At 43.3% G+C, this 461,373-nt stretch carries 390 protein-coding genes, 12 tRNA genes, 3 rRNA genes, 2 other RNA genes and 4 pseudogenes (2 of these 411 cut by a window edge); 195 read left to right on the forward strand and 216 right to left on the reverse strand.

Annotated features, from left to right (window positions below; genetic code table 11):
- The 3 genes in view from HRI96_RS05155 to HRI96_RS05165 are tightly spaced (at most 20 nt apart) and all read left to right on the forward strand, a layout consistent with a single transcriptional unit that may run on beyond the window.
- Positions 1 to 1,189, forward strand: partial view of a hypothetical protein gene (locus HRI96_RS05155; protein ID WP_210118442.1) — the 3' portion only. It extends 65 nt beyond the left edge of the window; the window shows 1,189 of its 1,254 coding nt (coding positions 66-1,254); its start codon lies beyond the left edge, outside the window; the stop codon is at positions 1,187 to 1,189.
- A gap of 20 nt (positions 1,190 to 1,209) precedes the next feature.
- Positions 1,210 to 1,971, forward strand: a complete 762-nt coding sequence (locus tag HRI96_RS05160; RefSeq protein ID WP_210118443.1) for a sugar isomerase domain-containing protein — start codon at positions 1,210 to 1,212, stop codon at positions 1,969 to 1,971.
- Positions 1,972 to 1,983: 12 nt separating this feature from the next.
- Complete coding sequence (locus tag HRI96_RS05165; protein WP_210118444.1) at positions 1,984 to 3,135, forward strand: N-acetylglucosamine-6-phosphate deacetylase; 1,152 nt, start codon at positions 1,984 to 1,986, stop codon at positions 3,133 to 3,135.
- A 52-nt stretch (positions 3,136 to 3,187) separates the two neighbouring features.
- Here HRI96_RS05165 and HRI96_RS05170 read toward each other — a convergent pair whose 3' ends face one another.
- The 11 genes from HRI96_RS05170 to HRI96_RS05215 all read right to left on the reverse strand — a co-directional run bounded on the left by HRI96_RS05170 (position 3,188) and on the right by HRI96_RS05215 (position 12,557).
- Positions 3,188 to 4,174, reverse strand: a complete 987-nt coding sequence (locus HRI96_RS05170) for a DHH family phosphoesterase (protein WP_210118445.1) — start codon at positions 4,172 to 4,174, stop codon at positions 3,188 to 3,190.
- Positions 4,175 to 4,335: 161 nt separating this feature from the next.
- Positions 4,336 to 4,740, reverse strand: a complete 405-nt coding sequence (locus HRI96_RS05175) for a hypothetical protein (RefSeq protein WP_210118446.1) — start codon at positions 4,738 to 4,740, stop codon at positions 4,336 to 4,338.
- A gap of 103 nt (positions 4,741 to 4,843) precedes the next feature.
- Positions 4,844 to 5,788: an ornithine carbamoyltransferase gene (gene argF, locus HRI96_RS05180; RefSeq protein ID WP_210118447.1), complete on the reverse strand. Its 945-nt coding sequence runs from the start codon at positions 5,786 to 5,788 to the stop codon at positions 4,844 to 4,846.
- A 55-nt stretch (positions 5,789 to 5,843) separates the two neighbouring features.
- A tRNA-Met gene (locus HRI96_RS05185) sits at positions 5,844 to 5,916 on the reverse strand.
- Between the two features lie 643 nt (positions 5,917 to 6,559).
- Entirely contained in the window at positions 6,560 to 7,306 is a 747-nt protein-coding gene (locus HRI96_RS05190; RefSeq protein WP_210118448.1) for an anaerobic ribonucleoside-triphosphate reductase activating protein, read from the reverse strand.
- A gap of 87 nt (positions 7,307 to 7,393) precedes the next feature.
- Positions 7,394 to 7,918: an anaerobic ribonucleoside-triphosphate reductase gene (gene nrdD, locus HRI96_RS05195; RefSeq protein ID WP_210118449.1), complete on the reverse strand. Its 525-nt coding sequence runs from the start codon at positions 7,916 to 7,918 to the stop codon at positions 7,394 to 7,396.
- Between the two features lie 116 nt (positions 7,919 to 8,034).
- A complete protein-coding gene (locus HRI96_RS05200; RefSeq protein WP_210118450.1) occupies positions 8,035 to 10,176 on the reverse strand; it encodes a ribonucleoside triphosphate reductase in 2,142 nt (713 codons plus the stop codon).
- Positions 10,173 to 10,637 carry a transcriptional regulator NrdR gene (gene nrdR / locus HRI96_RS05205; RefSeq protein ID WP_210118451.1) on the reverse strand — a complete coding sequence of 155 codons (465 nt, stop codon included), beginning with the start codon at positions 10,635 to 10,637 and terminating at the stop codon, positions 10,173 to 10,175. Before nrdR ends, HRI96_RS05200 begins: the two co-directional genes overlap by 4 nt.
- A gap of 346 nt (positions 10,638 to 10,983) precedes the next feature.
- The gene (locus tag HRI96_RS05210) at positions 10,984 to 11,460 is read right to left on the reverse strand and encodes a PmeII family type II restriction endonuclease (RefSeq protein WP_256729304.1); all 477 of its coding nucleotides are present in this window, start codon (positions 11,458 to 11,460) and stop codon (positions 10,984 to 10,986) included.
- A 1-nt stretch (position 11,461) separates the two neighbouring features.
- The gene (locus HRI96_RS11725; RefSeq protein WP_256729305.1) at positions 11,462 to 11,722 is read right to left on the reverse strand and encodes a PmeII family type II restriction endonuclease; all 261 of its coding nucleotides are present in this window, start codon (positions 11,720 to 11,722) and stop codon (positions 11,462 to 11,464) included.
- A complete protein-coding gene (locus tag HRI96_RS05215) occupies positions 11,715 to 12,557 on the reverse strand; it encodes a DNA-methyltransferase (RefSeq protein WP_210118452.1) in 843 nt (280 codons plus the stop codon). The genes HRI96_RS11725 and HRI96_RS05215 overlap by 8 nt, the downstream gene beginning before the upstream one ends.
- A 324-nt stretch (positions 12,558 to 12,881) precedes the next feature.
- Here HRI96_RS05215 and HRI96_RS05220 point away from each other — a divergent pair, with 324 nt between their 5' ends.
- From HRI96_RS05220 to HRI96_RS05245, 6 genes are all read left to right on the forward strand, one after another.
- Positions 12,882 to 13,871 (forward strand): Gfo/Idh/MocA family protein, encoded by a 990-nt coding sequence (locus HRI96_RS05220; protein ID WP_256729306.1) that lies wholly within the window; start codon positions 12,882 to 12,884, stop codon positions 13,869 to 13,871.
- 384 nt (positions 13,872 to 14,255) lie between these two features.
- Positions 14,256 to 14,537, forward strand: coding sequence for a type II toxin-antitoxin system RelE/ParE family toxin (locus HRI96_RS05225; protein WP_210118453.1), 282 nt, complete (start codon positions 14,256 to 14,258; stop codon positions 14,535 to 14,537).
- Positions 14,512 to 14,829, forward strand: a complete 318-nt coding sequence (locus HRI96_RS05230) for a HigA family addiction module antitoxin (RefSeq protein ID WP_210118454.1) — start codon at positions 14,512 to 14,514, stop codon at positions 14,827 to 14,829. Before HRI96_RS05225 ends, HRI96_RS05230 begins: the two co-directional genes overlap by 26 nt.
- A gap of 105 nt (positions 14,830 to 14,934) precedes the next feature.
- Positions 14,935 to 15,918 carry an SH3 domain-containing protein gene (locus HRI96_RS05235; protein WP_210118455.1) on the forward strand — a complete coding sequence of 328 codons (984 nt, stop codon included), beginning with the start codon at positions 14,935 to 14,937 and terminating at the stop codon, positions 15,916 to 15,918.
- A gap of 11 nt (positions 15,919 to 15,929) precedes the next feature.
- On the forward strand, positions 15,930 to 16,688 hold the full coding sequence (locus HRI96_RS05240) for a hypothetical protein (RefSeq protein WP_210118456.1): 759 nt from the start codon (positions 15,930 to 15,932) through the stop codon (positions 16,686 to 16,688).
- A gap of 218 nt (positions 16,689 to 16,906) precedes the next feature.
- Positions 16,907 to 16,980, forward strand: a tRNA-Val gene (locus tag HRI96_RS05245).
- Between the two features lie 4 nt (positions 16,981 to 16,984).
- Here HRI96_RS05245 and HRI96_RS05250 read toward each other — a convergent pair.
- The 4 genes from HRI96_RS05250 to lnt form a co-directional block, all read right to left on the reverse strand.
- On the reverse strand, positions 16,985 to 17,635 hold the full coding sequence (locus HRI96_RS05250; RefSeq protein WP_210118457.1) for an energy-coupling factor transporter transmembrane component T family protein: 651 nt from the start codon (positions 17,633 to 17,635) through the stop codon (positions 16,985 to 16,987).
- A complete protein-coding gene (locus HRI96_RS05255; protein ID WP_210118458.1) occupies positions 17,626 to 18,426 on the reverse strand; it encodes an energy-coupling factor ABC transporter ATP-binding protein in 801 nt (266 codons plus the stop codon). Before HRI96_RS05255 ends, HRI96_RS05250 begins: the two co-directional genes overlap by 10 nt.
- A gap of 5 nt (positions 18,427 to 18,431) precedes the next feature.
- Complete coding sequence (locus tag HRI96_RS05260) at positions 18,432 to 19,010, reverse strand: biotin transporter BioY (protein WP_210118459.1); 579 nt, start codon at positions 19,008 to 19,010, stop codon at positions 18,432 to 18,434.
- Between the two features lie 242 nt (positions 19,011 to 19,252).
- Entirely contained in the window at positions 19,253 to 21,040 is a 1,788-nt protein-coding gene (gene lnt, locus HRI96_RS05265) for an apolipoprotein N-acyltransferase (RefSeq protein WP_210118460.1), read from the reverse strand.
- 65 nt (positions 21,041 to 21,105) lie between these two features.
- Between lnt and HRI96_RS05270 the strand changes: the two genes are divergently transcribed.
- Genes HRI96_RS05270 through HRI96_RS05285 form a run of 4 tightly spaced genes read left to right on the forward strand, consistent with a single transcriptional unit; the run spans position 21,106 to position 25,879 of the window.
- Positions 21,106 to 22,287, forward strand: a complete 1,182-nt coding sequence (locus tag HRI96_RS05270; protein ID WP_210118461.1) for a galactokinase — start codon at positions 21,106 to 21,108, stop codon at positions 22,285 to 22,287.
- Between the two features lie 19 nt (positions 22,288 to 22,306).
- Positions 22,307 to 23,080 (forward strand): 5'/3'-nucleotidase SurE, encoded by a 774-nt coding sequence (surE, locus tag HRI96_RS05275; RefSeq protein WP_210118462.1) that lies wholly within the window; start codon positions 22,307 to 22,309, stop codon positions 23,078 to 23,080.
- 20 nt (positions 23,081 to 23,100) lie between these two features.
- Positions 23,101 to 23,784: a tetratricopeptide repeat protein gene (locus HRI96_RS05280; protein ID WP_210118463.1), complete on the forward strand. Its 684-nt coding sequence runs from the start codon at positions 23,101 to 23,103 to the stop codon at positions 23,782 to 23,784.
- Positions 23,785 to 23,794: 10 nt separating this feature from the next.
- Entirely contained in the window at positions 23,795 to 25,879 is a 2,085-nt protein-coding gene (locus tag HRI96_RS05285) for an NHL repeat-containing protein (RefSeq protein WP_256729307.1), read from the forward strand.
- Between the two features lie 152 nt (positions 25,880 to 26,031).
- On the opposite strand, the gene dinB is transcribed toward HRI96_RS05285, so the two are convergent.
- Complete coding sequence (gene dinB, locus HRI96_RS05290) at positions 26,032 to 32,184, reverse strand: DNA polymerase IV (protein WP_210118464.1); 6,153 nt, start codon at positions 32,182 to 32,184, stop codon at positions 26,032 to 26,034.
- Complete coding sequence (locus HRI96_RS05295; protein ID WP_210118465.1) at positions 32,181 to 34,460, reverse strand: hypothetical protein; 2,280 nt, start codon at positions 34,458 to 34,460, stop codon at positions 32,181 to 32,183. Before HRI96_RS05295 ends, dinB begins: the two co-directional genes overlap by 4 nt.
- 84 nt (positions 34,461 to 34,544) lie before the next feature.
- On the opposite strand from HRI96_RS05295, the gene HRI96_RS05300 reads away from it, so the two are divergent.
- The 4 genes from HRI96_RS05300 to HRI96_RS05315 all read left to right on the forward strand — a co-directional run bounded on the left by HRI96_RS05300 (position 34,545) and on the right by HRI96_RS05315 (position 38,715).
- A complete protein-coding gene (locus HRI96_RS05300; RefSeq protein WP_210118466.1) occupies positions 34,545 to 35,324 on the forward strand; it encodes a hypothetical protein in 780 nt (259 codons plus the stop codon).
- Positions 35,325 to 35,402: 78 nt separating this feature from the next.
- Entirely contained in the window at positions 35,403 to 36,107 is a 705-nt protein-coding gene (gene trmB / locus HRI96_RS05305; RefSeq protein WP_210118467.1) for a tRNA (guanosine(46)-N7)-methyltransferase TrmB, read from the forward strand.
- A gap of 18 nt (positions 36,108 to 36,125) precedes the next feature.
- Positions 36,126 to 38,081 carry an NAD-dependent DNA ligase LigA gene (ligA, locus tag HRI96_RS05310; protein WP_210118468.1) on the forward strand — a complete coding sequence of 652 codons (1,956 nt, stop codon included), beginning with the start codon at positions 36,126 to 36,128 and terminating at the stop codon, positions 38,079 to 38,081.
- 1 nt (position 38,082) lies between these two features.
- On the forward strand, positions 38,083 to 38,715 hold the full coding sequence (locus tag HRI96_RS05315; RefSeq protein ID WP_210118469.1) for a hypothetical protein: 633 nt from the start codon (positions 38,083 to 38,085) through the stop codon (positions 38,713 to 38,715).
- Between the two features lie 28 nt (positions 38,716 to 38,743).
- On the opposite strand, the gene HRI96_RS05320 is transcribed toward HRI96_RS05315, so the two are convergent.
- From HRI96_RS05320 to recO, 4 genes are all read right to left on the reverse strand, one after another.
- The gene (locus tag HRI96_RS05320; RefSeq protein ID WP_210118470.1) at positions 38,744 to 39,757 is read right to left on the reverse strand and encodes a M23 family metallopeptidase; all 1,014 of its coding nucleotides are present in this window, start codon (positions 39,755 to 39,757) and stop codon (positions 38,744 to 38,746) included.
- Between the two features lie 65 nt (positions 39,758 to 39,822).
- Complete coding sequence (recJ, locus tag HRI96_RS05325; protein WP_210118471.1) at positions 39,823 to 41,967, reverse strand: single-stranded-DNA-specific exonuclease RecJ; 2,145 nt, start codon at positions 41,965 to 41,967, stop codon at positions 39,823 to 39,825.
- Positions 41,967 to 43,325 carry a thymidine phosphorylase gene (locus HRI96_RS05330; RefSeq protein ID WP_210118472.1) on the reverse strand — a complete coding sequence of 453 codons (1,359 nt, stop codon included), beginning with the start codon at positions 43,323 to 43,325 and terminating at the stop codon, positions 41,967 to 41,969. The genes recJ and HRI96_RS05330 overlap by 1 nt, the downstream gene beginning before the upstream one ends.
- Positions 43,322 to 44,176 carry a DNA repair protein RecO gene (recO, locus tag HRI96_RS05335; protein ID WP_210118473.1) on the reverse strand — a complete coding sequence of 285 codons (855 nt, stop codon included), beginning with the start codon at positions 44,174 to 44,176 and terminating at the stop codon, positions 43,322 to 43,324. Before recO ends, HRI96_RS05330 begins: the two co-directional genes overlap by 4 nt.
- Positions 44,177 to 44,316: 140 nt before the next feature.
- Here recO and HRI96_RS05340 point away from each other — a divergent pair, with 140 nt between their 5' ends.
- Both HRI96_RS05340 and HRI96_RS05345 read left to right on the forward strand, forming a co-directional pair.
- Complete coding sequence (locus HRI96_RS05340; protein ID WP_210118474.1) at positions 44,317 to 44,625, forward strand: type II toxin-antitoxin system RelB/DinJ family antitoxin; 309 nt, start codon at positions 44,317 to 44,319, stop codon at positions 44,623 to 44,625.
- Positions 44,594 to 45,034, forward strand: a complete 441-nt coding sequence (locus HRI96_RS05345) for a putative toxin-antitoxin system toxin component, PIN family (protein ID WP_256729308.1) — start codon at positions 44,594 to 44,596, stop codon at positions 45,032 to 45,034. The genes HRI96_RS05340 and HRI96_RS05345 overlap by 32 nt, the downstream gene beginning before the upstream one ends.
- A gap of 16 nt (positions 45,035 to 45,050) precedes the next feature.
- Here the strand turns inward: HRI96_RS05345 and HRI96_RS05350 are convergent, their stop codons facing one another.
- On the reverse strand, positions 45,051 to 45,374 hold the full coding sequence (locus tag HRI96_RS05350) for a helix-turn-helix domain-containing protein (protein WP_210118475.1): 324 nt from the start codon (positions 45,372 to 45,374) through the stop codon (positions 45,051 to 45,053).
- Positions 45,375 to 45,526: 152 nt separating this feature from the next.
- Here HRI96_RS05350 and HRI96_RS11730 point away from each other — a divergent pair, with 152 nt between their 5' ends.
- The 4 genes from HRI96_RS11730 (at position 45,527) to HRI96_RS11735 (ending at position 50,777) form a co-directional block, all read left to right on the forward strand.
- On the forward strand, positions 45,527 to 46,054 hold the full coding sequence (locus HRI96_RS11730) for a site-specific DNA-methyltransferase (RefSeq protein WP_256729309.1): 528 nt from the start codon (positions 45,527 to 45,529) through the stop codon (positions 46,052 to 46,054).
- A complete protein-coding gene (locus HRI96_RS05355) occupies positions 45,949 to 47,568 on the forward strand; it encodes a site-specific DNA-methyltransferase (RefSeq protein WP_256729310.1) in 1,620 nt (539 codons plus the stop codon). Before HRI96_RS11730 ends, HRI96_RS05355 begins: the two co-directional genes overlap by 106 nt.
- A 14-nt stretch (positions 47,569 to 47,582) precedes the next feature.
- Complete coding sequence (locus HRI96_RS05360; protein WP_256729311.1) at positions 47,583 to 50,393, forward strand: DEAD/DEAH box helicase family protein; 2,811 nt, start codon at positions 47,583 to 47,585, stop codon at positions 50,391 to 50,393.
- Between the two features lie 231 nt (positions 50,394 to 50,624).
- Entirely contained in the window at positions 50,625 to 50,777 is a 153-nt protein-coding gene (locus tag HRI96_RS11735) for a hypothetical protein (RefSeq protein ID WP_256729312.1), read from the forward strand.
- Between the two features lie 24 nt (positions 50,778 to 50,801).
- Here the strand turns inward: HRI96_RS11735 and HRI96_RS05370 are convergent, their stop codons facing one another.
- Complete coding sequence (locus tag HRI96_RS05370) at positions 50,802 to 53,057, reverse strand: FAD-dependent oxidoreductase (protein WP_210118476.1); 2,256 nt, start codon at positions 53,055 to 53,057, stop codon at positions 50,802 to 50,804.
- 168 nt (positions 53,058 to 53,225) lie between these two features.
- Between HRI96_RS05370 and HRI96_RS05375 the strand changes: the two genes are divergently transcribed.
- The 9 genes from HRI96_RS05375 to truA all read left to right on the forward strand — a co-directional run bounded on the left by HRI96_RS05375 (position 53,226) and on the right by truA (position 61,444).
- On the forward strand, positions 53,226 to 53,423 hold the full coding sequence (locus tag HRI96_RS05375) for a DNA-directed RNA polymerase subunit omega (RefSeq protein ID WP_210118477.1): 198 nt from the start codon (positions 53,226 to 53,228) through the stop codon (positions 53,421 to 53,423).
- Complete coding sequence (miaA, locus tag HRI96_RS05380) at positions 53,407 to 54,414, forward strand: tRNA (adenosine(37)-N6)-dimethylallyltransferase MiaA (protein WP_210118478.1); 1,008 nt, start codon at positions 53,407 to 53,409, stop codon at positions 54,412 to 54,414. The genes HRI96_RS05375 and miaA overlap by 17 nt, the downstream gene beginning before the upstream one ends.
- 293 nt (positions 54,415 to 54,707) lie before the next feature.
- Positions 54,708 to 56,642 (forward strand): 1-deoxy-D-xylulose-5-phosphate synthase, encoded by a 1,935-nt coding sequence (gene dxs / locus HRI96_RS05385; RefSeq protein ID WP_256729313.1) that lies wholly within the window; start codon positions 54,708 to 54,710, stop codon positions 56,640 to 56,642.
- Positions 56,639 to 57,469, forward strand: coding sequence for a dihydropteroate synthase (gene folP / locus HRI96_RS05390; RefSeq protein WP_210118479.1), 831 nt, complete (start codon positions 56,639 to 56,641; stop codon positions 57,467 to 57,469). Before dxs ends, folP begins: the two co-directional genes overlap by 4 nt.
- Before the next feature lie 10 nt (positions 57,470 to 57,479).
- A complete protein-coding gene (gene cdaA / locus HRI96_RS05395) occupies positions 57,480 to 58,298 on the forward strand; it encodes a diadenylate cyclase CdaA (RefSeq protein WP_210118480.1) in 819 nt (272 codons plus the stop codon).
- Positions 58,273 to 59,238 carry a CdaR family protein gene (locus tag HRI96_RS05400; protein WP_210118481.1) on the forward strand — a complete coding sequence of 322 codons (966 nt, stop codon included), beginning with the start codon at positions 58,273 to 58,275 and terminating at the stop codon, positions 59,236 to 59,238. Before cdaA ends, HRI96_RS05400 begins: the two co-directional genes overlap by 26 nt.
- 21 nt (positions 59,239 to 59,259) lie before the next feature.
- On the forward strand, positions 59,260 to 59,772 hold the full coding sequence (gene acpS / locus HRI96_RS05405; protein ID WP_210118482.1) for a holo-ACP synthase: 513 nt from the start codon (positions 59,260 to 59,262) through the stop codon (positions 59,770 to 59,772).
- Complete coding sequence (locus HRI96_RS05410) at positions 59,744 to 60,646, forward strand: DUF2225 domain-containing protein (RefSeq protein WP_338064297.1); 903 nt, start codon at positions 59,744 to 59,746, stop codon at positions 60,644 to 60,646. The genes acpS and HRI96_RS05410 overlap by 29 nt, the downstream gene beginning before the upstream one ends.
- Before the next feature lie 3 nt (positions 60,647 to 60,649).
- Positions 60,650 to 61,444, forward strand: coding sequence for a tRNA pseudouridine(38-40) synthase TruA (gene truA / locus HRI96_RS05415; protein ID WP_210118483.1), 795 nt, complete (start codon positions 60,650 to 60,652; stop codon positions 61,442 to 61,444).
- Between the two features lie 62 nt (positions 61,445 to 61,506).
- Here the strand turns inward: truA and priA are convergent, their stop codons facing one another.
- Together priA and HRI96_RS05425 are read right to left on the reverse strand one after the other, a co-directional pair.
- The gene (gene priA / locus HRI96_RS05420; protein ID WP_210118484.1) at positions 61,507 to 63,642 is read right to left on the reverse strand and encodes a replication restart helicase PriA; all 2,136 of its coding nucleotides are present in this window, start codon (positions 63,640 to 63,642) and stop codon (positions 61,507 to 61,509) included.
- A 13-nt stretch (positions 63,643 to 63,655) separates the two neighbouring features.
- Entirely contained in the window at positions 63,656 to 64,543 is an 888-nt protein-coding gene (locus HRI96_RS05425) for a uracil-DNA glycosylase (protein WP_210118485.1), read from the reverse strand.
- Positions 64,544 to 64,607: 64 nt separating this feature from the next.
- Between HRI96_RS05425 and HRI96_RS05430 the strand changes: the two genes are divergently transcribed.
- Genes HRI96_RS05430 through HRI96_RS05445 form a run of 4 tightly spaced genes read left to right on the forward strand, consistent with a single transcriptional unit; the run spans position 64,608 to position 70,784 of the window.
- On the forward strand, positions 64,608 to 65,828 hold the full coding sequence (locus tag HRI96_RS05430; protein WP_210118486.1) for a glycosyltransferase: 1,221 nt from the start codon (positions 64,608 to 64,610) through the stop codon (positions 65,826 to 65,828).
- Positions 65,829 to 65,832: 4 nt separating this feature from the next.
- Positions 65,833 to 67,743 carry a hypothetical protein gene (locus HRI96_RS05435; RefSeq protein WP_210118487.1) on the forward strand — a complete coding sequence of 637 codons (1,911 nt, stop codon included), beginning with the start codon at positions 65,833 to 65,835 and terminating at the stop codon, positions 67,741 to 67,743.
- A gap of 19 nt (positions 67,744 to 67,762) precedes the next feature.
- Complete coding sequence (locus HRI96_RS05440; protein WP_210118488.1) at positions 67,763 to 69,616, forward strand: hypothetical protein; 1,854 nt, start codon at positions 67,763 to 67,765, stop codon at positions 69,614 to 69,616.
- A 10-nt stretch (positions 69,617 to 69,626) separates the two neighbouring features.
- A complete protein-coding gene (locus HRI96_RS05445) occupies positions 69,627 to 70,784 on the forward strand; it encodes an MGDG synthase family glycosyltransferase (RefSeq protein ID WP_210118489.1) in 1,158 nt (385 codons plus the stop codon).
- On the opposite strand, the gene thiI is transcribed toward HRI96_RS05445, so the two are convergent.
- On the reverse strand, positions 70,781 to 71,965 hold the full coding sequence (gene thiI, locus HRI96_RS05450) for a tRNA uracil 4-sulfurtransferase ThiI (protein WP_210118630.1): 1,185 nt from the start codon (positions 71,963 to 71,965) through the stop codon (positions 70,781 to 70,783). The genes HRI96_RS05445 and thiI overlap by 4 nt on opposite strands.
- A gap of 292 nt (positions 71,966 to 72,257) precedes the next feature.
- Here thiI and HRI96_RS05455 point away from each other — a divergent pair, with 292 nt between their 5' ends.
- From HRI96_RS05455 to HRI96_RS11920, 23 genes and pseudogenes are all read left to right on the forward strand, one after another.
- Positions 72,258 to 74,249: an AMP-dependent synthetase/ligase gene (locus HRI96_RS05455; RefSeq protein WP_210118490.1), complete on the forward strand. Its 1,992-nt coding sequence runs from the start codon at positions 72,258 to 72,260 to the stop codon at positions 74,247 to 74,249.
- 16 nt (positions 74,250 to 74,265) lie between these two features.
- Positions 74,266 to 76,227, forward strand: coding sequence for an AMP-dependent synthetase/ligase (locus tag HRI96_RS05460; RefSeq protein ID WP_210118491.1), 1,962 nt, complete (start codon positions 74,266 to 74,268; stop codon positions 76,225 to 76,227).
- A gap of 127 nt (positions 76,228 to 76,354) precedes the next feature.
- Positions 76,355 to 77,524: an RHS repeat-associated core domain-containing protein gene (locus tag HRI96_RS11870; RefSeq protein WP_346267170.1), complete on the forward strand. Its 1,170-nt coding sequence runs from the start codon at positions 76,355 to 76,357 to the stop codon at positions 77,522 to 77,524.
- 4 nt (positions 77,525 to 77,528) lie between these two features.
- Positions 77,529 to 77,804 carry a hypothetical protein gene (locus HRI96_RS05470; RefSeq protein ID WP_210118493.1) on the forward strand — a complete coding sequence of 92 codons (276 nt, stop codon included), beginning with the start codon at positions 77,529 to 77,531 and terminating at the stop codon, positions 77,802 to 77,804.
- 97 nt (positions 77,805 to 77,901) lie between these two features.
- Positions 77,902 to 78,117: pseudogene (locus tag HRI96_RS11915) on the forward strand (RHS repeat domain-containing protein); the annotation flags it as partial.
- 670 nt (positions 78,118 to 78,787) lie between these two features.
- The gene (locus tag HRI96_RS05480) at positions 78,788 to 79,165 is read left to right on the forward strand and encodes a hypothetical protein (RefSeq protein WP_210118494.1); all 378 of its coding nucleotides are present in this window, start codon (positions 78,788 to 78,790) and stop codon (positions 79,163 to 79,165) included.
- A gap of 95 nt (positions 79,166 to 79,260) precedes the next feature.
- A pseudogene (locus HRI96_RS05485) lies at positions 79,261 to 79,614 on the forward strand (DUF4474 domain-containing protein); the annotation flags it as partial.
- A gap of 159 nt (positions 79,615 to 79,773) precedes the next feature.
- Positions 79,774 to 80,523, forward strand: a complete 750-nt coding sequence (locus HRI96_RS05490; protein WP_210118496.1) for a hypothetical protein — start codon at positions 79,774 to 79,776, stop codon at positions 80,521 to 80,523.
- 300 nt (positions 80,524 to 80,823) lie between these two features.
- Positions 80,824 to 81,846, forward strand: a complete 1,023-nt coding sequence (locus tag HRI96_RS05495) for an RHS repeat-associated core domain-containing protein (RefSeq protein WP_256729316.1) — start codon at positions 80,824 to 80,826, stop codon at positions 81,844 to 81,846.
- Positions 81,847 to 81,908: 62 nt separating this feature from the next.
- Positions 81,909 to 82,217, forward strand: coding sequence for a hypothetical protein (locus HRI96_RS05500; protein WP_210118498.1), 309 nt, complete (start codon positions 81,909 to 81,911; stop codon positions 82,215 to 82,217).
- Positions 82,218 to 82,387: 170 nt separating this feature from the next.
- Positions 82,388 to 82,921, forward strand: coding sequence for a hypothetical protein (locus HRI96_RS05505; protein ID WP_210118499.1), 534 nt, complete (start codon positions 82,388 to 82,390; stop codon positions 82,919 to 82,921).
- Positions 82,922 to 82,934: 13 nt separating this feature from the next.
- A complete protein-coding gene (locus HRI96_RS05510; protein ID WP_210118500.1) occupies positions 82,935 to 83,615 on the forward strand; it encodes a hypothetical protein in 681 nt (226 codons plus the stop codon).
- Between the two features lie 368 nt (positions 83,616 to 83,983).
- Positions 83,984 to 84,637: a hypothetical protein gene (locus tag HRI96_RS05515; RefSeq protein WP_210118501.1), complete on the forward strand. Its 654-nt coding sequence runs from the start codon at positions 83,984 to 83,986 to the stop codon at positions 84,635 to 84,637.
- A 3-nt stretch (positions 84,638 to 84,640) separates the two neighbouring features.
- Positions 84,641 to 85,798 carry an NADase-type glycan-binding domain-containing protein gene (locus HRI96_RS05520; protein WP_210118502.1) on the forward strand — a complete coding sequence of 386 codons (1,158 nt, stop codon included), beginning with the start codon at positions 84,641 to 84,643 and terminating at the stop codon, positions 85,796 to 85,798.
- Between the two features lie 97 nt (positions 85,799 to 85,895).
- A complete protein-coding gene (locus HRI96_RS05525) occupies positions 85,896 to 86,363 on the forward strand; it encodes an Imm26 family immunity protein (protein ID WP_210118503.1) in 468 nt (155 codons plus the stop codon).
- A gap of 339 nt (positions 86,364 to 86,702) precedes the next feature.
- Positions 86,703 to 87,296 carry a hypothetical protein gene (locus HRI96_RS05530; RefSeq protein WP_210118504.1) on the forward strand — a complete coding sequence of 198 codons (594 nt, stop codon included), beginning with the start codon at positions 86,703 to 86,705 and terminating at the stop codon, positions 87,294 to 87,296.
- Positions 87,269 to 87,733 (forward strand): hypothetical protein, encoded by a 465-nt coding sequence (locus tag HRI96_RS05535; protein WP_210118505.1) that lies wholly within the window; start codon positions 87,269 to 87,271, stop codon positions 87,731 to 87,733. Before HRI96_RS05530 ends, HRI96_RS05535 begins: the two co-directional genes overlap by 28 nt.
- Before the next feature lie 857 nt (positions 87,734 to 88,590).
- Complete coding sequence (locus HRI96_RS05540; protein ID WP_210118506.1) at positions 88,591 to 89,466, forward strand: formylglycine-generating enzyme family protein; 876 nt, start codon at positions 88,591 to 88,593, stop codon at positions 89,464 to 89,466.
- Positions 89,456 to 89,740: a hypothetical protein gene (locus HRI96_RS05545; RefSeq protein WP_210118507.1), complete on the forward strand. Its 285-nt coding sequence runs from the start codon at positions 89,456 to 89,458 to the stop codon at positions 89,738 to 89,740. Before HRI96_RS05540 ends, HRI96_RS05545 begins: the two co-directional genes overlap by 11 nt.
- Positions 89,715 to 90,191, forward strand: a complete 477-nt coding sequence (locus HRI96_RS05550) for a hypothetical protein (protein WP_210118508.1) — start codon at positions 89,715 to 89,717, stop codon at positions 90,189 to 90,191. The genes HRI96_RS05545 and HRI96_RS05550 overlap by 26 nt, the downstream gene beginning before the upstream one ends.
- Before the next feature lie 301 nt (positions 90,192 to 90,492).
- Positions 90,493 to 90,705, forward strand: a complete 213-nt coding sequence (locus HRI96_RS05555) for a DUF2281 domain-containing protein (RefSeq protein ID WP_210118509.1) — start codon at positions 90,493 to 90,495, stop codon at positions 90,703 to 90,705.
- Positions 90,705 to 91,220: a type II toxin-antitoxin system VapC family toxin gene (locus tag HRI96_RS05560; protein WP_210118510.1), complete on the forward strand. Its 516-nt coding sequence runs from the start codon at positions 90,705 to 90,707 to the stop codon at positions 91,218 to 91,220. Before HRI96_RS05555 ends, HRI96_RS05560 begins: the two co-directional genes overlap by 1 nt.
- A pseudogene (locus HRI96_RS11920) lies at positions 91,138 to 91,325 on the forward strand (RHS repeat domain-containing protein); the annotation flags it as partial. The gene HRI96_RS05560 and the pseudogene HRI96_RS11920, both read left to right, overlap by 83 nt.
- A 32-nt stretch (positions 91,326 to 91,357) precedes the next feature.
- On the opposite strand, the gene HRI96_RS05565 reads toward HRI96_RS11920, so the two are convergent.
- Entirely contained in the window at positions 91,358 to 91,657 is a 300-nt protein-coding gene (locus HRI96_RS05565) for a HigA family addiction module antitoxin (protein ID WP_210118511.1), read from the reverse strand.
- Between the two features lie 12 nt (positions 91,658 to 91,669).
- Complete coding sequence (locus HRI96_RS05570) at positions 91,670 to 91,951, reverse strand: type II toxin-antitoxin system RelE/ParE family toxin (protein WP_210118512.1); 282 nt, start codon at positions 91,949 to 91,951, stop codon at positions 91,670 to 91,672.
- A 214-nt stretch (positions 91,952 to 92,165) separates the two neighbouring features.
- Here HRI96_RS05570 and HRI96_RS05575 point away from each other — a divergent pair, with 214 nt between their 5' ends.
- The 5 genes from HRI96_RS05575 to HRI96_RS05595 all read left to right on the forward strand — a co-directional run bounded on the left by HRI96_RS05575 (position 92,166) and on the right by HRI96_RS05595 (position 99,398).
- Positions 92,166 to 93,389, forward strand: coding sequence for a hypothetical protein (locus HRI96_RS05575; RefSeq protein WP_210118513.1), 1,224 nt, complete (start codon positions 92,166 to 92,168; stop codon positions 93,387 to 93,389).
- A 99-nt stretch (positions 93,390 to 93,488) separates the two neighbouring features.
- Positions 93,489 to 96,665, forward strand: a complete 3,177-nt coding sequence (gene ileS, locus HRI96_RS05580) for an isoleucine--tRNA ligase (protein ID WP_210118514.1) — start codon at positions 93,489 to 93,491, stop codon at positions 96,663 to 96,665.
- Positions 96,652 to 97,602: a hypothetical protein gene (locus HRI96_RS05585; RefSeq protein WP_210118515.1), complete on the forward strand. Its 951-nt coding sequence runs from the start codon at positions 96,652 to 96,654 to the stop codon at positions 97,600 to 97,602. Before ileS ends, HRI96_RS05585 begins: the two co-directional genes overlap by 14 nt.
- 12 nt (positions 97,603 to 97,614) lie before the next feature.
- Positions 97,615 to 98,652, forward strand: coding sequence for a uracil phosphoribosyltransferase (locus HRI96_RS05590; RefSeq protein ID WP_210118516.1), 1,038 nt, complete (start codon positions 97,615 to 97,617; stop codon positions 98,650 to 98,652).
- Between the two features lie 116 nt (positions 98,653 to 98,768).
- A complete protein-coding gene (locus HRI96_RS05595) occupies positions 98,769 to 99,398 on the forward strand; it encodes a tetratricopeptide repeat protein (RefSeq protein WP_210118517.1) in 630 nt (209 codons plus the stop codon).
- Between the two features lie 105 nt (positions 99,399 to 99,503).
- On the opposite strand, the gene HRI96_RS05600 is transcribed toward HRI96_RS05595, so the two are convergent.
- Genes HRI96_RS05600 through HRI96_RS05620 form a run of 5 tightly spaced genes read right to left on the reverse strand, consistent with a single transcriptional unit; the run spans position 99,504 to position 106,778 of the window.
- The gene (locus tag HRI96_RS05600; RefSeq protein WP_210118518.1) at positions 99,504 to 100,904 is read right to left on the reverse strand and encodes a nucleotidyl cyclase domain-containing protein; all 1,401 of its coding nucleotides are present in this window, start codon (positions 100,902 to 100,904) and stop codon (positions 99,504 to 99,506) included.
- Positions 100,901 to 102,358, reverse strand: a complete 1,458-nt coding sequence (locus HRI96_RS05605; RefSeq protein WP_210118519.1) for a 6-hydroxymethylpterin diphosphokinase MptE-like protein — start codon at positions 102,356 to 102,358, stop codon at positions 100,901 to 100,903. The genes HRI96_RS05600 and HRI96_RS05605 overlap by 4 nt, the downstream gene beginning before the upstream one ends.
- The gene (locus HRI96_RS05610; RefSeq protein ID WP_210118520.1) at positions 102,342 to 103,862 is read right to left on the reverse strand and encodes a 6-hydroxymethylpterin diphosphokinase MptE-like protein; all 1,521 of its coding nucleotides are present in this window, start codon (positions 103,860 to 103,862) and stop codon (positions 102,342 to 102,344) included. The genes HRI96_RS05605 and HRI96_RS05610 overlap by 17 nt, the downstream gene beginning before the upstream one ends.
- A gap of 15 nt (positions 103,863 to 103,877) precedes the next feature.
- Positions 103,878 to 104,741, reverse strand: coding sequence for a hypothetical protein (locus HRI96_RS05615; protein WP_210118521.1), 864 nt, complete (start codon positions 104,739 to 104,741; stop codon positions 103,878 to 103,880).
- The gene (locus HRI96_RS05620; protein ID WP_210118522.1) at positions 104,742 to 106,778 is read right to left on the reverse strand and encodes a midas domain-containing protein; all 2,037 of its coding nucleotides are present in this window, start codon (positions 106,776 to 106,778) and stop codon (positions 104,742 to 104,744) included.
- A gap of 236 nt (positions 106,779 to 107,014) precedes the next feature.
- Between HRI96_RS05620 and HRI96_RS05625 the strand changes: the two genes are divergently transcribed.
- The gene (locus HRI96_RS05625; RefSeq protein WP_210118523.1) at positions 107,015 to 107,512 is read left to right on the forward strand and encodes an FtsB family cell division protein; all 498 of its coding nucleotides are present in this window, start codon (positions 107,015 to 107,017) and stop codon (positions 107,510 to 107,512) included.
- Positions 107,493 to 108,074 (forward strand): L-threonylcarbamoyladenylate synthase, encoded by a 582-nt coding sequence (locus HRI96_RS05630; protein WP_210118524.1) that lies wholly within the window; start codon positions 107,493 to 107,495, stop codon positions 108,072 to 108,074. Before HRI96_RS05625 ends, HRI96_RS05630 begins: the two co-directional genes overlap by 20 nt.
- Before the next feature lie 135 nt (positions 108,075 to 108,209).
- Here HRI96_RS05630 and HRI96_RS05635 read toward each other — a convergent pair whose 3' ends face one another.
- Both HRI96_RS05635 and smpB read right to left on the reverse strand, forming a co-directional pair.
- Entirely contained in the window at positions 108,210 to 109,130 is a 921-nt protein-coding gene (locus HRI96_RS05635) for a TP0183 family DNA metabolism protein (protein WP_210118525.1), read from the reverse strand.
- Complete coding sequence (gene smpB / locus HRI96_RS05640; protein ID WP_210118526.1) at positions 109,127 to 109,588, reverse strand: SsrA-binding protein SmpB; 462 nt, start codon at positions 109,586 to 109,588, stop codon at positions 109,127 to 109,129. The genes HRI96_RS05635 and smpB overlap by 4 nt, the downstream gene beginning before the upstream one ends.
- 78 nt (positions 109,589 to 109,666) lie before the next feature.
- On the opposite strand from smpB, the gene lepB reads away from it, so the two are divergent.
- Positions 109,667 to 110,365, forward strand: a complete 699-nt coding sequence (gene lepB, locus HRI96_RS05645) for a signal peptidase I (RefSeq protein WP_210118527.1) — start codon at positions 109,667 to 109,669, stop codon at positions 110,363 to 110,365.
- A gap of 9 nt (positions 110,366 to 110,374) precedes the next feature.
- Complete coding sequence (gene hemW / locus HRI96_RS05650) at positions 110,375 to 111,601, forward strand: radical SAM family heme chaperone HemW (RefSeq protein ID WP_210118528.1); 1,227 nt, start codon at positions 110,375 to 110,377, stop codon at positions 111,599 to 111,601.
- Here the strand turns inward: hemW and HRI96_RS05655 are convergent.
- Together HRI96_RS05655 and HRI96_RS05660 are read right to left on the reverse strand one after the other, a co-directional pair.
- On the reverse strand, positions 111,555 to 112,937 hold the full coding sequence (locus HRI96_RS05655) for a HAMP domain-containing sensor histidine kinase (protein ID WP_210118529.1): 1,383 nt from the start codon (positions 112,935 to 112,937) through the stop codon (positions 111,555 to 111,557). The genes hemW and HRI96_RS05655 overlap by 47 nt on opposite strands.
- The gene (locus tag HRI96_RS05660) at positions 112,934 to 113,629 is read right to left on the reverse strand and encodes a response regulator transcription factor (RefSeq protein ID WP_210118530.1); all 696 of its coding nucleotides are present in this window, start codon (positions 113,627 to 113,629) and stop codon (positions 112,934 to 112,936) included. Before HRI96_RS05660 ends, HRI96_RS05655 begins: the two co-directional genes overlap by 4 nt.
- A 347-nt stretch (positions 113,630 to 113,976) precedes the next feature.
- Here HRI96_RS05660 and HRI96_RS05665 point away from each other — a divergent pair, with 347 nt between their 5' ends.
- From HRI96_RS05665 to HRI96_RS05805, 29 genes are all read left to right on the forward strand, one after another.
- Positions 113,977 to 114,174, forward strand: a complete 198-nt coding sequence (locus HRI96_RS05665) for a flagellar FlbD family protein (RefSeq protein ID WP_210118531.1) — start codon at positions 113,977 to 113,979, stop codon at positions 114,172 to 114,174.
- Between the two features lies 1 nt (position 114,175).
- On the forward strand, positions 114,176 to 114,958 hold the full coding sequence (locus HRI96_RS05670; RefSeq protein ID WP_210118532.1) for a motility protein A: 783 nt from the start codon (positions 114,176 to 114,178) through the stop codon (positions 114,956 to 114,958).
- A gap of 4 nt (positions 114,959 to 114,962) precedes the next feature.
- Positions 114,963 to 115,685, forward strand: coding sequence for a flagellar motor protein MotB (gene motB / locus HRI96_RS05675; RefSeq protein ID WP_210118533.1), 723 nt, complete (start codon positions 114,963 to 114,965; stop codon positions 115,683 to 115,685).
- A 45-nt stretch (positions 115,686 to 115,730) separates the two neighbouring features.
- Complete coding sequence (locus tag HRI96_RS05680) at positions 115,731 to 116,285, forward strand: flagellar basal body-associated FliL family protein (RefSeq protein ID WP_346267171.1); 555 nt, start codon at positions 115,731 to 115,733, stop codon at positions 116,283 to 116,285.
- Between the two features lie 33 nt (positions 116,286 to 116,318).
- Positions 116,319 to 117,353: a flagellar motor switch protein FliM gene (gene fliM / locus HRI96_RS05685; RefSeq protein WP_210118534.1), complete on the forward strand. Its 1,035-nt coding sequence runs from the start codon at positions 116,319 to 116,321 to the stop codon at positions 117,351 to 117,353.
- Complete coding sequence (gene fliN, locus HRI96_RS05690) at positions 117,350 to 118,423, forward strand: flagellar motor switch protein FliN (RefSeq protein WP_210118535.1); 1,074 nt, start codon at positions 117,350 to 117,352, stop codon at positions 118,421 to 118,423. Before fliM ends, fliN begins: the two co-directional genes overlap by 4 nt.
- A 64-nt stretch (positions 118,424 to 118,487) precedes the next feature.
- Positions 118,488 to 119,153: a FliO/MopB family protein gene (locus tag HRI96_RS05695; protein ID WP_210118536.1), complete on the forward strand. Its 666-nt coding sequence runs from the start codon at positions 118,488 to 118,490 to the stop codon at positions 119,151 to 119,153.
- On the forward strand, positions 119,150 to 120,100 hold the full coding sequence (fliP, locus tag HRI96_RS05700) for a flagellar type III secretion system pore protein FliP (protein ID WP_256729317.1): 951 nt from the start codon (positions 119,150 to 119,152) through the stop codon (positions 120,098 to 120,100). Before HRI96_RS05695 ends, fliP begins: the two co-directional genes overlap by 4 nt.
- 45 nt (positions 120,101 to 120,145) lie before the next feature.
- Positions 120,146 to 120,415 (forward strand): flagellar biosynthesis protein FliQ, encoded by a 270-nt coding sequence (gene fliQ, locus HRI96_RS05705; RefSeq protein ID WP_210118537.1) that lies wholly within the window; start codon positions 120,146 to 120,148, stop codon positions 120,413 to 120,415.
- 19 nt (positions 120,416 to 120,434) lie between these two features.
- Positions 120,435 to 121,259 carry a flagellar biosynthetic protein FliR gene (fliR, locus tag HRI96_RS05710; protein WP_256729318.1) on the forward strand — a complete coding sequence of 275 codons (825 nt, stop codon included), beginning with the start codon at positions 120,435 to 120,437 and terminating at the stop codon, positions 121,257 to 121,259.
- On the forward strand, positions 121,256 to 122,437 hold the full coding sequence (locus HRI96_RS05715; protein WP_256729319.1) for an EscU/YscU/HrcU family type III secretion system export apparatus switch protein: 1,182 nt from the start codon (positions 121,256 to 121,258) through the stop codon (positions 122,435 to 122,437). The genes fliR and HRI96_RS05715 overlap by 4 nt, the downstream gene beginning before the upstream one ends.
- 20 nt (positions 122,438 to 122,457) lie before the next feature.
- Positions 122,458 to 124,599: a flagellar biosynthesis protein FlhA gene (locus HRI96_RS05720; RefSeq protein WP_210118538.1), complete on the forward strand. Its 2,142-nt coding sequence runs from the start codon at positions 122,458 to 122,460 to the stop codon at positions 124,597 to 124,599.
- A complete protein-coding gene (locus tag HRI96_RS05725) occupies positions 124,589 to 125,905 on the forward strand; it encodes a flagellar biosynthesis protein FlhF (protein ID WP_210118539.1) in 1,317 nt (438 codons plus the stop codon). The genes HRI96_RS05720 and HRI96_RS05725 overlap by 11 nt, the downstream gene beginning before the upstream one ends.
- A 3-nt stretch (positions 125,906 to 125,908) precedes the next feature.
- Entirely contained in the window at positions 125,909 to 126,793 is an 885-nt protein-coding gene (locus tag HRI96_RS05730; protein WP_210118540.1) for a MinD/ParA family protein, read from the forward strand.
- A 139-nt stretch (positions 126,794 to 126,932) separates the two neighbouring features.
- A complete protein-coding gene (locus HRI96_RS05735) occupies positions 126,933 to 127,889 on the forward strand; it encodes a hypothetical protein (protein WP_210118541.1) in 957 nt (318 codons plus the stop codon).
- 13 nt (positions 127,890 to 127,902) lie between these two features.
- Positions 127,903 to 128,691 carry an RNA polymerase sigma factor WhiG gene (gene whiG / locus HRI96_RS05740; protein WP_210118542.1) on the forward strand — a complete coding sequence of 263 codons (789 nt, stop codon included), beginning with the start codon at positions 127,903 to 127,905 and terminating at the stop codon, positions 128,689 to 128,691.
- Entirely contained in the window at positions 128,691 to 130,658 is a 1,968-nt protein-coding gene (locus HRI96_RS05745; RefSeq protein ID WP_210118543.1) for a FapA family protein, read from the forward strand. Before whiG ends, HRI96_RS05745 begins: the two co-directional genes overlap by 1 nt.
- Positions 130,639 to 130,968: a hypothetical protein gene (locus HRI96_RS05750; RefSeq protein WP_210118544.1), complete on the forward strand. Its 330-nt coding sequence runs from the start codon at positions 130,639 to 130,641 to the stop codon at positions 130,966 to 130,968. The genes HRI96_RS05745 and HRI96_RS05750 overlap by 20 nt, the downstream gene beginning before the upstream one ends.
- A gap of 3 nt (positions 130,969 to 130,971) precedes the next feature.
- Positions 130,972 to 131,772: a hypothetical protein gene (locus HRI96_RS05755; protein WP_210118545.1), complete on the forward strand. Its 801-nt coding sequence runs from the start codon at positions 130,972 to 130,974 to the stop codon at positions 131,770 to 131,772.
- A gap of 23 nt (positions 131,773 to 131,795) precedes the next feature.
- The gene (locus HRI96_RS05760; RefSeq protein WP_210118546.1) at positions 131,796 to 132,848 is read left to right on the forward strand and encodes an aldose epimerase family protein; all 1,053 of its coding nucleotides are present in this window, start codon (positions 131,796 to 131,798) and stop codon (positions 132,846 to 132,848) included.
- Between the two features lie 136 nt (positions 132,849 to 132,984).
- A complete protein-coding gene (locus HRI96_RS05765) occupies positions 132,985 to 133,605 on the forward strand; it encodes a V-type ATP synthase subunit E (protein WP_210118547.1) in 621 nt (206 codons plus the stop codon).
- Positions 133,606 to 133,622: 17 nt separating this feature from the next.
- The gene (locus tag HRI96_RS05770; protein WP_210118548.1) at positions 133,623 to 134,168 is read left to right on the forward strand and encodes a DUF2764 family protein; all 546 of its coding nucleotides are present in this window, start codon (positions 133,623 to 133,625) and stop codon (positions 134,166 to 134,168) included.
- Positions 134,165 to 135,937, forward strand: a complete 1,773-nt coding sequence (locus tag HRI96_RS05775; protein ID WP_210118549.1) for a V-type ATP synthase subunit A — start codon at positions 134,165 to 134,167, stop codon at positions 135,935 to 135,937. Before HRI96_RS05770 ends, HRI96_RS05775 begins: the two co-directional genes overlap by 4 nt.
- Positions 135,934 to 137,229 (forward strand): V-type ATP synthase subunit B, encoded by a 1,296-nt coding sequence (locus tag HRI96_RS05780; RefSeq protein ID WP_210118550.1) that lies wholly within the window; start codon positions 135,934 to 135,936, stop codon positions 137,227 to 137,229. The genes HRI96_RS05775 and HRI96_RS05780 overlap by 4 nt, the downstream gene beginning before the upstream one ends.
- Before the next feature lie 11 nt (positions 137,230 to 137,240).
- Positions 137,241 to 137,852 (forward strand): V-type ATP synthase subunit D, encoded by a 612-nt coding sequence (locus HRI96_RS05785; RefSeq protein WP_210118551.1) that lies wholly within the window; start codon positions 137,241 to 137,243, stop codon positions 137,850 to 137,852.
- Positions 137,849 to 139,765, forward strand: a complete 1,917-nt coding sequence (locus HRI96_RS05790; RefSeq protein WP_210118552.1) for a V-type ATP synthase subunit I — start codon at positions 137,849 to 137,851, stop codon at positions 139,763 to 139,765. Before HRI96_RS05785 ends, HRI96_RS05790 begins: the two co-directional genes overlap by 4 nt.
- Before the next feature lie 26 nt (positions 139,766 to 139,791).
- Positions 139,792 to 140,214, forward strand: coding sequence for a V-type ATP synthase subunit K (locus HRI96_RS05795; protein ID WP_210118553.1), 423 nt, complete (start codon positions 139,792 to 139,794; stop codon positions 140,212 to 140,214).
- Positions 140,215 to 140,221: 7 nt separating this feature from the next.
- Positions 140,222 to 141,316, forward strand: a complete 1,095-nt coding sequence (gene ispG, locus HRI96_RS05800; protein WP_210118554.1) for a (E)-4-hydroxy-3-methylbut-2-enyl-diphosphate synthase — start codon at positions 140,222 to 140,224, stop codon at positions 141,314 to 141,316.
- On the forward strand, positions 141,313 to 142,413 hold the full coding sequence (locus HRI96_RS05805; protein WP_210118555.1) for a tetratricopeptide repeat protein: 1,101 nt from the start codon (positions 141,313 to 141,315) through the stop codon (positions 142,411 to 142,413). Before ispG ends, HRI96_RS05805 begins: the two co-directional genes overlap by 4 nt.
- Positions 142,414 to 142,506: 93 nt before the next feature.
- On the opposite strand, the gene HRI96_RS05810 is transcribed toward HRI96_RS05805, so the two are convergent.
- Both HRI96_RS05810 and wbaP read right to left on the reverse strand, forming a co-directional pair.
- Positions 142,507 to 144,087 carry a hypothetical protein gene (locus HRI96_RS05810; protein WP_210118556.1) on the reverse strand — a complete coding sequence of 527 codons (1,581 nt, stop codon included), beginning with the start codon at positions 144,085 to 144,087 and terminating at the stop codon, positions 142,507 to 142,509.
- A complete protein-coding gene (gene wbaP, locus HRI96_RS05815; RefSeq protein ID WP_210118557.1) occupies positions 144,087 to 145,505 on the reverse strand; it encodes an undecaprenyl-phosphate galactose phosphotransferase WbaP in 1,419 nt (472 codons plus the stop codon). Before wbaP ends, HRI96_RS05810 begins: the two co-directional genes overlap by 1 nt.
- 368 nt (positions 145,506 to 145,873) lie before the next feature.
- Between wbaP and HRI96_RS05820 the strand changes: the two genes are divergently transcribed.
- On the forward strand, positions 145,874 to 146,752 hold the full coding sequence (locus HRI96_RS05820; protein WP_210118558.1) for an Rpn family recombination-promoting nuclease/putative transposase: 879 nt from the start codon (positions 145,874 to 145,876) through the stop codon (positions 146,750 to 146,752).
- A 90-nt stretch (positions 146,753 to 146,842) separates the two neighbouring features.
- On the opposite strand, the gene HRI96_RS05825 is transcribed toward HRI96_RS05820, so the two are convergent.
- The 16 genes from HRI96_RS05825 to HRI96_RS05900 form a co-directional block, all read right to left on the reverse strand.
- The gene (locus HRI96_RS05825; protein ID WP_210118559.1) at positions 146,843 to 147,952 is read right to left on the reverse strand and encodes a glycosyltransferase family 4 protein; all 1,110 of its coding nucleotides are present in this window, start codon (positions 147,950 to 147,952) and stop codon (positions 146,843 to 146,845) included.
- Positions 147,949 to 149,085, reverse strand: a complete 1,137-nt coding sequence (locus HRI96_RS05830; RefSeq protein WP_210118560.1) for a glycosyltransferase — start codon at positions 149,083 to 149,085, stop codon at positions 147,949 to 147,951. The genes HRI96_RS05825 and HRI96_RS05830 overlap by 4 nt, the downstream gene beginning before the upstream one ends.
- A 176-nt stretch (positions 149,086 to 149,261) precedes the next feature.
- Positions 149,262 to 150,494 (reverse strand): CDP-glycerol glycerophosphotransferase family protein, encoded by a 1,233-nt coding sequence (locus HRI96_RS05835; protein ID WP_430741167.1) that lies wholly within the window; start codon positions 150,492 to 150,494, stop codon positions 149,262 to 149,264.
- Entirely contained in the window at positions 150,491 to 152,473 is a 1,983-nt protein-coding gene (locus tag HRI96_RS05840) for an aminotransferase class I/II-fold pyridoxal phosphate-dependent enzyme (RefSeq protein WP_210118561.1), read from the reverse strand. The genes HRI96_RS05835 and HRI96_RS05840 overlap by 4 nt, the downstream gene beginning before the upstream one ends.
- A 20-nt stretch (positions 152,474 to 152,493) precedes the next feature.
- On the reverse strand, positions 152,494 to 155,202 hold the full coding sequence (yidC, locus tag HRI96_RS05845) for a membrane protein insertase YidC (protein WP_210118562.1): 2,709 nt from the start codon (positions 155,200 to 155,202) through the stop codon (positions 152,494 to 152,496).
- An 83-nt stretch (positions 155,203 to 155,285) separates the two neighbouring features.
- Positions 155,286 to 156,344, reverse strand: coding sequence for a glycosyltransferase family 4 protein (locus HRI96_RS05850; RefSeq protein WP_210118563.1), 1,059 nt, complete (start codon positions 156,342 to 156,344; stop codon positions 155,286 to 155,288).
- Positions 156,345 to 156,382: 38 nt separating this feature from the next.
- Positions 156,383 to 158,131 carry a glucosyltransferase domain-containing protein gene (locus tag HRI96_RS05855; RefSeq protein WP_210118564.1) on the reverse strand — a complete coding sequence of 583 codons (1,749 nt, stop codon included), beginning with the start codon at positions 158,129 to 158,131 and terminating at the stop codon, positions 156,383 to 156,385.
- An 82-nt stretch (positions 158,132 to 158,213) separates the two neighbouring features.
- On the reverse strand, positions 158,214 to 159,836 hold the full coding sequence (locus HRI96_RS05860) for a glucosyltransferase domain-containing protein (RefSeq protein ID WP_210118565.1): 1,623 nt from the start codon (positions 159,834 to 159,836) through the stop codon (positions 158,214 to 158,216).
- 126 nt (positions 159,837 to 159,962) lie between these two features.
- The gene (locus HRI96_RS05865) at positions 159,963 to 160,850 is read right to left on the reverse strand and encodes a ChbG/HpnK family deacetylase (protein WP_210116481.1); all 888 of its coding nucleotides are present in this window, start codon (positions 160,848 to 160,850) and stop codon (positions 159,963 to 159,965) included.
- Complete coding sequence (locus tag HRI96_RS05870) at positions 160,843 to 161,760, reverse strand: glycosyltransferase family 2 protein (protein WP_210116482.1); 918 nt, start codon at positions 161,758 to 161,760, stop codon at positions 160,843 to 160,845. The genes HRI96_RS05865 and HRI96_RS05870 overlap by 8 nt, the downstream gene beginning before the upstream one ends.
- Before the next feature lie 33 nt (positions 161,761 to 161,793).
- Complete coding sequence (locus HRI96_RS05875; RefSeq protein ID WP_210116483.1) at positions 161,794 to 162,207, reverse strand: GtrA family protein; 414 nt, start codon at positions 162,205 to 162,207, stop codon at positions 161,794 to 161,796.
- Entirely contained in the window at positions 162,197 to 163,453 is a 1,257-nt protein-coding gene (locus HRI96_RS05880) for a GumK N-terminal domain-containing glycosyltransferase (protein ID WP_210116484.1), read from the reverse strand. Before HRI96_RS05880 ends, HRI96_RS05875 begins: the two co-directional genes overlap by 11 nt.
- 22 nt (positions 163,454 to 163,475) lie before the next feature.
- Positions 163,476 to 164,660 (reverse strand): nucleotide sugar dehydrogenase, encoded by a 1,185-nt coding sequence (locus tag HRI96_RS05885; protein ID WP_210116485.1) that lies wholly within the window; start codon positions 164,658 to 164,660, stop codon positions 163,476 to 163,478.
- Between the two features lie 261 nt (positions 164,661 to 164,921).
- On the reverse strand, positions 164,922 to 165,716 hold the full coding sequence (locus HRI96_RS05890; RefSeq protein WP_210116486.1) for a glycosyltransferase: 795 nt from the start codon (positions 165,714 to 165,716) through the stop codon (positions 164,922 to 164,924).
- A gap of 148 nt (positions 165,717 to 165,864) precedes the next feature.
- The gene (locus HRI96_RS05895; protein ID WP_256729162.1) at positions 165,865 to 167,319 is read right to left on the reverse strand and encodes a flippase; all 1,455 of its coding nucleotides are present in this window, start codon (positions 167,317 to 167,319) and stop codon (positions 165,865 to 165,867) included.
- Between the two features lie 9 nt (positions 167,320 to 167,328).
- Entirely contained in the window at positions 167,329 to 168,987 is a 1,659-nt protein-coding gene (locus HRI96_RS05900; RefSeq protein ID WP_256729163.1) for a capsule assembly Wzi family protein, read from the reverse strand.
- A gap of 328 nt (positions 168,988 to 169,315) precedes the next feature.
- Between HRI96_RS05900 and HRI96_RS05905 the strand changes: the two genes are divergently transcribed.
- Entirely contained in the window at positions 169,316 to 170,479 is a 1,164-nt protein-coding gene (locus tag HRI96_RS05905; protein WP_210116488.1) for a hypothetical protein, read from the forward strand.
- A gap of 83 nt (positions 170,480 to 170,562) precedes the next feature.
- Here the strand turns inward: HRI96_RS05905 and HRI96_RS05910 are convergent, their stop codons facing one another.
- Complete coding sequence (locus tag HRI96_RS05910) at positions 170,563 to 171,801, reverse strand: FprA family A-type flavoprotein (protein ID WP_210116489.1); 1,239 nt, start codon at positions 171,799 to 171,801, stop codon at positions 170,563 to 170,565.
- Between the two features lie 374 nt (positions 171,802 to 172,175).
- Between HRI96_RS05910 and cmk the strand changes: the two genes are divergently transcribed.
- Positions 172,176 to 172,742 (forward strand): (d)CMP kinase, encoded by a 567-nt coding sequence (cmk, locus tag HRI96_RS05915; protein ID WP_210116490.1) that lies wholly within the window; start codon positions 172,176 to 172,178, stop codon positions 172,740 to 172,742.
- A gap of 30 nt (positions 172,743 to 172,772) precedes the next feature.
- Here the strand turns inward: cmk and HRI96_RS05920 are convergent, their stop codons facing one another.
- From HRI96_RS05920 to HRI96_RS05950, 7 genes are all read right to left on the reverse strand, one after another.
- On the reverse strand, positions 172,773 to 173,306 hold the full coding sequence (locus HRI96_RS05920; RefSeq protein WP_210116491.1) for a 3-isopropylmalate dehydratase small subunit: 534 nt from the start codon (positions 173,304 to 173,306) through the stop codon (positions 172,773 to 172,775).
- A gap of 22 nt (positions 173,307 to 173,328) precedes the next feature.
- The gene (locus tag HRI96_RS05925) at positions 173,329 to 174,612 is read right to left on the reverse strand and encodes a 3-isopropylmalate dehydratase large subunit (protein WP_210116492.1); all 1,284 of its coding nucleotides are present in this window, start codon (positions 174,610 to 174,612) and stop codon (positions 173,329 to 173,331) included.
- A gap of 294 nt (positions 174,613 to 174,906) precedes the next feature.
- On the reverse strand, positions 174,907 to 175,941 hold the full coding sequence (gene rlmN / locus HRI96_RS05930; protein WP_210116493.1) for a dual-specificity RNA methyltransferase RlmN: 1,035 nt from the start codon (positions 175,939 to 175,941) through the stop codon (positions 174,907 to 174,909).
- 15 nt (positions 175,942 to 175,956) lie between these two features.
- Entirely contained in the window at positions 175,957 to 177,108 is a 1,152-nt protein-coding gene (locus HRI96_RS05935; RefSeq protein WP_210116494.1) for a tetratricopeptide repeat protein, read from the reverse strand.
- 132 nt (positions 177,109 to 177,240) lie between these two features.
- Complete coding sequence (locus HRI96_RS05940; RefSeq protein WP_210116495.1) at positions 177,241 to 177,579, reverse strand: hypothetical protein; 339 nt, start codon at positions 177,577 to 177,579, stop codon at positions 177,241 to 177,243.
- A gap of 151 nt (positions 177,580 to 177,730) precedes the next feature.
- Entirely contained in the window at positions 177,731 to 178,312 is a 582-nt protein-coding gene (gene rsmD, locus HRI96_RS05945; RefSeq protein WP_210116496.1) for a 16S rRNA (guanine(966)-N(2))-methyltransferase RsmD, read from the reverse strand.
- A complete protein-coding gene (locus tag HRI96_RS05950) occupies positions 178,312 to 179,913 on the reverse strand; it encodes an ankyrin repeat domain-containing protein (RefSeq protein ID WP_210116497.1) in 1,602 nt (533 codons plus the stop codon). Before HRI96_RS05950 ends, rsmD begins: the two co-directional genes overlap by 1 nt.
- 247 nt (positions 179,914 to 180,160) lie before the next feature.
- Between HRI96_RS05950 and rpsF the strand changes: the two genes are divergently transcribed.
- The 5 genes from rpsF to dnaB all read left to right on the forward strand — a co-directional run bounded on the left by rpsF (position 180,161) and on the right by dnaB (position 183,700).
- A complete protein-coding gene (gene rpsF, locus HRI96_RS05955) occupies positions 180,161 to 180,454 on the forward strand; it encodes a 30S ribosomal protein S6 (protein WP_210116498.1) in 294 nt (97 codons plus the stop codon).
- A 50-nt stretch (positions 180,455 to 180,504) separates the two neighbouring features.
- Positions 180,505 to 180,972 carry a single-stranded DNA-binding protein gene (locus HRI96_RS05960; protein ID WP_210116499.1) on the forward strand — a complete coding sequence of 156 codons (468 nt, stop codon included), beginning with the start codon at positions 180,505 to 180,507 and terminating at the stop codon, positions 180,970 to 180,972.
- Positions 180,973 to 181,014: 42 nt separating this feature from the next.
- Complete coding sequence (gene rpsR / locus HRI96_RS05965; protein ID WP_210116500.1) at positions 181,015 to 181,344, forward strand: 30S ribosomal protein S18; 330 nt, start codon at positions 181,015 to 181,017, stop codon at positions 181,342 to 181,344.
- A 67-nt stretch (positions 181,345 to 181,411) separates the two neighbouring features.
- Entirely contained in the window at positions 181,412 to 182,038 is a 627-nt protein-coding gene (gene rplI / locus HRI96_RS05970) for a 50S ribosomal protein L9 (RefSeq protein WP_210116501.1), read from the forward strand.
- Positions 182,039 to 182,374: 336 nt separating this feature from the next.
- Positions 182,375 to 183,700 carry a replicative DNA helicase gene (dnaB, locus tag HRI96_RS05975; RefSeq protein ID WP_210116502.1) on the forward strand — a complete coding sequence of 442 codons (1,326 nt, stop codon included), beginning with the start codon at positions 182,375 to 182,377 and terminating at the stop codon, positions 183,698 to 183,700.
- Between the two features lie 12 nt (positions 183,701 to 183,712).
- Here the strand turns inward: dnaB and HRI96_RS05980 are convergent, their stop codons facing one another.
- The 5 genes from HRI96_RS05980 to HRI96_RS06000 form a co-directional block, all read right to left on the reverse strand.
- The gene (locus HRI96_RS05980; RefSeq protein WP_210116503.1) at positions 183,713 to 185,272 is read right to left on the reverse strand and encodes a P83/100 family protein; all 1,560 of its coding nucleotides are present in this window, start codon (positions 185,270 to 185,272) and stop codon (positions 183,713 to 183,715) included.
- A 137-nt stretch (positions 185,273 to 185,409) separates the two neighbouring features.
- Positions 185,410 to 185,868 (reverse strand): flavodoxin domain-containing protein, encoded by a 459-nt coding sequence (locus tag HRI96_RS05985; RefSeq protein ID WP_210116504.1) that lies wholly within the window; start codon positions 185,866 to 185,868, stop codon positions 185,410 to 185,412.
- A gap of 81 nt (positions 185,869 to 185,949) precedes the next feature.
- Positions 185,950 to 186,813, reverse strand: a complete 864-nt coding sequence (locus tag HRI96_RS05990) for an SMP-30/gluconolactonase/LRE family protein (RefSeq protein WP_210116505.1) — start codon at positions 186,811 to 186,813, stop codon at positions 185,950 to 185,952.
- A 243-nt stretch (positions 186,814 to 187,056) separates the two neighbouring features.
- Positions 187,057 to 188,700, reverse strand: a complete 1,644-nt coding sequence (locus HRI96_RS05995; protein ID WP_210116506.1) for a hypothetical protein — start codon at positions 188,698 to 188,700, stop codon at positions 187,057 to 187,059.
- 6 nt (positions 188,701 to 188,706) lie between these two features.
- Positions 188,707 to 190,068 carry a class I SAM-dependent RNA methyltransferase gene (locus HRI96_RS06000; protein WP_256729166.1) on the reverse strand — a complete coding sequence of 454 codons (1,362 nt, stop codon included), beginning with the start codon at positions 190,066 to 190,068 and terminating at the stop codon, positions 188,707 to 188,709.
- Between the two features lie 37 nt (positions 190,069 to 190,105).
- On the opposite strand from HRI96_RS06000, the gene HRI96_RS06005 reads away from it, so the two are divergent.
- Both HRI96_RS06005 and pcnB read left to right on the forward strand, forming a co-directional pair.
- Positions 190,106 to 191,059, forward strand: coding sequence for an alpha/beta fold hydrolase (locus HRI96_RS06005; RefSeq protein WP_210116507.1), 954 nt, complete (start codon positions 190,106 to 190,108; stop codon positions 191,057 to 191,059).
- Between the two features lie 42 nt (positions 191,060 to 191,101).
- Positions 191,102 to 192,259: a polynucleotide adenylyltransferase PcnB gene (gene pcnB, locus HRI96_RS06010; protein ID WP_210116508.1), complete on the forward strand. Its 1,158-nt coding sequence runs from the start codon at positions 191,102 to 191,104 to the stop codon at positions 192,257 to 192,259.
- 26 nt (positions 192,260 to 192,285) lie between these two features.
- On the opposite strand, the gene HRI96_RS06015 is transcribed toward pcnB, so the two are convergent.
- Both HRI96_RS06015 and HRI96_RS06020 read right to left on the reverse strand, forming a co-directional pair.
- The gene (locus tag HRI96_RS06015) at positions 192,286 to 193,167 is read right to left on the reverse strand and encodes a hypothetical protein (protein ID WP_210116509.1); all 882 of its coding nucleotides are present in this window, start codon (positions 193,165 to 193,167) and stop codon (positions 192,286 to 192,288) included.
- 6 nt (positions 193,168 to 193,173) lie between these two features.
- Complete coding sequence (locus tag HRI96_RS06020; RefSeq protein WP_210116510.1) at positions 193,174 to 194,169, reverse strand: RluA family pseudouridine synthase; 996 nt, start codon at positions 194,167 to 194,169, stop codon at positions 193,174 to 193,176.
- 75 nt (positions 194,170 to 194,244) lie between these two features.
- Between HRI96_RS06020 and HRI96_RS06025 the strand changes: the two genes are divergently transcribed.
- The 9 genes from HRI96_RS06025 to HRI96_RS06065 all read left to right on the forward strand — a co-directional run bounded on the left by HRI96_RS06025 (position 194,245) and on the right by HRI96_RS06065 (position 203,821).
- Positions 194,245 to 194,718 (forward strand): divergent PAP2 family protein, encoded by a 474-nt coding sequence (locus HRI96_RS06025; protein WP_210116511.1) that lies wholly within the window; start codon positions 194,245 to 194,247, stop codon positions 194,716 to 194,718.
- A 9-nt stretch (positions 194,719 to 194,727) separates the two neighbouring features.
- Entirely contained in the window at positions 194,728 to 196,110 is a 1,383-nt protein-coding gene (locus HRI96_RS06030) for a hypothetical protein (protein ID WP_210116512.1), read from the forward strand.
- A 46-nt stretch (positions 196,111 to 196,156) separates the two neighbouring features.
- On the forward strand, positions 196,157 to 197,473 hold the full coding sequence (locus HRI96_RS06035; protein ID WP_210116513.1) for a 4Fe-4S dicluster domain-containing protein: 1,317 nt from the start codon (positions 196,157 to 196,159) through the stop codon (positions 197,471 to 197,473).
- Positions 197,470 to 198,618, forward strand: a complete 1,149-nt coding sequence (locus HRI96_RS06040) for an RnfABCDGE type electron transport complex subunit D (protein WP_210116514.1) — start codon at positions 197,470 to 197,472, stop codon at positions 198,616 to 198,618. Before HRI96_RS06035 ends, HRI96_RS06040 begins: the two co-directional genes overlap by 4 nt.
- Complete coding sequence (locus tag HRI96_RS06045; RefSeq protein ID WP_210116515.1) at positions 198,596 to 199,060, forward strand: hypothetical protein; 465 nt, start codon at positions 198,596 to 198,598, stop codon at positions 199,058 to 199,060. Before HRI96_RS06040 ends, HRI96_RS06045 begins: the two co-directional genes overlap by 23 nt.
- A gap of 2 nt (positions 199,061 to 199,062) precedes the next feature.
- Positions 199,063 to 199,692 carry a hypothetical protein gene (locus HRI96_RS06050; protein ID WP_210116516.1) on the forward strand — a complete coding sequence of 210 codons (630 nt, stop codon included), beginning with the start codon at positions 199,063 to 199,065 and terminating at the stop codon, positions 199,690 to 199,692.
- Positions 199,689 to 200,243, forward strand: coding sequence for a hypothetical protein (locus HRI96_RS06055; protein ID WP_210116517.1), 555 nt, complete (start codon positions 199,689 to 199,691; stop codon positions 200,241 to 200,243). The genes HRI96_RS06050 and HRI96_RS06055 overlap by 4 nt, the downstream gene beginning before the upstream one ends.
- A 163-nt stretch (positions 200,244 to 200,406) precedes the next feature.
- A complete protein-coding gene (locus tag HRI96_RS06060; protein ID WP_210116518.1) occupies positions 200,407 to 202,389 on the forward strand; it encodes an alpha-amylase/4-alpha-glucanotransferase domain-containing protein in 1,983 nt (660 codons plus the stop codon).
- Positions 202,390 to 202,606: 217 nt separating this feature from the next.
- Positions 202,607 to 203,821, forward strand: a complete 1,215-nt coding sequence (locus HRI96_RS06065; protein WP_210116519.1) for an iron-containing alcohol dehydrogenase — start codon at positions 202,607 to 202,609, stop codon at positions 203,819 to 203,821.
- A 76-nt stretch (positions 203,822 to 203,897) separates the two neighbouring features.
- On the opposite strand, the gene HRI96_RS06070 is transcribed toward HRI96_RS06065, so the two are convergent.
- Together HRI96_RS06070 and HRI96_RS06075 are read right to left on the reverse strand one after the other, a co-directional pair.
- Entirely contained in the window at positions 203,898 to 205,139 is a 1,242-nt protein-coding gene (locus HRI96_RS06070) for an MFS transporter (protein ID WP_256729324.1), read from the reverse strand.
- Between the two features lie 68 nt (positions 205,140 to 205,207).
- Positions 205,208 to 205,289: transfer RNA gene (locus tag HRI96_RS06075), tRNA-Leu, on the reverse strand.
- Between the two features lie 127 nt (positions 205,290 to 205,416).
- On the opposite strand from HRI96_RS06075, the gene HRI96_RS06080 reads away from it, so the two are divergent.
- Positions 205,417 to 206,067, forward strand: a complete 651-nt coding sequence (locus HRI96_RS06080) for an HAD family hydrolase (protein ID WP_210116521.1) — start codon at positions 205,417 to 205,419, stop codon at positions 206,065 to 206,067.
- 152 nt (positions 206,068 to 206,219) lie between these two features.
- On the opposite strand, the gene HRI96_RS06085 is transcribed toward HRI96_RS06080, so the two are convergent.
- The 4 genes from HRI96_RS06085 to HRI96_RS06100 all read right to left on the reverse strand — a co-directional run bounded on the left by HRI96_RS06085 (position 206,220) and on the right by HRI96_RS06100 (position 210,891).
- Positions 206,220 to 207,614, reverse strand: coding sequence for a family 4 glycosyl hydrolase (locus tag HRI96_RS06085; RefSeq protein ID WP_210116522.1), 1,395 nt, complete (start codon positions 207,612 to 207,614; stop codon positions 206,220 to 206,222).
- Between the two features lie 54 nt (positions 207,615 to 207,668).
- Positions 207,669 to 208,517 carry a carbohydrate ABC transporter permease gene (locus HRI96_RS06090; protein ID WP_210116523.1) on the reverse strand — a complete coding sequence of 283 codons (849 nt, stop codon included), beginning with the start codon at positions 208,515 to 208,517 and terminating at the stop codon, positions 207,669 to 207,671.
- Complete coding sequence (locus HRI96_RS06095; protein ID WP_256729167.1) at positions 208,514 to 209,428, reverse strand: carbohydrate ABC transporter permease; 915 nt, start codon at positions 209,426 to 209,428, stop codon at positions 208,514 to 208,516. Before HRI96_RS06095 ends, HRI96_RS06090 begins: the two co-directional genes overlap by 4 nt.
- 161 nt (positions 209,429 to 209,589) lie before the next feature.
- Complete coding sequence (locus HRI96_RS06100; RefSeq protein WP_210116524.1) at positions 209,590 to 210,891, reverse strand: ABC transporter substrate-binding protein; 1,302 nt, start codon at positions 210,889 to 210,891, stop codon at positions 209,590 to 209,592.
- A 334-nt stretch (positions 210,892 to 211,225) separates the two neighbouring features.
- On the opposite strand from HRI96_RS06100, the gene HRI96_RS06105 reads away from it, so the two are divergent.
- From HRI96_RS06105 to HRI96_RS06125, 5 genes are all read left to right on the forward strand, one after another.
- Positions 211,226 to 213,013, forward strand: a complete 1,788-nt coding sequence (locus HRI96_RS06105; RefSeq protein WP_210116525.1) for a sensor histidine kinase — start codon at positions 211,226 to 211,228, stop codon at positions 213,011 to 213,013.
- The gene (locus HRI96_RS06110; RefSeq protein ID WP_210116526.1) at positions 213,010 to 214,113 is read left to right on the forward strand and encodes a response regulator transcription factor; all 1,104 of its coding nucleotides are present in this window, start codon (positions 213,010 to 213,012) and stop codon (positions 214,111 to 214,113) included. Before HRI96_RS06105 ends, HRI96_RS06110 begins: the two co-directional genes overlap by 4 nt.
- Before the next feature lie 268 nt (positions 214,114 to 214,381).
- Positions 214,382 to 216,265, forward strand: a complete 1,884-nt coding sequence (locus HRI96_RS06115; protein ID WP_210116527.1) for an ADP-ribosylglycohydrolase family protein — start codon at positions 214,382 to 214,384, stop codon at positions 216,263 to 216,265.
- Positions 216,266 to 216,348: 83 nt separating this feature from the next.
- A complete protein-coding gene (fusA, locus tag HRI96_RS06120; protein WP_210116528.1) occupies positions 216,349 to 218,400 on the forward strand; it encodes an elongation factor G in 2,052 nt (683 codons plus the stop codon).
- 116 nt (positions 218,401 to 218,516) lie between these two features.
- Positions 218,517 to 219,641, forward strand: coding sequence for an ABC transporter ATP-binding protein (locus tag HRI96_RS06125; protein ID WP_210116529.1), 1,125 nt, complete (start codon positions 218,517 to 218,519; stop codon positions 219,639 to 219,641).
- A gap of 74 nt (positions 219,642 to 219,715) precedes the next feature.
- On the opposite strand, the gene dapB is transcribed toward HRI96_RS06125, so the two are convergent.
- On the reverse strand, positions 219,716 to 220,495 hold the full coding sequence (gene dapB / locus HRI96_RS06130) for a 4-hydroxy-tetrahydrodipicolinate reductase (protein ID WP_210116530.1): 780 nt from the start codon (positions 220,493 to 220,495) through the stop codon (positions 219,716 to 219,718).
- On the reverse strand, positions 220,492 to 221,826 hold the full coding sequence (locus HRI96_RS06135; RefSeq protein WP_210116531.1) for an aspartate kinase: 1,335 nt from the start codon (positions 221,824 to 221,826) through the stop codon (positions 220,492 to 220,494). The genes dapB and HRI96_RS06135 overlap by 4 nt, the downstream gene beginning before the upstream one ends.
- A 130-nt stretch (positions 221,827 to 221,956) precedes the next feature.
- Here HRI96_RS06135 and HRI96_RS06140 point away from each other — a divergent pair, with 130 nt between their 5' ends.
- From HRI96_RS06140 to HRI96_RS06160, 5 genes are all read left to right on the forward strand, one after another.
- Positions 221,957 to 222,667 (forward strand): queuosine precursor transporter, encoded by a 711-nt coding sequence (locus tag HRI96_RS06140; protein WP_256729168.1) that lies wholly within the window; start codon positions 221,957 to 221,959, stop codon positions 222,665 to 222,667.
- Between the two features lie 125 nt (positions 222,668 to 222,792).
- Positions 222,793 to 223,935, forward strand: coding sequence for an enolase C-terminal domain-like protein (locus HRI96_RS06145; protein WP_210116532.1), 1,143 nt, complete (start codon positions 222,793 to 222,795; stop codon positions 223,933 to 223,935).
- 13 nt (positions 223,936 to 223,948) lie between these two features.
- The gene (locus HRI96_RS06150) at positions 223,949 to 225,214 is read left to right on the forward strand and encodes an ABC transporter substrate-binding protein (protein WP_210116533.1); all 1,266 of its coding nucleotides are present in this window, start codon (positions 223,949 to 223,951) and stop codon (positions 225,212 to 225,214) included.
- 54 nt (positions 225,215 to 225,268) lie between these two features.
- Positions 225,269 to 226,168, forward strand: coding sequence for a carbohydrate ABC transporter permease (locus HRI96_RS06155; RefSeq protein WP_210116534.1), 900 nt, complete (start codon positions 225,269 to 225,271; stop codon positions 226,166 to 226,168).
- Positions 226,169 to 227,002, forward strand: coding sequence for a carbohydrate ABC transporter permease (locus HRI96_RS06160; RefSeq protein ID WP_210116535.1), 834 nt, complete (start codon positions 226,169 to 226,171; stop codon positions 227,000 to 227,002).
- 539 nt (positions 227,003 to 227,541) lie between these two features.
- Here HRI96_RS06160 and hcp read toward each other — a convergent pair.
- From hcp to mfd, 6 genes are all read right to left on the reverse strand, one after another.
- Positions 227,542 to 229,182: a hydroxylamine reductase gene (gene hcp, locus HRI96_RS06165; RefSeq protein WP_210116536.1), complete on the reverse strand. Its 1,641-nt coding sequence runs from the start codon at positions 229,180 to 229,182 to the stop codon at positions 227,542 to 227,544.
- A gap of 126 nt (positions 229,183 to 229,308) precedes the next feature.
- Positions 229,309 to 229,989: a Crp/Fnr family transcriptional regulator gene (locus HRI96_RS06170; protein ID WP_210116537.1), complete on the reverse strand. Its 681-nt coding sequence runs from the start codon at positions 229,987 to 229,989 to the stop codon at positions 229,309 to 229,311.
- Between the two features lie 14 nt (positions 229,990 to 230,003).
- A complete protein-coding gene (locus HRI96_RS06175) occupies positions 230,004 to 231,080 on the reverse strand; it encodes an ATP-binding cassette domain-containing protein (RefSeq protein ID WP_256729169.1) in 1,077 nt (358 codons plus the stop codon).
- On the reverse strand, positions 231,077 to 231,778 hold the full coding sequence (locus HRI96_RS06180) for a GTP-binding protein (RefSeq protein ID WP_210116538.1): 702 nt from the start codon (positions 231,776 to 231,778) through the stop codon (positions 231,077 to 231,079). The genes HRI96_RS06175 and HRI96_RS06180 overlap by 4 nt, the downstream gene beginning before the upstream one ends.
- Entirely contained in the window at positions 231,775 to 233,013 is a 1,239-nt protein-coding gene (locus HRI96_RS06185) for an ABC transporter substrate-binding protein (protein WP_210116539.1), read from the reverse strand. Before HRI96_RS06185 ends, HRI96_RS06180 begins: the two co-directional genes overlap by 4 nt.
- Before the next feature lie 294 nt (positions 233,014 to 233,307).
- On the reverse strand, positions 233,308 to 236,997 hold the full coding sequence (gene mfd, locus HRI96_RS06190; RefSeq protein ID WP_210116540.1) for a transcription-repair coupling factor: 3,690 nt from the start codon (positions 236,995 to 236,997) through the stop codon (positions 233,308 to 233,310).
- 47 nt (positions 236,998 to 237,044) lie between these two features.
- Here mfd and HRI96_RS06195 point away from each other — a divergent pair, with 47 nt between their 5' ends.
- Genes HRI96_RS06195 through HRI96_RS06205 form a run of 3 tightly spaced genes read left to right on the forward strand, consistent with a single transcriptional unit; the run spans position 237,045 to position 238,863 of the window.
- Positions 237,045 to 237,809 (forward strand): hypothetical protein, encoded by a 765-nt coding sequence (locus tag HRI96_RS06195; RefSeq protein ID WP_210116541.1) that lies wholly within the window; start codon positions 237,045 to 237,047, stop codon positions 237,807 to 237,809.
- On the forward strand, positions 237,806 to 238,543 hold the full coding sequence (locus HRI96_RS06200) for a hypothetical protein (RefSeq protein ID WP_210116542.1): 738 nt from the start codon (positions 237,806 to 237,808) through the stop codon (positions 238,541 to 238,543). The genes HRI96_RS06195 and HRI96_RS06200 overlap by 4 nt, the downstream gene beginning before the upstream one ends.
- Positions 238,543 to 238,863, forward strand: a complete 321-nt coding sequence (locus tag HRI96_RS06205) for a zinc ribbon domain-containing protein (RefSeq protein ID WP_210116543.1) — start codon at positions 238,543 to 238,545, stop codon at positions 238,861 to 238,863. Before HRI96_RS06200 ends, HRI96_RS06205 begins: the two co-directional genes overlap by 1 nt.
- Before the next feature lie 8 nt (positions 238,864 to 238,871).
- Here HRI96_RS06205 and HRI96_RS06210 read toward each other — a convergent pair.
- From HRI96_RS06210 to HRI96_RS06250, 9 genes are all read right to left on the reverse strand, one after another.
- Positions 238,872 to 238,955 (reverse strand) — tRNA-Leu (locus HRI96_RS06210).
- A gap of 112 nt (positions 238,956 to 239,067) precedes the next feature.
- Positions 239,068 to 239,931 carry a pseudouridine synthase gene (locus HRI96_RS06215; RefSeq protein ID WP_210116544.1) on the reverse strand — a complete coding sequence of 288 codons (864 nt, stop codon included), beginning with the start codon at positions 239,929 to 239,931 and terminating at the stop codon, positions 239,068 to 239,070.
- Entirely contained in the window at positions 239,928 to 240,878 is a 951-nt protein-coding gene (locus HRI96_RS06220; RefSeq protein ID WP_210116545.1) for an RluA family pseudouridine synthase, read from the reverse strand. Before HRI96_RS06220 ends, HRI96_RS06215 begins: the two co-directional genes overlap by 4 nt.
- The gene (locus HRI96_RS06225) at positions 240,865 to 241,368 is read right to left on the reverse strand and encodes a hypothetical protein (protein WP_210116546.1); all 504 of its coding nucleotides are present in this window, start codon (positions 241,366 to 241,368) and stop codon (positions 240,865 to 240,867) included. Before HRI96_RS06225 ends, HRI96_RS06220 begins: the two co-directional genes overlap by 14 nt.
- Entirely contained in the window at positions 241,365 to 242,114 is a 750-nt protein-coding gene (locus tag HRI96_RS06230; protein ID WP_256729170.1) for a YggS family pyridoxal phosphate-dependent enzyme, read from the reverse strand. Before HRI96_RS06230 ends, HRI96_RS06225 begins: the two co-directional genes overlap by 4 nt.
- 87 nt (positions 242,115 to 242,201) lie before the next feature.
- Positions 242,202 to 243,083 (reverse strand): 16S rRNA (adenine(1518)-N(6)/adenine(1519)-N(6))-dimethyltransferase RsmA, encoded by an 882-nt coding sequence (gene rsmA / locus HRI96_RS06235; RefSeq protein WP_210116547.1) that lies wholly within the window; start codon positions 243,081 to 243,083, stop codon positions 242,202 to 242,204.
- Between the two features lie 6 nt (positions 243,084 to 243,089).
- Positions 243,090 to 244,373, reverse strand: coding sequence for a ComEC/Rec2 family competence protein (locus HRI96_RS06240; protein ID WP_210116548.1), 1,284 nt, complete (start codon positions 244,371 to 244,373; stop codon positions 243,090 to 243,092).
- Positions 244,367 to 245,575 carry a hypothetical protein gene (locus HRI96_RS06245; protein ID WP_210116549.1) on the reverse strand — a complete coding sequence of 403 codons (1,209 nt, stop codon included), beginning with the start codon at positions 245,573 to 245,575 and terminating at the stop codon, positions 244,367 to 244,369. The genes HRI96_RS06240 and HRI96_RS06245 overlap by 7 nt, the downstream gene beginning before the upstream one ends.
- 39 nt (positions 245,576 to 245,614) lie before the next feature.
- Positions 245,615 to 246,586, reverse strand: a complete 972-nt coding sequence (locus HRI96_RS06250; RefSeq protein WP_210116550.1) for a PilZ domain-containing protein — start codon at positions 246,584 to 246,586, stop codon at positions 245,615 to 245,617.
- Positions 246,587 to 246,692: 106 nt separating this feature from the next.
- On the opposite strand from HRI96_RS06250, the gene HRI96_RS06255 reads away from it, so the two are divergent.
- Positions 246,693 to 247,433 (forward strand): CPBP family intramembrane glutamic endopeptidase, encoded by a 741-nt coding sequence (locus tag HRI96_RS06255; protein WP_210116551.1) that lies wholly within the window; start codon positions 246,693 to 246,695, stop codon positions 247,431 to 247,433.
- A gap of 147 nt (positions 247,434 to 247,580) precedes the next feature.
- Here the strand turns inward: HRI96_RS06255 and HRI96_RS06260 are convergent, their stop codons facing one another.
- Positions 247,581 to 249,422 carry an alpha/beta hydrolase gene (locus HRI96_RS06260; RefSeq protein ID WP_210116552.1) on the reverse strand — a complete coding sequence of 614 codons (1,842 nt, stop codon included), beginning with the start codon at positions 249,420 to 249,422 and terminating at the stop codon, positions 247,581 to 247,583.
- Positions 249,423 to 249,793: 371 nt separating this feature from the next.
- A complete protein-coding gene (locus HRI96_RS06265; protein WP_210116553.1) occupies positions 249,794 to 250,720 on the reverse strand; it encodes a ribonuclease Z in 927 nt (308 codons plus the stop codon).
- Positions 250,721 to 250,902: 182 nt separating this feature from the next.
- On the opposite strand from HRI96_RS06265, the gene HRI96_RS06270 reads away from it, so the two are divergent.
- Positions 250,903 to 251,898 carry a hypothetical protein gene (locus HRI96_RS06270; RefSeq protein WP_210116554.1) on the forward strand — a complete coding sequence of 332 codons (996 nt, stop codon included), beginning with the start codon at positions 250,903 to 250,905 and terminating at the stop codon, positions 251,896 to 251,898.
- A gap of 150 nt (positions 251,899 to 252,048) precedes the next feature.
- On the opposite strand, the gene HRI96_RS06275 is transcribed toward HRI96_RS06270, so the two are convergent.
- The 6 genes from HRI96_RS06275 to coaD form a co-directional block, all read right to left on the reverse strand.
- Complete coding sequence (locus HRI96_RS06275; RefSeq protein WP_210116555.1) at positions 252,049 to 252,531, reverse strand: YkgJ family cysteine cluster protein; 483 nt, start codon at positions 252,529 to 252,531, stop codon at positions 252,049 to 252,051.
- 95 nt (positions 252,532 to 252,626) lie between these two features.
- A tRNA-Gly gene (locus tag HRI96_RS06280) sits at positions 252,627 to 252,699 on the reverse strand.
- A gap of 53 nt (positions 252,700 to 252,752) precedes the next feature.
- The gene (rnc, locus tag HRI96_RS06285) at positions 252,753 to 253,514 is read right to left on the reverse strand and encodes a ribonuclease III (protein WP_210116556.1); all 762 of its coding nucleotides are present in this window, start codon (positions 253,512 to 253,514) and stop codon (positions 252,753 to 252,755) included.
- Between the two features lie 76 nt (positions 253,515 to 253,590).
- Entirely contained in the window at positions 253,591 to 253,839 is a 249-nt protein-coding gene (gene acpP, locus HRI96_RS06290) for an acyl carrier protein (RefSeq protein WP_210116557.1), read from the reverse strand.
- Between the two features lie 19 nt (positions 253,840 to 253,858).
- Positions 253,859 to 254,047, reverse strand: a complete 189-nt coding sequence (gene rpmF / locus HRI96_RS06295; RefSeq protein ID WP_210116558.1) for a 50S ribosomal protein L32 — start codon at positions 254,045 to 254,047, stop codon at positions 253,859 to 253,861.
- Between the two features lie 261 nt (positions 254,048 to 254,308).
- Complete coding sequence (gene coaD, locus HRI96_RS06300; protein ID WP_210116559.1) at positions 254,309 to 254,788, reverse strand: pantetheine-phosphate adenylyltransferase; 480 nt, start codon at positions 254,786 to 254,788, stop codon at positions 254,309 to 254,311.
- A gap of 54 nt (positions 254,789 to 254,842) precedes the next feature.
- Here coaD and HRI96_RS06305 point away from each other — a divergent pair, with 54 nt between their 5' ends.
- Together HRI96_RS06305 and HRI96_RS06310 are read left to right on the forward strand one after the other, a co-directional pair.
- The gene (locus HRI96_RS06305) at positions 254,843 to 255,427 is read left to right on the forward strand and encodes a hypothetical protein (protein ID WP_210116560.1); all 585 of its coding nucleotides are present in this window, start codon (positions 254,843 to 254,845) and stop codon (positions 255,425 to 255,427) included.
- A gap of 160 nt (positions 255,428 to 255,587) precedes the next feature.
- Positions 255,588 to 256,289, forward strand: a complete 702-nt coding sequence (locus HRI96_RS06310; RefSeq protein WP_210116561.1) for a HEAT repeat domain-containing protein — start codon at positions 255,588 to 255,590, stop codon at positions 256,287 to 256,289.
- Between the two features lie 135 nt (positions 256,290 to 256,424).
- Here HRI96_RS06310 and HRI96_RS06315 read toward each other — a convergent pair.
- Positions 256,425 to 256,498, reverse strand: a tRNA-Arg gene (locus HRI96_RS06315).
- Positions 256,499 to 256,550: 52 nt separating this feature from the next.
- Between HRI96_RS06315 and HRI96_RS06320 the strand changes: the two genes are divergently transcribed.
- The 9 genes from HRI96_RS06320 to HRI96_RS06360 all read left to right on the forward strand — a co-directional run bounded on the left by HRI96_RS06320 (position 256,551) and on the right by HRI96_RS06360 (position 265,328).
- A complete protein-coding gene (locus HRI96_RS06320; protein WP_210116562.1) occupies positions 256,551 to 257,141 on the forward strand; it encodes a Maf family protein in 591 nt (196 codons plus the stop codon).
- Between the two features lie 126 nt (positions 257,142 to 257,267).
- Positions 257,268 to 258,140, forward strand: a complete 873-nt coding sequence (gene rpsB, locus HRI96_RS06325; RefSeq protein WP_210116563.1) for a 30S ribosomal protein S2 — start codon at positions 257,268 to 257,270, stop codon at positions 258,138 to 258,140.
- An 18-nt stretch (positions 258,141 to 258,158) separates the two neighbouring features.
- A complete protein-coding gene (gene tsf, locus HRI96_RS06330) occupies positions 258,159 to 258,992 on the forward strand; it encodes a translation elongation factor Ts (RefSeq protein WP_210116564.1) in 834 nt (277 codons plus the stop codon).
- 56 nt (positions 258,993 to 259,048) lie between these two features.
- Complete coding sequence (gene frr, locus HRI96_RS06335) at positions 259,049 to 259,597, forward strand: ribosome recycling factor (RefSeq protein WP_210116565.1); 549 nt, start codon at positions 259,049 to 259,051, stop codon at positions 259,595 to 259,597.
- Complete coding sequence (gene uppS, locus HRI96_RS06340; RefSeq protein WP_210116566.1) at positions 259,597 to 260,316, forward strand: polyprenyl diphosphate synthase; 720 nt, start codon at positions 259,597 to 259,599, stop codon at positions 260,314 to 260,316. Before frr ends, uppS begins: the two co-directional genes overlap by 1 nt.
- Before the next feature lie 8 nt (positions 260,317 to 260,324).
- A complete protein-coding gene (locus HRI96_RS06345) occupies positions 260,325 to 261,179 on the forward strand; it encodes a phosphatidate cytidylyltransferase (protein WP_210116567.1) in 855 nt (284 codons plus the stop codon).
- An 11-nt stretch (positions 261,180 to 261,190) separates the two neighbouring features.
- Positions 261,191 to 262,276 carry a 1-deoxy-D-xylulose-5-phosphate reductoisomerase gene (gene dxr, locus HRI96_RS06350; protein WP_210116568.1) on the forward strand — a complete coding sequence of 362 codons (1,086 nt, stop codon included), beginning with the start codon at positions 261,191 to 261,193 and terminating at the stop codon, positions 262,274 to 262,276.
- The gene (locus tag HRI96_RS06355) at positions 262,273 to 263,394 is read left to right on the forward strand and encodes a M50 family metallopeptidase (protein WP_210116569.1); all 1,122 of its coding nucleotides are present in this window, start codon (positions 262,273 to 262,275) and stop codon (positions 263,392 to 263,394) included. The genes dxr and HRI96_RS06355 overlap by 4 nt, the downstream gene beginning before the upstream one ends.
- On the forward strand, positions 263,391 to 265,328 hold the full coding sequence (locus HRI96_RS06360; protein ID WP_210116570.1) for a WD40 repeat domain-containing protein: 1,938 nt from the start codon (positions 263,391 to 263,393) through the stop codon (positions 265,326 to 265,328). The genes HRI96_RS06355 and HRI96_RS06360 overlap by 4 nt, the downstream gene beginning before the upstream one ends.
- Before the next feature lie 172 nt (positions 265,329 to 265,500).
- Here HRI96_RS06360 and glgA read toward each other — a convergent pair whose 3' ends face one another.
- Entirely contained in the window at positions 265,501 to 266,979 is a 1,479-nt protein-coding gene (glgA, locus tag HRI96_RS06365) for a glycogen synthase GlgA (RefSeq protein ID WP_210116571.1), read from the reverse strand.
- Positions 266,980 to 267,291: 312 nt separating this feature from the next.
- Between glgA and HRI96_RS06370 the strand changes: the two genes are divergently transcribed.
- The 3 genes from HRI96_RS06370 to HRI96_RS06380 all read left to right on the forward strand — a co-directional run bounded on the left by HRI96_RS06370 (position 267,292) and on the right by HRI96_RS06380 (position 269,567).
- Positions 267,292 to 267,549: a SemiSWEET family transporter gene (locus HRI96_RS06370; protein ID WP_210116572.1), complete on the forward strand. Its 258-nt coding sequence runs from the start codon at positions 267,292 to 267,294 to the stop codon at positions 267,547 to 267,549.
- A gap of 156 nt (positions 267,550 to 267,705) precedes the next feature.
- Positions 267,706 to 268,434 (forward strand): DUF6675 family protein, encoded by a 729-nt coding sequence (locus HRI96_RS06375; protein WP_210116573.1) that lies wholly within the window; start codon positions 267,706 to 267,708, stop codon positions 268,432 to 268,434.
- Between the two features lie 20 nt (positions 268,435 to 268,454).
- A complete protein-coding gene (locus HRI96_RS06380; protein WP_210116574.1) occupies positions 268,455 to 269,567 on the forward strand; it encodes a mannose-1-phosphate guanylyltransferase in 1,113 nt (370 codons plus the stop codon).
- On the opposite strand, the gene ruvC is transcribed toward HRI96_RS06380, so the two are convergent.
- Positions 269,527 to 270,042: a crossover junction endodeoxyribonuclease RuvC gene (ruvC, locus tag HRI96_RS06385; RefSeq protein WP_210116575.1), complete on the reverse strand. Its 516-nt coding sequence runs from the start codon at positions 270,040 to 270,042 to the stop codon at positions 269,527 to 269,529. The genes HRI96_RS06380 and ruvC overlap by 41 nt on opposite strands.
- A gap of 47 nt (positions 270,043 to 270,089) precedes the next feature.
- Positions 270,090 to 270,833 carry a YebC/PmpR family DNA-binding transcriptional regulator gene (locus HRI96_RS06390; RefSeq protein ID WP_210116576.1) on the reverse strand — a complete coding sequence of 248 codons (744 nt, stop codon included), beginning with the start codon at positions 270,831 to 270,833 and terminating at the stop codon, positions 270,090 to 270,092.
- Between the two features lie 386 nt (positions 270,834 to 271,219).
- Here HRI96_RS06390 and HRI96_RS06395 point away from each other — a divergent pair, with 386 nt between their 5' ends.
- Positions 271,220 to 273,313 (forward strand): elongation factor G, encoded by a 2,094-nt coding sequence (locus HRI96_RS06395; protein WP_210116577.1) that lies wholly within the window; start codon positions 271,220 to 271,222, stop codon positions 273,311 to 273,313.
- A gap of 81 nt (positions 273,314 to 273,394) precedes the next feature.
- Here the strand turns inward: HRI96_RS06395 and HRI96_RS06400 are convergent, their stop codons facing one another.
- From HRI96_RS06400 to HRI96_RS06440, 9 genes are all read right to left on the reverse strand, one after another.
- Positions 273,395 to 274,252 (reverse strand): type I phosphomannose isomerase catalytic subunit, encoded by an 858-nt coding sequence (locus HRI96_RS06400; RefSeq protein ID WP_256729171.1) that lies wholly within the window; start codon positions 274,250 to 274,252, stop codon positions 273,395 to 273,397.
- Positions 274,237 to 275,148: a nucleotidyltransferase family protein gene (locus tag HRI96_RS06405; protein ID WP_210116578.1), complete on the reverse strand. Its 912-nt coding sequence runs from the start codon at positions 275,146 to 275,148 to the stop codon at positions 274,237 to 274,239. The genes HRI96_RS06400 and HRI96_RS06405 overlap by 16 nt, the downstream gene beginning before the upstream one ends.
- Positions 275,149 to 275,264: 116 nt before the next feature.
- Complete coding sequence (gene deoD, locus HRI96_RS06410; protein WP_210116579.1) at positions 275,265 to 275,966, reverse strand: purine-nucleoside phosphorylase; 702 nt, start codon at positions 275,964 to 275,966, stop codon at positions 275,265 to 275,267.
- Between the two features lie 18 nt (positions 275,967 to 275,984).
- The gene (locus HRI96_RS06415; protein WP_210116580.1) at positions 275,985 to 276,566 is read right to left on the reverse strand and encodes a chromate transporter; all 582 of its coding nucleotides are present in this window, start codon (positions 276,564 to 276,566) and stop codon (positions 275,985 to 275,987) included.
- 13 nt (positions 276,567 to 276,579) lie between these two features.
- Positions 276,580 to 277,152 carry a chromate transporter gene (locus HRI96_RS06420; RefSeq protein WP_210116581.1) on the reverse strand — a complete coding sequence of 191 codons (573 nt, stop codon included), beginning with the start codon at positions 277,150 to 277,152 and terminating at the stop codon, positions 276,580 to 276,582.
- 86 nt (positions 277,153 to 277,238) lie between these two features.
- A complete protein-coding gene (locus tag HRI96_RS06425) occupies positions 277,239 to 278,312 on the reverse strand; it encodes a YkvI family membrane protein (RefSeq protein WP_210116582.1) in 1,074 nt (357 codons plus the stop codon).
- A 96-nt stretch (positions 278,313 to 278,408) separates the two neighbouring features.
- Positions 278,409 to 279,404 carry an ornithine cyclodeaminase family protein gene (locus HRI96_RS06430; RefSeq protein WP_210116583.1) on the reverse strand — a complete coding sequence of 332 codons (996 nt, stop codon included), beginning with the start codon at positions 279,402 to 279,404 and terminating at the stop codon, positions 278,409 to 278,411.
- 6 nt (positions 279,405 to 279,410) lie between these two features.
- Positions 279,411 to 280,280 carry a hypothetical protein gene (locus tag HRI96_RS06435; protein ID WP_210116584.1) on the reverse strand — a complete coding sequence of 290 codons (870 nt, stop codon included), beginning with the start codon at positions 280,278 to 280,280 and terminating at the stop codon, positions 279,411 to 279,413.
- A gap of 57 nt (positions 280,281 to 280,337) precedes the next feature.
- On the reverse strand, positions 280,338 to 281,153 hold the full coding sequence (locus tag HRI96_RS06440; RefSeq protein ID WP_210116585.1) for a TrmB family transcriptional regulator: 816 nt from the start codon (positions 281,151 to 281,153) through the stop codon (positions 280,338 to 280,340).
- 374 nt (positions 281,154 to 281,527) lie between these two features.
- On the opposite strand from HRI96_RS06440, the gene HRI96_RS06445 reads away from it, so the two are divergent.
- Both HRI96_RS06445 and sufU read left to right on the forward strand, forming a co-directional pair.
- Positions 281,528 to 282,754: an aminotransferase class V-fold PLP-dependent enzyme gene (locus tag HRI96_RS06445; RefSeq protein ID WP_210116586.1), complete on the forward strand. Its 1,227-nt coding sequence runs from the start codon at positions 281,528 to 281,530 to the stop codon at positions 282,752 to 282,754.
- Positions 282,744 to 283,214: a Fe-S cluster assembly sulfur transfer protein SufU gene (gene sufU, locus HRI96_RS06450; protein WP_210116587.1), complete on the forward strand. Its 471-nt coding sequence runs from the start codon at positions 282,744 to 282,746 to the stop codon at positions 283,212 to 283,214. Before HRI96_RS06445 ends, sufU begins: the two co-directional genes overlap by 11 nt.
- Before the next feature lies 1 nt (position 283,215).
- On the opposite strand, the gene rodA is transcribed toward sufU, so the two are convergent.
- From rodA to HRI96_RS06530, 16 genes are all read right to left on the reverse strand, one after another.
- Positions 283,216 to 284,535, reverse strand: coding sequence for a rod shape-determining protein RodA (gene rodA, locus HRI96_RS06455; RefSeq protein WP_210116588.1), 1,320 nt, complete (start codon positions 284,533 to 284,535; stop codon positions 283,216 to 283,218).
- A 17-nt stretch (positions 284,536 to 284,552) separates the two neighbouring features.
- On the reverse strand, positions 284,553 to 286,412 hold the full coding sequence (gene mrdA / locus HRI96_RS06460; protein ID WP_210116589.1) for a penicillin-binding protein 2: 1,860 nt from the start codon (positions 286,410 to 286,412) through the stop codon (positions 284,553 to 284,555).
- On the reverse strand, positions 286,409 to 286,915 hold the full coding sequence (mreD, locus tag HRI96_RS06465; RefSeq protein ID WP_210116590.1) for a rod shape-determining protein MreD: 507 nt from the start codon (positions 286,913 to 286,915) through the stop codon (positions 286,409 to 286,411). Before mreD ends, mrdA begins: the two co-directional genes overlap by 4 nt.
- A 2-nt stretch (positions 286,916 to 286,917) precedes the next feature.
- Entirely contained in the window at positions 286,918 to 287,784 is an 867-nt protein-coding gene (gene mreC / locus HRI96_RS06470; protein ID WP_210116591.1) for a rod shape-determining protein MreC, read from the reverse strand.
- An 11-nt stretch (positions 287,785 to 287,795) separates the two neighbouring features.
- Positions 287,796 to 288,830, reverse strand: coding sequence for a rod shape-determining protein (locus tag HRI96_RS06475; RefSeq protein WP_210116592.1), 1,035 nt, complete (start codon positions 288,828 to 288,830; stop codon positions 287,796 to 287,798).
- 12 nt (positions 288,831 to 288,842) lie between these two features.
- Positions 288,843 to 289,802 carry a tetratricopeptide repeat protein gene (locus HRI96_RS06480; protein ID WP_210116593.1) on the reverse strand — a complete coding sequence of 320 codons (960 nt, stop codon included), beginning with the start codon at positions 289,800 to 289,802 and terminating at the stop codon, positions 288,843 to 288,845.
- 24 nt (positions 289,803 to 289,826) lie between these two features.
- Positions 289,827 to 290,212, reverse strand: an RNA gene (gene rnpB, locus HRI96_RS06485) — RNase P RNA component class A.
- 48 nt (positions 290,213 to 290,260) lie between these two features.
- Positions 290,261 to 291,190, reverse strand: coding sequence for a zinc ribbon domain-containing protein (locus HRI96_RS06490; RefSeq protein ID WP_210116594.1), 930 nt, complete (start codon positions 291,188 to 291,190; stop codon positions 290,261 to 290,263).
- 122 nt (positions 291,191 to 291,312) lie between these two features.
- Positions 291,313 to 293,085, reverse strand: a complete 1,773-nt coding sequence (gene rpoD, locus HRI96_RS06495; RefSeq protein ID WP_210116595.1) for an RNA polymerase sigma factor RpoD — start codon at positions 293,083 to 293,085, stop codon at positions 291,313 to 291,315.
- A 13-nt stretch (positions 293,086 to 293,098) separates the two neighbouring features.
- Positions 293,099 to 294,874 carry a DNA primase gene (gene dnaG / locus HRI96_RS06500; RefSeq protein WP_210116596.1) on the reverse strand — a complete coding sequence of 592 codons (1,776 nt, stop codon included), beginning with the start codon at positions 294,872 to 294,874 and terminating at the stop codon, positions 293,099 to 293,101.
- Entirely contained in the window at positions 294,874 to 295,947 is a 1,074-nt protein-coding gene (mltG, locus tag HRI96_RS06505; RefSeq protein ID WP_210116597.1) for an endolytic transglycosylase MltG, read from the reverse strand. The genes dnaG and mltG overlap by 1 nt, the downstream gene beginning before the upstream one ends.
- A 12-nt stretch (positions 295,948 to 295,959) precedes the next feature.
- Entirely contained in the window at positions 295,960 to 296,898 is a 939-nt protein-coding gene (locus HRI96_RS06510; protein WP_210116598.1) for an MBL fold metallo-hydrolase, read from the reverse strand.
- A gap of 280 nt (positions 296,899 to 297,178) precedes the next feature.
- A tRNA-Tyr gene (locus tag HRI96_RS06515) sits at positions 297,179 to 297,260 on the reverse strand.
- Between the two features lie 11 nt (positions 297,261 to 297,271).
- Positions 297,272 to 297,346 (reverse strand) — tRNA-Thr (locus HRI96_RS06520).
- 171 nt (positions 297,347 to 297,517) lie between these two features.
- Positions 297,518 to 297,901 (reverse strand): chorismate mutase, encoded by a 384-nt coding sequence (gene aroH / locus HRI96_RS06525; RefSeq protein ID WP_210116599.1) that lies wholly within the window; start codon positions 297,899 to 297,901, stop codon positions 297,518 to 297,520.
- A 21-nt stretch (positions 297,902 to 297,922) separates the two neighbouring features.
- Positions 297,923 to 298,744 carry a hypothetical protein gene (locus HRI96_RS06530; RefSeq protein ID WP_210116600.1) on the reverse strand — a complete coding sequence of 274 codons (822 nt, stop codon included), beginning with the start codon at positions 298,742 to 298,744 and terminating at the stop codon, positions 297,923 to 297,925.
- Positions 298,745 to 298,880: 136 nt separating this feature from the next.
- Between HRI96_RS06530 and HRI96_RS06535 the strand changes: the two genes are divergently transcribed.
- Positions 298,881 to 299,243, forward strand: a complete 363-nt coding sequence (locus HRI96_RS06535) for a hypothetical protein (RefSeq protein ID WP_210116601.1) — start codon at positions 298,881 to 298,883, stop codon at positions 299,241 to 299,243.
- An 83-nt stretch (positions 299,244 to 299,326) separates the two neighbouring features.
- Here the strand turns inward: HRI96_RS06535 and HRI96_RS06540 are convergent, their stop codons facing one another.
- A complete protein-coding gene (locus HRI96_RS06540) occupies positions 299,327 to 300,082 on the reverse strand; it encodes a thiamine diphosphokinase (protein WP_210116602.1) in 756 nt (251 codons plus the stop codon).
- A gap of 38 nt (positions 300,083 to 300,120) precedes the next feature.
- Between HRI96_RS06540 and HRI96_RS06545 the strand changes: the two genes are divergently transcribed.
- Positions 300,121 to 301,536, forward strand: coding sequence for a CCA tRNA nucleotidyltransferase (locus tag HRI96_RS06545; protein ID WP_210116603.1), 1,416 nt, complete (start codon positions 300,121 to 300,123; stop codon positions 301,534 to 301,536).
- 6 nt (positions 301,537 to 301,542) lie between these two features.
- Here HRI96_RS06545 and trpS read toward each other — a convergent pair whose 3' ends face one another.
- Entirely contained in the window at positions 301,543 to 302,628 is a 1,086-nt protein-coding gene (gene trpS, locus HRI96_RS06550; protein ID WP_210116604.1) for a tryptophan--tRNA ligase, read from the reverse strand.
- Between the two features lie 160 nt (positions 302,629 to 302,788).
- Here trpS and HRI96_RS06555 point away from each other — a divergent pair, with 160 nt between their 5' ends.
- The gene (locus tag HRI96_RS06555) at positions 302,789 to 304,357 is read left to right on the forward strand and encodes a bifunctional folylpolyglutamate synthase/dihydrofolate synthase (RefSeq protein ID WP_256729172.1); all 1,569 of its coding nucleotides are present in this window, start codon (positions 302,789 to 302,791) and stop codon (positions 304,355 to 304,357) included.
- Between the two features lie 38 nt (positions 304,358 to 304,395).
- Here HRI96_RS06555 and alr read toward each other — a convergent pair whose 3' ends face one another.
- Positions 304,396 to 305,544: an alanine racemase gene (gene alr / locus HRI96_RS06560; protein WP_210116606.1), complete on the reverse strand. Its 1,149-nt coding sequence runs from the start codon at positions 305,542 to 305,544 to the stop codon at positions 304,396 to 304,398.
- Between the two features lie 122 nt (positions 305,545 to 305,666).
- Between alr and HRI96_RS06565 the strand changes: the two genes are divergently transcribed.
- Positions 305,667 to 306,635, forward strand: a complete 969-nt coding sequence (locus HRI96_RS06565) for a hypothetical protein (protein ID WP_210116607.1) — start codon at positions 305,667 to 305,669, stop codon at positions 306,633 to 306,635.
- Between the two features lie 10 nt (positions 306,636 to 306,645).
- Complete coding sequence (gene thrC / locus HRI96_RS06570) at positions 306,646 to 308,058, forward strand: threonine synthase (protein ID WP_210116608.1); 1,413 nt, start codon at positions 306,646 to 306,648, stop codon at positions 308,056 to 308,058.
- A gap of 8 nt (positions 308,059 to 308,066) precedes the next feature.
- Here thrC and HRI96_RS06575 read toward each other — a convergent pair whose 3' ends face one another.
- The 6 genes from HRI96_RS06575 to HRI96_RS06600 form a co-directional block, all read right to left on the reverse strand.
- On the reverse strand, positions 308,067 to 308,567 hold the full coding sequence (locus tag HRI96_RS06575) for a deoxycytidylate deaminase (RefSeq protein WP_210116609.1): 501 nt from the start codon (positions 308,565 to 308,567) through the stop codon (positions 308,067 to 308,069).
- Positions 308,568 to 308,636: 69 nt separating this feature from the next.
- The gene (locus HRI96_RS06580; RefSeq protein WP_210116610.1) at positions 308,637 to 309,416 is read right to left on the reverse strand and encodes an ABC transporter ATP-binding protein; all 780 of its coding nucleotides are present in this window, start codon (positions 309,414 to 309,416) and stop codon (positions 308,637 to 308,639) included.
- Positions 309,413 to 310,396: an ABC transporter ATP-binding protein gene (locus HRI96_RS06585; RefSeq protein WP_210116611.1), complete on the reverse strand. Its 984-nt coding sequence runs from the start codon at positions 310,394 to 310,396 to the stop codon at positions 309,413 to 309,415. The genes HRI96_RS06580 and HRI96_RS06585 overlap by 4 nt, the downstream gene beginning before the upstream one ends.
- Positions 310,393 to 311,205 (reverse strand): ABC transporter permease, encoded by an 813-nt coding sequence (locus HRI96_RS06590; protein ID WP_210116612.1) that lies wholly within the window; start codon positions 311,203 to 311,205, stop codon positions 310,393 to 310,395. The genes HRI96_RS06585 and HRI96_RS06590 overlap by 4 nt, the downstream gene beginning before the upstream one ends.
- Positions 311,202 to 312,155 carry an ABC transporter permease gene (locus HRI96_RS06595; protein ID WP_210116613.1) on the reverse strand — a complete coding sequence of 318 codons (954 nt, stop codon included), beginning with the start codon at positions 312,153 to 312,155 and terminating at the stop codon, positions 311,202 to 311,204. The genes HRI96_RS06590 and HRI96_RS06595 overlap by 4 nt, the downstream gene beginning before the upstream one ends.
- Before the next feature lie 13 nt (positions 312,156 to 312,168).
- The gene (locus tag HRI96_RS06600; RefSeq protein WP_210116614.1) at positions 312,169 to 313,686 is read right to left on the reverse strand and encodes an ABC transporter substrate-binding protein; all 1,518 of its coding nucleotides are present in this window, start codon (positions 313,684 to 313,686) and stop codon (positions 312,169 to 312,171) included.
- Positions 313,687 to 313,996: 310 nt separating this feature from the next.
- On the opposite strand from HRI96_RS06600, the gene HRI96_RS06605 reads away from it, so the two are divergent.
- Positions 313,997 to 315,589 (forward strand): hypothetical protein, encoded by a 1,593-nt coding sequence (locus HRI96_RS06605; protein WP_210116615.1) that lies wholly within the window; start codon positions 313,997 to 313,999, stop codon positions 315,587 to 315,589.
- Between the two features lie 189 nt (positions 315,590 to 315,778).
- Here HRI96_RS06605 and HRI96_RS06610 read toward each other — a convergent pair whose 3' ends face one another.
- From HRI96_RS06610 to HRI96_RS06620, 3 genes and pseudogenes are all read right to left on the reverse strand, one after another.
- The gene (locus tag HRI96_RS06610) at positions 315,779 to 316,039 is read right to left on the reverse strand and encodes a BrnA antitoxin family protein (protein ID WP_246473291.1); all 261 of its coding nucleotides are present in this window, start codon (positions 316,037 to 316,039) and stop codon (positions 315,779 to 315,781) included.
- A pseudogene (locus tag HRI96_RS11925) lies at positions 316,011 to 316,214 on the reverse strand (BrnT family toxin); the annotation flags it as partial. The gene HRI96_RS06610 and the pseudogene HRI96_RS11925, both read right to left, overlap by 29 nt.
- A 345-nt stretch (positions 316,215 to 316,559) precedes the next feature.
- Positions 316,560 to 317,243 carry a hypothetical protein gene (locus HRI96_RS06620; RefSeq protein WP_210116616.1) on the reverse strand — a complete coding sequence of 228 codons (684 nt, stop codon included), beginning with the start codon at positions 317,241 to 317,243 and terminating at the stop codon, positions 316,560 to 316,562.
- 211 nt (positions 317,244 to 317,454) lie between these two features.
- Here HRI96_RS06620 and HRI96_RS06625 point away from each other — a divergent pair, with 211 nt between their 5' ends.
- Complete coding sequence (locus HRI96_RS06625; RefSeq protein WP_210116617.1) at positions 317,455 to 318,240, forward strand: cysteine hydrolase family protein; 786 nt, start codon at positions 317,455 to 317,457, stop codon at positions 318,238 to 318,240.
- Between the two features lie 47 nt (positions 318,241 to 318,287).
- Here the strand turns inward: HRI96_RS06625 and HRI96_RS11755 are convergent, their stop codons facing one another.
- Positions 318,288 to 319,616, reverse strand: a complete 1,329-nt coding sequence (locus tag HRI96_RS11755; RefSeq protein ID WP_256729173.1) for a lipid II:glycine glycyltransferase FemX — start codon at positions 319,614 to 319,616, stop codon at positions 318,288 to 318,290.
- 2 nt (positions 319,617 to 319,618) lie between these two features.
- Positions 319,619 to 322,072, reverse strand: coding sequence for a methionine--tRNA ligase (metG, locus tag HRI96_RS06635; protein WP_256729174.1), 2,454 nt, complete (start codon positions 322,070 to 322,072; stop codon positions 319,619 to 319,621).
- Positions 322,073 to 322,347: 275 nt separating this feature from the next.
- Between metG and HRI96_RS06640 the strand changes: the two genes are divergently transcribed.
- Positions 322,348 to 323,436, forward strand: coding sequence for a GGDEF domain-containing protein (locus HRI96_RS06640; protein WP_210116618.1), 1,089 nt, complete (start codon positions 322,348 to 322,350; stop codon positions 323,434 to 323,436).
- A gap of 102 nt (positions 323,437 to 323,538) precedes the next feature.
- On the opposite strand, the gene HRI96_RS06645 is transcribed toward HRI96_RS06640, so the two are convergent.
- Positions 323,539 to 324,453 carry a YicC family protein gene (locus HRI96_RS06645; RefSeq protein WP_210116619.1) on the reverse strand — a complete coding sequence of 305 codons (915 nt, stop codon included), beginning with the start codon at positions 324,451 to 324,453 and terminating at the stop codon, positions 323,539 to 323,541.
- 61 nt (positions 324,454 to 324,514) lie between these two features.
- Complete coding sequence (locus tag HRI96_RS06650) at positions 324,515 to 326,137, reverse strand: UDP-N-acetylmuramate--L-alanine ligase (protein ID WP_210116620.1); 1,623 nt, start codon at positions 326,135 to 326,137, stop codon at positions 324,515 to 324,517.
- Between the two features lie 48 nt (positions 326,138 to 326,185).
- Between HRI96_RS06650 and HRI96_RS06655 the strand changes: the two genes are divergently transcribed.
- Genes HRI96_RS06655 through HRI96_RS06665 form a run of 3 tightly spaced genes read left to right on the forward strand, consistent with a single transcriptional unit; the run spans position 326,186 to position 333,353 of the window.
- Positions 326,186 to 329,185 carry a PD-(D/E)XK nuclease family protein gene (locus HRI96_RS06655; protein WP_210116621.1) on the forward strand — a complete coding sequence of 1,000 codons (3,000 nt, stop codon included), beginning with the start codon at positions 326,186 to 326,188 and terminating at the stop codon, positions 329,183 to 329,185.
- A complete protein-coding gene (locus HRI96_RS06660) occupies positions 329,185 to 332,895 on the forward strand; it encodes a UvrD-helicase domain-containing protein (RefSeq protein ID WP_210116622.1) in 3,711 nt (1,236 codons plus the stop codon). Before HRI96_RS06655 ends, HRI96_RS06660 begins: the two co-directional genes overlap by 1 nt.
- A gap of 56 nt (positions 332,896 to 332,951) precedes the next feature.
- Positions 332,952 to 333,353, forward strand: a complete 402-nt coding sequence (locus HRI96_RS06665) for a hypothetical protein (RefSeq protein WP_210116623.1) — start codon at positions 332,952 to 332,954, stop codon at positions 333,351 to 333,353.
- Positions 333,354 to 333,438: 85 nt separating this feature from the next.
- Here the strand turns inward: HRI96_RS06665 and HRI96_RS06670 are convergent, their stop codons facing one another.
- Genes HRI96_RS06670 through flgF form a run of 3 tightly spaced genes read right to left on the reverse strand, consistent with a single transcriptional unit; the run spans position 333,439 to position 335,680 of the window.
- Positions 333,439 to 334,029 (reverse strand): rod-binding protein, encoded by a 591-nt coding sequence (locus HRI96_RS06670; RefSeq protein WP_210116624.1) that lies wholly within the window; start codon positions 334,027 to 334,029, stop codon positions 333,439 to 333,441.
- Positions 334,030 to 334,054: 25 nt separating this feature from the next.
- A complete protein-coding gene (gene flgG, locus HRI96_RS06675; protein WP_210116625.1) occupies positions 334,055 to 334,849 on the reverse strand; it encodes a flagellar basal-body rod protein FlgG in 795 nt (264 codons plus the stop codon).
- Between the two features lie 33 nt (positions 334,850 to 334,882).
- Entirely contained in the window at positions 334,883 to 335,680 is a 798-nt protein-coding gene (gene flgF / locus HRI96_RS06680; RefSeq protein ID WP_210116626.1) for a flagellar basal-body rod protein FlgF, read from the reverse strand.
- Between the two features lie 398 nt (positions 335,681 to 336,078).
- Between flgF and HRI96_RS06685 the strand changes: the two genes are divergently transcribed.
- Positions 336,079 to 337,368, forward strand: coding sequence for a glucose-1-phosphate adenylyltransferase (locus tag HRI96_RS06685; RefSeq protein WP_210116627.1), 1,290 nt, complete (start codon positions 336,079 to 336,081; stop codon positions 337,366 to 337,368).
- On the opposite strand, the gene HRI96_RS06690 is transcribed toward HRI96_RS06685, so the two are convergent.
- From HRI96_RS06690 to HRI96_RS06715, 6 genes are read right to left on the reverse strand one after another with little or no spacing between them, the layout of a single operon-like run.
- The gene (locus HRI96_RS06690; RefSeq protein WP_210116628.1) at positions 337,358 to 338,824 is read right to left on the reverse strand and encodes a sigma-54-dependent transcriptional regulator; all 1,467 of its coding nucleotides are present in this window, start codon (positions 338,822 to 338,824) and stop codon (positions 337,358 to 337,360) included. The genes HRI96_RS06685 and HRI96_RS06690 overlap by 11 nt on opposite strands.
- Entirely contained in the window at positions 338,821 to 340,077 is a 1,257-nt protein-coding gene (locus HRI96_RS06695) for a two-component system sensor histidine kinase NtrB (protein WP_210116629.1), read from the reverse strand. The genes HRI96_RS06690 and HRI96_RS06695 overlap by 4 nt, the downstream gene beginning before the upstream one ends.
- Positions 340,062 to 341,471: a DNA polymerase III gene (locus tag HRI96_RS06700; RefSeq protein WP_210116630.1), complete on the reverse strand. Its 1,410-nt coding sequence runs from the start codon at positions 341,469 to 341,471 to the stop codon at positions 340,062 to 340,064. Before HRI96_RS06700 ends, HRI96_RS06695 begins: the two co-directional genes overlap by 16 nt.
- Positions 341,471 to 341,950 (reverse strand): CvpA family protein, encoded by a 480-nt coding sequence (locus HRI96_RS06705; RefSeq protein WP_210116631.1) that lies wholly within the window; start codon positions 341,948 to 341,950, stop codon positions 341,471 to 341,473. The genes HRI96_RS06700 and HRI96_RS06705 overlap by 1 nt, the downstream gene beginning before the upstream one ends.
- The gene (locus HRI96_RS06710; RefSeq protein ID WP_210116632.1) at positions 341,943 to 343,169 is read right to left on the reverse strand and encodes a UDP-N-acetylglucosamine--N-acetylmuramyl-(pentapeptide) pyrophosphoryl-undecaprenol N-acetylglucosamine transferase; all 1,227 of its coding nucleotides are present in this window, start codon (positions 343,167 to 343,169) and stop codon (positions 341,943 to 341,945) included. Before HRI96_RS06710 ends, HRI96_RS06705 begins: the two co-directional genes overlap by 8 nt.
- Positions 343,170 to 343,173: 4 nt before the next feature.
- Positions 343,174 to 344,097 carry an ankyrin repeat domain-containing protein gene (locus HRI96_RS06715; RefSeq protein WP_210116633.1) on the reverse strand — a complete coding sequence of 308 codons (924 nt, stop codon included), beginning with the start codon at positions 344,095 to 344,097 and terminating at the stop codon, positions 343,174 to 343,176.
- 297 nt (positions 344,098 to 344,394) lie between these two features.
- Between HRI96_RS06715 and HRI96_RS06720 the strand changes: the two genes are divergently transcribed.
- Positions 344,395 to 344,580: a type II toxin-antitoxin system HicA family toxin gene (locus HRI96_RS06720; RefSeq protein WP_210116634.1), complete on the forward strand. Its 186-nt coding sequence runs from the start codon at positions 344,395 to 344,397 to the stop codon at positions 344,578 to 344,580.
- Positions 344,577 to 344,954 (forward strand): type II toxin-antitoxin system HicB family antitoxin, encoded by a 378-nt coding sequence (locus HRI96_RS06725; protein WP_210116635.1) that lies wholly within the window; start codon positions 344,577 to 344,579, stop codon positions 344,952 to 344,954. Before HRI96_RS06720 ends, HRI96_RS06725 begins: the two co-directional genes overlap by 4 nt.
- Before the next feature lie 167 nt (positions 344,955 to 345,121).
- Here HRI96_RS06725 and HRI96_RS06730 read toward each other — a convergent pair whose 3' ends face one another.
- The 5 genes from HRI96_RS06730 to HRI96_RS06750 all read right to left on the reverse strand — a co-directional run bounded on the left by HRI96_RS06730 (position 345,122) and on the right by HRI96_RS06750 (position 355,599).
- Positions 345,122 to 347,047, reverse strand: a complete 1,926-nt coding sequence (locus HRI96_RS06730) for an FAD-dependent oxidoreductase (RefSeq protein WP_210116636.1) — start codon at positions 347,045 to 347,047, stop codon at positions 345,122 to 345,124.
- Between the two features lie 149 nt (positions 347,048 to 347,196).
- Positions 347,197 to 348,984 (reverse strand): flavocytochrome c, encoded by a 1,788-nt coding sequence (locus tag HRI96_RS06735; protein WP_210116637.1) that lies wholly within the window; start codon positions 348,982 to 348,984, stop codon positions 347,197 to 347,199.
- Between the two features lie 176 nt (positions 348,985 to 349,160).
- Positions 349,161 to 349,943: a sulfite exporter TauE/SafE family protein gene (locus HRI96_RS06740; protein WP_210116638.1), complete on the reverse strand. Its 783-nt coding sequence runs from the start codon at positions 349,941 to 349,943 to the stop codon at positions 349,161 to 349,163.
- A 46-nt stretch (positions 349,944 to 349,989) separates the two neighbouring features.
- Positions 349,990 to 350,062 (reverse strand) — tRNA-Phe (locus tag HRI96_RS06745).
- Positions 350,063 to 350,418: 356 nt separating this feature from the next.
- Entirely contained in the window at positions 350,419 to 355,599 is a 5,181-nt protein-coding gene (locus HRI96_RS06750; RefSeq protein ID WP_210116639.1) for a FlgD immunoglobulin-like domain containing protein, read from the reverse strand.
- Between the two features lie 197 nt (positions 355,600 to 355,796).
- On the opposite strand from HRI96_RS06750, the gene HRI96_RS06755 reads away from it, so the two are divergent.
- From HRI96_RS06755 to HRI96_RS06775, 5 genes are all read left to right on the forward strand, one after another.
- Positions 355,797 to 356,072, forward strand: a complete 276-nt coding sequence (locus HRI96_RS06755; protein ID WP_210116640.1) for an HU family DNA-binding protein — start codon at positions 355,797 to 355,799, stop codon at positions 356,070 to 356,072.
- Complete coding sequence (locus HRI96_RS06760) at positions 356,065 to 357,153, forward strand: HU family DNA-binding protein (protein WP_210116641.1); 1,089 nt, start codon at positions 356,065 to 356,067, stop codon at positions 357,151 to 357,153. The genes HRI96_RS06755 and HRI96_RS06760 overlap by 8 nt, the downstream gene beginning before the upstream one ends.
- Positions 357,154 to 357,331: 178 nt before the next feature.
- A complete protein-coding gene (locus tag HRI96_RS06765; protein WP_210116642.1) occupies positions 357,332 to 358,006 on the forward strand; it encodes a helix-turn-helix domain-containing protein in 675 nt (224 codons plus the stop codon).
- A gap of 341 nt (positions 358,007 to 358,347) precedes the next feature.
- The gene (locus tag HRI96_RS06770) at positions 358,348 to 359,799 is read left to right on the forward strand and encodes an alpha/beta hydrolase domain-containing protein (protein WP_210116643.1); all 1,452 of its coding nucleotides are present in this window, start codon (positions 358,348 to 358,350) and stop codon (positions 359,797 to 359,799) included.
- 92 nt (positions 359,800 to 359,891) lie between these two features.
- The gene (locus HRI96_RS06775) at positions 359,892 to 361,265 is read left to right on the forward strand and encodes an MFS transporter (protein ID WP_210116644.1); all 1,374 of its coding nucleotides are present in this window, start codon (positions 359,892 to 359,894) and stop codon (positions 361,263 to 361,265) included.
- Between the two features lie 304 nt (positions 361,266 to 361,569).
- Here the strand turns inward: HRI96_RS06775 and rrf are convergent.
- From rrf to HRI96_RS06810, 7 genes are all read right to left on the reverse strand, one after another.
- Positions 361,570 to 361,680: ribosomal RNA gene (gene rrf, locus HRI96_RS06780) — 5S ribosomal RNA — on the reverse strand.
- 96 nt (positions 361,681 to 361,776) lie between these two features.
- Positions 361,777 to 364,724: ribosomal RNA gene (locus HRI96_RS06785) — 23S ribosomal RNA — on the reverse strand.
- A gap of 217 nt (positions 364,725 to 364,941) precedes the next feature.
- Positions 364,942 to 365,015, reverse strand: a tRNA-Ala gene (locus HRI96_RS06790).
- Positions 365,016 to 365,140: 125 nt separating this feature from the next.
- Positions 365,141 to 366,685: ribosomal RNA gene (locus HRI96_RS06795) — 16S ribosomal RNA — on the reverse strand.
- Together the 16S, 23S and 5S rRNA genes with 1 tRNA gene alongside form the textbook arrangement of a ribosomal RNA operon.
- A gap of 439 nt (positions 366,686 to 367,124) precedes the next feature.
- Complete coding sequence (locus HRI96_RS06800) at positions 367,125 to 367,457, reverse strand: hypothetical protein (protein WP_210116645.1); 333 nt, start codon at positions 367,455 to 367,457, stop codon at positions 367,125 to 367,127.
- Between the two features lie 57 nt (positions 367,458 to 367,514).
- The gene (locus HRI96_RS06805; RefSeq protein ID WP_210116646.1) at positions 367,515 to 372,167 is read right to left on the reverse strand and encodes a PP2C family serine/threonine-protein phosphatase; all 4,653 of its coding nucleotides are present in this window, start codon (positions 372,165 to 372,167) and stop codon (positions 367,515 to 367,517) included.
- Positions 372,164 to 375,241, reverse strand: a complete 3,078-nt coding sequence (locus HRI96_RS06810; protein WP_210116647.1) for a hypothetical protein — start codon at positions 375,239 to 375,241, stop codon at positions 372,164 to 372,166. Before HRI96_RS06810 ends, HRI96_RS06805 begins: the two co-directional genes overlap by 4 nt.
- 95 nt (positions 375,242 to 375,336) lie before the next feature.
- On the opposite strand from HRI96_RS06810, the gene HRI96_RS06815 reads away from it, so the two are divergent.
- The gene (locus tag HRI96_RS06815; RefSeq protein ID WP_210116648.1) at positions 375,337 to 376,638 is read left to right on the forward strand and encodes a UPF0164 family protein; all 1,302 of its coding nucleotides are present in this window, start codon (positions 375,337 to 375,339) and stop codon (positions 376,636 to 376,638) included.
- Positions 376,639 to 376,783: 145 nt separating this feature from the next.
- On the opposite strand, the gene HRI96_RS06820 is transcribed toward HRI96_RS06815, so the two are convergent.
- From HRI96_RS06820 to HRI96_RS06850, 7 genes are all read right to left on the reverse strand, one after another.
- Positions 376,784 to 378,391: a 1,4-alpha-glucan branching protein domain-containing protein gene (locus HRI96_RS06820; protein ID WP_210116649.1), complete on the reverse strand. Its 1,608-nt coding sequence runs from the start codon at positions 378,389 to 378,391 to the stop codon at positions 376,784 to 376,786.
- Positions 378,392 to 378,406: 15 nt separating this feature from the next.
- The gene (locus HRI96_RS06825; RefSeq protein ID WP_210116650.1) at positions 378,407 to 379,105 is read right to left on the reverse strand and encodes a DUF4912 domain-containing protein; all 699 of its coding nucleotides are present in this window, start codon (positions 379,103 to 379,105) and stop codon (positions 378,407 to 378,409) included.
- A 163-nt stretch (positions 379,106 to 379,268) separates the two neighbouring features.
- Entirely contained in the window at positions 379,269 to 380,729 is a 1,461-nt protein-coding gene (locus tag HRI96_RS06830; RefSeq protein WP_210116651.1) for a M81 family metallopeptidase, read from the reverse strand.
- A gap of 21 nt (positions 380,730 to 380,750) precedes the next feature.
- Positions 380,751 to 381,899, reverse strand: a complete 1,149-nt coding sequence (locus tag HRI96_RS06835) for a sugar ABC transporter permease (protein ID WP_210116652.1) — start codon at positions 381,897 to 381,899, stop codon at positions 380,751 to 380,753.
- A gap of 1 nt (position 381,900) precedes the next feature.
- Positions 381,901 to 383,373: a sugar ABC transporter ATP-binding protein gene (locus HRI96_RS06840; RefSeq protein WP_210116653.1), complete on the reverse strand. Its 1,473-nt coding sequence runs from the start codon at positions 383,371 to 383,373 to the stop codon at positions 381,901 to 381,903.
- Positions 383,374 to 383,598: 225 nt separating this feature from the next.
- Positions 383,599 to 384,618: a sugar ABC transporter substrate-binding protein gene (locus HRI96_RS06845; protein ID WP_210116654.1), complete on the reverse strand. Its 1,020-nt coding sequence runs from the start codon at positions 384,616 to 384,618 to the stop codon at positions 383,599 to 383,601.
- A gap of 29 nt (positions 384,619 to 384,647) precedes the next feature.
- Positions 384,648 to 386,036, reverse strand: a complete 1,389-nt coding sequence (locus HRI96_RS06850; protein WP_210116655.1) for an aminopeptidase P family N-terminal domain-containing protein — start codon at positions 386,034 to 386,036, stop codon at positions 384,648 to 384,650.
- A 201-nt stretch (positions 386,037 to 386,237) separates the two neighbouring features.
- Here HRI96_RS06850 and HRI96_RS06855 point away from each other — a divergent pair, with 201 nt between their 5' ends.
- Positions 386,238 to 387,470 (forward strand): ROK family protein, encoded by a 1,233-nt coding sequence (locus HRI96_RS06855; RefSeq protein WP_210116656.1) that lies wholly within the window; start codon positions 386,238 to 386,240, stop codon positions 387,468 to 387,470.
- A gap of 99 nt (positions 387,471 to 387,569) precedes the next feature.
- On the opposite strand, the gene HRI96_RS06860 is transcribed toward HRI96_RS06855, so the two are convergent.
- Entirely contained in the window at positions 387,570 to 388,421 is an 852-nt protein-coding gene (locus HRI96_RS06860; RefSeq protein ID WP_210116657.1) for a helix-turn-helix domain-containing protein, read from the reverse strand.
- Between the two features lie 85 nt (positions 388,422 to 388,506).
- Here HRI96_RS06860 and HRI96_RS06865 point away from each other — a divergent pair, with 85 nt between their 5' ends.
- From HRI96_RS06865 to uxaC, 7 genes are all read left to right on the forward strand, one after another.
- Complete coding sequence (locus HRI96_RS06865) at positions 388,507 to 389,577, forward strand: mannonate dehydratase (protein WP_210116658.1); 1,071 nt, start codon at positions 388,507 to 388,509, stop codon at positions 389,575 to 389,577.
- Positions 389,578 to 389,589: 12 nt separating this feature from the next.
- Complete coding sequence (locus HRI96_RS06870; protein ID WP_210116659.1) at positions 389,590 to 390,252, forward strand: RraA family protein; 663 nt, start codon at positions 389,590 to 389,592, stop codon at positions 390,250 to 390,252.
- 11 nt (positions 390,253 to 390,263) lie between these two features.
- Positions 390,264 to 391,037, forward strand: a complete 774-nt coding sequence (locus HRI96_RS06875; protein WP_210116660.1) for an SDR family NAD(P)-dependent oxidoreductase — start codon at positions 390,264 to 390,266, stop codon at positions 391,035 to 391,037.
- Between the two features lie 22 nt (positions 391,038 to 391,059).
- Positions 391,060 to 392,046, forward strand: a complete 987-nt coding sequence (locus HRI96_RS06880) for a C4-dicarboxylate TRAP transporter substrate-binding protein (RefSeq protein ID WP_210116661.1) — start codon at positions 391,060 to 391,062, stop codon at positions 392,044 to 392,046.
- 226 nt (positions 392,047 to 392,272) lie between these two features.
- A complete protein-coding gene (locus tag HRI96_RS06885) occupies positions 392,273 to 392,791 on the forward strand; it encodes a TRAP transporter small permease (RefSeq protein WP_210116662.1) in 519 nt (172 codons plus the stop codon).
- Entirely contained in the window at positions 392,776 to 394,062 is a 1,287-nt protein-coding gene (locus tag HRI96_RS06890; protein WP_210116663.1) for a TRAP transporter large permease, read from the forward strand. Before HRI96_RS06885 ends, HRI96_RS06890 begins: the two co-directional genes overlap by 16 nt.
- A gap of 145 nt (positions 394,063 to 394,207) precedes the next feature.
- A complete protein-coding gene (uxaC, locus tag HRI96_RS06895) occupies positions 394,208 to 395,599 on the forward strand; it encodes a glucuronate isomerase (protein WP_210116664.1) in 1,392 nt (463 codons plus the stop codon).
- A gap of 145 nt (positions 395,600 to 395,744) precedes the next feature.
- Here uxaC and HRI96_RS06900 read toward each other — a convergent pair.
- From HRI96_RS06900 to HRI96_RS06945, 10 genes are all read right to left on the reverse strand, one after another.
- Positions 395,745 to 395,816: transfer RNA gene (locus HRI96_RS06900), tRNA-Glu, on the reverse strand.
- A 38-nt stretch (positions 395,817 to 395,854) separates the two neighbouring features.
- A tRNA-Lys gene (locus HRI96_RS06905) sits at positions 395,855 to 395,927 on the reverse strand.
- A gap of 184 nt (positions 395,928 to 396,111) precedes the next feature.
- On the reverse strand, positions 396,112 to 397,485 hold the full coding sequence (locus tag HRI96_RS06910; RefSeq protein ID WP_256729175.1) for a tetratricopeptide repeat protein: 1,374 nt from the start codon (positions 397,483 to 397,485) through the stop codon (positions 396,112 to 396,114).
- A 376-nt stretch (positions 397,486 to 397,861) separates the two neighbouring features.
- Positions 397,862 to 398,986: a flagellar filament outer layer protein FlaA gene (locus tag HRI96_RS06915; RefSeq protein WP_210116665.1), complete on the reverse strand. Its 1,125-nt coding sequence runs from the start codon at positions 398,984 to 398,986 to the stop codon at positions 397,862 to 397,864.
- Positions 398,987 to 399,097: 111 nt separating this feature from the next.
- A complete protein-coding gene (locus HRI96_RS06920) occupies positions 399,098 to 399,538 on the reverse strand; it encodes a GerMN domain-containing protein (RefSeq protein ID WP_210116666.1) in 441 nt (146 codons plus the stop codon).
- Positions 399,531 to 400,589, reverse strand: coding sequence for an N-acetylmuramoyl-L-alanine amidase (locus HRI96_RS06925; protein ID WP_256729176.1), 1,059 nt, complete (start codon positions 400,587 to 400,589; stop codon positions 399,531 to 399,533). Before HRI96_RS06925 ends, HRI96_RS06920 begins: the two co-directional genes overlap by 8 nt.
- Entirely contained in the window at positions 400,570 to 402,186 is a 1,617-nt protein-coding gene (locus HRI96_RS06930; protein WP_210116667.1) for an ATP-grasp domain-containing protein, read from the reverse strand. The genes HRI96_RS06925 and HRI96_RS06930 overlap by 20 nt, the downstream gene beginning before the upstream one ends.
- A 13-nt stretch (positions 402,187 to 402,199) precedes the next feature.
- Entirely contained in the window at positions 402,200 to 404,890 is a 2,691-nt protein-coding gene (locus HRI96_RS06935; protein ID WP_256729177.1) for a cytidylyltransferase domain-containing protein, read from the reverse strand.
- Complete coding sequence (locus tag HRI96_RS06940) at positions 404,872 to 405,837, reverse strand: hypothetical protein (protein WP_256729178.1); 966 nt, start codon at positions 405,835 to 405,837, stop codon at positions 404,872 to 404,874. Before HRI96_RS06940 ends, HRI96_RS06935 begins: the two co-directional genes overlap by 19 nt.
- Positions 405,809 to 407,512, reverse strand: coding sequence for a spiro-SPASM protein (locus tag HRI96_RS06945; protein WP_210116668.1), 1,704 nt, complete (start codon positions 407,510 to 407,512; stop codon positions 405,809 to 405,811). The genes HRI96_RS06940 and HRI96_RS06945 overlap by 29 nt, the downstream gene beginning before the upstream one ends.
- 60 nt (positions 407,513 to 407,572) lie before the next feature.
- On the opposite strand from HRI96_RS06945, the gene xseA reads away from it, so the two are divergent.
- Genes xseA through mutL form a run of 3 tightly spaced genes read left to right on the forward strand, consistent with a single transcriptional unit; the run spans position 407,573 to position 411,150 of the window.
- Positions 407,573 to 408,796 (forward strand): exodeoxyribonuclease VII large subunit, encoded by a 1,224-nt coding sequence (xseA, locus tag HRI96_RS06950; protein WP_210116669.1) that lies wholly within the window; start codon positions 407,573 to 407,575, stop codon positions 408,794 to 408,796.
- A 24-nt stretch (positions 408,797 to 408,820) separates the two neighbouring features.
- Positions 408,821 to 409,093: an exodeoxyribonuclease VII small subunit gene (xseB, locus tag HRI96_RS06955; protein ID WP_210116670.1), complete on the forward strand. Its 273-nt coding sequence runs from the start codon at positions 408,821 to 408,823 to the stop codon at positions 409,091 to 409,093.
- On the forward strand, positions 409,090 to 411,150 hold the full coding sequence (mutL, locus tag HRI96_RS06960; protein WP_210116671.1) for a DNA mismatch repair endonuclease MutL: 2,061 nt from the start codon (positions 409,090 to 409,092) through the stop codon (positions 411,148 to 411,150). Before xseB ends, mutL begins: the two co-directional genes overlap by 4 nt.
- A 113-nt stretch (positions 411,151 to 411,263) precedes the next feature.
- Here mutL and HRI96_RS06965 read toward each other — a convergent pair whose 3' ends face one another.
- The 8 genes from HRI96_RS06965 to HRI96_RS07000 form a co-directional block, all read right to left on the reverse strand.
- Positions 411,264 to 412,283 (reverse strand): glycoside hydrolase family 130 protein, encoded by a 1,020-nt coding sequence (locus HRI96_RS06965; RefSeq protein ID WP_210116672.1) that lies wholly within the window; start codon positions 412,281 to 412,283, stop codon positions 411,264 to 411,266.
- Positions 412,284 to 412,335: 52 nt separating this feature from the next.
- Positions 412,336 to 413,946 carry a glycoside hydrolase family 3 protein gene (locus tag HRI96_RS06970; RefSeq protein ID WP_210116673.1) on the reverse strand — a complete coding sequence of 537 codons (1,611 nt, stop codon included), beginning with the start codon at positions 413,944 to 413,946 and terminating at the stop codon, positions 412,336 to 412,338.
- A 4-nt stretch (positions 413,947 to 413,950) separates the two neighbouring features.
- Positions 413,951 to 414,802 (reverse strand): carbohydrate ABC transporter permease, encoded by an 852-nt coding sequence (locus HRI96_RS06975; RefSeq protein WP_210116674.1) that lies wholly within the window; start codon positions 414,800 to 414,802, stop codon positions 413,951 to 413,953.
- 9 nt (positions 414,803 to 414,811) lie between these two features.
- Complete coding sequence (locus HRI96_RS06980; protein ID WP_210116675.1) at positions 414,812 to 415,738, reverse strand: carbohydrate ABC transporter permease; 927 nt, start codon at positions 415,736 to 415,738, stop codon at positions 414,812 to 414,814.
- A gap of 83 nt (positions 415,739 to 415,821) precedes the next feature.
- Entirely contained in the window at positions 415,822 to 417,183 is a 1,362-nt protein-coding gene (locus tag HRI96_RS06985; protein ID WP_210116676.1) for an ABC transporter substrate-binding protein, read from the reverse strand.
- Between the two features lie 82 nt (positions 417,184 to 417,265).
- On the reverse strand, positions 417,266 to 418,453 hold the full coding sequence (locus HRI96_RS06990; RefSeq protein WP_210116677.1) for a response regulator transcription factor: 1,188 nt from the start codon (positions 418,451 to 418,453) through the stop codon (positions 417,266 to 417,268).
- 5 nt (positions 418,454 to 418,458) lie between these two features.
- Positions 418,459 to 420,225: a sensor histidine kinase gene (locus HRI96_RS06995; protein ID WP_210116678.1), complete on the reverse strand. Its 1,767-nt coding sequence runs from the start codon at positions 420,223 to 420,225 to the stop codon at positions 418,459 to 418,461.
- Positions 420,226 to 420,263: 38 nt separating this feature from the next.
- On the reverse strand, positions 420,264 to 421,781 hold the full coding sequence (locus HRI96_RS07000; protein ID WP_210116679.1) for a tetratricopeptide repeat protein: 1,518 nt from the start codon (positions 421,779 to 421,781) through the stop codon (positions 420,264 to 420,266).
- A gap of 129 nt (positions 421,782 to 421,910) precedes the next feature.
- On the opposite strand from HRI96_RS07000, the gene HRI96_RS07005 reads away from it, so the two are divergent.
- From HRI96_RS07005 to HRI96_RS07025, 5 genes are read left to right on the forward strand one after another with little or no spacing between them, the layout of a single operon-like run.
- Positions 421,911 to 423,278 (forward strand): tetratricopeptide repeat protein, encoded by a 1,368-nt coding sequence (locus HRI96_RS07005; RefSeq protein ID WP_210116680.1) that lies wholly within the window; start codon positions 421,911 to 421,913, stop codon positions 423,276 to 423,278.
- Positions 423,279 to 423,296: 18 nt separating this feature from the next.
- Complete coding sequence (locus tag HRI96_RS07010) at positions 423,297 to 424,028, forward strand: metallophosphoesterase (protein WP_210116681.1); 732 nt, start codon at positions 423,297 to 423,299, stop codon at positions 424,026 to 424,028.
- Between the two features lie 13 nt (positions 424,029 to 424,041).
- Positions 424,042 to 424,941: a transcriptional regulator gene (locus HRI96_RS07015; protein ID WP_210116682.1), complete on the forward strand. Its 900-nt coding sequence runs from the start codon at positions 424,042 to 424,044 to the stop codon at positions 424,939 to 424,941.
- A gap of 23 nt (positions 424,942 to 424,964) precedes the next feature.
- Entirely contained in the window at positions 424,965 to 425,321 is a 357-nt protein-coding gene (locus HRI96_RS07020) for an STAS domain-containing protein (RefSeq protein ID WP_210116683.1), read from the forward strand.
- A complete protein-coding gene (locus HRI96_RS07025) occupies positions 425,305 to 425,829 on the forward strand; it encodes an ATP-binding protein (RefSeq protein WP_210118650.1) in 525 nt (174 codons plus the stop codon). The genes HRI96_RS07020 and HRI96_RS07025 overlap by 17 nt, the downstream gene beginning before the upstream one ends.
- A gap of 19 nt (positions 425,830 to 425,848) precedes the next feature.
- On the opposite strand, the gene HRI96_RS07030 is transcribed toward HRI96_RS07025, so the two are convergent.
- From HRI96_RS07030 to ssrA, 6 genes are all read right to left on the reverse strand, one after another.
- A complete protein-coding gene (locus HRI96_RS07030; protein ID WP_210116684.1) occupies positions 425,849 to 426,472 on the reverse strand; it encodes a GntR family transcriptional regulator in 624 nt (207 codons plus the stop codon).
- Between the two features lie 349 nt (positions 426,473 to 426,821).
- Positions 426,822 to 427,898: an MBL fold metallo-hydrolase gene (locus HRI96_RS07035; protein ID WP_210116685.1), complete on the reverse strand. Its 1,077-nt coding sequence runs from the start codon at positions 427,896 to 427,898 to the stop codon at positions 426,822 to 426,824.
- 1 nt (position 427,899) lies between these two features.
- A complete protein-coding gene (locus HRI96_RS07040; RefSeq protein WP_210116686.1) occupies positions 427,900 to 428,925 on the reverse strand; it encodes an ABC transporter substrate-binding protein in 1,026 nt (341 codons plus the stop codon).
- 32 nt (positions 428,926 to 428,957) lie between these two features.
- Complete coding sequence (locus HRI96_RS07045; protein ID WP_210116687.1) at positions 428,958 to 429,935, reverse strand: ABC transporter permease; 978 nt, start codon at positions 429,933 to 429,935, stop codon at positions 428,958 to 428,960.
- On the reverse strand, positions 429,932 to 431,470 hold the full coding sequence (locus tag HRI96_RS07050) for a sugar ABC transporter ATP-binding protein (protein WP_210116688.1): 1,539 nt from the start codon (positions 431,468 to 431,470) through the stop codon (positions 429,932 to 429,934). The genes HRI96_RS07045 and HRI96_RS07050 overlap by 4 nt, the downstream gene beginning before the upstream one ends.
- 548 nt (positions 431,471 to 432,018) lie before the next feature.
- Positions 432,019 to 432,374, reverse strand: a transfer-messenger RNA (tmRNA) gene (ssrA, locus tag HRI96_RS07055).
- A gap of 74 nt (positions 432,375 to 432,448) precedes the next feature.
- On the opposite strand from ssrA, the gene HRI96_RS07060 reads away from it, so the two are divergent.
- Positions 432,449 to 432,622: a hypothetical protein gene (locus HRI96_RS07060; RefSeq protein ID WP_210116689.1), complete on the forward strand. Its 174-nt coding sequence runs from the start codon at positions 432,449 to 432,451 to the stop codon at positions 432,620 to 432,622.
- Positions 432,623 to 432,636: 14 nt separating this feature from the next.
- On the opposite strand, the gene HRI96_RS07065 is transcribed toward HRI96_RS07060, so the two are convergent.
- Positions 432,637 to 433,968, reverse strand: coding sequence for an SPOR domain-containing protein (locus HRI96_RS07065; protein ID WP_210116690.1), 1,332 nt, complete (start codon positions 433,966 to 433,968; stop codon positions 432,637 to 432,639).
- An 8-nt stretch (positions 433,969 to 433,976) separates the two neighbouring features.
- Complete coding sequence (locus tag HRI96_RS07070; RefSeq protein WP_210116691.1) at positions 433,977 to 434,495, reverse strand: hypothetical protein; 519 nt, start codon at positions 434,493 to 434,495, stop codon at positions 433,977 to 433,979.
- A gap of 166 nt (positions 434,496 to 434,661) precedes the next feature.
- Between HRI96_RS07070 and HRI96_RS07075 the strand changes: the two genes are divergently transcribed.
- The 5 genes from HRI96_RS07075 to HRI96_RS07095 are packed head-to-tail and all read left to right on the forward strand — an operon-like array spanning position 434,662 to position 440,754.
- The gene (locus HRI96_RS07075) at positions 434,662 to 436,140 is read left to right on the forward strand and encodes a polysaccharide biosynthesis protein (protein ID WP_210116692.1); all 1,479 of its coding nucleotides are present in this window, start codon (positions 434,662 to 434,664) and stop codon (positions 436,138 to 436,140) included.
- Entirely contained in the window at positions 436,140 to 437,339 is a 1,200-nt protein-coding gene (locus HRI96_RS07080; RefSeq protein WP_210118651.1) for a DegT/DnrJ/EryC1/StrS family aminotransferase, read from the forward strand. Before HRI96_RS07075 ends, HRI96_RS07080 begins: the two co-directional genes overlap by 1 nt.
- A complete protein-coding gene (locus tag HRI96_RS07085; RefSeq protein WP_210116693.1) occupies positions 437,332 to 439,473 on the forward strand; it encodes a molybdopterin cofactor-binding domain-containing protein in 2,142 nt (713 codons plus the stop codon). Before HRI96_RS07080 ends, HRI96_RS07085 begins: the two co-directional genes overlap by 8 nt.
- On the forward strand, positions 439,470 to 439,961 hold the full coding sequence (locus HRI96_RS07090; protein ID WP_210116694.1) for a (2Fe-2S)-binding protein: 492 nt from the start codon (positions 439,470 to 439,472) through the stop codon (positions 439,959 to 439,961). The genes HRI96_RS07085 and HRI96_RS07090 overlap by 4 nt, the downstream gene beginning before the upstream one ends.
- Positions 439,948 to 440,754 carry an FAD binding domain-containing protein gene (locus HRI96_RS07095; protein ID WP_210116695.1) on the forward strand — a complete coding sequence of 269 codons (807 nt, stop codon included), beginning with the start codon at positions 439,948 to 439,950 and terminating at the stop codon, positions 440,752 to 440,754. Before HRI96_RS07090 ends, HRI96_RS07095 begins: the two co-directional genes overlap by 14 nt.
- Before the next feature lie 41 nt (positions 440,755 to 440,795).
- Here HRI96_RS07095 and queA read toward each other — a convergent pair whose 3' ends face one another.
- From queA to HRI96_RS07115, 4 genes are read right to left on the reverse strand one after another with little or no spacing between them, the layout of a single operon-like run.
- Complete coding sequence (queA, locus tag HRI96_RS07100) at positions 440,796 to 441,836, reverse strand: tRNA preQ1(34) S-adenosylmethionine ribosyltransferase-isomerase QueA (protein WP_210116696.1); 1,041 nt, start codon at positions 441,834 to 441,836, stop codon at positions 440,796 to 440,798.
- 1 nt (position 441,837) lies between these two features.
- A complete protein-coding gene (gene ruvB / locus HRI96_RS07105) occupies positions 441,838 to 442,884 on the reverse strand; it encodes a Holliday junction branch migration DNA helicase RuvB (RefSeq protein WP_210116697.1) in 1,047 nt (348 codons plus the stop codon).
- Positions 442,885 to 442,905: 21 nt separating this feature from the next.
- Positions 442,906 to 443,520: a Holliday junction branch migration protein RuvA gene (gene ruvA, locus HRI96_RS07110; protein ID WP_210116698.1), complete on the reverse strand. Its 615-nt coding sequence runs from the start codon at positions 443,518 to 443,520 to the stop codon at positions 442,906 to 442,908.
- Positions 443,521 to 443,551: 31 nt separating this feature from the next.
- Positions 443,552 to 444,550: a phosphodiester glycosidase family protein gene (locus tag HRI96_RS07115; protein WP_210116699.1), complete on the reverse strand. Its 999-nt coding sequence runs from the start codon at positions 444,548 to 444,550 to the stop codon at positions 443,552 to 443,554.
- A gap of 43 nt (positions 444,551 to 444,593) precedes the next feature.
- Here HRI96_RS07115 and HRI96_RS07120 point away from each other — a divergent pair, with 43 nt between their 5' ends.
- Positions 444,594 to 445,316 carry an ABC transporter ATP-binding protein gene (locus HRI96_RS07120; RefSeq protein WP_210116700.1) on the forward strand — a complete coding sequence of 241 codons (723 nt, stop codon included), beginning with the start codon at positions 444,594 to 444,596 and terminating at the stop codon, positions 445,314 to 445,316.
- Between the two features lie 7 nt (positions 445,317 to 445,323).
- On the opposite strand, the gene HRI96_RS07125 is transcribed toward HRI96_RS07120, so the two are convergent.
- From HRI96_RS07125 to HRI96_RS07145, 5 genes are all read right to left on the reverse strand, one after another.
- Positions 445,324 to 446,661 (reverse strand): hypothetical protein, encoded by a 1,338-nt coding sequence (locus tag HRI96_RS07125; RefSeq protein ID WP_210116701.1) that lies wholly within the window; start codon positions 446,659 to 446,661, stop codon positions 445,324 to 445,326.
- 81 nt (positions 446,662 to 446,742) lie between these two features.
- Complete coding sequence (locus tag HRI96_RS07130; protein WP_210116702.1) at positions 446,743 to 447,555, reverse strand: outer membrane lipoprotein-sorting protein; 813 nt, start codon at positions 447,553 to 447,555, stop codon at positions 446,743 to 446,745.
- A 31-nt stretch (positions 447,556 to 447,586) separates the two neighbouring features.
- On the reverse strand, positions 447,587 to 448,873 hold the full coding sequence (locus tag HRI96_RS07135) for an FtsX-like permease family protein (RefSeq protein WP_210116703.1): 1,287 nt from the start codon (positions 448,871 to 448,873) through the stop codon (positions 447,587 to 447,589).
- Positions 448,873 to 450,351, reverse strand: coding sequence for an ABC transporter permease (locus tag HRI96_RS07140; protein ID WP_256729179.1), 1,479 nt, complete (start codon positions 450,349 to 450,351; stop codon positions 448,873 to 448,875). Before HRI96_RS07140 ends, HRI96_RS07135 begins: the two co-directional genes overlap by 1 nt.
- Positions 450,352 to 450,363: 12 nt before the next feature.
- Complete coding sequence (locus tag HRI96_RS07145; protein ID WP_210116705.1) at positions 450,364 to 451,434, reverse strand: MraY family glycosyltransferase; 1,071 nt, start codon at positions 451,432 to 451,434, stop codon at positions 450,364 to 450,366.
- Positions 451,435 to 451,631: 197 nt separating this feature from the next.
- Here HRI96_RS07145 and HRI96_RS07150 point away from each other — a divergent pair, with 197 nt between their 5' ends.
- On the forward strand, positions 451,632 to 452,801 hold the full coding sequence (locus HRI96_RS07150) for an ATP-binding protein (protein ID WP_210116706.1): 1,170 nt from the start codon (positions 451,632 to 451,634) through the stop codon (positions 452,799 to 452,801).
- Between the two features lie 235 nt (positions 452,802 to 453,036).
- Here HRI96_RS07150 and HRI96_RS07155 read toward each other — a convergent pair whose 3' ends face one another.
- Genes HRI96_RS07155 through HRI96_RS07175 form a run of 5 tightly spaced genes read right to left on the reverse strand, consistent with a single transcriptional unit; the run spans position 453,037 to position 457,886 of the window.
- Positions 453,037 to 453,795, reverse strand: a complete 759-nt coding sequence (locus HRI96_RS07155; protein WP_210116707.1) for an MBL fold metallo-hydrolase — start codon at positions 453,793 to 453,795, stop codon at positions 453,037 to 453,039.
- The gene (locus HRI96_RS07160) at positions 453,792 to 455,309 is read right to left on the reverse strand and encodes a tripartite tricarboxylate transporter permease (protein WP_210116708.1); all 1,518 of its coding nucleotides are present in this window, start codon (positions 455,307 to 455,309) and stop codon (positions 453,792 to 453,794) included. The genes HRI96_RS07155 and HRI96_RS07160 overlap by 4 nt, the downstream gene beginning before the upstream one ends.
- Positions 455,310 to 455,325: 16 nt before the next feature.
- On the reverse strand, positions 455,326 to 456,048 hold the full coding sequence (locus HRI96_RS07165) for a tripartite tricarboxylate transporter TctB family protein (RefSeq protein WP_210116709.1): 723 nt from the start codon (positions 456,046 to 456,048) through the stop codon (positions 455,326 to 455,328).
- A gap of 19 nt (positions 456,049 to 456,067) precedes the next feature.
- A complete protein-coding gene (locus HRI96_RS07170) occupies positions 456,068 to 457,045 on the reverse strand; it encodes a Bug family tripartite tricarboxylate transporter substrate binding protein (RefSeq protein ID WP_210116710.1) in 978 nt (325 codons plus the stop codon).
- A 37-nt stretch (positions 457,046 to 457,082) separates the two neighbouring features.
- Complete coding sequence (locus tag HRI96_RS07175; protein WP_210116711.1) at positions 457,083 to 457,886, reverse strand: hypothetical protein; 804 nt, start codon at positions 457,884 to 457,886, stop codon at positions 457,083 to 457,085.
- Between the two features lie 133 nt (positions 457,887 to 458,019).
- Here HRI96_RS07175 and HRI96_RS07180 point away from each other — a divergent pair, with 133 nt between their 5' ends.
- A complete protein-coding gene (locus tag HRI96_RS07180) occupies positions 458,020 to 458,895 on the forward strand; it encodes a helix-turn-helix domain-containing protein (RefSeq protein ID WP_210116712.1) in 876 nt (291 codons plus the stop codon).
- 367 nt (positions 458,896 to 459,262) lie between these two features.
- On the opposite strand, the gene HRI96_RS07185 is transcribed toward HRI96_RS07180, so the two are convergent.
- Complete coding sequence (locus tag HRI96_RS07185; protein WP_210116713.1) at positions 459,263 to 460,465, reverse strand: integrase catalytic domain-containing protein; 1,203 nt, start codon at positions 460,463 to 460,465, stop codon at positions 459,263 to 459,265.
- Between the two features lie 291 nt (positions 460,466 to 460,756).
- Here HRI96_RS07185 and HRI96_RS07190 point away from each other — a divergent pair, with 291 nt between their 5' ends.
- On the forward strand, positions 460,757 to 461,373 hold the 5' portion of the coding sequence (locus HRI96_RS07190) for an outer membrane lipoprotein-sorting protein (protein ID WP_210116714.1). 166 nt of this gene lie beyond the right edge of the window; the window shows 617 of its 783 coding nt (coding positions 1-617); the start codon lies at positions 460,757 to 460,759; the stop codon falls past the right edge of the window.

Below are 461,373 nucleotides of genomic sequence, written 5' to 3' on the forward strand. Positions count from 1 at the left end.
TGCGAGCAGAACGGAGAATTTCACCTGTGTCACGGAAGATATTTTTTTACGCGTTCACTATTGGCGGACGGACACCTGCCGCGTCGTCATCGTATATGCGGATCTGTTGTGGTGGAATCCCGATTTTATCGACGTCGCGCGGCCTATGCTCGAGCGAAAGCTCGGCATAACCGAAGACGAAGTGCTGTTTACGGCGTCACACAATCACTCAGGGCCCGGAACGGGATGCGCGTTCACTCCGCTGCTTGAAACAGCGTCCGAAAGCTATGTAGAGTTTTTATTGCAAAAAGTGCTGGACGGAATCGCCGAAGCGGAGCGTGATTTGGAAGAAGTTTCGATACGGCGGTTTAACGGCGAATGCGCTATGAACGTGTACCGCAGAAAAAAAACAGAAGAGGGCATTCAGATGCTTCCCAACTACGAAGTGCCGTCCGACACGAACTTGACGATTTTTGAATTTGCAAAAAAAAGCAGCGGTAAGCCTAAAGGTTTTGCCGTTCACTACGCGTGTCACAATAATCTTTCCGCCGGGAACAGCGTGCATCCCGATTACGCGGGAGTCGTTTTGCGGCGTTTCGACGAGGCGTATCCTAAAAGCGTTTCGATTTTTTTGCAGGGCTGTACAGCCGACTTGCGCCCGAACAGCGTGCTTGGGAACCGCTTTACTTCCATAGATTTTGAAAAAGTTATGGTCTTTGCGGATGATTTTTTTAAGGTGTGTAAAGATATTTTGAAAAAGCAAAGCTCTCCGGTTAAAGAATATCTTAAGCTGCGTAAAACGCGCATCAAACTTCCGCTTGTGCAGGATTTTTCAAAAGACGAAGTCGCATCCCTTGCGCTTAAGGCGGAGGACGAATCTGGACGCGAATGGGCGAAAAAAGCTATAGAAAAAAACTTCCGCGATTATGAAACGCTTGAAATAACGCGCGTCGACTTCGGTTCCTCACCTGTGTATTTTTTTAACGCCGAAATGTCGCAGCAGTATGCATCGGCCGTACGGCAAAGAGATAAAAACGGTTTATGCGTCTGTTATACGAACGGAATGATCGGTTATCTGTGTACCGAAAAACAGATTGCCGAAGGAGGTTACGAGCCGCAGGGGTCGGCTCTTTATTTTGCGTTGTGCGGAACGTACAGCCTTAAAACGGAGAATCTTATAAACAAAGCATTGGACAATTTTAATAATTAATATTTTTTGGAGGTAAAAAAATGATGGAAGGTGATGTTTTAAAACTGTATCGTAAAGAAGTGTTCGATATTATCGATGAAATATACGGTACTGAAGAAAAAAATATTCTAAAAGCGGCGCGGATGGTAGCCGATCACGTAAAAAAAGATAAAATCGTGTATGTGTTCGGCCCCGGCGGACACTCGAACCTTGCCGCCATGGAAGTGTTTTTCCGCGCGGGCGGTTTAATGCACGTAAGCGCCATTTTAAATCAGGAGACGATGCTTTCTAACGGCGCTTTAAAATCCATGGCTGCGGAGCGGCTTCCCGGTTACGGTAAAATCGTAATTGAAGATTACGGGATCGGAGAAGGCGATCTTCTGATAATCGTCAATGCGTACGGAATCAATTCGGCGACGATCGATGCGTGCTTAACCGCACAATCTCACGGCGCAAAAGTTATCGGCGTCAGCTCTCATGCCCATGCAAACGCCTGCCCTAAAGACCATCCCGCGCGTCATCCGTCGAAGAAAAATTTGCATGAAATCGCCGACTGCTCGGTAGACTGCAAAATCAAACTCGGAGATGCTACAATCGAGATTCCCGGATTTGAGCAAAAGATCGGAGCTCTCAGCACTTATGCGAACGCATTTGTGATGAACGGCATTATGATCGAAGCGATCAATATGCTCGTAAACGAGGGAATCAATCCTCCCGTTTGGCGCAGCGGCAACTGCCCCGGAGGCGATGAGTGGAACAATCGTTTTATCGATAAATTCAGAAAATCCATACGCAGTTTGTAAGGAGATTTTTTTATGATTTTTACCGGATGGATGTACGGAACCGACACGCTTGTGAAGCTTGAAGTTGAAAACGGCGTTTTTATTTCGGTGGAAAAAACGGCGCCGGAGAATTCCGTAAAGTATCCTAATATTGCGCCCATATTGTTCGATACGCAAATTAACGGTTTCAGCGGCGTCGATTTTAATATGACCGGCGAACTGTCGGAAGAAGCGTACCGAAAAGCGATGTACGCCTTGCTGAAAGAAGGGTGCGGACTTTTTTGCCCGACCGTCATCACCGCTAGCCCTGAACAGATTTTAAAACGCTGCAAAGAAATCGCTTCTTTTTTGCAGCGCGATCCGTTGTCAAAAAAAATGACGCACGGCATTCACATCGAAGGGCCTTTTATCTCTCCCAAAGACGGAGCCTGCGGCGCGCACGACAAACGTTATATCCGTGCGCCGGATTTTGACATGTTTAAGAGTTGGTATGATGCCGCAGAAGGAAAAATATCGGCCGTCACCGTTTCGCCGGAGTGGGGCAAGGATGCGTATTCTTTTATTTCAAAAGTCAGCGCGCTCGGCGTCGTCGTGTCCGTCGGACACACGATGGCAAGCGAAGAACAGGTGTCCGAAGCAGTCTCGAGCGGAGCGAGTCTTGTAACCCATTTCGGAAACGGAGTTCCCGTTACGGTGCCCCGCCATCCGAATTTTTTGTGGGAGGAATTAAGCAACGACTGTTTGACGCTTTCCTGCATAGCCGACGGCTTTCACCTTCCCGAATCGGTGCTGAAGACGGCCTTTGCAATAAAGGGACGCAGTTCTTTTATCATAAGCGACAGCACTCAGTTCGGCGGACTGCCGCCCGGAACATACGAAACGCCGATCGGCGGTAATGTTTTGCTGGAGCCTAACGGACGGCTTTGCATGACGAGCGACACACGCCTTCTTGCCGGTTCTGCGCAGAGCATTCTGCACGGTGTGGAACATCTTTTTAAAAGCGGAATTTGTTCCTTAAAGGACGCGTGGATGAAAGGATCGGAAATTCCTGCGGCGTTTTACCGCTGCGAGCGGAAAGTCAAAATAGCGCGCGGATGTAGGGCAAATTTCGTATGCTTTGAAAAAGAAGAAAATAAAGGCTTGACGGTTTCCTGCGTTTATCTTGACGGTGAAAAAGTTCTGTAGGAACTGCCGCAAAAGCCGGTTACTTTTTCGGCAGCGGTTATGCTGCACGGAACTAAAGTATCCGTGCGAATTTTTTGCAAATTTCAGGGATGAGCGTGTTGAGTTTGCCTTCCACGCTCATGCCGGAAGCGTTTTTGTGGCCGCCGCCTCCAAAAGATGCGGCAACCGCGCTTACGTCAACCCTGTCTTTAGAGCGGAAACCTGCCGTACAGGTATTATCCGTCTCTTGTCTTACGAAGACTACCGCTTCTACGCCTTCCGTGGACAAGAGCAGCTGATAAAGCATGTCCGAGTCGCGGCCTTCCGCTCCGTATTTTCTTGTGTCTTCCATAGTCTCGTAGGTTACTATCAGCTTGCCGCCGCAAAAGACTTCCGCCTGTTCCAAGAGTTTCCCTAGGAGCTTTCTTGTAAGATAAGGTTTACCGCCTGTGATTTCGTCGTAGGTGGCGCGGGGATTTGCGCCTGCTTCAACTAACCGCGCCGACGCACGGAAGACTTCCGCCGAATCCTCAGTCAAAAACCTGAAAAAGCCCGTATCAGTTGACATTCCGAAAAATAATTCCTTTGCGACGGCCTTATCAAGCCTGCCTATGATGCCTTCATAGAGCATCTGTATTATGCATGACGTAGCGGGAGCGCTCGGGTCGATTATGGATTTACAGCCGTCCGGTTGACCGGCCGTTTTATGATGGTCAAGTATGAATGTGTCCAGTCCTTTAAAGTCGCCTTCGATCTCGCCTAATCTTGAAAATTCGGAACAGTCGGCGATGATGAGGCCCGTCCTATTCCTTTCGTCCTGAGATAAAAAACGCATGGTTTGAGAAAAGAGAGGTTCCTTGCTGCGGATCTCCTGACGTTTAAACGGCCCTGCGGAAAGTAATTGATACGGCTTTCCCGATTTTTCCATAATAGCCGCGATGCCAAGGCAGCTTGAGATCACATCTCCGTCGGGATCCTTGTGTCCGGTTATTAAAAAAAAATCGTGCTCTTGAATAAAAGTTTTAAATAAAAGGATCTGTTCTTCCGTGAGTATCTTCATGTTTGCCCTGATATGAGTAAATATAGGACAGGTCTTAAAGTCTTATGCTTTTTAACCTGCCTCTGTCCGTCAAATTGTGCGAGAATTCAACAGCCGCCAAAATTGATATTTTGGTCAGCTTTTGAATTTATGCGAAAGATCGTAGTGTTTTTAAAGCGCGTTTACATTTCCAGCGTATCTTTACCGTCGTCCGGAAATTTAGTGCTGTCGGTTACTTGCCCCCAAGGCAATTGTCTGTGATCCGTAGGAACTGTAAGCATAACTTTGTAGAACGCCTTATCTTTTGTAATTACTGTCATGTATGATTTCATTCCTGTAGGAAGGCTTCTGAACGATAATTTTGCAGGATTTTTTCCGTCGCGTTTTATCCAGCGTTTAGGAATCGTAACCGTACCGACGCTCAAGCCGTCCTTAGCATACGAAACTACATAGACGTCGCTTGCGTCCAGTATGCGGTAAACGGGAGTGTTAATATATGAAAGCGACGATTCCTGCCATTCTACGGCGGAAGCGTAAAACGCCGCAAAAAGCAATACGAAAAATGCGAAGATAATATTTTTTTTCATCCAGAGCCTCCTAAGCAAACCGTTTTAATTCAGCCCGAAAACGGGCATTGTATTTATATCTATCAAGTATACATTATATCTATATTTGAAGAAAATACAAATTCTACATGATCGAAAGCATTATCGCCTTTATGGTGTGTTTTCGATTTTCAGCTTCGTCCCAAACCTTGCTCGCAGAGCCTTCAAAAACTTCTTCGGTAACTTCCTGTCCCTTTACCGCCGGAAGACAATGCATAAATATGGCGTTTTTATTTTCCGTTGCGGCCATGAGCTTTGCGTTTACTTGGAACGGCTGCAAAAGTTTTGTCCGCCGGTCTTTTAGCGCTTCTTCGCCCATAGAAACCCATACGTCGGTGTAAACGCAATCCGCACCTTTTAAAATCGAGATTTCGTCGCTTACGGAAATTTCCGCTCCGGAAGAAACTGCAAACGGCTCTGAAATTTTTAAAATCTCTTTGTCCGGAAACAATTCTTTAGGGCTGAAAACCGCAAAATTTATGCCGAGTTTTGCGCATATCAGCATGAGGCTCCTTGCAACGTTGCCTCGCCCGTCGCCGCAGAAGGCCAGATTAAGTCCTTTTACGGTTTTAAAATTTTCTTTTAGAGTCAACACGTCCGCCAACGCCTGTGTAGGATGAAAACTATCCGTGAGCCCGTTTATCACCGGAATTCCGGAATACTTTGCAAGCTGTTCCGCAAACTCCTGTTTAAAGCCTCTGAATTCGATCGCGCTGAACATCCTTCCGAGCACGCGGGCAGTGTCCTCTATGCTTTCTTTGCCGCCTAGCTGTATGTCCTGCATAGATAAGAATACCGGATGCCCGCCTTCTTCTCCGAACGCGGTTTCAAAAGAACATCTGGTGCGCGTTGAGCGCTTTTCAAAAATAAGGGCTAGGGTTTTGCCTAAAAAGCGTTGATGAATTTCGCCCCTGTGCGCTTCCGCCTTGACCTGAGCGGATAAATCAAGAAGCGTGTTGATTTCCGCCGGAGTCCAATCCGCCCAATTCAGCAGCGACCGTCCTTTAAATGGCGCTTTAAAGACTTCCATTTTTGCTCCCGTTCCATATGCAAATAAAAAAACCTGCGGTATTCCGCAGGCATTTTAGCGACAATAGGGATTGAACCTATGACACTACGGATATGAGCCGTATGCTCTACCAACTGAGCTATGTCGCCGTGTTATTCTGGAATATATCAAACAAAACCGATTTGTGTCAAGAGCTCGAAAATCCGACCAGGATTTTCGAGCGTCTCATATAAAAGAAAAACGCCTCAGTGTTTTTCGCCTTCAGACTTAAAAAAGAAAATCCGAGCAGTGACCGTTCGCTCTACATCCGTGTATCGCTCACTACCGTATTTTTGCATAGCAAAAATACGCGACCAAATTCCGACACGGCATCCGTGCCGTGCAGCGGGCGGAGGATTTTCGAGCGCATCACATAAAAGAAAAACGCGTCAAGCGTTTTTCGCCTTCAGGCTTAAAGAGAAAATCCGAGCAGTGACCGTTCGCTCTACATCCGTGTATCGCTCACTACCGTATTTTTGCATAGCAAAAATACGCGACCAAATTCCGACACGGCATCCGTGCCGTGCAGCGGACGGAGGATTTTCGAGCGTGTCCTATAAAAGAAAAACGCGTCCGGCGTTTTTCGCCTTCAGACTTAAAAGAGAAAATCCGAGCAGTGACCGTTCGCTCTACATCCGTGTATCGCTCACTACCGTATTTTTGCATAGCAAAAATACGCGACCAAATTCCGACACGGCATCCGTGCCGAGCAGTGTCACTGGGGGCAGCTGTGACCGAAGCCTGTTCGGGCACTCAGCGCAGGGCCGCGCCTGCGATAAGCTCTTTTGCCCGCCCCACAAGGTCTTCGATTTCCTTGTCGGAATACGGCGTAAGTTCATTGTACGAAGGATCGATGCAATTTTCGTTTCTGAATTGGGCAAATTGCCATGAAGCGTCTTCGGGAAGCAACTCGCCCATGTTTTTTATGTCTTCAGCTGAAACCAGGGGCGGAACCAGTACCGTTCTGAATTCCCTAAGATCCGTAGGGTAGGCCGCTATTATATCTATGCTTCGTTTCAGCCGATCTTCCATCGTCTCTGCGAGCGCTTGGCTGCACGGAGACAAGAGTTCGGCGTATTTATTCGGAGAGGTCTTTATATCCATGGCGATAAAATCCGGTTTGAGAGCCGGATCCGAAACCAGGCTTTCCAACAGATCGGGAAGAGTTCCGTTCGTGTCAAGTTTTATCTTGTAGCCTTTTTTTCTTGCTTCACCGATCAAAAAAGGCGTAAGCGGATTTAAAAGCGGCTCTCCTCCGCTTAAAACAAAGCCTGTTAAAACGTTTTTTCTTTTTTCAAGATGTGCTACAACCGTCTTTGCGGAAACAAGAGAACCGTCCGTCTCATCTTCCAAAACCAAGGCTCTGTTATAGCAATACGGACAGCGGATATTGCAGCCTTTAAGAAAAAAAGAACACGCCACACGCCCGGGATAATCAACCAGCGTAGTTTTTATGAGAGCTCCTGCGGGAATATTAAGCTGTTTTTCGGAAATCCGCATTGTCTGATCGATAGGTCGAGCGGCCGCCCTGCCGAGCAGTGAGCCATGCAGGGCTATCGGCTCGGTCCGCCAACTACTATCAAAAAATCAGACGGCGAGGGCTACCGGTTCGAAGATGGCGGAAAGTTCTTGAACATTGTGTGCCCGCGCAACTTCTTTGCCATTTTCGTTATAGACTATGACTGTGGGAGCGGCAAAAACGCCCTTAGCCGCAGCCTGCGCCAAACCTTCTTTCGTGTCGACATTTATGCTTTTGCCGGAAACGCTGAGGTCTGCCATATAGGCTTTAACCGGCGGGCAATTAGGACATGTCTGGCGGAAAAAGAAGTCGTAATGCAAATCACCCGCGGCCGTCTTAACCGGCGCAGAAACCTTTTCTTTTTCTGCTGCGTCCTGAGGCATAGCTTCCGGCACATTGTCTACCGAAAACATCTTGCGGTGTTTGAATTCTTCGGCCTTTCCCTTATTCCAGTTGCGTACAGCCCTGTAATAACCTACTATTCTTGCGTAAACTTCCGTTTCTTTGCCGTGAACATTTTCAAGAGCTTCTTTTGCAGCCTTTATTTCTGCGTCCACTTCAGCTAAATCGCGTGTTTTCACTGTTTTCTCCATATTTCCCTCCCATAGAAAATAATGTTTTTTTTAGCTACCGCTAAATATAGTGTTATCTTTTGGTTTAGTCAAGCAGATAACACTATATTTATGGTCGGCAGAATGCGCGCATTTCTTTAATCGTTTTCGGCTTTTTTTGCATTTCCGCCTGAAACGATCATCCTGCGTTCTTCCTCAAGCTGTGCAATCTTAAGTTTGAGCGCTTTTTCGGCTTCTGCCTTGCACTTCGGGCATTCAAACTGTTCTCCCGGCAAATAGCCGTGTATTGAACAGACCGAATACGTCGGTGATATTGTAACATAGGGCAGGCGGTAATTGGTCATGATTGTGCGGACAAAGTCCCGGCAGCTTTTCCAATCTTTAACCTGTTCCCCCATGAATGTGTGGAATACCGTCCCCCCGGTATACCGCGTCTGTAAGGATTCCTGATGGTCAAGGGCTTCAAACACATCCGTTGTATAATCAACCTGTAATTGCGTGGAATTTGTATAGTACGGATCCGTTTCTCCGCTTGTTATTATGTCCGGAAATTGTTTTTTGTCGTGCCTTGCCAGGCGGTAAGAAGTGCTTTCGGCTGGAGTCGCTTCGAGGTTGAACAGTTCTCCCGTCTGCTCCTGATACTGCTGCAGTCTTTCTCTCATGTGATCCAGAACCTTTTCGGCAAACGCCTTGCCTTTAGGATCCACTATAGTGCAGTTTAAAAAATTCCTGCAGCACTCGTTCATTCCGCACAAACCTATCGTGTTAAAGTGATTGTCTAAGGTTTTAAGATAGCGGCGCGTATACGGAAAAAGCCCTCCGTCCAGCAGCTTTTGTATGACTTTGCGTTTTATGCAAAGGCTTTCTTTTGCAAGATCCATAAGATAGTCCAAACGGGCGAAAAACTGTTCTTCGTTTTTTGCCAGGTAGCCTATTTGCGGAAGGTTGATCGTAACTACGCCCAAAGAGCCTGTAAATTCGTCGGACCCGAACAATCCGCCGCCGCGCTTACGCAATTCCCTTTTGTCCAGTCTGAGACGGCAGCACATGGAACGCACGTCGCTCGGGTCCAGATCGGAATTGACAAAGTTCTGGAAATACGGAGTTCCGTATTGCGCCGTCATTTCAAACAGAAGTTTAGTATTTTCACTGTCCCAGTTGAAATTTTTGGTGATATTATACGTGGGAATAGGATAGCCGAATCCCCGCCCTGCGGCGTCGCCTTCAAGCATGAGAAGGATAAACTGTTTGTTTATGACGTCCATCTCTTTTTGACAGTCGCCGTAAGTGAAGTCCATCTCTTTGCCGCCGACTATTGCCTTTTGATCTTTTAAATCGTCGGGACAAACCCAGTCAAGCGTGATGTTCGTAAAAGGCGCCTGCGAGCCCCAGCGTCCCGGAGTGTTTACTCCGTAAATATAGCTCTGTATGCACTGCCGCACTTCTTTTTCCGAAAGGTTGTCCGCTTTAACGAACGGCGCAAGATATGTATCGAACGAACTGAAAGCCTGCGCTCCCGCCCATTCGTTTTGCAGGATTCCCAAAAAATTTACGATCTGGTTTACAAGCGTTGAAAGGTGAGAAGCCGGTGTGGAAGTTATCTTATCGGGAACGCCGCCGAGCCCTTCTTTTATGAGCTGTCTGAGCGACCATCCTGCGCAATAGCCTGAAAACATCGAGAGATCGTGTATGTGGAACGCAGCCGTTTTGTGGGCTTCCGCTATCTCTTTGGAATATATGTTTTTAAGCCAGTAATTGGCGGTGATGGTTCCCGAATTGTGAAGGATGAGGCCGCCCAATGAAAAGTTTACGTTTGCATTTTCATTTACCCGCCAATCGGATTGGGAAAGATAGCCGTCCATTGTGCCGTTTATGTCGAGCATCAGTTTTTTAGAGTCTCGGAAGGCTTCGTGCCGCGAACGGTACAGAATGTATGCTTTTGCAATTTCGACTTCCTTGTTTTCTATCAGGACGGTTTCAACAATGTCTTGAATTTCTTCGATCGCCGGAATCGAATGGGCGCGACGGCCGGCCATGAGCAGGCGAAGATGCTCTTCTACGGAATCCGTTAGAGCTTGAGCCCTTTCAGGATCGGGATGTTTTTCAACGGCTTCTATAGCCTTGCCGATCGCTTTTTCTATCTTGGATCTGTCATACGCGGCTATTTCACCGGAGCGCTTTACGACTGATTTTATAAAACCGGCGGTTTCCTTATCGTCGCCGTTTCCTAAAAAATTTCTCCACTCCGGAAAAACCGACTGTTTTGCAGCTTCGCTCATTCCTTTCCCCCCCCGAGCTTATTTACTTCCGTTATAAATTCATTTAAATCTTCAAAATGCTTATATACGGATGCAAAGCGTATATAAGCTACCTTGTCGAATTTGTGCAATTTATTGAGCACAAGTTCTCCAAGATCAGCAGTGCTGATTTCGCGCGTAGTTTTTCCGCGCATGATCGCTTCATCTTCAATCTCGTTTACAAGGTTTTCGATACTCGGCGCCGAAACGGGCCTTTTTTCAAGAGCCCTTTCGATACCCTTTGAAAGTTTCGAAAGATCGAAAGGCTGCCTTCGGCCGTCCCTCTTTACTACCATAAACGGTTTTTCTTCAATGCGCTCATAGCTTGTAAAGCGGTAACTGCACGACAAACATTCTCTTCTGCGCCGGATAGTTCCTCCGTTTGCCATTGTTCGAGACTCGATTACTTTGTCGTCCAGACTTCCGCAATAAGGGCAGCGCACTTTTATTCACCTTGAACTGACGTATCTTTATAATAAATATGGAGTTAAATTTATATGCAAATTTAACCCCGTATATAGCGTTCTTTTTTGTGTTCTCTGCATTATACACCGCTATATATGATATTACAAGTAGGAGAAGGAAATTTATTGCCGAATTTTTACCGAACGGGCAAAAGTGCGGCGGGAAGACGGCGAAAGAGCGGCTAGGCAGTGAATGCTCAACGGGGAAAAGCGAAACTGCTGCGAAACGGCGGCTCCTGCGGCGCAGTGCGCGCCTAGCATTCGCTTACCTACATTGCCGTAAAGACAATGTCAAGTTGAAGCGGGTGTTAGTTGCTCCTTCTGTTTACGTTTCTTTTGCAGAATTAAATTTTACTATTTTGTTCCAATCAATTTCACCAGAAGATAAACAATAGTTTTGAATAAATTCTCCAGTGAATTTATTTATCATCTGCGTATATGACTGCATAAATTCATCACTCTTTTCTTTTGCTTTGAATCCTAACGGTTCAATGATATCAATATATAAATTTTCATCTCCTGAAATAAACTCCCAAAACTGTTGACCGCAGTACTTAAAATAATCACCTTTATCATAATTCTTTTCTTTACCGTAACAGCAACCATTCACTGCTACAATATGTAGTTGAGAATTACTTGTTCGTAATGTCTTTTTAGCCGTTTTAAAGTCAGCAATCATTTTCTTAATTTGAGAACTGTTACCCCAATTTGGCCCTGATTTTATGCTGACAATATAGCGTGTATTGTTATCATCAAATTCAAGATCAATACCTTGTATGCCGGATTTATAACCACCGTACACTTTAGAAGTTAATAAAGAGTGCAAGACCTTCAAGCCAATCACCGAATATTGTTTCCTCGTTTGATGAAATATGAGCATTTAAAAATCCTGATACGATCTGTTCAGCGGTTAAAATATTTTTTGCTTTAAAAAGATATGGATTTTTTCTTTTTAAGATTTTCGATAATTTTAGATTATCCAAACTGCTGATTCTCTTTTTATGAAAATTACCAATATGCTTTTCAACATACATTTTTACATCATCTATGTTCAAATTACCCATAGTTAACCTCATTTTCAAACAATATCATTTTTTGTTCATTAATTTTCTTTTGTACCTCCTTACAATATTCATCTACAATATCAATTCCTATCGCATGACGGTTCATACGGTTTGCAACAAAGACCGTCGTACCCGATCCCATAAAAGGATCTAAAACAGTGTCATACTCTTGAGTAAATAATTTTATAAACCATTCAGGTAGACTTTCAGGAAATGCTGCACTATGATTTTTGTTACTGCATTCAGTGGCTAAATGAAGAACATTGGTCGGATATGCCATATCTCTTTCAAGCCAATTTGAAATATTTTTTCCAAAACCACTGCCGACTTTTGAATTGTCCCGTATTTTATCGACTTCCGATAAATTTTTAAGTCTGTTTTTTGCCCAGTCCCCCATAGGAATCATTACTGCTTCTTGATACATATTAAATTTTTTTGCTTTATTAAATTGTAATAAACGTTCCCATGCATCTCTAAACCTATTCGGCCATTTTCCGGGATAACAGTTTTTTTTATGCCAAATAAATTCTTCTGTCCATAGCCAACCTTGCCTTTTCATTTTCATGATTAATTCAAGAACATACGTACTGCGTTCCCCGTTCTGTACCTTTTCTTTTATATTGAGAATGAAAGTACCGTCATTTTTCAAAACTCTAAACAGCTCCGCAGTAATCGGAAGAAACCAGGATACATATTTCTCCGGTTTTATACCGCCATACGTATTTTTCCTCTGATCGGCATAAGGGGGCGATGTAATAATAAGATCTACGGAAGAGTCGGGGAATTCTTTTAGTTTTTCCAGACAATCTCCTGATAATATGTTTGTTGTGATCATAGTATCTTATGAATAAATCCTTTTTTTATGTTACACAAAAAATAGTAATTAGTACAGTAATTTCAAAAATGCATTGCGTAAGCAGTTCCCGCCTAACATAACTTTATACGGCTTCGTTGCATCACGCCAAAAACTTTAGACGGCAAAAGTACGGCTAGACAGTGAATGCTTAACGGGGAAAAGCGAAACTGCTGCGAAAAGGCGGCTCTTGCGGCGCAGTGCGCGCCTAGCATAATTTTATATGGCTTAACCGCATCAAAAACTTTAGATGGCGGGAAAAATCTTTATGTGCTAAGCTTACCTTAATACGATCGGAGGATTTTTATGATATCTATGGGAATTATAGGCGCCGGGAGAATAGCTGAAACTATGGCGGCAACCGTACGAAAGATGAATGAAACGGGGGACGAAAGCGTTCGGCTGTACGGCATTGCTTCCAGAGATTTTAATAAAGCAAAGGAATTTGCAGAGCGGCACGGCGTAGAAAAAGCCTTCGGCTCGTACGAACAGATGCTCCGCGATCCGAAACCGGATTTGATTTATATTGCGACGCCGCATTCTCATCATTTCGAACATGCGGCGCTGTGTCTTGAAAACGACAAGCATGTGCTTTGCGAAAAAGCCTTTACAGCCAATGCGGATCAGGCGAAAAATCTTATCAATCTTGCGGAAAAGAAGGGACTTCTCATTACGGAAGCGATTTGGACACGATATGAGCCGAGCCGCAAGATCATTGACGATGTGATTGCTTCGAATATCGTGGGGGAAGCGCGGATGCTCACCGCTAATCTCGGGTATCCTATAATGCATAAGGAAAGAATCACAAAACCTGAGCTTGCAGGCGGCGCTCTTTTGGACGTCGGCGTGTATGCGCTGAATTTCGCCGTGATGGCGTTCGGTCACCCCGATGAAATTCATGCCGTCTGTCAAAAAAGCGATACGGGCGTAGACGTAAACGACAGTTATACTCTGGTTTACAAGGAAAAGGGACGTATGGCGGTTCTTTGCGCCGGAGCGTCCGCCGTTTCGGACAGGTACGGAATGATACATTGTACGGAAGGTTTTATTCAGGTTGAAAATATAAATAATCCGCAAAAAGTTTTCGTATTCGATAAAAAATATGGATTGATAAAGGAAATTAAGGTTCCGCCCCAGCTTACAGGATTTGAATACGAAGTGGCGGAAACTGTAAGGGCGATAGAAAGCGGGAAGACCGAGTGTCCTTCCATGCCGCATAAAGAAACTGTCTACATGATGGAACTGATGGACGGCATAAGAAAAAAATTCGGAATCGTCTATCCGTTTGAAAATTGATTTTGCAAGTTTTTTTACGGCGGCGCAGCGCCTTGCGATGAACGCAATGTGCAAAGTTTTCAGCGCGAGCGGCTGGGGCAGAAATCGTCGGGGCGCAAAGTTTTCCGCGCGACCGGCGGGACGGCGAGAAAGTCTTGTAGATATTTGCAAAAGGTGCAATAGAAGCCGGCCATTCAGTCGAAATAGAATATCTTTTTACAAAGCAGAATATGCACGGCTGTATTGATTGCCGGACTTGCAAGAAAAATGACGGTGTATGCGTTTGAAAAGATAATATGCCTGTGTTTTATTATAATATTTACTTGAAAAATCAAACTTTAATTTTTTATTTTAACATTGTTTGCTTCTTGACAGCTACTTCTGTTTAGCGTTAGCATAGAAAGTATGATAAGAAGTTTTGATGATGTAGAAACAGAATCAATCTGCAAAGGTAATAAAAGTAAAAAATTACCGTTAACGATTCAGAATGTTGCCAGAAGAAAACTTCGAATGATTGAAGCTGCAAAAGTTGTAGAAGATTTAAGAATCCCTCCCGGTAATCGTTTAGAAAGACTTGCCGGGAATTTAGACGGATTTTATTCGATTAGAATAAATGATCAATGGAGGATTGTATTTAAGTTTGAAAATGGAGATGCGGAAAATGTTAGAATCACAGATTATCACTGATAAAAAATTGCCAAATATTCATCCCGGAGAAATTCTTAAAAAAGATTTTTTAGACGCGATGAATATCTCTGCATATCGTCTGGCAAAAGAAATCAATGTTCCTGAAACAAGAATCTCAGAAGTAATTCACGGAAAGCGTTCAATTACTGCAGATACGGCAATCAGATTTTCAAAATTCTTCGGGACTACGGCAGAATTCTGGCTCAATCTTCAGAACCTTTATGATTTGGAAGAAGAAAACAATAAGCATTCTCTGGAATTTGAAACAATAAAAATGTATGTATATGCATAAATCATATAACGCGGTTTTCAGCGCCGACAAATCGGTTAAGCCTGTTTACGGTTTAAAATTGTGTTAGGTTGACAGACCTGCACTGGGGCGCACCAAGAGGAGAAAATGAAACGATTTTTTTCAATATGTTTATTGGTGTTTTTTGCTTTTCTGTTTTATGCCGATGATTTTCAATTAGAATTGGATAACAGACAATATTTCGGAACAGTTGCCAAAACAACAATTAATGATGACAATTTAAACATAAGATTAAAACCTTCTACATCATCATTAAAAATTGGAAAGTTAAAAAAAGGTGATGTGGTTACAATAAAAGGCTATTCAGATAAAAAAGAAAGAATCGATAATTTCAATGGATATTGGTTAAAAATCCAGATTGAAAAAAATGATATTGTAAAAGATTACGCTTCTGATAATTTTGGCTGGTATGGATGGGTTTTTTCAAAATATGTTGATATCGATCCAAAAATCGATGTAAGTACCTTTAGTGTTCTCAAAGTAAATCCGGCAACTAGATCAACAATTTTATCACTGGATTTAGAAATCGATAGAAACGGTCAAAAAGCAATAGTACAAGTATATCCAAGTAAATTTTCAAAGCAAGAATCATACTATTTCGTTTGGTCTGATGATATTGAAGATTTCCAATATTCGGATCCTGTCGGAACTTTTAAATGGAATCCCCAAACAAATGAAATTACGCATATTACCGATATGGGATATGATTGTGAATCGGCATGGTGTATTATTTCCGATGATGAAAAATATTTGTTCCAAGATTATGGCACAAGTCCGGGGGTTAGAGCTTTTTCCATTTATGATATAAAAATAAATAAGAGGTTGTACAGCGGCTCATATTTGAGAGATTTAGAATACGATGGAAGGACTATTATCATCGTTGAAAAATGTGATTGGTGGAATATTAGCAAAAACAGAGTAACAGATGAATCCTTAAAAAGAAGTGAAGAATATAAAAAAACTTTACAACCAAAAGATTTAGAATCTAAAAGTATTGTCGTACGATATAAATTAAACTTAGATAATTTTAAAAGAGAATATTTAGATTGTACAACAGTATATGAACAATAATTTTATATAACATGAACTTTGTAGCCGACACACGGTCAAGTCGCGTGCGGTACAATCAATTGTTAGGCGGACACGCCACTGACGTACTTGGGGAAAAATTGAGAAAAAAGTTTATAAAAATATTAAGTTTAGCACTTATGTCTATAACGGGATTTTTATCCTATTATGCAGAGGTCTTAATACATGGTTGGGAAGGGCTAAAATGGACAGGGAATTTTTATTGGACTTTATTATTCATTCCAATTATTTTTACTCTGTGGCTAAAATTTATAGCAGTAAAAGAACTTTCTATAAAACAGATAATTAAATTTTTACTATCATATTTTTTAACTTATATTGGAATTTTTATATTGGTAAATCTTATTTACAATTTAAGACTTACGGCATTTTTACTCTATGCACCTTTTCTGCCTTTTGAAGCATTACTACATCCGGCTTTTTTGGATGGGTTAATTCGTTCTTCCGTTTTTATAAATATTATATTGATTTTTTTAATACTTTTTATTGAAAATATAAAAGTACAAAAAATATTAAATTTTGAATTAAAAAAATATGAAAAAATAATACTATTATTTCAGCCGATATATATTTTTGTTACAGCAAAGATATCAATGGTTTTATTATATCATTTCAAAGTATTTCCCCTTATGAATAAATTTAACCTGTTTGATTCTATATTTATCTTTAAGACAGGAACGATTATATTCAGTTCCGTTTTATTTGAAGGGCTGTTTATTTTGTATAAAACATCATACAATAACGCTTCGTAGTCGATATGCACCTGCTTCATCCTGACAAACGGGACAAGCCCGTTTGCAGGTTAAGCGGATGTTATATGGACCGCTCTGTCAGCAGTTGTTAAATGTAAAAGTTTATAACTTTCTATCTCGATTAAAGATAAAATTTATTGAATTTTTTTAGTTTTTCTTGATTTAGTTTCTCTTGATTGACTAAAATCTTATTTTTTTATAAGCTATCGTATCGGTAAGCGCGATTAGCTCAGTTGGTTAGAGTACAAGCATGACACGCTTGGGGTCACTAGTTCGATTCTAGTATCGCGCAATTTTTACCGGCTTCTTGCCTCTGCCGCAAGGGCCGTGTTCCATGCCTTATGAATGCTTAGCGAGATGAGAATAGGGAACAAAACAAAGATTTTTTTGATGTCGTTTTTTCCTCCGCGGGCTTTGTAAGCGCGGCTTATATCGTTCCATATAGTAAATATCCGCGGCAAAAAAAGCAAAAAATACGAAAACATGACGGAGATTTCCGCTTTCGGTTTAAGACGAAGCTTTTTTCTTACGAAAATTTCAATTTCTTCCAGCGCGGACTTTAATTCCAGCGGAGTCGTGGTTCTGAATAAAATCGACGACATCATAAGCATTGTCAAAAGTCTAAAACAAAATATCACATCGCTCAGGGAAGGCATAAAGTTTTTTTTAGATAAGGCTGAAGTTACGTACAGCAAAATTCCGTAATAAAATATTGGGGTAAGATCGGCCGTTAAGAGGCTGAAAGGAATTTCGGCTTTTAGAGCGAACAATATTAATATTAAAAAAAATGCGGCGCATGCGGCGGCAGGAGCATATAAAATGCATACGCTCCAAACGAGTATTGCAAGGAGCTTTATTCCGGCAGGAATTTTGTGCAGAAAACTGTTTCCGATCCGGTAACCGTAAAGGATGAAGTCTGTCGTCGCTCTTTGCCTTTTTATTTCCATATGAGATCCTCGACCCTTGTGCCGGGCGTCGGCGGTTTTATGCCCCACGCTGCAAGGTCTTTTTGAATGCCTTCTTTAGGCGAGCCGTCAAAAACTTTTTTTCCTTTGAATAGGATCATAAAACGGTCGGCGAGGGCGAGGCATTTTTCAATTTCATGCATTAAAATTATGAGAGTTTTGCCTTGTCCTTTAAGAAATTCTATAAGAGAATTTACCTGCTTTACGCCGTCATAGTCTAAATTTGCATAGGGTTCGTCAAAAATTATGAGAGGGCGGTTCATCACAAGAATACCGGCGACCGCTAGGCGTCGTTTTTCCCCGCCTGATAAAAATCTGGCAGGATGTTCGGCTTTGTCTCTAAGTCCTACTTTTTCCAACGCTTCCAACGCGGCCTTTTTTGCTTCCGGCTTGGAAAGACCGCAGTTTACGGCTCCGTACATGACGTCTTCCAAGGGGGTTTCGCCCAAAATTTGCGAATCCGCATCCTGAAAGACGATCCCTGCGAATTTTTTTTTACTGTCGCTTTTTTTGCCGTCGGAAAATGAAATTGATATTTCGCCCGAACTTTGTTTTAAAAGGCCAGCGATGATCGACATAAGGACTGTCTTTCCGGAACCGTTTGCGCCCCCTATTACCGTGCAGCTGCCCTGTTCGAGCGTAAACGAAATATTGTCAAGAACGGTCTTTACATCGTTACCTTCCGACGATATGTAAAAATATTTGCTCAGCTTGCAGACTTCAAGCTTGGCGCCGGACGGCTTGGGTGCAGACGAAGCGTTAGAAAATTGCATACTTTTTAAGGACGTTCATCCGAGTTTAAGTATCGGGCGATTACCGGACGGAATTTTAAAGAAAGCAAGACGGTTAGTATGCACTTTATTACGTCTCCTAAAATGAACGGAAGCACGCAGGCGGCCATAGTGGAAGCGAAGCTTGCGTTTCGGGTGTGCATAAACCATAGGACGCCGGGTACGTAAAGCACGACAAAGCCAGATACGGCTGCGGCGGCCATGCGTAAAACGTATTTGACCTTGGAGGTCTTTTGCAGGACTTTAGGTTTTCCCGCTATCAGGCCCGATACTGCGGCTGCCAAAATATAGCCTATAAGAAAACCTCCCGTAGGGCCTAGTATGTGGGCGACGCCTCCTCGCCCTCCTGAAAACACAGGAAGTCCCATAGTTCCCGCAAGTACAAAGAGCAGTGCGGCCGCTCCGCCGTTAAGCCCTCCGAGCAGACAGCCTGAAAGAACGGCGAACATGTTTTGCATTACGATAGGAACTACCGTAGCCCCGGCAGGAATTGCTATAAAAGCGCCTGCGCCGATAAGAGCGGCAAATGCCGCAATAAAAACAGGAATTACAAAATTCTTTTTCATATGTGATGGTAGTTTACAATTGGCATTAAAAAAGTGAAATAGGTTGACAATCTACAACACTGATCCGCAGTGCATGTTAATCTGCAGCGTTGAAATGGTATGCCGTGTCAATTCGCGGCGCTGATCCGCAGCTTATGCCAAAATTCAGCGTCATGCGCAGCGCCGACATACAGTGCTAAAATGAGGCGGCAAGCCAGCTCTGTTCCAGTGTTCGCGCGGGCGGCCGTCGAAAATCGGCCGAGTCAATGCGCAGTTCCGTTGTTTTCCGTTCCGTCTTTTGCGGCAAAACAAAGGCTTAAAAATACGAATATCATGCAGCAATATGCGAGCCAGTTGCCGAATCGTTCGTATATTGTCGTTTCTTTTTCATATACGGGTACGGCGCAGGAAGCGGCCGTATGAGTAAAAAGCGGTAAGTCTTGAAGCACTCTACCGGCAGGGTCTATGACGGTTGAATAGCCGGAATTCGTAGATCGCACCATCGGAGTGCGGAATTCTACGGAACGCAGGGCTGCGATGACAAAGTGCTGATATTCGGCGGAAGCGGTGCGCGACCATGAATCGTCGGTAAGGTTTACGAAAAGCTCGCATCCGGCTTTGGAAAAATTCCCGCATATTTTAGGAAATGCGTCTTCAAAGCATATAGGAGTTCCGATTTTAACGGAGGGGGCTTTTAATTCCTCCGTAAGAGAGACGACCGCCACAGGAGCTTCGTATTCAGGATTTACATGCGCCGGAATGTCGAAAAGCACGTATTGATTTCCCGCTTTCCAGCTGCTTGAAAAACCTACCAAACTGTCCATCAAAAAAGCCATCCATTTAAATTCGATCCACGGAATTATTTCCGCAAATGGAACTAGGTGAATTTTGCTGTATGCACCGCGAAAAATTCCGTCGGCGTCTATGAGAACCGCCGCGTTACCGTATGAATTTGTTTTTTTGTCCAACAGATAGGGCGCGCCAACTAAAAACGGTACGTTCATGCGGTCGATAAAATTTATCAAAGGTTCGCCGGCGGGAGCCTTTTTGTAATAATTTTGTCCTTGCGGAAAGGGGCGCCTAAGCACAGCTTCGCTCCATACGACAAGATCGGGCGAAATTCTGTTTTCACGCATCTGTTCTATGTATTGTTCCGAAAGATTTTTTGACATCATTACGGATAAAGAATCGTCCGTATCGCCCCAAGGATCTATGTTTTGCTGAACGATCACCGTGTTCAAAAATTTTACAGGGATGCGTTTTTTCGAATACTGAAAAACCCCGTAGGCGAAGCTAAGCACAAAAAAAGAAACGCACAGAGCGGCGGTCATTTTATAATCCGAGAGAATTTCTTTAGGATTTTGGAAATTCTTTATTGAACCGATGAGATTAAGGCCTTCTGCGCATACCGAAGAAAAGAGAAGTGCAAGAAAAGTTATCCCGTACGCGCCTGAAATATCTGCAATCTGTATAAAGCATTTGGCATTATAAAAACACATCGAAAGAGTGCCCCACGGATAGCCTAAAAAGCCGTTCGATTTTACCCATTCCCACGTCACCCAGACCGCAGAAAAATAAAGAACTCTAAAAGACGGGTAAGAAATTTTTTTTATACCGCGTCTTGATAAAACGTTTTCCGCCGCGCACGTTTTTACATATGGCCGGCGCATTTTTGCGAAAATGCCCCACTTTTTTGCGCAAGGGGCACACTTTTCCGCTGTGCGCGGTTTTGCGTACGGAAAAAATAAAATCCAACCGAAAAATGCTCCTATACAGGCCGTCCCCGCCGCCGAAGCGCCCAAAGTGAATATCGCAAAATCCCTAAAATTTGCAAGCCAAAAACTTGAAATCAAGTGTACAGCCATAACCTGCAAGGCATTTAAAAATACGGCGTTTTTGAACGAAGCGCTTTTTGAAACGGCAAGATAATGCGGAATGAGAGCGATAAGACCTAAAAAAGGCGAGCCGAAAGTTAAAAACTCGTTTGGAATGGCAAGAGCGCACAGCAGGGCGGAAAAAAGCGAGCAAAAAACTTGTAAAAAAAGATTCATTACGGTATATTCTATCCTATAACGTTGTAAAAACGCAATAATGATATTATAGTGGAAAATTTATTATGGAGTTTGTAAACGGCGCACACAAAACCGAATACGGGGTCTTGCCCGATATAACGGTTTGTGCTCCCGGACGTTTTCATCTTATAGGCGAACATTCTTGGTTTTTTAGAGATAAAACTCTTTCGATGGCCGTAAATCTGCCCGTCTATGTAGCCGTTTCACGCCGGGAAGACTCATCGCTTCATTTTTATTTTCCGCAGCTCAACGAACGAAAAAAAACAAGCCTTACATCGCTGAAATTCAAAAAAGAAGACCGCTGGGCCAACGCTGTAAAAGCTATGCTGTACGGGTTCGTTTCCGGGGGCGCAAGCCTTCAAGGCCTCAATTTTACGATATACAGCGATATTCTTCCTTCCGCAGGATTCGGCATCACCACTGCGATAAAAATCGGAACGGCGCTGGCGGTAAATGCGGTTCTTTCGCTTAGTTTTTCCGAACCGCAGCTTCTTCAGGTTATCGAAAGAGGCAATAAGTTATTCCTTAACACGGGAAATTTTCTTGCGGACAATTTTTCAGCCCTGTATTCGAAAAAAGGAACGCTTCTTTTGACAGATCATTCAAAGGGACGCTGCGAGAATATTCCCGTCGATTTTAACGAGCATGTCGTGATGCTCACGGACGCAAGGGTTCCGCGAATTTCCACTTGGGATAAAGACGTGATGATCGAAGCCGGAAACGCTTTGATTTTAGGGGAACTTAAAGAAAAAAAAATCAACGCACACGGCGGCTGGTCTTACAGCGCGGACACTACGGAAATAAACGAAACTCTTTCAGTGGTGTCCGAAGATATGAGACGCAGGCTTTTGTGCATCATGTATGAACATAATAACGTTCTACTTGCGCTTGACGGAATTGCCAAAAAGAATTTCGGAATGTTTGCCCGCGCCGTAAACCGCAGCCATGAAAGCATGAGAGATCTTTATGAGATTTCATGCCCTGAAATAGATTGGATATTAAAGCGCGTAGGGGAACTTGAGCCTAATCTTGAAGACGTAAGAAATCCCGTCACCTGCGGACGCATAACGGGAAAGGGGTTCGGACGCTGTCTTTACACTATAATCCGCAAAGACGATGTAGAGACTTTTAAAAAGTATTTGAAAGACTACGAAAGGATATTCGGGTTTCATCCGCTCACATATCCGGTACTTCCGGCGGACGGAGCTCATATTATAAAAAATTAAAGGATAAAAGATTTAAAATATGCTGCTTCTTTTGACTAATGACGACGGTATATCGGGCGACGGCCTCAGCGTCCTGGCAAAGAGATTGTCTTTTGAACATGAGGTTTGGGTAGTCGCTCCCGACAGAAACCGTTCGGGAGTTTCTCAGTGCGTATCCATGGATCGTTCTTTAAAGCTTACAAAGATAAAAGACCGCGTGTACTGCTATGAGGGAACTCCTGCCGACTGCGTGATACTTTCGGCAGGATCGGGAGGAAGGCTTCTTTCGCGTGTGCCCGACGCCGTAATTTCGGGAATAAATCAAGGCGCGAACATAGGAACCGACATAGTTTATTCGGGAACAGCCGCCGCAGCCAGGCAGGCTGCGCTCGCAGGAATTCCCGGCATAGCGCTCAGTTTGGAAACTCATGACGAAAATTACTACTATGAAGGCCTTGCGGATTTTGCCGCGAAAAATCTCGAACTTCTTATTTCTCTTTGCCGTCCGGTTTCATATGCGGAAGAACACGACGGGAACAGCGTCTTTGTAAACGTAAACGCCTTAAGCTCGTCCGCAGCGTATCTAGGAGTCAAGATGACGGATATTTCTTTCAGACGGTATAACGACAGCATAAAGATTGACGAGATTGACGATGAAACGAAGATTTGTTCTGCTCAGGGAGGCAAAATACATACGAGCGGAAGAACATATCACGATTATGAAGCCGTTGAAAAAGGATTTATTTCCGTAACTCGCGTTTATGCCGAACCTAAAAGCGCAGGAATAGTGGACGATATTTCATTTTCACTGTAGAATAAATACGGTGGGTTGTAATGTCTGATGATAAAATTCTATCCGAAGGAATAAGTCTATACAACAGAAATTCCTTTAAAGAAGCGCTTGCTTTTTTTCTTTCACTCCCTGACGATTCCGGCGCCGACAGCATGGAGCTTATGTATTACATAGGTCTGTGCTATGCCAAGGTAGGCCGTTATGACGACGCTCTTTTGTATTTGGAGCAGGTGGTTACGGCAGGAAAAAACAACAACCGCATACTTCAATGCCGCTACATCCTTGCGGTGATATACGCTCTTTCGGGTCGCAAGCGGCTTGCGCAATTTGAATTGAACAAATTGCTCGAACTCGGCTACCGCCCGGCTTCAGTCTACGCTTCATTGGCCTATATCTCATGGCAGCAGGATGAAATCGATGATTGTATAGACTATTATCGAAAAGCTCTTGCCGAAGATTCCAAAAATCTTACGGCGCTAAACGGTTTGGGTTACGTGCTCGCGTGCGAAAATCGGGATCTTACGGAAGCTCTCGCTTTCTGTAAAAAGGCCGTAGACGGCGAGCCCAATTCGGCTGCCTGTCTTGATTCTTTGGGCTGGGTATATTTTAAGCTCGGTCTTATGAAAGAAGCCGATAAATATGTGCGGCAGGCTTCGCTCCTTAACAAGGGGAACCATGAAATTGCCGAGCATCTCAGGATCATAACGGAAACCCGTTATGCGTAATTGGTACTTTATGAAAAAAAAATTTGACGGCCTCGGTTTTTGTAGAGATTCTTTAATTATAAAAATAACTTTTTTTACGGCTTTGCTGTTTTTTGCGGGAAGTAAAGGCGTTTTTTCACAGACCGATTTCGGCAGAAATTCGAGCGCAAACACTTACGCTGAAACGGAATTCAGGCGGGGCGTACAGGCTTATTATCGCAACGCATTCAACGACGCCATTTTGCAGTTTGAAAAGGCTCTGTTCTATTTGCCTGAAGAAAACCTTATTTTGGACTGGCTGGGAAAAGCCTACTATCGTTCAGGCATTGAAGGAGCCGCATTGCAGCAGTGGCAGTTTGCAGCAGAGGCGGGTTACGGCGGTCTTCTTTTGCAAAACCGTATAGAAATTGTCCGCGAGCGCCGCATAACAGGGGCCAATCAGGAATCCTCGCTGAAGTATACGGAGGCGGGCGGCTTTCCCGGCGTAAACGGAAAAGAAACCGTTTTCAGCCAGCCGGTTTCGGTTTTGCCTAATCCCGACGGTTCAATCTGGGTTTTGTCATACGGTTCGAACGATCTTTTACGCATAGATGTGAACGGAAACGTGATAAACCGCGTGACCGGGCCCATAAACGGCTTCGACCGTCCTACGGATATTATAAGGCTTTCGGACGAAAAACTTTTGATAAGCGAAAGCGCGGGCGGCAGGCTCAGCCTTTTTACCGCCAACGGCCGATTTGAAAAATATATAGGTTCCAAAGGGCGCTCTTTGGGTCAGATGGTAGGGCCGCAGTATCTGGCGCAGGACGGATACGGCAATATCTACGTTACGGATTTCGGAAACTGCCGAGTAAATGTTTTCGACCGTGACGGCGAACCCTTGTTTTTTTTCGGCTCTAGGACAACTTCGTTTCCGGGTTTTTCAGGGCCTACGGGAATCGCCGTAGACGACGGCAGGGTATTTGTTGCCGACTGTGTCAGCGGGGCGATTTACGAGTTTGACCGTTTCGGAAACTATGTTGATCTTTTAGTTGAAGAAAAGACGTTTTCTAAGCCCGAATCGATGAAAAAATGGGGCAGTTATCTGGTTGTCTGCGACAAGAACCGTATTATTTCCGTAGATACGAGGAACGGTTCCGTGTTTGAAAACGCAAATACCGGCAACGCGCCCTCGCGCATTACTAGCGCAGTTCCCGACGTAAACGGCAACATTCTTGTTACGGACATTACCGCCAACGAAGTTTACCTTATGTCCAAAATGACGGAAGTCTTGGGCGGGCTTTTCGTGCAGATCGAACACGTGAACGCGGAAGAATTTCCGAAAGTTACGATGGATGTGCGTGTGGAGAACCGCCGCCGCCAGAGCGTAGTCGGCCTTAGAGACGTGAATTTTTACGTGAGCGAAAACAAAAGACCTGTAACCGATCTGCGGCTGGAAGGCGCCGTGTCTGCAAATACCGTCGCAGATATAACATTTGTGATTGACAGGGACCCCGCCATGGCAGCAAACAGCGGCGAGCTTCAGGCAGCTGTCAGAGAGATAGCCGCTTCTATGGAAGGGAAGGGAACCGTACGGGTTGTTTCGGCAGGAAAAATTCCCGTACTTGAATACAGGGGGAATACGCGGGGACTGCTTAATTTTTCGCCTGCGGCGTTAAAAACCCCATTGCAAAACGAAGGCAGGCTTGATTTGGCTTTGCGGCTTGCCGCGAACGATCTTATGTCCGGCGAAAAAAAGCGTGCGATAATTTATATAACCTGCGGAAACGTATCTTCGTCCGCGTTCGGCAATTACGGACTTTCGAATTTGACGGCCTATCTCAATAATAATTCCATAGCGTTTTCCGTAATAAATTTGAAAGAGGGTTCTCTTGACGGCGAAATACAGTACCTTTGCGATAATACGGCCGGGGAATCGTATTATGTTTACCGACCTGAAGGTCTTTCGCCAGTCGTAACCGACATAATAAATCTTCCGTCCGGGCTATATCAGCTCTCTTTCAGATCTTCCTTGCCTACGAATTTCGGCCGGGCGTTTCTTCCCGTAGAAGCTGAAATTTATCTTATGAACCGCAGCGGCCGCGACGAAAGCGGCTATTTCGCTCCGCTGCAGTAACAGCCCGAAAATACTGAGCCGTCGCACGCTGACATACTTGTGCCGACGAGCTGAGCCGTCGCGACGATGCGCCAAACTCCGGCGCACTTACACCTGCGCCCTTGAAACGGCGTATCACGGCGCGGTTCGCCGTTTGCATGCCGCGCTTCGCCTTAAAATTCCACCCTCATTCCCAATCCCGCTTTTATTGTTAGCAGAATGATTTTGTCCCACGTGCAGTTATACGTTTCCGACAAAAAAGAAAATATGGTGAGATTCCCGTTTAATTTCATATCCGCCGAATGATTCAGTTCGAACGACTGCCTTTTTATCACCTTGGAATTTGTAGTGGAATATGTTTCGTTTTCTGAAAAAGAGATATTTATGCTGTCCGAACGCGTTAAAACTACGCCCGACATGTCGTAATCGGGTTTAAAAAGCGTTACCGCCGCCATCAAGGGGCTTCTTTTACCGCCCCGCTTCCATATTACGGTAGCTCTGGTCGCCCATATGTCGGACGTTTCAAAACTTATTTCACCGCCCAGCCGGACGGTATCCGTATCGTTGTAGTAAAAATTGGCTTGAACGTAACCGTCGTAGACATATCGCCTTTCGCCGCTGTCGCGCGGAATTTTTGCCGCCGCCGATAACGAAGCCGTATATTCGTCCTGCTTAAATAAGGATGTTCGCATCAGCGTTCCGTTTTGCCCGAATATGTTGAACGCTGTATAATTCAGCGCAGCCTTGTATTGATAAATGTCGCTCACTCTTGCGGACGTTCTTATATCGCGCGAGGCCGAAAGCGAAACGGAAGAGGGCAGCAATAGGTCGCGGATGCTTCCCCATACGGGACGCCGCCACGACAGGTCGTATACCGTACTGTAATATAACGACCCTTCGCCGTCTGAAGAGTCGGAAAGGGCTGACGTGTTTTTTAACACGTCTTTAGGAAGCGACGCGTTTACCATGTCATGAAAAGGCAGCGCCTTAAAAAAATATTCGCGCCTGCCGAGGGAGTCTGAAATTTCTTTTACGTCTTCGCCGTAGTTTCCTCCCGCCGCTACGTTCTTCGTTCCGCCGGCTTCCCTTGTCCATTGAAAGACGAGATTGTTCGAACCTATCGAAAACGGAAATTTGAGTTGTATCTTGGATGAATCGGTAAAAAGAGTGGACACCGATGAAGAATATCTGCCTTCGCACGAAAGATCCGCCTGCGGTGAAAATCCCATGGAAGGGAATTTTAGGACGTTTGAAATACCCGCCGCAACATTTCGCCCGGAAGCGTTTTCTTTTCCTGTTGAAAAGGCGAGGGCAGAACTGTCCTTCCAGCCTTGAAGATAGGAATTTGAGTCTATCCTCTTTACGCCGCAATGCGACGGCAAAAGCCTTTGATCCGCGCTGAATTTTGCGGTTAAAAAATATGAAAGATTTTGAGAAGCTAAAGACAGATCCGATTGTACGGAACTTTTTTGCGTCGAATGCCACGCGTTTGAAACGGCTTCCGTGTTTACGTAAACATCGAGAGGAACGCCGACAGTTTTAAGATCCGCTCCCGCTCCGTTTTGTTTATGAAGACTTTTTTCGACAGGATCGTATCTATACTCTTCTGCGGCCGAAAAAATACCGAATAGCGGATCTGTGGTTTCAATTTTATGCCCCGCGTTTGAGAGTTTCGTATCGTCTGATGTGGAACCGCTGATTTCGCCTGAAAAAGCTATTGTCGCAAGGGTTACGCCTGCAGAGGCGCTGCCCGCAAGAGAAGAATCCGCCTTGTTCGATTCTTCCTGACGTATGCTTGCCGCAGAATTTGTCCGGGCTTTAAATGAAAAATTTTCAAGCAAAGGAAATTTTCCCGCCGCCAATATGACGCCGTCTTTTTTATAAGAAGTTTTTACATTGTCTTCGAGAATGTAATATTCTTTTGTGTCGGAAAGATAAAGCTCGTCAAAACTGAAACGGCCGGATTTAAAAAGTTTACCGTCCATCGCCGTTGCAATCGTCATCTTGAGCCGCGACGGAACCGTTTCAGTATCTATGAAAAGACTGTTTACCGCGACGGTCTTGCCGTCGATCGCCGCTTTTTTTTCGCTTCTATCGACGGTGAGTTTATGCCACAAGGAATCGGCGTAGTTTTTAAATTCCGAGCGTGGAATTTCCAAGCGCAGGGCGGTCTTACCGTAGGAACTGATCCCTCTTGCATCGCGGTCGAGCGTTAATGTGAAGGCCGCGGCCGAGTCGTCTGTTGCCAGCAGCGTTTCTCTCTCCGGATCAAAGCGAAAATAAAGATTTATTTTTTTATAAGGGGATATGTCAACCTCGCTGAAGTACCGCGTTATTGTTATGTCAGTGTCGGTGACGGTAGTATTATCCGAGTTTTTCCAGTCGACGTTTTGCACATAGTTTGCGGACGAGTTAAAATCTCCGGAGCCTGAAAAATCGGATTTTGTTTGGGAGTTTGTGACCTTTAATTTGTCCGCTTGTGAAGTAAAGACTCCCTGCGTTTGAATTTCATAAGGGCCTACCCATATAGTTCCTTCTTTGTTTGAATTTGCGTCAGAAATTGAATTGCCGTTTCCGCTTCCCGTCAAAGTTGCGTTTACAACTATTATTATTCTGGCGCCGCGGTTGGAAGAAAGGCGGCTTACGTCTTCTTGGGTAAGGCGTATCTTCACTATGTTTTGTGAAAACGTTCCGTTGGCCGGATTGAAGGGATTTCTCACATCGGGAGCCGAGACGTCGGAAATTTTCCACGTAGGAACGGAAGCGGAATCTTCTATTGTAAAGTCGTCGTCGGCGGAAACGCCCAGCTGCAAGTATACGTCGTATTTTGCCGAATGCGAAGGGTTTTGCGGTTTTAGGGCGATGGAAAATTCCGTGCCTGCAGCAAGCAGTGAAGCGCTCGAACCCAAGTCTATCGTCACAGCCGCCCACGCGCATACGAGTTGTCCTTCCCATGATGAAAAATCCCATGAAACGGGAATTTTATAGCCTGAAATTTCAGGATCCGTGGAACCGCTTTCAGCCTTTAGAGAGCCGTTGTACCGGTATGACAGTGAGGGCGGCTCGCCGCCCGCCGCGGTTCCCTTCCGCGCATTTAAAGACGGGGTAAAACCTTCCGGAAGATCCCTGCCGGAATTTTCCGAAAGATTTACAGTGTCGGGGGATCTGTCGTCCATCGCCAGTACGCGGTATTTGCCGCTTACGTTGGGGGATTCAAGCGTGGCGGCGGCCGTATTTGAAAAAGTAAAATCTTTTGTAGCGTACTCAAGCCCCGCGGCGACCGTCGCAAAACCCGGCTGAGAATTGGATGCGTCGGCATAGTTTATTTTTGGGTTATACGGCCACCTTGTCGAAAAAGACAGGTCGCCGCTCCATTCGCTTGTAAACCGCCTGGAATATCCGGCCGCCGCAGCGACGGCTCCGCTGCCGTCTGCCGCGCTTTGCTCATACCAAGTGATGTAGATCCTGTCGCTCCCCGATATGCTTGAAGAGGGCATTATTATTCCTGATTCCGCATCATATTTTGCCGCTCCGTCTATCACGCCGTTTTTATAAAGTCTGACGGTTCCGGGGACGGCGTCCGTTCCAATATCGAATCTGGAAACCGCCGAATATGAGCGAAGCCGCAGATAAAGGTCAGATGAGGTCTCATAGCCTAAATAGCAGCCGGGCGCAATGTCCGCAAGAGGGTATCTCACTTGGGGCTTTACGAGAGAATCGGCGCTTGCGGAAACGTCGGATCTGAAAACGTCTACGTAGTTATGTTTCTGCGAAGTGTAGTCTTGCGACGTAAACGTAAGGTCGTCGGCTGCCGCAGCTAAAAAAAGTTCGGATTCCGTCTGTGTGGAAGACGACGCGACGACCGCGCTGTCTACGGGGTTTACTCCGCCGTCGTAGCGGAAGGCGGCGGTGAAAGGCGAAAATCCTGCCGGATGCTGAATAAATAAAACTTCTATGCCCGAAGTTCCGCCTATTTTTGAAAAAAAACCGTCCGTTTCAAGCCCCGTATGATCGGGAACAGGGTAACTTCCCTGCTGCAGTGGACCGTGTGCGGAAACTCCCCCGTATGAAAACGATGCTACGTTGGGACGTGATGAACCGTCTGAGACTGCGGCGCTCCCGAAAAATTTTTGTATTTCGCCTAAAAAGCCGCTTGTTCCGCTTAAAGTGCCGTCGCTTTGGACGCTGCCGAAGGCGCCGAGGGCGCTGCGTAAGGCAGTGTATGTCGAGCCGTTAAAAAAAGAAACCGCGACGGCGGGAACCATGCCGTTTTTTATTGTCGCCCCGGCGCTTTGCGACAAAATTATCTGCCTTCTTACCGGCAAAAGAATGTATTCGGATTCGGAAAGTTTTTTGTATTTTCTTCCTTGAAGATCGGTATACGTTCCGTTGGAATTTTCCACATAAACGTCTCTGATGTCCGAAATAAAAGCCGGAGAGTCAGGGAGTACGTATATCCGTCCTGAGAGCCATTTCGACAAGGGGATTGAACTGTCGTTAACGCTGTTTTTTCCGTAATATGTCTTGCTCCGCGACTCAAGCATATCGTAGCGAAAAGCGAAGTCTCCCTTCCATTTGTTTTGCTCGTCGTCTTCAAAGTGAAGAGAAACGCCCGGTGCCTCGTTGTTGCCTCCTCCTATTCCCCTGTTCACATTGTCTATGGAATATTTTTTGGGAAATGTAATTCCTCTGTTTGCGACGCGTACTTCTTTTAGCGCGCCGTCGCCGTAATATCCTGCGGCGACGGTGTTTTTGTCGAAACCGTCCGCAAAGGCGGCTTCAAAATACCATTTTTTGTCGAGCATAAACCACAGAGTCAAATCCACTTTTTGAGTAAAAACGGGAGGAGCCGTCGAAATCACGAACGGATTTCCGAAACCGAAATTTGCCTGAGCCGTGCCGGCTACGGCGGATTCCCAATAGCCGTCCGCTAAAAATTCTATCTGCCGGTCGTTTACGGAATAATTGAATATTGACGAGGTACCGTCGGAAACTGCTTTTACGCCGCTGTGAGGAGGCAGCGCCGATTCGTCAAAGACTATCGCTCCCGCACCCGCGGCGTCTGTTTTGTTCATCGTTTCAGCAAATAGCGGCCGCCCGAAAAACATTGCCGACAAGAGCAAAGGGAACGCTATCAATGGGATTTTTTTGTTTTTATTTAAAAGTCTTGCCTTTTTTATTTTTATTTCGGGTTTTTTATTCTGCAATTCAAGTATGCTTTTTTCTACCGCACGTTTTTTTTCACCTTTTTCTTCAAACATTTCCTGCTGTAGAGAGGATTTTCCTATGTTTTGTACGGCAAGACCCAAAAGCCTTACTCCGCCTAGGTTTTTATCATATTTTTTATCGAACAGGGCTTCGGCGCGTTCAAAAAGTTCTTCCGCCGAAAAGATTTCACTGTCCAAGGTTTCCTGTATCGAAACCGTCGTAAAATCTCCGTAGCGGATCTTTACGGACACGGTCTTACTGCTTTTGTTTTCTTTTATTAGGCGGAACATCACCGTATACGAGAGTTCCATAAGCGCCGTCCCTATCGCATAACGATCGGTAAGGTCAAACGAAAAGGTGGTTTCCGCGCTTAAAGAATGCGATTTTGATTCGCTGAAAGTTTCCACTTCTTTCCCGCGCACCGCATTATATAAGAAGGATCCGGCGGCCTCCCCGAAAATGCTTTGGAGAAGCGGAAGGGATTTTGAGTGAATGTCTTTTGTCGTTTTAAATCCCGAATCGTATAAACGCTTTTGCGTCTTCGATCCTATTCCCCATACTTTTTCAATGGGAAGGCTCAGCATAAAGCCTTCTTCCGTTCCCGGCGGCACTTCGTAAAATCCGTCGGGTTTTGAAAGCCCGGATGCGATCTTTGCTATGTATCGGTTTTGGGCAAGGCCTACGGAAACGGTAAGACCCGTTTTTTCTTTTACTATAGCCTTTATTTTCCGCGCCGTATCCGAAGGATTCCCGAACAATCTTTGCGTTCCTGAAAGATTTATAAATGCTTCGTCCACCGAAATCTGGCGGATTTCGGGCGAAAAATCGGAAAAGATTTCCATAACTTCTTGGGATTTTTCATGATAGCGTTCCATGCGCGGGCTTATGTATACGCCTTGAGGGCAAAGGGCGTAGGCCTTGGTTATCGGCATGGCCGAATGCACTCCGAACTTGCGGGCTTCGTACGAGGCCGTACAGACTACCGCCCTGCGGTCGGACGGCTTACCGCCGACTATGACGGGTTTCCCTTCCAGATCGGGATTATCGATCTTTTCTACGGAAGCGAAAAATGCATCCAGATCAATGTGGAGGATACAGATATCGTTCCATTCGATCATGTCCTGTTACCTGGGCCTGTTTTTTTTCCGTATCGATTCTCGGACAAATCCTCCGCGGGTGATTTACTGTCCGCCTTGGAAATTACCGCCGTGCAAGTCTCGCATTCAAACGTTCCCGCTCTGTCGGTTGCATAATAAGAAGTGACGCTTACGGCGGTTTCTTCGATGGCAGCCGCCGTATAAGTTATCCTGCACAGTTCGGGCGGAAAATCCGGAAGATGAAAAGCCGCGCTAAGATCCTTTGTGTTTTCCGTATAAGGAACGGTAGCTTCGTATACGGGCTGCACGGTTTTTCCTAAAATTCTTATTTCGTAACGTTCGGCAGGCTTTGACGATCTTATTTCCACATTGCAGACGGAATTTCCGAATTCAAACGAATCGAAGGCCGTTACTTGAAGACGGTTGTTTTTCGACCGTATCAGCGTTACTCCGTCCGTTATGTCTACGACAGACGGAATGTGTCTGTATTTTTCCAGAATGTGCGATATTCCGTAAAAGCACAGAAAAATAATAAAACTTGCCGCTGCCGCCGTAAAAACAATGCGCCGGTTTTGAAAGGTCTTTTTATTTTTCAGGTTTCGTTTTAGAAACTGTGACAGTATAAGAAGCCATACAAGGCTGAACGGCTGAACGGCAAAGGCTAAAAGTATGTTTTGCAAAATATTGCCCGAAATTAGGTTTGAAATTTTTTGTATTTCTATGTATTGCCATAGAATAATTCCATAGGGAATAAAAGGAATAAAAAGCAGCAGCCCGATTATCGAAAACGGGATCGCCCTTTTTGAAAGACGCAGCAGTAAGGACAATATGTACTCGAATACGAACAAGAAAAAAAGCGATAGATCCGCTGCGCTGAAAACGAATATGTTTACGATAGTTGACAGCGTTATATAAAATTTATACGTGTATCCGGAGCAGCGGTTTTTCAAAATGATTACAAATACCGCTGAAAGCGCTAAAAACAAAAGCTGTACGCGGATATAAAGCTGCATTACCGGCGATAAATGCAGCTTTGACGCTGCAAGTTTTGTCAACGGCAGTCCGAATACCAAGACCGCTATGGAAATAATAACCGTAAGAGGAAGCAGATACCACAATTTTCTTATTTCGCTCCTATGGATCAATGATTTTTTTCCTGCAAAAAATGAAAGAGCGCATAGAAAAAAAAGCGTTACAAAGGCCGCCGCAAGGTAGCACCTCACCAAAAACGCTTCGTTTAAAACGAAATTTTGTCCGTTGAATGTAAAAAAAAGATAATGCCTGTCCCATTCAGCGGTTTTTTCAGGCTTGAAGTCGTCAAGAAATGACAGGAGCACGGGACAGAGCTTTAAGTCGTCCGCAAATGTTACCGAAACGGAAGGAATCTCCTCTCTGAAAAACGAATCGGAAATTGGGTCCCCTTTTAGAAATCCGAATCTGAACACTGTAAGAAAGGTTCCCGCCGGAACGGTGTATTCGGCCTTGTTTTTCAAAAAAGAATTCGAGAGAGCTTTCACAAGCCACAGAGGGCTTACTTCATTTTTGCTTCCGGGCATTATGACGGAAACTTCGTCGCCGTAAGTTTCAGCGGTTTTATTTGAAGGCGAAAAATTTTTCCGTTTACCGTCTTTGAATGCGTCGGTCTCATATTCATCTTTTGAAAATTTTACTGAAACGGCGAATGTGTTGTCGGGAAGGTCAATCGAATCTACAAAAATATCCGTGCCTGTAATTAAATTTCCTTTTCCCAGAAAATCGCTTGAATTCGGAGGGAACAAGATCGAAACTTCGAAAGGGTATTTTTTTTCGGAAATACTTTTTAAAAGTGCGATTATTTGTTCTTGATTTGCTAAAAAATCGCTTTGTTCAAAGACAAATATCACATTTGTTTTAAAATCTTTGGAATCTGAAGAAGTTTCGGATGAGGCGGGAGTGCCGATGGAATATGCGGAGTCTTCTTGTCCTTCGGGTGTATTAAAGCCGCCCTCATTTGTTTTTTTTTCGAAAGTGAGTAAGATATTATAAGAAAAATCTCCTACACCGGGAGATATGAGGTTGATTGTTTTAGGGTTAAATCCTTCGAGCTTCAGTTTTTTTTGTATTTCGGCGCTGACGCTCGCGCCTGTTCTGCCGTATCCGCCGGTTTGACTTGTTTTTGAGCCGGTTCCGTCGGCACTCACATTAAATGTATCTGCGGCGGCAAAAATCGGCGCTGCAAAATTCCGGCTTATGCACGCTGAAACAAAAAAAAAGAGTCGCACAAAAAAGAGCAGGGCAGGCCGCAGATTTTTTTTCATATGTAAAGAATATACTATTGTATGTTTACAATGCAATAGATATATTTATATAATATAGTTATATTTAGCGGATGTAAAAGGTCTGTGTTCAAATCGGAAAAAAACATTCTTTTTTTTATTGTCTCGCTGATCCTTGCAGGATGTTCGAACGAAAGTTTGCAGATTGACACTGTCGACACTGTCATAGTATTCGACTATGAAACTGAAAATTCAAAGCCGCTTATGAGACTTTCGCTGTGTGCGAATATGGGGTCGGATATTCGCCGTGTGGATCGCCTGAAGCTTGTTCATAAAGAAACGTCGTACCAATGGTTAATATTTACGCCGGATGCGTATGAAAATTCAAATTTGCGGACGGTAGGATACTCGTGGATTTCACCTGAAAACGGTATGCCTCTGCCGAAGGGAGAATATGTGCTGACCGTATACGATCCTGCCGGCAACGGAAAAGATATTTCGTTTAATATTTCGTACGATGATTTGATATATGAAAAGCGCCCCGGAGATTTTCCTGACGCTTTGGGGCCGGGAGCAAAAAAATATAACGCCTTATATGATAAAAACGGCTCTTTATTGTATTATGAGACTGACAAGACCGACGCGCACTCTGCCGCAGCGGAAATTCCGCCTTCGCACTCTGCCGCGCAGATTTCAGCCGGGCGGACCGCCTCAGAACTTGACGCGCAAATTGCGCCTTCGCAGACCGCGCTTGCGGATATTGCCATGCAAGCCGCGTCTTCGGACGACGAGGGGAACGATCGGTACGGCCTTTGGAATGCGGCGGACGGAGCCGTTATTATGAGAACTTGTTGGGCGACGGCGGACGAGAGCGTTTTGTGTGTTATGCCGTCTGTTTATAATTAATCGTGCGCAAAGAGCGCACTAATTGCCCAGCTCCTAAATCTGAAGATTTACTCGCTGTGCAATTTTAAGGGAACTGATATGGATAATGCGGGATCTGAAATTCCTTGTGAAACGCCTTTTCATAGAGCGATCCGTACCTATGTGCTGCGTAAAGGGCGGATGACCTCTGCGCAGCACCGCGACTACAAGGAACTTTCCGGGGTATGGTGTATCCCCTTTGACAATAAAAAACTTAATTTTGTTGAAATTTTCGGGAATATGAACCCTGTCGTAGTTGAAATAGGATTCGGCATGGGAATTGCAACGGCTGAAATAGCCCAGGCGAACCCTGAAATAAATTACATAGGAATAGAAGTACATACTCCGGGCGTAGGCAGCCTTCTGGGCGAGATAAGGCGAAGAGATCTTCATAACCTTTATATAATTCAATATGACGCGCTTGATGTCGTTGAAAACATGATAACCGACGCAAGCGTCGCGGCTTTTCACATTTTTTTTCCCGATCCGTGGCCTAAAAAAAAGCATCATAAACGTCGTCTTGTAAAACGACCGTATACGGAACTTTTTGCGAAAAAGCTTATCGAAGGAGGCTATGTGTACATGGTTACCGACTGGCTTGAATACGCGGAATTTGCTTTAAAGGAACTCAACGAGACGCCTCTTTTAAAAAATAAGTATGACGGCTTTGCCGAAATGCAGACATGGAGGCCTAAAACCAAGTTTGAAAACAAGGGAATAAAAGCCGAGCGAATTATATCCGAATTGTATTTCGTAAAACGCTAAAAAGACGGAGCAATACAGATGGCCGATTTGTTTGATATTGAAGATGCCCAAAATGCAAGCAAAAAATTTATGCGTATAAAGGAACTTTCCTCACTAATAAAAAAATACCAAAGATCATATTACAACGGCGAAGGAGAAATTTCAGACGCCGAATTTGACCGTCTATGGGACGAACTTAAGATTTTAGATCCTCAAAACCCGATCCTCGCTAAGGTAGGACAGGATTCCGGTAATTTTGCTAAAGCGCGTCACATAATGCCTATGGGGAGCCAGGAAAAAGCTGCGGATCCTGAACAGTTTCTTCTATGGGCCGAAAAGCATGTCTATCCTGAGTACCTTGTGGAATATAAGCTTGACGGAGCTTCTCTTGAGCTCCAATATGAAAACGGCGTTTTGATCCGTGCGGTTACGCGGGGAGACGGCGTCGTAGGAGACGACATAAGCGCGAACGCCCGTAAGATGCAGGGGGTAAAGGCCCTGCTTCGGGATAAGGATGAGAATCCGATTCCTTTTACCGGAGGAGTCCGGGGAGAAGTCATAATGACTCATGAGATTCATAAAACGTTTTTCTCCGATAAGGCAAACTGCCGCAATGCGGCAAACGGACTCATGCGGCGAAAAGACGGCGCCGGAAGCGAAAACCTTAAACTCATAACCTACGATGTGTTTGCAACGGGAACTTACGAGCCGTTTTTCGATGAAAAAGGAAAAATCGCATGGCTTACCCTGTGCGGATTTAACGTAGTTCCTCTTAAAATATGCCGCAGCCCTGAAGAAGTTATAGCCTACCGTTCGCAGGTTATGGAAATGCGGAAAAACTTGGAATACGATATAGACGGTCTTGTAATAAAGGATAATGTTATAAATCTTGAGGATGCCGGCCGCGCCCGTCCAGACAGACAGGTCGCTTTTAAATTCAGCCTTGAAGAAGCCGTGAGCGTCCTCCGTGCCGTCGAATGGAGCGAATCCGGCGCGACATATACGCCTGTAGCTGTTTTTGATCCTGTGGAAATCGCAGGAACCACCGTGCAAAGGGCGAGCCTTTCAAACCCTGATACGATTCGCGCTCTGAATATTTTTATAGGAAGCCACGTTACCGTAGTCAAGCGGGGCGAAATAATTCCTAAAATAGAAACCGCTTTTTCAGGCAAAGATCCGCTTTTCCCGATCGAATATCCTAAAACGTGCTCTTCATGCAAAACCTCTCTGGTAGATGAAGGAAGCCGGCTTTACTGTCCGAACAAGGATTGCCCCAAGCGTGTATTGCATCGTCTTATGAAATGGATAAGCGTAGCGGACATTCGGGACTTGGGTGAAACTCTTATCTCCGCCTTGTTCGATAAAAGAATCGTAGGTTCCATAAGCGACATATATAAACTTACGCCTGAAATTCTTACGCCGTTTTTTCTCAACGAAGAGAGTATAGCTTCAAATAAAACGTCGCTCGGCGCGCAAAAGGTTTGGCGGTCGATAAATTCGCATAAAACGCTTACGCTGCCTCAGTTTATAGCGGGCTTCGACATAGAAGGAATAGGCGAGGCGAACGCCGAAAAACTTGTTTCGGCGGGCATAAACACTCTTGAAAAAATGCTTGACGCTACGCAGGAGCAGATGGCGGAAGTCTACGGATTTGCGGATATTATGGCGCGTACGGCCGAAAAAGGACTTGCGGAAAATAAAGAAGAAATGCTTTTTTTGATAAATTCAAAAACGGTCGAAATTGTTCCGCCTTCGGGCGGAAAACTTGCCGGAAAATCTTTTTGTTTTACCGGAGAGCTTGTCACTATAAAAAGAGCCGACGCGCAAAACCTTGTAAAACAGGCGGGCGGTTCAATAAAATCGTCGGTTACAAAAGACTTATCGTATTTGGTCACAAACGATACGTCAAGCGGTTCTTCCAAAAATATAAAAGCCGCTTCTTTGGGAATCCCCGTGATTTCTGAAAAAGAGTTCCTTGACATCGTAAGAAGCTAGAATGAAAACCGGTAAAAAAATCCGTGCCGAAAAATTGATCGGCGGTCTTGCCGCTTCTCTTATAGCGGTTTTCGCTCTCGCCGCCTTATTCTTTTTTATTCAATTTATGCTTTGCTTTGCTTCGGCAAGGAATATCCCCGGGATCAACAATTACCCTTTGGTACGCGTAATGGTATACGGTTCGAGCTACGAACAGGACAGGTATACCGTGAGCGCTCGCATAAGTTTGCTTGATTCGGACAGCACGGAATTTGCGGTGATAGAGCGTTCGTGGAAAGGAACTTCGCTTTCGATACTGTTTTTGGGAGCTTCTTTTAGCGAAAAGACCGTTTGGTTTCCGTTTTGCGTTTCAGGTCATAATCCTTCCGAAGGCGTTTTTAACATAGGCCGAAAAGGAACAAAACTTTCTCCGTATTACAACGACAACGGACTTTGTCTTTTATTCGGCAGCCGGAATCCTGAAAAACTCCAAAAAAGTTTGATGCATCTTTTTGCGTACGCGGCGATAAGCCGTTTTCGTCCGTCTTCAAAACATTCCGCTCAAAAGGAAATAAACCTCGCCGAATGTGAAAACGGCGCAAGCTACACGATTTACACTGATTTTACCGGAGCGCTTTTTATTTCAAAAGATTAAAAAGGTCTCATGCCGTCCGGTTGACCTTTTAATTTTTTCCTTCTAAAGAAAAATTTTGCAAAAAAATATCGGGATTAACCGCTATGGAATTCAGCCTTACTTCCCAGTGCAAATGAGGTCCCGTGACCATTCCCGTAGCCCCCGAAAGGCCGATCCTTTCGCCTTTTTTTACTATTTGATTTTCTTTTACGTTTAGAGCGCTCAAGTGATAGTATACGCTGTAAAGACCTGGAAGATGCTCTATTACTACGCTGAATCCTGTGGTTATCCTGTTCTCCGCAAGGACTATTTTCCCTTCCGCACAGGCCAGAACTTCCGTCCCCTCGCGCACGCCGAAGTCTATCCCGTTATGAAGCGTTTCGGACGTTTTACCGGTAGAATACTCATAAATGCGCCTGTCGGCGAAGCCTGCCGTCCTTCGCTCGGAACTTACAGGCAAAATAAATTTTTCAAGGGAGTATACGGAATTTTCGTCAATAGTGTCGAAGATCTTATTGAGTTTTGCTATCTGTTCCATTCTTTCAGGCGAAGTGTCCTGCCTAAGCTGTGTGTTTTTTCCCGACAGAGGAATCACTTCTTCCGTAAATTTTTTTGCTTCCACCGTTACGGGCAGGGTAAATTCCTGTATTTCCATGCCGAACGGAGAATAAGTTACGGTAAGTGTGTATTCTCCCGCTTCCGCCTTTGATGAAAGCGGAAGTCCTACGAAAAATTCCGCACTGGCGGCGCTTTTTTTGGAGGGCGATATATTGAAGAAATCCGCCTGTACGGATCTTTTTTTGCCGTATAAAAGGGCCTTTGCCTTAGATCTTCCGTCCTTCGATTTTTTAATTCCTTTTGAGGCCGTAAATTTCATGCGGATAAAAACCGCGTCTCCCGGTTTTACCTTATCCGTGTACGACAGGTTTATGCCGTAGTTTTCTCCTTCATATATCGCCTTGCGCGCCACGTCGTTGCTAGTCGTAATACCTTCGGCCGCCGCGTTTTTCAGCGAAAATACAAGGATCAGCAAAAATGTAAATAAAATCTTAGTAGTTTTCATATTTTCCTCTGCTTTTTGCAAAAGCGCACTCGCGTACGCACACAGTGCGGCGCTTGTGCACGGGCTTATGGTTTTGGAACCGAATTTTTTAAATCTTCCAAAATGAGCTGCGGGGTTTCCATCCCGTTAAATAAATTCCTTGTGATATGAAAAAGCACGTCGAGCCGGTCTTCTTTTTCAAAATCTCTGTGGTACCTTTGCGCTCCCCCCCAAAACATTGCCGGCCACTTGTTTTTTCCGCAGTCGAAAGTGATTTTTAAGTGCTGCCTTTCGGTCTTTCCCATGATCTGAACGTCGGCTATTTTGAGGTCCTTGGACATAAACAAAAGCGGTTCGTTTTCCATTCCGAACGGTTCAAAGCTGTCTACGATATTCATTACGTCCGCCGTCATGTACTGAGCCGGAAGTTCCGCATCCACTTCAAAAATCTTTGCGTTTTCTTTTTCAAGCTCTATCGTCTGCGACAGTTTTTCAAGTTTTTGTAAAAACTCTTCAAGTTTGGATCGCTCAAAGTTAAATCCCGCTGAAGCGTCGTGCCCGCCGTAGTCAATGAAAAAATCGTCGAATTGGCTTAAAAACACAGGAGCGTTAAATCCCCGCGCGCTCCGCACGGAACCTACGCAGGTGCCGGTTTCCAAAAAAGCAACCGTAAAAGCCGGAACGTCCAATTCCTTTGCCAGACGCTGCGCCACAAGGCCGGTAACTCCTCTGGGAATCCTCTCGTCGATAACTATACAGAGTTTATTGTCGTATTTTGCAAGGCTGTCCCGCGCCGCTTTTTCCGCAAACAGCATGACTTCCGCCATAATCCGCTTTCGCTCGCTGTTTAAAGCTATTATTTTTTCCGCGATTACGGACCTTTCGTTTACCGTTTCGGCCAAAAAAAGTTTTATGGCTAAAGCGGGCTGACCGAGCCTTCCCGCCGCGTTGAGAACGGGCGTCACATTCCAAGAAATATCCGTCGCCGTGAGCTTTTTACCAGACAGATTTAAAAGAGCAAGCAGTTCGTTTAATCCTGGGCGGGTTTGCCCCGCGTTTATGGCGGAAAGGCCTTTTTTTATGAAGATTCTGTTTTCGTTTTTAAGAGGCATGATATCTGCGAGCGCCGCAAGCATAACCAATTGAAGATCTTTTTGTTCGGCTTTGACGTCTTCCGGAAAAATTTTTGCATTTTTTTTCTGGACAAAGCTCACGAACAGGTTGTAAAATCCTTCGATCTCCGTCGAAGGCTGTTCCGAATAGAATGCTATTTTTGACAGATCCTTCAGCGCCAGAAGGCTTTTTCCCGACACAAACGGGATGAGATTGGAAATTTCTTGCTGAAGATCCATAAGGTTGAATTCTATTCCGTTCCCGAAAATCCGTGAAAGCTGTTTTTTTACGACTCTTTCATCCCAGACAAAGATCTGCTGACCGTTTAAAAAAGGAAGCAATTTCGTGCGTGAAATATCTACGGTTCCGGGAATGATAGTTTCAAACAATCTGTCTTTTACGGCCAGATTTCTAAGTTTTATACACTCTATCGTGTATGCTTCGTTTACCGGCAGCACGTTCATCAAACATATGTCTTCTTTATACAGTTCGCTTTTCGTAAAGCGCAGCGCTTGCGTCAGCTTGTAAGCCACTGCCGCGCCTGAAATGTCGCGGAACGGATAACCCGAGTCTTTTATTTTAGGGTCAAGAATTATAGCTTCAGGCAGATTTTCTCCGGGATTATGATGATCGGTTACGATCACGTCGATGCATTTTTCAGCTGCGTACTCTACTTCTTCCCCCGATGTGATTCCGCAGTCGACGGTTATGATCAATGTTCCGTTTTTAGCTGCAAAAGCGTCGATCACTTGCTTGCTCAGGCTGTATGCTTGGTCGCCTGTTGGAATGCTCCATTGAACGTCCATTCCCATCTCTTTAAGGCATTCGTACAGAATAGTGGTGCTTGAAATTCCGTCTACGTCTCTGTCTCCGAAGATCAGAACTTTTTCGCCTTCTTCTTTTGCGGCGAGGATTCTGTCCACGGCGTCTTCCATGTCTTTAAACATGAACGGGCTGTGCTGAAAGCGCAGATCGTTTTCAAGGAAATACATTATGTCTTTTCCTTCCGTAATACCGCGCCGTACAAATATCGAAGCGCTCACCGGATCTATTCTAAATCGGGAACATAGGTCTTTTATAACTTCTTTTGAAACGGGTTTTTTATTCCAGAGTGCCACTAGCGAATTTCCTTGTATATCAGTTTTGCTTTTTCAACTTTTTTTTCGGAATAAGAAACGGATTTTTCGATAAGTTCCATAGCGGGAGAAAGGCATTGCTCGTCTTTGCCGTAAACGCTCATAATTGTTTCGCCTTTTTTTACATGATCGCATTCGCGTTTGTGAAGAATGATTCCCGCTTCGGCACATACCTTATCTGTGGTTTTATTTCGTCCCACGCCGAGATACACGCCTGCGAGTCCCGTCATATATGCGTCGATTTTCAAATAGCCGTCTTTTTGCGCCTTTAATTCCGAGCTGTGAACGGAACGCCGCTTACCGTTATCCTCAAGCAGGCGGGAAACGTCTCCGCCCTGGTCTTCTACGTTTTCAAGGAATTTTTTAAACGCCTTGCCGGAAGCTACCGCGTCTTTACACATTTCAAGAGCTTCTTTTTTAGTTTTCGCCTTTCCGGCGAACAACACCATTTCAGAAGCGAACGCGTATGTAAGCTCCATTACGTCTTCAGGGCCGAAGCCTTTAAGGCAGTCAAGCGTTTCTTCTATTTCAAGAAAATTGCCGATCTTGTTTCCGAGCGGAGTATTCATGTTTGTCATAAAAGCCGCAGCCTTTTTACCCATCGCCTGCGCCGTTTTTACCAGGTACGAGGCAAGGAGTTCCGCGTCGGCGACGGACTTCATAAACGCTCCCGAGCCGTATTTTACGTCGAAGACAAGCGCGTCGGAACCTTCCGCAACTTTTTTTGACAGAATGCTGGACGTGATAAGGGGAACGGATTCTACCGTTGCAGTTACGTCGCGGAGCGCATATAAGAGCTTATCGGCCGGAACGATTCGTTCGTTTTGCCCTGTCATGGCGAAACCCGTTTTAACGATCAGCTCTTTGAATTTTTTAGGCGAAAGGGAAGTCGTATAGCCGGTGACGGATTCGAGCTTATCAAGAGTACCTCCCGTGTGCCCTAAAGCCCTGCCGCTCATCATAGGAATTTGAACGCCGCAGCAGGCCGCGATCGGAGCAAGCGGAAGTGAAATTTTATCTCCTACGCCGCCGGTAGAGTGCTTGTCGACAAAGGGACCCGTAAGCCCCTTAACTTCCCGGTCGTGTAAATCTATTACTTCTCCGGAATGGAGCATACATTCGGTCAACGCTCCGGTCTCTTCGAACGTCATTCCGTTAAAATAGACCGCCATAAGCCATGAAGCGATCTGATATTCGGGAATTTTGGAGCTTACGTAGCCGTCGATAAGAAATTTTATTTCTTCCTTTGTAAGTTGAGTATTTCCCGCAGTTTTTTGTGTTCCGTCGGAACCCCGCACAAAGGTTCCGCGTTTTTTCATGATAATGTCCGTAACTCTCATAGTATCCCCAATCCCGATTCTATGGACTTAAGTCTTTGACCGGCCGCCGCTTCTATCATATAAAAGGTAAGATCGCGCATTTCATTCGCGGCCTTCGCCGTGCATTGCAGTGATCGTACTTCCTTTGGTTCAAGTTCCGACACCGCCGTAAGATAATGCAGCGCCTGTTTGCAAAGACGAAAGCCTCTTTTGTCGGGTGCGGAACATGACACGCATAAAAAGCCGTTTTCCGAAGGCATGTATATCGCTGCGGTCTGTGTGAGTTCCGCTATTTCCATCCGGCTGTATTCCGTCCTGCCGCTGCTGCCGTGTTCCGCCGGATTGCTTTTACCGTGTTCTGAGCCAGAATCGGCGGTATGCGAAAAAAAAGCCTTACCGCATGAGGCGCAAAAAGAAGTGTCCGGCCTTATCCCTAAAAGTTCAAGGTATCTCCACAAAAATCTTACGAGCCCCAGCCTTCCGCTGTCTTCATCGGATAATTCTATTCCGTCCAAAAAACCGTTGAATATTTTCCAGCACTCGCCGGCTGAGCCGCCGCATTTTGTCTTTATGACTATTTCAGACGCGAGAGACGCCGCCCATGATTTAAATAGACTTTCTCTGAACGTCTGATGAAAGTTTGTCACGTCGAAATCGGTGATTTTTACCGAATTTTTTACCGTGTCGCGGTACAAGTACATTTTTCCCCTGTTAAACGGGGAAACAAGCCCTCTAAGCTTGCTTTTAGGACCTCCGTACAGTATCGCATATACTATGCCGAGTTCCCTGGAAAATACACAGACGCTTCTGTTGTTCTCTCCCGAAGGCGATACAAAAAGTACAACCGCATCTGTGATCAAATTCCGGAGCATATTTTATTATATAATAAATATTGTCTTATGCAAAGGAGGGATAGAGGGGCGGCATAGTGCTAAATTTTATACATATTGTCATTGCGTTATACTTGCAAAAATACTGCACTGTATTATAATACTGTAATGTGAGGTTTGATATGGCGAGTACTTTAGTTCAAATTCGCGTTGATGAAAAACTGAAAGATGATGCGGCCGCCGTTTATGAGGGGCTCGGTTTGGATTTATCGACCGCTGTGCGTATTTTTTTTAAGCGCAGTGTTGCCGAAAACGGTATTCCGTTCAGTATGAAGTTGGGGAACGCCGACAGAGACGCAGTAAAAGCGCAGATTCCGCAAGGCATATTGTCTGCAATCCAGGAAATGACGCAAAACGCAGCGTTAAACGGCATTTCCGATATGAGCCTTAAAGAGATTAATGACGAAATCGATGCCGTTCGCAAAGGATAAGGCGCCCTTACACGCCGTTATCGATACAAATGTTCTTGTTTCCGCATTTTTAAAAGAAAATTCCGTTCCCCGCTATGTGATAGATTATATGTACGCGGAAAGGATCGTTCCGATTTATAATGCGCAAATTATTGCTGAATATTTTGCCGTACTGCATCGTCCGAAATTTTGCTTTCCGCCGGAAGCTGTCGATATCGCCGTGAATGCGATACAAAAAATTGGGTTAAAAGTCGACGGTGCAAGTGTAAAAGAACCTCTTCCCGATCCGAAAGATATTGTTTTTTATGCGGTTGCATTGAATGCTCGAAGACTGTTTGAAACGTATCTGGTTACGGGCAATATAAGGCATTTCCCGATACACCCGTTTGTGGTAACGCCGCGCCAATTTTTGGATATACTTGCTCAATAAATGCCTAATAAGGCTGCTATTCCGTTAAAAATTCTTCTAACGTATTTACAATTTCGCTGAAATTATTACGAAGGCGGTTCATCAATACTCTTGTGCGCTTACCGTCGTAGGGCAGCATGGCGCCTGTCGGCAAAAACAACTCATATGGTTCGACTTCAAGCGCGGAGGCAATAGAAGCAATTGTTTCAAATTTACCGACTTTCTTTTGATTTTCAATTTCGCTTATATATGCGCTTGTAATACCGGCTCGTTCAGCCAATCGTTCTTGCGTCATTTTTTTAGATAACCTTAATCGCTTTATATTTTCCGAATACAATTTTATTAATTCAATCTCATTCATGCTGTTATTATAAAATTACGATTTGTAGGAAAGAATATTCAAATCGTTATAATTTCACACCGATACGCCGATAATTATAGCTAATAGCTATTTTATGGGTGAAATTATTGTCTTTTAGCTAAGATTTATTACAAATAGTAAATGGGGCCGTTATGCCGGATACCGAAACACCTGAAACAAATGCGCTTAAGCAGCGTATTGAAACCATACTTGCAAAAGAGCCGGATTTTGTAGAATCGGCTGCCGATGAAAAACAGAAGCCGAGATTAAAAATTAATGTGATAAAGGATTATGCAGAACGCGGTGATATAAAACTGCTCGCACCCTTGCTCAAGAATACTTCAGTAAAAAAAGCCTTTTTTACCCCTATTCTGGACAGTTTTGTTTTTAATACGGTGAGGTTTAAAGAATTTTTAGAATATTCTTCCGCCTGTAATTCATATTCAAAATACCTCGGACAAAAAATCGGCTTGTATATGGGAGACATTCCATTGATCGACCGGAGCGAAGTTGTTTTGAATTTCCCGTTCAAAGATTGCGTACTGGAAGGGGCGGTCAGCGTAAAGAAGACGGTTTGGATACATATTTTGAATACGATGACAAAGAACATGGATATACGGAAAAAAAGAGCAAACGTCGAGAGGTGTTTTACAATGAGGTACTCGCCCGCGATGAAATAGACAGTTTGTTTTCCCCGAAGGCATTTTGCAACGCAAAGCGTTATGAATCGGGAAAATCTTCTCTTTGTAAAAAATTAAACCGCGATGCGGAACTGAATAAAAAACGAGGGCTTCCGGAAGATACCATCACCGATAATTTGATTATCAAAGGAAATAATTTACTTGCGCTTCATTCGCTTAAAGAAGAATTTGCAGGCAAGGTAAAGCTCATTTACATAGACCCGCCATACAATACAGGAAACGACAGTTTTGCATACAACGATAATTTTAATCATTCCAGTTGGCTCACCTTTATGAAAAACCGGCTTGAAATTGCACGGGAGTTACTGAAAGAGGACGGGGCAATTTTTGTACAATGCGATGACAACGAACAAGCTTATTTAAAATTGTTGATGGATGATGTATTCGGAAGAGAAAATTTTGTAGTGGATTTAATTTGGCGAAAAAAAACAGGAGGCGGACAAGATACGGCTTTTTTTGCAATTGAGCATGAGAATATATTAGTTTTTAAGAAAAAAGAATGGAAAATTTTCGAAGAAACAAAAGAAGTAAATGAAACAGATTTTATAAAAACAATAAATGGAAAATCTGCGAATCTGATAAAACTTGAAAAATGGGGAACGGCGCCATATAAAGAAGACCGTCCATCCCTATATTATGCTATCAAAGATCCCGATAACAATGATTTTTTTCCTACTGCGCCTGATGGACGAGATGGGCGATGGCGAAAAAAGCCCGAATCTCTCGATAAGAACCATATCTATTGGGATAAACGAAACGGCAAGTGGAAACCGTATGAAGTTTTTTATTTTGAAGAAGCAAAAGATAAAATTCAAAAAGAACGCAGTATTTGGTTGGAATATGGAAATACCACAGAAGCTGCGAATGAAATAAAACAACTATTTGATATAAAAGTTTTCCAAACTCCAAAGCCGGAAAAGTTATTAGAAAAAATATTGGCAATCTCAACTTCCGAATCCGATATCGTTCTCGACTACCATCTCGGTTCCGGTACGACTGCTGCCGTTGCGCATAAAATGAATCGACAATATATCGGCGTAGAGCAAATGGATTATATCGATACGGTTACGGTAGAACGGCTTAAAAAAGTCATTGAGGGTGAACAGGGCGGAATCTCTAAACTCGAGAACTGGCTCGGCGGCGGCTCTTTTGTTTACATGGAACTTGCCGAAAAAAATGAACAGGCGGTGCGGCTTATTTCCGCTTGTAAAAATCTTGAAGAGCTTATTTCCATATTCGACAAACTATGCAGAAAATATTTTTTACACTACAACGTCCGTATAAAGGAATTCCGCGAAGAAGTCAAAACCGATCGTTTTCAATCGCTCACATTGAAAGAACAAAAAGAGATGTTTTGCCGTATGTTCGATTTAAATCAGCTCTACATTAATGCGGATGACCGGCACGACGATAACTCTGGACTCAGCATGAACGACGTTGCAATTACGGAAGATTTTTACCGGCTATTCGGCAATAAGAATAGCTGCAACTAATACCGGATAATGGAATGGAAATGATGCTCTGCAATAAAATTCAAATGCAAAAAGAAATTCTTGATGAAAGCGATTATGCAATTCCTTTATATATTACGGATAACTTAAAATATCCGCTATATGACTGGCAGCGCACAGCTTTGGAAAATTTTCTCGTCAATGAGAAATTTCGTTCAAAACTTATTAAAAAAGATGAAATACTTTCACCGAATCATCTTATGTTTAATATGGCTACGGGGAGCGGTAAAACACTCGTTATGGCTGCATTGATTTTATATTATTACAAGCAAGGGTATCGAAATTTTATCTTTTTTGTTAATCAAAATGCCATTCTCGGAAAGACACAGGCAAACTTTATTGACACAAAGCATACTAAATATCTATTTAAAGAAAATGTCGTCATTGAAGGCAGACGAGTTGTATTTCGAGAAGTCGATATGTTTTCGGATTTCTGCGATGATATACAGATAAAATTTACGACGATTCAAAAACTGCATAATGATATTTATAAAGAAAGTGAAAACTCTGTATTGCTTTCGGACTTGCAAAAACGTGATATTATTCTGTTCGGGGATGAAGCGCATCACTTAAATGCAAGTACGGCAAAGAAAAAACAAACGACTCTTTCAGATGATATTTCTTTTATCGGAGAATTAAAAGATTCTGCAAAAGAAGACGATATAGAACGTTCGTGGGAACATACGGTGTGTCATTGTATTTTAAACAAAGACGGCAAAAACCAAAGCAAAAATAATAACGCGCTGTTGGAATTTACCGCAACGATTCCGAACGCACCTGAAATTTTGCAGAAGTATGAAGATAAAATAATTATCAAATTTGAATTGAAAGACTTCGTAGAAGCCGGTTGTACAAAACATATCCGCCTTGTTCGATCCAATCTTACATTAAAAGAAAGAATTTTACAGGCATTGCTGTTACATTGGTACCGTTATCGCATTGCGCTAAAAGCGGGAATTCCGAATTTTAAACCGGTTATTCTTTTTAGAAGCAAAACAATTGAAGATTCAAAAGCAGATTGCGGAAAGTTTATTGAATTATGCAAATCAGTAACAGCTTCCGACTTTAATTTTATTCATAATCTTTCAAAAATAACTATACCGGCAGAGGATTCAATTCCGTCATTATATACCGTTGACGGCAATATCTTTGAGCGGATTTTGGTATATCTAAAAGAAAATAAATGTTCTTTTGAAAATATTGTTGATTATATCCGTGAAAATTTTCAAGAGCGTACTATCATCATTACAAACAGTAAGACAAATAAAACCAAAAAAGAAAAAACCGATTCCGAAATTGACCGGCTTTTAAACAGTCTTGAAGATTATGATAATCATATTAGAGCAATTTTTACTGTACAACGCCTTACCGAAGGATGGGATGTACTGAACCTATACGACATTGTTCGATTGTATACGGGACGCGATACGGATACCAAAACACACAAGGCCGGCACAAGCACGACGAGCGAAGTTCAACTTATAGGGCGAGGAGTGCGCTATTATCCGTTTGTACATAAAGATATGCCAGTTAACCGCCGTAAGTTCGATGATGATATCCGAAATGAGCTGCGTATTTTGGAAGAATTCTATTTTCATTCCGATGAAGATCACCGCTATATCAATGAGTTATCGAATGAGCTTAAAAATAAAGGATTGATGACGGAAAAACGGACACAAAAGAAATTTTCTGTAAAACAGGAACAACAAAAAATTCTGCGCGGAATGTATTTATTTGTAAATGACAGGATTGAAAACCCTGCACGTAGACTAAAAAAACTCCCGGATGATTTTCAAAATCTTCCGCCGTTTGAGTATAGAATCATTATAAGTGCATATTCTGAAATACGGACAGTTGATTTTCAAAAAGAAGATATATATATTGCGGCTGAAAGCGGTCAATTAAAAACAGAAATCCTAAAATTTTCCGATATTCCGATTCATATAAAATATAAAGCGGTTCATCGCCTTAATGCAAATGCCGCTTCCTACTATAACTTTGAAAATATACTCCGACGATTTAATGTTCAGAGTATGGAAGAGTTTTTTGATTTTATAAAAGATGTAAAAATTATGATTACACACGATGCCGACGAATATGCAAATATCCCGAATAAAAAAATGCTGGAAATGTGTGAAAAATTTTTTACTTATCTGCAAAGTGAATTGGAAAAATTTGATAATCCGTATAAAGGAACTGATTTCCGGTTAGTAAAATTTTCGGATATGTTTTCGTTCGAGCCGGAAAAAGGGAAGGTATATTTTACTAAAGAAAAACTCATTTCCATCGATGAACAGGCACCGGAAACACAGGAAAACAAGAAATTGGAAAAAGATTTACAAGCCGCAGATTGGTATGCGCTTGATGCGTTTTGGGGTACAAGCGAAGAACGTAACTTAATTCAATTTATAAAAGACAGAGAATCAAATTTACTTGCGAATTATGATTCTTTTCAGTTACTCCGAAATGAAGAAGTATATAAGATTTTTGACTTTGATACCGGACGCGGATTTCAACCGGATTTTTTATTATTTCTGCACGGTAGGAAAGGAAATCCCAATGCCTATTATCAAGTCTTTATAGAACCGAAAGGCAGTCATCTTGCAGGAGACGACAACGACGGTTGGAAGCAGGATTTTCTGGAAGAAATAGGTAAGCGCTATGGGAAAGAACATGTCATTATGGAACGAAACAGTTCTTATTTGTTAATTGGTTTACCGTTTTTTAACACCGAAGACATAGAAATGGAACGGAGATTTAATGAGTCCTTTGATCAATTGGTGTTGAGTTACGGAAATCAGGTATAAATGGTTTTCTAGCGAGCTGCAATTGCCTATACAGCATTATAGTTATAATAACACGTGTTTTTTCACAAGGTCAGCTACAGAATTGACCAGTAGTACTGATAACCTGCGTATTCCTGTTCTTGTGGTCTTCGGTCCTACGGGGGCCGGAAAGACTGCCTTGCTGCGTTCATTGTTCGCCGCAGGCAGTCCTTATTTTTTTAAGGAAGATGCGAAGTCGTAAGCGCCGATTCCATGCAAGTTTATAAAGGAATGGACATAGGCACTGCAAAACCCGACAAGGCTCTGCAAAAAGAACTTTTACCTCCCTTGATCGATATATGCTCGCCTTCAAAACAATTTTCCGCTTTCGAATTCGTAAAGGCTGCAGGAAATCGAAGGTTTTAATAACGTTTCCTACAGCCCGTTTCCTTATTTTGCTAAACCGGCTTTTTTCATAGCCGTTGCGAGCGCTTCTTTGAACGCCGTAGACGTCATGGTCGCACCTGAAACCGTGTCGAGCTCTGCACTCTGTTTTTTAAGTGCCTGATCGGTCAGTTTCGCGATCGCTTCGGGGCCGATGCCGGGGGTTTCGGAGTGTTTGATCACTTTGATGTCCGTCATCTTGCCGCCTTTAACGGTAATCTGTACGCGAACCGTTCCGCCCATACCCTTGTCGGATGCGCCCATAAAGGTGTTGTTCGCGGCTCCCGACATACTCGTATAGTTGAAGATGGAACCGGATGCTGCAGTCGTTTTTTGACCGGCTGCAATCGCCTTTAATTCGGCTTCTTTTTCGGAATGCGTTTTCGTTGCGCGCGTAGAACCGCGAAGCGAAAAGTACGAAGCTTTGTCGGTCTTCGTCTTGTAGTTCGTTTCGGGACCGGCGAATGTGGGATCGAGAGCCGTGCTCGCCGTCGCAAATCCGTCTTTATCTACGGACGCGGCCGAACGTCCTGCGATATAACCTGCCGTGATGACGCGGCCAAGTCCGTGCACTCTCATACCGCCGGCGGATTCGCCCGCACAGAAGAGGTTCGGAATGAGTTTTCCGTGCAAGTCGACAACCTGCATTTTGTCGTCGACGCGCAAACCGGCGAGCGTATCGTGAATGTTCGACACCGCCCACAGCGCGTAGAACGGACCTGTTTTGATTTGGTTTTGAAGCGTGGTTTTTCCCCAATCGCTGTCTTTGCCCGCCGCGACAAACGAATTGTAGCGGCTGACCGTGTCGGCGAGGATTTTGGGATCCATCTTGATGTTTTCGTAGTATTTGTTGACGACTTTTTGTGCGAGTTCTTCAATCGTGTCCGCTTTGAACGCATAGCCGCCTTCAAAATCGAGAACGCCCTGTTCCATAACCCAGTCGTTGCGTTTTGCAGCTGCGTCGTCGACGATCGCCCATACCGGGCCGCCGTAGCATTCGGCGTTTCCGTCACCGTCCGCGTCGATAAACACGCTCGTTGCGGCGCTGTTCAAAAAGCGCTGATATTCGGGACCGGGGAATACGCCGCGGTAATCGTCTTCGTTGGCAAAGCGCTGACCGAGCATGTTGACCACAATCATGCTGTTGAGATCCATTTCAATGCCGGTTGCTCTCGAGAGTTTCCAGAGTTTGCTGTCTTTCATAAAGCCGCGGCCGTAGCCGTACTGACAGCCGATGCGGTTCGGCGCTTTCATCTGCGCACCGCCTTCGGACATTTGGTAGGACGACAGCGACATGAGCGCCGCGCCGATTTCCATTGCGGCGATTTCACCCGATGCATCCTGATCGGAGAATGGCATACCGCCCAAGCCATCGTATTCGGGGCCGAGGCGCGGATCGAACATCGTGCGGAACTGCACGTTGCCGGTCGAACCGCCGGTCGCGATGATAACGGCTTTGTTCGCTTTGATGTTCAGCGTTTCTTTGGTGCTGTCGATATTGCCGTCGGACATAAGACTCTTAAGCGGTGTGTTTTCGCCCGGAAGGACGTGGGGCGTATAGTGCGCCTGCACGCCGAGCACTTTTCCCGACTGACCGTTTTCACGGTAGATTTTGTCCATGTGATAGTTCAAAAGGAATTTTGCGCCCTTTTCGCGGACGGATTTTTCAAGCGGGCGGGTAACCGCAACGCCTGCGGCCGTCGTGCCTGTGTATTCGTTTTTCCATTCGCCGCTGTCGGAGTACGTCATGCGTCCGACGCTGTCCGGATCCGATCCGCCGTCGCGGTAGTAGTTGCGAACCATCGGTTCGATTTCCAAAATTTTAACGCCGTTCTTTAAGATAAAGTCGTAAGCTTTTGCCATGCTGTTCGCGACGGAGCGTACTTGAGACGTTTCGTTATAGCGCGAATCTACCGCTTGGCCTCTGGTATGATCGTAGTAATACAGGTCGGCCGAATCTTCGATACCCCATTCCTTTTGCGAAACCGTGCTGGCGCCGGAGTGAAGCTGACCTTCGCTGACCGCCGCGTGCCCGCCGACATCCCAGTTTGTTTCTACAAACAAAACCGATGCGCCGTCTTCGATAGCTTTGAGACCGGCGGGCAAACCCGCGCCGCCGGCACCGACGATGACGACGTCTGCCTGATAATCCCATTTAACTTTCGAGCCGCTGCTGCAGCCCACAGCCAATGAGAGCATCATGGCTGTGCACACAGATAAAACCGCAATTTTCGACAAAACGCGATTGTCCGATAATTTCATATATGCCTCCTAATAATACCTCTGCCAAAATCATGCGTCGAAGCGCATTTCCATGCACAAATATTGTATGTCTTTCGAATATTTTTGTCCAGAATATTTTCGCCACTCGTTTGACATGTTCTTTTCGATTTTGTATATTTATACTAGTATACAGGCCGGAGGTGCTTTATGCTTTTCCCTTTAAAAGAACTTGTAAAATTCAGCGGGAATATATATGAAATGACGGTTGCTACAAACCGCCGTGCGTATCAGATGCTTCGCATAAAAGATCCCGTAATAGAAGAAAATGAAGGTAAGGTTGTTTCTTTAGCGGCTCAACAACTGTTTTCAAAGAAGGTCAGCTACAGAATTGATCAGCAGTACTGATAATCGTATTCCCGTTCTTGTAATATTCGGTCCTACGGGGGCCGGAAAGACTGCCTTGTTGCGTTCATTGTTCGCCGCAGGCAGTCCTTATTTTTTTAAAGGAAGATGCGAAGTCGTAAGCGCCGATTCCATGCAAGTTTATAAGGGAATGGACATAGGCACTGCAAAACCCGACAAGGCTTTGCAAAAAGAACTTCTGCATCACTTGATAGATATTTGTCCGCCTTCGGAGCAATTTTCCGCTTCCGAATTCGTAAAAGCCGCCGATCTTTGCTGCCGAGATATTTATAGACGATCGAAAATTCCCGTTGTCGCAGGAGGAAGCGGCTTTTATATAAAAAGTTTTTTATTCGGGATTCCTGCAACCCCCAAAGGAAACCCCTGTGTCAAAAAAATGCTCCGTGAAAGAGCGCTAAAAGAAGGTCTTGCCTCTCTTTATAGGGAACTTGAAACCTGCGATCCTATTACGGCCGCAAAGATACATAAAAATGACGCTTACCGCATCGAAAGAGCTCTGGAGGTTTTTTTGTGTACGGGGAAACCTCTTTCATCCTTTGCCGTGTCCGACGAATTGAGAGCCGGCTTTGACTTTTGTATCATAATACTCGGACGTAGCCGGCGCGAATTATATGAGCGGATCGACAAACGCGTTGATGAAATGTTTGAACAGGGGCTCGTCCGTGAATTTAACGCTCTTGTAGACAAAGGCTATACTGAAGACGATCCTGGAATGGCGGCGATAGGCTACAGGGAACTCATCCGCGAATTTCCCGACGGCGTACCAAGTTTATCTCTGCTTTCGGATGAAACGCTTAAAAAATTGGAAAGTGTCAAAAAATTGATAAAACTGAACAGCCGCCATTATGCAAAAAAACAGTATACCATGATGAAAAATATTCCCGGAGCCGTATTTTGTCCTCTTTCCGAAGGGTCTGAAATTTCTTATTCCGTTTTGCAAAAAATAAAAGATTTTATGAAAACTCATACTTGACGTAAGAACATAAAACTTGCATAATAAATAAAGTTTATAAAAGAACGAAGGAGTTCCATTGTGCCCTGTGGGAAGAAGAGGAAGCGCCAAAAGATGGCGACGCATAAGCGAAAGAAGATGCTTAGAAAAAATCGGCATAAGAACAAGTAGTGTAAGCTGCCGTTTTACGAAAGACCGCGAAGTTGAAAAACTAACGCGGTCTTTTTTTTAAAAGCCGGAAACTTCAACGCAAAGTTCTTCGCGACGAGGTTCCCGAACTGAAACAGGAAACAGGCTGAAGTTTTGACAGCCCGTTGTTTTATAGGAGTTGCAGTACGATACTTTCGAGTATACATTCACCGGACGACGTTAAGCGTCTTTCTAAAAAAGAACTTCCGATTTTAGCTTCCGAAATACGCAAAGAGATCATTGAAGTTGTTGGCAAAAACGGAGGCCATCTTGCAAGCAATCTAGGCGTTGTTGAGCTGACGATAGCCCTTCATCGTTCTTTTAAAAGTCCGTCCGACGCCATCGTATGGGATGTAAGCCATCAGTGTTATGCGCACAAATTACTCACCGGCCGCTATGCGCAGTTTCATACGCTGCGCCGTCATGGAGGTCTTTCGGGTTTTACAAAGAAAAAAGAAAGTCCGCATGATTTTTTTGATAGCGGTCACGCTTCCACGTCCATCTCATGCGCGCTCGGACTTCTTACGGCATGGCAGCATGAAGGGCGCGACGGAAAGGCCGTTGCCGTCATAGGCGACGGGGCTTTGACGGGCGGCATGGCGTTTGAAGCGCTTTCTCACGCCGGACTCATATCAAAGAATCTTATCGTCATCCTTAATGACAACCAGATGTCTATAAACCCGAACACGGGTTCCCTGTCGCGCTATCTCAGCCGTCTTACAGTAACTTCGTCTTATCAAAATTTCAGGCATACGGTCGATCACATTGTAGATAAAATTCCTTATTTTAACAAATACTTGAGCAGAATGATCTTTCGCCTTAAACGCGGAATAAAAGGTATGTTTTTAATGAACAACCTTTTTGTAGACCTAGGTTTTGAATACGTCGGCCCTTTAAACGGGCATGACATAAACGAACTTGAAAAAGTTTTCGACCATGTTAAAAAACTTCCGCGTCCGGTCGTAATTCACGTAGTGACAAAAAAGGGTAAGGGCTTCAGTCCCGCAGAAAACGATCCTGCGCGTTTTCATGGGATAGGTCCGTTGTGCCTTGACGAGGGAAAAGTTGAAAAAATCGACACTACAAGTTTTACCGAAGCTTTCGGCACCGCGATAGTAAACCTTGCCGAAACGCATCCGAATATCGCCGCCGTTACCGCGGCTATGACAAAAGGAACAGGGCTTGAAACCTTTGCGCGCAATTTTAAAAACCGGTTTTTTGATGTGGGAATTGCCGAACAGCATGCGGTTACGTTCGGCGCGGGGCTTGCAGCGGGCGGAATGATACCCGTCATATGCATTTACTCTACATTCATACAGCGTTCCATCGATCAGATCATTCATGACGCGGCATTGCAAAAACTGCATATGATATTTGTGTTTGACAGGGCGGGCGTCGTTCCGGACGACGGTGAAACGCATCAGGGGCTTTTTGATTTGGCCTTGTTACGCCCGATCCCGAATATTTCGATTATGACGCCCGCCGGAGCTTTCGACCTTGAACTGTGCCTTACATGGGCCGTCGACAAGGCTAAAACTCCTGTAGTCATCCGTTACCCTAAACTTTCTTGTCCGTCCGACACGGATGAATTTTCCAACCCGATAGAAGAAGGCAAGGGAATTTTTATTCCGTGCACAAGTTTCGCTCCGACTCTTGCGCCGGCTGAAAACGCGAAGGTTGAAAAAAAAGTCCTTTTAATATGTACCGGAGGATTTTATTCCGAAACTCTTTCGGCCGCCCGTTTGCTTTTGATGAAAGACGTCGTAACTGACATATATGTGCTTCGCTTTATAAAGCCGATCGACACCTACGACATTTGGAGAGTTTGTAAAAATTATGAAGCCGCGGTTATTGCGGAAGACGGGGTAAAAACAGGCGGCGTCGGCGAATACGTTGAAAATTTCCTTTTAAAACAGGGAATGAAAACGGTCAAGGTAAAGGCCTTTCCTGATTGCTTTTTGTCGCAGGGAACGCGTTCTGAAATTTGCAGCGATTCTGGTATGTCGGCCGAAGATATAGCGGCGGCGGCACTTGACTGTCTTTTGGAAGGTAAAAAATGACGGATGATGTAAAAAAACTTTGTCTCTCGGACCGCAGCGTAAGTACCGAAAACGCCGCGTTTGTAATGGGAATTGTAAACGCTACGAGCGATTCTTTTTGGGAAGGAAGCCGCGGAGGAATAGACAGGGCTCTTAGCTTGATTGACGAGGGCGCGGACATACTTGACATAGGCGGAGAATCGACGCGGCCGGGATCGGAATATGTTGACGCGGATGAAGAGATAAAACGCATAGTCCCTCTGATCGAACACATAAGGCGCTTTTCCGATATTCCGATTTCTGTGGATACGAGAAAGTCCGAAGTGATGAAGGCGGCGTTTTCCGCCGGAGCGGATATGTTGAACGACGTTTCCGCATTGGAAGACGATGAAGAACTGGCGGGTTTTGTCGCTTCCGTTAAAATTCCTTTGATACTGATGCACAAAAAAGGCGATCCTGCTATAATGCAAAAAGGGTCGATACACTATGACGACGTTACCGCCGAAGTTAGCGCATACTTGACTTCGCGCGCCGAATATGCGATACAGGCGGGAATATCTTCAAAAAAAATCATAATAGATCCCGGCATAGGTTTCGGAAAGGATCTTGAAGCTAACATTGCGCTCATAAAAAATTGCGGAAAACTTTGTGACGGCAGATACCCTGTCCTTATGGCGCTTTCGCGAAAGAGCTGTATAGGGCAAATTACGGGAAGATCCGTAGAAGATCGCCTTTTCGGAACGATTGCCGCCGACGTTATCGCCGTGCTTGCAGGCGCTTTTATGATCCGTGTACACGACGTCGCCGCTGCGGTCGACTCAATGAAAATACTGAAAACTCTTGAATAGGGAAAAAAAAGTGAATATATTTGACGATCTTTCCAAGTTGTATGATTTTATTCGCCCGTTTTTTGATATAGGGATTATCGCTTTCCTTTTGTATAAGGCTTATGCCGTTATGCGTAAGACTAACAGCGTTCAGATTATCCGTTCCGCCGTTATTATTGCTTTCGCTTATGCGGCGGCCTTGCTTTTTAAGCTCTCCACGCTGCAATGGATTTTAAATATACTTGCTCAAGGAATTCTGATCTGTTTTGCCATTGTCTTTCAGCCCGAACTTCGTAAAATCTTTCTTAAAATAGGGCAGGTAAACTGGTTTGCATTCCGTAACCGCACAAAACATTCGTATGTGGATGCCGTTCTCATAGCCGCCGATCAGCTTTCAAAACTGAAGCGCGGTATGCTCGTCGTGTTTACCAGGCGCACAAAACTTGACGATATCATTGAAACCGGAACAAAGCTTAACGCCGACCTTTCGTCGAGTCTGCTTCTTACGATTTTTGCGTTCAACACCACAATGCACGACGGAGCGTGTGTGATTCAGGGAGGCAAGGTTATAGCCGCAGGATGTTTTTTGCCTTTGAGCGAACAATATGACATTAAAAAAACGTTCGGAACGCGGCACCGCGCGGCGTTAGGCATTTCAGAGGCCACGGACGCCGTAGTCCTGGTTGTTTCAGAAGAATCCGGCGCGATAAGTTTGGCGTATGAATCCCGTCTTCATTACGATCTTAATTCGGACGAACTTATGCAGAGACTTGAGACGCTTCTCGAACTTAAAACCGAAGATTATACGATAGAGGATACGATAGATGAAAATACAACCGATAATCGATAAGCTCTTTGAAAACTGGCCTGTAAAAGTTTTTTGTGTTGTGATCGCCCTGCTGCTGTATTTCTTTTTTAATGTTTCACGCCTGGACAGCAAAGCATTTCCAATAGAACTTGACGTGGTTTCCGACGGGCAAATGATGCCCGTAAGCTCGTATCAAAAACATGTACGCGTAGTCGTTCGTGCGAATGCCGAAGATATTGCCTCCGTTACCGCTAAAGATATTTCAGCCGTCGTAAATCTGGAACAATATACCAAATCCGGCGATTACGATATTCCCGTAGTTCTTAATCTTTCAAAGGAAATTCTTTTGATCGATCCGCTTGAAGTCCGCGTTATACCGGACGTAATACACATGCGCATTGAAGATAAGATACTGGAATATAAGGATGTTCAAATTTCCTTTGCCGAAGAAATTCCTCACGGTTATGAGATAGTTTCATATTCTGTAAATCCGAGTTCGCTGCGCGTTACCGGTTCCCGTTCCGCCGTAGAGCAGACGACAAAACTTTTTACGGATAAAATTCCTTTGGCCGACCGCACGGAAAGTTTTTCTTCACAAGTTTCTATAGCGACAGTTAATTCTCTTATTTCCGTTGAAAATAACGCAAAGGTTGTCGTGTCAGTTACGATACAGCCTATAATGACGACGGCCGAATACAAGGATAAAGCCGTCTCTTTTGTGTATTTGAATCCGGATTTAAAAATCGCTTCCGGAGGCGATCCTGTTTCTTTTAGCGTGTCGGGAGATCTTTTGCATGTGGAAAAGCTTACGGAAAATTCGTTCGTAGTTCAAGCCGATTGCAGCAGCATAAAATCTCCTGGAGAATATGAAATCAGTCTGAATTATATTCTTCCTGAAAACGTTACGCTTTTGCAAAATTCCGCCGAGAGCGTTAAGATAACGGTGGTAAATGCTTCATCGCATGCCGATTCAGAAAATTAACAAAAATTTGAAAATTGTGTTATGATTTACGGGATAGGCGTTGACATAGTTAAAATCGACCGCATGAAAAACTGGCTCAAAGATCCTCACTTGATTTCAAGGTTTTTTTGCGATGAAGAAATGCATAGCGGGGATAAAGAATTTCACGGTGTAAAAAATTTTTCTTCAGACGGGAATTCTTCCGGCGGTGAAAAATCACATAGAAGCGGGGAGGGCTGCGCGAGTAAAGATGGCGATCTGCGCAGTGAAAATTATTTATGCCGGTATTATGCGGTGCGCTTTGCGGCAAAGGAAGCTTTTTCAAAGGCTTTGGGAACAGGTATAACGGGGTTCGCTCTCAAAGACGTATTTATTAAAAAAAATGAAGAAGGCAAACCTTTTCTTTGTGTGCGGGGCAAGGCCTTGGATTTGTTAAAAAAAAGATGCAAAAACGCCGAGATTTTTGTAACGCTGAGTCACGAAGCGGATTATGCCGTCGCATTTGTTGTGATTGAAAAACGGAGGAATGATGATTCGGTCCAAAAGCAAGCCTAAGGTTCAAAAAAAAGCCGTCATATCTTATTGGACAAAACAAAAATGCCTGTGTCCCGTCTGTACTAGAGAATTTGCTCATGAAGAAATGTTTACCGGCAACGGCAGAATGATCGCAGGAGCACTTACCGATGAGCTGCACCGTATTTTTGAACCGTCCGCTCGATTTGGCAAAGTGTATCCGCTTATTTATGCCGTGGGTGCGTGCCCGCACTGCCATACTGCGATGTTTTGGGACGATTTTACAAAGCTCACTGACAAAGAGACTATAAACCGCATTTACGACGACGAAGAAACACGCGTGGAACAGGTAAATAAGGTGTTCCCGTATTTTAATTTGGAACACGAGCGCAGTTTGTACGACGGCGCCGCCATGTATTATCTTGCTCTTCTAACTTATGAAAAGATGAATGTGGCCTATGTTCCTACGATAAAACAGGCGATAATTTCTCTTAGGCTTTCGTGGCTTTGCAGGGATCTCGAGCTTGCCGTTCCGGGGCATAATTTTGAAGTTATGGCTGAAGTGTTCGTGAGAAAGGCGGTCTTCTTTTACCAGCAGGCCGTTATAAACGAGTCTGCGCGGGTTGAACAGAGTTCTTCGATTTCGAATTTCGGTCCGGACATAGACAAAAATTACGGCTGGGACGGCGTTATTTATCTGTGCGGCCAGCTTGAATACAAATACGGTCAAAAAGAAGATCACGAATTACGCTTAAAAAAACTCAACGAATACAAGATTGCCATAGCGAGAATTTTCGGACTGGGAAAATCGTCAAAAAACAAACCCGGGCCGCTGCTTGAAAATTCGCGTACGCTTTACGACAATATGACAAAGGAACTTGAAGACAGTACGAATATTTCGGTCGGAGATTTATAAGATTTGAGAAACATCCTTCTTACGATCTCTTACGACGGGACGAACTTTTGCGGATGGCAGCGGCAGGATCACTCGGCAAATCTGAAGCCCGTCCGCACCGTTCAATCTGAAATTGAAGCCGCGCTTGAAAAACTTCACACAAGCCGCCGTATCATACTTCACGGTTCGGGACGTACGGACAGCGGGGTGCACGCCGCCGCACAGGCTGCAAATTTTTTTTCACCCATCGATTCAATTCCGGTAAACAATTATATTCCCGCATTAAATGCGATGCTCCCGCATGACGTAAGGATCATCGGCGCGCGTGAAGTTCATGAGAATTTTGACGCCCGCTTTAGCGCGACAAGCCGGGTTTATCGCTATTATATTGCGGAAGAAGAAATTCCTCTTGCAAATCAAATGCCTTATGTGTGGTTCATTCACAGAAAGCCCGATATTTCAGCTTTAAATGAAATGGCCGCCTGTCTTTTGGGAGAAACCGATTACGCCGCCTTTGCCGCATCCGGCGATAAAAGCGTTTCTACGAAGCGTTATGTGGAAAGGGCGGCGTTTTCTTATTCTTCGGCTTTTCCTTCCGGAAATTTTCTTATGTTTGAAATCGAAGCTAACGCTTTTTTGTGGAAGATGGTTCGTTCGATAGTCGGTACTTTGATCGAATTTGAACGTGACGGAAAAGACGCTTTGTTTTTAAAAAAAGTTCTTGAATCCGGAGACAGAAGCATGGCCGGCGTAACCGCGCCTTCGCGGGGACTCTTCCTTTGGCAGATAAAATTTGACGGCGTTCGGCGCCATGTGTGACTCTGTGTTAGGCGGCGCGCTTATATAGCGGCTAACTCATAAGCCCCTCTCAGTCTAATAGTCTAAAGAAGGTTTACGGGATCTACGTCCGCTTCGATGTAGACTTCCTGAGGACGTTTAAAATCGTTTAACAGATGAGAAGCGAGTTTTTGAAGGGAGGATATGTTTTTACCTTTAAGCAATATCTGATACCGGTAGTTCATCGCGATCTTTTCAATGGGACACTCCGACGGGCCGAGTATTTGCGCCTGATCGCCGTGTCTTCCGGAAAGATCTGCGATCGAATTTTCAAGTATGGAAAACGCCTCTTCGGAAGCGTTTTCCGCGCTTGTTTTTGAAGGCGATCTGAACACAAGTCTTATCAATCTTGAATAAGGAGGAAAGCCCAAGGCTTTGCGGATTTCCAGCTCTTCAAGGTAGAATTTTTCGATATTCCCGTTTACCGCGTGATATATCGGAGCGCGGTCGGGATTATAGGTTTGCACAATCACCTTGCCGTCGGGCGAAAAACGGCCTGCGCGTCCGGCTACCTGCGTTATCAATGAAAAAACTCTTTCCGACGCGCGGAAATCCGGCAGGTGAAGTCCCGTATCGGCTAAAACAATGCCCACAAGCTGAAGGTTCAAAAAATTTAGTCCCTTTGCGACCATCTGAGTGCCGAGCATAATGTCGAAATCGCCGTTTTTAAAAGCCGTAAGTTTTTCCTGTAATTCTCCCTTTTTTGTAAGGCTGTCGGTGTCTACGCGGACAATACGCGCAGCCGGAAATTTTGCCCTCACTTCGGCTTCGATAAATTCGGTTCCGAAGCCCGAATAACCTACGTCAAACGAAGAACATCTGGGGCATTCCCCGGGAACTTCCGTAGACCACCCGCAGTAATGGCACATGAGACGGTTTTCATTTTTGTGATAAGTGAGAGGAACCGAACAGTTTTTGCATATCATTTCATAGCCGCAGCTTTGGCAGCGGAAAAAATGTGTAAAGCCGCGTCTGTTAAGAAAGAGTATTACTTGACGCTTGTTTTCTATTGTGGAACGTATTTCTTCTGCGAGTTCATTTGAAATGCAGCCGCTTATCTTTTGTTTGCTTAAATCCACGCAGCGGATGTCCGGCATGTCGCCTCCGGCGAGCCGCTTAGTAAGAACGTGCCGCCTTATGGCGCCGGTCTGCATAAGGTGCCACGCTTCCACGGACGGCGTTGCGCTTCCCATAACCAAAGGGATAGATAATCTTGTCGATCGGAACATTGCCGCCTGTCGCGCGTGATAGCGCGGCGTCGTTCCCGATTTATAAGAAGCGTCGTGTTCTTCATCGATTATTATGATCCCGAGATCCGGAACAGGCGCAAAGACCGCGCTTCTGGCTCCTATGACGATTCGCGCTTGCTTATTCAGTATGCGGCGCCATTCGCTGAGTTTTTGACTCGGAGTAAGCCCTGAATGCAAAACCGCAACCGTGCCGCCGAAACGCTGAGATACGGCTTCTATCACTTGATGCGTCAAGCCTATTTCCGGAACCAAATATATTACGCCCTTTTTTTGATTTAGAATTTTTTCGGCCGCTTGAAGAAAAACTTCCGTTTTCCCCGAGCCGGTCTTTCCGTATAAATAGTGAAATTTGTCCGGAACTCCGTATGTTTTGTCCTTTTTTTCCGTAAAAATACCTTCTACGGCAGCGCTTTGCTCTTCGGACAGCCGCCTCGGGCTTGTGTCGGGAATTTCTTCGGCGTATGAAAAGCCTCCTGCATCGCTTTCCCGTTTTCCGGTAGGGAGCATTGCGGCTATGGCTTCTCCCAGCGAGCAAAGATAATATTTTGACATCCAAAGAGCGAGCGACAAAAGTTCTTCGCCGAAAAGCGCCTGATCGTCAAGTATTCTTATGACGGGTTTTATCTTATCTTCTTCGACCGGACAATTTTGCGGAAGTTTTTCGTGGACGGCGACGATGAACCCCGTGGTCTTTCTGCTGCCGAATCGAATTTCGGCTCTTTTTCCGACTTCAGGGATTCCTTTGGCGGATTTTTTTTTTGCGGAAGGCATATTTGCTGCAGAAAGAGCCGCCGCAACAGAAGGCGAACTGGCTGCGGAAGCCGAGTCGGAAGACTCTCTCTTTGCCGAAGAATCGTCGGCGCCTTCTTGAAACGAGTATGTGAATGTCTGATTTATAGGCACATTTACGGCAATATCAAGGTAAAGCATTTACATTGCCTCTTTACTGTACGGACGGTGAGAAAAACGCGTCCGTATAATTTTCATAGCCGGGAACGAGAGATTGAAGCTTGTCTCTGAACATTTTTAGGTCTTCCCACGCAGGGCGCTTGAGATCTTCGTTTCTTAAGAGGGCGCTGGGGTGGTATGTGCATAATACGGGAATACCGTTGAGATCGTGAAACGTGTTTCTGAGGCGGCCTATGCCGGTTTCCGTTCTAAGCAAATTTTGAGAAGCTATGCGCCCGACGGCTAGGATCATCGCGGGTTTGAGAGTTGTGATCTGCGCTTCCAAAAACGCCCTGCATGCTTCCGCTTCTTCAGGCTTAGGATCGCGGTTATTAGGCGGTCTGCATTTTACGATGTTCGCAATAAAACAGTTTTTTTTGCGGTCGAGCGCGATCGATAAAAGCATTTTGTCCAAAAGCTTTCCCGCAGGTCCTACGAAGGGTCTGCCCGTGGCGTCTTCGTCTGCGCCGGGGCCTTCGCCTACTACAAGCACAACTGGATGTAAGACTCCTTCTCCCGGAACCGTATTTTTTCTGGTAGAGCTTAAAGCGCAACGCAAACATTCGGAAATTTTTTTTGAAACGGATTCTACAGATCCTGCGGCAAACTGCCCTGGCGGAGCATTTTTTTCGGCCGCAGTATCTTTTTCACCTGCGATGAATTGTCCCGCCGATGTGTTTTTTTCGGCCGCAGTATTTTTTCCCGCGGCGTTTTCACCCGCAAATTGTCCTGATTGTCCGTTTTTTTCACCCGAAGCGAAATCTTCAATATCGTCATAAAAAACCGGAGGTTCGGCCGGAAAGTCGGGAGATCCGAATCCGTAAATATGGTCGGAGGCTGTTTTTATAAGCGTGTAAATAATATTTTTGTCGGAGGACTTCATCTGTGGTTTTAAGGATAGCATATTGCTTGCCGTTCGTGCAACAATGCTGTAGTATTTAGAAAATATGAATATTGCGATGTTTACCGACGCTTATCTTCCGAGAATCAATGGTGTCGCGATTTCCGTTCATTCTTATGCGCTTGAATTGACCAATCTGGGGCACAACGTATGCGTGGTATGTCTTGAATATTCGGAAGAGCAGCAAAAAAGCGCGCTGTTTGACGAAAAGGCGGAGGATTTAAAAACTCCGTTTAAGATAGTTCGAATTCCTTCTACAAGTTTGATCTGGTCAAAAGAAGACCGCGTCGCAAGATTCGACAAATGGATATTTTTAAAAAAGGCCATGGATAAATTCCGCCCGGATATAATCCACATAAATTCCGAATGGGTCGTGGGATATTTCGGAGAGATATACGCCCTTCACAGGCGCATCCCTTATGTTTTCACTTTTCACACTTTGTGGGAAGATTATCTTTACAACTATGTTTCTTTTTTGCCCGAAGCTTCCACGAGAAAAATCGGAAGGGAAATAGTCAAATTCTACCTTAAGCGGGCTACCGTCATAATCGCGCCTACCCAGCGGATCGCCGATGTAGTAAAAGAATACGGCGTAGACAGAGAAGTTGAGCTTTTGCCCACGGGAATTCCCGACTGGATATTTAAATACAGTTTTGAAAGAGATATTAAAATACATTCGCAGATTTTTTCCACTTATCCTTCGATTGCGGATAAAAAAGTCCTTTTATATGTGGGAAGGGTGGTAAAAGAAAAAAATCTTGCATTTTTACTGAACGTGTTTGAACTTGTAAAGCAAAAGGAAGACAAGACGGCTTTAATGTTTGTGGGAGACGGTCCTTACCTTGAAGAATTAAAACAGCTCGCGACGGAACGGGGTTTCGGGGACGACGTGATCTTTACAGGTTATGCGGCGCGCACGGATCTGCTTTATTATTACAAACACGCTTCGGTTTTCGTGTTTCCGAGCCTTACCGACACTCAGGGGCTTGTTACCGTAGAAGCCATGATGAACGGTTTACCCGTAGTGGCCATAGGCGAAATGGGAACGCTCGACGTGATGCAGGGAGACAACGGCGGATTTATGGTCAAAAACGACGCGGAAGAATTTGCCGCGCGGGTATGCGATCTTATCGAAAATCCCTATTTGCGCAGAAAAAAATCGGCGGAAGCGCTGGAATGGGCTAAAAAGTGGTCTATGGGCGCTCTCGTAAAGGATTTGGTTCTGTGCTATGAAAAGGCCATAAACTTAAAAAAAGAGGAAAGATAAAAACATGTGCGGTAATGATTGCGGCATAAGCGGAATTCGGTGCGCTATACAAGGCGTGATAAGTAAGCTTGAAATTTTACTGAAAATAAAACCGTCGTTTAAAAATAAACTTTTTTTCTGTACGCTCCCGCTCTGTTTTTTTACCTTTCATTTTGCGGCCGAAGAGATGGCGGAATGTATGATCCCCGCCGAACTGCCGCCGCAGAGCCGCTCTGTTTCCCGCCGGTCAGAGCTCCGCCGCGGAGAAAACGAGCTTGTCGCGCCGAATTCGTGGGTTTACGACGCCCTTACCGCCGTTGCGCTTGAAAGCGGCATAGTTCAGTTTACGGACAATACGCCTCTTACGATCGCTGAAATAAAATCGTATCTGCATGAAATCGATCCTGATTCTTTAAGTCCCTCCGGACGAAATCAGTACGCTATGATCCGAGAGTATTTTTCAAAAAAATATCTTTCGTTCGATTCGGACGTTTTATCGCTCGGAATAGACCCTTCGATAAATCCTCAATCGTATTACAAATCGAACGACGACATAGATTGGGTATACGATCGTTACAAAAGAAAGCCTTTTATAGACGTTCCCGTCATACTTTCGGTAAGCGATTACGCGACAATGTTTATGGATCTTTATCTGGGGCAAAATCAATGCGCTATGGAACATCCGGACAATTATTTTAACGCGCCCTTATCCGCCGATTATTTTGACATAAATTTTCCGCACACGGCGTACGGTTCTACCGGATTTAAATTTACGGATTTTTCAGGATTGAGTTTTCAGCTTGGGATGGGCGGAACTTCGATCGGCCGCACGCAGACGGGCAGCATAATATATTCCGACTTTATGACGCAGGCTTCTTACGCTCAGCTTTCGTTTTATTCCCCGAATTTTAAGTACACGATGCTTGTCACGCAGCTTAACGTCGACAAATACATGTATTCCCATCGTTTGGAATTCAGATTTTTTAAAAAACTTACCGTTTCGGTTATGGAATCTACATTGACAAACGCCGAAATGGAATTGCGCTATTTTAATCCTCTTACGGTTTTTCACGGAGCCGCCCCTTGGCGCGATTATACGGCGTCAAGCGCGGACAGTGAAGATTCCCATAACTGTGAATTCCTGGGGATTTCAGTTCAGTACACGCCGGTAAAAAATGTCCGCCTTTACGGACTTTTTGCAATGAACCAGTTCCAGACCGCATATGAAACTTCCAACTATCCCGACGATAACACGCCCAATTCGATGGGAGGCCAGCTGGGCTTTGAATCTTTTATTCCGTCGGGCGTCGGGCGCTTTCATTTCGGCGTAGAAGGATATTACGCCAATCCGTATCTGTACATAAAACAGAGCCCGGACTGGTCGCTGTGCCGGACTTACGAGGAAAACATAGGCGATAAAAACCCGTTTTACGAGTGGGTGGGTTCTCCGTTCGGACCGGACGCTATCGCATGCAGCCTAACGTTAGGGTATGAAAATACTGGTCTCAGACGGAACGCCGATATGAGGTCGGCAGATTCGCTTGAAGCTTCGGATTCCGGCGGAAAAAGAATAAACCGATGGTCGGTCAACTTGACATACCTTTATCTGTGTCAGGGAGAAAATTCCGGAACGAGGGTTTTTCATAACGACGGCTTTAAATGGGGCGGAACCGACGTCTATTTTGACATGGCCGACAAGGATAAATGGGCGTATCCTACCGACGGCAACGGCCGCAATAAGTATGCTGTCGCCCCTACTGGAACTCCCCAATATACAAACCGCCTGAGTTTGCGCGGAACTTGGGATGTTTGCGACAATCTTTCTTTTACTCTTGTACCGTCTTATGTTATAATTTTCAACAACGGTAATAAGACAGGCAAAACCGACAAAGGCGTTGAAATAGCCTTCGCCGTAAAATGGTCGATTATAAGATAAAACCGGAGTTTACATACAGATGAATAAAAAAGTATTCGCTTCTCTTTTTTTTATGTTTACGGCGTTAGTCGCCTTTGCTCACTTAAGCGTAGATCCGCAGGACGAGTTTTATACTCATGCGCAGAGTTGGGAACTTAAAGGATATGTAGAAAAACTTCCGCAACTGCGCCCGTATCCTCTTAATGTCATAAAAAACATACTGTCGCAGGTAATTGAAAAGGGAAGCGGCAGAGATTGTGAAATCGCAAAAGAATACTACGAGCGGGTGACGGGGCGCCCGTGGCACATCGTAATTGCCGGCGGAGTACGAAACGAGATCGAATATGACAATTATTCGGGAAAGACCGTAACCCGCCAGTATAACGGCGGCCCGCGCGTCATCGGCGACCTTATGATTTCCCCGATCGTTTCCGTAGGATACGACTTAGGCATTTATTCCGTAAACGAAGACGACGTCGACGTAATGCCCGTTTTTTCCCGTTCGGAAAACGACACCGTCGCGGATTCCACTGAAATAGGGCCGTTCAGATTGAACATAGACATGAACTCGAATGTCGCCGTAGGGACTGAAAGAGTTTATGTTCAGGCGGGAATAAACAGGAGCGGTTTCGGGCCGTTTTTAAACGACGACCTTGCCTTAAGCGACAACGCTTTTCACGCTCCGTCATTCGCGTTTTACTACGACGGCGGTGCATGGTCTTATTCCCATATAATTCAATCCGTCGGCGCTTCTTTAAATAACGGGGAAGATCTTATGGCGTCTTCTCAAGTAAACAAATTTTTTGCTCTTCATTCCATAAGGGTAAATCCGTTAAAAACGCTTTCAATTTCGTATTATGAATCTACCGTGTTCGGCAAACGCTTTGACATCGCTTACATGGTTCCCGCTCCGTTTATGGCGATCCAAGGCATAGGCGATTCGAACGACAACAGTCAGATGGGACTTCTCATAGAATATTCTCCCGTTCGGGGACTGAAATGGTCTTCCAATTTTTTTGCGGACGACCTTCCCCTTAACGATATTATGAAATTGAAGTTCGACACAAAGATAAGGGTCGGAATAGAAAGCGGTATTCAATACTCTCCGACAGACACTGCGCTCGAACTTATGAATTTGAACTATACGATCGTTGCGCCGTACACATACGCTCATTGGAGTTACGACGAGGACGGAAAAAGTTTTACCGATACGAGCTATAATTATTTTAATTATATGAACCGCGGAATTGCGATCGGCATATCTTTACCGCCTAATTCAGACAGAATCGGTTTTTCGGCTAAGTTTAGGCCTGCAAAGAATTTTAACGTTACCGTGCGCTCGAATTTTATGCGTCATGCGAACGCCTATGAATCTTTAGACTCGGAAGAAGCGGAAAAAATTTATTTGGCTAACTATTATTCCCACAGAGACGGTGTTTTTTATGTGAAAAAGAGCGACGGAACGCCTATAACCCAAGCGGCTTATGATGCGCCGGGTTTTCCTGACAAAAACGACTATATCAGGATCGATACTGAAAGAGGGGACGTCTATTCCACAAATTCTTCCGCCTTTTCTCAGCAGAAACTGATCGGCGACGACGTACATGTGGACACCGCGTGGGACCACCTTAATCTTTTAAACCAGGGACACGTGATGACCGTGATACAGGCGGGTCTTGACATGTCTTATACGCTTTCGCGCATGAAATCGGGAGTTTTTACGTTTAACTTCGGCTGGACGTGGGAATACATAATAAATAACGGCGTGCAGAACGCCATTTACAGCGGAAGTTCGGGGGGCGGAAACTACAGGACTGCTAAAGCAGCGTGGGAAAATCAGCTTTACGATTCCATTAACAATTATCTGTCTTTTTCAGTAAAATTAGTTTATTAAAAAGAAAGCTGTGCAAAGAAAATTTGTTTTTTTGTATTTAAATACCGGAAGCGGACACATAAGCGCCGCAAAAACCCTAAAAAATGCGCTTGAAAACGAATACCCCGGCACGGAAGTGCATTTGCTGCACGGCTTCGGCGAAGGGCGCAATCTGGGCAAACTTATCTTTGAAAAAATATACGCTTTGGCCTGTAACTATATCCCCGGTCTTTATCCTTTAATCTACGATACCGCGCAGCATCGTTTTGTACAATCTTTGTATGTGGCGGGGCTTTCCGTGCGCGTCCCCAAAAGGCTACGCCGGTTTATACTTAAAAACCGTATTACAGACGTTATTTCTTTTCACTTTGCGCTTACGCCTCCGCTTGTCAAAGTTTTAAAATATATTCCGTGGAAAGTAAACGTTTCTGAGGTCGTTACCGATCCTTTTAACGGAACGCACGCATGGTTTTACGAACGGGAAAGCCGTTTTTTAGTCTATTCCGAACGGATGAAGGAAGAAGCCGTAACGGAGTGCGGCGTAAAACCTTCTCACATAAAGCTTATACCGTTTTTGTCGGATCCTAAATTTAAAAAAAAACTTTCGGAAGCGGAATTGACTGAACTTTTCATAAAGCACGGATTTACTCCCGGTAAAAAAATTGTCCTGTTTGCCGGCGGAGGCGAAGGGCTTGCAGGCATATTAAAGATAATAAATCGCTGTATTTTGCATTCCGCGAACTTTGCGATTGCCGTGGTTTGCGGACGCGACGCTGCGGGCAAAAAAAAGCTTGAAGCTATTTCGAAAAAAAACCCTTCGCTCAGTCTTCACGTTTTCGGTTTTGTGGATTTTATGGACGAACTTGTGAAAATTTGCAGCTGTGCGGTTATAAAGGCCGGCCCTGCCACATTGATGGAAGTTCTGCAATGCAAAAAACCTGTGATAATATGCCGCTACATACACAATCAGGAGCTTGAAAACGTGCGTTACGTGGTAAAAAACAAACTCGGGTGGTTCATAAGCGACCCGGATAAAATTTTCGATAAGATAAACGAAGTACTTACGGACGAAAGCCTTGCGCGAAAGACGTCCCGGCGCTTTGATGATGTAAAGATCGACACGGACGTTTTAAAAGCCGCCGGAATTGTTTACGAAAATGAGTGGGCCGACGAAACGAGCGCCTTTTAGAAATTCTTTTCGACTATATTCCTTACGTGATATTTTTTTATTACGCGGTTTTCTACGGCTTTTTTAATTAAGTCGTCTACTTCAAGCGAATCGTAAATTTTTTTTGCGTCTTCGACGCTTCCTCGTAACACAGGGTGGCGCGGAGAAAAAAGCACGCAGCAGTCTTCGTATGGTAGAATCGAGGTTTCATAAGTTCCTATAAAATTTGCGTCCTCGATTATTTCTTCTTTGTCCATTCCGACTAGCGGTCGTAAAAGCTGAATGGAACAGGCGTCTTCCGTCACGCTCATGTTTTCTATAGTCTGGCTTGCCACCTGCCCCAGGCTTTCGCCGGTTATAACGCACTGAGCTTTTATAAGGCCGGATATTATATTTACCGCCTTCATCATACAGACGCGAAGCATCAGCGTCGTCCATTCTTTGGGCGCTTTTTCTTTTATTTTCATCTGAACTTCGGTAAAAGGGATTATATGAAGGTGGTTTACAATGCCGTATTGTGCAATTTTTTCCGCAAGAACCTCTACCTTGTTCTGAGCCTCTTCGGACGTATAGGGATAAGAATGGAAGTAAGCGGAATCTACGAACATTCCGCGGCGGATCATGCGGTATCCGGCTACGGGAGAATCCAAGCCGCCTGAGAGCAAAAGAAGTCCGTGGCCGCTTGAACCCACGGGAAGTCCGCGGCAGCCCCTTTTTTGATCCGCATAAACGAAGCATCTCTCACGTATTTCAATGTTTATGACGACGTCGGGTTTATGAACGTTTACTTTAAGAAGTTTTCCGTCAATGTCGGCGGCGGCCCGGCAATTTACTTCATATGAAGTTAAGGGAAAATTTTTATCGGCGCGCCTTGTTTCAAGTTTAAATGTTTCGGCTCCGTTTTGTTTTGCTGATACGGCTTGTTCAAGGACGGCTTTCTTTATTGATTCCATGTCTTTTTCACATACGCTTGCCTTTGCCCAGCCGGTAATCCCTATAAGGCGGCTGAGCGTGAACTCTACGGCTTTTTCGCCGTATTCGTCGGTTTCAATATAAAGCCGTCCCGCGATGAGTGAAACTTTTGCGTTTACCGTTTCAAGATAGAGGCGTGCGTTATTTACAAGGCGGCGCTCGAATTCCTTTAAATTCGATTTTTTCAGAGTCAGTTCGCCGAGCTTTGCCAGATACGTCATGTGCGGCAGTATAGCCTAAAGTTTTTTTTACGGCAAGCAAACGAGCTGCGCGGATACCGGCGCAAAAGTCTGCAAGCAAAGTTTGGCATGATTGGCGGCGGCCGGCGGGGTACTTAGCTTTTGTCCGCGACCGGCGATTGCAGCGAGCAAGCGTCCCGCGATGTTATGCAGCGTCCCGCGTGAATGTCCTGCGCGGGCGGCAATGCGTTAGGTTCTGCGTCAAATGTCTGCGCGGATACCGGCGCAAGCTGAACTGCTTTTTTTCTTGCATAAAGACAAAAAGTGTGATAATGTCACGAACATGGTTAGTTTTAGACAGATATCCCAATTATTATTTGATAAAAGTAAATATGACATGACTTTGGGAAAAAGCATACCCGATATGCTCAGAAAGCGCGTCGCTCAGTGTCCCAATGTTACTCTTCAAGCCGTCAAAAACGAAGTAGACAAATTCGACTGTTATACATATGAACGTGTCTATCGCAGGGCGCTTGACATGGCCTGCCAGTTAAAAAAAATGGGCATAAAACACGGCGATCGTGTAGGCCTTATCGCCGACAACCGCCGAGAATGGATGACAACCGATTATGCGCTTTTGTCGCTCGGGGCGATCGACGTGCCGAGAGGCTGCGATTCCACGGGACAGGAAATACGTTTTATATTAAATTTTACCGAATGTAAATTTTCATTTTTTGAAAACGCCAAACAGTTCGAAAAGATTCTTGAAAAACCTGACGAAGTTCCTTGTCTCAAGCATGCGATCTTATTCGATTCCGCGGATCCCGCCCTTGTCACGCGCGCCGCAGCGGTCGGTATTATAATTCATAACTATATAAATCTTGAAGAGATCGCGCGCCGTTCCACAAGCGAAGAGGACAGAAAAGAGATAAATGACATAATCGACAACGTAAAGTCCGACGACATAGCTACGATAATTTTTACGTCGGGAACTACCGGAATCCCGAAAGGCGTTATGCTCACGCACGACAATTTTCTTGTTCAATGCCAGGTGATAAAGTACGTCCTGCCGGATTCAAAAGAAGGCGATCTTTGGCTTTCGGTTCTTCCCGTGTGGCATGTTTTTGAACGCGCCTTTCAGTACTTCATTCCGGTTCTGAAAAACGGCTGCGTATATTCAAAGCCTGTGGCGGCAAGAATTTTGTCGGACATGGCGGCCATGCATCCTCAGTGGATGTGCTCCGTTCCGCGTCTTTGGGATGCGATCGCCAAGCGTTTTTTTTCCGAAATACGTAAAAAAGGCAGACTTTCTTATGCGTTTTTTAACGTAGCCGTATCTATAGGAAAGACATATTGGTGGGCTAAGGATCGCGTGTTCGGCCTCATATGCCGCTACCGTAAGACGATCCGCATCTTTGACACGATTTACGCCTTTATTCCTTTTTTACTTATGATAATTCCAAACGCCGTATGCGATCTTTTGGTGTTTAGAAAGATCCGCGCCCAGCTCGGCGGAAAAATGTCGGGCGCAATTTCAGGCGGCGGAAGCCTTCAAGCGGAAACGGACGCTTTTTACCACGCTATAGGTTTTAAATTGCTTGAAGGCTACGGTCTTACGGAAACGGCCCCCGTTCTTTCTCTCCGCAATTCTAAAAAACCGCGTTCGGGCTGCGTCGGCGAAGTTATGCCCTGCGCTGAAATAAAGGTAGTGGCCGAAAAAGACGGCCGTATCGCCGGAAGCGAGCCGCTTCCTCCCGGAAAGTGGGGCCTCATACTTGCGCGCGGCCGCCAAGTTATGAAAGGGTATTACAAACGCCCGGACTTGACTGAAGCCATAATAGACAAAGACGGCTGGCTCAACACCGGAGATCTGGGCATGCTCACTCAAGACAATGAAATAAAGATCACCGGCCGCGCCAAAGACACGATAGTTTTGCTGGGAGGCGAAAATGTCGAGCCGCAGGTGATCGAAAGCTCCGTGTGCTCAAGCAAATACATAGAAACCGCAGTGGTTGTGGGGCAAGATCAAAAATACATTGCGGCGCTCATTGTTCCCGTAAAGGATTCCGTCCTTGCCTATGCCGAAGAAAATCGTGTAGTATATGAAAGTTACGAAGGTCTTTTACAATCGAACGAGATAATAAGTCTTATCCGTAACGAAATAGATTCCAGGGTAAATGCTGAAAAAGGCTTTAGAGCCTGCGAACGTATTTTTAAGTTTACACTTTTGGAAAAAAGCTTTACCGTCGGCGAAGAAATAAATTCTAAGATGGAAAAAATGCGGCATAAGATCGTAAAAATTTATGCCCGTCAAATGAAAAAACTTTACGAATAAAATTAAGGTAGTTAAAATGGCTCTGATTTCGGAAAACGACAAAACTTTGGGTAAAAACGTTCCCCTCATGCTGCGCTCGCGGATGCAGGAGAGTCCGGATGTGATTCTTCAGTATGTGAAAAACGAAGACAAAAAATATGATACGTATACGTACCGCCGCGTTTATACCCGCGTAGTTGAATTGGCGGCCGTGCTTAAGAAATTCGGCATAAAGAGGGGCGACAGGGTAGGACTTATTTCGGACAATCGCCGCGAATGGCTTGTTACCGATCTGGCTCTTCTCTCTTTGGGCGCCGCCGACGTTCCTCGCGGATGCGACTCCATGGGATCCGAAATCCGATTTATTTTAAATTTTGTGGAATGCTCCGTTTGTTTTTTCGAAAACTCCCGCCAGCTTCAAAAAGTTCTTGAAAAGGTCGAAGAAGTTCCCTTGTTAAAGGACGCAGTTTTATTCGATTCCGCCGACGCCGAAATAAAAGCCTTGGCGGAAAAAAAGGGAATCCGGGTTCACAAATTCATCGATCTTGAAGACGAAGGCCGTAAAAGCACTGAAGACGAACGAAAAAATATCGAAGAAGAGATGGATAAAACATCCCCCGATGAAATTGCGACGATCATCTTTACGTCCGGCACTACGGGAAATCCCAAAGGCGTCATGCTGTCGCATGACAGCTATATAGCCCAGTGCGAAGTTATACACGAAGCCTTGCCTTTTTTAAAGCAGGGCGATATTTGGCTTTCCATCCTGCCGGTATGGCATTCGTTTGAAAGAGCCGTCAATTATCTTATCATAGCTTTAAAAAACGGAATGATTTATTCCCGCCCGGCTGCGTCCGTAATGCTTGCCGATATGGAAGCGCTGCATCCTAACACGATGTGCGGCGTCCCCCGTTTGTGGGAATCCGTAGCACAGGGATTTTTCAGCGCTATGAAAAAGAAAGGCGGAATAACGCTCGCTCTTTTTGACACTGCAATTTCAGTAGGTAAGGTTTACAATTGGGCGAAGGACCGCGTGTTCGGCCTTATATGCCGCTACCGAAAAACTATGCGATTGGTCGATACTGTTGTCTGCATAGTTCCGTTTTTGCTTTTAGCGCCCATTAACGCATTATTCGATCTTATAATTTTTAAAAAGATCAGAGCGAAATTCGGCGGAAACATGCACTACGCGATATCCGGCGGCGGAAGCCTTCAGCCGGACACCGACGCTTTTTATCACGCGATAAATTTTAAATTGCTCGAAGGCTACGGAATTACCGAAGCGGGTCCCATCCTTTCGGTAAGGAGACCGTACAAACCCCGTTCCGGCTGCGTAGGACAGGTATATGCTTCCGCTCAGGTAAAGGTTGTCGCCATGGAAGACGGCAAAATATTTTCTCAAGAACCTCTACCGCCGGGTAAAACAGGACTTGTGCTTGCGAAAGGCAGACAAATAATGAAAGGCTATTACAAAAATCCTGAGCTTACGGAAAAGACAATCGACAAAGACGGATGGCTTAACACCGGCGACATAGGAATGATGACCTATGACAATGAAATAAAAATAATAGGGCGGGCTAAGGATACGATAGTATTATTGGGCGGAGAAAACATTGAGCCTTTGCCGATCGAACAAGCCGCGTGCACTTCCAGTTATATTGAAACGGTCGTGCTTGAAGGACAGGATCAAAAATACATTGCAGCGCTGGTCGTCCCTTCAAAAGACGCCGTTATTGCGTACGCCGAAGAAAACCGTATTGTGTTTGAAACATATGAAGCTCTGCTTGAATCAAACGAAATTCAATCGCTTATAAGAGGAGAGCTTGACAAACGTATTTGTGCGGAAGAAGGTTTCAGACCTTGTGAATACATATATAAATTTGTGCTTTTGCCGGAAAGCTTTGAGCAAGGTAAGGAAATAAACGCAAAGATGGAGGTCATGCGCCACAAGGTCGTAAAGATCTACGAAAAGCAGATAAAGTCGCTGTTTTCAAAGTAAGTTTTAAATGGCGTTTGCACAGAGGAGCGTAAACTCTGTCTATGACACGCGCTATGCATATAGTGCGGACGGAAACCGTGCTGCCAAATGGACGGCAACAAAGGCAAGTGAGACATTATACTTTAACATGATGTGGACATGGCATACGGATACGGGACTTCCTGAAGGGCAGTATTCAAAGCACATATACTTAGGTGAGACAAGAATCGTAACCAAGCAGACAAGTAAGCTTGATATAAGCTATGGGCAAAGCGATGAATATCACCACAGGTATTATTACCACCCTGACCATCTAGGCTCGGCACAGCTTGTAACCGACTATGAAGGAAACGAATACCAACGTATTGAATACACGCCGTATGGAGAGCTGTGGGTAGAGAAGAAGTCAAAGACGGAAGAAGGCTTACGCTTCCTGCCATACAAATTCACAGCAAAAGAGCAAGACGAAGAAACAGGGCTGTATTACTACGGAGCACGCTACTTGGATGCGAAGTACTCAAGGTGGCTGTCGACGGATCCTGCGGTCGGGGAGTACGTGAGCGGGACGAGTGCAGGTGAAGGTGGGATATATAATACGGTGAACCTTAGCCTGTATCATTATGCAGGGAATAATCCTGTGAAGTACACGGATCCTAATGGTGAATGGGCACATATTGCTGTTGGGGCTGCAATTGGAGCCGGTGTTGGTGCAATATCTGCTTGGGCATCAGGTACTTCTGGAAGAGAAATTGCTGCCGCTGCAGTGGGAGGAGCGGTAACAGGGGGATTGGCAGCTGCAACATGCGGTATGTCGCTTGGAGCAACCATAGCAGGTTCTGCTATGGCTGGGACGGCGGGATATCTTGCAGAAAACATGATTGCAGGAAACCAATCTACTGTTGAAGGAGCCACAATATCTGGCGCCAGTGGCGCCGCAGGAGCTATGACTGGTGCGATCGTTGATAAGGCTGTAGGCATGGTTTCAACGGCTGTTTCTCAAACGGAAAAAAGCGTAAAGACCTCTTCTCCTTATTCAAATATTTCAGATAATACTAATATTGCTGCTGGTAAAAAATTTACTGCACAACAAAAACAAAATATTTTACAAGCAAATAGTAATAAAAACCATGGAGTTGTAAAATCTGATTTATCAGGAAAAATATTAACACAACCTATGAAGAGTCAAGCTGGTATAACTCCTCGTCAAGATGAATGGCAAATAGACCACATTATCCCTAAAAGTAAAGGGGGAACAAACAGTTATTCGAACGCACAGGTATTATCAAGACAAGAAAATAGGTTAAAATGGGATCAATAGAAAAATGAAATGGCTTTTTAATGATGAAAAAACAACGATGGTGCTTACAACAAAACGTATAATAAACAAGATTAATCCAATATCTATTGTTACACATGATGGAGAGGATGGTATGTGGCAATTTCTTGATAAAGGAGAATTAAATGAAGAATCTGCAGCTGTTGTTAGTTTAGAAGAAATAGTCTTATTAGACGCATCGTTAATGTCATTATATGATTTACCGTTAGGATGGACTGCTGAAAAAAATAGTAAAGGTGTATGGACTAGATTGCCTGGGTGAAACCAGGAGAACAACATGTTACAGCTAAAGTGAGTAATTACTGCTGTCGCAAAGGTTGGAAAGGATTTCTCCGATCGCTTATATGGACTGTACTACAAGATACCTCGATGCGAAGTATTCGAGATGGCTTAGCACAGATCCGGCGGTGAGTGATTACATTCCGCAGGCGCCTGTAAACGATGATGCACGCAAACACAACCAGAGCCTGCCGGGACAGGGTGGTATCTTCAATATTGTAAACCTGCAGCTGTATCATTATGCAGGCAATAATCCTGTGAAGTATACCGATCCGGATGGAAAAAGTGAACGTGATTACAAAGTTGTTGAATGTGTTATGACCATGCAAGGGATAGCGCAAGGAATATCTATAGGCGGATTGCCAGGAGGTATAGTAGGTGCCTTGATGGGCTATGCAGCAGCGAAAGATTTGCAAAACTATAATGGTCCTTTAAGAGATATGGAAAATGAGAAAGCGTTGAAAGAAGCTTTTGGGGATAAAGGTGTTCGCAATCCTAAAGGTTTGGAAACATTTAAAATAGATGAAGCCGACGATCTCCATCAAGTTGAAGGTATAAGTATTACAAAATACAAAACAATTAAGGATGGTAAAGAGACGGGTGGTGAGATTATTTGGGATAATACAAACAACAAACCTGTTACAGATCCTAAAGCACGAGGAACATTTAATCGCGGAAGAAATAATAATCCAATTACACATGGAGAAGATGTTTTACTTTGGGGTTTATTAGGAACCGGTGAAGATGATCCTTCAAATATGGAAGATAGAGCAGGTCAACTAATAGACTCCGGTATAAAAAGGGTTGGTGGTTTTTTTAACGATCTTTTCAAAAAGAAAACCAATACGGAGGATTAAAAAAATGAAAAAGTGCTTTTATATTTTGTTTCTCCCATTCTTATTGGCCTCATGTTTGGTTTACCCTGCAAAAACTAAAACGTATTTTCGTAATAATCATTCTGATTTTATGTATGGTGTTAAAATATACGCTAATGTTTTTGGCCACATTGGAAATGGAGGTGATGTACCTCCTTATAAACTAATACTAACTTGTGATATTAAGAATGCATTATGTAAAACCGTTACTTTTGAAGAAGTTATTGTCAATAAAAATACATTTGAGTATAGAAGCAATGAATTATTTTCAACTACAGATTCCGAAGGTGAACGATATGATTTGCCGAAAGAATTTAATTTGGATGATATGGAAGACGATGCACCGATATATATAAGTTTAAAAGTGAAGTTTGAATTATCCGATGGAAGTATCAAGGAAGAATGGTTGGGGTTTATATTATATCCTAAGTTTAAAACGCAATGGCTAAATTCTATGTTTTCGGTTTAAAAGAAAGGAGAATACTAAAGTGTCTCGTAAAATCTTGCCGCTAACATGGGAGAGTACCATTTCATTTTTCACCGTTATCATGGAGCCATCATGCACCTCAGCGATTGGCAGGATATTTTGACGGATATGATGTAGCATCAGTTATGTTAGGGTTTAATATTAATGCTACAAAATTAGAAGGGCAAGACTTTACGGTAAGAATGTGGAAAGGTAATTATGGACTTGTAGGTGCAGGAGGAGAAATAGGCCTTTATAGTCCGAAAGGTTGTTCGCTAAACAGAAATGATTTAAAGAAACTGGGAATAGAGGCATCCTCATTCAAACTTATTGACAATAAGAATGGTCAGATATTGTTAAATAATAAGGAAAAGAAGCCAAGTTTTTGGACAACAGGATTACTCCAACAAAGCATCGACATAAAGATGATCTTACAGCAGAATTCACTCTAAACTTTAAGGATGAAGAAAGTGCTAAGAATTTTTTTGATCAAATAAAGGATGAAAAAGAAAATGCAGAAAAATATTATTGGAATGGAAAAGGGGATGTAAGTATAAGTCTTAATAGGAATTCGGTAAATTTCAGGTATGGAACTAAACAAGAAGAATAGTATGAAAAAAGTAATTATAACAATTAGCTTACTTTTATTGACTGTTATTTTAGGAGCACAAGAAATGCCGCTGAGTAGCTATTATTTTTATGTAGCTGTCTATAGGGAAGATGTAAAATGGGTGCAAAAGCATCTTGAAGCAGGATATAATCCCAATAAATGTAGGGGAGAAGCTGGTTGGTATGATTCAAAACCATTAAAAGTTCTTGTAGAACAGTTAATAGGAGCTTATAAACCATATACAGAAGGTAGTGTAGTTATTTATCCTAGTATAGAAGTATTTAAGTCACTAACAAAATATGGAGTCAATGTAAATCAACTACCGTACGTATGGGATAGAATTCATAAATATGATAACGCTTATTTAAATAGAATTTTGAAATATGATAAAGATAAATTAACTGCAGAAGATACAAATAAAAAAGATGAGATACAAGATATTAATCGACTTCTTGAGGCTTTACTGGAAGTAGGAGCAGATCCGAATATGAAAGGACATCCTTTCCCATTTGGAAAAAGCAAGAAATTACTTTTTTTTACGGATAAAAAAACGTTTAAATATTTTAATAGTAGTGAGGCAACTACGCCGTTGTATGAAGCGATAAAGAAAGGAATACAATGGGAAAGTCAAGTAGATTTATTACTGAAATACGGAGCAGCTGTAGACGAAAGCTGTCTTGAAGCGGCAAAATTGAGTGGGGAAGAAGCGATGGTTGAAAAAATACAAAAACTTTTTGATGGTGTGAAATAATTCTATAACAACCGAAAGTAAGAATTTTACAATTATGACTGGTGCATTATAATAAAACGGTTTGAAAGATTTTCTGTAAAATATCCCATGAAATATTTTGCAGTTTCGTTCTTTGACAATTCAGCAGCAGCTCAAAATCATGGCGTTTGAGCTGTAGAAAAAATGTATTCAATACGAGTACGCTTTTTCTACAGAAGCTGCAAAGTAGTCTATGATACGCGCTATGCATATAGTGCGGACGGAAACCGTGCTGCCAAATGGACGCTGTCTAACTCAAGTGAGACATTATACTTTAACACAATGTGGACATGGCATACGGATACGGGACTTCCTGAAGGGCAGTATTCAAAGCACATATATCTAGGTGAGACAAGAATCGTAACTAAGCAGACAAGTAAGCTTGATATAAGCTATGGGCAAAGCGATGAATATCACCACAGGTATTACTATCATCCTGACCACCTAGGTTCGGCACAGCTTGTGACAGACTATGAGGGAAACGAGTATCAACGTATTGAATACACGCCTTATGGAGAAACTTGGGTAGAAAAGACGCAGAATCAGGGGCTTGAATATCTGCCGTACAGGTTCACGGGCAAGGAGATGGACGAAGAAACCGGTTTGTATTATTACGGTGCACGCTACCTTGATCCGAAGTACAGCAGGTGGATTTCCACTGACCCGGCTTTGGGAGAATATATCCCGAAAGCACCGATAGACGAGGAGGCAAAGAAAAATAACCGGAACCTGCCGGGCATGGGCGGTGTGTTTAACATCGTAAATTTGCAGCTGTATCACTACGCGGCAAATAATCCGGTACGGTATACGGATCCTACGGGAAAATGGATATTAACAATAACAATTAATGCAACTGCAGGGGCAGGGGCAGAAGGGAGTGCTGGCGTTGGTATAGCATTTGGATTTTCTTTTAAGAAAGGTTTTTCTATGGGACTTGTAGAAACTCATTCTATAGGTGCTCAGCAAGGTGCATCTGCAAATGTTTCTGTTGCAGTAGGTTTTGATCCTGTTTCAAAAAGTGTTGAATCTGGAAAGACTGAGGCACTCACTATCGGTGGGTCGGGTGATATGCCAGTTGGAGCTGGACTTGGAGGAGATGTTTCTGTTGATTTGGAATCAGGTAATGTTTCATATTCAGCAAATCTATCATTTGGGGTAGGAACGCCGGGTGAAGCTCATGAACTTTACACAACTACAAATGCAATAACAGTAGAGGACTTAGCTGATAAAATCTATAGAAATATTACACCACAAGGAATTATAGCTGAATCTGGAAAGAAAAACTTAGATTCTGAGGAGAAATAAAAATGCACCCAATAATCTATAAACTAATTTGCGCAGGTCTTAGTGTAATTATTATTATTTTAATGAGTCTTTTTATAAAAACGGTAAAAGAAAGTAATCAAATGAAAAATGGCTTTATCAGATATTTGGAGGATAAAAAGGATTATCAAAATCTAATAAAATTTGGATTTTACAATGTAAATGGTTTTAAGGAGAATAGAAGAGTTCCTTTTTTGGGTAAAATTATCTTTGAAGAATATCAAAAAAATAAAGATAAAACTTTCTTAGATTACTATGTTTATATAAAAAAGGGTTCAAAGAAACTACTTCTTTTATTTTTTCTTTCATTTGTTTTATTTTGTATTATAACTACAATAATGAATGTAGAATAAGTTAAATAACATCTCCCAAAACACCACTACATCTAGCGTTTCCAGCCAGCCTGAAAACGCGGTGTTTTGGTCATACAAATGGTAATTTGTACCACTACGCGGCAAATAATCCGGTACGCTATATAGACCCGGATGGGAGGTTTCAATTTAAAGTACAAGCAAAATATACAATGCAAGATTTAAATTGGGGGAGGACTCAATTAAAAGGAACAATAGGAGACTTAAATACGCTTGCAAAGTCGGGATGTGCTGTTACTGTTGTTGCAAACCTGTTTAATACATTAGGTTTCTCTAGTTATAATCCTGCAAAAGTAAACAACGAATTTGTTTCCAAAGGCTCGATCAATTGGGAAGCAGTTGGAAACAAATTAGGAATGAAAGTGGAAGCTGTAAAGAATACGCAGTTAACAAAAACTATATTTAGTAATCAATATAATGATAAAAACACAGGATATCTGACTTTTGTTAATGTTAATTACGAGTCCGGCAAAAATGATCATTGGGTCGGGGTAATTGGATTTGTTGAAAAAAATGGAAAAGATTATCTTATGATTTCCCAAACGTCTATTAATGATAGTGCGGTGGGAAAAGAAAATTTGAGAGGTAAGCAAGGATGGTTGAAAGATGACAATGGTAATATTTTAGTTCCTGTATCAGAAACAAAAGGGTATGTAAATTTCAAAGCTCCGGTTGTATACGAGTAAGAGAGGTGAAACTATGAAAAAGATTTTTATTATTACATTTATAATTACAATTGTGTTTCCGATATATTCACAAACAATCAAAAAATTAGCCCCATTGTCAAAATCGGAAACTTTAGATTATTCCTATAATCTTGATAAAGATATTTTGACTATTTATAAAATTAATGAATCAAAAAAGCAGATTTATTTTGAGAATACAGAGGCTTTATGGGGCGGTTATCAGATTTCAAAAGATAAAAAAACAATGATTTTTTGGAAGAATACTTTTGAAAGGAGTATGCCTTTATATTATTTAGATGGAAATACCGGAGATGTTAAATTTCTTGGAAAAGTACCTTTCGGTGCTCGTATGGATGCGACAGGGATTTATTTAATGAATGAGGATGTTTATAATTCCGGCGTTTTTACAATTTTCAATTTAAATACGGGGAAAATCGTAAGTGAAATAACTTGGAATGTAAAAAATAAAGAAAAATGGACATCAACAGGAGCGGTATTCGATATTTTAAGAGCTGCTGAAAATGGAGAATATGATTTTATGGTTCTTTTTTCGATAGAAAGGCTCTGTATTTCAAAGGCATTTGTAAAAATAACATCGTCGAAGGTTTTTACGGAATTTGATGACAGCAATTTGTCTGAAATACAATTAAGACAATCTGCAAATTACGGAAATAACTTTACCGGTTGGTATTAATAATTTTCCTAAAATTTGGTAATTTTCTTTTAAGGTATCAGATATTATGAAAGAAATTGGTTTTAAACATGTACTTACCCCAGGTGGGCTCGAAAGACAACTGCAAAACTCAGATAAAGTTACAGAAATAAAGATGTATAAAAATGAAACAGACTAAACTATTATTAATTCGGTTTCATAGAGATTACCCCTCCACATCTAGTGTTTTCAGCCTGTCTGAAGACACCGGATGTTAGTCCTACAAATAGGGATATGTGGGAGTGCTTCGGAAAATGCTCGAATTTCGGGCGTTTTTCGGAGTAAAAAACGGATTTCGGAGCGAAAATGAGCTGTTGCGTTAATAAAAATTATTGTTCTCCGCAAAAAAAATGGATTTTGCTGTTAAATGCGGCGGAAATTCGGCGAAAAACGCACCTTCGGCAACCATATTGCAATTTGTACCACTACGCGGGGAACAATCCGGTACGCTATATAGACCCGGATGGAAAAAATTTACCATCTTTGTTGATAAATCAACACAAACAATGAATGTAAAATTAGATGTCAAAGTCGGTAATTATCGATTTTTATCAAATTTCAATGTAAAAGTAACGACTCATGTTGTTGCTAATTCTGATTCTACGCAACCGAATAAAAAGGCAAATGTTAATCTCAATCCCCAAAAAAGAAATGCTAACGGTTCTGCTTGGACTCAATTTCCTAATGGGGAATGGAATATTACAGGAGCAAAAGCCGGTCCAAATCAAAATGCTGATACAATGGTCGACGAGCAACTCACGACGGATGCTCATCAGGTATTACCAAAAAGGGATAATAAATCAAATATTATAATGGAAGACGGGATAGTACAAACAACTGATGATTGGGGCTACAATGTTCACTTTACAGAAAATAGTAATACGGCAGGGTGTATCGGGGTAAAAGATAAACTTGCGATGAAATTCATTATGTTCTTATACAGATTTAATGAGAAATATGATCCCAATACATCAAAGATTAAAGTAACAGGTTCGGAGGAATAGAAAATGAAAAAGGTATTTTTTGCTGTTTTTGTATTGCTTTGCACAACGTATGTTCTTGCAATAGAAAATAAAACTGTAATTCAAGATCAGGATGGAAAAAGCATTTCTGCAACATTTAATGATAAGGGAATTATAACGGCATTAAAGGGGTCTGTTGACAATTTCTCTGTTACAAGTTTAAATATTTCAACAGAGAGTAATTTGATAAGAATAAAGATGAAGTCAAGTGGAGACGGCTGCTTTGAATTTACAATGGAGCCCCATGACACATGCATAAAAATAACAAAGATTTTTACAGAAGTTCCGGGATATTTTCCTCCGCGAGACAATCTGACTTATACTATATATTTTGATAAAAACGACAAATATCTTCTGAAAGATGATTACCTAAGTATTGATAAAGTTATAAAAACATCAGTAATATCTGCAAATCCGAAAGATTCTTTACTCCCTCTGATAAAATACAAAAATAATGTTTTAATTCAATACTATGGAGTGACAATACCTCCTGATGATCCGGGTAGTCGGAAATACGAATATTCACCGGATAAAAAAAATATACTGTGTTCTCTCATTATGCCGGGGGATGTTTTTGAAAAATTTATGACAGTTTCCGTTTTCGATATAAAATCAAAAGATATAACCGTAAACGCAATAAATTATGTGATTCTTTATTGTTATAACGATATGCTCGGTACGATGCTGTTGCCGATACTTTTCGATTTCGATGATAATTTAGGAGCCTATCTCGAGACAGAAATTACCGCAGATAGTTATTTGACGGAAGGTAATGTAAAGTATCTTCCATCGCGATTGAAAGATACGGCTATCGGGACTCCGTGGTGTGAAGGTTTGAAGGGTGACGGAATCGGAAGTAGAATAACCATAAAGGCAAAAACGGATATCTCAGCACTTGTAATTTCAAACGGCTTTGATTCCGTAAAAAAATATATTTACTATAACAACAATCGCGTGAAGCAAATAAAAATAACAGATTTGAATAATAAAAAGAATTTTATTATTTCGGAACTTCCCGATTCCGTTGAACCGTTTGAAATATATCTTCCTTTTTCGACAAAACAATTGGAAATAGAAATTTTAAGTGTTTATAAAGGGGAAAAATATGAAGATACCTGCTTAAATTATATTCTTGCAAAATAATTTGATTTTGAAGAGGGCTAATATATCATGAGGCTGCAAATAAAGCATTTGGCAATATTGCCCCTTATACAGGATTTGGAGCAGTTCAGGAGTAAAAATGACAAGAAGAAAAAAAATCGGCGATGTATACAGATTTGATTTTGATAAAAAATTCCATTGTTATTGTCAGATATTAGAAGCAAGTGATGTAGTTTTTTTCAATTTTTATTCTGATTCTGAAAATGACAATATAGATGAAGTAATCGAAAAGGACGAATTATTTCGGATTTGGCTTGACCGTGATTGCTTGAAAAGTGATAAATGGCAATTTATTTGTCATAAAGAACTTTCTGCTGAAAGAAAAATTGTTTTTGATAAATATAATAACCCTGCAGGAGGAACTGATTTTTTTATTCTTAGGAATGAAAAAAATGCTGAGTTTATTAAGGTTGCTCGAGAACAATGTTTTGGTTTGGAATTAGCTGCAGCATGGACAGAGTTAGGAATAATTGACAGGTTGAATTATTCTTTTTTTGGGATTCCACTTCCTATGCATATAAAAAAGGATATCCCTTTTTATGAATAGTTTTATTCTTTATCCCAATTCACACTACATTCAGCGTTTTCAACCAGTCTGAAAAACACGGATGTTAGTCCTACAAATAGGGATATGTGTGAGTGCTCCTGAAATTGAACGATTTTCGCTCGGTTTCCAGAGTAAAAAACGGATTTTGGAGCGGAAATGAGCTGTTGCGTTACGAAAAATTATTATTCTCCGCAAAAAAAACGGATTTTGTTGTTACATACGGCGGAAATTCGGCGTAAAACGCAGGTTCGGCAACCATATTGCAATTTGTACCACTACGCGGGGAACAACCCTGTCAAGTATACAGACCCTAATGGTAGAACAGACTCTGATGAAATAATGTCTCAGATAAAAACTCTGCAAGCTGAAATGGATGATTGGGTAAGTAAGGGTGGTGAAATTACATCAGAACAATTTTCAGCTTTTATGAGTTTAGCAGGGGATTACAATAAAGCATTGATAGCAGAAGGTAATCTTAACGTTTCTGATTATGTAAGTAACGGTACAATTACAACTGCATTTGAGGAAGAACAAGATGCAGTTGGAAATTATCAAGTCAATTATCACAATGGAATTGATGTTGTTGGCGGAGATTTAAAATCGCCATTTTTCATGATTGCTACAGGTGGAAATGAAAAAGGGTCTAATACAAAGATTTTCTCAATTGTAGGAACTGATTTACAAATGAAAGTCTTACATGGCGATGCAGGAAGTGTTTCAAAAACTGGAGATTTCTTTAGTCCTGGAGGAATGATAATGCCATTTCCAAAGAAAAATAACTTTCAAAATGCAAGTACAGCCCCACATTTTCATATAGAAATATCAAATGGAAGTAATTTTGTAAATCCGTTTACTTTAAAATCTTCAAACACAAACTTTCAGAGAACCTTGGATGGAGGTAAAACATGGAAAAGTATAGATGCGCATTATTAATTATTTTATTGCAATTGTTTTATTTTCAATGCTTTGGAAATGAAAATATAGATACAATGTGCGGAATTTGGTCAAAAGAAAATCCTTATAAGAAGACATATGAAACTTTAGCAATTGAAAGAATTTCTGATTCTAAATATTTTGTATTATATACAGATACAAATGACCATGTTTTAGATTTATCCCAAATTGGAACAGTTTTATCCGATAACCTCATTCATATTCATAAAGAAGAAGGAGAAGATTTTTATGTTTATCTGGACTATGAAGAAAATTCTGTATATTTTCTTTGGAATCATATAGAGCCTTCTGATGAATATTATGATACTGAGCTTAAAAGAGTAACAGAATTATATGATGAGGAACTAAATAAAAAGAAAATGACTGAATTTAATGAGAATTTTAAACAAAGTATTTTAAAATCATTGAAGAAATAAAAACACTATATCTAGCGTTTTCAGCACTTCTGGAAACGCGGTTTGTTCTTCCTACAAATAGGGATATGTGTGAGTGCTCCGGAAAATGCTCGAATTTCGCTCATTTTCCGGAGTAAAAAACGGATTTCGGAGCGGAAATGAGCTGTTGCGTTAATAAAAATTATTATTCTCCGCAAAAAAAATGGATTTTGCTGTTAAATGCGGCGGAAATTCGGCGTAAAACGCAGGTTCGGCAACCATATTGCAATTTGTATGCCTATGGTGCCAATAATCCGGTACGCTATATAGACCGGATGGAAAGTTTACTCAAGATGCTGATTATATTTTATATAAACAATACAAAAGTTTTACAAAAGAGTTTGAGACAAAGACATTCACAAAAGATAATCCATTAAATCAATTAGAATTTGATAAAGTAATACGTTTCGATAGTGATGGAAAAACAACTAAATCTTGTTTAACTGTCGCAATTATTAATGCATATGCGGCAAATTGTAAAAATGGAATCAGTGGTAAAGAAATATTAAATACATTTCTAAATTATGATGATTCATTAAAAGATTTAATTGATTATGATGGAAGCCCTAATTATGATAATCCGAACAGCTTAAATAAGATAAGTAAAACTTTAGCAAAAGAAAAGGGGTTAGATAAATATATTCATATTAGCGATAAACGGAGTGCAAATACTGTTTTTGGAGCAATAGGCGAAATTGTTGGATTAGCGAAAAAAGGTTTTAACCACTTTATTTTCAAAGATAAAGATAAAAATAAAATTGATAGTTTGGATTCTAACAGACTAGGGATTAATGATTATAAAGAAGTTTCACAAAGAGCTTTATATTGGAGAAAACTAGATGAAGAATAAGAAATTACTAACTATAGCAATTTGCATTTTTTCCTTATTCAACTTTTTTGCCTTAGATAATATGGTGAAAATTCCTGCCACAAAATTTTACAGAAAACTGGATAATGGAATTACACAAAAAGTCTATTTAGATTCATTTTATGTTTCAAGAACAATGATAACTGTTGATGAATGGACTTTTTATCTAAACAATTCAAAAAAATATTCGAAAAAAGAAATTGAATATTGGAAAAGAAAAATTAGAGCAGAGGCAGACCCATTTTATGAAAATAATTTGAGCGTAAATCCACAATGGCCTGCATATTATATTTCTTTTGAAGAAGTTGCTGAGTACTGTAACTGGAGAAGTGTAGAAGATGGATATAGCAAATATTACAATATCAAAAATGAAGATGGAATTACAAAAATAACTAATAATATTAACGCAAATGGTTATCGTATTTTAACAAAAGCAGAATGGCAATATTTATCAGGTATTACAGATTTAGATAATATTTCAAAAGATGATTTATTAAAACAAGGAGGCTTTTTTGAGAATAGTTTAGATTCATTTCCTTCTAGTATTTGCACTTATAATCCAACAAAATTTGGACTATATGATTTATTTGGTACAATAAATGAATACTTGTGGGATTTCTACAATAATGATGACAATACGACAGAAATAAAAAATCCTCAGGGAGCGAAGACTTTTATTCCAGATAAAGAACAAGTTTATTATAAAGACCCCTTAAATGAAAACCGTTATTATGTAACAGGTTCTTTCAGAGAATCTGTAGAAGATTGTATAAAAGCTCCCTTTTATCATTGTGTATCAACAGAAAAGAGTATTATTGGTTTTAGACTGGTAAGAAATGCAGAGTAAAGCAAAGTTAGTCATAGGATTTACTCAGGATTTACCCGTCACAGATAAAAATGGAATCCCTATTAAAGATGGAGGAACGATAAGCGATAGTGGGTATATGCTACATATTACTGATTTGTTTTATACAAATGGGTGCGGAGGATTTCAATATGATCCAAATAATGCAGAAAGTCGAGAAAATGCTGAAGCAAAAATGAATTTACTTGTTCTGATGTATGAAATAACAATGAGTAAAAAAGGAGATAAAAATGTACTTATTACATTTGAAGATTAGTATTTCTTTCGGTTTATTGATTTCGTTACCGTGCTTGTATGCGGAAACGGTATCTGTAACGACTTTTAATTACAGCAAAGCGGAAAAATATACGACGAATTATCAAATCGAATTCAAAAAAGGCTCGGTGATAGAACGAGTTCTGATTGATAATAAAATTGTTTTCGATGCGGAAAATGCGCAAGTAAAACATTTTTCATTCGGTGCCGACACGGATCCCGAACGTTTGGAGGTGACGTGGACGGACAGCGTTTTGTCTGTCCGCAGAGGGCCGAAAGGAAACGCCGGCGACAGCTTTTCGATTACAATGCAAGAGGACAAAAAAAATCTCGGAAAATCGATATTTATAATAAAACGGTTTGAAAGAAATTTTCTGCAAGATATTCCCATGAAATATTTTGCAGTTTCGTTCTTTGACAATTCAGCGGCAGCTCAAAATCATGGCGTTTGAGCTGTAGAGAAAATGTATTCAATACGAGTACGCTTTTTCTACAGAAGCTGCAAAGTAGTTTCTCGCACATAAAAAATCTTCCTAAAATAATTTAAAGTACTTTAGAAACGTTTATATAAGCACGTGAGGGATTGCAGCGATATGACCGTGTGTAAAGTGCCTGCGTTCAACGCTACACGGCCATACCATAGCACGAAGGCTGTTAAGCTCTTGCAACTATGGAGAACGCCCGTAAACACAACTTTGTATCTGTTTTTTTCCCAAAAATGTAATATAATAAAGGTCGATTAGGAGGTCAATTATGTCCTACTCAAGTGTGGAAAAAGAGATTAAAACACTTCCCCGAGCAGCTTTAAGTGAGGTTATTGATTTTATTCGCTTGGTAAAACTGAAATTTCCGGAGGACGATACCGCTTCTACGCAAAAATCAATGTATGGAATTTGGAAAGATGATCATTTTTACATGTCTTCCGATTTTGATGAGCCGCTTGAAGACTTTGCGGAGTACATGTAATGAAATATCTGCTTGATACTCATACGATTCTTTGGTATTTATTCGGAGACTCCCGTTTGTCACAAAGCGCAAGAAGAATAATTGAGTCACATATTTGTTTTTACAGTTATGCTTCATTTTGGGAAATTTCTATAAAGCAAAGCAAAAAGAAACTTGAGATTGAGCACACCGTTTTTGAAATAGATGAAATGTGCAGAACGGCGGGATTTAGAAAACTTCCGATTACGCTTGACGATTTTAATAAAGTTAAAAATTTACCGTTTCAAGAAAATATAAAACACAATGACCCGTTTGACAGAATTCTAATTGCACAAGCAATCGAAAATGACTTAACTATTGTAACAACCGATTTTGAAGAGGTAGAGAGAGAAAGCGAAAGGGCTTGGAAGTATAGACTGAATATGGTTCAAAAGAATTGGCGCCGGCACACAGGGCAACACGTACACGGCACAGGTGAGCACGTATTACTACAACTCAGACCACCTCGGAAGCGCACAGCTTGTAACCGACAATGAAGGGCGCGAGTACGAAAGGATAGAATACACGCCGGAGCACGCTACTTGGATGCGAAGTACTCAAGGTGGCTGTCAACAGATCCTGCGGTCGGGGAGTACATTCCATATTGCAAAGCAATGTCATGTTTAAGCGATTGTTATGCTGTCTTCCTGCAACTTGGGATCTTCTCTAAATCGCTTTTCAATTTTTCCTTTGCTTCCCTCAAATCCAACTCATTCTGCATATTGAGCCAGAATTTTGAACTGGTTCCGAAATATTTTGAAAGGCGTAAAGCCATTTCTACAGAGATTTTTCTTTTTCCGTGAACCAAATCCAAAACCGAACTTGTTGAAACTCCCAAGTCTTTTGCAAGTCTGTACGGAGTAATTCCAAGCGGCTCTAAGAATTCTTCTCTAATGATATCGCCGATTTTCGGCAATTCAAATTTTTCATCCATAACAAACCTCTCTTAGTGATAATCCACAATCTTTACTTCATAAGCTTCGTTGCTCTGAAATTTAAACCGTATTCTCCATTGGTCATTTATTCGTATCGAACAATAATCTTTCAAATCACCGAGCAGATGTTCAAATTTATTCCCCGGAGGAATTTTCAAATCATCTTCACATTCCGCCGAATTTATAATTAGCAATTTTGTAAATGCTCGTTTATGAATATCAGGCGGAAGCCTCGCTGATTTCTTCCCATTCCAAAGTTTTTCAGTTTCGGAATCTCCGAATGTTTTTATCATAATTACATTATATGTTACACATATATATCTGTAAAGAAGATATAGTTTTTTTACTGTTAAAATCAGCCGATATTTCCGAACTTCGGCATTAGCCTACAAAATAATTTAAAATAAAAACGCAAGTTTTTTATGCCGAACGGCGTAAACCTCTCGGACGAAATTCCCGCCGAAAGCATAGCTTTATTAACCGATACTTTGTGCCGATATTTTTAAAGTGAAGATTTTTAAAATATCGGTATTTTTTTTGACGGCTCTTTATAACCTTCATTGTTTTGCAGCTGATCGGCAATCGGGGGAACGTTTTTCAGAGACGGCGCATGCCGTGCAAAAAGAATTTACGCCCCAAATCCCCGCCTTGCTTTCCGGAATATGGGAAGGAAAAGACAGATTTGTTTATTTTGCCTCGATTGAAGACTCAAAAAATTCTTCTTATGCGGCCGTAATGCTGAAAACTCTTTACGGCTGGTATTACGATCGGGCGGCCGAGCCTGAAAATTTTTCGGAAAACAAGCGCGATTTAAACAGCGTGACGGCTCTTAACGCGGAAAGCGTTTTGGCAGAGTTTTCGGACACCGGCCGTGCGGAAGCGGAATTTAGAACCGTTTCGGAAGATAAAAACAGCGGTGTCTGGGAAGTGCGCCTTACATACGCCGACAGAAGTTTTGCAGACGTTCCCGTAGCGGTGATCGACGGAAAATTGTATTTGAATTTTTGGATCCGCGATAAAAGCGTGAATTTATCCGAAGACAATTTATTTTACGGATATTGGAAAGGAGCGGGGAGGGCAAGCGGAATTACAGCTTCCGAGCCTTTTATTTCAAGAGAGCTCACGTCTTTTTACATCGTCGACGACTCCGTGTATCACATACGCTATTGGCAGACCGATATGGAATATTCTCCGCTGGCGGCAAGTTTTTCCGACGGAGAAAAGACTTTTTATGTTGCAAAGCACATCGCGTCCGCTTCAAAGATATACACGTGCGTTTCCGGCCGCAGCGTAAGAATCCGTAACGTTGAAAGATCTCCTTTCGACGTTTCATCTTATACGTTCGATTCTTCATATTCCATCTGCGCGCTGGGAGAGCCCTACATGGTTCTCCGCAAAGGATCTTCCGAAGCCGTCTCGGAAATTGAAATGACAGACGCTTATGCGGAACTTGCCGTTTCCGCCAATTCCAGAAGAAAACCCGATCCTCCTCCATTATTTCCCCCTTCCGATTTAAATTGGCATTGGGACGATATTTTCCGGCTCGAAAAAGACAATCCACTTATAAAATCGTTCCGTGAACGCCAAAAGCGCTTTTTAACCGAGCGCTGGCCGCTGTTTTTGCGCTCACGAACGTCGTCTAAAACCTCTGCGGCTGAAAATTCTGCCTCTGAAAATTCTGCGGTTAAAACCCCTGCGTCCGAAAATCCTATAAATAATCCTATAGAATAATTTGTTTATTTGTGCGATAATAACTAATTATGACGGATTCCGGCAGGAAGTCGCCGTTCGGGATCTTTTAATTTTCAAGTCATAGTAAAGAGGAGCATTTTGTACAACCCTGTAAATCCTAAGGCAGATTTTCCCGCACAGGAAAACATCGTATTGAAATTCTGGAAAGACAAAGATATTTTTAAAAAATCAGTTTTGCAGCGCGAAGGCTCTGATGAGTTTGTGTTTTACGACGGTCCGCCGTTTGCTACGGGACTGCCGCACTTCGGTCATTTTATTCCTTCTACAATAAAGGATATAATACCACGCTATCAGACCATGAAAGGAAAAAAGGTCGAGCGCCGTTTCGGTTGGGACTGTCACGGCCTTCCCGTAGAAAATCTTATTGAAAAAGAGCTGGGGCTTAACAGTAAAACCGATATTGAAAAATACGGAATTGAAAAATTCAACGACGCTTGCCGCGCGAGCGTTCTACGCTATACTTCACAGTGGCGGCAGATAATAACCCGTATGGGGCGCTGGGTTGACTTCGACAACGACTATAAGACTATGGAAGCCGATTACATGGAATCCATATGGTGGGTAGTTAAAACCCTTTGGGATAAAAAGATGATCTACGAAGGTCATTACATCCTTCCGTATTGCCCACGCTGTTCTACCGTTCTGTCAAACCATGAACTGAGCCTCGGAGGATACAAGGACGTCCATGATCCCGCCGTCACATTGCGTTTTAAAATTACCCGAACGCCTGAAGGCATAAACGATTCGGATTTGGCAAACGGACGTACGTATTTTCTTGCGTGGACTACTACGCCGTGGACATTGCCGTCGAACCTCGGGCTTGCAGTCGGGCCTGACATTGATTATGTAAAAGTAAAAGACGGAGACGATTTTTATATTTTAGCGGAATCAAGGCTTTCCGCATATTACAAAAGCGAAAGCGAGTATAAGATTATAAGAAAATATAAGGGACTCGAACTTGCCGGCGCAAAATACGAGCCCCTTTTTCCGTACTTTTCGGGACTCACAAAGAACAAGGACGGCTCTGACGGAGCTTTCCGTGTTTTTACTGCGGATTTTGTTTCAACGGAAGACGGAACCGGTATTGTACACACAGCTCCCGGTTTCGGCGAAGAGGACAACAAGGTATTTAAAGGTACGGGAGTACCTACTGTTTGCCCGATAGACGGAGAATGCAAGTTTACTTCCGAAGTACCCGACTATGAAGGCCGGTTTGTAAAAGACTGTGATAAAGACATAATCGAACGCTTAAAAAGAGAAAAAAAACTTGTAAAGCGCGATCAGATTCTTCACTCGTATCCGCATTGCTGGAGATGTTCTCATCCTCTCATTTATCGCGCGGTAGGTTCTTGGTTTGTAAAAGTCGAAGAAGAAAGAGAAAACCTTCTTAAAGCGAACAGCCGTATCAATTGGCAGCCCGCGCACATAAAGGAAGGACGCTTCGGTAAGTGGCTTGAGGGCGCCCGTGACTGGGCGGTAAGCCGTAACCGCTACTGGGGTAACCCCATACCGATTTGGAAGTGTGAAGAATGCGGCAAAACCCTCTGTGTGGGAAGCCGTGACGAATTAAAAAAACTTTCCGGCGTTTATCCTGAAGACCTGCACAAACAATTTGTCGATAAGATTACCATAGCCTGCAGCTGCGGCAAAACTATGCGCCGCATTCCGGAAGTTCTTGACTGCTGGTTTGAATCGGGGGCGATGCCGTACGCGCAAAATCACTATCCGTTTGAAAACAAAGAATATTTCGAGCGGCATTTTCCCGCCGATTTTATTTCGGAAGGTTTGGATCAAACCCGCGGATGGTTTTATACCCTTACCGTGCTTGCGTCGAATCTTCTCGACCGACCGGCATTTAAAAACTGCATCGTGAGCGGGCTCGTTCTCGCTTCGGACGGAAAAAAGATGTCAAAAAGTCTTCGCAATTATACCGACCCCGTAGAAGCTATAAATCAATTCGGCGCGGATGCGATCCGCCTTTTTTTGATGCACTCGGCCGTTGTAAAAGCCGACGATCTAAGATATTCGGACGACGGCGTCCGCGACGTGCTTAAAAGCATAATAATTCCTCTTTGGAACAGCTACAGCTTTTTTGTAACTTATGCGAACATTGATAAGATTTTACCGACGGGGCGCGCTTTTGATCTTAAGCTGCCTGAAAATCCGCTCGACCGCTGGATGCTTTCCGTGACGCAGCAGCTCGTAAAAAAAGTTACGGACGCGCTGGATTCTTACGATCTTTCGGGCGCGATAGATCCTATAGTTCTGTTTATCGACCTTATGAATAACTGGTACATACGCCGTTCGCGCAGACGTTTTTGGAAGAGCGAAAACGACGCCGATAAATCCGAAGCGTATGAAACTCTTTACATAGCGTTAAAGACTTTTACGAAGGTTGCCTCTCCCGTAATTCCGTTTATTACTGAACAGATTTGGCAAAACCTTAAACTTGACGAAGATAAGGAATCGGTTCATCTTGAAGATTATCCTGAATACAACGGTTCTTGGCGCGACGAAGCTCTGGAATTTAAAATGTCCACCGTTCAAAAAGCCGTTTCTATGGGACGGTCGTTAAGGAATGAATTCAACCTTAAAAACCGCCAGCCGCTTGCGAGCGTAGCGCTCATCACAAAGAACGCTGAAGAAAAAGCCGTGCTTTCAGAAATGGAAGATTCCATAAAAGAAGAGCTGAACGTAAAAAAAGTTGTGTTCCACGAACGTGAGGACGAACTTGTAGAATACAAGGCCAAAGCCAACTTCCGCGTGCTCGGAAAGGAACTGGGGCCTCTTATGAAGCAGGCGTCGCAAAAAATCGAACAGCTCGGGCAGGACGCCATTCAGTCCATAATGGAAGGCGCAAATTTGTCCGTCGAAATAGAAGGAAAGACCGTTGAACTTACGGCGGAAAAAATCGTCGTCGACCGCATCGAAAAAGAAGGGATGAAGGTTATAAACGACGGAACTCTCACCGTAGGACTCGACGCTAAAATTTCAGACGAACTGCGTAAGGAAGGCTATGTGCGCGACTTGGTTCGCGGCATTCAGAATCTTAGAAAGGAATCGGGGCTTGAAGTTACCGACCGCATAATACTTTCAGTTTCCGGCTCCGAAGATTTAAAGGCCGCTTATGAAATGTTCGCCGGTTTTATTGCCGGCGAGACGCTCGCCGTAAAAACCGTGTGGAAAGATTCTTTGGACGGAGTAAAAATCGAAGCCGACGATAAAATTTGGAGAGTTAGCCTTGAAAAAGCATGATTTGACTTTTATAAAAAAACGTTCCGCTCTGTGCATTAATGCCGCCGTTTTATCTTTTATCTGCGTTTTTATTTTTATAGCGTCTTCGTGTAAATCGGTTGAAAAAGCCATACCGGCTGTAGATGCGCTTTCGGTTCTTGAAGAAGACAGCGCAGTCTATTTTAGAATACCGGCGGCTCAGCACTCGGATTTTGTAAAAAAACTGCTGTACAGCGCGATCAGCGGACTTACGGAAGAAAACGCTTCTTTGATCGTTCCTAAGATAGACAACATCTGTGCGGGCATAGGAAGCGCAAAAGACGCCGGACGCATACAATTTTCGGCGGACGGCTACATTCCTCCTTTGGCGATTAAAGCCGCCCTCACGTCTAAAAACGGCTGGAACATGAAAAAGTCGTCCGTAAACGCTTCTGTGGGCGGTATTCCGGTTCCGTATATTTATTATTCCCGTGAAGACACTGATTATTCGCTCGGACTGGCTTCTCTTAAAAACATCGTTCTTGCAAAGGATGTTGATCCTCTTTTTACGAGGTATAACGCCCAGCTTAAATCCGTTTCCGAAAGCGGCTCTGTCATGCGTCCGCAAGATACGTGGACTTCAGACACTTACGAGTGGATGAGTGAAAAGACTTCCGATATCCGTTTTTGTGTTTTGCGCCCGCAAGCCTTTTTGGCTTCGCTTTTAGGAACCGATATGCGCTTTGCCATAGTCTGTGCACGCGGAGCTTTGGCAAAGGGCGCTGACGGCTCGTTCAACCTCACTCTCGAACTTGAGTTTCCGAATTCTCTGGTAGTAAAGGCGGCTAGGGCTGCGCTGACTTTGGTGTTCGGAAAAAATATAGCTTTGGGCGACTCCGCTACGGTATTAAAACTTACGGACATGAGATTTACCCAAGAGCAAATTCTTGAAATTTTTGTACACAATATTTTGCCTTAAAAGGAGTTTTTCGTGGTTGACGACAGAGTGATTTTAAAAGCAGAAGACCTTGACGGATATCTTACAAGACAGGATAAACTTAATCTCGAGCGGCTTGAAGAGATGTACAGCGAGACCATGCGGTATTTTCAGCCGGAAAACAAAGAAAAAATAATTTCCCAATACGATAAAATGGGACACACGATGCAGGAAATTTGCGCCGCACATCCGGACATACAGGTTTATTCTTTTGTGACCGAAGAAGGCGCCCATGCCGAAGCTTCCCGCGTCATTTCAAAACTTCGGGACGTCAATACGAATCATCAGGAATTCATGTATTACAGTCAGCGCGCGTATGAAATGCTTTTTAGAATGGCCTATACCGACCAGCACAGCGATAAAAAGAATTATATAACGGTAAAAACGCCCGTAACTTCGCCGGTGCAGAATTTCGCCGTACATAAAATACCGAATATCGACGAAAAAATCGAAAATTCCGTAATGTGCGTAATGCTTCGAGGAGCCTTGCTTCCCAGCATGATCATGTCAAAAGAAATCGAAGAGTATTCGTCGCATAACTATGTTACCCCGTTTGCGCTTTTTAAGATCAACAGGGACGACACAAAGACTGAATCCAATATGGAATATGTTCTCAATTTAAAAAATTCTTTTTTTAACCTTGAAGAGCTTGACGGCAAGGATCTCATATTTGCCGATCCCATGAACGCCACAGGCGGTTCCTTGGTTACCGTAATACGGTATTTGCAGTCTCAGGGCGTAAAACCCAAGTCCATAAAATTCTTCAACGTGATATCCGCATTAAAGGGAAGCATCCGAGTTACGCGCGCGCTTGAAAACTGCACGTGTTATACCCTGTGGCTTGATCCCGTCTTGAACGTAAAGGCTTATATCATGCCCGGTTTGGGCGATGCCGGCGACCGCCTTAACGGGTGCGACAACTATGATTCTCCGCGCAATATTATCCAGCTAATTGCGGATTACGGAAGCAATATTTCAGGCTTGTACCGCTCACAGCTGTTTAAGATCGAACAGACTGTGCTTGGGAAGTGATGATTTTCCGGCCACTTCATTGTTCAATAAAACGGTGCGTTTTGAAAACTAAGTGTTCAATGCGAGATTCCGGCAGTGTGCCGCTTCCGGCCGTACGCTTACAAAGCTTTTCGTTCATGTTTTTTCTTTTAGCGGCGGTATTTTTTTTCTGTTCCTGCCGTTCCGGAGCAGTTTTAGACGTTCCCGTTCCGAGCGAACAAAAAGTCGTAAAGAATAACATCGCTTCCGAATATTATTCCATCGCGGAAGCGTACTTTGATTTAAAAAATTATACGAAGGCTGAAACTTATTATAAACTTGCCATGAGGGAAGAAAGCCTAAGGAGCGCATCCTATTATCAGCTGGGACGCGTGTACGCGCTTTCAAAAAGATGGGACGAAGCGAAAAAAGTTTTTACCGATTTAATAAAAAAAGATCCTGAAAATCTTTCGTTTGCGGAATCATTGGCTTACATCACAGCGATGAGCGGTGAAACGGCTTCGGCTCTTGAAATGTATTTGGATTTGACAAAAAAAAATCCTGATAATTCCGAAATTCTTTGCAATTATATTTCCCTGCTTATCTATACTGAAAAGACCGAACTAGCGGAAAAAGAGCTGATTAATCTCAAAAATAAATTTCCGGACAACGCGAACATAGAAAATTTTCAAAAAAGAATATCCGAAGGAACCGAGAAAGCGGAAAAAGCCAAAGAAGAAGAAAATACGGAAAAAAACAAACCCGCATCGGGGAGTGAAGGCGGCTAAAACCGCCTCAATCAAAAGAATTTGCGCCAAGCAAGAAAGCCGCTTCAACCGAATAAATGCGCCCGACGCGTCGATTACTACCGGTCGGCCCCACGTGTGTCCAAGTTAATTTTGAGCTAGAAATTTGCGGTATTTTTCCGGGTCTACGCGGAAGGCGACGATCGGAGAATTTGCGTCGTTTAGAGCGTGTTCCGCAGCCTGCTCCGATTCTGCAATCAACCTGTCGCATGAAATCAGGCGAAGCGAACGCGCTGAAATACCGATCGCAGGCATCATATTTAATCCTTCGCTGCGTAAGACAGTGATAAGCTCGCCATGAAAATTTTCGGCTATACCCAAAGCGGTATCGAGGTTTATCGCAGGCCGTATTACGGCAAAGCCGTCGTCGCCGAATTCAAAAATCATATCTACAAAACTGAAATATTCTTTAATTACAGGAACGACTTTTTTTATGCGTTCGTCGGAAAGTTCAAGTCCCGGAATCCGTATTATTAAAAACGAAAGATCCTGCTCGACTGACGCGGCTCTTACCAATTCATCTTCAAGCCGTATTTTTAAATATGCCTCTCTGCAAAATCCCGTCAACGGAGAAAAAAGCTCTTCGTCCTTGTGAGGCGCAGTATTTGCGGGCTGTTCCCGATCTAGCTGGGGTGTGTCTACGGGAACGTCGTCTATCCATTCGGATTCGATTATTTTTTCATCGCCCGTTTTTTCGCCGGCCTTTTCAGCTGTTTCCGTCGCGTTTGAGAGTTCGCCGGTGCCCGTGTCTTCAGCGCTCGTGCTTTCATCGCATGCCGCTTCAGTTCCTTTGTTTTCGGCGTCAAAACTTTCATCTGTGTTATATTCTTCCAAGCTTTCCGCCGCCGCTTCGCCGTTTTCAATGCCTTCGGCACCTTCGCTTTCCTGCGGATAATCGTCTCCGATCGTAAAATCTTCCATGCCTAAATCAAAAGCGCCGCCGGCTGTGTCATCTGAAGCGTTTAAATTGTTTGCTTCCATACCGGCGGCTTCAGGCGCTTTTTCAGAAAGATATACGTATAAAAGCATTATCGCAGTGATAAGCGTTCCCAGAAGTATTATAAAAAAGGCGATGCGGGCGTTGTCGAATATCGAATAGGGCGTAAGAAGATACAAAGTTTCGGTAAGGACGATAGTCCCTTCGGGTGCTTCTATATGCGTAGTAAAAGTTTTTACAAGGGGGGAATCGGCGCCCGTTTGATTCGGAGGAAACTCGTACAGCATTTTGCCGTTATATTCCAGCCGGACGGAAAAAAGGTTTGCGGCTTTTGAAACTTCGTTTACAAAATACGGTATGAATTTTTCCGAAAGAACGGGAGTCTCTGAAATAATATCCGATGTCTTTTTCGATAGCGATAAAAAATTCTCGGAAGAATCTTTTATGCCTTTTCGATAATCTTTTACGGTGCTTACGATAAGATTTGCGACAGTCAGCAAAAATATGACTGAAATAACGCCGGAAACAATACCGATCTTTTTGGATTTCATATCTTATAATTATAACGTAAGAGAGATGTCTGTGCAAGTTTTAGCAGTTCGTCGAATTCTTTGTCTTTTAATTCAGGATTTTTTCGCAAAAAAGCGATAAATGGCAAAAAAGCGAAGAAATTCGATCGGTCGCTTAAGTGTTTCATAAAAACCGAAAAATCAAAATTTTGAGGATTTTCAATCCTATGGGGAAGAGCGGTGCGATTCGTTTTCAACTTTTCCTTCCATATTCTAAACGTGTTTTTATATGAATTGAGTATTTGAGTTGTGCGGATCACCGGGTTTCCCGCATCCGGTATGAGCGGAGTGCGGAACATCAATGCGCAGTATCTTTGCTCGGCCGAACAAAGCCTGTATGACTGAGAATAAAATCCGCTTTCAAGATACGTGCCTCTCGCATAAGGCTTTCCCGAAATGTATGCAAAATCCGCTCCGAACATTTCGATGTTTGAAAAACCCGCTTTTGCGGCAAAATCGGCCGCAGCTATCGTTACAGTTCCCGCTCCCGTTTCCAAATTCATAAAATCTTTTTCGGACGACAGCATGGGATGCCCCGTTCTTACAAACAGGATCCTGTTCTTTAAAGCGTAAACGCGGCGGACGGCGCACGGAGACGCACAGACGTCAAAGACAAATAGGATGCCGCCGGGTATTTCAAGCATAAAATGCGCGTGTGAAATAAATTGGCCGTCTATGGAAACGACTGCGTCGGGTTTTATATTGTGTTTTAAAAGCGTCCCCAAGGCGGTGTCGGTTGAAATTATATAATAATTTTTTCTTTCCATTTTTAATTTTTTTACGGAATCGTCAAGGCTCGGCCCTGCTGCAACGACGGCGGCGGTCTTTTCTACGGGAAAAACCGTTTTTTCATTTATTCGGCCGTCTTTGCTTTTTAAAGCCTTATTTAAAAACAGTAAATTCCGCACGATATTATATTGCCATATTTTACCGAAATGACTTTGCACCGAATAATCCGCCGATATTGAGGAAAGTTCTTTTTTTAACTCCGATATTATGTTTTTCACTTTTTTTTCGGCGGCAGTCCCCCACGCCCTTTGAATCAGAATATTAAGATCCTTGTGCAACGCGGGAATATACAGCGTCTTTAAAAGTTGGGCGGCTTCGTTTCCGTTTTCTGCAGCGCAAAATATCACATTTCCGTTTTTCATCAGATCCTGAACGCACGGAATTTTTGATATGAACGAAATGTCCTTTGCGGAATTTTCTACTGCGATTATCCTTGCGCCGGGGAAACGTTCGAGCACCGAGCGTATGTGGTATCCTCCGCCTATCCCTAGAATTACAACGAACGAGGATTTTTCAGGAAGCTGCCCGGTAAAAGAGTGCGCTTCAGCTTCGGGATCATATTTTGAATGCATTGGCCTTCCGTCAAAAAAAACGGGTACGGGCAAAGAGTTTTTTGCTTCTATGATTTTTTCATACAACATGTTCATCTAAAATCCGCCGTAAAGACGCTGTTAAGTCTTTATTTTTGGTTACGAGAATCCGTCTGAAACGTTTTCGGTCTTCCTCTGAAATGCTCCGTTTAAAGCATATATAGTCAGCCGGAAAAGCGTTTTTAAGCCATTCGTCGGTTTTTCCTCCTGTCGTATCGGCTGAAAGGGAATCTATGAGATCTTCCATCTTTTTTATGCGCGTTTGTTTTTTTTCAAGCATGGAAGTTTCTAAAAATGACGGAATTAAAACATTTTTTTCCGGAGAAAAATCGGCCCAATCCGAATCTTCCATATCTCCGAGTTTGTTTGAATACTTAAAATTGCAGCTTATCCGCCTTACGCGCTTGTAAAATTCTTTTTTTTGATTTGAAAACCAGCTGCGGTATATTTCCATCACGGGCGAATAAAATTCCGCTTTTGTGGTTCGGCTTAAGAGCGGGCTGAGACGGCCGCATGTGTTTTTATGTTCGTTTTCAAGCGCATTCGGCTGAACGTGCTGAAATCCTTTCGTCTGAGCCATGTCCAATCCGCAAAAATAAACGTTTCCGGACGTTATCGAAAGCGCAAATTGCACCGCCGTACCGCTTACGGTTCCGTTTCTGACAGCGGGCGCCGCTTTTACGCCGAACGCGTCGAAAAAATTTTTTTCAGGAAAATCACCGTAACTTAAAGGAATTACGGGAAAGATTTTTAAAATTTTTGTGGGGCAGCAGGATTCGCAGCTTAAGGCCAGCAAAATATCATTTTTTCTACAGCGTTCAAGGATTTCAAGGTGTTTTTTTGCGTAGTATCCTCCGTCGGTAGAAATGCACATATCGGGAATCAAGCCGTCATATAGCAGCGCTTCTATCGACGAAGAAAGCGCAATGATAAAGATTCCGTCTCTGTATTTTTTTAAATACGGGATTGAATTTTTAAGGCTCGGCCCCGACGCCGTGATAAATACCGGAGAATTTCCCAAGCGGATATTTTGCGCTTCGACAATCCTGTTTATTTCCAGGAAAAAACGGCACGAGTTTTTAAGCCATCTTTTTGCAAAATAGGAGCGCGTTGCCAGAACCGCCCGGCTTTTTTCTACGGCGGCCTTTATTTCAAGCCATGCGAGGCTGTTTTGTTTTTCAAAGGCTTTTGAAGACGGCTGCCATGCGGCAAAAAAACAGTTTAAAATTCCTTCTTCACCCAAAAAATCGAAAATTTCATTTTCAAGGGATTTTTCCGGATCGAAGTAAAAGACTTTGTCCCAGTTTTTATCCTTGTTTTTAAAACAGCTGCAGTAACGGACTGCAAGAAATTTTGTAAGCGGAAACCTTAAGCGGAGTTTTTCAAGACAGTACGAAAGAGCCGGTTCCGTTATTAATATGTGAGAAGGAGTGAAGGGGATTTCCAAATTTTCTGCAAAGCGTTCGGCTTCCTTTTGCGGATCATACGACGAATGTATATTTATTCCGTCTACGGAACAGGTTTCGTTGCCGTTTTTTGCACGGAAAAAAGAAATCTCCATAAAGAGCTTCCTCTTTCAGCCTGTAAGTAAAAAATTGCGGATTTCTGCCGGATTTTTCGAGATTCCTACTGAAAGTAAAAGGACTTTTGATGCGGCTTTTCCACCTAGTATGACTTTAAAAGCTTTTGAAATGTGCGTTTGTAAAAGCAGGGGATCGAGTTCTTCGCCAAAAAACATCGCCGCTTTTATTTCATCGTTTTGTCCTTTAAAACATATATGATCGTTTGAAAGCGAAGTCTGCAGTATCCTGAAAAGTTCCTTATATACGGTTTTTTCAAGTAGTGAGTTTATATCGTCGTCGTAAAGACCTGATGCGGCAAGGCTTTCTTTTATAGCAGTCTTTAAAGAGATAAGGAAAAGGTGAGCGGGTTTTGAAGGCGGATCTACCGAAAGCTCGGCCGTTTGCCCGGCATCGCCGTCTTTTGTATTAATCGAAACGGGAAAAGGCAGGACTTTTTCTTTCGAATCGAAAGAAAAGATCATGATCACGGGGGATTCGCCGCCGCTTTCAAGTTTCAAAAAATCTATGCGCTTTACGGATTCTTTATAATCTTCCGAAAGAAGCTGATAAAACGGTTCCGCCGGCTTTGTTCCCGTAAAGACGGACTGCCAGCCGTCTTTTTGTAAAAAAGTTCCGTAAAAAAAATCGCGGCTTGAAACCGACGAACAGACGGTCACTGCGTCGATTCCTACGGCGTCCGCCATCACGTATTTTTTTTCGTAAGGCTTAAAAACCGCCGCATGCTCAAAATTATTTTGCTTCGCCCACTGATAAAAATCGGAAGGAGAAGCGGATTTTTCAATCTTGGAAAGCAGTCCGCCGCTTTGCCCTGTCTCTGCCGTTCGGGAAAAAAGCAACGCTTCCTTTAGCAATCCCATTTAAGCCAATCCGAGCTCTGTAAACAGCTTTTTATAAGTGACGAATTGTTCCGACCGCGCGAATTCCGAAATTTTTTCGTCCGGAAGGTTTTCCAAAAGCTGATCCATGTATGAAAGAACGGCCTTAATGTCTTTTGTAAGGTCTTGCGGTATTCCCGTAGAAGTTGAGTCCGCTTCGTTTGAAGGAGGAATGTGTTTTGCCGTTTCTTCAAGGGCTTCGATTTCCTGTTCGGAATCTTTATTAAGATAATTTAAAGTGTCTTCAGTAAGCGCATCCGCGATCGGGGGATCCTGGGGATATAATTCATCCAGAGTATTTAAATCCGCATCTTCTTGTCCGCCGCTTTCCTGAACCGTCTGCACGTCTTCAAAAAAATCTTCCATCGGCGGCAGTTCCGCCGAAGCATCGTCTTTTTCATCTGAAACAGACTCGAAATCCTCCGCACTATCAAGTTCTGCGGGTGAATCTTCCGCCGTATCGTTAATCTCTGCGAACGAAGTTTCAGCATTATCCTCGAGCGACTCGGACGAATCCTGCGAACCCGCCGAATCGATAAGATCTACGGACGATGACTCGACCAACACGTCTTCGATTTTTGGGACGGACATTTCTTCAGGGATAATTTCCGAATCTTCTAGGTTTTCGTCCTGTTTTAAATCTTCTGCGGAAGGCTCTTCCAATTGTTCGCTGTCGAAATCTATTGAAAGATCGTCGTCGGCCGGTGTAGGAATTGAAGCAATTTCGTCGGCGCTTTCCGTATCGGGAACGTTGTTTAAGGCCGTAGCGTCTTCATTAGGAGCCTGCGCCGTATCCTGTTCTTCAGTAAAATCGGCATTGTTCATTATGTTGTTAAGTTCGTCGCCCGACAGCGATATGGTTTCGTCTTCGTCGATGTCGCTGAAAAAGCCTCCTTTTTCAGCGTCCGAAACGCTTGCGCTTTCAGGTTTCACATTGCCGTTTTTAAATTCGGCGAAATCGTTTTTAAGCGAAGAAATTTCATTTTGAAGCGATAAAAGTTCTTTTTGAATCTGTTCGAGTATCGCGTTGCTGCGATTTATTATTTCATCTTTCGCGTCGACTGAAAATTTTTGATCGTCGGACGGCGAGGCAGCGTAAGGCTGATCTTCTTTTACATCATGGTCAAGCACTTCGTCGGTAAAAGATGCCGTCTCTTCGTCGAATATGTCGGGAACAAAGGTGTTATGTTCAGCCGCAATATCTTCGCCCTCTCCCTCCGGTTTTTCAGATTCGATTTTTTCTTCTTCGGGAATTTCAAAATTTTCATCCGAATCTGTGCTGATCGCCGTATCCGTATCTGTCGTAGAAACCGTATCTTCATCCGATACCGGTATGTCATTTCCCCATGAAATTTCATCCGTCGTATCGGCATTTTCGGCTATGTTTTCGTCTATATCGATCGTTTCGGATTTGCCGGACGCATTGTCGTCTTTTTCATCGAAATCTATGTCCGCAAAAAAATCTTCATCGGACGATTGTTCATTCTTTGTTTCTTCTTTTACTTCGTCTGTCAGCTCTATGTCGTCAAAGGTGGGAAGAGGATTTGCGGCGGAATTTTCCTGAAGCATGTCGTCTATGTCGGGTAATTCGTATTCTTTCTGACTTCCGCCTTTTTGTTTATTCTCTTGTGCGCTGTCGTCAAAGGAAATATCGAACGGATCGTTGTCCGAAATATCTTTAGTATCTTCTAAAGGCGGATCGAAAATATCGCCGCCGTCTTTGTTTGCGTCGTCTGAGGGTTTTCCGCTTTCAACGGAATCCGTTTCTGTTATATTGTCCGTTATGTTGAGCAGTTCTTCGCTTGTGAGAGAAGTTTCTCCTGCGGCAAAGTTGTCTTTTGAAGCGGAATTATCGGCCTGGTCGTCAATCGAGGAAAAGTCCGGCAAGTCTGCGGCTATGTCAAAAGAATCTTCCGCCGCCATGTCCGGCGAACTGTCTTCCGATGGAATGTCTTTGGGGCTCTTTTTTACCCATACTCCGTAGTTGTCAAGAGCATTTTTGTTATCGGAATCTATCATACAATCCCCTCTTTATATTTCCCTTGTTACCGCAAGGCAATAGATTTTGCATAAACATATGAGAGAGCGTGTTTTTCAGCTGGTTTTACGATCTGCTCAAATGCCGTTACCTTATGAATATCGGTATATTTTAATCAAAACTGAAATATTTTATCACAGTATACCATATAATATAACACATAACTTTAAAATAATAATCCAGAAAAAACGAATTTATGTCGATACAAATACATATAATGAAATGTTTTTCTTTTTTGATCGCCGCTTTTTTCGGAGTTTTTTCCTATGTAGCTCTTTCTCTCACCGTCGGACAAAACGGGCTGTGGTCTGAAAAACAGTTAAACGAACAGAAACGTCTTTTAAGCCTTCACACTGCAGGCATTCAAAAAATAAACGACGAGCTGACGCTCGAATACACCGCTCTTCAAAAAGATCCTGATGTGATCGCCGCGTATGCAAAAAAACTGGGCTATGTGGGCGAAAATGAAAAACTTGTAAAAATAACGGGACTTCACGCCGCTCCGGTAACGTTGTATAATACGGGAACCGTCTTAAAAAGGCAGTCGGTTCTTTATATTTCGGAGTGGGTGTGTAAAGCGTTTGCCATGACGGTGTTTTTTATCGCTTTAAGCATTCTGTTTTTAACCGATTACAGCCGTAAACTCGGCTCAAGACACGGAAACAACGGTAAAAAAATAAGGGGAATTCCCATATATGATCTGCCGCAAGTCTGATGAGGATTCTGCGTTAAAGGCGTCTTCGTTACTACGTAAAGGAAAAATCGTGATATTGCCTACGGACACGGTTTACGGTTTTTCAGGTATTGCGGACGGATACGGAAGCGGGATCGCATTTAAAACGGCCGAGCTTATCCGGCGCATAAAGGGCCGCAGCGAATCCAAGCCGATGATAGAGCTTATCGCTCGCCCCGAAGACATATACAAGTACACGGATACTGAAATTCCTTTAAAACTTTTGGAAAAATGGCCCGGCGCGCTGACCTTGATCGTAAAAAACAAAAATTCCGATAAAACTACCGCTTTCCGCTGTCCCGGAGACGCATGGCTTCGTAGCGTCATAGCCGCCTGCGGTTTTCCGATATATTCGACGAGCGTAAACAGAAGCGGCCGCCCCGTGTTGAATAAGATAAGCGAGATATGCTTGGAATTTGAAAAAGATTGCGATTTGATCGTCGATTCAGGCGATACCGAAGACGCTCTTCCGTCGACTATAGTGAGCTTGGTTCAGCCCTGCATAAAGATTTTAAGGCAGGGCGAAGTTAAGGTAGAGCTTTAAAGCCTGCTGAAGCTATATTTAATCCCGCGAACGGCGCGTTCGCGGGATTTTTTTACCGCCGGCTCATTCGTGCGGAGATTCGATATCCCGGCGCCGCTTGGAGCCTTGTTGCGTAACCTGCGGTGAAATTCCTGATTATTTTCTCGTCCACGTAACTTCCGCCGTTCCCTGTGCGGCTCCCGTCGGTGCGTTTTTATCTTCTACAAGAGTTTTTTTGCTTCCCTGCATGGTGTTCAAGTCCGTAAGCGTAAGCAGCCATTCAAGAGGAGCCGCCGTGGGAGCGTTTTCAAGGGCGGTCTTTCTGGGAAGCTCGGGAAAAAACGAAGCGTTTGATTTTCCCGCCTGCGTAATGCTCACTACGGAAGATCCGTCAGCATTTTCCTGTACGGAAACAAGTATATTCATAGTGGCGCCGTTTTTGTAAATTATAAAGCCGCGGCCGCCGCGCAATATGACGATTTTATCTATGAAATTTTCTCCCTGCCACGTTCCTGCGATGGATTCCGTAGTCGCCTGGAGCGCGGCGGCCGATTTTTGCGGCTTGGATTGCTGTTGTTCCGGAAAATCGGACGGCTGTTCTGTGTGATCCATGTGATCCATGTAGTCGCGGAGCGTTTCTTCTATTGCGCTTTTCGCTTCGGTGAGTATTTTGTAGTACGATGTGTATTCTTTTTTTAACACGGACTTTCTGGACGAATCTTGCGATTGCGCGTGCAGTATGCTTTTCCAGTTGCCGTTCCCCGACGTTTCTATCTCTACAAAAAAAATAACGGAATCCGTACCGGTCGCCGGAGGTTCTTTTAAAACGATAAAGGCCTCGCTTCCCTCCGTGGTAAAAAATGCGTCCGCGCTTTTGTCTTTGACGGTGACGAAATTCATCTCTTTTAGCTGAGCAAAATATAAATTCCGCGTCATGTCTATCATGTTTTTATCGCCCGAAGACGAATACACTCCGTAAAAATCGACGTTTAGCTGTTGGAATTCCGCCTGCGCGTTTACGAAGTTTACGCATAAAAGAGAAAAGCATAAAACAAAAAAACTAAAAAAACGCTTCATCTCTGATTTTGCCTTAATTCCCTTTGTAAATCGCGCTTGACGTCGCGCGCTTTTATATCAGCTCGTTTATCGAACAGTTTTTTGCCCTTGCAAAGACCGAGCGTTATCTTCACTCGACCTTTTTTTAGATAAAAATCCAGAGGGATCAGAGTAAATCCTTTTTCGTCCGTTTTCCTAACCAGACGCTTTATCTCTTCCCTGTGCAAAAGGAGCTTTTTCGGCCTGTCCGGGTTATGATTGAACACGGATGAAAACGAATATTCTGAAATATGCAAACCTTTTACCCAAACTTCCATGTTTATAATTTCGGCAAAAGCGTCGGGAAATGAAATATTTCCCGCTTTTACGGACTTTACTTCGGTTCCTTCCAAAACTATACCGCATTCAATTGATTCTTGAATACTGTAGTTAAATCGGGCTTTTTTATTTGCAGCTATAAGCTTTCGTTCTTCACTCATCACATATAATATACGTTATAGCCGATCTGTTTTCAACTTATGATTGCTTCAGTATTTGCATTGTGATATTCTGATTTTATGAAAAAAAACGATCTTTATGAACTTTCATATGAATTAAAACGGCAGCTTCACCTGCGCATTATCGTAAGCGTCTTATCTTTTGTATTCCTTTGCGTTTTTATAACGATCATATTGAACTTTTTCGTTTTTCCCGTAAGACAAAAATCCGTCTCTATGGAACCGTCCGTTTCTCCCGGCGCGTGTATAATGATAAGCCGGTTATATAATGAAATTAAACGTGGAGAGCTTATTCTTGTTCAGCCGAAGGAAGCGGTAAAGATACCGTTTGCATTGAGGGCTCTGGATTATGTAGCCGCTTTTTTTACCGGCCAGCGAATTTTTCCGTTTTCAATGGCTAGGGGTGCGGAAAAGCCTCTTTTGCGGCGCGCGGTCGGGCTTCCCGGCGATACGATATACATGAAGGATTATGTGCTTTACATAAAGCCCGCAGGGCAGCAATATTTTCTTACGGAATTCGAATATATGAAAATTCCGTATCAGGTTTCCATCGATCCTTTAAATTCCGAGTGGGATTCAGCTCTAGGCTCCATAGGTAACTTTGATCCTGTTTTTTTGGACAAAGACGAATACTTTGTTCTAGGCGACAACAGAACCTGCTCTTTGGATTCGAGACTTTGGGAAAGTTTAAGCCGCCGTTCGATCGTCGGCAAGGGATTGTTCCAATATTTCCCGTTGAGCGGTATGCGAATATTCTGATCCGCCCTTATGTCCGGTTCCGTTTCGCTTTACATACATATCCCGTTTTGTAAAAAAAAATGCGGTTATTGTGATTTTTTCAGCGTAGAATGCGCTTTAAATAAAATTCCCGACGAGTATATAAGAGCCGTAATTTTTGAAGCGGAGTTTTATGCAAAAAAATACGGCGTGGACAGTTGGCGTACGGTCTACATAGGCGGCGGAACTCCGAGTCTCATGACTTCGTCGCAGATTTTGTCGCTTTTAAAAGGAATTTCGCGTACGGCGCTTTTTCCCGCCGGATGTGAGATAACCGTTGAGATGAATCCCGACGATGTTTCACCCGATCTTCTTTTTGCGGCTGAAGACGCTGGTGTGAACAGGCTTTCAGTAGGAATACAGACCTTTGACGATGAAATTCTTAAAGGCTTGGGGCGCCGCTGTACGAAAGATATAAACCTTGCCGCCTTGAACCTTATACAAAAAAAATGGAAACGCCGCTTTTCTGCGGATCTGATCGCGGGTTTCCCGCAGGAAAGCAAAAAGCAGCTTAAACAAAATATTTCGACTTTGATGTCTTTTTGTCCCGATCATATTTCCCTTTATGCGCTGAGCGTAGAAAAAAAAACTCCCTTGGGTAAAGAAATTCTTTCGGGACGTATGCCGTACGATTACGGCGCCGCGGATTCATGCTGGATATGCGGCAGAAATTTTCTTGAAAAAAACGGATATCCGCAGTATGAGGTTTCAAATTTTTCAAAGCCGGAATTTGAAAGCGCTCACAATAAGGTTTATTGGCGCCTTGAAAATTATGTAGGCGTGGGGGCGGGGGCGAGCGGCGCCGTGTATTCCTGCCGAAATTCATCCGAAGAGGGCGTGCGCTGGACGAATACGGCCGATATCGGTCGGTATATTTCTTTTTGGAACGAGGTTGGCGTTTCAAATTTTTTTCACTGTGAAAACTTATTAAAATCCGCACGGAATACGGAAATTCTTGACCTGAAAACGCAGGAATTTGAGTTTTTGATGATGGGGCTGAGGCTTAGAGCGGGAATTAATTCTTCAGTATACAAAAAACGCTTCGGCGGCGACTTGGGTATAAGGCTTGGCGATTTTGACGGCGGCTGTTTTTACCGCTGGGAAAAGAAAAAGCTCGCCTTACGCCGTACGGGCGACAACCTTAATCCCGGAATAAATTACGCGCTTAGCTCTAAAGGTCTTTTGTTTTTAAATTCATTTTTGGAATCACTATTGTAAAGATTGTTCCGCCGCCCTTGTTTTCTTCAACATCGATCTTCCAGCCGTGTGCGTCCGCGATATTTTTGACTACGGAAAGCCCTATGCCCATGCCTTCTTCACGCCTGGAATTGCTCGCTTTGTAAAACAGGTCGAATATGCGTTCCCTCTCCGATTTGTCGATACCGATTCCCGTGTCGGAAATGGAAATTCTTACGTCATTTTTATCTTCTTCGGCCGCTATTGATATGAGGTCTCCGTCTCGGCTATAGCGCAAAGCGTTAGAGTATATGTTTTCAAGAGCGCGCAATAAAAGCTGTTTGTTGAACGGAAGCGACAATGTTTCAGATACATTTATTGAAGACGATATGCTGCGTTTGAAAACCTTACCGGTCATAACCGCGCTTTCTGCAAATTCTTTTAAAACCGGCTCTATGAGCTGATTGGAAAGCGTTTCTTTCAGATCGCTGTTATTCAGTTTTACGTAATTTATAAGCGTTTCGATCATGGTTTCAAGCTGATCGGTTTTTGCTCCTATTATATCGAGCGCATTTTTTATCATTTCAGGATCGTCGGCTATGCCGTCGGCTATCGCTTCCGTATACCCCTTTATTACCGCTACAGGAGTGCGCAAGTCGTGGCTTATACCCATGATAAACCTTGTGCGGCGTTCCTGACTTTCTTTTAAAATCCTTCGCATCTTGTCGAGGTTTTCCGTGAGCGACGTTATCTCGTTGCTGTACTTCGCGTTTATGTCGGCGTGCAGTTCTACGTCAAGTTCTCCGTCCGCGATCCGCCTTGTGTTTTCGCCTAAAATGCTGATCGAGCGGGAAATAGTATTTGAAATTTTTACGATAAAGACGACGGTAAACAATTCGGTTACGAGCAGCGTAAAGAGCATTCCCATCATTATCTGAATATGCGGAATTTTTTTAGGTGCGTCTTCACGGGGAATTCTTCGTATGATCAGAATATCCGCCGAATCCTCTTCAAGAGCAGCCGCTACAAACTGATAAAAATATTTTTTACTGTTGATTTCAAGCGTCGTAAAAAGAACGCTGTCGTCGATTTCTCCGCCTGTTTTTAATTCGGGAATATTCGAAAGCAATACGTACCTGTGATTCATGATTATGGCGGATTCGATATTGGGCGGCATCTGCTTTATTATTTCCCTAAGAGTATTCCGGTCGTTTTTTGAAATAAAAGAATCCCATATTTTATGCGTTTTACCGTAATCCCTGAGCAAAGCGTGCTTGGGATCCGTAAAATAATAATAAACCGGCAGAGCGACGGCGCACAAAAGAGGAATTATTATGCTTCCTGCAATAAAAAGTTTAAATTGATTTTTTAACTTCATTTGTCCGGATCTTCAAATCTGTATCCTTGTCCGAATACCGTCTTAATATAGACAGGATCGGCGGGATTTTTTTCTATTTTTTTGCGAAGCCTTTGTACGTATACGGCCACGGCGGTAAGGTCTCCGTACCGGTTTTTCCAAACGTCCTTATAGATCGTCTCGGGCGAAAGGGTTTGCCCTTTGTGTTTGAGTATGTACTCGAGCATTTCATATTCCTTTGTTGAAAGAGGAATCTTTACGGCGCCCTGCTTAAGCACGCAGCTGTTTAAAAGAACCGTGAAATTTCCGAATTTTATACATTCTTCCGCCGCAGCCGCGGTTTCGGCTTTGCGTCTAAGACTGCTTTCCACTCTGGCTACCAAAACCCGCGGAGAAAAAGGTTTGGTCACAAATTCGTCCGCTCCTATACCAAGTCCGTTTATGATGTCTTCGTCGGAATCCCGCGCCGAAACTATTATGACGGGCACGGATGCTCCATATTTTTTTCTGAACCGTTCAAGAAAGTCGAATCCGCTCATCCCCGGCAAATTCAAATCCAAAAGCAGAAGGTCGGGGTGAATCGTATCTAAAATTTCAAGCGCCTTTTCCGCAGTTCCCGCAGACGTAACCTTCATATTGGATTTTTTCAAATACATCGAAATAAGATCTGCCATTTCGGGAACGTCTTCTATGACAAGGATATGCGGATCCATATTAACACCTCTTTTAATGGAATACTGATTAATTCGAATGCGAATTAATCAGTACTTCCTTAATACGATACAAAAGCTGTTTGAAAAAGACAATAGGGAACATTGCTGCAATAACGCTGTTTTTACAGCCGCCTTTTCGGGTTTTTATATATTGCGGCAGTCTCACTATTATTCTTTTGCTAAACAGACGTTCGAGTTTTTCCGATACTCATAATGGGTAGTTTAAAATCGGCGAGAGCCGTATTTAATACTTTAGGAGATCGGTTTTTGCATCTGTAATTGCAGGCTGTGAATAACTTTCCGGCTTTCTACTTGACGCTTGAGGTGTAAGCGTAGAAAATAACATTATGATCAAGGTCACGCGGCTGGACGGCAAGACTTACTGGATAAATCCTCATCTGATTGAAAGTATGGAACAGACCCCTGATCTTACGCTTGTCATGCTTTCGGGAAGAAAGATAATTCTTAGGGACGCGCCTGAAAAAGTTATTTCAAGTATAATAGATTACCGTAAAAAAATCGGTATAAATACACAAGAGGAATAAGATGGATGTAGCAACCATAATAGGTATTGTCGGCGGCGGCGCCATGATAATCATGTCGGTCATGACGTCCGGAGGAACGCTCGGAGGGATAATCGATATTCCGTCGGTGTTTATGACAATCGGAGGATCGTACTTTGCACTGTACATAGGATTCCCTCTGAGTAAGACGCTGGGGCTTTTTAAGATCATGGGAAGGGCTTTTAAAGTTCCCGATTTCGGCGAAAAACAAATAGTCCAAAACCTTGTAGCCCTTTCCGAAAAGGCAAGGCGGGAAGGAATTCTTGCGCTTGAAGACGGGCTTGACGACATTGAAGACGCGTTTATGCGTACGGGACTGCGTCTTGTAGTAGACGGCACGGACGGAGCTATAATTCGTTCGATACTTGAAAATGAAATGAATCAGGTAGAAGGCCGCCATATGGCGTGGATAACCGTAATAAACCAATGGGCGGGTTTTGCCCCCGGTTTCGGTATGATGGGTACCGTCGTAGGTCTTATAGGAATGTTAAACAACCTTGAAGACAAGTCTTCTTTAGGTCCCAATATGGCTGTCGCCCTTATAACTACCTTGTACGGTTCCATGCTGGCTAACTGGCTTATAACTCCGTTTTCGCAAAAACTTCTTACGCACAACGCAGCTGAAATAAAAACAAAAGAGATGATCATAGAAGGAGTGCTTGCGATTCAGGCGGGCGAAAATCCGCGCATCATGGCGCAAAAACTGCTCACATATCTAGATCCGATTACGCGGAAATCCATAGAAGCCGAAGTGTTAAAGGATTAGTGTTATGGCTAAAAAGTCCAAAGCGCCTGAAAAACCGTCTACCGCGTGGATGGGAACTTACGGTGACATGATCACCTTGATGCTCTGCTTTTTCGTAATGTTGTATAATCCTTCCGAAGTAGACACCACGTCTTTGGCGCAGATGGCGGCTTCGCTGCAGATTACGTCAAGCACTACGGGAGGTATATCGCTTTCCGCCGGTCGGCTTTCGGATCTGGGAAACAATATAAATTCTCTGCCGTCTCTTGAAAAAGGCGTTTCTTTAGGGCTTGCAAAAAAGAAGGCTGTAAGCCTTTTCGCTCCGGACGTAAAATCGAACAGAATAACCATAACGAGCGATGAGAGAGGTCTTGTGATAACGCTCGCTTCCGACGCCTTCTTTAGAGAAGGAAGCGCAGATCTGAATATCGACGAAACGAGAGACACCTTGCTGCGTCTTTCTTCATTCTTTAACGAGCCCGAACTTTCCGGCAGATATTTCCGTATAGAAGGTCACACCGATAATACTCCCGTTCAAAACACAGCCATGTTTCCCAGCAACTGGGAACTTTCTACGGCTCGCGCGGCGAACGTGCTTCATTATCTGGCCGATTTCGGCGTAAACGAAAATGCGTTTTCTATCGCCGGCTATGCGGATACGCGGCCGAAATTTTCAAACGACACGCCGGAAGGCCGCGCGTACAATCGCAGGGTGGATATTATTATTCTGGACGAAGGACATTTTTAATGGTAATATATTTCCAAATTGATAAAATAAAAAAAGCGGAGGAAGATGATGGCAGATAACGACGATATTAATTTTGAGGAAGAATCCGGCGCCTCATCATCCGCTCCCGCTAAAAAAGGCGGCGTGGGGGCTCTTTTACCGTCGCTGCTTAAATGGGTTGCGATCACAATCGGCGCAATACTGATAATAGTTACCGTAGTTATCATTACTATGAAGGTAATGGGGGCAAATACTTCGCCTGTAGCGGCGTATCCCGTGAGCGAAGAATACAGCGGACGCAGGGAAATCTACGACTGGTACACTTCGCTCGGCGCAATCAGAACCAAAACCAGCGACGACACTCCTGCGACGGTCACTGTGGACGTTGTTTTAGGCTATAAAAAAGACGATAAGGCCGTCTCTACCGAAATAACTTCGCGCAGTATTGAACTTGTGGACTTTTTGCGCCGATATTTTACACAGAAGACGGTTGCGGAACTCAAACCTGAAAACGAAGAGAATCTTAGAAGTGAAATCATAAGGGCTGTAAACGAAACCATACTGACGTCTACCAAGATAAGGGACGTACGTTTTAAGCAGCTCGATGTAATTGAACAGTAGGGCCAGCAGGCAGTTTAAAAAAGGTGGAAGTGCATGAACGAAGTTCTGTCACAGGATGAGATAGACCAACTTTTAACGGCTATAAGCTCCGGTGAAACCGATACGGACGATTTTAAGCCCGTAAGCGATACCCGTAAAATAAAATTATATGATTTCAAAAGGCCGGACAAATTCTCAAAAGAGCAGATAAGAACGGTGTCTATCATGCACGAAACGTTCGCCCGTCTCACCACGACGAGCCTTTCGGCGCAGCTGAGAAGCCTTGTTCACGTTCACGTAGCTTCCGTAGATCAGCTTACCTACGAGGAATTTATACGCTCCATTCCTACGCCTACCACTCTTGCCGTAATAAACATGGATCCTCTCAAAGGTAACGCCGTGCTTGAAATTGACCCTACGATCACATTTTCCATGATAGATCGTCTGTTCGGAGGCAAGGGAGTAACTGCAGGAAATAAAAACCGCGATCTGACGGATATCGAGCAGTCGGTAATGGAAGGCATTATAGTGCGTATTTTGGCCAATATGCGCGAAGCTTGGACACAGGTAATAGACCTAAGGCCAAGACTCGGGCAGATTGAGACTAATCCCCAGTTTGCGCAGATCGTTCCTCCGTCAGAAATGGTCGTTCTCGTCACCCTAGAAACCAAGGTCGGCGAAGAAGAGGGAATGATAAATTTCTGTATTCCGTATTTGACTATTGAACCGATAATTTCAAAACTGTCTTCTCAGTTCTGGTTTTCTTCGGTTAGAAGAAGTTCTACAACTCAATATTTGGGAACGTTAAAAGAAAAACTTTCCGGCGTGGATATGGATATAGTTGCAGAAATAGGTTCCATACAGCTTCCCATAAGGGACGTTCTTACGCTGCAAACAGGAGACATTGTCAGACTTGCTAACGTAAGGATAGGCGATCCCATTACGCTTAGCGTTGGAAGCAGACAAAAATTTTACTGCCAGCCCGGAGTGGTCGGCAAAAAGATGGCGGTTCAGATCACCGGAAAAATTGAAGAGACGGATACAGAAGAATTTGAAGAACTTTCCGCAGAAGGAGATGAAACACTATGAGTGATGGCGCTATATCACAGGATGAGATTGATGCCTTGTTATCGGGCGTAAATGTTGGCGGAGGCGGCGGCGCAGTCGACACGGGTGTTTCGGCAGATACGGCTGTGTTAAGCGGTTTCGCTTCCGGTCTTAAGGACAAACTTGCCGCCGATTTGAATACGATGACGGGAGCAAGTTTTTCTGCAGGAAATCCCGTAATTGAATCCGTCGGCAAAGATCAGTTTTTGGCAAAGCTTCCGGAAATGGTAATTGCAGTGACGAATGACTTTTCAAACGCTCTCGTAGGAGAACATTTGTATGTGCTTTCCCATGAATTTGCAAAAAAACTGACAGGTCTTATAAATCATGAACAAAACGTCGAGATTGACGACATGGCTCTCTCGGTAGTTTCGGAGATAGTGTCAAAACATACGGGAAACGAAATAACGGAGCTCGAAAAAACCGGCAGGCTTAAAGGAATAGCGTGCAGCCCCGCCGAAGCTCTTAACGTTCCTAAGGCCGTGGCTCGCATTCCGCAGAATACGTTTACTTTGTTCAGCTATCCGCTTATGCTCGAAGGCCAGGCTTATACCTTGTGGGAAGCCGTAGGTTCCGACGTAGCTTCGGGAATCGCCAACGCGCTTGGAGCCGGAGCGATGTCCGGTATGGGCGGCGTGCTTTCCGCAGCGGATATGGCCGCGATGGGATCGCTCGCGGGAGGAGGCGCAATGCCGCAGATGGGGGGCGGAGTTATTTCTCCCGGTATGAATATTCCTAACGTTCAATCTTTGCAGTTCCCGAGCCTTCAAGGCGGCGCGGGCGCAGTCCAGCAGGGAAACATCGGTCTTATCATGGACGTTTTCATGGAAATGACCGTAGAGCTTGGACGTACGAAAAAACAGATAAAAGATATACTTGTGATGGGCGAAGGTACTATAATCGAATTGGATAAACTTGCAGGCGAACCTGTAGACATCCTTGTAAATCATAAACCGATCGCAAAGGGCGAAGTCGTAGTTATCGATGAAAACTTCGGCGTTCGCGTAACCGAGATTTTGTCGCCTATGGAGCGCGTGTCTACGCTCAGCTGATATATTTTTACAGACGGAAGATTGCAATGTAAATTTGTTTTTTTCCGTTCGGGTGGGGTAAAAATTGTATTTCTCAAAAAAACTGAAGGCGGTTCTGTTCTTTTATGCGTGTGCCTTTGCTTTGGCGCACGCTCAAAACGCCGCTTCAAATTTGCCGGCGGAGGCTTTACAGGGCAGCCCTGAAAGTGAAATCGTAATAAGCGGTCAGCCTGAATCTTCATCTTCGCTAGAGGCTGCGCTTCCGATCAAATCCGAACAAGAAGCCCGAAGATCCCAGTCGTATTCTACTTTTTCGGTCTTTATACGCATGATTTTGGTGCTCGTTTTCGTAGTGGCCTTAATGTATGTGATCGTGCGCTTTATGCGCAACGGACTTCGCCGCCCTGAAAACAAAGATCCTTTCTTACGCCTTGTGTCTTCCGTTTCGCTTTCGCCGGGAAAATCCGTGCAGGTGTTTACTTTATTGGATCACGCTTACATCGTAGGCGTAAGCGACTCTTCGGTTAATTTAATAGACAAAATAGACGACAAAGACCTCGTAGATTCGATGAATCTTTATGCCGATAAAAACGAAAATTCTTCAAGGCCCAAGAATTTTAACGATATTCTGGCCTTGTTTATGCCTAATTCCGCGGAAAATAAAAATGTGTTTAAAAAATCCGCACAGACAGCCGCAGATCTGCTAAAAAAACAGCGGGAACGTCTTAACGGCGGCGGCGGTGAATTATGAAGACTGTTCTTTGCTTTTTTTTAGCGGTGATATTTGGAATCTTGCCGGTTTTTTCACAATCGCAAAACGGTTCCGCAGGACAAACGGTGCGTCAGAGACAGTCGGTGCAGTCGGCTACGGCGCAGAGCGGGCGAACGGCGCCGGTTCAAAATCAGTCCGGAGCGCAAAATCCCGCCGCAGCGTCCGGAGCAGGGCAAAATTCAAGGTTCCCTGCGGGATCGACCGACGGCAGAACCGTAATGGGAACGAACGTTTCTCCGGTCGTTCTTCCGAACATAGATATAAATATAACGCAGCCGGAAACCGGAACGGAAGTGGCTTTTTCCGTGCGGCTTTTGCTTTTATTGACGATATTGACGCTCGCGCCGAGCCTGCTCATCCTTCTTACGTGCTTTTTGCGTTTTTCAATAGTTTTAGACTTTATAAAACGCGCCCTTTCTTTGCAGCAAGTGCCGCCTACGATGGTTTTACAGGGAATAGCTTTTTTTATGACGGTTTTTGTCATGTGGCCTACGTTTACGCAGATTTACAATAACGCGTACAGGCCTCTTTCCGACGGTGAGATAACGATCGAACAGGCCTACAGGGAAGCGGAATCGCCGGTAAGGCTTTTTATGTACAGTCAGATGGCGGGCGACACGTCTTACATTTCAATGTTTATGGCGATGTCGCGTCTCGAGCGCCCTCAAACCCTTGCCGACGTGCCGACGTACGTGCTTATTCCGTCTTACATTCTTCACGAACTCACCGTGGCGTTTAAGATAGGCGTTTTGCTCTACATTCCGTTCATTGTCATCGACATGGTTGTGGCAAGCATACTTATGTCCATGGGAATGATGATGCTTCCGCCCGTTCAGATTTCCATGCCGTTTAAGCTTATGCTTTTTGTGCTCATAGATGGATGGGGACTGCTTACGCAGCAGCTGTTTAATTCGGTGATCAAGTAGTTTTTCCTTAGTTTGTGGAAATTTTTATCGGAGGCATGATAAAAGATGACTTTGGGACAGATAGTTTCTTTGATGAGAGGGGGCATTTTTCGCGTGTTTATGCTGTCGGTTCCCGTTTTGGGAGCCGCTCTCATAATCGGTTTGATCGTCGCAATATTTCAGGCTACGACGTCAATACAGGAGCAGACCCTTACATTTTTGCCTAAGATGCTTGTGATTTTAGGTGTTATAGCTCTGATGGCAGGCTGGATGTTCTCTTCTACGGCCGAATACGCCGTTCACCTGTTCAACATGATCCCGCAGCTTGCGCGTTAAGGCGCGGTTTTAAGATTTTATGCCGTCGCCGTTGCTCGACCGGATCTTAAACCAAGCTCCTTTTTTTTTGCTTGCGGCTGCCCGCTGTTTTGCGCTTCTTTCAACGCTGCCTCTTTTTTCGATGAGGACTATCCCTGGGGCCGCAAAAGTCGCTCTAGCCGGATACATGGCGTATTTTATTCTGCCTCAGGTGAATTTCAGCTCGTATGAGTTTTTGATCGGAGAAGACGGCGTTTCGGCTTTGAATTATATTCTTGTGCTCGCAGGTGAAATTCTGATAGGCGTCATAAACGGATTTTATGTGACCGTCATATTTGCCGCTTTCAGCACTGCAGGGCAGTTTTTTGCGTTTCAGATGGGATTCAGCGCTTCCGAAGTATACGATTCAATGTCGCAGGTTGAAAATCCGCTCATGGGGCAATATTTCAATCTCATCGCCATGCTCATCTTTCTTCAAGGCCAGTGGGCGCAGAGATTGTTTTTAGGCGCCCTTGTGTCGAGCTTTAAGTCGCTCAACTGTTTTTTGATTGTCAATGAAATTTCCCGCCGAAATCTTGTTTTATTTATGGTCTCGGGACTTACGGATTTGTTCACCGACGCTCTCATAATCGCTTTGCCGCTTATGGGAACTCTCTTGTTGGTTTCGGTAAGCGTAGGCCTTTTGTCCAAGGCTGCGCCTCAGATGAATCTTTTGTCGGAAGGTTTCCCTGTTATGATGCTGCTTTCGTTTTTTATCATCACGGCCGTCATGCCTTCCCTCTGTGATTTTTTCGACCGATCGTTTGTTACGGGATTTATAAAGCTGGAGCGGCTTTTTGTAAGTCTTTCAGGGGGAGGCCTATGAGATTTTATAATCCGCCCTTTTTTGTCTGTAAAATGCCGCATTTGCACAGTCGGAACGCTGTGTACCCGCGATCGCTTACAGGCTGTAATGAAATAGATCTGCAGTGGTTTGCCGCCGAAGACGAAGGCCGCACCGAAGAGCCTTCGGAGATAAAGCTTCAAAAAGCCAGGAGAGAAGGCCGCGTAGCCAAGAGCAACGAGCTTAACAGCGCTCTTGTGCTTTTATTTGTCGTCTTGACGCTGATTCTTTTGGGATCATGGATCTTTGTTAAATTGCGGGAAGTGATGATTTTCTTTTTTACGCGGTGTACGGAAAATCAGGTTAACGATCCTGTTTTTGCCGCCGCCGGTTATCGTTTTCTTTTGATGACCGTATTGCCGATAGCTTTGTTGGGAGCCGCTGCAGGCGTTGCGGCAAACATAATCCAGAACAGGGGATTTTTATACAGCACAAAGCCTATAGAACCCAAATTTTCAAGAATTCTTCCGCATTTCGGCGAATATCTTAGAAAGACGGTTTTTTCGTTTGAAGGCGGGTTTAATGTCGCGAAGTCGCTAGGCAAGGTAGCCGTCATTGCCGCAATAGCGTATCTGCTTATAAGAAACGATCTTCCCGAGCTGCTGTTCATGCTCCAAGCAGGCAACGTCGAAGGTTCCGTAGGGCGCATAGCGCAGATGGCGGCCGGGCTTCTGGTCTATGTAGCGGTCTTTTTTCTTGCCATAGCTGTTCCCGATTATTTTGTGCAGAGACGCCAGTTTATGGAATCGATGAAGATGACTAAGCAGGAAGTCAAACAGGAATACAAAGAAATGGAAGGCGATCCTGAAATAAAAAACCGCCTTACGAGAGCCCAGCGGGAACTTCTTTCACGGAATATGCCGCGCGCCGTAGCCGAAGCCGACGTAATCGTTACAAACCCTACGCATTTTGCGGTTTCCCTCAGCTACCAGCCCGATATTGCGGACGCGCCGCAGGTTACCGCCAAGGGAGCGGATGAAGTAGCTCAGGTGATGAAGCGCATTGCACGTGAAAACGACGTACCGATCGTAGAAAACAGACCGCTTGCGCGCGGGCTCTATGCAGAAAGCCGCGTTGGTGATATAATTCCTGAAGTCTATATTAATGCTATTGCTTTAGTATATCGACAGATAGATTATATCTCCAAGCACAAACGGTAGCTTGCTTTTGGGTGGGACTGATGGCAAACACGAGAGTCGTAAATTTAATTGATCTTATGCAGAAGAACATAATCGCCGTTGCGGCGATCGTTGTCGTTCTCATGCTGATCATTCCTTTGCCTGCGGTTTTGCTTGATTTTTTTATGGCCGTGAACCTCGGCATTTCCATAATAATTCTTCTTAATGTTTTATACATTTCCAAGTCGTCGAATTTTTCGTCTTTCCCGCGAGTGATATTGTTTGTAACGCTTTTCGGTCTCGGAATAAACGTTTCCTCCACAAGGCTCATCCTTACGCAAGGAATGAAATTCAACGGCCGAATGGTTAGGGCTTTTTCTTCCTTCGTCGTAGGCGGGTCCGGCGGCAATGAAGGAATCGTCGTCGGAATGGTGATCTTTGTAATACTCATAGTAATACAAGCGATAGTCATAACAAAGGGCGCCACACGCGTTTCAGAAGTAGCCGCACGTTTTGCGCTCGATTCCATGAACAGCAAGATGTTTGACGTAGAAAACGAAGTCAATTCCGGCGCGATCACGTCCGAAGAAGCCGCCAAAAGAAAGGCCGAAATCAGGCGCGAAAGCGATTTTTATTCGGCTATGGACGGATCTTCAAAATTCGTTTCAGGGAACGTAAAGGCCGGCATATTTATTACGGTAATAAACCTTTTTGCAGGCGTCATTACGGGAATGGTTTTGCGGCGCGAACCGTTTCAGAACGCAGTTACGGCGTATTGCCGTCTCACCATAGGCGACGGACTTTTAAGCCAGCTTCCGTCATTGCTTTTATCTTTCGCTACAGGACTCATAGTTACCGGCAGCAATACGGACGAAGTTCTTTCCGCTCAGGTTAAGCGGGAATTTTCAATTTCAGGCCAGGTGTACTGCATAGGAGGCGGCGCGATGGCGCTGCTTGGCTTTGTTCCGGGAATGCCGTGGTACATTCTGATTCCGCTGGGAGTCGCCTGCGCCTTAAGCGGATACCGTTTAATAAGGTTTGACAGGCAGACTCGTGAAAAGAAACTCGCCGCCGAAGCCGCTGCAAAAAGCGGTTCTCAGACCGGCGGAAGCCCTGAAGACGTAAGCCCCGTAGTTCCGCTGGATCCTCTGTCGCTGGAATTGGGATATGCGCTCATTCCCCTTGTGGACAAGGAAAAGGGTGCCGAACTTTTGGAGCGCGTAGTCCGTATACGGCGTGAGGCTGCTCTGGATCTTGGGCTTGTAGTTCCGAGCATAAGAATTATCGACAACATGACGCTTGAACCCAGCGAGTACAGCTTTAAGATACGGGGAATAGAAGCCGGCCGCAGCAAGATACGTTTGGGCTATTATATGTGCATGAATACGGGAGGCGTAACCGAAGAAATTCAGGGAGAAAAAACGACGGATCCCGCTTTCGGAATGCCCGCCGTGTGGGTTCCTGAAGAAAGACGCGTCGAAGCCGAGCGCGCAGGATACGCCGTAGTGGATCCTCCAACGATAATCGCGACCCATCTGACTGAAATAATCAAAAACCACGCAGCCGAGATTCTCGGCCGGCAGGAGGTCGCCGCCATTATCAATAAGATCAAGGAAAGGAACCCCGTCGTTGTGGAAGAAGTTATACTTAAGGGCGACAGAAAGGACGACAATAAATTTTCTTACGGTGAAATTGAAAAGATCCTTCAGGGCCTCTTGCGCGAACAGGTTTCCATACGCAACATGGTCGTAATACTTGAAACCATCGCCAACTATGTTTCCATCACGCACAACCCGTGGATCCTCATTGAAAAGGTAAGGGAATCTCTGGGGCTCCAGATATGTATGCAGTATGCGGACAACAAACGGACTTTAAGCGTTATGAATCTTTCGCAAAAACTGTCCGAAAAACTTTTGGAACACAAGGTGGAGCCGCCGGATCTGTCGCGTCCGTTCGTGGCCTTCGATCCTGTTGACGGCAGAAGGTGGATAAGGTCGATCAGCGATGCCTTTGTCGCTATGCAGAACAGAAATCTGATGCCCATAGTTTTGTGCGCGTCCGAAGTCAGGCAGCTGGTAAAAACGTCCACGGAGCGTGAAATTCCCGGTTTGATCGTTCTTTCGATAAACGAGGTTATGGCAGCCGGCAACAGCATAAATCTGGAAGTTTTGGGCGAAATAAACGAGGTTGAAGATGTACGCTGAAGATAAGGACGCGCCGGTATTTACGGAACGCGGGGCCAATTATGAAGAGTGTAGAATAAAGCTTGGCAAACAGTACGGCGACGACTATCAAATAATAGGAAAGCGTCAAGTCCTTGAAGGAGGCTTTTTAGGTTTTTTTCAAAAAGAGGCTATCGAAGTGACTTATATATTGCGTCCGCACGGCATGGTAAGGCGCTCTCGTCAAAACGGAGTTCAGGGGCAGCCGTCTTCTACTTTTTCATCTTCCGCCTTCCGGCCAGACGCGCCTTATTCGATCTCCGCCGGCTTTCCGGCTTCGGAGTCGGCAAATGATTTTCAGCGCGCACGGGATGATGTTTTACGTGCGGCCGGAGCGAATGTCGATTCCGTAAAACAGATGGCCTCGTTAAAGCAGTCCGTAGACGAACTTAAGACTATGTTGAATGAAAAAGTTGAAATGGTGATTTCAGGCGCTCCTTCAAAACATCCCACAATTCAAAAAATAGAAGAACTCCTTGAAAAAAACGAATTTACTTTTTCATATATTTCTGCCATATCGAAACGGCTCGGGTCGGATTTTTCTCTGGATCAACTGGATGACTTTGACTTTGTTGAAAAAATCGTAGTAGACTGGATAGGAGAATCCATTTCGGTTCATGAAACAAAGGCGTTCAGACCTCCCCATGTGATTATCCTGGTGGGGCCTACGGGAGTGGGCAAAACCACGACTATCGCAAAACTTGCCGCAAATCTTATTTTAGACGCTAAAGAAAACAACCGCGCCAGGCCTGAAATGCGCTTTATTTCGATAGACAAAACGCGCGTGGGCGCATTGGAGCAGCTGGTCAATTACGGTGAAATAATGAACGTTCCCGTGGATAAGGCCGAAACTCCTGCGGACGTAAAAACCATCTATAACGAATACCGCGACCGCACGGACGCAATCCTCATAGATACCAGCGGCTACAGCCCCAACGATTCTAAAAACATAGGGCAAATGCGTTCCGTGCTGGACTTGGAAGATCTTCATGCCGACGTTTATCTGGCGGTTTCCGCTACTACGAAGGCTAGGGATCTCAATACTATAATTCAGAACTACGAGCCCTTTGCGTTTCAGTCCGTGATCATTACCAAATGCGATGAAACGCACCAGTACGGCAACGTGATCAGCGTATTGCACGAAAAAAGAAAATCCGTTTCATATATCACTGACGGCCAGCGCGTGCCTAGGAATATTCACCGCGCCGATGTGGTAAATTTCTTAATGGAATTAAACGATTTTAAGATCGATAGAGTTCATATAGATGATAAATTTGGAGTTAAATAAGTTATGGAAGAACAGGCTTCTGAATTACGTGCGTTGATGGGCGGCGGAAATTCGTCAAAAAACAAAGCGGCTGCGGAAAAAGGCCACAACACCCGCATTATAGCTATTACAAGCGGAAAAGGCGGTGTGGGCAAAACGAACGTTTCCGTAAATCTCGCAATCGCTTATGCGCAGACGGGTAAAAAAGTTATCCTAGTGGATGCGGATCTCGGCATGGCGAATGTAAACGTTCTTTTGAATATAGTTCCTCAATACAATCTTATGCAGGTCATAAACAGGCAAAAGACGATGGAGGAAATAATACTTGACACGGAATTCGGGATAAAATTCATAGCCAGCGCAAACGGGTTTTCAAAAATAGCGAATCTGAATCTGGAAGAACTTGATTATTTTGCCAAGCAATTTTGCTCGTTAGGCAACGCGGACATAATAATAATCGACACCGGCGCCGGAATTGCGAACAACGTTCTTCAATTCGTGTCCGCAGCGGATGAAGTTTATGTGGTCACTACGCCAGAACCCACTGCGATAACGGACGCTTACGGAATGATAAAGATAATAACGACGGAGATAATCGACCGCGAATTGAATCTAAAACTTCTTGTGAACCGTGTGCATTCGGCCGACGAAGGAAGGCGTATTTCAGACCGTATCATAAACATTGTAGGGCAATTTTTGAATTATAAAATAGATTATTTAGGCTTCGTTTATGACGATCCTGTGGTTTCGGCTTCGGTGATCCGCCAAAAGCCGTTTATCGTTATGAGCCCCGGATCCAGGCCTTCGATATGCATAAAACACATCGTTGGAAAAGTTGAAAAGACGGAATTGCCTCTAAACGCCGGCGTTTCAAGTTTCTTAAAAAAATTTTTAGGTAAGCGTAAATGATTATTTCATTGCGGCCTGTTACACATGTCCGTGCAAAGTGAAGCGGCAAAAGCGATAAGGAACGGCTTTATTATCGGCATGGTGACTTTTATATGGTATTTTTGGGAATTTTAGTGTATACTAAAATGATTGATGCGGAATGGGAGGAATGATGATAAATCCTAAAGTCATTGTTGGTTCGGCAATGGTTGGATTTTTTTTATCCTGTTTTGTCGGTTTTTTGTGCCGCGCAGGCATTCCTGTCATTTTACTGAGAGCCTTTATATTTGCGCTTGTTTTCGGCGCGTTGGGATTCGGGGCGAATTTTGTCGCCGGCAAATTCTTATTTGCACAGGACGCGGACGTTTCCATGTCCGATGTTTCCGAAAAACCCGCTTCGGCGCAAAGAGCTTCAGGCGGTACGATCGACATCACGATCGCGGACGAGGAACTTCCCTCCGAAGAAAACAGTACGGATTTTACCGTAACCAAGGCTGTAAGATCGTATCATGAAACTAATAACGGCCGTAAAAACGGTTCCGGTCAAGCGCCGTCTTCGGAAGCTGCCGGCGTCGTAAATTCCGCCGCAGAAAGATCTCCCGATCCGTCTTCAGATAAGGCTCCGAGAAAGCCTTCTTCTTCGGCTCCTGACGCAAGCGAGATCGTGCCGTTCCATGAAGAAAGCGCGCCTGCCGATGATAAAGACGGCGAAGGCGAGACTAAGCCCGGTTCGCTGCAAGGCTTTTTGTTCGGGATGGAAGGCAAAAAAGAAGGATATTCTGTGCCGGAAGGCGAAGTTAAAGAGCCTTCAGAACTTGATAAAGCGGAGAGTACGGAAACTTCACAGCCGGCGGAAAATCAAGACGGCTCTGCAAAATCCGAAAAAAGCGCCGGAGGAATCGACGAATTGCCGGATCTGGGAAATTTCGTCGCGGATGAACAGGGCGAAGGAACTTATACCGTGACGGACAGCTCGGATTTTTCTTCTCCCGCTTCGTCCGGATTCGGCGGTTCAAGCGGCTCGTCAAAACAGTCGCGTTCGTCTTCGATTACGGACATGAATGATTCTGAAGTAATTGCAAAAGCGATCAGAACTGTGATCGCAAACGATAATTGAAAGGTGTGGGAATATGTCGGAAGAGCTTGATGCCCAAAAAATAGAGGATGAACTTTGGCTGGAGTACAAAAAAACAAAATCGCCTGCTTTGCGGGATAAATTTATCCGCCAGTACATGCCGCTGGTAAAATACGTAGCGGGAAAGATGTCCGTCGGTATGCCCAGCAGCGTAGAGTTTGACGATTTGGTGGGCTTCGGCCAGTTCGGGCTGCTTGACGCAATAAGCAAATTCGATCCTGAAAAAAACGTAAAATTTAAAACTTACGCGGTGACGAGGATACGAGGCGCAATCTTTGACGAACTGCGTCAGCTTGACTGGATACCGCGCTCCATACGCCAAAAAGCCCGCGAAATCGAAGACACTATAGTCGAGCTTGAAGCAAGATTGGGACGGACCGTTTCAGACGCCGAAGTTGCAAATCAGATGGGGCTTACGGAAGAAGAATATCAGCGCGAAGTCATGAAGGTTTCTGGAACCAGCATGTTGTCTTTAAACGACGTGTGGTATTCGTCCGACGACAGCGACAATTTGTCGATAGGCGACAGCATAGAATCCCCCGCCAGTTTGAACCCTGACGTACAAGTCGAGCGCGAAGAAATCCGAAAAGTCATAATCCAAGCCATAAACGAGCTTCCTGAAAAAGAAAAAATGCTCATCGTCTTGTATTATCACGAAGATCTTACGTTTAAAGAAATAGGAGAAGTTCTTGAAGTGAGCGAATCGCGTATTTCGCAGCTTCACGCAAAGGCCAATTTACGTCTTCGCGCCAAACTTACCAATTTTAGAAAGGGAATTTTTTGATGATAACATTGGATGCGATACGCAGGGATATGAAGACACAGCTCAAGGTTGACAAGGGACTTCAATCCGTTGACGTAAACGCCGACACCCTTGAAGACGCTCTAGCCGATGCGGCCATCCAGCTGGATCTTACGGCTTCAAACCTTGAATATGAAGTTGTGGAAAAGGGCTCTCAGGGATTATGGGGAATATCCAAACGTCCGTGGAAAATCAGAGTCTACCAGTCTGCAAAATCCGTATCAAATAAAAAAGATCATACGAGCGGCGCGATCAATATCAATGACGAGCTCTCTCAGGAACATAAAAGCGTCAATAAGGACGGCATGTTCTATGTGCGCCGTTTTACGAACGGTCTGAATTTAAAAGTTACGCTTCCCGAAGGCGAGGGAACTCCCGCAGCTCTAAAGGACATTCTTGCTTCTCTAAAGCGTTCGGATACTACGTCGATTGATGAAAATTTGATACGAACTCTTGTCAAGGACGGAACCGGCGGCGAATATGTGAAGGTAGGAACCTTCGCTCACACACGCGTGGGCGACGCATTGATCGTGATTGAAATTTCAAATGACGAAATGCATGCAAATCTTACCGCTACGGCGCCTGCCGTAGGCGGCTGTGATATTTCCGCCGATCAGATTGAAAACGCGCTGGTAACGCAGGGAGTCGCGATAGAGCTTGATATCGACCGCATAAACGATTTTGTAGACAATCCCATCTATAATACTGAATATGAGATAATGTCGGGAATCTTTCCTGCGGACGGAAGGGACGCCTATATCGCCTATCAGTTTGAAACCGATCCCACGAAGCTGCGTGCAAAAGAAGACGCCGCCGGCCAGATGAATTTTAAGGAACTCAACAAAATTCAAAACGTAGTCGCCGGTCAGCCTCTGGCACAAAAAATGCTCGCGGAAAAAGGCAAGGCCGGCAAGACACTGTACGGACGTTATCTTGAAGCTAAAAACGGCAAAGATATTTCCCTTCCGCTGGGAAAAAACGTATCGGTCGATTCCGACGGATGTACGATTGTATCTAACATAAACGGCCAGGTATTATTGGTCAACGATAAAATAAATGTGGAACCCGTTCTTGAATTGGACGGCATTAATATAAAAACCGGCAACATAACCTTTTTGGGCTCCATCATCGTTAAGGGAAGCGTCGACGACGGATTTTCGGTTAAGGCTTCGGGCAATATCGAAATCAGCGGAACCGTCGGCAAAAGCAACATCGAAGCGGACGGAAACATCATTGTTTCACAGGGCGTATTCGGGCACGACGAAGGCTCCATCGTCACAGGCGGTTCGTTGTGGGCTAAATTCATACAGGCTACAAAGGTCGAAGCGGCCGAATACGTTATGGTATCCGACAGTATCATGAATTCCAACGTAACCGCGATGAAGCGCATCATACTCCGCGGTAAAAAAGCGCAGATAACCGGCGGACATTTATTCGCCACAGAAGAAATATGCGCAAGGAACATAGGTTCTCCGGGCGGAACGGAAACCATACTTGAAGTGGGCTTCGATCCCAAGGCTAAGCAGCGCCTAAAAGATCTTCAGGGCATGCAAGCCGGTTTGATGAAGGAACTTGAAGAAAACGAATTGGATCTTTCTACGCTTGAAAACCAAAAAAAGATTCGCCGTACATTGCCCAAGGATAAAGAGGAAAATCTTTCAAAACTCAAAGACCGGCATACGGAAATAACCGAAGAATCCGCAAAGATATCCGAAGAAATTCAAGACATCCAAAACAGGCTCAGAGAACTCAAGGTTATGGGCAAGGTCAAGGCGGAAGGAACCGTTTATTCGGGCGTAAAGATATATGTCCGCGACGTTCTTGACGAAATACGGGCAAACATCAAAAACGTTACTTTCTACTTTGAAAATAATTTCGTGAGGCGTGGCAAATACGAACCTCCCAACATCGATGATATAAAAGGACCCGATGGCTATTCAACCTATTGACCTGCAGATAATGTATTCTCAGATGTCAAACGTTGCGAAGATCGCTTCTCAGCAGCAAAAAGGCGGCGAATTGACGGACGCAATGCAGCAGAATAAGATCGTTCAGCAAACCGCCGAACAGATCGCTGCGGTTCAAAAATCGGCTTCAGACGAAGCAAAGACGCTGGAAGTAAAACCCGACGGAAGACAAGGCTCGCAGACTCCTTCGGGCGGAAGCAAAAAAAACAAAGAAGAGGATAAACCTGTTCAAAAAAAAGAAACCGAAATACGGGAATCATACTTAGGACAGCACATAGATATTATGAGGTGATTTGTGGCAGTTATAATAATTTTCACACTCTGCATAATAAATCTTTTTCTTTGGTTTTTGTTTTTTAAAAAATTCACACGTCTTTTTTCTACGGACAGCATCATAGAAAACACCCGTGCCGAACTGAACAGGATGATCCTTGATGTGAACCGCAACGCGGAACGCAACATAACTCTTATCGAATCGAGAATAAGCGATTTGAAGGCCGCCGTATCCGAAGCAGATACGCACCTTGCTTTTATAAAAGCCGAAGAACAAAAGCGAAAATTGGGATCAGTCTATAAAGAAAAACTCGATAGCGCCGTTCACGGAAGCGGAAGTTCTGCGTCGCGCGCCGCCGCATATAAAAAAAATTCGCTCCCGCCGAAGTCTTCTCCTTTAAAAGACGGTTCTTCTTTATCGTTTGCGGCCGGCTCCGAGTCTTCGGGCGGTAAAGAAAAAAATCCTGAAAACGACGCGCAAAAAAAACTTTTTGAATTTGAAAGACAAAGGGACTCATCCGGTCAAGGCGGTTCCACCGGCGAAAATGTTTTCGGCGATAAAAATTTCAATGTAACGGACGGCGGCTCGGCGGCTTTCGGAGATTCAGATGCCTCGGTGTCCGCTACGGATTCGGCAGATGCGGCAAAAGGATTGGACGGCATAAGCAACATTTACATGTCCGACGATCCTATCGTCATAAAAAAAAGTTTTAACGCACAGGTAAACGAGCTTTACCGCCGCGGCGAAACGGTCGAAGATATTGCGGCTGCTCTGTCGCGTTCCGTTACGGAAGTTCAATTTGCGCTTGATATGAACGAATAACAGCATCTTTGAGGAGGGTTTGCATGGAAGTAAAAAAAGAAATGTTCGGAACGCTTTCGGACGGGAACGTAGCATCGCTGTACACGGTTTCAAACGGAAAAATGTCCTTTTCGGCTACGGATTACGGCTGTATCATAACAAGTATTCTGCTGCCTGATCCGCGATCGGGAAAGGTAGACGTCTCGCTCGGTTATTCTACGCTCACCGGCTACGCATGCGGCACTTCATCATTCGGCGCGATTGTAGGACGTTTTGCAAACCGCATAGGAAACGCAAAATTTTCGCTCGACGGTAAAGACTACGCTCTTGACGTCAATTCCTGCGGCGCCGACTGCCTTCACGGAGGATACACACGGTATGATAAAATGCTCTGGAAATCCTCAGTCTTTTCAAATAAAAACGGCATCGGCGTCAAATTTACGAGAACTTCACGCGATATGGAGCAGGGTTTCCCGGGCAATGTAAAGCTCGAAGCGGTTTATACTCTGGACAAATTTAACCGCATAACTCTTAAATACAAGGCTTCCTCAGACGCCGCGACTCCTATCAATATCACAAATCACACATATTTTAATCTGGCCGGGCGCGGTTCCGTTGAAGACCATGTTTTGCAGATGAATTGCCCTTCGTATCTTGAAGTTGATAAAAATCTTATCCCGACGGGAAAGTTGATCCGCGTAGCCGGAAGCGCCTTTGATTTTCTTAAATCCAAAAAGTTGGGTAAGGATATAAAAAAGACGGGGAACGGATACGATCATTGCTTTGTGACGGAAGTTTACGATTCCGATATGAAGAGCGCCTTTGACGGCGAAGTAAAATACGCGGCCACAATAGAAGAGCCCGTATCGGGACGTGCGATGAAAGTATATACCGATCAGATCGGAATGCAGCTTTACACCGGTAATTTTTTGAATGGTGAAACCGGCCGGAACGGAATGAAATACGGCAAACACGAGGCGTTTTGCCTTGAAACCCAGTGTTTCCCCGATACGCCCAATAAGAAAGACTTTCCGTCTTGCATACTTTATCCGGGTAAAAAATACAAAGCCTTGACAGTCTATGAATTTTTGTTTTAAATAAAAAAACACAAAACGCGAATTTTTCGAAATTCTCTACTGTCTTTCAATTTAAATTAGGTGTATAATAAGAAAATCGATATTAGAAGCCGGTCTTTGTTTTAAAATTCCGGCCTATTATTTAAGAGAGGTTTTAATGGACGTTCAATTACAGGAATTGATCGACAAGATCAAAAAGGACGGCGTCGCTGCGGCAAAGACTTCTGCGGAAAATATCATTTCCGAAGCGGAAGTAAATGCAAAAAAAATAATTGCGGACGCCGAACAGCAGGCTGAAAGAATTTTAAAAAACGCAAAGACGGAGACCGACCGGATGGAAAAGGCCGCCGAAGACGCGGTTAAACAGGCGGGACGTAACCTGATTATTTCTTTTAGAGAAAGCATAGTTTCCGAATTGAATGCGCTCGTTCAAGCGGAGGCGGCAAAGGCCTATTCACCGGCGCTTATGGAAAAGTTGATTCCTGAAACCGTAAAGGCGTGGGTTTCCAAAGAGGACGCCAAGGACGTTTCCGTTATTTTAAACGAAAAATCGCTTAAAGAGCTGGAAAAAGGCCTTCATGCCGCTCTTAAGACGCAGATAGCCAAAGGGCTTGAGTTAAAGGCCGACAAAACGATCTCCGCCGGCTTTAGAATAGGTATAAACAACGGGGAAGCGTATTACGATTATTCTGCCGAGGCCGTAGCGGATCTGTTTTCGGCTTATCTTAATCCGCGGGTGTCAGCGCTTATGAAAGCGGCTGTAACCGAAGGAAAATAAAACATAAGGAAAAAATAGTGGGAAATCAGTATTATCTGGTAGCACAGCTTCCCGATGTTGTTTCTGCGGTCGATAAACAATCATTGCCGATCACGGAAGAATATTTTAGAGAGCTTTGTTCTCGTTTTCTTGATGAAAAAAGTTTGAATATTTTAAAAGCCCTCTCTCTTGTTCCGCCTCGGGATGAAATAAAGACGGGTTCCGCTTTTGTGGACGCATGGTATGATAAAGAGCGCGCTCTTCGGTTGGCTTTGGCTCAAGTGCGTGCGCTTAACATGAAAAAGGAAAGCGTGCCGCTCAACGGTTCCTGTACCGGCGACGTTTTGCAGGCGGCGCGCACGGCGGCCGGAATGGACAGCCCTCTGTCCGCAGAACAATATCTGTATCAGTATAGGATGGACGTAATCAATCAGCTGTCTCCGCTCGACACATTTTCGACGGACGCCGTTTTTGCTTACGGACTTAAGCTGATGCTCATACGACGTATAAAACTGTTTAATGAGGAAAGGGGCAAGGCTTCCTACCACACTATATATGATAGAATTCTTGGAGAAAATAAATGACGGAAACAAAAGGTAAGGTCGTCGCAGTTAACGGCAATATGATCTCGGTTCAATTTGACGGGGTTGTTTCGTTAAATGAAGTCGGCTATGTGAAAGTTGAAGACAAAAATCTAAAAAGTGAAGTAATCCGCATTCGCGGAAATACCGCACAGATGCAAGTCTATGAAATGACAAAGGGAATAAAGTCCGGATCCAAGGTGGAATTTACCGGAAACCTTCTTACGGCGGAACTCGGGCCGGGACTGCTCGGGCAGGTTTACGACGGTCTGCAGAATCCTCTGCCGATCCTTGCGGAAAAAGCGGGATATTTTTTGGAGCGCGGTATTTACGTGGAACCGCTTCCTTATGAAAAAAAATGGGAATTCACTCCTACCGTAAAAGCCGGCGATACGGTTTACCGCGGTGATCCGATAGGAACCGTTCCCGAAGGTCCTTTTAAGCACAAGATTTTAGTTCCTTTCGATTTTTTCGGGACGTACAAAGTCAAATCCGTAACCAAGCAGGGTTCCTATACCGTAAAAGACACGATGGCCGTCCTTGTCGATGAAAAAGGCAACGAGAAAAAGATGAGCATGAGCTTTTCATGGCCGGTAAAACGCGCCGTAGATTGTTACGAAGAGCGGCTGGAACCGACTGAGACCATGGTCACGAAGACCAGGTCTATAGACACCTTCTTCCCCGTCGCCCGCGGGGGAACGTACTGTATTCCCGGTCCTTTCGGAGCCGGAAAAACGGTTATTCAACACACTACCAGCCGAAACGCCGACGTCGACATAGTCATAATTGCGGCTTGCGGCGAACGCGCGGGCGAAGTGGTCGAAACGATCAAAGAATTCCCGGAGCTTACCGATCCGCGCACGGGAAGATCTTTGATGGAGCGTACTATCATTATTTGCAATACTTCTTCGATGCCGGTTGCGTCGCGCGAAGCTTCCGTTTATACGAGCGTCACATTAGCCGAATATTACCGTCAAATGGGACTTAACGTCCTGTTGCTCGCAGACTCTACGTCCCGATGGGCTCAGGCCTTGCGCGAAATGAGCGGCCGCTTGGAAGAAATTCCCGGAGAAGAAGCTTTCCCGGCTTATCTTGAATCCTATATCGCGGCGTTTTACGAAAGAGCGGGGCAGGTTCGGCTTCGCGACGGTTCCAAGGGCTCCGTAACGATCGGAGGAACGGTTTCTCCTGCCGGAGGAAATTTTGAAGAACCCGTAACGCAGGCGACCCTTAAAGTTGTAGGCGCGTTCCACGGATTGAGCCGAGAGCGCTCCGATGCGCGTAAATATCCGGCTATAGATCCTCTGGATTCATGGTCAAAGTATAATTCCGTAATCAAAAAAGATCTGGTCGACTACAGCCGCAGCGTGCTCAGACGCGGCGTCGAAGTGGGACAGATGATGAAGGTTGTCGGCGAGGAAGGAACGAGCCTGGAAGACTTTGTGACATACTTGAAATCGGAATTCCTTGATTCCGTATATTTGCAGCAGGATTCGTTCGACGCCGTAGATATGGCCTGTTCCGTAGAGCGTCAAAATTATGATTTTAGAAAAGTTCTTTTGATACTCGGCTCCGACTTTGTTTTTGAAAGCAAGGATGACGCCAGAAAATTCTTTAATCAGCTCAGGCAGAATTTTATCGACTGGAATGTTGCCGAATGGCAGGGCACGGCATTTAAAGGCAAGGAAAAAGACATTGATTCTTTGTATGCAACAAAGAGCGGCAAATTGACTGCGGAAGCTAAGGCTTTATTGAAGGACGGTGAAAAATGAATAAGGTATACAGCAGGATCGAGTCGATCAACGGCAGCGTTATTACCGTAAAAGCTACCGACGTAAAATATAATGAACTTGCCGAAATAGAAACGCGTTTCGGAAAATCGCTTGCCGAAGTAAACCGCATTGACGGAGATATGGTGTCTTTGCAGGTATTTGCGGGCGGACGCGGCGTTTCAACCGGCGATCACATACGCTTTTTGGGGCACGACATGCAGATCAGTTTCAGCGACGATCTGTTGGGTCGAATTTTTAACGGTTCGGCCGAACCGCGCGACAACGGGCCTTCCCTTGCGGAAAACCTCGTCGAAATAGGAGGCCCTTCGGTAAATCCGTCCAAGCGTATTATGGCCAGACGCATGATTCGTACGGGTATTCCGATGATCGACGTTTTTAACACGCTAGTAGTTTCCCAAAAACTTCCGATATTCAGTTCTTCGGGAGAACCGTACAACCAGCTTCTTGCCCGTATTGCGATGCAGGCTGAAGTCGACGTGATCGTGCTGGGCGGCATGGGGTTAAAATACGACGATTATCTTTTCTTTAGAAACACACTGGAAGAAGGCGGCGCCTTAAGCCGTACCGTCATGTTTATCCATACGGCTTCGGACCCGACCGTCGAATGTGAAAAAATTCCCGATTTAAGTTTGGCCGTCGCGGAGCAGTTCGCCCTGAAAGGAAAGAACGTTCTTGTTCTTCTTACGGACATGACAAACTTCGCCGACGCGATGAAAGAAGTTGCCATAACTCAGGAACAGGTTCCCTCCAACCGAGGTTATCCGGGCGACCTGTACAGCCAACTTGCGTCCCGTTACGAAAAGGCCGTCGACTTTGACGACGCCGGTTCCGTTACGATTTTGGCCGTTACGACTATGCCCGGCGACGACGTTACTCACCCCGTTCCTGACAATACGGGCTACATTACCGAAGGCCAGTATTATCTTAAAGGCAGACGCATAGAACCCTTCGGTTCTCTTTCCAGGCTTAAGCAGAACGTAAACGGCAAAACTCGCGACGATCATCGCGCTTTGATGGACGGTATGATCCGTTTGTATTCTTCTTACAAGGATACTTTGGAAAAGAAATCCATGGGCTTTATGATGTCGTCATGGGATGAAAAACTCTTAAAATACGGCGACATGTTTGAAAAAAAGATGATGGATCTTTCGGTAAACCTTCCGCTTGAGCAGGCTCTTGACCTGGGATGGGAAATATTAGCCGATTGTTTTAATAAGGATGAAACCGGTATTAAAACAAGTTTAATCGAAAAACATTGGCCGTCAAAATAAGAGGATAATCCATGGCTAAAATAAAGCTGACAAAGAACGAGCAAAAAGCCCAAAAAGATGCGCTTAAAATGTACGAGCGGTATCTTCCGACTTTAACTCTAAAAAAACAACAGCTTCAGACCGAAATAAGAACGATCGACGCTCGCGCCAGACAAGTGCGCGAAAAGCGAGAAGCCCTCGAAAGGGAATTTAATGAATGGATCGCCGTATTCGGTGAAGCGGACGTTTTTAGGCCTGAAACGGTAACTGTAAAGAATATTCGTAAAGGATACGGCAATATTGCCGGAGTTTCCATTCCGATCTACGAAGGAGCGGACTTCGGGCGGGGAGACTACGATCTGTTTGAAACTCCCTTGTGGATAGACCTCGCCGCAGACCGCATGGAAAAAGTGTTGTCTCTCGACTTGGAAGCCGGCGTGCTTGACGAGCAGGTAAGGCTGCTTTCCAAAGAGCTTAGGACGACCACGCAAAGAGTAAATCTTTTTGAAAAGGTTATGATTCCCGAAACGAAGGCCAACATAAAAAAGATAAGCGTTTATCTGGGCGACCAGCAAGTTGCGGCCGTTGTCCGAAGTAAAATTTCAAAGAAAAAACTGCAAGCTGCCGGAGGAGAGACAAAATGATAGTTGAAATGAAAAAAGTCTCTCTTGTAATGCTGAAAAAAGAACAGGAAAAGGCTTTGAAAAAACTTCGCTCCGTCGGAGTTTTGCATCTTGAAGAGCTTGAAGGAAGCGGAGAAAGATTTACCCAGTTAAGAACTTCGTTTGAACTGTGCAGAAATGCCGTAGGAATTTTATCCGAAGTAAAACTGCCAAAAAAAGCGGGGTCGGTAGAACATTCTCTTTCCGATGAAAAACTCAAACTTTTAAGCGCTGAAATTACCGAAGGCGCCGAAAAGAAAAAGTCTCTTTCCGAGCTTGTAAGCCAAAGCGAAGCCGAACTTGACAGGCTTGCATCGTGGGGAGAGGTGGATCCTTCGGATTTTGATTATCTTTCGGAAAAAGGAATTTATCTTTCGCCTTATGAAATTCCTCAGGACAAATGGAATTTAATAGACAAGGATGTAAAAACTTTAACCGTAAACCGTGATAAAAACAGGATAAGGTTTTTATTTGTCGGCGACGAAAAGAGTGACGAGCGTCCTTCAGGCCTTCCGCCTGAAGCTTATGCCGTTCCCATGCCTTCGATGTCGACTAAAAACTTAAAAATGCAGATCGAGTCGTCAAAAAAACAGATAGCGGCCATTGAAGCTGAAGAAGTCAAAAAAGCGGTGTATGTTTTTGCACTAAAAAAATACGGCGCGCGATTGCAGCAGGAAATGGAATTCGAAACCGTAGTTTCCGGCATGGGTAAAGAGGACGACAATACCAACGGCGTCCCTTTGGCATGGGTTTCGGGCTTTGCGCCCGTTGACAGCATCGATGCGCTTAAAAAGACCGCCGCAAAGGAAAATTGGGCGCTTTCCGTTACGGAGCCGGAATCTGACGACATGGTTCCTACGAAGCTTAAAAACAATAAATTGGTAAGTTTAATTTATCCTTTGACCGACTTTTTGGGAACCGTACCCGGATATTACGAATATGATATTTCAGGCTGGTTTTTGCTGTTTTTTACCGTCTTTTTCGGAATGATTTTCGGAGACGCAGGCTACGGTCTTTTGCTTACCGCTTCCGCATTGATAGGAATATTTATTTCGCTTGCGAAGAAAAAAAGAGTGGATCCGTTTTTAGGACTTTTGCTCTTGGTAAGCCTTGCGACCGTCGCTTGGGGAACGGTAACGTGTACGTGGTTCGGTTTGCGTATGGATCAAATTCCCGATGTGCTTAAGAATTTGTCTGTAAAACCGCTTTCAAACGCTTTTGTTTCCGATTATTCGGGAAAAAAGGGCGTAACTACGGTTACTCAAAACCTTCAGATATTCTGCTTTTCCATAGCCGTCCTGCAGCTTTCGTTAGCGCACGTAAAGGCGATGATAAAAAACATCCGGTCTCTGAAGTTTTTTGGAGACTTGGGTTCCATGCTCATGATATGGGGAATGTTTTATGTCGTCCTTTCAATGGTTGTGGACGCAAAGATATTCAGTTTTGACAGGGAATTCTACGGTATTCCTTTGGGGCTTTCATCGGTATGCGCCGTGGGCGTAGGATTTGCCTTGAGCTTTGTATTTTCCAACTATGCCGGAAATATTTTGGAGTCGGTATTGGAGAGCGTAAAAAACATTATCTCCGTATTGCTCGGCGTCGTAAACGTCTTTTCGGATATAGTTTCTTACATACGCTTGTGGGCAGTAGCTCTTGCAGGTTCTGCCATATCCGCGACTGTAAATCAGATGGCGGGCCCCATGTGGGGAAGACTCAGCATGGCCGTCTTTTTTATGATACTTTTGATGTTCGGACACGGCCTTAATATGGTCTTAAATGTACTTTCGGTAATCGTTCACGGCGTGCGCTTAAATACGTTGGAGTTTTCAACGCATTTGGGTATGTCGTGGTCGGGATTTAAATATGCGCCGTTCAGTGAGACGGTAATCAAATAACCGCTTTTGCGGACAGGAGAAAATTTATGAATTTTGGAATGCTTGGAGCTGCTGTTTGTATGGGAATTGCCGCTTTCGGTTCGGCGATGGGGATTGGAATTTCAGGCCGTTCGGCCATCGGTGCGTGGAAACGCTGCTATTTGAATAATAAACCGGCTCCATTTATTTTAACCGTCTTTGCGGGTGCGCCGCTTACGCAGACGATCTACGGTTTTTTGCTAATGCAGACTATGATGTCTTCGCAAAGAGATCCTTGGTTCTTGCTGGGGCTCGGTTTTGCTTCAGGTCTTGCGATGAGCGCTTCCGCAATCGCACAGGGGCAGGCCGGAGCTGCGGGTTCCGACGCTCTAGGTGAAACGGGAAAAGGCTTTGCACAGTACATTATGGTAGTAGGTCTTTGCGAAACCGTCGCTTTGTTTGCAATGGTTTTCTCGATGATCGTCTGTTAAAAAAATTATGTTTAAATCTCCCCGCCGTGTTGTCATAGGCGGCATGGGAATTACGAAGTTGATGGAAATAGGGGGGGGCTCTCTCGTTTCCGTCCAAACTATGTGGAAAGAGGGCATCGCCGATATAAACGAAGACGGCGGCGCCCTTGATTCGTTGATACGCCGTATAGAAATTCTGCAATCCCTCGGCTGCGATATTTTGCGCTTTGCGGTTCCCGATATAAAAAGCGCCGAAGCTCTTTGCCTTATCGCTTCAAAAACCTCGATGCCGCTTGTGGCGGATATTCATTTTGACTATCGCTTGGCGCTGGAGTGCCTTAAAGGAAACGTTGCGGCGATCCGCATAAATCCGGGGAACATAGGCAGCCGCAGCAATGTGGAAAAAGTCGTAGAAGGCTGCAGCAGTAGGGGAGTCGCAATACGCATAGGCGTCAACAGCGGGAGCATCCCCAAAGATCTGGAGGAAAAGGTTGAAAAAGGCGCTATGAGCCGTGCCGAAGCGCTTTCGGAAGCTGCTGCGCGCGAAGCGGCCGTATTCGACGAACTTAATTTTTACAATGTAGTCGTAAGCATGAAGGCTTCTTCCGTAAAAGAAACCGTGGAATCAAACGAGATATTCGCGTCAAAGTACGACATTCCACTGCACATAGGAGTTACGGAAGCTGGCCCTCTCATCGCAGGAATTGTAAAAAGCACAATGGCGTTTTCCGCTCTTTTAAACGAAGGAATAGGAAGTACGATCAGAGTGAGCCTTTCGTCGTCGCCGGAAAATGAAATTATCGCAGGAAAGCAGATTTTAAAGGAATGCGGTAAGAGGCCCGGCGGAGTGGAGCTTGTTTCTTGCCCGCGCTGTGGCCGCGTGGGCTTCGATGTTCACGCCTTTGTGGCGCGCTGGCAAAACGAGCTTCTTTCAATGCAAAAAGATGTTACCGTCGCCGTCATGGGCTGCATAGTAAACGGTCCGGGGGAAGGCAAACATGCCGACCTGGGTATCGCAGGCGCCGGAAACAAGGTTATAATTTTCAAACACGGAAAAATAGTGCGAACGATCGACGCAAAAGATGCCGATAAGGTATTCAGAGAGGAATTGGAATCCCTGTGAAAAATGCAAAAATACTATGGTTCGTCTTTTTTTCTTTATCGGTCTGTTTTGTTTATTCTCAAAATTTAAAAAAGCCTGAAAAAAAAGACTATCTTCTCCTCATGGAAGCCCAAAGCAAGTACGACGCGCTTGATTACGGCGGAGCTTTAAAAGACGCCGTTGAAGCGAAAAAAATCAGAAAAGAGCTTTCCGATTGGCGGGTTTTTACGCTGAAAAAAGCTCTGTCGCCTGCCGCCGTAAGAAAAGCGGGAGACCTCATAAGCGACGTGCTTCCGGTGTTGGAATCGAGAAATGAAAAAAACGCCGTAGATATAATAAATTTTCTTGTAGAAATAAAGTCCTTGAATTTTTTTAATAATTCCGTAAACCGTCTTATCGAATATGTTTCCGAATCGAAGGCTTATCCTGAAGCGGACTATCTTTGCGGCAGAATATATCAGATTGAAGGAGAATATAAGATTGCGATGCAGTTTTACGATACCGCCGTAAAAAATGCGTCATTTCTTGATATTTATTCGGTAAAATACGATATCCTATACAACATGGCCGATATCGCCTTTCAGCAGGGGAACACCGACGAATACGAAACTTATCTTTTATCGATCCTTGCGGACGATAACGAACATTACAAGAATAAGACATTTAAGACGGCCGTTCTGCGGACGATAGGGCTGAAGACGGAAAAAGAACCGCTTAAAAAATTTTTTGAACTCTACCGTGCCGAAAGCCGCTATTTTTACCGAGCGTATTATCTGCTTTCGGAATTTTATGATAAAAATGGGGATTCGGAAAACGCGCTTTTTATTTCCGCGTTGGGAAGTTTAAGCGTTTTTACGCGCTTATATGAAATAATAAAACAGCGCGATCCTCAATACACTTACGCAGGCCTAGCAGACCTTTTTTCAAGAATGCCGCTCTGGGACGACGTAGACGTTTGGGCAAAAGACAATAATATTTGGGACATGTTTTTTAATTTTATTCAGCTGGCAAAAAAAAGAGGCGGCGACCTGTTTGCGGTTCAGTTTTTAAATGTCATAAAAGAATCCGCGCCTGAAAAGTATTGGCGGGACAGGGCGGCGACGCTCCTGGCCGAATGAATGTTTTGACAGCATTCTGCAGGGCGCAAAACTGACCGTTCGGCGTTATGGCTGCGGCGTTCGGCGGTTGCAAAACACCGCGCCACTTGCCCGTCAATAGTGAAGGCCTACGCCTATTTCAATTTCGTATTTTGAAACTTCCTTTCGCCAATCCTTGTTTATGTAACTTGACGGAACTATAATCCGGCCGAGGTCGATTCCCGCGCTTGCACGCACGACAAGACTTCTCCATTTTTTTGGGAATACTAAAAATTCCAAACCGCCGGCATAGAATCCGTCCTTAAACCAAAGATGCGTGTTCGTGGCCTTGTTTCTGAGCAATGCGAAATCAAAGAAAGGCGCTATCTGCAATTCACAGTCGAATACGCGCAAGAAACGCAGATGCTTTGAATCGCTGAAGTTAAACGTAAATATATGAAACGGCATATCCATGTTTACTACGATGGCGCTGTCCGGACGCGTCGCATAGTGAGAGTCGATTTCAGGATCTCCGGTAGAATATTTTTGATCGTCCTTTATTCCTCTTAGCCTTCCGCCTATCTTTGTTGTGCTGTTTTTGCTGGCAAAGGCATATGCATCCATGTTCATTCCGAGATATTTAAAGGCTAAAAATATTTTGGCCTCGCCTGAAACGAACGGAACTATGTCGTAACGCTGGGTATTGTAACCGATATATTGGTCGAATTTTAGTGAAAGCCCGCGGCGGAAATTTCCGTACCAGTTCACGCGCTCCGTCGAAAGTCCGTGACCGATTTTGTAAAATGGACTTGACAGATCGTCGTTGTTTTTGTCGATTCCGTCAGTATCCCAGTTATATGTTGCGGATATCAAGGGCGTATAGTAGACCTTGCCCCAGTTGTCTATTTCATGCAAGGTTATGGGTATGGCAAATTCCGCATATTCGGTATAGTAAAACTCGTCGCCGTATTTTATATAATCAAAATCATGAGCTGTAGATTGTTTGAATGTCCAATCAAGAGAAAACTTGTCAAACGGCAGGCTTAAGACTATTCCCGTAGAGACATTCCATTCGGGCGTATCTTCGCCCACCGTAAACGACGCTGCCCACGAATTTATCCATTTCGCTTTGAACACTCCTGCAGGAAAGGGAATGGCGAAATCTGCGGAAAGTCCGAAAACATAGTCTTTGCCTCTGTCTTCGTCGTCGGTTTCAATGGCGAACGATATGTCGCCGGACAATTCTTCCATGGAGCCTAAAAAATTTGTGTCCTTTACTTTGAGTTTCAGATTTGTTCCGCTGTTGGAATTGTATTTGGGGTAGGGAACTACTAATAAATGGTGGGAATCCACCGTAGTAACCGTTATGTGCACCAAATAAAGACCTTCTTGTTCAGGCCGAGAGTTCAGTGTCCCAGTATCGCCGCTCTCTTTATCGTTCTGCGGAGTTTTGTCCGGCGCCGTAATAGTAAAATCCAGCGTTGCAGATTCGAAAATCCGTTCGTTGTAAAACCTTTGCTGCAAATCGCGAAAATAATTCATAAATTCCTGTTCGGAAGTGAAAACGCGTTTTTTATCTATTTTTATATTCTCTTCGATGGAATATTTCCATGTTGCTCCTGTGATATTGTATGTTACCGTTTCGATTTTATACTGCTGTGCAAAAACGACCGAAAAAGTCAGCAAGGCCAAAAAAACAAGGAATTTACGTTTCATCAATAAGCACCTTTACCTTTGAGCACTACCCAAATGGTTTTTATAATTATCCAGATGTCAAGCCATACCGACCAGTTTTGTATATAGTATGTGTCGAGCGTTATGCGCTCTTCATAGCCTGTGTCGGATCTTCCCGAAATTTGCCACATACCGGAAAGGCCGGGTTTTACCGAGAGAATAAAGTCTGAAAATTTTCCGTATTTATCGAGTTCGGATTCCGTTACGGGACGCGGGCCTACAAAGCTCATTTCCCCGAATAAGATATTCCACAATTGAGGAATTTCATCAAGGCTTGACCGTCTTAAAAATTTACCCAGCTTAGTCACACGCGGATCGTTTGTGAATTTTCTGTCTTTTTCCCATTCAAGGCGCATTTCAGGACTTTCGGCCAGAATCTTATCAAGCATCTTGTCGGCGTTAACAACCATCGAACGGAATTTCCAGCACTTGATTTCCTTTCCGTCTTTTCCGACTCTCTTGTGCCCGTAAAAAACAGGCCCCTTGGATGTAAATTTCACCGCCAGGCCTATGATCAGCGTAAGCGGGATCACAAGAGGCGACGACACTATCAGCAAAAAAATGTCTATGGCGCGTTTGGCGAGCAGGCATTCGGGTTTTGTCAGATTATGTGTAATCGAAAAACCCAAAATGCCGCCGAGTTCTCGTGCGTGCATATTTCCAATGATGGGTTGGACTTTGGGAAGATATATGGTGTAACGGTAGTTTGTCCTTATGTCGGGCGTTTCATCGGTATAATCGCACAGTATGGCTACTTTTATTCCGAGTTCCCGGATCATCTGCTTTACTTCATCGGAATTTGAAAAGATAGGGACGCCTTTAAAATTCTGTCCTTGCCTTGCTTCACTGTTTATTATTACAGCCGGTTTATAGCCGAAATTTGGACATTTTAAAAGCCTGGATACCACAAAATCGCCGCTGTCTCCGGAAGCGTAAATCACGGCGGGAACTCCCCACCAAGATCTCTTTGCAAACATGTGCCGCGACAGTTCGCGCATGGCGGGAAGTAAAAAAGCCGCCACGGGAGCCGCCAAGATTAACGCTATGATGATTGCGGTTCTTTCGTCGGATTCTACCGAAATCGACACGGCAATGCCTATAAAGCTGAAAGTAGAGCATATGGCAAGATGACGCACTTCGTCGGCAGGATTGAGCATTATGCCCGGATACAGGTTTGCAAAATAAAAGACGATAAGTATGAACGGAAGATAAATAGAATATGTGACGAACGAGCGGAAATTTATCAGGGAATGATTTACGGCGTTTATTATAAAAAACGTAGTGCATATGCAAAGCATGATCGTGATGCAGTCAACGATCATGAGCGCTATTCCTGAGGAAAATGAACTTGTCCGTCTGTATTTTTGATGAAAGATTGCTTTGTATTCGTCTGTTGTCATAAAATCCTATTGGGAACCTCTAAAAACTGCAGTTTTTAGAGGTAACTGCGGCTCATGAGCCGTTAAAACGCGATGCTGTAACTCTCGATAATACAGCGGGTTACAACTCGTCAAAATCTCGAAAAAAAAAATCGCTAAAGGCGAGTTTTTCAAAATGTCTTATTATTCTATTATACAAAAAAATAGATAAGTGTCTAGTTTTTTATAGACCGGGTGCAAATGTAAATGTATTCCGTACAAATCTCCGCAAGTGTGATATAATCATACAGTGTCTTCGTACGTCCGTGTGCACCCAGCAAATAGAATCGGATTCAAAAGATAGCGCGCCCTAGTAGTTCAGGAAGAAGAAAGGGATTAAGGGTAAGAATATGCCAAAACACAACCGCCGATACAAGGATTCGGTCTTTGTTGATCTTTTCAGCACCGACAAAGACGCTAAAGTTAGATTTTTATCTCTGTACAACGCTCTGCACGGCACACACCTCGACAGCTCAACCGAACTGAAGCCTCTCAAGCTCGAACAGGCAATGTACACGAAATTGTCTAATGATGTGTCGTGCCTGATTGACAACAAGATTATCGTTTTGGCTGAACACCAGTCTACAATCAATGAAAATATGCCTTTACGCTGTCTGCAATACGTAGCCCGCCTGTACGAGCAGATTCAAGACCCTAAAGCAAAGTACCACAGAACCCTGCAAAAGATTCCCACGCCTGAGTTCTACGTGTTTTACAACGGCACGGAAAATTATCCCGTAAACAAAACGCTGAAACTTTCCGACGCCTACATCGTAAAATCTGAACATGTTCCTCTGGAACTTGCGATAGAGGTGCTCAACATCAATACGGACAAGGCGAATAAAGTCCTAACGGCTTGCAGACCATTGGAAGAATACAGTATGTTTGTAGAAGCCGTGCGCCGCAATACTGCGCTCGACAAAGAACACGGTTTTGAAAACGCAATCAAAGAATGCATACAAAATGACATTTTAAGAGAATACCTGCAACGAAAATCACGGGAGGTTATGAATATGTTATTATCTGAATATGACTACGATACTGACATAGCGGTACAGAGAGAAGAAGCCGGCAAGATAGCATTTGCCGAAGGCGAAGAAAAAGGCTTCTCCGAAGGCTCGCACCAAGCAAAACTTGAAACGGCAAAGGCGATGAAAACCGAAGGATTTGCTTCCGACTTGATTGCAAAAATTACCGGTTTGGATGAAGAAACCGTAAAAGCCCTATAACCGCCGACGCACATAACCGGCGCTCAGTATTTGTACCCGGCAAAGCCTCGTCCCTACAGAAAACCGTTTGCGGATTTTGAGCGCAGCGACTTATAAGTTTTTGCAGATCGTGTTTAAGATTATATCGGCGGTATCTTTATATGAATATATGTTTTCAGGGAGCTTTGGAACTTCGTCGTTTAAGTGAAGAACGATCTGTTTTGAAAGATCTTCTGCGTCCCCGCATTTAAAAAATATCACGGGAAAATCTTTATATATTTCTTTAAACACGGGAATATCCGAAATTACGGCGTTCGTCCCGCAGCACAGGGCTTCAAGCGGCGGAATACCGAATCCTTCGTAAAAAGAAGGCTGAACGAGCAGTTTAGCTTTCTTATACTGTTTTTTTAACTTTGAATTATTGATTTTTCCGGTAAACGTGACCGAACCGTCGGTAATATCCTGAAATCTTTCGATGATTTCTTTATCGCCGGTTCTGAAATTCTCCGCGTTTCCCACGATCACCAGATTCAAATCCTTTATTTGCTTTTTCGCCTGTGAATATGCTTCGAGCAAAATCGAAAGGCCCTTGTGTTTTTTTATATTGCCCACAAATAAGATCGTATTTTCGTCTTTGAGGGACTTCGACGTTTGATTTTGATTTTCGGTCTGTTTTTGATCCTCTTCCGGCAGCTCGTGCGCATCTTCATCGTCTTTTAAAACCCACGAAGGAAGACCGTTATAACCGACTATTATGTTTTTTTTGCAATGCAATCGGTATAAGATTCTGTCTTTTGAAAATTCCGATACGGTAAAAACAGCTTTTGACAGCCTTATCGCGCGCTTGTAGATAAATTTGCGCATAAGATTTCCAAGAGGAGAAGAAAGGCCTTTTACGTCCAAAAAAACCACGTCGTGAATGGTGGAATAGATCGGAATTTTTATTCCCGAAGGAATATTGCAGTACGGCGTATAGTAGGCGTCGCACGAATTTATTTTGTCAAGGACATCTTTAGGAAATGAAAAGAATTCCGCAAAGGAAAACGGCCTTACGTCGCAAAAACAGAATTCTACGTTCTGTTTACGCAAAAATGCCGTGCATTGCTCGTGAGTTCCCAAAAGCAGGCATTGGTCTTTTTTAAGAAAATAAGGAATAAGTTCGCTCACATAAGTGCCGATTCCACCGGAATCGATCATACGGCAATCTATTGCAAGCCTCATTTAAAAACTCCGTTTTTGCATTCGCCTGCCGGATAAAATTCCGATAGAATTTCATTTAAAGTCTGTTCCATCTGTTTTCTAAAGCGCTCTTCGGAAAACGACGCCGCATGTTCGTAAACGGATTTTTGATCGTAAAACGCGCCCAGTTTTTCAAAGCGCTCTATTGCGTCGGCAAGGCTTTTTTCTTCTTGCCTGTCGAAAAAGATTCCGGTTTTTCCGTCTATCACGGTTTCAAGCGCGCCGCCCTTGCCGTACGCGATTACCGGACGTCCGCAGGCCTGCGCTTCAACGGGAATTATCCCGAAGTCTTCTTCCGCACAAAAGATGAGCGCCTTGCACCTTTGCAGATAATTTTTAACTTCTTCGTCGCTTATCCTGCCGGTAAATATTATGTCTGAGTTTCCGTTTGCCAGTGTTTTAAGACTTTTTTCGCCGCTTCCGCTTCCTATGACGACAAGTTTTCGCTTAAGGCGTATACATGCGGATATAGCAAGATCTACGCGCTTATACGGAACGAAGCGCGAAAAAACTACGTAAAAATCTTCGCTTTCTTTGTAATTAGGCGACAGCCGCTGCGTGTCTACCGGAGGATAGATTACTTTAGCGTCTCGTCCCCAAAATTTTTTTATTCTTCGCGCTATATAATTTGAATTTGCAATTACGCTGTCTATTCTTTGAGCGGAAATAAAATCCCACATGCGGATATCGGGCATCCATCTGTCCATAAAAAAACGCGTGACGCGGCCGCTTCGCTTTTTGTAATCGAAAAACAAATCCCAGGCATAGCGCATGGGAGTGTGCACGTAAGCCACGTGAGGAACCGAAGGATGCGTTATCACTCCTTTGGCACAAGAAGAAGAACTGCACAAGACTAGGTCATAGGATGAAAGATCGAACGATTCGAATGCCTTGGGCATGAGAGAAAGGAGTTTCGTATAAATCTTTGTCGCCATAGGAAATTTCTGTATAAAAGACGTATGAACTTTTTCAGGAGGAAAAATCTTTGCCATCTTTTTTTTGTCATAAACAAGGGTGTAGATGTCCGCTTGTGGATAGATTTTCAAGAATTGTTGAACAACTCTTTCTGCTCCTCCAAAATTTACTAACCAATCATGAACAATCGCTACTTTCATGTTTTTATTTCCTTGATTTTTTGTACGATTAAAAAAGTATTTTCTAACTTTTTGAATAGAAGTTTTTGTAACACAAACTTACTATTTTTTTCATCAAAAAAATTATAAGTAATTTATCAAAAAAAATCCTACACAGTTTTTTTTACTATGCAGGATTTTCTTTAAGAATTTTAACATCAAGTGTTTGCTTCTTCCATCGTTTTTATCATAAAATCTGCGGTTCTTTTTCCCGCTTCTCCTATGAACATCCACGCTTGCTCTTTTGCTTTTTTTCTCTCTTCTGAAAGTTTTGGAGAATCACTTGCGTTTTGAATAATCTCTTTTATGTTGGCAAAGTCTTTTTCCTCAACTTTTATTCCAATCTTTTTTACAGTTTCAAATTGCCAAATTTCATGGTCAATGTCGTAAGCATCGTAGGGAGCAAGATCCATTTCTGCATTAGCATACATCACAGGCTTATCGCAGAGAAAAGTGTAGTCCCATATTATTCCAGAAAAATCTGTAATCATTATATCTGCTTTTTTTAATGAATAAAAATTATCCGAATTTGAGTCCCATTCAACATTTGGAGTATCCTTGTAGCATTCTTGCAACTCTTTTAACATCTCTTTTTCTGAGATTTTGCTTTGTGGGTGAGGGCGAATTATTATATTCCATCCTGTGTTTACTAAAGGTTCTAGTAATTTCTTTCCGTATTTAGAAAGCAGAGCGCTTTTTCCCCAACTTGGCGAAACCAAAACCGTAAATTTGTGATTTTCATCGTTCGGAAGTTTTTCAATTTTTTGTTTAAAAACATCAAGATAAGTACAGCCTACTGTCAATAGAGTTTTTGCTGGTAGATTTCTTTGTTTTTCCATCTCTCGAATGTCATTAAACTGATAGTCGCCAGTACAAAGGATAGAATCAAAATAGTCAATTCCAAAAAGGCGGTACATTGTAGGGTCTCCAGGTGAATGAAAGATGTGGGAATAGTGTTTTACGTTCTTGCTTCTTTTTAATTGATAAACTTGAAGACCCGGCGTACTCATCAAAACAAAACCTGCGCTCAACATATTGAGTTTTGCAAACGCTTTGTTTCCTTCTCCAATCACTTCTGGATGAACATATTCATATTTTTCTGCAAATACAGGATCGCTTTCTGTTGCAACGTAATAAGTTATATCTATCTTTCGATTTTCAAAATCGTCGAGAATAGGCTTAAAAACGTTCCAATAGCGTTTGTCTTCGGAATAAATGACATATTTTTTGTACGCTTTGTCATTTTTTTGTGCTTTTCCGCCTGTGATAAAAATTTTTAGTTTTATCCAAAACGCTTTAAAAAGGAAATAAAGAGTTGCACAGGCCCCGATTAAAATTGAAAAAAGCATTGAACCTGTGCCTGGATCTATGTAAAGAAAATTATAAATCATTTTTCATCCCTGTTTTTGAAAAAATTTTTTATCAATCCCAAAACTTTATTCATTTCTTCTTCTGGCGCAACAGTAATACGCATTGCAAGATGACTTCCTTCGGTCCAAAGGCGAGTAAGATAGCCGTTTTCCTGAAGATTATCTTTTAATGATTGAACATCTATGCTTTCATTAAAGCGGATCCAAATGAAGTTTGCAGCAGATTTATAGGCTTTTACACCTTTTATCTTGTTTACTTCAGAAATAAAATCGTCTTTAATTTTGATGATTCTTTTTGTAAGGTCGTTGTAATACTTTTTATCTTGTAGTGCTGCAATACAAACCTTGCGTCCAATATTCGACACACGGAATGGATTTAAATCGAGTTTAAATACCTGTTTTGCCATTGGTGTGCAAAGTCCGTATCCCATGCGAAGTCCTGCAAGTCCATACAATTTAGAGAATGTTCTGCAGAATACAACATTGTTGTACGAATTTAAAAAATATTTTACATCGTAGGTTACGGTTGAAAGACCTAAATATGCTTCATCGACGATTATAAGCGAAGTGGGGTTGTTTTTTATAACTTTTTCAAGGTCGCTTCGACTTATCACCGCTCCAGTTGGATTATGTGGAGTCGTTATTATGATTATGCGTGGATTTGTCTTTTTTGCTGTATCCAAGAGATTTTTAGTGTCAAACTCATAAGAGTCTTTGCCTTCGACTACATTATAATATGCAGCTTTTGCATGGCGAAGTTCACAGACAGATTTGTAGTAGTTCCAAGCTGGATTTGAAATCAAAACTGTGTCGTCTTTGTTTAAAACTATCGTCATTATAGTCTTTATTACGTCAGAAGAACCTGAATGTATGAATATGGATTCTGTTCCCAGCTCTGTTAATTTGCTCACTTCAACTGCAAGGTCATCTTCTCGAGTTAAATCGTAAAGATATAAGTCTTCCATTGTTGCATTGTGCAATACTTCAAGACATTTTGGGCTTGGGCCAAAGAGATTTTCGTTTACGTGCATGCGACCTGTCAACTGCTCTGTTGCAACAACCGAATACTGTTTTGTGTCTGAATAATTTGAAAGATAAGAAATTCTCTGTGTCGAATTTATGAGTTCTTCTTCTTGAAAAAATTGGTCGATAAAATCCTTAAAATTTGGATAGAATCGAAGTATATCTTCTGTCGTGTCAAATTCTTTACATTCTGCATCGTCATAGCGTTTAATTTTCATCAAAAGTTCTTTTATGTGCTTTATCTGAAAATCATCCCAAAGCATGTATTTCATCTCTGGGTCGTAGTATTCTTTTACCATTAAATCTACAAATTTTGCAGAAAATGATTTTGAAAAGAATGCTTCTCCAATCGTATACCACGCTTTTTCCCCACCTTTTTTTACTTCTGTCATGTAGCCACGGTCATCAAGAGCTTTTACACAATATTCATTGCAAAACTCATCTGAATAAAGACAAGCATAATATGAATCGTAAACATAATCTCTAAAAACGTTGTGTGCAAACCAGTTATCAGAACAGCAGATGTATGATGATTTTATGTAATCTTTTGCTGCATATAGGGAAGAGATGTTATTTTTTTCTTCCCATTCGTTATTGTCAATCAATATGAGTTCTGGATATTTTTTTGCCATTTCATAATAGCGCTCTTTTAAATATCCAACGACAAGCACAATCTGTTTTATTCCAGCATCGTGGAGTTGTTTTATCTGGCGCTCAACCATCGTGTCGCCTTTTATTTCAAAAAGACCTTTGGGAAGATAGTTTGAAAGTGGCATACATCTTCTGCTTCTTCCAGCTGCCATGATAATTGCATTGTCAACTTTGTAAGGAGATAAAGCTTCCATGCCTTTGTCTGTTATCACGTTATTTTTTATATATCCTGCTTTTTCGCAAGATAAAACTGTATCTTTTGAGAAAGCTGAAGTGTCTTCTTTTCTGCGTAATGCCATAACATAGTTAAATTCGTTCTCTGTCATCTTTAAAAATCTCCATAAGTTTATTTTTGGTAAGGCTGCCAATTTTCATCTTTAAATATATCGTCTTTAACTCTATACCAAGAATCCTTATTTACAGTAAAAATATATTTGCTTCTGGTGTGATGAGGCATAAACATATCATCTGTTGTAACAATGATACCATCTTTTTTTGCTTCAGATGTTATTTTTTTGTTGGTAAAAGGATTTACTGGATTTTCTACGACATCTTTTAAAAGAAACTCAATTGTATCGGCATTCGCCATAAACGACATATCAATTTTTAACTTTCCACTAGAATTAAAATCTTTTACTAAAAAAAGTGGATTTAAGTGATCTTTTGGATATCCGCCTACATCTGGAACGTCATAGTCTTTTGTACGCCTTGCTCCATATCCAATTCCGTGATCTGCAACTATTACAATCTTTGTGTTATTGTAGACACCGTTCTCTTTTAGCATAGAAAACCATCTTCCCAACGCTTCAAGAGAAACAACATCTATGGCATAACAATTGTCATCTTTTGTTTTTATAGAAAGAGTTTTTTCATCAGTTAAGTTCATATACGAAATGTCTTGCCCTGTATGAGTTGTTTCATTCGTCATGATGATTAAATTATCTTTTTCGTTTGAAAAATCTGTAATCTGTGGCAGGTAATGAAGAATCGCATACCAATCCACGAACAAATCTACATCGTTTGTTTCTGCATTTGCCCACCATGAGCCTTTATAATATACAACAGGTCTAACAATTGCAGGCGAAATTCTAAATAGACTCACCCAAAAAAGATTTCGTTTTAATCCGTCGGAAAGCAATCCTGTTTTTGCAGAACCTAAAAACTGTTTTTTAAAATCTCCTGTATATCTTCCACATAATTTATAGCCTTGGATATTTTCTTTTCCTTCAAATATTCTCATATCGGAATCGTAACTATAATTTGACCAGGATAAATCTGTTAGAGTTGCATTGAAATTTGCTTGTTTTGTCAGAATCGTTGGCAATACTTGCAGCGCTTCGTTGTGTTTTTCTTTTAATGGTACATCTGAGCGTTTATTCATCTCATACGGTGTATATTCATAACCTCCGTAGATTGAAGGAGCACCCATCAAAGTGTGTCCATTGCACGATAAAGCATTTCTATAGAAAGTAAATCCGCTGTAAATATCATACAATTCTGGTCTGTCATGCAGAATATCTTCAAAATAAGAACTTTCCGCCCTGTCTAGCATTACAAGTACGATATTTTTGCCGGTTTTAGAAAAATGAAATTTCGCTGATAAATCGCTTTTTGCTTCCGCATTTTTATTTTTTGAAGCGACTATTTTAGAATATTCGGCATAAGCCTTCTTAATTTTTGCGATGTTTATTGTTGAAAGTGCAACAAAAGAAAAGAGTGCAATCAAAATCAAAGAATTTACAATTTTTATTTTTTTAAATTTAAATAAACCAATGATTATCACAGCAGTTAAAAGGATACCTGCTGTATTTGCAATCATAAATAGTTTTGATTGGTTATTCATTCCACCTATAAATTTTAAGGTTATGTCCATTGAGCCATAATTTCCGTTAAAAGCAAAGGCGTTTAGAACCGCACAAGAAAGTGCAATCGCAAAAAAACAGGCTATAATCGACTGCAATTTTTTTCCAAAAAGAAAATAAATACAGCAAGGCCAAAATAATAAAAGCCCTGCTGCCTGCCAAAATGACCAGTTAAAATAAATCGAAGGCGAAGCCAAATTTCCTACATTTGAAAATTCTTGAGTTGAAGAAGAAATCAATGAAGAAGGTAAAACAAGACCTGCTAAAACCGTAAGCGAAAGACTTGAAAATAAAAACAGATTCAATCTCAATTTTTTGTTTTCTACAATGCCAGAAAGAGGGGAATTCAAAAACCAGTTTATAAGTTTTAAATACAAAGGAATTGGTAAAAGCATCAGCATAGGAATTACCGCTTTTAAACGCTTTTGCATGTTTGCTCCGCCGTCGTAAATAAAAAGAACATAAACGGCAATAGAGAGAATTCCTGCTATAGCACAATAATAAAGAACTTTTAAAGGATTTTTTAACTTGTAGAAGATATTTTTAACTAGAGAAAACACATTATTCATAGTCCAATAAAGGACTAATCCAGCAGGACTTGAATACAAGATTACGAGGAAAACCAATGCCATTGCATAAATTTGAATCTTCTCTTTTATAGGAAAGCCTTTTGTATAGATTGCACCAGCGATTATGTTTATAACAGTCATCGCTATAGGAAGTATATTTACTGGAAAGTTTCCAATATGAAAGATAGCATCTTGGCTTCCCATATTCGCGATGAATAAAAAAGATTTTCCTTGCAAGGCTGGCATCTTAGAAAGACAGGAATACGCTGCCATAAAAAAAGGAATCTGTATTAAAAGCCCAAAACTCGACCTCAAAGCCATAAGAGGATGATAGTGATTTTGACGGTAAAATGTGCTCAAAATCATATATTGCTCATCGCCAGAGAAGGTCTTTTTTATTCGGTCTATGCCAGGTTTTAATCTTTTTTGAACATCACGCTCAATTTGCTGCCAGTGTTCTGCAACTATATATAACGGAAGACACAATATGGTTACCGTAAAGCTTACACCGATAACAGCGATTCCCGTATTATCAAAAAGTTTGTCAAAAATGCGGAAAGCGATTCCAATTACTTGAACCAATGGATACAAAACAAGAGTATACAAAATATTTGAGAAAGACATATATGTTTAAATCTCCAGAAAATATTGACCGTTATAACACAATAATTTTTTTTGTTCAACATTGATAAAACCAGTATTTTATCTCAATGGTTACATTCCTTAAGTATCCCATACAATTTTTTAGCAGAGTTTTTATAAGTGTAATATTCTAAAATCGTTTCTGGAGAAGAAACTGGCTGTGCTAAAATCTCTTCCAGCGAAACTTCTGGATTGTTGGGGTCTATATAATGTGAGGTTTTTCCGTAAATTTCTGGCAGGCAAGAGGCTTTTGAAACTACAATTTGTGCACCAACGGAAAGCGCTTCGAGCGGCGGTATTCCAAAGCCTTCGTAATAACTTGGAAAGATAAACGCCTTGCATTTTTTCATCAGAGTTTTTACTTCTCCGTCCGAAACATAACCGAGTAGCACTACGTTTGGCAAAGTTTTTAAGTCGTTAATTTCGTTGCTCTGCATTCCAGAAACGATTTTTCCAGAAACAGCAAATAATTCGTCTGGATGATTTTTTGCATGTTTAGCAATCCACTTTAAATTTTTTCGTTTTTGAAGGCTTCCCAAGGTAAAATAGAATTCTTGTTCGTTTAATTTCGGGAATTTTTTGAGGACGGATTTATCTTCATCTATATTTTTAAAATGATCCCATCCGTTTGGAACTACAGAAATTTCATCTTTATCGACATTGTAAACTTCTGCAATTTGATTTTTGCTGAATTCGCTTACTGTCATAAGTTTTTTTGCGTGTTTTATGGCGTGTCTGTACATAAGGCACATATATGTTTTTATTAGTTTTTCTTTAAAAGAAGTAAAATCTTTAGGAAAAACTTTTGCGTAAATATCGTGAATAAAAACAAGCCCTGGAGTAAAAAACGGAGTTACATTTGCAAAATCAAGCGGAATAAAACCATTTTTTTTAAGAAAAACAGAAAAAGTGATATGATCCCAAATCGGAAAACTTTTGCAATTTTTTTTGGAATAAATGCATTTTATGTTTTTATATTCAACTTTTGTTTTTGCATTCTTTGGAATGTAGATTGCAATTTCATCTTTTAAGGCAAGCTCATCGAGATTTTTACATATTTCAAAAGCAAAGCGCTCTATGCCGGTTAAACTTCGGCACAGAAAAGAACCGTTAATCAGTATCATTTTTATTCCTAGGTTATTTTTTGATGGAAACAAACACATCATCCTTCTATGTTTCTTGTTCTTATAACTTTAAAATGAGGATTTTTAAATGTGATAAGGTACTTGTTGTTTTTCCCTTGAATTTTATTGTATTGATTATCAACCAAAACTGGTAAATCATCTTTTCTAAAATCGGTATTTGTTCCGGCCTTTAATTCGCAAAAATTGTAAGACTGTAATACGAATTCTGAAGGTCTATGAGGAGTTAAACCGATGTCAATTAATTCTTTTGCAACTGGATAAACTTCAATAAGATTTTGAACTGTCCTTGAATGACCTATATCTGATACAAATAAAAGTTCAACATCTTTGTCTGTATCTTCAATAACTTCAGAAAGGTCTTTCAATAAAAGCGTTGTCCTAAAATGTATATAGTCTTTTTGATCTGCTTGTGCATTTCCATATGCAAATGAAAAAGCAAACAAGCACCATGAAAGACAAAAAGTTAGTATTTTTGAAAGGTTTAAAAATTTATTTGAAGTTGAATTTTTATTAGATAATACTATTACAGATAGACAGCCAATAAAGACTCCAATTCCTATAAATGCTCTTGCTGAATATAGAGGTTTTTCTAAAGCAAGATACGAGCCAAAGGTAAAAGGTATCGCGATAATCAGTATGAGGACAGAAAGAAAACTTGAAAATAAGCGATTGATATTTGTATTAATAAAAGAGTGAACAATAAAAAGAACAAAAACTGCCATTGAAAAGTAGAGAATTGGAGTTCCAGCCAACTGCGATAAAAGATTTTTTATATAAGTTATTGTATTTGGAATAAGGCAAGAGATATTTATCGCTTCATCTGCGTAGACTTCGTAATCCGGTTTTGGAATGAAAATTTTTGAAAAAACAAAAAGCGTTAATCCATAGCACAATATGCATATAAGTGTTGTTTTTAGAATTTCCTGCACCGGCTTTTTATCTTGTGTCCACATCGTAAAAACACAAAGCATCGACATAAAAATATATATTCCAGAAGCGGATTGGTATGAAGTACACATAAAAAATAAACACAAAACAGAAGTCGTGATGAAAGTCGTTTTATCCTCAATAAATAAGAAAGGTACTATGCTGACTAAAACTGCAAAAGCCATGTAAGGAGAATCGTATCTGTAGGATAGATTTGAAAGAAAGTATGGAAACAATCCCACAGGCAAAGACGCTATACACGAAAAATAAGTGAATTTTTTATTGAATATGTGGATTATGAAGAATGAGGCTAGGGCAACAAAAAAAGATGCAATCACTTGGGTTAGAGGTGCTATATCAATCAATTGCTTTGATGTGTGAATGAATATAGAGCCGATTTCAGAAATATATCTGTACCAATTCATCCAGTCTCGTGAACCTTCGATTTGTCTTGCAAGGTCATCAATCGCCTTGTTCCAAAAATTTGCCCTAAATATTGTTATATAACCAAACAGATATAAAAGAAAAATTGTAAAAAGATACTTTTTATTATCTTTAATCAAATCTAATATTTTTTTGAATGATTCTATATTGTGTTCAAAGATTTTTCTGCCTTTTTGCGTAAATAAGACTGCATTTATAGCCAATATCGTAAATATTGTGCATATCGCAAACGCAAACATCTGTTTCATCCAAAAAGAATCGTGTATATCATCATGTTTTAGTTTTTCTACAAACAAAACCGCCAAATGCTGAATTTGAGGAAAAAGACAAGGAATAAGCGCTAATATTATGAGGCTAGAAAAAATTAAGGTGATGATTTTATTTTGTTTTTTCATATTTTCTCCAATTTTCGGTTGTTTAATTTTTCATAAATTAATTTTTAGGCTTGCTTTTAATATTATAATGAGTTCTCCAATACTATTTTTTTAGATTTACAACAAAGTGATTATCTTTTCCATATAAATCGTGATAATAAGATTCTTTTAATAAGGGGAGTTTTTCTTTTGAATTTTCCTGCTCCGAAACTAAATTGAATTTATATAGATATTTATCATTCCAAGATGAATTTGGCGAAGGTTGATTTTCTAAAAGCAGATTTATTATTGGGTATTGCTTTACGGCGACGTCTAATGCTTGGCAGTAATCTGTAGATTTTCCTTTGAACGATATGTAAACATCGCCTTCCTTTATATATTCATTCATATCGTTGATGATAAGCTGAAACCTAAAGTCAGAATACTCTTTTTGATGCGAAAGACAATTTCCATAAGCATATAAAAAGGTTATGCAACCGTATATTACAAAATGAGTTGGAATTGAAAATATATATTTATTCTTTACTGAAAGATTTGAACAGAGTATGTCTTCCACACAAAAATATAAAATTAAGGCGATAAACATGTTAAAACCCATAAAAACTCTCGGGGCGAGCAAAGTTTTTTTTAATATCATATATGGGCCAAGCGAAAGTATAAATGCAGTTGCAATAAACACAATGGAAACCGCTACAAAAATAAATTTATTTATTTTTGAGTTTTTTATTGAAAATACATAGTAGATTATTGCAGAACAAATTATAAATACCTTTAACCAAATACCGCCCACATTATTTGTAACTAGCAAAACATAATTTTTAATATTTTGGGGAATCACCTGTATTGAAATCGAAGTTGAAAAATAATTTTCTTCTGTCGCGGGTACAAAATATTTTGGATCAGAAGAACAATCGAATAGCAATTTATAGATTAGAAGAGCAATCGTAAACGAAATTACAGAACTAAGAATGAATTTTATCACTTCTTTTATGTTTTCATTTTTCTTTATTTTGTTCAAACTTATAAAGATTACAAGCATTATATAAACAGATGTTGCCGCTTGATAGCTCATGCATGAAAGCACTAAAAATACAATTGATAAATATATGAATGAGATTTTATCATCTTTAAATAAAAATGGTATTAAGGTAAAAAATACTGCAAGAGTCATGTATATGTTATCAAATCTGTAAGAAAAACATTGTGAAAAAAAAGGTGATATAAAAAGGAATGTCAGTGGAAATGATTTTGCAATTTTTATCTTATTATCTAAGATTAAGATTAAAATCATCAATGAAAAACTCATTATGAGTATTGAAAAGAATTGAGTTAGGGGTGCTACATCTACCAAAGGAAAAGATGTGTGAATAAAAACTGAAAAAAACTGGGACACATATCTGCCAAAGGAAATCCATGAGGTTTTGTCGTCACCAATCAGCCTTGCTTTGTCGTCTGCATAATAAAAGTCAGCATCTATAATTTTATAATAAGCGATAAAAAAGAAAACTGTAAAAAAAAGAATAAAGGCGATAAGATCTGATTTTTTTAACTTTGAAAAAATGTTGAAAAATATTTGCTTTATTTTTTCTGCAGTTTTAAGACCTAAGGTAAAAAAGTTATTAAAAATAAAAATTGCACAGGAAAAAACAGGTATGTGCAATATACCTTTTAAAATTCTTGACCATTTTTGGGGGTCTCGTAAATTTCTGCCAATAACCTTATCCATCGACTCTATTATAAGACTGCTTGTATAATTAAAGGATAAGGCAGCAAAAAATAGGAGAGTTATTACAGATAAAATAAATAGTACGATATTATTTTTTTTTATTTGAATAATGTTATCAGTCACAAATCAATTCCTTTTCATATTTTTACACATGGAATATTCAATATTTCGGTTTTTTGACAGATGAAATTCTACAAAACCTTCTTTTGTAAATTCTTGTGTGAGTTCTTCTTTTAGCATTGTGCCAGGATGAAATAAAAGTTCAAATTGGCGATTGTGTTTTTTTGCTTCGCCATTAAAAATTGGAAGTGCGTTTTCAATTCTTTCGTCCATTTTGCCGCTATAATAAACTCCACAAAGATAACTGTCCGGAAGATTATTTTTTTTTAGTATCTTAGAAAACCTTTTTGAGTAGTGGTTTAAAATCAAACACTTTAGAATATTGCTAAAATTTGTTTTTTCTGATTTTGATTTTTTATAGAAATTTATCGGGTCGTTTGTATTTCTTATATATTCTATTTTGTAATTTTTATCTTTTAGCGCGTCAAAAATCGCTTGTCTGAAAAGTGGTATCATGTGTGGATGTTGATGGCTATCTATTCTTAAACAATCAATATGAAAAACTTCCGCTTCTATGCATTTTTCTATTTGTGCAGATATTTCTCGTGCAAGTTGTTCTTTTATCTTTTTTCTTTTGAATAGGTTGTAGTTCCATATCAAAAGTTTCCCCCAGCTAACGCAGAAAAAACCTTTTTCATCAACCAAATCTCGAATCAGGTCGCAATCGGATACAGGTTTTCCTTCCATAAAATTTAAGTGAACAGAAATCTTTATTTTTTTAGGAAAATGTTTTTTTGCTTCGTTTAACTTTAAGACACTGCTTTCAAAAACTTGTAGGTTTGGAATAATACTTATGCTGTCGAGTTTTCCTTCCTTGCAAAGATTTATGATGTCATCGTCGGAATTCTGTGATAAAGCATAATCGTCTGCATGAAAATCTATAAGACTATTCAATTTTTTCACCTATTACATATTGAGGACGCATTTTTACTTCATCATAAATTTGGGCAATGTAAACTCCAATTATTCCCAGCGAAATAAGAATTGCACCAAATCCTAAAAGCAAGACAAGGATAATCGTAGGGAATCCTTGTGCAGCATTGCCTCTTATAAAACTTATTAACGCATCTATGCTTACGCCAATTGCAATAAAAATAAATATAAAACCAACAACTGCAATTATGTGTAAAGGTGCATAACTAAAGCATATAACATTGTTTATTGCATAGCGAGTTAGGGCTTTTGTAGACCATTTTGAAACTCCAGACATGCGTTCTTGAACTTCATAATAAACTGTGGTCTTTTTAAAACCAACCCAAAACGAAAGCGCTCTAAAAAAAGTATTGCGCTCTTTTAATGCTGCAAGTTGAGCGATGACTTTTTTGTCGAGAAGTTTGTAGTCGCTGGAGTTTTTCATGTCCATCTTTACTGCTTTGCTCATAAGTCCGTAAAAAATTTGACTAAAGGCTTTGTGCAAAATGCTTTCTTTACCTCTGGAAGTTTTTATTCCTTCAACAACTTCAAAACCTTCTTTCCACTTTTGAAACATTTCTTTGATGACGCAAGGAGGATGTTGCAAATCCGCATCCAAAATAACAGCACAATCACCTGTAACATTTCTAATGCCGGCAAAAAGAGCAGCTTCTTTGCCAAAATTTCTAGCAAATGAAACGCATTTTACTCGCTTATCATCGTTATGCAAATTTTTAATCTTTTCTAAAGTTTTATCTTTAGAGCCATCATCGATAAAAAGTAATTCAAAGTCAGCGTCTATATCTTTAAAAGTTTTCAATATTTCTTCATAAAAAGGTATGATATTCGATTCTTCATTATAACAAGGAACTATAAGAGATACTTTAGACATACAAAATCCTTATATAAAAATTATTTTTGTATTTTACTCCTTATTTTTAAACACAACAAGCCTTTGACCAAGGTAATTCATTGCTAGGTATAAAAATTCTCCTGTGAGCATTGCAATATTATCTTTGATTTTTACGCTTTGTGATGAAAAAATACGATAGATGAAATATTTTGCAAGAACGTATGCGATTAAATAGCAGATAACAAGCAATACAACAAACTTAATAATTTGACCAAAGCTTTTTTTGTGATTTTTGAATGTAAAATATTTGTTTAAAAAGTAACTGCAAATTCCGCCTACTATATAATTGCACGATGAAGAAAGCCAATAATTACAATGAGCAAGATTGTAAAGCAAAAACATTGTGCCAGCTCCCACTATAGTATTTATTACGCCTACGATTAAAAATTTGAGCAATTTTACATCTATTAGTTCTTTAATTTTCATGATTTTTCTCGCATGCTTTTATGAATCGCTTGCAGATTTCATTCCAATTGCGCCCTTGCAAATCAAATTTATAAGTGCAAGAACCTTTTGTCATAGCAGATTGAATTTCACTTATAAAATCTTCATAAGAATAATTTACGCTTATGCCTGCATCCTTCAGTTTTGGTGTATCGCAATAGGCAACAATCGGTTTTTGGGCTGCCATCGCTTGATAGTATTTTGCGGTAATGCCCAAAGGTCTGTCTTTATAAAAATCCGTTTGGTAAGGAACCATTACCACATTACAGTTTGTAATCCATGCAGGAACTTCTTGAGGTTTTATTCCTGGAACATAAAAAAGATTTTTGAATTGGCAAACTTTTTTTTGAATTGCAGACGAAGGATAATTTGGACAGACGACAATGTAATTGAAATCGGGATTTGTTTCGGCTGCTAAAAAAAGCAGCTTCCATTCAACTTCCCAAGCACCAACGTATAAAACAGTATTTGGTTTTTGAAGAATTTGAGGTACAGGATATTTTTTCGTATATGATGCAATATCTATTCCGTTTGATAAAATTTCGTAGTGAACCTTGTTTTCAAAATCTGTAATAGTTTTTTTGTAACAATTTACACCTTCTTCGTTGACGATTAAGCTTAAATCCGCTTTGTATAAGATGTTTTTTTCCAATTTTTTTACACGCTGCGGAACTGTTGCATAGACCATAGGATCGCTTGGACGGTATATCATTTTTGCGTCTGGAAAATACTTTTTCAATTTGTCGATGAATGCAATTCCTTCGCAGGATTCAAAAACGAAACAGTCTGTGCCTGAAAAATATTTTTTACAAAATTTCTTAAAACTTTTAAAAGAATGTATCAAAAGCCAGTTCATAAGTTTGTCGTTTAAAAATCGTCCTGCACTGTCTGGAAACCTAAAAGTAGGGTATGTGATGTTTAGCAATTTTTTACTTTTTTCTTTGCCACCTTGAACATAAAAATCGCTTGCTTTTTCGTCAAAAATATCAGTTTGTTCTTCATTTGTTTTTGGAAGTTGAACATCGTAGTATTTACCCTTAGAGAGAGTTTTAATAACATCCTTATTTAACTGTTCCCTGTTCATAAAAAGACCATAATAAGGACGAGGAAAACTAAAAAAAACGCTCTCTATGCCAGAAAGGCAGGCTGCTTCTGCAAATTTATGAAAGCCTCCCTGTCGTTTTGAGTCCCAATTGTGTGTCGTTATAAAAACAATCTTTTTAATCATAAAGCAAAATCAATTTATAAAATCAATCTCGTGAATAAAGGTCGCGAGTATAAACTTTTTCTGGCACCTTAGACAGTTCTTCTGACATACGGTTTGCAAGAATTACATCGCAATTTTTTGCAAATTCGTCGAAGTTATGAATCACACGGAATTTTTCAAATTTATCACAGGTAAGAGTTGGCTCATAGATTAAAACTTCAACACCTTCGCCTCTAAGGATTTTCATTATATCTTGAATGGAACTTTGTCGGAAATTGTCGCTATTTGCTTTCATAGTTAAGCGATAAATTCCAACAGCTTTCGGATTTTTCGATAAAATTTGCGAAGCGATAAACTCTTTTCTCGTTTTGTTAGATTGTACAATCGCTTGGATGAGATTTTGTGGAACAGAATTGAAATTTGCAAGCAATTGTTTTGTGTCCTTTGGGAGACAGTAGCCGCCATAGCCGAACGAAGGATTGTTATAAAAATCTCCAATGCGAGGATCTAAACTTATTCCTTCGATAATTTGTCGAGTGTTTAATCCACGCACTTCTGAATACGTGTCCAATTCATTAAAGTAAGCAACGCGAAGCGCAAGATAAGTGTTTGCAAAAAGCTTAATCGCCTCCGCTTCTGTGCAATTTGGAGTTAGCACCGCGATGTCTTTTTTTATAGCACCTTGTTTTAAAAGTTCAGCAAATTGCAAAGCCTTTGCCTTTAGTTCTGGCTGTTCAAGGGGATAACTTACAACAATACGGCTAGGGTAGAGGTTATCGTAAAGAGCATGACCTTCGCGCAAAAACTCTGGGCTAAAAAGAAGATTTTTTATATTAAAACGAGAATAGATTTTTTCTGTGTAACCAACAGGAACTGTGGATTTTATTACAACGGTGGTATTAGGACATCGTCTTTCGATAATTTTTAACACAGACTCGATAGAAGAAGTGTCAAAAAAGTTTTTTTCAGTATCATAATTTGTAGGAGTTGCAATGACGACGAAGTCTGGGGAGTCGTATGCGTTTTTTTCATCAGTAGTTGCAACTAAATCAAGTTTTTTCTGTGAAAGATATTCTTCGATTTCTTTATCGACGATAGGAGATTTTTTGTTATTTATTAAATCAACCTTAGATTTTACAAGGTCAACAGCCGTAACCGTGCTATTTTGCGCCAAAAGAATTGCGTTTGAAAGGCCAACATAGCCAGTTCCTGCGATTGTTATATTCATGACCTACCTCATTTTTTTATAACGCTAGTTATAAAAGATTTTAACCTCATAACTATACAAATTATTATTGAAAAAATAAACTATTAATATATCATTCCATTTTCGGAAATTTTGAGATTTATTATGTAATTTTAAAAAATCCGCAGGTAAACGAATACAGAATAAAATAGCTTTGAGCTTTGATCGAATAGAGTTGTCGTCTTGTTCAGACTGCATATATTCGGTCAATCACATTTGTGTCGGCATGAACATTCGACTGGCTTACACGGATTTCCAGTCGTCTAAGTGGATTCCCGTAAAATTTTCCATATCTTTTATGTATTTATCGTTTTGATTTTTATTTACATTTTCAAGATTAAGTCCCGTGTCTCTGTGCAGCGCAATTTCAACTGGGTGAACATGTCTTGTCTTTTTCCATACGACGGGGACGGCGCTTTTAAGTTCCATGAATTTAAGCCATATGTCGTCGGCCTTGTAACAGTGCTTTTTTATCGCTTCCGTGTCAAAGGTGTCTTTCGGTAAAATATGCGGCGGATAAAGTACTCCGCCTACGCCCGTTGCACAAAGCAAAAAAGAAGGGGAGGTGATTTTTCTGTATTCTTTTTTCCATTTTTCATAGGGTTCCGCTGCACCGTTTTTTGAATACGTTATTTTATGAACGCGCATAGCGGATATGCATTTTGGGTATTTGAAATATGAGTTAAGCAGATGTTTTACTGTGTTTTTTCTGTAAATGACATCATCGTCAAAGGTTATAATGATTGAATCGGTATATTCATGCATTGCAAAAAAATATTTTTTATGCGAGCGAAGGTTATGAGGGATTTTTTTTATTGTAAGTCCGTTTTTACAAAGTTCTTTAATTTTACTCGGTATTTCACTGTCTAAAACAAAATCGTCAAGGTATAAGACTATTTTATCCGCCTTTACCGACTGGTTAAATATACTTTTTATACAAAGGTCAAGGGTATTGAATCTTGCCGGATAACTTGTAATGGAAATGACTATATTTTCTCTTCGTTCGGAGGTGTTCAGACAGTTATCGTTAGGATTCATTCTTTTATAATAAGCTTCATAAAACGGAGAAATTATATGATTATATTTTGTTTTAATATAATTTTTTACTTTAAAAAAAAATGGAATAAACATTCGCCATACTCCTTTTACATTATTTTAAATTTTAACATACGGCCAATCGTCTGCTTTAAGATATAATTTTAGCGACGGAAGATTGAAAAAAGATAATAAATAGTTTCATTATGGGATTTCGTATAATGATCATAAAGGTTGTGTAAGAAAAGAAACCTAAAATGATCGCGACCGATAAATATATAAAATTATTTTGTATTTCTTTTGCAAAAAAACTTATTATTATCCCCATAAAAAAAGAACATATAAGAGGATCAAGAATACTTCTGAGTTTAAAAGTTTTTTTGATTGTCGGAAAGCAGATATAAAGCCTTGCAACTGTTAATATATATTCGATGATCACGGTAGATAGAGCTGCCCCTAATACATTGAGTTTTTTTATTAATATGTAGTTGAGAAGAACATTCATTGCAACTCCTGAAAATTGTATGTAAAATGATTTTTTTTCCATCTTCAAAGGATTTATGACTGCATCATTTAAAAATGAATTGAAAGCCGATGCGATTATCATAGGAGATATTATGATCATTGGAGTAACTGCCTGTAAATAATTTTCTCCGCAAAACAACAATATAAAAGGTTTGCAAATACAGATAATTCCTACTGTACAGGGAAAAGAAAGAAACAAAGAAATTCCCAGTCCCTTTTGTATAAGTTCGTCGTATTTTTCGGAATTATTGTTGTTTACATAAAAAGAAGCTCTTGGGAGCAATGTTCCCGTTATTGTGGCAATAAGAGGAGTTACAAGACTTTTTATTTTTATTGCTGCCGCATAAAGACCGACTGCCGTATCGTTCATGATAAACCCGAGCATTACGGAATCTATCCCATTAAGAATTTGTTGCGAACATGAAATACCGAAAAAATAAAATACCGGTTTTATGTGTTTTTTCAATTGAAGTTTTGTTTTTATCAGTATATTTATAAATTTTCTTGAATAAAAAATATTACATATATTTGAACCGGCATTGGAAAAAATGCCTATAAAGGCATATGTTATATAATCATCGCTTTTATGTACAAATAAGAATAACGATACTAAACTTATGATTTGAAAAATTGCAGTTCTCAGCGTAATATATGAATATTCTTCTTGCGCTATAAAAAGCCAATTTATTCCTGCAGAAACGAAAAGAATCTTAGTCGAGCACACGATCATGAGCATTCGGTATTCATGGAATTTAGGAACCGCAAATAAAGAGATTATCAGCAGTATATATGCGAATATTGTGGCAAAGAGTGTTATCAGTAGAATTTCTTTTAAAAACTTGCTTAGATTATTAAAGTCTTCTCTTAGTATTGCTGCTTCCCGTGTCGCATACTGCGCAATTCCTAAAGAAGCGATTAATACAAAGTAATCGATAACGGAATTTGCAAAATTAACTTTTCCGATACCTTCCGGCATGAGTATACGGGAAGCGTAAGGAAACGATATTATAGGAAATGCAATATTCAAAAATGAACGTATGAAGTTAAAAAAAGCATTATTTTTTAAAGATTTTTGCGGCATACGTTTTGTTTAAAAATTATATTTAACGGAGATTTGTGTATGCAGTCCGTTTCTTGTTTCCGGATCACCGTTGTTTAAGGGATTTTTTTCATGAATGGCTGTAAGCCCAGCCGTGAAATAAATGTCTTTTGACAAATAATAAAGTATTTCCAGTCCTCCGATTAATAATACACGGATATTTGTCTCCGCGTCCCAGCCTGAATGAGCTACGTCATAATACCATGTATAATCAAGATCTGGATTTCTCCGCTGGAAAAAGATTTTCCAAAACCCGTTAGGATGATAGAGTTTAAAACCTATGTACTGGCTGTTTCCGCCTGTTCCGATACCTGCTCCAAGCCATTGCCCTCCGTTAGTGTAGCCCTGTGTGATAATGTGGTGTGCATAAAAAGTAGAAGGATAGGGTATGTAGCTGCCGTAATCTCTGGAACATTCAAGGTTCGTTATTTCCAAAGATAATTCGCCTGAGTATTTGTCGGAAAAATTTATGCTTTTTCTGCCGCCTAAAGTATATCCTTGCGTGTGGAACGGATACCGGATTATATAGTTCAAGTTGGGGCTGAAGTCATTTCTTGCCCATTCAAAATAAATTTCAAAGCCGGCAGAAGGCAAAAGATAATCGGCTGTAAACGAGAATCTCTGATCGCTATTGTCAGAACCTTCTTTAGAACCGCTCATAAGTGGATTATATATTTTAAAAAGGGAATAACCGGTAATTTCATTCCATCTGCTCAACATCGTCCTGTTTACGCCTAGTGTAAGTCCCATCAAATGAGGCGGTGTCCAAGCTAAGGCCACTCCGGAAAGTAAGTTGTGATCATTCGAATCAATATTGTCAAAGTAATCGCTTTCGGTTAATTTTCCGAACCAGCCTCGAATTTCGACGTCGCCCAAATACCTGTTTCCCCAAGGCCAATGCACTGAAGTTTTTTTAAGTCCGAAATCAACTTTGGGATAGTTCGGCGCGTTATTTGAATGTACGATTGGATTGAGTTGCGCCGGCCCAAGCCACACGGCCTGTGTGCCCAAGCCGAGCGTTAAGGCCTTCCACGTATAGCGGATTTCCGTGTCGCCCCAATCGAACGTAAAAAACGGCGCGTCTCCGAATCGCTGCGGCGCGTCGATAGAGGGGACGCCGTAATATCCATACTTTTCTGCTTTTCCTGCAAAGTCTGAAGTTTTGTAGGCTGTATGAGGCTCTATGATATCAAATGCCGCATTTTGCGAAAAACTTAGTTGCGGCTTTAGAGTTAACTCGGCTCCGTAGGCTTCAAAACGCGCCCCGCCGGTCAACGATGTATTGTATCCTTTGCCTTGCCACAGCGCTCCGTCGTTTTGCCCGTAGGGGGCTGCGGTGTTAAAACTGTTATACCATTCAGGCCCATAGATTTTCCACGAAAGGTTCTTATTGCCGTCGATAAAACGAGTTGTTCCGAGATTTTTGTCTTTCCATATATTGCGCGAATCGTTTTGAGCTTCTTCGGAAAGCTCCCATACCGAATCGCTTAAAGTTCTGTAGTTTAGGGTAGGGCGCTCGACGAGCCCCTGCAGCGAAAGAAAGTCGTAGTATTCTTCTTCATAGGATTTTAGCGCTTCTTGAGAGTTCATGATTGACGCCGATAAAAAAAATAAAACTGCAAAACCGGCGCTTTTTAAATATTTATGCATAAATAACCTCGTTAAATTAATCATTTTTATATTACAAGATAATAAAAAAAAATCAACATGACGGATTAAAATTTACAAGCAAATGCTTATTGTACTAAAATCTCATTTTATGTTATCATAAAGTCGGTAAGCTGATGTTTGCGGGAAGCGTGTATACGTATCGCTTTTGAAAAAAATGAATACGATACATTATATTTTCGCAAACTCGATTATTTATTGCGTTTTCTAAACTGATGTTTGCGAAAGCGCGAAAAACTTTTTCAGAGGTTGCACCTTGCTGGAAGCTTCGCTGCGGGTAGCTGGAAAAGTTTTTATAGGAGGTGAATTTATGAAAATGATAAAAAAGATTTTATGTGCGGCGCTGACAGGCTTTGTTTTTTCTTCAGGCGTTTTTGCAGACCAAGTTGTTAATCTTAACTGGGTGGCGGGAACATCTCAGACTGCCAATATAACTGTTCCCGACGAGGTTGCGGATATTATAAACGCCAATAAGGCTGCTATTGAGCAAGCTCTTGCGGCTACTGGAGCGACGGGTGGACCGGGAGGCACTGTAGCTAATGCCGCAGCTGAGATCAGAGCTGCCTACACCAGCCTTTCTTCTTACGGTATAAACGTTACGAATCCTATAAATACGGCGACGTCGGGACTTAACGGCTTTTGCGATGCCATAGGAGACTCTCTTCCCAATTCACAGACGCAGCAGAATGTCTGGGCAGAAGCATGGATAGGCAAGATTCTTCCGTTCCCGCATTTCGGCTTCGGAATAAATACGGGCGCGTCGCGTCTTGACGTATCAAGCCTCAAGGACACCGCAAACGCCTTAGGAATTGATGTGGGGGGCTTAAGAGATGATTTGGTTTTTCCCACCGTTACGGCGGATTTTCGCGTAGGCGGCTTTGTGTTCCCGTTCGACGTAGGATTTACATTTTGTTCGATAGATACGTCAAAAATCAGTTCTTTTGATGAAATTTTAAGTCCCTCCTCGATTGATTTTTTTACGATCGGAGGCGACGTGCGCTATGCTCTTTTAGAGGGCGGCGGGATCACTCCTAAGGTTTCGGTGGGCGGCGGTTTTTACTACACAAAAGGGGGCGTTAGCGTAAAAGACGATAGCGCCGACGCGGATCTTGATTTTAAATCCACAACGCTGTTCGTTTCATCGCAGGTGTCCTCAAAGGTTCTTTTTCTTGTTCCGTTTGCAGGCGCCAGAGTTTTGTTTTCAAAGACAAATGTCGATTGGAGCATAGACGCAGATTGGAGCAAAATATATACAGGACAAAATACTGCTATGTTACAAAACGCCCAAAAATGGGGATTACTTCCTACTAAATTCAGCGGAAGCGGAAACACAGGCTTTATGGAAGGAATTAGACCTCAGCTTTACGGAGGCGTAGGTTTGGATATTTTCGTCATCGATCTTACATTAAGCCTCAGCTATGATTTTGTTGCGAAGATTCCGGCCGGAGCGCTCAGCCTTAGATTCTCGTTATAAAAAAACGACCCGTTGTGCCGTTTTGCATCTCAAGAGCCGCGCAACGTATGCAGCGCAGCTTCAAGCAAAACGGCGCAAAATTTTTATGAATTCTTTATCTTCAGCGCAAGATCTTTTCCCTGTTCTTTTAGAATTTTTAAAGTTTCTTCACTCGGAATTCCCTGCCATTCTATCTGTGCGCCTTGCTCCCAATTCAGCGCGGCGGTAGAAGTTTCATATTCTTTTTTTGCACCGCCTACCCATCCCCAGCTGCCGATACGAAGAACTTTTTTTCCCGTAATGTGCTTTCTTCCGCAAAGGTCAATAAAATGCGCCATAGGCGGGAACATCTTGTATTCATAGGTCGGCATTGCGATAACAAGTCCCGCCGATTTTAGCGCATCCGCCAAAACAAAGGAAAAATTTGTCTGCGGAAGCTGGTGGATTGAAAACGGAACGCCGATCTCTTTTATCCCTTCGATAACGGCGTCAAGTCCTTTTTTTGTGTATCCGTACATCGAACTCCAGACGATGCAAATCTCTTTTTCAAGAGAGCTCCCTTGGTCTTGTCCCGAACCGGGCGTATTGTAGCCCGCGTAGCGCAAATAGCGTTCGATTATTTTTTTAGGTTCAGATCTCCATATTATTCCGTGGCTTGGAGCGACAACCTTAATTTTAAGATCATCTAGTTTTTCTACGGCTTTTTTTACAAAGGGGCTGAAACTTGCGACTATGTTTGAATAATAACGAAGGCATTCTTTTTCGAATTTCAAGTGTTCTTCCGCCGAAAACTCGTCGTCGAAAACTTTTTCGCCTAGCGATCCGTAGGAACCGAAGCCGTCGCAGCTGAAAAGGATGCCGCTTTCGTCGTCAAAGGTCATCATCGTCTCAGGCCAGTGAACGTTCGGCGTTTCATAGAAAGTAAGCGTCCTTCCGCCGAGGTCGAGAGTATCGCCGGTCTTTACCGCCCTTAAATTTTCGCTTATGCCGAAAAATTTTTGCAGCATTGCGACGCCTTTTTCGGTAGATATGATTTGGACTTTCGGGTTGCGTCTTATAAGTTCGTGTAAATAGTCCGTATGATCGGGTTCAAGGTGATTCAACACCACATAGTCGATGTCTTCAAGTTTTACGCCTATGGAAATAAGCTGCTCTTCGTATTGGGCAAGAGAATCGCTCCATTCTTTAAAAAGATCGATGAGGCACGTTTTTTCGCCCTGTACTATGTAGGAATTCAGCGTAACTCCATAAGGCAGAGGCCAAAAACCTTCAAAAAGGGCGTTTTTATCGTCGATATCCGCATGAATACTGTATATTCCGGATGAAATTTTTATCGCTTTCATAAAATAATGACCTCCAAAATCGTTATTTTGTGAGTTAAACAGCTTTAGGGCAGTCGCGCACGGAGGCGCGGCTCACAAGTAATTAGTTATTATAGCAAATTTTTATCGATGATTCCAGATAGACGTGTGCGCCTGTGTGCGCCGTGTGCGCCGTGCAGCGGCTGCCTTATCATGTCTGTCTTGTCATCGCCACCCGCCGGACAGTCACCCGTTACGTTGTTTATCCTCCGCGTTTGGAGCCATAGTCGCATGCGGCCGTATGCGCTTCAAGCGCGCACGCGCTTTCGACCGACACAAAATGCGAGATTCCCGATTTTTTTGCAAATTAAGACCGATATGTGCTATACTCCATGCCGTAAAACAGGGGAGTGCGCATGACATCTTATAAAGTAGCCGCAGGCAGAGAACTTAGAATCGCAATTTCAGGCAAGTCAGGATGCGGAAATACGACCGTAAGCAGACTTTTAGCGGAAAGGCTCGGAATAAAACTGATCAATTTTACATTCCGGCAGCTTGCATCTGAAAAAGGCATAAGTTTGGCTCAGGTTATGGAAAATGCAAAGACGGACGATTCATACGACATTGAAATTGACACCAGACAGTTGGCGCTTGCACGAAAGGAATCCTGTGTTTTAGCTTCCCGCCTTGCGATTTGGATGCTTGAAGAAGCCGACTTAAAAATATATCTAATCGCATCACCCGACGAGCGGTCAAAGCGCATATTAAAGCGCGAAGGAGGGGAGTTTGAAGACGTAAAGTCTTTTACGCTTATGCGCGACACGCAGGATTCCTCCAGATATTTACGGCTTTATAAGATCGACAACGATGATTACGAATTTGCGGATCTTAAGATAGACACTTTAAAGTATGTGCCCGAGCAAATAGTCGACATAATATTGGCGGAACTTTTGAAGCGCGGGCTTATTGAAAAGGCAGGTTGATCAAATTTCGAGTTTTTATCAAAATCGATACTAATACTTTTTGTCTGCGTAGCCGACCCATCCTTCGTTTTCCACAAGAGCCCGTTCAAAATTGTCCAGTTTGAATGCGTAGCTTTTTGAAAGGCTTCCAGCGATAAGTTTTACCTTTGCGTCTCCGCCGTCATTTAATACTATCTTGCATTCGGTTTCTTTTGCGGCGAATGTTTTAAACATGTCGTCAATGGATTTTTTATCAAGTTCTACGGCGAGCATTCCGCAGTTATACATATTCTGCCTGAAAATACGCGCAAAGTTGACCGCCACTACGGCATAGATACCGTTTACTTCCAGAGCCCACGGCGCGTGTTCTCTGGAAGAACCGCAGCCGAAATTTTCGCGCGTGATAATAACTTTTTTGCCCGCGATGTCCGTCTTGGGATTAAAATTTTCAAGTTTAAGATCTTCCAACAGATAGGGTTTTAGAGCCTCTTTAGTATTTTCGGTAAGATATTTTGCCGGAATAATTTCATCAGTGTTGATGTCGGCACGGTCTAAAAAAAGCACTTTCCCGCCAAATTGTTTCATAGGATCACTCCTGTAAGATGTATTATTTATACAAAGAAGAATTGGTAATCACGCCTGAAATCGCCGTAGCGGCAGCCGTCGCGGGACTCATCAAGTGCACCATTCCTCCCTTTCCCATTCTACCGTTAAAATTACGGTTCGTGGTAGAGGCGCACACTTCTCCTTCCGCAAGAACTCCGTTACTCATTCCCAAGCAGGCTCCGCACGTAGGATTGGTTACGCAAAATCCGGCGTCAAGAAAGACCGATATGATTCCTTCGTCAAGAGCGGTTTTATATACTTTGGGAGTCGCAGGACTTACTATTCCGCGGACTCCTGCTGCAAGTTTTTCTCCCTTAAGTATTTTTGCGGCGATGCGCAGGTCTGAAATGCGGCCGTTGGTGCAGCTTCCTATGTATATTTGGTCTACCTTTGTACCCGACATTTCTTTTACGGTTTTTATTTGATCCGGTTTATAGCCGACGGTCACTACAGGCTCAAGGTTCGAAAGATCAAAGTCGTAAGTTTTTTCATATTTTGCGTCTTCATCGGAAGTCCATTTTGAAAAGTTTTTAAATGCGCTGTCTTTTGAATCGTATTCGTCTTTTATGAATTCCCAAAGATAATCTACCGTTTTCATGTCGGGTGCGCATATTCCTGACGTTCCGCCGGCTTCTACGGCCATGTTGCAGAGCGTCATTCTCTCTTCCATTTCAAAATTGTCTACGATGGGCCCTGAAAATTCCATTACGCAGTTCGTGGCTCCGTTTACGCCGATCTGTCCTATTATGTATAATATGACGTCTTTTGCATAAACTCCGGCGCGAAGTTTTCCTTTTAGATTGAATTTTATGGATTTGGGCTCCCGGAATGTGCAGACGCCTTTCAGTATTCCTACTTCAAGATCAGTAGTTCCTACTCCTGCGGCAAAACTTCCGAAAGCTCCGTGCGTGCATGTGTGGCTGTCGCCCATTATGACTGTAAAACCGGGGCGTACATAGCCTTTTTCAGGAAAAAGGGCATGGCAAACTCCGTTACAGCCTATGTCAAAAAAATCCTTTATGTTATTGCGTCTCGCCCAGTCTCGAAGAATTTTTTCCTGCATGGCGGTATTGCTGTCTTTTGCAGGACTTACATGGTCTATGACAGCCTTTATCTTTTCAGGATCGAAGACTCTGTCTTTTTTGCGCGATACCAGATCGTTTATTGCGATCGGCGTAGTTATTTCATGGCAAAAAACCCGGTCAAGTTTTAACACATAGGTTCCTTCAAAGGGCTTGTCGACGAGGTGATCTTCAAAGATCTTTTGCGCGATGGTTTTTCCCATATATTCTCCCATAAAAGCGCCGGCCGTTTAACCGTAGCTTTTTGTTATATTCTCGTAAAAGACTGCGTTAAAAAAAACTTTAATTATAATTAAGAATATTAATTATTCATTAAGTCTGTGTCAATATAATTCCTTGTATTCCGTCCGTATTCGCGGTTGCCGCCTGTAATCGGCCGCTTGGGCGGATTTTTGGGACTTGTCCGCCTGTACTGTACTGCAATCGAACAGACTTGAGCCCGATTTTTGCGGCGTTCTGTTCTGCCTCGAATTGCCGCGCCTCAAACTTATCGCGTCTCATTGCCGTGCGCGCGTTACGCCCAATTGTCCGCAAGCTCCTCCTATTTTTCTTCCGCGTTTGGTGCGAAGCGTCACGTTAAGACCTGCTGCCTGTAAAAGGCGGGCGAAGCGTTGGCACTCATTGCCGGAGGGCTCCGTAAACGGAAGACCTTCTACCGGATTCCACGGAATAAGGTTTATGTTTACGTTCATGCCCGAAGCGAATTCGATCATGTTTTTTGCGCTGCCGTCTCCCGTGTTTGCATTGCCCATAAGAGCCGCTTCGAGCGTCACTCTTTTTCCTGTTTTTAGCGAATAATAATCTATGGCTTTTTTAAGCTCGTTAAGGCCGTAGGTTTTGCTTATCGGCATAAGATCTTCCCTTAGCTTAGGATCCGCCGTCGTAATCGAAACGGCTAGGCGAAGGTGCGGCCCGTTATCCGCAAGGTCGTAGATTCCCGGCACAAGCCCCGACGTTGAAATTGTTATTCTTTTTGCAGAAAGGGCTCTTCCTTCTTTGTGGGTTAAGATCGCTACGGCTTTTCTTACGGCTTCAAGGTTTTGCATAGGCTCCCCCATGCCCATAAATACGATATTCGACAGTTTTCCCGCTTCTTTTTCTAAAAAAAGAAACTGTTCGACTATCTCTCCGGCCGAAAGATTTCTTGCAAGTCCCAAGCGGCCTGTCTGACAAAATCCGCATTTCATAGCGCATCCTACCTGGCAGGAAACACAGGCTGTTTTTCTGTTTTCGCTGTCGGTAAGCAGCACTGTCTCTACGGCAAGGCCGTCGTGCAATTCAAGCTGCAATTTTATCGTGCCGTCAGGATCTTTTAAAACCTTTGATACGAAAGACGATCTTAGCAGAGCTTTGTTTTTAAGAATGACGCGCAGATCCTTACTCAGGTCTGTCATCCGGTCAAAGGAAGTTACGCCTATGCCGATCCATTTGAATATCTGTTTTCCGCGGAAAGCGGGAGATAATTCCAATTTTTTACAGATTTCTTCCGGCAAAAGTTCGGTCAAAAAAATTTTAGAAACACCGGGGAGCATATGATCGTTCGTTCCTTAGCGGTTTTGCATGGAATTTTCCAAATTATCCAGCATATCGTTTACCGCAGGATTATGTATGCCGAACGCTTGAAAACTTTTCAATACGTCTGCAGCGTCCTGCATTCTGTTGATCTTTACGTAACAATCCGCAAGGTCTATATACGGTCTGTAATTTTTAGGATCGTTTCGTATTAGGCTTTTAAGACGCTCGATAGCTTCCTCGTATCTGCCTTCGCCCTTGTATATGAGGGCAAGGCCCAGAACCGCGTATATGTCGAAGTCTATGTCCATAGCCTTTGTGTAATATTCTTCCGCTTTGCGATAATCTCCGGTATTGCGGTATGCGTCTCCGGCGCGGGTGAGGATAACTTTGTTTTCAGGATCCATTTCAAGGATCTTATTCCAATATTCAACGGAACGGAATTGTTGGTTCATCCCTCTGTAGCAGTCGGCTAAGCCGAACAGAGCGTAAAAATTTTTAGGATCGAGTTTTAGAGCGCGTTCAAAAAAGTATACACCTTCAGAAAAAGTCTTAAGTTTGCGGTGGCAGTTTCCTATCGAAGTTAAAATTCTTATGTCTGCCGACTTTGGGTTCAACTCGAACATCTTAGTCCAATAATATAGGGCGTCGCGATATTCTTTAAAATCGTAATGGAGATGTCCCAAGCCTATAAGCGCATATGCGTTGTTGCTTTCCATGTTAAGAACATTTAAATAAAGCTGCTTTGATTTTTTAAAATCTTTTATTTTACGGTAAGCGTCCGCCACTCTGGTAAGAACTGTTATGTTTTTGTCGTCATGGATAAGGTATTGTTCCCAAATTTCAATCGCACGGTGATATTGATTTAAAGCCTTGTAACAGTCCGCTAGTCCGAACAGCGCATAATTATTGCCCGGATGCGACGACAGACACTGCGAATAGTATTTTACGGCGTCTTTAAAATGATTGCGTTTCCGCTCCGTATCCCCAAGACCTACCAGAGCGTAATTGTTGTTTTCATCAAGTTCGAGAATGCTTTTGAATTCATTTTCGGCTTCGTTCAGTTTATCTTCTTTAATAAACTGATAGCCTGATTTTGAAAGCTCGGATATCTTTACAAGCTTAGGATCCGCTTCGGCGTTTTGGTTTTCCTGCTCGGTTTTATGATCAGGGGATTGATCGGTCATTTTAACTCCATTGAAATTCAACAGTCTTCAAAATATCAATTTTGAAAGGCTGTTGAATAGGTGCGCTCGTTGCGCACATATAATCAGCGACGTTTCGGCTTTGTCCGAAATGCTCAATGTCTGCGGCTAAGATCATTCTTTTATCATTACCGATATTATTGAAGCTATTTTTTCCAGAATAGGTTCCGATCTTTTTTTATTATGTGCAAGCAAAAACAATTTAAGCGCGTCTATGCTCTTGTTCTTTTTAAGATAAACATCGCCGATCCTTGTAAGTCCGTCCGAATATCCTGTGGTTATAAAAATTCTTTTAGCTTCTTCGATCTTCCCCTCGTTGAGGAGTGTGTTGCCTTTTCTGTTTAATATAACCTTTTGGGCCGAAGTTAAGCCGTCAACGGGAGTATCCGTAACTTTTATAAAACCGCCCGAACTCGAAAGCGAGCTTATCTTATTTTTTAAATCTTCCGTCATTAAATTTCTCTGCCAATAAAATACTTTTATCTTTGCTTCAATGGTATCACAAACAAATTTAATGTCAAGAATTTGTAAAACATATTGTAGAACATATGTAAAAAAATGTTTTATTCGTGCAAAGAATTCAATTCTTCGTCGCTGTAAACAATTACTTTACGCCGTTTGCAGTTTCGCCCTGAATCTCCGGCGTTGATTTTTGATAAAAGTCGACTATTGACCGGCCGTAAACGCGGCGGTCGGTAAGTTTAAATGCCGCTATAGTGTCGGGCATATGGTGTTCTTCCGGCCTGTGAACCAAAACCGTGCCGCCTTCAATCAAAAGATCCCGTTTATATATCTGTTCGATAAGGTCTGTGTGAAATTTGTACGGGAAGGGCGGATCTAAAAAGATATAATCGAATTTATCTTTGCAGCGTTTTACAAAAAGTTCCACGGACGTAAAATGACATTGAATTTTAACGCCCATCTCTTTTTCCGTTATAAACACGTTATCCAAAACCGTACGGATCTTTAATCTGTCCTTCTCGCAGAGTTCGACTTTTTTAGCTCCGCGTGAAACAGCTTCAATTGCAATCGTTCCCGATCCTGAAAACAAGTCGAGAAAAGACTTTCCGTCCAAATTTCCGAGCACTGCAAAGACGGATTCCCTCATGCGGTCCATCGCCGGGCGTATTATGCCATCAGGACACTTTATTATGCGCCCTTTTAAAACTCCTCCTGTGATCCGCATTAAAATCCGCCGTTCGGACTTAAAGCCCAGTATGTTTTATCTCTGTCAAGTTTTTTATTTTTATTTGCATAGTCAAAAGCGGTTTTGCCTTCCCTCGATCTCAGACTTTTTTCGGCACCGTTTTGGAGTAAAAAAGCGATGGTTTCATTTTTGGAGCAGTTTTCAGCTGCAAGCATGAGAGGTGTTTTTCCGTCTATGTAAAATTGATTTATAGCAAGTTTGTTTTTTAGAAAGGCGTCGATTACAGCGGGAGACCTGTCGGAGCATATAGCCGAAATAAAAGAATCCTTTACTTCCTGTTCGTCCGGAGACCTGCCTTCAAGCAATAGATAAACTATATTTTCATTGTTTGAAAAACATGAAGCCAATTGAAGAGCCGAAATGCCGTATTTGTTTTTAAGCTTGAGATCGGCGCCGTTTTCATATAAAAGTTTTAACGACGAATAGTCGCCGCCGTATCGAGCGCACCACATCGCCGCAGTCCATCCGTCGCTGTCCGAAGCGTTTACATTTGCGCCGGAAAATATGAGGTTTTTTATGAGATCGGTGTCGCCGTCGGCTGCGGCCTTCATAAGCTGTGTGCGGCCGTGTTTATCGGCTTTGTTTGCGTCGGCTTTACTTGTAATTTTTGCGTTTACAATTCTGTCGGCCGTTTTTGTATCGTATTCTTTTTCTTCAGGAAAATCGTCAAACAAATAAACGGGAAAAAAACGGGCGGACACGGACACATTGCTTAAAGAAAATCCGCTTGAGACGCTGTCCTCAAGGCCGTCGGAATAGTCCTGCTCCCCGCCGGATGAATCTTTTTCGGCAAGACCGTCCGTTTCATTATCGCCGGTAACCGCGGCGGCTGCAGCTGCAATAGTTCCCGCTTCCATGGCGGAATGTTCTATATTGTTTTCGGTATTGGTTTCCGCATTGTCTTTTGCGGCTAAAGGATCTTGCGTTTCGGAATTTTTTGAAGCCGTTTCGTTTTCAGCCGGATCGGCGGCTAGTATTATAGCACCTGCAGCCGCTCCTGCGCCTATGACGGCATTTTCACCCGCAATCGCCGGCACGGCTTCTTCTAAAGATAAAGAAGATCCGCTTTCCGCCGCACTTGCGTAAATATACTTTGTCTTTTTTTCCAACAGAGAAAGAATTTCAGGATTCTCCGACGAATAGTCGAACGCGGTAAGACCGTTTTTGTCTTTTTTCAAAGCGAATCGCCGTCTTTGCCATGAAAAGTATCTGTCAAAATCCAATATCAATTCTACAATTTCAGGATCGTTGTGTTTGCACGCGTACATAAGAGACGTAACGCCTTCCGAGTTTTTGTATGATGAAGAAACTCCGAATTTCAAAAGCAGCGCGACAATATCTTTTTCACGGCCGGCTTCCAAAGCGATGTGCAAGAGATTGTTTTTCGTGCCGGGCGCCTTGTAATAAACAAGATCGATATTCTTCATCAATGATTTTTTTATTTCTTTTTGAGAGCCGGACTTTACCGTATCGGCGATATCGTTTCTTTTTCCTGATGAAAACAGAGGTAGGCACGAACACATAGCGATTAAAAAAAACAGAGCGAATGACAAATTTTTTTTCAACGGCCGTATTTTCATCAGCTAATATTATAGTAGATAAAGTGTTGTGGTCAATCGGGGATAGAATGTTTGAGTCCCATATCCGCAACTCGCATGGAAAAATCCTTGTTTTTGAAAAAGCAGGGCGGCGGAATCGGGAGGCGACTTATTGAAATTCCTGAAAGTTCGCCTTGACTGTCGCTCTTAAAATCAATATCATTAGGTTATCTTAAAAATCCCCCTTGGAGCTGCGTATGCGGCTTCCATATGTCCATAAGGAGTTAATATGAGAAAGTATGAGCTTATGGCTGTCTTCCCGGTAGACGAGGAGAAGTCAAAAAACGGTGCGGAATTGCTTCGCTCCGATTTGGCGCAATTCGGCGCGGAAATCGAAAAAGAAGAACCGTACGGTGATCGTGATTTGGCCTATGAAGTAAAAAAACAAAACCGAGGCCGTTATATTCTGTTTTCATTAAATATAAATCCCGGAAAACTAGAGGAAATTGACAGGAAATTTCATTTGAATGCCAATTTGCTCAAGTATCTTTTTGTTAGGATTGACGAAAAAAAAGCGCGTTGATTTGATAAGCGCAGGTCAATAAATAATTTATATCATGCACAGAGGTAAAAATGACAGATCTTAATCATGTAACCATTATCGGCAGGCTTACGCGTGACGTCGGTACTGATGAGCGTTCTTTCGGATACCTTCCCAGCGGACAAGCGCGCGCTAATGTCAGCCTTGCCGTAAACCGCAGCCGTAAAAACGGCGATCAATGGGTGGATGAAGTAAGTTATTTTGACGTGACTATATGGGGAAAACAAGCGGAAAGCCTTAAACCGTATTTGACAAAAGGCAAACAGATTGCCGTTGAAGGTTATCTGCGGCAGGATCGATGGGAAAAAGACGGACAAAAAAACAGCAGGGTAACGATTACAGCTACGAATGTTCAGCTTTTAGGCGGAAAAACGGAATCCAATCAACAGAGCGGGGGATATGTTCCGAAATTCCAACCCAAACAGGATACTATGCAGGATAACAATATGGATTCATTCGGCACCGATGCAAGCGCTTTCCCCGAGGATATTCCGTTTTAAAGAATATCCGTATATTTTTTTAAGTTTTATAGGGAGAAAATTATGTCTGACGAAATACAGAATATCGCAATGGAAGATGTAGTAAACGACGATATGAACGCTGTTGTGGCGCAGGATTCCGGACGTGAAAACGAAGGACGAGGCCACGGAAAGGGCGGAAAAACTTTTTTTCATAAAAAAGTCTGCCGTTTTTGTGCAAATAAAACAAAGATCGACTACAAAGAATCGGATGCGCTGCGCCGCTATACTACGGAGCGGGGAAAGATTCTTCCGCGCCGCATCACAGGCACATGCGCTAAGCACCAAAGGGAACTCGCCGTTGCGATTAAAAGAGCAAGGTCGATTTGTCTTTTGCCGTTTGTAGCCGACTAAATAAAATTAAGGCAAAGCGATCCGACTCCTGGTGACGCAGCCTTTAAAAAAAATAGGAGCTTGTAAAATGAAAGTTATTCTTAATAAAGACGTAAAATATCTTGGTGAAGAAGGGGATGTAAAATCGGTAGCGAACGGATACGCCCGTAACTATCTTTTACCGCGCATGCTTGCGGTTCCTTACAATGAAGCGACCGTAGCTATTTTTGAAGGACGCAAGGCTGAAATCGAAGCGCGCAAAGAACAAAAGAGAAAGGATTCCGCAAGTCTTAAAGAAAGACTTGAACAGACCGCATTAGTGGCCGAAATGCCTGCCGGATCTAACGGAAAACTTTACGGCGCCGTAAGCGCTTTGACCGTTGCAGAGCTTTTGCATAAAAACGGTTTTGAAATCGAACGCAAACGCATCGAAATTCCCGGCGTTACGATCAAGTCTACCGGCAAGTATCATGTTACGATCAAACTGTATGAAGCGCAAACTGCGACGGTTGAACTGACCGTAAAAGCTCAGGAAACGGCTACTGAAGCGTCGCCGTCCGATAAAAAGAAAGAAAAAGGACGCCGCTTCTCCGAAGAAGCCCGCACAGAGACGCAGACCGAGGAAGCCTCATCTGAGCCCAAGCCTGAAGAGGCAAAGACCGAGCCTGTAGAGGAAGAAACTTCCGAAAGCGGAAGCGAAGCTGTCTCTTCATAATAAAAAATTATTTTGCCGCGAGTTTTTCGTAAAGAACTTGGGCTTGATTTTCCGTTTTAATTATCGAAGGCCGGCAACGCATAAATGTGAGTCCGGCCTTTATTATTGTGCACAAAGAGCGCACGAATGCGTCATTTTCTAAAATTGATATTTTCAGTAATGTCGCATTTTAGGGGAGGAGGCAACACCTTCGGCACTGTAAATAGTAACCGGCGCCGCTGAATACGCAGCTAAATAGGCGCGGCGCTTGGAGCTTCAGTTCGAATTTTCGGTGAGGTTGTCGATTTGGAAGGCTTTAACCGTTTTGCCGCGCAGTCGGTTTTGGGATAGCTTGTCATGGATAAGGTTTTAAAAGATAAAATTCCTCCTCACAATCTTGAAGCCGAACAGGCCACTTTGGGCGCTCTTCTTTTGGATTGGGGCGCAATATCCGATGTTGCGGTATATTTAAAACCCGATAATTTTTATTCCGTTCAAAATAAAACGATTTACCGAGCGATGATTTCCATGGCGCTGCAAAACATCCACGGCGATACGCTGACGTTAATAAATGAACTGACTAAAACCGGCGAACTTGAACAGGCAGGAGGAACGGCTTATATTGCAGCGCTTACCGATACGGTGCCGACAAGCGCAAATATAGATTATTATGCCGGCATAGTGATGGACGCGGCGATCCGCAGAGAACTTATCCTTATAGCGGGGGAATTAAAGGCGTCTTCTTTTGATGAGACAAAAAACAGCAAGCACATTCTTGAAGAGGCTGAAAAGAAGATTTTTAATATCACAGAAAGAAATCAAACTACCGAAATCAACGGTATGAAGCAGGTGGTCAACGATACCATAGCCTTGATTGAAAAACGCATAGAAAATAAAAGCGGTTATACGGGAATCCCCTCAGGATTTTTGCATTTGGACAGCATGACAAGCGGTTTCCAAAATCAGGAGCTTATTATAATAGGAGCGCGCCCTTCGATGGGAAAGACCGCTATGGCTCTTTCAATGATACAGTACATAGCCGTAGATAAAAAAATCCCATGCGGTTTTTTTACGCTTGAAATGTCCTACGCGCAAATCGGGCAGCGCCTTTTATCTCAAGTGTCGCGCGTTCCAGGCGGAAAAATCAGATCCGGAATGCTGACATTGCAGGATCTTCAAAAGATACAGGACGCGGCGGGGCTTTGCTATCAGGCGCCGCTGTACATCGTCGATACGCCGAATATGCAACTTTTAGATCTTCGCGCGATGGCGCGCCGTATGGTTATAAATCAGCAGGTAAAAATAATTTTTGTGGATTATATAGGCCTTATTACTACTGAAAACTCAGCAGCTCCAGTTTATGAGCAGGTTTCGGAAATTTCAAAGTCGCTGAAAGCCTTGGCGCGTGAATTGAACATTCCCATAGTTGTCTTGTGTCAGCTTGCCAGGGACGCGGAAGGCAACGAACCCAATCTTGCCCAGCTCAGAGGTTCGGGTTCTATCGAGCAAGACGCCGACGTCGTAATGTTCATTCACAGAGAACGAAAAAAAGCCGATGAGACGGAGCAGCAGCAAGTTTTAAATGTGAAGCTGATCATCGCAAAGCAACGAAACGGTCCTATCGGAGATGTAGAACTTTTGTTTTTGCCTTCAGTTACGCGCTTTGAAAACATTGCAAAATAGTAAACCTTTTTGCTATTTTACGGGCTTCAGATCGGAAGCGGATAAAAGCGCTATCTTTCCGCTTTCGTCGGTAACATAAAGAGTTTTTTCGTCAACTGTTATAGGCGTTCCGCTCTTTACGGCCGTGCTTGATTTTGCAAGAAGTTTAAGTTCCTTGTTGTACCTTGCAACGTAAAATTTATTTCTTTCCGAAAGAACACAGTAAAGTTCATTGTTGTGCTCTACAAGAACCGAATCTTCCGCTACGGTTTCCTGACTTTCGGCGGTTATTTCCATTTTTTCTTTATCAAGCAGGACCAATTTTACAATTCCGTTTCCGGTATTTTCTCCGGCTATCGCCGTAAAATTTTCTCCTGCAGGATAGACCGCTCTGTTTCGAATAACGGTCACAGGAGACTCGTTTATTATTTCGCCCGTCTTTTTATTGACTTTCACAAGCACGGAAAGCCGTTTTGCTTCATTGTAAAGGCGCAGAGCGTACGCGGACGGAACATTTTCATTTGCCGCCATGGCGTTTATCAGCTGTTGCTGATCTTTTGCAATGGTTTCTCTCTCCGTTACGGCTTCGGAATTCTTCGTATCGGCTTTTTTTTGTTCCGTTTCCGCTTTTTGCACATTCTCTTCGATTTTCTGTTTTTGCTCTTCAATTTTTCGTTCGGTTTGCGCCACTTTTTGTTCTGCAGCTTTAGCTTCTTTTTGCAAATTTTTATTGCCGGGCGCAGCTTCGGCTTTTTTCTGCGCTTTTTCGGCTTCTTTTTTTTGTTCGGCCAATTTTTCCTGATCGGCTTTCAGCTGTTTTTGACCTTCGACGGCCTGTTTTTGCGCAGCCTGAGCTTTTTCTTCGGCCACGGCGGCTTCTTTTTCTTTTATTTCAACCATGTTTTTACGCACATCGATTCCCTTGTCGCTTTCTTCGCGCATGGAAGAAACTACGTTTGAGTCGCTTATAGCGGACGTGTCAACCGTGCTGAGCCCGCCCGACACAGGATCCGAAAGAGGAATTACGATTTGCGTCATTCCCGGCCATTGCGTATAGCTCAACGCAAGACCGGCTTTTTCCGGCGTTAATTCTTTTGTTACAACATCTTTGTATTTGCTTTTGAAAAAATCGATTTTGCCGCGGTAAACTGCGTTATAAACGGTAATGAAAACGGATAAGGTATCGGCGTCGCTTTCGGAATAATTATATGCGGAGGACAGATAGGAAGAAATTATCCTTCTCAGGTTTGCAATATGATCGACTGACGCCGACGGCTCCAGAACAAAAATATCGGCGTCGAATTTTTCTTTTACGTTGGAATCTACCGCATGGATAACGTAATATCTTCCGCCGCTGCCTATTCTTGCAGAAACAGCCGGATTGGACAGTGAATTTCCAAGTTTTCTTCCTATATTTTTTATCGCTTGTACCGATTCGATCACGGAATGAGGTCCCGTATAGTTTTCAAAAATGACCGTTTCCGCTCTTGTGCTTGTGATTTCATCTCTGTTGACTTCCAATGCAAAAAGCATTGAAAAATTTATTAATACTACGGCACATAAAAAAACAATTTTTTGAAATGCATTTTTCATTTAAGACCTCTTTGAGGGATTATACTATGAGAAAGATTTTTATTCCAGTTTCTTTATGAAATTTGTAAAAGCGGAATATAACTTACAACCGAACGTATTTTATTTATTGAAATATGGAAGATAAAGCTACAATTGAATCACCGATGCATGATATTTTTTTCAAAAAAATCAATCGCGTTTTTAAAGTCGTCTTCATTAGGCCTTCCTTTATTTAAACCGCCGACGAGCTTTAACGGCCCGAATGTGTCAAAGCCTTTACAGCCGAATATGCCCATACAGATCTTTCCGTTTTGTTCGGTTTTTTTTCGCAGTGCTTTTTCAAAGCCCGCATTGACCACTCCTGCAGTATAGATAAAAAATATCTTTTTTATGCTGCTATCAAGCGCTTTGTCAAATATTTTGTCGACGGGTTTTGAAAGTTTTCCGTAGAAAATTCCCGAAGCAAAACCTATCGTGTCATAACTCTCAAAGACATCGTCTGTAAAATCGCCGGCTTTTATAAGAACCGTTTCAGGAAATCTTTCTTTTATTTTATAAAGCACTTTTTCGGTGTTTCCTTTGTGAGTTGAACTGTACACAATGCATACTTTACTCATCTAATACTCCTCAGCCGCAGTTGTAAAACACGCTCCGCGCATGTTTTAGGACAGTAATTCAAATTGCGCTCTTTTGTAAATTTATATTAAATAATCCTTTTTACCCTTAATCGCTGTGTCTGTTAAATAATAACACAAACCGTCCGCTTCTTCGATTTTTTTTAGGTTGCTGAATGCTGATGTTATAAACAATGTGTCCATGTTTTTACCGCCGATCGAAACTGATGAGATATTCGTTGCCGGTAGTTCTATTTTTTCCAGTATTTTACCGGTTTTTGATATTCGTAAAACGGAGGATCCGCCCCAGCAGGCGCTTATTATGTCGCCGTTATTGTCCAAACACATGCCATCCGGAACTTGTCCTTCAGGATAATCCGAAATCACGGCCTTAGGATTTGAGATTTCTCCCGTATCCAAATTATAATTCCACCGTGTGATTGTTGCCGTTGTAGAATCCGTGTGATAAAAAATTTTGCAATTATCATCGAATCCCATTCCGTTGCTTATCCCGAGACCGGTAAGAAGCGTTTTTATATTTCCGTTTTTATCGATGGAAATAAGGCGGCCGTTGCTGTTAGATTCTTTTTTTATTCCGGCAAGAATTCTTCCTTTGGAATCGACGATTGCGTCATTGAATCTTTCTCCCGGTTTAAAAGAAAAACTGATGTATGTTTTATCCGACAGAGTATAGTTTTTTCCGTCCTTATACGCATAGATAAGACCTTGTTCCGTCAGAAGTAAAATATTTCCTTTAGAATCGAAAAGGAACGCACCTATTTGATAATTTGTTTTCAGCACGCATTCCGCCGTTTCACTTTTTAAATCCGTTCTATAAACGACACCGTTTACAATATCCGTGTAATAGAACATCTGATCGAATTCATTCCATCTGGAATTTTCTCCCAATTCGCACTGAGGAAATATTTTATTGTATTTTTTTACCATTTCATTATACTCCTGTTTTCAAGTGTTGATTTTTTCACGAGCGACCTTTTAGCCGTCAGTCTAATGGACTTTTATTCGATTCGATAATAATAGTTTTCCGCTAAAATAGGAAGCGCGTGGACAGAGCGTGTGCAGAGCGCCGTGATTTTCTTTCCGGCAATTTTACTATGCAGGCGCCATTTTGCGGCTACATTAAGTATATTACAGCCTAGTAAATTGGAGAATTGGTCCCATACACTTTATTTAAGGTTTTAAGTCCGAAATCTTTATAAGAGCTTCTTTTGCCGTTCTATTTATGTTTTTTCCGTAGCGGGGATGCAATAATCCTGAAATAAGACTGCATGATTCGTCCGCGTACTTTTTTCCCATAAAAAGGCTTAGCTTGTATAAAGATTGACAGCACGCCGCGATCATTGCGTCGTTATTTTCAAACTGACCTGAAAATTCCGCAATTTTTTTTCTTATTGCAAAAAAAAGCTGCCTGTTACCGTCAAAGCCTATGTCGCCTGCGGCGTTTATAAGAATTATAAGCAGAGGACTGGAGCGTTCCATGGATATTAGTTCAGCGGTGAGCTGCGTAAACACATCCGTTCCGTATAAACCGAGATTCGAAAAGACTTCCGCCAAATACTGAATATCTTTTGTGTATTCCGGCGGTTCGGCGCGAACGTTCGTGATTTTTTGTCTTAGAAAAGCCAGATAAGCTTCTATAAAACCTTGCAATTCGGATATATACGTTTCTTCATTTGCACCGTAATATCCGCCTGAAAGTTTTTTTTCGGTTTCAACCGCAGCAAGGCGCTCGTATTCTTCATATTTTGTGCTCGGGATTTTATATTTTTTTTGAATTTTTATAGGTTTGTTTTTAGATGTTTGGGAAAATCGGTAAAACACTGTTTCCCACGAATCGGTACAATACAGCAAAAAACTTCCGTCCGAAACGAACCGTTCGTCTTTTAAGTCTTTCATATTAAAATTTACTTTTTTCAATACTGAATTTGATGAAAATGCAAAAGAAAACAATACGTTGGAATCGGAAATCACAAGAGAATCTTCCGTTCGGCCGTCGCATGCAAAAAACAAAGAAGACCCCAAAATATCAATGTTGATCAAAGGCGGAAGAATGCGGGACTTTGTTTCAACGTTTTCATCATCTTCGTTAGGGCAAGAAAAGAGCGTCACCGTTCTGTCCGAAAAAAGAACATAAACGCCGTCTTCGGAACTGCAGCTTTTTAGAGGTTTCGCATCAAAAACAAATTTTTCCTTTTCTTCTCCGAAACGGCCGATTCTGGTAGCAAAGGCCTTTGTATTCCTATCTCCTTCAAAAAAAATAAGAATGCTTCCGTCCTGCAGCATTTGCGCCGGACAAGAACTCTGTTTTGGCGTAAGTATGTACCACTTGCATATTCCGTTTAATCCGTAACAGCCGACGTACTGTTCCCCGAATATGAAGAGGCATCCGTCGAAGCCTTCGATTACCGTATTTATGGGAATAAAAGGCAGACCAATCTTTAAAACCGTGTATCCTGAACGATTTATTATGTGAAGCACGTTGTTTTTATCCGAAAAATATAAAAAATCGTTCGTTGTAGCGCCGAATACGGTCTTTTGACTTATTCCTGAAATTTTCTTTTGCCACAGTTCTGTTCCGTCTTCGGATACGGCGCAAATTTTGTTTCCGTCGTGTAAAAGCGCGGCTCCGTCGGAAAACAGCACCGGCATCTTCACCGTCTTTCCGCCGAAAACCTTTGTCCATGACGGTTTCCTTTTGTCAAGTTCAATCTCTTGCAGCTCAATTTCCTTCGGCACTGAGCTTTCAAAAGCTTCCGCAGATAAAGCGCTAAAAGCGAGAAAAAACATAAAAATAAAAAAAGTTTTAATTTTCATTTTAACCTAATACGGATTGGAATAGTCAAAAAAGGCTAAACTCTCGATATGAGACGTTTGAGGATAAAAATCCAAAAGATACAACTTGGAAAGTTTGTATCCCGCCTTCACAAAAAAAGACGCGTCGCGGGCGTGCGTCGCAGGATCGCACGAAAGCGATCGTATACGCAAAGGATGTGTTTTGCAAAGCCATGAAAGAACTTCTCTTTCTATCCCGCTTCTGGGCGGATCTATTACCACAGCGTCAAAGTTCCCTTCGTTTTTTACTATCGCAGAAGCGTGTTCTGACACCCATTTTACGCCGCTTAAACCGTAGGCGGCATGGGGTCTTCCTTTCATGTTTATTTCTGCAAATACCATCGCGTCGCGGTTATGCTCTACCATAGTGACTTTTTCAAACTTGTCGGCAAGGAACACCGAAAAAGTTCCCGCTCCGCTGTACATGTCGAGAACATTTTTTCCCGAAAGATCCGAACATAAAATATCTACCGTCTTTTCTAAAACGCCGACGTTGGATTGGAAAAAGCCCCGTATATCGAAGACTATTTTTTTCCCTGAAATGACGACGGTCGCAATATTGGAATGATTTAATATCGTCCCTGAAAAAAAATTATTTACGGCCTTTTTTTTCTTTTTTGACGTCTTAGGTGCCGACCTGTAAAAATTATTTGCATCGCCGCCTGCGCCGCCGGAAGAAGGAATAAGTTCCGGAGATTCGATCAGCAAGCGGGGAAATTTTCGATTGGGCGCTTTTGAGTCTGCTTTGGAAAGACCTAGGCGGGAAAAAGATGCCGCCGCGGTAGACGCCATAGTCGCTCCAGATGATTCAGTATCGTCGACTACGCAACTTCCGCCGAATACGTGAATCCTTCCTTTAGGTCTTTGCTCTTGGGGTACGGCGTTAAGCCATTCGTTTATCTCGTCGCTTGCTATAAAACAGCTGTCGATCGGGACTACCGTATTCGATTGCCGCATCGAAAGCCCTCCGTCATGAAATTGGAAGCGGCAGCGATACCCGCCGTCTTTATCGTATAAGGCGATTATCTCGGGTGTTTCAATTTTTTCGCGTTTAAAGCAGGATTTAAGCATATCCGACCGCAGTTGGCGCTGAAAGGAGCTTTCTATGTGCATCATATTGCAGCCGCCGCAAATTTCATAAAATTTGCAGGGAGGTTTTATTCTGTGCGCGGAGCTTTCAAGAATATCTACTATTTTTGCAGTTTCATAGTCGCGTTTACAAGACACTGTCTCTATTTTCAGTTTTTCACCGGGAACGGCAAAAGGGACGAATATCGTTTTTCCGTCGATTTGTCCTATACAGTCTCCGCCTAAAACCATTTCTCGGGTTATAATATTATGTGACGACATCGCTATATATTATCAAATAATCGGACAAAGAGGGAGTATGCAAAAAGAAACTTTTTTTCAAACTATGCGCGACGGAGCCCAAGTTTCGGTCATAAGGTGGATACCCGATTGTGATTCCAAAGACATACGCGGGCTTTTTCAGATAAGTCACGGTATGGTGGATCACGCTTCCCGATATGAAGTTCTCGCTCAATTTATGACGGAAAACGGTTATGTTTGCTCTGCTCACGATCACAGAGGGCACGGTAAAACAGGCGAAAAAGCCCAAAATGAAAACAAGGGAAAATTAGGCTTTCTTGCTGAAAAGGACGGTTTTACGGCCGTAGTTGAAGACCTTCGCGAAGTGATCGAAAAACTTAAAAAAGATTACCCTGAAAAAGAAATAATTTTGTTCGCACATTCGTTCGGTTCCTTTGTAGGTCAGGCGTTCATTGAAAAATACGGAAACATCATACAAAAATGCGTTTTATGCGGAACGGCTTTTCCTTCTGCAAAACTTATTTACACGGGGCTTTTTTTGGTGGGAACGGCAAAAAAATTGTTCGGCGCAAAAGAATGTGCGCCGTTTGTGAACATGCTTTTTTTTAAGATGAACAATAAAAAAATAAAGGAGCCTTCGAGTCCGCATTCTTGGATATCAAAGGACGAAGAGGAGGTCAAAAAATACGACCGAGATCCGTTTTGCAATTTTATGCCCACTCTCGGTTTTTTTTACGATCTGCTTTGGGGATTAAATTTCGTCCGCAAGCAAAAAAACATAAATTCCATTCCTTGTACGATGCCGATACTTTTTATTTCAGGGGAGGATGATCCTGTAGGTTTGTATTCTTCGGCGGTAAAAAAACTTTATAAAATTTACAAAGCAAGCGGTAAAATAAATGCTTCCATAAAGATTTATAAAGGATGCAGACACGAACTTATAAACGAAATAAACCGCAGCGACGTTTTCGGCGATCTTCTTTTTTGGATAAAAACCGGCGAGCTTAAATAAGCCTATTGACTATGTCTTTAAAGAGTAGGTAAATTAATAAGCGTGTTAATCCGATATTCTGCAGACGAAAACGGCAGACCTGTAAAAAAAGCCGTAATCTACACAAAAAACGAACATAAAATACAGCTTTCAAAAATAGATCCGGATGCGCTGTATATACTTGAGCGTTTAAAAGACTCAGGCTTTTCAAGCTATATAGTCGGCGGCGCCGTGCGTGATCTCATATTGGATCGCACTCCTAAAGACTTCGACATAGTCACCGACGCAACTCCTTCGCGCATAAAAAAAATCTTCCGCAATTCAAGGATAATCGGCCGGCGTTTCAGATTAGTGCATGTTTTTTTTGAAGATAAGATTTTTGAAGTAAGCACATTCCGTTCCATAATAGACGGTTCGGTCGGAAACAGTTTCGGAACTATGGACGAAGACGTAAAACGGAGGGATTTTTCGCTGAATGCCTTGTATTATGATCCTTTTACGGAACACGTCATAGATTATGTGAACGGCGTTCGGGACATAAAAAAACATATCATTAGACCCGTAATAAAAATCGACAGAATCTTTGTCGAAGATCCTGTCAGAATGATCCGCGCGATAAAGTATTCCGCCGCTACCGGCTGCCGCCTTCCTTTTTTTCTTAAACGAAAAATTCTAAAATCGGCTCATCTTCTTTCGTCGGTGTCGCCGTCAAGGCTTACGGAAGAGCTTCAAAAAATAATAGGTAGCGGACATTCGTTTGAGATAGTCTCGAAAGCGCTTCAAACCGACTTATACATGTATTTACAGCCTTCCGCTACGGCAATAATGTACGCAAGACCTGATTTTGAAAAAAAATATCTTCAAAGTCTTAAAAAACTTGACGAAACTGTTGCCCGCGAAACGGACGTAAGGCTCGGGCGAAAATTATTTTATTTGATCTACGATTTTATTTACGAGCTTACCGACTGGAAGAAAGAGGCTGCGCTTCATCCTTCCGCGAGCGAATTATACGCCGTTACGTGGACGGAATGCAGAAATTTCGTTCTGCCGATGAATCCGCAGAGAACCGAACTCGAATTTGCGATAAAGGAAGTTTTAAAAACGCTCGGAATTTCAATGCAGCCGTCTAAAAAACGGAAGCAGAAAAAAACTTTCGGCTCCGATAACGCTAAATCGGCGGTAAAGACTAAATACGAAATTTCCGAAAGTCAAAAGGTTTAAAAAGATTTCCCCGTCGCTTTCACCGTTTATATATTTTCCGTTCCCGTAATTTTATCGATGATTATGCTTACTTCTTCTACCAGAATACCTGTATAGCGCTCTATATTGTCTATAACGTATTGCTGCAGAGCGTGGATCTTTCCTGTAAGCTGATTACCGAACGGAACGTCTATCGTTATTATAAACCTGTAACCGTGACTGTCGGTTTTTATCGTAAATTTTTTTACACGAATCTTAGGATCGCATTCGGAAACGCAATGCATTGCCATCTGCGTCAGCGCCGCTTCGGATATGCTTATCCTGCCTTTTTTTGAAAATTCCGGACGGACGACGGATTTTTCAAAAGGCTGCAAGGCGGAATCTTCTTTTTTATGAAATATGTTTTTACGGTTAAAAAACACCTTGATAGAGTTATAAAATATCTGCGGATAATTGCGTTTTATTTCTATAGCGGGAACGGGGATAATATGTTTGCCTTCTATCTGCCTTGAACGGATCGCCTTTTCAATCTCTTCGCGCGATGCGATGTCCTCGATCTTTATTATCTTTGAAGGAGGGGGAAGCTGCAGTCTCGTCGCTATTTTGATGACCATCTTTTCGGAGGTTCCCAAAAGCAGAATCTTTTTTATGCGCAGTTTGTGCAGCATTTTAGCTATTTCGTCGCGGTGCTCTTTGTCGTCAAACAAGGCTACCCGCACGGCGCCCATGTAGGTCTTTTCTCTTTTAGCCGAATGTCCCGCCAAGATCTTGTCGTCTTGAATTAGAAGTCCGTCGTCAATGATGGCAGTAAGCCCGTATTTTTGGGCGAGCAATTTGGCGCGAAAACTTTTTCCGGTTCCGCTTTCTCCCACAAGGGCGTATACCGTTATTCCTGTAAATTTTTGAAAAAAATCACTGAGCGACTTCATAGTTAGTTAGATTATATTAATACGGAGAGGACTTATCAAGGTTTTACTTAACATTTTTTCAAATTTTGTCGGAATAAATGCGATTAATTTTTGTGGAACGGCTAACGGATTGTCTTCGGGAAGGAGCAGGGCATAAGAATGCAGATAAAAATCCCTGTCGGCCGTTATTTTTTTTCCTCCGTAAGCCGTATCGCCTAAGAGCGGGAATCCGTGAAAGGCGGCCTGGCTTCTTATCTGATGCGTCCTTCCGGTTTCTATCGTTATTTTTGCCAGCGTTACGTCAATGTTTTCATAAAGCCCGTAAGACAGCGGCTCCGCCTTTGTGACGGCCGGCTTTCCGGCTTCGGTTTTATCGTTTACAATGTTTACGGTGTGAAAATTTTTGTCGTTATCCGTTTTTTTTTCGATGCTGTCATGCCAAAACACCGGCTTATCAAGTTTGCCCTGCAAAAGCGCCAAATATATTTTTTTTACCGCGTTATGCTTAAAGGCGCTTGAAAACCACTGTGCGCCTTTAAGATTTTGGGAAAAAATTAGTACTCCCGTCGTTTTTCTGTCAAGCCTGTGTAAAGGGCCGGGAATAAATGAAAGAGATGAGATACCTTTTGTTTTTTTTTTCTCTTTCCAAATACTGACGATTTGATCGGAAAGAGAATTTTTGCCTTGCACGGAAACGTCGTAGGGTTTGTTTATCACAATTATAGCTTCATTTTTAAAAATAGTATTCTCTTTTGAAAATGCAGGGTAGCGCTCTTTAGGCGGGAAACGTCCTGTGCTCTCGTCAACGCTTACGGCGGGGGCCAGAGAGGATGCAATAAAAAGCGCGTCGTTTTCCCGCACACGGTAAGAGGGGCTTACCGTCTTTTTATTTACTTTTATAAATCCGTTTCTTATCGACTTGTAAAGAATCGAAAGAGATTCTTCCGTTAAAAACTTTCTTACTATTCTGTCAAGACGCCTGCCTTCGTCGTCTTTGCCGCAATAAAAAGTTTTAAAGTCCATATTTTCATTATAGTGATAAAAATAAATACCCGCTACTAGACAAAACTTTCCCTGTCGGTAAAATAAATAGTTGCTATGTATGCCGGTGAAAAACTACATTTTCTTTTTTCCAACCCGATCGTGATAGCCTGTGTTTTCAGCTGGTTTTGTGCTCAATTCATAAAAACCGTCATAAAATTGTTTTACGGCCAGATACATTCGTTTAAGCAGCTTTTTGAACTTTTGCTTTGGCGCACGGGCGGTATGCCGTCGAGCCATTCGGCGCTGGTAGCATGCCTTTCCACAGCTATAGCGTACAGATCCGGCGTCGATTCCGATATATTTATTCTTTCGCTTTGTTTTTTTCTTGTAACGATACGGGATGCCGTAGGAGTAAGGCGGGCTAACGGAATTCAGGCGAAACGGTTAAACGAGATCATTAAGATAATGAATGAAAAAAAATTGTCGAATTTTAAACCGATAAAAGAAGTTCAGGGACATTCGCCTATGGAAGTCTTTGTAGGTTGCCTTTTGGGGTTTTTTATCGGCACCGCCTTCAGTGTACTGTGATCCTAAAATATGCGGATAAAAAAGAATATCGTAATTTCATTTACAATTGTTTTTCTAAGCCTTGTTGCCTTGTTCGCTTTTCGCCGCGTGAGTCATAAAAAATTATGGACAGGCTATCAGACTCTTGCGGTTGCAAAAACCGTGTCCGAAAAAGACGTTCTTTATGTTTTAAATAATTCAGGCTGCAGTTCCGTCGTGTCGCTTTCGTCGCAACCGCAAATGCAATCTTCGCCTTACAGTCCCGTACAAAAGAAAGTGCAAACGCCGTCTTATTCTGAAAGACAAAAAGAATTTTTCTTCGATAAAAATGATGATTTTCAGCTTTATTATATACCCGAACGATATTCGGCTTCGACGGAAAAAGCGTTTAGAACGCTGAATCGGGATTATAATGCGAATTCGTATCTTGATTCGAAGGCTGACTTTCCGAAGATTCCGCTCGTTGTGTGCTTTATTTTTGCTTCGTTTTTGTGTTTTTTTTCAAAATCGCGGCCGTTTTTTTTCGTAACGGCTTTTTTCCCGCTATTGTTTGCTCTGAGCAGGCCTTCGCTCTCGCGTATCGGCGCCGTATGTCTTTTGCTTTACGGACTTTACGCGCTACAGGATCTTCGCCGAAGGAATGAAAGCCTTTACGTGCTTTTGCACAGCCGGTATGCGGTTTTATTTACAATATTGCCTGTCGTTTTGTGCTTTTTTTCTTCTTTTTCAAGCGGAATCATATTTATCGCCGCTTTATCGGCTTCGTTTGCCGCAGAAAATTTGTTACACGATTATGAAATTTATCGCGCAAAAAAATCGGCGTTCAGCATGGTGTTGATATTGCCGTCTCAGTTTATAAGACTGACAACCCGTAAAACCGTATTATTTATGTATTTTTGTGCGCTTATCACGGGACTTTTTCTCGTTCTTTCCGTCTTTTCATCCAGGTTTTTGTCCTCGAAAGGCTCAAAAGACTTGTTGCTGCCCGCTCCGGCGCGGTATAATAATAAAACGTCGATTATTTCGCTGACGGACTATGTCGCGTCCGATTGGTATGCAAAGACATATCCATATCGATCTTTGCACGACGAGGCTTCCGCGTCCGGAAATGTCAGACCCGGAGATGCTGTAATTATTCCTCGTTATGAAAGAGACGGAGACGTCATAAGAGAGAAAAACGAAGTTGTCTTTAGCTTTGACAAGGCGTTTATAGATTCAACGGTTAAAAATATTGACGGCTTGCCGGATACGGCGTTGGAAAAAATTTTGAAAAAACAAGGAAAAGCAGATGCGGCCGTATATTCTTTATCGGGCGGGAACGGCTTTCGTGATTTTATTATTCTGCTGATAGAATTTATGATTTCTTCGGCCGTATTGATTTTTTTTATATTAAGGAACCACCGATTAATTTGAATGCGAATTGATAAGTGGTAACATTAAGAGCTAAGTACAGAAAAAAATGATAAAACTGCAAAAAACAAATGAAGAAATTTCTTATCAAGCTATAGACTCTTTTTTACCGCGTTTAGTGACCGTTCCGATCGATATGGAAGGATCAGGTAACTATAAATTGCTTGTTTCGGAAGGAGACCGCGTAAGGGAAGGGCAGGTTATCGCGCGCAGCCAGGATCCGCTTGAACCTTTGGCTGCACAAATTCATTCGCCCATACCCGGTATTGTAACGGGATTTTCTTCCGTACCGCTTTTCGACGGCAAAAAAAGCGACGCCGTGCTTATTATGCTCGAAGGGAAATTTTCTTACCGCGGTAAAAAATCAAGACCGAATAAGTGGTCGGATATTTCTCCTTCCGAAATAGTTGAAATGATCTCCTATTACGGCGTGATAAACACTTTTTTCATAAACAAACCTTTTTCGCTTGCAACCCAGATAAAAACGAAAAAAAAAGAAGCTTCAAATGTCCTTGTAGTAAGACTTTTTGACGAAGATCCGTACCGCCGTACCGATTCCTTTCTCACCAACACCGGATTTGACAGAATAAAAAAGGGAGCCGCCATACTTGCCTATGCTATGAACGCTTCGGGTATTGTCTTTGCGTATAACGACGCCTTACCCAGCCCCGAAAACACCGCCGAAGAAACCGAAAATTACGATATTTTTAATTCAATTCCCGTAAAATATGTCGGCGTGGATTGTACGGATTATCCGGCGGGTTTTCAGCGCATACTTATTGAAACCGTACTTAAAAAACTTCAAAACGATGAAATTTTTTCAAAAATAAATATTTACGATCTGCTCGTAGACAGCGTTACGCTGATTCATCTGTATGAGGCGATAGAACTTCACAGGCCGGTCATAAATCAATACGTATACGTTTACGGCGACTGTCTCAAAGTTTCGGGAATATTGAGACTCCCCTTAGGATCGACGATAGATTTTTTATCGGCGCAGTGCGGAGGATTTTTAAAGAATCCTTCAAAGATAATCATAAACGGGCAGCTCACCGGTTATCTTGCGCCAGAAAGATCCGTACCCATAACAAAAAACGTAAAATCCGTCGCATTCGCGTCATCCTACAAATTTCCGTTTTTTACTCCGAACGAATGCGTGCGCTGCGGAAAATGCCGCTCCGTTTGTCCTTCAGGGTTGAGCCCTGACCTTTTGTTCAATCAAATGCTTAACAACATTCATAAAATGGAAGCGGCCTTATTGAAAGCATCAAATTTATGCATGGGCTGTACCTTGTGTAATGCCGTGTGTTCTTCCAGATTGCCTTTGAGTCAGGCGATAGAGACCCTTAAGGAGTCGCAGTCATGAAAAACGATTTATTAAATGATCTGAACATACCTTCTTTGATAAAAGACAATTTTAAGTTAAGACCTTTCGTTCATTTTTCATGTTCTTCAAGCGATACCGTATCCGCGTTTTTATTGTTTTTGATCCCGCAAATTGTAATGCTGTGGTTGTCAGGAACCGTGTCGTCGCTGTATGTAATACTTTCTTCCGTAATCGGAAGTCTGTCTGCCGAAAGCATAAATTCCGTGCTGTCAAAGAAAAAAATCTTTGTAGTTTTGTCGCTCGTTCAGGGGATCATCATAGGCTTGCTTTTGCCGTCCGGATATCCTGTGATTTCGGTTTTTTTTCTTACATTATTTTCTCTTTTGATTTTTAAATATGCCTTCGGAGGCTTTTCGCATCCGTGGATAAATCCTGCTGCAGTGACGGTTGCATTGGCATGGCTTTTTAACATTTCGGCATTTCCTTCTTTTCTAGTCACGGGTGAAAATCTTTTTTCGCACAATCCGTCTCTTATCTTGATTCAAAACGGTCAAATTCCCGTTTTACCGTTTGATACGAAGATTACTCTGTTTCTTAATGAAAAAATTTTCAATGTCTTCGGGCTTTCGATTCCCGAAGGATATATATCTTTACTTTGGGATTCAAATTCCGTAATACCGGCGTTCAGATTTAATCTTATCACATTGATAACTTCCGCAGTGTTTTTTGCCTTCGATTTTGTTTCCGTTATCATTCCCGCATGTCATATCGCCGTATACGGGCTTTTGGTTTATTTTGTTTCTCCGGCCGCATACGGCGGGATGCCCGGTTCCGGCGATGTAATACTGGCTCTTATGTCAAGCGGAACTCTGTTCACGTCGATCTTTCTTCTAAGCTGGTTCGGAACCGCTCCCGTTTCCCGCACCGGAAAAATTTTCTACGGAATTTCAGCCGGAATAATAGCTTTTTTTATCGTAGGCTGCGGAACGTCTCCCGCGGGATCCGTTTTTACTGTGATTCTGGCAAACGTAGTTTCCCTTTTTTATCAGCAGGCGGAAGATTTTCTTGCAAAAAGAAAAATGGAGATCCTTTCAGAAAAAGAAATTATTGTTTTTACCGGTAGCGGCAAATTTCGAAAGACGATTTTAAAAAAGGATTTGAATGATGGATCAAATAAAACATAAAAACATAAAAAAGATCGGATTAGGCTTCGGGATATTGCTTTTTTTATTTTCGGTAATGATTCTTCTTATGCTGCTGGCAAAAAATCCTTGGAACAAGGGGTTGCAAAAAGCCGTAAGTCAAGTTTTGGAAGCTCATTATCCCAATACTTATAAAATTCAAAGGCAATACGCCGTTCGATCAGGTTTTTATTCCGGCGGCGCCGCTTTTAAACTGACGGACAAGAATAACGCGGATGCGGGTTACGCCGTGATTATGGGCGTCACAACTCTGTACGGACAATATCCTGCCGTTTTGATGCGTTCTTCGGACGGAAAAACGTCTTTCGTAGATTTTTTGTGCCTTCCGCCCGAACATTCAAAAAGGCTTGCGGCTGTTTCAAAAAACTCTTCAATTTCTTATTGGCTGAAAAAGAATCCTGAAATACTGACCACGGGACGGTAAAGATGACAGATAAAAAACTTTTGATTTGCACCGCAACCTTGCTTGCGATTTTGATTCCCGCGCCCGGCCGCTTGGCCTACGGCATCATATTCATAATTACATTTAATTTTGCTTTTTTATTTTATATTTTGCTTAATTTTTTACTTAAAAAACTCGATATTCACTCTTATTCACATGTCATAATGCCTTTGGCTCTCGTATCATTTGTAACATGTGAAAGATTCGTATTGATGATGCTTGTGCCCGTAATAGCCTTGCAGCTCGCTCTCCTTCCTTACATACAGGCCTTTTCGGTGTATATGCTTTATGTGCTGCACAGGCCTGAAGGGCTTTCGATCAAGGCGGATTTGAAATCAAATCTGCGCGTCGCCGGTTACTTTTCCGCCGTAACATTTTGCTTTTCTCTTATTCGCGACATTTTGGGTTTCGGAACTTTGAGCTTACCGTCCTCGCTGGGTGTACTTTCTTTTCAGCTTATCCCGGCGGCTTCAGTGCTGCCTTTTATGAATTTTTTTGCCTCGATTCCCGGCGCCGCAATACTTTCTTCCGTCATTCTGAGTTTTATACCTTATCTTAGAAAAAATAAAGAAAAAACGATATTCGCGGACGATAAATCTTTGGAGGAAAAATGAACGGTTTTTTCTATTACCTTTTTATTTCTTCTGCAGTTTTGGTCTACGGAATAGGCTTTGACCGCCTGCTTTTCATAAACAAGAGCATAAAGCCGCTTGCATATGATTTTCTTAAAGTATTCGTAAGCGTGGAACTTACGGCGGTTTTATCTAAAATTTTTACGGATACCGTGCTTTTTCGCCTGTCGATATGTGAATTATTTCCGTTTTTTACGCTTTTAATTTACTTTATCATGTTTACGGGTTTTAATCTTTTATTCTACAAAAAGCTTTACGTATCCTGCAAGGAATTTCCTCTCGTTTTTCTTTTTTCATTACTTTCAATCTATGAAAGTTCAAGCGTATTAGGTTCCGCCGTAATAGGCGCGGCTTGCGTTTTTTCATTTTCCATCATACATTTGCTGATCGTATCTTTAAAAAAACGTTTCTCTTTTTTTAAGCCTCCGGTAAATATCGATACGATAAGCCTTTTTTACATAAACATGGCGATTATTCTCATCGCCATTTCCGCTTGGAATATTTCGTGGTTAAATCCTGAAGTGTTTTTATAGAAAGGGGTAGGGCGGTTGAAAAAAGCGCTTATCCCTCGCTCGGATCCGTGCGGCGGTGGCCGCTCTGCCATATTGACTTGCTCTATTTTTGCGCTTGCCGTCTTGCAGATTATATAATAGAATAAGAATTATCGGCCGGATTTTATGACTTTTTGAACTTTTTATGGATAAAATAAGTATATGTTTTGTATTATCTTCAGATCATTCTCAGGCGGAAGTTTCGGATAATTTTCTAAAAAACTATAAGCTCATATACAAACCCCTCGTATCCTTTTTATACACGCATCCGGAATGTAAAATTACATTTTCATTTACGGGCGAACAAATTTCCTGGTACAAAAAAAATTATCCCGAATTTTTAAAACTGGTCGGAGAATTGAGCGGACGCAAACAGGTTGAAGTTTTAGGCGGCGGATATTACGATCCTGTTTTTCCATTGCTGTATCCCGTAGACAGGGCGGGGCAGATAGAGCTTTTGTCTTCCGAAATAAGAAAGACCATAGGCAAACGGCCTAGAGGATTGCAGGTTTGTGCGAGCAGCTGGGATCCTTCGCTCGTTTCAGGTTTTCAAGTTTGCGGAATGGAATATGTGATTCTCGACAGCTCTCTCATTCCGCCTTCAAAACAGTATTATTTGCCTATCATAGCTGCGGACAAGGGAAAAACCCTGTGTATTCTTTCGAATTTTAAAGATTTTATTCCCGATGCGGATCTTTCTCCGGCCTTATACATAAAAAACATGGTGGCGACGATAAAAAAAAATACCAAAGACGAACTTTTCAGCGAAGACGAAACGGATGAAAAGGACAGAATTGTCCCTGTAGTCCTGAGAAAGCGTTTACTGGCGGAGCTTTTAAAAAACGACTGGTTTGAAAATTTTCTCGATGAAATAAAAAACACCGAATCAGTGCAGTTGTCGCTTCCGCTGAACTGCCGCAGAAACGCCAAAACTTTTATTCCCGCATACATACCGGCTGGCATAAGCGAAGAATTCTCCCTGTTGTCTTCAATTCCTTTTTTAACCGTAAACAATAAAAAAAAGACCGCCGCTACTATCTATGATTTTTTACGCACATATCCAAGACAGCAGGCGCTTTATAACAGAATGCTTTACGTGAGCATGCTTTTGAATCAGTCTCACGGCGACAAAATGCGGAAAAAGCTTGCGCGCGAAAAACTTTGGGAATCTCAAAACGGCAAAACCTTTATATGTTGTCCTGAAAGCATAGGCGTCAACGCCAGACGGCGCCTTGTGGCGTATAAAAACCTTGCCGAAGCGGAAAAACTTTTGCGCGATTCTTCCGACTTCCGCGAGTCGATAACGAATTTCGATTATAACTGTGACGGAATTAACGAATATCTTTGCCAGATGAAGCAATATAACGCCTGCATAGGATTATACGGCGGCACCGTTTTCGAATTCAATATTATGAAAAACACCGGCAACTACGCGGATAATTTGAGCCGCATAGAACGATTCGACGGGTATTCCGACAAATACGAGCGGGGATTTTTTATAGACAGCCTTTTTGACGGCGATGAATTCGACCTTTACAAAAAACACCGCCCGACAGGAGGAGGGCTTTTTTCCTCAAAAAAGTACGAACAGCTGAGTTTCGGCAGCAAAAGGAATGAGATCCGTCTTAAAGCTTCAGGACTGTTTTCCGTCATGAAACAGCCGGTCAGCCTTTTAAAAAACTATTTTATGACAAGCAGCGGCATGATGGTTCAATACATATTGAAAAATGAAAGCCAAAGCCCTCTTTTTGCAAAATTCGTAGTCGAGTCAAATTTCGCCCGCCCGGACGAAACCTTCAGATACAGCCTTAAAGTTGTTTCAAAGGCGGTGAGCAAAGATCTTGACGCCTCGGCGGAAGACACTCGGCTTATAAACAATGTGTCCGTAGTGCAGACTACGGATTTGACAAACGACATCTCTTTTATATTTGAACCGAACGAAAACGCTACCTTGTCGTATTCTCAAATATCCTTTATGCGCCCCGATGCGAGCGGAGACAATGTGAAAGCGGGAATGACGCTGACTGAGGCTTTTTGCTGGGACATAAAACTTGATGCGGGAATGGAAACTGAAAAAACGATAAATTTCAGCATTGTTCCCAGAAAGAAAAAAGGTGAAAATTCTTAGGATCGAGATTTAGGCTATCGAAGCAGCGGCATCTTAATACGCGAGGTCGCGCTGTCGACAGACTCGGTGGCTCACAATAATCCGGCGCGGCGATTGCGGTTGCCCGGTGACAAAATGAACTGTTTTGAACCGAATTGATTATTTTTGAATATTTATTTTGCAATACGCTTCGATCGGTGTTATAATTAATACAGAATGCATAGTAGGAGGCATTGTTATGAGATTTACATTACCGAGGGACATTTATCACGGTAAAGGTTCTATCGAAGTTCTTAAAACCTTTACGGGGAAAAAGGCGATGGTTTGTGTTGGCGGCGGAAGCATGAAACGCTTCGGCTTTCTTGACAAGGTGGTCGGATATCTTAAAGAAGCCGGAATGAAGGTAGAAGTATTCGAGGGTATAGAATCCGATCCTTCCGTGGACACGGTTATGAAGGGCGCCGACGCCATGCTTAAATTCGAACCGGATTGGATTGTCGCCATAGGCGGCGGTTCTCCTATCGACGCTGCAAAGGCTATGTGGATAAAATATGAATATCCCGATACGACTTTTGAAGACATGTGTAAGGTTTTCGGACTTCCTAAGCTGCGTAAAAAGGCGCATTTTTGCGCAATATCTTCAACTTCAGGTACGGCGACGGAGGTAACAGCCTTTTCCATAATCACCGATTATAAAAAAGGAATTAAATTCCCCATTGCAGACTTTGAAATTACACCGGATGTAGCCATAGTAGATCCCGCTCTGGCTGAAACCATGCCGAAAAAACTTGTGGCTCACACGGGCATGGACGCCATAACCCACGCTATAGAAGCCTATGTTTCTACGGCACACTGCGATTACACGGATCCGCTTGCGATCTTTTCGATCAATATGATACAGAACGATCTTGTGGGTTCCTACAACGGCGATATGGCTAAGAGAGACAGCATGCACAACGCACAGTGTCTGGCGGGAATGGCGTTCTCGAACGCACTGTTGGGCATAGTTCACTCTATGGCGCACAAGACGGGCGCGGTTTTCGGCGATTACGGCGCGCACATTATTCACGGAGCCGCAAACGCCATGTATTTGCCCAAGGTAATCGCGTTTAACGCAAAAAATCCTGAAGCAAAAAAACGCTACGGAGTTATCGCGGATCACATGAAGCTCGGCGGCAAAAACGACGATGAAAAAGTTTCTTTGCTTATTAAAACGCTGCGCAAGATGAACGACGACTTAAATATTCCGCACGGTATTAAAAACTACGGAGCCGACAGCTATCCTACGGAAAAAGGCTTTGTTCCCGAAGACGTTTTCTTAAAACGCCTTCCCGACATTGCAAAAAATGCGATCAGCGACGCATGTACAGGATCGAACCCGCGGCAGCCGACTCAAAAAGAGATGGAAGAATTGCTTAAGTGCTGCTACTACGACACTGAAGTTAATTTCTAACCGTTGATAAGCTTATAAATCTCAGCTTAAAAGATCTCCGGATTTTTCCGGGGATCTTTTGCTTTCATAAGCACAATTAACAAGTGCCGCCGTCAAAACAGCTTCCTTTTTTCTTCAAGTGCATAAACAGAACTACGGCGAGCGGCGGCAAAAACGACGCCCATAAAAATAAGGTAGGAAAGCCGAATTTTTCGATTATTATACCGCCTGCAAAACTTCCCAGTATGTTACCCACGCCGTTTGCGCCTATCGCATATAGAGCGAGTCCCGTAACCTGCTTTTTAGACGGCACGTGCTCGGCAATAAACGAAATCGCCGCAGGATGAAAAAGTCCGAAAGTAAAATAATTTAAAAACTGTCCGGCTAAGGCTCCTGCAAAAGATTTGAACAGTATATAAGTCCAAAGGCGAAATGATATGGCGAGCACGCACAGGCACAATATCTTTTCATTGCCGAAGCGCCTTATAAACCGTCCGGAAAAAATCATAGCAGGTATTTCAACGGCGGCGTGAACGGCCCAAAATGCCGGAGCCGAATTCAAGTTTAAAAATTCGGTAACATACAAGGAAAAAAACTTATTTACGGGCGACATGGCAAGAAAAGCAAAAGTCAGCAATACCATTGCAGCCCAAAAAGACGCTGAAAAGCCCGATACCAGCGATGACAGCAAAAAAGGATGCTTTTTTACTACAAGGACGCTTATCGCGTGCCTGACTTTTTTTGCGCCGTCGGCGGTTTCGCCTTTTATATTGTTTTTTTGTTCGGTTTTTTTTACAAAAAGCGGCGGCATTAGCCCCGGCACAAAAAAAAGCGATGCCGCGGTTAAAACGGCGGGAATCGTCATCCACAAAATCATTTCAAAACTGTTTGCGTCTCTTCCGCTTAAAAAAATCTGCATGACAATGTTCATCAATACGAAGCTTAGCGATCCTATAGCTCGTACCTTTCCGTAATCGTTGTACCGTCCTATAAGTATGTTGTTTATTACGGTATCCGAAACGGGAAACATACATTTGTATCCTATGGAATAAACGCCCATAAAAAGTGCCGAAAATAAAAAGTTGTGAACTGTGATTATGGGGACGGGCAGCAATATACACGGCAGAAGAATAAAAAAAAGATCTACGCCGTATTTATTCCTTTTTTCGATTAGATAAATACAAGGCAGGGCTGCAAATGTTCCGGTAAAATCAAAGATTGACAGCAATACGCCTATCTTAGCAATATCGTAACCCACATAGGCAAGTATAATGGGAAGATATGTATTTACGACCGCATTAACCGTAAAAATAAAAAAAACGGGAATTATAATTTGCATAGTTTCGTACAAAAAACACGTTCATAAAAAAAACCTTGCAATTCACTGAATCACAAGGTTTTATGCGATGCGGAGAACCTGACTTGAACAGGCACAGCTTTCGCCACCAGCACCTCAAGCTGGCGTGTCTACCAATTCCACCATCCCCGCATTTTTATTTAATATATCGAAACGAACGATCAATGTCAAGCGTAAATTTGACATCATCGGCCTTGCGTCCGGCACACAAATAGCCGATATCTTGATTTGAAGCGGGTTTAATACTACCATGTCGTCTATGAAAAAAATAGAAGCGATAATTTTTGACATGGACGGGGTAATACTCGATACGGAATCTATTTCAAAACGAGCGTGGTATGCGGCGGGCAAGGATTTTGGAATAGATACCGCTGAAATAGAAAAGATTTTTCGTCTAAGCATGGGCTGCAACAAGAACGACACGAAAATTGCGTTAGAGAATTTATACGGTTCGGTATTTTCCGTAGACGAATTTCTAAAAAAAACATCCGTGTATTTTGATAAGATTGCAGGCGAGCATGGAATTCCTCTTATGAAAGGGGCAAAACAAGTGTTGGAGTATCTCAGCTCCCGTTATTGCGTGGCTCTCGCATCTTCTACGAGAAGATCGCGCGTCATACCGCAACTTACGGATGCGGGAGTAATCGATTTTTTTAAAACCGTAACTACGGGAGATTCGGTAACGCACAGTAAACCTGCTCCTGACATATATCTTTCAGCCTGCGCATCCATAGGATATTCTGCGGGCGTATGTGCGGCCGTTGAAGACAGCCCTAACGGAATAAAAAGCGCCTATGCCGCAGGACTTTTTTGCATTATGATTCCGGATCAAATAGAACCGGACGAGGAAATAAAAAAGTTCCTTTGGAAGCTGTGCGAAAGCCTTGATGACTTAAAAAGTATTTTTTAAATTTGCGGCCCTTCGATAGAACTATTGCCGAGCGTTTCAGCTGTGAGATGTAAAAAGCGGAACGCAAGGCAGCAGTAACCGGCGCCGAGCCGCACGAAAAGTACTGCACCGACGTTCAGTAAAATTCAACTCGCAGTGCGGCTCCATACGTTTTATGCCCAATGCCTTAATTTTTCAGGCAGATAAGACGCCGTATTGTCGATCATGGTCTTGAACAGCTCTCTTGCGTCGGAAATATTTAATTTTGAGCACAAGGGCTGGTTTATAAATGATTCGAAGATCATGTCAAGATCGCGATTTTTTACGCCTTCATAAAGAACTTCGTTATTTATGAGGTTCCTCATCACAAGGGCTTTAGGACCGTCCGGCAGCGGTTTCGCAGTTACAGGCGCAACATAGTTGTTTGAAAAAACGCAGTTCGTTTCAACTACGGCGCCCATGGGGTAGTCGGGCATCTGTCCTTTATTCGGCATATTTACGTTTGATACCCGCGTTTCAAGGCCCAAAAGCGCCTTTATCAATTCTACGGCTTCTTCGCTCGATTTTTTTACAGTTACGGGCTTTTTACCTTCCGCCATAGCTATAGTCTCTTCGATCCGTTCTTTTTGCTGTTTTACACGGAAATCTACGGTCGTAAGGCGGAATTTCCAAAATTCCACGGCTTTAGGATTTTCCAAATACCATCCGTTATTCATAAACTCTACAAGGTGTCGGTCGCCTGCGGCTCCTAAAACATTGTATCTGTTAAACATGTCCATCTTTACCCTGTTCGCGTAAGCGAACATATTCGTCTTGTATTTGTCCGCATCGCCTTCTTCGTAATACCCCGAATCGAAATATTTTTTAATGAATTGGGGAAGAAGCGACATAAGGTTTATGTCTTTGTAATAGGCTTCGGTGATCCACGTAAAGTGATTTATCCCTGAAACATCGGTATAAATTTCATTTCTTTGAGGTTGGGGGATGCCCAAAATTTCGTGTGCTACACAGCAAAGGAATTTTTGGGTGTGGAAAACTTCGTGGCAGCAGCCGAAGGCCTTTATTTTCGGAAACACGTCGTACAAGGTTTTTACACACAAACTCATCGGATTTGTAAAGTTTATAACCCATGCGTCCGGACAATAGGTCATTATTTTTTTTGCAAATTCTTCATAAACGGGAATGGTACGCATATTGCGTAAGACGGCGCCGGGACCGCAGGTGTCGCCTACAGGCTGATATATGCCGTATTTTTCAGGCGCGTGCACGTCGGAACGCATTTCTTCAAAGGTTCCCGGAAGTATCGAAATGACGACAAAGTCCGCATTCTTTAAAGCTCCGTCAATTCTTTTATAGACCGAATACTTCCATTTTGAAACGGCTTTTTCGGACTGATTGATTCGCTCTCCGATTTTTTTATTCCTTTCCGCCGATTCGACGTCGATATCGAAAAGCGCGATCTCTCCGGAAATATCCTTTGCAAGGGCAAGGTCGTTCATAAAAACGCGCGCCCACTGTTTGGATCCTCCGCCGATATAAGCGATCTTAATACTGTGTAAATCTCTCATATATAACTCCTGATATTTATTGTGATTTATAAACGTTAAAACTTCTTTAAACTTTTAGCCTTTCAAACCGCTGGTGCTTATTCCTTCTACAAGGTATTTTTGTAAAAAGATAAAGATAAGCATTACCGGCAATAAAGAAAGCGTAGACATGGCAAACATCGCCCCGTAATCGGACGAAGATCCCGGATCGCAGAAAAGCTTTAGCGCCAAGCTCACCGGATACTGCGTCGTCTGCTTTACATAAAGCAGCGCCGAAAGAAAATCGTCCCAGCGCCAGATAAAAGAAAATATACACGACGTAACTATGGCCGGCACAAGGAGCGGCAGAATTATGACGACAAACGTTCTGTAATAAGAACATCCGTCTATTTTAGCCGCTTCGTCAAGCTCTCTGGGAATTCCGTCTATAAAATTCATCATCAGATATATAAAAAATCCATGTGTGGCAAACCAAGAAGGCACTATGAGAGGAAGATAGGTGCCTACCCATCCCAGATGCAGATACCACAGGTACTGCGGTATCATAAGAATCTGCGCCGGAAGCATCATAGAAACGAGAATCATAGCTTTTAGGAATTTTTTTCCGAAAAAGTGAAGGCGGGACATAGCAAAGGCAACGACGGCGGAAGATAAAGCCGCTCCGAACGTCGCCGTAAGCGAAATAAACAAGGAATTTCTAAAATAGATCGCGAACGTCTGTCCCGGAGTGAATCCCTTCCATCCCGTCCGATAATTGCTTAAAACAAATTCTTTCGGGATAAGCTTAGAAGCCGTAGTAAAAATAGTATTGGTGGGCTTGAATGAACTCATAACCATCCACAAAAGCGGATAGATCATTGAAAATCCTATGATACACACCAATATGTGATAAATGATTTTTTCTTTTGCCTGTCCTTTCATCATACGCCTCCTTCATAAACCCAAAATCTTTTTGTCGCAAACAAAAGCCATGTAAACAGCGCTACCACAAAAAGCATTATCCACGCGAGGGCGGAAGCGTAACCCGTGTTATAAAATTCGAAGGCCTGCCTGTAAACATAAACAGTGTACAAAAGGGTTGAATCCATGGGGCGTCCCTGTGTGATTATGTAACACTGTGTAAACGCCAAAAATCCCTGAATAGTCTGCATTATCAAATTAAAATGGATAGTCGGCGTAAGCAAAGGGAACGTAATTTTCCAAAACTGATGCCATCTGTTGGCTCCGTCAACACGGGCAGCCTCGTACAGCGTGGAAGGGATTTGTTTTAAAGAGGCTAAAAAGATCAACATGGAAGAGCCGAATTGCCATACTGTAAGTAAGATAAGAATCCAAATGGCGGTCGATTTTTCTCCGACCCACGAAAACTGGGTGTTTATTCCTATCAGCCCCAAAAGAGCGTTGATCGTTCCGTTGCTTGAAAACATCCTACGCCACAGTATTGAAACCGCTACGGAACCTCCTAAAATGGACGGAAGATAATAGACTCCTCTGTATAAGCCCGACATCTTCGTCGTATTAAACAAGATCAAGGCGACAACAAGGGCAAAAGCCAGTTTTAACGGAACTGCCGCAAAGGAATATCTGAACGTTACAAACAGGGAACGCCAGAACGTTTCATCATCCGTAAATATTTCTTTAAAGTTTTTAAGTCCATTCCAGACCGGCGGAGAAAGAATATCGTAATTACAAAAAGAATAATAAAACGAAATTAAGATCGGAATAATTAAAAAAACAAAAAAACCGAATATAAACGGAGAAGCAAAGATTAGGCCGGCGCCGCCTTCCGTATTAGCTATTTGTTTCAGTCTGTTCAATCGGGAATTTTTCATCATTTTTATCCTATAAAACCGCGCGGGGAGAAAATTTCAATTTTCCACCAAGCGCAGTTAGCGCGCACTTTGCGCACAGTTTTAAGAAAAGCGAGTATTTGAAGCAGCCGTCGCTGTTATAAGGCTGATCGAACTGCTTCAAATACCTCTTTACATCGCCAACATTATCTGGCTAAAATTTTATTTCCTTCGTCAAAAAACTCCGCTGCGGCTTTTTCCGCCGTGAGCATTCCGAAACATATCTTGTCTACGTATGTGGTCATAGTTTTGTAGACTTGAGGAGCCCCTTGCGGATCTGCGGGAGAGATTGCCGAACAGTTCGGAGAAACTACTGTGTTGATATATTTTATCACGGTCTGCTGAGTCTCATCAAACTTCGGTGCGATCGCATCCGCAACTACGGAAGAAGCGGGGATTCCTCGTTCTCCTAAAAGAACGTTGTTGCAGTCTACTGAATTTGTTATATAGTTTATAAGCTGTGCGGCGATCTTCGGTTCTTTGCTGTCCACGGATACGCAGAAGAACTGACTGGGTTTAAGATAATTTGCTTTTATCGGGTCTTTTGCAGGCCACGTGGTAATGCCGAGTTTCATCCCTTCAGGAGCGGCCTTTGTAAATGCGCTAAGTTGATTTGACCAAGCAAAGGCACACCATGACATATTGGAACCCGAACTGCCGTATAGCAAAGACGACTGTTCTACGGAACCTAACGTGCGCTCGGCAAATACGGTTGGAGAAATCATCCATCCTTCCTTCGTGCCTCTCTCGTAGATAGTGAAAAAAGCTTTTAAGTTTTCAACCGTCGCATTGAATTTTTTATCGCCGAAAAGCTCTACGCCTTCGCCTCTCATGAAATATGTAAGGAATATATTTCCGCCGTATGAGGGATTCGTCTTATAACCCGTCTTTTTGTAAATTTCTGCGGAGAGCTGCATAAATTCTTCAATGGTCATATTGTCTTTTACCGTGATCCCGTTAGCGTCGAGAAGTGTCTTGTTATAGAACAATGACGGAGCGTTTACTCCGTTGCATATAGCGTATACTTTTCCGTCCACGGAACCGGAAGCCAGAATTCCCTTGTTTATGTTGCTTACGTCCAAGACCTTGTCGTTGATATAGGGCGTTAAATCAACAAGAAGATTTTTGCTCACATACTGAGTAATATATTGATAGTCCATCTGTATTACGTCCGGCATCTGCTTTCCGGCGGACGACGCGGCCAACTTGCTCCAATAGTCCGCCCATTCTGCAAACTGCGGATCAAATTTAACGCCCGGGTTTTCAGCTTCAAACATAGAAAGGATTTTCTGTGTTCTTTCGTTTCTCGTCTGGTTTCCCCACCAGAACATCGTAAGTTTTGCTTCTTTAGAAGCCCCTGACTTTTTGTTTTCCGCCTTTTTGCATCCTGTTACGAGTAATGCCGCAGCAAGACAAAGGCCTGCTGCGATCTTTAATACTTTTTTCATTAAAACCTCCTGTTCTAAACCTAGATAACTTGCTTTTTATAAGAGTATCATACCGTTTTTTTACTCTGTAAATCCTATAAATCGGCTTCATAGTATAAAAAACCGATTTTTATGCAAAAAATAGCAGCGGTGCCTTGCGGCGAGCGCAAAGTTTCCCGTGAAAAAGGCAAGTAAAAAGCGAAGCGTCCGGTGTGGTTCGGTTGTCGTGGTTTAGGGCTTTATGTATCGTATATTTTGATGATATAATTATATTTACAGTTTAACAAATTTGCCTTTCGGCAAACATCGCAAATTATATGTGCGCAAAAAGCGCATGAATGCGAAATTAAATTTTATGTTCGTATTAAAAAAACTTATCAAAAGAATCGAAGACGTTTTGAACAATTTTTCTCTGCTAAAAAAAATCCTATTTATAATTATTTTTTCAGGAACCGTGTTTTTCTGCGGATTTTCAATCATCGCCTTATATTACGTAACGAAAGCGAACACTAAAATGCTGTATTTGGAAATAGCAAAGAATCTCGTCTATTCGGGAAATAAAATATCTTCCACGCTGCGCTTGGCCGAAAACATGAGCAACCTTATGCTTTCCGACGGCACTATACAGCAGCAACTCTTTATATCAAGTCAAAACAACGACCATAATACAAGAAGCACTGCATACAAATTACTGTACGATTCTCTTATCGCATATTCGTTCGAACTTCGTCCGCTCTGCATATCCGCCGCGCTTCTTGCAAACAACAAGTACCATATTCCTTCCGACATAAGCCTTGAGAGAACTCTGCCCGAAGATTTAAGAAATAAAATTATAACCGAGTCGGATCGGCTGTTGGGCGCACCAGTATGGATAACCGAATACGGCGAAACGCATGGAGTCTTTATGGGCAGAGCTGTCCGCCGCATAGAAAATTTAAGCCTTGAAATTTTGGGCGAAGTAATATTTCAGCTCGACATGAACAGGCTGGTCAAAGAGTCGTCTTCAGCTTACGGCGAACACGAACCGTCTTTTATTTTTTTTAAAGACGGAAAGGTGTTTTATAAATACGGCATAAACACCGGCGAAAAATTTTCCGACATTCTGCATAAAATTCCTCAAAAATTATCCGGCAGAGAATACGGAGTTATAAAGATAAACAGGGACGATTTTTTCGCCGTAAAAAGCGCCGTTCCCGGATACGATTGGGAATACGTGTGCCTCGTCCCTTACGGCGAAACGGCAAAAATCCTTAAATATACGGCCATAATATATTTTACAGTCATCGGTTCGGGAATTCTGTTTTCGATTCTTTTCTCTTCGGTAACTATAGGCGCTGTTTCAAAACACATAAATTATCTTGTATCAAAGATCACAACCTTCAGGGGCGACAGCAAACAGATAATTCCCGTACGCTATGATTATTCAAAGCGGAGCGACGAAATAGGAATACTTCACCAACAGTTTGACCTTATGGTGCAGGAAATAAATAATCTGATACAGATGAATTATAAAAATGAACTTTTAATGAAGGAAGCCCAGCTTACGGCGCTAGAAAACCAAATAAATCCACATTTTCTTTATAATACGCTGGAATCGGTAAATTGGCGCGCAAAGATGATCGGTGCAAAAATAATTTCGACCATGGTGGAATCTTTGGGTAAACTTTTGCGCATAACGCTTAACAACTCTTTGACCGAACACACAATAAAAACGGAACTGGAGCTTGTAGACTGCTATCTTACAATCCAAAAAATTCGCTTTGAAGAGAGGCTCAACGCTTCGATTATTTCCGATCCTCAATTAAACAACTGCAGAATTCCCAAACTCAGCATTCAACCGCTTGTCGAAAATGCGATACATTATTCCGTTGAAAATTCTACCGAAGCGTGTGACATTATTATTAAGATAGAGGAATCCGGAGAAAATATAAAGATAAGCGTAAGCAACAGCGGTTCACGATTTGTTAAAGACACTCTTGAAAAGCTTAAAAGCGGCGTCATGAAAAAACACAGAACCGGACTTGGACTTTTGAACATCGACAAAAGAATAAAATTAACTTTCGGCACGGAATACGGACTTTCTCTGTATAATAAACATGAGATGGCCGTCGCTGAAATATTGATCCCGAAGGAATACGTATGAAAACCGCGCTGAGGATGATAATCGTTGACGATGAAAGGATCATCCGAGAAACAATACGATCACTGATAAACTGGAAAGCTCTCGACGTCGAAATCGTAGGCACCTGCAAGGACGGAATAGAAGCCTACAATGCAATACTTGACGAATATCCCGACATCGTTCTCACGGATATCAAAATGCCCGGCTTTTCAGGGCTCGAACTCATTGAAAACATAAAAAAAATCGACAGCGATATAGAATTTATCATCCTAACCGGCTACGAAGAATTCGCTTTTGCAAAGACTGCGATGCGTTTCGGAATACGGCATTATCTTTTAAAACCTTGCAACGAAAAACAAATAGTCGAAGCCGTTAAAGAAATACAAAAAAGTATATCTAAAAGAAATTCCGATTGGAAACTTCGTTCCGACGAAATTTATGACATTTATAAAAACGATATGACTGGCGACAGTACCGTATCGTCTATGGAAAAGCTTTTAAACCGCATACAGGAGGCGGATCTTCAATCACGCAAAAAGATTTTCATCGACATGGGGAAAATCCTTGAGACCGTAACAGATAAAGAATTTTTGGTATTTTTGCTTTCTGGACTTTTGATCAAATACGCGGACAGAAGAGACATAGCTTACAGTCCCATGCAGATTATGGACTATGTTATGGAACTAAAGCGCATGAATACGACGGATGAAATACTTTCTTCATTTCTTAAAACGCTGCCCGTCATCTTTCCGCCTATGCTTATAGGAACCAGAAGCGTGGCGGATTTCATATCGAAGCTTATAGCCTTTGTTGAAACTCATATAGACGAGCAAAGCCTTTCGTTGAAATATATTTCCGAACATTATCTTTTTATGAACGTGGACTATGTTAGCAAACAATTTGTAAAACAGACAGGTTATCGTTTTTCGGATTTTTTAAACCGTAAACGAGTCGAAAAAGCCAAACAGCTTTTAACAGTACAGGCGGATGTTCAAATTTCAGATGTCGCGGAAAAGATCGGCTTCGGAAATAATCCTCAATATTTTTACCTTATATTTAAAAAATACACGGGGATGACGCCTATGGCCTATATAAACTCATGGAAAAACAAAATGGCCTAGCCGTCGGCTTCAGGTGCGTGTTTTTGCCCGGGAAACATGCCGATGCAACAGTGTTTTTTTATTAAGTAAGATAGCAATTGTCCGAGTTTTGTGTTACACTCGTTTTATGTCTGTAATTCCTCTTGCGGTATGTTTTCTAGCCCAACTATACCACAAATTCCAGACTTTAAATTAAAAAGTACTTGTGTTATCTTAGACAGTAGTGAAAACTTGTAATGTTTTCTGGAAATGCCATAAAAACCATTCAAATGGAAATTTGGAGATAAAGATGAATGATTCTAATTATTTTGATCATGTATACGGCGGTTGGCTGGGAAAATGTCTGGGTGGCGCGGCCGGCACTCCGGTTGAAGGGATAAAAAAACTTATCGACCGCGACTTCAGAGAAGTGATTCGGCCGGATTTACCCAATGACGATCTGGATATGCAGTTGCTTTGGCTGGAAGTTTTGGAAGAGAAAGGCCTTTTACTGACGGCAAACGATTTGGCAAAAGCGTGGGACGAGCATTGCTGGTATCCCTTCAGCGAATACGGCATTTTTCTAAAAAATTATGAAAGAGGCATTATGCCGCCGTACAGCGGAAGCTTTAACAATCCGTTTTTTTGTGAAGGCGAAGGGTGCCCGATTCGTTCGGAGATATGGGCTATGGTATTTCCGAACGACCCGGACAAAGCCGCTTATTACGCCGGGCTTGACGGCAGTCTTGATCATGCAGGCGAATCGGTTTGGATTGAACAATATTACGCGGCGATCGAATCCTGTGCTTTCACGGGGACGGATATGACCGAGTTGTTAAAAAGTCAATTACATTTTTTACCGGAAGACTCACGCGCGCTCGGATGCGCTTCGCTGGTGTTCTCATTGGCGGAACAAGGTATCGCCGATTGGCGAAAAGTCAGAACCGCGGTTTTACAAAAATACGGCCATAATGATTTTACCAACTCCATCACCAATCTGGGGCTCATGCTTATCGCCCTTTTATACGGCAAAGACAATTTGCAGACGGTAATAGACATAGCTTTCCGCAGCGGCTTCGATACGGATTGTACGTGCGCAACCGCTGCGGCAATTTGGGGCATACTGTATGGCGCAAAAAAAATTCCCGAAGAGTTGAAAGCTCTGGTTAACGACGGCTATGTGGTAGGAATCGACATCAAAAGCGATTGCCGTTCCATATATCGCTTATCAGAGCAAACCTGCCGGTTAGGCGAAACGCTGAAGAACGGAAGTCTGTTAACGCCGCCCCGCTGCGAGCAAAAATTCGATGAAGCAATTCATCAGGAAATCCGGTATTCGGATCAGCCGGCTATCGGATTCCAAGACAGATGCCGCATCAAGCTTGTAACGCAAAACCGGTCGAACCAAGCATACAGCCTTCATAGCCGAATTGAAAATTTGCCGTCAGGCTGGGTTGTAGAACCGCAGTATCGGGATTTTTTGCTTCCTGCAGGAGAAACCGCTGAAACAGAATTTTGTATCCTAACCTCCGACCAAATCAAATCAATCGCAAATATCAACAAATTAAAAGTCGTTACGGCCGAGAGAGAAAGACCTGAACAAATCGCCGAATTGAGTTTCGGTATTGCAGGAGCAATGGACTGGATCGGAGTCGGTCCTTTTTTTGAAAATTTAGAAAAAAAAGATTTACCGAATATTCCGGCTGCCCATGACGAAGACACTGGACGGCCAACCATGGAATGCAAGGTCAATAATGCGGTTTATCTGGATAAAGCTTATATTGATGAAAATGATTTTACGGCAGCTTTTTCAACTCAAGAAAAATGCATCATCCGCGGCTATGAAGATTTATTGCCGCTTGATCAAACGTTCGGATGTCGGGGACAAATTTGCGTTTATTTGCAACAGGAAGTTATATCTCCAAAAGATCAAGACCTTTGGGTCATAATCGGTAACAATGACGGTTTTGTGCTTTGGGTAAATGACGAAAAAAAATTATGCTATGACGAGATGCGATTGTGGACTCCGTATAATCATTACGAGCTCGTACATCTTAAAGAAGGGAAAAACAGGATTGTTTTAAAGCTCCTGCGCAGGGGCGAACAGTTCCGCTTCTGTCTAGGCTTTCGGAAATATGACGGCGAACATTTCCATAAAAAGCGGTGGTGCACGGATTTATCGGTAACACGCTGAAATCAGGCTGCGCAAAATTTAAGGCTTGTTGCAAAATAAGTAATTTTTAAGTTGGCGGATTTTTGTCCGCACTAGGATTTACCATGCTTGATAAAATGCGAAATATAGGGATTATGGCTCACATCGATGCGGGAAAGACAACCACTACCGAGCGGATCCTTTATTACACAAAAAAAATTCATAAGATAGGCGAAATCGACGACGGACAAGCTACTATGGACTGGATGACTCAGGAACAGGAAAGAGGCATAACCATTCAGAGTGCCGCTACTACAACTTACTGGAAAGGCTTTCAGATCAACATAATCGACACTCCCGGCCATGTCGATTTTACGGCTGAAGTGGAGCGTTCTCTTCGCGTTCTTGACGGCGCCGTCGCAGTTATCTGTGCGGTTGACGGAGTTCAGCCGCAGACGGAAACCGTATGGCATCAGGCCGACAAATTTAAAGTTCCGAGAATTTGTTTTATGAACAAAATGGACAGAATCGGGGCGGATTTTTTTAATTCGATGGACGACGTCGCTCAAAAATTCGCGGTTCAATGTCTTGCGTTACAAATTCCGATAGGGCAGGGGCAGGAATTTGAAGGCGTCATCGATCTGATTAAAATGAAAGAGATTCGATGGAACGCCGACGACGAAGGAGAAACCCTTAGCGAATGCGACATTTCTTCCGAGCGCATAGAAAGTGCAAAAAAATGGCGGGAAAAACTTGTAGATACGGTTGCGTCTTCAGACGACAAACTCGGAGAACTCTATCTTGAAGGAAAAGAAATATCCGCCGAACTTTTAAAAGACGCAATCCGTAAAGGTACCGTTAATAGAATATTTGTGCCGTTTGTTATGGGATCCGCCCGCCACAATCAAGGCGTGCAGCCGCTCATCGACGCGGTTGTGGATTATCTTCCTGCGCCCGACGAAGTTCCTCCTGCGGAAGGAATACACATAAAACGCGACAAAGAAGAAAAAGTACTTGTTCCGTGCAAGACTGACGGAATGCCGCTCGGTCTTGTATTTAAAATTCAGTACGACAAAGAGATGGGATCGCTGTGCTATGTTAGAATGTATTCGGGCAAAATTACAAGCGGAAGTCAGATTTACAACGTAGGAAAGAAAAAAAGAGAGCGCGTAAACCGTATACTGCGTATGCACGCGGATAAAAACGAGCCGATCGACAGCGTATCCGCAGGCGACATTGCAGTTTTTATCGGGTTGAAATTTGCGCAGACGGGAGACACGCTCGGAAGCGAAGGGATGCCTGTTTCTCTTGAAAATATGAAATTTCCCGAGCCTGTAATCTCCATTGCTATAGAACCGGAAACCCTTTCCGACCGCGATAAATTGAACGAAACGCTTGGTATCCTTTCAAAAGAAGATCCGACATTTACCTTTCACGAAGATGCGGAAACAGGCCAGCTCATCATAAGCGGTATGGGAGAACTCCATCTGGACGTTCTTGTTACAAGGATGAAAGACGATTTTAAAGTCAACGCGCGCGTCGGAGCTCCTCAGGTTACATACCGTGAAGCGGTAACAGTTGCCGCAGAACACACCGAAAATTTCAGTAAGGTGCTTGCAGGTAAAGAAAATACGGCGGGAATTTCAGTCCGAGTGGAGCCAAGGCCTCAGGGACAAGGAAATTCCTACGCTTGTACCGCCAAGACTAAAGACATTCCTGAAGAAATCGTCGCCGCCGTTAAAAACGCATTTGAAGCGGCGCTCGCTTCGGGTATAAAATACGGCTACCCATGCACGGATACTGCCGTTACCGTTACCGATCTTGCGTGGAATGAACTTACCGGCACTCCGTTCGCTTTTGAAGCCTGTGCCGCGCAGGCCTTCGATCACGCTTGCAACGCCGCCTCTCCCGAACTCTTGGAGCCGGTCATGAACGTTGACATAACCTGCCCCAAAGAATTTGTAGGAGAAGCTATGAGTCAAGTGACTCAACGCGGCGGAATTATCTTAGGGCAGGATTCAAGACCCTCCGGAGAATTGATCCATGCGCAAGCACCGATGGCAAAGATGTTCGGCTTTTCCACTAATCTCAGATCCGCGACGCAGGGCAGGGCTTCGTTCAGCATTGAATTCAGCCATTTTCAGATAAAGCCGGGCGGCCTTAATTCGGCGTACTAAGCTTACGATAAAATCAGATTTTTCATTAAATTAACAAAATCAGCGTAATTTGCCTTGACGGCGATCTCATGTAGTTATATCATTAAAATAATAATATAACCCCAAGGGAGGCCAAAATGGCTAAGGTAGAATTAAAACATATCGGCAAGATATATCCCGACAGCAACATGCACGCTGTAAAGGATGCCAACATTACTATTGAAGACCGCGAATTCTGCGTATTCGTAGGACCTTCAGGCTGCGGAAAATCCACAACTCTCCGCATGGTCGCGGGACTTGAAGACATTACGGAAGGAGATCTTTTTATCGACGGTGAAAAGATGAATGACGTTCCGCCGAAAGATCGCGACATAGCTATGGTTTTCCAAAACTATGCCTTGTATCCTCATATGAGCGTATACGACAATATGGCCTTCGGTCTTAAAATTCGTAAAATGGACAAGGCTGAAATCGATCGTCGCGTTCACGAAGCCGCAAAGCAGCTCGATCTAGAACAATATCTGAACCGCAAACCTAAAGCTCTGTCCGGCGGTCAGCGACAGAGAGTCGCCGTAGGACGCGCTATCGTACGCAATCCTAAGGTATTTTTGTTCGACGAACCTCTTTCAAACCTCGACGCCAAACTTCGCGTAACCATGAGAGCTGAAATTTCAGCCTTGCACAACCGTTTGCAGGCTACGATGATCTATGTTACACACGATCAGATAGAAGCTATGACCTTAGGAACAAAGATCGTCGTCATGAAAGACGGACAGATACAGCAGATCGGAGCGCCGCTCTATCTTTACAACAATCCCATAAATAAATTCGTAGCCGGCTTTATAGGAACGCCGCCGATGAATTTCCTTAGCGTTACGATAAAAGAAGAAGGCGGAAAGATCATCGCCGACGAAGGCTCGTTCTCATTTGTTCCGACGGCAGCTCAGCAGGCAAAACTTAAGTCCTATGTAGGTAAGTCGATTTCCTTCGGTATTCGCCCGGAAGACGTGACTTTTGTTGAAAAACCGGCAAGCGAAAACAACATGTCCCTTAAGATTATGAACCAGGAACCGCTGGGAGCCGAAACTCATCTTTTCCTCACGTCGGAAAAAGGTCAAAACATGATCGTACGCACAAGCCCGAAAAATATTTATCACCTCGGCGACACGGTCAACTTTGTTCCGAACATGGAAAAAGCGAAATTTTTTGATAATACGGAAGCTGAGCTGAATATTTGCGATCAGATCGAGAAGAACTGGTAATATTCTACATTAAGCAGCGACAGGCCGTCGACGGATAAATGTCGGCGGCCTTTTTATTTTTAAGGCGGGTTCGATTAAAACAAATCTTTCATTGTATACAGTTTTCCCGCAGAAATCGTATGATTTTTTATACATGTTAACAACTTTTCTGCAGCAATAACCGCTCCCAACGCAAAGCCTTCACGGTTACGGGCACGGTGAGTAAGTTCTATTGTGTCGGCGCTGCTGTCAAACCAAACGGTATGAGTTCCGGGCGTATATCCGCATCGGGTGCTTGACACGTGCAGCTGTTCCGTTTGGGGCTTTCCATGGAAAGCGTCGGTTACAAGTTCCTTTTTTACAGGATCGTTTGACAATATTCGTTTTGCGATTTCCAATGCGGTTCCGGACGGACTGTCAGCTTTTTGATTATGGTGCATTTCCCAAGTCGCAATATCGTACTCGGGAAATTCCTTTACAAGTTTTACAGCTTCCTCTATTATTTTGTAAAAAAGATTTACGCCGATTGAAAAATTCGACGAAGCCATTATAGTTCCGCCGCACGAAGCTGCAAATTTTTCGATTTCGGTCATTTCATTGTTCCATCCCGTCGTTCCCACGATCATTGGGATTTTAGTCGGTAAAACGGCCTTTATGTTTTCAATTATCGCAGAAGGGTGACTGAAGTCTATAACACATTCCGCACCGCTTTTTTCAACCGCTTCGGCTACGGCCTTGCCGCTTCCCACAGGAACACGGACGCTCGCGTCTTCCGAAAAAACATCGATAGTCGCGACTATGTCGTGCTTGCGTTTTTTTGCAACGTCGGCAATCAAGTGTCCCATCTTGCCGTAACCGATAAGAGTCATTTTCATTTTGTTTCTCCGAAAAATGCTTTATGCAGGATTTTTACTACGTCCGACGATTGATCTTCGTTACAAATAAAACTTATGTTTACTTTTGAAGCTCCCTGACTGATCATCTGTACGTTTATATTGTTTCGGGCAAGGGCTGTAAAGCCTTGAGCTAAAATTTCGCTCGTAGATGCAACGTCGCATATTATGGCTATTATAGCCTTTCCTTTTTTTACATTGACATCGGCAACTTTCTTAAGATCGGCCACAAGCCCGTCCAAATTTGTTTGCGTATTTATAGTAAGCGACACGGAAACTTCACTGGTCGCAATCACGTCGATGCTTATATTCCATTTTAAAAACTGATTGAATATATGCGCAAGGAAGCCTGCGGCTCCGATCATACGAGTAGAAACGATGTCTATGAGGGTTATGTTTTTTATAGACGTAATCGCACATACGGGATTGGTTTTTTGAGTGTGTTTTGCAACTATGATAGACCCAGGACTTTCAATATTATAGGAATTCTTTACGCGAACGGGCGTTCCTGTACGCAAACACGGAACCATCGACCTGGGATGCAAAATTTGAGATCCGAAAACGGCCAGTTCCTGAGCTTCTTCATAAGTCACTTCAGGAACGGGGCGTGCATCGGGGCAGATACGCGGATCCGCCGTTAAAATGCCGTCTACATCCTTCCACGTTTGGATTTCTTCGGCACACATTGCAGAACCCAGCATCGTAGCGCTTAAATCGCTTCCTCCGCGCCCCAATGTTGTGATATGACCTTCTTTATCTTTTGCGATAAAACCGGTAACTATCGGAATAGCGTCGTTTTTTCCGTTTTTGTAATCGTCAAGATGCGACGGAATAAGGCGCCATACGGATTCGTCAAGTTCCGCAGCCATGTAATTGCTGTCGCTTATAAAGCCTATATCCCATGCATCGTAAAACTGCGCAGGCAGCCCTTCTTTTTGCAGATAAGCGGCCATTATTCTTACGGACATCCTCTCACCGAATGAAACAAGGTAGTCGCGTGTGCGCTTGGTAAGCTCTTTTAACATGCAGATTCCCGTCAAAAGCTGTTGAAGTTCCGCTTGCAGATCGACGATGGGAGAGGGTAAAATACCCAATTCTTTTTGTGTCTTTTCGTGCAATTCCATAACCTTTCGTATGTCAATGGTACCTTTCACTGCGGTTTCCGCAGCTTCAAGCAAGTGATCCGTCGTATCCCCCATTGCGGAAAGCACTACGACAGGCCTTTTTCCCTTGTATGCTTTGATAATCTCTGCAACATGGCGTATACGCTCCGCATTTGCGACGGACGAACCGCCGAATTTCATGACGATCATGATTCACTCCTAAATCACGCGAATATTCACCGAACACTATACTGAAAACCGAATAAACATGCAAACATCCGTCTCATCAATTTGCTTGCAAGATCTTAAAAAGAAATGTATGTTATGCAAAAAAATCGATATGGGTGATAAAATGTCTAATGAAATTCTTTTGTGCTTGTCGCTGCTTTTTTCCTACGGCGGGCTTCTTGTTTTTTTTAAATTATTCGGAAGATCGGGCTTATATACTTGGATGGTTTTTACGGCGATAACCGCAAACATCGAAGTATTGATCTTAGTGAATGCCTTCGGCCTTGAACAGACGCTGGGTAATACGCTTTTTGCCGCAAGTTTTCTTGCGACTGATATATTAAGTGAAATTTACGGCAAAAAATCGGCGAACAAGGCTGTGTTCATAGGAATAGCGGTTTCCGTTTCCTTTATCGTAATCACAAATCTGTGGCTTTTATATACTCCTTCTCCAAACGATTGGGCGTTCCCTTCGATCAAAAAAGTTTTTTCAAACACTCCCAGAATAATGACGGCAAGCCTCATAGGCTATGCGGTTTCGGAAATATTCGACGTGTGGGCTTATCACGCTTGGTGGAATTTCACTCAAAAAAAGACGGGTTCAAAAGAAAAATTTTTATGGCTAAGGAATAACGGTTCAACTCTCGTTTCACAGTTCATAAACATAGTGATATTCAATTTTTTAGCTTTTTGGAAAATCTACGATCTGAAAACGCTCATAAACATAACCGCTTCCTGCTATATAATTTACATTTTTACAAGCCTTTTGGATACGCCTTTTATCTACTTGGCAAAAGCGATGCGTCCGGCGCAGGACAAGTGAGCAAAGCGGCCTAATTTTGAGTTTTACCAAACTCAAAATTAGGCCAAAATATAAAATATCTTTACAAAAAATAAAATATATTCTATGATAAATTATAAAATGTTTATGAAATATGGCAGGCCTATATGAAAATAATCAAAGCTGAAGCGTTCAAAATTCATTTCAAATCGGTTATGGTACGCGATGCGGAAGGGCATTCCCATCCGGAAAAAGAACACGACGCAGCCGCAGGTTTTTTAAGGATCACCTGTGACGACGGAACGGAAGGCTGCGCCGTTGACGGAAATATGAACGTAGATATTCTGCAAAACGTAGTCTGTCCCGCGATAATCGGCGAAGATCCGTTCTTTCACGAGCGGATTTGGCAGAGAATGCGCACGTGGCAAAGGCTTCATTCCACATTTACCGACCGTTCGTTGTGCGCCCTCGACCTTGCGCTGTGGGACATATGCGGTAAAAAATGCTCTCAGCCGGTTTACAAACTGCTAGGCGGCTTTAGAGAAAAAGTTCCCGCCTATGCTTCCATCATGGTAGGCGATAATTTTGAAGGCGGTCTGAATACGCCTCAAGCCTATGCGGATTTTTCTTTAAAATTGCTGAAAAAAGGATATAAGGCCATAAAACTTCATACGTGGATGCCGCCCATAATCCCCGAACCTGATCCTAAGCTCGACGTAGCGGCGTGCCGCGCAGTCCGCGAAGCGGTAGGGCCGGATATCGAACTTATGCTTGACCCGTACCACGATTATACGCGTCAGGAAGCGTATTATATAGCAAAGGAATTGGAAAAACTTAACTTTTTGTGGATGGAAGAACCCATGGACGAACATTCCATGTCTTCGTATAAGTGGCTCACCAAAGAAGTCGATCTTCCTATTTGCGGTCCTGAAACAGCTGAAGGTAAAAACCGCTCGAGAGCGGAATGGATAATTTCAGGAGCTTCCGACATAGGCCGCGCGGGATCTGAAGTTACCGGCGGTATCACAAGTTTGATGAAATCCGTTCATCTTTACGAATCGTTCGGCATGAGCCTTGAACTTCACGGCAATACTATAGGAAATTTGCACGTGCTCGGAGCCATGCCCATAGCGGGTAAATATTACGAGCGAGGACTTTTACATCCGTTCCTCGACTACGACAAGCCGAAACCGTGGTTCAAATCAATCTACGATCCTTTGAATGCGGACGGTACGGTTACGATTCCGACAAAACCGGGGTTGGGCTGGGATTTCGATTATGACTATATATTAAACAATAGGATTAAATAAAGGGGGACTTTATATGAAACGTTTGATGTTACTGAGCGCTCTGGCAGTTCTCAGTATTGTGCCTGTATGTGCGAAGGGAGAATCGGAGACAAAGACCGGAAACGGGCCGGTGACAATACACCACTGGTATTGGGTTCCTAACGCCGATAACGAAAATTACTCCAAACTTATCGCGGAATTTAACGCTACTCATCCGAATATCAAAGTGGAATGGGAAAATGTTCCGCAAAAGGATGTGCGCACAAAATTCATCACGGCATACCAAGTAGGCGAGGGGCCCGACACCTTTGGCATGAGCGAAAACTGGGTAGCCGAATTTGCCGCTATGAATATGCTTGAGCCGCTCGACGGCTACATTTCAAAATGGCCGGGTAAAAACGACATATTCGATAAGGTATGGCCGAGCAGTAAAATTAACAACGTGCAATACGGCATGCCGTGGAAACTGCTTGTAACTTACATGTACTACCGAAAAGACTGGTTCAAAGAAGAAGGGCTTTCCGTTCCGCAGAACATGGATGAATTCGTAAAAGTCGCAAAGGCTCTTACCGGTAAATATAAGGATGAAAGCGGACAGACTCTGGACCGTTACGGATTCGGCTTGAGGGGCGGAAGGGGAAACGCTCAGTGTTACTATATTTGGGTTCAAAGCTACGGCGCAAAACTTTATGACGATAAAGGAAATGTAGCTTTTAATACTCCGCTTGCCGTAGAAGCGACGCAAAAGTATTTGGATCTTTATCAAAAAGAAAAAGTTACTCCGCCTTCAGCCGTCGGCGACGGTTTTTCGGAAGTGGTAGGCGCTTTTAAAAGCGGACGGACTGCAATGCTGCATCACCACATAGGTACTTATGTAGAAATCACTCAGGCGCTGGGCGATAAGGTCGGCGTCATGCTGTTTCCCGCAGGCCCGACGGGTTACCGCTGGTCCGAAGGTTCCGTTATAAACCACGGTATCAGCTCTATTTCAAAAAATAAGGAAGCGGCGTTTACGTTTATAAGCTGGATGAGTGAAAAATGGGCGGTAGAATTTCAAAGCCGCTATTTAGGCTCTGTTCCGATCACAAAAAGCGTAGCGGATCTGCCGTATTTCAGAGACAATCCGTTCTACGCGATGTCCAATGAATCCGTAAAATATGTAGGACCTTGGCCTAAGACGATCAACTGGGCTTCCGTCATAGATTCCACCACCGTAAAACTGCTGCAGCAGGCTCTTATGGGACAGATAACCGCTCAGCAAATGGTAGAATCGATTTCCGCAGAACTGGCAAAAAAATAACTATCTTCACAGTCCGAGTTTTCGCTCGGACTGTTTTTTTAGGAGACCGCATTTATGGTGGAATTGAAAAAAAGTCAAAAATGGTATCCGTACGTTTTGATTTTGCCTACTTTTCTGGCTATAGGAATCATTCTTCTTTATCCCATGTTCAAGGGACTCATGTTAAGCTTTCAAAACTATATACTGAGTAAACCCGTTCCGAAAAACGAACGCTTTATAGGATTGGGAAACTATATAGAGATGTTTAAAGATCCTATCTTTTTGATTTCACTTAAAAAGACGGCTTATTGGATTGTTTTTTCAGTGGGTCTTCAAGCTTTTATCGGGCTTGTCGTAGCTTTAGTATTGGATCAAAAATTTCCTTTGAGGGCGCTTGTGCGCGGTCTGGTATTGATTCCGTGGGTCTTGCCGAGCGTAGTTTCAGCGCTGCTCTGGTCGTGGATCCTTGACGGAACATACGGTCTGTTTAACGATTGGCTTATGAGGCTGCACATTATAAACCAAAATATTCCTTGGCTGGCAAACCCCAAGACGGCGTTCGGTTCGGTCATCGCCACAAACGTATGGAAAGGGTTTCCTTTTTTTGCGATAAGTTTTTTAGCCGGCTTGCAAGCCATCCCTAAAAATCTTTATGAAGCGGCCGAAATCGACGGCGCGAACATGTGGCAGCGTTTTTGGGCTGTTACAATGCCGCATTTAAAGCCCATATTGATAACTTCTACCGTGCTGCGAATAATATGGACTGCAAATACGACCGACCTTATCTTTACGATGACGCAGGGCGGCCCGGGATATACTACGAATGTGCTTGCTTTGTATACTTATCTTAAAGCGTGGAGCGAACTTAACTTCGGATATTCGTCGGCTATGGCTATAATCCTTATGGGCATAATAATAGTGTTTATCAGCATCTATATCAGATTAATAAATAAAAGTAGGGAAGGGGGAATTTAAATGAAAAAGAATGTCGCAAAGCGTTTGCTTTTAGTATGGATTCCTGCATTGCTGATCAGCTTATATTCCCTAATTCCGCTTGCATGGGCGTTTATTACATCCGTAAAACCTGAAAACGAAATACACACCCCTGTGGTAAAGTATTGGCCTGCCAGCCCGACTTTAAAGAACTATGCTTCGGTAATAAAAACGACCGATTTTCCGAGACAATTCAAAAACAGTGCGATAGTTTCGGGGTGTACTACGCTGTTGTGCGTGTTTATTTCAATTACCGCAAGCTATGCTTTCAGTCGCTTTCGTTTTAAAGGTGAAAACACCTTAAGAAAATTTTTACTTTCGAGTCAAATGTTTCCCAAGGTTCTCATAATCATACCGCTTTTTGTTATCATGAGAGGATTGCATTTGCTAAACACAAAAGGAAGTCTCATATTCGCATATACTTCTTTTTCTCTTCCGTATGTTATATACATGCTGATCGGTTATTTTGCGGGCATCCCGCAAGACCTCGACGAAGCAGCAACGATCGACGGTTGTTCCAGAACGGGCGTTCTTTTTAAAATAGTACTTCCGCTGGCTTTGCCCGGAATCATAGCGACTGCGATCTACGCCTTTATACACGCATGGGATGAGCTCATGTTTGCCGTAATGTTTACTTCAACCGCAGCTCAAAGAACTTTACCTGTAGGTCTTAACATGTACATAGGCGAATACGGAATCGAATGGGGAAGTTTGTGCGCCGCTTCAATTCTTACTTCGTTGCCCGTAGTTTTGCTGTTTATGTTCTTACAGCGATACTTGATTGCAGGAATGACGAGCGGCGGCGTCAAAGAATAAAAATTCTATTCTTGCCGGTTCGCCGGGTTCGGTCGCCATGCCGCATTGGCTGACTTGTGCCGGCGCCGTACCCAGTGCCACTTTATACAGGCAAACACACAGATTACTTTACTGTAAAACCGGCTAATGGAAAGCTAAAAATAAGTCTGCGCAGAAATGTTATCGATCGAGATATTTCAATCATGGTAACTAAATAATAATGCAGATTCTTGCCATAAAATTTTTATTCTCCGACGACCCGATTATTATGGGATTTTCATAACATTTACAACTATCAATAATGTATATTCTGTCTACCAAATAAAAATATTTTCAGACTGACCATCCCTATTTTATTTTTATGGCTAAACAACACCTATGCTTTGAGTCTTGGCCGTCTCTTTTATAGTTTATAACGCATCCATGCGGCTTTTGCTGTTAATGGAGTACCACGCTGTTGATCTTTGGGAATGAAATAAAAAACGCCCATCGTCTCCATTGATAGAATTATTCGACGAAGAAAATGAGCGTCTGAAATCGCTTGAGCTTTTTGTTAATAATTATTCTCCAAAAAAAAGTTTCATATCATCATCGACTGTGCCTATGCCGCTGATTTTAAACTTTTCAACTAAAACTTTTGCAACATTTGCGGAAAAGAAAGCCGGTAAAGTCGGTCCCAAATGAATATTTTTTACACCTAAATACAAAAGCGCAAGCAATACTATCACGGCTTTTTGCTCGTACCATGCAATATTATAAATGATCGGCAAATCGTTTATATCTTTTAGACCGAAAACTTCCTTTAATTTCAGCGCGATAAGGGCAATTGAATAAGAATCGTTACACTGCCCTGCATCCAAAATTCTCGGAATTCCTTCTATATCGCCAAGATTTAATTTATTGTATTTGTATTTCGCGCATCCGGCGGTTAAGATAACGGTGTCTTTGGGAAGCGCTTTCGCGAAGTCGGTATAATAATTTCTCGCTTTTGCTCTTCCGTCGCAACCGCCCATTACCACAAATTTTTTTATGGCGCCGCTTTTGACTGCATGAACGACCTTGTCGGCAAGAGCGATCACTTGATTATGTGCAAATCCGCCTATAATTTGTCCGCTTTCAATTTCTACAGGAGGCAAACAAGTCTTAGCCTGTTCTATTATCTGTGAAAAGTCTTTTGTCTCGCCGATATCCCCTGAAATATGCTTACATCCCGGAAATCCGGCAGATCCTGTCGTATAGAGCCTGTCTTTATAACTCGGCTTGGGCGGAACTATACAGTTTGTGGTCATTAGAATAGGACCATTGAAACTCTCGAATTCTTCCTTTTGTTTCCACCATGCGTTTCCATAATTGCCTACAAAGTGGGGATATTTTTTAAATACGGGATAATAATGTGCAGGAAGCATTTCAGAATGTGTATACACATCAATTCCCGTTCCAGTTGTCTGCTCGAGCAACATTTCCATATCTTTCAGATCGTGACCGGATATGAGGATACCGGGATTTTTACCCACGCCTATGTTTACCTTTGTGATTTCAGGGTTTCCGTAAGCGGAAGTGTTTGCACCGTCCAGCAACGCCATACCTGCAACGCCGTATTTTCCGGTTTCTAATGTAAGTGCGACAAGTTCATCAATACCGAGACTGTCATCAAGTGTTTTGGAAAGAGCTCGTTGCAAAAAGGCATCCGTTTCTTCATCGTCTTTTAAAAGTGCATTTGCATGTTTACTGTATGCGGAAAGCCCTTTGAGGCCGTAAATTATAAGTTCCCGTAAACTTCTTATATCTTCATTTTTAGTGGCGAGAACCCCGACGCTTTTCGCTTTTTCAGCGTACGTATTTTTATCTCTGTCGTCCCACATTGCCGCTTCGGAAAGACCTTTCTTGTCTTTTAATAAAGCTAAAAGCTCTTGTTTTTTATTCAATGTTAAAATGATTTTATCTGTGATCGCACCTTCATCAAAATTGGCATTCGTGATGGTTATAAAAAGATTCAATGTAACCAAGTGATTTATTTCTTTGGGAATCTTAACCCCTTCCTCTCTAAGCCTTGTAGTAATTTCCGAAATTCCTTTGCTGGCATATATCAGCAAATCCTGCATAGCGGCTACCGAGGGGGATTTCCCGCAAACTCCCATTTGCGTACATCCTGTGCAACCGGCTGTTTCCTGGCACTGATAACAAAACATCTTATTTTCCATACAGACCTCCTATTGCAAATCCTCACACGGCGTTGTTTTACCCTTCCCAAGGCGACCGTATGAGTGCATATGTCAATAAGATATTCCGTAGTTATAAAATTTTCCGTAACCTGTGTTACAAATATGTCATATATCGCAGATATCTTTCATCTTTTTAAGGTCAAAGATGCGGATAGCTTTTTTGTCAATGACAATGAGGCCGTCTTCTTGCATTTTCATAAGTTCGCGGGACAAAGAAGGTCTTGTGACATTTAGAAAATCAGCAAGTTCTTCCCTGTTCATGTTGACTTCGACCGTATTGTCTTCTCTTTTATTTTTTAAAAAGAGCTTTGCGATTTTTTGTCTTAACCCGGAGCACGAAAGTATTGAAAGCCGCCGGTTAAGGTAATAAGTTTTGGAAGCAAAAATATAAAGCATGTTTAAAACGATCTTTTGATGAATTATTTCGGGAATACCGTCGGATTGAAAAAGATTAGGCTTTTCAATTTCCAAGACTTTTGAATCGCAAAGAACCTGTGTATAATGATCGTAAGTTTTCCGGTTCAAAAACAAAAAAATTTCACCGAAAATTTCTCCGGGTTTATCGAACAATGCGAGTATGCTCCGCTTTCCGCTGCCGGTGTCGTTGCAGACCGCAACGACACCTTCTACAAGCAAATACATACTCTTGGGAACATCGCCTTGCAAAAAAATAAATTCGTCTTTGCGGTATTCAGTGATTTTTGCGCGGGTTTTTACGATAAATTCTTCTATCTCTTCAATTGTCATTCCCGCAAATAAAGGACTTTTTTTCAAATTTTCGATCATTTTTATTCCGCCTTTTACCTATTGTTTTGAACCTGCGGCAAGAGTTCGGGTTTTAGAATTTCTCCTGAACGGAGACTTCTTCTTGCTTCCTGCATGACGGAATCTATGCTGTTTAAATACACCAACAATTCTTTTTCCTGCTTACTTGTCTCGATCACGGCATGAATACCGCCGTTTTTGATTACGATTCTTCTGTCCGCCATGAGAGCCAAAAGCGGATCATGGGTCGCCATAAGCACTATCTTATCCTGAGATACCAGCAGGTCAAGCGCCTTTTTTCTGTCTATTCCGGCGTTTTCTATTTCGTCGATGAGAACGATGGGAGAAGCGCTCAGCACCGCAGTATCGGCTATCATAAGAGCTCTTGACTGACCGCCGCTCAAACTTGTTACTGGCGTTTCCGCCAAAAAACTCTCGCCGGCAAGTTTATTGGCTTCAAGCAAAATTTTTTCAGCTACTTTTTCAGGATTCTCTACCATCCGGCTTGCCGCGTGCATCCTGATAAATTCTCCGGCGCTTAAGTCTATTACAAAATTCATGTTTTGAGAAAGCTGGGCTACTAATTTTTTGTTGGCGGAATATCGCCATTTAAAATCGGGCTTTTCGCCGTTTATCATTATGCTTCTTCCGGTGGGAGTGTCGCCCCACGCCGCCCATTCAATATCCGCAAGCAGCCGGCTTTTACCGGAACCAGTAGGTCCTACTATAGCCACAACTTGAGAAGGCAGTATGGTAATCTTTCCGAAAGTTTCTTTTTCTTTACTTTTATTATGTCCTGCAAGAATTGTCAGAGATTTTACGATGTTTTCTTTTTTTATCCCAAGAAAATCAATCATCTGACGGATATAGGACGTAAGGTCGTCTAAAATACGATCGGTGTCCATAGCCTTATCTTCCGAGGCCTCTTCTTTAAGATCTTCCAAAAAAGTCTTTAACGTTTTATCTTCATAGCCGCTTATATCAAGCGTGTTTTGTTCAAAAAAATCCGCGGCAAACGGATATTCATGTAAAATACTTTTGAGTTTTTTTTCTGCGATATTATCATTCTTATCCGCACAGGTTTTATCCGCCGGCATTTCTGTATGTGTCATTTTTGCCCGTCCTCCCAGACCATCTTTCTTGTATTCCCGAGCTGATAATTTTCTCCTATCCGTGTTTCACCCAGACAATAAGAGCACATCGCTGAAGGCATCGGGAAACGGAGCTTCATTCCGCGCACAGTCTGTATGTCAACCGTATTGCTCTCCAAGACGGTGCTTAATTCAAAAGCCCCCTGCCCGCTCAAACCGTTTACATGCATTACCATAGCCTTGGGATTTACCGTACTTACCCTGGAAGCGAATACTTCTCGTTCCGCCTGGGACACTATGTCGCCTTTTGTAATCACTACCACATCAGCCGATTTGAGCATGGGACCGATCTTTTTAGGCGTATTTATCCCTGAAAGATTGTCAATGACGCAAACGCCCGTGATTTCCGCCAGGTACGGAGAACAACGGTTGCAGAGTCCTGCAGATTCCGTAATCAGAATGTCAAGTTTTTCTTTATTTCCCCATAAAACGACATCTTCGATATTGGAAGCAAAAAAATGATCGGGGCACAGTCCGCCTGAAAGTCCTTTTTTCACCGGTACGGCTGCCTTTTCGTATAAAAGGTCGTCATCCGTATACAGACAGTCGAATTTTACAACGCCTACTTTTTTACCTTTGTTTTTAAAAGCGTCGATGATTTTTAATATCACGGACGTTTTCCCCGACGAAGGCGGGCCTGAAAATATTATCAAATTCATATTTGCACGCTTCCCATACCGCTATTAAAGACAGCTTCCGCTTCCTTTAATACTTTTGCGATATCATTTGAATGGATAAAATCCCAACCGGGCCACATGAATTTTTTGTCTTTTGAAAGGTGATTATCCATCGCCGGATGCGTGGAAGGAAATTTTCCGTCCGCCGAAAGAACGGATCCCATAGACGGTGAAAAAAGAAAGTCGACGACGGGTTTTACCTTGTCTTTTGAAGATTTTTTTGACAAAAAGAATATGGGACTTATTATCGCTCCGTCTTCAGGCCATACGGTTTTCATGGGACCGTCTTCCTTCGCCATCCATGTAAAAAAATACGGCATAACTGTAACGATCGGCGTGTCGGGAGTCCTTTTTCCTCCGTTTTTTACCATTTGAGAAGGATGCATGGATGAAACGACTCCCCTGCCAAGAGCGGCAAGCCCTTCTTTACCGTACTTTGTATATATCCCTAACAGAATGGCGTTAAAAAGATCCAAGTCTCTCATCGGGATTGCAATCGTATTTTCAAATTCGGGTTTTAAAAGATCCGCCCAGCTTTTCGGCATGGGCCTGTCGCCCAAAAGAGCCGTGTTTACCATAAAAATAGCCGGAACCACTCCTATTATCTTATATTGCCGGCGAGGATCTTTCAGATCGATGTAATCGTTGTCAAAATCGGAATTAAGTTTTTCAATACCTGTTATATCTTCAAAAACGCCTTCGTCTTTATAATGCCCCATGAGTTCTTTATCGAAAAAGAAACCGTAACCGGCTGAAAGATATATGTCCGCAAGTTCGCTTGCGTCCTTGCTCTTTGCCACATGTTCTTTAAGCCAGTCGATTCCCATGCTGGCGGCCTGTAACTCGTAATTTATACCGGCTTTTTGCGTCTCAAGCCAATTGTCCAGTTTTTCAAGCATCTGCATCCTTATCGGACACGGAAGCACTCCCATGAGTTTAACATCGCTTTCCGAGGTGTTTTTTTTGCTGCCGGCAAGACCGTCCTGAACGGTACTCTTCCCCGATTCTATCGTCTCTATCATACGCTTTTCAAACGCGTCGATATCGATATGTTTGCTTTTTAAAGCTGTTTCCACCGATATTGTCTTTGCCACAAGGTTTCGTAAGACTTTATTTTTTAGGTTTTCAAAGCCGTTGGCGGCAAAAAGCTCAATAAGTTCGGGGTATTTTTCCGTAACGTCATATACGGTATCTTTTAATGAAAAATAGCTATTCATATGTTTCTCCCATGAATTTTAGGTTAATCATTGCGGTTATTCAAGCTTGGCGACCGGCACGGCAATCGACAGCTCAATCAAACGACAGCTATTTTATAACACGGATGAGAACAAAAAACCGTAACTTTTGTTACGGTTTTTAAAGATTTACGGCACAGGAACAGGATCCGGTGAAAAATCTTTCGATCATAATGAGAATGAGCCGACCGCGACGCTCGGCCGGCTCATTATAGTAGAAATTTGCCGCCCGCTTTGGTAAAAAGCGCAGGTTCCGGCATAAAACTGTATAAAAAATCATACAATCTGATTAAGTTTCTCGCATAAAAACTCACTCTTTTCTTTTAATCCTATCTTTCCTGTAGACAATAAAATTATGTTCGGCCTGGCAGGATCCAACCTTACCCTGCCGCCGCTTGAATTTATAAGATTTAAAACCTTGTCTACGGAAATTTTTGAAACTTGGTCAAGGGTGATTTGGACAACGCCTCTTTGCTCCTTTATTGAGCTTATGGCAAGTTTTTTGCATATTATCCTTATTTCCGCTAAGGACAACAGGCTGTTTACTTCTTCCGGCACCGGACCGAAACGGTCGTTAAGTTCGTAATAGGTATTGTCAAGTTCGCTTTTTTCCTGTACGGACGCGATTTTTTTATAAATTTCCATCTTTATTTGAGGATTCTGCACATATGAATCGGGAATAAATCCCGTATATTCAAGCTCCATAAGAACTTCAGGCTGTTCGTCGTAATTTTGTGCAGTAAGACGCTGTACCGCTTCATTTAAAAGTCTTAAATACAGATCGAAACCTACGGAATACACATTTCCCGATTGATCCTGCCCTAAGAGATTTCCCGCTCCGCGTATTTCCATGTCTTTCATGGCAATCTTAAAGCCGCTTCCGAGTTCAGTAAAATCGCTTATAACTTGAAGTCTCTTCATCGCAATTTCGGACAGGGCCTTGTTTTGCGGATAAAAAAGATACGCATAGGCTTTTCTTCCGCTCCGGCCTACTCGTCCTCTAAGCTGATAAAGCTGAGAAACTCCGTACATGTCCGCCCTGTCTATTATGATGGTGTTTACGTTGGGAATGTCTATGCCGTTTTCTATGATCGTAGTGGAGATCAGCACGTGGAATCCGCCCATCTTAAATCGGCGGAAAATATCGTCAAGGGTTTCGCCGGGCATTTGTCCGTGCGCCGTATCTATGATCATTTCAGGTACAAGCTGTTCAAGTTTATGTTTGATATCCGCAAGATCTTCTACACGGTTATGAAGATAAAACACTTGCCCGCCCCTTTCAACTTCACGCCGTATCGCTTCGGCGACGTTTTCATCGGCGTATTCGGCGATCACGGTCTCTATTGGCTGACGGTTTTGAGGCGGAGTTGTCAAAAGGCTCATGTCGCGAATTTTCAGAAGGCTCATGTGCAAGGTTCTCGGGATCGGAGTTGCGGACATGGAAAGCGAATCCACATTGTTTTTCAGCAATTTAAGTCTTTCCTTATCCTTAACGCCGAAGCGCTGCTCTTCGTCGATTATCATAAGTCCGAGGTTTTTAAAAACAATGTCTTTTTGGATTATACGGTGAGTTCCTATGAGAATATCTATCTCGCCCTTTGCAAGTTTTTCAAGTATTCTTTTTTGCTCGGAGTACGCCACAAAACGCGACAGGTGGGAAATTTTTACGGGAAAATTATCGAAACGCTCCATGCAGGTTTCGTAATGCTGTTCCGCAAGAATGGTAGTAGGAGCAAGAAACGCAACCTGTTTTCCACCCATGACGGCTTTAAATGCCGCGCGCATGGCTATTTCCGTTTTTCCGTAGCCAACGTCGCCGCATATCAGGCGGTCCATCGGCACGGGACGCTCCATATCGGCCTTAACTTCGCCTGTAACGGTAATTTGGTCGGGCGTATCTTCATAGGGAAAAGCCGCTTCAAAGGCGGTCTGCCATTCCGTGTCTTTGGGAAACGGGAAGCCTTTTGCAATTTTTCGCCTTGAATACAGGTCTATAAGCCTTTGCGCCAAATCTTCTACCGCTTTTTTTACGCGGTTCTTGCGGTTTTCCCAGTTTTTACTTCCGATAGTATCGATTTTCGGCGGACTTCCTTCATTTCCTATGTAACGCTGAACAAGATTTACCTGTTCGATCGGAACAAATGCAAATTCTTCTCCCGCATACTCTATTTTTATATAGTCGCGTTCGTTTCCGAACGAGCGCACGCGCTCTATGCCTTTAAATATACCTATGCCGTAGTTTACGTGGACTATGTAATCGCCGGGATTCAACTCTACAAACGAATCGATCGCTGCGCTTTTTGCTTTGTGCAGGGATTTCGGCGCGTGTTTTCGCCGCCCGAATATTTCATTTTCCTGTATGACTTTAAGTTTTATTTCAGGAATTGAAAATCCTTCGGAGACGGCGTGAGGGATCAATACTACGGGAAAAATTTCTTCCCCGCTGAAGGAATTTTTACCTTTATCCTTGCCGACTTCGCCTTTGTCACCGGCGTCTTTTGTAAATTCTTTTAAAATTTCATTTATCCTAAGCAGCTGATTTTTATTGTCCGTATAGATAAAAATACGCCAGCCGTCTTTTTGAGCCGCTCCTATCTGTTCTTTTAGATAATTGATATTTCCGAAATACGTCTGAGACGGCTCGCATTCCATGCGGATAAAAGTATCGTTATCGATCGAATGCGGCGTAAGAAGAGTTCTGTAAAAAATGTTCTTTTTATGAAAACAAACCGCATCCGAAAATTTAAACATTATCTGATCCGGTAAAAGAACCGGAAAATTCGGCCTCGCCTTTCTGTACATGCCCATATATTCGCGGTCTATACTTTCTTGCGAATTGCTGAGTCTGTCGTAATCGTAAAAAAACACTTCCGAAGTTTCGGACAGATAATCGGTAATGCAGTATTTTTTATCCCATAAAACAGGATAAAAAAGCTCTTCGCCTTCACTTTCGCGGTAGGCGTAAAGTTCTTCAAGCAGTTTTTCTTTGGCTTTCTTCGCTTCTTCCGTAAAAGGAAGGTCTATTTCAAATCCTGTTTCACTGTCTGTTTCACGATCGTTTTCAAGGCTTGCTTTAAGTTCTTTTTTATCGTTCAATTTTTCCGAAAGGATATTTACAAGCTCGTCCGTCCATAAAACTTCTTTCATAGGATAAATCAGCAAATCTTCAACCGAGCCTACGGTCGCCTGCGTTTCGGCATCGAAGATCTTTATTTTTTCTATTTTGTCAAAATCAAAAAGAATGCGATAAGGATTTTCTTCTCCGGGAAGAAAGATATCCAAAACCTCTCCTCGCAGCGTAAATTCTCCGTGAACGGTAACCTTAGGCACGCGTATATATCCTGAAGCCGTAAGTTTTTCAGACAAACTTATTGTATCGATCTCTTGTTTTACGCGCACATGCTGCAAAAGCGATCTTATGTATTCGGGCGGCGGAACAGGAGTTAAAAACGAACGCAAAGAAGCGACAAAGATGCGCGGTGTGCACGAAATACTCGTATACGGCTTAGGACATGAGAGTTTACAAAGCACGCCGGCTCTTTCCCCGAAAACTATCGAACCTCTTGCGGTAGGCCTGTAAGCGGCGCTCCCCCACCACGGAAGCTTAAATATTTGTGCGTTCACAAACGCTGCCGAAAGATCGACGCACACGTCTTCAACGTCTTTTTCATTCGGTACGATGATTACCGTATCCAGCGAAGCGCTTTTCATTGAAAACCTTTGAGCGCCTTTCAGTGCGGAACCTTGAGAATAGCGGCCCGTTGTAGTATACTGTAAACCGTTGAGCAGTTTTTTTTGTTTTTCGGTTATATATTCGGCCGTAAAAAAAGTGTTCGCCGCTCCGTGAAGGCCTTCAATTTCTACCGGAAAAATTTGATCGTCCGTTTGCGATCTGGTTATAGCGTCTTTAAGGCATGTCCATTTTTCAAGTTGGGGAAACACGTAACTGGATAATAATGTATTCATAAAATATAACCGATATTCTTAAAAAGAAGTAAATGGGAGATATAACGTTGAAACGAACATTATTAGTCATTATATCAGTTTGTATTTTTTTTGCACAGGCGGTGTTTTCACAAGATTCGACCCCGGCCGCGACGGATCTTTCACATGCCGGCGTTTCTATAAGATTTTATGACAGAACCATGTACTATCCCAACGAGGCTAAAACGAATCCCATCTATGTGCATATAACCATAGCGAACCGCGGGCCTGAAACGCTGCGTTTTAAACTTGCCGACAACCGTTTGTTCAGCCTTAGCTTTAGGGCATTCGATGTAAAAAACAACCAATTACCCTTGTCGGAATCTTTGATACTTGCGCGGACTACGAGCCAAACCGTATTTTACAGGGACATAGCGTTGGAAGCGGGAGAAGAATATTCTTTTGTGGAAAATGTAAAAGATTATCTTCAGATAAAGGAACCGGCGATATATTATCTTGAAATGGAGTTTTTTCCGGAATTGTACAAACCCGTTTCAGCTTCGAAGCTCTTGTCAAACAGGCTCACGCTGGAAATCAGGCCGTCGCCTTCCGCTTCTGCGTCAATAGTTTTACCCATACAGGACAAAACAACTTCCATTCTTAAACCGGAATCGATCTCTCCCGATCAAATTGAAAATACCGTATATTCGCCTGTTGAAGGCAGCGTTTCCGTCATCGAGCGGTTTCAAAATACGGGATTTAAAGAGAAAAAAAGATATACCTATCATCTGCGCCGCCGTGACGGAATTTGGCAGATATATAAATACAATGTAGACAATCTGGGTAGAGAATGAAAGCGCTTATTATAGCCGACGATCCTATAGCTGTAGAACGTTTTTCAGCTGTTTTTAAAACGGCGGGATACGACGTCATTGTTTACAGATGGCTTGTAAAGGCCATAGACAATATCGAAGAAATTTCTCCTCATATCATCCTTGTAAGCGCAGTGGAATATCCCCGCCACTGGAAAACGGTTACCCAATATGCCAAAAGCGGAATAAGCGCGACAGCGCCTCAAGTAATATTGTATACGGGTAAGGATTTTTCGGAGGAAGAACAAAAAAAAGCAAGTCAGCTGGGAGTGAGGGGATTTTTTTCGTCATACGATGTAGACGGTCTTGACAAGCTGCGTGAGATATTAAAAAAAGAAAACGATATTTACGAAGGCTCTTTGAGCGTTTCCGACGACCGTTCCTCCGGTCAAGCAAAAGATGCAGCAGTGCCTACCGACCGTTTATCTGCCCCATCCGCCGCTTCCAGCAGCGGCGCAGATAAAGGCTGTGCAACTGTCGGCAACAAAACAAATTTTATTTTTACCGATCCTGCTACAAAAGCCTTTATAACGGGAAAAGTCGTATCTTTCGACGGAGAAATTATGACATTCCAACCGGATAATCACGATAAAAAATTCGATAAAGATCAAAAGATCTCGGATGCGACTCTTAAATTCAACGATCAAATATCTTCGGTTTCTGCTTTTATTATTGAAAATGATAAAATTCTGAAGCTAAAACTTGTGGCGGTGTGATGAAAGGAAAAGAAGCTAAATTTTTTTGTGAAAACTGCGGAGCGGAAGTTCCGCAGGATGCAAAATTTTGCAGAACATGCGGCAGATTTTTTACGTCGGTAAGATGTCCCGCTTGCGGCTTTATAGGCGTAGCGAATGTGTTTACAAACGGCTGTCCCAAATGCGGATATGCGGATTCCAGGCTGCATTTCAAAGAAATCGGTTTTCGGTCAAAAGACAAAAAAAAAGGCGACAGTCCCCTGCCCGTCTGGATCTACCTGTTTGTAATAGCCGGATTGCTGGGGATTATCGGCACGGTCGTGTATCTGTATACAACATAAATCGGTTTTGCCCGGAACAAGACTTGAACTTGCACACCCGTGAAGGCTCTAGTACCTGAAACTAGCGTGTCTACCAATTCCACCATCCGGGCAAAGATCTAATCACAAAAATTAGCGTGATTTACTATATAAAATTTTACCCGCCGTGTCAAGGATAAGGTTGAGGAACGATTTTACGACATACACGGCACACCCGCGCTCTCTTTACGCAAAAAAATCCGAAACGTCGAAAACAATCGTTTTTCCGGTTACGGGATGCGGAAATGATATTTTATATGCTTCGAATTTAAACATTGTTTTGCTTTTTGTAAAATCGTACAGAGGATCGCCGGCAACGGGAAATCCCGCCCAGGCCAAATGCGATCGTACTTGATGACGAAATCCCCTCGTTATCTCAGCTTCAACAAGACACAAGCGGTTTGTCTTTTCGCCTGCTGCGGTCGTCCTTTTCATATCGCCATCATCAAGGATGGCTGCCGAATCGCCTTCATAGAAAATTCCGGCCATGTCATTTTTTATGTCGATTTTTTTTAAATAGACCGTAGTGGAATAAATTTTCTTTCCGCTCTTTTTTAACGCGGCCGTTCCGCTCAAAGCCGTGACGGGTCGCACCTGCTTACGATCCGGTCCGAACGGACGGAAACTGCTTGTTATTTCAAGTTTACGTTTTTCAAGCAATAATTTATGCATTTCGCCGGTGGGAGGAAAATTTCCAATCAGATCGGGGTTTTTGGGAGAATCTTTACACACTGCGCGATAATACTTTACAAAACGATCCTCCGCCTGAGCTCTTTGCAATGCCTCGTATGCGCTCTGGGTGGATGCAATTAAAAGAAGCCCTGACGTTTCGGTATCAAGGCGGTGCAAAAGCCCTCTTTCGCAGCTTTTTTTACCGTTTACGTTAAGAATTTCAGGAAATCGTTTTGCCGCTTCAAAAACCGCATTGCCCTCGCCTCCTTCCTTAAGCGGCGCCGACGCAAGTCCCGAAGGTTTGTACAGAATCAAAAACGGATCGGAGCCGCTCGGTTCGTTTAAAAATTCTATTTGAGTGAAGCGTTTGAAAGTCATGTCGTCACGATCTCTTTAGCATATTTACAATGCAGCGTCTTTAAAATCCGTTTAAAGCGGTCAGGAATTTTTGCATAAAATTCCGAATATTTTTTTTCGCCCGGCAAAAGAAGTCTCAAAAATCTTGAATGCAGCATAAGAGAGGCGGACGGAAAAAGCTCTTCTTTTTTCGAGTTGTATATAGGGTCGCCGAGAATCGGACATCCTATGTATTTTGAATGAACCCTTATCTGATGAGTTCTTCCTGTCTTTAACCTGAAGCGCATCAAAGAATAGCCGCCGTAGCAGGCTATGCAAAAATAAACCGTTTTTGCATACTTACCCTCGTTTGTTCCGGTTACAGCTTTAAAACGCTTTCTGTCGCCGGGATCACGGATTATCCGGGTGCTGATGCACCCTCCCCTGTGCGGCGGACGGCCTTTAACCAAGGCTACGTATTCCTTTAACACAAGTCGCTTTTGAAATTGCTTTTGAATAAAATCTTCCGCAGCCCTTGTTTTTGCGGTTATGATAACGCCTGAAGTGTCTTTATCCAGACGGTGAATTATTCCCGTTCTCCGTGAATAAGCATCGTTTAAAACATTATCTTTATTCCAATGATAAAGGAGAGCGTTTACAAGAGTTCCCGACCAGTTGCCCGCCGCAGGGTGCGTTACAAGACCTTGCGGTTTGTTTACTACTGTAACTTGGTCATTTTCAAAGATTATATCCAGAGGAATATTTTCAGGTGCGATATTTTCAGGCACGGGATCTTCCCATTTTATGCTTATGCCGTCCCCCGCTTTTACAGATGAAGACAGTTTTGCATGCTTCCCGTTAATAGATATTTCCAAAATACCGTTTTTTAATTTTGAGCGGTTCATGTCCGGTATGTTGTCGGCTGCGTATTGATCAAGTCTTTGAGTGCCGCAGAATTCCTTCGGTACTGTTAAATTAAAAAACGACACTTTCCATTCCGCCGTACAAATATGCGTTTTGCATATCCGGTTCCGTCCTGCCACGCTCAGGCTCGCCGTCAAAGCTTATGCTTATCGGATTTGACGCTGCCGTAATTTTTTGACCCTTTTTCCTGGAATTATTTAGCGCCATGTTATAAAAAAGATCCGTCAAGCCTATGCTAAGGCTTATGACGCCCGAAGCGGCTATGATCCGTTTTTGTTCGTCCGTATCGAGATTTGCGGCTTTGGAAGTTTTTGCAAAAGGATTCGGGGCGTATTCCGAAGAAAAACCGTGATCATAATACCTGAAAAGCGAATAGCCGAGCGTCGTCGCCAGAGTTACGAAAGGAAACGATCCCAATGTGATGATCTCAGTTCTTCGAAGATTTACGATCCAATGAGGAAATTCATCCTTACCGTAGGGCACGGCCTCGGAAGATTCGGAATACAAAGCGAAGGTTAAAAATAAAACAAACGCAAAGCATACGGACTTTTTCATTTTGCCTGATACTCTCTTTCGCCGAAGATCGCAGTGCCCAATCTCACGAGAGTGGAACCTTCTTCAATCGCAATTTGAAAATCATTTGACATTCCCATCGAGAGTTCTTTAAGAGGAAAATCAGGATAGTGTATTTGCATTTTTTCAGCCGTATTTCGAAGATCGCAAAAAGATCTGCGGATTAGACCTTCATCTTTCGTAAAGGGCGCCATAGTCATAAAACCTTTAGGACAAACATGAGGCGCCTTTCCTTGTGCGCAGTACAAAAGCGCTTTTTCAAGTTCGTCTATCGTTCTAAAACCCGATTTTGATTCTTCTCCGGTGTGAACTTCAAAAAAAACGTCTATCTTTTTTTCAATCTTTGAACACTGCTTTTCTATTTCTTCGAGCAATTCAATTCTGTCGACCGATTCGATGCAGGAAGCTATCGCGATTGCGTTTTTTGCCTTATTCCGCTGCAGGGATCCTATGATATGCAATTCTACTTTTTTTTCCGACTGAACCAGTTTTTCAAATTTTTGCACGGCTTCTTGGACGCGGTTTTCACCGAATAAAAACTGCCCGGAATTTACGGCTGCAAGCACGGCGTCAAGAGGATGAAATTTGCTTACGGCTTGCAGCTTCACACAGCCGGAAGGTCTTCCTGATTGTCTTTCTGCGTCTGAAATCTTTTCACGAAGAAACTTGAGATTTTCTGAAATTCTGTTTTTCAAATCCATAAAATAAACCGACCGTAATAAAATCATATTTTGCTGCACGTTTTAATGCGCCGCTTAACAGGCGCAGCGTCTTTTAACTCCGCGTTTTCTTCAAAAACTCGTTTTATAGCTGTTTTAATGCGCAGCCTTCTGCCTTTCACTCCAAATCGCATCGGACAAGGCCAGTAATTTTTCTACGCCGAGCCTTTCCGCACGGATATTGTCGTCAATTCCTACGCTCGAAAGCACGCGGGAAGCGTCCTTTGCATCCGAAAAAAAACCGCTTAAATTGTTTTTTACCGTCTTTCTTCTTAAAGAAAACAACGCACGCTGCAACTTTACAAAAAATTCAGGCGCCTCGCACCTAGGAAATTCGGCTTTAGGCGTCATAATAACCGCCATAGAATCAACGTTCGGGCGCGGCCAAAAATTTCCTCCGGCAAGAGTTATCACCGGCTTAACGTCATACGCCCATTGGCACAATACGGAAAGCGACGAATAATCTTTTTCACCGGGAGAAGCAAGAATTCTTTTTGCGACCTCTTTTTGTACGGTTACAAGCATTTTGTCAAAACGCACGCCTTCTTCGATAGTATCTCCTATAAGCGTTGCGGCAATATTATACGGCAAATTTCCGAAAAAACAATCGGGCTTTCCACTGTTTTTTAATTCCGCCTTCCATGTTTTTAAAACATCCCCTCTGACTAAAGAAAAAGTTCCTTTGCGCTCATAGTCAAAAAATAATTGTTCCAAGACCGACAAAAACCCTCTGTCGATTTCAAAAACCGTTAAATTTGCACCTCTAAGTAAAATTTCCTCCGTCATGGCGCCAAGTCCAGGGCCTATTTCCCAAACCCGAGTGCCCTTTTCCATTCCTAAGGCGTCGACAAGCGTTTTTCTTGCGTTGGCGTTCACTAAAAAATTCTGTCCGAATTTTTTCCGCATCGCCATGTCGTTTTTTTCTAAAAATTCTTTTAAAGCGGAAGGCGAATTATAATCAAGACGTAATACATTCATTTTAATTTACACATAAAAAGCGGGCATTTTTGAAAAAAAGATTACGGGAATCTTTACCGCATAATACAACAATTGCATAATAACACCAAAGGCGGACGAAAGAAAAGGCAAAAAGAACGATAAAACTATGAACAATAGTCCGAAGTACATAAAAGCCGTAACCGCAGGCGAAACGATGATCGTCGCGACGGTACAAACAGGCATAAAGGATTTAAACACGAAAAGCGAATAAGGAGCCGTAAAAATTTGGGCGCCCAGCGACGATGAAAAATTGGATGAAATAAGCTCGGGAACATTATGCATGATCGCCGGTTTTATTACCTCGCCGAAAGTCAGTATACCTGCGAGCGCTCCGTATGAAAGTATAAACGCCTGAAAAAAAACATGTTCGGGAAATATTAATACGTGCAGCAAAAACGCCCAAGAAAGTATGTGAAGCGGCCGCGGCCTTGATCCTGCAAGCGATAAAAAAAGCATTAAAGAACTGCATAAAAGCGCCCTAAAAAGAGACGGTGAAATTCCTGCAAACCACACGAAAAAAAGAATAAATGAGCTTTGCAATAAAAACTCGATTTTTTTATTCTTTGCCTTTTTGCCCAAAAAGACGGCTATGCCGGAAAATAAAGACAAATGCATCCCCGACAGGGCCATTATATGCGACAAGCCCGCCGCTTTAAAAGCTTTTGAAAGGTTGTCATCTACATATTCTCTGGAGCCGGACAGGAGCGCAAGCAAAAGCCCTCCCGCTTCGCCCCACGCAAACATGAGTCTTTTAAATTGCAATCTGCACATAGCTCGAAAATACAAAAGCCGCCCGTAAACTCCGGCTGAAAAAGGTTTTGTAACAATATTTTGAACGTAAAAAACATCGGAAGAAAAATATCCTGATAGAATAAGGTTTGTGCCGTCTTCAACAGGAATTCCGACATCATTGCCGTTTACAGTATCGCTTTCGGTATACAGTTTACCGGGATACCATTTTTCAACAAATTTTTCAGGAATATACGCTTCGACTCTTCCTTTGCCGCTGCAACGCACCCCGTCTTTGTTTTCGACCAAAAAAACATCCAAAGTTACTTTATAAAATTGCCTTTGCTTAAAAGGATTTCCTTTTACTTTTCCGTAAAGCACACAGATCGAATCTTTTTTTATTCCCGACGTAAAAAAAATTCTTTTCGCAGAAAAAACGCCGGAATTGGAATAAATTACTAGGGAACACAAGAGCGCCGATAAGACGATCGGGTTAAGCAAAAATCGTAATTCGGATTTTTCAGTAAAATCGTTTACCATTTAAGTTTTGTAAGGGCGCTCCTAGCTTCCGCTATGACACTTTCAGGGTAATCAAGATAAGTTACGAATAAAAGCTGATCGAACGCCGTCTTGCTTCCGAGTCGCCCCAACGTCCTTACTACGGCAAGCATAAGATCCTCGGACGGTACGCTGCCTTCTTCGGTTCTCTTATTCAATTCACCCAAATATTCGGTTAAGGCCTTTGACGATTCCGCCGTAGAAATGTTTGAAAATCCGTTTATGATCTTTATAAACTGGGCTTCGCTGATTTTGGACGCTTCATAATTCTTTTTTGACTGCAAAAAAAACTTTACTATGAGAGACGAAGCTCTAGTCCAATTGTTTTCGACCATAAAACTAAACGCTTCCATTTCCAAATCAAGCAGGGCTTTATCGTCTCGGCCTTTCAATATATCTAATGTTTCAAGTAGGATATTTTCTGCAATTTCAGATTTAAATGACGAAGATATTTTAGGACTGTTTTTTATAAGGTTAAACAGGCTGGACATCTGATCGACGTCCGCATTGTTTATGATCTGAAGTATTTCGGTAAGCGATCTGTCAGCAGAGTTTTCTATGGAAGTTTTTATATCAACCGCTAACTGTGAAAAAACGGGAGACTGCAGGCACTTATATAAAACGTTAAACGACGAACCGCCGCCTATTTTCCCTAAAGATATTATTGCAGCCTTTTGTACGTCGGAAACTTTCTTTTCTTTTAGACTGCCGGCAAGGAATTCGGAAATGAACCGTACGGAATCTTCAGACGGTACAACTTCATAAAACTGAACGATCTTTTCAATGACGGAAATTCTTATGGTGGTATCGTCAAAAAGTGAAAACAGTTTGTAAAGCTTTGAAAGTGTCGAAGAAGGAGGCTCCGCATCGTTTGACTTTTTTCCGGCGTAAGAATCGGCGACTGCGTCTTCCGTGGCGGGCAATGCAAGAATCCCCGTAACCGCAAGGGCGTTAAATTCCCTGTCTTTCGTGCCTATTTCGGACACGTTTTCCAGCACAAAATCTACGGTTTTTAGAGAAATATATGCGGCCTCTTTTCCGGAAGATTTTTTTACGGCTGAAATTTTATCTTCGATATTTCCCTTAATAAAATTCTTTATGTTACCGTTTTCCTGTGCAAAAAACGGCACGGCCGACACAAACATCATGATAAAAAATATGTTTTTAATTTTTCCACTTTTCATACAATTTCCTGTAATTTCCTGCTTCGTTTTCAATAAAATTCAATCGCCGGTTTCGTCAGCTCCCGTCTGAGACAGAGCTTCCATAACATATTTTTGTTCCTGCGGCATAGTATTATACACGAAAGCCATGATTTTGTTACGCATTTTAGGTGAAATACTTACGCATTCAAAGTGAAGATGCGACTGATTTAGAGTCTCGTTAAATTCGGCAAAACGGATTACGCCTGACATAACTATCTCTTCGGAGTTAATAAAAAATGTAAGCCGTATCTTTACGTTAGAAAGTCCTTTTCCGCCTATCCTTATCAAAGCCCCTGAAGTAGAAACGTCTTCCAGCATACAGCGGTAACCTTTTTCTTTAACTTCAGACTGACGGGAAGTTTTTTTAGGAAGCAAAAAAAGGGTGGCCGGAATATCGCACGCGGCTCTCAAAGTCTTTCGCTTTTGTATTCTAAAAAGATTGTTGCTGTGAGGAATATACAATACAGGCTCTTCTCTAAAAGTTCCCGAAGCCAAAACCTTCGTGTCGAACACATAGTTGGCGTCGTTTTTCCGCCAAAGATATACTGTAATATCTTTTTTTATCCAAAGAACCCTGTTTACATTGCCCAAATCCTTGTTCCGGCGCACAGGCGTTTCTATTGTAAGTTCGTGAAGATTATTTACGATTCTTGAAACAAATACGCCGTTTTGCGGCAGGATGATGACGATTTTCTGCCCTATGCTGAGTTCTCTGGTGGAATGAATCCCTTTCTTTTTATCGGAGGAATCGATACTTTTGCTTATTTGAAGCTCATACAGCTTTGAAAGAAGATCCTGCATCGAAGCGGAATTTTCAGTCCCGCCGGCATCAGACTTATCGGTAAGCTGTAAAACACATTTTGCGATCGCTTCCGCAGATTCAAACAGGGATTCGGGTTCTGTAGCTTTAATGCTTAGAGAATACCGCCATAAAATCAGCAACTGCGACAGTGAAAATCCTCTGTCAAAACCGGCCGCAAAAAATTTCATTTTCTTTCCCGAAAGAAAATACAAAAAAGAAAGAGAAGCGGCGACAGAAATTAAAACAACGGCGGCAATATACAAAACGACTCCGAATTTATATTATCTTATCATAATGTATATTAAAAAACACTACCTTGTCATGGAATTCGCTTTTATAGCCGCCTTTTGCCTTCTGCCCCCTCTTTTTAAAGGCCCTGAACAATACGCTTTTCCGGGCATATTGTCATATCTGTGTTCTTTTTGCATTTCAATATTTTTATATTTTCAATTAAATCTTTACAAAAAAACGAAAAAGACGGAACAGTATAAAAAAAAGATACGCTTTAGTGCTAAAGATTACTCGGGAATTTTGAAATTCACTCTTAATTCATCTTATTTTTTTTTAACGTTCGGAACGCTGATAGTTACGGCGGTATGCATAAATATTTTTACCGTCTGCTTATCAAACAGGGCGTTTTCGATCGATCTTGCGCCCGGAGCAAACGCTGCAGATGCGGCAAATGCGGCCGCCATGATACCGGCGTTTTTTGTAAGCGCGTTTTACGAAGAAGTCATGTACAGGATGGTTTTGCCCGAATTTTTATACTGTTTTTTTACGAAAAATCAGCGCACGGCATGCCGCAATAAGCGTGATACCGCCCGTTTTTACGTCACGGAACTTGTTTCAGTACTTGTATTTGCGTTTTCACACAGGTACGCCGGCTGGGCTTCGGTTCTCAATTCCTTTATAGCGGGAATAGCGCTAAGAAAGTGCTATCTTAAAAGCAAAAACATTTTTACGGGCTTTGCGGCGCATTTTTTATACAATGTCTTTATGCTTTTCCTCTTGTCGATGGCGCATGGCCGAAGTTAAGCGGAAACCGGCGCCAATCGCTACCTACGAACAGCGGATCCCGGTGACGAACGGTTTCACTTCACCGGAACCACGCAAGCATACGCATCGGTCGTTCACCCGCCTTATCTTCTCAATCTTTCGCCGCAAGGCCATCAGGATATTTAATCAATAACTTGCCGCCACATATGCGCCGCCGCCGAGCATGGTCGTGGTGTTGGCAACGGACATCATCGTAATGATTATTGCAATTACAATAGCTGCCAGGTAAGGATTCTTTGTTTTCTTATACACCGCTCTGGAAATAAACGGCGTTATGAAAAGGAAAAATATCGGACCGTAAAGCCATATTCCGCTTATCATTTCTCCTTCGTTTGCATACCATTTGGGCAGTCCTGTAACAAAATAGGTCAGATACTGAATAAGCACATAAACAATTGCGCCGCCCGCGTTGAAAAGGCCGAAAATCGCAGTGTTGAACCTGCCTCCGACCTGATTGAAGTTAAAGCAGTTGCAGGAAATCGAGTTGACGACATAGAAAAACAGGAAGAAAGGCAGGAATCGCAGTCCTATATTCACCTTGTCCGCGTCAAAAGCTTTAAACGTCAGCACCCAGAACCTGAAATCCGTCTTGCAGAAGTAGTCGGCGGCGAAAAGAATAAGAAAAGCTAGCGTTACCGTTAAGAGTGAAAGCTGAACAGTTTTCCAGATCTTTGCACGGGGCATCTTTATGCCCTCATCTTTTGCACAGAAGCCGGATTTCTTTCCTACAAAGAAGTACCATACCGACAGCATCACAATGCAGAATACTCCGCTCAGCGCCGACCAGATTCCGATTGTAAGGGGCCCCGTCTGATTAAAAAAAGAAGTTGTTTTTGAATAGATGTGATCTATGCTCCATTTATAGCTCAAGGCGGAGAACAGAGCGCCTATGCACAGAGGCGCCCAATACCAAATAAGCGCCTTTTTTTCTATTGTTTTAGGTTTCGCTTCTTCATCTGCCTTTAAAACGGCAAAATAGTTTGTTTCTACCATAAAATTAATAAACGCTACGACGAACAAACCTATCCCTATGAGCCCCAAAAGGTTAAATGCCGCCTTTGCCTGCCACACTTGGTTATTTGCAGGAATTGGATTAGGCGCGGGAAATACCTTTTCAAAGAATTTGATCGCAAAAGCCACCGCGGTCGTTGAAAAATGGACGCGCGGATGCGTCGTATTATTCTGATATATCGAGCGGTAGTTTGTCTCCCCGTCCGTTGTAAGTTCATACATTTTTCCGCTTTCCACCTCCGCCGTGGCAAGCGGGCCGTGCCCAAAGTTGACGAAGTTTTTTGCTCCTCCGGTTTTCAAGAATTCCGCCGGATAGATCGCATTGCCTTTATCGTCGGCATAGTAATAGAATTCGTCATATTTGGACTGGATGATACCGACGGAACGCTTGTCTCCGTACTCGTTTATACAGTCGTGCCCTGCGTCGTCCACCCACAGCGAAGCCTGCAGAAGCGCCGCCTTTACCAGGGGCTTCTCCTTTTCGTTATCCACCTGAATTTCCATGTTGATACCTGCGGAGGCGCCGGAAGAATGTCCGGTCATACCGATCCTTGAACGGTCGACATACGGCAGGGTCGCGGCAAGCTCTACGGCGGCATCCGTGCCGACGCCGGCAGTAAACAATCCCTCATCCGTCGTCGCCTCCGAATCTCCGTGGCCGTGCATATCGGCTGCAATAACTACATATCCTCGGCGGGCAAATTCTACGGAATACAGATCCTGCATTTCCTTATTGTTGTACCAGCCTTCTATGGTGATTATACATGGCGCGGGATTTTTAGGCGTAGCCGTGTTCGGTTTGTAAAGCTGTACGCTCACTTCATATCCTGCAGAGTCTACCAGCCTTAATTCCGACACTTTAACCTTGCCCATCGACGTCTGTATGGCGGACGTTACAATAACGCTTATAAAGCACATCGCCAATGCGATAACCAGCCATGTTTTTGCTTTTTTCATAGTTTTTTACCTCTCCTTTTGATTTTTCATTTAGCCGGCGGCGGCAATAAACTTTTCGAGCTGCCTTAGACCGTCTCGAGAGCCCGCCTTTATGTGACTTTAACAATAATTGTACCACGCTATGAAGGCTCTTTCAAACTTTTTTGATTGCTTTTTTGCCTCGCGGCCGAAAATTGCAGGACAAATCTTTGATAAAACGCCTTACTGTATAAAATTTCATACATTTTAAGACAGTTTATATCATACTGTATAGAATATTATACTACTTAAGACTTTTTGTAGCTGATGTTTTCAGCTTTTCCGTCTACGAATGCGCCGGCTTCTCCCTCAAAAATTGAACGCCAATGTGGTGCGCATTTAAATAAACCGTTTCAATCTATGTAAGGAATTTCAAACCTCATGCGGTCTTTTGTAAGTTCCGCTCCGGGGAAAATCTGCTTCGCTTCGTTCAAAAGACCTTCAAGGTCTTTGTCAGTATATCTGGGACTATAGTGAATCATCGCCATGCGCCGTACTTTCGCGTCACGCGCAACCGTTGCAGCCTGTCTCGCCGTCATGTGTTTTTTTTCACGCGCCTGGTCCGAAACGTCTTCCATAAACATACCTTCGCAGATCAAAAGGTCGGAACCGGTCACTTCTTTAGCTATCGAGGGTATGTACAGCGTATCCGTAACATAGCTGAATTTTCTTCCGCTGCGTTTGGCTCCCATCACCTGTTCGGGAAGCACCGTAGAACCGTCTTCCGCAGTAACCGCTTGGCCCGCTTGCAGTTTTGACCATAAGGGGCCGCGGGCAACTTTTAATTCTTTCGCCTTTTCAGGATTAAATTCCCCGGGACGGTCAAGTTCTTCAAGAGTATAGCCTACGCAAGTTTTTGTGTGCTGAAGCGGAAAAGCTCTTATATAAAACCCGTCGCCTTCGTGAACAACGCACGGAGCTGAAATCTCTTTTACAACTATCGTGTAATTTATGTACATGTCCAAAACTTTTCGGCTCGTTTCAATGTACTCTGCGATTTTCGGAGGGCCGTAAATATACAAAGGCTCTTTGCGGTCTACCTGAGACGAAAGCATCAGAATTCCCGGAAGTCCCGTAACGTGATCGGCATGCGTATGAGATACGAATATGGCGTTTATCTTTTTCCATTTAAGATTAAGGCGCCTCAAGGAAACCTGCGTTCCTTCACCTCCGTCAAATAAAAAAAGATCGCCTTCCCGTCTGAGTAAAACGGACGTCAAATGCCGGTAAGGAAGCGGCATCATTCCTCCGCAACCTAAAACAAACGCTTCCATGTTCATAGTCCTTACTTTACATGAAATAAAATGTTTTTACAATTATCGGCTCGGCGCATGACCGCGCGCAAACGTGTCTCTGCCGGCGGCATAAAAAAACTTGCATATTTCAAATAGTGAATTATACTGAAACCGGGTTTTTACAGATCGATTTGTAAAAAGCATTTGCAATATACTCAGGAGGAAAAATGACAAAAATCACTAAAAAAACGCTTGCGGCGTTAACAGCCGCTTGTTTGTTTACCGCCGGTATAGCAGCTCAGCACATCGGCACGGAATACAGGTTAAAGAAAGTGGTGGAAGTTCCGGGACGACAAGGAATCGCGGCGGATAAAGATTTCTTTTACGTATCCGACACGCGAGGTCTTTACAAATTCGACCATAATTGGAAGCTTGTAAAAAAACGCGTTCAAACTAAAACAGACGGTTTGTTTCCAAATCCCGAACAGGCAAATCACTTCGGCGACATAGATGTTTTTGACGGAAAAATCTACACAGGAAATGAAAAATTCGAATACGGCCGCGGATACAACATTGCAGTTTCAATATACAGCGCAGACACGCTAGAATGGATCGAAGACATACCGTGGAGTTCCGAGTCGGGACAGGTTGAAGTTTCGGGAGTCGCCGTCGATCGTGAAAAAAACCTCGTATGGCTTTCGGACTGGGTAGACAGCCGCTATGTATACGCGTACAGCCTTGAAACAAAAAAATATTACACAAAAATGCAGTGCCGGCCCGAACCGTACTGGTGTCAAGGAATCTACATTGCAGACGGAACGATGCTGTTTTCCGCCGACGACGGAGAATCCACATATCACATTGCAGACTGCATCTATAAGGCTGACGTTTCGGAAGTTCCGTACACAGGACTCGTTTGGGGAACGGAAGTCGTAAAGGAAAATCCGTGGAGCGTAAAACTTGAAAACGGCAAGTGTGTAACGCGTAGCGGATATATAGCCGGCGGCGCATTTGCAAAACCCTTAACCCTATTCAGGGAAATGAAAGATTTCCGTCGCGCCGGCGAAATCGAGGGCTTGACGATAGATCCTGTAACGGACGATCTGCTCGTTCTGAACAACCGAGGCACACAGATAATACTCGGCATGAGCCAAGGGCCGTTTAAAAACGAAGGATACACAAAAGAAATTCATGAAGTCTATATCTATGAAAAGATAAAATAAGGCTTTACCCATTCAGGCATCACATGGGGCTGCAAAAGTTTATTACTTTTGCAGCCCCTTTTGCCTAAAATCATTCAATTCAAGCGCACAAACATTATAGGCTCTGTCGGCACAAAACGGATAAGACGACGGTATCGTTTTTGCTTTCACTTATGTTCCGTTTTGTTCTTTACGGATCAGTTTTTCGACTTCTTCTTTTTTGAGCGGAATATTATCGTCATAGGCTTTTTTATTTCTTTCTATTTCTTCAATAGTCCGAAGCGCTCCCTTATTCATTCCGGGGCAATCCTTTGCGCATTCATCCCATGTTTCCCTGTCACATATCATCCATGACCAAAACGGGTAAGTGGAACACTGAACGGGTCTCGCTTCATATGCGGTACACCCTTTGTCCCACAGCACGCAGTCATAGTTTTTATTTTCAAGCAGGGAAAGAACTTTATCGCCGTGATAATAATCCGCCCACCGGCATTTTTGTTTTACGAAATCCGTAACCGACAGCTTAAAAAAATTACAGAGAGACATTAAATCCTTATAAGAAAGATATACGAAACCGGGTGAATGACCGCAACAAAAAGAACAACGCTGACAGCTGAACTGCAATCCGTCCTGATAAAATTTTTTATTTTCCATAAAGTGTGATAAAACAATCAACAGCACCGCACCGAAGACGCTGAACCGTCCGCATGAATAAAAAAAGCCGTCCTTTAGATCGGACAGCTTTTAAAAGCGGATGAAGGGAGTCGAACCCTCGTCTTCAGCTTGGAAGGCTGAGATAATAAGCCGTTATATGACATCCGCAATAAAACAAGCATTACGCCTATTGAACAGATTATCTGAAATAAAAAAAAAAGTCAATATTTTATTTTTTCATCAGCGACGATCTTTTCGTATGCTATTTTTGCGGCGTTCTGTTCTGCCTGTTTTTTGCTCTTTGCGGAAACGGGCCCGTATGTGACGTTTTCAAGGCTGACGCTAACGTTAAAAGTTTGGTCGTGATCCGGCCCAGTCTTGCTCACAAGCTTATATTCGGGATAAGAACGGTATTTTTTCTGGCATAATTCCTGCAAAAGCGATTTATAATCCTTTACTCCCTGATTTTGCTGTATCTTTCGCACTTCAGGGATTATGAACGAAAGGACGTATTTTTCTACGGAAGCGTATCCTGAATCCAGATAATATGCGCCTATTATCGCTTCCATGCAGTCCGCCAGAATCGAAGGGCTTTCAAATTCCTTGTTTATTTCGGCGCCTTTTCCCATGATCAGCATTTTATCGATGCCGAATTTAAGCGCTATGGGAGCCAAGGTTTTTTCGGAAACGACGGCCGATTTTATTTTAGACAGATCCCCTTCGCTCTTTTCGGGCATATCCTTGTACAAAAAAGACGCCGTTACCGTTCCCAGAACGGAGTCTCCTAAAAATTCAAGGCGTTCGTTGTTGTAATGTCTGTGCGGCCTTATCTCATTCGAATATGAACGGTGATGAAAAGCCAGATCCAGAAGTTTGTAATCATTGAATTTCAAACCGGTTATCCGGCAAAAAAATTTGAGCTTTTTTAATCTTTCGGGCAAAACAACAGGGGCGATTTTAAAAAAATCTATTATCTTTTTCATTTACAAAAAAAAACACAGGCCTGACCGAATATGACGGAGCCTGTGTCCTAAATCAGCAAACAAATTTTATAAGACTTTATTTACCTTGCTTTGCAAGTTCAGCTTTGATGAAATCATAAGCGTCTTTTACAGTCTCAAAATCATTTGCCTTTTCATCCGGAATAGTGACCTTGAGCTCCTCTTCGATCGCATAAACAAGTTCATACGTGTCAAGGCTGTCTGCTCCCAAATCACCGCGGAATGTTGATTCCAAGGTTACCTTACTTTCATCGACTTCCAGCTTTTCTGCAATAAGCTTCTGGATCTTGCCAAACAATTCGTCCATACTTTATCTCCTGATAGTTTTAACCGTTCGTCTCAGGCGTAATCACCTGTCGTCCTCTATAGAAACCGCATTTAGGACATACGTGATGCTGCAATACAAGATTCCCGCAATTGCCGCATTCGACAAGCTGCGGGGCATCCAAATGCATATTCACTCCTCTGCGTCTCCGGGAAACGGCCTTAGAAGTTTTCGCTCTAGGTACTGCCATATTTAAACCTCGCTATAAGTTTATAATTCACCAATATAACAGGAAAAATACTACAACAGATTTAACCTGAGTGTCAATGCATTATACCTTATTCTTTAATTTTGTCAAACACTTTTTAAAAAAATGTCATAAAAAAATCTAATGTTTATTTTAAGCGGCACAAACAGCGCCGCTTAAAAACACTAAAGAACGTTTTATTCGGCGGAGAGTCACTACCCCGCCGTCGCTTGAAATCCAGCTGTGAATTTACGGCAAGTATGTTTATTTTGAAAATTTTTTATACAGAGCGTTTGCGACAATCGGAGGAACCATTCCCGAAATATCGCCGCCGAATTGAGCCAACTCCTTGATCGAGCTGGACTTTACGATAGCATAACGCTGTTCCGACGGAACAAACAGCGTATCTATTTCAGGATTTAGGGTATGATTCATCATTGAAAGGTCGAATTCATACGCAAAATCGTTGATATTCCTTATTCCCCTCAAAAGCACCTTCGCGCCGTTCTTCTTTGCATAATCCACTATAAGGCAATCGCACGTGTGAACCGAAATATTTTTATAATCTTTAAGAAGATCTTCCATCATTGAAACCCGCTCTTCAGCCGTAAAAAGATAATGCTTGTCTGGATTGACTGCGACTACAACGTCGATGGAATCGAACAGCCTGCTTGCCCGTTCTATAATGCTTAAGTGTCCGTAAGTTGGAGGATCGAACGATCCGGGAAGTACTGCCGCCGTCATTATCAATATGATACCAGATTTGACGAAAACGCTCAAGCATAGTATCATTTACGCATGAAAAACTTTTTACTCTGCATGATAACCGTATTTTCGGTTTTATTTTTTTCCTGCGTGTCAACCAAAACGGCCGATTCCGCGCCGGCCGCAGAAAAAAACACTACTAAACAAAGCACTGCTGCGGAGAGCGCGCAGACGGTGACAAAAGAAGACGAAGAATACAATAAGGCCATAAGCGAAATGAGCCCTTCGTCTTCAGTTTCAAAAGACACTTTTGAAGCGGATCGAAAGGATATTTTGTCGCTCATAGAAAGTCTTGACGCTGTCATGGCGAGAAAGGACTTCAACCGATGGAAAACCTTCGTCGAACCTTCGTCATTGGCTTACTGGCAAAACCCAAGAAATTTGGCAAAGGCGTCAAGCCGGCTCCCCGTAAAGGGTATAACGATCAGAACCCTTGAGGATTATTTTAACTATGTTTTTATTCCGTCAAGAAAGGGCCGCGTCGTAGACCAAATCCGATACATCAATTCGGAATCCGTAAAAGCGATACAAGTCACTAAAGAAAATTCCGTTATCGTGTATTATAATTTTATAAAGACCGGCGGTCGGTGGCTCATTCATTTGCCTGAAATAGAATGACGATCTTTACAGCGCGTCATCGCTTATTGCATATTGTGCGGCCGCGTTGTTTACTTGAATGCGATTGTTTGGTATATTAATTTGATCGTGTTTTGATGTGCAATTTGTTTTAATTGCCGATAATGTTTTATAGAAAACGGCTTATTGTTTTGGAGGATTTATGACATTGATAAAAAGAATTGCAGTCGGCTTCGCCGTGTGTTTTTTTGTATGCGCGGGACTTTCCGCTCAAAAACAGGAACAATCCGTTGAAAGCGAATATTTAAGCAGTATGGAAGATGTCATCATTACCGAGTTGGCAAATTCAGACCAGCGCGACAATAAATTTGTGGCGCTGCAGTATCTTGAAGACGCTATAAATGAAGGAAGAGCTACGCCTGATATGGCGGCGGCTCTAGATCAGCTTGCGGGAGAAGGCATCACAACGCAAAGCAAGACGAACGGACGCCTGATGAACAATTATCCTGACGTACGCAAAAAGGCTTGCGATCTTCTTGCAAAAGTTCCCACAAAAGAATCGAAAACTACTTTGGTAAAAATCGCTCTGGCGGACAACGAGCCTATGGTCATAACAGCGGCTATACGCTCTTTGGGCGAAATCGGTATGAACGACAACGACGAAGTTGTAAATGTTATTGCCTTTGCAAACCGCCACAACCAGACGATGAACCCTGCCAGCAGCATGGCGCTTGAAGTTCTAAACGCGTATGAAAAACTCGCTCCGTCGGTATCCGACCGGTCGGTTATGCTGGAATCAATCGGAAGAATCGCTACTGACTACCGCTACGTTACTCCCATAAGAAAAAGAGCTATAGAGCTGTTGACTAAGATGAAGGGAGGCGCCGGCAATAAAAAACAGTGATCGGTGTGTAAAATCAAAAAAAACTGTCCGAAAGCTCAAATTTCGGACAGCCGTATTTAAATTACAAAAGGCTGCCGTTACGTTAAAAGCGAACTTCGATTTTTTAAGTGCGCTTTGATCAGGGCAGCCTTTTTTTGAGAGATACGCGATTCGAACGCGCTACCTTCAGCTCCGGAGGCTGACGCTCTATCCAGATGAGCTAATCTCTCAAGGTAAAATGACCATATAAATATTCAATAAAAAAGTCAAGCGAGGATTCTTATGGAGTCTATAATATTAGCTTCGTCTTCTCCCAGACGGCAAAGCATTTTGAAAATGTTAAACATCCCGTTTCAGGTAATTATTCCCGATATAGACGAAAACATAGATAAAAGCGGCAATGTTTTTAAAGTCCCTGAAAAACTTGCGGTAAGAAAGGTTGAAGGCTGTATAAATATGCTGCCGCGGCAAAGAAGCATTCCGTGGATACTCGGCGCGGACACTATGGTCTGCATGGACGGTGAATTATACGGAAAGCCTTCCGGCGCGGAAGAAGCGGCAAAATATTTAAATGCCCTGCAAGGGCGGCAGCACTTTGTCATAACATCGATAGCTCTTTACAACGGAAGGCAAAAAAAGATCGTAACGTCGACAAACATCACGAAGGTTACGTTCAGCAAGATGGACGATAAGGAAATAGAGTGGTATGTAAAAACCGGAGAATGGCACGGAGCCGCCGGAGGTTACAGAATACAGGAACTCGCTTCCTGCTTTATAAAAGAAATCGAAGGATCTATGAGCTCTGTCGCAGGCTTGCCTATTTCCAATCTTTATGATATTTTAAAATCTCAAGGCTATTCCATTCTTGAATAGCTTTGCCGAATCATGCAGGAACCGTGTGTTTTATGTGTGATCCGAATCTTCCGAAAAAAACATAGTTTTTTTACGAGAAACAGAGTAAGGTGGCGTATTTAAAATACGCCGGTGAAGGAGTTAATCATGGCAGTTGTAACCATGAAAAGTCTGCTTGAATCTGGTGTTCATTTCGGTCATCAGGTAAAGCGTTGGGATCCCCGTATGAAAAAATATATTTTTGCTCAGCGCAACGGGATCCATATTATCGATCTGCAAAAAACCATAGCTGCGATAAAAGACAGCTATGACGCAGTTCACAAGGTTGCCTCTTCAGGTAAAACCGTCTTATTTGTAGGGACAAAAAAACAGGCCCAGCAAGCCATTCAAAAAGAAGCGGAACGCTGCGGAATGTTTTATGTAAACAACCGCTGGCTCGGCGGAATGCTTACCAATTTCAGCACGATAAAAAAATCGCTTCAGCGTCTCAAAAAAATCGAAAAGATGGAAATTGACGGCACTTTTGAAAATCTTACAAAAAAAGAAGTTTCCGCACTGCAAAAAGAAAAGGCGAAACTTGAAAAAAACCTCGGCGGCATAAAGGAAATGCGGGAATTGCCGGGGGCAGTGTTCATCATAGACACGCATAAAGAGCAGATAGCTGTTGCCGAAGCCCGCCGCATGGGAATTCCCATAATAGCCGTAGTAGATACTAACTGTAATCCGGAAGGAATCGATTACCCTATTCCCGGTAACGACGACGCTATCCGCGCAATATCCCTATTTACGTCAATCATAGCAAACGCGGTTATCGAAGCCGACAACGACGCCGGACTTAAGATCATCGAAAACTTAAATGAAGATGAAGACGGCGTACAGACCGACGCCGCCGTAAAAAGCGAAGATGTAGAAATCGACGATTATTCCAATTATCAGCCGACGGAAACAAAAGAAGAAGACGCCGAAGCTGATGAAAAAGAAGACGATCTTGCTGCCGACGAAGACAAATTTTATAAATAACTTACCGGAGTTCAATATATGGATATAAAAGCATCGGATGTAAAAGCTCTGCGCGAAAAGACGGGCGCAGGCATGATGGAATGCAAAAAAGCTCTCACTGAAGCCAACGGCGACATGGCGGAAGCCGAAAAAATTCTAAAAGAAAAGGGCTTGGCCGCCGTTGCAAAACGTGCCGAACGCGCGACTGCGGAAGGGCGAATCTTTGCGCGCATACAGGACAACAAGGTTGCGATGATCGAAGTAACTTGCGAGACTGACTTTGTGGCAAAAAACGAAGACTTTATTGCGCTCGGTGAAAAACTTTTGGATCTCACTTTTGCCAAAGGCTACAGAAAAGTCGAAAAAGAACATGAGGATATGCTCCTTGAACTTGCGGCAAAGATAAGAGAAAACATGAGCGTACGCCGATTGACGTTGCTTGACATTCCTTCAGGAGCGGTTGCAAAAACCTATATTCACAGCGATCATAAAACCGGCGCAGTCACGATAATAAAAGGTTCCACTGCGCCTGAGGTCGAAACCTTCGCCTATGACTGCTGTCTTCATCTTGCGGCGTTTACACCGTCCTATATCACACAAAAAGACGTTCCCGAAAGCTACATAGAGGAGCAAAAGGAAATATTTAAAGTGCAGATGGACAACGACGAAAAAACGGCTTCCAAGCCGCAGAACGTCAAAGACGGAATCTTGCAAGGAAAGATTAAAAAACACCTGGCGGAAATATGTTTTGTCGATCAGATGTTCGTAAAAGACGACAAAAAGACCGTCTGTGAAAAACTTGCGGAAATAGGAAAATCGGTCGGCGCAACATTATCGTTCGGTGATATTGTGCTGTACATTCTTGGAAAATAGTTTAATCCGGGTATTCTGGACATCGGGATACCCTACAATTTTTTGGGGAAAAACAAATGTCAAACGAAACTTATTCAGCTAGGATGGAAAAGACCATTTCAGCTTTTAAAGAATCCTTGAGTGCCATACGTACGGGCCGCGCTTCCGCCGCAATATTCGACAGGGTGCGGGTTTCGGCCTACGGAGCGAAATCTCCTCTCAATCAAGTAGCGACGATTTCAATTCCCGAAGCAAGGACGATCGTCATTCAACCGTTTGACAAGTCTCTGATTACCGAAATTGAAAAAGGAATAGGACTTGCCGACCTCGGATTGAATCCTTCCAACGACGGAAAGGTTATAAGAATTTCTATTCCGCCCCTTACGGCCGACAGAAGAAAAGAACTTGTCAAGCAAATTAAAGGCATTGCCGAAAACAGCCGCACTGCGATCAGAAACATACGCCGCGACGGAAATGAAGAGTTAAAAAAGCAGCAAAAAGCCGGCGAACTGACCGAAGATGCACTGAAAACTGCGGAAAACGACATGCAAAAAGAGACTGACAAGTTTATTGCCGAAATAAACAAGATTTACGACGCAAAAGAAAAAGAAATAATGGAAGGCTGATGCCCGATACTGTAATTAAAAACGACTGTCTTCCCGTCCATATAGGCATAATTATGGACGGCAATGGACGCTGGGCTAAAAACCGAAAACTTCCGCGTACGTTCGGTCACAAAGAAGGGTTGACGGCGGCAAAAAAAATCGTAGCGGAGGCGGCAAAGCTCGGCATACGGTATGTGACTTTGTATACATTTTCCACTGAAAACTGGAAGAGAACACAGGAAGAAGTCGGCTACCTTATGAATTTGATCAAAGGGCATCTCCGCGCCGAATTTGAATTTTACAAACAAAACGGAATACGAATAAAGCACATAGGCGATCTTTCGGGGCTTAGCGAAGATATTCAGATTGAGATCGTCAAAGCGATGGAAGAAACTTCGGCTTTTACCGGAATGACCGTGGTTTTAGCCGTAAATTACGGCGGCCGAAACGAAATAATAAGAGGAATAAAAAAACTTTCCGCCGAGGATGAGGATTTTGAAGCCTTGACGGAAGAGAGGCTTTCAAGAGCCTTTGACATTCCCGACTTACCGGACGTAGATCTTCTTATACGTACGGGAGGCGAGTACCGTTTAAGTAATTTTTTGTTATGGCATGCGGCCTACGCGGAATTACTATTTACAGATACGCTTTGGCCCGATTATAATGAAAATGAATTTAAAAAAAATATTATTGAATACCAAAAACGCAACAGGCGTTTTGGAGCAGTTTTAAGCAAATGAGGTTCGTAATGAACAAACTTGTTCAGCGGCTTTTGGTTTTTTTTATAGGAATTCCTCTGGTAATAGGCGTCGTAACGCTTTCTTCGTATAACCATCTTGTCTTACATTTTGTCATTATGGCCTGTGCTTTTTTATCGGCAAAAGAAATGTACGCCCTCCTTGGGAAAAAGCAAAAGCAGTTTCCCCTGCCCTTTATAATTTTCCTGAGCCTCATCCCTTCCGCCGCAGGTCTTATATGCACACGCACGGAGCTTCCTCTTTATTACATAGATCTTTCGCTTTTGCTCTGTTTTTTGTTTATTTTATCGTATGAAGTATTTACAGCTTCCGATTTTGATCATTCCGTAGAACACATGACGACGGCTGTTTTTAACGTTTTTTATTCCGGCTATCTGTTGACCTTCGTATCAAGGCTTACCGTATTAAAACACTCTACAAAACTTATCATTTCTTTTCTTTTTATGATATTCATGTGCGATTCATTTGCATGGTTATTCGGTATGACATTAGGAAAAAACAACAGAGGCGTAATAAAAGCAAGTTCTAATAAAAGCGTCGCCGGTTTTATAGGCGGATACATAGGAGCCGTCCTTGCGGCCGTACTTGCGCAAATTCTGTGGCCGGACGTTTTTTTCGGTTCCATTATGAAAGCCGTATCCGCAGGTATCGTCATTGCAAGCGCGGGCATAATCGGAGACCTTGCGGAATCGGTTATAAAACGGGACGCGGGATTTAAAGACAGCGGGAATATAATGCCGGGTCGCGGAGGGCTTTTGGATTCCATAGATTCCATACTTTTTGCATGTCCGATCTTTTATCTGATAGTGAATTTTATGTTCGGCGGGTCGAAACCTTCCTTTTAAGATCGTAAACTATGAAAAAAATTCTTGTCTTAGGCTGTACCGGATCTATCGGCAAAAACACACTCGACGTCATTCGAAACATGAGCGGTGAATTTTCTGCGGCAGGATTAAGCGCCCATACAAATATCAAACTGCTGTCTCAACTTGCAAAAGAATTTAACTGCGAATATTCGCTGACTTCCCGAGACGGAAGCGAAGGAATAAAAAAACTTATCGATAAATGCCGTCCGGACATTGTGGTAAACGGCATCGCAGGTTCCGCAGGACTTGAACCGTCTAGGCTCGTACTTGAACAAGGCATAGACCTTGCGCTCGCGAACAAAGAAACCATCGTAATGGCGGCGCACCTTGTTCAATCGCTTGCAAAAAAAAACAAATGTTCGATAATTCCCGTGGATTCCGAACATTCCGCAATCTTTAACCTTGCGGAGCGCTACGGAAACGAAAATATTGAAAATATCATAATAACCGCAAGCGGCGGCCCCTTTAGGACATGGCCCAAAGAAAAACTTGCGCACATAAAGCTTGAAGACGCTTTAAAACACCCTACGTGGAACATGGGGCGTAAGATAACCGTAGATTCCGCGTCGCTGGCAAACAAGGGACTTGAAGTGATAGAAGCGTGCCGTCTGTTTCATTTTCCGGTGCAAAAAATCCAAGTGGTAGTGCACCCTCAAAGCCTGGTGCACTCTATCATACGCACAAAAGACGGAGTTATGTACGCTCAGATTTCCGAACCCGACATGAAGCATCCCATAATCTCAGCCCTTACGTGGCCGGATATAATACCGAACTATATGAAAAAATTCGATCTGTTCGATATTGAAATGACCTTTTACAAACCTCGCAGCGAAGATTTTCCGATGCTGCAGCTGGCGTTTGACGCGGCCGAAAAAAAAGGCGGCTACGCTATAGCCTATAACGCGGCGAATGAAGTTGCGGTAGACGCATTCATTGCGGGAAAAATAGGCTTTACGGATATTCCGCGCGTCGCAAGCAGTGTTTTGGAGCGCGACTGGACAAAAGAAGCTAAAGATTTTAAAGACGTCTTCGCCTTTGACAAAGAGGCAAGAAGATACGCAGAGGAAGCGCTTTGACTATAATCTACGGTCTTTTTCTTCTTTGTTTTTTGGTCTTTTTTCATGAATTGGGGCATTTTTTTGTCGCGCGCTTATTTAAAGTTGAAGTGGAGTCTTTTTCCATAGGAATGGGCCCCGTTCTCTTTCATAAAAAAATAAAAAACACGGATTACAGGCTTTCGCTTTTACCCTTGGGCGGATATTGCGGCATGAAAGGAGAAAAAGACTTTTCACAGGCGGTGGAGCAAGGCCTTTCAACGATAGAGGCTCCTAAAGATTCTTTATACGGCGTAGGCCCTCTAAAACGCGCTCTTATAGCCTTTGCAGGCCCTTTTTTTAACCTTTTATTTGCGTTTATTGCGTTTACCATTATTGCGATGATGGGAACGTTTTATTACGCTTCTTCGGCAAAGATAATTCTTGCGGACGAAATTTATCCTGAAACCGCTTCCGCAGCAAGAAAGGCGGGCATACTTACCGGCGATATAATCAAAGAGATAGACGGAAATAAAGTAAACGATTTTTCAGACATTGTAGAACTTGTTTCAGTCAGACCCGACGAAGACATTAAAATCCGCGTAGAGCGCGGCGGAAAACTTTTGGATTTTACCGTCCGTTCCGATATAAACAGATCGGAGGGAACAGGCAAAATAGGAGTTGCAAGCTCAGGCGATTCTGAAAAAAGAGAAATAAAGCCCCTGCCCTTTTTTCCTGCAATTCTAAAGGGGCTGCGCTCGACATCTGATTTGATAATAATTACCGTAAAAAGTATTTTTGTGCTATTTAAAGGCGTGGAAATAACGAACGCCGTTTCAGGTCCGGCAAGGATTACGACGATGCTCGGCGACACCGTAAAAGACGGGTTTTCCGCAGGAATCAGAGCAGGTACGGTAAATACGCTTCAATTTTTGGCTATGATAAGCGTGTCCTTATTTATACTAAATCTTTTGCCGATTCCCGTTTTGGACGGAGGCCTGATCTTTTTTTCTTTGATCGAACTTATTTTCCGCCGCCAGATTCCGCCGAAAATCCAATACTATGTGCAGTATGTAGGGCTTGCGTTTATAGCTTTTGTTTTTATCATAGGAATTTCAGGAGATATCCGTTATTTTATTTTATCGGCAGGAAAAAAATGAAAAACAAACTTGTATACGTTATCGCACTTACTTCATTTACGCTTTTTTTTAACGCACGGTTTAAGCTGAACGCGCAATCGCATATTTCCATGCAATCTCACCAAAATTCGGTTACCGCCCTGGCATCGCTTGAAATAGGAAATTCCGCCGATGAAAATTCTTTTTTTTCCGCCGGCCAAGACGGGTTTTTAATCAAATGGACGGAAGACGGAGCCGGAGAACATTACCAAATTTCAGACCTTGAAATTCGTCTTATAGCGCGATCCCCGAACGGAACGGACATAGCGGTATATGAAACCGACGGAGGACTTATAAACCGCGTGAGCGTTTGGAACTGGAAGACGCTTACGAGAAAGTATGCAAAAAGATTTTCCAACGCCGTAACTGCCCTTTCTTACAGCGAAAAAGGAACATATCTGATCGTAGGAACCGCAACCGTAAACGGAATAGTGTTTTTAAATGCGTCATCAGGATCTCAAATTTCAGGAAAAATACAAGAGCAATCGGGTATTATTTCTATGGCGCGTTCAAGCGCTACCGAAAACAGCATGGTGTTGTATTCTCCTGCGGGATCGCTCACTTACGTAAACATACGTACAGGGCAGCAAAAGGCCCGCTTTAACGTAGCTCAAGGTCTAAAACAGCCCGTTTTATTCAATAACAACGTCTTTTTTGCGGGAGTTAACGACGCCGGCATAAGCGTTGTACAAGCCACTACGGGAACCGAAGCTAAATTCGTTACGGCTGCAAATCCTATTCTGTTATGTTCGCGCTTTGACAGAGACCTGTATTATCTTGAATTTGACGGCAGGTCTTACGCTTTAAAAGTTCTTGAAAACCTTGACAATAATACAGTGGGAAATCCGAAAACCGTAAAAACGATAAGCAGACTTCCGGGAGGCGAAGCTATCGTGTGCGGCGTAAAATCCGGGAACGACATTCTGTTAGGTTCTCAAAAAGGGCATATCTATAAAACAGATTCGGACTATGCCCCGGGGCCAGGTCAAATTCCTTTATATCCTTTGACCGACGACATATATGACAGGATATACGACATTTCGCAGGCAGGAGAATCGTTTTACTTTCTCACAAAAAACGCCGTGTTTAAGTCTTCGTATGACAACAGTTTTGTAGACAAAGCGGCGGAAAATTCAAATCAGACGAATATTATAACATATAACGACGATATTATTTTATGGACGCGCAATTCTGTCAGACCGGTTCAGCTCATAGACTCGGATCGTCAAACGGCGACAAATCTGTTTACGCCGTCGAAAAAACTGCAGTCTTTAAGACTCTTCGGCGACAGTCTCATCGCTCTGGAAGGAAATACGACCGTCAATAAATACGATCTTAAAGACAATAATTTTGAGCGGCTATACGAGGGTTCGGCTCTTCAAGACGCGGCGCTGTACGGCGAAAACATACTCTATGTAGCAAAATCGTCTGCGACAAATCCGCCGTCGTCCCTCATATTTATCGATGTAACAACAAAAGAAACCGTCCCCCTGTCCATGTCTTCAAATGTGACATATTCTCTTAATTATGCGGAAAACACGGCGCTATACGGCATAAGCGTTTATGAAAACAATTCAGGCTCTTCAAGGACGGAGCTTTTTTCATTATCGCCTGAAACAAGGACGGTAACTTCGATAATGCAGCTGAACGACGAAGATCCTAACGCGTTTATAAAACTGTATTCGTCTTTTATCTATACGAATCTCGGTAAATCCCAGATAATTTCATACAATACCGCAACAAAAAGACAGTTTCATTACAAACGATCAGCCTCTCTTCCGCTGAAAATAGAGCGCAATTCAAGCCGTCTTGTGGTGCTGAACCGCGACGGAAGCATATCATGGTATAATCCTGAATTGGGAACCGTGCTTGCCGATTGGTACATGACGACGGAAGGCCAATGGTATGAATTTTAACGGAATGCCGCAACGAATTTGTACCGCAAACCCGCGGCGTAAATATGCGGCCGAGCAAGCCTGAAAACTTGCGGTGCAAACCCGCGAACGGGCCAGTTCGCACCGTCCATTGAGCCTCGTTGACGAACTTGTACCGCAAACCGGCACCGTTCGGCCATGCCTTACGACGCGGTCATCTTATCCCGCAGCCGCGAAAAAGAGCTTCCTTATAGACTTCAAGGTATTTATCCGCCGAAATATTCCATCCGAATGAAGATTTCATAGCTCGTTTTTGCATTGCCTTTATATGGTCTTTTTTATTGTAATATGCAAATACCGCCCAGCCGGTCGTGTCGAATATCGAACCGGGCGAAAGATAGTCGAACATAAAACCGGTTCCTTCGCCCGTGTGTTCGTTATAGTTTGAAACCGTATCCGCAAGACCGCCGACTTTGTGCACAATAGGAAGAGTCCCGTACAAAAGGGAATACATCTGATTTAATCCGCACGGCTCGTATTTTGACGGCATAAGAAAAAAATCGCTTCCGGCTTCGATAAGGTGGCTTAATTCTTCCTTATAGCCTATGGTCGCCTTAAAGTTGGGCAGCCGGCTTTGCAAAGAAAGAATTTCATCTTCACACCACTTTTCACCGCTGCCTAGCAAAACAACCTGTACTTCCATCTTTTTGCATATGTCATACATGCAGCCGTATGTGGGGCCGAAAAGCGCTCCAATCCCTTTTTGGTCGGCAAGCCTTGTGATCATTCCTATCACGGGGACATTCGGGTTTACATCAAGTCCCATAGTTTTTTGCAGATGAGCCTTGCATACGGCCTTATTTTTAAGCGATTCTACCGAATAATTTGCAGGAAGATATTTATCGATTTTCGGGTTCCACGTTTCATTATCCACGCCGTTTACAATACCCCGTACGACGTCGGATCTTACTCGTAAAAGCCCGTCAAGGCCGAAGCCGCCTTCACTCGTCTGAATTTCATGCGCATATGTAGGAGAAACCGTAGTTATCATGTCCGACGATGCGATTGCCGCCTGCATTATGTTTATGGCGCCGTGATTTTCGTAGTTCGCACCGTAATACAAATCCCAAGGAAGACCGAGATCGGGAAACTTTTCCTTGGAATATACGCCTTGGTATCCCATATTGTGAATCGTAAAGACGCTTGCAGTTTTAGGAAATCCGTCGTTTCGACAAAGATGTTTTAATATAACGGGCGCAATACCCGCGGACCAGTCATGGGCGTGTATGATGTCAGGATACCAGTTTAATTTGCGGCAAAGCTGAAAAGCGCCGTGACACAAAAGCGAAAATCTGTACGTGTTGTCGTGAAAATCAGGTTCCGCCTTTGAACCGTAAACGGCGTCGCGTCCGAAACATTGCTCGTGATCTATAAAATATACGGGTAATGTTTTACAACCCGGCATAGGTGCGGTATAAACTGCCGTCCACGTTTCAGCAGTACCGGCCTTTACCGCCATAGGGCCTTCGATCTTCGTCATCTTAGAACGATCTATCGCATAATAACGGGGGATTACTATTTTTACATCATGTCCCAAAGAAGAAAGCGTTATTGAAAGTGCGGAAACGGCATCGGCAAGTCCCCCTGTCTTTGCAAAGGGAACAGCTTCGGCAGATACCATAAGAATTTTCATTTTCTCCTCCAAAATAAAAAGACAGTTGATTATATCACTTATATTGTATCGTATAAAGCACGGCTCAAATATTGTCATGACGGAAAACATGACGGAAAACCGTGCCTCAGCCGAAGAATTTGTCACAGCGGCCTATTTACTGGGCGGCATCTTCAGGCGCTTGCAACGATTGCCGCGTTTTAATCTAGCCGGCAGAATACAAAGCGTTCGGATCTCGGCGGAAAAATTTAATTTCCCTGTATTTATTGTGTCTTTTTTACAATTACGGTATAGTGGCGCATGCGGACACACAGGATCCGTTTGGAGAACAAAATGAGCGAAAGAAATTTGAAAATTCTGGGCTGGATCGGAACAGTGCTTTCCGTAGTCATGTACGTATCATATATACCTCAAATATGGGGCGACCTTCACGGACACAAAACGCCGTTCATACAGCCTTTAGCCGCCGCAGTCAACTGCACTATATGGACGGCCTACGGACTTCTAAAAGAGAAACGCGATTATCCTTTGTCTGCGGCAAATTTACCTGGCGTCATCTTCGGCTTGATTGCAACAATCGCCGCGTTTTAATTAAACCGGAAGAATACGAAGCGTACGCATCGCGATATATAATGTAAAATTCAAATTGACTCTTTTAACCGAAAATTTATTTTCAGGATATTCCGCTATTTTTCTGTAACTATTTTCCTTGAATACAATTTATTAACAAGCTATACTGGTAAAAATATGAAAATACTAACAAAGAAAAATTATTTTTGCTTAGCGTTCCTTTTATTTACCGCACAGAATTTCTTCACGCTTCCTTTTAACGATAAACTTTCGTCTGAAGAGCTTTCAAAAATTGAAGAAGGTCAAGTTCTCATAAGAAAGACCGGATCGATCAAAAAAATATGTCTTGAAACCAAAAATCAGGCGGTCATCGAAGCGCTTAAATCGATCATAGACTTGGATCCGGCTTATTTGGCGGAAGTCATACAGGTTAGACCGGTTGAAAACAACGACGACATCATACAAAAAACACACGGTATTCTTGTAGATATTCCCTCTTATGTAGGTATTCCGTATTGGTCGGAGAGGCATGAACGTTATTTTGATCTGTACGCAAGCGCGAAGGTTGTTTCACAGGAAAAAAAAGGAGATTCGGAGCACATATCCGCAATTTTGGAAATGTCGCCTATCGGTAACATAGACACCGATATTTTGATTTACCGCAGCGAAGATCTTTTGCTGTATACAAATACGAATCTTAATGATCTGGAATACGGTAAAATAAAATGTATATCGAAAAAAAACATGAAATCCGTGATCATCGTCTTTAAAGAAGACGGAAAATGGATATTATACGGAATAGGAGGCGTAGAAGCTCCTAAAATTTTATTCTTTAAGAACAGGATCGAAGTTTCGTTTATGAACAGAATAAAAACATTCTGCAACTTCGTCTTTGAAAAACTTTAAATCAAATTACGGACGGACTTATGTTTACAGATGTCGTAATACTGGCAGGCGGATTCGGAGAACGTTTGTGGCCGGCTTCCAGTTCCGAAAATCCCAAACAATTTATGACCGTTTCGGATAACGTCTCTTTTTTACAGCTTGCGGTCATCAGAGCCTTGTCTTTAAAGCCTGAGGGAAAAATTCTGATAGTTACGCGGCGCGATATTTACAAGACCGTATCGCTGCATTGCAAAAATCTTTTGCCGGATATGTCCGAAGATAACAAGAAAAAAATAAAAGACGATTTATATATATTGCCGGAAACCGAGCCCAAGCATACGACGGCTCCGATCATTCTTGCATGTAATTTTCTAAATTTGACGGATTACGCGGACGGCAATAGGGAACATTCGGTACTAGTGCTTACAAGCGATCATATAATCAAACCCATAGAAAATTTTATCCTAGACTGCAAAAAGGCTTGTGCCGCTGCGGCTAACGGCAAATTCGTCTGTTTTGCGATACCGCCGCTCGAGCCGGCTACAGGCTACGGCTATATAAAAATCGGAAAGGCAGAAGGCGATTCCGTTTTTGCAATAGAAAAATTCGTCGAAAAACCCGACTTAAAAACCGCGACGGAATATGTAAAATCCGGTAAATACAGATGGAACAGCGGAATGTTCGGTTTTACCTGTAAAACGCTTTTAAAAGAAATAAAAGAACATCAAAACGACGCTTATGCAGCGTTTGAAAATCTTCTTTCGGGAAATAAGCCGAAAATCGGAGTCGTAAACGGAATCAAATATGTCTCTTCGTGGCCTGAAATGGACGCGGCATATTCGAAGGTACCCGCCGTTGCGATTGATAAATCCGTAGCCGAAAAGACGAAAAACGCCTGCGCAGTGTCTTCTTCTTTTAATTGGGACGACATAGGAAGCTGGGACGCCTTTGAAAAACTTTTTGATAAAAACCCCGGCGAAACGATAGAAATCGAAAGCAAAGATAACTTCGTGTATTCGGATATTCCGGTAGCCTTATGCGGTGTAGAAGACCTTGTAGTAGTTATAAAAAACGGCAAGGCTCTTATAGTAAAAAAAGGAAAAAGTTCGCTCGTCAGAGACGCCGTAAAACAGATGAAAAATTCAAATGTGTGATAGCGCCGGCGAGAGCGTCTGAAGCGTGATCCGGCTTGGGTTCTTTTTCAAGCCCGAGTAAAATTTTCACACACTTTTCAACCAGTTTTTTGTCGGCAGAAGCCGTTCCGGTAACGGATTGTTTTATCTGGTTAGGCGTATATTCTCCGCATAAAATACCGTGTTTTGCCAAACAAAGAGTAACTACTCCCCTCGCTTCTGCAACGCCCATAGCGCTTACGGCGTTCTTTGCAAAAAAAAGGGTTTCCATCCCTGCCTCGTTCGGCTTAAATTTATCTATAATCGCAGAAAGATCATCGTAAATCTTTGTAAGCCGGTTTGAATGGGAATCTTTAGCGCTTGTTTCGATAACTCCGTATGTCACCAGCTTTATCCGATTATCCACACTGTCGACAATACCGAACCCGGTAAAAGCAAGCCCGGGATCTATTCCCAAAATTCTATGGACATTCTTTATGCGCTGTTGATCTTGCATCGATTAAACGGAACGTGCCGATCGCCGCTCCGCCTTAAAAATTCGGTTTATTCTTCCGGGTTAAAATCTTCGGGATATTCGGCCGTGTGATACACATTCTGAACATCGTCGTTTTCTTCAAGTTTATCAATCAATTTTTGAACTTTCGAAGCCGTATCCTTGTCTACAGGTTGATATGCTTCCGGAACCATTCCCACTTCGCCCGACATGGACTCAAATCCCTTCGCCTGCAGGGCTTCCATTACGGTATTAAAATTTTCAGCGGAAGTAGTTACCGTGATGATTCCGTCTTCGTTTGTAATATCGTCGGCTCCCGCGTCAAGCGCAGGTTCCATAATCTCATCTTCTTTTACCTTTTCGGCGTCGTAAGCGATTGTACCTTTTCTTGTAAACATGCGGCTTACGGATCCGGAGACGCCGAGATTTCCGCCGTGTTTTGTAAATATGTTTCGAACGTCGGCTGCCGCACGGTTTTTATTGTCCGTAAGAACTTCAACCATAACGGCGACTCCTCCTGCAGCGTATCCTTCGTATACGAGCTCTTCAAAAACCTTTCCGCCGAGTTCTCCCGTACCTTTTTTGATCGCACGTTCAATGTTGTCTTTGGGCATGTTCGAAGCCCTGGCCTTTAAAATGGCCGTGCGCAGCCGGGGATTGGAATTGGGATCACCGCCGCCCATGCGCGCCGCGATGGAAATTTCCTTAATGAATTTTGTAAATATCTGGCCGCGTTTTGCATCTGCAAGGCCTTTTGCGTGTTTAATGGTCGCCCATTTACTGTGTCCTGACATGGGAACTCCTTGAAATATAACAGATTGTAGATAAAATAATATCACTTATACGTCGGCAATGTCAACGACCGTTTTGGTACGCCGAGTTTACGTACCTGCGGCACGTCCGCATCTACATTCATACGACAGGTCCCGCGTCAACGCCTTCCGTGCGCGCATTCGATACATCGACGCATTCTGACACAACTCGTTTTAACGGCGGAACGCAAGGTGGCGGCAACCGACACAGAGCCGCTCTGACCGTCGGCGGCGATATTTTTTTTAAAGCAAGGCATATAATGATTTACAATTCCATAATCTCAGTTTATCATAAAAGAAACAGATATTTCTTTTAAGTTTTCGCTTAAAAATAAATGTTGATTTATTAAAATTCAAGGGGTTAAAATATGGATTTTGAAACAAAAAACGTACGTAACGCTGCCATCTCAGGTCATGGGCAAACGGGGAAAACCACTTTGTTTGAACATCTTATGTTTGTCGGAAAGGCGATTGCTCAAACCGCCGACGTAGAATCCGGTAAGACCGTAAGCGATAATTCACCTGAAGAAATATCACGTAAAATTTCAATATATACGACTCTTTCGCATCTGACATGGAATAATAAAATTCTGAATATCTGGGACACTCCCGGTTCTTCCGATTTTGTAGGAGAAGTTATTTCAGCTTTTCGTTCGTGCGAATATGCGCTTATGCTTGTGGATTCAAGAAGCGGAGCGCAAATAGAAACGGTAAAACTTTGGCGTGATCTTGACAGGCGCAATAAACCGCGCATGGTGTTTATGAACCGCGTAGACGACGACAGAGGCAATGTGGCCGCCGCAAACAAGGATATTCACGATAAATTCAACGTAGAAATCACTCCCATCACAATTCCCGTAGGAAACGGCTCGGCATACAAGGGCGTGATCGACGTTCTTAAAGGTAAGATGTATAAAAAACCGGCTCCGGGCGAAATAGAAAAGGCCGAAGAAATACCTGCCGATTACATGGAAATGTATAAAAACGCCCGCGACGTGCTTGCAGGATCCGCAGCCGAAGGCGACGATGATTTGCTTGTAAAATTTATCGACGAAGGGCAGCTGTCTGACGAAGAGATAAGCTTAGGACTGAAAAGCGCCTTTGCGGCAAACAAAATAGTGCCTGTTTTCGCAGGCGATCCCATAAACAATTCGGGCCTTGTATCTTTGCTTGATTTTATGGCAGACATAGCGCCCTCTCCTTTAGAACGGCTTGAAACCGCAGTTACAGCCGAAAACGGAACGGCTTCCGTAAAAATTCTGCCGGACAAGCCTTTTTCGGCGCTTGTGGTAAAGACTGCGGGAGACCAATTCAGCGGAAAACTTTCTTACATAAAGGTGCTTTCAGGAAGTTTAACTCCTGACATAGAAGTGAACAATATTACACGGCAGAAAAAAGAAAAGATCGGCAAAATTTACCGCTGTATAGGTAAAAAACTTGAAGAAGTTAAGGCCGTTGCCGCAGGCGATATCTGCATAGCGTCAAAACTCGCCGCAACGGAAACAAGCGACACGATCGCAGCCGATCCCGAGGCCATGTGCTTTAAACCGCTTCGTCATCCGGACCCTGTGTACTCGATTGCCGTAACTGCTGCCGACAAAAAGGCGGAAGATAAAATGAGCGCCCAGCTTTCAAAAGCGGCCGAGACGGATCGAACGATAACGTTCCAGTACAACGCGGAAACACGACAAAATGTTTTAAGCGGAATGGGCGAACTGCAGCTAAGCATAATTCTTGAAAAGATAAAAGCCGACACCGGCATAACAGTCGAGACCTCCATACCGCGGATAGCCTACCGTGAAACGGTTCAAAAGAAAGCGGAAGCGGAATATACGCATAAAAAGCAATCTGGCGGACACGGTCAGTACGCGCGCGTAGTCCTGTCGGTACAGCCTTTAAAACGCGGAGAGGAATACAAATTTACAAATGCGGTATTCGGAGGCGCGATTCCCAAAAACTATATTCCGGGGGTTGAAAAAGGCGTAAAGCAGGCAATGGAACACGGAGTTTTGGCGGGCTATCCTGTAACAGACATAGACGTTACGGTTCTTGACGGTAAAGACCATCCTGTAGATTCGTCGGATCTTGCCTTCCAGCTTGCGGCGCGGAACGCTTTGAGCGAGGCTATGGTAAAGGCAAACCCAATACTCTTGGAACCCATATTGAATCTTTCTGTCTGGGTGGACACAAAGTATGTAGGCGACATCATGTCGGACTTGTCGTCAAGACGCGGACGTATATTGGGGCAAAACACAATAGGAAGCGGCATTGAAGAGATAAAGGCGCAAGTGCCTCATGCGGAACTTTTGCGTTATGCGATAGATTTGCGCGCTATAACGAGCGCGACGGGCAGTTTTGAAACTTCTTTTGATCACTACGACCCGATAAGCGGAAAGACAGCCGATAACGTAATTGCGGAAGCGAAGGCCTTTAATGCCAAACTTTCCGAAGAAAAAGAGTAACCGATCTTAAAATTCAACAGTCGAACAAAATGTCAATTTTGGAGACTGTTGAATTGGTGCGCACCTTTTTAGGAAAAAAATTTAAGCTTTCAAGGACGGCGCATTTTTACAAGCGATCCTCATAAGCTTTGCGTTCCCGTTAAGACTGATTTTTTCTCCGGGCGCAAGGGCGAAAATATCTTCAGCCGTAAAATTCTCCTGCTTCGGCTTTCCACCCGCACCTTCTTCTTGAAAAGTTCTTATAATTCCGCTTCCGCTAAGGGCAAAAACGAGCTGCCAGTCATAAATGTTTTTTCCCGAAGGAACACAAAAATCATAGGAGCCTGAAATATCGATTTCTTCGAGTGAAAAGTATTCACAGTCGAATTTCCCGGGAAATTTTATAACCTTTTGCACGCCGTTATTTTTAATCGATTTTATTCCTTTTTCAACGTGAAGTTCGCGATCCCGCCCCCAATCATAAAGCCTGTAAGTGATGTTCGACGACTGCTGAACTTCAAGCAGCCTGAGCCCTCCGCCTATAGCATGAACGGTTCCTGCAGGAATAAAAATAAAATCCCCCGCGTGAACCTCAACCGTGTTCAAAAACTGCTCGAGTTTTTTTTCTTTTATTGCATTTTCAAGTTCTTTTGCCGAATACTTACCGTTGAGTCCGTAGACAAGCTTTGAATCAGGCTTTGCAGATAAAACATACCAGCACTCGGTTTTTCCGCGCGGCAAATTTTCAAATTTCAGCGCAAGCTCGTCGTCCGGATGAACCTGAATCGAAAGAGTGTCGTCAGCCTGTATAAGTTTTACCAATAGCGGGTAATCGCCGCCGAGAGCTGCCGAAAACTCTTTTTGTTCGCCGTCAGGATGCGTAGAAGCTATCCAGAGCTCGTAACCCCAAATTTTTTCGGACAAGACGGGCTTAAGTTTTAGCATCAGTTTTTTTCCCACAGACGCTCGGGATAATAGCCGCTGTCGATCTTTTCGGCTATTGCGGATTTAACCGTTTCCTTATCTTCAGGATAAGTCATTCCAAACCAATTTTCCGTCGACGTAAACACCTTTACGGATCCTTTTTTATTTGCGATCATTTCTCCCGCGGCGACGGGAAGTAAGGCTTCGGCTTTTTCCGATGCGGCGTTCTTATCGATAAAATTTTTCCAATATTCTTCGAATTCAACAAAGGCCGTCGGCGTAAATCCGAACAAATTCATACTCACCCACTCTTTTCCGGTCATCTCGACTTTTTTGTCGCCGACCAAGCTTATGATTTTATTGCCTTCATAAAAAATTTTAAGATTTTCGACGATCGAATCCAAATATCCGTCTTTTACCGTGCATACGCCGCGCGAAACGGAGCCGCTTTTGCTCATCGTATTTCCGAGAACGTAGCCCACCATCGCATGTTCGGTGCTGTCGTTCTTGACGGAGGCAAGGTAATCTCCAAGCGTGGCTATCGCCTTTCTTCCGTAGTAATCGTCGGCGTTTATGACGGCGAACGGAGCTTTGACGGCCTCTTTGGCACACAATACCGCATGTATAGTACCCCAAGGTTTTTTTCTGTCACGGGAAACGGCGATTTGTTCTTGTGACAAAAGCGATTCTCTGGTCTGAAATACGTATGAAGCGTCAAAATTTTTTGCCACACGGTCGAACAGCCGTTCGCGGAAATCTTTTTCAATATCTTTACGTATGATGTAGACTACGTTTCCGAAGCCGCTTTTTTTTGCGTCATAAGTTGCATAGTCAAGCAGACATTCATTGTTGCGTCCTACAGCGTCTATCTGCTTTACGCCGCCGTAGCGGGAACCCATTCCCGCCGCTAAAACAAGCAATGTAGGTTTCATTTCTTCTCTTCCTCCCAGTTAAAGCCGATCGTTCCATAAAAATCAATCGGCCGCTTCATTCGGCTGTTTCCTTCTGCCGTTTTCTTAGATTTTCTATGTACAGTAACATTAAAGGTTTAAGCGGTAATGGCGTTCAGAGCAATGTTTATCATATTGGAAAATGTGGTTTCACGCTCTTTTGCAGAAGTTTCACCGCCTTTCAATATGTGATCGCTTATAGTGAGGATCGCGAGCGCCTTGCGGCCGAATTTCGCCGCAAGCGTATATAATTCCGCAGCTTCCATCTCTACGGCAAGAACTCCGTATTTTGCCCAAATTTTCCAATTATCGTTGTCGTCGTAAAAAAGGTCGCTTGAAGCGCAGGCGCCCACTTGATAGCGTATATTCATCTCTTTTGCAAAGGCGGCAGCCTTGGAAAGAAGGTCAAAGTCTGCAGAAGGTGCAAAATGAAGGTTTCCGAAACGCTGCACCATCAACGAGGAATCAGAACATGCGGCGCTCGCCAAAACGGTATCTCTTATCTGTGTATCTTCTTGGATCGCGCCTGCCGTTCCCACCCTTATCGCTTTTTGCACATCGTAAAATTTAAACAATTCGGTTGCATAAATGGATAAGGACGGCTGTCCCATGCCTGTTCCCTGCACCGAAACTCGTTTACCTTTGAATGTTCCGGTAAAACCGTACATTCCGCGAACTTCGTTGTAACAGACCGCATTTTCAAGAAAATTTTCCGCAATAAATTTTGCACGAAGCGGATCTCCCGGTAAAAGGACTGCGGGAGCTATCTCTCCCTCTTTTGCATTGATATGTGTACTCATTTTTAAAGTATAACATTTTTACAAAAAAAGTACACCGAAAACGGCGCCCGCAAGCACAATGGTTACGGGGTGAAGCTTTGTCTTGAACAGAAGGATGAGCGCAAGAACGTAAAAAATCAATGCGTTCCAGCGAAAAAGCGTTACCCAAGTCGCAGGAAAAATAAGCGCCGACAAATCTGCGGGAAGTTTCATCAAGGCTAAAACAAAAACGTTTACGGCCGCCACAAAGATCATTCCGCAGGTTGCCGGACGGAGCGTCTTAAATACGCTTTTTATTACAGGCTTCTCGTGAAATTTTCCTGAAAGGAAATACGCTATCAACAGTATGCATATGACGGACGGCATCGCTTGCCCCATAGTGGTGATTATGGAGCCGGGAATTCCGTAAAACTCATAGCCTATGTAGGTTGCCATGTTCATGCCTATCGGACCTGGCGTAGACTCCGAAATGGCGACCATATTATAAAATTTTTCAGGAGAAATATATCCTTTGGCGACAATGGTCTGCTGCATAAGCGTTATGGCCACAAGCCCTCCGCCGATAGTAAAAAGACCTATATAAAAAAATATAAAAAACAGTTCAAATTGGGAAGGTATCATATTATTCCTTGCGTTATTCCTTGCGGCGCCGCATAATCGAGCGGAAATTTATAAAAAAATACTGAGCGAGTCCTATTCCTGCCGCTGAAAAAATTACCCAGACCGTCGAAATATTTAAAACGAAAATTGCCAAAAAACATATCAAAAACAAAAAAACACCTGCCGCGTCTTTTACGGATTTTTTTGCGATATTGAACGTTCCGTACGTGAGATTTGCCGCGACGGCCACATTTATTCCGGAAAGAGCTTTTTTTACCCATTGAATTTTATCTATGGAACCTATAAAAGCCGCCAGCAAGGTTATTATCACGATACAAGGAGTTATTATCCCGAGAGTTGCAATAACGCCTCCTGTGAATTTAGCCCGTTTATAGCCCACAAAGGTTGCAACGTTTACGGCGATTATTCCGGGCGTAGATTGCCCTATTGCGTAATAGTCAAGCAATTCGTCACTGTCGACCCAGTGTCTTTTATCCACCAGCTCCCGCTCGAGTATGGGAAGCATGGCGATTCCGCCGCCGAACGTAACGCTTCCTATCTTGCAAAAAAGCCAAAACAGCTCCAAAAGTGTTTTAAAATAATTCATAAAGGCGATTATATTGAATATCTGAAATTTATTCCATGAAATTTTAAGATCCGTGCAGCACTTATGTTAAAGCAGTCAGTAAAATATCAGAATTCTCGTTGCTTCAACATAGTAATTATCAAACATGCGAACACAAAAATACCCACATATCCTATATACGGATAAATAAAATTAATCAGCACGCTAAAAGGTAGCCCGCCGATAAAATACGCGCTGACGGCTAAAACCACCGCGCAGAATTTAAATTGTAAGCTTTTATCGTCGACAGCGATTCTATTGCAAGTCGTCCACAGCATGGGAACGGCGGTCGTGTATATGCTCGAATATAAAATAACGGAATAACCTATGCCGCCTATACGCGGAAAAAGCAGGTTCGCAATAAATACGGCAGGCATCTCTTTACCCGCCAATGCGGAAATATTGCCCAAAAGGCTGAAGTTAATCAGCATTGCAATCGTAAAGAATACAAAGCTGCTGAACAACCCTGTCGCTACCGCTTCTTTTTTGCTATTCATTTTATTGCCCAATTCGGCAAGAAATGGATAAAGCGTCAGCGCGCAAAAAGAGGCATAGTTGATCCCCGACAAAAGCCAAGACGGTGAAGCCCGTTTAAAACCGTATTCGGCTATGGCTGCGGAAGAAGCGCCAGACCAATCGGTAATTTTTACGATGCTGCATATGGAAAGCACAATGATAATCAATATTATAACATGACCTATTTTTGCTATTACGCTTACAAGTTTTTCAAAACCCGACAGAACGGTACCTAAAGAAAGAATAAGCATAATCAAACGGCCGATTCTGTTCGGCACAGAAAAGTATTCAGCAGACAAAGTTCCTGCTCCGGAAATCATTACCGCATAAATCGAAAAAAGGATGAGCGGAGTCAGCCACGCAAAAAAGGTTCCGAGATATTTACCGCAATACACCTTATATATATTATTCGCCTCGCTGATTCGTTTTTTCCGGCCGGTTTCAATAGTTGCAACCGTAACGCAGCAAAATATCAAAAGCATAATAAGAGCCGCCAAACAGCTTTTAACCAAACCGTAGGACGAAAAAAACTGTACTATCTCTTGACCGCTTGCAAGGCCGGAGCCTATCAAGTACGCAATAGTAGCGGCGGTATAATCAAATACTTTAAAAGTTTCTTTTTTCATAGCAAAACAATGTGCTCCTGAAGCAAAACCGTTGTACCGAATGTACCGGACGGATTTTTCCGCCCGGTACGGTTAAGTTAAAACAGCGCGCTCTTTTTATATTTCGATAACGCTACCGATTTTTGCCTGAACGGCTTTTTCGTATATGCGCTGTCCGGTTACAAGGTCGAGCACGGCACTGCCGGTCGTCTCAAAAAAGGTTATTTCATCTTCCGAAGTTCTTCCCGGAATTTTTCCAGACAGCACCGAGCCGAGTTCACCGGTAATCTTGTCGGCACTGAAAACACCTTTTTTTATCGGCTTTATCAAATCGCCCGACTCTTTTACAGCGTCGTTCGTGTCGACATATACCTTGGAGGCGCCGACGATGATTTTTTCATCGATTTCGGACATCGACGGAGTATAGGAGCCGACTCCGTTTATATGAACGCCTTTTTTTACCAAGGAACCGTCAAAAACAGGCTCGTTCGCAGTCGTTACCGCCGTGATTACATCGGCGTCTTGAACCGCTTCGGTCGCAGAAGAAGCCGATACGATCTTAACGGAGAATTTTGCACCGAATTTTTGCGTCATTTTTTCGGCAAAGGTTTTGGCGCGCTCTTTGTTTATGTCGAACACTTTTACCAGCTTAATATGTCGAACGTTTAACACAGCTTCCAATTGACTTTCGGCTTGACCGCCGGTTCCGAAAAGGGCAAACACTTTGCTGTCCTTGCGGGCAAGAATATCCGTTGCAGCTCCGGCGACCGCTCCCGTTCTGATTCTGGTTAAATGTGTACCGTCCATCATGCAATTTACTTCACCAGTTTCGCAGTTGACTAAAATCATTGTCGCAGGAACGCTCGTCAATCCCTTTTCGATATTGTCTGGATACACGGAAACTATTTTAACGCCTGAAGCCTTCGCGTTCTCTGCATAACCGTACATATACAGGGTTTGCCCGTTGTATTTTTTTATGTCCAAATTTGCACGAAGCGGAATATTGCTTTTCCCTTCGGAATACAATTGCAGCGCGTCTTTATCGGCTTGAATCGCATCCTTCATGGTAAAGACTTCGCTCATTTGCTGCGCATTAAGAATCGTAATTTTCATATCGGATTACCCTTGCGTTTTGCGTGAACTTAAAAGCATGGTGATCGCGCTGTAAATGATAACGGCCGCGACAACCCACTGCAAAGCCGACGTGTTAAGGCTCTTTACGACAAAGACAGCGACAAGTACGCCGAGTACGCCGAGCGTGGAAGTAAAGAACGTAATTTTTCTGCTGTACGAATCGAGTTTAATAAACTGTATCGAACCGACGGGAACGGAAAAAGTACAAGCGCCCATCATGATCGGGAACGTTACTCCAGGGTTTAATCCGAGCGCATATACGGTTGCCATTGTCAAAGCATAAGAGCCGATACCGATATTGTTCAGCGCGCCGTAAATTAAACACAATACGGCAAAAAGAATCAATTTCCAACCGACAAGAGCAGTCGCATCTCCTCCCGAAGGATAAATGTTGAATTTGTTTGCGAGGATAAGAGCTGCCGCAATTAAAAGTCCTACGGAAATAAAGCGTTTTATAATGTTTGCCGGAAGTTTTACGACAAAGCGCGGGCTTACATAAGCGCCGATTACCTGACAGACGATTGCGATAATCAATGTTGCCATTCCGACATTGATGGTTGAAATATAACAGAGCGCCATAACTGCGACGGGAACGACGCATTCGGTATTCAGCGTACCGGGAAGTTTTTTCGCATCGACCCACTTAATTTTCGGATATAGGGCGGAACCGATCGCAAAATCGGAAATTCCGAAGGTAGACAAAAGAAAAATAACGAAAGAAGAAATCGCCATGGCAATCGGATTGCCCGGTTCTTTCATAAATTCGCCTTTGTGCGCAATCAAATCACGCACAAAATACACCACGAAAATTCCGTTTACAACGGCAACCAACGCAAGAATAATCGTAACAAGCATATAATGCCTCCTGAAGAATCGGCGGAATCATGTGCTTATACTTAATTGCGTTCCGCCTTAATTTGAAAAAGAGAACACATTGCGAAGCGCTTTCATATCTTCTCCGAATTCCGTCGTAATCTGTCGTTTTAAGTGATTGATCATTTTAAGACTGTAGGCATCATGGAGCGTATACTCTTTTGCAAAAAACACCATACGGCTGTTTTTCGTATAAGTAGCGTCAACTTTTCCGTTGTCTTTAATACTCGCGGATAAAGTTTCTTTTCCGTCAACCGTTACGACAAGCCAACGGTTCCCCAGTTCGTCGAGTTTTTCCTGCTCGAAACCGTGCTTGTACACATTCTTTATTTTTGTTTCATACTTTCCCGACAGATCGTATAATACGACAAGTACCTTGCCCAACTCTTTTTGCTTTTTAACAAGACAATCTTCAATGCACGCATCCAACTCGTCGGCCCAAATCTGAATGCAAATTTCCTGAGCCGCATCGTTCAGCATTTTATGCATTTTAATTTTTATCGCATCCATCGAATATAAATTCCAAATATCTTCATTCGACTCGGGTTCTCCGATTTTTTCCGCAGCTTTTTGTAGCTTGTTCAGATTTTCCGTCACTTTCTTTTTAATGACATCGGACACTTCGGAAACCGGCTGCGCATTGTAAAAAAGCTTCTTATTACGTCTTGCTAAAACAACAGCTCCCTTTTGCACTAAAGATTCAAGAACTCCGTATACTTTAGACCGCGGCACCGCAGAAATTTTGCTTGCCTCGTATCCTGTACACGAACCGCTCTCCAATAATGCAACATAGACTCTGCTTTCTGATTCGGTAAATCCGAAATTTTTAAGCAAAAAAACCATTTCATCCGTCATTCGTAAAACTTTCCTGCGATTTGAATTTCGCGAAAAATACTATGAACGGTTTTTAGAAGTTATGCAATACCTGTTATAAAAACAGATTTCGGCGCCACGCCACGCAAAGGCATAGCTACCTTTAGTAACTACTATCCTCCTTTCATAATATTATATGTCAATCACATTCAGTTGTAAAGTGTTACTTTCAAGTCAGATTTTTACTTGAATAAATATGTGCGACCGTCGCCGTAAGTTGTCGCAACATAAACTACGCCATATGTTGTCGCAACGTAAGTTGTCATGCCGTAAACCGTTCGCCGTAAACTCTCGCCTTAGCTGTTGCGCCATAAGTTGCTTTTTTACGGCAAAAAATGTATCTTTAATAACGAAATATGAATAACATTTACCGAAAGGATTTTCCTTTTTTTTCAAATAAACAAAACGAAGGATTGATTTACTTCGACAATGCGGCGACTGCGCAGCGCCCCGTTCAAGTTATTGAAGCCTTGAAAAATTTCTACGAAATAAACAATGCAAATCCTTTAAGAGGCCTTTACGCTCTTAGCGTAAGAGCGACAGAGGCATATGAAAACGCCAGGCACACAATTGCGGAATTTATAAATGCAAAAGGCGACGAGGAAATAATTTTTACCCGTAACGCCACGGAATCACTAAATCTTGTCGCCTACAGCTACGGCATGGCCAACGTAAACGCCGGTGATGAAATTGTCGTTTCCGTGATGGAACACCACAGCAATATTCTTCCGTGGCAAATGGTTTGCAAAGCGAAGGGCGCAAAACTCGTTTATATAGAATGCAATAAAGAAAACGGTATAATCGATCCTGATGAAATAGAATCTAAGATCTGCCGTAAAACAAAGATAGTTGCTATAACTCAGGTAAGCAACGTATTGGGAATCACGAATCCTGTAAAACAGATCGCCCGGATCGCTCACAAAAACGGGGCTGTAATAGTTGTAGACGGTGCACAGTCCGTACCGCATATAAAGGTTGATGTTCGAGACTTGGACGCCGACTTTTTTGCTTTCAGCGGGCATAAAATAACAGGGCCTATGGGAACCGGCGTCTTATACGGAAAAAAGGAACTTCTTGAAAACATGACGCCTTTTTTACGCGGCGGCGAAATGATCGAATATGTTACGCGGCAGGAAGCCACGTTCGCAGAAATCCCCCAAAAATTTGAAGCCGGAACCGTAAACGCTGCAGGCGCCGTAGGACTCGCCGCCGCAATAGACTATGTCCGCAATATCGGGATTGAAAAAATCGCAGAACACGATAACTACCTTTCAGCCATCATGCTTGAAGGCATAAAAAATATCCCTCATGTGCGCATAATAGGACATCCTGACGCAGACAAGCACTGCGGAATAATCACATTCACAGTTGAAGGCGTTCATCCGCACGACATCGCAACCGTGCTTGATACCGAAAAAATCGCCGTAAGAGCCGGTCATCATTGTGCACAGCCGCTCGGAGAGTATTTGGGAATTCCTTCGAGCGCAAGAGCCAGTCTGTATTTTTATAATACGGAAGACGAAGTCGCCGTCTTTATAGAAAAACTAAAAAATGTGCGAAAATGGATGGGTTATGGAAACTAAAGAATTATACAGAGAAATACTGAACGAACATAATCTTAATCCTGCTCACAAAGCGCAAATGGATCTTCCCACATTAACGCTGCACGGAGTAAATCCCAGCTGCGGCGACAATATAACGCTAAGTCTTAAAATCGAAAACGATATTATAAAAGACGGAAGTTTTTCAGGATCCGGCTGCGCAATATCTCAGGCGTCGGTAGACATAATGCTAGATCTTGTGATAGGAAAAACAAAAGAAGAAGCTCTTCATCTTGTAGACATATTCATGCGCATGATAAAAGGCTCCGTAACGCAACAGGAAATTGAAGAACTCCAGGAAGCGGCGTCACTTCAGGACATAGCAAAGATGCCTGCCCGCGTAAAGTGCGCAATGCTTGGCTGGAGAACTATGAAAGAGATGTTCGGCTGCGAAGGTTGCTGTAATTCGGCGGCGAACCCCTCTTGCTGCGCCAAACAGTAAATTACGTTTCCATAAGATCAAGTTTTCTCAAGTTTACGCTTATAAGCAAGCCTACGCAGATCATTGCCGTCAAAAGAGAAGACCCGCCGTAAGACAAAAACAGCAGAGGAATTCCGGTTATAGGCATTATTCCCATAACCATGCCCACGTTTACAACAAAATGGAAAAAAAACATCCCTAAAATTCCCGAGGCAATATAGTAGCCGAAGGTGTTTTTTGTGTTTATCATTATGAACATTATTCTTACGAGAATTGTAAGATATAAAATGAAAACAAACGATCCGCCTATAAAACCGAATTCTTCGGATAAGATGCTGAAAATAAAGTCCGTGCTCTGCTGAGGCAAAAACCTGTAATGGCTCTGCGTTCCATTTAAAAATCCCCTGCCGCGGGGGCCGCCAGAACCTATCGCTATCTTGGACTGAATAATATTCCAGCCTGATCCCAATGGATCGCTGGACGGATCGATATAAACTATAAGCCTTTTCAGCTGATAAGTCTTTAATACCTTCCCCAATCCGTAAGAAGTGATGAGCGACACGGTAAGTATTCCGAAAAAAAACGCTATCCAATAATAGTATTTATTATTTTTAAAAATTATCTTTCCGATAGCTCCGATCAGCGCGATCGCCGCCGAAGCCGCGATCACTAAGATTCTGTACTTTCTAAAAGTCAAAATGGAAACAATTTTATACGTGCGATGCGCAATTTCACTCTGCCATACGGGAATAATCGTAAACAGTATCGTCAGGCCGCCGGTCAGCACAACCAGTAAAATATATTTCAAAGGCACGCCCGCAACAAAACACATTACTATAAATATCGGTATGAACACGGAGGCCGTTCCCAGATCCGGCTGCAAGAGGATCAACGTCATTGGCAAAAGCATTATGCATAAAGCCGTTATAAATCTTTTTCCGGGACTTTCACGGACGCTTTTTTCAAAATACTCTGCAAGAAATAAGATGTAAACTATTTTGCAAAATTCCGACGGCTGAACGCCGAGATTGGCTATTCCTATCCAGCTGCGCGCGCCGTTTACATATCTTCCGAAAAATTTGGTATACACAAGGATTACGATCATAGCGCCGGCTATCCAATTTAAAAAACGCCGGATCTTTCTGAAATCATATATGGAAAACAAAAAAAGCAATACTATGCCGATCGAAACCCATACGATCTGCCTTATGTACTCGGTAGAAACGGATATCCCGTCGGAATTTACTCCTGAAGAATAGATAAAAGATATTCCCAAACAACTGAGAACAAGCACGCAGAAAAAAAGAATGTAATCGAAAAAAACAAAAAAATTTATTTTCATATAAGCACTTTCATTTTTTATTTGATCAAAGCCCTGAATCCCAGAGCGTCAACGGCTTCATCGTAACTTTGATTTGCAAAAATTCCCTGGAAAATTATGTTTGTCGCATAAGGCGCCCACCATTCCCAAGCGTTAACCGCTTCGACAAGCACAACAACGACGATACGCTCCTCTGCGGGTTTGTCATAAGGCGCGTAAGCTACAAGCCAAGAGTGCCAGTTTTCCTTTTTAACGTCCGAAACTTCGGCCGTACCGGTTTTGCCGGCTATTTGCACAACCTTATTTGCCATGGGATATTTTCCGGAACCGTCCGTGATCGTGTACCGCAGATCGTCCTGAACTTTTTTCCACACTTCTTCGGGTATGGAATCCGAGTGAAAAAGGACTTTAGGATTGACTTCCGAAATGACTTCTCCGTTTACGGGATTTCGTATTTCTTTTAAAAGATGCGGCTGATATATTGTTCCTTTGTTTGCTACCATAGCCATCATGTTTGCAAGCTGAAGCGGCGTCACAAGTGTATAGCCCTGACCTATCGAAATAGCCATAGTATCTCCGCCCACCCATTTTTCATGATAGCGCCTTTCTTTCCATTGCGCGGAAGGAATAAAACCGTTCGCCCTGCTGGGCAGATCGATCTTAGTGTCCTGCCCCAACCCGAATTCCTTTGCATAATAAGAAATACTGTCCACTCCTAAAAAATCCCGCCCCACAGTCCAATAATAAATATCGCAAGACTGGGCAAGAGCTTCGCGCAGATCTAGATGACCGTGTCCGGGTTCGTGCTGCCAACAGTGAAAAACGCGCCCGCCGTAAGACATCTTTCCCTTACATTCTATCTTTTTATCTTCAGGAAAAGTTCCTTCCGAAAGCAAGGCCGCAGACATTATGACTTTAAAAGTAGAAGCAGGCGGATATGTCGCGTTCACTGCCCTGTTCAGCAAGGGGTTGTTATCGTTTTGCATGAGCTTTACATATTCCGCGTTGGAATTTTCAGTGTTAAAAATATTGGAATCAAAATATGGATAGGAAACCATCGCCAAAATTTCGCCCGTATCGGCTTTTAACACAATGGCGGCTCCCACACGGTTACCCAAGGCCTTTTCCGCAAGCGTCTGTATTGTTCTGTCTATAGTAAGAACAAGATTCTTACCCATTTGCGGAGGTTCGATCACAGGCTCGTCGGAAAGGATCCTTCCGCGCACATCTACGGTTTTCATTTCACGCCCCGGCACGCCTTGAAGAAGATCGTCGTACTGTCTTTCAATTCCGGTCTTGCCGACTATGCTGTTCGGTTTATAGCCCTTGTTGTACATGACGGTCATTTCTTCCTTTGTTATGTTTCCTACGTAGCCTATGACATGAGAAAGAGAGCCCGTGTAGATATAGTTGCGCATAGGTTTTGAAACCCACGAAACGCCGGGTAAGTCCGTAATGTTTTCCGCTATGTTCGTAATTATATTAAACGATACGTTGGAGCGTATTTCGACGGAAGTAAAAGAGCGCCTCATATTTGAGGGGATGCGGCGGTCTATTTCGCTTTTAGGAATGCCAAGATAGTGAGAAAGCCTCGCCGTCACAGTATCGTAAAGGTCTATAGGAATTTCCGCCGGCGTAATATTTACGGCAAATGAATCCGTATTCGTTACAAACGGGGATGTAAAATTCCTGTCGAAAATTTCACCGCGATGCGCCGACAAAGTATTTACCTGGCTTGAAATGGTTCTTGACCTGGTCCGGTAGGTTTCGCCCTCGATTACCTGTAAAGAAAACAAACGCGAAAAATATATTATAAAAGTTAAGACGATGATGCTCAAAAGCACAAAAACGTGAAGCTTTTTTTCCTGCGTTTGCCGTCCTATAGCACCTTCGGTCATAACGGCAGCCTCTGTTCTTTAGAATACAATGGATCAAATACGGACATAAATTTAAAAACTATCGGAGCAAAAAAAACATTCAGGGCTAATTCGGTCAAAAATAAAAAAGAAAACGGATTGTACGTGCTTACACTGCGGTAAAAAAGCGAGATAAACCACAGTAAAAACATTTTATAAACCGTACCGCAGGCTGCAATCAGAGCGGGCATCAGAACGCCTGCCGTACTGAAAGTTTTTGAAAAAAAGCCGCTCGTATATCCGAGCATTGTCCTAAGAAGCGCGTTCAGACCGAACGGGCAGCCACTCAAAAAATCTGTTATAATTCCCGAAAAAAAACCGGCGATTTCTCCCAATCTGCGCCCGTAAGAAAAAGAACAGTACAAGACGCAAAGCAAAAGAAAATCGGGAATCGCAGGTAAAAATAAGATATTGGACAGTATCGCAGATTCGAAAACGGCGAAGCCCAGCAATATCGACAATAAAATGCAAATATACTTAACCATTTTCAGTCCTTTTTATCCTTCGCCATCGTCAGGTCTATTACGAGAACGTCTTCAAGCCTCATAAAATCTATTGCGGGATTAAGATCTATATTCAGCGAAGAATCATAATCTATCACCGTAATCTTTGATATGGTTCCTATGGGAATATTTCCGATATAGTTATCGTTTTCTCCTGAAGTGACTACTATGTCCCCGTAATGAAGATCTTCCAAAACTCTTTTTCGTATGTATTGTAATTTGAGAGGACTCGAAAATGTTCCCTGCCCTGTAGCAAGACCTATGTCCCGCGTATTTTGAATGCGCGCGGATACGGCGCATTTTACGTCATAAACGGGCATAAGCTGGCTTGTGTACCGCCCCACGCTTGTTATCTTTCCTACGATGCCCGGATTACCGTTTTGTATCGCAATAACGGGAAGGTTCTTTCTTATTCCGTGAACGCTGCCCTTGTTTATTGTCATCGATGCGTACAGACCGTCTATGTCGCGGCCTATGATGTGGGCGGGAATATTTTTTTGTTCCAGAGATTCGGAAAAGTCAAGCAGAGCGCGAAGGCGTTCGTTTTCTTTGCGTATCTCTGCATTTGAACGCTGCATAGCTTCAAAATCTTTAAGTTTTTCCGTGAGAACATTATAATCCGCTTTCAACCTTGAAACTTCTTTTACGGCGTTTACGCTGTTTTCTATTCCCGAAACTACGCTGTAAACGCCTTTTTGAATCGTAGACAAAACGGTAAAACCTATTTTATTGAAATTTAAAACAAAACTTTGGGAACTGAATGCAAGCATCACGCCCGAAAAAAGAAAAAAAACGATAAATAAAAATTCCGAAAAATCTATGTTGAATAAAAAATTCTTTTTTTTAGACATAGGCGAACGCCCTATTCGTTCAGATTGTCATAGGCGGAGCGTCCTCCGGTCATGTCTTTGAAAATCTCAAACGATTCACCTGCTCCCATGGCTACACAGTCGAGGGGTTTTTCAACCAATATCACAGGAACACCGGTAACCCGTGAAATAAGTTTCGGAAGTCCTTTTAACATGGAACCGCCGCCGGTCATAACTATACCGCGTTCTACGATGTCCGCAGCCAGCTCAGGCGGCGTATGTCCCAAAGAATTTTTAATCTCTTCGATTATCCTGTCCACAGGTTCTTTAAGAGCTTCCCGCACTTCAACGCTGTCTATTTCGAGAGGCCTCGGAAGCCCGGTAACCGCGTCCGTGCCTTTGATTTCCATCTTTTCATTGTCGGTATCAGGAGAAGCGTTTCCTATTTCGATTTTAAGGCGCTCCGACGTGTGCTGTCCTATGATAAGGTTATGAACGTTTCTTATGTGCTTAACGATGGCTTCGTCAAATTTATCACCGCCGACGCGTATGGAAGAAGTTATAACCATTCCACCCAATGATATTACGCTTACTTCCGTAGTGCCTCCGCCTATGTCGCAGACCATATGTCCTGCAGGTTCGTAGATGGGAATTTTAGCGCCTATTGCGGCCGCAAGCGATTCTTCAATTACGCCTACTTCCTTTGCGCCCGCTTTAAAGGCCGCTTCGATTACGGCGCGTCTTTCTACTTCGGTAATGCAGGAAGGTATTCCTATCTTCATGCGCATGGATTTGATAAATTTGTGACGCGGCATGATCTTGTTGATAAAATACTTTATCATCTTTTCCGTGCTGTCTATGTCGGCTATAACGCCGTCCGCCAAAGGCCGTATGGCCGTAATGTTGCTGGGCGTTTTCCACAACATGCGCTTTGCTTCAGCTCCTACCGCAACTACGCGTTTTGTCCCTTTTTCTACCGCTATAACCGACGGCTCATCGATAACGATCCCGCGTCCTTTGACATATATGAGCGTGTTGCAAGTTCCCAAATCTATACCAATGTCAGTCGAAAACCGGTCAAAAAACATTCTCCACCACCTTTATTTATAATCCGATATTTTTTTTAAAGCTTCAGGGTGATTTATCTGCGCGCGCAGAGCCTTGCGCCATTCAGCCCTTGCCCTTATCAAATCGCCTTGTTTCTCATATATTACACCAAGACCGTAATATGCGTCAGCTGAATTTATGTTTTTTTCTAAAATTGTTTGAAATTCATTTTGCGCCGCCGCAAGATCGCCTTCTTCGGTGAGTATTTGCCCCAATAATATACGGCCTTTGACAACAAGGTTTTCGTCGTCTTCTTCTTTGATAACCCTGTACAAATACTGTTTGGCTGCTGAATTTTGTCCCGCCTTACGGTATTGTTCGGCAATCGAAAGCAACAGGGAGCCGGACTCCCGCACAAGCAAAGCTTCCGTAAAAGAAGAAATGCTTTCGGACGTCATTCCCAAAGAAGCGTAGCTTAGCCCTAAATACTCGTAAATGTCGTCCGCCCTGTAGCCGAGTTCCTTTGCCTGAGAAAGATAATTTATGACAAGGTCCGAATAGTAATAATATGACGAAAGCGTATTTTTATAAAAATACGTTTTACCGAGCATATAGTCTAACTGAGGAATTAAAGATTTTTTTGCGGACTGAAGAGCCGTCCTCATGTCAAAAATGGCTGCATCCAAGTAGTCGCGGGCGTCGGCCGAGTCGGTTTGACTTACCGCCAAATAGAATCCCGCATAGCCTTTAAATGTTAAAGCCGCATTATTATAAGGCTGTTTTTGTAAAAGCTGCTCGCAAGTTTCATATACGGTCTTGTAATCGTGTTCCGACCATTTTTGATAAATATACGAAACTGAAAATTTATTGTGTTCGGGGGAATTAAAACGGCGGATAAGGGCAAAAACGCTTATGAATACGAGCGATAAAACGACCGCCAGAATAACAAAATACAGAAGAAATTTGCTTTTTCTTTTGATAACGCCGTTTTTAACATTTGTATTCGAAAACATACCCAAATAGTACCATAAAAAATAAAAACAGAAAGGATATAAGCCGGGTTCTGTTCCGGCCGTAATTCCGGCCGGCATGATCATCTATCTGAAACACGGATCGCTCCGTGTTTTTAGCAGCCTACCCGCAGCGTAATTGTCCGGAAAACATAACTGCCTATTCGGCCTTGCTCCAAATGAGGTTTCCCTGTCGTTTCCGTTACCGGAAACACGGTGAGCTCTTACCTCGCCTTTTCACCCTTACGTACGAAAACTCATACGCGGTATGTTTTCTGTGGTACTTTCTGTCAGCCGGCGAAAAAATCGTCGGCCGCCCGGTTATTACCCGGCATCTTTTCCGGCGGAGCCCGGACTTTCCTTTTGACCGAAAAATATCATAAAATCCCGGTCAAACGATCATATCCTTTCTGTCAATAAACACTTTCAAAAACGCGGTTCAAAAGAGAAATTCTTGAATCTCAGTCGTTTTCATCCTCTTCAAGATCTTCTTCGTCTTCATCGTCAAGCGGCTCGTCGTCGGCTTCATCGTCTTCGAGCATTTCATCGTCGTTTTCAATGTCGTCGGAATCGGCAATAATATCTTCGTCGTCCTCGTTTTCATCTTCGTCAAGAACGTCGTCCAAATCGGCAAGGCTCCCCGCTTCGCTCATGACAAAGTAATTGTCCATTCCTTCGTTTTCCGATTCCTGATAGTACAAAATTCTGCTGCAGTAAGGACAAAACAGGATCTTTTCCCCTTCGCGTACTTCATTCGCAAACTGAGCGGGCAAAATCATGTGGCAGCCTTCGCAAACTCCGTTTTTTACGGCGACGATTCCCTTATTATCACGCTGGATTATGCGCTGGAATTTGTAGACAATCTCCTGGTCTATGCCGGGCGTTATTTCGCCTTCCTGCTTTTTAAGCACCGACAGTTCGTCTTTAAATGACGTAAGCTCGTTATCAAGAGCGGCCTTGCTGGTGTTCAGATCGTTTTCAGACGAAGAGATCATTTCTTCATCGGATTTCAGATTTTCCTGCAAAACGGAAAGCTCTTTTTCCTGAACGGAAAGTTCCTTTCTTATTTCCTGTTCTTTTGCATTGGCTTCCGTAATCTGTTTGTCCAGTGCTTCGTATTCGCGGTGGGTCGTAATATTGTCCATTCCCGCTTCGCCGGCTTCCCTCTGTTTTTCGGCGTCTTCAAGTTCGGTTTTAAGGCCTAAGACTTTGCTGCGTACTTCTTCATATTTCGTGTTTTTTTCAATGTATTCTTTTTTCAGGCGAGAGAGCAATTCTTCCTGCGCCCCAAGCTGTTTCGGCGCTTCTTCGATCTTTTTTTCAATTTCATATCTTTTAACTAAAATATCCTGCAAGGATTTTAATTTTTCAAAAACCTCTGTCATTACCATATGAACAAAACCTCTGGCCTAAAATATTCTAATGCCGCAATATATACCAAATCGGCATTTCTGTCTAGGAGCTAAGACGGCCGGGGGAAATCCGGCCGCGGCACACACTGCGGCGAATCCCGTCACATTTCCATAAAATCACGCAAACCGCTTGCGCGCCTTGGATGGCGCAGCCTGCGCAGCGCCTTAGCTTCTATTTGGCGAATCCTTTCACGCGTAACATTAAAGCACAAGCCCACTTCTTCAAGCGTCAAAGAATAACCGTCGTCAAGGCCGAAACGCATCTTCAGAACTTCGTGTTCGCGGGACGGAAGGGTTCCTAAAACGTTGTGAAGCTGTTCCCTAAGCAAAGTGTAAGCCGTTTGGACGGACGGATTTTCTACTTCCTTATCTTCGATGAAGTCTCCCAAAAGGGAATCTTCTTCTTCTCCGATAGGGGTTTCAAGAGAAATAGGTTCACGGGCGACGTTTTTGACCTGTTTTACTTTTGAAACATGCCATCCCAACTGCTGCGCAATCTCTTCATCCGAAGGTTCTCTCCCGAGTTTCTGCATAAGCTGGCGCGATTCGCGAACAACCTTGTTTATCTGTTCAATCATATGAACCGGAACCCGTATGGTACGCGCCTGATCGGAAATACTCCTTGTTATGGCCTGACGTATCCACCATGTCGCGTACGTAGAAAATTTAAATCCCTTGCTGTATTCAAATTTTTCTACGGCTTTTATAAGTCCTATGTTGCCTTCCTGCACCAGATCGAAAAACTGTAAACCGCGATTAGTATATTTTTTTGCTATCGAAACCACCAATCGAAGATTAGCGTTTATAAGACGGTTTTTAGCCTTTTCCATCATTATGCGTCCGCGCTCTATTTCTTTTGACATGGCAAGGATTTCAGTAACATTATTTTCAAACTCGTACTCAAGACGGCTCAGTTTGCGGTCGATCTTTTGGATCTGTGTATAAATTTCACGTATTTCGTCGGCTGTCATGCCGAGCTCTTCTTCGATTTTAGCCGCTTCAAATTTTATTGCGATCTTGCGTCCCAAACTGCGAAGTTCCGCCGTGCTGGAAATACGCAGTTCCCGCATCTTTTTTTCCTGCTTATGTCTGAAATCCGAAATTTTCATAGTCGCGTCTATGAATTTTCCGCTTATGAGTTCGATTTCTTCGGACTGAATGTCGATCTTTTTCAGTTCGGGGAAAATCTTTTCGCGGAGCGCCTTGAGCCGCTCGTCGTCAAAAATCCTGCCGGACTGCTCGCTTTCGAAAAGCTGCCGTTTAAGCTGTATGTATTGCTTCATGTCCGGATAAAGCGGTTCCAGATATACGCTGTAAAAACTTTTCAGGCGGCGTTTTTCGGCCATTATCTCGTTTACCTCTTTTCTGGGGCGGCCGGGTTCCTGCGGATCTATGCGCGTAAAAGCCTTTTGCGCGATGGTAAAAAATTCGGGTATGAGAGCGCCGGAATTCTTTATAACGTCCTTTATTATGTTTTCTCCGGCTTCCATCTGTTTTGAAAGCATCACTTCCTGTTCGGCCGTCAAAAGATTTTCTTTTCCGATTTCGCGCAGATAAAGCCTTATGGGATCGTCAACGCTCGTATCCTTATCGCTGTTGACAAGGCGGCGTTTTTCGGAAGTTTCGTTAAGTTTTTCAGCCTCTTCGTCAACCGCAACGTCCTCGTCGTCATCTTCTTCATCGAGTTCGGCGTCTTCTTCAAATACTCTTACGTTGTTTTCAGTTAAAATCCTTAAAACCGTTTCCATTTTGGGAGAATCAACATACTCTCGTCCAAGAATTTCAGTGATCTCGTCCCATGAAATAAGTTTTTTTTCTTTTGTATAATCCAATAATTTTACTATTTCCGGTTCCAACTCTAGTTCTTGATCCATCTGCCTTCCTTAACTACTTGCTTTTTAATTTTTGATCGATAATCATTTTTTCGGAAAGAAGTTCCTGTAAAAGCTCTTTGTCTTGTACGGTTACAGGGCTGAATTGCCTTATGCGGTTCATCAATTTGTCCCGCTGCTTTTCAAGTTTTTTACGTTTGATCAAACGTATTCCGTCCTGTACTATTTTATTTTCATTATTGGAAAATTCTTTAGCTTCGATCACTTCGGTGACCAGCTTCTGCAATTCCTTGTCGTCACAGTGACTCAATACATTTAAAAAACTCAAATCTTCGGCTCTGTAGCATTCTTCCAAAGCAATGAATATTTTCTTTGCCGACTGATCTTCAAAATCGTCAACGGACAGCTCGTTTCTGAGCGATTCGTACTGCTTCAGATCGGCTATGACGGCCATGAGGACCCGCAATTCGGAATTAATTTTGATTTTCCGGTCTGAATCCTGCATGTCAGGCTGCCGACTGTCTATTCGCTCACGCGCCTGTTCACGATCGTTAAAATCTCTCCTGACCGCCTCCGGATTTAGATTGAACGTCTGGGAAAGTTGTTCCAGACAAGATTCTTTTTGTATATCAGAGCGCAAGGCGTCGACATACGGAAAAAAGGCCAATGCGGCGCGAAGTTTTCCGTCGGCTGTATCAACAGGATAGTCCTTGCCCAGTTTAGATAACAGAAAAGTACTATCTAATATAGCATTATTTACGTCCTGAGTCAATGTTTCTTTTCCGTAGTTGAGCATGATTTCTGCAGGATCTTTACCGCCTGAAAGACGTATTATCTTTGTCTGAAGCCCCGCTTTGCGACACATCAGAATGGCTTTTACCGTCGCCGCTTGTCCTGCAGCGTCCGAATCGAACGAAAGCAAAACCGTATCCGCAAACCCGCCGATCATACGGATCTGGCTTTCGGTCAAAGCCGTTCCCAAGGGAGCTACGGCGTTGTCTATGCCGCACTGATGATAGGCAATCACGTCCATGTAGCCTTCGCAAAATATCACAGCCTTTTTTTCGCGAATGGAATTTTTTGCAAAATTGAAGGCGTACAGCGTATCGCCTTTTTTGTACTGTATGAGATCGCCTGAATTAAGATACTTAGGGCCTTCGCCCGAAAGCAGCCTGCCGCCGAAGGCTACCGCCTGTCCCTGCCGGTTAAAGATGGGAAACATCAGCCTGTCGCTGAAAAAAGCGATGTCCGGATATTTTTTACTGAACAAACCCGAATCGCCGAGAAACTCGTCGCTGAAGTTTTTTTTGCGAAGAAAATTTTTTAGCCATTGACGATCGGAAGGCGCATAACCTAACTTGAATTTTTCGATAGTGTCTTTCGTAAGACCTCGCTCCGTGATATAAGAGAGCGCCTGTTTGCCGTACTCGGTTTCAGTCAGCAAATAATGGAACGTGGAAGCGATCCGTTCATACAGCTCGATATACTGAGTGCGTTTTTCTTCGGTCTTATCATGTTCGGAATTTCCGGCGGAATATACGATTTCGACACCCGCTTTTTTTGCAAGGATCTTTACGGCTTCGACATACGAAACTTTTTCCATCTCTTTGATGAAATTGATCGCGTCGCCGCTGGCATGGCAGCCAAAGCAATAGTAAAAATTCTTTTCAGGCTCGACATGAAAAGAAGGCGTTTTTTCATTGTGGAACGGGCAGCATCCCCACCAATCGTTTCCCCGCCTTTCAAGATGAGTATATTCGTTTATTATGGCGACAATATCCGACGAGTTACGAATCGCGTCAATCGTTTCCTTCGAAATCAACCCGGGCATCAGTTTTCAGAAGTTTTTTTGGTATAAAGCAGCTGCCCTTCTTCAATATGAGTTCTAAAGTCGGAACTGAACGAGTGCGAACCTCTTTGAAGATCCGTAAGGCGGAAAAAATAATAGTTTGTCTTAGGCGTATCGGCTACGGCCTTTAAAGCTATCATTCCGGGATTGCAAATCGCTCCCGGTGGAAGTCCCGCCCATTTATATGTGTTGTAGGGGCTTGAGATTTGAAGATTTTCATAAGTTATAACGTCCGGATGAGGCTGCCCTTCTATCTCGGTTAAAATATATTCGATCGTTGCGCAAGAATACAAACCAATGTTTTTATCAAGCCGGTTTTTAAATACGCTCGCGATAAGAGGAGCTTCGGAGGCGATCCTGTACTCCTTTTCTACGATCGAAGCAAGTATGACATTGTCGTTAAGCTCTTCCGGCGAAATTCCTGCAAAAGAAGGAATATCCGCTATCTTTGAAAAAAAATTGTCGGCCATAAATTTTACGGCCTGTTTTCCGCTCATAAGGGGAGTAAAAAAATACGTATCGGGGAACAAATATCCTTCAAAGCTGTCGGCGGCGATATTGTATTCCGCCAAAAGCGGTTTTGAATTTGCAGCTTCAATAAAGTCCTTTTCGGAACAAACCTTTCCGTCCGCAAGTTTTTTTGCGATCTTTTTAACGCTGAAACCTTCGGGAATTGAAATTTTTATGTATTCCTGCGTGCCTGACGACAAAAGATTGAATATTTCGCTCAATCCCATCTCGCTGCTTACTTCGTAAACTCCGCTTTTAAGATTGAATTTGGAATCCTGCAACCCGTTCATTTCCGACTTGTCCAAAAACGGATAGCGCGCCGCCAGATAAAATACGGTTTCGTTATGAATAAGCTTTTTTTCTTTTAAGACGGCGGCGATTTCTTTTATCGTCATTCCGTACGGCACTTCTATCCGTTCCGTATGCCCTGTTCCGTACGAATTTACGGCTCCGCATGCGTAAACCCAGTAAAAATACAGACAGGCCGCAAAGCTTACTAAAACCGCAAAAAACACCTTAAACATTTTAGCAATTTTTTTATTCATAGAACTCTTTAACTACAATTCAACGACAAGACCTTCGACAGCCAAAAAAACCTGAAGATTTCCCCGCACAATATAATTTACGTACCAGCGGGCCGACTGCAGGATCGAATCCAACTTTTGATCGTCATAGATAGGTTCGTGATGAAATAAGTACAGCTGTTTGACATTCCAGCCTACGGCAAAATCGATCGCAGTGCAAAAAGCCGAATGCCCCCAATTCTCTTTGAGCAGGGCTTCTTCAAGAGTGTATTGTGCGTCGAACACAAGTACGTCGGCGTCGCTGAACACGGCTTTAAGATCGTCGGAGTATTCAAAAGATTTTCCGGTCAGCTCTACGTCCGTCGCATACACGAATTTTTTACCGTTTTCTACAAAAGCGTAGGAATACGAATTACCCGGATGCGACATCTTGCAGCAAACTATGGAAACGCCGTCGATGGTAAACGGTACGCCCGCCCTTATGCGGTGAAATTTAATCTTTTTGGAACAACTTTCCCATTTTACGGGGAAATAAGGGCTTTGCATTTGAAACGCTAAAATACGTTCGGCGGCTGGAAATATAGAATAAATATCAAACGAAACTTCCGGATTATATATCGGATCGAAAAAAGGCAGTCCTTGAATGTGATCCCAATGAAAATGAGAAAAAAACATGTTGTAATGTTTATCTTCAGGAATCGGAGAATTCTTGCTCATCACCCTAAGCCCGGAACCGGCGTCAAGTATGAAATTCTTTCCTTTTCCGCTGACCAGCTGTACGCACGGAGTATCGCCGCCCGTAGTTCCGTAAAGCCAATCAGGTAAGCTCGCAATAAAACGCTCCCGTGAATCTTCGGAAACTATATCGTTAGGAGTAATGCGCTGAACTACAGCCGATATTTTTTTTTGTATCTGTTGGGATGTCAAACACGTAGGAATAGAACCTCTTACACCCCAAAAATAAATTAACAAGTTTCACCCTCGCGATCTTAAGAACGCCCCGAACATTGCACAGGACTAGTTTCGTGCGCACAGTTTAAGATTAAATTGAACGGCGCTCTTTTGCAACATATTGAGATAAATCGTTCATTAAGCTTCTTACTCAGATTAAAACATAGACATGGGTTTGTCAAACCCGTTTTTGACAAATAAGCGGATCCCGCTTTCTTTTTGCGGCAGAATAACATTTTCTGCCGGCAGACGGTTTAAATTAATTCGAGACCGTCCGAAAACGGCCTCAAACAGCGTATTTTGGGGAGTGAAGGATTCGAACCTACGAAGGCTGAGCCAGCAGATTTACAGTCTGTCCCCTTTGACCACTCGGGAAACTCCCCGTTATTCGAAAAGCCAACTCAGGGATTCGAACCCTGGACCCCGAGATTACAAATCACGTGCTCTGGACCAGCTGAGCTAAATTGGCACAACGAACGAATGTTATAGTATAAAAAAAAAAGAAATGTGTCAACGCCTACGCCGATGGAGCTATGTCCGCGCAGTGTCGATGTGCAACTATGATGCCGCACTACGTCGGGCGCGGTGACTGTGATGTCGCGCGGTGTCGATGCGGCATTACGGCAACGAGCGCGGCTTTTCAGCACGTCTTAAAAATATCAGGACGCAATGCGGCAGCCTTCCCCATAAAAACATGCTTTACGTCAGATCCTTCGCTCATGTAAGCCGTAACTAGAACGCGGATCATAAGAGGCATGGAATTTTTTATCTTCGGTTCTTTTGCGCAAAACAAAGCGCATTTTGACACGTCAGTGCCACAATCAGATTTTCGTAAGGCAGTAGCCGCGTTCAAAGCGCTTATATCGTCGGTCATTGTAAACTGGATCGAAACAATATCTTCGGAAGATATTTTATTTTCTTCAAACAGAGCCTTGCACATATCGCCTACGCATTTTTTGATCGAATCTTCCGTATCTTCGACGTTCACGGCTCCGCGGATTCCGTATAATCTTTTTCCGTCCATAAGTTCCTCTGTCCTAAAGTCCTAAAGCTGCGGCAGGGATTCCAAAGAAGCGCCGTTTTTAACTATGTCCAACAGTTCAGGGTATTTACGGAACAGTTCTCCCAGCCGCTCAAGACGGCGTATGTTGCGGTCGTCCTTGGAAATTTCTTCGGCTTCTTTTTTTGCGGACAATACCAGTTCCTTATCCACCGACTTTCGGTATTCATAAAAAGATTCCCGCGCTAAAGAGTACATATTCATATCGGGTATTTTAGAGTTTTCAAGCACAAAGGCCGATATTTCGACTTGATTTTTAAGGGCGAGGTCTTCGAGCATACCTTTAAAATCGAAATTTCCGGCTTCAAGTGACGTAAACCCTTCTTTTTTTTCGGCCGCCTCCATGAGTGCTCGAGCAGCCGTTTCTGCCATTTCAGAGGCGATCGAGTCGAGCATGGCCGACAGATCTCCGTCCGACATAGCGTTGTTACTTTTTACCGCAGAGACAACACCGTCGGGCAAAAAACGCAGCGATATTTTAAAATTAAAAGAATATGAAAAATCGGGATCCTGTTTGATCTGCATTGAATATATCTTGGCCGAAGGCAATTCGCCTTCAATCAGTTTTGAAACCGTGTAAGGCGAAAGCGAAAAGATACGAATTTCGGTATTGGTGGGCAACAACGCCTCCCAAGCCCATGAAAATACGCCCGGTTTTATAGGTTTTTCACGTATTCCGCCCGTTTTTGAAATTAAAACCCCGCAAGTATCGGGACGCACCCTGTATTGAACCCAGCCGAAATAAAACACTGTTCCCGCAAGGGCCAAAATAAACACGAATATGAATATCCTTGAAAATGTTTTCATTTTTTCCTCAAATAAAAACGGTAAGGCATTTTGTGCGATAAAACTTATTTTGCACTGCGCCTTGACCTGTCTGAATGCTGTCTTGTAGTATATATTTAACCTAAATTATCCGCAAGGCGCAAAAAGACTTAAAGATATGGATAATATGAAAAATAACGAACAGCGGCTTCCCCTTCTTTTCAGGCTGACAAGGCGCTGTGTGCTTTTTTTTCTTTTGCTTCTTACTGCAATCTTATTGTTTTATATTACGGGAAATTATCAATTTTTTTTGGATTCAAGCCAGCTCCTCCTTCTGCGTTTAAGCGCATTTACGGCCGTTGCTTTGTTTTTCTTTTCAATCTGCGGCGCAGCTGAATCTTTTTTTTATATTTTTAAACATACCGGCAAAAAAAAGATCCTGTTTATCGTTTACGCAGCAATCATGATCGTATTTTCATTCGCGGCTCTGTTTACGGCGTTTTGGACGAGAACAATAAATTTTATTTCGGAAGGAATTTAGATATCAAGGACTTGTCAAAAAAACTTTCTCAGCGGTAGAAGGCAAAAATGGGGTTTTCGTGCGCATCTTGCACACAGTTATAATCAGCGACGTTTCGGATGGTTTCCTTGATTTACCGCAGAAATAAGCGCCGTAACGGGAAATATAAAAAGAAAAGTTCCTTCGATCACGCTGAGTTTTACAGGCAGGCCTTCTTTATAATTTTTTTTTGAAATCCTGTTGCTTATGCTCGGCATTCCTTTATCTCTAAAACATCCGCACTCCCATTCAAGGCCTGAAGAATTTATTTGGCCCCCGCTTCTGGAATCTCCGTTTACCCTGGCTATGGAAATAGGATTTTTGGGAGATACGCCTGAAACGTCAAATCGGCTTTCCCCCGGCGCAAACCATACCGCTTGAGATCCGCAAAGCCAAACCGAAGGACGCAATTCGGTCGCAAACAAATCGAAAATTCCAAGAAGGTGATCCAAACGTCCGCCGTTTCCTCCAATCAAAGTGATAAATTTATGACTTCCTTTTCCTGCCCGCTCCGCATACGAATGCGCATGTTCAAGGGCGAGTTCAGTGTCCGTATAATCTTTATACGGATCATGCAAAATAATTTGTTCCGAAGAATATTTTTTTAGCCTTTTTTCAGCCGAAGGAAGACTGTCCATGTCTCCGAGTATGACATCGGGTGAAAAATCGTATTTTGTCTTCCAAAATTCGGCGTAGGCTTCACAAGCGCATAAGCCGGAATCGGCCGCGACGACATAATCGGGACCGGACGTACTTTTCCAGTAATTTTCGGTCGCTTTAGGCAGGGGGAAGCCGCCCCCTGTAAAAACAACTATATGCATAGACGCCCCCTCAAAGTTTTCAGTATAATTTGGCACATATGAGGCCTATCATCAAGCACATAAAAATTCCGCATATATTAAAAAAAATGAACGAGCTTTTTACGAAATCGGGGTTCGAAGCTTATCTCGTGGGCGGAGCTGTGCGCGACACCTTGCTGCATAAAAATGCTACGGATTGGGATATAGCCACAAACGCAACGCCAGAACAAGTCATGGCGATTTTTCACAGAGTAATACCCACGGGGATAGAACACGGAACCGTCACGGTTTTTTTTATGGGCAGCAGGATAGAAGTTACTACATACAGAACCGACGCAGGTTATTCGGACGGGCGTCATCCGGACAAGGTCATTTACACTTCGGATATAAACGAAGATCTTTCCCGCAGAGATTTTACGATGAACGCCGTAGCTGTAAATCTTTCGACTCAGGAAATAACAGACCCGTTTAAAGGCCGGCAGGATATAAAACGAAAGATTATAAGAACCGTAGGCGATCCTGTAGCGCGATTTACGGAAGACGGTCTTCGCCCCGTAAGAGCGCTTCGCTTTTCGGCTCAGCTGGGGTTTGTCATTGAAAACGAAACGTTTAAAGCGATATCCTTGCCTGAAGTAAAAAAAAAGACTGCAGGCGTTTCAATCGAACGCTTTCGCGACGAATTTATAAAGATGCTCGGCGCTCCGCGTCCTTCCATAGGCCTTGTTTTTATGGAAATCACGCAGATGCTGGAACAGTTTTTTCCCGAGCTTGCGCTGTGCAGGGGCTGCAAACAGAGCGACATACGGGGCTTTCATGACTTCGACGTGCTCGATCATCTTTTTTATGCCTGCGACGGAGCGCCGCAGGACGACCTTACAGTGCGGCTTGCAGCCTTGTTTCACGACGTAGGAAAACCCCTTGCCAAAAAGACCGAAAAAACGGAAAAAGGTGAAATTTTTACTTTTTACAACCATGAATCGATTTCAGCCGACATAACAAAAAACATTCTTACGAGACTTCGCTTTCCGAACGCAACGGTAGACAGCGTGTGTCATCTCATAAGACAGCACATGTTTCACTATGAAAGCAGCTGGACGGACGCCGCAGTGAGAAGGTTCATAGTCCGCGTAAAGCCCGAATACGTTGAAAGGCTTTTTGAATTGAGGCTCGCAGATATTTACGGGATGCACAACATGCCGGTAAGGCTTCACGACAGCGACGTGGGAGAAAACCTTTCGGAACTAAAAGAGCGCATTTCGGACATGATAAAAAAAAGCACGGCTTTGGGAATAAAGGATCTTGCCGTAAACGGTCAGGATCTTATGAGCGAGGGAATTCCTTCCGGAAAAGACATGGGCAAAATCCTGAATTCACTTCTGGAAAGCGTTCTTGACGATCCTGCTCAAAACAATAAAGAAACTCTTTTGAACATCGCAAAGAGCTATTATCGGAACATCCGCCGAAACGACAACTAGATCAGCTTAAATTCTCATATTCATGACCGTTCTTACTTCATCAAGGGTCTTTATCGCAATTTCTCTGGCGCGTCTTATCCCGTCTTCAAGGACGCTTTTTATATAGGCAGGATCGGCTTCAAGTCTTTTTCGTTCCGCCCTGAGAGGACGAAGTTCTTCGTTCAAAACTTCGGAGAGCATATTCTTAAGCGCGCCGCCCCCTCCCGTTCCTATCCTTGAAGCAATTTCGGAAGGATCTTCTTTTGTGCACAAAGAAATAAGCATTAGAAGATTCGCAACCTCAGGGCGGTTTACGGGATCATAGGTTATGTTTCTTTCTGCGTCCGTCTTTGCCTTTTTTATCAAAGCGGCCGTTTCGTCTTCGGACGCGGACAACATGATTGCGTTCCCCCGGCTTTTGCTCATTTTTTGACTGCCGTCAAGTCCCAAAATGCTCGGCGTTTTGCTGAGCAAGGCTTGAGGTTCGGGAAAAACGGGATTTTTAGGACTGTATTTTTCGTTGAAGCGCCTGGCTATAGTCCTTGTCAATTCCAAGTGAGGAAGCTGATCCTTTCCTACGGGAACTACGTTTCCTTTGCAAAACAATATGTCGCACGCTTGATGCACGGGATACGTATACATTCCCTCGTTCACGGTCTTTAACCCTGCCGACGAAATTTCTTCTTTTACGGTAGGATTCCGGCTTAATTCGGCGTTGGACACAAGCGTCAAAAAGGGTAAAAGGAGCTGATTACATTCGGGAACATAGCTGTGCGGGTAAATTATCACATCTTCGCCGGGAACAATCCCCGCCGCAAGATAATCGATCACAAGTTGTTTCGTATTTTGCTCTATTTCCTGAAAAGCGTCGTGATCCGTGAGAACCTGATAATCGGCTATGAGAATCATCGTAGGAATGCCGAGCTTGGAAAGGCGAACCCTGTTTTGCAGCGAACCGAAATAATGTCCTATGTGCAGCCGTCCTGTAGGACGATCGCCCGTCAAAACACGGTATCTTTTGGGATTCACGGAAATATCAGCCTCAAGCTTTTTGCTTCTTTCAACCGCCGCTTCATAGCTGCCGTTCGCGCCGTAATCTATTTCTTTTGCCATTTAAGCCTCCCGCCTCTTACCTTATTTTAATTTTTGATCGCATTTTTCTGAAAATATAACACATACGGCTTATTTACTCTATAAGTTCAAATTCCTATAATTAATCTCTAAAACCGCAGTTTTAGAAGCAGCTCTGAAAATGCGATACGGAGAGATATTTGTGTCAGATGCGTCAAATTCAAATATAGATAAAATTGAAAAATGGTTCGATTCGTTCCTGAATTTTGAAAAACTGCCTCAAAAAAATATGTTTTGGCTGGATACCGTCAAGTTTATGTGTCGAAAGCTCGGTGATCCGCAAGACGAAAGCCCCTGCGTTCACATTGCGGGCTCTAAGGGAAAAGGCTCCGTTTCCGCAATGATAAGCTCCATACTGGAAGAAGCGGGATACCGAACAGGGTTATACACTTCTCCTCACATACTCGAATTTACGGAGCGCATAGGAAGCGCACATGGAAAATTTGAAAACGAAGTCTACGAAGCTGCCTTTGACGAGCTTAAAAACTTAATGAGCACAATCACAGGCGGCAACGTAAGCGGCTCCGGCGGACATATCGCCCGTGCCGGCAATTCCGTAAACTTACGCGACTCATTTGGAACTGTGACAAAACGGCCCGTAACATGGTTTGAGCTTGTAACGGTCTACGCTTTTTTATGCTTTAAACATGCGCATACGAATTTCAACGTATTTGAAGTGGGAATGGGAGGACGCCTTGACGCGACCAACGTCATAGTTCCCGATCTCTGCGTTTTGACGCCCATTGAGCTTGAACACACACAATTTTTAGGCGATACGATCGAAAAAATTGCCGGGGAAAAGGCGGGAATAATAAAAGACAAAATTCCCGTTATATCCGCCGATCAAAATATCGAAGCGGAAAACGTTTTTAGAAAAAAAGCTTCGGAAAAATGCGCCCCCCTGAAATTCGTTTCGGAGATGATGGACAAGAGCAAATGCGGTTTTTCTTATTTGACCGGCGAAAACTGCGTCTCGGCGGCGGGTTTTGAACCTAAGTGTATAAAAGAGTATACATCCTTACAAACTTTCTATGGCACCATGCCTTCCGATCCCGCGCCCGCCGCCTCCATACCCGCGTCTTCCATCGCTGTACATTCCGCCCTGGCGCCCTCGCCCGTAAAAACCGTAAGAATGAATATCCGCATGGAATCCCCGCTTTTCAGCCGCCCTATATCGGCCGCACTGCAGCTTTTAGGACGGGTACAGCTTGAAAACGCAAAGCTCGCCGCCTGCGCAATAAAAACCCTGTTCCCGCTTATCGACGAAAGTATCATTGAAAGAGGACTTGAAAAAGCAAAGCTTCCCGGCCGCTTTGAAATAGCGAAAGAAGATCTTGTTCTGGACGGGGCGCATACCGTCAACAGTATAGGCTTTACGGTCGATACTTTTAATTCGGTCTTCAAACAAAGAAGAGCCCACCTTCTTTTTGCGTGCGCAGCGGACAAAAACGTTTTCGACATAGCCCTTGTTTTTAAAAACCGCTTTGAAAAAATAACGCTTACCAGACCTGGAAACGCCAAGAAGTCCGATCTTTCGCGCATGAGCGAAGCGTTTACAAAAGCCGGCCTTAAATTTACCGAAAACGAAGACCATGTTTCAGCGATAAAAAACGCTTTATACGAAGCGAAAAAAGACGGCGCCGTCCTGCTTGTGACAGGCTCTTTTTATCTTGTGGCGGAAGTAAAAAAGATAATCGACAACCTCGACTAAGAGCGGCATTGAAATCTGCGTACGAATGCACCTGCGCTTCAGCGGTAGACCCTTGGAACGCGCTTTGATATTCCCGTCATGACTTCATAAGAAATAGTGCCTGAAATCTTTGCGACGTCTTCCGCAGACAAAAGAGCGCCTTCTTCCCTGCTCCCGAAGATAACCGCCTTGTCCCAGCGCTTAACGCCGCCTCTTATCCCGATTTCAATCATACACTGATCCATGCATATTCTCCCGCGCACGGGATAGAATTTTCCCCCGACGGCGACTTCCAGTCCCGGAGAAAAACAGCGCAAAAGCCCGTCCGCATAACCCACGGGAAGTACGGCGATGCGGGTTTCGGAACTTGCAGTCCAAGTATAACCGTATGAAACGGAACTTCCGCTTTTAAAATGTCTTAACGCGGCGATCTGCGTTTCAAATGTCATGACCGGGCGCAGGTCGGTATGAATTTCTTTTTTGTCAAGATATTCTTTAGTTATTTGCCCCGGATAATATCCGTACAAAACTATCCCCGGTCGGACCATATCAAGATGCGTTTCAGGTAAAGAAAAAATCGCCGCGGAATTTGCGCAATGCCTTATACCCGGATCTATTCCCGAATCGGCCACAGCTTTCCACGCTTTTGTAAACGCTTTTATCTGTTTTGCTGTATATAAAGCGTCTTCTTCGCCGATTCCGTCGGACGCGGCAAAATGCGTGCACATACCTTCCAATTTCAAATTGGGACACTTATTTTTAATAAAACCCGCTACAAAAGCGGCTTCTTCAGGCGCACAGCCTATTCTGCCCATCCCGGTATCTACGGCCAGATGAACCGGAAAACCGTGTTTTTTCAATTTGCCGGCGGCTCGTTCAAAAAGCTCTATGTATTCCACGTCGAAAACCAGGGGCGTAAGATTATTCCGCACCAACAGTTCAACTTCACCGGGCGCGCACAGACTCAAGACAAGAACGGGAGTATTTATTCCCGCCGCTCTAAGTTCAAGGCCTTCGTCGGCGGCGGCCACCGCAAGAAAGTCTACACCATCTTCGAGCAACTTTTGCGCCACGCGTACGGCGCCGTGCCCGTAAGCGTCCGCTTTTACAGCCGCGCATATCTTTACGTTTCTTTTTAAAAAGGAACGTACCGTCCTGAAATTATGACTTAGGTTTTTAAGATCGATTATGAGTTTTGTGCTCCGCATGTCTTCAAGTTTAAAAAAAACAAGAAATTTATACAATACAAATCCATACAATAGGCTTGAGATTTTTGATAAATCGGCATATAATAACTGGTAAAAATTTAAACTGTTTTCCGGAATAAAATATGAAAAAAAATATTCTTATTGCGGCCGGTATCATACTTATTACCGGTATTTCCTGTAAAACCTCAAAAACGGCCGTAGAATCTTACGATACCGCTCCGGATACGCCTGCGGAAACGATTTCTGCTCCGGTTGAAACGGTAGTCTACATTAAATCCGAAAAAGAAATTTTTGAAGAAAAAACAAAAGACATCGCTCTATCGATAAATTCGTCGCCGCCGCAAACGGTAAACGGCACGGATTTTAAAACTCCTTTTTCAGTAAAAGTTAAAAAGGTCGACGGAAGTCCCGTGGAAAATTTCCCTATCCTGGTAAGATATCCTTCAAAAAATGAAAACGGAAATATTTCTTTTTCCGAAGAAGAACTAAGCACCGACGCCGAAGGCATCGCCGTATATATTCCCAAAACGCCGTCTTTTTCATGCAACACACAGTTGGACTTTTTACCGTACGTTCCGACTTCGGACGAAGAAGTGATAAAAGCGGCATCTTCGCTGGGAGTTTCGGCTCCGTGGAAGGTCAGAACGAATTTGGCAAGAAAAGGAGGCCTCATAGGGCTTGTGGACTATAACGCCAAAGGCGCCGCTCTTGCGGACACGCTTTCTTCGTCATTTCTTTTAAAAGAACTCATGAACAACGGCTTTTCAAACATAGGGAATTTCGATATTCCCAGAAGCATGCTCGGCGACAGACAGGCAGTTTATAAACACGTCAACAACATAGTCGGCAATTCCGTTTCATATCTCATATACGGTACGATAAAGTATTTGTCGCCGGTTGAAAAAAACGATAAAACCTATTCCTGCACGCTTGAAGCCGATATTTCCTGTATGGATATTAAAACCGGAAACATTCTGTATTCTACCGTAAAGTCGGTAACCGCGACGGACACTACCGAGTGGAAGGTCATAAGCAGCGCAAGAGCTATTCTTGCAAAAGAACTCGGTCAGGCGATTATTTTCAATATGTGAGGAAAAAAAATTGATTTATACCGATACCAGAGACAGGGCTGTAAAAGCGGATTTTAAGACGGCGGTAATAAACGGAATGAATTCCGCGACGGGCGGGCTGTATATTCCCGTTTCCTACCCCAAGATGGACAAGGATCTTTTAAATAAGACATCCGAGCCTTCGTTTTGCGACATAGCGTTCAATATGGCTAAACCCTATGTGGACAAAGAAATTCCCGACAGCGAATTGAGCGCAATAATACAGGACTCGTATCCGTTTATTTCAAAACTGGTTCCCATAGATCAAGTAACCTATGTGCTGGAGCTGTCTCACGGGCCTACGTGCGCGTTTAAGGACTTCGGCGCGCGCTTTATGGCGCGGGTAATGTCATACTTCAACAGAAACGAAGATAAGAACCTTCACATATTGGTGGCGACTTCAGGAGACACGGGAAGCGCCGTCGGCAGCGCTTTTCAGGGCGTGGAAGGCATAGATGTCACGATTTTATATCCCGAAGGAAAGATAAGCCCGCTTCAGGACAAACAGCTTTCGACATTTACGGGGAATATAAGAGCCATAAGGATAAAAGGCACGTTTGACGACTGCCAAAAGCTTGTAAAGACGGCTTTTACGGACGAAGACCTGCGCAAAAAGCTCCGCCTGTCTTCTGCAAATTCGATAAACATTTCAAGGCTTTTGCCGCAAGCTTTTTATTACATGTACGCCGCTCTCGCCGTTAAAAACAGGTCAAGGCATGACAATACGATTGAAAACCCTTCGATAATAACCTGTGTTCCGTCCGGAAACTTCGGTAACCTTACGTCGGGGCTCATCGCCAGAGAAATGGGCGCGCCTATCGAGGGCTTTACGGCGGCCACAAACAGTAACCACACCGTACCGGACTGGATCGCGACGGGTAAATACAACGCCCGCCCTTCCGTAGAAACATATGCAAACGCAATGGACGTAGGAGCTCCGAGCAACTACGAACGCATCGTTTCCATGTATACGCTCGATCAGATAAGACATTTGTTCGCCTCGTATTGGCTTGACAACGATGGAATAATAAACGCGATAAGAGAGTGTAACCGTAAGACAGGCTACATAATAGATCCGCACGGAGCCGTCGCATGGAAGGCATGGGACGACATACGTAACGGGGCAATGGGAAGGCTTTGCGGCGGGCTGAAAGGCGATTACAAGTCTCCGGGACTTACGCCAAATGTTCCAGATTGGGCGAATTCGGTGACGGAAAAAAAAGCCGTGGGGATAGTTCTGGAGACCGCTCACCCTGCAAAATTCGGCGAAACGGTGCAAAAGGCTATAGGAAGAGAGCCCCCCATGCCTTCGAGACTGGAAGCGGTTCTGCGGCTGCCCGACAACGCCGTTTCAATGGAAAACGACTATGAGCAATTCAAGTCGTGGCTGATCGAAAACCTATAGGCTTTGAACTACATATTTTTATAAGTCTGCACAGTGTCGTTTACATGCTCAATAGCTATCCCTGCTTGTTTAAACATCTCAAGCGAATCCGCTTCGTCGTGGTAATGATTTTCGCATACGACGCGTTTTATTCCGCAGTTTATGATAAGCATGGCGCAGGTGCGGCAGGGAGTCATCTTGCAATACAGCGTGGCGCCTTCGATGGCGATTCCGCACTTGGCGGCCTGACATATTGCGTTCTGTTCCGCATGCACCGTTCTTACGCAATGCTGCGAAATCGTTCCGTCCGAGCGGAGCACTTTGCGCATGAGATGTCCTACTTCGTCGCAATGAGGAAGCCCCGCCGGCGATCCCACATAACCGGTAACTAAAAGGCGGTTTTCTTTTGCGATGACGCAGCCGGAACGACCTCTGTCGCAGGTGGCTCTTTTGGCCACGGCACGGCAAACTTCCATAAAATATTCATCCCACGTAGGGCGCACATACTTTTCATTTGAATTCTCACTCATTTTATCCTTCTCCGCCTATTTAGCGGCGTCTTTTAAACTTTCTCTAAAACTCAACAAAACACCGCCGCATCAGCCTATAAGTTTTGCACAGTTAAAAAGCTCTTTCGTGTACGGATGACGCGGAGCTTTTAGTATCTGTTCGACGGAACCAGTTTCTACGATTTCCCCCTTATACATGACGGCGATACGGTCGGCCATATAACAGACGACGTTCAGATTATGCGAAATAAACAGATATGTCAAAGAAAACTGTTTTTGAAGTTTTTTTAGAAGATCCAAAACCTGAGCCTGTATCAACACATCCAACGATGAAACAATTTCGTCACAGACGACAAACTTGGGGTTCAAGACCAAAGCCTGCGCGATCGCTACCCTTTGCCTCTGCCCGCCGGAAAGGGTTTCGGGGCGTCTGTCTTTCATAAAAGGATCGAGCCCTACGTTCTCCATTATCCTCGCTACAAGTTCTTCGCGTTTTTCTTTCGTATTTTTTATTCCGTGAATATCAAGGCCTTCACGAATAAGAAACGAAAGCTTTTTTTTACCGTCGATCGCAGAATACGGATCCTGAAAAACAATCTGGCAGTTTCTTCTGAAATTTTTGCGCTCCTTTCGGTCAAACTTTGCGGTGTCTTTTCCGTAAAAGAAAACGCGTCCGTCTGAGGGTTCTAAAAGATCCAAAAGCATGTAGCCCAATGTCGTCTTTCCGCAGCCCGATTCCCCTACAAGGCCGAAAGTTTCTCCTTCATTTATGGACAGCGAAACGTCTTTTACGGCCGTATTTTTTTTACCGAATCGGCTTACATAGGTCTTATGGAGGTGTTCGCAGCGTATAACCGTATTATTTTTCATACATCCTCAAGAACATTGTGAAGATGACAGTACGCTTTGTGAACGCCCATACCCGCCCCTGCCGCATTTGAATTTCTGCGATAGCATACGTCCTTTGCAGACGGCCATCTTTCATACAGATACGACTGATCTTCCGGCCGGAAATCTATGGGAGGCACAAAACCTTGTATCTGCGTCAATTCGGTATTTCTTTTTTCGGCAGAAGGCAGAGCTTTTAAAAGAGCCTTTGTGTAAGGGTGTACGGGATTTTCAAGCACATCTTTTGTGCCGCCGCATTCGAGAATAGAGCCTGCGTACATTATGTAAACCCGCGTACAGAATTTTTTTACAAGAGCAATGTCATGGGATATAAATAAGATGGAAGTTTTAAATTCTTCGTTTATCTTGCAGAGCAAGTTCATTATCTGCAGCTGAGTAGTAGCATCAAGCGCAGAAGTCGGTTCGTCGGCAATGAGAAGCTCGGGTTCGTTCATCAAGGCAGAGGCTATCATAATACGCTGGCGCTGTCCACCGGAAAGTCTGAACGGGTAATCATCATACATGTGCTTTGCATCCGAGAGATTTACTTCTTCCATGAGGTGCAGCGCCTTTTTTTTTGCAGACGCCTTGTCAAAACCGTGAACGATTCCCGCTTCTGCGATCTGCCGACCTACCTTTACCAGAGGATCAAGAGACGTCATAGGCTCTTGGAAAATCATTGAAACGTTTTTTCCGCGAAAGGAATCCCACTGTTTCCGTGAAAAAGAAAGCACGTCCCTGCCGGAAAGTTCTATCCGCCCGCTTATCATCGCGTCTTCGGGCTGCAGCCCCATACAGCTTAAAGCCGTCAGAGTTTTTCCGCAGCCGGACTCCCCTACGAGAGCGGTTATTTCTCCCCTAAAAACTTCAAGAGAAATATTTTTTACGGCGTAAGCCTTGCGGCCTCTCATCATAAATGAAAGCGAAAAATCTTTTACATCGAGGATCTTTTCAAAACTCATCTGTGCGCTTCCCGCACGGAAGTTATTCCGTCGCTTATAAGAGTAAAACCCGTAACGAGAAGGACTAAAAAAACGGCAGGGACTATTATCAACCAAGGAGCCGAAAAAATAAAATTCTGTGCGTCGCTTAGCATCTTTCCGAAGCTCGCGTACGGCGGCTCAACTCCAAGCCCCAGATAACTTAATCCCGCTTCGTTCATGATCGAAACGGCAAAACTCAAAGAATATGTGATAAGCAATTCGGCGTAAATATTCGGCAATATGTGCATAAAAATTATGCGAAAAGGTGAAGCTCCCCGCGCTCTTTCCGCAAAAACTAAGGCGGAATCGCGATATTTTATAAAACCGCTTCTCGAAATGCGTGCAAAACGAGGAAGGTTCATTATGCTGAGGGCCAAAACGGTGTTGCAAAGCCCATTGCCCAAAACCGCGACAAGCATTAGCGCAAGCAAAATTCCGGGAAAGGCCATGAGCAAGTCTATGAATTTGCCGGTCACGGCGTCAGCCTTTCCGCCGAAAAATCCTCCGGCGGCGCCTATCGCCGTTCCCAAAACAAGTCCCGCACCTGAAGCGGTAAATCCTATAAAAAAAGAAATTCTAAGCGAAACCGATATTCTGCATGCAACGTCGCGCCCAAGTCCGTCCGTTCCCAAAATATGTTTTGCCGAAAAAAAGCTCAGTTTTTTTGCTATGTCTACGCCGTTAGGATCGTAAGGAAGATAAAACAGTCCTATAAGCATAAAGATAAAAAGAAAAGCGACTATAAATGCGCCCGCTATGATTTTTATGTCGGAAAAAACCGCCTTCATGCTTTGGAACCCCTCAAGCGTATGCGCGGATCTATGATCGAGTACAGTATGTCAATAAAAAAATTGCACAAGACAACGACGACCGAAAGATACAGCGCCAATCCCTGTATTAAAGGAAAATCTCTGGAATATATGGACGAAGCGAGCATCCGCCCTATTCCCGGAAGAGAAAAAATATTTTCAACTATAATGCTTCCGCCTAAAATTTCCGAAACGAGCATTCCCAAAACGGTTATAACGGGAATAAGCGAATTGCGTAGAACATGATTGACAAGGACGGCTCTTTCTCCCATGCCCTTGCTGCGCGCAGTGCGCACATAGTCTTTGCCGAGCTGGGCAAGCACGCTTGAGCGCATGTAACGTACCAATATCGAAGCGCTCCCGAATGCAAGCGAAATCGAAGGCAAAAAAAGCGATTTAAGACAGGCGACGGGATTTTCAGAAAAAGGCACGTATCCCATGGAAGGAAAAATCTTTAACTTTACTGAAAATACGACAATAAAAAAGACTGCGGCGCAAAATGCAGGAACGGAAACTCCCAACTGCGCCAAAACGCTTACGGGAAAAGAAAATTTCTTTTTGTCGTGAGCGGCAAGCCATATGCCCGCCGGTATTCCCACGGCTGCAGTGATTATCAATACTAAAAGCGAAAGCTGGAATGTAACGGTAAAAGCGCCGAAAACTATCGCATTTACGCTTTTTTGATACCTGAAAGACTGCCCCATATCTCCTTTAAGCAAATTTTTTATCCACAGAAAATAACGAACGGGCGCGGAATACTCCAAGTTCATTGAAGCGCGCAAATTTTCAAGCTGAACGGGATCGGCGTCCAAGCCTAAAATAGCGGCGGCGGGATCACCCGGCAGCACTTGAAACACGGCGAATGTAATTACGGAAATAAGAAAGACCGTCGTCAAAAAACCGGCCGCTTTTCTAAAGTAGTAAAACAATTACGTTCCTCGCCTATTCATAATACCAGACGGAAAAATCAATAAACGTAAAGGGGTAAAACGTGTATCCGTGAAGGTCTTTTCGTGAAGCTACGATCAAACTCGGATCGCAGATAAAAACGGAAGCGGCGTTTTCGGTCATGATCTTTTGGCATTCCTTATACATGGAAATACGTTTTTCAAGATCGGTTTCAATAAGAGCGGAAGCCAGAGTTTTATCAAAATCGGGATTCTTAAATCTTATAAAATTGCGCCTGTTTTCAGACTCGTAGCGTGCAAGAATATCGTTAGGTTCGATCTTGCCTTGAAAGGCGATGACGGTAGCCTCATACAGGGCTTTGCCGTAAACCCTGTCAAGCCATGAAGCCCATTCCGTCATACGTATATTCGCGCGTATATTAACTCTCGCAAGCTGGCTTACGATTATTTCAGCGGCGCGCACATGAGGTTCGTAATTTGACGGAACGGTTATAGTCAAATCAAAACCGTCGGCGTATCCCGCTTCTTTTAAAAGCGCTTTGGCTTTTTCAACGTCAAAATTATAGCAGGACGAAAGAGCGTCGTTGTAGTAAATTTTAAAAGCCGGGCTGAAATTCGTGTAAAGCTCGTCCGCAAAGCCCGCCCATACTCCGTCTATAATATCCTTTTTGTTAATCGCATAATTCAACGCCTGCCGCACGCGGATATCTTTAAAAGGGCCGTACTCATTGTTTAAAGCCAAAAGCTGAACCATGTTTTGAGCGCAGGAAAAAATATTGTAATCGGAACTTAAAAGTTTTGCATCGTTGCCGTTGATAAAATACGCAATGTCGAGCTGACCGGATCGAAGAGCCGAAATCACGGAAGCGGGGTTTGTCATTATGTAGACTTCAACCATGTCCACCTTAGGTTTGTCATCGTAATACGCGTCGTTCTTTTCAAAAACAATTTTTTGCCCGGGAACGTACGAAACGAATTTGAACGGTCCCGTTCCTACAGGTTTTTCCGCTTGAGCCGTATAGCCTTCGGGCAATATCGCGCTCCGGCACAAGGCTAAAAACGATGCGTCAGGCTTGGAAAGCTCCGCCGTAAACGTGTAATCGTCCGGCGCGGAAACGGCGCGTACAGAAGAGAATTTATTTGAAACAGGTTTTTTACCGTCAAGCCCCGAAAAACGATTGTAGCTGTATAAGACGTCGCGGGCCGTCAGTTTTTGCCCGTTATGAAACACTACGTTTTTTTTAAGGTTGAACGTATACGTAAGTTTATCTTCGGAAATATTGAAATCGCTTGCGATGCAGGGAAGCAGTTCGCCTGAAGGCGACGAGCGCAAAAGTCCTTCAAAAACATTTGAAAACACAGACACGGTATCGGCGGCGGCGGACTGCCACGGATCAAGGCTGTCCGGTTCCGAACTTATATTTATCCGCACGACGGACGGCGTATTTTTTTTGTTTTCCGTATTTTTTGCATTTCTTGCGCCTTTTTCATTTTTTGCGCAGGAATAAAACAAAAGCGACAGAATTCCGAACAAAAAAATAAACTTTTTCATAACCGAATGATAGCGAAAAAACGGCATAAACTCAAGTTTGCCGCAGGTTGCGCCATATGGCTGCGCGCATGATTGCGCCATATGGCTGCACACATGGTTGCGCCGCATAGTTCTCCGCGCAGCATAGGAACTTTTCACGGCACACAGGCGCCGGATGAGTTTTTCTTTTATTTGAAAAAAACCTGAATCCGGTTTATAATTTATTAACATACCGATAAAAAGCCTTTGTCTGCGCCTTGTTTTGGCGGTGGGCGCCGGTTTTAATGTTCTTTGCAGGCGTAAAGGCGTAAAACATTGTTTGGAGGTTTTTATGAAAAAGCCCGCTCTTGTTACGGTTTTTGTATCGGCCGTTTTTTTGCTTTTTACATCGTGCAGCAATTTGTTTCAGGCTCTCGGAATTGAAAACAGCTCGGGAAAAGGGTCTTTAAGAGTTGTTTTGCCCCAATCTTCACCCCAAGCGGAAAGAAGCGCCGCAGGAGCTTCAAGGCTTGCGGTAAATGTGAATGTTATTAACACATATGTCATAACATTAAGCAAAGACAACTTTGTAGAGGAGAAGATCGCCTTTGGAGGATCGTCAGTGACATTTTCGGATCTCGAAGAAGGAACCTATATAATAAGCGGATACGGCTACGCCTACAACGACCATGATCATGTGAACCCGCTTGCTTCCGGCAGAACCGAAATCAAAGTCTCAGCGGGAAAAACCACGAACGCAGCCTTTCCCCTGTATACGCCTCCACCGCCGATCGTTCTGTGGGATTGTACAATCTCTGGCAGTGATATGAATGTATACATCGCAGACACAGCGTCCTTGCCGCAGTACAGTCCGTTGAGCCCTGTTTCTAAATCGCCGAATATATTGGAATTTGACGCGGCAAGAAATTTATATACCCATGACAGCTTTTTGTCAGCCGCTTCAGGGTACGAAAAAGAGCTTTCGTTTGTGGACGATAATGGTAACTCGTTAGAGTTTAGCCATATTTACTGTTCCGAGGACAATGTTTTATTTATGGTCGTAGGCTCCAAAGAACTGCATTTCTTTAATCCTTATTATAAAAATGATGACGAAAGATTGGTAGCAAAAGAAATTACCGGCGATCCAATAAATTTAGGCAACGTATTTATTGCAGTTTCAAGGTTAAAACTTACCACGGAAACGGAAGGTTCAAGGTTTTTGTATACGGTAGCATATGATAAAACTAACCTAATTTTCATCAACACTTATAAAATTACTCGGAATCATCATGGCGAGTTAGAGGTAAAAGCTGAGCAGCAGTCGCCACCAATCCCGCTCGGAACCGGCGGCTACGGGCTTGAGGCTATTAACAAAAAACCTAACGATCCTTCTATTACTATTTATCCCACAGAAGAGCGAAAGGTTACGGACGTGCGCATACATGAAAATGATATGTACATTCTGTTTTCTTATACCTACGAATCCGATGATGATTATTATCCAGACAAGGACAATAATAATTATGTGTCCTCAGGCGCGCTTTTAAAAGTTAAATTGGATCCCATTAACGGCACGCCTGCTCCCGCCGGAGATTTCGGCAATAGTGGCGCCTTGGGCTGGACATATGAATTAATAAATTCCTCTCCCTTTATTGTTAAAGTGAATGGTCATGATAAAAATTTATATGGACAGTGGCCCAGCGATGAAAACAGGGGCTTTTTCGGGCCGCAGAAAATACTCGCTTTAAAATCAAAGAAGATATGGATAGCGGACGACGGTTCTATTTATGACAAAGATGCACCAAATGAAGCAGTTCCTGAAAACGGAAATATTGTGCAAAAAGACCGTGTAGTCGTAGTGGATCTTGAAAGAGAAAGTTTTGAAAGCGTTTACTCGTTTGACGGAATAGGTTTTTCAAACACTGTAAAAGGAAGCGGCTTTTAATAATTAAGACAGACTGCGGCGCGCGGCATAGCATTCCCGCCTGCCTGCACCGCCCTTTTTGTGCGCCGGTTAAAACGCGCTTTTGACTGATTGCTAAAAGCGCCGGCGAGCGAAAATTTGTTTACATTCCGGTACAAACCTTAGCGGACAAACGTACAAAAACGCACGCTGTTTTAAAGGGTCAAATTTTCATATCAGACCTTTGTTTACCGCTTCCATCAAAAAATCATTTAACTTGGTTTGCCAGCCTTTACCCATTGCCTTGAAGTGATCAACAAGATATTTGCTTAATCTAATTGAGACTTGCTCTCTTTTAGGCTTAAAGTACTGCGGGTATCTAGGTTTAAAGCCTGTAAAATCCGTAATTTCGGGAATGTCTGAAAAATCAATTTGATTATCGGGGATGGAATTTTTTTCACATTCAGCAATAATTTTTTCTAAGTTCATCATAATAAAATCTCCTTTCTTTTGAGTCAGCATAACGGGCACTTATAATTCTTTGACGGCCATTCTTTGGAGTATATATAATAAACAAGATAATCTGTGTTTTTATTCTCCCGATAATTTTATATCGAGTTTCTTCAAGGCTTGAATTTTCTTTGTCTATAGATTCTATTGCAAAACTGTCATTAAAAGCGCCTCTTTCGCATGTCTAAATTGTATTTCTTTTATGTATTTTTGTCAAATTCTTTTACATAGTTGCCGCCGCCCGCACAGCATGTCAGCACCCCGTGTTTGCGCGGGCACGACAAATACGCCGGATCTATAAAAGCGCAAAGAAAGGCGGACAGCGGCAGCTTACGATGAGCCGCTATGACAGGCTGAACCTGAGCGAGGAAAATATTCGGCAAAAAAGATTTCGACCGCCTTAAAAAAGCAGGAAAGTTTTTTTTTTAATACAACCGGGAACCTTTAAAAACTGCAGTTTTTAAAGGTTCCCTATTTAGAGAAGAAAATGTACGATAAGTTTTTATTTAGTGCGCGAGAGCGTTCCGACGATGTTCAAAACGTTATTTTTAAAAGTGAATTTCACATTTCCATCATAGTGATACGCGGCTTCGGGACTGAAAGCGTCGGCTTCAAAGGGGAGTTTGTTCCAATCCAGATCGGCCATATTGCTTGCGTCTCCGCCCTTTTTAAGGTATTCGGGTTTGATCACAAAGCCGTCGTCTTTTTTATCGGTAACGTTTTTTGCGATCTTAGATCCGGTTAACAAATTGAAGTTTCCCTTTTTATCGGTTTTCAATTCAAACGCATTCGTTTTGCGGATAAAGCGCACGGTAATGACGCCCGCATCGTCCGTAACTTTAAGAGCGTGGCTCTTTACAAACGAACCGTCCGCAATCGCAAACAAAAACACGCTGCGCAGACCGGAAGGCATCGAAGCTTTTCTGGCGTCCGCAGGTTCTGCAAAACGGACGGCGTTAAAAGCCTTTGTAGAGCCCTTTAAGCTCGCTCCGGACGCTGCGTCGAATTTGTCCTGAACGGTTTGAGTTCCTACCGTCCACTTAAAATAATCGGCGTCGTGATTTTTTAAGGCGAGATCCATTCTGTAATCAATCTTTACGTCCGTCGCCGGATCGGCGGCGGCAAATGAAAGCGCCGCTATTAAAAACACAGCCGAAAAGACACAAGTAATTGTGATTTTTTTCATAAACATCTCCTGTAAAATAAAGATTTTGCTATTTCCACCCTATCCTATTATGCAAAAAGTAAGAGCTTGAAATATGCGATTACGTTATAGCGAATTTTGTAAATGTTAGCAATAGGTAACTTTTGTAAAACGCAACTTCCGTCCGCCGCAAAAACTGTCGACGCAATGCGAAAACTTGCATTATATGAATATCTTTTCTATACTTTAAGCAATGAAAGTTCAATTACTTATAATAGACACACAGTTTGATTTTTGCGATCCTGAAGGCGCATTATACGTACCCGGAGCGGAAAAGGACTGCCGTTGCCTTGCCGATTTTATAGACAAAAACGGCAGAGCCTTGGATAAAATTCATGTGACCATGGACGCGCATCTTCCGTATCACATAGCGCATCCGCTTTTTTGGAAAACAAGGGACGGTAAACATCCCGATCCTTTTACGGTCATCACGTCGGAAGATATTGCAAACAAGAAATTCTTACCGGCCGAAACGGCATACGCCGAATACGCGTCATACTATGTTTCGGAACTGGAAAGAAAAGGCAAGTATAAACTCTGTATATGGCCGCCGCACTGTCTCATAGGTTCTATAGGACAGACGTTGGAAAAAAATGTCTTTTACGCGCTAAAGAGATGGCAGGAAGACAACATAGGAAAAACGGTCGATTATGTTGCAAAGGCCACGTCTCCCTTCACCGAACAATACAGCGCGATTCAGGCGGAAATTCCGATAAAAAACGATCCGTCGACCGGGCCGAATAAAAAACTGATAGAAGATCTGGGATCCGCAGACCGGATTATTGTTGCAGGAGAAGCGCTTTCTCACTGCGTGGCAAACACCGTCCGCGATCTTTTAAAATACATAGAACCGTCCCGGTTTACGCTTTTGACGGATTGCTCTTCAAGCGTCGGCGGTTTTGAAGACGAAGGCGGCGCCTTTGTCGAAGAAATAAAAAAATCCGGCGCAGAGACGGCGACATCGGACATACGTTTGTAGCAGCGCGCGCGATCATGCAACAGAGGGCGATAATACGATCATGCGATTCACCGTCGCACGAAAATTTTCTTTATTTTTTTATGATAAAACGATCTGAGCGCTTCCAAAAAAACGTACGGAAAATACAAAAAACTTAACGGCACGTCCATCGAACCGGGTCTGTGTATTATTTTTCCGCCGAAGCCGGTCTTAAATCTGTAAAGCCCGTGCATGGGGTGACGTTCGTCGTCGGACGGCGGCATGCCGTAAAGATCGTAAAAAGCACTGCCGTACTTTTTTGCGTCGTTTATAGCCCTCCATTGTAAAAGATAAGAGGGCATAAAATTTCTTTTTTTATTACCGGAAGCGCCGTATAAATAAACCGCCTCTCTTTTACAGAAAAGCACGATTATCGCCGCAAGAGGTTCGCCCGCACCGTATTTGCCGTTCTCTCCTAATCTGGCATCGACGCAGTTACAACCGCCCGGAGAACGGCCGTCTTCACGGCTTTCACGGTCGGCGACGCAGTTACCCTCGCCGTCGTCCACACTCGCTATATAAAGGCGAACGTCGGGCGCATTCGATTCGGACGCTGAAAGCGACAATAGATCTTTGTAATAAGACTTTAAATGAATTTCAATGCCGTCGCGCGACGCAGTAGTTTTATAAAGGTCGTAAAAAATATCCAAGGCCTCGTCGAAATCCGCGTCTTTTGCGGAAAAAACTTTTACTCTTACGCCTTTTTTTTCCGCAAGGCGAATATTGTAACGCCACTTGGAATGCATTTCGGAAAGGATGCTTTCGACGGATTTTGAAAGGTCAAGTATAACGGTGTCGGGCGGCTGAACGTCTATTCTTGATTTTTTCAGTTTAAGGCGTTCGGCAAAAGCAAGATTCTTTAATGACCTAACATAAAGATCTCTGTCGCCTATCGCATAAAAGTCTACAGGAATATCGTAGCGTACGCACAGAGTATTTTTGGGCAAATACCGTTTTAAGGCTAAAACAAGTTCTACTAAAAAATAAGCATATCCGACCGTTTTATTTGCGTCCGCCGATGACAATGAAGATGATGACGATAGGTCAATATTTTGCGTAAATTCGGGAATCTCAGGCGCAAGGGGTATATAAACGAGCGTAAAGTGTAAAAATAAAAACCTGAATTCCCTAAAAAGCAGTGAAACCCTGCATCCAACTTCCCTTGCGTTTGTGCTTTTTTCGGGGGGCATGCCGTTTGACGCCGCGCCGTTTACCGTCGCAGTCACCGCAAGTTTCTTGTTTTTCCACCCGTGCCGGCTTTTAAAACGCGCCCAAAACGGCGATTGCAAAAAACGGAGATTCAAACAGTCGCTTGTATCCTCGTTTTCATTTATTTCATTTATCGTAAACGAGTACACGCCTAGTGCACTCCGCCGTTACAGGTCGCCTGCGTCAAAATCGGCTTGCCGTCCGCAAGGAGTTTTACGCCGTTTATTCCGACTGCATGGTCCTCTACGTTTATTTCAATTTTAAAGAATTCGGCGGCGTCGATCTGTTCAGGTTTTACAAAATCAGGATCGGCTCCTTCAAGTATTACGGACGTTCCGGGTTTAGCCCACGGAGCGGTTACGAGTTCTACGGCTTCTTTACCGTCGGGAGTTTTGTAATCCGCCGCAAGGAGCATTCCTCGGCTTTCAACCCCGCGCATTTTACGCGGTTTAAGATTATCCACAAGGATTATATGCTGACCGAGAATCTGATCGGGTTTAAGATAAGGAACCAGTCCGCTTTGAATTACGCGGTCGTTTCCGCTTCCGTCATCCAAATGTTCAATATACAATTTGTCGGAATCGGGATTGGGCTCTACGGAAATAACTTTTGCAACTTTTAACGAAATATTTTTGTTAAAATGCGAGGGCTGATCTTTCGCGGGTAAAACTTCATCGTCCTTTTGAACCGGCGCCTTCGCTTGAGTTTTTGACTGCTGAGTGGCGTTAGGGTTCTGAACGTCTTTTCTTACGCCGGAATAGCGTTCGCGGTAAGAATCTACAGCCTTATTGTCAAGAGGAGAAAAATAAACTTCCGTCGCAAAAACATTATTTAAGCCCGAAGTCTTTCCCAGATCCGTCCACGACAACAGATCGTCGTTCGATAAGGCGCCATTGTCGCAGCCTTCCTTTAAGTCTCCGCCGCAGTGTGCCCGGCCGCCGCAGCGCAAGGCCGTTCCGCCCGACTGAGAAGCCGACTCAGGGCGCACGCCGGATCCGCTAAAGTTCACATCGCCTGACATCGTCCGGTCGTATATCCGCTTACCCAAAAATGAAGCAACTTTTTGGGCGTACTGAGGCAAATACGGGTGCAGCATTATGATCAGATCTTTAATCACATAACAAAGATTATGAATAAGCTTGGCGGCTTTTTCGGGATCGCTGTTGCGGGTTTTCCACGGTTCTCCGGCCTGAAAAGCCTTGTTTGCAATATCGCTTATGGCAAATATTTCATGGAAAGCGTCTTTTAATTCCGCCCATTCCAAAAGCTCGGTTATTTTATTTTCTTTTTCTCTTACCGAAGTCCACAGATCTTCGTCGACAGGAGCGTCGGGAATTTTTCCTTCGTAATACTTGTTTACAAACAGCAAAGTACGGTTTACAAGGTTTCCCAAATTACCTATCAGTTCGCCGTTGTATTTTTCCTGAAAATCTTTCCACGTAAACTGAGTGTCGGCTTTTTCGGGTCTATTGTAAAAGATATAAAAACGCCACGCGTCCGCCGGAATTCCCGACTCTTCGGCATCGCTTCCGAAAACCCCTATGCCCTTCGATTTGCTGAATTTTCCGCTTTCATAGTTTAAGTATTCGGTAGAACTCATGTGATAAAGTTTTGTCCACGAGCGGCCGCTGCCTATGAGGCTTGACGGAAAGATAACCGTATGAAACGGAATATTGTCTTTTCCTATGAACTGAAACAAGTCTACGCTCGACTTTTCTTCGGCATCTTCAGATTCTTCGGGAAGCCACCACGATTTCCAGTCAAAACTTTTTTTACCTTCGCTTTTAAGACAGTCGGCAAGAGATTTTGTGATAGATATATAGCCTATCGGAGCGTCGAACCAAACATAAAAAACCTTGCTTTCAAATCCTTTTTTAGGAACGGGGATGCCCCATTTCAGATCACGGGTAATAGCTCTTTCTTTTAGTCCGTCGCGAAGCCACGCCCTCGTCATCTGTACGGCGTTTGAAGCCCAAGAACCTTTAACGGCGGCTTCTTCCATCCATTTTTGATATTTAGGCTGAATTTTTGGGAGATCTATGTACAGGTGCTTGGTTTCGCGGATTTCAGGAGCGGAAGCGCACGTAGAACATTTGGGAGCTTTCAAATCCGAAGGATCGAGCAGGCTTCCGCAGTGCTCGCACTGGTCTCCTCTTGCGTCTTCGTATCCGCACTTAGGACAGGTTCCCCTGACGTACCTGTCGGCCAAAAAACGGTTGCACTTGGGGCAATAAAGCTGCTTTGAAACGTGTTCCGTTATGTAACCGTTTTTATCAAGATCTTTAAAAATCGATTGAGTTATTTCCGTCTGCTGCGGGGTTGAAGTGCGCCCGAAGTGATCGAAGGCAATTCCGAACCAGCTGTAGATATCCTTGTGTATAGCGTGATAATAGTCGCACAGTTGTTGAGGCGATTTTTTTTCTTCAAGAGCACGAGTCTCAGTCGCCGTACCGTATTCGTCTGTGCCGCATACGTAAAGAGTTTTATATCCTCTGCTGCGGCAAAACCGCGCAAAAACATCTGCCGAAAGCACTTGGATCAAGTTGCCCAGATGAGGAACATTGTTCACGTACGGCAAGGCGGAAGTGATTAATCGTTTATTCATATTTTATGATTATAAATTTTATGCATTGCTTGGTCAATGAACGCAAGGCGGCGTCAGGACAGCGGAAATCGCCGTTTGAGCGGGACAGGACATGCCGTTTGCGCAGGGAACTTTGCACTCGTTGCAAGTCAGCCGCGACTGCAGGTTATCCGCCAACGACGATGAGCCGCCCCGCTCCTATGTGCACCGTATTTGAAAAGATAAAAAGATTTTGAAGGAAAATAGTAATTTTTTACAGTGCAAATACGTCAGATATGGAATATACTTCCTTCTTAATGATACTGAAAATTTCTTTAATACATTTGGTACTTCAATGTAATATTCCGGGTATCATTATGGCCTTTTCGCTCATCGTATTTATGCTGACAGCCAGGACAATGCAATCCCGAACGCTCATTAAATTTTTGCTTTTAACCTTGAGTGCCATCTTTCTTGTTTTTTCTGACATACTGGAATACACACTTAATTTATGTAAAAAGCCTACGGTTTGGGAATATATAGCCACGGCAACAGGATATTCAGTGCGCGTTGCAATTCCGCTCCTGCTCGCCACTATAATTTACGGAAAAAAGTCAAAAATTTTAAAGTTGATGTCCGTTCCGCTGTTTATAAATTCGTTTTTGGCATACATAAGCGTACACACGCACTGGATGTTTTATTATACCGATCAGAATATTTTTCACGGAGGGCCTTTAAAGCTTACGCCGTTCATAGTGGGTTTTTTCTACATAGTAGTGCTGCTGTATCTGTCGGTCAGACACCTTGTCTACAACATATGCGAATCGGTGATCAATTTTTCAGTGCTGGCCTGCAACGTTTTTTCATTGCTTTTGGAAGTGTTTTATGGATACAAATTCATACTTCCCGCAACGATAATCGTTTCCATTACGATATATTTTCTGCAGTATAACATAAACATGTATAAACAGGACGCTCTTACGGGACTTTTAAACAGGCGGTGTTTTTATTTGGCGCTGAACCGCATAAAAAATGAAAGAATCATAATAGTTTCCATGGACTTAAACGATCTGAAAAAAATAAACGACACGTACGGCCATGCGGCTGGAGACGTCGCCATAAAATTTACAGTCGACAGCATGAGAAAGGCGTTCAGAAAATGCGGAATTTTATACAGAACCGGCGGCGACGAATTTATTCTGTTGTGTAAAAACAAGGACAAATATACGGTGGAAAAAGCGGTAGGAACGCTCCGCGCTCTTATGAAAGACTCAGGCTACAAAGTCGCATGCGGTCTTCAGGAATACCTTCCCGGTACGAATATCGAAGAAGCAATTTCTTTAGCCGACGCCGAAATGTATAAAAACAAGGCGTTGCTGAAAGCTCAGAGCAAAATTGACGCATAAAAAGGGTCGGAAAATTTCTCGAAATTGAATGATCTGATTGAATAATCCGATTGATCGCTCTGCGCTGATCGATCGCTTAAGATGGGACAGAGCCGCAAACTTTTACTCTACGTTGCGCGCCTGTTCGCGTATATTTTCAAGAGCCTCTTTTGCTGAAACTACCATAGCGCTCACCTTTGCAAACTGGTTTTTACTTCCGATAGTGTTTATCTCCCTGTTTATCTCCTGGCATATGAAGTCTATCCTTTTTCCGGGAAAGTCCTCGTTTTCTATCTCGTTGTGAAGCGATAAAAGATGACTGCAAAAACGCACTACTTCTTCGTTTATCGTATACTTAACGATCATAGCCGCAACTTCAGCCATAATGCGCTGCTCGCTCAAGTCCGAAGCGCCGCTCTCCGCTCCCGCATAAGATCCCAAATCGGCCGGACTGCCGATAAGCTCTTTGAACTTCGAAGTGAGAAGATCTTTAAAATAAAGTTCCATTTTAGGCTGCCAGTCTTTAAAAAACGAAGCGGCCGAATCAAGTTTTTTAAGCTGTTCGGATAAATCTTTAAAAAGCTCGTTTCCTTCGCGTTTTTTATCGGCGGAAAACGCGTCCAAAGCTTGGGTAAAAACCGGCAAAATCAGATTCCAGTATTTTTCAACGTCGTATTTCTGATTCATGCTCAGGATTCCCGGCTGAGCCATCAGGGCGTCAAGGGGCACGTCTTTTTCATCTCTCCCTACGGCACAGGCTATGTCCCGCATAGCGTTGTAATACGCCCTCGCCGTTTCAATATCGGCAAAAACAGTACCGTTCGAACTGAAATTTTTTATGCGGACGGATACGTCCACCTTGCCGCGCCGCACGGATCGTAAAACCTCAGAGCGGAAATGGCTTTCAAGGCTGCCGAGATAAGGCGGTAAATTTACGGACAGATCCAAAAATCTGGAATTGACCGAACGTATTTCAACACAGACGTTCACTTCGTTTGTGGAAAGCTCTTTGTACGCATAACCTGTCATACTTGTCATATGATTCCCCTTAAATTCCGCATGAGGGACGCAACCTCAAACATCGGATTTTCCGGCGTCGCTAATACTTAGGCGACACGCTGTCAGCGGCATCACAGCGCAGATCTTCAAGTAATTTTTTTCCGATTTTCCAATTATCACCGGCTCCCATAGTAACAAAAAGATAACCTGAAGGATACTCTTTTCCCGGATCGGAGCGCAATTCCTCTAAAAGAAACGGCTCCGCATCAAGAATTTCTCTAAAGTAGTATACTTTTTTATACTTTTTTGCAGTAAGCGTATACAAATCTATACCATCTAAGATAAAACCTTTACCGTTTTCGCGAACTGATGCGTAAATTTTATGCAAGACTATCTCGTCCGCGCTGTCGAACGACGAAGCGAAGTCGTCCAAAAGCGCCGCCGTCCTAGAATACGTGTGCGACATAAAATCGACGATAATCTTCCGACCCTTATAGAATTCTCTGTAACCGGCGAGGGTCGTTTTAATCGCGGTGGGATGATGGCCGTAGTCGTCGATAAATATGACGGAATTGCCCGCCTTGTTTTTTACGCTTCCGACTATCTCGCTTCTGCGCCTGCCGCCTGTAAAGTTTGAAACACCCTTTGCTATTGAAAGAAAAAGATTTTCAGGCAGCGGGCGCGAAAAAAGCCCTGCATCTTTTAAAAGCTCACAACAAAGCGCAATAGCGGCAGAGGCGTTAAGAACCAAGTGCTTCCCAGGCACATACAATTTAAAATCCCCTATCCCCTCCACCGTAAAATTTCTGTACCCGTCGCCGAGATCTCCGAAAGAAAGCCTGTAGCCGCCTACGGCTTTTTCGCCGTAAGGAATAAATTCTATGTCAGGCCGGCGTTCTTTAGCAATCAAAGCGGCGGAAGCGGCGCCCTTGTCGTCCGCGCAATATATCAGTTGTCCGCCTGCAGGCAGTTTACATATAAAATCCACAAAAGCGTTTAAAATGTCTTCGTAAGTCGGGTAAAAATCCTGATGATCGCTTTCAACGCTGGTTAAAATAATTTTTTTTGGTGAAAAATCCATAAAATGTCTTTGATATTCGCAGGTTTCGGCGACAAAATATTTTTTTCCGGCCTGAGAGACGTCCGGCGGGAAACCGTTTGTCGTACCGCCCTCGGTGCCATCCGTGGAGGCAGCCGCTGCCGGCGAGCATTCCTTCGTCGAGCTCCTTGTCCGCTGGCTCGTAAACGTACACTTTCCTCCGAAAGAAGTTATTTCGGAGCCTGCAAGAACTTGAGACGCAAGCGGAAGCTGCATGAGTATCGTACCCACAAGACCTGTCGTAGTGGTTTTTCCGTGTACGCCGCATACGGCGCAGCCGTATGCGGTTTCCGATAGGCAGCCGAGCGCCTGTGAATAAAGCATTAGCGGCAATTTTCTTTTTACGGCTTCTTTAAGATCGGGATTTTTTAGCGGGTCGTAAGCGGAAGAATAGATCACAAAGCTGACGTCGTCCGTTATGTTTTTATCGGAAAAAGGAACAGGCTTTATGTGCAGCCGGTCTAAAATATCGTCGGTGTAAAAGCGTTCGCTTACGTCGCTTCCCGTAATGACGGCTCCCGATCCGTGAATTATTTCCGCCAAAGCGGTCATTCCTGTTCCTTTTATTCCCACAAAATGTATGTGAACCCCGTTCAGATCGGGAGGTAAATTTACTTTAGACATAAAAGCATAATACTCTATTGAATGTATTTGTGCTATACTGATTTTTGTATGAGTGAAAGCGAAAGCACTGGAATTTCAGACCTGATAGAATCTACAATCAAAGAAAATTTAAAAAACGAAAATGTTTTTTTTATTTTTCCCACCGACACGGACGCGTCTTCTTGGGCGAACTGGGTTATAACGCATACTCAAAAGCGGGCCGTCCCAGCGGAACGTTTTATCGCATGGGATAAATTTAAAGGAGAATCTATACGAGTCGTACGCAAAGGGAAAAATTCAATTCCTTCTCTTTTGCGTAAACTTTTTGCCGTACACATCCTTGAAAAAAACCAGGAAGCGGTGCGCGCTAATCTTCCGCCGGTCTTTGAAAGCCTTATTTCCACGGATTTTGTCGATAATTCAGTTTCATTCAGCAGTTGGATTTCAGGAATTTTGCCTTCGCTTGCCGTGTGGAAAAGATATTTTGACGCCGCCGATAAATCGAACGAAAAAAACACGCTTTCGGACAAAGAAAACGCGGATCTTTTTAAGCTATACATGGAATACGGATCTTTTCTTGAAACGAACGGGCTTTTTGAGCCTTCGTGGGAAGAAGCAGACTTTATTTCCGACAATAAAATTTATGTGCTATTTTTTCCGGAGCTATTGGAAGATTTTTACGAGTACCGGGCCGCTTTTGAAAAGGCAAAGGAGAACGTAAAACTGATATTCATGGACGATATCGACATTAAAAGTCCGGACGGCACGTTGCCTTTGACGCTGTACACGAATTCCCGCACGGAATTGAGAGAAACCGCTTTAAAGATCAGACGACTCCATGAAAAAGACGGCGTAGAGTGGACGGACATTGCAATAAACGTTCCCGACATGGAAACGTACAGGCCGTATGTGGAGAGAGAACTGGAGCTTTATTGTATTCCATTTGTGGTACGATCCGGCTCTCCTTATACGCGAAATTGCGCGGGACAAATTTTTTGCGAAATCAGAGCATGCAGGCAAAACGATTATTCGTATGACAGCGTACGCGCTCTTTTAACTGACGGATACGTTCCGTGGAAAGAAAAACAATGCAACGAAAATCTTGTGCGCGAAGGCTGCAACAGAAAGTGCATATGCTCCTACAAGGACGAATCCGGCAGGACGGTAGACGTGTGGGAAAAAGCTCTTTCGTCGGCTGTGACAAAAAATACCGCACAGCGTGAACTTGAAATGTACCGCAAACTGAAAAAATCGATAGACAAATTTTGCGGCGCAAAGACCTTTGCCGAAATACAAAATTCATGGTTTGCATTCAAAGACCTTTTTCTTGCCGAAGAAGAGTTTTCCGAAGAATCCGACCTCATCTTGGGGCAATGTCTTTCAATCCTAGCCTCTCTTTCGGACATCGAAAACACATACGATATTCACATAAAGGATCCGTATTCATTTTTCGTCTCGGAATTGGAAGAAAAAACTTATCAGCTACAGCCTAAGACGGACGGAGTTTCGGTGTTCGCATACAAGGTTTCGGCGGCTTCGGCCGTACCGCACCAGTTTGTAATAGACGCAAATCAAAAAAATCTGTCAATAAGATACAAACCTCTTTCCTTTTTAACAAAGGAAAAACGGAAAGCGCTGGGCTTGGAAGAAGGCGTTCCCGCAGATCGTGCTTTTATAAGGCTTTATGCAAAAAAATCGTCTTATTTTTCATGCGCGGAAAACAGTTTTTCGGGTTTTAAGATTCCACACAGTTTTTTTAACGTAGGGAGCGGCTTGGATAGCGAAAAAGCGCCGTGTGAAGAAGATTTTATAAAATACGAAGAAGCCTTTTTAAAATCCGGCTTTACGGGACACGTTTCAAAATCCGGCGGAAAATTTCCGGAGCGAATTACCGAAGGGCAAAAAGAATGCTTTGAACGCTGGAAACAAGTGCAAGTTTCCGCGGATAACGATTCAAAATATTTTGCATCCGAAACGCTTGCCTTTAAAATAAACGACATGCTTTGCGAAGATCGCGGTAAACACACGGAGCCTTCTTCATGCGACAAAATTCATGTAACGGAAAGCGACATGAAGCAATTTTTTCCGTGTCCGCGCAAGTGGATTTTTTCGCGCGTGCTTAAGCTTGAAGAAGACTCTTTGGACACGGACTTAATGAATCCGAGCGACGACGGAAACATATGTCATAAAGTGCTCGAACTTTTTATGAACAGACACAAAGGAAAACAGCTTCCCCAAACGCTCGAAGATGGAACTTTTTTGAACGAAGAGGCAACCGTAAGGCCGCTGGTGCTGGAATGCGTTGAAGACGCCATAAACTCCCCTGAAATGTCGTTTAGCGGAAGCCCTCTGGTAAGTTTAGTCCTCGAATCGCAAAAAAAATCCTATGCCGATCAGACACTTGAGCTTTTAAAAGAATTTTGCAAACCGCCTCCTCACGGTTTTGGAGGGCACGTTGTGTACGCTGCCGAAGAATGGTTTAACGAGGCGTCTTTGGACGGCGATGAACATTATCTTATGGGAAAGATCGACTGCATACTGTGCGACGACGCAGGCGGCGTAAGCATTGTAGATTACAAGCTGAAAAACTCTCCGCCGCTTAAAGACTGCCTGGCCTCAGAAGGCGAAGATACGGCTACGGCAGAGCTTTCGGACTTTCAAATTCCCATGTACGTTTCTCTGTGGAATTTAAAACATAAAGGTGAAAAATCCGCCGTGCGCAACGCGCTTTTTTTTACGATCCGGGACAAAAAAAAGCATTTTATAGTAAAAGAAGGCGAAGATACGGCAGACAGCGAAAACTCGGCAAGCCCGACTGCGTCAAAAACAGCCCAAGCTGCAGCGGGGGCTGCAAGAGCGGCAAAAACGAAAACAAGAGAAGTGGACATCGACGGCTTCAATCCTACGCTGGAATGTTTTAACCGCTATGTGAAACAATTTACCGAAGACGTACGAAACAATAATTTTTCGCCGAAAAATAAAAAAGTAAAGCCATTTAAAGACTGTTTTCACTGCGTATTTTCAAGTATCTGCAGAACGAATTTCGAAATATCGGGAGAGACAATTTAATGTACGAATATCTTTCTTTGCTTCCGAAAAACCTTGACGATCAACAATACGCGGCTTGCTGCGCCGAAGGCAATACGATTGTAGCTGCAGGCGCAGGATCGGGAAAGACACAGGTGCTTGCGACAAGGTTCGTGTGGCTTGTCATGAGTAAAAATATTCCCGTAGAAAAAATTCTTACGCTCACGTTTACTAACAAGGCGGCAGCGGAAATGTATGTGCGCATATACCAGACGCTTGTGTTTTTTGCCCAAAATCCGGACGTTCCGATCGAAGAAAGAGAGCGTGCTAGGCAAGCCGTAGACGATTTTTCAAATTCTCACATACAGACACTTGATTCTTATTGCGCCGGCATAGTGCGACAAGCGGCCAACCGCTACGGCATACGGCCCAATTTTACTATAGGATCTTCGGACAGCCTTAGAATCATAAAGGATCTCGCTCTGCCGTTCATTCTTAGACACAGAAACGACAAAGCCCTGGTATCCTTTACGAAACCCGGAAAATTTCAAGATACGGCGGAAAAACTTTTCGCGCAGACGGTTTCAAAATATACTTCCGTCGCGGACAAAAACGGTTTTTTTTCAGATAAAATCGCCGTGCAAAAAGAACTGATCGCATCTGAATGGAACAAAGTATTTCTGGCGGAAGAACCTTTTTATCAATGTGTCAACGAAATTATCGAAGAATATGAAAACGCCGCTCCCGAAAAAAAAGCGTCGCCGTACTTTGAAAACTTATACAAGGTATTTCCGCTCAATAAATTCGCTCAGAAAGAACTTTTAAAAAACATTCCATGTGCGCCGCTCCTGGACGATAAGAGTTTTGAAGATGAAAATACCGTAAAAAGCGTGGAAAATTTTTACAAATGGCTTTCGGGAGTAGATTTTAACCAAAGAACCAAAGGGTACACGAAGCCGCTGCAGTCAGCGATAAAGCGCCTAAGAGAGATTCTGAACGACAAAATAAAGCCGCTTGCCTCTTACGTAACCCAGTATGAAAACGTCAAACGGCTTTACGAGCTTTTGGACGTCTTTTTATGCGACGTAAATAATTCCAAGAGAGACAGCGGAAAACTTTCGTTCCGCGACGTAGGCGAGCTTGCGCTTAAAATCTTAAACGAACAAGACGACATAAGAAGCGCCGAACAAAATTCCTACGATACGATAATGATCGATGAATTTCAGGATAACAACGGAAAAAATCGTGATCTTCTTTTTTTGCTCGCAGACGGCAAAGATAAACTTTTTTTCGTAGGGGACGAAAAACAATCCATCTATAAATTCCGCGGAGCGGACGTTTCGGTTTTTAACGAACTGGAGCGCGATCTGTCTTTGGAACCTTTGCAGATGGTGTATAATTACAGATCTAGCAGTGCGTTGCTAAAAGCCTTTAATCAAATTTTCGGAGGATACGTTGAAGACGATAAAACCGGAAATTTCACAAAAATTTCTGAAATTTCTAATGCGTTGAGCGCGCCTTCAAGCGATGCGGCCGGAAAATCCGAAATATGGGTATTCCCCGAAGTTCCGGAACACACATTCGAAGCCTCTTTTTCAAAGAAAAACATAGCTTTAAAAAATTATAAAGCTGACGGCTCAAGCGCCGTCAGCCCCGATAAGGACATTCCGCAAGGAACGCCTTTTAAAGACCCGGCCGCCCTTTTTTCTGACGGACAGGGAAAGCCCCAAGCGCCTGTACATTTTTGTATGTATAACACGAATACGGAAAAATATCTTTACAGCCTCAAAGAGTCAAATCTTATTTCAGATACGGAAACGGCCGAAGAAGCCTTTCTAACAGCCAAAGACCAATGCGCGTATTATATAGCACAAAAAATATGGGAATTAACTTCAAAAAAAGGAGCGGACGGCAAGCCTGTGAAATTCGGCGACATAGCCGTGCTTGACAGGACAAGAAAAGACAGATCTTATCTTACGCGCTACTTAAACCGCAGAGGAATCCCTTATACGCTGGATTTTCACAATTCATTATTTTCGGAAGCGCCTGTAAACGACATATATAATTTTTTGCGTTTATGCATATATCCTTCGGACATGCGCTCTTTAGCGGCTTTTTTGCGCTCTCCTTTCGCAGGGCTTTCGGAAACCTCCGTAGAAACAATCCTTTCATGCTTGACCGAAGACAAGGATGAAAAGATTTCATCGCTTTTATCCCAAGCGGAATTTGAAAAGTACTGTAAAGCTAAAGACATTCAAAGAGAATTTTCAAAATTTGCCGTAAGCCATCCGATTACACAAACCGTTTCAAAATTGTGGTACGGATACGGCTATAGGTTTGAAACGCTGTGGAACAAAACCGTTGCAACATATTCCGGCCAGTATGATCTTTTGTTTGAACTTGCGCGCCGGACGGACAACGACGGTAAAAGTTTGGCGTGGTTTGTGGATAATCTTGCCTTAAAAAAATTCCAAGAAATTTCTTTTTTGGGAGACGATTCGGATCTTGACAGCGGAGAAATAGATTTTCCTACGGAAGACATCGACGCGGTAAAAATAATGACGATCCACAAAAGCAAGGGGCTTCAATTTCCGTTTGTCTTTATATACGGCTGTACCGAAGATCCTGTGACGCGCGGCAGTGCTGAAAAAGTTTTTTACAGTGAAAAGTACGGAGTTACTCCCAGCGTAAACGGAAGTTCGGAAAATTATTTTTATAAGATACAAAGCGAACAGGCAGCTTTACAGGACATCGCGGAATTTAAACGGCTCCTTTACGTGGGATTCACCCGTGCCAAAGAAGAAGTTTATGTTATAGGTTCGTGGCAGCGCCCCAAACCTGCCCGCAGCGCTTCAAAAGATTCGATAATCGAAAAGATAATATCATATTATTATCCGGACATTGCGGAGGATCCTGAAAGCGTGCTGGGAAAAACGGTCTACAACGAAAAAAGTGTTGTAAAACCGACCTTCGACTTTACGTCGATCAAGCCCGTCCATCGCCTTGCGCTGTTGAAATCATCGGATACAGGTATAAAAAACACCGCAGCTGCAAAACAAAATTTCATAAATGAAGCCGAAGACTTTTATGCCAATGCAAAGCTCGTCAAAAAAGAAGACGTGCCTTTAAGATACCTTTCGCCGAGTTCGCTTGAAATATCTGAAGAAGAGCTTATAAAAACTCACCCGCAGGCTTCGGCAATTCAGCCTGAAAAAATATTTTATGAGGAGCTGAATGATCTTATAAATAAATTAAAGGACAAGGGGTTCGGCTTTAATGATTTCGGAACGTTGGCACACGCCTATCTTGAAGCGTATGCAAACGGAATTGCGCCTGAAAATTTTACGCCTCAGGCGGCGACGGCCTTTCACGAAGCTCGGGGAATTTCAAAGTCGAACATACAAAAAATCCGCAATATATGCGTTCAGATGACAAAGCAATTTGAAATTTCAAACGCGGGAAAGCTTCTTAAACAATCGATCATGCATAAAGCGGAATTCAAATTTCTTCACAACAGCGGCGGTAAAATTGTCCGGGGAACGATTGATCTTATTTTAAAGACCTCTGATACAAATATTTACATAATAGACTACAAAACCGACGAGCGGATCGTATGCGAAAAATATTTAGCGCAGCAGGAATGTTATAGAAAAGCGGCCGCAGAGATATTCGATACTGGAAAAAATAAAATACGATGTATCTTATTCTACTTGCGGTACGGCAAAGAAATTGATATAACTGAGATGTTGTAAGTCGAAAAAACTCGCCGTCAGCGATTTTTTGAGATTTCCGCTTGTAAAAGAATAAAATGAAAAAGACATTATTTTTTTTATCACTGTTTTTTATATGGTCCGCTCACGCTTCGCCGGCGCAAAAGACGATAGATCTTACACGGCTGGGAGCGAACATGCAGTACGCCCAAGTTTACAATATGCTCATGGAAGCCGAAAACTTTAAAGGCGCCCGCGTAAAAATGCAAGGCATATATTATGAAAATACGGACATGTCTCAAGGGCCGGAATTTCACTGCATTTTGGTGAACGACAACATGGGATGCTGTTCCGCAGGATTTGACATATTAAAGGCGGAAGACAGCATCAGCTATCCTAAAAATCTTACAAACGTTGAAGCTACCGGAATCTTTGTCGTAAGGGAAGAAGACGGAATTTTACGTTCATATTTGATCGTCGACAGTCTTAAGGTCCTTTGAAATTGAGGGAAGAAGAAAATTTCAATTTTAGGCTGAGTGCAATTCGTGCCTAAAGAAAATAATGCGTACTTCCGTATTTTCTCAGCTAAGCCAATTCCATATAGATCTGATCGGCAAGTCCGAAATGAGCGTGTTTAGTGAGGCTTGTAGTATACTCGTCGTACATCATATCTTCATACATCGACTGCGCATAGCTTGATTCCCCGCCGGATTTTAAAACGGTCTTTCGCATTGAAGAAACAAGAATTTTTACAAAATAAGATTCAAGCTCAAGCGATTTTTCATAAAGTTTGCTTGTTCTATCGATCTTTTTGTCTGCGGAATGTGATGAAGAATTTGCGGCCGCTCCGACGGGAAGCGAGTTTTTATCGCTTTCGGACCTGTATAAACCTGAAAAACCGCTGCGCCAGTCGCCGTTAATACGCCCTTCTTCCGCTATCATGTTTGACGAAACGCCGGCTTTACCATAGGACGATGAAATGGAAGAATGTTCGGCTTTTACAGAAGATGATTTCGTTTTCGCAGAGGGGTTTTCGGCGGCTGCAGAATCTGTGCGGCTCAACCGGCGCGTTTCCGATATGAGGTTTAAAAACATATTGCTTTCATTTTTAAATTTTGCCGACTGAACGGATTCAGTTCCCTGCATTACGGAAGACGCAATTTGGCCTACAGTCATCGTTTTATCCCCTTATGTCAAACTTTTACCGTTTAAGGTTTACAGCTGTGCTCAGCATGGTATCGGAAGTCTGTATCGCCTTACTGTTGAATTCATAAGCTCTTTGAGCGACGATCATCTGTACCATTTCGTTCACTACCGAAACATTGGACATTTCTACAAATTTGTGTTTTGTAACTCCCATCCCTTCATAACCGGGCCGGCCGGGGATAGCTTCTCCGCTTGCGTTCGTTACCTTGTAAAGATTGTCGCCCGAAGCCTTCAGTCCCACAGCATTTGGGAACCGGTAAAGTTCCATCTGCCCTACCGCAGTGGGAACGTCGTCGCCGTTCAGCTTTACGGAAACTCGGCCGTCGTCGCTTATGCTTAGCGTGTGAATATCGTACCCTTCAGGTAAGATGATTTCAGGCATGACGCGAAGTCCATTTGAATTTACAAGCTGGCCTGTCATGTCGACTTTAAACGAACCGTCGCGAGTATAGGCGTAGCTTCCGTCGTATTGCTGCACGCGGAAAAATCCGTCGCCTACGATCGCAAGATCCGTGTCCACGCCCGTATTTTGAAGAGAACCCTGAGTGAAAACGCGCTGGGTAGCGGCTACCTTTGTTCCGGCTCCCTGCTGAACGCCTACTGGAGTGACGGTGTCTTCCGTAGCGGGAGTTCCCGCCAACTTCAGATTCTGATATATCAAGTCTTCAAATTCCACGCGCTGCTGCTTAAAACCCGTCGTGTTCACGTTCGCAAGATTATTGGAAATAGCGTCGATATTCGACTGCTGACCGTTCATTCCCGTTGCGGCTGTCCAAAGGCTTCTTACCATTTATTTTCTCCTGTCTCTCCTGGTTTTTGCCCGCTACCTACGTACCGCTATGCGCGACCAAAGAGTGCTCATCATTGAATCTTCGCTTTGAATGGTCTTTTGATTTGCCTCATAGGCTCTGTTCACCTCAATCATCTGAACCATTTCATTTACTACGTTTACATTGGAAGTTTCGACAAAGCCCTGCAAAAATTTCGGCCGATCGTCGCCTTCGGCGATAAAAGCTTCTCCCGTGATGTCATTCGAATTGTACAAATTGGTTCCCATCTTTTTAAGATAACGTTCGTTATCGAAACGAACCACGCGGAGACGATCGATCACGGTATTATCGTCAAGATCGTAGATCATTCCGTCCTCATTTACTTTAAATTTATCGTCGACTACGGTGATGATTCCGCTTTCGCCCAGCACGGGATAACCGTCCTTTGTTTCAAGGATTCCTTCTTTGCCTACAAAAAAATTACCGTTTCTGGTATACCGCTCTCCCAAAGGAGTCATTACGGCAAAAAATCCTTTGCCGCCTAAGGCAACGTCGGTATTGGACGAAGTCGCTTTAAACGAACCTTGTTCAAAATCCGTGTAGTTTTCATTGGTTTCAACTCCGAGTCCCAATTTGCCTATGATTGGAGCCGCATCGGCGGAACCGAAGACCGTCGTATATACACCGTCCGCGTCGGTTCTCCTGAGCAATAATTCCGAAAAAGATTTGCTGGCTGTTATGTCGCGCTTGTAAGCAGTCGTATCAACATTCGCAAGGTTATTGGAAATGGCATCCAACCTGTTTTGCTGGGCGTTCATTCCGCTTGCGCCGATATACCATCCGCGTATCATTTACACCTTCCTATAAAAACGGCATGCGAGGAAATTTCAATTTCCGAGGATGACGTTTTCGTGCGCTCTTTGCGCACAGTTAGAAAACGAGTTTTCAAAGAAAACTCGAAGTTAAAAGACGCCGCGCTTATTTAGCGGCGGCTTTTAAACCTTCCTATAAAATTGCACGAAGGAGAAAATCTCAATTTTCGACTGAGTGCAATTCGTGCGCTCTTTGCGCATAATTTAATAAAATCGCAAAGTTATTCTTTATTAATTATCGGGATTCCGAAAATATTATTTAAGTATTTATTTGTAATTTCAGATGTTAGGCCTTATAATTTATATGGAAGATACACGGTAGACAAAGCTTTACCGGCGGCGTAAAATCATTAAGGGCCATAAAACAGGAGGGGCAGATGTCAAACGGCGAAAAAGAAATTCGCGTACTTGCAATTATCCTTGGAGGCGGAAAAGGCACAAGATTATATCCTTTGACAAAAGAAAGATCAAAACCGGCTGTTCCCTTCGCCGGAAAATACCGAATAGTAGACATTCCCATATCAAACTGCATTAATTCAGGTTACAGAAAAATATATCTTGTAACCCAATTCAATTCCGCTTCACTGCATCTTCATATTTCCAATTCTTTTAACTTCGACCGCTTTTCAAACGGCTTTGTTGAAATACTTGCCGCGGAACAGACTCTGGAACATTCAGGATGGTACGAAGGAACAGCAGACGCGGTGCGTAAAAATTTCATACATTTTAAATCGCAAAAGCCCACGCATTATATAATACTTTCAGGCGACCAGCTTTACCGAATGGACTTAAAAAAATTCATGGAACAGCATCTGGAATCGAACGCAGATATTTCCATAGCAACTACGGCCGTAAACAGAAAAGACGCTTCCGGGTTCGGCATAATGAAGATAAACGAAAAAAAGACCATCATCGAATTTATGGAAAAACCGGGCAGCGACATGAATATCGACGACTGGAAAATCCCTGAAAATGCGCGGGGAGATCTTCCGCCGGAAAAAGAATATCTGGCTTCGATGGGCATATACATCTTTAACGCGCCGGTTATGGAAGAAGTTCTTGACAACATATATCCCGACTTCGGTAAAGAAATAATTCCAATGTCCATAAAAACCAAGCACATAAACTCTTATATTTTTAACGGATATTGGGAAGACATAGGAACGATAGAAAGTTTTTATAACGCGACCCTTGCCCTAACCGACATAGATCCGCCGTTTAACTTTTATGACGAAGAAGAGCCGATCTACACGAAGATGAGAAACCTTCCTCCGTCAAAGCATAACGAAGCGATAATCAAAAATTCAATGACGTCCGAAGGCTGTGTGGTCACAAGGGCAAGCATAAATCGATCGGTAATAGGAATACGATCCGTCATCGAGTCGGGAACGGAACTTGACGGCGTGATTACAATGGGAAGCGATTTTTACGAAACGACTGCCGAAAAAGAGGAAAAATTGAAAAAAGGCATTCCGTTTATGGGCATAGGAAAAAATTGTAAGATCGCAAAAACCATAATAGACAAGAATTCTTGTATAGGTGATAACTGCCGCATAAATGTCGACGGGAACAAATATGAAAACGGCGATCACGGACTGTTTTACAGTTCGGACGGAATTATAGTCATACGAAAAGGCGTGATTCTGCCGGCAGGAACTATAATTTAGTATATCCATGGCCGGCGGATTTTGGCGCGACGGCATCATTATTTGCCGCTCCGCTTCCGGCCGCGTCGGCTTCATTTTCCGATGTGCCGGCTTCAGACGAGGTTTCGCCGTCTTCCAGGCCGTATTCGGAAAGCTTACGGTGTAGGGTTTTACGTCCTATGCCCAAAACTTCCGCCGTCTTTGACTTGTTCCCTTTTAAGACTGCCAAATTCTGCAATATGATTATCTTTTCCGCTTCGGACAAGGTTATGCCGGCCGGAACCGAAATTTGAGCGTCGGAAGAAACGTGGCTCACAGACGGAGGCAGGTCTTCTAGGGTAAGTTCGTTTCCGCTGCACATTACGGCGGCGCTTTCAATACAGTTTTGCAGTTGCCGAATATTTCCCGGCCAGTCATATTTGTACAAGGCCGCCCTTGCGCGGGGATCGATGCCTTTTATATTCTTGTGATTTTCTTTTGCGAATCTGTTTAAAAATCCGGTAGCCAAAAGGGGAATATCGTCTTTTCTATCGCGCAAGGGCGGCACATGTATGTGTATGACATTCAGCCTGTAATACAAATCTTCACGAAAACGCCCTGCCCTTACCTCTTCTTCAAGATTCTTATTGGTAGCCGTTATAATGCGCACGTCAACTTCGATAGTCTGCGTTCCGCCCACGCGTTCGAATTTCTTTTCCTGTAAGACGCGCAAAATTTTTATTTGAATGTTTTGATTTATTTCTCCAATCTCGTCAAGAAATATCGTGCCGCCATGAGCAAGCTCAAACCTCCCCTTAACAAGGCTGTCGGCTCCTGTATACGCTCCTTTTTCATGCCCGAAAAGTTCCGATTCCAGCAGCGTTTCGGACAATGCGGCGCAGTGTACTTTTATAAAGGAATTATCTTTTCTCGGTGAAAGATTGTGTATCGCATCCGCGACAAGTTCCTTTCCTACTCCGCTTTCGCCGGTAATAAGAACCGACGCCTTGGACGGAGCGACTTTCCGTATCAGTTCAAAAACCTTTTGCATTTCGGCGCTCTTGCCGATCATGTTGTCAAACGAATGGCGGCCTTCAAGTTCTTCCTGAAGCTGCCTGTGTCTGAGAGAAAGTTCCCTGTTTTTAAGAGCGCGTTTTACGATAAGTCCCAGACGGTCAAGATTTAAAGGCTTGGTCAAAAAATCATAGGCGCCGTTATGCATGGCTTCTACGGCGGCGTCTATGCTGCCGTGCCCTGTAAGCACTATAACAGGTATTCCCGGAGATTCAGTCGTAACGCGGCGAAGAAGATCTTCTCCCCTTATTCCGGGCATACGCAGATCGGTTATCACAAGGTCTATTCCGCCTTTTTCTATATAAGAAAGCCCCTCTTGCCCGTCTGCAGCCACGCACACATCGTATCCGTCCATTTCAAACGAAGCTGCAAGCCCTTCTCTTATGTTTTTTTCATCGTCTATTATTAAAATCGTAAATTTCATATTTCATCCTCGATTTTAACCGCAGGAGGATTTTTTATTTCCTCGTCGTGCGGTAAAAGGCGCATGCCCGTCTGCGGAATCGGCAATGAGATCGTAAAAACGGATCCTTTTCCCCTTGCGGAAGAGACGTCGATTTCGCCGGAAAATTCTTTAACGATCTTGTAGACCATCGTCATACCGAGCCCCGTGCCGTTAGGTTTAGTCGTATAATAAGGCTCGAAAATATGAGAAAGAGTTTTTTCGCTCATACCTATGCCGTTATCGGATAAGATGAGAACGTATCTATCGTTATCCGTGCGGGAGACTATTGAAAAACGCCCTTTAAAAGATTCGTCCCCTAAAGAACGCTCTTTTATCGCGGCGATAGAATTTTGAACTATATTGCTTATGACCTGATGGAAAAGCTTTTCATCAATCAAAAGGCGCGGAGACGCATCGCATAATTCAATGTCCGTTTCTATGTTGTTTTGTGCGAATTCCGGCTTAAAAAGCTCTGAAAGCCGTTTGATAAGAGCGTTCGGGTCGCTCAGTTCGAGGTTGGCGCTTATAGGCCTCACCGCAAACAAAAAGTCTACTACGATTTTATTAAGGTTATCTATTTCCTCATTTATCACATTCAAATAATTTTCAATAAATTTTTTATCCGGCAAAAGCCCTCCACCTTCCCGAGCTTTTTTAAGAGCCTTTTGAATAAGCTGAATGTGTATGCCGATCGCCCCTAAAGGATTTTTTATTTCGTGCGCTACGCTTGCCGCAAGATTCGTAAGGCTCGCAAGGCTTTCCATGCGGCGCAAAAGCACATCCTGATTCCGCTTTTCGGTATTGTCGGCGACGGAAATAATGGTTCCTGCGGAATTATATCTTCGCACAAGCGGGATGAGCGTAAGCGTTATAAATCTTGCAGAACCGCCTGAAGTCGTAACCGTAAATTCCGAACACAAATTAGTCTTGTCCTGCTTATAACAGGTTTCTATAAACGACGCGATTTCAGCATCGTCTATGAGATTCCAAAGCGGAGTGTTTTCAGCCTTAGGATCTTCAGGATGAATCTTAAAAGGAATATAACGGCCTACGGCCTTATTGGCCTTTTGGACTATAAAAGACTTGTTTACAACCAAAATACCTATGGGTATGGATTCGAACACGCTGTTTAAGGTTTCGTTTTCGTCGCTTACACTGTTAAAAAGCTGTTCGATCTGTACGGGAGAGAGTTTTGAAACTTTTTGAGAAACGCGTTTTACAAATCCATGCACGGCAAAATTCCCGGACGAACCGCAGTTATCTTTAAGAGTTCTCTCACAAGCTGCTCAAGAGCTCCCTGAGGGGATTGATTGTACGATAAAACATTATTCATGCATTTATGAAGCGATTCTGAAATTTCTTTTGCAGCTTCACTTCCGGCGGCGCTTTTAAAAAGAGGCCGCGTAAAATTCAGACACTGCCGTAAAAACATCTTTAAAACGGTCTTAAGCGAAAAATTGCCGCAGGCCTTGCAAACAGCCTGAACGTCAGGAATTTTTGAACGTGAAACGGCTTTCATAAAAGTTTTTGCGCTCTCTTTTATCGAAGCCGGAGGAACAGGAAGAAATTCATAAAGGAATTGTTCTATACTGACACCACCGATGCCGCAAACATTACCAATACCGGCGCCTATACCCGCGCCGCCGCCACCTGCGCCGACACCAATATCGGCGCCGCCGGCAGAAAAAGAAGGTGATACAGAGGGACGAACGGAAGACGGCGAGCCGGAGGAAGCGGAAGAAAGACGATCGGAATGAACGGAATCGTCTGCGCTTACATGCTGCGGGCTGTGAAATATGCGGGAAATAACTTCAGCCTGCTGTTCCAAAGTGCGCTCGTTAAACGAATATGTTCGCACACGGGAAAGTATCGTGGGCATGACGGCGCTTCGCCTAGTCGTTGTAAGAATAAAAACCGTGTCTGCCGGAGGTTCTTCAAGGATCTTTAAAAGAGCGTTACGCACTCCTTCGAGCATGCGGTCGGCGTTTTCAATTATTATGATCTTTTTACCGGAATTGGAAGGCAAGTGCGCCCACGATGAAGCGTTCCTCACGTGCAGCACAGGGATAGAATCATACATAAACTCATCTTCAAGTTTTGCACACTGCTTTTCAAGATCACTGCAAATTTTTACGAGTTCTTTTTCAGGCGGAAGTGTACGGGAAACGTCTATTTCTTCAAGTCCTTCATTTATGGAAGACGTTAGAACCGCGATTTTTGAAATTTTATCGTCGCCGTCCCACAACACTGGATCAAACCTGAGAGTAAGTTTTCTTATACTGCGTATAAAAAGGTAATGCGCAGCCCTTATGAATTTGGCGTTTGAATTTACCGCGTCGAGGAAAGTTTTTTTTGCTGCGGAAATTTCAAGGCAGCAATCTCTGGGGCCTGTCAGTAAAATATCGGAGGCTGTCAAAGACCTGTGCCTCACGCAGGAAGCGCAAGTGCAGTTCCACTCGCCTCTTTTTTCACTTCTGCATGAAAGAACGCGCGCGGTTTCAAGCGCACAGGTGAGCTTTCCCGAAGACGAGGGGCCTGAAAACAGATTAGCGCCCGGAAGATTATTGTCCAAAACGGCGCATTTAAGTTCCGAAACGACGCTCTGGAACAAAATATTGTCGAACATCAGGCAAAAAATCCCTGCATGTACAGCGACGGCCCGGATATAATATCTGCGAGCATCTTATAAAAAAAACTGCCCGATAAAATTTTACGGAAATCAATCCAAGGCTGACCGCGCATAAGTACGATCAAAAACGCGATAACCGCAAGTCCTTCCGCACATCCGAACAAAAAACCCAAAGCGTGGTCAAGGCCGCCCATGATTTCGCTTGAAAAGATTTTCGCGCTAAGATGCTGTATTATCTTTATTAAAAGATATACGACAATGAATATCACAAGGAACGAAAGTATCCGTGAAATAATTTCATTTTTGATATAATTGCTTGCGTAAAATGCGAGCCGGCCGTAAAAAACTACGGCGGCGGCAATACCGCAAATAACTGAAGCCTTGCCGAAAAATTCTTTAATAAGTCCCTTTGCAGCCGCCATGAGCGCAAATATCAAAAGCACAAACACAAAAAAAACATCGATAGCATTAAACATATTTTTTTCCTTTTATATCGTTATTTATTAATTCATTATACAACAAAGAAGCAATAAATTCTGCAGGTCTTTCCTGCGCGGTTATTTTTTCGCACGCAGCGGAAAAAGAATTTCTTTTTTCGTTATTTTCCATGATCGTCAACGCCTTTTTTAAATGATCGGAATCGGCTTTGCCGCCGATCAAAGTAAGCGCAGCGCCGTTTTTTTCAAAATACGAAGCGTTTTCGACTTGATCGCCGCGGGTGGCCTTTCCGCACAAGGGAATAAGAACCATGGGCTTTTTAAGAACGGCGCATTCCCACAAGGAATTCGAACCTGCGCGGCATAAAACTATGTCTGAACAGGCGATAACGTCAGGCATCTGAGAATAGATAAACTCGTAAGGTTTGTAACTTGCCCTATATTTTTCGGCAAAATCCGTTTTATCCGAAGAATCTTTGTCAACGGACGGTTCAAAAACGGATTTCTGTTGCCCCCCAAGTTGACGCCCCGTCTGGTGAACGACAATAAAATGTTCGGTGAGCCACGAAAGGTTTTCCCAAACAAGATCGTTAATCTGTTTGGAACCGGAACTTCCTCCCAAAATCAAAAGCAAGGGCATGTCAAGATCCTTTTGTGTAAGCCCTAAAAAATCCAAGCCTCTGCTTTTATCCGCCTGAAAAAATGCCGGCCTGACGGGATTTCCGGTAACCATAAGCTTATTTTGCGCTTTAACGGGGAAAAATCGTTTTGTTTCGGCGTAGGACAACAAAACGCGAAAAGCGCTCTTACTGTTTATGCGGGTAGCAAGGCCGGGCGTAAAATCGCATTCGTGCGTATAAACAGGGATCTTTTGTATGCCGGCGCATAGGCAAGGGGGAACGGAAACGAAACCGCCTTTTGAAAAAAGCAGATCGGGTTTTAATTTCAGCAAAATGAAAAAAGAAGCTGCAAGCCCGCCGAGAATTTTAAATATGTCGATAAAGTTCTTAAATGAAAAATTCCTGCGGAATTTTCCCGACGGTATGCCGTAAAAACCCGTGATAGAGCATTTTCCGTTAAGGCCTATGCTTTTTTCAACGATCGTGCGGTCCATACCGGAACGGTTGCCGATCCAGTAAATTTCAAGATCTTCGGAAGGCATTTTTTTTTCAAAAAGCAGCTTTAACTCGTCGGCTACGGCAATGCCCGGATATATGTGTCCGCCGGTTCCGCCTCCCGTAAAGACGACTCTATACATAGTTTCAGTCGCTTTCCTTGTGAAAGGGAGCAAGAACCTTTACGATCTTTTCATTTTTGAACAATACGGCATATTCATAGGCCGACATACCCATAGAATCTTTTATGTCAGGATCCGCCCCGCCTTCGGCAAGTATGCGGCAGATGTTTTCTTTTCCTATTCCCACAGCAAGAACGAGGATTGACTGCCCGTCCTTACTTAAACAGTTAAGGTCGGCGCCCGCTGCAACCAGAAGTTTTATTATCGATTCGTTCGATTTCCATACGGCGTCCATGACGGCAGAATATCCTCGGTCGTGAGAGCACAGATTAATGTCCGCATTTTCGGATATCAGCCATGAAACGATTTTTTTGTTTTCGCTTCTGACGGCGACGTTAAGCATTGGAGTTCCTGTGGGATCTCGGGAATTCACATCCACTCCGGCCTTAATAAAGAGACGGCAAACGGGAAGTTTATCTTTTACGATAAAGCTTGCAAAACATTCGGGAGTAACGGGAATTCCCTTTGACAAAAGTTCGTCGGTCGCAATGCGGCGTATGTCTTCTTTTTCAATCTGCGCATATTCCCTGTCAAGAAAATCGACGGCTTCTTTTACGGAAGAAAAATTCAAGATAGAATCGTCAAGCTTAGTGAGGTGAGGCAGATTTACGCAATATAAAGGCAGATTTCGCCCGGCTATTTCTCCGAGCAGAAAAAACTGCATTCCTGAGAGCAAGGAATCGGCAACAGGAAGTCTGCAAAAGTCTTCGTCGGTAATTATCACATGCGTAAAATTTTTAAAGACCGTTTTTAATCTCTTCCCGGAGTGAAGAGCCTTTATGTCTTCCCGGCACAGAACCGAAAATTTCTGTTCACGCTTTAACAGAAACTCTTCAACAGGCGAAACCGCATCCGTTCGCTTATCCGATTTTATTATCAACCATTCCATATTCTGATATTATACGTTAAAAACCTCAGACTCTCAAGGTGATTTTTTAGCAGTTTGTGTATCCGATCCTTAGAGGATGGAAATGGGCGAACGAATGGGATTTAAGCAAATATCGGAACTTGATTTGGCGCCGATTGAACCGGCTCTTTCATAGGCACAAACTGAGCCGCCTTTTGACGGCGGGAACAGGCGGAATGCCCGCCTGTTGATGACCGAAAATTTGCTTGGCTCGCCTCTTAAAAACACTTAAAAAATAGACTGTTGACGACACGTATTACACGTGTTATCATTCAAGATATGAAGGATAAAGACCTTTTAAAATTATTATTAAAAGACGGCTGGGAAATGGTGGCGGTAAAAGGCGGTCATCATAAAATCACAAAAAATGGAAAAATCGAGATAATCCCCGTCCACGGTAAAGATATAAAAAAGGGTCTTTTAGCGGCTATCTTAAAACGAACTAAACTGGAGGTCGATAAATGAAAGTCATATATCCCGCTATTTTTCACGGAGAAGACGGCGGTTTTTGGGTTGAATTTCCAGACTTGCCCGGCTGCACGACACAAGGCGACAGCCAGGCCGAAACATATATAAATGCCGTTGAAGCGATGGAACTGTTTTTGCAAGACGATTATACCGTCGATACCTTACCCGCCGCATCTGCAGCAAACAAAATAAAACCCGGCAAAGACAGCTTTGTTGTTTTTGTATGTGGCGAATATAAAGAAAATGAAAAAGCCGTAAAAAAAACTTTGACTATACCCTTTTGGCTTAACGTTCAGGCGGAAAAAGCGGGCGTTAATTTCAGCCAGACGCTGCAAGAGGCCCTTTGCAAAAAATTAAACGTTGTAATGTAGCGGTTTTACAAGCCCATTTCATGCAGGCACTATGCCGTCAGCCGCTATATAGCGCTTTCGCCGGCTCCGGTTCTTCATGGGCTTTCCGTACTGAGAAAGGGATTCTCCCCATAAAAAAACGGCACCCTTAAAAACAGGATGCCGTCTTCTATGCTGTGTAAAGACTATTACAGTCCTTTAGCTGCGTTAGCGCCCGCTTTGCGGCCGTTTACGCAAAAGTCTACGATAGCGTTGCCGCCGAGCCGGTTTGCACCGTGATAATTTCCGGTAATTTCTCCCGCGCAATAAAGCCCTTTGATGATCGTACCGTCGGCACGAAGCGCATGAGCGTCGTTATCGACGTTTACGCCGCCCATAGTGTGATGCGTAGCGGGTTTTCTCGGATATGCGTACCATGGACCGGTTACCAATTTTTTCGTCCATGTAATGCGGCCGAGAGGATCTTTTGCCGAACCGTCTACGTAGGTATTAAAGTCATCGACCGTTTTTTGCAAAACGGCGGCATCCATATTGAGCGTTTTTGCCAAATCCGCAAGCGTTGCGCCCGATACGTAGCCTGCCAGATGATTGTCGAGAAAGTACGCTACGCTTTTACCGCCGAGCGTCTTGCCCTTTGCAGGATCCGGTACGGCATCCGCGCTGAACAGCTGATACATAAGACCGTCCGGCTGAGCGATAATTGCAAGAGACATTTCGTCGCGGCGGCCGTCTTCACGGACAAAACGCTTTCCTTCTTTGTTTATATACATGCTTGCGCTGTATGTGAGCGTAATATCGCTTGTAGCGCCAGTCCACGGATTCGCATACGGGAGCAGCTGTATCTGTTCCATGTTGATGAGTTGGGCGCCGGCGTCCTGCGCCATAAAAATACCGTCTCCGGTAACGCTCGCCACATTTGTCGTAATTACTTTTTCGCTTAAATCAGGCCATTTGCCGGTCTGGCAATATTTTTGCCTAAGCTGCACGTTTCCGGCAAAACCGCCGGTCGCAAGAATAACGCCTTTTTTCGCGTGCAGCGTAACTTTGTTCCCCGCTTTGCCTACGGCATTTACGCCTACGACGTCACTGCCGTCCATTATCAAACTCTTCGCTTCTGTGTCCATGAGAGCGGTAAATTTGTCGCCCCGTTTTGCCAGAGTGTCTTCAAACGCTTTGAAATAGCCGGTGCCGTTCGGCATGACCGACGTGTGCGTCCGCATGTAGAGAGAGCCGCTTGCGGAATTGATTTTATTCGCAAATTCCATACCCATGGATTTAAGCCATTCGAGCGCGGGATGAGCTTGAGATGCGAACACGAGCAAGTGATCCAAGTCGCCGACTTTGTCTCCGCCGTTCCACGTTTGAAGCGCGAACCATTCCGGACTGTCGAAAACTTTTTTATCTGTTTTCTTAAATGCGTCGAATTGCTTTCTGACAGTAGCCTGTACCTGTGCGTGAAGCGGGCTTACGGGTTTTTCAGCAAGAGCGGCTTCTACGAGCGGATTAAGGCTGCTTGTAATATCGGCGTGATCCTGAAGAGCTGGATCGGGGCAGTTGTAAATACCGCCTGAAACGATGGAGTTACCGCCGAAAATTCCCGTCTTTTCTACGACGATGACGTTGGCGCCTTCATCCGTAGCCGCAATTGCAGCGGCAAGTCCAGCTCCGCCGCCGCCTACGATAATGACATCCGCCGTCATATCGACGTCTTGGGTCTTTGCGACATTTTTCGGCGTGTTTTTTGCGTTAAGCTTTTCTACGTTGACGCCTGCGCTTTTTAAAGCGGCATCCGTCGCCTGCATAATCGCGCGGCTCGTGATCGAACTTCCGCTTATGACGTCTACATTCGTGCGCTGTTCGGCAACGATCGCCGCCGGAATAGCCATTCTTGCCGTATCGCTCAATCCGGGCGTTTCGTTATGTGAAGTGATTTCAACGGATTCGATAGCCTTATTTGAAAGCGTCACTGAAACGGCAAGTTTGCCGCCCATTCCTGAGCCTTCGCCGGTATAGGTGCCCGCTTTAAATGAAGTACCTGCATTACACGAAACAAAAGATATCATTGCGGCAAACAGCATCGCCGGAACGAATCCCCAAAACAACCTCTTTTTCATACGATTCCTCCTTATCAAGGAAACTTTAATAATTATTAAAAACAAAAGCGGCCGTCCCCGAAAAGAAATCCGCCCTTACTCATGTTTGCGCATTTACAAACAAGGCTGCCGCAAAAACCGATCGCTTTTCAGACAGCCTCTTGCGTAAATTATTTACCCGCCGCTGCGTTAGCGCCCGCTATGCGTCCGAACACGACCGTATCGGTGAGTGCGTTGCCGCCCAAGCGGTTTGCGCCGTGAATGCCGCCGGTAACTTCACCCGCCGCATACAAGCCGGGAATGATTTTTCCGTCTTTGTTGTACACATGGCAGTCCGTGTCGATCTTAACGCCGCCCATAGTGTGGTGAACGGTAGGAACGCGGGGAGCCGCATAGAACGGAGCCTTGTCGATAGGAGTTGAATAGAGCGTGCGTCCGAACGCATCCTTCGATTTATCCGCAACGTGCTTGTTAAAATCGTCGAGCGCGGCTTTCAAATGATCTGCGGGAACGTTCATCGCTTTTGCAAGCTCTTCTACGGAGTTTCCTTTAACCGCACGGCCTGCTGCAACCAGTTCGTTCGCAGATTCGTTAAAGTTGTTCTTTTCATCGCCGGTAGGATAGCAGTGAGAATCGAGCACGATCCACATATAGTGATCGGGCTGGTGGAACAGCGCCATCGTCATCGTATCGCGCCGTGCGCCTTCGTCTACAAAGCGGTCGCCGTTTTTATTTACAAAGATGCGGCGTTCTACGTCCATTTCAATATTGCCTGAAAGGCTTCCCGTTTCAGGATCGCCGAGCGGCAAAAGCTGGATATTTTCCATCTGCACAAGCTGGGCGTTGAGCGGGGCGAGCATCGCAAAACCGTCGCCCGTAGAGCTCGGAGGGTTCGTTGACGGAACGCTCGCATCGAGAGTCGGCCACTGTTTATTGTATTCTTTTCGCATTTCAATGTTGCGCGCAAAACCGCCGGTCGCAAGAACTACGCCCTTGTTCGCACGCAGCGTAACTTTGTTACCCGTTTCACCGATCGCGTTTACGCCGACTACTTTGCCGTTTTCTACTATAAAGCTTTCGCCTTTCGTGTTGAGCATCACTTCAATTCCCTTGTGAGAATCGATATAGCGGTTATAGGTTTTGAAAAATCCCGTGCCTACAGGGTCTACAGGCTTATGAGCGCGGGGCCACAAACCGCCTGTTACGGTAAACGTGCCGGGTTTGAATTCCATGCCCATGGATTTAAGCCATTCTACGCCCTTCCACGCATTGTCGGTAAGCACATGAATCAGAGCGGGATCTCCCTGTTTGTCGCCGCCTTCATAAGTCTGTTTATAATGCAAAGCGACGGAATCTTTGTGTTCTTTTGCCGTTTCGCTGCCGTCGTCAACCGCGTTCAAAGCGCCTCCGGCCATAATCGTATTGCCGCCGACGCGGGACGTCTTTTCAATGATGATAACGGTAGCGCCGTTCTGGTTTGCCTGAACGCCGGCCGCCATACCTGCGCCGCCGCCGCCGACTACGATAACGTCAGCCGTTTTTTCAACATCGGCCGCCTTTGTTTCTGCCTTAGAAGCAGGAGCCGTCGCGTTGAGCTTTTCTACGTCTACTCCGGCCTTTTTCAGAGCAGCGTCCACAGCCTGCATAATAGCACGGCTCGTGATCGTGCTGCCGCCGATAACGTCAAGGTTCGTTTTCTGAGAAGCGACTATCTGCACGGGGATCTTTTCGATCGCGGGGTCGCTGATACCGGGTGTTTCGTTATGTTTTGTTACCGTTACCGATTCGATTTTAGAATCGGAAAGTTTTACCTGCACGGTGAGAGCGCCTCCCATTCCTGTGCCTTCTCCGGTATAAGTTCCCGCTTTGAATTTACCGTTGCCTCCGCAAGAAACAAAAAACAGCGAAGATGCAAGCATCAGCGCTGCCGTACGCTTTAAGAAAGCGAATTTTTTCATGTTTTCCTCCATAAAAATACAATGCACATGTTTTATTATATTATCATATCGTCTCATAAATGTGAACATCCGCATTGCCTTTGCCTTTTGCGCCTCTTGCCGTCAAGGGCCTCTGAAACCGGAGACCTTATGCGCCTAAGTTATGCAATTTATCGCACTCACACAGGTATTTTCATTCAATATTTTAGGAAACGGAACACATTATAGACCGATATGAATATGATAACGAGCATGATTCCCATAAACAGGCGGTCGACGGCGCGGTTGTCCATTTTTTTTGACACCTGTTTTCCTGCGGAAGCGCCCGCGACGCCGCAGACAATCATGCAAATCAATAGCGGCCATGAAAAATCGGGGACGCTGCCAGTTATAACGCTGAAAACAAGATTCATTATCTGTGAAAAAAATATGATATAGAGTGAATTAAGCGCGGCGTTCCGGCTGTCCAAAGAAAAAAACAGTGAAAGAATCATGATATTGATTGGGCCGCCGCCGATTCCTAAAAACGAACTTAAAATTCCCAACAGCAGTCCCGCCGACACGCAAAAAAAAGTATTTTTTATGTCGTAGGTTTTGATTTTATCCTTGTACAATACATAAAAAAACACAGAGCCGGTAAGAATTATCATTAAGACGTTTTGCGTTATGCCTACGGCCGAATCATTGCCGGCGCGGAGTTTTACCGCCGAAAAAAGCATTTTGCCGAAAATTCCGCCGAGACCTCCTCCCAGTGCAAGATAGGTGCCTCTGGGACGGTCCAAACTGACATTTTTATTTTTAAAAAAAATGCTGACGGCGGTCATTGCCAAAACGGTTGTACCTGAAAGAAAACTGATCGATGAAACGGGAATGTCAAGGACGGCGTCCATAACCGGCTTTATTATCACGCCTCCGCCTATTCCGCTGATTGAACCTACCAGAGTAGCGATTAGGGTGACTGCGATTATAACAACTTCCATAATTTTGACGCGGCTCTTGCAAAAGCCTATTACGGGGATAGAAAAATGCCACCGGTCAGAATCGAACTGACGACACAAGGATTTTCAGTCCTTTGCTCTACCAACTGAGCTACAGCGGCGTAACAGATAAGAATATATAGGCAAAAAAAAAATTTGTCAATAAGGGAATTCGGCATCACTTTCGCAACGCCGAAAATTCCGAAATAACGAAACCCGCCGAAAACCGGGTACGAGAGTGCGGCAAAATTCGCGCCCAAATCCCGCGGCACAAAAATCGGGCGTATAAAATCCCGAGTTTCATATTTTATAATTTTAGGGCGGCTTTTTGCGATAAAATCGCAAAAAACAGGCTTTTCGGGGCTACGGCTTTCGCCTCCGAACAAACGCATAGCGTTTGTTTTCGCTCCGCTCACCCCTCCAATCCCTGCCGCGTAAAGCTCAACATTCCGGAGTACCAATTCATACGCCCCGAACGTCACTCTTTTACTACCATTACTTTTCTTGTCTCGTCAAAGCCCGAGCCTGAAACACGTATAAAATACATGCCGCGCGCAACCTTAGTTCCCGCATTGTTTTTTCCGTCCCATCTGTAATTGTGAACGCCCTGAGATGCTCTTCCGTGCTGAAGATAAGTTACGATATTGCCGTCGAGCGTCATAATGGCAACGTTCAATTCGCCGTTTTGGGGCATATCGACTTGAATTACGACCTTTTCACCTGCATTCACGTTTATTACGTTATTAAATATGCTTACGCCGCCGCGCTGCAACGACAAGTCCTTGAGCTTAAACGACCACAGGTCTATAGACGCTATGTCGTTAGGATCTTTTAGCCTAAGTGCGTATAACGGAGCCTTTGCGCTGTCGTCAACACTCGAGTAGTTTGATATATTCGGATATAAAGGAGTATGGCAAATCTTTATTTCGCTATTCGAACTATCTACAAGGCCGAAAATAAATGTAATCTGATCGCCAGCTTTCCAATCGCTATAATGGCTGTCCGTAGCTACCGGAAGTAAAAATCCCGCCGCCGTAGATAAAGGCGGATTTATAAAATATCCGCTCTCAAACTTTATAAATCCGGAATTATTTGCAGATGAAAGACTCGGGAACACATCCGAAGGAGACATCGTAGAAGGAAGCCACACGCGTAAACCGCTTCCCGTATTATAATTGTATTGAACCGAAACGGAAGCGGCGTCAGGATCCTTATCGGCAAATAAGACGGGCGTTTTCGTATGAGAAAGACTCGTAGACAGGCCGCCTGAATTATCCTGCGTTCCGTCATACAAAACCGCATTTATAAAGATGTCGTGTCCGGCCAAAAGAGTTCCGTAGTTCCCCTGCTCCGCATCCCAATTGCGCACAGCCCAGCTTGAGTCTTCATAAAGACCGGAACCGACGTTAACGCCGGAGGCGGTATTGCGATTGTCGTACGCATACTGAACTTGAACGGCGCCTACGGCAAAATCGCTCAGGGCGTGAGCCGTATGAACCGACGCATAATTTCCGACAACATCTTGAATGTATGAAACGTAGGAATTATTAACACGCGTAACAGGATCGGTTGCAAATCCCGTATTTTTGACGCACACATGAAGATCTTTAACATCGTCAAGGGTGACATTCTTTGTCAAAGTTAAAATCAAACCCGTAGAGCGCTCGTTTACCGAATAAAGTTTTGCGGGGACAGTCGCGTCTATCCGAAGCTCAGTAGAGCCGGTGATCGCTCCCGCTTTAACAAGTTCAAGGCTTTTAGGAATTTCTGTAAGCGCGTTTAGTATTGATTCATTATTGGAATTATCAATCCAGTTGAGTGACGACGTATTCAGCTTTTTATTAAAAAGTATGTACAATTTGTTTCCGCCGAGGGGAGCAAGCGTTATGCTGAATTCGGGCGGAGTGCGGTCTATGGTCCTTATTACCGCGCTCTTCATTCTGTTGCCGGCTAGGTCGGTTATATAACTTCCGGAATTATCATAAGCGATTTTAAATATCTGGCTCAAGGGCAAGGTAAGATCCGCCAACGGAATAGAAAAATAAAGGCTGTCCACGCCCATCGAAGTTACGCTTCTGGATTGTGCTCCGGAGGCGTTAAAAAACGGGCTTTTGGCCGCGCAAATTATAGCGTTTGAGACGTCAAAGGATTGGGACGGAACTTGGCTTAGGTCGGTAGTATATTTAAATTTATCGGTTTGATCATATAAGGAGCAATAGCGGATGCCGCCCGTAGCGAAATTCTGTAAGGAAGAATCGTGTGCAAAGGCAAAAGGCTTTGCTCCCCCGAAAATATCCGCCGCATATGTATATGTGTCTTTAAGAGCAGTATCATCTGCGCCGTGTCCCAGGCACCACCCCGCCTTGGAACGCCATGCGGCAGGATCACTGACATTGTATGAAGGAGTATTGTCGAACAGATGAAATTCTACGCGGTTCAGCACGGACATGCCTGAATTTCCGGTACCGAGCGCTTCATACTCGTCAATACTGCCCGCACTGCTCCAAGGCGACGCAAAGCGTGAAGGCGCAAAACAGGGAGGAGAAACATCCCAAGATCCGTAAAGTTCACTGTTCGCATCGCTTGCGCCGTTTACGGTTAAGACGGGCAAGGCGTGATTTCCCGTCGAAGTACTCGAATCGAGCGCGTTGGGAATTATTACGGAGGCAAGCTTATATGCGGCTGAAATGTCCGTTATTCCGGCGTTAATGGTTCTGGTTATTTCTCCTGAGGGCGGTGTGATCTGATCCGAATTTATATATCCTTTCCAATTTCGGTAAGTATAGCCCCCCTGTGATATTTGCCCGTTTGAATACCCTGCAACAGAAATTCTCACCCTCGAAGACTGCTCATTAGAATAAGACGACGTATAACTTCGGGCATCTAAGGCCGTTAGAGCAAAATTTCTATACATACTGTAAACAGGATCGCCGGATCCGTCGGAATTTCCGCAGCTTACCCTGCCTTTCTCAATCTTGACAAATCCGCTAAGTTCAAGTCCGTCGCCCGTCAAATTTGCAACATTGCCGTAAACTGCGCTTGCAGGTATGTTAACGGCGCTTTTAGGCACTACTTCAGTGCCGCCGTGGCTTATTTTAATTTCTTCCGAATACTTAAGTTCAATAAAATTATGAGCGTCATAGGGCGGCTGACTGTCATATGTCGCAGAATACGGAATATGCAGTTCCTGTCCGGTATAGACTGCGGCTAAGACGGGATCGGCGCGATCCGCTACGGCGGTAAAACATGCGCCCGGACGCGAATTTGAATCATTAGTTCCGTCCCCGTCAATATCGTAATTCGGAGGATTAGAATTACCTACATAGTGCGCGATACGATTTTTACGGCTGTCGCGCAAAGTCTGATAAACGCCTGAAAGCGCCTTAGGCAGATTTATATAGGGAATACAATTTCTGTGTGCGGGAAGCGCGGCAGAACTTCCGTCGGGAGTACCCCCTTTTCTACCGCGATCGGTGCTGTGAGAGTTCCCTGCGCTTATTCCCGTAGCGTCAGTATTCCATCTCTGAGCGGCATTCAAAGGATCCGTCCGTACATAAAAAACGGAAAGATCTCCCTGCCCGTTCGTTGTGACAGTACAATCGGCGTCGACAAAAGAACCTGCAAAAGTGTACATTGTAGCATCGGAAACGGAGTAGTATTTTATATTAGAAACCGCAGCGCTTATTTCGTTATTGGTATTTTCAATAAAACTGCGCGGGTTTCCAGTAGACGAATCTACAAATTCAATGCGGATCACATCGTCGTAAACGGTATAGGTTCCTGAACGATTCGGCGTCCAAGACGGATCGGTAACGTTGCCCATATCGCGACTTTTTAAAACATCGTTTGCAAGAATTAAGGGACGGGATGTGGCCCATCCATTACAAGTTGTTGCCGTGCAATTTTCTGCAGCGGCGACATACATAGTATCAGTAGTTCCAGTCTTATACACATTACATTTTGACACTGTTGTGTTGTATGCTTCGGCAAATGCGTTTGCCGCGTTATCATTGTCGGGGAGTTCCAAAGTCCATGCGCCGCTTACGGGGCCGTTGATAGTCACGCCGTTGGCATAAAAGTTTTTTTCTACAGTTATTTTCTTGTTCGCCGAGACTTCTACGGAGCCGCCATAAGACGTCGGTATCGGCGTTGTACCGTCGGGACAACGTGTTTTAAATCCTTCAGTGTAAGACGCAGCTTTTCCGAACAAATACCGCGAAACATGATCATAAGCAAAAAGCCCTGTAACGCCCGAAGATTCAGAGGACGCAGTGTCGTCAATATTATACGCCGCCCCTAAGAGGATAAGATCCCCTTTTGTCGTAACAGCTCCGTTCGTTCCGCCTAAAAAAAATCTTCCGCCGTATAAAATGATATTATTTGCAACAAGAGGGGAATTTATATTGATTTTCTTAGCAGAACTCGCGGCGATATGCAAGTTTTTAGCGCCTGAAACGCCGATTGTAAAAGCTCCGCTTGAATCGCCCAGCTTCATTTCAGCGTCAATTCCTCCCGAACCGTACAGATAAACGTCAGTCGCAAACGAAACAGTACTTGATCCGCTTATTCCGCCAGCAAGCTGATTGGGTCCCGCACCGTTTTGAGTAAAGTTACCCGACAAAAGCGTTATGTCGGCGTCTTCCTTAGTAAGAAAAAGTCCGCTGTTCGTGACAGATATTGAACCCGATGTCGCATCAAACTTACCGTAAAATGTATATGAAGTTCCATTTAGATCCGCAGATCCGACGGAAGTTGAAGCCTTTGCCGTTTCTCCGCCGAAAAGCGTCGCGCCTGTCGCGGCATTAGCCTGCTTAAAAATTCCCGTAACCTTAAGGGCGTCATTAAAAGTAAGTCTTCCGGAATTTACAACAGTAAATGAAGCAAGAGGTTTCGTTCCTCCCACCGCCTTTTTGAATTCCACATGTTTGCCGGGCGCGTTAATCGTAAGCGATTCTCCGCCTGTGTCGGTATCTACGGTTTCTTCAAAAGTTATATTTCCTGTTGAAAAGATGGAAATATTTTGTTCCAAAACAACGGGAGAATTGAATTTCGTATCCGCAGAGAGAGTCGCGTCCTTTGCCAAGTTTATTCCGCCTGGAGCCGTGATTCTGCCTGCCAAAGACAGCGAAGCCAAAGTTGACGGAAGCGTAAGAGTTCCGGAACCTAGCACAAGAGAATCTGCCGCATCGTTCCCGATCGCAACAGCGGCGCCCGCTCCCAGCGTCATGCCGCCTATAGACGAAGCGGTTCCGCCTGTCCCATAATTCAAGCTGACGCTTCCTCCGTTTACAATTAAATCACCCGTTCCGGTCAAAGCACCGTTCACAGTCAAATCACCGCCAGATGCTACGGTAACGGAAGCGCCGGCTTGCACTTCAAGTTCCGCAATACTGACGATCGAAGAAATCTTCGGATAATTGGGCGCCGTATCAATAATAGCCTTATCGTTAGATTCGTGGGGATATGTCGACACAGGAGTGGGCGTGGCTGGGGGCGTCGACGACCAGTTTGATGGTTCAGCCCAGTCATTGTTAGTGGTGCCTATCCAATAATAATCGTTTCCCCAAAGTTTATTTAAACATGAAAGCGCGAGAATGCAGACAAGAAAAAACACAGGTGTAAATTTTTTGTATTTTTTGGAAAAAATAAAATCCGGCATATCGAACAGTATAGGTTAAATATCGAGTTTTGAAAACTCGTTTACAACTGTACGCTCCCGCACACAGATTGCAGCGGCCGAAATAACGCCGAATTGCGCATACGTTAAACGGCAGGGAGCCGCCTTTAACATTTCCTTTTGAACAGATACAATACGCACGCTTTAAAAAACTATAATACTGTGTTATAATTTTTTTAATGACAAAGCAGGATCTATGCTCCGAGATTGCACGGTCGCTCGGAATAACAAAAAAAGACTCAAAGTTCACGATGGACGCTTTTTTGGAAGAAATTTTGTGCGTTCTCGCAGAAGGCAAAACTTATTCGCAAACGGGGTTCGGTTCTTTTAAAACTTCGCACGTCGCGGAGCGGATCGGATTTAATCCGGCCTCAAATCAAAAAATGAAATATCCTAAAAAAATAAAGATAAAATTCAAGCTATCATCCGTATTCAAGAAGGAAATAAATGAATGATTTTATTACGCCCGCAGCCCTAGCCTTACGTATACAAAAAAAGACGGGGATTGAAGCGGAACTTGCCAAACGCTTTTCTTATGAATTTTTTGCGATCGCGCGGCGTTGTTTAAAAGAAAATACGGCCTTTATAGTTCATAAATTCGGAACATTTAAAAAACTTTGGGTGGAAGCTTCAATAAAAAGAAACCCCAGAACAAATGAAGAAATTGAAGTTCCTGCGCATTGGCGCGTAAAATTTATTCCTTCCAAGAGTGCGGCCGACCGCATAAATGCAAGATACGCGCATCTTAAGGCAAAAGTTTTGAGCGGCTATGATTTTGCAAAAAAGCAAACGGTTCAAGCCGAAAGCGTTTTTTTTAAGAACGAAGTTCCGCCTGCCGCTCTTTGGGGAAATTCACAAAACGACGTCGAATCTTTTCAAGAGCAGGACGACGATTTTGATGACTATGACGAAGAAAACAAAAAATCCCGCACTCCTTGGATAGTCGGAATAATTTTTCTTTTATTGGCCGTGCTGCTTTTTATTTTATTTAAATTGCTCGGTTCGTTCGGTTCCGGCGGAAAGAAAAAGGCGGAAGTCAAACCCGCTGAAACAAAACAGGAGCAGACTTCCGTGATTTCTGAAAAACCGGCGCCCGTCACGGAACCGTCTCAAAATTCTTATACCTTGGCCGATTCAAAATACACGGTTCCCGCAGGAAGCTGCTACTACAAGATCGCCGAAGAGCAGTTTGAAAACCGCCATGCGTGGCCTCTCATATATGCAAAAAACGCACAGTTGAATCCCGACCCCGATCTAATTCGCGCAAATGCAACGATCTTTATTCCTGATGAACAAATGATAATATCGGAACAGGAAAAAGCCAAAGAATGCTACGTGCAAACCTACAAGGCCTATTATACGATAATGCAGAGCCAACCGGAAAATCCTAAAAACGCTATAAGACAGTTCAGAGCCGTGCGCGTCTTAGTTTCAGGTGAAATAATGTTTCCCGGATTCATTGAAGAAAATAAAGCGCAAGTTTCCTTAGAGGACTATAACGACGCGCTCGCTATAAAAAGAAACTACGTCCCGTAAATTTCACACACAGCAAAAAATTTGCGCAGGGCTGCTTGCGAGGGAGCATTGCGACGGATATCTGAGCCTCATGCGTCGTTGTTTTCAATAATCGACAAAGATAAAAAAAGCAAGTAAGGACATTGCGATGATCTCATTAAAAGAATTGGATGCGCTTCCTGCTGCAGAAAAAATATGAATGGCGCACAGCATACGTAAACAACTGATGCAGGCGATCATTCAGGCCGACCGAAAAACCGCTTCGGAACTGCAAATTTTCTTTTATTATTTTATAAACAATTCCGCTTTGGGAATTCTTAACAGGAACAAAGACAGATTACGAGCGCTGAAAAATATTATGCTCTCATATAATTCGCTCTACGCATACGGAGCGGAAGAAGGCGGCTTGGATGCAGTAACGGCGCATTACAAAGCCGAACGCTATGCGGTAATGTTTGAAAGAGCGACATCGGAAAATGAAATAAAAAAAATTTATAAAGAATGTTTTGAAGACTATGTAGATAGCAGCGCCCGCGTGTTGATAAAGACCGAGGGATGTATTTCAGAACGTGTTTTGGAATATATAAATAAAAATTTTACCGATAAACTTTCGATCGAGCAAATCGCTTCAACATTTCACAAAAACCAGCATTATTTAATGCGTCTATTAAAAAAAGAAACCGGCAAGACCATCCAGACGGTTATTACGGAAAAACGGATTCAGGAAGCATGCAGGCTTTTGGAAACTTCAAATCTTTCCGTTACTGAAATCGCATCGATGACGGGTTTTAACGAACCTTCCTTAAAATTCAACAGTCGAACAAAATATCAATTTTGGAGACTGTTGAATTCATGCGCACTAGCGCATAGATAATAAGCGATGTTTCGGCTTTGTCCGAAACTCGTCGTTTAACGAGACCGCAATATCTCAGCGGTCGAAGTTAAACCTTCATATCTTTGCAAATTATTCAAGGTGAAAAAAAGAATATCTCCGCGCACATATCGGATCCGCAGAAAAAAGTCAGTATTTTTATAAAATTCGGTCATTTTTTTTAAATATTTCTGCACACAACCGTGTTATCATGTATTAGGACATTTGAAATGCCGGACGGATTTTCAAGTGTGCCGCGTTTTTTTAATAAGCCGCCGTAAACCGGCATATGATCCGATCGGCTGCTTATTAAAAACAAACAAAATTTTTTATGAGAGGCGGTTATGCATAACGATTTTACCATTGAACCTAAAGCCGTAGAAGTCATGGGTCCGATTCCCGTCACCGATAAGTCTCATCCGTTTTCGGCTGCGGCCTTTTCACGCGTGCCTATGGATTTGGAGCCCTTCGGTTTTTCGGAAGAAGAATATTTTGTAAAAGGTTCTGCCGACGTATACGGAACGGACACCGGCGGCGCTTTGACTGTGCGGGAAAGAGCGCTTCCGTATGAAACGCGTATACTTGTGCGGCGTCCGAAAAACGGCCGGGACAGGAAACCTAGAGTTTTTTTGGATATTCTGAATGCGACAAACGGATACGACATCGAAGATTTATGGAGAAGAAGCCGGCGCTATATTTTGGAAAACGGTTACAGTTATGTCGGGGTGACGGCAAAGCCCATTAACGTTTTGGCGCTAAAATATTTCGATTATAACCGTTACCGCAACTTAAATTGGGCCGGAAGCGCGAAAGGCCTGTCGCCTTCGGTACCGGATACTTGCCACAGAATAGCGGGCTGTGAAGAAGGCCTTGTGTGGGATATTCTGACGCAGCTGGGGCATTGGATAAAAACGGACGGTAAGAGTCTTTTTTCGGACGGTCAAAAACTTTCCGTTTATCTGACAGGGCAATCGCAATCCGGCATGTATTTGAACACTTATGTAAATCAGATTCATAGATACTTGCGGCGCGGCTTGTATCACGGGGCGGAACCTCTGTTTGACGGATATTTCAGTTTGGTCGGAGGCGGAATGCAGCGAAGCCTTTTTCAGACGAGCGGAGACGACGTTTTAATGTGTATCAGAGATGAATACGGCGAAAACCCAGTCGACGTGCCGTTTATCAGTATAACTACGGAAGGCGATTACGGACTTTTTAATTCCATACCGTCGTTCAAAATGAAAACGGGATACAACAGCGACAGTCCCGGCGACAAAAGGCGTTATTACGAATTTCCCGGAGCGCCGCACACAGATGCCTCTTCTCCTTTGGTTCCCTCGAATGATGAAATCGTAAAATGCAAATGCCCCAAGCGGATTTTAGACGGCGAATACGAGCATCGTTTAAACGATTTTCCGCTGGAATATTTTATCAACGGGCTTTTGGAAAAGCTGCACATATGGGCAAGCGAGGGAACGGCGCCGGAAAGCAAACCGCTTATGGAAAAAGATGAAAACGGAATTCTGAAACGGGATCGTTACGGCAACGTGCTGGGAGGCTTCAGAACCGTTTTTGTGGATGTTCCCAAAGCGTCCTATAAGGGCAGCTGCCCGGGTCAGGAAATAGGCGGAACGATGAGCTTTTTTGACGAAAAAACCGTAAAAGAGCTCTACGGCGGCAAGGCTGCGTATTTGGAAGCATTCCGTAAGCGGGCTGAAGAACATCTTAATCTGGGCGAAGTTTTAAAAAGCGATTTTGACAGAATGGTCAAATGGGCTGAAATGACGGACAAGTGAGAATCAACAACCGCGCCGCAGGTTCAAAACGGAGCTTCAAACGGCGCCGGAGGATTTAATTCTATGTACAAATAAATCAGGAGGAATTCATTATGGAGCGTAAACAGGAAAAGCCTTTCGGGGCTTCGGATCAGTTCGGATTTTGGTTCGGCGATATGGCGGGAAGTTTTGTCAACTTGTACTTTGACGGCTTCTTTTTGTTGTTTTGCACCTATGTTCTAAAAGTCAATCCGGCTTTTATGGCTTCCATGTTTTTGGTTGCGCGCTTATTCGACGCTTTTAACGATCCGGTTATAGGTTCTTTTCCGGACAGATGGCAGCTGGGAAAAAGCGGCGATAAATTCAAACCGTATATAAAGATCGCAATGTGGCCGCTGGCGCTGTCGGCAGTTTTGGGTTTTGCAAACGTAAGCTCGTGGCCTGATATGCTTAAGCACGTTTGGATAGTCTTTACGTATATCTTATACGGCGTATCATACACGGGAACTTCCATGCCTTTCGGCTCTATGGCTTCGGTCGTTTCCGATAAAGCTGAAGACAGAACAAAGCTTTCAAGAGCGCGGGCGTTCGGCGGTATGACGGTCGGCTTCGGCTATCTTTCGCTGGTGCCGTCATTGATATGGGATAAAGAAAATAAACCCGTCGCTTCAGGATATTTTATTTTTGCCGTGATTTCAGCCGTTTTATGTATTGTATGCTATAACGTGCTGTTCAAATTCACTAAAGAAAGAATAAAAACCGAACATAAACCGAATGAAAAATTCGATTATCTTAAAGTGCTTCAAGAAGCGTTTAAAAACAGGGCACTCTTGGGAATTATGTTCGCTTCCATCGGTTCGCTTATTTTCATAACCGGAAACAGTCAATTCGGAGGCTTTATGTATAAAGAATTTTACAATGCGCCGAAAGCGCTCCGAATGGCAACTCTCGGTTCCATTCCTATGTTCTTTATACTGTTCCCCGTAGTACCTAAATTAGCCGGAAAATTCGGAAAGCGGAATTTCCTTTTGGGAGCTTTATATTTTAATGTGATCGTATCCGCCTTTTTATTTTTCGTGCCTATACAGAATGTGAACGCGTATATTCTTGTGTACATAATCAGCAGCATCGGGCAAACGGTTTTCATCATGCTCGTATGGGCGTTCGTAACGGACGCAATCGATTATCATCAATACATGACTGGAAAAAGAAACGACGGTTCGCTCTATTCGATTTATACTTTTTCAAGAAAAATCGGATCAACTTTGGCTTCGGTCGGCGTGAGCGGCATTTTAGCGGCAATCGGCTTCATCTCAAGCGCACCGTCGCAGTCGGCGCAAGTTGTCGCAAATATTCGCAGGCTGGGAACGGGCGTTCCGCTTTTAGCCGTCATCCTGGAAATAATAGGAATTGCCTTTATCTGGAATCTAACTAAAGAAAAAACGGAAGAAATACAAAAGGCCCTGCGGGAGCGCAACGCGGTCTGATTGAACCGCTGCGCGGTTTAACAACAGTTTGCCCATGCCAAGGAGTGTAAGTTTGACATCTTTTACAGGCAAACTGATAGGTCCCCTAGAACTCATTTTATTAAGACTGGCTGTCTTAGTGACAGCCAGTCTTAATAAAAAAAGCCCGGCAGGCTACCGTCGTTCGCAGCATAGCTGCTCACTTACCAAGTTTGCAGGGTAAACATTCTATAGCGCTAAGAACCGCCCGTGCAAACTTGCTATGTCCCCTAGAACTCGTTTTATTTAAAAAGGCTGCCTTAAGGCAGCCTTTTTAAATAAAAAAGCCCGGCAGCTACCTACTTTCCCGTCAAAAGACAGTATCATCGGCGTAAGAGAGCTTGACTTCCGTGTTCGGGATGGGAACGGGTATTGCCTCTCCACAATGGCCACCGGGCATATTAACATGATTAAAGATGCGGAAAAAAAGTCAATAAAACTCTCTCAAACCGCTATGGGAAGATCAGTGAAGAAAAATAACGGGAACAATAATATGGTCAAGCCTCACGACTTATTAGTACTGCTTGGCTGAACGCCTCACGACGCTTACACCTGCAGCCTATCAACCGGATAGTGTCTCCGGAGTCTTTAGGAGGGTTAAACCCTCAGGGATGTCTTATCTTGGGGTGGGCTTCCCGCTTAGATGCTTTCAGCGGTTATCCCTTCCGAACTTAGATACCCAGCACTTACCCTTGGCAGGATAACTGGTAAACCAGAGGTTCGTCCACTTCGGTCCTCTCGTACTAAAAGCAGCTCCTCTCAAACATCCATCGCCCGTAACAGATAGGGACCGAACTGTCTCGCGACGTTCTGAACCCAGCTCACGTACCGCTTTAATTGGCGAACAGCCAAACCCTTGGGACCTGCTCCAGCCCCAGGATGCGATGAGCCGACATCGAGGTGCCAAACTTTCCCGTCGATGTGAACTCTTGGGGAAAATCAGCCTGTTATCCCCGGAGTACCTTTTATCCGTTAAGTGATGGCCCTTCCACACGGAACCACCAGATCATTAAGACCTACTTTCGTACCTGCTCGAAATGTCTTTCTCGCAGTCAAGCCTCCTTGTGCCTTTACACTCGTACGATGATTTCCAACCACCGCGAGGAGACCTTCGCGCACCTCCGTTACTCTTTAGGAGGCGACCGCCCCAGTCAAACCGCCTGCCTACCATTGTCCCCGCACCGGCTTCACGGCACAGGTTAGAAATTCCATTCATCAAGGTTGGTATTTCACTTTTCGGCTCTTCGCAACCTAACGGCCACGCATCACTGCCTCCCAACTATTCTACACATGATGAATAGAATCCCAATAGTAAGTTACGGTGAAGGTTCACGGGGTCTTTCCGTCTAGTTACGGGTATCCGGCTTCTTTACCGGAATATAAATTTCACCGAGTCTCGCGTTGAGACAGTGCCCAGAATCGTTACACCATTCGTGCGGGTCGGAACTTACCCGACAAGGAATTTCGCTACCTTAGGACCGTTATAGTTACGGCCGCCGTTTGCTGGGGCTTCGATTCACAGCTTCTCCTTACGGATAACCGCTCCTCTTAACCTTCCAGTACCGGGCAGGTGTCACCACCTATACGTCCCATTGCTGGTTCGCAGATGGCTGTGTTTTTGATAAACAGTCGCCTGGGCCTGCTTTGTGTCGCTCACAATTTTTGACTAAAGTGAGCCGCACTTCTTCCGAAGTTACGTGCGCATTTTGCCGAGTTCCTTAACGCGAGGTCGCTCGTGCGCCTTAGATTTCTCATCCTACCTACCTGTGTCGGTTTCCGGTACGGTCTTTTAAGCCTAACTTAGACATTATTTCCCGGCACCTTGATTACGTCCGCTTCACTTCGACTTTCTCTCCGCTCGCTGTCACGGCTCATCTCAGAGTGTCTTTTAACCCACTCTTCACTAACTTACCGCTTTGACCGGAACTACCGTTCTCCGGCCGGATTTCACCTCATGCGTCATGCCTTCAATACTTAAAAGGTATTGGATTATAAACCAATTTCCCATCGACTACGACTTTCGTCCTTGCCTTAGGGGCCGACTTACCCTGGGCAGATTGCCTTTACCCAGGAAACCTTAGGTTTTCGGCGGACGGGGATCTCACCCGTCTTTTCGTTACTTATACCTGCATTCTCTCTTCCATCTCCTCCAGCATCCCTCACAGGTTTGCCTTCTCAGGTTAATGCAATGCTCCCCTACCAATCATAACTTTCGTTATGAGTCCGTGACTTCGGTATCATGCTTAGCCCCGTTACATTGTCTGCGCACAGGTGCTCGACCAGTGAGCTGTTACGCACTCTTTTAAGGAATGGCTGCTTCTAAGCCAACCTCCTGGCTGTATTTGCATCCGCACTTCATTTCACACTCAGCATGATTTTGGGACCTTAGTCGCCGGTCTGGGCTGTTTCCCTTTCGACTATGAACCTTAGAGCACACAGTCTCACTCCCATACGATGACTGTCGGTATTCAGAGTTTGATTGGTTTCGGTAGGTTTTGACACCCCCTAGTCCATCCAGTGCTTTACCTCCGACAGTTTTGTATGAGGCTGTCCCTAAAGGCATTTCGGGGAGAGCCAGCTATTTCCAGGTTTGTTTAGCCTTTCACTCCTAGTCACAGGTCATCACTACCTTTTTTAACAGATTACTGTTCGGTCCTCCACAAGGTTTTACCCTTGCTTCAACCTGCCCATAACTAGATCACCTTGGCTTCGGGTCTACGACATGCAACTTTTCGCCCTTTTCAGACTCGCTTTCGCTCCGGCTCCGGAACTACCATTCCTTAACCTCGCTGCATACCGTAACTCGCAGGTTTATTCTACAAAAGACACGCCACTACCGTTGCCGGCTGTGACATCTTGTTAGTCTATGGTTTCAGGTTCTATTTCACTCCCCTTACCGGGGTTCTTTTCGCCTTTCCCTCACGGTACTTCTTCGCTATCGGTAGCTGATTAGTATTTAGCCTTGGATCGTGGTCGACCCGGATTCCGACAGGGTTCCTCGTGCCCCGCCGTACTCAGGTACCGCATCAAAAAGTCATACTCATTTCGCTTACGCGGCTTTCACGCTCTTTGACAGGCTTTTCCAAAACCTTTCTGCTATAAGTATGTTTTCTCCTAACTTTTCGGGTCATCCCCATGCGGCCCTTCAACCCCACTTGCGTGGTTTGGGCTCCTCCGCTTTCGCTCGCCGCTACTTACGGAATCTCTTTTGTTTTCTTTTCCTCGGGTTACTTAGATGGTTCACTTCACCCGGTCTCGCTCTGCCGCCCTATTTTATTCAGACGTCGCAGTGACAACCTTTTAAGTTGTCGGGTTACCCCATTCGGCTATCCGCGGATCATTGAATATGTGCTTCTCCCCGCGGCTTTTCGCAGCTTATCACGGCCTTCTTCGCCTTCCAGCTCCTTTAGGCATCCGCCATAGACCTCTTTTCGCTTGACCATATTATTCTTCCCGTATTTCAACTCTCGCACTATTAAAAGTCATCAAGCTTATCTCTTTTAACGTGCTCGCCTCAATCGGGTTTCTTCACCTAGTTGCAAGTTCCTCTCACGGTTATTCCCACTCAAGCTACTCGCAACCTTTCTTCCCTTCTCTATCTATTTCAAAGATCGTGTAAACATTGATCCGCCCGCAATGAACGAATTTTATGTTTTTATGGAGATAAGGGGATTTGAACCCCTGACCCTCGGCTTGCAAAGCCGATGCTCTAGCCAGCTGAGCTATATCCCCAGAAATAAAATCAAATAAAACAAAAGGGGAAAGGAAGAAAAAAGATGAAAATAACCTTGCTCCTCTACGGAGCTTGTGCCGTACACCGACACTTGTCCTAACTTTAGGACTTACCTTTCTCTTAGAAAGGAGGTGATCCAGCCGCACTTTCCAGTACGGCTACCTTGTTACGACTTCACCCCCCTCACAAAGCATACCTTCGACAGCGCCCTCCTTGCGGTTGAACCACTGGCTTCGGGTATCCTCTACTCGGATGGTGTGACGGGCGGTGTGTACAAGGCCCGGGAACGTATTCACCGCACCGTGCTGATGTGCGATTACTAGCGATTCCAACTTCATGGAGTCGGGTTTCAGACTCCAATCCGGACTACGATCGCTTTTGTGCGTTTTGCTCCGCCTCTCGACTTCGCTTCACTCTGTCGCGACCATTGTAGCACGTGTGTTGCCCTGGACATAAGGGCCATGATGACTTGACGTCATCCCCACCTTCCTCCGGTTTGTCACCGGCAGTTCCGCCAGAGTCCCCATCTTTACATGCTGGTAACTGGCAGTAGGGGTTGCGCTCGTTGCGGGACTTAACCCAACACCTCACGGCACGAGCTGACGACAGCCATGCAGCACCTGTTCACAGCCGTATTGCTACGCTCACATATCTCTATATGATCGCTGTGTATGTCAAACCCAGGTAAGGTTCCTCGCGTACCATCGAATTAAACCACATGCTCCACCGCTTGTGCGGGCCCCCGTCAATTCCTTTGAGTTTCACCCTTGCGGGCATACTCCCCAGGCGGTACACTTATCGCGTTTGCTTTGGCACCCAGCCTCTTGGCCGGACACCGAGTGTACATTGTTGACTGTGCGGACTACCAGGGTATCTAATCCTGTTTGCTCCCCGCACCTTCGCACTTCAGCGTCAGTCATCTGCCGGTAACCTGCCTTCGCCATTGGTATTCTTCCAGATATCTACAGATTTCACCCCTACACCTGGAATTCTGGTTGCCCTTCAGTGACTCCAGTCATCCAGTTCTCAATGCAGCCCCGGAGTTGAGCCCCGGTATTTCACACCAAGCTTGAATGACCGCCTAGATGCCCTTTACGCCCAATAATTCCGAACAACGCTCGCAACTTACGTGTTACCGCGGCTGCTGGCACGTAATTAGCCGTTGCTTATTCAAACCTTTCTGTCACCGCTTAAGCATTCCCTCTTAAACTTATTCTTCAGGTTCAAAAGGACTTTACAACCTTTCGGCCTTCATCGTCCACGCGGCGTCGCTCCGTCAGGCTTTCGCCCATTGCGGAATATTCTTAGCTGCTGCCTCCCGTAGGAGTCTGGGCCGTATCTCAGTCCCAATGTGTCCGTCCACCCTCTCAGGCCGGATACCCGTCGTCGCCTTGGCAGGCCTTTACCCTGCCAACTAGCTGATAGGCCGCGAGCCGATCCCCCTGCGGTGCCAAAGCACCTTTCCTCACTATACTCTAACTATAGCGTTCGTATCCGGTATTATCTGATATTTCTACCAGCTATCCCTGTCAGGAGGGTTCGTCACCCACGTGTTACTCACCAGTCCGCCACTCTAGGAGAAAAGCAAGCTTTCCTCTTGCCGTTCGACTTGCATGCTTAAGACGCGCCGCCAGCGTTCGTTCTGAGCCAGGATCAAACTCTCCATGATTATTTCATAAGCCTTTCGGCTTGTGATTTCCTAACCATTTCTGTCCGGTCCCCTCCCTCTCTTTCAAGGGATTCGCCCTTCCTTATTATTCTTCAAGCCCAAAGCTTCCGCTTCAGGCTTCTTTGGCTCTCTTCACCTTTCCTGGCCGACAATGCTTTACATTGCCTTCCGTCTTTTCTTCCCTTCCCTCTTGTCTTTCAAAGAACTCTGCCTTCAAGGCAGCACCCGCCTTTATTATAGCGGGTGATTGTTAATATATACCTTTCTCTCTTTTTATGTCAAGTCTATTCTCACCTTTTTTACTCTTTTTTACCTTTTTTTCAACTTTTTTTACCCCCGCTATCGGGAAAAGAGCCATCTTGAAAGCCGTTGAATCAGTGCACAAAAGCACGCGGCTTTCGTAAATACCGCGGAAACATTAAAAGAAGCTTCGGCTTTTCTACTTCTTCCCGGTTTCTTCCATCGCCTTTATCTTCTTTTCTCTCTTGCTTATCTCTTTGTCGAGCGATTTGAGCTCTTTGATTATGCCGGATATTTTTTCATCTTCAAACGAGATTTGCTCAGCGCCTTTTACAGACGATAAAGAATATACTTCAGAACCGAGCTTTTGCAAAGTCTTTTTTTTATCCGAACTAAGTTTTTTATGCTCGAATTTTAAGACACCTAATTCGCCCAAACCTTGAACTACCGTACCCGCCTTATCCAACGCAACTTTTGAAGCGGCTACGCCTTTGTCAAGATAATCTTTTACCTGATCGGTAAATTTTCCCATATTTTCCTCCTTCTTTAAAATAAACATAAACCGTTTCAAAAGCAAGAATTAAATATTTCAAAGCCTCCGAATGGCTACCAATGTAAGATCGTCGAGCTGTTCGTCTTCCATAACGTTCGTATAATATACATATGTTACATCTTCCGCGCTTTCATTTTTTTTGGAACAATATGTATCATACAAATTAAAATGCAGGCGTAGGAATTCGTCTATATTACGGTCTACTTTGACGACGTCGTCTTCCGTAGCTTCGTGCGGTTTATACATGCGGAATATCTTTTCTACTGAAATAAGAGCGATGATCGCTTCTTCCACGCTTCCCTTACACGTTGTAAAATCAAAGCTCAAAACTTCCCCGGGAACGGGGTTTTTGTTCTTTTCAAGAATAAAAACTTTTTTACTCATAACAGCTTCAATGACTTGCCTTACTCTTTCGGCTTCCAGCAATTCGGTTACGGTGGAGACTTTATCATTCCCGCTTTCATCCTTTTCGGTAATTTGAAGCGGCGAAAAAGAATTATTGCGGCATATTCTTGTGGATTCTTCTATACCGTCAGTGTACAAAAATAGAATGTCTCCTTTTTCGAGGACTGTTTTATCAACCTTGAATCCGCCTTTCATATCAACCATAAACGAAGGCATGGGGCCCGCTGCAGGAGCGGCGGATAATGTAAACGTTTTTAATTTTTGAATTTTTTGGTCGTAAATATGAACAATATTGTCGCCCGCATTGGACATATATACGGTGCCGGTCTGAGTGTCGACCAAACACAATATTATCGCTGCAAATTTTCCTTTGAGTCCCAAAGATTCGATAAAATCATTTATCTGTGAAATCAATTCGTTCAATCTGCCGCCGTTAGCGTTGAAATTCCAGTTTGCAAAATAACGGCGGAAGAACGTAGCGACTACAGTCATGATAAGAGCGGCAGGAACTCCGTGACCTGAAGCATCGCATTTTATAAACACGTACCACCTGTCGTCGAGCTTTTTATAGTCGAAGTAGTCGCCCGAAACGCCGGAAGCTCCTTCGTAATAACCGAATGTTTCAAGCGCATTGTCCTTTAATACGGAGGTAGTAGTTTTGCCGCCTTCGGAATTTATATTCAACGGTAAAAACGCCTGCTGAACGGCGCGTCCGTCCAAGGTAAGCTGTTCTTCCAGAGCGGCTCTGGCCAGTTCGGAAGTCATATTGTTTACGGCGTCGCGCAGATTGCCTATTTCATCGTCAGATTTGAATTCTATTTTTTCAGATGCAAGTTTTGACTTGTCGCGCGTTGCGCCGATAACGGCGACGTGCCTTTCAAGTATTCTGATAGGTCTGACTATAACCGTGGCTAATATAAAGGCGCCTACGGAACCTGCGAATACCGCAAAAATCCCAACCAGCATTGCGGATAATATGATGGAACGGCGCGCCGTATTTACGGCCGTAAGCAGATTCTCCGTAGAAACTTTTAAAAACACTATGCCGTGGACATAGGTTCTTTCGTTTCCCTGTCTGTATAAAACAGGCCTGTAAAAAAGGTACTCGGTATTAAACGGATCAAGATGATTGTTGTCAAAAAGCGGGAATGACGAGCTTGCGCTGTTTGAAAGCTCGTCGAGCATCTGAGTGATGCGGCTGTTAAGCTGGGTGGTAATCGTAGAAATTTCTTCACGGCGGGCTACGGATACGCGGTCAGTGCGGAGCGCCAAGGAAACGCCTTCGGATGTTAGCGATGCGATCTGAGAAGCCGTACTTCCTATCCTCTGTTCGGCAAGGTCGTTTAAACGCATGCAGGAATCGGCTATCGTCTTGATATCGGCCTCATCGAGCTTGGACACTCCGTAGTTCAACACGTCCGTATTTACCTTTGAAGCGATATCGGGATCGTTTGTAGCCCACACGAAATCAAGACTTTTTTCAATACCGCTTGAAGGCATTCCCGTAATAGTGACAAATTCGGCTTCAGGCAGGGCTCTGGACTGCGCAGGAAGGTAACTCAATTCGAGAATATTGCCCGACGGAAGATACGCGCGCGCTCCGGTGTTTACGCTGTTCAAAAGCACTCCTATACGGCTTTCAAGGCCCTCGGCAAGAAGCCGTCCTTGGGAACGAATCATCCTTGTCCCAAGAGAGGCGGCGACAAGAACTACAATCATTAAAACAAGCAGTATGGTAAAAGCCATAAGCTTTATGCGAAGACTTCCGCTGCGTTTTTTTGCCGACTTCAATCTCTTTTTCTTTTCAAGCGTCATAAGATCTCCTGTAAGAAGGGCGTTCACTTCATAGCGTATTGTAACGGTTTCACGTGCGGTTTGAACGATTCCGCGCACGGCAATCAAACTTCCGAGCACGGCAAAGGCGCATATCAGGTAAAGCAGTATTCGTTCAAAGCGGATTTTTACAAGGGTTTTCTTTACCAGCGGAACCCATTCAGGCTCATACGCATATTCGTTTTCAATTTTTACCGTACCGCCCTGCTCCACATTCAGTATCGCGCGTGAAAAATACAATCCTCTGTCCGAATGCACAAGGCCTATTCGATAAACTCCTTCACTCACTTCTCCGCCGAGATCAAGGTCATCTATGAGAGTATCCGATCTTACGCGGAAAGAGTTTTCGGACTTCAAATACACATAATCATACGGCGCTTGACCGTCCTTGTCGACGTAGACCTGCGTTATGTTTCCGTCGTAAAGAAATCCTTTGCCGTGGATTTCCAAAAAGCTGTTTCCGAGAAGAGTTTTCTTCAATTTTACCGAAGAAATAAGCGTAAACGGAATAAATTTATTGGAAGCGACAAGAACTACGGAAGGCTTTCCTATGTTGCCCACAGTGTCCACGGCTGAAACCGAAAAAGCGTAAAGCCCGTTTTCAATATTTTTATATGTGACCGAAGTATTTACTCCGAGCATTTTTTGCGGAATTTTATAAACCTTCATCGATTCGGAATATCTTTTAATTAAAGAAGAAAGATACGACGAAGCTTCTTCTTCGCCCGCTGCCATCGGATGCCCGGCGTAACCTGAAAAACGCTTTTCAACGGCGCTTAGCCGCTCGAGCGACCACGTATAGCCTGAAACATCGCCGTCGCTACTGTCCGCTTGCCACGAAAACACAAGGTTTTCCGACGAGGCAAACCCCTGCAAGTCCTTGCTTACAGGCAAAATCTCAGGCGGCTTAGGCGGCGTGGTGTCTTTAAAATAAGTGATTTCCGCCGGAGCCGACCAGTTTCCGGCATAATCAAGGGCGCGCGCGCGAAAATACCATGTGTCGTCCTCTGAAGCTTTGACGCTTACGGTTGTTTGGGAAGGCAAGCGCATGATGCGCTTGGGCGGCATTTCTTCTTTATTCTGCGTCCATATCCATGAAAATCCCGCGATGCCCGAAGAATCCGGCGGAAGCCTTACCGAAACCCTTTCGTCCTCAAAGCGCCCCCTTTCTCCGTTTTTAAATGTGACGCCCGATAAAGAAGGAGCGCTTACGGTTCTGTCGGGCGAAAGGCGCGATATATAAGGCAATGAGTTTTTTGAAGAAGGATTTACCTGCCAAATAAATGAAAGGGTGCTTTTGTTGTCGGTTATTACGGGAAAAGCGAATACGCAGGAATTTCCGGACGAGGTTCTTCCGGTCGACAAGGGGATTTCATTCCACAGCGCGCCCTGTTTTTGCGCAAAAAAAACGGATTCCCGGCCGCTTCTCGTGTCGAACCAAACCACACAAAGATCTCCTTCATAAGAAAAAAACACAGGCCTGTTTGCGTTACCGCTGAGCGTCAGTTCGATCAAATCGTCCAAAGGAGCCCCTTCCGTATCAAGGCTCCTTACCCATATATGAGAATTCTCGGACGAGTAATAGGTTCTCTCCCACGCGACAAAAACCTTTCTTTCATGGAAGAAAAGCACCGGGCGCTGATTGTTATAATTAAAATAATTTCCTTGGGAAGAGGCAAGAAGAGAACCTTCGCCCGTTATTATGCGCGGCACGGACCAAGCGCCGTTTTTAAATACTGTAGAATACAGTTGATATGAAAGACGCGTCCCGGTTATTTGCTGGGCTTGAAACACAACCATGTCGCCGCCGGGAATATTTACAAGAACGGGGATAAAAGGGTTCGTAAAATCCTGTGCAGGCGAAAAAACTTCAAAAGGCTGCCAGTCAAAACCATCGCGGGATCTTGAATGGAGCATTGAAAAAGCTTCGTTTTGACCCAGCGCGGTAAATAAGACAAATTCTCCTTCCGAATTTGAATAAAGACGCGGCGCAACCAAAGGCTGTTTTTGCCTTGGAAGATCCGTGCTTTTAAAGCTGTATCCTCCGTCTTCACTTACAAATACTGAAATAGTGTGTACGTCCGACAAGACGGCCAGAGCGATTTTGCCCGAAGGCTGTATGACGGCGGAATAAAGATCCGGGACTTCGCCGGAATATGAAAAAGGCCCTGCAAAGCGTTCCGTCTTATGCCATACCTCGTTTCCTTCATATACTTGCCCCGAAAGCCAGATGCTTTTATTCGCTGTATCGATTTCCTGCCAAAAAACGGCCGTATATTTGCCGTTGGAAACCGAAGACGGAAATCTTGAGTCGGATGAAGTTATGCGTTCGGTGTCTTCCCAATAAAAATCGCGGGCAAAAAGCGACGGAGGAAAAGATAAAAAAAACGCCGCAAGGAATAAGAGAAAAAATAAAGACGAGGATATTTGCGGAAGTTTTTTTTCTGTCATAGCAACGCCTGTACTTTTTTCTGAAGGTCGAGAACCTTTGCAGACCTGCTGTTTACCGGCGACTGCAAAAGACGCTGAACGAGCGCATATGCTCCAATAATATTATTATTTTGAAGCTCTTGTATAGCCTGCTGATAAAGCATTTCATCTTCGGCTGAAAGAACTACTGTAGCCTTTCCTCCGATCGACACCTGAATGCGATCTTTTAACGTTATCGCATCCGAATTTTGAGGATTCAAAGAGATAGCTTCATCTACAAGCGAAAGCGCTCTTCTTAATTCCACTTCGTTGCGCGACGTGTCGACTATCTTTCGCGCATCGGACGTCAAAGCGGAAGAACGCGCCAAAACCGCGCGGTCTACAGGTCTTTGTCTTATACCTATTTCAATCTCAACGTCATAGATCAGCTGCTTAAGGCCGGGATAGCCGGGATTTATCGTATAAAGGTCGAGCAGATCCGCATAGGCTCTTTGCCGCAGCGATGGATTTTTATAGTCGGAACGGGCGGAATCCACCCGCCTTCTAAACATATCGTTAAAGGCATCTTCGTCTATGAGTTTATTTATTCTCAAAGTCAAAAGGCTTGCTTCTTGGTTCAAAGGATACACAAGCTGAAGCTCGTGCAGTTTGTCTTTTGATTGCTGCAAGACGGCTTCAGCCTCCGCCTTTCTCCCTGAAGCCATGAGCTCTCTTCCCCGATCATAATATTGATTTGCAATGCTCAATATCTGTGACATTTCAGGATACAGCGGAGCCGTAGGCAAAATAGTACGGCCGGTCTGCATGGAAAGAGCCGTAATGACCATTGAATACAAGTTATTTATTTCGACATCTTCATCAATATTTGTAGTAGCCCAGCGGGTTCTCGCCCTTACAAGCAGATTTTCAGCTTCTTCAAAATTGCCCGCGTAGTATTCGTTTCTGGCCTGACTTTTTAACTGACGGACTTCGGCAACTACAACTTCATTTTCTTTAGATGCGATCCGCTCTCCAAGTTTCAGTAATTTTTCGTTGCTTGAGGCGCGCAAAGATTGCGACTCCTGATAAGACAGCGATTCGTTATATTTTAAACGCGATCTCTGAAGATATTCGCGCGCGCCGTTAAAATCGCTTCGATTTAAAGCGCGGACGGATTGTTCGTATCTAAGATCTCCTTCGTTTGAAGCGCTTTCCGCAAGCAATATTCTTTCTTGGGCGCGCTCTGAAATTTCCGTCCCCCGCAGGTTAAGACGGTCAAGCCTTTCGATGGAATCGGACAAGATCTTTTTTGAATCCGCAAAATAATTTTGATATTCCGCCTTTGACTCAAGAATTTTTTCAGAATCCGACAGGAGCGCACGGTCTGAAAGTACGGAAGGTTTAAGGCCGCTTACAAGCGCCAGCGCTTCCTCAGGATACGAGCCCGCCTCCAAGACCTTTCCGTCGGGAGCGGTCTTGTTTTCAGCGCTTAAAGTCATAAGATTTTCAGCCCACGCATATTGCGTTTCATATCTGTCCGCAATAAGATCGCCTACGGCCGCAAAATACGAAGCTCCTTCTTTACAGTCTTTTACGGCTTCAGACTCCGCCAGGGACGCCGTTTTTGTACAAAGGAAAAGAAGAATATTTTCCGCCGTCTGCCAGCTTAGAGCTTCGTCGGCAATAAACACACCGGCGGTGATTCGCGACGTCTCTTCAGGCGGCGATTCGGATATTTTTTCAGGCAAGATTCCTTTCGAAGCGAACCACTGTGAGTTTATGATGTTTTCGGAGTCGGTTTTTATCTTTTCAAAAACAGGCGCAATCGAAAATTTCAAATTGCCGTAATTCGTTTTTTCGGAGCGGAAAGCCAAAACAATGTCTTGGGGTAAGACTATGCTTTCAGAGCGGGATTTTTCCCGCCGCTGCAAGGCTATGAGGTCAAGCTGCTTTAATATATTTTCGCTTAACGATGTTACAAACTGCATGGAATAATCGTATTGAGGATAAATATTTTCACCTTTGTGCCTGCTGTTTTTAAACGTATAAAGACCGTTTACTTCTTTTGCTAAAAGAGCAAAGTCTTTTATGGAAAATAAAATATCGCTTCTTACTCCGTCTCCCGATGTGAATACCTTCTCTCCGCCTAAAGATTCTTCAAATGTTTTAGACTGAGCGACCATCTGCTCATAAACGGAATTTTTCATCTGTTCGGTAAGAGTGTTCCACTGTGCGTCCATCGCGCCGACCATGCCGGAATCGGGATCTGAAGTTCGCCCTAAAGTAAGGCGAGATACGAAAGGCAAAAACGAAGAATCAGTCAGTTTCGGATCAAGTTTTTTCATATCCGAAAAAGCGCTTTCGAATATAAGCCCCGAATCGAAAACCGTGTTGCGGACTGTAGCGAACCGCCCGAATTCATGTCGCACCGAAGCAAAGGCGTCCATCGACCGGTTATAGTCGTCGCTCTTTACGGCTTCAATAAAATTTTTACACGCATTGTTAAGATCGTCTTGAACGGCCGGAAGACTTGAAATTGCGGTATCGACGGAAAAAAGAGATTTTTTTACAAGATCCGTAATTTCCGTATCCGATGTAGAGGCAAAAAATTCATCTTGGTAAAGATAAAATCCTTCCCTGATCTTATTTACAGCTTCGACATATTTTTCTTCGGCTACAAGGGCGCTGCCTATTTCCATAAGGTTATTGAACACGGAGCGGTAATACGTAAACTGAGCGGCAATCTTTGCCTGACTTATAAAGGCGAGAGCTTCCGCAGTAGGACTTTTTTCAAGCGCCTCAAGCCTGGCGATAATATCCAGTTTTTTTTGATTATTTTCAGGCTCGTTACGAATAACGTCTATGAGTTCCTTCGACAAAGACGCATATTCTTCCCGAGCTTTCATTATCTTTCTGATTCTTTTTTGAGCGGCATCAAATTTATCCGGAGAACGTTTTATATAAGCTTCAAGCATCAAAAGCGCCTGATTATAATCCGTTTCTTTGATCTTTGCGTCTATCGCCTTCAAATCAACAACTTCGGTATCATCGGCGCCGACGCCAAACGAAGAAAAAAGAGAAAATAAAACTGTAAAAACAAGACAGATTTTCTTCATTATTATGTTATCATTTTCGGTTATATTTAAATGTTTTTTTATGTTTGCAGATAAAAAACCGAAAATATAGTATAATCGTTAACATAAATTGTACCATGAATAAAATATCCATAAAGTCCATTTTGTTACATTTGATAATTCTCTGTACAATCCCAGTATATGCGCTTGATCTGTCCAATGCAAATACTTCACTCTCCGATATTTTTTTCAATTATATAGATAAAAACGAAGGAACTACGTCTTTCAGATCGCTAAACATTCCTTCGGGCGGAAGAGCCGAAAGCCTTGGAACCGCATATACTGCGTTGGCAAACGACATAGCTTTTTTCGACTACAATCCTGCCGCAAGCTGCGTGCTTGAAAACACGGAAATTTCGGTAGCGCATAATGCTTGGATAAGCGATTCGGCGGTTGAAACAGTCGCAGGAACAACGCGGCTGGGCAATCTGGGGCTCGGGGCGCAAATAAAATGCTTTTACGTTCCGTTTACGGAATACAATATTTTCGGCGAACGCGTAGCAGGAAGTTATTACAGCGAAACTACGGCGGCTGTAAATGCGTCTTATAATTTTCTTGCAGGATATTATTTTAAAGGAATTGCGGCAGGCGTAAATATCAAAGGAGCTTGGAGAAGCATTCCCGATTATACCGACAACGACACGAATAAGATCATAAAAGGATCGGGACTTGCGCAATCCGGAGCCGCATTTATGGCGGACTTCGGCGTGCTTTTACGCTTTAATTTAGCAAAATTTTATTCTTCGCGGGAACCGAATCTTAGGCTGGGATTGAGTCTTATGAATTTGGGAACGGCTTTTACGGGATTCGGATCTAGGGGCAAACTCACAAGGGACGATCCGTTGCCGTCCAAAATCTCGGCAGGAATTTCATACCAATTTATAGAGCCTGTCATAATTACGGCCGATTTCAGGCAGCCGATAAACTTGGAAGATCCGCTTAAATCCGAAAAATGGTCGGCCGGCACGGGCGCAAGCATAAGATTTACAAATTTCTTTTCATTTATGACGGGATTTTTGATTCAAGGCGCAAATCCGCGCATAAGCGCGGGCGGCGAATTTAAAACCGGAAAAGTCATCATGAATGTGAATTACACTTTCGACCTTACGACGTCGCTAAATCCCGTAAACCACATAAGTTTATCCGCCAAACTTGACCTTGGCGACCGCGGAAGGGGAAAGATAAGAAACGAAGCGGACGCCTTGTACGCGCAGGGACTTATATATTACGCTCAAGGGAACTTGCAGGAAGCTTTCGAAGCATGGCAGAAAGTCTTGGATCTTGACAAGAGCTTCGATCCCGCGCGAGAAGGACTGAAAGCGGTTCAAACGTCGCAGAGCCTATCCGATTACTTAATCAACATACAGTCCTTGGATTAAGGCGCATCAAAAGCCAAGACGATTTACACAAATGATCGATTTGACAGACCGATGCGGCCGATTTACAACAGACCGGTTGATTTACGATGATAGGCCGCTCGACTGATCCGATCGATCGCTCCGGCCGATTCGTCCGTCCGTACCGTTATTTTTTTCTGCTGAATATACGGTAATTCATCCATGGAAAAATAGAATGTTTTCTTTCAAGGTTTGTCAACCATTCGGTGCTCACTGTATTCGAACCCAACGAATCGAATACGGTAGTAAAAGAGGCGATGCATTTTTTAAAAAACTCTTCGGCATAATCAGGCTCGTTTTCTTCCTGAATCATATTTGCCCATTCGCTCGACTGTGCCAAAAGCACTTCGCGGGCGCCTAAATTGAGAAGCCGCGCTTTTAGTCCCGTATCGCTGGGAAACCTTCCGGCAAGATCTATCATGCGTTCGGTTGCCTTTCGTACGTAGCGCATCATCCAGCTGTTCGAGCTGTCCAAAAGGTTTTCTCCGTACCCGTATCCGTAAGCCGCGCTGGGATACGGGACAATCTTTTGGAGCTTTAAATCCGACGGTAAAAGATCCGATAAATTTGAAATCACCAACCCCATATCGGCAGCCGAACGTATTATCGTTTCAAGCCAATATGCGCCTTCAAGCCAATTCGTGCCTATGTCGTCCGCTTTATATGCACAGACAAGGGACAGTTGTGGAACGGAAATTTCCTTTTCCGCCGCTTCCATACGGCTTTTCTTTTTTTGTAAAAATTGCAGAGCGTCGGCTTCCGCACGGCTGTAAGCCGCTTGAGGATCATATATACCGCGGCCATTACCGCCGCTTTCTTTTGATTTAAGAGCGGATTCCGCAGTGTTATTCCAATAGCAAAATCCCGTGGCCTGACGCGCCGTCGCCGACAGCCCGAACGCTTTAAGATCCTCTATCGAAAGCTCAAAACCGGCGTCTTTTTGAGTATTGCAGTAAACTCCCGCACTTCTAAACGAGCCTTCGCCTGTAGTAATATGATTTTCGGTGTCTCGGCCGAAAACCGACAAAGAATTATTACAACGAACAGGAGTAAACAAACCGTTTACAGGTTCCGTCTCGGAAAACAACAGCCCTTGAGAATCCAACACCGTATATTGAAAACCGTACGCACGAAGACTGTTTTCAAGCCCCTTTGTATAACCCAAATACGGCAGCCAGAATCCCTGCGCGGATTGGCCGAAAAAATATTTTTGAGCGTAAAGGCCGGTCTCTATCTGCGCGTTTACCGCTTCGGGAAGGTCGGCATAATACGGTAAAAAAATCGGGGTGGCCGCAGTAGCAAGGATTTCCAAAAAACCCTTTGCGGCATATAAGGAAAAATGTTTGATTAAATTTTGCTCATATTTTTCGGTAAAATCAAATCTATCCTGCTTCGCTTTCGCAAGAAAGAACTTTGCGGCCGCAAGGAGAGGTTCGCTGTATTCGCAGCGTTTCATCTCCTGCGTACCGAACGCGATGCGCCGATCCAACCATTCGATGTATTTTTCCTGTATTACAGGGTCGCACAACATCGTGCACAGCGAAGGCGAAAAGACCATAGAAATCTTAAACTTTACGCAATCCCGTTCCAGAGATTCGAACATATTTAAAAGAGGAATATATGTGCCCGATATCGATTGAAAAAGACCTACGAAATGCGATTCGTTGTTTTTATGATCCAACGGGATATAGATATGCTGCGCATTAAGGATTATAGAGAGATTCTTTTGTGCCATCAATTTCTCCCGCTTTTATTTCATAAACGACTGTCTGTGCTTTGCATAGTGAACGCGAAGCAAATCATTGACGCCCGAAAGTTCCATAACCGGTGAAAACTTAATAATCCTTCCGGGTCTGGATTCGGAAAGAGCCTTACAGCCGTGAACAAGCTCTATTTTTTTAGAAGACGCAAGGATATTCATATTGTGCCCGTCGGATAAATAAATAAAATCGACGCGCATTACATTTTTTTCCGGGGGAATCAAAATATACTGTTCCCGATCGGAAAGTGAAATTTGTATGTCAAAAGAATCGGAAGATTTTTTATCGTTAAAATTTTCATAAAAAGAAACATGAAGATGACAGGGGCCTATCTTTGATTGGCGAAGCATGGCAAGATCTTCGTCGCTTATATCCCAATAAACGAACGCCCATACGGGATTTCTAAGTATGACGGTCAAAACGGTTTCATTATAGCCGTCAGGCAAAGTATAAGATTCTTCACCGGATAATATATCCAATGAAATTATCATTTCATTCTTTTCTTTTTTGTTTATCTCTTCGGCAACTTCAAGAAGTTCGCCTATAATAAAACGCCTGTTCAATCCTTCGGGAATATCAATATCATAATCGTAGGCCAATGCAACAAGATCGGATGAAGATAAAGTTTCAAGATAGTGTCTTGTCAAAAAGGGCGTTTCCATATTTATGCTATTAATCCATAAAAACATAAATTTAGTCAAGCATCCGGATATGTGCTGTCCGGATATGTGCCAAGCGTAATATGAAAGCAACGGAATATGATAACACGCGGAGGCACGGTACGGATAGAGCCCGAAAGCTCTTGCTATGGAAACAGCCTTTACCTTTTTTGTGATTTTTTATACTTTCAATTTAATTTTTTACGATAAGATCCGCTCCAACCTTATCAAACGGGAAAATAGGATGTATGAGATTTTTATAATCAAGTTCCTCCAGATATTGATATGTTGCCCCCTGCGATACCGCCATTAGAGCAAATTTTGAATACGGTCGTAACTGAGAAAACAGATAACCTTGCTTTAAAACAATAATGTCGTAATTGCACAACGGAGTCTTTGCATAATCAAAATGTTTAGCAGTAATAAAAGAAGTTGCTGTATTTGAAATTTGAACGTCCAATTTATCATCTATTTGTATTGTAAAGCACTTACCGCACACATCATCAAAACAGTTTAAATATCCTAACAGATCTCCTTTGCTTTTCAATATACCTTTAATTGCCACAGGATTTGATGTAACATCGCGACCGGTTCCTACCGTAAGAGAAACGGTAGTCCCAATTTTTTGGCTTTTACAATATTCAAAAGCTTTTAAATCATAAATCGGCGTTATCAATATCCGTTTAGAGTGACGTTCTTTAGACGACAGCACCAGCCTAAGAATTTCCGTTCCTTCACCAATTGCTCCGCCTGTAGTGTTATCCCCTGAATCAGCTAAGAAAACGGGAAATTCTTTTTGATCCAATGCAAGCTTTAAAGCTTTTTCGGGCTTTAAGGCCGGTACTTCAAAATTAAATTCGGGAACATAGGAAAATACAAGATCGGCAAGATCATCACAATAGTCTCGCGCTTTTTGCGTATCGGCTGCCGTTTTGGGATTGACGATGACGGACATTCTACTATTCGGAACATCGCACCATGGCTCTCCCATAAAGACGCTTGCAGAAAAAATACCGTCTTTACGACTTATCTCATTTACACGTTCCATAATCAAATTTAAAGGGTACTTCTCCGTAAGACCTTTTTCTCCCGATATGACGGCGGGAATTAAACTTATCTGGGGTATTACTTTTTCCTTGCTTTTAATTAATTCTATAAGCTGACAGGCGACCTCCTGTTCCGATTCCGGCTGATCGTGGTGAGGGATAGTATGATATCCACGAATAATATTAACGTAATCACATATTTCTGCATAATTATTTGCATGTGCATCCAAAACAAGACCGATAGGTATTTCTTTACCTAAAAAATCCCTTATTTTTTTTAAAAGCACCAATTCGCCGGATCCGATGTTTTCGACTTCCATAGAACCGTGCAAATGTAACAAAATTCCGTCAAGATGATCGGCAGTTTCTAATGAGGCCAGCAATTTATTGGCATAGTACCAATAGCTTTCCTCTTTCAAAACGCCATTAGGAATTGTAGAAGCCATAATAGTAGGCCATGTCTCAACACCTATGCTGTCAAAATAATCTTTAACATGCATATATCTATGAACTTCAGCACCTTCTGCAAAGGTAAATTGATCTTTCGTCACTAGGTCGCGATTAAAAGTGTTGCATTCCAAATAAAATAATCCAACGGCTATTTTCATATTAATAAATCTCCCATAATTTTATGATTTTTTCTTTTTCAATTTAAACCGCGATTGGTTCGCATAAACATCCATACACACGGCAAGCAATAGGATGAAACCTTTTACAAACATTTGCAAATATGAAGATACGTTCATAAGGCTCATCACATTATCTATACATGCTAAAATGAATACTCCCATCACGACACCGGAAATACGCCCTACCCCGCCAGACATGCTGGTACCACCAATACACGCCGCTGCTACAGCATCAAGTTCAATCAAGTTTCCGCTTGTTGCAGTAGAGCCTCCAAGCCGGGCTGAAATAATTACTCCGGCTACACCATATATACATCCCATATATAGATATGATTGGAAAACCCGTTCTTTTAATTTTATTCCCGAAACGGCAGCGGCTTCAGGATTTCCACCGATAATATAAATATGTCTTCCAAAAACAGTTTTATTACTGATAAAAGCCGTAATACCAACCATTAGCATTGCAAAAAACACACACATCGGTATGCCGTAATATCCCAAGAAAACCCACAGCATCACACCGCCCAAAGCAATAATGGCTACCAAGTTTGCCACAAGCTTTCTAACACCGCCGTACCATAATTTCATCTTATTATATGAATATAAAGTATAAAGGATGCTGATAAGCATAACGGCACTGATAATCAAAGCGCTTATTACAGGAGGAATATATCCTTCGCTTAGCCAAGCAAAATTTTCAGGGATGGGCCCTATTGTCGCAGCGTCTGTCCATGTATAACCGATACCTTTGAACATCAATTGAGAAGCAAGCGTTCCGATAAATGCAGGAACTCCGATCAACCCTACAAATATACCGTTAAACGCCCCCATCAATAAGCCGATCAACATCGCTAAAAATATGGATAAATATAGGTTCCATTTAAAATTCACAACGAACATTGATACGCAAACACTCACAAAGTATACAGCAGCCCCACCGCTCAGATCAAAATTCCTTTCAATGAGCAAAATCATCAATCCGCAAGCAACTATCATTAACACAGATCCCTGCTTCATTAACAATGTTAAATTTCGAACAGATGAAAATACATTATTTGTCCAGCTGTTAAACAATAACAACATCGCAATAATTCCAATAAACATCCCGACAGGTTTAATTAATTTTCGATATTCTAAGACTTTGCTCATACTACACCTCGTTTAAGCCCACTGTTGCGTACCACAATACCTTTTCTTTATCCAAATTTTTATTTTCCAAAATTTTTACGATCTTCCCCTGCCTGACGATCATGATCCTGTCGGCGATCCCCATGACCTCCGCTATGTCGGAAGAAATAAACAAAATGGATTTACCCTCGCTTGCAAGCTTATCCAATATTGAATAGATCTGACTTTTAGCTTCTACATCAATCCCTTGAGTAGCCTCGTCAAGAATAAGCAAAGGAGTTTCGGCAGATATCAGTCGCGACAAAACAACCTTCTGTTGATTACCTCCGCTTAACGTATTGACCAGCGCACGCATGGAATTTGTTTTAATTGAAATGGCATTGATTTTATCTATAGAATTTTTAATTTCTTTTTGTGAATCAATAACTCCGTATAAAGAAAAACGGTCTAAAGAAGATGCGGATATATTATGAGCAACCGATTGACATCCGATGATCCCTTCTCTCTTTCTGTCTTCAGGCAAAAGACTTAAACCATTTTTTAATGCAGCCGCAGGACTGTGATTTTCAATAACTTTGCCATTCATTCTTAATTCATATTCAACATTACCTTTCCAAGAACCAATAATCCCTTGTGCCATTTCGGTGCGTCCTGATCCTACAAGCCCGTAAACCGCAAGTATTTCACTTTTTTTTATGTCAAAAGAAACATTGTCTACTATTTTTAATCCCGGTATTTTTTTGCTGTATACGTTTAGATTATGTGCTTCAAATAATATATCACCCGGAGTATGCGTTTTTTCAGGATAATAATCTTTTACATCGCGCCCAACCATCAATGAAACTATTTCTTTTTCAGTTATTTCTTTTGTAGGTCTGGTTTCAATAATCCGCCCATCACGCATCACTGTTATCATATCTGAAATAGAAGCGACCTCTTCCAATCTATGTGAAATATAAATACAAGCAACCCCTCGCTCCCTTAACTCTCGAACCTTCCTAAAAAGAAGTTCACTTTCATCGTTAGATAAGGTTGCCGTAGGCTCATCAAGGATCAAAACTTTTACTTTATTAAACATTGCTCTTGCAATTACGATCAACTGTTTTTGAGCAATTCCAATCTCTTTGACAAGCGTTGCAGGACTCAACTTAAGTTCAAAATCATCCAATACTTTTTGAGCATCGCTCATCATCTTATATTGGTCGATCAAAGCAAATTTGGTGGGTTGATTTGAAATAAACAAATTATCCGCAACGGTCATTTCATTAACCATATTAAGATCCTGGGGAACCAAGGCAATGCCTTTTGCTTCCGCATCCAAAAGTGATTTAAACTGACAAATCTCACCATTTAAATAAAAATCACCTTCATAAGTACCGTAAGGATATACGCCTGAAATCATTTTTATAAGAGTCGACTTCCCGGCTCCGTTTCCGCCGACAATTGCATGGATTTTTCCGTCTTCAATATCAAGATCGGCCTTATCTACAGCCAAAACACCGGGAAATTGTTTTGACAGTTCTTTAAGCGAAATTATTTTGGAACACAATTCAAACCCCCGCAAAGCGGATGGAACTGTCTCAAAAGACGGTTACTTTTTTGACAGCCTGCCGAGTTTAAAATTAAGTCTTTGTATTGCTTTAATTTCAAACGTCGCGCATTAAATCAAGGAAGCTGCCCAAAACCAAAATTTCGGACAGCCACATCCATAGCACACTAGTTAATTTCCAAAAATTTCAGCTTCGGTAGCCCATCCTTCAGGGGCAATCTCTTTGAGCCACTTGCGCAGATTGTCCTTAGTAATCGGAACGACATCGACAAGCAATACAGGGATATCAAAACCGCCTATTTTCTGTATCTCGTCCGGAACAAGTTTTTCACCTTTTGCAAGTTTTACGGCAGCTTCGACCGTTCTCTGGTCGCCGGAAATGATATCAGTCCAGATGCTCATTGTCATAACGCCCTGATTGATCAGCTTTGCTGCAGATACTTCAACGTCCATACCGCATAGGAAGGTTTTCCCGTCAAGTTTTGCGGCTTTAATTGCAGGCACGATTCCCATAGCAACACTATCTGCAGAACAGACAAAGGCCTGAATATTATCATGATTGGCACTCAAAGCATTTTCAACCGTTTTCAAAGCCTTTTCAGGCGACCACGCTTCATGAAACTGATTTGCTACGATTTTAATATTAGCGTTTTTCGCCGCTACCATATCGTATCCCTTGCTGATTCGCTGTGCTACGGCACTGCCCGGATCGCCTTTGACAAGAACCACATTTCCGCCTTTCGGGCCGATAAAATCTATCGCAGATTGTAATTGCAGCTGACCGACTTTTACATTATCCCGATCGACATTAAGTTCTACCTGAGCGCCTTCCACGGTATTGTCAAATGTTATAACCGGTATACCTTCTTTTCGTACTTTTTCAACAAGATTAACCATGTTTCCGCTTACAACATTAAGAATAAGAACGTCTATTCCCTGTGAAATCAGATTCTCTACCTGATTTGCTTGCTTTGTTGCGTCATAGTTTGCATACTGAAAAATAATGTCTGCACCCAACTCAGCCGCTTTATTTTCCATTATTTTCTGATCGAATTTAAAGCGATACTGCGCCTGTGACGCCAGAGCCACACCGATTTTAATTCGTTTTGAACCGGATTCTTTACCGCCGCCGGCAAAAACACAACCTCCGACAAGTGCAATTGTAAGAACGCATGTCAAAAATTTCTTCATAAAAAAAATCCTCCTTTTATTATGAATAACTAATTATTTTTTTTGAACATTACTTTGGGATTTAAAACAAATGGAAAGTAAGCGCCTGTAAAATTACACATAGGCAGTAAACTGTCATCTACATTTATTCCGAGCAGATTCCTCATTTTCGTTTGCCGACGTAAGATTCTCGCATACAATTCAGGATATTCTTTATTAATTTCACTTCTCAAATTTTCATCCGCAACGATTACGGTATCTTCACATATAGCGCTCATTACAGGATCGTTACTGCTTGCAATCATGTCGCTTTGGAAATACGATCCCGAACATATTTTATATTTTGAATTTTTATAAAACGGGGAATTAACCCACTCATCCGTAGCAGTATTATGGCCGGGGTTCAATGCAACATTAAACCTTGCATCCCCTATGATACTCATCACTTTATCATAAACAATTCCGGCAGACTCATTAACTTTTACGCTTTCAAGCCAAGTCGCCACAGCTTTCCAATATTCCATGTAGAAATCTTCTATCCGTTCTTTTAATTTGGAATTGCAAGAATCGAAGTCATAAGCGGCAATCGCATTCCTTGAGCACAAACTGCCTCGTATCGCATAGCATATACCGCATACTTCTCCTACATGCAGTCTTGTATCATCACCGCTTCTAAGGCCGATAGAAACATTTTTAGGACCGAAATTCACCAAACCAAACATTGATATCGGAGAAAAATCAGCCCTACCGCATTGCGCAGCCTCGGATTCGGTAATTCCTTCTCTAAGGTTACATATAATTCTTTTTACAACTCCGCAGCATTTTATTGCTTGATATTCAGCCCATGCAACTTCTTTTGCAGTTGTAATTTTAAGTCTTATACCTCTATCAAGTCCCGTTAAAACATTGGTATAGTTTATGATATTGTCTTTATCGCCGACATCATACAGGGTCTCCATAATATACTGAGGAAGATCAAAAATATGCTTTTCGTCTTCATAAAAGTACTTATAACCGACAACTCCTATTTTAGACTTCTTATTTAACCCAACCGATCTCAATACAGAATCCAAGTCATTGCTCTTATTCCTAGGTTGTCCTTGCAGACTGAAATTCTGATATAGATATCTTTTAATCTCATATGGAATTTGAAAGCTATAGGCATATCCCTCATTACCCGTAACAATACTTTTTTCACCCTCTCGAGAAATAATCAGTAAGCCTTCTTCAAATCTGCAATCGTAACTCGAAAAATATTCAATATTTGCAAAATGTTCTCTATCTCCATAAATAACGACAAAATCAAGCCCATCAGATTTAATTTCTTTTAATAGACGATCGATTCTTACTTGATAATCTTTTTCTTCAAAAATGGGCCGAGGCACATTCTGTTCTTCAAAAAAGAATTGGTCGGTGTTGACAATCTTAACACAAGACATAAAAGCCCTCTCCGCTCATCAATTATTTTCTTCCATGATGAAATTAATCATCATAAAACTTTATGTAAGTATATTAAAATGAAAAATTTGATCTGTCAACTAAAAAAACATAACCACAGTAATACAACTGGAAAATAAATTACTTTTTGCCCCGCAACTTTTGATTAGAAATTTTTATTATTTTTATATATACTATTTATATTGCATAACGTTGCAACAAAAAAGGAAATTCAATTGAAAACTTTATTAAAGGCACAAGATCAATCAAATATAAAATATAATAATATCGCTATTGTCATGGAAGCGCTAAGATCCCCTTTAAACTTATCCAGAAGTGAAATTGCTCGATTTTTTAATATTAGTCCTTCAAGCGCAACAAGGATCGTCGGAGACTTGATTAGTAATAATATGATCATAGAAACAGATCTTAGCATATCAAACGGATTAGGAAGAAGGGCAACGCAACTAACCATAAATAAAGCATTTGCAAATTATGTCGGTTTTGAAATAACCGATAAAATAATAAATGCGTGTATTATAGACTTTTCAGGAAAAATAATCTCAAAATCTGAAAATTATTATGCCAAAGAAAAAAATAACATAGATATTCTGCTCAATGCCTTAAAAAAAACTTACCATAAATTATTAAAAACCGGCAAAATTAGAAAATCAAAGATCAAAGGGATAGGTATCGGTATAGTAGGTGTGGTCAATCCGATTACAGGCGACAGCATATACAGCGATCTGCTCAATTGGAATAATGTACCGATACGAAGAATCGTTGAAGACGCATTTCATCGCCCCGTAGTTGTCGACAATGATATAAAGTGCGCCATAAACGGGGAAGTTTTTGAATATTCGTCTTTAAAACTTCAAAATGTTTCTTTAATAAGCTTTGGGCGCGGTGTTGCTGCCGCAACCATACACAACGGAAAGCTCTTAAGAGGCAATACAAATGGGGCCGGAGAAATCGGCCATACTATAGTCGACTATTCAAACACACAGATTTGTCATTGCGGAAGAAAAGGGTGCGCATCCGCTTATCTTACGGAAGAAGCAACAATCAATTTTGCAAAAAAATTTGATCCTTCAATTTCTTCCCTAGACGACATACAGACTGCAGTACTAGCGGACAAATCTTGGGCACATGAACTGATCGATAAGATCAGCACATATATGTCGATCCTAATTTGTAACCTTATCTGCTATCAAAACCCAGAAAATATAATTTTAAGAGGAATGCTGCTGGAAAAAATACCGTCACTGAGAACTATTGCATTGGATAAATGTGCAAAACAACAATTTCCACCGCTCCGTGATACTGCAAATTTTCTTCCAGATAAATTAAAACAAAACGCCGTATGTGTCGGCGCTGCGATAAATGCACTAAAAGAGCACACAAATAGAGAGATAAAAATAATCGCTGATATGTAAAATTCGGCTATCGTCTTATCAGTTGCCCTAAATCACATGCAAACTGCGGCTCATGAGCCGCAGGAACCTCTAAAAACTGCAGTTTTTAGAGGTTCCCATTCATATTTCAATCATTCCGCAGTTTAAACGATATGATCTGGGAGTTGTGCCGTACGCTTCTTTGAATTTCTTATAGAAATATGCGGCGGAACAAAATCCCAGATTTTCGCTTATTACAGCGATCGGAACATCGGTATGCGACAGCATATGCGCTGCAATCCGCAAACGCTTCATATTATAGTACTGCAGCGGAGTATAATTTAAGTATTTTTTAAAAGTCCTAATTATATGTTCGCTGCTCAAACCTACTTTGGCAACTATATTACAAAACCCCTTCCCTATCCTATTCGGATCGTCAAATTCAACGATCAGTTTTGAAAGCCAAACAGGCAGGTTGGTATAGCTCGGAGCAGAATTGTTTTTTAAATTTATTACATTGTGCAAAAGTTCCACCAACAGCCATCTCAGATGGCTTTTTTCAAAATTAGGATCGTCGGATATGACAGGAGAAAGTTTGGACATTTCATTATTTATAAATTCCAAATAATTGGGCGACAGGTGATAAACGCTGTCTTTGTCCTTAAAAAATTCTTCATCGCTCATGGAATAAAGATATTTTGAAACTTCGTTCATGGTGGATTTTAAAAAGGCAAGGTTTATATGTTCGGACTCTACGTCGACGATCGCAATCTTGCTGTGTATGGTTCCGGGACGCGTAAGGATAAGATCTCCGGCATTTAGCTTATACCGCTTCCCTTCATGGGTCATTATAAACGAGCCTCTAATGAGCAGTGAAAATTCATAAAAATTGTGTACTTGAGGATATTCTTTACTGTTGATTGCAAATCTCAGCGAATAGTTGGCTTCTCTTTTTAAATCAATTACTTTTTCATCGTCTATCTCTCGGATCATTATATCAATATAGAGTAATAAATTCTCATTGTAAATCCTTTTTTATGCATAAAACTACAATATTATATAAACAAGAGGTTAATAAATGAAATTAGGAATAGGTTTATATCGACACATGTTGGACAGCGAACATTTCCGATTTGCGCGGCAATTGGGCTGCACGGACGTAATAGTTCATCTTGCCTCCTATTATTCTAAAGAAAAAGGCGTTGTAACTGCGACTGATGAAAAAAGCAACTATGGAAATTGCGATACAAACGACCCCGTATGGACGCTCGACGGCATGCAAAATCTTAAAGCCGCAGCGGAAAAAGAAGGAATCAATATCTACGGCATAGAAAATTTTAATCCTTCGGATTGGTACGACGTACTTCTTGACGGTCCTGAAAGAGAAACGCAGATGGAAAAGCTAAAAACCATCATCCGCAGCGCGGGGAAAGCCGGCATTCATAACTTCGGATATAATTTTAGTTTTGCCGGCGTATGGGGACATCAGAGGCTGCCTGTAGCCAGGGGAGGCGCCGTAAGCGCATGTTTTCACGCGTCCGATTTGGATATAGACTCTCCGATTCCCGACGGCGAAATCTGGAACATGACGTACAAGCAAGGAGAAAAAGGAAAGTTTGTCGCTCCCATCACTCACGATATGCTGTGGGACAGGGTTAAAAGATTCATCGATGAACTTCTGCCCGTAGCCGAAGAAGCGAAGGTTGCGCTTGCGCTTCATCCCGACGATCCGCCGATGCCGGAATTAAGACAAACCGCTCGTTTGGTATTTCAACCCAAGTATTATGAAAAACTCATAGGCTTGAATAAAAGCCCCATGAATCAGCTGGAATTTTGTCTGGGGTCCATTCAAGAAATGAGCGAAGGCAACGTCTACGACTGTACGGACAAATTTTCAGCGGAAAACAGGATAAGCTATATTCATTTCAGAAACGTAAAAGGGCATGTTCCCGATTACGACGAAGTTTTCCTTGACGAAGGCGACATAGATATGTTTAGAATTCTTAAAATTCTAAAGAAAAACGGATTTGAAGGACTTCTCATTCCCGACCACACGCCGGAAATGTCTTGTCCGGGAGCTTGGTATGCGGGTATGGCGTATGCCATAGGCTATATGAGAGCAGCTCTAAAAGCTGTAAATGAATTTTGACGGAAGGTTATTATGGACAAAAAACATCTTACATCTTTATTCGACACTATTAAGAGTGAACTCTATACTCCCGTAGTGGGCGACATTCTGGATCAGGTGGGATACGAGCATCAATTTCTTCCGCAGAGCATAGGACCTGCAAGAGATGATTTTAAGATCGTGGGCTTTGCTATGCCCGTGCTGATGATCGACGTATACGGCAAACAAAAAAAGCCGTTCGGGTATCTCACTGAAGCTCTTGACCAACTGGAAAACGACGATGTATATATAGCTTCAGGCGGAGCTATGAGATGCGCCTATTGGGGAGAACTTCTTACTGCGACAGCCCGCACACGAAAAGCCGCAGGAGCCGTCATAAACGGGTTTCACCGTGATACGCCGCAGATGTTAGCTCAAAACTGGCCCGTATTTTCCAGAGGCAGATATGCTCAGGACTCTTCCGTAAGAACCCAAGTGGCGGATTACAGATGCCATATCGAATGCGGACAGGTTTCCGTAGATCCGGGCGACTTGGTGTTCGGCGACATCGACGGAGTTTTAATTATCCCGCAAAAAGTTGCGGAAGAAGTTATAGAAAAAGCCTTGGAAAAAGCCCGCGGAGAGAAGATCGTTCGCAAAGCTATCGAAGGGGGAATGACGGCTACCGCCGCATTCGCAAAATTCGGAATTTTATAAGGAGAAAGGAGGTGGAATTCGATTATAAGAAAAAATTTTCCCTCTCGGGGAAAGTCGCTGTAGTTACGGGCGCCGTTACCGGCCTTGGGTATGCAATGGCAAAATGCTTTGCCGAAGCAGGTGCGAAGGTTTTTATTACCGGCGTAAGCGATCTTACAAGAGTCCAAAAGGCTGCAGAGGAGATCGGACACGGATGCGAAGGCCTTTTATACGATATTACGGACGAATCTCTTCATTCCGAGATGGTAAAAAAAATTACCGGCAAAGGCGGGAGAATTGATATTGTTGTTTGTAATGCGGGTGTGCATTGCAAAAAGGAGGTTGAGGACATAACAAAAGCGGATTTTGAGAGAGTCCTTGGCGTACATGTTGTCGGGGCATTCGGACTTATCAGAGCTGCGGTTCCGTATATGAAAAAACAGCGCAGCGGAAGTATTATCATGATATCTTCCATGTCTGCCTATCTTGCGCTTACAAAAGTAGCCGCATACGGATCTGCAAAAGGAGCGGTACTCGGAATGGTAAAATGTCTTTCCGGAGATCTTGCGCCTTTCGGTATAAGAGTAAACGCCATCGCGCCCGGCTTTATCGACACTCCGATGTTTCATAAAGCGGTTGACGATGATTTGCCCCGCCAGAAAAAAATTCTAGGACATACTCCGATGGGAATTTACGGCAAACCTGAAGACGTAGCATGGGCGGGATTGTATCTTGCTTCCGACGCTTCCGGTTTTGTAACAGGCGTATCCATCCCTGTAGACGGGGGATGTTCCATAGGTTTTTAATTTAGAAAAGGGAGATAGTAAAATGAAAAAAATTATAGGTCTTCTGACCATTCTGTTTATGGCAGGAATGATGTTCGCAAACGGTTCAAAGGAAAGTTCTTCCAAGGGACCGTACAAGATGAAATTCGGCAACACGGCCGGAGAAAAAGATACCCAAACCATGGGACTTTACGAAGTTGCAAAACGTCTCAATGCGTCGGGACTGTTCGCAGTTGAAGTATTTCCTTCTTCCGCACTCGGCGACACTGACGACATAGTGGAACAGGGACTTCAGGGTGCGCCCGTTCTTACGGTTACCGACCCCGGCCGTATCATGAGCTATATCAATGACTTCGGCGTCATCCAGATGCCATACATGTTCGAAGACGCTTCAGGTCTTAACGACCTCATCCAAACGCCTCTCTATAAAGAATGGGAAAAGCAATTTGAAAAGAAGTTCGGTCTTAAACTGATTACTTCCAACTGGTACTCCGGAGCCAGGAATTTTGTCTGTGACAAAGAAATCAACAAGCCTTCGGATCTGAAGGGCTTAAAAATCAGAACGATCGGTTCGCCGCTTTATACCGAAAGCATCAAAGCTATGGGAGCCGTCCCCACTCCGATGGCTTGGTCCGAAGTATATTCGGCCATTCAGCAGAAAGCTATCGACGGCGCGGAAGTTCAGACACCTTCGTCCTATGCGACAAGGCTTTATGAAATATCGAAAGTTACAAACAAGACGGGACATTTCCAGCTTATCGGATGCGTGGTTATGGGTGCGGACGTGTTCAATTCATGGAGTAAAGAAGCTCAGGATCTCTTTGTAAAAACATTCAGAGAAGTAGGAACGGAAAACCAAGCCCTCGTAAAAAAACTTACCGTCGAATATGAAAAAGAAATGGCAGCCAAGGGCATGATCATTCGCGATCTCGACAAGACTCCGTTTATTGAAGCGGTCCAGCCCGTTTATGCGACGCTCGGTTATACAAAACTGCGCGACGAGCTCTTTAAACAGCTTGGAAAAAAATAAAGACACTTTCTGAAAAACTCTGATAAATTTTTAAAAGTGTTCTACGTGTTTTAGGTTAAGCTCCTAGCGCGATAATCTAAAAACGCCGCAACTTATGATATAGGGAACAGACTGTCGAAAAAGCAACCGTCTTTTGAGACAGCCCCGTTCCCATAAGTTGTTTTATCATCGCGCCTGTTTTAAAATTACGGCAGTGATGATCCTAAAATAATTTGGAGATTCCCTAATGGAAAGGTTCATAACTAGATTATCAAAAGCTTACGACAAGCTTTGCAAGGCGGAGATGGTATTTTGCTGTATCTTATTTTTTACCATCGTCTCACTTGTTTTCGTATCCGCCATCCTGAGAAAATTCAATACTCCGGTCTCTTGGACAGTTGACATATCTCAACTGTGTTTTGCATGGACAGCTTTTTTCGGTGCCGACATAGCTCTTAGAAAGGGATCTTTGGTAGGCGTGGACATCGTCACCATGCGTATGACGCCTAAAATTAAAAAGATTTGTAAAATCTTAACTTATATTTTCATGTTTTTCTTTGTAATCATTCTACTTAGATACGGTTTTCCGCTGGCTATAAAAAACTGGAACAGAAGCTTTCAGACACTTTCGGTCAGCTACAGCTTTGTAACGCTAAGCCTTCCGTGCGCCTCGGTCTTTATGATCATGAGCATAATACACAATCTTTTAGCGGTTATACACTCGTCGGAAGAGGCTAAGGAGGAAGAAAAATGTGGCTGTTACTGATTCTATTCGTATTGCTTCTCGTTATCGGCATGCCTATCGCCTTTGTGATAGGCATTTCAGGCGGCGGATATTTTCTGATCAACGATGAAATTCCGTGGACTGTTCTTGTTCAGCGCGTCGTTGCGCAAACCCAGTCTTTTGCATTTTTAGCCGTTCCTTTTTTTCTTTTCGCAGGAAATTTAATGAACGAAACCGGCATCACAAAGCAGCTGTTATCCCTAGCCCGCCTTCTCACAAGAAAGATGTACGGAGGAACTGCACAAGTAAACGTAGTCCTTTCGACTCTCATGGGCGGAGTTTCAGGTTCGGCGTGCGCCGACGCAGGCATGGAAATCAGAATTCTCGGGCCGGACATGGACAGGCTAGGATATCCCAAAGGATACACCTGCTCCCTTACTTGTCTTACGAGTCTGATCACGGCCACAATTCCGCCAAGCCTAGGCCTCATCCTATACGGTTTTGTCGGAGAAGTTTCCATAGGACAGCTGTTTGCAGCCGGTCTTTTACCCGGTATGCTCATGTGCTTCGCGCTCATGGGAACGGTCACGCTGACGTGCAGGAAAAACGGCTACGATGTACCCAAAAGCGACGTAAAATGGTTTACACTAAAAGAATTGGGAGAAAATCTTAAATCTTCCATATGGGCGCTGATGTTCCCCATAATCCTCATCGTAGGTATAAGGTTCGGAGTTTTTACACCGAGCGAAGCCGGAGCTTTTGCCGTCGTCTATTCAATAGCGGTCGGCGTTTTCGTATACAAGGAGCTCACTCTTAAGAGTTTTATTCAGAGTTTAAAAAACGCCGTCGTAGACACCGGCGCTATAATATTCATCATCGCTCTATCGGGTATATTCAGTTACGCTCTTACTTACGGAAACGTTCCCAAGATTATGTCTTCCTTCCTTATAGGAATTACGGACAATCCGCAGATAATGGTCTTAATAATGCTGGGCTTTCTGTTTATCACAGGAATGCTGGTAGATTCCAATGTGAACATTCTTCTGCTTACGCCGATTTTCCTTCCGGTAGTAACTGAACTGGGAATAAATCCCGTACACTTCGGAGTTTGTATGATGACCATCGTTACGATGGGCTGTATGACGCCGCCGGTAGGAACGGCAATATACATCGTATGCGGCATCCATAAAACTTCGATCCAAGATTATATAAAGTACTCGTTACCGTTCTTCGGGGCCGTTCTGCTCGAAGTGATTATTCTGGTATTTATTCCGCAGATTACAATGTTCATACCGAACCTCTTGTATCGGTAACGCAAAAAACATCTGTAACCGTTTACGCCCGACTGCATCTGCAGTTCGGGCGTAGTTTAAGACTTTAGCACAAGTTAAAGATAACCGCGGCGCAATGCATAAGGCGGTTCATATCCGGTTTTAAAGAAATATAAGGAAACATAAGATGAAAGACTTTTTTTCAGAGACTTTTATGCTCGAAAGTCCCTTAGCCGTAGAATTATATGAAAAGCATGCAAAAAGCATGCCTATATTCGATTATCACTGTCATCTTTCCGCAAAAGAAATATACGAAGACAAAGTTTTTTCCTCACTAGGCGGATTATGGTTCGATCACGACCATTATAAATGGAGACTCATAAGAGCCTTCGGCACGGATGAAAAAAATGTCACAGGAAACGGCGACATCTACGACAAATATCTTGCCTTTGTTGATACGCTGCCCTACGCCGTCGGAAATCCCGTGCTTCATTGGACATACTGCGAGCTTAAAGACGTATTCGGCATAACGGAGCCTCTAACGCGCGAAAGCGCAAAACGTATATGGGACAAAGCGAACGCCGATATTTCCCAAAAGCGCCTGTCTCCGAGAAAGATGCTTGCCTTCTATAACGTAAAAGGATTGTGCACAACAGAAGATGCGTCGGCCGATCTGTCTTACCATAAAAAGCTCAAGGACGAATGGCCTGAATGTAAGGTTATTCCCGCTTGGCGGCCGGATAAAATTCTCGGCGTGAACAGCTACAAGTTTATTCCCGAACTTAAAGCTCTGTCCTTAATTTGCGGACCGATAAATTCCTATGAAGACTTAAAAAAATCCTTAGTGAAGAGGATGAACGATTTTTTGGAACACGGCTGCGTCGCAAGCGATCACGATCTTAACGCTTTTAAATTTTCCCTCGTAAACGACAAAGAAATGGATGAAATATTTAAAAAGGCCGTTTCGCTGAAGGCTGTAACCGAAGAAGAAGCGGCTTCATGGAAATGCACTTTGCTAGTATTTTTATATTCCGAATATCATAAAAGGAATTGGGCGGTAGAATTGCACGCGGGGTGCAACAGAGACCAAAATATGAAAATGGTAAAAGCGGTAGGAGAAGCCTGCGGATATGACAGCCCAGGAGATAATGAAATGGCGCTCCCTCTGGGGCAGCTCTTTAACCATCTGGAAGAAAACGGCATCCTGTCAAAGTCTATTCTATTTTCTTTAAATCCGAAAGATCTTTGGACGCTGGCGTCTCTTTGTTACACGTTTCATGAAGAAGGAATAAGAGGAAAAATGCAGCTCGGAGCCGCATGGTGGATGCAGGACCATAAAAAAGGCATGATCGACCACATGGACGCCCTTGCAAACACGGGTCTTCTGGGCACCTTTATCGGGATGCTTACCGACTCCAGATCATTCCTGTCGTATTCAAGGCATGATTACTTCAGAAGGATATTATGCACGTATCTGGCTTCTTATGTCGAAAAAGGAGAATATCCTTACGCCGGGAATATAAAAAAACTTACGGAAGATATCTGTTACAACAACGTCATAAAGTATTTGTTCGGGTAATTTTAAGGCGCAACCGGTTGCGCCGGTGACACAAACCGCGTAAAAAGCGCTTGTTACGAGCTTTTAGCGGCCGTTAAAAGCCCTCTGCAAGGATCCGTATAATTTGACAAAAAAAGGCTTGAATTTAATAATTCAAGCCTTTTAGCATCTCCTAGCAGAATTGAACTGCTGTTGTCGGGATGAAAACCCGATGTCCTAACCACTAGACGAAGGAGACCGGTAAAAAAAAGCAGAGGTTAAAAACTTCTGCTTTTATGAGCTACTCGTGATTCGAACACGAGACCCACGCCTTAAAAGGGCGTTGCTCTACCTACTGAGCTAGTAGCCCGCGCGTCACAAAGCAATTTGCCGTGATATTTAGTAAATATATATTTTTTATGAAAAAGTGTCAAGTACCGTTTCTAAAATCTAAAGCAGGCTTATCCTCTAACTTGGCCGTAACATAAATTGGCCGCCATTTAAACCGTGCAGCAGATACCGCAGAGCATTTCAACGCCGGCGGCAAACTACCGTCACATTCCCATATCCAATTTATCCATGAGCTTTTTATGCAAGGTTTTACAATCGCCGTTATCAAGCCCTAGCCTTTCGGCATTTGTAAGATCGAGCAAGGATTTTCCGTACTCGTTCATCTTATAATAAGCCCAAGCCCTTCTATAAAAAGCGTGAGACTGATATTCGTTAATCGCAAGCGAAGCGGAAAAACATTCCGCCGACTCCTTATAATCGTCCTTTATCATATGAACGATTCCCTGGTAGTACAAGGCTCTGTAATTTTTACTGTCATGATCAAAACTGCTTTTAAAATCACTTAAGGCTTTTTCAAAGTCGTTCTTTGAAAAATACGCCATGCCGCGGTGCTTGTATATGACGGTAAGTACGGCAGGCGGAGGCTTGGGATCGGAGGTAAGGATCGCCGTATATATCTCCACAGCTCTGTCAAGATCGCCCGTATTGTGCGCATGCAGCGCTTCGAGTATCAGATCGTCTATCGTTCCCCGCACAAACGGGGAAATCCGTTCAATATTCTTATTAAGATAAGTTTCCTTATCTCCCTCTTCGTGAGTGAGCTTATCGGCTTTAAAATAAAAAGTTTGCCGCCTCTGATCCATTTCTCTTTGCAGCTTGTTTTGATAGTCGCGTATTTCCTGAAAAATTATGTCGGCCAGGCTTAAGGACGCATTCATGGACGCAAGTTTTCTGCGCAGGGGAATATCGGTAGGAGAAAATTCGCTTTTATATATAAGTTCATGTTCGACCTCGGCCCATGCATCCTGAAGGATGGTTCTTACTTGAATTTCACATACAAGATCCTTGGGAATTTTCAACGGCGCAACTTCTTTAACATCATCGGACGGTTTACCTGACGGTTGATCTGACGCGGCCGCCTTGTCCGAAACGATAAGCCTATCCGGCTCGGAAAGATAGGCGCAGCCGGGCAACATGACAGGCACGCACGAAGGCGGAATTTCGATCAAAATGTGCACGGATTCATATCCGAATTCTTTAAAATTATTCGGATTTCCCTTGTGCTCCACTTCTTTTACGACATAATTTTCTTTTATCTGCCGTTCAACTACGGAAAGGTCTTCCAAAAAAGCGCATATAACCCTTATTCCCATAATATCGCTCACGCAGATCAAGACATCGTCGTTTGCGAATTCCTGTCGTTTTTTTACGCGGAGAATTTTACGATAATAGCTTGCAAAAGTCTTTATGCGCGATTTATACGTAGGGTTTGAGCGCAAGGAAAGCGTGTCTTTTAAACTTTGTTCTATATTTTTTACAATGGCGGAAAGCAGGGGCGTATATTTTTCATAAACATTTTTTATAGTATTTTTTTCAGGCAATACGTAATCGCCGCCGTCAGCATTTTGCATATTCATAGTCAACCCACTTTACAAACCGATACGGACAATCAACAACCTCGCCGCAGGTTCTCGGAAAAGCTTTAGGCAGCGGCGCAGGAGTATTGATCCGTTAAACGAATAAAAAAAAGCCGGTTCAAAAGTTTTCCGCTTTTAAACCGACTTTTATAACGCAAAGAGCACAAAACGCATTATCGGAAATTGAAATTTCCGCGCATACCGCTTTTTAACGGACATTTAATTTCAACCGCTAAAAATATCGCGGTCTCATTAAACGGCGAGTTTGCTGTGCAAACGCCGCTTATCATATGTGCACAATATGCGCACCAATTCAACAGTCTCCAAAATTGATATTTTGTTCGACTGTTGAATTTAAAGGAACATTTAATTCAGCTTACTGCTGTGTTTTTGCGTATTCGTCACTTGTGAAGGCTTCATCAGTGGCCATATTGACCTTTTCAAGGTAGCGGTCAACTTGTTTGTCGCCGAAGCGAAGCATTTCAGCCTGCTGCTTTAAAGTTTCTTTATAGCCGATGATTCCCCAAACATCTTCGTCGCGGATATCGCGTTCCGAAGAAAGAAGAGCACGGTCATAGATAAGCTGAACGTCTTTGAAATATCCGATAAAATCGCCGCCCACATGAGCTGCATCGCGTGTAACCTGGAAACCTGTGAATTTCACAAAGGGAAGTCCGCGCGGATAAATGGGAACTACGCGGATTTCACGGTTACGAATTTCAGTGATATAGCTGGGATTGTTCCACTGAAGAGTTCTCCAGCCGTCGAAGCCCAAATATCCCATAAAATAGCGGCGTTCAACGTCATCCGTATCTTTGAGCATTACATACAGACCATGCGGAAAATTCATACCCATAGTAGTTACTGAAATCGATTTAATAGCTCCGACATTTTTTACAAGGCCGTATCCGCCTTCAAAAAGAGTGTTGTTATCGTTTCTATAAAGTCTGTTTTCGGAATCGGGAGCGGCAACGGGATCTCCGGTACGTACGCCGTCATCGCCGGCTTCTCTGTACGGTTCGTAAGCCGGAATCTCAAACGGAGGCACTATCTTCGCATTTGCATTATTTGCAGTTACGGGAAAAACTACGCGAACGCCCATTACAGCCTTATCCGCTAAAGCAGCCGTAACGCCTTCTTCTTTTTGCGGGTTCTGAACTTTTACTTCAACGACCCTCGAAAGATTCATGCTGGAAACGTTTTTTGCCGAAGAGTTTAAAACAACTTCCCATTCCGGCATAGCAAGAGACGTTTTCATAAGCGCTTTCTGATCGTCGGTAAACGTAGCGCCGGCAGCGACCGAATAATCCATTGTCGTCCGTTTATTTTGTGTGTAGACAGGATTACCATCTTTATCGCTTACAGGCTGACCCTGCAGATCAAGTTTTTGAATGATATCAGCATTGAGCAATGAAAAATCAATGAGCATTGCTTTTTCAGCAAAAACAAAAGCTCCCGCCAATAACAGCGTAACTGTTAAAAAATAAGACTTTCTCTTCATTCTGAAGCTCCTTTTAAACCTAAGTGATGTAGCCTTGTTCTATAAGTATCCATTAATGCAATGATTTTGTCAACGGTTTGCTTACAAAAGTCATCCGCATTTTAAACGTTTTCAAAAAATCTCTTTATTATCGGCAAATATCTCGATTTTCTTTACATATTTAAAATTATGTAAAATATTTTTCCTTAAAAGATCGAATCCCGCATTTATTTCCGACGCGGCGTCGTCACTTTTTACTATGTCGCCTGAAAGATTAATAAACAGAGTTCCGCCGTCAAAAAAACAAAAAAGGGAGCGCGTCCCTTTGGGAAAAAGCAGTTTGCAGCGAGGATTTTGCGGCCCGAGCAAAAGCTCGTTTACAAAAACCTGAAGCCGCCTTTCTTTTTCAATGTGCGGTAAATAACGTTCTTCAAGGCATTGCCTTCCTTTATCGAAGGACTCGAAAAACAATACATATCTTGTTTTAGGCTTGTTTAAGATCCAAAAGCAAAGAGATATTACGAAAACCGCAGAAGGAAATATTATAAGTATTTTACGTTGTTTTTCAGTCATTTATTTTCGTAAAACCTCTGGAACGTTCGAAATGCGTCATAAAAGCGCTAAGCCCATTATATATTCCGTTTGCAGTCTTTTTCAAGTATGAACCGTCGTTCAAAAGCTTGGCTTCATTTTCATTTGTTACGAATCCCATTTCAACCAAAACGCTGGGCATTTTTGCGTTGCGCACGACAAACCATTCTTCCGCCTTTATTCCCCGCGCGACCGTCCGATTTCCGATCTGCGCCTGAAGACCGTCCATGATAAATTTTGCTATAAGGATGCTTTCAGTAGTGTATTCCTCTTCCATCATCGAATTAAGGATAGGAAAAAGGGAATCATCGTGTCCGCTGTTTTGAGAGATAACGGTCCTTCTATAATCGGGCGTAAGATACCAAACTTCATAGCCTGAAGCTTTTTTGTCCAAAGAAGCGTTCGCGTGTATCGATATATAGATCACCGCTTCGTTGTCCTTTAATTTTACCGAATTTGCTATTTCGGTTCGTTCGCTTAAAGAAAGGAATTTGTCGGAATCTCGGGTGAGAAGGATATTTTTATCCGGATAACCGCTTTTAAGATGCGCGTAAAGGATCTTGCCTACGGCAAGCGTGAGATCTTTTTCTTTAAGCGTTACCTTTTTTCCGTTGATCGTGTGCACAGCCATTGCGCCTGGATCTTTTCCGCCGTGCCCGGGATCTACTATTACGGCTCCTATGCGGAAGGAATTTCCGTCCGTTTCGGAGCGGAAAAATTGCTCGCTTTGATCGAGAAAATCTTTACCGGCCGTCAGAGCTCCGCCGGAAAAAACAAGGGGTTCTATCATTGAAAGTTTGCGGTTGTCAAGCAACACAAGGTTGTCTCCCGCACGGAAAGAGATCTGATGCCCGTTTTTTTCAAGTATGCCCGACTGAGAAAGAGGATCCCAATACACGGTGATTCCCTTACTTGCGGCTTCCGACAAAAGATCCGCTGAAAATGCGGGAAAAATGCAAAACGCAAACAAGGCGGCAAAGCAAAACGGTCTAAAGATAAATTTTAACATAAAATCACTTGCTGTCCGCTTCATATAAAACTCCCTGTATTCCGCCGCGAAGGAGCGCCGTCCAAAATCTAAACGCATCGAATTTTCTGTGCCCGGGACATAAAAGATCGAACCTTTCCAAAGTCTGTTCGATAGTGAGATAGTTCCAATCCTTAACGCCTTTTTTCGCAAATTCCTTAAGAAAATCCGGAAGAGCGGATTTAAGCGGCATGCCGGCGGGAATCGATCCCAAGCGGTCCTTATGCTTTTTCAGTTCGGCCGAAGTTTTTTCGTCAAGTTCATAGGCCGAAGGCGGAAATCCTTCTTCAGAAATTTCCGAAATTCCAGAAAGAAAAGAGTCGGTAACAGGGTTGTTAGGCATTAGACGCACAGTGATAAAACTAACGGCAATCTCCGCAGCGGCTACGGAGTCTTCCCTTGCAAGAGCGGCGCTTATTATGTTTCCACATTTTTCAACGTTATTGCGGGGAAAGGACACAACGCTTCCAGCCTTTACGCGGGGCAGCACATCTTTAATGAACGGAACTTTCGAAGCATTATCAAGCCCGATAACATCGCTTACGGTACCCGGAATGGAAATCCATGCGCGTTCGGCCGAAGTGTACACGCAGGGAACATCAAAAAGCTCAAAAGGTTTAGGCGCATTTTTTTGCGATTCAAGCGGAATATAGTCCAACGGCCTTTTGTGAGACTCAAGATATTCGGGAGTAAGCCCGCAGGAAAGGATCAGAGCTTCTTTCGTAAGATCGCAATCGGACGCATAAGGATATGTCCATCCCGACATATAACCGCCTGAAAGCCTAGCGGCTATTTCTCCGATCATGGGTCCGTCTTTTGTGTACTTTATGTCCGCTTTTGCGGCCCCGTGCGTAAGCCCTAAAGAGCGGATGCCGAGCGCAAAAGCGGACACAAGAGCGCAATACTGCTCGTAGGAGCAATCGGTAGGCATAGTGTGCCCTACTTCTATAAAATACGGAGGATATTTTATGTGCCGATCGGCAAAACCTGTTATCACAAGCTTTCCGTCATAGACCAAAGAATCGATTGAAAATTCAGGGCCTTCCATATAAGTTTCGATAATGGCGCTGGAGGTTCTTGAATTTTGTACGGCGTTTTTGATCGCAGGGGAAAATTCTTTTAAGTTTCTAACCATGCGGCAGCCCCGCCCGCCCATATTATCCACCGGTTTTACTACCAGCGGAAGGTCGTTTTCCAAAACGGTCGCGTCTAAATCTTTTGCCGTGAGTTTTCTAAATTTAGGCGAAGGAACTCCCGCTTTTTCAAAACAGGCGCGCATGATAGTTTTATCGCTGGCATTCACGGCGGATTTTAAAGAATGTCCGTAAAGCGAACACTTTTCCGCTACGGCGGCGACCGAAGCTGAAAAATCCGTTCCGGCTGTAAAGACAGCCTTCAGGCCTCCTTTTTTTTGCAGTTCCAAAGCGAATTTTATAAGACCTTCGGAATCTTTCAGATCGATCGGCCTGAATTCGTCCGCAAGAGGCACACAGACGGCTTCAGGATTTCCGTCTGCAAGCGCAACGCGGAAGCCGAGTTTTTTTGCCGCAAGAATTGCAGGTCTTTGCATAAGGCCTGCGCCTAAAATCAATATATTTTCCATAAAATTCTACCTGTTATAGTTTATCCTTGCCGGAGCTCAACACCCCGGTACCGCTTGAAGTTTCGCCGCAACTCTGAGGCGAAGCTGTCGATTTTATTTTTTTGCAATAAATTTCAAACGTGTCGCCCAAACTGAAAATGCGGCTTACAAGTAAGAGAAATTTATACGCCGCCTTATACACACGCGAACTGAAAATGCAGTTCTTTTTACTTTCCATATTCTTTAAAACCGGAAAACGCTCCGGATGATGCCCCGTAGAAACGATCTTTACGACTTTAAAACCTTCTTTTTTCATTATTCTTTTTACCTTTTCAAGTTCCCACAGGGTATAGTGATCGGACGGGCTTTGTTCAAAAAAGGTTTTCGGATTAAAGCGCCTTGAAACGCCTGAAGCGGACGGCGTGGAAAACGCAAAAATCCCGCCCGGTTCTAAAATAGAGTATACGGTTTTAAAGACGGTTTTCAATTCTTTAAAATGTTCTATTACGTACCACATAGTGACGGCGTCAAAAGAATTTATGCCGAATTCCGCCGTAGGATCAAAATCCGGAAAGGGAGCGCAGGATACCGGAAACTTGAGTTTTTGCCGCACATGATTTACCGCATCCGGCGAGACGTCGGTACCGAAGACATTCCAATTTTTATCCGCCGCGGCGGATAAAAACGGCCCGTAAGCGCAGCCCACGTCAAGCAGCAGGGGGCGGCTGCTATGCAGCGGATCGCTAGAGAAGCCGTCATTGCAATCGCTTTGCCGCGGATCGTTGAGGGCGCTGTAAAGATTCCGGCATAGCCGCTTCCGCCGGCCGTGTCTCGAAATCGAATCTATTACGCCGATCCTCCGCACGCCCTGCATTTTGATCGAAGCGAAATCTTCAAGGTAAGTCTTTCCGTACTGAGCCTTATATTGGTCAAAAAAATAGTCTTTCGTATAGTTTTTATCGGAAGCGACAGTATACGACATATAGATCATTCCGCACCTCTTACAGCGCCTGAACGTTTTATCGCTTGCGCGGGCCACAACGGGATCGACTCCCCGGTCAAATTCAAAAGACGCGCATACGGGACAAAAAAGACGTTTGCCGCCGCGAAGAGCCGACACAAAATCGACGAATGTTTCCGGCGGCGCGGCGCAGTGTCCGGCGTTTACGGAAGGATAAAGATGAGAAGTATCTTTTAGAGCCGCAAGAACCGCTTTTTTTGAAACGCGGCGGCTTTTTAAGCCGGCAAAGCCGTATTTCTTTGCGAGAGCGGCATGAAGAGAAGAAGTCGGAAGCAAAAGGACGGCGCAGCCTGCCGCCGCCGCCTCGTACGCCGTAAGACCGTAATGGGTTACGACAAGATCGTATTCGTAAAGTTTTTCGCGCAAAAATTTTACAGGCTCCGATAAGGTTATGCAAGGTAAAAGTTCTTTAGGTATGCGTTCGGCATGCGTAAATATATCGGCGCCTATTGCGGTTACACTTTTGCCTGCGGCCGCGAATGCGATCGCAGCGGGGATCAAAAGGCCTGCGGGATCTTCGCCTCCTATTGAAATCAATACGGTCTCTATTTGAGATCCATCCGCACAGCGGCCGCCGGTACGCCTGTTTTTAGGCAGATTGATAAAACCGTACTCAATGCGGTTCGCCGAAGATGTTTTTTTTATTCCCGGAATAATGTCTAAAAGATAATCGCAATATTCCGTATTTGAAGAACCTTCGTCCAAAGAAACCACGGGCGCAAGAAGATACAGTTTTTGCGCGAGTTCTTTTTCAAGCGAAAAGGAGTCGGTAATGACAAGGCTGAATTCGCCTTTTTCCGGAAGCTCGGAAATTATCTGGTAAGGCGAAAGTCCGTTTGAAACCGCGTTTTCAATCAAAACGTCTTTTTCTTTAAGGCTTGCATCTTTAGCAATGTAAACGCAGGCTCCGGTTTTTACTGCAATTTCAAGGCACCTGCTCAAGTGCCCCGTTCCCCTGCCCTTTTTAAGACAGGGAACGCATAAGATCATATTTTTTACAAAAGGACTGTTTGAAGCTTCTATTATGCTTTCTGCAGTATACGGCGCCGAAGGCTGTTCTCCGCCTGAAATTTTGCGCACAAGCAGCAGGCTTCGAACATAATCGGCTGCGGTATCTATCGTAGTGCGCAATTGCGGGAACGCCCAGCGCGCGGGAGCGGGTTTGAAAACGCAGTTAAATTTATCTTTATGATTATATAAAGCAGGCCCTACGTGTTCTCTGTCGTAAGGTTCGCAGGTTAAAGCTTCAGCTTTTAGAAGCGAGTGAGCGTTGAACACTTCTACGCCTGAACCGTGCGGAAGCCCCGTCCAAGTTATGTAGTCGCACAAGCCGGACGCGGCACAGGTTTCATATTCTTGTAAAAGCGACTGTGCGGCTTCGTAAAACAAAAACGGATTATCCGCCGTGGCGCGAAGAACTACATCCGCGTTGATTTTTTTTATAAGCAGACAAAAACGCTTAAGCACGTCTTCAAGAGGCCCTGAAAAAATTTTCCAGCCGCACTTTTTTACCGTGTCGATCAATTTCGGAGCGGAAGCTTCGTCGGTCGCCACATAATAATCGTCGGCTTTTACTTTTTTCATCGCCGCTAAAACCCATTCAAGTACGGTTTTATTTCCAAGCTCTTTTAACGCTTTGCCGGGCAGGCGTGAAGAAGACAGGCGGCACTGAACTATCACTACCGTCATTTTGCCGTATTCCAATTTTTTATAAGCTCAAGCGCATCGGTTTTAAATCTATACCGGTTTTTAAATACCCAGCGTTTAGCTTCGGCAAACTGCCGCCGCGATTCAAAAAAGCCGCAGCATGAGTTGACAAGGTATGCCGGAAAAGATGAAAAAGGAACATATCCGTGATCGAATTTGAACCGAGGGACAAGGTTTTTAAGATAAAAACGCAGCTGAGACATATCGGGCGTTCTGTCTTCTATCGGAATTTCATGAGCATATTCAATTTGAAAAGCGGTAGAAACGCAAATTTTTTCACCCCAAAGCCATGACCTGAACGACATGTCAAGGTTTTGCCAATATGAAGAATTTATTGTGTAATCAAATCCGCCCAGCTGCATAAATTTTCGCCTGTTATACAAGCCTATGTAGTTAAAAGGATACAAGGTCGGAATTCCGTCACTTACGGCGGCTTCGGTTTCGACACGGAATTTGCCGTGTTCCGCAAACGGTATAAAGCGAACGGGAAGTCCCTGCCTGTCGGACGAAACAAGACGCGGAACTATGCAGCAAGCTCCGGACGACGCGATGATGTTTTCGGCAAGGTTTGAAGTTAAAATGGAAGGAGTTATTTTAAGACTGTCGCGTATGACAAGCACGTGATCCGCAAGGCTTTCGCCTATTCCGATATTTATGAGGTCCCCGTCGGTCACCTTGTCCAGAGGAACGATAAAACGCACATAGGGAAAAGCCGAAACGAATTCTTCGATGTTATAGCTGTCGGGATCAGGTTCAAACGAAATAATCGACGCAAAACCGCATTTCATGAGATCTTCAAGCATCTGCAAGCGAAAATGACTGCCCAAGGAATTTATCAGCACAACGGAAACATTCATTTTTACGCCGGGCATGGATTCCGTTCCGCCCAGGACGGTCATATTTATCTGCCGTTCGTTAAAAATTGAAGGTATAGTATTCATCATATGTTCCGGATATCTTATCGTATTTTTTATTTATTTGATCTTCCATAAGGCGGTCGCTCTTATGCCAGATAACTTCCAGAGGTTCTTCAAAAACGTTTCCGATTATATCGTCAAACATGCATTCTTTATACAGCGGAACGGAACCGTCGGATAAGATCACCATGTCGCGGCGGAGATGCCAGTCGGGATAACGTTCCACAGGGGAAAGATCGCAAGGTTTTCTTTCAGGCAAAAGCCCGAGATACGAATTGTATTTTTGAATTATGAGGTTTCCGTGCGAGGGACTGTCTTTAGCGCTCCAAAACCGGTAAAAAGCTTCAAGCTGATCCTCGTTTATGTCCATGCGCACAAACTGCGGATACACGGATTTCGGAAAATATTTTGAAAGAATGTTTATGCCATTCAACGCCGCTTCAAATCCGTCGGCAAAGTGAATTTCCTTATATTTTTCTTTTGTGACGCTGTCTAAAAGAACAACCCACATCACAGGCTCATAACCGTTCGTGCGGGGAGCGCAGCGGCCGCAAATTTCGGCTATCTGAGCTGCGAGCGTTTCGGAAAGGCCGTCTCCGGTAGTTTCAATAAAGACGGACAGCCCCGGATATTTTAAAACTTCGCTTACAATATTCTTAATATGCTTGTGATAAAGAGGTTCTCCCCAAAGAGAAAGCGACAAAACCGCATTTTCCGAAAAATCCGCTATATTTTTTACAAGAGCCTTAAACTTTTCAAGCGGCATTTCTCCGAATTTCTTTTTTGTTTTTTCAAGGACATCGTCATAAGGGCTGTAAACGCAGCGGCTTCCGGATTTTGCTTCGATTTGTATGTTGTAAAAGCCGGGAACGGTGCGAAGTATTCCGGCGCATTTACACGCCATCTCTGAAAGTTCTTCCGCGGACGCACCGCTTAAAGCACCGGTGCCGGCGGGTTTAGCGGAAAAATTTTTATCGGTGTTTTCCGCGCCTGTGTTCCTGTCTACAGCCTTGTCGGCAGCAGTTTCCTCTACGCCGCCCTTACCGCAGGAAATTTCGGCTAACTTCAAGCACGCTAAAAGTCCTTCTTTGGACGCGCAGTGAAAACTGAGCCTATACATGCGCCAATCGACGGGCGAGATCACTGTTTCAATTTCAAAGGCGTTTATGTCAGTCTTCATAGCGGAAAAAATAGAGTCCCTTGAAACGGGATTATCGCCTGCAGCGTTGGGAATGTCTTTTCTTAAAGAAAGTTTTTCTATGATCGCGGCTGTGTCGCAGTTTATAAGTTCGGGAGCGAAGCCGTAGGGATAACCGTCGGCAAAGGTGTATTCGGCGATATATTCGGAATGTGTTTTGATCACTTCCAGAGTGAGAGTCGTGTTTAAAAAAGGGCAATCGGCCCACGCATAAACTATATTCTGTGCGTTTGAGCTGCGGCAGGCTTCATGCATGGAATGCAGCAGAGACGATACCGTCCACGAAGGTTTTTCAACCACTGAAATTCGGCTCATTTCGTTTTTCTTATTCAGCTCGGCGCAGGCGGAGCTTGTTTTACCGTCGGCAAAGATAAAAATTCCCGCAAGATCCGGAATATCTTTTGCCCAAAGAAGGGCTTTTTCATAGGCAGAAAGACCGTCGAATTTTTTATCAAACATGTGCAGAGAAACGGACGGCGCAAACAATACAACTATATTTTTCATCTCTTCCAATATCGGCATTACGGTTGAACAAGATTATTTGAATGTATAAAATTAAGCATCATGAGTTCACTGCCGTTTGCTCCAGACACAATATTTACCGTTACTTCTCTTACGAACATCATAAAAGCCGCAGTTGAAAATATCTCGCCGGGCGCGATTAAACTTGAAGGTGAAATTTCAAATTACCGTCCCAGCAGTTCCGGTCACGTGTATTTTACATTAAAGGACGCTTCTTCGCAAATAAGCGCGGTAATGTTCCGCTCCGCTGCCGTAAAGCTTTCATTTATTCCCCAAGACGGAATGAAAGTCTGCTGCACGGGAAAACTCACAGTCTATGCGGCACGCGGAAATTATCAAATAGTAATATCGTTCATGGAGCCGTCCGGCACGGGCGACATTCTTCAAATGCTTGAAGAACGCAAAAAAAAGCTTGCGGCGGAAGGACTTTTCGACACGTCGAAAAAACGCCCGCTGCCGCTTTTTCCTCAAAGGATCGGGGTCGTAACGAGTCCTACGGGAGCCGCCCTCCGCGATATTCTTCAGATAGCCAAACGTAGGAACGATTCCATTTCCATAATTATACTTCCCGCTCTGGTGCAGGGAGAAAGCGCGGCAAAATCGATAGCAAGACAGATACGAACTGCAAACGAATATAAAATGTGCGACACGCTCATAGTCGGCCGCGGCGGAGGTTCCCTTGAAGACTTGCTGCCTTTCAGCGACGAAGAAGTTGTCCGCGCAGTCGCCGCATCCGAAATCCCGATAGTATCGGCTGTAGGGCATGAAATAGACTGGGCGCTGTGCGACTACGCCGCGTCCATAAGGGCTCCGACTCCCTCAGCCGCAGCGGAACTTGTGATTCCGCAAAAAAGCGATATTCTAAACGATATACAAGGATTCAAAGAAGAACTTAAAGCCGCCGTCCAAAATAAAATCGAACACATAAGACTTATCCTGCGGTCGTACAGCTTGGACGGCATGGAGCTTCAGCTGCGGAATATCGAGCAGCCGCTTCTCGCGCGCTTTGATGCGGCAAAGGCCGCTCTCATCTCCAACATGGAGCAAAAGATAAAAGACGTGAAAATCTTTATTGAAAATTGCGTGAACACCATGGAAGGAGCCAGCCCGAAGACCATATTCGCGCGGGGATACGCGATGGTTAGAAATAAACAAACTCAAAAGATCATACGCAGCGGCAACGATACCGCCTTGGGGCAGGAAATTGAAATAGTTCCGGCACAAGGATATATTACGGCGGAAGTTACGGCCATAAAAAACGGGTGAGCTTCCGTCATATTGGAGTAAAACATGGATAATTTTGAAGAAAAATTACGCAAACTTGAAAAATTGACTGCGGATATTAAACAAACTGATATATCGCTTGAAGATGCATTAAAAAATTTTGAAGAAGGAATAAAACTTGCACGCGGCATGGAAAAAGAGCTTGAAAAAATCGAAGGCAAAATACAAATCCTTATGAATGAACCTTCCGCTCAAGTCAAACCTGAACTGGATCTTTTTTCGGATACCGACAATACTACGGGAACTTCCGGCGCGCCGGAAATCGGAACGCGCAGATGAGCGAAAAAGAAGACAAATCTTTGCAAACGGCAAAACGCCGCCCCATAAGGGTATTAAATGCGGAAGTTGCCAGAAAGATCGCTGCGGGAGAAGTTATAGACCGCCCTAACGCGATAGTGAGAGAGCTTATGGATAACGCCGTAGACTCCGGGGCAAATTCCATAACCGTAGAGCTCTCAGGCGGAGGTATAGACAAGATCCGAGTGATAGACGACGGATCGGGAATAACGAGAGAAGACCTTTTACACTGTGCCAGACCCCACGCCACAAGCAAAATTCAGACGGAGACCGACTTATTGCATCTTTCAACGCTCGGATTCAGGGGCGAAGCTCTGGCTTCGATCGCAGCCGTAAGCCGCTTAAGCATAATGTCGGGCAAAAGCAGGTTGAGAGCTTCGGTTACGGAAGATCACATAATAGAAGATATTCAGCCCGTTTCGGGCACAATAGTCCAGTCGGAAGCGCTTTTTGAAAATTTTCCGGCGCGAAGGGTGTTTTTAAAGCGCCCTGCTTCGGAAACTACTATGTGTAAAAACACTTTTATTGAAAAATCGCTGCCCAAACCGGAAATTGCATTCAGGCTTACCGTAGACGGACAGACAAAACTTGATCTGCCCTCTGGGCAAAGTCTTACCGAACGTTTTATTCAGGCAAATTCTATCCGTGAAAACGAAAAACTTTTTTATGAAATTCAAGGAAGCGGAAGCGACTTTACTTTTAAACTGATCATAGGAGAACCGTCGGTTTCGCGTCCGGATAAAAAATTTATCTTTATCTACGTAAACGGAAGAAAAATATCGGAATTTTCCCTTGTTCAAGCAATTGAATACGGCTGCCAAGGATATTTTCCAAACGGGACACATCCAGCCGCTTCGCTTTTCGTGCAGATAGCCCCGGAATCTGTGGATTTTAACATTCACCCTGCAAAAAAAGAAGCGAGATTTCGCGACATATCGGAACTTCACCACGCCGTAAGCTCCTGTGTAAAAAATTTTTTCCGTCAATACACGCTTAAAGCCGTAACGTCAGCTTCAGAGCCGATACAAAAAGAACTTTCCGAAGAATTTTCAGAAAAATTTTCTGCCGCGAAAGACATAAGATCCCGCTTTTTTTCTCCTTCCTATGCAAGCTCGCGAGCTACGAAAGAACACCCTTTTGAAAAGACGCCGGACTTTTACAGCGTAGACGAAGCGCTTCTGGACGATCTGAAAACACAAGCCGGTCTATCGGATACGAAAAACACGGAAACCGGTGAGCCGAGATATAGAATTTCAAACCAAAGCCCTAAACAGCTTGCGCTTGCGGCCATAGCGGCTGCGGACGGCGGCGCCGCTGGCGATGACAGGTTCAGCGAAAATACCGACGGCGCAGACAGCGCGGTAAACGGCACGAATGACGGCACCGCTGGAGACGGTTCTTCGAACAGCAGTTATTCCAGCGGCGGATTGCAAAGCGGGCATGGCAGCCGGTCTTCGGATAGAGAATTGTCCGACGAGCCGATCGGCCAATTTTCCGGCGGCCTTAGATACTTGGGCACGGCGCTCGGAGTGTTCCTGCTTGCCGAAAAAAACGACATTCTTTACATGATCGACCAGCATGCGGCTCACGAGCGCATATTATATGACAAAATTATGGCTTCGCAGGGAAGATCCCAAGCGCTCCTTGTTCCGTACGTGGTAGAAACACAGTCGGTTCAGGAAGACGCATATATGGAGCGCATAAGGGAAAAATTGAACGACGCGGGATTTTCCGCAAAAAACTGCGGCGACGGGCGCTGGGAAATTTCTTCGGTTCCGGAACGCTGGCGAGGCACGGAAGAAGATCTTACGCGTATGCTCTTGGAAAAAAGAATCGACGCAAGCGAACTCATTTCCAAATTAGCGGCGATGACGGCTTGCAAGGCGGCTGTAAAAGACGGATACATCCTTGACGACTCAAGTGCAAAAGCCTTAGCCGTTTCCGCTCTGGAACTTAAAGATCCTCACTGTCCGCACGGAAGGCCGGTATACGCGGCCATCACGAAAGCGGAACTTTTCAACCTTGTAAAACGCACATAAAACGCACCGCTCAATTTAACTTTGAGGTTTCGAAAAACTCGCGGCTGTAAGTGTGCGCAAAATGCGCATGAAAACAGCAGTCTCGGAATCGGAAATTGAAATTCTCTATAACCTTAACAAGTACATAAAGAGATTAGATCTTCCAATTGAGCCGTAGCCAAACACTCAACCGTATCGCTTGCCCCGTAATAAATTTTTACCTCATCATTATCTTCCAATATCATTCCGCCAGGAAATATGACGTTGGTTCTGAACCCCTCGTCAACCTCCCAATGCGTTTCGGGCACTATGAGCGGCTCTTTTGAAAAACCGATTATCTTTTGAGGATTTTGTAAGTCTAAAAGCATTATTCCGGCCATGTAGCACTTTTGCCATTTCTCTTCCCAACCGTTTTTACCTCTTAAAGTGTCCTTATGAACCGCATGAAAAAGCGTCAGCCAGCCTTTATCCGTTTTTACGGGAGGAGCGGCGGGCCCAAGCTTGTCATTTGCGTAACGAATCGACTCCAGCCCCAACAAAAGAGAGCTTTCTCCCCAGTATCGTAAATCAGGAGAATTTGAAATCCATATATCAAAACAGTCTTTTCCGTCATGGGAATAAACCGGCATGGGGCGTTCCAAACGATAATACTTATCGTTTATTTTTTCCGGAAACAAAACCATGTTTCGGTTATCGGGAAGCGACAAGCTGATTATCGTAACGCTATTTAAATTTTTTGAAATCTCAGCTATCCCGCCTCTGAGCCCGTGATACGTATCTGCTGCAAAGCATAAATACAATCTGTCTTCTATTACAGTCAGTCTGGGATCATATATTCTGAATATTTCATTATCGGAAAGTTTTTCGGCGCTCCAAAAAGGCTCCGCATCGCATTTCCATGCATATCCGTCGTTGCTTCTGGCAAAGCCTAAACAGGTTCCTTTGAACTTGTTCCCTCCCATAAATCGTGAAGGCCCATCTATATATCCGTAATCGTCCCGAAAGAGCATTACGTATTCTCCGTTGAATTTTACAACGCCCGCGTTAAAAACCAATTGCGCTTCGTACGGAACCATGGATGCGTCCAATACGGGCTTCCCATTCAAATATCGATTTATACGTGAAAAACTGTGATAATCGGTCATAGCAGGCATGCCTTACCCCTTTTATTAAACCCGGTAATTTATCGTAAATTATTATGACACATCATTCTTCAATCATTATCTTTCTCTCGACGAGGTTGATAGGAAGGATTCCCCTCGCCTTCTTTTTGCCCGAGAGTACGTCGACCGCTGTTTTTTGGCATAATTGGCCGTCATAAGCATAAATTATTCTGGGAACATACATAAATTCACGAGACGCATAAGGACAGCCTGAAAGAATAACACACACCAGTTTGGCTTCAAGGCCTTCCATCATCGAAAGCATTCTTCTGGGGATATCGCTTGTTCCCCTATACGATTCGTTTTTGGTGGCGAGCACCATAACTATTCTAGAATAGTTCATCGTAGTTGCCATAAATCTTTCCTGCTGATTTCTAGCAGGAAATTCAGGAAGATAGACGATAGACGCTTTGGGATAGTTTTTCTTTATTTCTTTTTCAAAGGTCGTAAAATCATAGCTTTCCTTTTTTAACTCTCCCGTGTCGAAATCCTCATATAAGTTACCTTTTTGAAATACGAAAAGCAAATCCTCTCCGTCTAAAAGTTTTGAAGAAACGCCTTCCTTTCTTACGTCGGTAACGGCATCAACGCTCATTTGAAGAACGGCGGCTCTATCTTCTTCCGATATTTCGGGCGCCTCCGGTTTTTTTAATGTGCGATTTTGCGCCGCTATGACTCGCCTTGCGGCTTCATTGATCTGTTCTTCGCTTACAATTCCTTTTTTATATGCGTCCAGCATATATGTGTACGCTTCTTTACAGCCGATTCTATAACTTGTAAGAACCATATCTATTCCGGCAGCCATTGCAAGCTGATGACATGTTTCAAGCCCGAATGTATTAGTCAGCCCGATCATGGCGAAGCTGTCCGTTATCATAAGACCGTCGTATCCCTGATTGCGTATTACGTCGACTATTTTTTTAGAAAGAGTTGCGGGATATTTTGGATCTATCTTGGGAACCATTATATGACCGACCATTATTCCGGACAAATCCGCACTTTTTATCGCTTCAAGGTAAGGAAAAAGCTCGCGGTCTATCAAAGTTTTTTCATCGGCATCCAAGTAAACCATTCCTATGTGAGAATCTACTGGGGAATATCCGAATCCCGGATAGTGCTTGCCCGTAACCACCATTCCCTGATCTTGATAACCTTTTATTGTTGCGGCGGCGAACTTTGACACTTTTTCTTTAGTGTCGGCATACGCCCTGCTTCCTACGCAGCTGCTTAACGGTAAGGCGGCAATATCCATTATGGGGCCGAAAACGGTATTATAAAATCCTTTTTTTGCTTCCACCCCAGTTATGCGCCCGTATTCATACGCAATTTTTAAGCTATCGGTTGAAGCAACCGCCATCTGATACGGAAGTTCAATATTTCCGTAATTGAATCCGTATTCCATGTCGTCGCCGATCAAAATCGGGTAATCCGCATTTTCTAAAACTTTTTCAAGAAGGTATTTTTCTCCCGGGCAATAATAGTTTTCGTGAACATATCTAAAGGAAATATGTATTCCGCCGAGGCTATGATTGCGTATCATATCCAAAGTAAAATCCAAATCTTCAGCGTCTATCGGATTTCTCATAAAAAGCATTAAACCGATTTTTTGATCAATGCTCAGCTCTTCGATATTCAGCGATACAAGCTTTTTCATACAATCACTCCTTGATTGCGCCCTGTGTTATACCTTCTATAAAGTATCTGTTAAAAAACAAGTAAACGATTAAAATAGGCAGTATGCTCATTATTGTGCCGGCCAACATTGTATTCCAAGCTGCTACGCCGTCTCCCTGATCTTTCAATAAGACAACGCCCACGGTAAGAGTGCGCAACTTCGGCTGTGCGATGGTAAAGGCAAGAGGCATCATGTAATTATTCCATGAATCCCTGAATGAAAGAATTGCGGCCGTCGCCAATATGGGTTTTATTATCGGAAGTATTATTCTTGTGTATATATGAAAGGTGCTTGCGCCGTCTATTCTTGCGCTTTCGTCGATCTGCCTCGGTATTCCGTCGCAGTAACCCATAATTAGAATCGAATAAAACGGCTGGAGCGTAGCGACCTCCGCAATCACCATTCCCCAAATTGAATTTAAAAGCCTCATCTTATTGCAAAGCAAAAAAATAGGATAAAGCGTTACGGCGCCTATCAAAAAAAGCATGACGATAAATGTAAAAGTGAGGGCTTTTTTTCCTGGAAAATTAAAACGGCTCATAACGTATCCTGTCATACTGGTCGTAATAACCGTTCCTATTACCGAAAACAACGAAAAAGATATGCTGTTCAACGTGTACCTGGCAAAATTCGCATGTTTCCATGCGTTAGTATAGTTTTTCCATTGAAACACATCGGGAAAAATCTTTGTTCCGCCGACAAGAAATTCGTTGATGGTTTTAAATGAGCCTCCGAACGCATATACGAGAGGAAATCCTATAAATATTATGACAATCGTAAGGATAAAATAGATCAATATCTTTGAAACGATACGTTTCGCTCTGCTTTCTATCATATCGAACTCCTACTCGCTATCTTTCATTTTTCTTGTAAAATAGCTGTATACGCCCGTAACAATCAGTATTATAAATGTGGTCACTATGCTTACGGCGGATGCGTACCCGTGCTGCGGAGTACCGGGGTTTTCGAAAAAATATCTAAATATGTACATCGTCATCACGTCGGTAGCGTTTCCGGGGCCGCCGTTCGTAAGCGCTTTTACGGAATCAAAAAGCTTTAACGTGTTTAGAATGGAAAGCATTGAGATGATTTGAAACATTTTTCCCATCATCGGAACGGTTATCTTAAAAAAAATCTGTCTGGAATTTGCACCGTCAATGGTGGCGCTTTCAATCACATCGTAAGGAATTCGCTGAAGCGCGGCGAGGAATAAAACCATATAAAAACCCACTCCGCTCCACGTGCAAAAAACAACCACTACCAATTTTGCAAGACTTCCTTTTCCGAGCCACTCTATGGGTTTTAGAATAATATGAGACGCCTGTAAAAGGCCGTTGACTATACCGTTATAAGAAGCGAACATTAAAAAAAACACAATCCCCATTATCGCGGTGCTTGTGATATTGGGAACAAATATGACAGCTCTTGCAATTCCGCTCCCTTTGAATTTTTTATTTAGTAAGGCGGCAAGAAAAAGCGCAAACGGAATCTGCACCAGCGGAATAAGTATACCGAATTCCAATGTATTTTTTACCGAAATCCAAAACGATGTGTCAAAAAGAACCCGCGAATAATTATACAAGCCTATAAATATCGGATCGGAAAATCCGTTATACTGCATAAAACTGTAATACAATATATAAATTATAGGATAAATTCCAAACAGCAAGACCAAAACAACCGTCGGCATGATCATTAGATACTGAACGGCATGCTTTTTGAGCGAATTTATGATAACATTTTTTTGTTCCGAAGAATTAAGCTGTCTCATAGGTTCCTTTTTTTATTTAACACGCATATAAATCAACAAGACCGCCCAAAAGTTGAAGTTTTCGGGCAGTCCGTTATTTATTTTTATTTTTTTATCCACGAAGGATCTATTGCGCCGCTTTTTAAGGCTTTATTAAACGCATCGCTATATCGCTTATTCAGATCGTCGATAGCGGCATCAAGTTTCTTTGAAATATCACTTCCCTGCGTAGCTTCGGCAAAAAGGTTTGTGAATACCCGGTTTCTGTTTTCTCCTTCGAGAACTATAAAATAGTGCGGTTCGAAGTAAGGAATCGTTAGATCGTCCGTTTTAAAACCGTATTTTATTCCTTTTATATCAAATTTATCCGTGGGAAGATTTTCAGGTCTGTTTGCAGCTAAATATGTTCTGGGTACCGGCATAAACTGATTTGCGAGTTCCTGATGAGAAAGCCAAAAAGCATAAAATTTCTTTGCAGCTTCTTTGTTAGGTCCGTTGGTAATGCACCACGCAAGGCCGGATTCTGCCCAGTACTTATCGGCGACTTCGCCTGCAAAGACAGGGAGCGGCGCTATGTCATAGTTACAGCTTCCCTTGAACTGCGTGGGAAATTGTCCTACCATCCAGTTTCCTTCAATATATATGCCGACCTTTCCCGCATAAAAATTTGCTCTGAGCGGGTCTATGCCCATAGTTAAATATCCGGGAAAAATGGATCCGTCTTTCATAAGATCGATATAAAAATTAAAAAAACGCTTATTGGTTTCGAACATATATTTGTTCTTGTCCACATTGTATCCGTATCTTCCGCATTCGTTTTGAGCAATGAGTATTGGGTCTATAACCCTTTCCCAAATCTGATTAACTCCGAGGGGAAGTCCGAAGCCGTAAAAATCCCCCTTGCCTTCCTTTGTAATTATCTTTGCATATTCCCTTAACTCTTCCAACGTCTTGGGCGGTTTGTCAGGATCGAGACCGCACTTTTTGAAAATGTCTCGATTGTAATAAAGTCTGTATCCGCTGATTCTGACAGGGACGGAATAAGGTTCTCCCTTGTATTGTAAAGAAAGAGATGAAAACGCATTGGGATGAAGGCCTGAAACAAGATCGGGCGTCAAAACATCCGTAAGAGGAATAATATTACCTGCCTTTGCAAGATCATTGACGGTTATGCCGGTGCTGGCTTCTACTATATCGGGCGCGTTGCCGCTGGCAAAACCCATTTGGACTACCGAAGGATAGTTTTCACCGTAATACTCATAACTTACGTGAGTGTCGGGATTAGCCTCGTTGAATGCGCTTATAATAGCATCATACCCGGCGTCAGGGCCGCTTTGTCTTACCCAAATCTTCACTTCCGTCGTTTTGGATCCTTTTGCAGACTCACTGCTTCCTGCGGCAAACAACATTGAACAAGCCGACAGAAAAGCCGTGAGACTAAGAATAAATTTTGAATATCTGTTCATATTCGCCTCCTTGTTATGATATTACTATATCATGCAAAAAGAACTCCTGTGATGATATTGTTAGAATGAAACAATGTTTTTGTTAGATTTGAAACAGATTATCTCTAAACGCGCTGGGCATTATTCCCGTCGATTTTTTAAACACCTTCGCAAAGTGCTGTGAACTGCAGTATCCTACTTCTTCGGCGATAACTTGAATTTTCATATCGGTCGTTTGTAAAAGCCGCTTCGCATTTTTAATTCTTACTTCCGTAACGAAGTCGATAAAGGACATACCTTTGTATTTTTGAAAACTTTGAGAAAGATAGGAAGGATTTATATTAAAATATTCCGCGACAAAATTTCTCGTAACGGTACAATAATTTTTTTCTACGTAATTTGATATATCTTCGATCATCGACTCGGTTACGCTGTGTTTTTTCAATTCAATTTGCATGTTTTTTATGCATAATTTGATTACGCTTTTGAGATCTTCATTCACTTCGTCCAACGACAATACGTTTGAACAAAACGCTTTTATCTCAATGGAAAAATTTGCAAAGCAAAAATTCTTTATTTCATTTATAAGATCGTTAATCGCTCTTCGATCATCATCGAGATAATTTTTATTGTAAATCAATAAAACTATGTGAGAGTTTGAATACGGAATAAAAATTCCCGCGCCCGTTTTATCTACCAAATTTTCAATATAATATACAGCCGACCTCTTTTTATCGCCGTCTTCGCTTAAGACGGACAGAGGCTCGATGACGACAAGGACAAAGAACGACGGCATTTTCTCTATCTCAAAAAAACTGAATATGTCTTTTAAAGTTTTTCCCGGAAGATTTCCGTCCAAGTATTCCCGCATCATGTCATTTAAAGCAATTGCGCGAAAGGCGCTTTGCTTTTCTTCCCGCTCGATCGTATCTTTTATGCGCTCTAAAAAACCTGTCAACTCTTTGCTGTTGATCGGTTTAAGAAGGTATCCCGTTATGCCGTACGACAAGGCGGTTTTTGCATATTCAAACGTAGCGTATCCGCTTAAAATCAATATCTTCGTTTTAGGATTGATATTCCGAATCTTAGAGATACATTCAAGTCCCGTATATACGGGCATTTGAATATCGGTAACAACAACGGAAGGACGATACTTATCGACAAGCTTTATAAGCTCTTCTCCGTCATAGGCCTTTCCCCTTATCTCAAAACCGAGTTCTTCCCAAGGAATTATACATTCGAGTCCGTCAAGAACTAAAGGTTCGTCGTCTGCCAATATTACGCTGTACATATTATTCAAACCTTCCAAGGCAAAGCGATTCGTATTACAGTCCCGTTTTTTTCACCGCTGCTTACGGAAAGTCCGTACGATTTTCCGTAATATAAGCGAATCCTGCTATTTAAATTTCTTAGTCCGATATGGTTTAAATCCTTATCGGGAGGCGTTTTTAATTTCTCGTTCAATTCCTTCAATTTTTCAAGTGAAATACCATTGCCGTTGTCCGAAAAAGTCAATATAAACGTCTTAGCGTCATCGATTACGGCGTTGATGGATATGTTTCTGTTATCCTTTTTGTTTCCCAATCCGTGCCGTATGGAATTTTCTGCGAGGGTCAGCAGCATGAGCCTTGGAACTTCCATGCTCATAAAAATCGGCGGCACCGCGACGGACAGAACAATAGGAACTTTAAATCTTATATTTTGTAAAGCTATGTAATTTTCCACATAGCCGATTTCTTCCATGAGCGAAATGAACGGTTCGCTGCCGTTCACGGCACGATACAAAATTCCAAGTTTTTCTATCATCGAAGCGGTATCTTGATCTCCGGCTATAACGGCTTTCATTCGGATGCATTCCAGAGTATTGAAAAGAAAATGAGGATCCAGTTGTCCCTGAAGGATTTTTAATTGAGCTTCCCGGTTCCTGAGAGTTATTTCACTGTTGCGTTTAATTAATTCTATTATTTTAATCAGCATGTGATTGGCGCTGTCCGCAATAAGTTTAAGTTCATCGTTGGACTGAACCGCCAAAAGTTCCCGCTTTCCGGTTTCGATCTGTTTCATCTGCATCAACAATTCTCGAATCGGGCGCGTCATCACTTTTGAATTCACAATTATCAATACGAGGGAAATCGCAAAGACAAAGAATGTGATCCAATTAAACATTTTATTCCCTTTCTTTATTTTATAAAAAAGCGACGCTTCAGGAATTATTCCACAAACATATAAATTTGAATAATCCGAATATTCCGTAGTCACGATGGCGTTATTCGTACCGTCGCTCAGAGTAAGACTGAATTGCTGAAATCCTTTTTTAAGCTTCGGGCGAATAAGGTCAAGGGTTCCTGATCCGAGCGGAGCACCTTGAGAGTAGATGGCGTTACCTTCTGCGTCAAGTATTATAAGCGTAGATTCACCGAATTCGACTCCGGAAAAAATTTCATCTATGGCGTTAAGCCGCATATCGACAGCTATCAGCCCGATAACCTTGGGATTGTCATAGTGGCGGATCTTTCTTATAAAAGAAAACACGCTTTGATTATAAAAACGGACGGACGGCGGTATTATCGTGTATAGTTCATCCGATTCAAAAAAACCGTATTTATCGGCGAGTTCGTATAATTCCATGGGGTCGCCCAGATAGTTATAAGGCCCTGCGGCATAAGAATTGAAACCGTTCGATACTAAAATTCTTGCTATATCGGTTCTTATAAGCAAAACGTGCTTCATTGCGTTTTGTATGGAAACGTCCACACCGAGATATTCCGAGGAATTTTTTTCAAGATTATAATCCAACGCATTAAGAATTTCAGAATCGATAAGAACGATACGCGACAATCTGTCAATCTCATTAAATAAAACATCAAGTCGTTCCGAAAATTGTTTTGTGAGAATGCTGCTTTGAGAAAGAGCGTCTTCTTTAATTATTTCAGAAGCGACTTTAAAACCGAATACTTTTACAAAAAACACCGCAAGTAAAAGCACTGCCGAAAAAGCCAAAGATATTTTTATGTTATATTTGATAACAAAGGGACGCAATTTTTTATCCGTCTGATTTTTCACTTTGAATCCCGTAGCCTAATTCCCCCTTTACATGCAGTTCATCTGTTCATAACCCCTGTGTAAAGTTCGCTTGAATCGCTCACGGCCTTTACTCCGAAGCGCTGAGCATCCTCCGGATCGGGAATTATATTCAAAAAAACGCCGTACTTTTCGGAAGACTTTATCACCCTTTCTCCGCCGTCGCCCGAACCGTCCCATAAAATTTTTTCGGGAACGGCGCCGCCTGAACCGAACGTCTTGAGCGTTTTTCCGTCTTTATCTTTTATCGTTAATTCCCATTTATCGGCTTTTTCGGATGCGCCGCTATAAAAAAGAGCAAATTCGGCAATATCGTCGACGCCGTCGCCGTCGGGCGTAAACTTTTTCGTAAGGACTTCGACGGAACAGTTTATCGCTTGGGGAGCCGCATTCGGCTCCGATGATGAAATCATGCCGGATTTTTCAGCAGAAGCTCGTCCTTGTCTTTGTAAAGGATCTTGCTGTTCGGACACATCGCCTTTCGGTTTTTGGGGATATCCCGGCAAAAGAATGTCCTCATCCTCCAAAGGCCCTTCCTCCGCCGCGCCGTCAGGCGGCACAGAATTTTCCGGAAAAGACGAGCCGTCCGCATTTTTTTGATCCGATCCTCCCGACAACAGCTCTGGCAGCAGTATCCCGTCCTGATCCCCTATAATTTCCGTGTTTGCCGAGTTTTTTTCCTCTTCCGGCCGAGAATGATCGCCGGCGGTTTCGGCCGCATCTGCCTTTGCCAAACCGAGCAGGATCTTTTCCATGTCCGAAGCAAGCTGTTCCGTTTCTACCGGCTCGGAAATTACGGAAGATGAAGTATCTTTGGATAATCCGGAAGCGTCGTTTACTTCAGGGGCTACGGGTTCATACAACCGAGGCGTTGAGGGCTCCGCATTCAAACCTTCATGCACCGGCTCAAATTCCACATTTTGTCCGCTGTCGGCAAGAAGTATCGCAAGTTCCCCCGGCAGCATTTCCGTCTGGGCTGCGAGCGCTTCTTGGGCCAGGCGGTCTTTTTCGATCTGCTGTTCCAAAAGCTCTATGAGCTCTTTTATCTTCGGAGTTTGCTCGTTACCGCTTTCCAGCTTTATAAAATTTTCATAAGAGGCTTTTGCGTCCCCCCAGCGCTTAAGTTTAAGCAGAGTATTTGCCCTGTTAAGCACAGGAGCGGCGCTTTCCGGCTGCAGAGTGCAGGCGGCGTTAAAATATTGAAGTGCGCCCTCGTAATCTTTTAGAGCAAAAGACGCGTTGCCCGCATTTAAATTCAACGTGTACTGATCGGAGCCCGGCAGCAAAAGCGCTCTTTGAAAAACCGCAAGAGCTTGAGAATATTTTTCAGTCTGATAATAACATATGCCAAGGTAATTGTATAAAACAGGATCGCTGCCGGGTTTTTCAATTTCTTTTTCAAGGACTAAGATTGCCGCTTCGGGTTTATTAAGGCGGAATAATTTTTCGCCTTCGCTCTTAGCAGCTCCGTCCTGCGCGCATATTACGCATGCCGCCGCACAAAAAAAAACGGCAAAAATTGCATACTTACATTTCACAATCAAATACCTCGTATAAAAAAGGCTGTGCCCCCGGCGCGTTCTGCCGTTGCGCAAAAAAATCCGGCCGCCAACCCGTCATTTGACATATTCGGATAAATTTACTACTCTATTATATTCGGAGGAATTATGGCTCTTGTCCAGATAATTGTTTTAATAGTTCTTGCCTTCGGTGTAGGAACACTGATCTTATTCGTAGTAAAATCGGTTGCGGCTCCCAAACGCATAGAAGGAATTCAAAAGCTTATAAAACAGGGAAAGAACGTCCAAGCCATAAAATTGGCAAAATCGCTTCTAGCAAAGTCTCCGAACGATTATATGGCGCATTATTTTTTAGGTAAAGCCTATCTTGCGGATAACAGAACTGAATTGGCGCTCATGGAATACAAAACTGTAAACCAAACGGCAATCTTCGGCACAGGGCTTTCCGAACTCGACTTCAGAAAGGAAATTTCAGCTCTCTATTCGAAATACAATCTTTTGAACGAAGCCCTAAAAGAATATCTTCTATTAACTAAACTGGAACCCAAAAATCCGGAAAATTTTTATAACGCAGGTTTCATATACGATAACCAGGGACATCCGGAAGTGGCGTTGGGTTTTTATCAAAAAGCGATCTCGCTTAATAAACGTCATCAAAAAGCGCACGCGGCGCTGGGTCTTATATTGTACAACATGAAGCAGCTCGCCGAAGCTAAGAGGGAAATCGATCTTGCCATTCAAATAAATCCCGACATGGCTTCCAACTATTATTATCTTGGAAAAATCTTAAAAGGAAACAAAGATTACGGAGCGGCGGTAAAAGCCTTTGAAAAATCTTTCCGCGATCCGGTTTTTAGACAAAAATCTCTTATTGAGCGCGGAACCTGTTTTATGCTGGCGGACAGCCTAGACAATGCTGCTGCGGATTTTGAACGGGCCGTCAATGCGGGAAAGAACGGAAATTCCCGCGACACGTTATATGCGCGCTATTTTCTTGCTTCCTGTTTTGAAAAACAGCGCAAAATTGAAAAAGCCATAGAACAATGGAAGGTCATATTCGAAAAAGATAAAAATTTCCGCGACGTTGGCGCAAAGCTCAACGAATATCAGGATATTCAAACAAATGATTCTATAAAAGAATATTTAACCTGTAACGATGCGGATTTTTTTGAAATATGCAAAAAAATAGCCGTTTCAGCTCTCAACGTAAGTCCCCAGCAGGTAAGCGCCATAAAAGACGGCTGCCAAATAATAGCTACCGACAAGAGCTCCGAAGATTGGCGCAATGTGCGCAAACAGCTGTTTATGCTGTGGTTTAACCGTTCGTCGGCGACTCTTGAAGACAACATAATAAGAGAGGCGCTTGATAAGGCAAAGGAGCTTTCGTGTTCCAAAGCGGTTATCATTTCAAGCTCGGGCTACTCACGGCCGGCAAAAAATTTTGCGGAAAACAGGCCGATAGAATTAATAGACAGAGCGAAGCTCGATTCCCTTATGGCAAAGGTAAGCATTTAACCTTTCGGGAACGATAAAATGAAATTTCTTTGCGTGTCAGATCAGATCGATCCCCTCGTCTACAGTTCCAACGCTAAAGAACGATTTAAAGATATAGACGCAATATTGTGCGCAGGAGATCTTCCGCTGGACTATGTAGATTTTATTGTTTCTACGCTGAACAAGCCTACGTTTTTTATCTTCGGCAATCACAACCTGAACGAATTTCACCTGTATCACGGCAGATCCGCCGATGTTCTCGTTCCGGATTTACCTATCCGAAAAAACATCACCCAAACTGTTTTTAAATCATTCGGCCACGGAGCCGACTATGTAGGATTTAAAATTTTGCGTGTAAAAGAAATTCCCGTAACCGTAGCGAAAACAAACAAAAAAACGCCCCTTTTGATGGCGGGAGTTTCCGGTTCCATAAGATACAACAACGGAGTGAATCAATATACAGAATTCCAAATGCTTTTAAAATTGCTGAAACTCATTCCCGGCATGATCATAAATAAAATACTTTACGGCCGATACGTCGACATATTTTTAACTCACGCGCCGCCGCGCCACATACATGATCTTGAAGACGACTGCCACAAAGGTTTTAAATGTTATAACTGGTTTATAAAAAAATTCAGTCCTCAGTTTATGGTTCACGGTCACATACATCTCTACGACAGCCGTGCTGAAAGAGAAACCTTGTGCGGCAGGACTAACATAGTAAACGCATTCGGCTGTATAATAATTGATATGCCTGAAAGTATTTAAAGGGAATTTAAATATGAACGATATGAACTCGGACCGTGATTTTTCAAAGGCCTATAATAAAGCGCTTGTACATGAAATTCAAAGTCTCTTGAATCCCGGCGAAGCTTCTTTAATATCCTTTGCGGACGTAAAAGAACTTTTAAAACCGCAAAACGAAAGCTACGAGGGCATAAAAACCGTTCCGGTGGCATCGATAGTCGGAAGCGAAGATCGTTACAGGGATTTCGATAAAGAATTTTTTCCTAAAAACTTACATTTAAAATCCAGATGGGAAAGTATTGACAACGCGATTAACAGCGGAATAACTCTGCCGCCCATAAACCTGTACGAAGTCGGAGGATTGTATTTTGTAAGGGACGGAAATCACCGTGTGTCCGTGGCAAAAGCCCAGGGAATAGAATTTATAGACGCGGAAGTGGTAAGCCTTAAAACCGAAATAAAATTAAAGCCGGGACAATCTTATAAAAAGATAAAAAAGCAAGTCATAAACTATGAAAAACGGGTGTTTTATTCGGAGACCGCCTTCGGCGACATAACCGACTACTGGTGTCTGGATTTTTCCGCGCCGGGTCAATACGACGTTATTTACAATCACATACTTGCGCATAAAAATTACATGGATCAAAACCATGCCGAAACAACAAGTATGCCGGACGTGATCATGTCTTGGTACAAAAGCGTATACATGCCTATCATCCAGCTCATAAGTAAAAAACACATACTCAAGCGCTTTCCCGGAAGAACGCAAAGCGATTTATATGTGTGGTTTATAAAATATTGGGACGAACTTAAGAAAAAATTCGGCGAAGACTATGCTTTGGATAAAACCGTAACGGAATTTTCGAAAAAATACGGGATGGGCTTTTTTCAACGTTTAAAAAACATAATGGAACATCTAAGTTTGAAAAAGTAGCGGTACCGTGCTATAATTTAAGCATGGAAATGACTATCCGTAAAAGCGGCGAAGTATACATTGTTGACGTACTCGGCGAAATGGATCTGTACAATTCATATAAATTAAAAGATCTCATATCCAAAATGATCGAAAAAGATATAAAGGCTTTTGTGATCAATTTGGATAAGGTCGATTATATAGACTCTTCGGGGATCGGAGTTCTTATCTATATATGCACTACCGTAAAAAAAGCCGATCTTCAGCTTGCGATAACCAACGTGCACGGTTCCGTTCAAAAAGTTATAAGCCTTACTAAATTAAACGTATTTTTTCCCATAGTCGATACCGTAGATAATGCGGTTAAAAAATTAAGCGATCCGGATAAAAAAGATGACTGAAATCCGTTGTAACTCAAACGATCCCTTGTTTGACAAAACAAACATGCTGAAAAAGGAATTTCCGTCCGATTGGCGACGAATCAGATATTTTACGCTTTTAATAGTTCAGTCGGCGCCGTTTCAGGGCGAAGAGATGGCCATACTTGAGCAGCAAGTATGCGAGATAATAAAAAATGCGATAAAACACGGCAATAAATGTGATCTTACAAAAAAAATAACCGTCTATTATTCTTTCAGCAGCTCTCACGCCCATCTGATCGTAGAAGACGAAGGCGAAGGATTTAAAGAACTTGAAAAATGGAACGAGTTTAACAAAAACCGCCGCCGCGCCCTTGAAGCAAACGATCTTAAGGTGCTCGCAGACTATGTTTCTTTTAAGACAGAAGAAAGCGCCTCCGATGACGGAGGTAACGCCCTTTTTGCCGCATTGGAATTTTGGAACGAAGGAATAGCGTTTAACGAAAAAAGAAACTCTATTGCTATGTACAAAACCTATCCCCAAAAATGATAATCGGTAGCTGATGATTTTACTTTGTAAAAGAAATATGTTTCGTTAATATTTCCTTTATTTCTTCGGATTTTTTTTGCTTTAGCAACTTGATTATTTTTCTGTGTTCACAGATATAAGAAGGGCTATTTATCATATAATTTGACATATCGTCCGAAAAATTAAAAAGATTGGTCAAAGGAATCGTCTTGATCAGATGAAATAGTTTTTTATTATTGCTTGCTTCTATCAGTAAACTATGAAATTTAATATCATCCTTTACGCATTCCTTGGCGTTTTTACTTTTTGAATGACTTTCTAGAGAATCGCAAGTTGCCAGCATTTTTTTTTCAAAATCTTCCGAAAACCCATTTTTCAAAATCAATTCAACCGCTAAATTTTCCATGGCGAGACGTATTTGATAATATTCTTTGATTTCATTGGCAGACAACTTTTTTACGAAGGTTCCTCGTCTGGGTATAGTTACAACCAGATTTTCACTTTCAAGTTTTAAAAAAGCTTCTTTAATAGGAGTCATGCTTACATGATTTTCTTCCGCTATTTTATCAAAAAACAGCCTTTCATTCGGTGCATATCTTCCAGAAAGTATATCTTCCCTAATAATGTCATGGAGTTTTTCTCCTATAGTGGCGCTAAGCGACATTTTCCCCTCGATGCTACAGAGAATGTAAATATGAATTACAGACCGGCTCTAAAAACCCGGTTGGCGTTCGGAACCGGCCGATAAGTTTTACGATAAGCTGCTGTACTAAAAAGGCCTATAATAAAACTTCGCGCATACACACAGCAGACTGTCGAAAAAACGACAGATTCTTTAGACAGCTCCTATGTATTCAATGTCGTTTATATTACAATCTATTCAATTATAAGTCCATCCCTTATAAATTGCCGTGAGAAAATAGACGCTTATCGTCCGTGCGCAAAGAGCGCACAAAATCAACAGCCTCCAAAATTAATATTTTGTTCGGCTGTTGAATTTTAAAGGATCCTATTTAAATTTTATTGTTGTCTTCCAATGTGTAGGAAGCTTTTTGCCAGTTCATCCTTTCTTGCCAATCGGGATATTTATAGTTTCCTTTATCTTTATCGTCAGGATATATAAATTTGGCACCGGTCTTTAGTAAAATGGTCTTCATCGTAGGATCGTTTTCTTGTACCACTTTTTCCAATGTTTCCGCCGGTAAGTATGTACACGCCCAATTATCATAATGATCCGGTATGATATACTTACTTCCCATGGCTTTACCGACTCTATATGCATCGAACGGAGTTAATTTATCGTAAGAACCAGAGGGATTATGACCGAGATTTAAAACCGTCACATCGATTTTATTTCTTTGGCCGACTCCGTAAAATCCGTTGTGATAAATTCCATCTCCGATAAAAGCAATGCTTCCGGCTTCATTTTTAAAAATAAAAGTTACGGCAACATCGTCCATTGTAGGCTTAAACGAATTTTCTTTTCCCAAGCCATAAGTAGTACGAAGAGCATTTATATCGAAATTCTTTTCAATTTTTACCGTCATATTATGGTATTTTAATTCATCGCCGGGACGTACTTCAACAATCCTATCTTCCGGGACGCCCCAGTTTCTTAAAATCATACAAGTAACTTTAGGGCCTACAAATTTCGATTTGGTCGTCTCCAGCAATGCTTTTACGGAATATATGTCACAGTGATCGCAATGATGGTGAGTCATAAAATATGCATCCATTCGATGAAATTTATAAATATCGACAATTTGCGGATTAATGCGCATCCAATGTAAATAATCGGCACCGGTATTTTTACAATCGCCACTATTTTCATAACGAGTTACGATAGACGGTCCTGCGTAATTATCGATTAAAAAAACTTCCGTTCCAACTTTCATTGCCCATGAGGGGCCTCCCAGCCACCATAAACAAAATTTATTCGCAGGAACTTTTTCATTTTTTATTTGATAATTGATATATGTACCCCATGCAGGACAGGTTTCTTCAAGCCATGTTTGTCTGTCTATCTTCCTGTCCGTAAGCATGTAAGTCGATTCCATTACGCCCCATTCATCATATTTTTTTTCGCTCATTTCATTCTCCTGTTATTCCCGCTTTGTCCAGAATCTTTTTTATATTGGCGTCGGTTATCAGCAGACTGTAGACATCCTTCTTTGCAAGATTTTGTTTTGTAATTATTTTTACCGGTGTTTCAATAAATTTCGACTTAGTAACCGAGCCGGACATAACTTCGTGTAATGCGTATACTCCCATATACCCTTGGTTGTAGGGATCTTGAACAATCAATGCATCCATAAATCCTTCCATAAATAAAGAAAATTCGTCGGGAGAAGCGTCAAATGAAACGAGTTTTATCTTTCCCTTCATATCGCGTTGCCTTAAAATCTGTGCCGCTCCTGTTCCTCCGGCATCCTGTGCGGCATAAATTCCTACGACATCGGGATTTCCTGTAAGCATGTCCGAAGTGATATTCATTGCCTTTGCGACATCACCGTAGGCGAACTGTACCGGAAGAACTTTTATCTTAGGATATTGTTTTTTGATTTGATCTCTGAATCCGTCTTCTCTTGCTCGCCCCGTCTCGGAAGTAGGATCTACACCGATATCGATTACAGTCCCTTTTTCCCCTATAAGTTTGGCCAGAGTATCGGCGGCCATAGAACCGGCTAAATAGTTATCCGTTGCGACATGCGCTTTTACGACTTCGGAATTAATACCTGAATTGACGGTAATCACGGCAGCACCTTTTGCGATAGCGTCTTCTATAGGTTTTTTAAGAGCTTTTTGATCGGTGACGGCAATCATTATTCCGTCCGGTTTGGATGTTAAAACATCATTAAAGATATTAATTTGCGTCGTTACATCCGCACCTGAAGAGGGGCCTTGGAATTTAACCTCTTTATATCCTAATTCTTTTGCTGCTGCTTTTGCGCCGTTGTAAATGTTGACCCAAAATTGAGAACTTGTAGTCTTTGGAATAAGAACGAGAGTCTTATCGGAATTAGACATTTGTGCTTTTTCAACATCGGTAGAACCGCGAGAAAATACGAAAGACGTTGAAACCATAGCCATACAAAAAAGTACTAACAATTTTTTCATCTTTATCTCCTTCAAAAGGCAATGCCTTTTATTTAACTTATTGAATTGGTACTGTTTCTTATTCTATCGAGGTATACGGTAAGAATAATTATTGCACCTATTGTTACCTGCTGCCAATATGCATCTACGTTGATAACATTTAATCCGTTACGCATTGTTGCAATAAGCAAGGCGCCTATTAAAGAACCCCACACGTTTCCCACTCCTCCGGACATCGATGTTCCGCCTAAAACCACAGATGCGATTGCATCAAGTTCATAACCGTTGCCGCTGCCCGGCTGTCCAGAACCTATGCGTGACAGTTCCGTTAGCCCCGCCAACCCGGCCGTTATTCCTGCAACTATATATATAAAAATGAGCTGTTTTTTTATATCGATTCCGGATAAAAACGATGCTTCCGTATTGCTGCCTATCGCATAGGTATATCTTCCGCGTTTTGTTTTGATAAGAATAAAAAAACAAAATACATACAAAAAGAATACAGTTATAGTCGAAATGGGAATCCCTAAAAATTTTGATTGACCAAGAAAATCGCTTCCTTTCGCAAGTTGATAAACGGGAATTCCTCCTGTAATAATAAGAGCGATCCCTCTTGCGATCTGCATCATTCCCAACGTTGCCACAAACGGCGGTAGTTTTAAATATCCGATAACAATTCCATTTATTGTTCCGATACAACATCCTAAAAGCAAACCGACGCCAATCCCTGAAAAAACGGAATCAGTAGATGCCATTACCATAGCGGAAACAACGGAAGTAAGAGCGACAACGGAACCTGCATCAAGCCCTATACCGCCGCTTATAATTACAAATGTTTGTCCGGCAGCAAGCATTGCGATAACCGAGGCTTGAATCGTTATTGCCGTTAAATTTGAAATAGTAAAAAAATGAGGAGAGAAAAGGCCGAATATGATGCACATTAACAACAAAAGTACGAAAATAAAAAGAATCTGGTTGTTTAAGATCTTTTTACCGTATTTGAAAACATTATTATTGCCAATAGTCATCATACTACCTCCGTAACTTTTTTTCCTGCAAATGCGGTTTCCATTATACGTTCCTTTACAGCTTTGGCGCCGTCCATATCACCTATAATCTCTCCGTCATAAACGATAAGTATTCGATCCGCAAGTTGCACTATTTCGTTTATTTCGGAAGATATTAAAAGTATTCCGTTATTATTTTTTTTAGAATAATCCAAAATCACTTTATGAACTTCCTCAACTGCCCCGACATCTATGCCTTGCGTCGGTTCATCCAATATGAGAACCTTGGAATCGGCAAAAATCCATTTACCGAAAACCACTTTTTGTTGATTTCCTCCCGATAAATTCTTTACTTTTGCCTTTATACTTGCAGTTTTAATATTCAATTTTTCAACTGTGGCTCGCACAACGTCCCGCTCAAGCCTTAACCCGAGAATTCCATTTCTAATAATCTTTTTTAATCCCGGAAGCGTCATGTTTTCACTGACCGACATGGAAAGCGCCAAACCGTTTTTTAATCTATCCTCCGTTAGAAAACCTAATCCCTGTTTTATGGCCTCTTTAGGAGAATTTATTTCAGTTTCTTTTCCATCAATAAAAAGCGCCCCGCTTGTAATTTTATCAATGCCGAAAATTGCTCTTGCAATTTCCGTTTTCCCGGCGCCCATTAAACCGTACAGGCCTACTATTTCACCCTCTCTGATTTTAAAACTTATGTTTTTTAATCCTGTTTTTCGTACACATACGTTCTTCAATTCAAGAAGAATTTTGCGGGTTTTAAAATCGGAAGTATCATTATTTTTTCTCTCAATAAAATCTATTTCTTTACCGACCATCATTTTAACCAATTCATGAATGCCGACGTCTTTGACATTTTTTGTGCCGACTATTTTTCCGTCCTTCATAACCGTCACACGGTCGCCGATTTGATTTAATTCGTCAATTCTATGTGAGATATAAATGATTCCCACCCCTCGGGAAACAAGATTGCGTATAAGGGCAAAAAGGACAGCCGTTTCTTTTTTTGTTAATGCGGATGTAGGCTCATCCATAATTAGAATCTTTGAATTAAAACTAAGAGCCTTTGCAATTTCAATTATTTGTTTTTGTGAAATACTGAGCTGTATAAGTTTTTCTTTTACGTCGATGTTGTGCACATCCATTAAATTAAGCAGCTCGTTTGCTTTTTCATATAGATAGTCATAATCGATACATACGCCTTGTAATTTTTCCCTTCCCAAAAAAATATTTTCGGCGACAGATAAATGCGGAACTTGGCTGAAATGTTGATGTATTATTGCTATACCGTGCTGCTGGGCGTCTTTTGTTGTTTTTATGTTGACTTCGTTTCCGTCTATTAAAATTTTACCTTTATCTTTTTCATAACAGCCGGAAAGGATCTTCATGAGGGTTGATTTTCCGGCGCCGTTCGCCCCCATTAAAACATGAACTTCTCCCTTTTTGAGATAAAAGTCCGCATTATCAAGCGCTCTAACCCCGGAAAAAGATTTGGAAATGTTTTTCATTTCAAGAAGATACTGCGAGCTAATTTGATCCATTTTCAAACTACCTCCTTATAAAACGGCGTACGAGGAAATTTCGATTTCCGAGTAGGCCGTTTTCGTGCGCTCTTTTTTAATACATCTAAACCGCACACTTTAATCTTTAATTCATCCTTAAATAATTCTAAGACCCGAATACGGATTTGTCAAATTTTTTCGAAAAAATTTTTTCGAAAAATAAAAACAGATTTTATTTATAGATGTTCCCTACACGTTTTCGTCAAGGACATCTTTCAATTTTAAGGGAAGCCGTTTATAGCCGGATGAACTCAACTTTTGCATGAGTTATGATTGATCTTCTCTTATCGTCGGAAACCTTATAAGTAAATGCACGGTAAGATCTTTTAGCGACTATAAAGGCGGGCGTAAATTTCAGCAAAACATTGCAATACGCACTGTGTGAAAAATTAAATCTTGTAAAACATATCGTTATACCGCTCTATCCGGTTGCTTTATTTGTGTAAATGCGACACTGATGATATAGCAGACACTTTTATTTCATAAGGAACTCAGCCGGATAACAAAAAAAGCCGCTTTTTGCGGCTTTGGAGATGGGGGGAATTGAACCCCCGTCCGAATACGTAAAACAAGTACCTCTACAAGTTTAGCGGTGCGAGGTGATTGTCGGGAAACGGTGGCAGCACCGCAAGCGTCGTTTCCGTATTTCGATTGTAAGTCCCGCATAAAGACCGAACACATTATGCGGCAAGCCCCGATTTGTGACAGAAATCCCGAATGCTCGGAACAGCGCAAACAGGTTTCCGGCTCAAACGCAGCTTACGCGGCGAGAGCTAACTGAGAATTGTCTTCTGCAGTTAATTTTTTTCGTCTGTTTAAAGGACAGGCGTAACCTTACTTGCAGCACAGACTCTCCCGTACCCGTCGAAACCGGTGCATCCCCGGTTGTATATAAGATAATATAATAAAAAAGCGGCAAAAAATCAAGTCGGAAAATTTCGAGTAAAATTTCGAGTTTTGAAAATATCAGTTAATAATGATATGCTTTCGGCGAGAACGTCGTTCGCTACGCTCACGGTGTATGCCGCGGTTGAGCTTTTAGAGCAGAATTCCGTATGTATAAAGCTCAAAACGGCACGCAGCCGGAACCTCGCTTCCGCACAGTTTTGTACTACTCGCTATTCAATTTGACTTATCACAAAATTTCAGCGTATCTTACGAAGAAAGGCGTCCTTAAATCCGTTAGCCTTGAATTTAGCCAATACAGTATTGTACTCGTCACGTTCAAGAGGGCCAACAAGCATTTGATTTGCGCCTCCGCTTGCTAGAGGAACCATTACGAGCGGATAATTTCCTTTATAAGTATTTATAAGTTTTCTGATATTCTCCGGCTCCTTAAGCACTGAAATTTGCACATAGTATTTTCCACTTTTAAGATCATTAAGGCTTGCCACCGTATAAGAAGCAAATTCTTCGGCGGAAACGGGAGCTGTCGGCTTTTGGGGATCCATGCCTTTAAAAGGCGCTTCATCCTGAGGTGTTTTTGCAAAAACATTTTCCGCAGAATCGTCTTTTTTGACGGATTCCGGCGCCTTACCATCGGGAGGATTTTCCGTAGAAGGAACTAAAACTATCGGAGCGTAGACTTCTCCCTGATCTTCTTCAGAGACGATAACGCTCACTTCAGGTTCTTCAAAAACCGCAGCTTCGGGAATTTCATCAGGATTGAACGGCTCTTCGGCGGCAATAGCTGGAGAAGGAATTTCATCGGCGATAAAAGGTTCTTCTGGTAAAGGTTCAACGGAAGATTCGGCCGCTTCAGGAACGGGTTCAGGCGTTTCAACCGTATCGGCGGCAAGCATATCGTTTTTGGCAGTGTCGGGCATTTCCGCGTCGCTTACGGCTTCTTCTTCAGCATCCGTATCCGCGTTTGCAACCAAAACGTCTTCCGTAAGAACTTTTTCTACAGGAGGGATTTCTTCCGTGGGAATTTCTTCGACTTCAATATCTTCTCCAATACTATCCTCACTATCTTCTCCGACAGGAATTTCTTCGGCGATCTTTTCATCTTCAACTGACTCGGGAATTTCAGCAATCGGCTCATCTTCGCCTATTGCTTCGGCGATGAGGATTTCACTCTCGGCTGCATCCGCAATCTTTTCACTTTCTCTGCGCGCGATGGTCGCAGTTCCGAAAACCTGCTCGTCCATTCCTCCGGTACGTTTGGTGAGTTTTACAAGATTGTTTGCATTTTTTTCGATTCCGAGTTCCGCTGCGGCTTCAGGAGACAAAAGGATGGCGACGCCCTCCGAAGGATCAAGTGAACCCAAAACAAGAATGTCGGCAGATTTTCCGTTTACGGGATTAATTACGTTCACACTGTCGCCAGGCAGGTATCCTATCGTCTTACAAAAAAGTCCTGCAGGCAAAACATCCTTATCCGCAACCACTGCGCGCCCGTCTACCGAAGGGCTAAAACCCATAAAAAACATTCCTGCCAGAAGCACGATAATTATGTGTATGAGTATTTTTTTCATATGGCTCCTCACTTTCCAGATCCTATTTTAATCTGCTTTGCAACGTCAACTGCAAAATCTTGTATTTCCATCTCATCAAGCCGTTTCGTCCGGGCGGATCCGATCGTCTTTACTCCGGAAGCGCTCCGCTTGTTTTGCGCAACTGAAACCAGTTCCCAGCCGATCTTTTTTAAAACCGGGCCGTTTTCAGGAAGTCCGTCTTTAACGAATCCGCCTTTTTCGTATTCAAGCGTAACCTTTGCGAAAAAATCCATATACCCTTGCGCCGCTTCGATAAGCACGCGATTTAACGCGTCTTCGTCTACATGGCTGTCCGCGCAAAGGATTACGGGAGCATCCGTCACTATATCCCCGTATTCGAAAAAACAGTCTACAAGATCCTGCGCAAAAATCCTTGTCGGCTCAAGGGTTTCATTCGCGTCCTCATATTGCTGTATCACCTGTATCACGACGGACAAGGCTGCAGCGCGTGCATGAAGTAAAAAAATGAGAATAGTAAAAGTTACTGTAATACGCTTTATATTCATAATTTAAGTGCGAGGCCGGTCCATGAAATTTTGTCTTTAGCAAAACCGAACTCTTAATATATTTTCGGAAAAATAAAGAAAACTGTTTAGCGCATATTTCAATTTATTGCAGTTAAAATATCACTATGGTATATTTAATGCATAAAAATTATAAAGCAGGCACAGCATGACAGATCGTTCAAGCGGCAATTCGCGGCTGTACATAATAGGCGCGGGTTTTGCCGGTCAGATGATTGCAAACGATATAAAGCGCAAAAAGATATTCGGCCGAGTGGCGGCGTTTCTGGATGACGATAAGTCGCTCATAGGCACAGAGATAGACGGAATTCCTGTTCTAGGGCCTATAGACAATATGGCTTCTCTTTTGCGCTGCAGCCGCGACGACAAAGCGATCATTGCCATTCCGGCCGCTACCGTAGAAAGAATAAAAAATATCTATGAAATTCTCATAAAAAACGGATTCGGGAATATAAAAATCCTTCCGTCAGTAAGTCAGATCGTAGACGGATCAGCACACTTGGTTCAGGCGAGAGAGATCGATCCGCTCGATATTCTCGGAAGAACGCCCATAACTATTCCGCTTTCAAAAAGTCTTTCCTACCTTCGCGGAAAACGGGTTCTCATCACCGGCGCGGGAGGTTCCATAGGCTCCGAACTTTCGCGGCAGCTCTTATCAGGAGGAGCCGAAAGGCTTTATCTGTTCGGCCACGGTGAAAATTCCATATATCAGATAGACAGAGAATTGCGCCTTTTGCAGTCTGAAGGTGTAGGAGAAAAAGCGACGATCGTACCTATAATCGGCGACATGAAAGACAGAGAATACATAAGATACATAATAGCGCAAACTCGATGCGACGTCATTTTTCACTGCGCGGCGTATAAACATGTTCCGATGATGGAAGAAAATCCGGTTGCGGCAATAGAAAATAACGTGTTCGGAACAAAAAACTTGCTTGATTCAGCCATTGAAAACAAAGTTAACCGATTTGTGCTGATTTCCACGGACAAGGCCGTAAGCCCCGTTTCCGTTTACGGCTGTTCCAAGATGATTTGCGAAAAACTCGTATTCGAAGCGTCAAAAAAGGCCGCAAATAAGAGCGCGTTCATGTTCGTAAGATTCGGAAACGTTTTGGGATCCAGAGGATCGATTCTTCCGCTTTTTATGGAACAGATAAAAAACGGAGGTCCCGTGACCGTTACGGATCAGTCGATGGAACGTTTTTTTATGACCATTCCGGAAGCGTGTTCGTTAGTTTTGCAGACAGGCGGAGTCGGAGAAAACGGAGCGGCCTATCTGTTGGACATGGGCGAACCGGTAAAAATTCTCACGCTCGCACAACAGATCGTAAAATTCAGCGGTCTTGAGCCTTATAAAGATATAGACATAAAGATCATCGGCCCGCGGAAAGGCGAAAGAAACGTAGAACCTCTCTGGCTGGAAGAAGAAAGTCCGGTTCCCACAAAATACAAAAAGATCCTTGAACTTAAAAACATAAACGGATTGACCGTTCCCGTTGAAAAATTACTGGAAGAGCTTTTGCCGATATGCGTGTACGACAAAAAAAACGCAAAATTATATCGCAGCAAAGAAAAACTTACAGAAATTCTTTGCAATGCGATTCCGTCTTTAAAAGGAAAACTATGATGGCCGATCAAAACAATCAAGTGGCATTTTCGCGCCCCTCGCTGGGCAAAGAAGAAGAAAACGCGGTTCTGAGCGTTATGAGATCGGGATGGCTCACTACGGGAAAATACGCTTTACAATTTGAAAACGACTTTTCATCATTTTTAATGCAGAACGATGAAAACAAAGGCCGTGTCATCTCCCTTGCGGTAAACAGCAATACAAGCGGAATGATCCTAGCGATGGAAGCATGCGGAGTCGGACAGGGAACGGCGATAATAACCACGCCTTACACCTTCGTGTCCACGGCAATGTGCGCCAGGCATTTGGGCGCGGACGTATATTTTGCAGACATTGAAAAAGATTCTTACAGCATAGATCCCGATAAAGTTGAAGAAATTCTTTTAAAAGACAAAGAACGTCGTATCCGCGCAATCGTTCCGGTGCACATAGCCGGCAATGTCTGCAATATGAAAAAAATCATGCAGCTTGCAAAAAAATACAACGTAAGAGTCATAGAAGATGCGGCGCACTCCTTTCCGTCATATACGAAAGAAGGATATGCCGGAACCATAGGCGACATAGGAGTGTTTTCCTTTTACGTAACAAAAACTATGACCACTGCCGAAGGCGGCATGGTAACTACGCGCGACGCGGAACTTGCAAAGCGGATGACCGTCATGCGGATGCACGGAATGGACAGGAGCGCATGGGACCGCTACACGTCGCCTAAGGCGTCTTGGGAATACGACATAGTAGCACAAGGATATAAATTCAATCTTCCGGACATTCTTGCCGCGATCGGCATAGAACAGCTTAAAAAAGCTCAAAAATTTTATGAAAAGCGAAAAGAGATTGCAGAACTTTACAATGAAGCTTTTTCAAACCTTGATTTTATAAAACTTCCCCCTACAGGAGAAGGCAACGCATGGCACTTGTACCTTTTAAGGATCCGCGCTCAAAAGCTTAAAATCGGGAGAGACGCATTTGCCAAAGAATTACAGAACAGGGGAATCGGGATTTCCGTACATTTTATTCCCCTATTTCATTTTACATATTGGAAAAATCTTTACGCTGATTTTACGGCGGAGAATTTTCCGAATGCGGAAAAACAGTATTCACAGACGATATCAATTCCGTTGTGGCCGAAAATGAGCGGAAGCGACATGCAAAAAGTTATAAATGCCGTAAAATCAATCGGAGAAAACTCACATGCTTAAAAAAAAGACGGATAAAACAAAGGCGCCTCATACGTCTGTTTCGGATGAATTTTACAGTGACATTGACCTGCCCGGCACGCTTTATGCGGCCGTCATCCGAAGCCCGATCGGCTCGGGGCTCTTCGCAGGGCTTGAAGCGCCTCAGCTGCCTGAAGGATACGGCATATTCACCGCAGAAGATATTCCGGGTGAAAAAAAAGTTAAAATCATGAATACACAAATACCCGTCTTTCCCGACGCGAGAATCCAATATTTCGGAGAACCTGTAGGCATAATAACAGGGCCGGATGAAAGGATTCTGTCGGAACTCAAAAAGCAAGTGCATGTGATCATTCACGATGCGGACGCGGGAAAGGACGAAGCAAAGCTTTTAAAAGAAAAAGAGCTAAAAACGGGAATCGCATTAAAAAATCTTAAAGCCTTTGACGAGCTCTTTAGCCGAGCGGAAAAGAGCGTGAGCGGCAATTGGAATTCATCTCTTAAAATGCCTTCGTATTCCGAACCGGAAGGTATTTTTTGCCATATAAATAACGGTATCCTAAGCATATGCACACCTACGAAGTGGATAAAAAATCTGAGAAACACTCTAGCATCGGTACTGAATTTCAGCCCTGAAAAAATTTCAATCATAAAAACCGTCACTCAGCAATACACAAAAAACGGCAGCTGGAAAAATGCAATTATTTCAGCACAGGCGGCCTTGGCGGCCTTTAAGACGGGGAAACCCATAAAATTGTGTTTTTCCGAAGAAGAACAAAGCAAATTCATAGATCAGGGCTTACCGATCGAGATATCATATAAAACGGCCATAGACAAGGAAGGCAGAATCAGCGCTATGGACATTGCGATAAAAATAAGCGCAAGCGCGCAATGCATTTTTATCGATGAAATGATCGATATGCTTATGATCGCTTCGTGCGGTATTTACAACATAAAAAATTTACGCATAAAGACGGAAGTATACGATTCAAAATTACCGCCTTCAACTCAAACCATAAACGATACCGCGTCTCAGGCTTTTTTTGCGCTGGAAAATCAAATGAACAATATAGCGGCCGTGATGGATATTCAGCCGCATGAGCTCCGCATAAAAAACATGTGTCCGGCCGGAAAAAAAAGCTTTATGCCGTTCAAACTCAATCTACCGGAAACTGAAAAAATTCTCGAATCTGTTATAAACGCTTCCGATTTTAAAAGAAAATTCGTCACTTACCGTATCGACTGTGAAGAAAGAATAAAATCTCAGGAATTTCAAAGATTCCCTCTGCGCGGAATCGGACTTGCTTCCGCTTTCAACGGATCGGGATCATTCGCACTCGGAGGCTTTTCAAACGACTACAAGATAGACGTAACATTGGAGAGCGACAGCACTCTAACGATCCATGCGCTGCCTCCATCACAAACCGTAACGGAAATTTGGAAAAAAACTGCGGCTGAAATTCTCGGACTTGACGTTTCAAATATCCGCATAAACAGCGTATTTGAAAACGATCTGGAACCTTCGTTACCTGAAAATGTTTACAGCAACCTAAGCGAAGTTACTCAACTCTTAAAAAAATGCTGTACGGCCATACAGAGCAAACGGTTCAGAAATCCCTTGCCGATATCGGTTTCAAGATCCGCTTCTTCCTCGCAAAAAAAACAATGGTACCCTGAAACCCTTACAGGACAGCCTTTCACCGGCAGCGCGTTTGCTTCGACGGCAGTGGAACTTGAATTGGACCCGTGCACTTTTCAGTGTAAGCTTAAAGGAATATGGATAACGATAGATGCAGGCCAAATATTGCTCACAACGGCGGCGCAAAACAACGTTTATCTTGAAATAGACCGCGTTCTTTGTATGCTTTTTGAAAACGAAAAACTCGACTGCCCTAAAATATCGGTAAATTTTATCGATTCTCAGGACGATCCCAAGCAAGTACAAGGCTTGGTTCTCAATACACTGCCGGCGGCGTTTATGTCGGCGCTTTCGCAGGCGATGGCCCAGCAGATCAGCGTTTTGCCGATAGCGACGAATTATTTGTCTTTAAAAGAAAATTTTAAAATACGGGAAAATTTTGAAAAAGACGAAAACGCGCACAAAAATAATAAAACGGAACAAAAAATTCCTGAAACAGCGGAAGGAAAACAATGAAATTACAGGTAAAATTAAACGGGCAGAACCAAGCGCTTGACGCTTCTCCCGATGCGTCGCTTGCGGAAGTTTTAAGAAGTCTTCACTTATTTTCAATAAAAAAATCCGGGCAAAACGGAAGCGGAAGTTCCTGCACGATACTTTTAAACGGCAAGCCCGTTCCCGGCGACATAATACCCATAGCCGTACTGAAAAACGCAAATATAGTTACGCTTGAGCATTTTATGCAGACAGAAGATTACAAGGATATAAAAGAAGGTTTTGAGCAGGAAGGAATAAACTTGTGCGGTTATTGCAACGCGGGAAAAATTTTTACGGCGTGGGACATAATTCAAACGTACAAGAGGCCTACTGCGGAAGAAATTGAGGCCGCCGTATCGGGGATGAGTTTTTGCTGCACAAACAAAAAAGCGTACATAACCGGCATAAGACGAGCAATATTGCTGAGAACAAAGCGAATAGGAAATATGAGAAATGGACGAAGATAAAATTCAGGTTTTTTCAGCGGAAACTTTAAATGACATATTTTATCACATCAAAACCGTGGCCGGGCTTAAAATAACTGGAAGCTGCACCAAAACTTTTCCCTTGCCTGAAAAACTGCTTTCAACATGCTCGATTAAAGAATTGACTGAAATAACAAGAAAAGAAAACTACATTGAAACGGGGGCCGCGGTTACCTTAGGGAAGTTGGCGTCGCTGGGAAATTCCAAACTGCCGAAGGTTTTGTATGAAGCGATCACAAGCATTGCAACGCCGCACATAAGAAACGTCGCCACGGTCGGAGGAAACGTGTGCCTTTTCCCCGTGCGCGGAACATTGTTCGCGCCGCTTCTTGCGTTAGACGCAGGATTTGTTTTACAAAACGAAGAAGAAACTCTAATCGTTCCCGCAGTTAAATTTTTATCCGTTCCGGATTCTCACGTGCTCACAAAAATAAGGATACCCACAGAAGACTGGGATATTTCCGAATTCCACCGGGCGGGAGCTTCTCACCACCTTTTGGAGACATCGAGCTCTTACGCATTTTTGGCAAACGCGGAAAACGACATTTTAACAAAAATAAGATTCGCCTTTTCAGGTCTTCACACTTTTAGAAGCATAAGCCTTGAAAACAAGATCGAAGGTTCGCGTCTTCCGCTTGAAGAAAAATCCGTCTCGGATTTTATAAAAGATGCAGGCGATGAATTCGATAAAATCTTTGAAGAAGGCAAAGATCCTTCCCCTGTAAAAAAAGAATTTTTAAGGTTTGTCGCTTATTCACTAAAAAAATTAAGTTAGCGCAAAAACGACGACCGAAGTTACAGCCTAAGATCTTAAACTCAGCGGATGAGCATCGCGTCTCCGTAAGAAAAAAATCGGTATCTGTTTTCCACCGCAGTTCGGTAAGCGGACAAAACGTTTTTTGTGCCGGCAAAAGCGCAAACCAGCATCAAAAGCGTAGATTCGGGAGTGTGAAAATTAGTGAAAAGAATATCCGTTATTTTGAATTTAAACCCCGGGTAGATAAATATATCGGTTTTTTTGGTTCCTGAAAGCACAAGGCCGTTTTCGTCGCAGGCAGACTCAAGAGTTCGCACGGACGTCGTTCCTACCGCAACAATAGGGCGCAAATCTTTTTTCGCCTTATTGATCTTTTCGGCTACGGCTTCGGAAATGGAAAATATTTCCTCGTGCATCTTATGGTCTTCGATATTATGCTCGCGCACGGGAAGAAAAGTTCCGAGGCCCACGTGCAGCGTAATAAATTCCCGCTCTATTCCCCTGTCGTAAAGTTTTTCAAGCATGGCTTGTGTAAAGTGCAAACCCGCCGTCGGGCAGGCGGCGCTGCCCACCGTTTTAGCATAAACATTTTGATAGCGCTCGCCGTCGCTCTCGTCGTCGCTTCGGCGGATATAAGGCGGCAAGGGGATATGTCCGTTTTTTTCAAACCAAGCTTCATCGATCGCGGAATCAAGCCTTATGGAACGAAATTCGCTTCCGGCTAATTTTTCATCGTCAATTATCGTTCCGCGAAGTCCGTCCGGAAAAACGTAAGTCATTCCCGGCCTTTGCTTTTTAGCGTTCCGAACCATCACCTTCCAGATCAGCCCTTCGCTGTCCGATTGATTTAAAAACATGAATTCCTGCCGGCGACCGGTAGACTGCTTTACGGCGAAAAGACGCGCCCTTCTCACGCGCGAATCGTTAAAGATCATGAGGGCGCCGCGAGGAATCAAGTCGCAAAGGTCTTCCATCTTATGATGAAAAACTCTCCCCGTTTTGCGCTCCAGTTCCATAAGTTTATCCTGTCCGCGGATCTTAGACGGATATTGAGCGACAAGTTCTTGGGGCAGTTCAAAATTAAAATCCGATAATATCATTTTAAAAAAGGAGCCTGTTCTGGGCGGCGCCGGCCGATGAGTCGGCGGGATTAAACGGCAAATTCAAGTGTTTGAAAGCCTTTTCCGTAACTACGCGCCCGCGGGGCGTGCGCTGTAAAAGACCGCACTGTATCAAGTACGGTTCATAGTAGTCTTCAAGAGTGTCAATAGATTCGCCGATTGAAATCGCAAGTGTTTCTGCTCCTACAGGGCCTCCTCCGTAATTTTTGATTATAGAAAGAAGAATTTCCCTGTCGTAGTTTTCCAGCCCCAAAGAATCTATCCCAAGCCGCTTAAGACCTTCGGAAACAACGCGCTTTGTAATGCGCCCGGAATTAAAAACCTGCGCGAAATCGCGCATACGGCGAAGTATGCGGTTTGCAACCCGCGGCGTTCCGCGGGAACATTCGGCCATGAGAGAGGCGGCGTCATCGTCAACTTTTACCGAAAGAATTTTTGACGAGCGGTTTATTATAAGCGCAAGCTCTTCGCAAGGATAATAACTGAACCGCTGTATTATCCCGAAGCGGCTTATGAGAGGACTTGAAACCATTCCGGCCTTTGTGGTTGCGCCTACTAGGGTAAAATCCGGAATCGGAATCCGCACCGTGCGTGCCGCAGCTCCCTGCCCGATTATCCAGTCAAGTTCAAAGTCTTCCATCGCGATATACAGCATTTCTTCGATGGCAGGCTTAAGTCTGTGAATTTCATCAATAAAAAAAACCGTGCGCGGCGTAATGGTGGAAAGTATTCCGGCCAGATCTTTGGGTTTATCCAGCGCAGGCGCGCTCGTAACTTTAAAATCCGCTCCCAATTCATGAGCGGTAATCTGAGCGAGCGTGGTCTTTCCGAGTCCCGGCGGCCCGATCAAAAACAAGTGGTCGAGGCTTTCCTTACGGTCACGCGCCGCTTCGATAAAAACGGAAAGATTTTCTTTGACGGCGGTTTGACCTAAAAACTCATCCAAAAGCTGAGGACGTAAACCGGCGTCGTGAACATCGTCCGGCGACGGAATGTCCGCGCGCACTATATCGGAAAAATTATTCATAACCTTTTACCTTAAATTGCCTTACCGCACAAGTTCTACAAGGGCGCGCCTGAAAAGTATCTGTTCCTTTTCGGCATGAGAAGCGGCTTTAAAACTTGAGTCTTCGGAAAGTTTTACAAGCAGCAGATCGATTACCTCGGCACAGTCGCGCCTGTCATAGCCCATATTTGAAAGAGAATCGGCAACATCGGAATACGCATCCGTTTTCTGAGGCCGCACAAGACCTTCGCCGTCAAGGGTCAGCTTTCCCTTTAGCGCAAGCAGCATTTTGGCAGCGGTCTTTTTGCCCACTCCCGGAATTTTTTCAAGGACGGCGACGTTTCCCTCGTCCAGCGCCGAAACCAGCTGAGAACCGGAAATATTTGAAAGAATTTTTACGGCTCCTTTTGCTCCGACACCGTCAACTTTGAGAAGATCCAAAAACAAAGCTCTCTCTTTTACGGAAGCGAAGCCGAACAGCTTCATGGTATCGTCCCGGTGCAAAAGCCATGTATAGACCTTTGCCACCTGTCCTACTGGGGGAACGGCGTCAAGAGTGCTGTCGGGAACAAGAAGATCCCATTCTATACCGTGAGTTTCTATATACAATGCGCCCGGAAATTTTGCCGTCACCGTACCGGTAAGACTGTTGAACATATTTACAGTATAACAAAAAAAAACGTCCGTGTCATTGAGACGCATTGCCTTTTTGCACGGCATAAGTTCCGTCCTGCATATCGCGCTCGGCAACATATCCGCTTTGAAACATGCGCAAAAACCCGAGGTTCAAGCCCACTTTTCGCGAAGACTTGTACGACAGCATATTCTTTCCGTTTATATACAAAGAAACGGATCCTCCGCCGTCCATCTCAAGAGCTTCCCAAGCCCCGTATTTAAGCAACACGTCGGCGCATTCATCATAGCTTAGGCCCCGGCTTTTGTTCTTCTTTTCACCTTCCGCACAAAGGACATACAGCGTTCCTCCGTCGCGTGAAACGCCCAACGCCGTTCTTGAATCTTTTTTATCGATATAGCTGCCGTATTTTTTTCCGTCTTTTAGGATCGTAAAAAAGCCGCCCAAAGTCAAAACAGGCGATTCGGAAAAAGACGCGGCTTCTGTTTGTGAAACGGAAATTTCAGCCTTGTTTCTAAAAAAACTTATCGACGAATATTTTGCGACGGGAAGAAAAAAATTCGAGCCGCCTTCACTGTAGACGCCCGCAGGGATCCGCATGTCTTTATATGAAAAAAAGAGTTTCAGTGAAGGAAGCGAAAAAGGCGTTGCGTTCAGCGCTACAAAAGCGCCCGTCCTAAACGCAAAATCCGAAGTTTTTTCTCCTTTTACGCCGCGGCCTTCATAAATCTTAGGAGGAAACGCCGTCAATGCAATCGAATCGTTCAAATCTATTTTTAAAAGATGGTATATAAGCGGTATGTTTGAGTCTTCACTTCTAAGGTAAACGCAGTCGGGCGCAATTTGCGTAAAAACGCTTTTATCGGTTGTATCCCCGCCGTAAATTCCGCTTTCATCTGCTTCGGCGGCGTCAATGTCCGAAGGCACAGACGAGCACCGCAAAAAAGCGGTCATTACGATTAAGAGAAACAAAATATTAAAAACTTTTTTTTTGCTGCCGGCTTTTTTTCCACAGGCTTTTTCCCCGCCGCAACTTTTTGAAATGTTTTTCACACAGTTAATATACAAAAGTTTTTCTTTTGAGTATACTCATTTTATGTCCGTAATCGAGCTTAACGAAATATGCAAAATATATCCTATGGGAAGGATAAAATTAAAAGCCGTCGACGCAGCTTCGTTTTCGATCCGAAAAGGCGAATTTGCCGCGATATCAGGGCCTTCGGGGTCGGGCAAATCTACGCTTCTCAATATAATAGGACTCATCGACATCCCCACGTCGGGTACGCTTTTGATCAACGGAATCGATGTTTACAAGAATACGGACTTACAGAATTTAACCAATGTACCTGCAAAACTGGATTCTAACCTTACCGACCTTCGACACCAAAACATAGGTTTTATTTTTCAGACATTCAATCTCATTCCCGTTTTGAACGTGTGGGAAAACATCGAACTGCCGCTCAAACTGGGCAAACTTCCTGAAGAACGGAGCATGAACAAACGCGAAACTAAAGATTGGATAGAGTTTTTGATAGAAACCGTAGGGCTCACAGGTTGGAAAAAACACAAACCTGCGGAGCTTTCAGGCGGTCAAAGGCAGCGCGTTGCGATCGCTCGCGCGCTTGCAACAAAGGCGCCCATAATATTAGCCGATGAACCTACCGCAAATTTGGATTCAAAAAACGGAGACCAGATCCTTGAGCTTATGAAAAAACTGAACAGAGAACTCCAAACTACATTTGTCTTTTCAACTCACGACGCAAAAATAGTCTCTATGGCCGACCACGTAATAGGAATAAAAGACGGGCAAATTCAATAGAAAACAATCAATAATGCAGTTGCAACAAAATAGATGTTCCTACCGTAAATTTTAAAGGATCGTCATATTCTCCGCCGTATTCAATCTTAACGCCGTTTTTCCATACCGCATGAGGAAAAATACCGGAAATAGCGATGCCCGGCTCCAATTCTCCTTGCGTTCGCTGAAACACATGCTTACCTGAAAGTCCGAAAGTGATATTTTTGCTTTTTCCAAGCCGAGAAATACCGCCGCGATAAGCAAGTTTTCCCGTATGAGCATGTTTTTCGGGCAGATAAACGTCTTGAAATTCTATGTTAAATCCCAGCGCAGGCCCCGCCGTATCCCAAAACCTGTATATACCGCCGGTAAAAACTGTTTTTGAAAAACCTGAAAGATCGGAAGACCTGATTTGCCGGCCTGAAAAAACATTTTTACTTAAATCCTTTAAAAGCGGATAATCGCCCAAAAAGGCAATCTGCTGAGCGTAAATATCAAATCCGAGTATAGTGCGTTTAATTTCGGCACCTGTAAGGCTATCCTTATATTCGTCCTTGCCTGAAATCACTATCGGGGAATTTTGTGCAGGAAATTTACGCGCAAATAATGTAAACGAAGTATAACCGAAAACCATCTCCAAGGAAGCCGCCAACGACATGCTCTTATAACTTGCGTCATCGGAAGCTCCTTTATATAAGGCAAATCCGTTCAGCATCCAATTTCCCACGGGAACGCGGATCTGTGCGGACGCCCCGTCCCTGCTGTCAGCCAAAATATTTGTAAAAAGAGCGTCTTCGTCGTCTTCATAATCATCGCGATTATTGAAAAGCCTTACTGCGCCCCAGACGGTAGTTTTTTTACCCGCAGTCACGTAAATATTATTCAGAAGGACATAATCAAAATACATTTCATAAAGACTGAAGTTCCACTGCGAAGGCTCTTTTTCATCCGGGAATTTCGTGCGCAATGTCGCTTTAAGAAAAAGCGTGTTGTCGGGACGCACCGAAAACGACAGATCATTTAAAAAATCTACTCCCGCCTGCATGTCATTTTCTTTATTTTCGTTAACATAGCCGAGGCCTATTTCGGCTTTCATGTATCCTGAAAAATTTAGAGGAAGCGCAAATTGATTTACCCCTGTCTTCATGTTATCTTTTTCGGATACGACGGCGCCGGAAACATCGTTTGCGTCTTCAAACACCGAATCAAGATCGTCAAACGCTGAATCGAAGTCATTACGGTCGTCCTGTATCGAATCGGCTGTAGGGCCATCGGCAATAGAAGAAGTTTCCGTAACCGCATACGCAAACGAGCAGAGAAAAAAAACAACAAAAAAAATCGAAAACAAAAAAATATTTTTTTTCACTGTTTTATCCGATCCGTCCCGCCGTATATGCGTTTCCACCGACACAGCTGCAAATTTACGTAAGGCGCATTAAGCATAATTTTACTGGGAGCCCGCCGTTTCCAAAAACGGTTTCGTATATACAACATCTTCAACTTTAGAAAAAGCCGCATTGGAAATGCTTATCAAAGTTCTCTCATACTGCATTTTTTCATTTATCTTTTTTCCGCGCAAATTGTCTAAAATAATCATGTTTACCGGAACGGAATAATTTTTTCCGTCGGATTTTATAATCTGGTAAGAAGGTATCGCGGTCGTTCTTAAAAGCTGACCGGACAAACTGTAGTCTTCTTTTTTGCGGACCAGTCCGTCATCTTTCGTAACCCACAATTTAAGCTCAGGATAATCGGTACCGTCTGTCTTTGCTTTAAGATTAAACACGACGCACTCAAGTTTTCCAAGCGCAACATATTCGGATTTTTCAATTGAATAATCTTTATGATAACGCTGCGGCATAAAATCGGAAGTATTGGCATTTGTATTTTGAAATTTGTCTCGCGCATTTGTAAACGTAAAACGCCTATCGGCGGGATCGTAAAACCATATATTGCCTTCCACTTGCAGGTAGCCTTTCCCTTTTTCTTTCGCCGGCCCCGTCATCAAAATCGTCCATTTAGAATCGCTGTCGCGGCGGTACATTTTAGCTTCAACGAGATTTTTGCCTTCGCCCGGTTTTTCCCGAACGATAGTATAAGAAGCTGAAAAATCCGTATCAAAAAAAGCTGTATTTTCTTCGGCTTTTTTTAAAAGCGAATCGGACTGTTCTTTCGGAACTGAAATACTCTGAGAAAACACAAAAGCTGTGCAAACGGCACATGCTAAAATAAAAAAAACTTTCTTGTTCATAAAAACCATAAATAACTCCGATCGAAATTTTAAAATAACCCTATTCGGTTACGGCGAGAGCCTGTACGGGTGTCATAGAGACGGCCTTACGAGTAGCAAACAAAACCGCAAGCGCTGTCGTTACAATAACAAAAAAAATCATTTTAAAAACAGAAAACATATCTATACTCGGCACTATAACTCCGTCGGTCAAAAAAATGTCAAACGCGGGTATAAATGACAGATTCCATGCTCTAAGACCTAACGATAGAACAATCGAAAGTAAAAATCCGGCTAGACAGCCTGAAAGCAGCAGCACAGACGCTTCGGAAAGCAGAACAAAGCTTATTCCCCGCCTTTTCATTCCTATGGCCATATAAATTCCTATTTCATTGCAGCGTTTCATAACCAAAACGCGGTATGAACTGCTTACGCCCGCCACGATGATAAGAACCAGTGAAACTATGATAAAGACGGCGATCGCACGCATAGCGTCTATAAGCCCTCCGAGATCTTTAAGATTGGCGGAAATAGCGATCAGAGCGTAAGTAGGAAACGGAAGTCTTGCAGCTAAAAGATCCTCGTAAAAAACATATTTATCGTTTACAAGAGGATACATAGGAAATTTTTTTTCCAACTCCGCTTGATAGTAGGCAATGTCTCTGCCGGACGGCTCTTTATCAGGAAAAAACACACCGATGCGGTTAGCTGCGTTCTCAGGCAGTCCGAAAGCGGAACGAAGAACGTCAAAGTCCATATACGAAGTATACATGCCGAACAGACTCGAATCTCGGAATATTCCTTTTACGACGAGCGTTACGGTATTCGTATACCAATTTTGCGTTTTCAGCATGAGCGTTATCGAATCACCCGTATCAGCGCCGAGTATATCCGCAATGGGTTTTGAAAGCAAAATTCCGTTGGTACCGGCCATATCTTCTGCCGAGCCTGAAACATAATTAAAATAAGTAAAAAGTTTTTTCTCTTTCGTAAAATCCACGCCCTTGATCACTCTCTGCCTTACGCCCGTTCCCTCAAAATACAGAGCCGCATAAGAAGCTTCAAAATCAAAGCGCGGCGCAATTATTGCATTTTCGGGAAAAACAGTATTCAATTTTTCGATTATCGGATCATAATCATCAAAATAGAGATTTCCGTTTCCGCCTATAAACTGCAAATCCCCGCCGTAATATATTCTCGCCTTCATGGAAAGCGCTTTAAGCATTCCGTTCATAACATAAATACTGAACAATGAAATTCCCACGCCCAAGCAGCATACAATAAAAAGCGAAACATACTGTTTTTTTCTAAAAAGAAGGGATCTGAGTCCGAGTTTTAAAGCAAACATCACCGCGCTCCCTGTATCGCCTGAACTGGACTTATAGAAAGCGCCGTCCGCACAGGATATATCCAACCTATAACGCCAAGAATCAGTGACATTCCCAGAGAATTTCTTAAATTTGCAAAAGTTATTTTAGTAACAAGGGTGTCTCCGCCGAAAAGTTGAATTAAAAATGAATTTGAAAAAGCAATATGAGCGCGGGTAAGTAAAAAAGAAGCTAAACTGCCGATTAAACAGCCCAAAATACCGGCAACGAACGTGATCATAAAAGTTTCAAGCATAAACAATAAAGAAACATACTTTCCCGAAGCGCCTACCGCACGCATGGTTCCTATTTCGCGTATTCTGTCCAAAACATTTATCACCAAAGTATTGTTGACGACAATAAAACCCGACGAAAGAATTATCAAAACGCCTATATTAAAGATAATGCGCATCCAGTACAAGTACATTGCGGAATTTCCGGCCGCATGCCGCCAACCCACGGCTTCGACAGGCCAGTCGTTTTTATGAAATATTCTGTTGACGTCTCTTATAACCTTTCCTGCATTTTTACTTGAATCAAGCCTGACTATAATGAAATTCCATGAACCGCTTTTTATCCCTGTCCCCTCAAATTCCGTCTCAGCGCTAAGCGCCGCGTTATCTGAAAGAGAACCTTCAACGCCTCCGCCGGAAATACTGTCTTCGGGGGGCGCCTCTATGTCTTCACGAATAACGGCATCCACATCATTTGCGCCGTCAAATAATGAATCAAGTTCTGCAGCGTTTTTAAGAATTTCCGATGCGGAATCGTCAATTTCAATATCGGATGCAACCTCGTCCATATCCGTTAAAGAACGAAAAGTCGAAGGATCCAACAGCATATAGCGCTCAAGCGTCGTGTTCAAAACCGTATAATCATAGATCGCACTTACGGGAACCGCCCTTATCCTGGCTGAAAGGCCGTCGACAACTGAAAATTGGATCATATCGCCGACAGACACGCCCAAAGAAGCCGCCGTCGTTTTTAAAAGCATCGCTCCTTTGCTCCCCGAAACATACGGACTTCCTTCGACGACCCTAAGAGACGGCATGTGCTTGGCGAATTCCGCGCCGTCGACGCCGAAAAGGTGAACCAACAAACGGTTTTCTTTGTTTTCTGCAACGGCAAGCCCCGAAACCTGAGGAATAAAAGACTTTACATGAGGATTTGAAGAAAGTACGCCGCATACGCCGTCATAAGGAACAAGATTTTCAAGTTTTGTAAGAGTTCCCGTCACTGGGGTTTCATCTCCGAAAAGGCTTAAAGGAATTTTCGACTTAGGCCTTATTATAAGATCCCCTGTAAAACTGTTTATAAAAACTTCTTCTACACCGTGTTCCGTTCTGTCAAAGACGGAATTGATAAGAACCAGCAACGCTACGGACATAGCTATAAATAAAATTATAACAAAGGAACTTTTACGCGAAACAATATTTTTAACTGCAAGTTCAAATAACATAGGCTGCTGTATCTAGTTTATGATGTCCGTGTCGCCTGATTGCTTTCCGCGCAGCATACCTTTATCCTGTCTGTTAACGGCTCTGTTAATGTAATGCAGCACTGAAAAAAACAGCAGAACAAAAGCATAGGTTACAACGATAAGAATAGTCCCCTTGAATACTTGTAAGTACATCGCAAGCCCTACGGAAATACAGATTAAAGCCTGCATGCTTAGCAAAAAAACAAGCGCAGCTTGTTTGGTAAAACCTATGTTCACAAGCTTATGATGAATGTGGCCCATGTCAGGAGAAAAAACGGAACGGTGTTCTCTTATCCTCCGCCATACGGCCGCAAGCGTATCGGTCATGGGAATGGCACAGAGCGTGAGCATGATAAGAACCTTATTGTACTCGTAATTTACGGTCGATGAAAACAGAGGGCAAACCGCAACAAAAAAACCTAAAAATTGGCTTCCGCCGTCGCCCAAAAATATTTTGGCGGGAGGTCTATTATACAGCAAAAATCCCGATATCGAACCGCACAGAACAAGACAAAGCGCCGCCGCCGAGGACGCGGAGCGGGCAAAAATTATATAAAGAGCGCCAAGCGTTAAAAAAGAAAGCCCGCCGCAAAGCCCGTCAAGCCCGTCTATGAGATTATACGAATTTATCACAAAGACAATCCAAAGGAATGTAAAAACGTTTCCGATAAACGGAGGAACGTAAAATCCTAAGATACTGTCAAAACTGTATCCGCACACGATAGTTATAAGAGCGGCAACGCACTGTATGATAAGCTTTATACCTGCGCGCAGTGGATGAAAATCATCCGTCAAGCCCATAAAAAAAATAAGAATTCCTGCAAAAATCAAAGAAACATTGTAAATCCTATCGGCCACAGGCGTACTGTAAAATAAGCCGAATATGATCTCGGTCACAATAAAAGAAAAAACGACGGCAAGTCCGCCGAGCCTTGGAATATTCCCGCTGTGAATTTTTCTCGAATTCACCTTGTCATAAAAACCGTATTTTCGAGAAAATCTTATAATAAAAGGTATGAGAAGGGCGGAAATAAAAAAAGAAATAAAAAAAAATAAGATCATTATACCCCTTCCCCGTATTCCTGAATAAAATTCATAATTATCCCAAAATGAGGGAACAGATGAATCGCTTCTATTATAATAATGCATTTTTCCGTTATGTGCAATTGTTCGGAACAGGGAATCGGACGCTGTCACATGGATTTGGAATTCGGACAAATTCACTTTTCAAAAGTGAATTTGTCCGGTATACTATCCCCGTGATACAAAGACAGATAAAAGAAACTTTTTTACAAGCACTGCAATTTTATCCGGTAACAACGCTCACCGGACCGCGTCAATCGGGCAAGTCGACTTTTTTAAAAGACGTTTTACCCGATTGGAATTACGTTTCGCTTGAAGACCCCAATATACGCGAATTTTGCCAAACAGACCCCAGAGGTTTTTTGTCTTCGTATCCCGAACATTCAATCATCGACGAAGTACAGCGCGTCCCCGAACTTTTTTCATATTTGCAAACACAGGTGGATACATCGGGAGGATCCGGACAATACGTACTTTCAGGTTCTCAAAATTTTCAGCTGATGAAATCGATTTCGCAATCCCTTGCGGGAAGATGTGCCGTGCTTAAACTAATGCCTTTTTCTCAAAAAGAATTGCAAAGCGCGCACCTGTTAGCTAAAAACGCACATGAATACATATATACGGGCGGTTACCCGCGAATTTATGACAAACATATTCCTCCTGCAAGATATTATGCCGATTATTTTGAAACCTATATTCAACGGGACATCAGAAATTTGGAAAACATAGGAGACCTTTTGCTTTTCACACGATTCATAAAACTTTGCGCGGGAAGAATCGGTCAACTTGTAAACATAAGTTCTCTGGCAAACGATTGCGGAATTTCATCTACAACTGCAACCAGATGGCTTTCTTTGCTTGAAACAAGTTTTATAGTCTACAAATTAAAGCCCGATTTTAGGAATTTTACCAAGCGCCTTACAAAATCACCCAAGATGTATTTTACCGATACGGGATTGGCGTGTTATCTATTAGGATTAAAAAATGCCGAACAGCTTACTTCTCATTACCTTCGCGGGAATCTTTTTGAAAACGCGATTATAAACGCCTTTGTCTATAACGAATATAACGAAGGCAACGAACCGGATTTTTTCTATTGGCGCGATAAGGCGGGACTCGAAATCGATTTGCTCAAAACATGCATTGCGCAAGACGGCAAAGAAAGCGTTCAAGCCTATGAAATAAAATCCGGCGAAACGATGAACCTCGATTATTTTTCAAATATGGAAAAATGGGCACAACTTCCGGGAAACACACACAACATTAAAGCCGTTATCTACGCCGGAAAAGAGCGCTTTAACACAAAATTCGGAAAAGTCATCCCGTGGGATAAGATATTCTTTTAAAGCGGCATTGTTTCAGTACGCCGATTCCGACAGGCGCTGTCCGCCGGACACGTTTTTACGCCGTGCATTGCCTGTGGCATCAATTGTGCGCTGCCTCGCATTCCGCCTTGTCTGTGCTGATACCTGTTTTCGCTCGTGTAGCCCCAGCGATCTTACACCGTAAGGCGTTGCGTGCCGAATATTATAGGTGGCGACAAGGCCATTCTTCTGTGCCGTGCGCTTTGCGAGCGCCTGCCTATATCTCGTACGGGGTAAACAACTCAGGAATAGAGGTATTCGGGAAAACGGAAGTCGCTTCCGCTGCCATATCATTTTGCACCGTCTCCGCCAGGGGCAGATGGCAGAGTATCAGCCGCTTAGCCTGAGCTTTCGCCGCCGTCGCCGCAGCCTGACGGGCGCTTGAGTGACCCGCCTTTTCGAGCGCAGCTTCATCGGATGCGGTGCCGCCCGCTTCGTGAACAAGCAGATCCGCATTGTGCATCTGAATAGGAATTTCTTTCAGCATGCGAGTATCAGCCGAATACGCAAAACGCACTGAGCCGTCCGTCAAAAGGACGCCGCAAGTCTGAATGGAATGATCGACATCGAAGAGCTCTACACGAAGCGTTTCATCTAGGTCGACGGGCTTTCCGTCGTAAACCGTCCACCGTACGGGAATCATATTTTCTTTTTCAAAAAGAGAAAACACGCCGCACAACGCTTTTGCACACTCAAGAGTTGCCGCACTTCCTACAATATGCAACGGCTTTGAGCATTTTAAAATCCAAAGGTTATGAATTAAAGAAGGGAGAGCGTAAAGATGATCGATATGCGCATGCGTTAGAATCACCGCGTCGAGATCCACAGGATCGTATCCCGCCTGCCGAATCAGCTGTGCCGGAGAGCCGCTCGTGTCGATCAGCACAAATGCTTTTCCGCTGTCCACGAGCAAAGACGTATTTCCGGAAATTGCGCTTTGCAGGCATCCCTGCTTGCCTAGAAAAATCAGTTTCATGTCGCCTTTCTCTTACGCGTTATTATGGGAAAAACGATCGAAAAAATAGCCCCGGCGATAAACAGAAGACAGATAGGTTTTGTAAAAAATGTAAAATAGTTTCCGCCTGCAAGTTTTACAGCGCGCCTGAAATTCTCCTCAAACATGCCGCCTAAAATCAGCCCCAACACGATCGGCGCGATCGGAAAATCGTTGCGTTTCAATACGTAGCCGATCAATCCCATGACCAGCGCTATGCCCATATTGTAAATGCCTACCGCCGTAGCCTGACCGGCGATCGCATAGGAGCCGATAAACGACAAAATGAGCACTAACGGCAGCAAGAGCTGTTGGGGAATGTTCAACACTTTCGGATACAGTCGGATGCCTCCCAGCTGAAAGACCGCCATAAAGATATTCGATATAAACAAGGTCACAAAGATTGCGTATACGAGAGCCATGTTTTGCTGGAACAACTGAAAGCCGGGCGTTATTCCCTTTATCATCAAGGCTCCGATAAGCACCGCCGTAGCGGCGTCGCCCGGAATTCCCAACGCAAGGGCGGGAATCAGAGCTCCGCCGGTTACCGCATTGTTCGCGACTTCAGGCGCAAACACGCCTTCAAGGCACCCGCTTCCGACCGGCTCAAGTTTTCCTTTTGAAGCTGCGCAGATATCTTTTGCCGTATTTCTTGCCAAAAAAACGGCGATCGACGCTCCCGTGCCGGGAATCGCTCCGACTACAGTACCGATCCCCGTAGAGCTTAAAATTATTTTCCACATCTGCCCTATCTTTTTTAAAGGCGGAAATATATGATCGATTTTAACTTTTTCGGTTTTCGACGAAGGGCGGTTCATTTTGTGCATTTCAAAAAAAACTTGCGACATTCCGTATAGACCTATGAGCGTGGAAGTCAGATCCAACCCCTTCGCCAACGGGGTTGTAGCCAGATACGAAGAAAACGGAATCCGCAATTGCCCGCTGAAAGGATCGGTTCCTAAAAAAGCGAGCGACATGCCGAACGCGCCCATGAGCAAACCTTTCATGACGTTGTTTGCCGAAACGGAAGCGATAACGACAAGTCCTACCAGAGCGAGCGTGGTCTTTTCCGCAGGTCCGAACGCAAGCGTCAATCGTGCGATAAGGGGCGCAAACAGAACCAGACAGAGCAAGCTGCCCATTCCGCCTATAAGAGACGCTACAACCGCACCTCCCAAAGCCTGGTCCGCTTTGCCTTTTTTCGTCATAAGAATGCCGTCTTCGATGGTAGCTATGGCGTTTGGATTCCCCGGTATGCCGAGCAATATAGCGGGAATTGAAGCTCCGCTGACCGCTCCGCAGTATACGGCAAGCAAAAGCCCGATCCCGGTAGCGCTGGGCAAATGAAAACTGATCGGCATGATCAGCGCTATGCCCATAGTGGCCGTCAGCCCCGGAAGCGCTCCGAGTATGATGCCTAAAATCGACCCGAACGCCATCCACAGCAGTGTAGATATGTTCGCAACCTGATGCAATCCTTGAAGAAAAGTATCCATAAAACAGCCGCCTCCCCTACCAAAAAATAAGTCCTTTGACCAATTCGACAAGGAACAATTGTTTGAAAACAAGATAGATTATTTCGGTGGATGCCGTTGCAATTACAACCGAAATCCACGCATTATGAGCGCTCTTATCGCCGTTTGAAGGCCATTTTTTTCCGCACAGTTTCACGGCGGCGATAATCCAAAGCACTGTAATAATTAAAGTGCAAGAGGCCGTAAAAGCAGGAGAGCCTATCCACAAAGGAACGATTCCCTTTCTTCCGGCCGACAATAAATTGCGGGTTATAAGCCGGCCGATCGTATATAGCAGCAAAACATTGACGAGTGAAGCGGCGCAGCCTGATATTAAAAATTTCCAATCTTTTTTGTCGATGTTTCCCTGCTGATTTGCAAAGCACAGACAAAACAAAAGCAGCACCGTGCACGGAATAAAACCCGCTCTCCGTATGCAAAGTATATATGCTATTGAAAAGGCAAGCGTAAGGACAAACAGACGCTTTTCCGGCTTGGACATCGCCTCCCGATCCTTTTCGGTACGCTTATCGGTTATCAGCAAATACACCGACGCGACAAACATAAAAACCGAAAAGACGAGCGGTAAAACCATACCGCCGGGATCTCCGCCTACCTCGTCGCCGATCATCCTTGAACTGCCGGATGCGATTACATAGATAAAATACAATCCCGATAAGATAACGAAAGCTATCGGAACAGGCTTTTTATCTTTAAACATGCTGTTTGTCCTCATCTATTTATTTCATTTTATATAAGCCGGCTTCTTTCAATATCGGCTCATAATCGGCGATAATGGTCGCATCGTATGCGGCAAAGTCGTCAAGCTTATGAAACGATTGAATAAAACCGTTCGAATTCATAAATTTTTGAAATCCGTCGGAATAAAAAGCCTTTTCAACAGCGTCGGCGAGCCACTTTTTAACCGCTTCCGGAGTACCTTTTTTTACCGTCAAAGACCGGAAAGAGCCGCTCGGGATGGAAAGTCCGGGATAGCCCGCTTCCGAGATTGTCGGCACGTCAGCCAAATCAGGAATGGAACTGTGTTTTTCACCGAGAATCGCCAGCGGACGAAGCGACGCCTTATTCGCTTTGACTTCGGATTGACTGAAAATTCCTACGTCGCAATGCCCGCCCAAAACTGAAGCGATAAGATCGGCTCCTCCCTTAAAAGGCGTTACGTTGAATACTTTATTGAAAGCGAGATTTATGCCCACGCTTGCGACTCCCGTCGCACCTCCCATGCCGGCGTTTCCGAATGTGATTTTTCCAGGATTCGTCTTTGCGGCGGTTTCAAGTTCTTTTAAGCTTTTCCACGGTTTGTCGTTACGGACGGCTATGATAAAAGGATCCCAGTTCAGCGCTGCAATATAATCGAGCGCCTTATAGCCTTCGGTCAACCCCTGCATCGTAGCAGCCGTCGTATGTGTACCGGAGCCCAAAAGCGTATATCCGTCGGCGCTTCCGTTGATCACTTCGTTCGTACCCGTCGCGCTTCCGGCTCCGGGTATATTCGTAACGATAAAATTCTGTCCCGTCACCTTTTTCAAATCTTCCACCAAAGCGCGGAAGATCAAATCCGTACTGCCTCCGGCAGCATGAGGAACAACGATCGTTATCGTCTTTTCAGGATCGGGAAAGGCGCTCTCACTCGAACCAGCTGCAAACAGCGGAACGACGGCAAGCGCCGACAACAACATTAAGGCAATTTTTTTCATATATACCTCCTAAAATTTACAGCCTTATATATGGCGCTTAAGTTACAAAGCGCACGTATGTCCTATCGTCGAAACTGATATTGCCGTTTTCAATTCCTTTTGTAGATACATAACGCTTAAAGCAATAGGGATCTTCATGCAAAATCCGTGCAAGTTCGGCTTCGCTTTGCTCAAGCGTCGGAAGCAATATGGGGTACCCATCGCTCGCTAAAACCACTTCCGATTTTTTTTCCGGCAGACGAATTTTTTTTATTAAAACATCCGGAATTTCATCGCCGTTGATGACGGCATATCCGTAAGGTGTATCGCTGCGATTTGCAAATGCCGTCGCTTTAACGATCCATGGAAGGATCGCCTTTCTAACCTCGTCGTTACAAGTTTTTCCCGAATCCTTTTCCGGCTGCAGATAGAGTATCATACTGCGCAAATCGGCAAGAACGCTGTCGCTTTTTTTTAGATTCGTATACGACACGCCGTCCGCCATCGCCTGACCGTCTCCGATGAGCCATACTTCCCGCTTTAAAACGGAATAGATAACGGCGACCGCCTGTAAACCGTATGCTTTTTTATCGTACGGAAAATCGGTACGTTTATAAAAATCCTCATATGCGGCATTGCAGCTTTTAATGATATCGGCGCATTCGGAATCGGGCGCACTTTTTTCTATGACTTTTCCTATCAACTCCGCTGCAATCCGTCCGGTTTTTTTTTCACCACGGATAAAATCACTTTTTGATGTAACTCCGTCGATTACTGCGATAAAATGTTCCGTGACAGTCAAAACATCTTCACAGTAACCGTCTTTTCTTTTGCCTTTTACTATGGATTCTACTATTTTCATAATGCTATCTTATCGTTTTTATGTATATAGTATGCCCGATCCGGCTATAAAAAAAGAGATTTTTATCTGAAAAACATTGCATTTTGTCCTGTTTAAGTTATAATGATAAACCGAATATGCAGGCGGTGCCGATATGACAAAAAAAATTCCTCCGACTCCTTATTATCACAAAGGCGTGATGAAATCTAAAACATATGAAATTTATTATAACAGCGATTTTTCGCTCGGCCGCATCGGAAAGCATACGCACAGTCATTACGAATTTTATTTTTTAATATCAGGAAGCGTTATGTACACAGTAGACGAAAAAACGTACCCTCTACGCCCGGGCGATATTCTTTTAGTCAAGCCCGAACAGGCGCATGCCGCATTTATAACCGAGAATCAAAAAAATTATGAACGCTATATTCTCTGGCTTAACGCCGATTATCTCAAACAGCTTTCGTCCATAGATACCGATCTGCTTCTCCCCTTCCGCAAAATAAATTTTTCCGGTTCTTATCTGCGCCTGCCCCACGATATGCGCCTGGTATTCGCCAATTTGCTTCAAATGATTTTAATCCAGTTCAATTCGCACGAATACGGCGCCGACCTCTTAGCCGGTTCCTATATCACCGAACTGCTCATCCATATCGCGCGTATCAAATTATATTGGCAGCCTGTCTATTTTGAACGCGATATTGACAACAACCCGATAGTTTTACGCACGTTAAATTATATCGCCGAACACATCCGCGATGACATCGGCATTTCGGATATCACAAACGAATTGTGCATAAGTCGCTCGCGCCTTTCAAAGATTTTTTCTGACTGTATGGGAACGTCCGTCCATCAATACATCATAAAAAAGAAACTCTATCTGGCAAAACAGGAACTAATATCGGGGCGCGTTTCCGTTAAAACTCTGTGTGCGAATTACAACTTCGGAGATTATAGTTCGTTTTATCGGGCATTTAAAACAGAGTTCGGCATGTCGCCGAGAAAGCTCGTACGCGATTTAAAGAAATAATGTGCGCCGACGTCAGGCTTTGCGCACCGAATACTGCAGACGCCGACCGCCGGACACGTTTTTGCGCCGCGCATTGCCTGCCGCAGTCAGCTGTCGCCGCCTCGCGTTCCGCCTTGTTTGTGCCGATTCTTATACCCGTACAGTCCCCGGCTATCTTGCACCAGCCGGTCATACTTCCGTACCGTGCGCCTTGTAAGCGCGCTTTGTCTGCACTCCCGGCGGAGCCCTGCCTTGTTTGTGCCGATACCTGTTTTCGCTCGTGCAGTCCCGCCGCTCTTACGCCGACCGCCTTTCTATTTTGCGTATTTCCTCAAATAAAAATCTAACCCAAATGATTTAGGTTCCTCAAGTAAAAATCTAACCGTAGCTATTTTGACCAAGGGACAGCCATAGAGATAAGCGTACTTTGGAGCTGTTGTGTTTTCTCAAGCAGCAGTTGCAAATCCAAGTTGACCATTCTCCGTCTCAGTTCCTCTTTTTCAGCAGGGCTCAGTTCCTTGCTTTCCATAAGCCTTCGGTAAGGAGTCTTAGCAGTATCATATTTTTTTATAACCTTTGCGTCTATTCGTGCCTTAGCGATAATCTTCATCGAAGGGAAAAAAAAGTTGACGAGCTTGTTATAGTATTCATACAGTTCTGCCATGACTTCTCGTGTTTCTTCTCCTTCAAAGCGGTAATAGCCGACAATTCTTCGTACCACACTGTCATTTTTCTGCTCGACAAAGCAATTGTCATTCTTTTTGTATTCTCTACCTCTGGTAAATACAACCTTATGCTCTTGGCACCATTGCAACAGCTGAGTATTTTTGAACTCACCTCCGTTATCACTGTCGATGCCTTTCATCTTAAACGGTAATTTTTCTTTTACATCATCGACCGCTTCTTTTGTCCAGCGTTGGGCTTTGTTCAAAAGAGCTCTGTTTTCCGTCCATCCTGAATGCACGTCGGTGAGTGTGAGCGTACAAACATACTGACCTTCGCTCCTCATACCGCAATGAGCGACCGTGTCGGCTTCAAAAAAGCCTGGTTTTTTCTCGTCCCAATTGAAATAGGTGCGTATGGGAATAAGCTTATTCAGATTTTTTGCAGGACGTGTGGTCGAAATACCGCGGATTGAATGTTTTGGGATTTCCGGCTTGAGAATCCTTGCGACCGTTGCGCTTGATATGGCGCTTAGTTTAAGCTTGAGTTGTTCATCATAGCCTGCCTTTTGAGCAAAGTAGTCGATGTTGTCGCGGATGAACGGAACAAGGCGTTTTGCACACAGATACATCGATAAAATCCACAGGCGAATAACTTCCTGTTGTACGTCTTGACAGTAGTATTTTTCATAGCGCCGCTTTTTGCGTACTTTCGTAATGACCTGCACGCTCTTTTTTTCAACGTTGTTAAAGTGTGTTATTTTTATGTACGCCGTGTTTTTCAAAATGTGGATGGCATACTTTCGGTTGTAGCCGGTGGTCGCAATGAACTCATCGATGATTTTCGTCTTGTGCTTTTTGCTTGCCGTACAGTAGCGTTTTGCCGTTTCTTCGGTTAATTTCTGTTTCGTTTTCATGTCTAACCCCATTTTGCCCTTCCTTCGGGCTTCTATTGTGACTCAGATTTGGGTTAGATTTTTACGTGATTCACCGCTTTTTTTTCGGTTAGATTTTACGTGAGGCAATGCGTTTTGTTGACACGCCGATAAAAGTTTAATATACTTCAATCGGTTTAAGTAATTAAACCGATTGAAAACGCTCTGCGGCGGCGGCCTTGCGAATAGGCTAAAATTATTTCGGTTTCCACCGGTAAATTTTGCTGAAGACAATGGCCGCAACTTGCAAGCGTTCAATACTATATTTATGTTGAGAGGTTTGTCATGAAATTAAAGAAAATATTTACCGCCATAGGAATGGCCGCCGCGCTGTGTTCATACGCGGCCGCTGCCGACGCAACGGACATAATGAGGCAAGTGTACGATCGCAAAAAACCTAATTTTACAAAAGCCGCGCTTCAGATGACATTGACCGATAAAAACGGTACTAAAGAAACCAGAAACGTAGGAGAATACGGCCGCTGCCGCGACAACTTGATGGACATGGTCATGATCTTTTTTTCTCCCGCAGCCGTAAAGGACACCCGGTTTTTGCAAAAAGAAAACAAAAATGCGGATGACGACAAGTGGATTTATCTTCCCGCTCTGCGCTCTACGCGCCGCGTCGCTTCTTCCGAAGGGGACAAGTCGTTTGTAGGAACGGACTTTACCTATGACGATATGAGTACGCGCGAAGTTGAAGAAGACACTCACGAGCTTTTAAAAGAAAGCGAAACGAAAAACGGGTTTGACTGTTATGTGGTAAAATCCGTTCCGCTGGATAAAAACAACCAGTACTTATACAGAATCTCATGGGTTGACAAGAAAACCATGATTCCCGTCTACATTGAAATGTATGACAAAAAGGAAAAGCTCCAAAAAATAAACACGATCAAATCTAT

The sequence above is a fragment of the Treponema parvum genome (assembly GCF_017893945.1).
GTDB lineage: Bacteria > Spirochaetota > Spirochaetia > Treponematales > Treponemataceae > Treponema_D > Treponema_D parvum_A.

Bases quoted from the DNA above. Each gene is read 5' to 3' on its own strand.
- HRI96_RS05160 (WP_210118443.1), top strand. From the start codon at position 1,210: ATGATGGAAGGTGATGTTTTAAAACTGTATCGTAAAGAAGTGTTCGAT.
- HRI96_RS05165 (WP_210118444.1), top strand. From the start codon at position 1,984: ATGATTTTTACCGGATGGATGTACGGAACCGACACGCTTGTGAAGCTT.
- HRI96_RS05170 (WP_210118445.1), bottom strand. From the start codon at position 4,174: ATGAAGATACTCACGGAAGAACAGATCCTTTTATTTAAAACTTTTATT.
- HRI96_RS05175 (WP_210118446.1), bottom strand. From the start codon at position 4,740: ATGAAAAAAAATATTATCTTCGCATTTTTCGTATTGCTTTTTGCGGCG.
- argF (WP_210118447.1), bottom strand. From the start codon at position 5,788: ATGGAAGTCTTTAAAGCGCCATTTAAAGGACGGTCGCTGCTGAATTGG.
- HRI96_RS05190 (WP_210118448.1), bottom strand. From the start codon at position 7,306: ATGCGGATTTCCGAAAAACAGCTTAATATTCCCGCAGGAGCTCTCATA.
- nrdD (WP_210118449.1), bottom strand. From the start codon at position 7,918: ATGGAGAAAACAGTGAAAACACGCGATTTAGCTGAAGTGGACGCAGAA.
- HRI96_RS05200 (WP_210118450.1), bottom strand. From the start codon at position 10,176: ATGAGCGAAGCTGCAAAACAGTCGGTTTTTCCGGAGTGGAGAAATTTT.
- HRI96_RS11725 (WP_256729305.1), bottom strand. From the start codon at position 11,722: ATGGGTAATTTGAACATAGATGATGTAAAAATGTATGTTGAAAAGCAT.
- HRI96_RS05215 (WP_210118452.1), bottom strand. From the start codon at position 12,557: ATGATCACAACAAACATATTATCAGGAGATTGTCTGGAAAAACTAAAA.
- HRI96_RS05220 (WP_256729306.1), top strand. From the start codon at position 12,882: ATGATATCTATGGGAATTATAGGCGCCGGGAGAATAGCTGAAACTATG.
- HRI96_RS05225 (WP_210118453.1), top strand. From the start codon at position 14,256: ATGATAAGAAGTTTTGATGATGTAGAAACAGAATCAATCTGCAAAGGT.
- HRI96_RS05230 (WP_210118454.1), top strand. From the start codon at position 14,512: ATGTTAGAATCACAGATTATCACTGATAAAAAATTGCCAAATATTCAT.
- HRI96_RS05235 (WP_210118455.1), top strand. From the start codon at position 14,935: ATGAAACGATTTTTTTCAATATGTTTATTGGTGTTTTTTGCTTTTCTG.
- HRI96_RS05240 (WP_210118456.1), top strand. From the start codon at position 15,930: ATGAACTTTGTAGCCGACACACGGTCAAGTCGCGTGCGGTACAATCAA.
- HRI96_RS05250 (WP_210118457.1), bottom strand. From the start codon at position 17,635: ATGGAAATAAAAAGGCAAAGAGCGACGACAGACTTCATCCTTTACGGT.
- HRI96_RS05255 (WP_210118458.1), bottom strand. From the start codon at position 18,426: ATGCAATTTTCTAACGCTTCGTCTGCACCCAAGCCGTCCGGCGCCAAG.
- HRI96_RS05260 (WP_210118459.1), bottom strand. From the start codon at position 19,010: ATGAAAAAGAATTTTGTAATTCCTGTTTTTATTGCGGCATTTGCCGCT.
- lnt (WP_210118460.1), bottom strand. From the start codon at position 21,040: ATGAATCTTTTTTTACAAGTTTTTTGCTCGCTTTTTTCCGCCCTGCTG.
- HRI96_RS05270 (WP_210118461.1), top strand. From the start codon at position 21,106: ATGGAGTTTGTAAACGGCGCACACAAAACCGAATACGGGGTCTTGCCC.
- surE (WP_210118462.1), top strand. From the start codon at position 22,307: ATGCTGCTTCTTTTGACTAATGACGACGGTATATCGGGCGACGGCCTC.
- HRI96_RS05280 (WP_210118463.1), top strand. From the start codon at position 23,101: ATGTCTGATGATAAAATTCTATCCGAAGGAATAAGTCTATACAACAGA.
- HRI96_RS05285 (WP_256729307.1), top strand. From the start codon at position 23,795: ATGAAAAAAAAATTTGACGGCCTCGGTTTTTGTAGAGATTCTTTAATT.
- dinB (WP_210118464.1), bottom strand. From the start codon at position 32,184: ATGATCGAATGGAACGATATCTGTATCCTCCACATTGATCTGGATGCA.
- HRI96_RS05295 (WP_210118465.1), bottom strand. From the start codon at position 34,460: ATGAAAAAAAATCTGCGGCCTGCCCTGCTCTTTTTTGTGCGACTCTTT.
- trmB (WP_210118467.1), top strand. From the start codon at position 35,403: ATGGATAATGCGGGATCTGAAATTCCTTGTGAAACGCCTTTTCATAGA.
- ligA (WP_210118468.1), top strand. From the start codon at position 36,126: ATGGCCGATTTGTTTGATATTGAAGATGCCCAAAATGCAAGCAAAAAA.
- HRI96_RS05315 (WP_210118469.1), top strand. From the start codon at position 38,083: ATGAAAACCGGTAAAAAAATCCGTGCCGAAAAATTGATCGGCGGTCTT.
- HRI96_RS05320 (WP_210118470.1), bottom strand. From the start codon at position 39,757: ATGAAAACTACTAAGATTTTATTTACATTTTTGCTGATCCTTGTATTT.
- HRI96_RS05330 (WP_210118472.1), bottom strand. From the start codon at position 43,325: ATGAGAGTTACGGACATTATCATGAAAAAACGCGGAACCTTTGTGCGG.
- recO (WP_210118473.1), bottom strand. From the start codon at position 44,176: ATGCTCCGGAATTTGATCACAGATGCGGTTGTACTTTTTGTATCGCCT.
- HRI96_RS05340 (WP_210118474.1), top strand. From the start codon at position 44,317: ATGGCGAGTACTTTAGTTCAAATTCGCGTTGATGAAAAACTGAAAGAT.
- HRI96_RS05345 (WP_256729308.1), top strand. From the start codon at position 44,594: ATGACGAAATCGATGCCGTTCGCAAAGGATAAGGCGCCCTTACACGCC.
- HRI96_RS05350 (WP_210118475.1), bottom strand. From the start codon at position 45,374: ATGAATGAGATTGAATTAATAAAATTGTATTCGGAAAATATAAAGCGA.
- HRI96_RS11730 (WP_256729309.1), top strand. From the start codon at position 45,527: ATGCCGGATACCGAAACACCTGAAACAAATGCGCTTAAGCAGCGTATT.
- HRI96_RS05360 (WP_256729311.1), top strand. From the start codon at position 47,583: ATGGAAATGATGCTCTGCAATAAAATTCAAATGCAAAAAGAAATTCTT.
- HRI96_RS11735 (WP_256729312.1), top strand. From the start codon at position 50,625: ATGCAAGTTTATAAAGGAATGGACATAGGCACTGCAAAACCCGACAAG.
- HRI96_RS05370 (WP_210118476.1), bottom strand. From the start codon at position 53,057: ATGAAATTATCGGACAATCGCGTTTTGTCGAAAATTGCGGTTTTATCT.
- HRI96_RS05375 (WP_210118477.1), top strand. From the start codon at position 53,226: ATGCTTTTCCCTTTAAAAGAACTTGTAAAATTCAGCGGGAATATATAT.
- folP (WP_210118479.1), top strand. From the start codon at position 56,639: ATGACGGATGATGTAAAAAAACTTTGTCTCTCGGACCGCAGCGTAAGT.
- HRI96_RS05400 (WP_210118481.1), top strand. From the start codon at position 58,273: ATGAAAATACAACCGATAATCGATAAGCTCTTTGAAAACTGGCCTGTA.
- acpS (WP_210118482.1), top strand. From the start codon at position 59,260: ATGATTTACGGGATAGGCGTTGACATAGTTAAAATCGACCGCATGAAA.
- HRI96_RS05410 (WP_338064297.1), top strand. From the start codon at position 59,744: ATGATGATTCGGTCCAAAAGCAAGCCTAAGGTTCAAAAAAAAGCCGTC.
- priA (WP_210118484.1), bottom strand. From the start codon at position 63,642: ATGCTTTACCTTGATATTGCCGTAAATGTGCCTATAAATCAGACATTC.
- HRI96_RS05425 (WP_210118485.1), bottom strand. From the start codon at position 64,543: ATGAAGTCCTCCGACAAAAATATTATTTACACGCTTATAAAAACAGCC.
- HRI96_RS05430 (WP_210118486.1), top strand. From the start codon at position 64,608: ATGAATATTGCGATGTTTACCGACGCTTATCTTCCGAGAATCAATGGT.
- HRI96_RS05435 (WP_210118487.1), top strand. From the start codon at position 65,833: ATGTGCGGTAATGATTGCGGCATAAGCGGAATTCGGTGCGCTATACAA.
- HRI96_RS05440 (WP_210118488.1), top strand. From the start codon at position 67,763: ATGAATAAAAAAGTATTCGCTTCTCTTTTTTTTATGTTTACGGCGTTA.
- HRI96_RS05455 (WP_210118490.1), top strand. From the start codon at position 72,258: ATGGTTAGTTTTAGACAGATATCCCAATTATTATTTGATAAAAGTAAA.
- HRI96_RS05460 (WP_210118491.1), top strand. From the start codon at position 74,266: ATGGCTCTGATTTCGGAAAACGACAAAACTTTGGGTAAAAACGTTCCC.
- HRI96_RS11870 (WP_346267170.1), top strand. From the start codon at position 76,355: ATGATGTGGACATGGCATACGGATACGGGACTTCCTGAAGGGCAGTAT.
- HRI96_RS05470 (WP_210118493.1), top strand. From the start codon at position 77,529: ATGAAATGGCTTTTTAATGATGAAAAAACAACGATGGTGCTTACAACA.
- HRI96_RS05480 (WP_210118494.1), top strand. From the start codon at position 78,788: ATGTATGGTGTTAAAATATACGCTAATGTTTTTGGCCACATTGGAAAT.
- HRI96_RS05490 (WP_210118496.1), top strand. From the start codon at position 79,774: ATGAAAAAAGTAATTATAACAATTAGCTTACTTTTATTGACTGTTATT.
- HRI96_RS05495 (WP_256729316.1), top strand. From the start codon at position 80,824: ATGTGGACATGGCATACGGATACGGGACTTCCTGAAGGGCAGTATTCA.
- HRI96_RS05500 (WP_210118498.1), top strand. From the start codon at position 81,909: ATGAGTCTTTTTATAAAAACGGTAAAAGAAAGTAATCAAATGAAAAAT.
- HRI96_RS05505 (WP_210118499.1), top strand. From the start codon at position 82,388: ATGCAAGATTTAAATTGGGGGAGGACTCAATTAAAAGGAACAATAGGA.
- HRI96_RS05510 (WP_210118500.1), top strand. From the start codon at position 82,935: ATGAAAAAGATTTTTATTATTACATTTATAATTACAATTGTGTTTCCG.
- HRI96_RS05515 (WP_210118501.1), top strand. From the start codon at position 83,984: ATGGATTTTGCTGTTAAATGCGGCGGAAATTCGGCGAAAAACGCACCT.
- HRI96_RS05520 (WP_210118502.1), top strand. From the start codon at position 84,641: ATGAAAAAGGTATTTTTTGCTGTTTTTGTATTGCTTTGCACAACGTAT.
- HRI96_RS05525 (WP_210118503.1), top strand. From the start codon at position 85,896: ATGACAAGAAGAAAAAAAATCGGCGATGTATACAGATTTGATTTTGAT.
- HRI96_RS05530 (WP_210118504.1), top strand. From the start codon at position 86,703: ATGTCTCAGATAAAAACTCTGCAAGCTGAAATGGATGATTGGGTAAGT.
- HRI96_RS05535 (WP_210118505.1), top strand. From the start codon at position 87,269: ATGGAAAAGTATAGATGCGCATTATTAATTATTTTATTGCAATTGTTT.
- HRI96_RS05540 (WP_210118506.1), top strand. From the start codon at position 88,591: ATGAAGAATAAGAAATTACTAACTATAGCAATTTGCATTTTTTCCTTA.
- HRI96_RS05545 (WP_210118507.1), top strand. From the start codon at position 89,456: ATGCAGAGTAAAGCAAAGTTAGTCATAGGATTTACTCAGGATTTACCC.
- HRI96_RS05550 (WP_210118508.1), top strand. From the start codon at position 89,715: ATGTACTTATTACATTTGAAGATTAGTATTTCTTTCGGTTTATTGATT.
- HRI96_RS05555 (WP_210118509.1), top strand. From the start codon at position 90,493: ATGTCCTACTCAAGTGTGGAAAAAGAGATTAAAACACTTCCCCGAGCA.
- HRI96_RS05560 (WP_210118510.1), top strand. From the start codon at position 90,705: ATGAAATATCTGCTTGATACTCATACGATTCTTTGGTATTTATTCGGA.
- HRI96_RS05565 (WP_210118511.1), bottom strand. From the start codon at position 91,657: ATGGATGAAAAATTTGAATTGCCGAAAATCGGCGATATCATTAGAGAA.
- HRI96_RS05570 (WP_210118512.1), bottom strand. From the start codon at position 91,951: ATGATAAAAACATTCGGAGATTCCGAAACTGAAAAACTTTGGAATGGG.
- HRI96_RS05595 (WP_210118517.1), top strand. From the start codon at position 98,769: ATGTTTTTTCTTTTAGCGGCGGTATTTTTTTTCTGTTCCTGCCGTTCC.
- HRI96_RS05600 (WP_210118518.1), bottom strand. From the start codon at position 100,904: ATGAAATCCAAAAAGATCGGTATTGTTTCCGGCGTTATTTCAGTCATA.
- HRI96_RS05605 (WP_210118519.1), bottom strand. From the start codon at position 102,358: ATGAACATGTTGTATGAAAAAATCATAGAAGCAAAAAACTCTTTGCCC.
- HRI96_RS05610 (WP_210118520.1), bottom strand. From the start codon at position 103,862: ATGGAGATTTCTTTTTTCCGTGCAAAAAACGGCAACGAAACCTGTTCC.
- HRI96_RS05615 (WP_210118521.1), bottom strand. From the start codon at position 104,741: ATGGGATTGCTAAAGGAAGCGTTGCTTTTTTCCCGAACGGCAGAGACA.
- HRI96_RS05620 (WP_210118522.1), bottom strand. From the start codon at position 106,778: ATGATAGATTCCGATAACAAAAATGCTCTTGACAACTACGGAGTATGG.
- HRI96_RS05625 (WP_210118523.1), top strand. From the start codon at position 107,015: ATGAAATGTTTTTCTTTTTTGATCGCCGCTTTTTTCGGAGTTTTTTCC.
- HRI96_RS05630 (WP_210118524.1), top strand. From the start codon at position 107,493: ATGATCTGCCGCAAGTCTGATGAGGATTCTGCGTTAAAGGCGTCTTCG.
- HRI96_RS05635 (WP_210118525.1), bottom strand. From the start codon at position 109,130: ATGAAGCGTTTTTTTAGTTTTTTTGTTTTATGCTTTTCTCTTTTATGC.
- smpB (WP_210118526.1), bottom strand. From the start codon at position 109,588: ATGAGTGAAGAACGAAAGCTTATAGCTGCAAATAAAAAAGCCCGATTT.
- lepB (WP_210118527.1), top strand. From the start codon at position 109,667: ATGAAAAAAAACGATCTTTATGAACTTTCATATGAATTAAAACGGCAG.
- hemW (WP_210118528.1), top strand. From the start codon at position 110,375: ATGTCCGGTTCCGTTTCGCTTTACATACATATCCCGTTTTGTAAAAAA.
- HRI96_RS05655 (WP_210118529.1), bottom strand. From the start codon at position 112,937: ATGAAGTTAAAAAATCAATTTAAACTTTTTATTGCAGGAAGCATAATA.
- HRI96_RS05660 (WP_210118530.1), bottom strand. From the start codon at position 113,629: ATGGATCCGCATATCCTTGTCATAGAAGACGTTCCCGAAATGGCAGAT.
- HRI96_RS05665 (WP_210118531.1), top strand. From the start codon at position 113,977: ATGATCAAGGTCACGCGGCTGGACGGCAAGACTTACTGGATAAATCCT.
- HRI96_RS05670 (WP_210118532.1), top strand. From the start codon at position 114,176: ATGGATGTAGCAACCATAATAGGTATTGTCGGCGGCGGCGCCATGATA.
- motB (WP_210118533.1), top strand. From the start codon at position 114,963: ATGGCTAAAAAGTCCAAAGCGCCTGAAAAACCGTCTACCGCGTGGATG.
- HRI96_RS05680 (WP_346267171.1), top strand. From the start codon at position 115,731: ATGATGGCAGATAACGACGATATTAATTTTGAGGAAGAATCCGGCGCC.
- fliM (WP_210118534.1), top strand. From the start codon at position 116,319: ATGAACGAAGTTCTGTCACAGGATGAGATAGACCAACTTTTAACGGCT.
- fliN (WP_210118535.1), top strand. From the start codon at position 117,350: ATGAGTGATGGCGCTATATCACAGGATGAGATTGATGCCTTGTTATCG.
- fliP (WP_256729317.1), top strand. From the start codon at position 119,150: ATGAAGACTGTTCTTTGCTTTTTTTTAGCGGTGATATTTGGAATCTTG.
- fliQ (WP_210118537.1), top strand. From the start codon at position 120,146: ATGACTTTGGGACAGATAGTTTCTTTGATGAGAGGGGGCATTTTTCGC.
- fliR (WP_256729318.1), top strand. From the start codon at position 120,435: ATGCCGTCGCCGTTGCTCGACCGGATCTTAAACCAAGCTCCTTTTTTT.
- HRI96_RS05715 (WP_256729319.1), top strand. From the start codon at position 121,256: ATGAGATTTTATAATCCGCCCTTTTTTGTCTGTAAAATGCCGCATTTG.
- HRI96_RS05720 (WP_210118538.1), top strand. From the start codon at position 122,458: ATGGCAAACACGAGAGTCGTAAATTTAATTGATCTTATGCAGAAGAAC.
- HRI96_RS05725 (WP_210118539.1), top strand. From the start codon at position 124,589: ATGTACGCTGAAGATAAGGACGCGCCGGTATTTACGGAACGCGGGGCC.
- HRI96_RS05730 (WP_210118540.1), top strand. From the start codon at position 125,909: ATGGAAGAACAGGCTTCTGAATTACGTGCGTTGATGGGCGGCGGAAAT.
- HRI96_RS05735 (WP_210118541.1), top strand. From the start codon at position 126,933: ATGGGAGGAATGATGATAAATCCTAAAGTCATTGTTGGTTCGGCAATG.
- whiG (WP_210118542.1), top strand. From the start codon at position 127,903: ATGTCGGAAGAGCTTGATGCCCAAAAAATAGAGGATGAACTTTGGCTG.
- HRI96_RS05745 (WP_210118543.1), top strand. From the start codon at position 128,691: ATGATAACATTGGATGCGATACGCAGGGATATGAAGACACAGCTCAAG.
- HRI96_RS05750 (WP_210118544.1), top strand. From the start codon at position 130,639: ATGGCTATTCAACCTATTGACCTGCAGATAATGTATTCTCAGATGTCA.
- HRI96_RS05760 (WP_210118546.1), top strand. From the start codon at position 131,796: ATGGAAGTAAAAAAAGAAATGTTCGGAACGCTTTCGGACGGGAACGTA.
- HRI96_RS05765 (WP_210118547.1), top strand. From the start codon at position 132,985: ATGGACGTTCAATTACAGGAATTGATCGACAAGATCAAAAAGGACGGC.
- HRI96_RS05775 (WP_210118549.1), top strand. From the start codon at position 134,165: ATGACGGAAACAAAAGGTAAGGTCGTCGCAGTTAACGGCAATATGATC.
- HRI96_RS05780 (WP_210118550.1), top strand. From the start codon at position 135,934: ATGAATAAGGTATACAGCAGGATCGAGTCGATCAACGGCAGCGTTATT.
- HRI96_RS05785 (WP_210118551.1), top strand. From the start codon at position 137,241: ATGGCTAAAATAAAGCTGACAAAGAACGAGCAAAAAGCCCAAAAAGAT.
- HRI96_RS05790 (WP_210118552.1), top strand. From the start codon at position 137,849: ATGATAGTTGAAATGAAAAAAGTCTCTCTTGTAATGCTGAAAAAAGAA.
- HRI96_RS05795 (WP_210118553.1), top strand. From the start codon at position 139,792: ATGAATTTTGGAATGCTTGGAGCTGCTGTTTGTATGGGAATTGCCGCT.
- ispG (WP_210118554.1), top strand. From the start codon at position 140,222: ATGTTTAAATCTCCCCGCCGTGTTGTCATAGGCGGCATGGGAATTACG.
- HRI96_RS05810 (WP_210118556.1), bottom strand. From the start codon at position 144,087: ATGAAACGTAAATTCCTTGTTTTTTTGGCCTTGCTGACTTTTTCGGTC.
- wbaP (WP_210118557.1), bottom strand. From the start codon at position 145,505: ATGACAACAGACGAATACAAAGCAATCTTTCATCAAAAATACAGACGG.
- HRI96_RS05820 (WP_210118558.1), top strand. From the start codon at position 145,874: ATGCCAAAACACAACCGCCGATACAAGGATTCGGTCTTTGTTGATCTT.
- HRI96_RS05825 (WP_210118559.1), bottom strand. From the start codon at position 147,952: ATGAGGCTTGCAATAGATTGCCGTATGATCGATTCCGGTGGAATCGGC.
- HRI96_RS05830 (WP_210118560.1), bottom strand. From the start codon at position 149,085: ATGAAAGTAGCGATTGTTCATGATTGGTTAGTAAATTTTGGAGGAGCA.
- HRI96_RS05835 (WP_430741167.1), bottom strand. From the start codon at position 150,494: ATGATTTATAATTTTCTTTACATAGATCCAGGCACAGGTTCAATGCTT.
- HRI96_RS05840 (WP_210118561.1), bottom strand. From the start codon at position 152,473: ATGACAGAGAACGAATTTAACTATGTTATGGCATTACGCAGAAAAGAA.
- yidC (WP_210118562.1), bottom strand. From the start codon at position 155,202: ATGTCTTTCTCAAATATTTTGTATACTCTTGTTTTGTATCCATTGGTT.
- HRI96_RS05850 (WP_210118563.1), bottom strand. From the start codon at position 156,344: ATGATACTGATTAACGGTTCTTTTCTGTGCCGAAGTTTAACCGGCATA.
- HRI96_RS05855 (WP_210118564.1), bottom strand. From the start codon at position 158,131: ATGAAAAAACAAAATAAAATCATCACCTTAATTTTTTCTAGCCTCATA.
- HRI96_RS05860 (WP_210118565.1), bottom strand. From the start codon at position 159,836: ATGGATAAGGTTATTGGCAGAAATTTACGAGACCCCCAAAAATGGTCA.
- HRI96_RS05870 (WP_210116482.1), bottom strand. From the start codon at position 161,760: ATGTCTAAAGTATCTCTTATAGTTCCTTGTTATAATGAAGAATCGAAT.
- HRI96_RS05875 (WP_210116483.1), bottom strand. From the start codon at position 162,207: ATGAAAATTAAAGAACTAATAGATGTAAAATTGCTCAAATTTTTAATC.
- HRI96_RS05880 (WP_210116484.1), bottom strand. From the start codon at position 163,453: ATGATTAAAAAGATTGTTTTTATAACGACACACAATTGGGACTCAAAA.
- HRI96_RS05885 (WP_210116485.1), bottom strand. From the start codon at position 164,660: ATGAATATAACAATCGCAGGAACTGGCTATGTTGGCCTTTCAAACGCA.
- HRI96_RS05890 (WP_210116486.1), bottom strand. From the start codon at position 165,716: ATGAATCCTAACGATAACTGTCTGAACACCTCCGAACGAAGAGAAAAT.
- HRI96_RS05895 (WP_256729162.1), bottom strand. From the start codon at position 167,319: ATGCCGCAAAAATCTTTAAAAAATAATGCTTTTTTTAACTTCATACGT.
- HRI96_RS05900 (WP_256729163.1), bottom strand. From the start codon at position 168,987: ATGCATAAATATTTAAAAAGCGCCGGTTTTGCAGTTTTATTTTTTTTA.
- HRI96_RS05905 (WP_210116488.1), top strand. From the start codon at position 169,316: ATGAAAATGATAAAAAAGATTTTATGTGCGGCGCTGACAGGCTTTGTT.
- HRI96_RS05910 (WP_210116489.1), bottom strand. From the start codon at position 171,801: ATGAAAGCGATAAAAATTTCATCCGGAATATACAGTATTCATGCGGAT.
- cmk (WP_210116490.1), top strand. From the start codon at position 172,176: ATGACATCTTATAAAGTAGCCGCAGGCAGAGAACTTAGAATCGCAATT.
- HRI96_RS05920 (WP_210116491.1), bottom strand. From the start codon at position 173,306: ATGAAACAATTTGGCGGGAAAGTGCTTTTTTTAGACCGTGCCGACATC.
- HRI96_RS05925 (WP_210116492.1), bottom strand. From the start codon at position 174,612: ATGGGAAAAACCATCGCGCAAAAGATCTTTGAAGATCACCTCGTCGAC.
- rlmN (WP_210116493.1), bottom strand. From the start codon at position 175,941: ATGCTCCCCGGTGTTTCTAAAATTTTTTTGACCGAACTTTTGCCGGAA.
- HRI96_RS05935 (WP_210116494.1), bottom strand. From the start codon at position 177,108: ATGACCGATCAATCCCCTGATCATAAAACCGAGCAGGAAAACCAAAAC.
- HRI96_RS05940 (WP_210116495.1), bottom strand. From the start codon at position 177,579: ATGACGGAAGATTTAAAAAATAAGATAAGCTCGCTTTCGAGTTCGGGC.
- rsmD (WP_210116496.1), bottom strand. From the start codon at position 178,312: ATGCGGATCACAGGAGGAGTTTTAAAAGGGCGCATAATAAAGTGTCCT.
- HRI96_RS05950 (WP_210116497.1), bottom strand. From the start codon at position 179,913: ATGAAAATACGGCCGTTGAAAAAAAATTTGTCATTCGCTCTGTTTTTT.
- rpsF (WP_210116498.1), top strand. From the start codon at position 180,161: ATGAGAAAGTATGAGCTTATGGCTGTCTTCCCGGTAGACGAGGAGAAG.
- HRI96_RS05960 (WP_210116499.1), top strand. From the start codon at position 180,505: ATGACAGATCTTAATCATGTAACCATTATCGGCAGGCTTACGCGTGAC.
- rpsR (WP_210116500.1), top strand. From the start codon at position 181,015: ATGTCTGACGAAATACAGAATATCGCAATGGAAGATGTAGTAAACGAC.
- rplI (WP_210116501.1), top strand. From the start codon at position 181,412: ATGAAAGTTATTCTTAATAAAGACGTAAAATATCTTGGTGAAGAAGGG.
- dnaB (WP_210116502.1), top strand. From the start codon at position 182,375: ATGGATAAGGTTTTAAAAGATAAAATTCCTCCTCACAATCTTGAAGCC.
- HRI96_RS05980 (WP_210116503.1), bottom strand. From the start codon at position 185,272: ATGAAAAATGCATTTCAAAAAATTGTTTTTTTATGTGCCGTAGTATTA.
- HRI96_RS05985 (WP_210116504.1), bottom strand. From the start codon at position 185,868: ATGAGTAAAGTATGCATTGTGTACAGTTCAACTCACAAAGGAAACACC.
- HRI96_RS05990 (WP_210116505.1), bottom strand. From the start codon at position 186,813: ATGGTAAAAAAATACAATAAAATATTTCCTCAGTGCGAATTGGGAGAA.
- HRI96_RS05995 (WP_210116506.1), bottom strand. From the start codon at position 188,700: ATGAAAATTAAAACTTTTTTTATTTTTATGTTTTTTCTCGCTTTTAGC.
- HRI96_RS06000 (WP_256729166.1), bottom strand. From the start codon at position 190,068: ATGTCGTCACATAATATTATAACCCGAGAAATGGTTTTAGGCGGAGAC.
- HRI96_RS06005 (WP_210116507.1), top strand. From the start codon at position 190,106: ATGCAAAAAGAAACTTTTTTTCAAACTATGCGCGACGGAGCCCAAGTT.
- HRI96_RS06015 (WP_210116509.1), bottom strand. From the start codon at position 193,167: ATGAAGTCGCTCAGTGATTTTTTTCAAAAATTTACAGGAATAACGGTA.
- HRI96_RS06020 (WP_210116510.1), bottom strand. From the start codon at position 194,169: ATGGACTTTAAAACTTTTTATTGCGGCAAAGACGACGAAGGCAGGCGT.
- HRI96_RS06025 (WP_210116511.1), top strand. From the start codon at position 194,245: ATGTATGCCGGTGAAAAACTACATTTTCTTTTTTCCAACCCGATCGTG.
- HRI96_RS06030 (WP_210116512.1), top strand. From the start codon at position 194,728: ATGCGGATAAAAAAGAATATCGTAATTTCATTTACAATTGTTTTTCTA.
- HRI96_RS06035 (WP_210116513.1), top strand. From the start codon at position 196,157: ATGATAAAACTGCAAAAAACAAATGAAGAAATTTCTTATCAAGCTATA.
- HRI96_RS06040 (WP_210116514.1), top strand. From the start codon at position 197,470: ATGAAAAACGATTTATTAAATGATCTGAACATACCTTCTTTGATAAAA.
- HRI96_RS06045 (WP_210116515.1), top strand. From the start codon at position 198,596: ATGATGGATCAAATAAAACATAAAAACATAAAAAAGATCGGATTAGGC.
- HRI96_RS06050 (WP_210116516.1), top strand. From the start codon at position 199,063: ATGACAGATAAAAAACTTTTGATTTGCACCGCAACCTTGCTTGCGATT.
- HRI96_RS06055 (WP_210116517.1), top strand. From the start codon at position 199,689: ATGAACGGTTTTTTCTATTACCTTTTTATTTCTTCTGCAGTTTTGGTC.
- HRI96_RS06060 (WP_210116518.1), top strand. From the start codon at position 200,407: ATGGATAAAATAAGTATATGTTTTGTATTATCTTCAGATCATTCTCAG.
- HRI96_RS06065 (WP_210116519.1), top strand. From the start codon at position 202,607: ATGAGATTTACATTACCGAGGGACATTTATCACGGTAAAGGTTCTATC.
- HRI96_RS06070 (WP_256729324.1), bottom strand. From the start codon at position 205,139: ATGCAAATTATAATTCCCGTTTTTTTTATTTTTACGGTTAATGCGGTC.
- HRI96_RS06080 (WP_210116521.1), top strand. From the start codon at position 205,417: ATGAAAAAAATAGAAGCGATAATTTTTGACATGGACGGGGTAATACTC.
- HRI96_RS06085 (WP_210116522.1), bottom strand. From the start codon at position 207,614: ATGAGAGATTTACACAGTATTAAGATCGCTTATATCGGCGGAGGATCC.
- HRI96_RS06090 (WP_210116523.1), bottom strand. From the start codon at position 208,517: ATGATGAAAGGACAGGCAAAAGAAAAAATCATTTATCACATATTGGTG.
- HRI96_RS06095 (WP_256729167.1), bottom strand. From the start codon at position 209,428: ATGATGAAAAATTCCCGATTGAACAGACTGAAACAAATAGCTAATACG.
- HRI96_RS06100 (WP_210116524.1), bottom strand. From the start codon at position 210,891: ATGAAAAAAGTATTAAAGATCGCAGCAGGCCTTTGTCTTGCTGCGGCA.
- HRI96_RS06105 (WP_210116525.1), top strand. From the start codon at position 211,226: ATGTTCGTATTAAAAAAACTTATCAAAAGAATCGAAGACGTTTTGAAC.
- HRI96_RS06110 (WP_210116526.1), top strand. From the start codon at position 213,010: ATGAAAACCGCGCTGAGGATGATAATCGTTGACGATGAAAGGATCATC.
- HRI96_RS06115 (WP_210116527.1), top strand. From the start codon at position 214,382: ATGAATGATTCTAATTATTTTGATCATGTATACGGCGGTTGGCTGGGA.
- fusA (WP_210116528.1), top strand. From the start codon at position 216,349: ATGCTTGATAAAATGCGAAATATAGGGATTATGGCTCACATCGATGCG.
- HRI96_RS06125 (WP_210116529.1), top strand. From the start codon at position 218,517: ATGGCTAAGGTAGAATTAAAACATATCGGCAAGATATATCCCGACAGC.
- dapB (WP_210116530.1), bottom strand. From the start codon at position 220,495: ATGAAAATGACTCTTATCGGTTACGGCAAGATGGGACACTTGATTGCC.
- HRI96_RS06135 (WP_210116531.1), bottom strand. From the start codon at position 221,826: ATGATCGTCATGAAATTCGGCGGTTCGTCCGTCGCAAATGCGGAGCGT.
- HRI96_RS06140 (WP_256729168.1), top strand. From the start codon at position 221,957: ATGGGTGATAAAATGTCTAATGAAATTCTTTTGTGCTTGTCGCTGCTT.
- HRI96_RS06145 (WP_210116532.1), top strand. From the start codon at position 222,793: ATGAAAATAATCAAAGCTGAAGCGTTCAAAATTCATTTCAAATCGGTT.
- HRI96_RS06150 (WP_210116533.1), top strand. From the start codon at position 223,949: ATGAAACGTTTGATGTTACTGAGCGCTCTGGCAGTTCTCAGTATTGTG.
- HRI96_RS06155 (WP_210116534.1), top strand. From the start codon at position 225,269: ATGGTGGAATTGAAAAAAAGTCAAAAATGGTATCCGTACGTTTTGATT.
- HRI96_RS06160 (WP_210116535.1), top strand. From the start codon at position 226,169: ATGAAAAAGAATGTCGCAAAGCGTTTGCTTTTAGTATGGATTCCTGCA.
- hcp (WP_210116536.1), bottom strand. From the start codon at position 229,182: ATGGAAAATAAGATGTTTTGTTATCAGTGCCAGGAAACAGCCGGTTGC.
- HRI96_RS06170 (WP_210116537.1), bottom strand. From the start codon at position 229,989: ATGATCGAAAATTTGAAAAAAAGTCCTTTATTTGCGGGAATGACAATT.
- HRI96_RS06175 (WP_256729169.1), bottom strand. From the start codon at position 231,080: ATGACACATACAGAAATGCCGGCGGATAAAACCTGTGCGGATAAGAAT.
- HRI96_RS06180 (WP_210116538.1), bottom strand. From the start codon at position 231,778: ATGAATTTGATAATATTTTCAGGCCCGCCTTCGTCGGGGAAAACGTCC.
- HRI96_RS06185 (WP_210116539.1), bottom strand. From the start codon at position 233,013: ATGAATAGCTATTTTTCATTAAAAGATACCGTATATGACGTTACGGAA.
- mfd (WP_210116540.1), bottom strand. From the start codon at position 236,997: ATGAATACATTATTATCCAGTTACGTGTTTCCCCAACTTGAAAAATGG.
- HRI96_RS06200 (WP_210116542.1), top strand. From the start codon at position 237,806: ATGAAAGCGCTTATTATAGCCGACGATCCTATAGCTGTAGAACGTTTT.
- HRI96_RS06205 (WP_210116543.1), top strand. From the start codon at position 238,543: ATGAAAGGAAAAGAAGCTAAATTTTTTTGTGAAAACTGCGGAGCGGAA.
- HRI96_RS06215 (WP_210116544.1), bottom strand. From the start codon at position 239,931: ATGACTTTCAAACGCTTCACTCAAATAGAATTTTTAAACGAACCGAGC.
- HRI96_RS06225 (WP_210116546.1), bottom strand. From the start codon at position 241,368: ATGAAAAAGTCCGTATGCTTTGCGTTTGTTTTATTTTTAACCTTCGCT.
- HRI96_RS06230 (WP_256729170.1), bottom strand. From the start codon at position 242,114: ATGATTTTATTACGGTCGGTTTATTTTATGGATTTGAAAAACAGAATT.
- rsmA (WP_210116547.1), bottom strand. From the start codon at position 243,083: ATGAATGTATTACGTCTTGATTATAATTCGCCTTCCGCTTTAAAAGAA.
- HRI96_RS06240 (WP_210116548.1), bottom strand. From the start codon at position 244,373: ATGGTAAACGATTTTACTGAAAAATCCGAATTACGATTTTTGCTTAAC.
- HRI96_RS06245 (WP_210116549.1), bottom strand. From the start codon at position 245,575: ATGAAAAGTGGAAAAATTAAAAACATATTTTTTATCATGATGTTTGTG.
- HRI96_RS06250 (WP_210116550.1), bottom strand. From the start codon at position 246,586: ATGAAATTTTTTGCGGCCGGTTTTGACAGAGGATTTTCACTGTCGCAG.
- HRI96_RS06255 (WP_210116551.1), top strand. From the start codon at position 246,693: ATGTATATTAAAAAACACTACCTTGTCATGGAATTCGCTTTTATAGCC.
- HRI96_RS06260 (WP_210116552.1), bottom strand. From the start codon at position 249,422: ATGAAAAAAGCAAAAACATGGCTGGTTATCGCATTGGCGATGTGCTTT.
- HRI96_RS06265 (WP_210116553.1), bottom strand. From the start codon at position 250,720: ATGAACATGGAAGCGTTTGTTTTAGGTTGCGGAGGAATGATGCCGCTT.
- HRI96_RS06270 (WP_210116554.1), top strand. From the start codon at position 250,903: ATGACAAAAATCACTAAAAAAACGCTTGCGGCGTTAACAGCCGCTTGT.
- HRI96_RS06275 (WP_210116555.1), bottom strand. From the start codon at position 252,531: ATGGAAAATAAAAAATTTTATCAGGACGGATTGCAGTTCAGCTGTCAG.
- rnc (WP_210116556.1), bottom strand. From the start codon at position 253,514: ATGAAAAAGATAATAGATTTTTTTAAAATCGCCCCTGTTGTTTTGCCC.
- acpP (WP_210116557.1), bottom strand. From the start codon at position 253,839: ATGGACGAATTGTTTGGCAAGATCCAGAAGCTTATTGCAGAAAAGCTG.
- rpmF (WP_210116558.1), bottom strand. From the start codon at position 254,047: ATGGCAGTACCTAGAGCGAAAACTTCTAAGGCCGTTTCCCGGAGACGC.
- coaD (WP_210116559.1), bottom strand. From the start codon at position 254,788: ATGACGGCGGCAGTACTTCCCGGATCGTTCGATCCTCCAACTTACGGA.
- HRI96_RS06305 (WP_210116560.1), top strand. From the start codon at position 254,843: ATGAAAAACTTTTTACTCTGCATGATAACCGTATTTTCGGTTTTATTT.
- HRI96_RS06310 (WP_210116561.1), top strand. From the start codon at position 255,588: ATGACATTGATAAAAAGAATTGCAGTCGGCTTCGCCGTGTGTTTTTTT.
- HRI96_RS06320 (WP_210116562.1), top strand. From the start codon at position 256,551: ATGGAGTCTATAATATTAGCTTCGTCTTCTCCCAGACGGCAAAGCATT.
- rpsB (WP_210116563.1), top strand. From the start codon at position 257,268: ATGGCAGTTGTAACCATGAAAAGTCTGCTTGAATCTGGTGTTCATTTC.
- tsf (WP_210116564.1), top strand. From the start codon at position 258,159: ATGGATATAAAAGCATCGGATGTAAAAGCTCTGCGCGAAAAGACGGGC.
- frr (WP_210116565.1), top strand. From the start codon at position 259,049: ATGTCAAACGAAACTTATTCAGCTAGGATGGAAAAGACCATTTCAGCT.
- uppS (WP_210116566.1), top strand. From the start codon at position 259,597: ATGCCCGATACTGTAATTAAAAACGACTGTCTTCCCGTCCATATAGGC.
- HRI96_RS06345 (WP_210116567.1), top strand. From the start codon at position 260,325: ATGAACAAACTTGTTCAGCGGCTTTTGGTTTTTTTTATAGGAATTCCT.
- dxr (WP_210116568.1), top strand. From the start codon at position 261,191: ATGAAAAAAATTCTTGTCTTAGGCTGTACCGGATCTATCGGCAAAAAC.
- HRI96_RS06360 (WP_210116570.1), top strand. From the start codon at position 263,391: ATGAAAAACAAACTTGTATACGTTATCGCACTTACTTCATTTACGCTT.
- glgA (WP_210116571.1), bottom strand. From the start codon at position 266,979: ATGAAAATTCTTATGGTATCTGCCGAAGCTGTTCCCTTTGCAAAGACA.
- HRI96_RS06370 (WP_210116572.1), top strand. From the start codon at position 267,292: ATGAGCGAAAGAAATTTGAAAATTCTGGGCTGGATCGGAACAGTGCTT.
- HRI96_RS06375 (WP_210116573.1), top strand. From the start codon at position 267,706: ATGAAAATACTAACAAAGAAAAATTATTTTTGCTTAGCGTTCCTTTTA.
- HRI96_RS06380 (WP_210116574.1), top strand. From the start codon at position 268,455: ATGTTTACAGATGTCGTAATACTGGCAGGCGGATTCGGAGAACGTTTG.
- ruvC (WP_210116575.1), bottom strand. From the start codon at position 270,042: ATGCAAGATCAACAGCGCATAAAGAATGTCCATAGAATTTTGGGAATA.
- HRI96_RS06390 (WP_210116576.1), bottom strand. From the start codon at position 270,833: ATGTCAGGACACAGTAAATGGGCGACCATTAAACACGCAAAAGGCCTT.
- HRI96_RS06395 (WP_210116577.1), top strand. From the start codon at position 271,220: ATGGATTTTGAAACAAAAAACGTACGTAACGCTGCCATCTCAGGTCAT.
- HRI96_RS06405 (WP_210116578.1), bottom strand. From the start codon at position 275,148: ATGAAACCTACATTGCTTGTTTTAGCGGCGGGAATGGGTTCCCGCTAC.
- deoD (WP_210116579.1), bottom strand. From the start codon at position 275,966: ATGAGTACACATATCAATGCAAAAGAGGGAGAGATAGCTCCCGCAGTC.
- HRI96_RS06415 (WP_210116580.1), bottom strand. From the start codon at position 276,566: ATGATACCTTCCCAATTTGAACTGTTTTTTATATTTTTTTATATAGGT.
- HRI96_RS06420 (WP_210116581.1), bottom strand. From the start codon at position 277,152: ATGAATTATTTTAAAACACTTTTGGAGCTGTTTTGGCTTTTTTGCAAG.
- HRI96_RS06425 (WP_210116582.1), bottom strand. From the start codon at position 278,312: ATGAAAAAAGAAACTTTTAAAGTATTTGATTATACCGCCGCTACTATT.
- HRI96_RS06430 (WP_210116583.1), bottom strand. From the start codon at position 279,404: ATGAAAATTACGATTCTTAATGCGCAGCAAATGAGCGAAGTCTTTACC.
- HRI96_RS06435 (WP_210116584.1), bottom strand. From the start codon at position 280,280: ATGCTTGTTACGATTATTCTTGCGTTGGTTGCCGTTGTAAACGGAATT.
- HRI96_RS06440 (WP_210116585.1), bottom strand. From the start codon at position 281,153: ATGACGGATGAAATGGTTTTTTTGCTTAAAAATTTCGGATTTACCGAA.
- HRI96_RS06445 (WP_210116586.1), top strand. From the start codon at position 281,528: ATGAATAACATTTACCGAAAGGATTTTCCTTTTTTTTCAAATAAACAA.
- sufU (WP_210116587.1), top strand. From the start codon at position 282,744: ATGGAAACTAAAGAATTATACAGAGAAATACTGAACGAACATAATCTT.
- rodA (WP_210116588.1), bottom strand. From the start codon at position 284,535: ATGAAAATAAATTTTTTTGTTTTTTTCGATTACATTCTTTTTTTCTGC.
- mrdA (WP_210116589.1), bottom strand. From the start codon at position 286,412: ATGACCGAAGGTGCTATAGGACGGCAAACGCAGGAAAAAAAGCTTCAC.
- mreD (WP_210116590.1), bottom strand. From the start codon at position 286,915: ATGGTTAAGTATATTTGCATTTTATTGTCGATATTGCTGGGCTTCGCC.
- mreC (WP_210116591.1), bottom strand. From the start codon at position 287,784: ATGTCTAAAAAAAAGAATTTTTTATTCAACATAGATTTTTCGGAATTT.
- HRI96_RS06475 (WP_210116592.1), bottom strand. From the start codon at position 288,830: ATGTTTTTTGACCGGTTTTCGACTGACATTGGTATAGATTTGGGAACT.
- HRI96_RS06480 (WP_210116593.1), bottom strand. From the start codon at position 289,802: ATGTTTTCGAATACAAATGTTAAAAACGGCGTTATCAAAAGAAAAAGC.
- HRI96_RS06490 (WP_210116594.1), bottom strand. From the start codon at position 291,190: ATGGTAATGACAGAGGTTTTTGAAAAATTAAAATCCTTGCAGGATATT.
- rpoD (WP_210116595.1), bottom strand. From the start codon at position 293,085: ATGGATCAAGAACTAGAGTTGGAACCGGAAATAGTAAAATTATTGGAT.
- dnaG (WP_210116596.1), bottom strand. From the start codon at position 294,874: ATGCCCGGGTTGATTTCGAAGGAAACGATTGACGCGATTCGTAACTCG.
- mltG (WP_210116597.1), bottom strand. From the start codon at position 295,947: ATGAATAAAAAAATTGCTAAAATGTTTAAGGTGTTTTTTGCGGTTTTA.
- aroH (WP_210116599.1), bottom strand. From the start codon at position 297,901: ATGGACGGAAAAAGATTATACGGAATCCGCGGAGCCGTGAACGTCGAA.
- HRI96_RS06530 (WP_210116600.1), bottom strand. From the start codon at position 298,744: ATGAAAACATTTTCAAGGATATTCATATTCGTGTTTATTTTGGCCCTT.
- HRI96_RS06535 (WP_210116601.1), top strand. From the start codon at position 298,881: ATGGATAATATGAAAAATAACGAACAGCGGCTTCCCCTTCTTTTCAGG.
- HRI96_RS06540 (WP_210116602.1), bottom strand. From the start codon at position 300,082: ATGCATATAGTTGTTTTTACAGGGGGCGGCTTCCCCCTGCCTAAAGCG.
- HRI96_RS06545 (WP_210116603.1), top strand. From the start codon at position 300,121: ATGAGGCCTATCATCAAGCACATAAAAATTCCGCATATATTAAAAAAA.
- trpS (WP_210116604.1), bottom strand. From the start codon at position 302,628: ATGGCAAAAGAAATAGATTACGGCGCGAACGGCAGCTATGAAGCGGCG.
- alr (WP_210116606.1), bottom strand. From the start codon at position 305,544: ATGCGGAGCACAAAACTCATAATCGATCTTAAAAACCTAAGTCATAAT.
- HRI96_RS06565 (WP_210116607.1), top strand. From the start codon at position 305,667: ATGAAAAAAAATATTCTTATTGCGGCCGGTATCATACTTATTACCGGT.
- HRI96_RS06575 (WP_210116609.1), bottom strand. From the start codon at position 308,567: ATGAGTGAGAATTCAAATGAAAAGTATGTGCGCCCTACGTGGGATGAA.
- HRI96_RS06580 (WP_210116610.1), bottom strand. From the start codon at position 309,416: ATGAAAAATAATACGGTTATACGCTGCGAACACCTCCATAAGACCTAT.
- HRI96_RS06585 (WP_210116611.1), bottom strand. From the start codon at position 310,396: ATGAGTTTTGAAAAGATCCTCGATGTAAAAGATTTTTCGCTTTCATTT.
- HRI96_RS06590 (WP_210116612.1), bottom strand. From the start codon at position 311,205: ATGAAGGCGGTTTTTTCCGACATAAAAATCATAGCGGGCGCATTTATA.
- HRI96_RS06600 (WP_210116614.1), bottom strand. From the start codon at position 313,686: ATGAAAAAGTTTATTTTTTTGTTCGGAATTCTGTCGCTTTTGTTTTAT.
- HRI96_RS06605 (WP_210116615.1), top strand. From the start codon at position 313,997: ATGAAAAAGCCCGCTCTTGTTACGGTTTTTGTATCGGCCGTTTTTTTG.
- HRI96_RS06610 (WP_246473291.1), bottom strand. From the start codon at position 316,039: ATGATGAACTTAGAAAAAATTATTGCTGAATGTGAAAAAAATTCCATC.
- HRI96_RS06620 (WP_210116616.1), bottom strand. From the start codon at position 317,243: ATGAAAAAAATCACAATTACTTGTGTCTTTTCGGCTGTGTTTTTAATA.
- HRI96_RS06625 (WP_210116617.1), top strand. From the start codon at position 317,455: ATGAAAGTTCAATTACTTATAATAGACACACAGTTTGATTTTTGCGAT.
- metG (WP_256729174.1), bottom strand. From the start codon at position 322,072: ATGAATAAACGATTAATCACTTCCGCCTTGCCGTACGTGAACAATGTT.
- HRI96_RS06640 (WP_210116618.1), top strand. From the start codon at position 322,348: ATGATACTGAAAATTTCTTTAATACATTTGGTACTTCAATGTAATATT.
- HRI96_RS06645 (WP_210116619.1), bottom strand. From the start codon at position 324,453: ATGACAAGTATGACAGGTTATGCGTACAAAGAGCTTTCCACAAACGAA.
- HRI96_RS06650 (WP_210116620.1), bottom strand. From the start codon at position 326,137: ATGTCTAAAGTAAATTTACCTCCCGATCTGAACGGGGTTCACATACAT.
- HRI96_RS06655 (WP_210116621.1), top strand. From the start codon at position 326,186: ATGAGTGAAAGCGAAAGCACTGGAATTTCAGACCTGATAGAATCTACA.
- HRI96_RS06660 (WP_210116622.1), top strand. From the start codon at position 329,185: ATGTACGAATATCTTTCTTTGCTTCCGAAAAACCTTGACGATCAACAA.
- HRI96_RS06665 (WP_210116623.1), top strand. From the start codon at position 332,952: ATGAAAAAGACATTATTTTTTTTATCACTGTTTTTTATATGGTCCGCT.
- HRI96_RS06670 (WP_210116624.1), bottom strand. From the start codon at position 334,029: ATGACTGTAGGCCAAATTGCGTCTTCCGTAATGCAGGGAACTGAATCC.
- flgG (WP_210116625.1), bottom strand. From the start codon at position 334,849: ATGGTAAGAAGCCTTTGGACAGCCGCAACGGGAATGAACGGTCAGCAG.
- flgF (WP_210116626.1), bottom strand. From the start codon at position 335,680: ATGATACGCGGATGGTATATCGGCGCAAGCGGAATGAACGCCCAGCAA.
- HRI96_RS06685 (WP_210116627.1), top strand. From the start codon at position 336,079: ATGTCAAACGGCGAAAAAGAAATTCGCGTACTTGCAATTATCCTTGGA.
- HRI96_RS06690 (WP_210116628.1), bottom strand. From the start codon at position 338,824: ATGAAATTTACGATTTTAATAATAGACGATGAAAAAAACATAAGAGAA.
- HRI96_RS06700 (WP_210116630.1), bottom strand. From the start codon at position 341,471: ATGTTCGACAATATTTTGTTCCAGAGCGTCGTTTCGGAACTTAAATGC.
- HRI96_RS06705 (WP_210116631.1), bottom strand. From the start codon at position 341,950: ATGTTTAATGCTATCGATGTTTTTTTTGTGTTTGTGCTTTTGATATTT.
- HRI96_RS06710 (WP_210116632.1), bottom strand. From the start codon at position 343,169: ATGTATAGAGTCGTCTTTACGGGAGGCGGAACCGGCGGACACATATAT.
- HRI96_RS06715 (WP_210116633.1), bottom strand. From the start codon at position 344,097: ATGGAATGGTTGATAATAAAATCGGATAAGCGAACGGATGCGGTTTCG.
- HRI96_RS06720 (WP_210116634.1), top strand. From the start codon at position 344,395: ATGAAGGATAAAGACCTTTTAAAATTATTATTAAAAGACGGCTGGGAA.
- HRI96_RS06725 (WP_210116635.1), top strand. From the start codon at position 344,577: ATGAAAGTCATATATCCCGCTATTTTTCACGGAGAAGACGGCGGTTTT.
- HRI96_RS06730 (WP_210116636.1), bottom strand. From the start codon at position 347,047: ATGAAAAAGAGGTTGTTTTGGGGATTCGTTCCGGCGATGCTGTTTGCC.
- HRI96_RS06735 (WP_210116637.1), bottom strand. From the start codon at position 348,984: ATGAAAAAATTCGCTTTCTTAAAGCGTACGGCAGCGCTGATGCTTGCA.
- HRI96_RS06740 (WP_210116638.1), bottom strand. From the start codon at position 349,943: ATGGAAGTTGTTATAATCGCAGTCACCCTAATCGCTACTCTGGTAGGT.
- HRI96_RS06750 (WP_210116639.1), bottom strand. From the start codon at position 355,599: ATGCCGGATTTTATTTTTTCCAAAAAATACAAAAAATTTACACCTGTG.
- HRI96_RS06755 (WP_210116640.1), top strand. From the start codon at position 355,797: ATGACAAAGCAGGATCTATGCTCCGAGATTGCACGGTCGCTCGGAATA.
- HRI96_RS06760 (WP_210116641.1), top strand. From the start codon at position 356,065: ATGAATGATTTTATTACGCCCGCAGCCCTAGCCTTACGTATACAAAAA.
- HRI96_RS06765 (WP_210116642.1), top strand. From the start codon at position 357,332: ATGGCGCACAGCATACGTAAACAACTGATGCAGGCGATCATTCAGGCC.
- HRI96_RS06770 (WP_210116643.1), top strand. From the start codon at position 358,348: ATGCATAACGATTTTACCATTGAACCTAAAGCCGTAGAAGTCATGGGT.
- HRI96_RS06775 (WP_210116644.1), top strand. From the start codon at position 359,892: ATGGAGCGTAAACAGGAAAAGCCTTTCGGGGCTTCGGATCAGTTCGGA.
- HRI96_RS06800 (WP_210116645.1), bottom strand. From the start codon at position 367,457: ATGGGAAAATTTACCGATCAGGTAAAAGATTATCTTGACAAAGGCGTA.
- HRI96_RS06805 (WP_210116646.1), bottom strand. From the start codon at position 372,167: ATGACAGAAAAAAAACTTCCGCAAATATCCTCGTCTTTATTTTTTCTC.
- HRI96_RS06810 (WP_210116647.1), bottom strand. From the start codon at position 375,241: ATGAAGAAAATCTGTCTTGTTTTTACAGTTTTATTTTCTCTTTTTTCT.
- HRI96_RS06815 (WP_210116648.1), top strand. From the start codon at position 375,337: ATGAATAAAATATCCATAAAGTCCATTTTGTTACATTTGATAATTCTC.
- HRI96_RS06820 (WP_210116649.1), bottom strand. From the start codon at position 378,391: ATGGCACAAAAGAATCTCTCTATAATCCTTAATGCGCAGCATATCTAT.
- HRI96_RS06825 (WP_210116650.1), bottom strand. From the start codon at position 379,105: ATGTTTTTATGGATTAATAGCATAAATATGGAAACGCCCTTTTTGACA.
- HRI96_RS06830 (WP_210116651.1), bottom strand. From the start codon at position 380,729: ATGAAAATAGCCGTTGGATTATTTTATTTGGAATGCAACACTTTTAAT.
- HRI96_RS06835 (WP_210116652.1), bottom strand. From the start codon at position 381,899: ATGAGCAAAGTCTTAGAATATCGAAAATTAATTAAACCTGTCGGGATG.
- HRI96_RS06845 (WP_210116654.1), bottom strand. From the start codon at position 384,618: ATGAAGAAATTTTTGACATGCGTTCTTACAATTGCACTTGTCGGAGGT.
- HRI96_RS06850 (WP_210116655.1), bottom strand. From the start codon at position 386,036: ATGTCTTGTGTTAAGATTGTCAACACCGACCAATTCTTTTTTGAAGAA.
- HRI96_RS06860 (WP_210116657.1), bottom strand. From the start codon at position 388,421: ATGATCCGAGAGATAGACGATGAAAAAGTAATTGATTTAAAAAGAGAA.
- HRI96_RS06865 (WP_210116658.1), top strand. From the start codon at position 388,507: ATGAAATTAGGAATAGGTTTATATCGACACATGTTGGACAGCGAACAT.
- HRI96_RS06870 (WP_210116659.1), top strand. From the start codon at position 389,590: ATGGACAAAAAACATCTTACATCTTTATTCGACACTATTAAGAGTGAA.
- HRI96_RS06880 (WP_210116661.1), top strand. From the start codon at position 391,060: ATGAAAAAAATTATAGGTCTTCTGACCATTCTGTTTATGGCAGGAATG.
- HRI96_RS06885 (WP_210116662.1), top strand. From the start codon at position 392,273: ATGGAAAGGTTCATAACTAGATTATCAAAAGCTTACGACAAGCTTTGC.
- HRI96_RS06890 (WP_210116663.1), top strand. From the start codon at position 392,776: ATGTGGCTGTTACTGATTCTATTCGTATTGCTTCTCGTTATCGGCATG.
- uxaC (WP_210116664.1), top strand. From the start codon at position 394,208: ATGAAAGACTTTTTTTCAGAGACTTTTATGCTCGAAAGTCCCTTAGCC.
- HRI96_RS06910 (WP_256729175.1), bottom strand. From the start codon at position 397,485: ATGAATATGCAAAATGCTGACGGCGGCGATTACGTATTGCCTGAAAAA.
- HRI96_RS06915 (WP_210116665.1), bottom strand. From the start codon at position 398,986: ATGAAGAGAAAGTCTTATTTTTTAACAGTTACGCTGTTATTGGCGGGA.
- HRI96_RS06920 (WP_210116666.1), bottom strand. From the start codon at position 399,538: ATGACTGAAAAACAACGTAAAATACTTATAATATTTCCTTCTGCGGTT.
- HRI96_RS06925 (WP_256729176.1), bottom strand. From the start codon at position 400,589: ATGAAGCGGACAGCAAGTGATTTTATGTTAAAATTTATCTTTAGACCG.
- HRI96_RS06930 (WP_210116667.1), bottom strand. From the start codon at position 402,186: ATGGAAAATATATTGATTTTAGGCGCAGGCCTTATGCAAAGACCTGCA.
- HRI96_RS06940 (WP_256729178.1), bottom strand. From the start codon at position 405,837: ATGATGAATACTATACCTTCAATTTTTAACGAACGGCAGATAAATATG.
- HRI96_RS06945 (WP_210116668.1), bottom strand. From the start codon at position 407,512: ATGAAAAATATAGTTGTATTGTTTGCGCCGTCCGTTTCTCTGCACATG.
- xseA (WP_210116669.1), top strand. From the start codon at position 407,573: ATGAGTTCACTGCCGTTTGCTCCAGACACAATATTTACCGTTACTTCT.
- xseB (WP_210116670.1), top strand. From the start codon at position 408,821: ATGGATAATTTTGAAGAAAAATTACGCAAACTTGAAAAATTGACTGCG.
- mutL (WP_210116671.1), top strand. From the start codon at position 409,090: ATGAGCGAAAAAGAAGACAAATCTTTGCAAACGGCAAAACGCCGCCCC.
- HRI96_RS06965 (WP_210116672.1), bottom strand. From the start codon at position 412,283: ATGCCTGCTATGACCGATTATCACAGTTTTTCACGTATAAATCGATAT.
- HRI96_RS06970 (WP_210116673.1), bottom strand. From the start codon at position 413,946: ATGAAAAAGCTTGTATCGCTGAATATCGAAGAGCTGAGCATTGATCAA.
- HRI96_RS06975 (WP_210116674.1), bottom strand. From the start codon at position 414,802: ATGATAGAAAGCAGAGCGAAACGTATCGTTTCAAAGATATTGATCTAT.
- HRI96_RS06980 (WP_210116675.1), bottom strand. From the start codon at position 415,738: ATGAGACAGCTTAATTCTTCGGAACAAAAAAATGTTATCATAAATTCG.
- HRI96_RS06985 (WP_210116676.1), bottom strand. From the start codon at position 417,183: ATGAACAGATATTCAAAATTTATTCTTAGTCTCACGGCTTTTCTGTCG.
- HRI96_RS06990 (WP_210116677.1), bottom strand. From the start codon at position 418,453: ATGTACAGCGTAATATTGGCAGACGACGAACCTTTAGTTCTTGACGGA.
- HRI96_RS07005 (WP_210116680.1), top strand. From the start codon at position 421,911: ATGGCTCTTGTCCAGATAATTGTTTTAATAGTTCTTGCCTTCGGTGTA.
- HRI96_RS07010 (WP_210116681.1), top strand. From the start codon at position 423,297: ATGAAATTTCTTTGCGTGTCAGATCAGATCGATCCCCTCGTCTACAGT.
- HRI96_RS07015 (WP_210116682.1), top strand. From the start codon at position 424,042: ATGAACGATATGAACTCGGACCGTGATTTTTCAAAGGCCTATAATAAA.
- HRI96_RS07020 (WP_210116683.1), top strand. From the start codon at position 424,965: ATGGAAATGACTATCCGTAAAAGCGGCGAAGTATACATTGTTGACGTA.
- HRI96_RS07030 (WP_210116684.1), bottom strand. From the start codon at position 426,472: ATGTCGCTTAGCGCCACTATAGGAGAAAAACTCCATGACATTATTAGG.
- HRI96_RS07035 (WP_210116685.1), bottom strand. From the start codon at position 427,898: ATGAGCGAAAAAAAATATGATGAATGGGGCGTAATGGAATCGACTTAC.
- HRI96_RS07040 (WP_210116686.1), bottom strand. From the start codon at position 428,925: ATGAAAAAATTGTTAGTACTTTTTTGTATGGCTATGGTTTCAACGTCT.
- HRI96_RS07045 (WP_210116687.1), bottom strand. From the start codon at position 429,935: ATGATGACTATTGGCAATAATAATGTTTTCAAATACGGTAAAAAGATC.
- HRI96_RS07050 (WP_210116688.1), bottom strand. From the start codon at position 431,470: ATGGATCAAATTAGCTCGCAGTATCTTCTTGAAATGAAAAACATTTCC.
- HRI96_RS07065 (WP_210116690.1), bottom strand. From the start codon at position 433,968: ATGAAAAAAATACTCATACACATAATTATCGTGCTTCTGGCAGGAATG.
- HRI96_RS07070 (WP_210116691.1), bottom strand. From the start codon at position 434,495: ATGAATATAAAGCGTATTACAGTAACTTTTACTATTCTCATTTTTTTA.
- HRI96_RS07075 (WP_210116692.1), top strand. From the start codon at position 434,662: ATGACAGATCGTTCAAGCGGCAATTCGCGGCTGTACATAATAGGCGCG.
- HRI96_RS07080 (WP_210118651.1), top strand. From the start codon at position 436,140: ATGGCCGATCAAAACAATCAAGTGGCATTTTCGCGCCCCTCGCTGGGC.
- HRI96_RS07085 (WP_210116693.1), top strand. From the start codon at position 437,332: ATGCTTAAAAAAAAGACGGATAAAACAAAGGCGCCTCATACGTCTGTT.
- HRI96_RS07090 (WP_210116694.1), top strand. From the start codon at position 439,470: ATGAAATTACAGGTAAAATTAAACGGGCAGAACCAAGCGCTTGACGCT.
- HRI96_RS07095 (WP_210116695.1), top strand. From the start codon at position 439,948: ATGGACGAAGATAAAATTCAGGTTTTTTCAGCGGAAACTTTAAATGAC.
- queA (WP_210116696.1), bottom strand. From the start codon at position 441,836: ATGATATTATCGGATTTTAATTTTGAACTGCCCCAAGAACTTGTCGCT.
- ruvB (WP_210116697.1), bottom strand. From the start codon at position 442,884: ATGAATAATTTTTCCGATATAGTGCGCGCGGACATTCCGTCGCCGGAC.
- ruvA (WP_210116698.1), bottom strand. From the start codon at position 443,520: ATGTTCAACAGTCTTACCGGTACGGTGACGGCAAAATTTCCGGGCGCA.
- HRI96_RS07120 (WP_210116700.1), top strand. From the start codon at position 444,594: ATGTCCGTAATCGAGCTTAACGAAATATGCAAAATATATCCTATGGGA.
- HRI96_RS07130 (WP_210116702.1), bottom strand. From the start codon at position 447,555: ATGGTTTTTATGAACAAGAAAGTTTTTTTTATTTTAGCATGTGCCGTT.
- HRI96_RS07135 (WP_210116703.1), bottom strand. From the start codon at position 448,873: ATGTTTGCTTTAAAACTCGGACTCAGATCCCTTCTTTTTAGAAAAAAA.
- HRI96_RS07140 (WP_256729179.1), bottom strand. From the start codon at position 450,351: ATGTTATTTGAACTTGCAGTTAAAAATATTGTTTCGCGTAAAAGTTCC.
- HRI96_RS07145 (WP_210116705.1), bottom strand. From the start codon at position 451,434: ATGATCTTATTTTTTTTTATTTCTTTTTTTATTTCCGCCCTTCTCATA.
- HRI96_RS07155 (WP_210116707.1), bottom strand. From the start codon at position 453,795: ATGAAACTGATTTTTCTAGGCAAGCAGGGATGCCTGCAAAGCGCAATT.
- HRI96_RS07160 (WP_210116708.1), bottom strand. From the start codon at position 455,309: ATGGATACTTTTCTTCAAGGATTGCATCAGGTTGCGAACATATCTACA.
- HRI96_RS07165 (WP_210116709.1), bottom strand. From the start codon at position 456,048: ATGTTTAAAGATAAAAAGCCTGTTCCGATAGCTTTCGTTATCTTATCG.
- HRI96_RS07170 (WP_210116710.1), bottom strand. From the start codon at position 457,045: ATGAAAAAAATTGCCTTAATGTTGTTGTCGGCGCTTGCCGTCGTTCCG.
- HRI96_RS07175 (WP_210116711.1), bottom strand. From the start codon at position 457,886: ATGAAAATAGTAGAATCCATAGTAAAAGGCAAAAGAAAAGACGGTTAC.
- HRI96_RS07180 (WP_210116712.1), top strand. From the start codon at position 458,020: ATGACAAAAAAAATTCCTCCGACTCCTTATTATCACAAAGGCGTGATG.
- HRI96_RS07185 (WP_210116713.1), bottom strand. From the start codon at position 460,465: ATGGGGTTAGACATGAAAACGAAACAGAAATTAACCGAAGAAACGGCA.